The sequence below is a fragment of the Pseudomonas sp. AA-38 genome, from assembly GCF_029457475.1.
Classification (GTDB): Bacteria; Pseudomonadota; Gammaproteobacteria; order Pseudomonadales; family Pseudomonadaceae; genus Aquipseudomonas.
Genome location: NZ_CP120359.1, coordinates 1,487,319 through 1,944,194, shown reverse-complemented (window position 1 = coordinate 1,944,194; position 456,876 = coordinate 1,487,319). Strand labels below are relative to the sequence as shown.

Sequence of the window (456,876 nt, the reverse complement as noted above, 5' to 3'; positions counted from 1 at the left end):
GCGCTCTTCAGGGCGCAAGGCTAGCCAGTTGCGTACTGCAACTGGAATCTTCTCGGGGCTCATGTCTTCAACCGCCCAGGCCAGTACGCAAAGCTCTTTGCCAAGCAGTCGATCCACGGGGTTATCGCCCACCTTCCAAGCGCTGACACGCAGGTTGTGCTCCTTTAGGCGCACATTGAAAGCGCGCTGAACTTCACTGCGAATCGCCGTCCAGCGCGAGCGCTCAATCACAACGCGCTCGATGATGCTGGTTTGCTGATCCTGAGCCTGCAGCCCGAGGCTTTCGATGATGCGAACTGCGCCAGTCGAGCTCTTGGGCACCTCCACCATAAAGTGATGAGGGTCAGTAGTGGCCGGCACACCAAAACCGATGGTCGGGCGCTCAGGAGCCTTGGGTTTTTTGGCCCCACTTATGGTTTTACTCGGGGAACGAGCCATGCCTAAATCCTCTTTACGTACTGCGTTGGCCATGGTCATTCCTCCTGGATCACATCGCCAGGACGCAGCTCAACGCCGCTGAGTTTGGCGAACTCCTTGGCAGCGAAGCCATTCTCGAAGGCTGCACCGCTCCGAATTTGCACGGTAACGGTTTCTTGCTCATTCCCGAGGGCCTTACGCAGACCGTTAATCGCTGCCTCGATCACGGAAGCCGTAACCTCGCGCTCGACAAAGTTGATGCTAACGGTGTTCTCACCTTCACCAATCTGAATACGAACCCCCTTGAAGGTGGCCGGCGAGCTTTTGAAACTATTGAGTACGCCGAACACCTTTTCGGTACTGTCGAGCGACACCTTCTTGTTCTCAGCCAACTTTGCCGGCTTGGCATCGTCGATCTGAACCTGTTTGTCGTTGGCAGCTGGGATCTGGAAGTCAGCGGTACGAGTAGCCTCGCCCGAACAGGCATAGACCATTAGACGGGCAGCCTGCGGGCCAACTTCGAAGGGGTCTCCGTACAGTTCCCCATCTTTAGGGTTGGAGCCATCTAGGGTGTAACGCATATCGGCAGCAGGCATGCAGGAGAGAGTGACCATACGCTTGTCGGCGATGGCCTGGACCTGATGACGCACACGAAGCTCCGCCACCCAGCGCTGCGGCTCACCGGTTTCATGCTTGCCTTCGCTGTCCACTGCCAGGAAGTACAGAGTTGCCGCGTCGGTCGTGAAGTTGTCTAGGTCTTCGACCTTCGGATCGCTTGTGCTGACCTTGGCAGTCGGCGCGTAATGAACCACAGGGCTCTGACCGGCATTGCGGGGGATCAGGGCCAAAGTGGTTTCGCCTGTCGCTTCATTTGCGGCATGCACAGTCACGTTCACTGCAGTTTTTTCTGCCGGGAACGGCCCTTTCTCGATGTAGCCATCAGTCCCTTGTCGCCAGCGACCTTGCTTCAGGGCTTCTGTCTTGAGGGTCTCCATGCCACCGGTGCCGGGCATCCAAGCCCAGATTGGATTGCTTTTGGCGCGCATCAGCACGTCTTTCCATGGCGTTCTGCGGTCATTCGCCGGCCAAAGATCCTCTTCTGCCATCGCCCAGTAGGTACCCGGTTCATCCAGTAGATTGAGAATCAGTTTGTAATTGGCACGAGGGCTGGCCAGGAGCTGCTCAATCTGGTGCTCGGCAGAGTTGGTGCCTTGTCCCATGTTCAGGCCATTATCAATTGTGGCTTGCATGAGCTGGGCATTGCCGGTCATCTCGTCGATGGCTGGGAAGTAGATTCGGTTGTAGGTGCCGGAAAGCGCTTTGTTAAAGCGCTGCTGGGCATCTTCTAGGCGATCACGCGCTTCTTCGAAGAGGCTGTCACCGTCCTTCAAACGCTTGCAGATGGACTCAATTGCATACAGGTCGCGCAGACGATCTTCAACGGTATCGGCGAGGTAGCTGTCCTGACCGGACAGCACCATGAAATTGTTCTTCTCTTGCTGGTACTCGAAGAAATTGACCAGCTCGCTCGGCGGTAGCTTGCCGTCCGGGCGCACAACGATCAGAACACGAGGTCCGCTTAGCTTTAGATCGTCCAGTCGCGGCAGCACCTGTACATCCTGGTAGGCAGCCTTGCTAACCGGCTGCAATACCGCCGTAAGCTTGTTGATCAGCGCCTGATCAATCTTCGGCTGAGGGATGTCGCGAGCATTTCGCTCAATCTGGCGAGAGAGGTTTTCTGTTTCTTTAATGAAGAAGCGCTCTTCTTCGCGATGCAGATACCACGCCTGCTCACGCAGTTTCTCCAGAGCGGTCTTGAACTCATCGGACTTACGGTTAGGTGCGGCCAAGAACTCAATGATCTCTGCCTCGGTCAGGCCGATTCGACCACCTACTGCCCGAGAGAATGAGGACGCTAGCAGCAGGGCACCGACCTGCTGGGCGGCATCGCTGCCCAGGTTGGCATCGATTTCTTCTGCGATGGATTGACCATCGTCGGCAATATCGTGGGCCATGGCCGGGCGAAGCGAGTTGGCGATACGGCCGACCTCCTCGCGTACGGCATCGTCATTCAGGCGCAGGTGCTGTGACCCAACCAGGAAGACATCATCAGTTTCGCGATCATCGACGCTCTTGAGCAAACGCGCAGCGAACTGCATCAAGCCTCGTGTCTGCCGAAAGCCCTCATTCTCCTTGAACAAGGCAACCAGATGCTTGAAGGAGGGGTGGAAGGGGTAGGTTTCCCTGATCTGCTGGGCGACCTGCTCCAGACTGGTCGCGACAATGTATCCACCATCGGCTGCTGCCTTGATGCGCTGGGCATATTCCTCGGCGACATCGTTAATGACGGACTCGTCGGGTAGCTCCAGGATCAGTCGCTTCTTCAGGATCTCGTAGATCTCGTTGCCCGCCAGCTGGACGGGGGTGATGGTGCTGGCTTGGCGACTGGCTTCTTGCTGGAGGTTAGAGATTGCTTCGGCAATTGCCTTGGTCTGAGCCACATAGCTGCCGGATAGATTGGCAATCACAATGCAGCAACGCGGTAACTCCAGAGCGGCGCTCATCAGGCAGCTGAGTGTGTAGGTGCTCACTGTAGCCAGCGTACCGCCACCGATGACAGTAGTGCTCGCGTTTTCAAGGTAGGGCGGCAACTCATCGAGCATGATCAGGGTCGGTTTGTCCCCGATAATTTTCTTCCAGCCAGCCTGGTCGACCGCGCGAGGGCCATTGACCCAGTAGGGCTTGATGGCTTCCTCTTCACCTAGTTGGGTAGCGATCTCGCCCCAGATGTAATTCTCAGGGTTGTTACGGCCATTAAATGCAGCTACTCGCACTTCACCGATTTCGATCCGCTTAGCAAGATCGGGCGACAGCACTTCGCTGCGCAGATGCGGGTGTTTGGCCAGCAGGCCGAGAGCGATCATCATGTGGGTTTTACCGCCACCCATTGCCTGGGTCAGCTCGAAAACTGCCTGATCTGATTTGCCATCCAGCCGCAGCATCCCCTCGCGAAAGAGCTGCTCCATGCCCGAGGTGATGTAGTTTCGTGCAAAGAACTCACGCCCATCACCCTCATCAGAGATGAGCGCAGAAAGGTTCTCGATCCCTTCGCTCATCCGGTAGTCGCGAATGATTGGGTTGAATGTGCATGCCTGCTTGACTGTCTTGAGCATCTGCTCGACTCCCTGAGAATTACTTAATCGTTGCTCGACTGACTGGAGGGGGTGGTGGGCTTGGGAATGGAAAGTTCCTGGCTCACCTGCTGCAGAAACCACTCGCGCATGGTCAACCCACGCGCCTTGAGTGCGGCGTAGATCTGCTGCTTTTGGGCAGGATCAACCTCGATCACAACGCGATTGCTAGTTTTCATGGGCGTGAGTACCTGGCTTGGGCCTGTAACGTGACGTGATGTTACATGAGGCCGAAGGGAAGCAGCGAGGGATTGGGGGCGGAGAACCGCAAATTGGCCATCGAACCGGAGCACTGGCTTTCCCTTCTCGCCTACCCGCCACTTACTTCTCGATGTAGCGGTCACTGAAGTCCACTGCGCCGGGCTTCTCGGTCAGAGCAGGAACATCCATAACCAGCTTATCGAGCTTCAATTGGCTCAGACCAAAGGCAACGGAAAGGCGGTCATATTCAGCACGGGGCAGTCCTGGCGCAACTAATCCTCGCGGCTTCTGTAACGGTTTCGGAGTAACACCAAACCAGCTGAACCCTCGCGCAGAATGTAGGTCGCCCCTCAGCTTGGCGTAAAACCCCAAACGACTGCCGCCACCACAGAGAAACATGGGCATACCAGCCATTTGTTGCCTGTCGAGTAGCCTCTCATTTGCCACGTGAAGGTAGGTATCTTGGACAACTTGGCGGCTCACCTGCGCATAAAAAAGCTGATCGAGACTTCGACCTTTGAACTGGACATCAACCCCGCTGAAGTACCCATCTACCCTATCGGGAAGGGCCTCCTCGGCATCAGTCAAGTGACTGATGGCCTGCACGGCCTGTCGCAGGTCCGGCCTATCCGGAAGCTTTTGCACCAGCGCCGACTGCAGCCAATCCATACGCTTCTTGTGAAAATTCATCACTCCATGGGGCTCAACCGTGGTTCTAAAAATGACCAAGCTGTCTTTGCGCTGCCCACTCTTGCGCTCGACACGAAACACAGAGGCATCCAGTGTTCCCGCACCTACATCAACCATTAGATAGATATTGCTGGCGTGAGGGTCGTAGGCACCTGAACTGACGAAGCCATAAATTTGCGCAGCAATTTCTGGCTCCACCCTTACTTCAATGTCTTCGCTGTCACACTCAGCCTCGGCACCACCGCACAAGGCTTCTGCTCGTTTTAGTGCTAGGCCTATCGTCTCTGGCGTCAACTGCCTCTCGGTCGAGGCGATCCAGGCCGCAGTGCTTACCAGCTGGTAAAGTCTTACAGTTTTTTCGTCACGGCGACTTGCAACTGGTAGCCCAATAGCAAGATCCCAGACGATGGCTCCTGAGTAGGTTTCTCCGTGAGTGCTCAGCAACCAGCCTCTGATCATCCTCAGCGCCAGGGCAAGAAACCCAACGACAGGCATTTGAGCTTGCAACGACTCGGCGTTAGCTAACAAAGCAAGCTTGAGATCCTGATAGGCCTGGCCCTGCCCTTCCAGGCTGTATCCGTTTTCGCCCAGATAAACCCTACACGGCAGCAGGTAGCCCTCAACGCCCTGGATATCTCTGAACGGAACTGCGTATGTAATCTGCCTCTCCCCGTCACTGATGACGGCCTTGAGCGTCGAGCTGCCAAAGTCCAGTCCCAGGCACAAGAACTTTTCGTCAGTGCATTTGTTTAACTGAGTCTCATACCCCCCCAGCGGCCACTCCATGAGAGAGGCTAGCCGACCATGCTGGAGCGTATGCCAAGTAACGCAGGCCCCAGCGGTGGCGGTGATCGAGTAGTCGGGATCACTGCGCAGACTCTCAGCAGAGCCCCCTTTACCCCCCTCAGCCCCATAAGATTGGGCCGCAACCTTGCTGGTAGCTCCCTTGGCGACTGACTCCGGACTTGACCAACGCGTGATGCAGATTCCGTTGGCCGTCACCGTAACTTTTTTGCCGTTTTGTTCTGGAGCCGACTTTGCAGGCTGATTGACTTTCTTCCTGGCAGTCTTGGGCCGGGCCTTTCGTTCCTTATTGGCATCTGGCCGGGTAACTTTCTTCTTTCGCTGATCCAGTACCGGAACGGCCTTTTTCTTCGGGGTCTCCGGTAAAGGCACACCGGCTTTCTCAAAAGCTTCTTTGAATATTCCTGCGAGCTTCATGTGACCTCCTTGTCAACCGATCTTGATGACTCCAGCTGTAACGAAGTGGTTCTCAGCCTCAAGCTTTTGTTTGAGGCGCAACTCGGCCTCACGCTGTTCTCGTCGTTTCAATGCAGCATCACGCTTACCCTTTTCAGCCGGGATCATGCGTTCTTTACCAGACTGCCGGAGAGCGACCATACGCTCATTGATACGCTTGACCTCCAAGTCACAGCGGTCGCGAATCAGCTTGATTAATAGATTGACGCGGTCGTTGTTCTCATCTCGCATTGCCTGCCTGACATCCCTAAACTGGTCAGCAATCTGGCCGCGGCACTCTTCGTAGGCATCTACTACCGAATTCGGCACCAGCAGATTTTTTGCTGCAGGCCAATCCTCCCCTGCTAACGCGGCGAGATTCACTAGCTGCTCGGCGCGCTCTGCTTCCAGTCCATTCTCGCTATCAAGCTCCTTGGCGGCATAGACCAGTCGCTCATTCGTCTGTGCGCCACTAAAGCTCCAACGCGAAACGACGAAGGCGTAAATACCAGGTTCAATACCTTCCGATGCCAAGCGCGACAGCTGGACAGCACTGATGGGATAACGCTGGTTGGCTTGATCCTGGCTACCGAGCTGACTGGTAACGAAGCGCACCAATGGATGATCTTGAGCCACACGTTCAAAACGCGAAGAAGGTGCACGATGGCAGTTCTCGAACAGTACCGGGAGCGCCCTGGCATCAAGCAACTGCGTATGCCCTTGCAGTCCCTTATCCTGAATAAACTGACTGAGTTGCACCCGCAGATCCATCGACAATTCGACGCTGTACAGTTCCAGCTCATCATCTACAGGGATGAAGCGAGTACCCGGGTAGGTGTCCAGAATGAAATCGGTCACATAGGCATGTAAATCATCAGAGCGCACGTAACGCCCCAATTGCTCAGCCGCACGTACCTTGTTCATGATGAAGTCGCCATGAGCCACCAAATTTGGAGCCTCGGCCTCTAAACGCTCCTGCCTAAGCTTGGTTTCGGCAAGGGCCTGCAGATTGTTTTCGATACGTAGCGTTTCTTCCTCAGGACTAAGCTGATGACTGAAAAGCTCCTTGGTCATCTTTTTGATGACGCGCCCGATGATGGACTCCATGCTGCCGAGCGCCTGCCGGAAGATATCCAGGCGCATCAGCAGTCGATCATAGATGCGCTCATCAATGGTGTTTGCATACATTAGGTTCCAGATGAGTATCTTGTCGGATTGCTGGCCAAGCCGATCAATTCGACCAATCCTCTGTTCGATCTTCATCGGATTCCAGGGCAGATCGTAGTTCACCAACAGAGCGGAGAACTGCAGGTCGACACCCTCCGAGCCGACCTCGGACGACAGCAACACCTGGGGCCCTGTATCGGCTTTGAAGGCCCGCAGTATCGCGTCTTTGTCATCGCCCCCTTGAAGAACGACGCAGGAGATACCGTCCTCGCTCAGACGCTCATGCAGGTAGGCAAGGGTCTGCCGGAAGAATGAGAAGAGCACGATCTTTTTCCCAGGGAACTGCGCACAGTATTTACGCAGATGTTCTCGTAGCAGCCGATACTTGCTGTCATGCAGCCTCGGCTGCTCGTAGTCACCAACTGATTGCGAGATCTCAACTAGCTGCTCAATCAGGCTGCCGAGGATCGGGGGCTCTTCGACCTCATCATCACTTTCGTCCTCTGACAGTTCGTACATCGCTTCGTCAAGGCCAGCCATACGCCCACGGTTGAGCTTTTCCTGCCAAGCACGACAAGCAGCGGGCATACAGCTGGCCATCTGGCGCTGCGGTGTCGTAAGGATGAACCCCGTTAAGAGACCGTTCTCTTGACAGTATTCACGTACTCGTTGAGTCACCTGATCGTAGAAAGCTTGCTCAACTTCGTTGAGCGGTGCGCGAAAATCCAGGGGAACACGAATGACCCGATTCTCTTGCACTTCGCGCTTAAGCGTTCGCGTAACAACTTTGCTCAGCGGATGCACCCGATCGAGTCGGTCCGCAATCTCGGAGCGGCTATGAGGCGCTTTGAGCTCTTCGTCTGAAGGCGGCTGATTGAGCATGGACGCAAGCTGCGCGCTTTCATCCAGGAACTGGTTGTCCATGGCTTGACGTATAGCTGCACAGAACTCATCACGATTAACTCGACCGGCCAGTACCGCATCACGCAATTGCACGATAGGACGTGTGACGGCCATGCTCAGGTCAAACAAGTACTCGTGCGGAAAGGCCGACTCATCAAGCAGCTTCAGCAAATTGAACAAATCGGTGTCTGCTAACTGGATAGGTGTTGCGGAAAGCAGAACAAGATTTTCCACGAGAGGCCTGAGCAGATGGCCCAGAAGATTGGTCTTGGTTCCCGTGTTGCGCAGGTAGTGAGCCTCATCTATCACCAGCAAATGCAGCAACGGATCACCGGCTGGGTCGGCATCCTCCAGGAAACGAGCCAGCTTGGCCGCCCCCTGCTTATTGTTTAAGGCGTCATAATCGCTTGGTGGACGCAGCCCTTGCATACTGGCGATCAATGCAAAGTCCTGCATTGGCCTGCCTCTAACGCTTTCGAGACGCTCGCGCAGCTCATCGGCATTGACCAATTCAGCCTTGATGCCAAACCGGTTTAACAATTCCTCACGCCATTTGTTGCGCAGCACCGCAGGACAGATAACTAGTAAGCGCCGCGCATCGAATCGAGCTCTTAGCTCTGTCCAGATCAACCCCGCCTCAATTGTTTTTCCCAGGCCGACCTCGTCGGCTATGAGAATGCCGTTGCTGGGTGAATCCAAGAACTGAAGTACAGGCTTAAACTGATGCGGGTAGAAGTCCGTATTGGTGGTCTTCAAGCTGTAAATGAGGTTCGCCAGCTTGCCACTCAATCGATGGTGCGTAATAGCTGTCCGCAGATTCTTTGATAAGGAGTAACGACCTGCGTTGAAGCAAGCCGTGGGACTGTTGCTCTCTTGTAGGATGGGATCCAGAGCACTAGGCGGGAAATGATCCTCTGTGCCATCCAGAAGGAAAACTTGAAGGCGGAGACGCCGCCCACTTCCTTCAGTTCCAGCACCGACAATGCCCATTCGCGCGGGATTATCCCTCAGCAGCACCTTTGTGCCCGGCTTAAGCTCATTCATATTCCCTTTCTCCGCAGCACCTGCGCTCGCAACCCCAGTTACTTTCTAATGCTTCTTGCCGGTGCCAAATTGGCAGGCATTAGACACATAACATCAACTGGCCACCACTCGCATCCTGCCTAATCAGCCAGAAATTGTCATCTGCCGCGGCTCAAGCTGCTTGGTGCTGCGGTCGACGTCGATGGTGGTGAGCGCCTGGCTTGCTGACGCAGAAGTCGGGGCTTCTGTGCCCAACAGTCACCACTGCGCCATCTACCACAACCACATAGACGTTCTGGGCCTTCTCGGCCAACTGCCGTTCAGCCGAGGAGAGCTTGAGCAACAGCCGCTTCAAGCGCGCTCGGTCGAAGAAGTACACCTGCGCTCCACGATTCCAGGTATGGCATCCAAATTCGAGAAGCCACTGGACCTGCTGCTGCCGAATACCGCGTTGACTGCATCGCTGTATGGCATGTGTGGTGTACTCCATTGCCCGTCTCCTCTGCGCTGTGAAAACCCATCCTGTTTGAGTTAGGCCTCCATGCAGGTGGCTCCATCCAGCCCATCCAGTGGGCATAGCTGCAGGATATGTCGCCCAACTGGACGCACCAATAATGGGCTTTCATACAGGTCAAGTATTCAGGCAGGTTGACAGCCCCTGAGGATGCTTTCGGTCAGAAACGGGGCAGCCTGCCGGGGAACCCGTGCGGATTGATGACGCACACGGTTCAACCCGTTAGAGGTGTTGAGTCTCTAGCCTTCGAATAACGGAATTGTCGTTGCGTAGCGCGCTGGCGCAGCCCACCACCTGTGATCTCATGGGGCAGTAGTGCAGAGTACGGCCCAGTACAGGCTCTACCATTTGCAGGGAATCACTGGTGCACAAAGCCGGAGAAGCTGGCCTGTGAGGGCTCAAGCCTCTTCGTCATGCTTGACGCGGTACTTAACAAAGGCGATGTACTTCGCAAAGCCGAAGTTGATAATGGGCTTGCGCTCCGAGCCGGCAAGCCATCCCATGACAAGAAAATAGGCGCCCTCAAGCTCATCCAAACTTTTGAGGCGGAACGCCTTCAGCATTTCCTCTTCAAGGTTCTCATCTCTGACGAGCAGGCTTGGTTCGGTACGGTAATCCCCACAGTTGAGCCAGACCTCGCCCTCCTTCCGGTTGACGTTGGTGACCAGCCCCCAGAACAAGCGAACCGTACCGAGTTCGATCCCAGCAAGCTGTCGCTGATGGGAGAGCAACTTACGGACTTCCCCTTCCAGAGCGACTCGACCACCGTCAGTTGTGATCCGGATCGAAACATCATCCTCTGGGTAGTCGGGGTTCTTGATCAGGCACGACAGGATCTGCCGGAGTGATTTGTTGATCGGGTAGTCTGCAGCGTTTGCGTATTTCCGCTGTAGCACGCCCCATGGAGAATCGACGGGCTGCCGTTCTCTGGGCTCTGGAACCAGGATTTCCTGGGGTTTGCGCTTATCTAGATCGACATTGATGCGCGTAGTGTCCGTACCTTCATCTGGCTCAGCCCCTTCATCGTCAACAACCAGTACCACCGTCTTGATCTGGCAACCGTCTTGGTGGTGCGCGGCGAAGCAAGCAACACGCTCCCGACCGCCACTGACTGAACTTCTTACGAACCAGGCACTGGCCTCGCACTCTGAGCACTCGATATTGCCCGCGTACTTCTCGACATCCTGCTGGTACTGAAATGGTGTCACGGGACTCTGATCAAGACGGTAGGTAACAGATTGCATTCACACTCCAGATGATTGCTGCCCAAAAGCCGCTGCCGCAGCGGACACCCCGAAAAATATGTAGCCTTTCGAGATACATCTAGCGTGTTTACCTGTACAGGTAAAGTTTTCAAGCAGATGTCTTAGCAACGCAGGCCACCTGAACGGTCGATCGTTCTGCAACCTAGTTGAGACTCGCCAACCATGGGCGAACGATCGCCTTGCGCTCATCCAAGCTCAGCGTGGCCACCCCGCCCTTCACCAACGCTGTCTTGTCACCGGTATGGGGGTTGGTAACGTAGGTGCTGATGCTGGGTAACGTGTTCGGGTTTGCGCTCCACCGAAGGTTAAATGCCGCAAGTCTGGGAAACCAGAACTGGCTGGCATACGGCAGGTTGTCGTGAATCCACCAGGCCAGCGGCGTCCAGTCCTTGCGCTCCTCATACCAAAGCAGCAATGCCGGCACCACGATGCAGGCAGTGGCTCCCAGGTGGCCATCGGAATCCGGGTAATCCCAAATGTGCTCTGCGTAGTTTTTTTCGTTGGCGGCACAGCTGTACTGGTTGTTGTTCTCGGCGCCCTTGGCGTTGACTGCCGGCGCTCGGTAAGCCGAGCGAATATGGATCCGTCCAAAGCGCTCCTGCAGAGGCTCCAACAACTGTCCGCACAGTCCTCGCCCGGCTTCTATGGCGCGGTCCGGATACTCCGGAATATTGGGGATGCCCTCGATCTGGCTGATTTCCGAGTAGAGGAAATCCCGCATAAAAAAGTGTTTGGATAGCCGGACGCGCCCCAGGTCCTCGAGCGCCTGTACCGTTGCTGGTTTTTTCATCCTGTTTTGCTCCTTGGCAGTACTCACGCCTGCTGCTCGGCTGGCATCTGGGAGATCAGGTTGAGCTCCAGATCCGCCCGGTCGACCCAGACCTCGTTTAGCTCGCCTTTAACCGCCACGCCCAACTGACGGAAATCACTGACTTGCTTGACCAGGTTAGCCTTGCCACTGACCAGCTGATCGCAGGCTTTCTTGTAGGCGTCCTGCGCCTTGTCCAGGCTGTGGCCGATGGCGTCCATGCTGCCAAGGAAGGTGCGCAGCTTGTCGTAGACCTTGCCGGCACGCTCGGCTAACTCGGCGGTGTGCTTGTTCTGATCCTCGAAACGCCACAGCTGGCGCACGATGTTCAGGCTGGTCAGCAGTGTGGTTGGCGTCGCCACCAGCACGTTCTGTTCGATGGCCCTCTGGAACAGTGTCTCGTCCGCCTTCAGCGCCTCGACGAAAGCCGACTCGATGGGCACGAACATAAAGACCACCTCAGGCGCATTCAGCCCCGGCAAGTCAAAGTAGCTGCGATCAGAGAGCTCTTTGATACGTTGCCCAACGGCCGTCACGTGCTCGGCAAGCGCCATGCGTCGCTCGGCATCGTCCTCGGCATTGATGTAACGGGTGTACGCGTTGAGCGAGACCTTGGCATCGATGATCAGGTGCTTGCCTTGAGGCAGGTAAACGATCACATCGGGACGCTGGCGATTGATCTCGCCTGTAAAGCTGACCTCCCGTTTGAAGTCCTTGCCGTTGACTAGACCGGAGCGCTCCAGGACATTCTCCAGAATCAGCTCGCCCCAATTGCCCTGCGCCTTCTTCTGCCCTTTCAGCGCTGTAGTGAGATCCTGAGCCTCCTGGGTGATCTGTCGATTCAGCTCCTTCAGATGATGCAACTCCTGGGTCAAGGCAGCCTGCTGCTGGACATCTTTGTGGTGAATATCTTCAACCTTGGTGCGGAAACCCTCGATCTGCTCGCGGAAGGGTTTAAGCAATGCGTCCAGTGACTGTTGGCTGTACTGCGAGAACGCCTGGCCTTTGGCTTCGAAAATCTGGCCAGCGAGCTGCTCGAACTCTAGCTTGAGCTGGTTGCGGCTTTCCTTCAGCAGTTGCTGCTGTTCGGCAAAGTGCTGCTGCTTTTGATCGAGCGTGCTGCTCAGCGTGGCATGCTCCTTGGTCAGTGCCGCAAAGCGATCCTGCAGAACGTCGTGAACTTGCTGCAGCCGGATACTCGCCTGCTTGAGCTCATCATGCTGCTGAAGCAGTTGACCATACTGAGCGCGAGCGGCGCTTGCAGCGCTCTGCACCTCGACCAGTTGAGCGAATTGATCGTGATATTCGGTACGCAAGCGACTAGCTTCTTGCTGAGCGAATTCAACCTGCCGCTGAAGCTGCTCAACATGAGCCTTTTCCGCCCGCAGACCGGCACTAAGCTCACGGAGTTCATCGTCTTTCTGGTGAGATGCAGCCATGTGCTGCTCTAGTTGCGACTGACAGATCTGCAAGGCTGTAACCGCTTCACGACGGCGCAATACCTGCCAGTAGACTGCAACACCCGCCAGCACAACCAGCAACAAACTGCCGCTAATCACCATCCACGACAACGCAATCATGTTCATGCTCGAGACTCCCTCTATCCGCCAGCCCAACGGGCGCCTTGAATGACAATCTCAAGGTATGTAACTTCAGACGACGCATCTAGAGTGTTTACGTGTACAGGTAAAGTTTTCGAACAGATGGAGAGGCCATGAAACGCAAGCAATCAATCGAATCCGTGCGCTGGGATCTGGCGTTGCGCTACCGCCTGATCGAGACGGTGGCCTGGTGGGAAGGCCGTCTGACCACCAATCACCTGATTCAGAGCTTCGGCATCAGCCGCCAACAGGCGTCGAAAGACATCAACTCCTACATCACCGATTACGCGCCGAAGAACCTGGAATACGACAAGCATCTAAAGGGGTACGTACCCAGCAGGCACTTCAAGCCGCTGTTCATCGATGACAGCGCCAGCGCCTATCTACACCTACTCAACCAGAATCACGACCGTGCGCCGCACATCGAGGGCCTGGCATTAGCCTATGCGCACACCGAGGTGCTGCAGGTGCCGGATCGCACGGTGCGCCCGGAACTACTGCGCCCGCTTCTGCGCGCCTGCCGCGAAGGACTACGCCTGGAGTGTGAGTACGTGTCCTTTACTACGCCGGATGCAGAGACACGCTTGATCGCTCCGCATACGCTGATTTACACCGGCATGCGCTGGCACGTACGCGCGTACTGCGAGAAGAATCGCGATTATCGGGACTTCGTATTGAGTCGCTTCCGCGGCGTGCCTGAGCTTATGGATGACCCTTCGGCCAATGGACGCGATCAGGATGCAGGCTGGAGCGCTCAGGTGGCCGTGGTGATCGAACCGGACTCACGACTAAAACCGGAGCAGAGGGTAATCATCGAAACCGACTACGGGATGCGCGAGGGTCAGCTGGTGATCGAAACGCGCGGAGCCCTGGTGCAGTACGTTCTGCAGCGCTACCAAATCGACCCGACCAAGGTGCATGCCAAGGCAACGGCGCAGCAGATCGTGGTCGCCAACCTGGATGAACTGCAACCCTGGCTGTACCACTAGCAGCTGTTGAGTCCCATCAAGGACTGGCTGAGCCGGTTATGGCTGGCAAGATATTTTCATTTGGTCTTGCAGCATCACGATGAACATCAACGACGCGAGGACCGCACCTTGGAAACAGCACAATGGATCGCCTTGTTCAAGCAAGCCTTTTGCTCAATGGACAAGAAACTTGAGCAGGTTTTGCAGCTAAACATCTGCCGTGAGCATTGGATACAGGCTGAAATCAGCCTGCACGCCTGGTTCGAAGAAAACATTGAAATTTGGACCGATCTACCAATCGGCGGAGGCCGAAAAGCTGATCTTTATGCCCAAGATGAAAGAGGCGCGACATCCATGGTCGCCGAGGTCAAGTGCCTGAGCGACGCATCGCAAGCCAAGTGTCTAGAAGGGGATTGGTCCGTACGAGCCGATATCGAAAGGCTTAGCTCCTTTAACACCTCAACCCGTTTATTCGTGCTGGTGATTGCTAAAGGTGAGCAGGAAAGCAATACCGGTAAACGTCTTCGCACTGATACGTGGGTAGAAGGGCGCGAATCCATCAACCTAGATTTGGGGCATGCGTTGATTCGGATATGGGCCTTATAACCTTGCCTACCAATGCGTCGACCATCTCCATCACCTGAATCCGACCGAGCTCAGTCAGATGGCACGGCCGCCGTAAGCGAGCCGTGCCAACCCAATCATCAGCAGCATCGAACCCAACAGCACGAGATATTCACTCAGTGAGCTCAGAATGATCATGGAAGGCCTCCTCGGTAGTGACGAGATGACCATAACCTCGGCCCCCACGAACCGCGACACGTAAACTTTCCGCCCGTAAAGGTTTCGGGCATATCCGAACCTGCACTAGCCTCCGGTCATTAACGGTCCTTGGCAGATTGGTAAGCGGCCCCGCGCTCGCGCTTGCCAACGGCGACCACCACGACCAGATCGACGAGCAGGCCACTGCTGCCGTCAGTGCCTAGGACAAGCCCGGTTGCCAAGGCCTGCGCCAGGTAAACGCCGCTTAAAGTAAGTCCCGCCAAACCTCGTTGCGCTCGATGACTCGGATAAACGCCTGAGCGCTGAATCCGTTCGGATAAAGTGTGGCGATTGCCTCCTCTTCCTCCGCGCCCTGATCGAACGGTCTAAGGTAATGCTGCTCATCACGCAGCGCGACTTCCAAGACTTCTCGGGAGGCCACAAGAGCGTCATCGACAACCTCTCCATCCAGCTCAATCGAGGTATCCACAACCCAGGCGTGCAAGTGTGGCAACTGATCGGAAATCGCCAGTCCCAGCGCGTCACGCAAGTCAGAGTCCGCCAGCAATGCTGTGAGCACCGCAGGGCTTTTACGCTTCAGCTGCCTAGCAGCCTTACGCAACGTATTCGTGCGGTGGAGCCAGACTTCGTGACCGTTGGAACGGATAAATCCTGATTTGACCTCGAGCAATAGCAACACGCCTTCTAGGCACGCCAGCACATCGATCTCTCCTGCATCGCCCTCATCCATGCGAGGCGGCTGGTAGCCCACAACCACACGGAAACCTCGCTGCCGAAGAGACGCAGCCAGTTCGTGCTCGACGCGCTCTGTTTCGGAGCGAAGCTCCGGTCTGCGCGTATCCACGCGACGCAAATTGTTTACTGCGGCGGTGAGGCTGTTCTGTCTTCCTGCTATCCAGGGAAACTGAAAGCTGAAGCGGCCGATTTTGTAGAACGGCCGCTCGTATAGCCTGGGCGTCGGTTGATTAGGCGCTTGCTTGATCTGCTCGGACAGCGCCTGAAGATCACTGGTCCAAAACTGCAGAATGGCTTTGGCGGTCTCTGGATCACCTGCGGGATGCTCATCACTGACCGTCCACGCGCGGATCCGCGCCACTTTCTGAGGCAACTCCGACCAGGTCATGGGAAAGCGATTCTCTCCCTGCAGCAGCCCCTCAAAAGCCAAACGCCCCAGTGCCCCTATGGAATCCCCGGAGTCAGCCAGGTATCGCCGATAAGGTCGCAGATAGGCCTGCTCGAAAAAGGCGTTAGTCAGCTCACTGGCCAGCATGGCGTGATGCAGCGAGACCTCCACCCCATTATTAAGCCTGATGCTTTCGCCTAGCCCAAAAACCACCTGCAGATAGAGCTGGCTACGAATCGCTTTGATGTAGGCAAGCTGGTTGGCTTCATGGTTTTCAGCACTCCCGATGACCTGCCCGGCCAGCTCAGAAGCCGCAAAAACATCAACCGCGCGGCGCATCCAGTAGCACCATAGCAGCTGGCTTTTTCGCTCAGTGCGCTGCCAGCGCAGGGTACCCTCGTCTGTTTTGTTGAAAATGACTGATTGACCAGGCTGGAGCTGGTAATCGCATTCACTATCGAAGCAAAACCAGTCGATAGAGCGCTCATAGTCAATGAGCTCCCGCGTTGCCTCGATCATCGCGCCGACTGCCTCTATGTTTACAGCGCACTGCGCGCCTTCCCCAGGCTGCGGAAACAACATGGGCGACAGATGCTGCCTCAACGAACGGCCGAGCACATCGGCAGAAAGCCGAAAATCAGACTCGCCACAAGACTTCAGCTTACGCAGGATGATCCGCTCGTAAGCAAGCCAATCCATGCCTGCTGGATCGTCACCAGCATCCCCGAGACGGGCATAGGCCAATACGCTGAGATAGGAAAGCAGCTCCAAAAGCGTCAGAGACTGCAGTTGTCGCTCAGCACTCTTGATCACGGCTTCAAAGGGTTCCAGCTGCAGCAGCAGACGCTCGCAAACTCCGAAGAACGTCTGCCACTGCTCGCAAGTGCAGTTTTCTTTAAGGTGAATCCAAACAGGCGAATCCCTACGGGTGAAAAGCTTGGAGTAGCGAATGGCCCAGCGCAGCTGATCAGGGTGGTGAACTGCCAGGTGGTCCAATAGCTCAGTACTGATCACGTCATCAAAATGCAGTACACGCGCGAGCGCCAGACTGGCCAGAGCAGCTCCCTCTACATTTGCGGGCTGCCACCAGAAATCGGCGCCAGCCAGCCCAGAGGCACGATGCCTCTGGGTGTACTTTCCGCTTGGTCGTTGATCGAGAAAGTCATGCAGACACTCATCAAGCGCAACGCCGCATGCCAGGTAGCGCGCATACTCTGCGAACTGCGTCTGGTAGTAGTCCCTGCACCGCAAGTTGGGAGACACCAAGGCTCACCTCTGGCATAGCAGCGAAAGCGGCCGATCAAAAAAGTGGGACCTATAAGCCCACCAATCAGACAACATACGGCTGCCCCTTCGAATGGGCTCGACCTGTTAGCTCAGTGACATCGAATTCTCACTTGACCAACCGTAGCCCTGCTCCACTGCGAACCTCAAAAGCTCTAGCATCTCCAGTACCAGGGACAACCACAGGCGCCATACCAAACAAGATCGGCGTGAGATCTGCAGATGAAACATTCAACTCTGATGCAATAGCGCTGAGCGATTTGCCTTGGTCTCTGGCGAGACCCAAAACTTTCTGCAGCACTTGCGATGTTTCTCGGGGAGAAGGATCAGGTTCGTTAGTTCTAGCCCCCATACTGGCAAGCTCAACACAGAAGCTTCGATAAACCCACTCGGTCAAAATTCCGACTTTTCCCAAGCGGTAGGCTAGAGCCATGGCGGAGACGTTCCAGATCTTCTTCATCTTGATGACATCCGCCACTGACCTACATTTCCACCCCTGAGCCAAAATGGTCTGCTTGGGCATCAAGAACGCCGAAGCAAAGGCGTTTGCTTCGTTCTCAACCTCTTTACCCTTGTTCTCACCATGCCTGTGCAGAACCAAGTGCCCCAGTTCATGGGCGGCGTCGAATCGGCTCGCTTCAGCCGATTTCTGCGTATTCAGAAATACGAAAGGCGTTACGCCTCGACGCCAACAAGAGAACGCGTTGACCTGGCTCGTTTCTTCGGCCAGGGAAAAAACACGTACACCTTTCGACTCAAGAAGATGAACCATGTTCTTTATAGACAGTAGCCCCAGCCCCCACTCCGCGCGCACAGCCTCCGCAGCGGCTTCGGGATCCATACCAGAACAATCTGGAACAGACGCTTCTGGCAGGTGAAATTTGCTGTCGATCCAGTCGCTGAGCATATAGGCAATGCCGCCCGCAGCGAGCGCTGCATCTCTCTGTCCAGCCGTCATACGAGAGAACGAACGGAAGCTGGCGTTCTCATCAGTAGGCGCGTCGACATCAACACCGCTGAAAAAGGACAGCGGAAAGCTAAGAGCCTGGGCAATGCTGCTCAGGCTCTCGTGCGACGGAATCAAATCGCCGCTTTCGTACAAAGATATCGTTTTGCCACTTAAAGATGTGGCATCTGCTAGCGACTTCTTTGTCCATCCACGGCGTTGGCGGGCGAGCACTAATCGGGCCGGATTGAAATCGCTGGTCTCGGTCATGATCTCGGTGTAACTGGAATGTCGATATCGGGAGCTGTATCAGATCCGTGGTTGTCTTCTGGGGCATCCAGAACGAGCGCCGGCATGATAAAGCGCGGATTCCAGTCGTCAACCTTTCCGTTTTCGCCGATGTTGATCGGGCGCGAGAGTTCGTAATGAACCGTGCGATTCTCAAGATCAACATAGAACAGAAGGATCCAGAGCGTCTGCTCGGCTTGTTGATCGTCGATGAAAATCTGTCGACTGCGTCGCTCTACAGGGAACAAATCGGCCTGCCGGGCGTTGTATGACACGCTTTTAGTCGTGCGATTACCACGCTTGTTCCGAGTCTGCGGATTTTTGACATACGGGTTACCTGTATTGTGGTCACCGCAAGCAACCGTTACAGCATGCTTGCCGTCGGGAGAGACCACACGTGGCTGATTGCTTGGGTCAGCAGGTTTCCATCCCTTGGGAAGCATCTGCTGTCTAAAGGCTTCCGTGCCGAAAATCCAAGCCAAGGTGCCATCTGACCCCTTGGGCTGCAGCGGGCCTGCCAAAGATGCGGACCGAAAGAACTGTAGCGCCGTAGCTTTGAGATCCGCGGCAGTTATGCCCAGCAGTTGCTCAATAGCCTGTTCAGGAGGAAGGTCAGCTATGCGATGAAACGGATTGCTCGGCGCCATAGGGAGTCTCTCGTGTCGTGTTCCTATTTTTATACATCATTTGATGTATAAAAAAAAGAACCCTTCATCCTCCTCTTGCCTTGTCCTCCCAAGGTATGGACACATCCCAAGCTGAGAACAATTTCAAGCTGTAATGATCACTCATAGCGCGCTGAGCTACCGCTCACCTCGGCAAATCATCCTTCTGATACGACGCCGGTACTGCAGGATAGGCCCAGCTGTAGTACAGCCGTGGGTCACGACCAGCTTCACCGACCAGATATAACTGAATTTCAGACCTGAATCATTTAAGGGAAGACGGGTGCGTATTGCCGTCTTCAGCCCTTCCCTTTTCAGGAGTCTGAACGATGTCGATTAACTGCCCTTCCTGTAACTCTGCGCGCGTCACAGCGCGCAACCATGCCCGCAAAATCGGTGGTGCAGCCGGTGCTGTAGGTGGAGCCGCGACCGGCGCGGCGAGCGCTGCCGCCGGAGCACAAAGTGGTGCTGCCCTGGGCGCAGTCGCGGGCCCCATCGGAGCGGCCTTGGGTGGCCTGGCTGGTGCCATCCTGGGCGGCTTGGCTGGCGGCGCAGTAGGCAGCCTCGCCGGTGCGCGCATGGGTGAAGAAATCGATGCCCGCGTACTCGATAACTTCGAGTGCCACGCCTGCGGCCACGTCTTTTCCCTCGACCAGTAGCCCTCCTACAAGGCGCGCGACGCGCCTTCATTCGATCCGATTCCCACCCACCCGGCACTCGGACTGCCGGTTGATAGCCAGTCCCTCTGGCAAGGAGATCTTTATGGCTCATCAAATCGAGCAAATGGCCTACGTCGGAGCCACCCCTTGGCACGGCCTAGGTAATCAACTCACGCAAAAGCAGCCCCTGGAAGTCTGGCAGCGCGAAGCCGGTATGGACTGGCAGATCTTGGAAAGCCCCGTGCATTTCAAGTCAGACGCGATTGGCCATCTCGGTACGATCCACTCGTTCCCCGAGCAGAAGGTATTGTTCCGTTCGGACACCAAGGTGCCGCTGTCGGTGGTCTCCCAGCGCTACCACACCGTGCAACCGCGCGAAGTGCTGGAGTTCTACAGGGACCTGACCGAGGTCTCCGGCTACGAGCTGGAAACCGCAGGCGTACTCAAAGGCGGCCGCAAGTTCTGGGCGCTGGCGCGTACCGGGCAAGGCGCTGCACTCAAGGATAACGACCAGGTCAACGGCTACTTACTGCTGGCCACCTCCTGCGATGGCACCCTGGCCACCACGGCAACGCCAACTACCGTGCGGGTGGTCTGCAACAACACGCTGACCATCGCCCTGGACGGCACCAGCCGCGCGATCAAGGTGCCGCACAACACGCGCTTCGATCCCCAGGCGGTGAAGAAGCAACTCGGTATCGCCGTCTCGCAATGGGAGGACTTCATGTACCGCATGCGCGCGCTGGCCGAGCGCAAGGTGCAATGGCACGAGGCGCTGGGCTTCTTCATGAACGTGATGTGCGAGACCAGCCCGACCGGTGCGCTGCCAGAACATCTGCCCAACGAGCGCGCCCTGCGCAAGGTACAGGAGCTGTACGAGGGTCGTGGTCGCGGCAGTCAACTGGACTCGGCACGCGGCACCGCCTGGGGCCTGCTCAATGCCGTCACCGAGTATGTCGACCACGAGCGCCGTGCACGCAGCAACGAGTACCGCATGGACTCGGCCTGGTTCGGCCAAGGCGCGCAGATCAAGCAGCGCGCCCTGGACGCTGCGCTGCAACTCGCTGCTTAAGCCTCCATTACATCAACCCTCGCGCCCGGTCAGCCCTGTGCTGGCCGGGCGTTTTTATGTCTGCAGGTGAGCAACATGAAAGCAACGTCACTGAACAGCAGCACCCGCAAGAAACGCCCTGCCCTGCGCCTGGTCAGCACCAAGGAGCTGCCGCGCGAGGACTGGCTGCAAATCCGCAAGCAAGGTATCGGTAGTTCGGATGCAGCGGCAGCAGTCGGCCTCAATCCCTACAAATCGCAGCTGGAACTGTGGCTGGAGAAAACCGGCCGCGACACCAAACTGCCGAAGACCGATCCGCATGATGAGGAAAGCCCAGCCTACTGGGGCAACGTACTCGAGCCTATCGTGGCCTGGCACTACAGCAAGCGCACAAAGAACCGCGTGCGGCGCATCAACGCCGTGCTCCAGCATCCGGATCCGGAAATGTCCTGGATGTTGGCCAACATCGACCGTGAGGTGATCGGCGCTGACGATGTGCAGATCCTCGAATGCAAGACTGCCGGCATAAACGGGGCACGCCTCTGGAAAGAGGGCGTGCCTGAGTATGTGCAACTACAGGTCATGCACCAGCTCGCTGTCACCGGCAAGCAGGCGGCTGATGTGGCTGTACTGCTCGGCGGTCAGACGCTGGAGATTCACAGAATCGAGCGGGACGAGCAGATGATCGCGCGGCTCGTCGAGCTGGAGCGCAGGTTCTGGCAGTACGTGGAAACGGACACACCGCCACCAGCCGATGGCTCGGCATCCGCTGAAATGGCCCTACGTTGCCTCTACCCGGAAGACAACGGCCAGGTCGTCGACTTCAGCAGCCATGCCGGACTGACCGCAGCCTTCATCGAGCTGAAAGCCGTTCGCCAGTCGATTGCCGACAAGGAGAAGCGAGAAGCCGAGCTCAAGCAGATGTTGCAGCAAGCCATGGGTGACGCCAGCCGGGCTGAGTTCGCCAGCGGTTACCTCAGTTGGCGCAAGGCCAAAGACAGTCTTGGCTTGGACGTCACTCAGCTACTCAAGGACAAACCTTACCTACAGGCCAAGTACCCGCTGCTGAAGCCCGGCGCGCGGCGCTTCTTGGTCGGCTGAATCCGGCTGTTTCCATCCGTTCCCTCCCCCTTGGCCAGTCCATGCAGTTCGCGCTGCACGGCTGGCCTTTTTTCGTTTCCAGGAGAACATCCATGTTGAAAGGTCTGGCTCTGACGCCCCCAGTGATTGGGCGCATCTCGATCGGCAAGGTCGTCGAGAGAAACGGCAAACGTCTGCCGGAGAAAGACGATCAATTCACCATCACCTCCCAGGTGCAAGGTAAGGATGGCTGGTTACTGCATCCACTAAACGACCAGCTGCGCCAAGGCAAAGAGGACAAGCTGCGCAGCATCCCTATCCGTCTGATGTTCAACGAACCCGAGCTCAACTTCCGCGCCGACTACACCCTGTTCGATCGGCAAACCGGACGCCCGGTTTGTGTGGGCAATGGGGAAACCTGCAAGCGCATCGGCCAGGATGGAATCCAGACACTGCCGTGTCCCTCGCCCGATGCCTGCCCACTGGCCAAAGGGGGCGCCTGCAAGCCGTATGGCCGACTAAACGTGGTTATCGGCGATGAGGATCCGCTTGGCAGCTTTGTGTTCCGTACCACCGGCTTCAACAGCATCCGCACCCTCGCAGCACGCCTGAAATACTTCCAGGCGATCTCAGGCAATCGTCTGGCTTGCCTGGCATTGGAGCTGCGCCTGCGCGGTAAATCCACCCGGCAAAGCCATGGCACGCCAATCTTCTACGTGGACATCACGCTGCGTGGCGGCATGAGTGTGGAGGAGAACCTGCTGGCCGCCAAGCAACTGGATGAGGCCCGTCAAGCGGCCGGCTTCGACCAGCACGCGCTCGATAGCGCCGCGCAGCAAGGGCTGGGCAATGGCGCCTTCGAAGACAACGAAGAGGACAGCGGCGCGATTGTCGATGAGTTCTTCCCGCTCACCGAACCAGCGCCCACCACCAGCGAGCCTTCACCCCCACAACGCACAGCCCTGGCCGCCAAGCTGGAATCGCTCAGCAGCGAAGCGAGGCCCTAAGTCTCAGGAGGTTCTTCATGGAAACACGATGCCTGATTTGCGAGTCGATGCTCGTGGTCACCAAGGCACAGGCGCAAGCCTGCTCCCTGCTGCTGGGAACGCTAGGCGGCTTCCTGGACGGCTGTTCAAAGATGCGCGTGCAGAGCAACATGCACCGAAACCGCGATATCGGCGACATGTTTCAAATGGGTCTAGAACGGCTTACATGCGCCGTAGAAAGCGCAACCTCTGGATGCGCCCAGGGCTGGGAATTTGCCCAGGACATTCAGCGTTTTCACTTCGGGGAATTCGAGTGCCTTTGCCTGCGCTGTGGCGCACGTTTCGACCAGCAGCCTAGCGACACCCTTACGCCTCAGCCAGGCGATCCGCCAACTGCTCGACCAGCCCCAGGATCAACTGGCGATCCTCCGGTGAGACCGTAGCCAGCATACGACTGATCCGTTGCGCCTGATCGTCGGTTCGCGGGCTTGCTTCTGTCAGCAGGTCCGCGGCCTCGCACTCGAAGATGGCGGCGAACTCCAGCAACCGAGAAATGTTGGGGATGACGATACCCCGCTCGATGCGGGAAATCGCCTCGCTGCCAATGCCAAGCCGCTCCGCCACATGCTCTTGCGTCATACCGGCGCGGACACGCTGCTTGGCAATCGCTCGCCCTACAGCTTCGGCCAGGTGCTTCTGATCAATCTCGGACATGTCGCCTCCCATCTCGACCTGGATGGTTGGCTAACCACTTATTGACATGAAGGACTTTAAAGGTCGAATCTCAACCTTTAAAGTCCATAGACAACCTAAACACTCAGGAATCCCCCTGCAGGATGCAGCCAGCTTCAAACCTTCCCTTTCATTTTCAAAGCATTCGAGGATCACATGAACCTGCGAACGATCATTCTCGTGCCGCTTCTGCCCCTGGCCTTGACCGGCTGCAACGACGCCATCAATACCGTCAAGAACGGCCGAATGAAAATCAACGAGCAATACACCGTCGACCAAGCGTTCAGCAATCGGAGCATCTGCGACAGCGTCGATTGGGAGGTCATTACTGATGACAGAAACAGAGAGCTTGTCCAGTACAAGTGCCATATCACCGGCATCGAGTCGTACTACGCACAGGAAAAGCAACGCATACGGGAGAACTTGCTCAGCGGCTTCGACTTGGAAAAGCGGGCTGCCCAAGTCCATCTAGAACCGGCACGCATGGAGGTGGAAGCCGCCGAGAACGCGCTGAATAAACCGCGGCCCGCCAACACTGCTACCTTGGACAGCGACCGGCTCACAGACCTGCTGGCCCGGGAGGATCTGCTCTCCGAAAACGCCCCCTCACGCTCGCTTCAGAACTACTCCGGCAGCCCAGAGATTGCAGCAGCTGCACAGCGTTACTTCTTGAGCTACGTACGAGACACAACCTCCCCTCAGTTCGCTGCGCACAAGCAGAACGAACAGGAGCTACTTCGCGCCATGGCGGCTGAGCGCGAAAAGGTTCAAGCCCAGATCGCCGAGGAGCGGGCTCGCTTGAGCGAAGTCCAGAATGCTCGCGGGCAAGAATCGGTGGCTCACGCTCAGCAGCGCCTGAACCGGGCAACGGAGCTCTATGAAAATCTGCAGAACTCCGTTGCTGCCAAGCTTGAGGAACTGGATGCCCAGCACGCCGCCAAGCTGAAGCAGTTCGACGGTGCAGCCACCATAGAGTCAGTAGCTGAGGTCTTTGAGTGGGTCGTCAAGGGTGAGGAAATCGAACTCGTCTGGTCGGGGCTGGAAGGCACTTACAGCGACGGAAAGATCAAGAGGTTTGGCCACATCAATCGGCTCAGTAGCCTTCAGGACGTATACCGCAATAACGTGGAGACCTATTCTGACCTACGCCAAAAAGCGCCGCTGCTGTAGGCGCCCCATGAAGCGACTGACCGCACTTGTTCCGATACTGCTGCTGGTCTCGATCAACGTCCAGGCCAATGCCTACTGTGATTCCAGGCGATCTGCTCAAGAGGTTGAGACCTGCTATCGGCAATCCCTGACGGCGCTCAAACGAGCTGTCGACAAGGGCTTCAATAAAATCATGAACAGTCCTAACTACAGCGAAGCAACCAAGCAGCGTGTTCAGGAGGAGCAACACGTTTGGGAGCAGAGCGTCCAGACCAACTGCCAGAACTACGCTTGCGTTGAATATCAGTTCCAGGGTCGGCTGCTTCAGCTGGGTCGAATGAAAGCAGATCCAGCCCCCTCAGCGATGGATGCTGAGGCGTGCCTGGATGCCTGGATCGCTGCCTATCGCCAAGATGAAGGAGACGAAGTCGCGATCATCCACGACCAAATCACCGAGTGGCAGCAATGGTGTAGCGGAGGCCGCCTGCCCTGATGCCCCACTGACACAGCTGACCGGTATTTCAGGTCAGCTGATCCCCCTCAAACCGCCAGATCACTCGATGGTCCGGCGGTTTTTTTATGCCCCTACAAACACAGCCGTATGGAGGTCCTATGACTGCCAAATTCAAGGCCGGCGAGTCCGCTGGCACCTACATCGCCGATGCACCGGTGACCGAAGCCGATATCGTGGAAATGGCTCAACATCTGGCCAGCAAGCGGCTGCGTAAAGGCCAGGCCTTGCATCAACCCAAGGAGGTCTTTGGCTACCTGCAGCTCCTGCTGCAGGACTATGAACATGAGGTATTTGCACTGCTACTGCTGGACAGCAAACACCGTGTCATTCGATTTGAGGAGCTGTTTCGCGGCACCCTGGACAGTGCCAGTGTCTATCCCCGCGAAGTCGTCAAAGTAGCGCTGGAACACAATGCAGCAGCAATAGTACTGGTGCATAACCACCCTTCCGGTGATCCGGAGCCAAGCCATGCAGACCGTGTCCTGACCAGCAGGCTCAAGCAAGCACTCGAGATGGTGGGCGTACGCACGCTCGACCACATCATCGTGGGAGCTGAAGGCTGCGTATCGCTCGCCGAACAGGGATACGTGTGAAACCGCTCCGGGTTGTCCGAGAAATACACGTCGAGATTGATGAGCACCGAATAGATCCAGCGTGGGCAGCGTAGCAGCTGCCCACGCCAATCCATGCCCGATATTTTTTTGCGTTGAAAGGCCAAAGCTGCGGATTCCACGCCATCCGGCCACCCAGTCCGCTCTCATCTGGCCAGGCATTCCAGGGCCATCTGGCCACCTGTTCCACGGCCATCCGGCCGGGCAGTCGGAGCGCAGCGACGCAGGGGTGGCATTGTTAGTCTGGGTTGGCTGGCGTCGTCAATTTCTGCGTCCGTTTGCGCATTGATTCACCCTTCAGATTGATCCGATAAGCGTTGTGCACCAGGCGGTCGAGGATGGCATCGGCCAGGGTTGGATCGCCGATCAGTTCGTGCCAGTTGTCCACGGGCATTTGGCTGGTCACGAGGGTCGAGCGCTGGCCGTAGCGGTCGTCCAGTAGCTCCAGCATGTCGCGGCGCTGTTCGGCGGTGAACGGCGCCAGGCCCCAGTCGTCGAGGATCAGCAGGTCGGTCTTGGCGTAGCTGCTCATCAGCTTGGCGAAGCGCCCGTCGCCATGGGCCAAGCCCAACTCTTCCAGTAGGCGCGGCAGACGCAGGTAGCGCACGCTGTAGCCGTCCCGGCAGGCCTGGTGGGCCAGGGCGCAGGCCAGCCAGGTTTTGCCCACGCCGGTGGGGCCGCCGATGATCAGGTTGAGGCCGTCGCGTAGCCACTGGCCGCCGCTCAGTTGCAGGATCAGCGCCTTATCCAGCCCGCGCGGGCTGCGGTAGTCGATGTCTTCGAGGCAGGCGTTGTGCTTGAGCCGGGCCTGGCGCAGGCGGCTGCTCAGGCGCTTATCGTCGCGTTCAGTCAGCTCGCGGTCGACCAGCAGGCCGAGGCGTTCCTCGAAGCTCAGGCTGTCGATGTCCGGGGTTTTCAGTTGTTCGTTCAGCGCCTTGAGCATGCCGTGCAGGCGCAGGGTTTGCAGCTTGTCCAGGGTCGGATGGGGCAGCATGGTGAGTTTCCTTGGGTTCAGTGGTAGTAGCCGGGGCCGCGCAGGTTGGCGTGGTCGTCCGGCAGCAGCGGCAGGTTGGCTTGAGCCAGCGGCAGGCTTTCCAGGCCCTGGCACAGGATCGATTCGAGGCTCTTGTAGCTGCACGCGCCGAGGCTGAGGGCGCGTCGGCAGGCCAGCTCCAAGCGCACTTCGCCATGAGTCTTGCCCAGGCGCAGGATGCCCAGGCAGGCCCGGTAGCCCTGCTGCGGATGGATGCGCCGTTCGAGGATGTGCCGGATCACGCCGGCGGTGTTCGGCCCGGTCTGCTCGGCCCAGCGGATCAGCCGCTGCGGCGTCCACTCGGCATGCTCGCGATGGCTCTTGGGCATGTGCTCGGCCTGCGTGCTGTGCCTGCCCTTGTGCATTGAGCGCAGGTGGCTGGCCACTCGCTGGTTGGCGTGGAAACACTCGACGGTGCGCGCCGTCAGGCGCACCTCCAGCTGCTTCTTCACCAGTTGATACGGCACCGAGTAGTAATGCCCATCGACCTCGACGTGGTAGTCGATGTGCACCCGCGCCTTCTTCCACTCGGCGTAGACGTAGGGTTGCACCGGCAGGGGGCGCAGCGCCGGACGATCCAGGCTGTCGAAGGCCGTCTGGCGCGAGCCCGGCAGCTTCTTGAACGGGCGTTGGTTGAGCCGCTCCAGCAACACGGAGATGGCGCTGTTGAGTTCGTCCAAGGAGAAGAACTGACGGTTGCGCAGGGCCGCGAGGATCCAACGCTCGACCACCTGCACGCCGACTTCGGCCTTGGCCTTGTCGCGCGGTTTGCGTGCCCGCGCCGGCACCACCGCCACTCCGTAGTGCTCGGCCAGGTCGCGGTAGCTGGGGTTGATGTCCGGCTCGTAACGATGGGCCTTGCTTACCGCGCTGCGCAGGTTGTCCGGCACCACGATCTCCGGCACGCCGCCGAGGAAGGCAAAGCAGCGGGCATGGGAGCCTAGCCAGTCCGGCAGCTGCTGCGACCAGGTGGCTTCGGCGAAGGTGTAGCTGGACGCGCCGAGCACTGCGATGAACACCTGCGCCTGGCGGATCTCGCCGCTGTGGCGATCGATAACCGGCACCGTCTGGCCGGCATAGTCGACGAACAGCTTCTCGCCGACGCGGTGCTCCTGACGCATCACCACGTCCAACTTGCCCTGCCAGGCTCGGTAATGCTCACAGAACCAGTCTGTACTGAAAGCCCTGCGGCTGGCTCAGGCGGTACTCCTGCCAGAGCAGCGCCAGGGTCACCCCGGGGCGGCGCAGTTCGGCATGCACCCATGCCCAATCGGGTAAAGGCCGCTTCTCGCTGGCAACCGCCGGGGCCGGCGGGAACAGTTGCTGCTCCAACTCGGCATCGGACAACGAACAGGGCCAACTGAGACCACTGGCGGCAAAACGATTGAGGTAGTCGCCGACGGTGACACGACCGACCTGCACGCTGACCGCAATCTGGCGAGCTGATAGTCCGACCTCGAACTTGAGACGTAGTACTTCGCGAATCTTACGCATGGATAAACGCTCCACGACGACCTCTCTGCTTCGAAAAAGAGGTCGATGGTAGTGAAGAAATCCTGCGTAGCTGCCTGCCCGGTTGAGTGGCCGGATGGCCGTGGAATCAGTGGCCGGATGCGCGTGGAATGGGTGGCCGGATCAGCGTGGAATCGGTGGTCAGATGTTCATGGAATGGGTGGCCAGATGACCGTGGAATCCGCAGCCAAAGCTCAGGGGGGTTGTTACGCCTGCAGACGGAGGCAATAGCAGCATTGCCTGCGGTTGTATCGTAGGGTTATAGAGACGGCTGACCATCTCGTTCCCGAAGCCGAGCCAGGATCCATTCCTGCACCTCGGACTCAACCCACGCTACAGCCTTACCCCCAAAGCAACTGAGCCTGGGAAGCTCCCCTCCTTCATGACCTTGTAGACGGTAGAGCGGCCAAGGCCGGTCAGTCGCATCACTTCTTTCAGTCGAATCAGTCTCATGGTCGGCACTCCGGTAGTTAGTCCATGAGATGGCTCAGGGGAGTTCGGTTCTAAGACGACTCAGCTGACTCATGCCAAAGTTTCGCTGGCCGTCCCCATACACCTTGGTCCTCTTTTTGGCGAAGTAGCTCAGGCGGTAGAAGACCGACTGATACTGCTGCTCGAACAGCGGATGCTGGACCTGTAAAGGCGATACAGGGTTAGGGGCGAATAGAACCCCTTTCATGGCGATTGCCCAATCCACCCCCAGTGCCACACCCCAAGCTTTGTAGATGCGACCGGCGAGCATCTGGTCATAACTGCAATCATCAGACTGCAACTTCGAGTAATCGCCCACGGAAAAGTAGGCATCATGGTTGAGCAGTAGCGCCAAGTGATAATGCGGATACTCTGCAGTATCCCACTCGCGCACCCACACATACCGAAGCATCGGATCGTAAGCTCTCTTCCCTGCCGCTGCCTTGATAGACCGTACATGTTCGAGTTGGCTTTTGAGGGACTCGATGAAGTCGGTTATTGCCCGCTGGGGCAGAAAGCATCCGGTGGGTACGTGCAGATCCAACCGGATGACGGTCCACCGCGGGTGCACCATCAAACTATTTGAGAGCAACGAGTAGATATTATTCAGGTAGGCCTCATGACTCTCATGAGGTAGCAATTGGACAGAAAGGTCTCGCCATTGGGGCGAGCCTACTGGTGGCTGATCGTACATGGGTAGCTCCTATGGTTAGTTCCATAGGTACTACCCCGATCGGTAAGCATTCACACACTCACGCCTAACAACACCCACCACACAATGCACATATCAATAACAACACCAGAACTAAACAACCCTAGCATCTAATAATATTAACTAACCAACACAAAAGCAGCACTCATCGATCAGCCTTTAGAGCAGCTGATCAGGCAAATCAAGCAGGCCTTGCTGATATCGAACCTGCAAGCCTGCTCCGAACTTATCTCCCGCATCACTATCATCGGTGACAAAGTCAATACGCATCTTGCATGCTTCTTCCACACCCACAAGGTAGCAAACCATAAGCCTATTCCCTTGCCCAAGCTCCCTATATCTGGGAGCAAAGGAAAGCAGGTTCTTGAAATCGCGAACTAAAATAAATGAGACCTGCTCCGCAAAAACAGATAACACGCGGGACTTAGCATCAAGCCTACCGAAGTCCATATCCTCAATAGCCCTGTGGTATAAGCCATTACCTACCACTTGCATTCGCAACAGCCTTAGCAGCGCCGACTGCACTCTGGGATAAAGAACATTTTCATTCAAAGAACCACTCCCACCACCGGAGAAAGCATGTGATATGGCAGCGCAGCATTGATTGAAAACATAGTCACGACCGGCCGCATCATTCAAAAGCTCAAGCAATTCAGCCCTGACACCGACCTCAATTTCATTCACTTTCAGCGCTGGACTATTAACAAGCTGCATCAGTTCCCTGGCGCTGAACTGATCCTCCCTACCTGCAAACCATCCCAACACCCCCGTCAGATCAACCTGCCATGTATAGGATCTAGGCCAGCACGACAGCACTGCAGGACCCAACAAAAAGTAAGTCTTGGTTTTGTCCTTCGCCCCGCCAGAAGCAAACGCTGCACCAGACACTACGAGCATCTTCTTTTGCTCGAGCCTACGAACAATCTCATAAAAAGTAGACGGATCGACACTGGCCAACCTTGCTAGACGGGAAACACTCCAGCCATCAAGTACGCACAAACCTGGGCGAGGGAGCAAACCCCATAGGATCGCCAAGAGAGCTCTTTCTGATATCGAAAGATCGCTAAACACCGGGTCATCTGACCCCAGCAAACGAACCAGCCACGGCGCGTGAAAATCTCTCCGTGACGGTGAAAGCACAACTTCTTTCAAGGCAGGCGCAAGGCGGTAGATCGTTCTAGGCCTCCCATTGGTTGGCTCACGCCTCTCTATAAGCACCCCCTGACCAACGAGGATGCTCAGGGCTCGACTCAACGCGCTCTTGCTAAAGCCCGTGCTTTCAGCGAGGCGTTGCACGCCACTCACCCCTACCTCATCCACTCCCACCAGACCATACCGCTCAACTAGCCTGAAAAGAAGGACGCGCGCCCTAAGCGGAATCGCCCTCTTGCAAGCAAAGGCTCGGCATGAGATGTACATAAAAAGGCCTTTATCCTCGTTTCCCACCCCATACACCTTATAGCAGAACACATGTAATATCACGCGTGATATCCAATAAAATCACGCGTGAGATTATGAGAAAAAAGCAATCCCGAAGCGACTGGCTTCACAAGGACCCAAACATCCATGATTGGCTGATAGAAACTGCCCCTCAGTGGGCACGTGATGAACACGGATTACTGATATACCTAAATGCTCTATCGGAGGATCAATTCAAGCAGTTAAAGCAGCGCTGGAGCTCGCGCCTTCATAGAGCAAAAAGACGAACCCTCAGCTGCGACATTTCACCAGCAACCTTCAGTACACTTAAAAGAATACAAGGAAAACGGGGACTAACCGAAACCCTTGAAGAGATAATCAACATCAATTACGAAGCAAAAAAACACTACTCACATACTTTTGAAGAAAAGCTTAAAAGCATAAAGCAAAAAAGAGATATCGGCATTTCGCGAGAGTTAAGTAGGTTCAGTAGCACTCTAGAGAAGACCGCAGCCCACCGATCAGAGCTCTCTGAGCTAAAAAGCAAAATAGAAGAGCAAGAAGTCCAGATAGCCGCACTAAGACACATAACTCGCATCTTGATAGAAAAGCTAATAAACGAAGGACTCTCATTGGACTTAAGCACTACAGAGCAACTAAAAGAAATCTTACACCCATCAATCCTAGATAATTACAGCGCCTCCAGCAACAAAAACCAAAGTATCTAAAACCCAATAACAGGACATCGATTCGCCAGAACTATAGATAGATAAACCTCGATAACCTCAAAATTCACGAAACATTTTCCCTTTAAATAGCAGGGGTACTGAGACGTGTTTTTCGGAAGGAAATTTTTTCAGACCATCATTACTGCCTGCTATGAACCGGTATTAGCCAGCTACGACATGTAGCATGTAGCTATTGACCGGTAGCCACTCATAGTTATCGCTGCAATCGGCCAGAAACAGTCATTTAAACACGCGATTTTTGAGCTTATTCCTCCGCTCCTAGCGGTAATCGGAAGGCAGCACGCCTGCTTCATGGGTTCTCACCCTGCACGTCGGAAAGTTACAGGACGTCAACGAAGACATGCGAATCATCGTTGAATGCGTCCGGCCAAGAGCACTCCGTTACGGCGTAAGCACGATTGATGAAAGCGGGCATCTTGGAGTTGCAGCCCGAGGCAACCAGGCGGCTAAGTGTATTAGCGCGACAGACAGCCGGCATCTCCGCAGGTCGGAGTGACGGCTGCGCAGTTTCTGATCGCTTGACGAAATCAGTTGGAGTGGGTCTTCCAGAGATTCACGTACGCAAGGAATTCCGCCTGAACGGTGCGGGCGGATCTCCAGTATTCAAGCTGAGCGAGATTCTGACGATGACTTGCCGTCGTCACCACAAGCCGTCTCTCGGCACGCGATACACCAACGAAGAATGTGCACTGCACTTCGTGGTGATCCTTGCCGAAATAGGCTTGATTCTCCACGCCCAGCAATACTACTGTGTCGAACTCAAGGCCCTTGCTCTTGTGCACAGTGAGGATCCGAATCGATTGATCATCGGAGAGCTGGGCCAGTGCTTTCAGAAGGTCAGGTTCTTTTGCCAAGGCTTCATCGATATATTTCTTGACACTCTCAATCTGCTCTCGCAGGTGCACCCAGGACTCGTAATCATGGGAGAGCCCTGCCAGCAGCGCAGGCCCAACCATCTTGAGGAACTCCTCCAGTAGCGTCCATCGCTGGTCAAAGGTTTTAGTTGCAAGATCAGCCGCAGCAGACTTCCGTGCTTCCTTGATGTAACGGCTCCAATTGGTCTTTAGTTCGCTCTCTGCATCATCCTCTACTTGGATGATTCGACGCGTCAGACGAGTCCAGGCTTTGGGCTCTCTCAGGCCGTAAATGCACAGCAGGTAATCCACGATAACCTGGGCGATAGGCTCGGTAGAAATGTCCTGCGCCTTGTTTTCGTTACGATAGCTGATGCCCCAATTGTCGAGCTCAGCCATAAGTCGAATGCAATACGCCTCCGGTTGATTACGCGGTAGCACAGCGATTTTAGCCGGAGCGATACCTTCTACATTTATCCAGCTAGCGATGCGCTTAGCCAAGTCGGTGGCTTCATCCTGGCAATCGGCGTAGGACAATACATGCACCTCTCCACCCTCACCGGCGAGCAAGTGAGCAGGCATTTCCGAGTCAGGATCTAGTACTTTGATGATGTCGTTCTGGAGCCTGAGCAAATGCGGTTGCGACCGGAAGTTCCGATAGATGTTGAGATGTTGAGCCTCAAAGTCATCAACGAAACTGGCGAAAACGCCTTCCAGGGCCCCTGCCCAACCCATGATCTTCTGCTTAACATCCCCCACCGCCGTCACGCGACGACCTGATCCTTTGAACAGCTTAGTCACCAGCTCGTATTGCTCGTCCGTGCAGTCCTGGAATTCGTCTAGGAAGACATCGCTGTAGGTCTGGCGTATAGCATTTACTGCCGCCGGATAGGCATCCAGGATCTTGATGGCAAGGGGGATGAGCTCTTTAAACTCCGTCTGCACAGGGTGAGCCTTGCCCTTCGCGACAATTTTGAAATCTGGATTTAACGCATCGGCGCCAGCTAGCACTGGCCTGAAGCGCTCGATGATCCTCTTCGCCAATCCATGGAAAGTGTAGCTGTCGAAGCGGCCTGCATAGGCCGCACCGCAACGCCGCCAAACGCGTTCCTTCAGGTTGTTACTGGCGTCGATCTTGAAGGCGATGGCCAAGATGCGTTTGGGATAACGACATACACCCGTAGTGAGTAGGAAGTCAGCGCGCTGAGCCAGCAACTCTGATTTACCCGAGCCTGGCCCAGCAGTCAGCGCTATACTGCGCTGTTGCTCCGTCGCGGCAATCTCTGCATTAGGCTCAAGCTTGATGCCGGCGGAAGGCTTCCAAGCGTCGACCTTGATCATTCGTGAAGCTCCCTGGCCATTTTGATCACATGCTTGACCAGTCGCTTGAGCGAGGGTGGCATACCCTCCCTCAAATCATCGTCAGAGAGATTCGAAAGGGCCTCAATGTGCGACTTAGGCTTGCTGTCGACCTTGAACAACCTGTGGTACGCGGCGAAATGCTTACGCTCAGTCACGGTGTACTGTTTTTCGTCAAAGAAGCTATCACCCAGCACGGATCTGAGCTGGCCGATCTTCGGTGCCACAAGGTCTTTGGCCTCGACACCAAAGGCTTGTGGGAAGGCGCAGAGCATGGAAAAGTCCAAGTCCATTGGACTGGAAAAGAAAACGTCAAACGGTTCAAGCTCAGCGATGTAGTTCCTCCACTCCCGACTTTTCTCAACCTTCAGAATTTTATATTTGGGGTTATCCCAGCTTGGGAGTTTCGCAAGCTGGTCATCAGGCATATACCCTTGGTTTGGGCAATGGAGATTGAGCTGCGTTGCAACGTAGTTGATCCTCCCCCACCCGCCACCGTGCCGAGCCACGTCAAGATCAAGAAGCGTAACGTAAGGGATTTTCAGCCCGCTCAAAAGACGCCAGAAATGATTTACGTGACGACCACCCAATGGCGCGATGCACACCGCGGCCTCATCCACCATGAGTCCTTCTGCAGCAAGCAATCGCGGCAACACAATTTCCTCGCTATCGCCCTCACCCAGCACTACCAGCCTGGAGAAATATATCTCGGGAAAGGCTTGCACTGCTTCCCTGACAAATTTGTAGGCCTCACCAGCCTTCGGAGGCATCGTAATCTTGGTTACGGCCGTGCAGCGCGAGTCATCAAGCCTAAGATACCGAATCTGCTCAGGCTCAACGCGCCGCAACATTGAAGGCGCATGCGTGGCGATCATCGCCTGCGCATCATAGGCATCCTTGCCCAGCACCAATGCCTTGAGCGACGATACGATCCGGCCCAGGTAATGAGGAGACAGACTATTCTCTGGCTCTTCTAGGGCTACTAGGGTGAACACTGCAGGCTTTAGCTTATCCAAGTCGAAAGAATCGTCATCGCCCTTGAGCACAGCCCTGCCAATCGCCTGAGAGGTGAGCACCAAGGTCAGGTAAAGCATCGACTTCTGACCGTCACTGAGCCGCGAAAAATCTACTTGCTGTTCGCCATGACCAGGGGTGAAGGAAACCGAGAGGTGTCGCAGTAATGCTTCGATCTCATGGCTAACAAAGGTCAAGCTCGGGTCTTTGAAAAACTTGCCTTTGTGCAGCTTGCCCCAGGCATTAGCAATACCGTCACCCAGGTTGATGACCGATTGATTGGTACTGAGGCTTGCAGAAATATCTGCAGACAACTGGCTGATTTTTTCACGCTGCTCAGTCCAGTTCACGGCTCGCAACAGGCGGCCCAAGAGCGCATTAGTCCCGTAGGTGATGTGCTCTGCTGGATCGCGACGTGCTGGCAGATAGTGCACCTGGATTTGATTACGCTCATCACGCGGCACTGGAGAGGTGGCTATCGGATTTCCATCCTCATCGACTTCCGAGACGTAGCGCAGGCTCTGCTCAATCTCATCGTCCAGTCCTAGCGTCGCATCCAGGCGATATCGCACACGCGGGACACCTCTGATGCTGTCCAACCGCATGTGACCAAAATTACATGGGATGGTCGGATGTTCTTTGGTCTCATCGGCGATTTCAGGAAAGTAGAAGTCTGCCTCGATCCACAGCGTTCGCTCATCCGGCCTTTCTTCTTCATTATGCGCAACGAAGAAATCAGATTTGCGCAGACGTCGCTGATTGGGGTCGATCGAAAAAAGTCGACAGAGCGCCTGCAACGTTGCGGTTTTCCCGGAGCCATTGGGCCCAATCAAGAAAGTCAGCTTTCGAAAATCGATAGTGACTGGCTTGGCGCCAAACGATTGGAAACCACACACGCGCATTTGCTTGAGTATCAACGCTCGAATCCCTTCTGGCTAACGATGAACGGCGGCCCAGACTTTCAGACACGCTCTATTTGAGTGACGCTGCTGGGGACCAATCCTAGCCCAGGCCATCGTCACGTGGTAGCCAAATAGTGGCGCAAGATTTATAGGCCTCCCAGTCAGCGAGCGTGGGTTTCTAAAATCAACTCAGCAAACTCGATCAGATCTTTCACATCCCCCAAATCCCTCGAAGAGGTTCCCAGCACATTGAATGTGCTCTGCGATCAATACGGCTGCGCCACGATCTCGAAACAGCCTGGTTTCCAGAAGGGCACGATGATGGGCAAAGGTGGCCGGTACGTTTGGCTCAGTGTTCCTAACAAATAAGAGGGACAACATGGGGTTAAGGCAGATCAGGAGTTCGTCCGCGTCGCCTATGAGCGCTTGGTAGAAGGACGGGTTCAGCTGACTGCTAGCTAACCCCGGCTCAATCGCAGCAAAGAACCTCGGTGGCACAAAAAGTGGCACAAAAAATCGATTCAGAAAAATTCACCGCCCATAAAAAAATCCAGTCACCGCTAAGTGACTGGATTTTCTAGGGATTTTTGGTCGGGACGGAGTGATTCGAACACTCGACCCCTTGCACCCCATGCAAGTGCGCTACCGGGCTGCGCTACGCCCCGACGATGCTTCCGGGTCACCGGAAGCGGGAAGAACTATACATTAAGCTTTTGAAATAAGGCAACTTTTTCTTTGCCTTACTTTTTCAGGACGTGCAGAACGTCTTCGAGCTCGGCGATCATCTGCTTGATCAGTTGACGATACTGAGTGGTGTCGTCCTTGGCTTCATCGCCGGACAAGCGCTGACGAGCGCCACCGATGGTGAAGCCCTGATCGTACAGCAATGCGCGAATCTGCCGGATCATCAGCACATCCTGACGCTGGTAATAGCGACGGTTGCCCCGCCGCTTCACCGGATTCAACTGTGGGAATTCCTGCTCCCAGTAACGCAGAACATGGGGCTTGACCGCGCAGAGTTCGCTCACTTCACCGATGGTGAAGTAGCGCTTGCCGGGGATCGCCGGTAGTTCGTCGTTATGACTTGGTTCCAGCATAGGCCTCGACCCTGGCTTTCAGTTTTTGCCCTGGACGAAAAGTGACCACACGACGAGCCGTGATCGGAATCTCTTCCCCTGTTTTCGGGTTACGGCCCGGTCGCTGGCGCTTGTCGCGCAAGTCGAAGTTGCCAAAACCCGAAAGCTTGACCTGTTCATTCAGTTCAAGAGCCTGGCGGATCTCTTCAAAAAACAGCTCCACCAGTTCCTTGGCTTCCCGTTTGTTCAGGCCGAGCTCTTCGTACAGACGTTCGGCCATCTCAGCTTTCGTCAGAGCCCCCATACGCTACTTCCTTAACGTGGCGTTGAACCTTTGTTCGAGGGAGGTGAGGATATCCTGCGTCGTGGCACTCACCTCATCGTCGTTAAGAGTGCGCGATGGATGTTGCCAGGTCAAGCCAACCGCAAGGCTTTTTCTAAGCGGATCAATACCTTTACCCTGATAGACGTCAAAAAGCTTGAGGTCTGTCAGCCACTCGCCCGCCGCCTCACGGATGGCCGCCAGCACGGCTTCTGCCGGCTGCTCGCGATCGACCAGCAGCGCCAGATCGCGACGCACTTCAGGGAAGCGCGACAGCTCATTGAACGCAGGCAGACGCCCAGCCGCCACTTCGGCCAACAGCAACTCGAAGAGGAACATCGGCTGATCCAGCTCCAGGGTCTTGGCCAACTCGGGATGCAAGGCCCCCATGAAGCCGACCAGGTGCCCTTCCCGCTCGATTCGCGCGGTCTGCCCCGGATGCAGGACGGCATGCTCGCCCGGCAAGAAGCTGAATGCATCGGCCGCACCGGCATACCCCAGCAGCGCCTCGACATCGGCTTTCAGGTCGTAGAAGTCGACGCTCTCACGGCTATTGGCCCAGCCTTCCGGCAGGCGACTGCCCGTGATCACGCCCGCCAGCATGGCTTCCTGCTTGAGCTCACCTAGCTGACCGACGAAGCGCAGGCCGCTCTCGAACAAGCGCACGCGCGACTGCTGGCGATTGAGGTTGTGCTGCAGCGCCTTGATCAGCCCCGGCCACAACGAGCAACGCATGGCCGCCATGTCGGCGGAAATCGGGTTGGCCAGTTGCAGGGGTTCGACGCCCGGCGCGAACAGCTCGAACAGCTTGGGATCGATGAAGCTATAGGTGATCGCTTCCTGATAACCACGCGCCACCAGCAGACGGCGCAGCGCCGGCAGCTCGGCACGCGCTTCGGCACGCGCCTGCGGCGCGAGACGCGCTTGCGGATAGCGCACCGGCAGGCGGTTGTAGCCGTACAGCCGGCCCAGCTCCTCGATCAGATCCACTTCCAGGCTGATATCGAAGCGGTGGCTGGGCACACTGACCTGCCACTGACCGGCACCCTGAGCACTGACGCCCAAGCCCAGCGAGGTCAGCAGGCGCTCGACCTCGGCGCCGTTCATATCCATGCCCAGCATCTGGCTGATGCGCTCGGCGCGTAGGGTAATCGGAGCCACCTTAGGCAGATCGACCTCGCTGACAGCCTCGATGATCGGCCCCGCTTCACCGCCGACGATTTCCAGCAGCAGCGCGGTCGCGCGCTCCATGGCCTGGCGCGCCAGTTGCGAGTCCACACCACGCTCGAAGCGGTGCGAAGAGTCGGTGTGCAGGCCATAGGAACGCGCCTTGCCGGCCACGGCAATGGTGTCGAAGAAGGCGCTTTCCAGGAACAGGTCGCGGGTCTTGTCACTGACGCCGCTGTGCTCACCACCCATGACGCCAGCGATGGCCAGGGCACGACTGTGATCGGCGATCACCAAGGTGTCGGCGCGCAGGCTGACTTCCTGGCCATCGAGCAGCACCAGCTTCTCGCCCTCTTCGGCCATGCGCACGCGAATGCCGCCGTTGATTTCGGCGAGATCGAAGGCATGCATCGGCTGACCCAGCTCGAGCATCACGTAGTTGGTGATGTCCACTGCCGCATCGATGCTGCGGATGTCGGAACGACGCAGGCGCTCGACCATCCACAGCGGGGTCGGACGAGACAGGTCGACGTTGCGCACAACGCGGCCGAGGTAACGCGGACAGGCCTTGGGCGCCAGCACTTCGACCGGGCGCACTTCGTCATGGGCAGGCGCGACGGCGTCGATGACCACAGGCGACACTGCGGCGCCATACATGGCACCGACTTCACGGGCCAGACCGGCGAGCGACAGGCAGTCGCCACGGTTGGGAGTCAAGCCGATCTCGATGCTGGCATCGTCCAGATTCAGGTAGGCACGGATGTCCTGACCAACCGGCGCATCGGCCGCCAGCTCCATCAGGCCGCTGTTGTCGTCGCTGATCTGCAACTCGGAAGCCGAACACAGCATGCCCTGGGATTCCACGCCGCGCAGCTTGGCCTTCTTGATCTTGAAGTCGCCCGGCAGCTCGGCACCGATCATGGCGAACGGAATCTTGATGCCGACGCGAGCGTTGGGCGCGCCGCAGACGACCTGGAAGGTCTCGCCGCCATTGCTTACCTGGCATACGCGCAGCTTGTCGGCGTCCGGGTGCTGTTCGGCACTGAGGATCTCGCCGACCACCACGCCACTGAAGGCACCGGCCACCGGCTGCACGGCATCGACCTCGAGGCCGACCATAGAAAGGCGCGCGACCAGATCCTCACGGGATACGTCGGGGTTCACCCAGCCACGCAACCATTGTTCACTGAATTTCATGTTGTCTGTTCTCCTTAAACGAATTCGATCACGAGGGGCGGTTACTAGCGAAATTGCGCCAGGAACCGCAGGTCGTTATCGAAGAACAGGCGCAAGTCATTGACGCCGTAACGCAGCATGGCCAGACGCTCGGCGCCCATACCGAAGGCGAAGCCGGAGTATTTCTCCGGGTCGATGCCGCTCATGCGCAGCACGTTCGGGTGCACCATGCCGCAGCCCATCACTTCCAGCCAGCCGGTTTGCTTGCATACACGGCAGCCCTTGCCGGAGCACATGACGCACTGCATGTCGACTTCGGCCGATGGCTCGGTGAAGGGGAAGAAGGAAGGACGGAAACGCACGCCCAAAGGCTTCTCGAAGAACACGCGAAGGAACTCTTCGATGGTGCCCTTGAGGTCGGCGAAGCTGATGCCCTCGTCGACCAGCAGGCCTTCGACCTGATGGAACATCGGCGAGTGAGTGATATCCGAGTCGCAACGATAGACGCGGCCAGGGCAGACGATGCGGATAGGCGGCTGCTGCGACTCCATGGTGCGCACCTGTACCGGTGAGGTATGGGTGCGCAGCAACATGTTGGCGTTGAAATAGAAGGTGTCGTGCATCGCCCGCGCCGGGTGGTGGCCGGGGATGTTGAGCGCCTCGAAATTATGGTAGTCGTCCTCGACTTCCGGGCCCTCGGCCACGCTGAAGCCGATATGGGTGAAGAACTGCTCGACACGCTCGAGCGTGCGCGTGACCGGGTGCAGGCCGCCGGAGGCCTGGCCGCGACCCGGCAGGGTCACGTCGATACGCTCGGAGGCCAGCTTCTCGGCGAGCAGGGCCTGCTCGAGCACGGATTTGCGGGCGCTAAGCGCATCCTGAACCTGCGTCTTGGCGGCGTTGATCAGGGCGCCGGCCTGCGGACGCTCCTCTGCCGACAGCTTGCCCAGGGTCTGCATCAGGGCAGTCAGTTCACCCTTCTTGCCCAGGTACTGAACCCGGAGCTGCTCCAGGGCGTTGACATCTTCGCTTCGTTGCACGGCCTCGAGCGCTTGGGAGACCAATGCATCCAGATTTTCCATGTACAGACTCCAGATACGAAATAGGGGAAGAGCTGTTAAGGCTCTTCCCCTATCTTTGACGTTGCCACCGGGCGAACCCGGTGATTGTCGGGGGACTTAAGCCAGAACGGCCTTGGCCTTCTCGACAATCGCAGCAAACGCCGCTTTTTCGTTCACTGCCAGATCGGCCAGAACCTTGCGGTCGATCTCGATCGACGCCTTTTTCAGGCCAGCGATCAGACGGCTGTAGGACAGACCGTTGACGCGAGCGCCGGCGTTGATACGAGCGATCCACAGTGCGCGGAACTGACGCTTGCGCTGACGACGGTCACGGTAGGCGTACTGGCCTGCCTTGATCACCGCCTGCTTGGCGACGCGGAACACGCGCGAACGCGCGCCGTAGTAGCCCTTGGCGAGCTTCAGGATTTTCTTGTGACGAGCACGAGCGATAACGCCACGCTTAACACGAGCCATGAGTAATTACCTCTAAGTATCTTGACCGATTAACGAACGCGCAGCATGCGCTCGACTTTTGCCTTGTCCGACGGATGCATCAGCTCGCTACCGCGCAGTTGACGCTTACGCTTGGTGGACATCTTGGTCAGGATATGGCTCTTGAAAGCGTGCTTGTGCTTGTAGCCCGAAGCAGTCTTCAGGAAGCGCTTTGCAGCACCGCTCTTGGTTTTCATCTTTGGCATGTTTAGTACTCCGCATTCATTAACAACTGATAACCATCAGGCCTGCCAGTGCCCGGGAGGTTATTTACGCTTCTTGGGAGCGATGACCATCATCAGCTGGCGTCCTTCCAGCTTGGGATGCTGTTCGACGGTGCCGAGCTCGATCAGGTCTTGTTCGACCCGCTTGAGCAGCTCCATCCCCAGCTCCTGGTGGGCCATCTCACGGCCGCGGAATCGAAGCGATACCTTGGCCTTGTCCCCATCTTCAAGGAAACGTACCAGGTTGCGTAGTTTTACCTGGTAATCCCCTTCTTCCGTCCCTGGACGAAACTTGATCTCTTTGATCTGCTGCTGGTGCTGGTTCTTCTTGGCAATAGCAGCCTGCTTTTTCTTCTCGAACAGGTGCTTGCCGTAGTCCATGATGCGGCAAACCGGAGGCACCGCATCAGCGGAGATTTCCACCAGATCCAGCTTGGCTTCCTCGGCAGCGCTCAGCGCCTCATCGATGGAAACCACACCAATCTGCTGACCGTCCGGCCCAATCAGGCGAACCTCACGCGCGGTGATGTTCTCGTTGATAGGCGCCTTGGGGGCGGCCCGCTTGTCCTGTCTCATATCACGCTTAATAGTTCTTACTCCAAATCTTGGCGACCACGCCGGGAAACCGTTTGCTGCAGTTGCGCCATGAACTGCTCGATGGGCAACGAGCCCATATCGACGCCTTCGCGAGTGCGCACAGCAACGGATCGTGTCTCGACTTCCCGATCTCCAATAACCAAGAGATAGGGAACCTTGAGCAAAGTATGCTCGCGGATTTTAAAGCCGATCTTCTCGTTTCTCAAGTCGGCCTTGGCACGGAATCCGCTTTGATTGAGGGTTTTCTCCACCTCACGGGCGAAATCGGCCTGTTTGTCGGTGATATTCATGATCACCGCCTGAGTCGGCGCCAGCCAGGCCGGGAAGGAACCGGCATAGTGCTCGATCAGCATACCGATGAAGCGCTCGAAGGAGCCGAGTATCGCACGATGCAGCATGACCGGGCGCTTGCGATTGTTGTCCTCGGCGATGTAGCTGGCCTCCAGGCGCTCCGGCAGGTTCGGATCGTACTGCAGCGTACCGCACTGCCAGTTGCGCCCCAGGCAGTCCTTGAGGGTGAACTCGATCTTCGGCCCGTAGAAGGCGCCCTCGCCCGGTTGATATTCCCAGGTCAGGCCCGACTCGTTGAGCGCGTCGGCCAGCGCCCCTTCGGCACGATCCCACAGCTCTTCGGAACCCACGCGCTTGGCCGGACGGGTCGACAGCTTCATGGACACATCGGTGAAGCCGAAGTCCTGGTAAACCTGCAAGGTCAGCTTGATGAAGTCGGCCGCCTCCTTCTTCACCTGTTCTTCGGTGCAGAAGATGTGTGCATCGTCCTGGGTGAAGCCACGCACACGCATGATACCGTGCAGCGCACCGGACGGCTCGTTACGGTGGCAGGCGCCGAACTCGGCGAGGCGCAGCGGCAGGTCACGGTAGGACTTCAGGCCCTGATTGAAGATCTGCACGTGGCACGGGCAGTTCATCGGCTTGACCGCGTAGTCGCGATTCTCCGACGACGTGGTGAACATGTTCTCGGCGTAGTTGGACCAGTGCCCGGAGCGCTCCCAGAGGATGCGATCGACCACCTGCGGCGTGCGCACCTCCACGTAGCCATGCTCACGCTGCACCTGGCGCATGTACTGCTCCAGCACCTGATAGACAGTCCAGCCATTGGGGTGCCAGAACACCATGCCCGGCGCCTCTTCCTGCAGATGGAACAGGTCGAGCTGCTTGCCGATGCGGCGATGATCGCGCTTCTCGGCCTCTTCGATGCGCTGGATATAGGCAGCCAGTTGCTTCTTGTCTGCCCAGGCAGTGCCATAGATGCGCTGCAACTGCTCGTTCTTCGAGTCACCGCGCCAGTAGGCACCGGAAATGCGGGTCAGCTTGAACGCCTTGAGGAAGCGGGTATTGGGCACGTGCGGACCGCGGCACATGTCCACGTATTCTTCGTGGTAGTACAGGCCCATGGCCTGCTCGTCCGGCATGTCGTCGATCAGGCGCAGCTTGTACTCTTCGCCACGCGCCTTGAACAGCTCGATGACCTCGGCCCGCGGCGTCATCTTCTTGATGACGTCGTAGTCCTTGTCGATCAACTCCTTCATACGCTGCTCGATGGCGGCCATGTCCTCGGGAGTGAAAGGCCGACCGATGGCGATGTCGTAATAGAAGCCTTCCTCGATGACCGGGCCAATCACCATCTTGGCATCCGGGTAGAGCTGCTTGACCGCATGCCCAACCAGGTGCGCACAGGAATGACGGATGATCTCCAGCCCCTCTTCGTCCTTCGGCGTGATGATCTGCAGGGTCGCATCGCTGTCGATCACATCACAGGCATCGACCTGCTTGCCGTTCACCTTGCCGGCCAGGGTGGCCTTGGCCAGGCCTGCACCGATGGATTGGGCGACCTCCAGCACGGATACCGGATGATCGAACGAACGCTGACTGCCGTCGGGAAGAGTAATGGTGGGCATGGCGCCTCCTCTCCTAGTGGTGACCCCTACCAAAGGTCACGTGGGTTGGGATGAGCCAGGAAGCGATTCGGCGGTATACCCACCTAACGATGGCAGGAGCCCGAAGGCCAACCAGACCGAACCAGAGTCACTGGGGAAGTAAAGAGAGCGGATGCTTCCAGAAAGCCGCCACGCTGGCAAGCGCAACGACACTCAAGGAGCACGCCCCGGCACCGGAAAATCCGGACAATAAAAAAGGGGTCGCCTGGCGACCCCTTTTTATCGATTTGGTAGGCACAATTGGACTCGAACCAACGACCCCCACCATGTCAAGGTGGTGCTCTAACCAACTGAGCTATGTGCCTTCGATGGGTGCGCATTCTACGCAGATCTTTTTGGCCGTCAACAGGTTTTTTCGCTAACCCACTGAAATAGGCCAATTTTTTTACCAGACACCCTTGTTGGATATTTTGCACGGGCACTAGCCGGCCATTTTCAACTCAGGTAGCATCGGGCCATTCGTAAAAAATAAAGAACAGAGGTTCAATATGGTGCACACGGCTTATCCGCAATCCTATTACGCCGCTTCAGCCAACCCCGTCCCGCAGCGCCCTGCCCTGCAAGGCGAGGTGGAAACCGATGTGTGCATCATCGGCGCTGGCTATACCGGCCTGTCCACTGCGCTGTTCCTCCTGGAGAACGGCTTCAAGGTAAGCATCGTCGAGGCGGCCAAGGTCGGCTTCGGCGCCTCGGGGCGTAACGGCGGGCAGATCGTCAACAGCTACAGCCGCGACATCGACGTGATCGAGCGCAGCGTCGGCCCCAAGCAGGCGCAACTGCTCGGGCAGATGGCCTTCGAGGGCGGCCGCATCATCCGTGAGCGCATCGCCAAGTACGATATCCAGTGCGACCTCAAGGACGGTGGTGTGTTCGCCGCGCTGACTGGCAAGCAGATGGGCCATCTGGAGTCGCAGAAGAAGCTGTGGGAGCGCTACGGCCATACCCAACTGGAGCTGATGGATGCACAGCGCATCCGCGAGGTGGTGGCCACCGACAACTATGTCGGCGGCATGCTGGACATGAGCGGCGGCCATATCCATCCGCTGAACCTGGCGCTCGGCGAAGCCGCTGCCGTGGAATCGCTCGGCGGCGTGATCTATGAACAGTCCCCGGCCACACGCATCGAGCGTGGCGCCAACCCCGTGGTGCATACCCCGGAAGGCCGCATCAAGGCCAAGTTCGTGGTGGTGGCCGGCAACGCCTACCTGGGCAATCTGGTCCCGGAGCTGGCGTCCAAATCAATGCCGTGCGGCACTCAGGTGATCACTACCGAGCCGCTGAGCGATGAAATGGCTGCCAGCCTGCTGCCGCAGGACTACTGCGTCGAGGACTGCAACTACCTGCTCGACTACTACCGCCTCTCCGGCGACAAGCGCCTGATCTACGGTGGCGGTGTGGTCTACGGTGCGCGCGACCCGGCCAACATCGAAGCAATCATCCGCCCGAAGATGCTCAAGACCTTCCCGCAGCTCAAGGATGTGAAGATCGACTTCGCCTGGACCGGCAACTTCCTGCTGACCCTGTCGCGCCTGCCACAGGTCGGCCGCATCGGCGACAACATCTATTACTCGCAGGGCTGCAGTGGCCATGGCGTGACCTACACGCACCTGGCCGGCAAGGTGCTGGCCGAGGCACTGCGCGGCCAAGCCGAGCGCTTCGATGCCTTCGCCGACCTGCCGCACTACCCCTTCCCGGGTGGCCGCCTGTTCCAGGTGCCCTTCAGCGCCATCGGCGCCTGGTACTACACGCTGCGCGACAAGCTGGGCGTCTGACCCTGCCCCAAACGAGAACGGCGCCCGCGGGCGTAATGCCGATCAGCTAAGCGCCGACTGGCTACGATTAGTCCCCTCGCCCCTACGGGGAGAGGGTTAGGGAGAGGGGTAAATGGCCGTTTCGCGGTATTTCGGCCCTCTCCCCGCCCCTCTCCCGTAAACGGGAGAGGGGAGCCAAACGTGTACAGCATCAACTGGCTGGCATTACCCGAACCCGAGGGCGCCGTTTTCTTTTGCATCAGGGGCAAGCCGGCAAGGTTTGGCACTGCCCGCCTGAGCCACTGGCCTTGAGCGGCGCGGCAAAGCGTGAATCCTTCGGTGCCAAACGTTGCGCACAGGCCTGAGCCTGCTGCGCCTCGCGCGCGCAGCCCTGCTCGCCCAGCACCTGCGACAGGTTGAACCAGCCAGCCGCGAAACCTGGCTCTCGCTTGAGGCTCTCGCGCAGGGCCTGCTCGGCGCCCTTGCGGTCACCGTCGGCATAGCGGCTGTTGCTCAGGGCGAACCAAGGCAACGACTCCTTCGGCCAGGCCTCGCTCGCCGTGCGGTAGGCGCGGCGCGCGGCAGCGGCCTGACCGGTCTGCTCCAGATCGCTGGCCGCCTTCATCCAGGTGTGCATATCAGCCTGTGCGGGCAAACGATCGGGCGACAGCGTCACCACCGCCCAGCGCCCGCCTCGGGCCCAGGTTCTGTCGAAGGTATTGAAACTGGTTTCCAGCCGGCGCGTGGTGCCAGAGCGCAGCATCAGCTCGCGCTCGCGGCGGTCATAGCCCACCACCACAGCGAAATGCCACTGTGGGTACCAGTCGAAGCCCAGGTTCTGCAGCACCAGCACCGGATTGCCGGCCGCCACTTCGGCCAGCACGGCATCCAGCCGCGGCTGCAGCGGGTAGACCAGCATTTCATGGCTGCGCGCGGCAGCCACCATCTCCACCTGCAGGCTGCCTTCGCGGCCTGGGATGTAGACCTTGTCCTTGAGCAGGCCGGGCGACGTCATCACACCACGCTGGTTGAGCATGGTGGACAAGGCCGCCGGCCCGCACTGGTAGGCCTGCTGCGGAAAGAAGGGAACGTCGCTCAGCTCGACCCGTTCAGGCAAACGCTCGCCCTCCGGTGACAGCACCGGAGAGCGAGCACAAGCAGCGAGTAAAGCGAGAGAAGCGATGCAGCAGAGACGAATCAGCGATTTATGCATTTGACGAAACTGAAGATGTCGGTGGCGCACAGCATATCAGTGATGATGAAGATCACCAGAAACAACACGATGATACCCACCACACCAGCACCGGCAGGCGCCTGATCCAGTTGCTGGTTGAACTGTGCCAGCTCGGCCGGCGTCAGGCTGGCGATGCGCGCCTCCACCTGCTCGCGATCCACGCCCATGGCCAGCAGTTTGTCCTTGACCTGCTGATCGTCGAGCATGGCCAGCAGTTGCTGCTGGTCGACCTGGTGCTGCTGCTCGGCGATGACCTCGGGCGTGCCGATCATGGCCGCATTGGCCGCGGGAATCTGTACCACCAGCAGCAACTGCAGCAATGCGGTGAAGGCGGCCAGACGACGCATGAAGGGGGTCATGGATATTGTCATTGTAGTGATCTCCTGAGGGACGAACTAGCCAATAGACAGCATCGTATCGACGGAGGTTCAGCCCTCACAGCGCCCCGCTCAAGCCCCCTGGAGCAACTGGCTGAGCACCGCACGCAGCTTGCCGGGCTTGACCGGCTTGTTCAGCAAGGGCACGCCCAGCACCTGCAGCTCACGCCGACAGGCATCGCTACGGTCGGCACTGATGACCAGTGCCGGAATCGGCTGAGCGAAACGCTCGCGCAACTGCTCGATCACCTGCGAACCGAGCACACCATGATCGAGGTGGAAGTCGGCGACGATCACCTCCGGCGCCCTGCCCTGCAGCCGCTGCATGGCCTCGGAAAGATCGACAGCGGTGATCACCTCGCAGCCCCACTGCCCGAGCAAGGCCGCCATGCTGTGCAGGATATCCACTTCATTGTCGATCACCAGCAGGCGCCGGCCTGGCAGGGGGTTGCCGAGCAGAGCCTGTGCCACGGGCTGCACCTGGCGTTGCGGCCGCTCCTGGGCCAGCGGCACGCGGATGCTGAACACCGAACCGCGCCCCGGCTGCGAACGCACCTGCACCGGGTAGCCGAGCATGCGCGCGATACGCTCGACGATGGCCAGGCCCAGACCGACGCCCTTGCGCTCGGCGGCGCGGCCGACCTCGAGCTGGTTGAACTCGAGGAAGATCTTGTCCAGTTGATCGGCCGCGATGCCCCGGCCGCTGTCCCACACCTGTATGTCGAGAAAGGCGCCGCGCCGCCGCGCGCCGAGCAGTACGCCGCCGCGCTCGGTGTAACGGCAGGCATTGCTGAGAAAATTGCGCAGGATGCGCGTCAGCAGGCGGAAGTCGGTACGCACCGCACAGTCGGCGATGTGCACGCGTAGGCGCAGACCGCTGGCCACTGCCACCCCCTCGAACTCCGAGGCCAGCGGTGCCAGCAGTTCTTCCAGGCGATAGACGTCCACGTCCGGTTTGATCGCGGCCTGATCCAGCTTGGAGATGTCCAGCAGATCGGTGAGCAGGTCTTCCGCCCCCTCCAGCGCCAGGTGGCTGCGCTCCACCAGATTGTGCTCGGCGTTCGGCAGCTCGCGCTCGCGCAGGGTGGAGATCAGCAGGCGCGCGGCATTGAGCGGCTGCAGCAGGTCGTGGCTGGCGGCTGCCAGGTACTTGTCCTTACTGCGATTGGCCGCCTCGGCGGCATCGCGCGCCTCGCGCAGGGCCCGCTCGATGCGCTCGCGTTCGGCAATCTGCTGCTGCAGGTTGCGGTTGGATTCGAGCAGCTCGAAGGTGCGCGCCGCCACCCGTCGCTCCAGCTCGTCATTGAGTTGCTGCAGGCGCTGCTGGGCCTGCTTGCGCTCGGTGATATCGGCGACGAAGCCCTCGAACACGCCATCACCATCCGGTTTGAGCAGCAGGTTCATCAGCACGTCGATGGTGCTGCCATCGCGCCGCCGCAGGCGCGTCTCGTAACCCAGCAGTGCTTGCCCCTGGTTCAGCCGCTCACGGATCAGCGCCAGCTCGTCGAAGCCACCGACGAACAGGTGCCGGGCCAGGTCGCCCGGCGACCACAGCACCTGCTGCGGGTCGTCATAGCCGAGCATGCGCGCCATCGCCGGGTTGGCCGCCAGCACACCGTCCTGCAGGCTGGCCTGGATGATGCCGTGCACGGCATGCTCGAACAGCCATTTGTAGCGGTTGCGCTCGGTTTCCAGCTCCTCCAGACGCGCCAGCAGCTCCGGGTAATGACTCTTGCGCGCCGACTGGCTGCCCAGGCCCAGCAGCCCGGCCAGGGCCTCGTCAGAGCGCCTCGCCATAGACCACCTCGACATCGCGCTGGGTCGACTCGCGCGGGTTGGTGAGGATGCATGGGTCGTCCATGGCATGGCTGGAAAGGAAGGGAATATCCGAACTGCCGACGCCATGCAGGCCCAGGGTTTCACGGAAACCCACGGCATGCTTGAAGGCGATCAGGTGTTCGACCAGGCGCTGGCGGATCTGCGCGTGAGCAAGGCCACGGCAGTCGATGCCGAGGGTTTCGGCGATGACCTTGAAACGCTCCGGCGCTGCGCTGTAGTTGAAGGCCACCACATGCTCGATCAACACCGCATTGCACAGGCCGTGCGGCAGGTCGAGGAAACCGCCCAGGCTGTGGCTCATGGCATGCACCGCGCCGAGAATGGCGTTGGAGAAAGCCAGGCCGGCCTGCATGCTGCCGAGCATGATCTTCTCGCGCAGGGCGATATCCTGCGGGTTGGCGATCATCTGCACCAGGTTGCCGTTGATCAGGCGCATGGCCTCCAGCGCGTGGGGGTCGGTGAGCGGGCCGTGGCCGGTGGAGACGAAGGCCTCGATGGCATGCACCATGGCGTCGATGCCGGTGCAGGCGCTGAGGAAGGGATCCATGCTCAGGGTGGTTTCCGGGTCGATCAGCGACACGTCCGGCACCACCGCCTTGCTGACGATGGAGAACTTCATCCGCTCCTGCTGGTTGGAGATGATCACGAACTGCGACACATCCGCCGAGGTGCCGGCAGTGGTGGGAATCAGAATCAACGGCGGGCTGGGCACACGGATGGTGTCCACCCCCTCGAATTCGAGAATGCTGCGGCCATGGGCGACGACGATGCCGATACCCTTGGCGCAGTCCATGGGGCTGCCGCCGCCGACCGCGACTATGACGTTGCAGCCCTCGCTGCGATACAGCTCGGCGCCCTCCATCACCTCTTCCACACGCGGGTTGGGCGACACCTTGGTGTACAGGCAGTAGGCGATGCCCAGGGCCTGCAGGCTGGCCTCGACATCCCCGGCCCAGCCGGCGGCGACCACGCCGGGGTCGGAGACGATCAGCACCTTGCGGGCACCGAAGGTTCGGGCGTAGTTACCGACATTGTGTCGGGAGCCAGCGCCGAAAATGATCTCGGGGGAAACGAACTTACGCAGTTGCCTCAAATCGTGGCTCATACAACGGCCTGAATCTTGTTGTTATGGACTGACCATCAGCCTACTGCATTGCCCGTTTTATGCAATGCGACCTAGGTCAGGCGCTGGTAGAAGTCATGCTCGGCACGCAGGGCTTCGGCCAGATGGGCGGCCTGGCGAAAGCCATGGCGCTCGCCGGGGAAGAGGAGGTATTCGACTGCCAGGCCGCGCTCGCGCAGGGCTTCGACCATCGACTCGGTCTGGCTCGGCACCACCACGGCGTCCAACCCGCCCTGGAAGAAGATCACCGGCGCCTGGATGCACCCGGCCTGCAAAAGAGGCGTGCGACGCCGGTAGCGCTCGGCATCCCGCTCGGGGTCGCCGATCAGCCAGTCCAGATAGTCGGCCTCGAACTTGTGAGTCGCCTCGCGCAGCGCCAGAGGAGCACTGACCCCATAGAGGCTGGCGCCACCGCGCAGAAATGGCAGCTCGACCAGCGCTCGCAGCGCGCTGAAACCACCGGCACTGCCGCCGCGCACGAACACCCGCTGCGCGTCGATACGGCCGCTGGCAGCCAGCGCCTTGATGGCGGCGCCGATGTCCTCCACCTCCAGCTCGCCCCACTGCCCGGCCAGGCGCAGGCGATAGGCGCGGCCATAACCGCTGCTGCCCCGGTAGTTGAGATCAAGCACGGCGTAGCCGCGCAGCGTCCAGAAGGCGATGCGCGGGTCGAACACCGGATAGCAGGCCGAAGTGGGCCCGCCATGCAGGAAGACCACCAGCGGCGGACATCCACCGGAAGAAACCGGGGCGTAGAAAAATCCATGGCAGTGCTCGCCCTGCCCCACTTCACAGCTCAAGGGCTCCGGCCGGGAAAGCTGTGCGCTGGGCAAGGGCTGTTCGCCACCGGCGCGTATATGCAGTGCGCCATCGCTGCGACCAATAGCGAGCACGGCCGGCAGGCGATCCGGCGCAGCAGCGATACAGTAGAAATATTCGCTATCGGCAGCCAGGGAACGGAAGCGGGTGAAGCCTTCAGCCAGCCTCCGTTCGTAGGGTGCGCTGTGCGCACCGATTGTTTTGCCGTCGAGATCGCGGGTGCGCACGGCGCACCCTACCAGCACGCCGACACCCTGCTCGAAGCGGGTCAGCAGCAGCTCGTCGTTCGCCAGCGGCAGATAGGTACAGCCACCCAGTTGCCAGGGCGCCGGGGCATGGTCGCCAGGCGCACCCTGGGGTTCCGCCTCCCTGTCGACACACCAGGGCTGCCACCAGCCGGCCTGGTCGCTCAGCACCCATAACCGGCCCTGGGCGTCGAAGCGTGGCTGCTGCAAGGAGCGGTCCCCCGCCTCACCAGCCAGTATGCGGGTAGGTTCGCCGGACTCACGCAGGCACAGGCGCGTGGCGACCCAGGGCTGGTTCGGCCTGTCCCATTCGATCCAGGCCAGGCGCTGGCCTTGGGCATCGACTACGGGCGCGGCATAGAAATCGGCGCCCTCGACCAGTACCTCGCGCTTGCCGTTCAGACCGATACGCACCAGGCGATGCACCACCACGTCGCCTTCATGGCTTTCCTCCACCGCCAGCAGCGCTTGCCAGGCAGGCACTAAGGACAGGTCGCCATAACGGCAGTGAGCCGCATCGGTGATGGCGTAGGGTGCGCTGTGCGCACCGCCGTCCACCGCGAAATCGATGCGATAGACCTGCTGGTCGCTCTCGTTGACGAACGCCACGCCCAGCTCCGTGGCGCAGCAGGCACCGCCACCGTATTCGTAGACCCGGCTGCGCACGGAAAACCCTGGCGGCGTCAGCTCACGCACGACGCCATCGCAGCAGAAGAACAGCCCGCAACGCGCCAGCCCGGGATCGAACGCCACCCACAGCACACCGCCATGGGCAACGTGCAACTCGGCGAAATCGGCGCTGGCGGCTGCGGCCTGCTCGGCACTCCAGATGCTGTCGTGATCGGTGCGCACGGCGCACCCTACGCCTTGCATATGATCCGCGAGGCCTTCTCGTTGCGGTACTGCAGGGCATCCAGGCCCAGCGGCGCCTCGTCGGCCTGCCGCCGCGCGGCGAGAATCACCTCATGGTGCGCCGACTTGCTGCACACCGGGTCGGCGTTGCTGGCGTCGCCGGTGAGCATGAAGGCCTGGCAGCGACAGCCGCCGAAATCCTTGTGCTTCTCGTCGCAGCTACGGCAGGGCTCGGGCATCCAGTCGTCGCCGCGAAAGCGGTTGAAGCCGAAGGAGTGCCGCCAGATATGTTCGAGGCTGTGCTCGCGCACGTTGGGAAATTGCACCGGCAATTGCCGTGCGCTGTGGCAAGGCAGCGCCGTGCCATCCGGGGTGATGTCGAGAAACAGGCTGCCCCAGCCGTTCATGCAGGCCTTGGGGCGCTCCTCGTAATAATCCGGGGTGACGAAGATCAGCTTGCACGGGTGCTTCTCGGCCGCCAGCTTGTCGCGCCACTGATTGGTGATGCGCTCGGCACGTTCGAGCTGCGCACGGGTCGGCAACAGCCCGGCACGGTTGAGCTCGGCCCAGCCATAGAACTGGCAGGTGGCGAGTTCGACGAAGTCCGCCTCCAGCTCCAGGCACAGCTCGATGATGCGCTCGATATTGTCGATGTTGTGCCGATGGGTGACAAAGTTGAGCACCATCGGGTAGCCATGGGCCTTGACCGCACGGGCCATGGCCAGCTTCTGCGCGAAGGCCTTCTTCGAGCCGGCCAGCAGGTTATTCACCTCCTCGTCGGCGGCCTGAAAGCTGATCTGGATATGATCCAGGCCAGCTTCGGCGAACTCGGCGATGCGCGCTTCGGTCAGGCCGATGCCGGAGGTGATCAGGTTGGTGTAGTAACCCAGGCCGCGCGCCGCTGTGATCAGCTCAGCCAGATCCTGGCGCACCAGCGGCTCGCCGCCGGAAAAGCCCAACTGCGCCGCACCCAGCTCACGGGCCTGGCGAAACACCTCGATCCACTCGGCGGTGGACAGCTCGGCGCCCTGCTGAGCGAAGTCCAGCGGGTTGGAACAGTACGGGCATTGTAGCGGGCAGCGGTAGGTCAGCTCGGCCAGCAACCACAAGGGCTGACCAATCGGCACGCCCGGTTTAGCGAAGCTCGATCCAGAACTGTGCATGGGCCACCTCGATAAAGGCCAGGATGTCTTCGTCGATGCCCGGCACACCGGGGAAACGCTGCTGCAGGTTGGCGATGATCTCCCCCACCGAGCGCGTGCCGTCGACCTGCTGGAGAATCTCGCCGGCACTGTCGTTGAGTTTGATCATGCCCTCCGGGTAAAGCAGCACATGGCAGTCCTGAGCGGGCTCGAATTGCAGGCGGAAACCACGGCGAATGGCGGGCACGCTGGGCAGAAGGTTGGCAGTCATGGAACGGACTCCGTCATGGTGCTGGTGCGCACAGCGCACCCTACAAAAGGCTCAACCGTAGGGTGCGCCACGCGCACCGACACATCGAGGTTCATAGCGCGATCCCCCGATGCCAGACGCGCTGCTCGGTCACCGTGTGATACGGCGGGCGCTGCAGTTCGTAGGCCATGCTCATGGCGTCGAGCATGCTCCACAGCACGTCCAGCTTGAATTGCAGGATCTGCAGCATGCGCTCCTGCGCCTCACGGGTGCGGTAGTGCTCGAGGGTGATGCGCAGGCCATGCTCGACATCCCGGCGCGCCTCCTTCAGGCGCTTGCGGAAATAGTCGTAGCCGGTGGCATCGATCCACGGATAGTGCTGCGGCCAGGCATCCAGGCGCGACTGATGGATCTGCGGGGCGAACAACTCGGTCAGCGAGCTGCTGGCCGCTTCCTGCCAACTGGCGCGGCGGGCGAAGTTGACGTAGGCATCGACGGCGAAGCGCACGCCGGGCAATACCAGCTCCTGCGACAGCACCTGTTCACGGTCAAGACCGACCGCCTCGGCCAGGCGCAGCCAGGCTTCGATACCGCCCTCCTCGCCAGGCGCGCCATCGTGGTCGAGGATGCGCTGAATCCACTCGCGGCGGGTTTCGCGATCCGGGCAGTTGGCGAGAATCGCCGCATCCTTGAGCGGGATATTGACCTGGTAGTAGAAGCGGTTGGCCACCCAGCCCTGGATCTGCTCGCGGGTGGCACGGCCTTCGTACATAGCGCGATGGAAGGGGTGATGGATGTGGTACAGCGCACCCTTGGCACGCAGCGCCTGCTCGAACTCGGCAGGGGTCATGGCAGCTTGGCTCATCGGCTCTCCGTTTTTTCTTATTGGCCCGTCACAGGTGGATGCTCATGCCATCGAATGCGACCTCGATGCCATGCGCGTCCAGTTCGGCGCGCTCGGGCGAGTCCAGGTCGAGAATCGGGTTGGTGTTGTTGATATGAATGAGGATCTTGCGCGCCGACGGCAGGCCGTCGAGCACCTCGATCATGCCGCCTGGGCCGCTCTGGCACAGGTGGCCCATCTCGCTGCCAAGCTTGTCGCCCACCTCGCACAGGCGCATTTCGTCGTCACGCCAGAGGGTGCCGTCCACCAGCAGGCAATCGGCGCGGCGCATCCAGCTCAGCAGGTGCTCGTCCACCTGGCCGAGGCCGGGGGCATAGAACAGGCTGCGGCCGCTGCGGCTGTCCTCGATGAACAGGCCGATGTTGTCGCCCGGATGCGGATTGCCGCGATGCGGCGAATACGGCGGTGCGCTGCTGCGCAGGGCAATGGCGGTGATGCTCAAGGCCGAGCAGGCCGGGATGGCGAAGGGCTTGGCGTCCAGATCGATCAAGCGGTGCTGCAGGCCGCCGTTCCAGTGGGCAAGCATGTTGAACAGCGGAAAGCCCGTGGTCAGATCCTGATGCACCATCTCGGTACACCAGACCTCATGGGGGCAGCCTTCGCGCAGGGTCAGAAGCCCGGTGCAATGGTCGATCTGGCTGTCAAGCAGGACGATGCCGGCAATCGCCGTGTCGCGCAGCTTGCGCGCCGGCTGCAGCGCCGGGAAGGCTTCGATCTGGGCGCGGATGTCCGGCGAGGCATTGCACAGGATCCACTGCTCGCCGTTATCGGAAATGGCGATGGACGATTGCGTGCGCGGCTGCGCGCGCAGGGTGCCAGCACGCACACCGCGGCAGTTGCGGCAGTTGCAGTTCCACTGGGGAAAGCCACCGCCAGCGGCGGAGCCGAGAATCTGGATATGCATGGGAGTCACCAGCGGGATGCCCCGGACGGGCCGGGGCCAGGGGCAATCAGCGGTTGGCGAAATACATGGTCACTTCAAAGCCAATACGCAGATCGGTGTAGGCGGGTTTAGTCCACATGGTGCGGTCCTCTTGTTATGGCGCCGGGGCATTCCGGCACCCTCATTAAGCCCCCGCCAGGCAAGAGGCCAAATGGTACTTTGGGATGAGTCGGCACTGGCATTGGTAGGTGAATCCACTTAGTAGGAATGGATCGTGCCACGAAGGTTCCAGCAATTGCTCGGGCTGAAACATGTGCCAATACAAAAGCGCCTAGAGGAATGTGGGTGGCGCATTCGCGATCATGGCCCGGTACAGGGTCAAAACCCATCACCAATAAAAAACGCGGCCGAAGCCGCGTCGCGATAAGGTTCTGCTGCCGCGCATCAGGTAGGGTGCGCTGCGCGCACCGAACGATCACCTGGGCACCAGCAAGCGGTGCGCACAGCGCACCCTACGCCAGACATCAAAGCCGCACGCCGGAGCGAACGTGCGGCCTCGGGGGTCGGTGAATCAGAAGAAACCCAGCGGGTTGATGTCGTAGCTGACCAGCAGGTTCTTGGTCTGCTGGTAGTGGTCGAGCATCATCTTGTGGGTTTCACGCCCGACCCCGGACTTCTTGTAGCCGCCGAAGGCAGCATGCGCCGGGTACAGGTGGTAGCAGTTGGTCCACACACGACCAGCCTTGATGGCACGGCCCATGCGGTAGGCGACGTTCATGTCGCGGCTCCACACGCCGGCGCCGAGGCCGAACTCGGTGTCGTTGGCAATCGCCAGGGCTTCGGCTTCGTCCTTGAAGGTGGTCACGCCGATCACCGGACCGAAGATTTCTTCCTGGAACACGCGCATCTGGTTGGTGCCCTTGAGCAGGGTGGGCTGAATGTAATAACCGCTGGCCAGGTCGCCTTCGAGTTTTTCCGCCGCACCGCCGGTCAGCACCTGCGCGCCTTCCTGCTGGGCGATCTCCAGGTAGCTGAGGATCTTGTCGAACTGCTGCTGCGAAGCCTGGGCGCCGACCATGGTCTCGGTGTCCAGCGGGTTGCCACGCTTGATCTGCTTGACCTTCTTCATCACCTCGACCATGAAGGCGTCGTAGATCGACTCCTGCACCAGGGCGCGCGACGGGCAGGTGCACACCTCGCCCTGGTTGAAGAAGCCCAGCACCAGACCTTCGGCCGCCTTCTCGATGAAGGCCGGCTCGGCGTTCATGATGTCGGCGAAGAAGATGTTCGGCGATTTGCCGCCCAGCTCGACAGTGGACGGGATGATGTTCTCGGCCGCGCATTTCATGATGTGCGAGCCCACCGGGGTGGAGCCGGTGAAGGCGATCTTGGCGATGCGCTTGCTGGTGGCCAGCGCTTCACCGGCCTCGCGGCCGAAGCCCTGGACGATATTGAGCACGCCCGGCGGCAGCAGGTCGCCGATGATTTCCACCAGCAGGGTGATGGACAGCGGCGTCTGCTCGGCTGGCTTGAGCACGATGGCGTTGCCGGCGGCCAGGGCCGGCGCGAGTTTCCAGGCGGCCATCAGCAGCGGGAAGTTCCACGGGATGATCTGCCCGACCACACCCAACGGCTCGTGGAAGTGGTAGGCCACGGTGCCGTCGTTGATCTCGGCGGTGCTGCCTTCCTGAGCGCGGATGCAGCCGGCGAAGTAGCGGAAGTGATCGGCGGCCAGCGGCACGTCGGCGTTCAGCGTCTCGCGTACGGCCTTGCCGTTGTCCCAGGTTTCGGCTACGGCCAGCAGTTCGAGGTTGGCTTCGATGCGGTCGGCGATCTTCAGCAGGATGTGCGAACGCTCCTGCACGCTGGTACGGCCCCAGGCATCGGCGGCGGCATGGGCGGCGTCCAGTGCCTTGTCGACGTCGGCGGCATTGGAACGGGGGAATTCACCGATCACCGAAGCGTCGACCGGGCTGGTATTGGTGAAGTACTGGCCGCTGAGCGGAGCGACGAACTCACCACCGATGTAGTTGCCGTAGCGCGGTTTGAGGGTGACGACGGCGCCTTGGGTACCGGGTTTGGCGTAAATCATGATGCGGTCCTCTCTTCTTGTCGGAGCCTGCAGCCGACGGGTGGAAGCAGGTCATGGTTCGATCTTAGAAAGCCCTCCGCGCCCTCGGTATGCGCCCATGGCACAGATCGCCTCGTCATTTGGTAGTAGAGCGGCGAGCAGTCTGGCGCGGGCCTTCAGCAGCGAGGTGCGAGGTCATGGAAGCTAAAGGCTAGACCGGCTCGCTCGACATTGCGTTCCCCGCCGAGAAAAAACGTCAGCGGCCGTTCAGGGTCATGAAACGACGATGACCGGACAGAGGCCGGCCATCGTCTGCTGCATCAGCCCGTTACTGCTTGGCCACCAGCTCCTTGGGCAGCTTGAAGGTCCACAGCATGCCGCCCTGGTTCAGGTGCTTGACGCGCTTGGCCACCTCGCCGCCCCACAGCGGTACCGCACCACCCCAGCCGGACAGCACCGAGACGTACTGCTCACCGTCCATTTCCCAGGTCACCGGCGAGCCGATCACCCCAGAACCGGTCTGGAACTGCCAGAGCTTCTCGCCGGTCTTGGCGTTGAAGGCCTGCAGATAGCCCTCGGGATTGCCGGTGAATACCAGGTTGCCCTTGGTGGTCAGCACCCCACCCCACAGCGGCGCGTAGTTGGTCTGGCGCCAGACCTCCTTGCCGGTCTTCGGGTCGATGGCGCGCAGCACGCCGATGTAGTCCTCGTTGAGCGGTTTGATGGTGAAGCCGGCACCGAGGTAGGCCGCGCCCTTCTTGTAGGCGATGTCCTCGTTCCAGATGTCCATGCCCCACTCGTTGGACGGCACGTAAAACAGGCCAGTGTCCTGGCTGTAGGCCATGGGCATCCAGTTCTTCGCGCCGAGGAAGGCCGGTGCGGAAAATACGCTGCTGCCCTTTTCCTTGGCGCTGGGCGAGCCGGGGCGGTTGCTGTCGTCGTAGATCGGCCGGCCATTCTTGTCCAGGCCCTTGGCCCAGGTGATCTTGTCGACGAAGGGGAAGCCGCGGATGAACTTGCCGTTGGTACGGTCAAGCACATAGAAGAAGCCGTTACGGTCGGCGGTTGCAGCCGCCTTCACGGTCTTGCCGCCTTCCTGGTAATCGAAAGAGATCAGCTCGTTGACGCCATCGAAGTCCCAGCCGTCGTGCGGGGTAGTCTGGAAGTGCCACTTGATGCTGCCGTCGTCCGGGTTCAGGGCCAGGCGCGAGGAGGAATAAAGGTTGTCGCCAGGGCGCAGGTGCGAGTTCCACGGTGCCGGGTTGCCGGTGCCGAAGAACAGCAGGTTGGTGTCGGCATCGTAGTAGCCACCAAGCCAGGGCGCGGCGCCGCCGGTCTTCCACAGGTCGCCCGGCCAGGTCTTGCCGGCCTGGCCACCGCTGATGCCGTTCTCCACCGCCTTGCCGTCCTTGTAGACATAGCCCATGTGGCCTTCCACGGTCGGGCGAGTCCACAGCAGGTCGCCATTCTTGGGGTCGTAGGCCTCGATCTTGCCGACCACGCCGAACTCGCCACCGGATACGCCGGTGATCAGCTTGCCGTTGACCACCAGGGGAGCGGCGGTGATGGAGTAACCAGCCTTGTGATCGGCCACGCGCTTGCTCCACACCACCTTGCCAGTGTCCTTGTTCAGGGCCACCAGCTTGGCATCCAGGGTACCGAAGATCACCAGATCGTCGTACAGCGCCACGCCGCGGTTGATCACGTCGCAGCAGGGGCGGATATCATCAGGCAGACGCGCTTCGTACTGCCACAATTCACGGCCGGTGCGCGCATCGACAGCGAATACTCGCGAATAGGAGGCGGTGACGTACATCACGCCATCTTTGATCATCGGCTGGGCCTGCTGGCCGCGCTGTTTCTCGCCACCGAAGGACATGGTCCACACCGGGCGCAGTTCCTTGACGTTGCGATCGTTGAGCGTGCTCAGCGGGCTGTAGCGCTGGCCCTGCAGCCCCAGACCGTTGGTGACGATCTGGTCAGTGGTGGTGGCGTCCTTGAGAATTTCGGCATCGGTCACCGCCAGTGCGGCAGCGGATGGCAACAGCATGGCAGCACAGAGTGCGGTGAGGAGGAAGGGCTGGCGAAGACCGGCGTGTTTCATTGCGGCTACCTCTGTGGGTTCATTGTTATTACCGGGAAATTTTCCCGGTCTGCCGCGAATTCTTGGCTCCCACCGCTTACCCAACAATTGCACCCAGTGCCGATTTTCCTCCTTCCTTGGTAGCAATACCTGGCCCGATCACCCACACTGCCGCCCTGCCCAACCGCCCTGGAGACCGCCATGCCCCTCGACCCGCTAGCCCGCAAAGCCGTGCTGGAACACCCGCAAGCGCTCGACTGCAGCGTCTATCGCCCGGACGAAAAGGATGAGGACGCCGAGGAACTCGACCTGGGCGAAGCACGGCTGCTGATGCTTGGCGCCTTCGAGGCGCCGTTGGACTGGGATGCCCGCCAGCGCGAGGAATATTTCGGTGAGGAAGACCCTGCGCTGTTCTTCAGCGCGCGTATCGAATGCCTCGCTGCACCGCTCAGCAAGGCCTTCTTCACGACCGAGAGCGGCGACTACGTGGCCGTACAGCCGAGCCGGGGCGAAGTGGTGATGTACTACGTCTACGATCAGGAAGAGGACGCCGAGGGGAGCCGCTATATCCTGATCCGCGATGACGAGGAACTCTGACAGCCTGTTGTTAGAGCTCCAGCGTCAGCAGCACCGCACAGATCAACAGAAAGCCGCAGAACAGGCTGCGCAGCAGACGCTCCGGCAGCGAGTGCGCCAAACGCACGCCCCAACTGATGCTGAGCAGCCCACCAGCCGCCAACGGCACGCCCAGCCACCAGTTGACGTGCTGGTGCAGCGCATAGGTGAACAGCGTGACGGCGGTGCTGGGCAACGCCAGCGATAGCGACAACCCCTGCGCCACCACCTGGCTGGTGCCGAACACGCTGGTCAGCACCGGCGTGGCCACCACTGCCCCACCCACGCCGAACAACCCGCCCATGCCACCGGCCACGCTGCCAAGCGCGCCGAACCAGCCCCAGGAATGGCGCAGCTCGCCACTCGGCACCGCCTGCTGCGTCAGCATACGCAGCAGGTTGTAGGCCGCCAGCGCCAGCAGGAAGCAGACGAAAGCCCAGCGCATGGTGCGCGCATCCAGGCCGACGGCATAGAGCGAGGCCAGCCAGGCACAGAGGAAACTGGTCACGCCCAGCAACAGGGCATGGCGTGGATCGATACGGTTGCGCTGGTGATAGCGCCAGATTGCCAGCATCACGTTCGGCACCACCATCACCAGTGCCGTGCCCTGGGCCAGTTGCTGATCCAGCCCGAACAACACCCCGAGCACCGGAATGGCGATCAGCCCACCACCAATGCCGAACAGCCCGCCCAGGGTGCCCAACGCCATGCCCAGCAACAGATTCAGCAGCAGATCGAACGCACTCATGACACCTCCACAGTTGTGCGCATGGTAGAAGCGCGCAGCTAGTATGGAAACGCACAAGCACGCAAAATGGCTGTGCTTATCACGCACAGCGAGCCCTCATGAACCCGGATGCCCTGACCGCTCAACTGGAGCTGTTTCTCGACGTACTGGAAGCCGGCAGCTTCTCCGCCGCCGCTCGCCGCCACCCGCTCACGCCCTCAGCGGTGGCGCGGCGCATCGATGCGCTGGAGCGCGCCATTGGCAGCAGCCTGTTCAGCCGCACCACCCATGCCGTGCGGGTCACGCCGGCAGGCCTGGCCTTCGCCGAACGGGCCCGGCGCATCCTCAACGAGCTGCATCTGGCCCGCTCCGAAGCGGTATCGCTGAGCAGCGCACCGGAAGGCCTGATCCGCATCGACGCACCGACGCCCTTCGGTCGCCGCCACCTGGGCCCGGCCATCGCCGACTTCCTCACCGCCAACCCGGGGCTGGACGTGCAACTGCGGCTGATCGACAGCTTCACCGACCTGCACGGCGAGCACCTGGGCGAAGTAGATATCGTGGTGCGCATAGGCCCCCTGCCGGACAGCCGACTGGTGGCCACGCCACTGGCTTCGATGACCCGCATCGTCTGCGCCAACCCGGACTACCTGCGCCGACGCGGCATCCCGCGTAGTCCGTTGGAGCTCGATCAGCATGACGGCCTCGACTGGGACAGCCTCGCCCCACCCTACGCCTGGCGCTTCGAGGTCGACGGCAAGCTGCAGCTATGCAAGCCCAAGCGCATGCGGCAAACCAGCAACAACGCCGAAACCCTGCTGTTCAGCGCCATCGCCGGCCTGGGCATTGCCCACCTGCCGACCTGGATGATCAGCGAGCACCTGCAGCGCGGCGAGCTGGTGCCGCTGTTCTGCGAGAACGGCCTGCCCCCGAGCGAGCCCAGCACCATCTACGCGCTGCGCCTGGAGCGCGAAGCCAGCGCACGAACGCGCCTGCTGCTCAGCTTCCTCAAACAGCGCTTCGGCTTTCCGCCGCCCTGGGATCAGGCGTTGCAGGCCAGCCTGGGCTGAGCAGCGTCGGTCAGGCGGCCACGACTCGCGTACCGGCCAGGTGGTCGTGCACACAGCGCCGGTCGCTGCGGAAGATGAATAGGTAATTGATGCTGCACAGCAAGGTGCCGGCGACAGGAATCAGCGACACCAGCCATACACTCAGGTAGCGCTTGAGCAACAGGCCGGGCAGCGCCGGCACCTGGCCCTGCATGTCGACGATCCGCACCTTGCAGATGCGTTTGCCCACGGTTTGCCCGTAGCGCTTGAGCCAGGCTCCGTTGATCAGCACGAACACGACCATGCCGATCAGTATGCCCTGCACCTGCAGCCAGATGCTCGGCTCGATGCCCTGCACGAGCATCTCGAAATCACCCTTGAAATAGGAAATCGGCATCGTGATCAACGCGAGCAGCAGGGAGTCGATGATCACCGCGCCGAGACGTGCACCGCGCGACGCCAGCAACGGTTCATCCGCCGCCCGCTCCTGCAAGGCCGCCTGGGGTGTCTGATAAGGATTTTGAGTGTCCATGAAACCTCCCTGTCAAAAACGAGACATAAAAAAGCCCAGTCGGCTGACTGGGCTTTTCATCCTATCACCTGAATCAGGCCGGAGCCTGGGTGCGACCCTTGTAGGAAGCGTCGCGGGTGTCGATCTCGATCCAGTCGTCGATGTCGACGAACTCGGCAACCTTGATCTCGGTGCCATTGCGCAGCTTGGCAGGCTTCATCACCTTGCCGGAGGTGTCGCCACGGGCGGCGTTTTCGGTGTATACAACCTGACGCACGATGGTGGTCGGCAGGTCGACAGAGATCACCTTGCCCTCGAAGAACACGGCTTCGCAGATGTCTGTCATGCCTTCTTCGATGAACGGCAGAACGCTTTCCAGATCTTCGGCGCGCAGCTCGTAGGAGTTGTATTCCGGATCCATGAACACGTAGTCGTCACCGCTGATGTAGGACAGGGTCACTTCCTTGCGCTCGAGAATCACCGGCTCCATCTTGTCGTCGGCCTTGTAGACGGTCTCGGTCTTGGAGCCGTTGAGCAGGTTCTTCAGCTTCATCTTGACGATGGCGCTGTTACGGCCGGACTTGGTGAACTCGGCCTTCTGGATCAGCCACGGCTGGCCGTCGATCAGGGCCACGCTGTTGACTCTCATTTCCTGTGCAGTTTTCATGCGAATATCCGAAATATGCGGGAGGTACAGAATTCTAAGCCCGCTATGATAGCCAATTTCGGTGAAACTGCACCAGTGCCGAGGCAAGATCCGGCCGGGCGGCCTGTTGCGAGCACCAGCGCTCGGCATGTTCGCGCAACTCTTGCCAGTTGCGCTGTACCTCGCCCCAGGCCTCTGCCATGCCCTGCTCGGCGTTCCAGGCCTTCCATAGCTGCTGCAGCGCAGCATCCGCCGACGCACTGAGCCCCTGATGATAGAGCGCGAGAAAGGCATCGAGCTTGTCCCAGTGCGCGCCCTCCTCCTGACGATAGATATGCCAGAGCAAGGGCCTTGCTGCCCACTGCGCGCGAATGAAGGAATCCTCGCCGCGCACGGCATTGAAATCGCAACACCACAGCAAGCGGTCGTAATCGGCCTGCGCCATGAATGGCAGCCCCTGCAGATGCAGGTTGCCGCGCTGGCATCGCTCGCCAGGCGCCAGCGACGTGCCCAGCCAGGCCTGCACATCGGCGAGAATGCGCCCCTGCGGTATCAGCAGTTGCGTGGTTTTGTACCCGCTGGCGAGCGCCTCCAGCCAGCCGGCCAGGCCAGCGTTTTCATAGGCGAACAACGAGATCAGTTGCGCCTGGGGCTGCCGCACCACGCCCAATCGCGCCAGGAAGGCCGCTTGCGCGCCGACATCGGCCTGCAATGCATCCCGCTCGGCAAGCAGACCGGCCTCGCGCAGCAGGCCGCCAGTGCCCTCGACGAAACCGGGAAAGAAGAAGAACTTCTGCAACCCGCCCGGCTGCGGCGACGGCAGGCCATGGCAGCCAGCCACCCAGTCCTCGGCACTGAGGTATTCCAGATTCAGCCACAAGGGCGGCACCGTGCGTGCAGCCATCACCTCGACGTATGCATCCGGCAGCGTGCAGGCGAAGGCTTCGATAACCACATCTGCCACCTCCACCGGCTGCCAGACGCCCGACCAGTGCCGCACCTCGACGCCCGCCTGCTCCTGCACTGCCGCGTGCGGATCGAGGCTCGGGCACAGATGAGCGAAGGCATCCAGGTCATCCACCCACAGACGCACCGCCAGACCATGTTCGGCCACCAGTTGCCGGGCCAGGCGCCAGGTCACGCCAATATCGCCGTAGTTGTCCACCACGGCGCAGAAAATGTCCCACTTCACGCCATACCCCGACCGGGAAAACGTCATTTTAACTGCACGAATAAAAGAAAAGCCCGCCATGTGGCGGGCCAAGGGGAGTGCAGAGCAGGCGCGGGAAAACGATCAGGCCAGAAAGGAGGATGACGCATCACCGCGAACGGCAGTGCTCAACTGCCAGATCGCCTGGCAGGCCAGCGCCGCCTCGCGAGAGGCGAAAGGGCCAGCCTTGGGCTGACCATCGACCAGCAGCAGCCAGCAGGCCATATGACCACCGGACTTGAGTTCATCGGGCACGGCACTGCCCACCAGAGAAACCACATCGATGCGCGGCATAGCCACCTCCAACCTGTTGCACGTTTCGTTGGAGTGAGCTTATGCCGGCGCACCAGCTCGCTGAAATCGACGCTTTCAATGGTCACCATAAGGGCAATCGATGCTCAGTCGGGCAGGAGGCTGCGTAGGCTGGCGCCACATTGCCGAAGGCGTTCACGAGGATCGAAGGAAAAGGAAGCGAATTTACCGAAAGGGAGAACAACTTGAGATTACGCAGCCAGGCAAAGCCTGGACGGGAAGCGGTTACTGGGTTCTACCGCTCATGAATAGCCCTTGATCACGGCAACGCAGTTCGCCTTCGTGTTGGTGAACTCAAGAATATGGCTGAAACGCCGCTTCTGCCCATTTGCAAAAGTCACCAAACCGCTCGCTGCCCCGACCTTCCCATGAGAAATCGCGTGCTCGATAGCAACAGCGGCGGGCTTGGTCTTTGCAGCCAGCGCCTTGGCAATGGCGCTTCTTCCCTTGATGGGAGCGTCCGCAACGCCCTCCCAGACAGCATCATCACTAAAACCCTCCGGCATCGCCTGGCCGGTTTCCAGCGCTATCGCCACATCCTGCACGAACCTGTTCTTGGGAGAATTGCCACAGTCTCCGCAGCCATGAATCTCGGTCATCTCGCCCCTCTTCTCTCACCTGTAACCATTTATCTCAAAGCGGTTCAATGCAAGCCACCAGAGCCCAAATCTCCGGTACCGCATATGCCTGAGCAGCCAAACTGTTTGATGGTAAGTCGAATGCGTTATCGGACTGTTTTTGTAGGAGCCGGCTTGCCGGCGATGCTTTTGCCTCGATCGCCCGCAAGCGGGCTCCTACGCGCTTGGTCATCCACATAGGCTTATGCTCAAGGCTCACCCGCTATGTCGGCGCATTGCAGCTCACGGGCTTTCCACCCCCCCGCCGGCTCGACTCGTCGCTATTCGGCGCCATGATTTCGACACTCAACCTGCACGCAGCTCGTTGATCAGCTCCGGGTGACGCCCCAGTATCTTGAACAACTGCACCAGCGGCTGCGGTGCTTCCGTGCTGCCTCGCTCATAGCGAGAAAACGCATTCGGGCCACCACCAAACAGCTCGGCCGCTTCACGCTGGCTCAAGCGCAACTGCTTGCGCACACTGCGAATCAGCTCCTGATTACCGCTCCGAGCGTTCACCTGCTGACGAAACTCGTTCATGGCACAGATGACGCGCTCGCTCTCAGCCGGCCCGGTCAGGGACTCGCCGCAGGCATCGCACCAGTCAGCCGTTACTGCGGCAATTTGAGTGGTCTGCCCCTTGTAGGTGAAGGGCATATCGCGGGTGTCGTGAACCAGTTCCGCCCCGCCGCATACTGGACATTTCATGGTCACTTCTCCTTGAAGGAAACGATCAGCAGATCGGCCACCAGCGTGAACTTCAGATAGACCTGCCCGAACTCGGTTTCGGGTCGGTAAACGTCTTGCCAGGTAGTATGATCCGCATAGGTTGTCATGCTCTTGAAAAAGTCGCGGCTGCTCAGGGCACTGATGACGGCCAGCATGTCGGCCATCCCCATACCCAGCTCAGCGCCCCCTTCCAGGGCTACGCGGGTGAAGCGATAACGCTGCTCGGCTACGGCCTGCTTCACCAGCTCAAGCTTGAAATGGGGTTTGCGCTTTTCCATGCCGCTCAAAATAACCTTTTAGGTTAATTTCCTCAAGGGAGCATCCATGCCAGACGATAGCCCTAGACGATTGCGCAACGAGCTGCTTGCCGGGGCCGCATCCAGACCTGCCCAGCCCGCAGACCCGCAATACTTCGCTCGCCTGCGCCAACAAGTACAGCAGTCCGGGCAGGCAACTACGCCATCGAAATGAAACGAGTGGCAAATGGGTTGGTGCCTTGTGTCGACAGGACGGGACACCAAAAACAAAAAAGCCCCGAAAGCTTTTCAGCTTTCAGGGCTTCGGGTTTTGCGAAAGTGGCGGTGAAGAAGAGATTCGAACTCTTGATACGGTTTCCCGTATACACACTTTCCAGGCGTGCTCCTTCAACCACTCGGACACTTCACCGGATCTCGACGTTTTGGCCTGTAGCCTGTCGAGGCGCGCTAATGTAGTCGAACGTTTCCGCGAAGGCAAACATTTTTTAAAGGATTCATACGCTTATCTGTGCCCCTGGGTTTCCTCGGGCGGCGTGGCGAGCAGCTCGTCGAAGCGCATGCGGCCGAACAGCAGGAAGCTCAGGGAGACACAGAGGCCCACCACGAAGAGCAGCGTCGCTCCCAGAGGCGTGTGCCACTCGGGTTGCAGGCTCAGCAGAATCGAGGCCGTCAGCAGCACTAATGCCGCCAGGCCAGACAGGACTTTCATCATCAGGCTCTCCTATGGGCACCTCTGCACTCTAGAGAGCCACGCCCTCTGGCGGCCAATAGGCACATTGCATGATGGCGATAGGCAAAAAGCCTGACTGGCCAGTCGGTCACGGCGCTTTACCCGGCTCAGCGGCCTGGGTACCTTCTGCCTCACACTGCCCGCAGGCCCAACAAGGAAACCGCCATGAGCGACCTGATCAGCTACCAACTCGAAGACGGCATTGCCACCCTCACCCTGAGCAACGGCAAGGTGAACGCCATTTCCCCGGATGTGATCGCCGCCTTCAATGCTGCGCTGGATCGCGCCGAGCAGGATCGCGCCATCGTCATCATCACCGGCCAGCCGGGCATTCTCTCTGGTGGCTATGACCTCAAGGTAATGACTTCCGGCCCACAGAACGCCATCGAGCTGGTTGCCGCCGGCTCCACCCTGGCGCGGCGCATGCTCGCGCACCCCTACCCGATCATCGTCGCCTGCCCCGGCCATGCCGTGGCCAAGGGAGCGTTCATCCTGCTGTCGGCGGACTACCGTATCGGCGTGGAAGGCCCGTTCAATATCGGCCTGAACGAGGTGCAGATCGGCATGACCATGCACCATGTGGGCATCGAGCTGGCGCGCGACCGTCTGCGCAAGTCGGCTTTCCACCGCTCGGTGATCAATGGCGAGATGTTCGACCCGCAAGGGGCGCTGGAGGCCGGTTTCCTCGACAAGGTAGTGCCGGTCGAGGCATTGCAGGCCACGGCCCTGGCCGCCGCGCAGCAGCTCAAGAAGATCAACATGACCGCGCACCGCAACACCAAGCTCAAGGTGCGCAAGGCGCTGCTGGAAACCCTGGACGCCGCCATTGCCCTGGACAGGCAGCACCTCAACTGAAGCCCTGCCGCTGGACGAAGCGCAGACAGAAAAAACCCGGAAGCCTGTTCCGGGTTTTCTTTTTTCATCCCACCAGCCGTCAGGCCTTGGCCTCACGCCCCTGGGCGACGAAACGCATCATCCATTGCGCCACCGTGCTGCCCTGCTGCTCCTGATGCAGGCTGTCGATGCCGCTCTGGTAGATCTTGTCGCCCAGGTGCTGCTGACGCAGATCGAGCAGCGCGCGCGAATAGTCGTGAACGAACTCGGGATGGCCCTGGAAGCACAGCACCTGATCGCCGATATGGTAGGCGGCGTTCGGGCAGAAATCGCTGGTGGCGAGCAAGGTGGCGTTTTCCGGCAGGCGGGTGACCTGATCCTGATGGCTGATCAAGAGTTGCAGGCTGTCCAGCGCGGGTTCCATCCACTGCGGCTGGCTGGCGATACGGTAGTTGTGCACGCCCACGCCCCAGCCCTGCTCGGCGCGCTCGGCCTTGCCGCCGAGCAGCAGGGCCAGCAACTGGTGACCGAAGCAGATGCCCAGCAGCTTGTGGCCGCGCTGGTAGCGGTCGAGCAGGTACTCTTTGAGCTTCTGGATCCAGGGGTCGCTGCCGAAAGAGTCGGCCTTGCTGCCGGTCACCAGATAGGCGTCGAAATGTTCGCTGTCCGGCGGGTAATGCCCCTCCACCACGTTGTAGATACTGAACTCCGCGGCCAGCGGCTGTTTGGCGAACAGTTGCTCGAACATGTGGCCGTAGCCGTGGTATTGCTCGACCAGTTCGGGGCGCAGTAAATCAGTTTCCAGAATGCAGATACGCAGTGACATGGGGTTTCCTGGATTGAGCACGACAAGGGTGTTTTCGTGCGTTTTACTTAACACAGCTACCTGTGCATTGAAATAGCCGAACCCGATTTCACGGCTATTGGCTCCAAGAATGCGACGATGCCAGACGGCGAACGGATGTCAATAAAAATTGACAAGCTCAGGTCTTGCGCAACCCTCTGGCCTGCAGGCTCAGCAGGCGCATTTCGGCCTCGGCCAGCAGGTGCAGGCGCTCGATCTTGTCCAGGCGTTTCCAAGCCTTGATTTCCTGGCGGCTACGGCCACAGCCCAGGCAGATGTCCTGTTTGAACTCACAGACCTTGATACAGGGGCTCTTGCTCATGATGCGCGTCCTCGACCTTGGGATGTGCACGCAGCATAAGGAAGGCGTGCACACCAGCGGGATTGAAGGATTGCATGCGGCCTGTTGAGCCTTTCAATGCAAGGTTTCGTCGCCTTCGAGGTCGGCCTGTGCTTGCTCGGCTGGCGGCTCGTCTTCGACCAGGCGCAGGTCGTCGAAGTCCGTCTTGAGGCCTTCTTCCATCGAGTCGAGCTCAGCCAGCAAGCTGCGGAAGCTGGTTTCCTCGCGCGGTTCGGCGGGCTCGGGCTCGCCCTCCTCCAGGGCCAGGTCAGCGCGCGCCTGCAGGCCTGCCGGCACCTCGGCTTCGTCGTCCAGGGCCAGTTGCGGCTCGGGCTCCAGCTCGCGCAAGGCGGCCAGTGGCGGCAGCTCGTCCAGGCTCTTGAGGTTGAAGTGGTCGAGAAAGCCCTTGGTGGTGGCGAACATGGCCGGGCGCCCCGGTACGTCGCGGTAGCCCACCACGCGGATCCACTCGCGTTCGAGCAGGGTCTTGGTGATGTTGCTGTTGACCGCCACGCCGCGCACGTCTTCGATCTCGCCACGGGTGATGGGCTGGCGGTAGGCGATCAGCGCCAGGGTTTCCAGCAAGGCCCGCGAGTAGCGCTGCGGGCGCTCTTCCCACAGGCGCCCGACCCAGGGAGCGAAGCGCTCGCGTACCTGCAGACGGTAGCCGGAGGCCACTTCCCTAAGCTCGAAAGCACGGCCCTCGCAGGACTGCCGCAGCACGTCGAGCGCCGCTTTGAACTGCGCGGGTTCGGGGCGCTCGCCCTCCTCGAACAGCTCGTACAGGCGCTCCAGCGACTGCGGCTTGCCGGAGGCCAGGAGGAAGGCCTCGAGCAGTTGGGCCAGGTCTTTGGGGTCGCTTAGGTTCATTCGGCACGGGCTCTGACATGGATTGCGGCGAAGGGCTCATTCTGCACCAGCTCGACCAGGGATTCCTTGATCAGTTCGAGCACGGCCATGAAGGTCACCACCACGCCAAGGCGCCCTTCCTCGAGGGCGAAGAGTTCGACGAAGGGCACGAAGCCGCCGCCCTTGAGGCGCTCGAGCACCTCGCTCATGCGTTCGCGGGTCGATAGCGCCTCGCGGGTGACCTGGTGGCTCTCGAACATGTCGGCGCGGCGCAGCACTTCGGCCATCGACAGCAGCAGCTCTTCCAGGCTGACCTCCGGCAACAGCTTGCGCGCCCTGGCCTCGGGAGCGTCGAGGCGCGGTATGTGCACGTCGCGGCCAACGCGCGGCAGCTCGTCGAGATCCTCGGCGGCCGACTTGAAGCGCTCGTATTCCTGCAAGCGGCGGATCAGCTCGGCGCGCGGGTCGTCCTCTTCTTCCTCAGCCTCGGCCGAGCGTGGCAGGAGCATGCGCGACTTGATCTCGGCCAGCATGGCGGCCATCACCAGGTACTCGGCGGCCAGCTCCAGGCGCACCGAATGCATCAGCTCGACATAGCCCATGTACTGTTTGGTGATCTCGGCCACGGGAATGTCGAGGATGTCGATATTCTGCTTGCGGATCAGGTACAGGAGCAGGTCGAGCGGGCCCTCGAAGGCTTCGAGAAACACCTCCAGGGCATCCGGCGGGATGTACAGATCCAGCGGCAGTTCGGTGACCGCCTCGCCATACACCAGAGCGAACGGCAGCTCCTGCTGGGCGCCGGCCTGCGGCTCGGGGGTCGTGCCATCGCTCATCGCCACGGGCTCCATCAGCGGTTGTTCAGGCCCATGGCGCGGCGCACGTCGGCCAGGGTCTCGCGCGCTTCATCACGGGCATGCTCGGCGCCCTCGGCGAGGATGCTGCGCACCAACTCCGGGCTGCCTTCATAGTCGATGGCGCGCTGCTGCAGCGGCGCCAACTCGCGCTGAATCGAGCTGCACAGGGCACTCTTGCAATCCAGGCAGCCGATGGAGGCGCTGCGACAGCCCTCCAGCGCCCAGTGCATGCATTCGTCATTGGAATAGAGCTGGTGCAGCGACCACACCGGGCAGCGCTGCGGCTCGCCGGGGTCGTCGCGGTGCACCCGTGCCGGGTCGGTGGGCATGCGGCGCAGCTTCTCTTCCACTTCCGTCTCGCTGTCACGCAGGTAGATGGCATTGTCCCGCGACTTGGACATCTTCTGCCCGTCCAGGCCGGGAATCCGCGCGAAGTCCCCCAGCAGCGGCTGCGGCTCGGCAAGGATCACCTTGCCGTCGCCGTCCAGATAGCCGAACAGCCGCTCCTGGTCGCCCAGGGTCAGGTTGCTCTGCTCCTTGAGCAGGGCCCGCGCGGTTTCCAGCGCCTCGGCGTCGCCCTGCTCCTGATAGGCACGGCGCAGGTTGCGGTAAAGCTTGCCGACCTTCTTGCCCAGCTTGCCGATGGCGGCCTCGGCCTTGAGCTCGAAATCCGGCTCGCTGCCATATAGATGGTTGAAGCGCCGCGCCACTTCGCGGGCGAATTCGATGTGCGGCAACTGGTCGGCGCCCACCGGCACCTGGCCGGCGCGGTACAGCAGGATATCCGCCGCCTGCAGCAGCGGATAACCGAGAAAACCGTAGGTGGACAGGCCCTCGCCGGTGGCCCGCTCCAGTTGCTCCTTGTAGGACGGCACGCGCTCCAGCCAGCCCAGCGGGCAGATCATCGACAGCAGCAGGTGCAGCTCGGCATGTTCGGGCACGTGCGACTGCACGAACAGGGTCGCCGAACTAGGGCTGACGCCTGCCGCCAGCCAGTCGATGGCCATGTCCATGACGTGCTGCTGCAGCTTGTCGACCTGCGCGTAGTCGGTGGTCAGGGCATGCCAGTCGACGATGCAGAAGAAGCAGTCGTACTCATGCTGCAAGCGCACCCAGCTTTTCAGCACGCCGTGATGATGGCCGAGGTGAAGACGGCCGCTCGGGCGCATGCCAGACATGATGCGGCGCCCGGAGTCGATGGCACTCAAGAGGTTCTACCCTGAACGAGAAAAGTCCCGATTATAGCCAGCACTCAGGCCTCTTCGGCAAAGGGTGCCGGATCGCCGCAACCGACACGGATGATTTCCGGGCTGTCGCCGGACAGATTGATCACCGTGGAGGCCTCCAGCCCGCCGAAACCGCCGTCGATGATCAGGTCCACCTGATGCTCGAGCAACTGGCGCATTTCGTAGGGGTCGGACAGAGGCAGCTCGTCGCCAGGCAGGATCAGGCTGACGCTCATCAACGGCTCGCCCAATTGCTCGAGCAGCGCCAGGGCGATGGGATGGCTGGGCACGCGCAGGCCGATGGTGCGGCGCTTGGGATGCAGCAGCATGCGCGGCACTTCGCGAGTGGCGTTGAGAATGAAGGTGTAAGGGCCTGGAGTGTGATTCTTGAGCAGGCGGAAGGCGGCGGTGTCGACCTTGGCGAACAGGCCGAGCTGGGACAGGTCACGGCAGACCAGGGTGAAGTTGTGCTTGTCGTCGAGCTGGCGCAAGCGGCGAATGCGCTCCACCGCGTTCTTGTCGCCGATGGCACAACCCACGGCGTAGGACGAATCGGTGGGATACACCACCACCGCGCCGGCACGGATGATCTCCACAGCCTGTTTGATCAGGCGTGCCTGGGGGTTCTCCGGATGTATCTGGAAGAATTGACTCACACTCGCTCCCTGTTCATGGGCTGACAGTAATGGACTGTGCATGCTCGAAGCGCTTCCAGAGCGCCGTCAGATCGTCCGGCAACGGACGGTAAAGACCCAGCTCGGACCAATCGCCGGGGGCGTGGAAATCGCTGCCGGCGCTGGCCATCAAGCCGAATTCGCGCGCCAGGATCGCCAGGCCACCGACCTGTTCGGCCGGCTGCATGCCGTTGACCACCTCCAGGGCATGCCCGCCTGCCGCCGCGAAGGCCGCCACCAGGCGCCGACGCTTACTACGAGTAAAGTCGTACTGCCAGGGATGCGCCAGGCTGATCCAGGCGTCGGCGGCGCGCAGGGTATCGACCACGCTCTCCAGTTCCGGCCAATGCTGCTTGACGTCCCCCAGTTTGCCGGCACCCAACCATTTGCGAAAGGCCTCGGCACGGTCGCGCACGTGCCCGGCGCGCACCAGAAATTCGGCGAAATGCGGGCGTGCCGGAGCGTTGCCGCTGTCGCCCAGTTCCTGCTGCACCGCCCGCGCACCGTCCAAAGCACCAGGCATACCCTTGGCCGCCAGGCGCCGGTCGATTTCCTCGGCGCGCTGCCAGCGCCCGTGGTGCAAGGCCTCGATGGCCTGGCGCAGAGCCGGCGCTTCGCGCTCGAAGGCATAACCCAGGACATGGATGGTGGCGCCGCCCCAGGTGCAGGACAGCTCGATGCCATTGACTAGGTGCACACCAAGATCGAGCGCCGCGCGCTGCGCCTCATCGAGGCCTTCGAGGGTGTCGTGGTCGGTCAATGCCAGCAGCCGGATACCCCGCTGGTGCGCCCGCTCCACCAGCACGGCTGGGGCGAGAACACCGTCGGAGGCGGTGCTGTGGCAATGCAGATCGACATTCATGACGGCGCTTTCGTTGCAATTGATGTTTGTTATTATGCCCCACATGCGTCATCCGGCTGTCGCCATGTCGGAAATAAAGCCCTTCCTGTCGCCTCGCTTGTTCTAAGGATCGAGATGCTCTACGCCATCATCGCCACCGACGTTGCCAACTCCCTGGAAAATCGCCTTGCCGCCCGCCCGGCCCACCTGGCGCGCCTCGAGCAACTGCAAACGCAAGGGCGCCTGCTACTGGCCGGCCCGCACCCGGCCATCGACAGCAACGACCCAGGCCCGGCCGGTTTCAGCGGCAGCCTGATCGTCGCCGAATTCGAGTCCCTGGAAGCGGCGCAGAGCTGGGCCGATGCCGACCCCTATCGCGCGGCCGGCGTCTATGCCAGTGTCATCGTCAAACCCTTCAAGAAAGTCTTCCCCTGACACGCCGACAAGGAATCGCCATGCGTTCGATTTCGCTGCCCCTGCTGGTCGGCCTGCTGCTGATGAGCGCAACGATTCAGGCCGAAGAAGTCTCACCGCCCGAGGAGCCGGCCGCCGTGTCGGCTACGGCCCCCGGCCAGGAGCAGATCGCCGAGCTGGAACGCCGCCTGGCACAGAGCGAGCAGGCGCGTGGCGAGCTGGAAGGCAAGAACGCCGCATTGCTGCAGCGCCTGCGCCAGGAAAACCAGCGCCTGCGCCTGCAACTCAAGGAAAGCCAGGCCCAGGTTCAACCCAGGCTGCTCAGTGAAGAGCAGACCTGGTTCGCCGCCGGCGGTGCGCTGTGCCTGGTGTCCCTGCTGTTGGGCGCGCTGTTGCGTGGGCAACGCAAACCACAGCGCGGCTGGACCAACTGAACACCATGAGCCGTCTGCTGCTGATAGACGATGACCAGGAGCTGTGCGAGCTGCTGGCCAGTTGGCTGAGCCAGGACGGCTTTCACATCACCGCCTGCCACGATACCGCCAGCGCGCGCCGTGCCCTGGCCGAGCAGAGCCCGGACGCGGTGGTGCTGGACGTGATGCTGCCCGACGGCAATGGCCTGGAACTGCTCAAGCAACTGCGCAGCGAACATGCCGAACTGCCGGTGCTGATGCTCTCGGCCAGGGGCGAACCGCTCGATCGCATTCTCGGCCTGGAGCTGGGCGCCGACGATTACCTGGCCAAACCCTGCGACCCCCGCGAGCTGACCGCCCGCCTGCGCGCCGTGCTGCGCCGCAGCACGCCGGCACCGGCCAGCAGCCAGCTGGAACTGGGCGACCTGCGTTTCAGCCCCAACCGTGGCATCGCCACGCTCGACGGCCACGACATTCCCCTCACCCTGTCCGAAAGCCGCCTGCTGGAAGCCCTGCTGCAACAGCCCGGCGAGCCGCTGGACAAACAGGCGCTGGCGCAACTGGCACTGGGGCGCAAGCTGACCCTCTACGATCGCAGCCTGGACATGCATGTCAGCAACCTGCGCAAGAAGCTCGGCCCGCACCCCGACGGCCGGCCGCGCATCCTGTCGCTGCGCGGTCGCGGTTACTTCTACGCCCCCTGATCCGGCAGAGCAGCGCTGCCCCCTGCACCGCATGTACCTGGCCGCACGACCGGTAGGATTTATCCGCGATAGGCGGTCAACGTCGGGTTGGCGATGATCTCGGATGAATTGGCTACAGCCCCAGACAATCTTTACCCAGGCTTTACCCAACCCTGACCGCCCTTGACCTTGCTCGCCGCATACTGAGCCCATCCGGTAACGACCGGCTTCGAGACAAGGAGATACCACCATGCGCAAGACCCTGACCGCCCTGCTGTTCGCCGCCACCCTGCCCACCCTGGCCCTGGCCATGCCCGAAGGCCCAGGCCCGCATGAGCGCGGCCCGCAGCCCTTCAAGGAGCTGAACCTGAGCAAGGAGCAGCGCCAGCAAGTACGCAAGCTGATGGGCGAAGAAATGAAGGCCCGTCACGAGATCACCCGCCGTTACCTGGACAAGCTGCCAGAGGCGCAGCGCCAGGCCATGAAGAAAGACCTGGACAAGGCTCGTGAAGACAATCACAAGGCCATGCGCGCCCTGCTTGACCCGGAGCAACAGAAAGCCTTCGACAAGCACCTGAAGGAACGCGAGGCGCGCCGCGCCGAAATGGAAGAATTCAAGGCCTGGAAAGCCGAGAAGGACAAGAAGGCCAGCTAATCTCTCTGGCTCCCACCCTCACCGCCGTGCCCAACCGGGCCCGGCGGTTTCTGCATGAGGTTCTGCTGTGCGCTCACTGTTCTGGCGTATCCTCGCCACCTTCTGGCTGGCCCTTGCTCTGGTCGCCGGCTTGGCCATGCTGCTGGGGCGCGCCCTCAACCAGGACGCCTGGATTCTCAACCGCCACCCCGGGCTGGACGGCCTGGACAAGCGTTGGGTGGAGCTCTACGAACGCAAGGGTGAGCGCGCCGCCCAGGCGTTCCTCGAAGCGCGCAAACGCCAATACCGCATCGACACCCAGGTGATCGGCGAGAGCGGCCAGCCACTGGTCAAGGGCACCTTCCCGCCGCGCGCCGCTGCCTTCGAGCAGCGTCACCGTGATCGCCCCCTGCCCTGGCGGCAACTGACCACCGAATACACCAGCCCCGGCGGCGACACCTATCTGTTCATCTACCGTATTCCCCACCCGGAACTGGCTGCCTGGCACCGTGACAGCCTGTTCTGGCCGCTCAGCGCCCTGGCCATCGCCCTGGTCGTGCTGACCCTGTTCAGCCTGCTGCTGACCCTGTCCATCACCCGCCCGCTGGACAGGCTGCGCGGCGCCGTGCATGACCTGGGGCAGACCACCTACCAGCAGAACAGCCTGGCGCGCCTGGCCAGGCGGCGTGACGAACTGGGCCTGCTGGCCAAGGACTTCAACCGCATGGGCGAACGCCTGCAGGGGCTGATCGGCAGCCAGCGGCAATTGCTGCGCGACGTGTCCCATGAATTGCGCTCACCCCTGGCACGGCTGCGTATCGCCCTGGCCCTGGCCGAGCGCGCCGAGCCGGAGGAGCGAGAAAAGCTCTGGCCACGCCTGCATCAGGAGTGCGACCGCCTGGAAGCGCTGATCAGCGAAATACTCGCCCTCGCCCGCCTGGACGCCGCGCCGGGCGCCGCTCAGGCGGTGGATCTGGTCGCCATCTTCGCCAAGTTGCAAGAAGACGTGCGTCTGAGCGCGCCCGAGCAGCGCATCGAGCTACACCTGGCTAGCGACCTGAGGCTGCATGGCTGGCCGGATATGCTCGAACGCGCCCTGGACAACCTGCTGCGCAATGCCCTGCGCTTCAACCCAGCCGAACAGCCCATTGAAATCAGCGCAACGCGCCAGGGCCAGCAACTGCTCTTGAGCGTGCGCGACCATGGCCCCGGCGTGGCGCCCGAGCATCTGTCGGAACTGGGCAAGCCCTTCTTCCGCGCCCCTGGCCAGAGCGACGCCGGCCACGGCCTGGGCCTGGCCATCGCGCGGCGCGCGGCGCAGCGCCATGGCGGCGAGTTGTCATTGCGCAATCACCCGCACGGCGGCTTCGTCGCCACCCTGGAGTTGCCGCTCGAAGCAGCGAAGGGTTGAGCCCGCAGTAGAGTTATTTAGCGCCGCACCTGCACCGAGCGTGCCAGGACGCATGATCGGTCGGCGGATTTATCCGCGATCTGAGTCAGGCACCAAGCCGAACCTTATCGCCAACGTATTCGCCTCTAGCTCAACCGTTCCAGGCGCTGACGAAGTCGCTAACGGCCAGCTCCGGCGCGCGGCGCAGTTCGCGTTCCGGGGTGCCAAGGTAGAGGTAGGCGATCAGCCGCTCGTCCTCATTCAGGCCCAGCCCCTTGGCGACATGGGCGTTGTAGGCCATGTCGCCGGTGCGCCAGACCGCGCCGATGCCCTGGGCATGGGCGGCAAGCAGCAGACCATGGGCGGCACAGCCAGCGGCAAGCAACTGCTCCAGTTCGGGCACCTTGGGGTGGGCCTGCAAGCGAGCGATCACCACCACCAGTAGCGGCGCACGCAGCGGCATGCCGCGGGCCTTGTCCAGGGCCTCTGGCGCAGCCTCGCCATCGGCATGACGTAACGCCTCGGCGAAGAGCTCGCCCATGCGTACACGGGCATCGCCTTCCACGGTCAGAAAGCGCCAGGGCCGCAACTGGCCATGATCGGGCGCCCGCAGCGCCGCACGAAAGAGCAGCTCGCGCTGCGCTGCATCAGGGGCAGGCTCCACCAGACGAGGAACGGAAACACGGTTGAGCAGAGCGTCGAGAGCCTCCATCGGCCACCTCCGAAAGGCTTAAACTGAAGCATTCTCAAGCTGCAAGCTGCAAGCTGCAAGCTGCAAGCTGCAAGCTGCAAGCTGCAAGCTGAGCAATGTGCGGGCGGATGCCAAAGTCAGTCAAACCGTAGCCCGGATGCAATCCGGGGCGGCAATTCCCGGATTGCATCCGGGCTACGAAACGCTCTGGCTCTTAACTTGAAGCTTGTGGCTTGCAGCTTGTAGCTGCTCTCAAGCTACCCGATCCGGCGTCACCACCGGCTGTACCGGCGGGGTCAGCGGCGGCAGGCCATGGGCGCGCCGGGCATCGTCACAGCGTGGGTTGTGTACGCCGTTCTCCCAGGATGCCTCGAACTCCCGGCAACTGCTGGAGCGCTGTTCGTAGAGGGTGCAGCGCACGCTGCAACCGACGTCACCGAGCAGTTGGGTACAGCGCGCCGGCTTCGACTCGGTGCCACGCATGGCGACATAGTGCGGGCTGATCTGCACGACCTGTTCGTCCGGCACGGTACCCCCGGCAGACTGGCATTCGCCCCAGAAGAAGGACACACGAAAGAACGCGCAGCAGGCGCCGCACGTCAGGCAGGGATTGGATTCGGACATGGATGAAGGACTCGGAAACCAGCGGGCGCCGGCAACTGGCGGCTATTCTATGATTCGCCATGGCCTTGTAAAGCCCCCGACGGCAAGTCCAGATCGTGCCGGTTTACAGGCTCAGGGCCACAGGTAGAATGGCGCGTCTTCCGCCACTCGCCAGAGTCCACTGCACATGGCCTTGCCGACGTTACGCATCATCGGTTTCATCATCGGCATCTTTCTCATCACTCTGGCCTTGAGCATGGCCATCCCCATGCTGACGCTGCTGATCCTGGAACACCCGGAAGACCTCGAAGCCTTCCTCTGGTCGAGCCTGATCACCCTGGCCACGGGCCTCGCTCTGGTGATCTCCGGGCGGCCGAACAATGCCCAGCTACGCCCCCGCGACATGTACCTGTTGACCACCGGCAGTTGGGTCGTGGTGTGCAGCTTCGCCGCGCTGCCACTGATGCTGATTGCCCACATCAGTTATACCGATGCCGTGTTCGAGACCATGTCCGGCATCACCACCACCGGCTCCACCGTGCTTACCGGCCTGGACAACATGTCCCCGGGCATCCTGATCTGGCGCTCGCTGCTGCACTGGCTCGGCGGTATCGGCTTCATCGGCATGGCCGTGGCAATCCTGCCGCTGCTGCGCGTCGGTGGCATGCGCCTGTTCCAGACCGAGTCCTCGGACTGGGGCGAGAAAGTCATGCCACGCTCGCATGTAGCGGCCAAGTACCTGCTACTGATCTACCTCGCCCTGACTCTGTTGGGTTTCCTGGCCTTCTGGGCGGCCGGCATGACGCCTTTCGAGGCGATCAACCATTCCATGGCGGCGATTTCCACTGGTGGTTTCTCCACCTCGGACCTGTCGCTGGCCAACTGGCCGCAGCCAGCCGTGCACTGGACCGCCGTGGTGCTCATGCTGCTGGGTGGCATGCCGTTCATGCTCTACGTCGCCTTCATCCGCGGCAACCGCCAGGCCCTGTTCAAGGATCACCAGGTGCGCGGCTTTCTCGGCTTTCTCGTGCTGACCTGGCTGGTGTTCGGTACCTGGCTGTGGCTCAACTCCAACTATGAATGGCTGGACGCCTTTCGCATCGTCGCGGTGAACGTCACCTCGGTGGTCACCACCACCGGCTTCGCCCTCGGCGACTACACCACCTGGGGCAGCTTCGCCGTGCTGCTGTTCTTCTACCTCACCTTCGTCGGCGGCTGCTCCGGCTCCACCGCCGGCGGCCTGAAGATCTTCCGCTTCCAGGTGGCTTACGTGCTGCTCAAGGCCAACCTGATGCAACTGGTGCATCCCCGTGCGGTGATCAAGCAGCAGTACAACGACCACAACCTGGACGAGGAAATCGTCCGCTCGCTGATCACCTTCTCGTTCTTCTTCACCATCACCATCGGCGTGCTGGCCCTGGCCCTGACGCTGACGGGCCTGGACTGGATCACCGCGCTGACCGGCGCCGCCACCGCGGTGTGCAACGTCGGCCCTGGCCTCGGCCCGATCATCGGCCCCGCCGGCAACTTCGCCAGCCTGCCGGACTCGGCCAAGTGGCTGCTGAGCATCGGCATGCTGCTCGGCCGTCTGGAAATTCTCACCGTGCTGGTGCTGGTCACCCGCAGCTTCTGGAAGAGCTGAGCCGATGCCGGTTTCCCGACTGCGCATTCTCGCCTTCATCAATGGCATCTTCCTGCTCACCCTGGCGCTGAGCATGCTGGTGCCGGTGGTCACATTGCTGGTCTTCGAGCGCCCACAAGAGATTGACGCCTTCCTCTGGTCGAGCCTGATCACCGCGCTGACCGGCATGGCCATGATTGCCCAGGGGCGCCCCGAACAGACCCAGCTACGCCCACGCGACATGTACATGCTGACGGTATCGAGCTGGGTGCTGGTGTCGATCTTCGCCGCCCTGCCGTTTGTCTTCGCCGAACGCGCCAGCATCACCGACGCCTACTTCGAGAGCATGTCCGGCATCACCGCCACCGGGGCCACCGTGTTCAACGGCCTCGACCAGATGTCCCCCGGCACCCTGATCTGGCGCTCGCTGCTGCACTGGCTCGGCGGCATCGGCTTCATCGCCATGGCCGTGGCGATCCTGCCGATGCTGCGTATCGGCGGCATGCGCCTGTTCCAGACCGAATCCTCGGATCGCTCGGACAAGGTCATGCCGCGCTCGCACATGGTCGCCAAGTACATGGTGCTGGCCTATCTCGGCCTCAGCGCCCTGGCCGTGCTGGCGTTCTGGCTGGCGGGCATGGGCCTGTTCGATGCGATCAACCATGCCATGTCGGCCATCGCCACCGGCGGGTTCTCCACCTCCGACTCCTCGCTGGGCAAGTGGCAGCAACCGGCGATCCATTGGGTGGCGGTGCTGGTGATGGTGCTCGGCAGCCTGCCCTTCGTGCTCTACGTCACGGCGCTGCGTGGCAACTATCGGCCGCTGCTGCGCGATGCCCAGGTGCGCGGTTTCCTCCTGCTACTGGTTGGCAGTTGGCTGATCCTGGCCTGCTGGAAGTGGTTCACCACCGACCTGCACTGGTTCGACGCGCTACGCCTGGTGGCGGTGAACATCACCTCGATCATGACCACCACCGGCTTCGCCGTGGGCGATTATCACCTGTGGGGCCCCTTCGCCAGCATGATGTTCTTCTACCTGGGCTTCGTCGGTGGCTGCTCCGGCTCCACCGCAGGCGGCCTGAAGATCTTCCGCTTCCAGGTGGCCTACATCCTGCTCAAGGCCAACCTCAAGCAGCTCATCCATCCGCGCGCGGTGATCAAACAGCAGTACAACGGCCACCGCCTGGACGAGGACATCGTGCGCTCGATCCTCGCCTTCGCCTTCTTCTACACCATCACCATCGCCAGCCTCGCCCTGGGCGTGGCCATGTGTGGGGTGGACTGGATCACCGCTCTGACCGGCGCCGCCGCCATGGTCTCCGGGGTCGGCCCGGGCATAGGTGAGATGGTCGGCCCGGCGGGCAACTACGCGGGCATACCGGATCTGGCCAAATGGATCCTGACCCTGGGCATGCTGCTCGGCCGCCTGGAAATCCTCACCGTGCTGGTGCTGTTCTTCCCCGCGTTCTGGCGGCATTGAGCGACAGGCTCCCAGCCCCTAGACTGGGCGCACGACAATAATAGGAGGTGCGCCATGACCACCCAGCCCCACGAACGCTTCCAGAGCTTCGCCGAGTTCTACCCTTATTACCTGCAAGAGCACAGCAACCCCACCTGCCGCCGCCTGCACTACGCTGGCAGCCTGCTGGTGCTGACCATCCTCGCCTATGCCCTGCTCACGCAGCAGTGGCTGTGGTTGTTGGCCATCCCGCTGGCCGGCTACGGCTTTGCCTGGGTCGGCCATTTCGTCTTCGAGAAGAACCGCCCCGCCACCTTCCAGTACCCGCTGTACAGCCTGATGGGCGACTGGGTGATGCTCAAGGATGCCTTCACCGGGCGTATCCGTTTCTGAAACGCATGACCGTCTGGATACTGGCCAAGTGCCGTTTAGCGGTGATGCTTGGCTGGCCGCAACTCGCTTGGTTATGATCCTGCCCTGCAAGGCTCTGGAACGAGTCTTGCCAATCGTCAGCACCCACAAGAGGTGTCACCTTTCCTGCAGGGACTCTTTGCGTACATGAAGCCAGCCATATCCAGCCGGGTCAGCAGTCTGCCGACACCACCGCTGCGCGAATACTATTCCCGCGTGCTGGCCTACATCGCCACCGCCGCCTGCATCGCCGCCGGTACGGCAATCGGGCACTTCGGCTACGACATCCTGTGGATGGTGCCCTACGCCCTGCTCTACCCCCACCTGGCCTATCAGGTCAGCCGACGCTTCAAGCCCGATCACCCGCAACAGACCGATCTCGGCCTGCTGTTCGTCGATGCCCTGCATGCCGGCGCCAGTATCGTGCTGCTGGGCTTTTCCAGCGTGCCCAGCCTGATGTTCCTGCTCACCCTGAGCTTCAGCGCCCTGGTGATCGGCGGCCTGTACTACCTGGGCATGGCCCTGCTGGTGGCCCTCGCCGCCCTGGCGCTGTGTGCGGCCGTGACCCATGTGCCCGACAACACGGCGACCCCGACCCTGGTCAGCCTGGTCAGCATCCTGTTCACCGCCCTGTACATTGGCATCACCGCTTATTTCGTGCACCAGCAGGGCCTGCGCCTGGCGCAAGCGCGTACCGAGATCAAGCGCGAGCAGGAAAAGGCCGCGCGCCTGGCGCGCAACCTGGCCAAGTACCTGTCCCCCCAGGTGTGGGAGTCGATCTTCACCGGCAAGAAGACCGTGCGCCTGGAAACCCAGCGCAAGAAGCTCACGGTGTTCTTCTCCGACATCAAGGGCTTCACCGAACTGACCGAAGAACTGGAAGCCGAGCAGCTCACCGACCTGCTCAACACCTACCTCAACGAGATGTCGAAGATCGCCCTGAAATACGGCGGCACCATCGACAAGTTCATCGGTGACAGCGTCATGGTGTTCTTCGGCGACCCCAGCAGCCTGGGCGCCAAGAAGGATGCCGTGGCCGCCGTATCCATGGCCATCGCCATGCGCAAGCACATGAAGGTGCTGCGCCAGCAATGGCGCGCCCAGGGCATCACCAAGCCGCTGGAAATTCGCATGGGGCTCAATACCGGCTATTGCACGGTGGGCAACTTCGGTGCCGATACGCGCATGGACTACACCATCATCGGCCGCGAAGTGAACCTGGCCAGCCGCCTGGAGAGCGCCGCCGAAGCCGGCGAGATCCTGATTTCCCACGAGGCCTATTCGCTGGTCAAGGACGTGATCATGTGCCGCGACAAGGGGCAGATCACGGTCAAGGGCTTCACCCGCCCGGTGCAGATCTACCAGGTGGTGGACTTCCGCCGTGACCTCGGCGCCACCTCCAGCTATGTCGAGCACGAACTGCCGGGCTTCTCCATGTACCTGGACACCAACGGCATTCAGAACTACGACAAGGAGCGGGTAATCCAGGCGCTCAACCAGGCCGCCGAGAAACTGCGCGACAAGGTCATTCTGTAAGGGATCGCCGCCCGGTACCGCTCCTAGCCTTCCGCCAATGCCTCGCTGAGCACCACCGGCTCGCCGTCGATCAGCGGTTGCAGCGCCAGGAACTCCAGCGCCGAGGCGCGCCAGGATTGCGCCGCGGCCAGTTCGGCGCAGCGCCCGCGATCCAGCTCCAGCGCGGCCAGGCAGGCAGTGCGCAGATCCTCGTCCATGACCCCGCTCTGCCCAGGCTGCAACACGTCCAGCGGCCCGGCCACCGGGTAGGCCGCCACCGGCGTGCCACAGGCCAGCGCCTCGAGCATCACCAGGCCGTAGGTATCGGTGCGCGAAGGGAACACCAGCACCGAGGCCTGCTGATAGGCCTCGGCCAATGCCTGACCATGGCGATAACCGAGAAAGCGCACCTGCGGATATTGACGCTGCAGCTCATCGCGCTGCGGCCCGTCCCCCACCACACGCTTCTCACCGGGCAAATCCAGATCGAGAAAGGCCTGCAGGTTCTTTTCCGGCGCAATGCGCCCGACATAGAGAAACACCGGCTGCTGCGGGCGTGAACGCTCCGCATCTGGCCGGAACAGCGAGGTATCCACGCCCTTGCGCCACAGTTGCAGATGGCGCAGCTCCCAGCCGGCGAACTCCTCGCGCAGGCGTTCGGTGGTCACCAGCACGGCCTGGCTGGGGCGATGGAAGGCACGCAGGAAGGCATAGCCCCAGCGCGGCGCGATCCACGGCCAGCGGGTGCTGACATACTCGGGAAAGCGGGTATGGATGGCAGAGGAAAACGCCAGCCCACGCTTGACCAGCCAGCGCCGCGCCGCCCAGCCAAGTGGGCCTTCGGTGGCGATGTGCACGCAATCCGGGCGGAAGTCACGAATCGCCGGGCCGACCTGCCAGAGGTTCCACACCAGAGGGATTTCCGGGTAGGTCGGGCACGGCACGGCACGGAAGTCGGTCGGCGACAGCAGCTTGACCTGATGGCCCAGGCCGCGCAGTTCACGCACCAGCGCTGCCAGGCTGGTGACCACACCGTTGACCTGCGGTGACCAGGCGTCGCTGACGATCAGTATTCTCACGCGCCCGTCTCGAGCAGTGCGGCAGCCTGCTCATCGGCGGCCTGCCGCGCCTGATCCTCGGCCAGCCGGTAGAGTTCGATCTGCCCATCCCAGTGCTCGATCAGCGCCGTGCAGGATTCCACCCAGTCGCCGCAGTTGAGGTACTCCACCTCGCCGACCTGACGGATCTCGGCATGGTGGATATGCCCACAGACCACGCCGTCGAGGCCGCGCTTGACGCACTCGTGGGCGATGGCCTCCTCGAAGTCGCTGATGAAGTTCACCGCCGTCTTGACCTTGTGCTTGAGGTAGGCCGACAGCGACCAGTAACCGTAACCGTAGCGGCGCCGCCAGTGGTTGAGCCAGCGGTTGAGGGTCAGGGTGAACTCGTAGGCCGAATCGCCGAGGAAGGCCAGCCAGCGGTGGTAACGGGTGATCACGTCGAACTGGTCGCCATGGATCACCAGCAGCCGACGGCCATCGGCGGTGACGTGCACCGCCTCGTCCACCAACTGGATGTTGCCCAGCAGCAGGCTGGAATAGCGGCGCAGGAATTCGTCATGGTTGCCGGTGACGTAGACCACCTCGGTGCCGCGCTTGCTCATGGTCAGCAGGCGGCGGATCACGTTGGTGTGCGCCTGCGGCCAGTAGATGCCACCGCGCAGCTTCCAGCCGTCGATGATGTCGCCGACCAGGTAGATGCGGTCGGCGTGGTAGCGCTTGAGGAAAGCGGCCAGGTGCTCGGCCTGGCAATCCCGGGTGCCGAGGTGCACGTCCGAGATCCACAGGGTACGAACACGTTGCTTGCGACTGGGCTTGGCGAGCTGGGCGCTGGTCATGGGCGGCCTCCGGCTGTTTTGGACAGCTTGAGGCGAAGCGGTGAAGTGATCGTGACGCTTGCAAGACGATTGCATGACAGCACGCTACGCAGCGCTCCAGTGCAACCAAGCTCTGCGCCCCCTACGCCAGCGTCTGGCGGCTAGTGGCCCTGGCCAGCCTGAAGGCCATGAGAGAGCCAATCCCGGCGGCCCCCATCAACATGCACATGGGAGCCGCGCTGCCATCATGCAGCGCACCCGCCAAGGCGCTGAACACCATACCCAAACCGAACTGCAGAGCCACCGCCAAGCCAGCGGCGGCACCGGCCTGCTGTGGATAGCGCTGCAGCAAGCTGGCCAGGCAGTTGGCTCCGATCAGGCCGGTCACGCTGACGTAAAGCACGACACAGATCACCACGGTGTATACGCCTCCCAAGCCCAGCCCTCCGAAAAGAGCCAGGCCGCTGCCGGAGATCGCCGCCACGGCGGTGCCCCAGGCCAGCATGCGTTGCGGCCCGAAACGTGGAACCCAGCGAGCGTTGAGCATGGTGGCCAATATCACCCCGAAGATATTCAGCGCGAACAACCAGCCATAGCCTTGCGGTGAAACGCTGAAGTACTGGATATACACGAAGGGCGAAGCCGTGATGAAGGCGAACATGCCTGCGAAGGACAGCCCCATGCACAAGATGAAGCCCAGTGCATTCGGCGCACAGGCCATCAGCCCATAAGCACGGAAAGCCCGCGCCAGTGAAGTGCCGCGCTGTTGGGGAGGATGAGTCTCGGGCAGACCCAAGGCAACCAGCACCAGGCAGCAGGCCGCGAACGACAGCAGCACCAGGAACAACGCACGCCAACCGGCCAGCAGCATGAGATAGCTCCCCATCAGCGGCGCGACCAGGGTGGCGAGCATGGTCACCAAGTGCATCAGTGACAGCACCCTGGCGGCGGCCACCAACGGGAAGAGATCGCGCACCACAGTGCGAGCCAGCACCGACGCGGCAGCGCCGCCCAGCGCTTGCAGAAAGCGACACAGCACCAGTTGCTCAGCGTTATCGGCCCACGCACAGCCGAGGCTGGCCAGCACATAGAGGCCGATGCCGAAGAGCAACAGCGGACGCCTGCCAAAGCGATCCGAAAGCGGCCCATAGAGCAACATGCCCAGACACAGACCAGCCAGAAACGCGCTGATGGTGAGTTGCACACTGGCTTCCGAGGCCTGCAGATCCGTCGCGATCAGAGGCAGGCTGGGCAGATACAGATCGATGGAGAGCGGGCCGAAGGCCGTCAGTGCAGCGAGCAGGACGATCAGGCGCTGCGGGTTGGCGACTGCGGACATGCATGATCTCACGAGGTTGGGGCCGGCCAGCCTACGAGCTGGCCGGCTGCGGGCGGCGAGAAGAGCCCAGGCAAGCGCCCCAGCAGCACGAGATGCCCGGCGCGAGCCTGGTGCCAGGTAGGGGCTTGCGTCATAGACGCCCTCGCCTCAGAAAGGAACGGCTAGGGTGAGCTGGCTGTAGACATTGGTGCCATTACCGTCACCCTGCACGCCACCATCCTCCAGCCCCTTGTCGGGTTGGTAGAGGCCGACCAGGGGAGTGATGATCAGGTGGTCACTGACGGCCCACTCGGCGTAGAGATCCAGCTCACGCCCGCTGGTATCGACATTGCCGCGGGAATGCAGCGTATCGAAGTCGAAATACAGCACGCCTAGCGTCAGCCCTTCCATCGGAGTGGCCTTGAGGCCGACATGATGAACCTGGGTATTGCTGTTGAACGGGCCGGAATAGTTGGCGGCGACCTCGCCCTGGAACCAGGTGCCATAGCCACGGCTGAAGCCGTTGAACATCGAATCCCAGCCTTCCGAATAGCGGCTGTAGCGATAGGTCAGGTTCGGTGACCAGGCCAGGTCTGCAAAGGTATAGCCCGCTTCGGCATACCAGGCTTTTTCATCGCCGGCCGACTTGTCCTGCCAGGCGTACTCGAAGGCGAAATTGGCATTCTCCACGCCCGCATTGCCAGCCCCGCGCACGCTGTAGATATCCATGCCGTCACGCTGTCGCTGAAAATCGCTGGCATAGCGCTCGTCCACACCAATGCCATGGATATAGGTGAATGCCAACTCACCCGGCTCGGTGGTGTAGGCCAGCGTGCCAGCCGCCAGCTCGGTCTTGGCCTGGGCGCGGTTATCCGATTTCATCCACATCAGATCGCCGTGCAAGCCCTGCTGACCACCGATACGCACCACCGCGGTCTGGTCGAAGGCATGACGGGCGGCCAGGTAATAGGCACCGCCTCGATTCAATTCGCCTTCGGCCGGGCCCTTGCCGAAATTGAGGCCATCATCGTTGATGATGAAACCATCGCCGATCTTCACCACCTGACGACCAAAGGAGATGTCCAGGCCATCCTCGCCCAGCGCCGGCAGCAGATTGCCGGAGCGCCAGCCCAGGTAGGCGTCCTCGATCTTGGTGGTGCGTTCGGAGCCGTCGCTCAGGCCGGCCGCATCGCCATCGCCCCAGGAGCCGGAGCTGACCCAATTGAGTGCGCCGTAGGCCGTACCGTTACCCGCCAGCCCCTGCTCGGCACTGACCCCATATTTGACGAAGCCCTCGCGCCAACTGGCGCCACCGCTGCTGCCGTCATAGCTCTTGCGGCTGTTGAACCAACCATACACGGCGAGGACATCGGCGTTCAGCCTGGTTTCACCCTGGTTGTAGAATTCGTAGGCCTGGGCTGACTGGCTGGCGCCAAGGACGGCGACAGCAAGCCCCACGGCTGCGGAAATGGAGGTATGGCGACGTTGCTGCATGAGCTGCTCCTCTTGTTCTTCTGGCCCGCCCGGCAGGACAGGTCTCTGGTTTGCGCCCTGCAGCGCAGGACGCACCACCGCTCAGCCCCGATATCCTCCCTCGAGATACCGAATGAACCTCGACAACGGTGACGGGCTATTAGGGAACGTGCGCACCGGCAATGCTTGATCACACTTGCCAGCGGACTTGACCCGCCACGCCAGCAGCAGCGCACTCGTTGTGTGCAGCAGTAACAGCGAGTGCACCGGGACTCGGCGGCCGAACCGTCTGACCATCGGCTTCCAGCCCTCAACAATGGGCGCTGGCGGATCAGGAAGCGACTTGCGGGAACCCGGCATGGTTCATGCTTAACATGTTAATGAAACCGCCCATGCATCTTTCGGTAACATGTTAACAAGTATCAAGGGGTCGCCATGCACGCTCAGCAGGCCACACACAGCTCACTCGAAAACTGGCAGCGCTCCATCCAATCCGTTTGCGGCAACTACGAGACCCGCCTGGCCTTCAACAGCACCCTGTTCATCGGTGATGTCCATGCCAAGGAACATGCCGGTCTGACGCTGGCGCACCTGAAGACCAATGCCGGCCTGATCTCCCGCACGGCCAAGACGGATCGCGACGACGACCGTTACTGCTTTCTGGTCAGCCAGCGCAGTGGCTGTTCGCAGATATCCCAGAATGGCCAGACCGTAGAGCTAGCACCGGGCGACCTGGTGTTGATGGACTCGGTGGGCTCGTGCGAGATCACCCCGCATGGGTTGATCGAACATGCCTCCCTGCATCTGCCGCGAGAAGATGTTCTGCGTGCGCTGCGCAACGAGCGCTCGCTGTTCGGCAAGGTTTCACCTCGATGCACCAGCGGCCGTATGCTGCGCCTGCTGGTCGACCAGCTCTATCTCAACGAAGCGGGCATCCAGGCCGATGCCTGCGAAGGCGAAGCCATGCTCGGCGCCTTTACCAGCCTGCTCGGCCCAGCCTTGACGCAGCGCGAGCAGGAAGCCGAGATCGCCGACTCGATTGCCGGCAACAGCCTGCGACGCCAGGCGCAGCAACTGATCGAGGAATCGCTGAGCCACCCCAACCTGACGCCGGCCGCGCTGGCCAACCGCCTGCAGATCTCCGTGCGCCAGCTCTATCGACTCTTCGAGGAACAGGGCGACAGCGTTTGCCGTTATATCCAGCGCACCCGCCTGCAACGCAGCGCCAGCGATCTGAGCAACCCCAATCTGCGCCGTGAATCGATCACCGCGATCGCCTACAAATGGGGCTTTACCGACTCGGCCCACTTCAGTCGCGCGTTCAAGAAGCAGTTCGAGCAATCGCCCAAGGAATACCGCTCCCAGGCCGTCGATCAGTAACCTAAAGCGGAACGCGACAGGGGTCGGCAGCGGCGACCGAAGGCCACCAGCACCACAGACTCAAGCAAGCGCCGCCTGGGTTTCCGGCAAGGTCGCGCCACCATCCACAACGATGGTCTGCCCGGTGATATAGCTGGCCGCCTCCGAGGCGAGGAACAGCATGGCGCCGGCAATATCAGCCGGTTCGCCCAGGCGGCCCAAGGGTACCCCGCGGGCGATATCGGCGCTGTGGGCGCCATCGCCCAGATTGCCCATCGCCGGGGTACGGATCATGCCCGGCTCGACGCCATTGACCCGTACCCCACGCCTGGCCAGCTCCAGCGCCGCACTGCGGATGAAACCGTTGACCCCGGCCTTGGACGCCGCGTAGTGGCTCAACCCCGGATAGGCGACCCGTGGCCCGGTAACCGACGAGGTGACCAGCACGCAGCCCTTGCCCCGCTGCTCGAACAACGGCAACGCGCCCTGGGTGAGCCAGAACAGCGCGCTGAGATTCACCGCCAGGGTGCGTTGCAGAATGGTCGGCGTGATCTCGGCGAAGGGCGTCAGAGGAAAGTAGCCGGCGTTATGCACCAGAATGTCCAGGCGCTCCAGCCCACTCAGCAAAGCGGCGATGGCGGTTTCGTCGGCCAGGTCGATGGCCAATGCCTGCACCTCGTGCCCCTGGCTCTGCAGTTCACGCGCCAGTGCCTGGGCCGGCTGCACCTGCAGATCGGCGATCAGCACGCGCGCCCCGCTGGCAGCAAAGCCTTCGACGATACTGCGACCGATGCCCTGGGCGCCGCCGGTGACCAGCACGGTCTGCCCGGCGAAATCGAATCGTGCGTTCATCAGGCACCTCCCAGACGATCGAACACCAGAGTCGGCACGTCGACGATGCTGGAACCGCCGTCGGCGACGATGCTGGCCCCCGTGATGATCGACGCCTCGTCACTGATCAGGAAACGGCACACGCTGGCGATTTCCTCGGCACTGGCCGGACGCCGCAAGGGCACGTCGGCGGTGACCCGAGCGTAGGCGGCATCGAGGTCTTCGCCGAAGTGCTGCATCAGCGGCTGCATCTCCTCGTCGGCCATCGGCGTGCGCACCCAGCCGGGGCACACGCAGTTGACCCGCACGCCCAGTGGGCCGTAATCACGCGCCAGGGAGCGGTTGAGGCCGAGCAGCGCATGCTTGGCCGTGGTGTAGCCACACACCTGCGGGCCGGCGGCCAACGAGGCGATGGAACCGAGCAGGACGATGCTGCCGCGCCGCTCGATCAGCAGCGGCAGGCAGGCTCGGGCGCTGTGGAACGCGCTGTCGAGATTGCTGCGCATGGCGGCCTGCCAGCCTTCGTCGGACGTTTGCGTGGCCGTGCCGAGACCATGGCCACCGGCGCAAGCCAGCAGCGCATCGAGGCCGCCGAAGCGGCTGCGAACCTGCTCCACGAAGCCACTCCAGGCCTCGGCGCTGGCAGCATCGCCGACCAGCACCAGGCCACCGGTTTGCGCCGCCACACGCTCCAGTGGCGGGCGGCGACGACCGACCAGCACCAGGTTGTGGCCTTCATCCGCCAGACGCCGGGCGCAGGCTTCACCGATGCCGGTGCCGGCCCCTGTAATGAGGATGGTTCTGGGCTCAGTCATCGCACGCATGCTCCGTGCGGTTGATCACGCTGCAGTAGGAGGCCACCGGAAAGTTGGACAGTTCGTCGAAGCCGCCACCGGCGTAGCCGAAGATCTTGCCATCGCTGCGGTGGTTGGCCATGTCGATCATCACCAGGCCCAGGGTCGGCACGATCTTCTCGCGCCAGACGAACAGATACAGCTCGTCGCTGATCTTGTAGTAGTGGCAACGATCGGTGTCGCACAGGCCCGCCTCCACACCTTTCAGGCACTGCCAGGTGTAGAAGTTCTCGTTGAGGTAGATGTGCTCGTAGACCTCGGTCGGGCTGTAGCGATACAGGTTGCGCAAGCCCACCAGCTCGCGGGTCGGCGCGTGCGGGCAGGCGCCCTCCTGCCACGGCTTGTCCAGGCTGCCGTGGAAGAACTCGACCTCCACGCCGGTCAGCAGCTTGCCCGCCAGGGCTCGGTGATAGAGGCCTTCATGGGTGGTCTGGGCGTCCGGCATTCGGCCGATCACTGCGGTGAAGGAAGCGCTGGTCAAGTCCAGTACCAGGCTGATCGACCAGTCCTGGCCGTTCTCCTGCTTGAGGAAGTCCACCAGGTAGATGCCGGGGCGAACCGAGGTGGCACGGTAGGCAGCACTGCCCTGCGAATGACCATCGGCTGCCTGCCAGCTCAGACGCTCGGCCTCGAAGCGGTGAGCGATCTGCCAACCATTGGCGAAATGCAGGGTCAGGCTTCGGCCAGTGAGGTCGGCCAGGTTCGGCAGGATGAAGGATTCCGGGGCGAAGCCATCGGCCAGGGCCCCTACGGTGATCCAGTCGGAATGGGTGCTCATGCTGATATCTCGAAGTGATGGGTGGAGCCTGCATGGTGCGAGCTCCAGCCAGTTACGCCTATCAACCGGATGGTTGAGAAGCGCACGTTGCCCTGCCCCAATTCAGTTCACGGCCCCACCCTGGCGGGCGTTGACCGGAGGCACACGAGACGCCCAGGGTTGGGCCTGCTCCAATTGCGCAGCCAGGGCCAGCAAGGTGGCCTCGTCGCCGAAGCGGCCGGCAAAATGCGCACCGATGGGCAGGCCAGCGGCCGTCCAGTACAACGGCACCGACATCGCCGGCTGACCGGTGGCGTTGAACAGCGCGGTGAACGGCGAATAGCTGTGGAACTGCTCCATCACCTCGGCCAGGCTGAGCCGCTCATCGAAGGCGTCCAGCTCGCCGATCCGTGGCGGTTCGCGGGTAAGGGTCGGGGTGAGGATCAGGTCGAAATCCTGCAGGAACGCGGCGAAGGCTCGCCCCAGCGCATGGATCCAGTCCACCGCCGCCGCGTAACGCGCGCCGCCGATGTCGCCACGTTCGCGCAGGATGATCCGGGTGCGCGGCTCCAGCTCCTCCAGCGCCACCGGCTGGCCACGCATCTGCCCCAGCATGTCGATGTAGCCACGGGTGCTCGCACCGATGATGTCGAAGACGCGATCCAGGAAGACCGGCAGTTCGACCGGCAATCGAGTCACCTCGACCGAGTGCCCAAGGCTCTCGCACAGGCGCGCCGCATGCCGCACGGCAGCCAGGCTTTCGGCAGAGCTTGGCCAGGGGTCGAGATGTTCGACCAGCGCGATACGCAGCGGGCGCGCCGGCCCCTGCGCGGCGGCGAGATAGGAAGTGCTGTGCAACGGGGCCGCGTAGGGTGCTCCCAGATCCATGCCAGCCGTCACGTCGAGCAATGCGGCGCTGTCGCGCACGGACAGGGTGATCGCATGCGGTGTACCCATGCCGGCCCAGCCCTCGCCGACCAGCGGCCCGGATGGCATGAGCCCCCGGCTCGGCTTGAAACCGAACACACCACAGCAGGAGGCGGGAACCCGCAGCGACCCACCGCCATCGTTGCCATGGGCAAAAGGCACCACCCGTGCTGCCACCAAGGCGGCCGCCCCCCCACTGGAACCACCGGCACTGTGTTCAGTGTTCCAGGGATTGCGAGTGGCGCCGAAGCGCGTCGACTCCGTGGTGTAGGAGGTACCGAACTCGGGCGCCGTGCTGCTGCCAGCGAACACGCAACCGGCCTGCCGCAGCCGCGTCACCACCTCGGCCTCGAAATCGGCACGCACCTCGCCGCAGGCCAGGGAGCCATTGGTCATCAGCGCACCACGCAGCGGTGAGAACAGATCCTTGATCAGGGTCGGCACACCCGCGAAGGTGCCCTGGCTCGCACTGGCCGACTGCGCATCGAGACGAGCCTTGTCGTAGAGTTTTTCGCAAACCGCATTGAGCTGAGGCTCGACCTGCTCGATACGTTCGATGACCGCCTCCAGCAATTCGCCGGGCCGTACCTCCCCCTTGCGTACCAGCTCGGCAAGCCCATAGCCATCGTGACTGTCCAGCAGCGAATGAATGCTGTGCATAGTTAAGTTTCCTTGGGAATCAGGAGTGGGTAGAGAGTGGGTCAGCCAAGCGCTTGCGCTGGATCAGCCCGGTGACCAGCCACAATGACGCGGCCATAAGGCTGGCCAGCGCCAGCCAGTGAATCGAGGCGCGCAGGTCGCCAGTGAACGCGCCTACCAGCGCCACCACCAACGGGCTGACGAACTGGCCGATGTACAGACAGGCCGTGAACAGGCCGAGACCGCGCCCCCGGGTATTGACGTTCAGCGCGTTCATCACCGGCGCCATGGCATTGGGCACCAACAGGCCGGCGCCAAGGCCGTGCACGCTTACCGCCAGCAAGACCTCGTTGTAGCTTTGTGCACGGGTCAGCAGCCACAGGCCCAGCGCCAGCAAGGTCAACAACGCCACGTTGCAACCCGCGATGCCCAGACCTCGGCGCAGCAGCGGCCAGATCAGCGAACCACCGAGAGTGGCCAGCAGCCCCAGGCCGGCAGACAGGCCAATCAGGGTGCTGGAGGTGATGCCCAGCTCCACCAGCAGAACAGGTGTCTGTACCGGCACGATCAGGCTGAGGATCATCCCGCCCATGATCAGCAGATAGCCACTGACCAGCGCCGGAATCGAGACCTGCTCATCGTCCGCGTCGGGCGTCGTTTCCATACGCTCGCGAACCGGCTCCCAGAGCACCCGGATCATCGCCGGCACCAACAGCAGCGGCAGCAGATAGAGATAGAACGGCAGTCGCCATGACTGCTCGCCCAGCGCCCCGCCGACGACGAAGAACAGTGCACCCACCAGGCCGATGGTGACCACCTGCAGGTTGACGTAGCGCATGCGCGCCTCACCCCGCCAGTAGTCGGCGATCAGGGTGGCGCAGCAGGTCATGATCGCCGCTTCGGTACAGCCGAACAGCAGGCGGACCCCGACGATGGCCGTGAGGTCGTCGAGCAGCGCCGGAATCATTCCCAGCACTGCATACAGCAAGGTCGCGATGATCAGCAGCGCCTTGCGCCCCACCCGGTCGGCCAACCAGCCAGCCAGCGGCGCACACAGGGCGATGGTCAGGGCCGGCCCGGTCACGGCCAGGGGTACCAGCAGCTCGGCATGCGCCGAAGTCGGGCCGAACTCGGCGGCCAGCTTCGGCAGCATGGGGGCGACCATCACCGCGCCCATGATGGTCAGGCTGCTGCCGAGCATCAGTACCACGCCTTCACGCCGACCACTGGCCTGACGGGAGTTGGGCGCCGCGGCGCCTGCAAGGGAATGTTCCAGAGACATGCTGAAGACCTCGAAGATGTGATGAGGCATCCGCGGCACGTGTCAGAGCATCCCGTTTGGGACAGGGCTCAGGCACTCGCCAAGCGGCTCCGCGACGTCCGGCTCGGTGCCGCACGCCGGCTTTACGCAGGCATCCTAGGGCGCTGTTCCAGGCCACCGTTATCCAAATTCGGCAGAATGACGGCACCTCCTCTGAGGCTCGAAATGACCATCATGGAGCTGCCCGAAAGGGACGAAAGGAAGCGCAGATCTATACGCGGGGAGATTTGGAAAGGCTCACGAGCTGGCCGCATTCGGCACTCTGCAGGCCTTACAGAAAGAGGGTCGCCACCAGCTCGGTGCGATTGCTGACACCCAGTTTGCGGAACAGATTGATCAGATGAGTCTTGACGGTGGGTAGACCGACATCGAGCCGGCGGGCGATGTCCTTGTTGCTGCAACCGGCTCGCAGCAACTCCGCCACCTGCCATTCCCGCGTCGTCAGTTGCATGCGCGGAGCGATAGACGATGGCGGTGCCACGGCGACCTCGAACAGCCCCTGCAGTGCCTGCAACTGCCGCAGTTCGTGCATGGCGAAGGTGCCAAGCTCCGCGCCACGCAGCAGCGAGATGCCCGCCACCGGTCGCCCCTGCTCGAAAGCCAGCACCTCGACGACATCGACGACGCCGAAGCGCTCGAGGAAATCCCCGTAGCGCCGATTGGCGGCGGCGTCCTGCGCACTCATGCCCAGTTGCAAGGGCACCACGCTGCTGCCGGTGCGCTGGCAATTGCGCGGCTGCAGTGGATCGACCTGACGAAAATCGGACAGATAGCGCTCATGCATGTCCAGGCGCATCTGCTGCAGAAGGAAATCCTGCGGTTCGAGCTGGGCAGCGATGCGATAGAAGACCCCGGCGGAGACGGGTAGCAACGCCAGGAAGCTGTTCAGGCAACGTTGCCCCACCTCTGCGTCATGCATGATCGCGTGACTCGGTTAGACCCTGGCGACCGAATCGGCCGCCAGAGTGAACGGCCAGTGGTTACACCACGGCCATGTAGTGTTTGGTGAAGCTGTCGCTGAGCACGTCCCACAGCACGGCAGTACCCTTGGTCACGAACCAGCTATCACCAGCCTTGTAGCGAGTGCTCTGGCCGGTGGCCTCATCGGTCAGGATGACCTCACCGAACACCACGGTGGCCTGTTCGTTGAACGGATAGACCATGCGGAACTTGCTCTTGGTCACGGCGAAATAACCGGCGCTGAGCGCATCGGTCGGCGCACCGAAGGTCATCTTGCCGAAGGCCTTGCCCTCGCCTTCGAGAATCTCCGAGCCCAGGTCGGCAACGGTGCCCCAGGCATCCAGCTCGTTGAGGGTGGTGCCTTGCTTGATAGGCGTCATTGGGTATTTCCTCTGTTAATGATCAATGGATGAATCAGCGGCGCCCGTTCCAGTACCCCGAGAGCTGGTGCCAGGATTTGCCGGCGGTCAGCAGCAACGGACGGATCTGGTCTTTACCGATCACCTGGATGCGGCGTACCGAACTGATCAGGTCATAGCGTGCCGAGCCCTCGCTCATGCCCTCGGCCAACACCTTGCAGATGATGTGGCTGGGGGTGACGCCGAAGCCCGAGTAACCCTGTACGAAGAACACATTGGGGTGCTGCGGCAAGGTGCCGATCTGCGGGAACAGGTTGGGGCTGCAAGCCATGGGGCCGCCCCAGGCCAGATCGATCTTCACGTCCTTGAGGTAAGGGAAGATCTTCAGCATCAGGTTGCGGTTCCAGGCCTTGAGGTCGCGTGGAATGTGCTCGACGAAGGGCGTGGCAGAACCGAACAGCAAGCGGTTTTCACGGGTAACGCGGTAGTAGTCGATGACCGGGCGAATGTCACTGTAAGCCCCGCGAATCGGGCTGATACGTTCGATCAGCTCATCGCTCAGCGGCTCGGTGACCATCTGGAAGGCGTAGGTGTTGATGGTGCTCTTGTGCAGCTCCGGCTCCAGCTTGTTGAGGAAGCTGTCGCAGGCCCACAGCAGCTTGCTGGCCTTGACCGAGCCCTTGGCGGTACGCACGGTGACGCGCTCGCCGTAGGTCACTTCCAACGCCGGGCTGTACTCGAAAATCTTCACGCCGTGGCTGGCCAGCGCCTTGGCCTCGCCCAGCAGCAGGTTGAGCGAATGCACGTGGCCGGCGCCCATGTGCAGCAGGCCGCAGGAATAGGCATCGGAGCCGATCATCTGCTTGAGCTCGCTGCCCCGCAGCAGGCGGATCTCCTGATGCGGGGCAAGCGCCTTGAACTCCTTCTCCCAGGCAGCCAGGGTCTTTTCCTGGCGAGCGTTGAAACCCATGTAGCCGTAGCCGTGGCAGAAGTCGGCATTGATGGCGTACTTCTCGATCCGGCTCTTGATGATCTGCGCGCCCTGGTCGCTGATTTCAAGGATCGCGCGCAGGCCGTCTTCACCCACATCCTTGCGAATCTTCTCCAGGTCATGGCCGATACCCGCCATGATCTGCCCGCCGTTGCGCCCGGTGCCACCGAAGCCAAGGTAGCGCCCCTCCAGCACGACGATGTTGGTGATGCCCTTCTCGGCCAGCTCCAGAGCCGTGTTGATGCCGGAAAAGCCACCACCGATCACGACCACGTCCGCTTCGATATCCGCCTCGAGGGACGGAAAGCTGAGGTCATACTTCTTGGTGGCCGTGTAGTAGGTGGGCGTTTCGATATTGATCATGGGAAGGACCTGAGTATTCGAGAAGGAACGACTGCTAAACGAGCCCGGCTCCGTGCACGTTGCGTTCTGCTGGATCACATTAGGAACTCAGCGGGCCGAGCACGTCTTGATTCACCCTGCCCTGGCACTTGACCATTGCTGCCAAAGCCTGCGCGCTCAGCGTCTGAAACGCCTCCAGGGCAGCCGCCACATAGCGAAACGCTGTCTCGGCACAGGCGCATCCTGCGATCGAGCGACTACCGCTCATCCGCTGACAGCTTGGCAGCAGCGGTCAATCGGGAGGCACGCTTGATCAAGACAGTTATACGTCTTAACTTTGTAACATCGTCACTCGCATCGGGCCATCATCCGCTACCCAGGGGTGAGGGCCATGCCAAGCAGAGCCGCCACCTTTCGACCCTATCCGTTCGAGAGGGGGTCTGCCCCAGTCGCGCCACGAGCCGAACTGAAAGGCTGCTTAATTAAAGAAATCGTCAACAAGAACAACAAAGAACCTTTCCTTAACTGCAGCTCAGGTGTTTCCCCTGGTGGGAATCGTTTGGTGCCTCACTGGTGACTACCCAGACTCCTCTGGACATGGATCGCCGCAGACGGCAAAACGCATGATGCGAATGCCCTCCGCCCTGGAGAATGGCTCATCGGCAAGCACCGCACCGACGGCGTTCGAGCGGACTTAACGAGCATGTACGACGTATTCGCTTCATCCACCGCCTCCCGGCGCAACGGCAACTCTCCCTTTTCCCGGCGCGTCAGCTCGCAAGATATCGACGAGCATGCCGAGCAGGTCAGCGACTGGCAGCTGACCTACGACCAGATGACCGCTGGCCGCTTTCACGGCGAACTGACGGAATTCAGCCTGGACTGGATGCAGGTCATCCGCGACAGAACCAACCAGTCGCTGATCAAGCGAGGCTCGGCCAAGCCCGGCACCATCAACTTCAGCATTCCGCTCAGCTTCAGCGGTGACTTTTACTGTGACGGCCATCTGGTTTCCGAAGGCAACGCCCTGGTCGCCCATGCCGATGACCTGCCACAGCTGCGCACGCCCGATGAAATGGATCTGGTGATGATCACCGTGGATCAGAACATCCTGGAGCAGGAACTGGTTCTGCAGGGTATCGCCTTCGAGAGCACCCACCTGCCCAAGACCTATCAGCTCAAGGGACTGGCCTTGCCACAGAACCTGCGCAACATCCTCGCCGAACTCGAATACGGCTCGGCCCACGCGCAGTTCGACCTGAGCGATGAATGCATACGGCGCCAGTTCCGCGACGCCATCATGCTGCAACTATTCGAGTTGCTGCCCTCCAGCCAGCCCATCGGCATTACCCCGTCGGCCCGCAAGCGTACCGTCGACCGCGCCTGTGAATATGCCCTGGCCCATCTCGACGAACCCCTGAGCATCCTCGACATGTGCCACACCCTGGGCGCAAGCCGCCGCAAGCTGCAGTACTGCTTTCAGGAAACCCTCGGCACCAACCCGGTCGCCTACCTGCGCGCACTGCGCCTGAACGCGGCGCGGCGCGAACTGCGTCAGGGCGCTGCTCAGGTATCGGTGCAGGAAGTCGCCAGCCGCTGGGGCTTCTGGCACCTCAGCCGCTTCTCCAGCGAATACCGAGCGATGTTCGGCGAACGCCCCTCGCAAACCCTGCACCGCTAGCCCCGCACAGGGGCGTCGTGCCCCCGTGCGCCCCCTCTCCCGGATGCACCAGATGCACCCGGCGCCCGCCCATGGGTGGCGACCCGATATTTTCTCTCGGCCGCCTGCATCTTTGCCGTTTTTGGCTAACACGCCCTTCGCCCCCTCCGTAACCTGGCCGTAACGGACGAACTGCCACGTCCTGGCCTCCGCCTATCCGGGCGGGCAAACACACCCTGTTGACAATAAAAATCTCGCAACGGAGGTAACTGGGAGATGGACAAGAAATTCGCCTTGTATCCCCTCGCCATGTCCATCATGGCCTCGATGTCCCCTGGCGTTCAGGCGTTCCAGTTCGATACCGCGGATCCTGATCTGCGCTTGCGCTGGGACAACACCCTCAAGTACAGCACCGCCAGCCGTCTCAAGGGCGCGTCCGATCAGCTCACCGCCCTTCCCAACCATGACGACGGCGACCGCAATTTCAGTCGTGGGCTGATCTCCAACCGCTTCGACCTGCTCTCGGAGTTCGACGCCATCTACAAGAACGTCGGTGCCCGGGTGTCCGGGGCGGCGTGGTACGACAGCGTCTACAACGAGGGCAATGACAACGACTCCCCCGCCACCGCGAACGCCCTGTCGGTCGACCACGACGAATTCACCCGTGCCACCGAAAAGCTGCACGGGCGCAAGGGTGAACTGCTCGATGCGTTCGTCTTCGCCCGCTTCAACCTGGGTGATGCCAAGGGTACGGTGCGCGCCGGCCGGCACGCGCTGGTCTGGGGGGAAAGCCTGTTCTTCGGCGCCAACGGCATCGCCGGCACCATGGCGCCCGTGGACGCGGTCAAGGCGGCCTCGGTGCCCAACACTCAGTTCAAGGAGCTGATCCGCCCCACCGAACAGTTCTCCGGGCAGTTGCAACTGACGCCCGACATATCCGTTGGCGCGTTCTACCAATGGCGCTGGGAAGAAACCCGCCTGCCCGCCTCGGGCAGCTACTTCTCGGTACTCGACACCATCGGCGAGGGCGCCGAGCGCCTGATCGCCGGGCCCAACCCGGTCATCCCCGGTGGCGAACCCCTGGCGTTCTTCCGCCAGCAGGACATGAAGGCCAAGGACTCCGGCCAGGGCGGTGTGCAGGTGCGCTTCCGCGCCGGTGAAACCGACTTCGGCCTGTATGCCGTGCGCTACCACGACAAGACGCCGCAGATCTACATTCGCCCCGGCGCAGGCGCCCCCGACTTCGCCAGCGGGCGCCTGGGCACCTACCAATGGGTCTACCCGGAGAACATCCGCGCCTTCGGCGCCAGCGTCAGCCACACCTTCGGCGACTACAACCTCGCCGCAGAAATCTCCACGCGCCGCAACATGCCGCTGAGCAGCGATGGCGTGACCATCCTCGACGGCAGCGGCGACAACGCTGGCGATGCCCGCTACGCCGTCGGCAACACCCTGCACGCGCAGGTGTCCTGGTTGGCCACGCTGGGCCCTTCGTTCATCGCCAACGAGGCGGATTTCCTCGGTGAAGTGGCCTGGAACCGCGTGCTCGACGTGACCAAGAACCGCCAGGCGCTCAACCCTCTGGCCGACCGCGATGCGGCAAACCTGCGCTTCGTCTACGAACCGCGCTATCGCCAGGTATTGCCCGGCATCGACCTGTCGGTGCCGGTCGGGCTGGGCTTCGGTATCGGCAACTCTGCGGTGGTCGGCGCCTTCAATGGCGACAAGGTGGGTGACCTCAGCATCGGTCTGACCGCCCTGTACCTCAACGAATGGCGAGCCGGCCTCACCTACACCCACTACTTCGGGCCGGCCGGTACCTCGGTGAACGAAGACAACCACATCACTTTCAAGCAATCGCTGAAGGATCGCGACTTCATCGCCCTGTCGATCCAGCGCACCTTCTGAGCAGAGGAACCTTCCATGACTCGTTTCTCCCTTTCCGTACTCAGCCTGCTCCTGCTGTGCGCTCAGCAGAGCATGGCCGCCGTGAGCGCAGAGCAAGCCGCCAAGCTGAATGGCGAACTGACCCCGCTCGGCGCCGAACGTGCCGGCAACGCCGATGGCAGCATTCCCGCCTGGAACGGCGGGCTGACCACGCCGATACCAGGCGACAAGCCCGGCGGGCGTCGCTCGGATCCGTTCAAGGACGAAAAGCCGCTGTTCACCATCGATGCCCGCAATGTGGCGCAATATGCCGACAAGCTGACCGACGGCACGCGCGCCATGCTGGCCAAGTACCCCGACAGCTATCGCCTGGATGTGTATCAGACACACCGCACCGCCGCCGCGCCGCAATGGGTGTACGACAACACCCTGGCCAACGCGAGCCGGGCGAAGATCGATAACGACGTGGTGGTCGGCGCGTTTGGCGGCATCCCCTTCCCGATCCCCACCACTGGTGCCGAAGTGATGTGGAACCACCTGCTGCGCTGGCGCGCACCGACCGCTCGCTTCTACGCCACGGCCTATCAGCTCACCGCCGATGGTCGCGCCGTGCTCGCCAGCGATGCCAGCTCGGTTCAGCAAGTGCCTTACTACTTCCAGGACAGCAGCCTGGAGGAGTACGCCAAGTCCAACCTGTACTTCAATATCCGCGTCAACCTCTCCGCCCCGGCCATCCGCGCCGGTGAAGGCATCGTCGGCCGGCAGAACCTCGATGCGGCCAAGGATCAGGCCTGGGTCTACCTGGTGGGCCAGCGCCGCGTGCGCAAGCTGCCCAATACCTGCTGCGACACACCGAGCCCGACCATGGCCGGCCTGATGAGCTTCGACGAGCTGGAAGTCTTCTCCGGCCGCCTGGATCGCTTCGACTGGAAGATCGTCGGCAAAGAAGAGAAGTACATCCCCTACAACGCCAATAAACTGATGCAGCCGACCTCGGACAAGGAGGTGCTGAGCGCGCACCACCTCAACCCCGACCATGTGCGCTGGGAGCTGCATCGCGTGTGGGTCGTCGAGGCCACCCTGCGCAACGGCCAACGCCACCAGGCCGCACGCAGCCGCTACTACTGCGACGAAGACACCTGGACCTGCGTGCTGGGTGATCGCTGGGATGCCAACGGCCAACTGTGGAAGACCACCTGGGGCCAGATCATGGTGATGCCAGAGCTGCCCGGTAACTTCATGTTCGCCTTCGGCTTCAACGATCTGCTCTCCGGCGCGGCCATGGTCGCCGGCCTGTACAACGAGAAACCGGTGCATTACGAACTGCTCGAGCGTATGCCGGATGTCGAATTCACCCCGGACGCCCTGGCCAATGATGGCATTCGCTGACCATCTACTCGCCATCCGCGACAGCATTACGGAGCGCGCTCATGAACACCCCTAGTCAACCTTCGCGTGGCACGCAGGGACGCTGGCAGTGCTCACTGCTGGCGCTCTGCCTGTGCCTGACCGGCGCGGCGCAGGCCGAACCGGTCGGCGCCGCGCTGGATCGGCCGGCCTTGGCCACGGTCAACCCGGCGCACAGCTACCTGCTGGGCATCGCCCAGGCCGGTCAGCGCCTGGTGGCCGTCGGCGAGCGCGGCCTCATCGTGCTTTCCGACGACCAGGGGGCGACCTGGCGACAGGCGCCCTCTCCGGTCAGCGTCACCCTGACGACCGTGCGCTTCGCCGATGCCGAACACGGCTATGCCGTCGGGCATGGCGGCAGCGTGCTGGTCAGCCAGGATGGCGGTGCGAGCTGGACAGCCGGCCTCGATGGCCGTCGCGTTGCGACGACGCTACTGGCGGCAGCGCAGGCGCAAGGTAACCCGCGCGCGATTGCCGAAGCCCAGCGCCTGGTCGAGGACGGCCCGGACAAACCCTTTCTCGACCTCTGGGTAAAGGATCCACTCAATGCCTATGTGGTCGGTGCCTACGGCCTGGCCCTGCACACCCGCGATGGCGGCAAGAGCTGGCAGCCCTGGCTGCAGCGCAGCGCCAACCCCGGCGGTTTGCACCTCAATGCCATCCGCAGCCGTGGCCAGCGCGTGGTCATCGCCGGGGAACAGGGCCTGGTGCTGCTCTCCGAGGACGGCGGCGCCAGCTTCAACCCAATCGAGACGCCCTACTCCGGCAGCTTCTTCACCCTCGAACTGCCGGCCGATGGTTCGATCGTGCTCGCCGGCCTGCGTGGCAATGCGCTGCGCAGCGCTGACGGCGGCGCGAGCTGGAGCCCGCTCGCCTCACCCGTGGAGGCCTCGATCACCGCCTCGGCACTACAGGCCGATGGCAAGCCGATCTTCGTCAACCAGGCCGGCATGCTCCTGCGCGAGCAAGGCGGCCGCCTGCTGCCGAGCAACCGCCAGCCGCTGCCGCCCCTCAACAACCTGCTGCCCACTGCACAGGCCGATATCGTCCTGGTGAGCGGAGAAGGTGTCAGTGTGCTGAAAGCTGGAGACGTGAAGTGAACAATGCGCCAACAGACCTGGCGGAAGCTTCCGCTGACTTCGATCCGCGCTCGGGCTCACTGCTCGAGCGCCTGCTGTTCAACCACCGTCTGCTGGTGGTGCTCCTGTGCGCCATCACCACCGGGCTGCTGGCCTGGCAAACCACCAAGCTGGAGCTCAATGCCAGCTTCGAGAAGACCATTCCCACCGAGCATCCCTACATCCAGGTGTTTCAGCACTATCAGAGCCAACTGACCGGGCTGGGCAACTCGGTGCGCATCGCCGTGCAGAACCCGGCCGGCGACATCTATGACCCGAACTACCTCGACGCCCTGCGTCGCCTGTCGGACGCCATCTTCCTGCTGCCGGGGGTCGACCGCGTCAACATGAAATCCCTGTGGACGCCCTCGACCCGCTGGACTGGCGTGACCGAAGACGGCCTCGAGGGCGGCTCGGTCATCCCCAATGGCTACGATGGCAGCCCGGCCAGCCTGGAACAGCTACGCGCCAATGTCGCCCGTTCCGGCGAAATCGGCCAGTTGGTGGCCGTCAACGCCCGCTCCACGGTGATCTACGCACCGCTGCTGGCCAAGGACAGCAACGGCCAGCCGCTGAACTACGCAACCTTCGCCAACCAGCTCGAACAGTTGCGCCAGCAGTACGAAAGCGAAGGCCTGAGCATCCATATCACCGGCTTCGCCAAGATCGTCGGCGACCTGATCGACGGGGTACGCGCGGTGCTGGTGTTCTTCGCTATCGCCGTGCTGATCGCCACACTCACCCTGTTCTGGTACACCCGCTGCATACGCTCGACCCTGCTGGTGGTCACCGCCTCCCTGGTGGCAGTGGTGTGGCAACTGGGGCTGCTGCCGACACTGGGCTACTCGCTCGACCCCTATTCGATCCTGGTGCCCTTCCTGGTCTTCGCCATCGGCATGAGCCACGGCGCACAGAAGATGAACGGCATCATGCAGGACATCGGCCGTGGCGTGCCCAAGCTGCTGGCGGCGCGCTTCACCTTCCGCCGCCTGTTCCTGGCCGGCATGACCGCCCTGCTGGCCGACGCAGTGGGCTTCGCGGTGCTGCTGGTGATCGATATCCAGGTCATCCGTGAGCTGGCCATCGCCGCCTCCATCGGTGTCGCGGTGCTGATTTTCACCAACCTCATCCTGCTGCCGATTCTGCTCTCCTACACCGGCGTCAGCGCTCGCGCCGCAGCGCGCAGTCTGCGTAGCGAGCAGGCCGATGCGCGTGGCGAGCGCAAGCACCGGCTGTGGTCGTTCCTCGATCGTTTCACCCGCCGCCCCCTGGCCAGCGTGGCCGTGGCAGGCGCGCTGCTGATCGGCGCTGGCGGTTTCATCGTCAGCACCCACCTGAAGATCGGCGACCTGGATCCGGGCGCGCCGGAACTGCGCGCCGACAGCCGCTACAACCGCGACGTGGCCTTCATGAACGCCAACTATGGCGCCTCCAGCGATGTGCTGGCGGTACTGGTGAGCACCCCGGACGGCCAGTGCGCGCAGTACGACATCCTCAACCGGCTCGATGCCCTGGAATGGCAACTGCGCCAGCTCCCCGGCGTGGAATCGACCCAGTCGCTGGCCCTGCTCAACCGCCGCATGATGGTCGGCCTGAGTGAAGCGAACCCCAAGTGGTACGAGTTCATGCCCAACCAGGGCATGCTCAACTCGGTTGCCGCCAGCGCCCCACGTGGCCTGTACAACGATGGCTGCAGCCTGCTGACGCTGTACATCTACCTGCGCGACCACAAGGCCGACACCCTGACCGGTGTGGTCGAACATGTTGCCGCGTTCGCAAGGGCCAATGACACAGCCGACGCGAAATTCCTGCTGGCCGCCGGCAACGCCGGCATCGAGGCAGCGACCAACATCGTGGTCAAGGAAGCCTGGTGGCAGATGCTGTTGCTGGTGTACGCCGCCGTGGCGCTGCTCAGCCTGATCACTTTCCGCTCCTGGCGCGCGGTACTGGTGGCCGTGCTGCCGCTGATGCTGACCTCGGTGCTGGCCGAGGCGCTGATGGTGCTGCTGGGCATGGGCGTGAAGGTGGCGACCCTGCCGGTGATCGCCCTCGGCGTGGGCATCGGCATCGACTATGCGCTGTACATCCTCTCGGTGACGCTGGCGCAGTTGCGCGCGGGCAAGAGCCTGTCGGAGGCCTACTACCGCGCCCTGCTGTTCACCGGCAAGGTGGTGATGCTGACCGGCGTGACGCTGGCCATCGGCGTAATCACCTGGGTGCTGAGCCCGATCAAGTTCCAGGCCGACATGGGCCTGCTGCTGGCCTTCATGTTCCTCTGGAACATGCTCGGTGCCCTGATTCTCCTCCCTGCCCTGGCGCACTTCCTGCTGAGGCCGGAGCGGCTCGCCACAGCCTCGCGCGAGCAGTCGGCACCTGCCAACCTGGCATCTGCAACCCGCTGAAATCGGCCTGAACGCAGCGCCGACACCCGCCGCAACCACAAAGGCGCCCATCAGGGCGCCTTCGTGCATGGGTCGCTGGCAACACGAACAAACGGGTCGTGCTGTCTTGATGGGGTACGCCTGGCAGGCGGAGACGGTTCGCAAACCCGCGGGATCGATCCCCTGCCGCTACGCAGGGCATAGCGGCAGGCATGACGTCAGTCGGGCTTGCTAGGGTCTGTTGACGTTTCGCTCGCGGCCGCGACGGAGCCAGTTTTTGCGCGGAGCTAGGCGCGAGACGCGAAGTTTGGTCGCCCAAATGAGCCGTTGAGCAACAACGATCCGCGCAAAAACTGGCCCGTCCCTTCGGGTTGCGCGGCAAATTGCGCCATGCGTCGTTGCGGGATTTGGCAAGGGAACGACCATTACCTGCATCCCGCGCCTAGCGGAACGCCGCCCGGCCATGGCGCAATTTGGCGCAGCAACGCGGTTCGCGCCGAAACGTCAACAGCCCCTAGGCGAGGACTGGGTACGCGCCAGCATCGCCTGGATTTCCTGGGTGGCCTGATGCGTGTTCTGCGCCAGCTTCTTCACCTCGTCAGCGACCACCGAGAAGCCGCGCCCCACCTCGCCGGCGCGAGCCGCTTCTATCGCTGCGTTGAGTGCCAGCAGGTTGGTCTGCTCGGCAATGCCCTTGATCACGCTGACCACTTGGGCGATCTGCCCGTAGGTGTCCTGGTTGTGCTGCAGCATGCGTTCATGGGCGGCCTGGGCGTTACGCTCATCGGAGATGTCGCGCACCGCCCCGATCACCCGATAGAGCCGCCCCTGCTCATCGCGCACCGAACGCCCGCGCTCCCGGAACCAGATGTAGCCACGCGTCTTGTGACGCATCAGGTACTCGATCACGTACTCGCCACTGCCGGCCGGATCGACGATCTCTCGCTCGAACAGGCTGGCGATGGCCCCGAGGTGATCGGGATGAATGAGCCCGGCCTGACTTTCCAGGCCATCCGGCAACTCGTCGCGGCTGTATCCCGTCAATGCACGGAACTGGTTGGAAATGCGCATGCTGCTGGCCGGATCATCGATACGCCCATTGACCACGATGAAATCCCAATAACCTTCGGTCAGCGTCGACTGTGCAAGCTCCCACACTCGCGCCTCCTGCTGGCAGTGCTGCAATGCCTGCTGCTGCTCATGGCACTGGCCATGCAGTGCCTCCAGCTCCAGCGTCTGGCGCTGCACCTGCTCCTGCAACTGGCGCTCGCGAACGGTGGCCTGTTGCTGCGCCTCGGCTTGCGCATCGATCTGCACCTGCAAACGCGCTTGCTGCTCCTGAAGCTGGCGCAGGTGAGCAGCGACTCGCGCCAGCGCATCGTTCAAACGGGGCTGCTCGGCCAATATTGGCGAACGAACTGCGGAAAGCTCCGCGCCCTGGCCCAAGGCCTCGAGCTGTTGCCCCAGCGCCTCGGCGATATCACGGCCTCGATCACGAAAGAACATAACGGCTACTCCCGCCAGGTTGTCGATACTCAGCGATAACGCACTACGCAAGGTCAACTGACGCTGACCTTGCGTAGTGCGGGCGCGTCATCCGCCACGCCTTGTCGAAAGCGTGGCGCGGAGCATCTAGCCGAGGTCGGGTTTGAACAACGGGCGCTTCATGTAGAGCTTGACCCAGAGCAGCGCGATGACGCTGACCAGCAGCAGGATGGCGCCGAGGATCTTGTAGACCAGCACGGTCATCTCCGGCGACGGTGAGTTGTTCAGCGCAACGTAGAGCATGGCGCCGATGCCGATGATCTGCGGCAGCGGGTAGAACGGCGTCTTGAAGGGGCGCGGCTGGTGCGGCAGGCGGCGGCGCAGTACCAGCACGTCGATATGCGCCACCACGTAGGCGAGCAGCCAACTGGTCGATGCGGCGATCACCAGCGGAATCAGCGAGTCGATGTCCATCAGCACCAACGGGATGGCAATGATCACGGCCATGAACAGGATGCCCACCCAAGGCGTGCCGAAGCGCTGGCTGGTGATCTTCATCTGCGGAAAGGCCTGCCCGTTCTCGGCCATGCCCTGCAGCATGCGCGGCACGGCCGCCAGTACAGTGTTGACGGTACTGCAGGTGGCGGTCACCGCCATCACCGCGGCGATGATCAGGCCAGCCTTGCCGAATACCGCATTGGCATAGTCCAGGTAAGGCAGCGGCGAGCCGGTGAGCGTTTCCACATTCAGGTAGTAGGTCGCACCCCAGACGAACAGCAGGAAGATCCCCAGCATGGCGCACAGCGACAGCATCATCGCGCGCGGGATATTGCGCTGTGGGTTGTCCACTTCGTTGATCATCGGGCAGATGAACTCCACCCCCACCATCAGCCACATGGCCATGGCGATCAGGCCGATGAAGCTGCCATCGAGGATCGGTTCGAGGCTCAGGCTCACCGGCGTGCCGCTGACTGCGACATGGGGCTCCACCGCGCCGCTGACCGCGCACAGACCGATCAGGATCAGCGCCGTCACCAGGATGAACGACAGCAGGTTCTGCACCTTGGCGAATACGTCTGCGCCGAGGATGTTGGTCACCACCAGCACGCCAAGCACCAGAAATGGCAGCAGCAGCGGCGGGAACATGCCGGGCAGCAACTCACCGATGATCGCATCGACCAGAAACATCTCCACCGGCAGCGCCAGCATGGCCACCACCACGTAGCCGGCGAACACCGCGACGATGGCCGGAAAATGGCCGATGGCCTTCTGCGTGTAGGTCGCCAGCGTGCCCTCCTGCGGGAACATCAGCGATAGTTCGGCGAAGCTCATGGCGTTGAACTGGGCCAGGATGAAGGCGACGAAGAGCGCGGCAATGAAGCCCATGCCGCCGATGCCGATGCCCTGAGTCGCGGTGATCATCGAACCTTGCACGATTACCAGGCCGACACAGATGGCCATCATGGTGATGAAGCCAAGTTTATTCTGCTGCATGAAAGCGCTACTCCCCGCCTGCATCGAGGCAATGTCAGGGGCATTGGTCTTGTTCATTCGATTATTCTCCCGCTCGGGCCAGATGGCCTAGTGGTGCCCATGGATATGACGGCAGTTGGCTACCGCGTCGGCATCACTTTGCGCCTGTAAAAAGGGGAATTCTTGCTTCTGGCTGCCGGGAGCTTGCCCTTGCGTGTCAGGGAGGCAAAGCAGGCCTGGCTCCGCTCTTCACACCCGTAACAAGCGGGCCTAATGCATGCAACCGGGTGGGCTTTATCTGTAGGGTGGGCTTTAGCCCACCAATGGCAGGCAGCGTGGTGGGCTGAAGCGGATCGCCGCCCGGCCCACCCTACGATCGACCGAGGCGTTTCTCATGCATAAAAAACCGGCCCTTGGGATCAGACCAAGAGCCGGTCGAGGTAACGCGCTTCAGCCCTGGGCGATAACCGCCCTGAGCATGCGCTTGAAGGTTTCGATCTGCTCGGCGTTGAAGGCTGCGAATACCTTATCCTGTTGCTCACCGGCGATGCGCCAGAGCGCCTCGGCCTGATCCACGCCCGCAGCGGTCAGCACGTAGCGCTCGTCGGCATCGGCCACCATGCCCTTGCGCTTGAGAATATCCACTGCCTGCTCGATCTCGCGTACCGGCATGGCCACCTCGCGCAGCAGATCGCACATGCTCAGGCCGGCATCGTTCTCCAGCACCATCAGCATGCGTGCCTCGCTGGTGCGCAGGCCGGTGGAAAGCTGGCGCGGCTGGTAGATGCTCTGGTAGCTGCGCACCGCCTGGGTCATCAGGTAGTAGAGGTTGTCGCTCAGCCGACCCTGGAAGGCACTGCTGGGCTGCTGGCCTTCGCTTTTCTGGGTCATGCGCGTGTGCGGCAGCACCATGGAATAGGCGCCCTGGTGATAGAGCAACGGCGAGCGACCCAGATCATCGAAGGCCACCACCTTGCCGATCAGAATCCAGTGATCGCCGCCATCGACCTGCTGGTACATCTCGCACTGAAAGCGCGCCGCGCAATCAGCCAGCAGCGGCGCACCGCCCTCCCCGGCCTCGTGTGCGATGCCTTCAAACTTGTCGTCACGGGAACGGGCGAACTGGTTGGAAATGTCTATCTGGTCGGCGGCCAGCACGTTCACCGCGTAATGCGTGGCGCGCTGGAACACCTCGTAGCTACCGGAACGCTTGTCGATGCTCCACAGCACCAGCGCCGGGTCGAGTGATACCGAGTTGAAACTGTTGGCGGTCACGCCGACCTTCTCGCCATCGGGCGTGGCAGCGGTGATGACGGTGACGCCAGTGGCGAAATTACCCAGCGCACGGCGAAAGGCGCGCGCGTCGATGGAAGTGCTCATGGGGATCTCCCTGGCCGCTGCGATGCGGCTTATTGTTCGAGTAGCGGGGCCGCCAGCGGCCCCACGCAAGGTGCAGGCAGGCTCAGACCATGCTCGGGTCCGGCTCCAGGCCCATCAGCTCACGGCCGAGGATCTGCGCGCAGACGTCGTAGTCGGTGTAGGCATGGGCGCCGGTCATGTGCGAGTCACGGAACAGGCGCTGCATCTCGTTGCTCTCGAACCAGGACGTACCACCCGCGGCCTCGAACAGGCGATCGACCGCCTGAATGCACATCTTCACCGCATAGGCCTGATTGGTACGCCAGAACGCCAGGGTTTCACGGCTTGGGTACTGATGACGCTCGGCATGCTCGGCGTGCTCGGCCCAGGTCTTTTCCAGGAAGGCACGCGCGGCACCGACCTGATGGGTGGACTCGGCCAGGCGCATCAGCGCCGGGGTCGCGGTGCCGACATTGACGCCGGTGTAAGCGCGCACGCGGTTCTTGGTCTTTTCCTTGTAGGCATCGAGCATGCGCTCGGCCACGCCCAGGCCGATGGCAGCAAAGCCGCTGGCGAAATACGGGCGATAAGGCGCGTAGAAAATCTTGCTGTCGGGGTACAGGCCAAATCCGGCGGACTTGCCCTCCATCATGTCCTTGGCTTTCTGGATGCGATGGTTGGGCACGAAGACATCCTTGATCAGCAAGGTCTTGGTGCCGCTGCCCTTCATGCCGGCGGCGAACCAGTCGTCGCGAATCTCGTAGTCGCTGCGCGGCAGCACAGCGAAGCAATAATCCTGGCCGCCCTCGCCGTTCTGCCGACGGCAGCCGACGATGGCCCATTCGGCGTGATCGCTGCCGCTGCTCCAGCCCATCTCACCGTTGAAGATGACGCCGCCTTCCACCTCTTCCACCTTGCCGAACGGCGCGATGCTGCTGCTCGCCGTGGCATCGGGGTTCTCAGCCCAGATCTCGTCCTGCAGTTGCTTGGAGAACAGCGCCAATTGATGGCTGTGCGTGCACAGCAGGCTGAAGGCCCAGGCGGTGCTGGCACAGGCACCGGCCAGCGCGGCGACGCAATCGGCGAACTCCGGCAGGGTGATTTCCAGACCGCCATAGACCTTGGGCTGGAAGGCGCGGTGCATACCAATGCCCTTGAGCAAGGCGATATTCTCCTCCGGCACCTTGCGCTCCTGCTCGGCACGCGACGCATTGGCGGCAATGGCCGGAAGGATGGCCTTGAGGTCTTCGAGGAGGGGGTTTGGCTTTTTCATCTTGTTGAGGCCCTGATTATTGTTAGCTGATGACTGCCACGAGCGACTCACCCTGAAGGGTCGAAGACGCTGCCGCAGCCAGGGAACATGCAAGCCAGGCTGACCTGCCTCCCATGGGGACGGCCTCATTATGCGCACTGCTTAGCGGCCTAAAAATGCACCTTCCGGGCACTCGATTGCACTTTTCATGGAGATGAGCGCCCCACCCATAAAAAAGTTAATCTATTAACAAGTAAAACATTGACCTCCCACCGCCAAGGCTCCGGCAGCATGAACACCTTGCATCATTCCCTGCGCGCACTGCGTCACCGCAACTTTCGTCTGTACTTCGCAGGCCATGCCATCTCCACGCTGGGCACCTGGGTCCAGCAAGTGGCGCTGGCCTGGCTGATCTACCGCCTGAGCGGATCGGCGGCCCTGCTCGGCCTGACCACCTGCGTCGCGCTGTTGCCGCAACTGATCGTCGGCCCCCTGGCCGGCGCCTGGATCGACCGCCACGACAAACGCCGCCTGCTTATCCTGGTCGAGGCTCTGCTCGGCGCGCAGGCGCTGGTGCTGGCCCTGCTCACCTGGCTCGGCTGGATAAACCCGACACTGATCGTCGCCATGGCCGCATTGATGGGCGTGCTCAACGCCTTCGACACGCCCTTGCGCCAATCGCTGCTCAGCCAGTTCGTCGACGACCGCGCCGACCTGCCCAACGCCCTGGCCCTCAACGCCATGCTGTTCACCGCCTCACGCTTCATCGGCCCGCCCCTGGCGGGGCTGCTGCTGGGCGTCTCCAGCGAGGCGCTGTGCTTTTTCCTCAATGGCCTGTCGTACCTGGCGCTGGTGACCGGCCTGCTGCTGATCCACCTGCGCCCCGCCGAACGGGCAGCCGGCTCCTACCGCCACCTGCTCGGCGAAGGCCTGCGCTACGCCCGACACAACCCGCGCATCCGGGCGATGATGCTCAGCGTGCTGGTGATCAACTTCACGGCCTCCAGCTACGCCGTGCTGCTGCCGGTGTTCGCCAAGGACATCTTCGCTGGTGATGCCACCACCCTCGGCTGGCTCTGGGGCGCAGCTGGGCTCGGCTCGCTGCTGTCGACGGTGCTACTGGCCTCGCGCCTGGCCGTGGACTCACTGCCGCGCACTATCCTCGCCGCCAGCGCCGTCACCGCCCTGGCCCTGCTGGTCTTCGCCGGCAGCGACATACTGGCGCTATCGCTGGTCGCCATGGCGGTGATCGGCTTCGGCATCACGGTGAGCAACGTCGGCACCAATATCGTGCTGCAAAGCGAAGCCCCGGAAGCCCTGCGCGGGCGCATCGTCTCCCTCTACACCTCCACCCGCTTCGGCTTCGACGCCCTCGGCGGCCTGCTGGTCGGCCTACTCGCCGCCCACCTCGGCGCGCCATGGGTCATGGCGCTGGCTGGAGGGGTGTTGTTGGTTTATTGCGGGTGGCTTGGGTTGAGGAACAGGCGCGGGTAGTGTCGCTTCACAGATTCATGCGATTGGCGTCTTACAACAAAGAAGCCTATCGCCAGGCAGCATAAGCCGCCCAATCCCCTTTACAGCAGGCCCTTTAATTCCTCTACTAAATGACCTGCTTCGTCCTCCTGAAGAAGCTTAACGATATTCGCTATAGCAGAAAATCGAGAGTTATCCGCAAGAGCTTGAATATGGGACTGAAGCGCAGTTCCAGGCCTAACCAGAACACGATGTCGGCCAAGGAATAAGTATGGCTTATTATCTGACACATCAAAATCTCGCCAATAAATAGCCCCCGCCCACACGCCTCTAATATCAGGAATAATGTTGACAGCATTACCTGTATAATCAACATTCGCCAAATTGACTGCAAGAAAGCAAAACTCATTAGGCAGAGAGGTCACATGAGCATATGAGCGACTATCATTGTCGAATAGAAGTGAAAAATTTCGATCTGGCCGCGCTATATATATAGGAATATCGTCCCTTAGAGCTTCCTGCTGCCTTTGTATGAAAGCGTACACCAACTCAAGCATCCCCGAGTCTTCAAGAGAAAAATATGGCGCTCCTCTTAAACTAAACCTACCGCGCTGCGCTTGTAAACACCAAACTATGCCACTCATGCTGCACAACTCATTTAAACTAACATATCTTGTGCTGCGCCTTGCATGATTGAATTCGCAATCTCGTATAACAGGAATTAGCTCCAGGCAAATCAGATCAGGGTAACTTGATTTGGCGGTAGATAGCTCGCTTCCTGTGAATTGATCATATACGTTACCTCCTCCTGCAGCAGCCTCTCTCTGCAAACGATTGATCGCCGACGGAGAATAAGAATTGGTCTGCCTGAGAAAATCACGATACCCATCATGAATAATATCCCTAGACGATTTTATGAATTCTTGAGCTGCTTCATTATCATTCAACTGAGTTCTATCGATGGAAAATTCAAATCCACGAGGAGAGGTGGCATTTACTTTATAGGTACCGACCCTCTCCAAATCGATGCATAATGGAGAAATTCGTACTGGCACTGAAAATCCGCACACAGCTGACTGACTTCTGTAAAAGCTATCCAACACTCTATGCAATGCAACGCCAGACTCCGCTGTAAATGTCGTAATTTCTCCGTCAGTCCGATACGCGAGGCCAAACGAAACAGATGCGCCAGCTAGTTCAGCGGAATAGTTAAAGCACCTCACACCAAGTTCTTTTGCCTTTAAACGCCTCACTCCAAACAGAGCAACCTCATCAACTTCAGGCAAAGCCCTGCCAATTACTTCTTCTGCCTCGTCCAAAACCAAAGTTAGAGGCACCATTGAACAAACCAACTGCCTTTTCAGATCTGTAAATACGTCATCAATAATAACATCAGACTTTAGCTTTAGCTTTATGGTTGTTCCGCAGGGCCTTTCAACTGCTGTAAAAACTGTAAAATCTTTGAGCTCTGCGAGTTGAACGTCAAACTCGAAGCCTTGAGCATTCATAGCTTCGGCGGGTCTTCCTCTATAGCCCTCAAATGCGGCGGTGGACACGCTGGCCACATCTGCAATGGTAAAAACAGACCAAAAACCAATACCAAAGCGGGCAATCGGTGCGTACTCGCTATCTATATATGCAGGCTCACTAGACCTACTGCTCCCGACAGTAAGCAAGTTATTCAGAACAGTACGCTCCGACATCCCGCATCCATTATCACTGACTATCACTGCATGTCGTACTCTGTCAAAAATTACGCTGATTTCTGGACAATACTTGTCCGAGCGTGCAGAATGATGTTCCCTAAAGCGGCATGCCTCAACCGCGTTCTGCACTAATTCACGCAATGCAATGCCCTGTTTAGTTCGCCAAACTGCATTGGATGCAATCAAGTCGATTACACTTCGCTTATTTAGCCTAACACCCAATCTCTGAAAATTTCCTCGACTGAATGACAGATTGCGCTGAAAAGGCTCCCCTACAATCTTCAGTCTTCTACTTTTGCATCGACGGTCTATATCGCAGTACCCCTGAATCCACTCTTCCATTTGATCAAAAGTCCGATGAGCGAGAGCCAGGACATCGGCATCCTGAAATGCACCACTGACAATAATTCGACCGTCATCAGTCACAGCTAGACTGTCACCAGTGCAGACGTGTTTCATATTCTCGGCATAAGAGATTCGGGCAGCAGAGCTTTCATCTACTCCAATTTTATCAAGTACGCCATCAAGTACTCGTGTATCACTGAACTCTATAGCGTCTGCCACGCATACAATTACCGCCAACTGAGCCAGGTCGCTTTCTTTTTGGCCAGTTGCGAATGGGCGCTGCAACTCTTTTTCCAGTTGAGCTATAGAGTAATTATGCGCCTTCATGAGTAGATCTAGTGCTGAAACCAGATTACGAGGGACGCCAAATTGCTCGGCACATTTCTCGATGTACTCACCTCCACGGATAGAATGATTTTGCCGTAGATAGCTTTGAAGCTTGCCGCTTGTTTTCCAATCCGGCACATCGTCAAGGCGAAGCTTTGCTCTTAAAGCCGCCTCTTCTCCGGGAAAAACAGCCATACCCAGATCATGTGCATATGCAGCGGCAATTAATAAAAAAACTTCTTGTGCCGTTAGCGCTTCTGGCTTTAAGGAGTTGAAGCAGGAGGGAAGTACGCATTGAGCCATTCTCCTAACCACTTGGTATCCGTGGTGTGCGTCATGCCGGGTATAGTAAGGAAAATAGCTTTCAATCGACGCCATCAAAGGTGCTATTTCGCGAACAAACGTTGTGATTCGCTCGGAATACTCTTGGTCGATCGATGCTAAATATCGGTAAAGTTTTGTCTCATGCAGCTCTGTTAATGGCGGCCTAATCTGCATATCTTTATGCCCTCATGAACTGCTGACAGCAATTGATAAAAATTGCCTAGCCAACCTGTAAGTGCCTGCCCTATTCGAGCATTTTCTGATGTTAATCAGACACTAACAGACTGCTAGATGATGGCTTAATAATATCGCAGTTGAACCATTTTAAAACCACCCACGTATAGACCACGATTCCTTAGGCACCCTCTAGCCTCCAACAATGCAAGGAGGAGAGACGATGCCCTCAACAGCCAATATCCGAGAGCTGCCATCACCACAACCCTGACCACCCAAAGCCCCTACTCCACTGCCCCCTTCGCCACCCGATACTCCCCCGGCGTCACCCCCGCATTGCGGGTAAAGAACCGGCTGAAATAGGCCGGATCCTTGAAACCAAGCTGGTAGCAGATTTCATTGACCGAACTGCCGGTGAACAGCAGCAAGCGCTTGGCTTCCTGCATCAGGCGGTCGAATACCAGGCGTTTGGACGGCAGGTCGGCGATGCGGCGGCAGATGTCGTTGAGGCGCGCTTCGGTCACGCCCAATTGCGCGGCGTAGCGGCCTAGCGACCAGTGTTCCTGATAATGCGCTTCGATCAGGGCGTTGAAGCGCTGGAAGATGTGCAGATCCTCGCCGCGCGCCGGCTGTGCCTGGATGCTGCGGGCCGACAGGCGCAGCAGGCTGACGAAGATCAGCCGGGTCAGCGCTGCCAGGCTGAGTTCGCGGCCAGGGCGGGCGTCGGCAAACTCACTGCGCAGCTCGTCGAACAGCAGGTTCAACCGCGCCACCTCGCCGTCGTATTGTTCATCCAGCGCCTCTACCGCTACGCACAAGGGGGCGATCTGCGGCCCCTGGGCCAGGCCCTGGCGGCTCTCCAGCAGCGGCCAGACCAGCTCCTGGCGCACGGTGAGCACATGGCCGTCGCTGTCGGCGTCGGTGACGAAGGCATGGGGAAAGGTCGGCGGGGTGAGAAAGAACATCGGCCCCTGTTGCTGGTAGCGCTGGTCGTCCAGATACACCCGCACCACGCCGCTCTTGACGTAGTGCACCTGAAAGAAGCGGTCGTGCCGATGCACCGGCATGTTGCGGCCAAAGAAGTCGGCCAGCTTGCCAAGGGCCTCGTAATGCACGTCAGCATCGGCGTAGCGCTGGTCGTAGACCTGGCCGATGTTGATGTTGGGGATGGGTTGTGGATCGTGCACGGTTCTTTCCCCTCACCCCATCAGGCTCAGGGCTTGATCTGCTTGAGTTCGTTGAGCAGGCCAAGCAGTTGCTGCAGCTTCTCTTCGCCGAACTGTTGCTGAATGCGCTGGTAGTTGCGCTCCATGCCATCGCTCATGGAGAGGAAGCAGGCGTGGCCCTTCTCGGTGAGGTTGATGTGCACGCGGCGCTGGTCGGTGGTGGACTTGCGCCGCACGACGATGCCGTCGCGCTCCAGGCGGCTGAGCACGCCGGTCATGCTCGGCTTGAGGATGCAGGCCAGCTCGGCCAGGCGAAAACTCTCCATTTCCCCCTGTTGACGCAGGATGCGGATGACCCGCCATTGCTGCTCGGTCAGGCCATGCTCGTTGAGCAACGGACGGAAGAAACTCATCGCCGCTTCACGGGCCTGCAGCAGGGTAAGGGTCAGGGAAGGTCGAGGTGTGGGCATGGCAAGGTTCACAGAACGAAATTAGTAAATAGCTTAACGAAATAAAGCAGATGGCGCCCTACCGTCAATCACCGCCTGTGTGACTGGCATGCTCATACATGGCTTGCGGCAGCCTCGGTCAAGCTAGCCACCCTACCTCGCTCTTATGCTGCTCCCCAACTGACTCGTGCCACCGCGCGATGTCGGCAACTCATTCGCAGCAGGAGCTTCGCGCCCATGACCACTTCAATCGTACCCACTCTTCCCGCCGTCGAGGGGTTTCTGAACCAGCGTCATCGTTCCTTTATCGATGGCAGCCAGAGCAGCCTCGCGGATGGCGAGGGAATGGACATCTTCAACCCGGCAAACGCGCAAGTCCTGGCTCGGGTGGAGCTGGCCGACGTGGCAGTGGTGGACGACATCGTCACCTCGGCCCATCGCGCCTTCACTTCGGGCTGCTGGAGCAAGCTGGCGCCTGCCGCGCGTGAACGCATCCTGCTGCGCTTCGCCGATCTGGTCGAGGCCCACAGCGAAGAGCTGGCCCAACTGGAAACCCTCAACCAGGGCAAGTCGATCCACCTGTCGCGCGCCATCGAAGTCGGCGCCTCGCTCAACTACATGCGCTACATGGCCGGCTGGGCCACCAAGATCGAGGGCCAGACGCTCGACGTGTCCATCCCCATGCCGGAGCACGCGCGCTTCAATGCCTACACCCGGCGCGAGCCGGCGGGCGTGGTGGCGGGTATCGTGCCGTGGAACTTCCCGATGATGATTGCCCTGTGGAAGGTCATCCCGGCGCTGGCCTGCGGCTGCACCGTGATCATCAAGCCGGCAGACGAAACCCCGCTGACCGCCCTGCGCCTGGCCGAACTGGCGGTCGAGGCCGGTATCCCCGCCGGGGTGTTCAACGTGTTGATCGGCCGTGGCGCCGAGGTCGGCCCGGCGCTGGTGGCGCATCCGCTGGTGAACAAGGTGTCCTTCACCGGCTCCACCGCCGTCGGCAAGCAGGTGGGCATCGCCGCGCTGCAGAACATGACGCGCTTCACCCTCGAACTGGGCGGCAAGAACCCCATGCTGCTGCTGGAGGACGCAGACCTCGACAAGGCCGTGGCCGGCGCCATCGGCGGCGGCCTGCTCAACCAGGGCCAGGTCTGTGCGGCGGCCTCGCGCATCTATGTACCGGCGCGCCACTACGGGCGCTTCGTCGAGGCGCTCAGCGCCCAGGTCGGCGCACTGAGCATCGGCGCCGGCATGGACGCCACCGCCCAGGTCGGCCCGCTGGTGTCGAAGAAGCAGCAAAGCAGCGTGCTCAATTACCTGGAGATCGCCCGCCGCGAAGGCGCGCGCTTCGCCACCGGCGGCCAACCGGTGGATCTGCCCGGCTACTTCGTCGCCCCGACCGTACTGGCCGACATGCAGCAGCGCATGACCTGCGTGCAGGAAGAGATCTTCGGCCCGGTGCTGTCCGTGGTGCCCTATGACAACCTCGAACAAGGGCTGCAGATGGTCAACGACAGCCGCTACGGCCTGACCGCCAGCCTCTGGAGCAATGACCTGGGCCGGGTGATGGAGCTGATCCCGCAGATCGAGGCCGGCACCGTCTGGGTCAACAACCATGTTCCGGTCGACCCCAACCTGCCCTTCGGCGGCTACAAGCAGTCGGGCATGGGCCGTGAGTTCGGCCGCAGCGCCATCGAGGGCTTCACCGAAATCAAATCGGTGTGCATCACCTATTGATGACGACGAGCGGCGGCGGCATGCCCAAGGCAGCGCCGTCGTCTTGCACACCGGCAAAAGTGCAATTGATTCACCGAAACAGCCATTAAAGCCCGCATCCGGCGCCATCAATATCAACACGACACGATCAGACTCGAAGCGGGCCAGAATTTCGTTTACATATTAACTTTAAAATTAATATATTAACGAAAACAGATGCCGAACCGGCGATGCCAAACGCCCCGAGCAGGAGAACAAGAAATGAGCCGCCCCACCGAACAGGCCGCCACCGGAACGCTTTTCGGCGTTGCGCTGAACTATCAAGGCCTGCTGCGCAGCCGCCTGGCCGAGTTCAACGAACCGCCTTACCAGCAGCCACCGCTCAAGCCGGTGCTGTTCATCAAGACGCCCAATACCCGCAATGGCGACGGCCAGCCGGTGGTGATGCCAGCCGGCGAGCGCCTGCAGCCTGGCCCGGCCCTGGGCGTGGTGATCGGCAAGAACGCCAGCCGCGTCGCTGAGCGCGATGCCCTCGCCCATGTCGCCGGCTATGTGATCGTCAACGAATTCAGCCTGCCGGAAGAGAGCTACTACCGCCCCGCCGTCAAGGCCAAGTGCCGCGATGGTTTCTGCGCCCTCGGCAGCGAAGTGATCGAGCTGGCCGACCCGCACGCGCTGACCCTCAAGCTGCTGGTCAACGGCGAAGTGCGCCAGGAAAACACCACCGCCAACTTCGTGCGCAGCGTGCCGCGCCTGATCGCCGAACTCAGCGAGTTCATGACCCTGCATGCAGGCGACGTGCTGATCACCGGCACCCCGGAAGGTCGCGTCGACGTACAGCCCGGCGATGACGTGAGCGTGGAAATCAGCGGCCTGGGCCGCCTGACCAACCACATCGTGGCGCAGTAAGGAGAGCAAGATGAAACACGCCCGTATTCGCTACGAGAACCAGGTTCACGCCGTCACCGTCGAGGCGGACAACGCCGTGCGCCTGGCCGATGGTCGCCTGCTCGCCGAAACCGAGGTCGAGTGGCTGCCGCCTGCCGAAGGCAGCATGTTCGCCCTCGGACTGAACTACGCCGACCACGCCGCCGAACTGGCTTTCAAGGCGCCGACCGAGCCACTGGCCTTCATCAAGTCGCCCGGCACCTACACCGGCCACAACCAGGTGACCTGGCGCCCGGACAACGTCAAGTACATGCACTACGAGTGCGAACTGGTGGCGGTGATCGGCAAGCCGGCGAAGAACGTCAAGCGCGAGGACGCCCTGCAGTACCTGGCCGGCTACACCGTTTGCAACGACTACGCCATCCGCGACTACCTGGAAAACTACTACCGCCCCAACCTGCGGGTGAAGAACCGCGACTGCACCACCCCAGTCGGCCCATGGATGGTCGATGCCGCCGACGTGGCGGATCCGTCCAAGCTGAAGCTGCGCACCTGGATCAACGGCGAGTTGAAACAGGAAGGCACGACGGCGGACATGATCTTCGACATTCCGTATCTCATCGAATACTTCTCCAGCTTCATGACCCTGCAGCCGGGCGACATGATCGCCACCGGCACGCCGGAAGGCCTGGCCGACGTGGTGCCGGGCGATGAAGTGGTGGTGGAAGTGGAAGGCGTTGGCCGTCTGGTCAACCGCATCGTCAGCGAATCCGAATTCTTCGCCGCGCGCGGCAAGTGACCAACACGAGGCAGAACACATGATCAAGCACTGGATCAACGGCCAGGAAGTCGAGAGCAACGAGACTTTCACCAACTACAACCCGGCCACCGGCGAGGCCATCGGCGAGGTCGCCAGCGGCGGCGCCGGGGAAATCAACCGCGCCGTGGCAGCCGCCAAGGAAGCCTTCCCGAAATGGGCCAATACCCCGGCCAAGGAGCGCGCCAAGCTGATGCGCAAGCTGGGTGAGCTGATCGACCAGAACGTGCCGAATCTGGCCGAGCTGGAAACCCTCGACACCGGCCTGCCGATCCACCAGACCAAGAACGTGCTGATCCCGCGCGCCTCGCACAACTTCGATTTCTTCGCCGAAGTCTGCACACGCATGGACGGCCACAGCTACCCGGTCGATGACCAGATGCTCAACTACACCCTGTACCAGCCGGTCGGCGTGTGTGGCCTGGTGTCGCCGTGGAACGTGCCGTTCATGACCGCCACCTGGAAGACCGCGCCCTGCCTGGCGCTGGGCAACACGGCGGTGCTGAAGATGAGCGAGCTGTCGCCTTTGACCGCCAACGAGCTGGGCCGCCTGGCCCTGGAAGCCGGTATTCCGCCGGGCGTGCTCAACGTGGTGCAGGGTTACGGCGCCACCGCTGGCGACGCCCTGGTGCGTCACCCGGACGTGCGCGCGATCTCCTTCACCGGCGGCACCGCCACCGGGCGCAAGATCATGCAGACCGCTGGCCTGAAGAAGTACTCCATGGAGCTGGGCGGCAAGAGTCCGGTGCTGATCTTCGACGATGCCGACCTCGATCGCGCCCTCGACGCCGCGCTGTTCACCATCTTCTCGCTCAATGGTGAGCGCTGCACCGCAGGCTCGCGCATCTTCATCCAGGAAACCGTCTACGACCAGTTCGTCGCCGAGTTCGCCGCCCGTGCCAAACGGCTGATCGTTGGCGACCCGACCGACCCGAAGACCCAGGTCGGCTCGATGATCACCCAGGCGCATTACGACAAGGTCACCGGCTACATCAGGATCGGCATGGAAGAAGGTGCCGAGCTGCTCGCCGGCGGCCTGGAGCGCCCGGCCAATCTGCCGGCGCACCTGGCCAAGGGGCAGTTCATCCAGCCCACCGTGTTCGCCAACGTCGACAACCGCATGCGTATCGCTCAGGAAGAAATCTTCGGCCCGGTGGTGTGCCTGATCAAGTTCAAGGACGAAGCCGAAGCGCTGCGTCTGGCCAACGACACCGAATACGGCCTGGCCTCCTACATCTGGACGCAGGACATCGGCAAGGCACACCGTCTGGCCCGTGGCATCGAAGCCGGCATGGTGTTCATCAACAGCCAGAACGTGCGTGACCTGCGCCAGCCATTCGGCGGCGTGAAGGGCTCGGGCACTGGCCGTGAAGGCGGCGAGTACAGCTTCGAGGTGTTTGCCGAGATCAAGAACGTGTGCATCTCGATGGGCAGCCACCACATCCCACGCTGGGGCATATAAAGCAGCTACAAGCTTCAAGCGGCAGGCTGCAAGCCGGAGCATTGCTTTCGCCTTGCAGCCCATCGTCAACAAGAACAATCCGGAGATCACCATGGGTAAGCTCGCTCTCGCCGCCAAGATCACCCACGTACCCTCGATGTACCTGTCGGAACTGCCCGGCCCGCGCCAGGGCTTCCGCCAGGCGGCCATCGATGGCCATATCGAAATCAGCAAGCGCTGCCGCGAGCTGGGCGTCGACACCATCGTCGTGTTCGACACCCACTGGCTGGTCAACGCCAACTACCACGTACTCTGCGGCCCGCACTTCAAGGGGCTGTACACCAGCAACGAGCTGCCGCACTTCATCAGCAACATGGAGTACGAGTTCCCCGGCAACCCGGCGCTGGGCAAGATCCTCGCCGCCGAGTGCAACCGCATGGGCGTCGAGACCATGGCCCACGACGCCACCACCCTCGGCCCGGAGTACGGCACCCTGGTGCCCATGCGCTACATGAACCAGGATCAGCACTTCAAGGTGGTCTCGGTCTCGGCCCTGTGCACCTCGCACTATCTGGCCGACAGTGCCCGCCTCGGCTGGGCCATGCGCAAGGCCGTGGAAGAGCACTACGACGGCACCGTGGCGTTCTTCGCCAGCGGCTCGCTGTCACACCGCTTCGCCCAGAACGGCCAGGCGCCGGATTTCGCCACCAAGGTCTGGAGCCCGTTCCTGGAAACCCTCGACCACCGCGTGGTGCAGATGTGGCAGGACGGCGAGTGGGAGGCCTTCTGCGACATGCTCCCGGAGTACGCCGTCAAGGGCCACGGCGAAGGCTTCATGCATGACACCGCCATGCTCCTCGGCGCGCTGGGCTGGTCGAAATACGACGCCAAGGCCGAGGTGGTCACGCCTTACTTCGGCTCCTCCGGCACCGGCCAGATCAACGCCATCTTCCCGGTCACACCACAGGACGGCTCCGCCATTCCCGCCGCCCAGGCCTCCAACCAGGCTGGTGTGCAGTCCACCAGCCGCCTGTAGGAGTTCGTCATGCCCCACCTGGTACTGCTCTATACCCCCGACGTCGAACGTGACGTGGACGTCGGGGCACTGTGTCGCGCCCTGGCCGACTGCATGCTCGAACAACGCGACGAGGCCGGCAAGGCGGTGTTCCCCACCGGCGGCACCAGGGTGCTGGCCTATCCCGCCGCGCACTCGGCGGTGGCCGATGGCAAGGGGGATTACGGCTTTCTCTACGCCAACCTGCGCATGGGCGCCGGGCGCAGCCAGGCAGTGCACCAGCAGGTCGGCGACAACCTGATGCACGTGCTGCGCGTGCACCTCGACGCCTTGCTGGTCAAACGCCCCACCGGCGTCACCCTGCAGATCGACGAAAGCCCCGGCCAGGTCTTCGACGCCAAGCACAGCAGCCTGCACCCGCTGTTCAACAAGACTTCCTGAGGTTCATTGACCATGCTCGATGCCAGCATCATTCAGCAGGCCGCCGCGCGCCTGGACACCGCCGAGCGTTCGCGCCAGCAGATTCGCCAGTTCTCCCTGGATTACTCCAGCATCACCATCGAAGACGCCTACGCCATCCAGCGCGCCTGGGTCGAGCAGAAGATCAAGGACGGGCGCAAGCTGGTCGGCCACAAGATCGGCCTGACCTCGCGCGCCATGCAGGTGTCGTCCAACATCACCGAGCCGGACTACGGCGCCCTGCTCGACGACATGCTGTTCGAGGAAGGCAGTGACATCCCCTTCGAGCGCTTCATCGTGCCGCGCGTGGAAGTGGAGCTGGCGTTCATCCTCGGCAAGCCGCTGAAAGGCCCGAACGTGACGATCTTCGACGTGCTCGAGGCCACCGAATGGGTGATCCCGGCGCTGGAGATCATCGATGCGCGCATCCAGCAGGTCGACCCGGAAACCAAGGTCACCCGCAAGGTGTTCGACACCATCTCCGACAACGCCGCCAACGCGGGCGTGGTGATGGGTGGCCGCGCCGTGCGCCCGACCGAAATCGACCTGCGCAAGGTGCCGGCGGTGCTCTATCGCAATGGCGTGATCGAGGAATCCGGCGTCTCCGCCGCCGTGCTCAACCACCCCGCCAAGGGCGTGGCCTGGCTGGCCAACAAACTGGCGCCCTACGACGTCACCCTGCAGCCCGGGCAGATCATCCTCGGCGGCTCCTTCACCCGCCCGGTGGCCGCCAGCCCCGGCGATACCTTCCACGTCGACTACGACATGCTCGGCAGCATCGCCTGCCGGTTTATCTAAGCCGCAAGCGGCAAGCTTCAAGCCACAAGAAAAGCAGCGTTTGCTTGCCGCTTGCAGCTTGCGGCTTGCAGCTCTGCGAAGGAGCCCCCATGGACATGCCCATCAACCTCTTCAAGCAGCGCCTGCAGTCCGGCCCAGCGCAGATCGGCCTGTGGCTCGGTCTGGCCGCCCCGTACTGCGCCGAGCTGGCGGCCAATGCCGGTTTCGACTGGCTGCTGATCGACGGCGAGCACGCGCCCAACGATCTGCGCGGCCTGCTCGGCCAGTTGCAGGCTGTCGCACCTTACCCGAGCCAACCGGTGATTCGCCCGGTGATCGGCGACACCGCGCTGATCAAGCAACTATTGGATATCGGCGCGCAGACCCTGCTGGTGCCCATGGTGGAAAGCGCCGAACAGGCCCGTGAACTGGTGCGCGCCATGCACTACCCGCCGCACGGCATACGTGGCGTCGGCAGCGCCCTGGCACGTGCCTCGCGCTGGAACAGCATCCCCGGCTATCTGGACAAGGCCGACGCGCAGATGTGCCTGCTGGTGCAGATCGAGAACCTCGAAGGCCTGGCCAAGCTGGATGAAATCGTCGCGGTCGAAGGCGTCGACGGCGTGTTCATCGGCCCGGCCGACCTCAGCGCCGCCATGGGCCATCGCGGCAACCCTGGCCATCCGGACGTGCAGGCCGCCATCGAAGACGCCATCCTGCGGATCGGCAAGGCCGGCAAGGCCGCCGGCATCCTCAGCGCCGACCAGAGCCTGGCACGACGCTACCTGGAACTGGGTGCCAGGTTCGTCGCCGTCGGCGTCGACACCACCGTGCTGATGCGCGGCCTGCAAACCCTGGCAGCGGCCTTCAAGAACGCGCCGGCCCCCACCAGTGGCGGCGGCGTGTACTGACCTGAGCAAGAGAACGACATGAAACTCTCCGATCTGAATTTGCTGCGCGAACAGGCTTTCATCGACGGTCAGTGGGTCGAGGCCGACGATGAGTCGCGCTTCGCCGTGACCAACCCGGCCAATGGCGAGCTGATCGCCGAAGTCGCCTCCCTCGGCCAGGCGGAAACCGCCCGCGCCATCGCCGCCGCCAAGGCCGCCCTGCCCGCCTGGCGCGAGAAGACCGCCAAGGAACGCAGCGCCATCCTGCGCACCTGGTTCAACCTGATCATGGAAAACCAGGAAGACCTGGCCCGCCTGCTCAGTTGGGAACAAGGCAAACCGCTGGTCGAAAGCCGTGGCGAGATCGCCTACGGCGCCAGCTTCATCGAATGGTTCGCCGAGGAAGCCAAGCGCGTCTACGGCAACGTCATCCCGCATGACAAGCAGGGCCGTCGCCTGGTGGTGATCAAGCAGGCCATCGGTGTGGTCGCCGCCATCACCCCGTGGAACTTCCCCAACGCCATGATCACCCGCAAGGTCGGCCCGGCCCTGGCCGCCGGCTGCACCGTGGTGCTCAAGCCCGCCTCGGAAACGCCGCTGTCGGCCCTGGCCCTGGCGGTGCTCGGCGAGCGCGCCGGCATTCCGGCTGGCGTGCTGAACATCGTGCCGGGCAAGAACTCACGCGCCATCGGCGGCGAGCTGACCGGCAACCCGGACGTGCAGAAGCTGTCCTTCACCGGCTCCACCGGCATCGGCAAGCTGCTGATGGCGCAGTGCGCGGAAACCATCAAGAAGGTGTCCCTGGAGCTGGGCGGTAACGCCCCCTTCATCGTCTTCGATGACGCCGACCTGGATGCCGCCGTGCAGGGCGCGCTGGGTTCCAAGTTCCGCAACAGCGGGCAGACCTGCGTGTGCACCAACCGCCTGCTGGTGCAGAACGGCGTGTACGACGAATTCAGCAAACGCCTGGTCGCGGCCGTCAATGCGCTGAAGGTCGCGCCGGCCGACGAGGACGTCGCCCAGCAAGGCCCGCTGATCAACGCCCAGGCCGTGGCCAAGGTCGAGGAACATATCGCCGACGCCCTGAGCAAGGGTGCCAAGGTGCTGGCCGGTGGCAAACCCCATGCCCTGGGCGGTAGCTTCTTCGAGCCGACCGTGCTCGGCGACGTCACCCCAGAGATGCTGGTGGCGCGTGACGAAACCTTCGGCCCGCTGGCGCCGATCTTCCGCTTCGACAGCGAGGCCGAAGCCATCGCCATGGCCAACGACACCGAGTTCGGCCTCGCCTCCTACCTCTACACCCGCGACCTGGGCCGTGCCTGGCGCGTCAGCGAGGCGCTGGAATACGGCATGGTCGGCGTCAACGAAGGGCTGATTTCCACCGAAGTCGCGCCCTTCGGCGGCATCAAGCAATCCGGCCTCGGCCGCGAAGGCTCGCACTACGGCATCGACGACTACATCGAGCAGAAGTACATGTGCCTGGGCATCGGTTGATGCCAACCCTCACCCTGCTTGCGGCTCTCCAATAGAGCCGCTTTTTCTGAGCGGCCTCATGATGAAAAATCTAATCAGCGCCACGCTGCTGTTTCTCAGCCAGTCCTTCAACGCCTTCGCAGGCGATGACGACGCCCTCTACCGTGAAGCGCTGCTCAAGGAACTGAACAACAGAGTCCTGGCAGGGCGAGTGGTCACGGCCCTGGCCGATGCTCACCAAGGGACGCCCCAGGGCGATTTCTGGCAGGCGTACAGTCAATTGGAAGCCAGGCAGTGGCCGCTTTATGCCCGGCAGGCCGAACAGTACGGGCTGGAACCGGGCGGCTGGATGCTCTCGCTCAAGGCCAGGGCATCGATCATGTTCGCCCGGCTCTTCCCCGCGACCTTCCTCGACAAACTGGCGCAGGCAACGCAGCGCTATCTCACCGAGTTGCAGGCCGTTACGCCACCGGGCCCGGAGGCGCAATTCTGGAACCATGTCATCGCTCAGGAGCGAGCCCAGGCCAACGCGTTGCAGCGAGCGGCACGGCACGACCTCGCGGGCGCCCGCGCGGAAATAGCCGACTTCCTGGCCAAGGCATTTCCTTGAGCCCTCTCGGAATGGGCTTCATGGATATTCGGCCGTCAGACACTCAGCCTGAGCATGCCTGGCAGTTCGTTCCCGTGGAGTACCGTCTGGCGTAGCGCGTTCAGTTGCGCCGAAGAGAGAACGCTACCGGCCAGCTCATCGAACTTGGCCACCAACTCCGCATCCGATAGCGGATCCTCCGGGTCGCCCTTGCGGGTTTTCTGGAAATGCTCGAGCTGACGCCCATCTTTCAGCCTCACGAGCAGCCTGGCCATGCGCTTTTTCGGATAAGCCGCCGCCAGTTCCTGATCCTCGCTGACGCTCACCCTGGCCATCAAGGCGCGAATCGCCGAGTGCGCCAGCGCCTCGGGGGCGAATGCCGCCAGGCGCACAGCGCCGAGCACCATCTGCGCAGCGATGCAGTATTGCAGACTGAAGCGCGCCTCCTGGGCCGATCCGGGATTGGCCCGGTTGCACATCTGGTAGGTCGCGCCGTAACCCGCCACATGGATCGATTCGATGGCCTCGGCGGCGAAGCCCTCTCGTTCCTGCAATAGCCTCAAGCCATCGAGTGCCGGGAAGATATGCCCGCAACAACCATGATTCTTCACCGTCATGTGCATGATGGGCGTCCACGCCCCCAGGCCTTCGAGCGCCGCGGCCCAGTCACCGCTGGAAGCGCTGGTGGCAGCGGCGAAGCCGTTGTCGCCATGCAGGCTGTCGAGGGACGCCGTCACGCCATGGGCCGCGGCCATGCCCGCGAGGATGCCGGCATCGGCGGCATGGCCAGGATGCAAGGCCTTGGCCATGCCGTCGCCCTGCAGGTTCTGCTGGTGGCCCCCGGCGAAACTGCTCGAGAGCGCGATGGCATGGGCGATTCGCTCGGCATCCGCGCCGAGCAGCATCGCGGTCGCCACCGCGGCGCCAATGGTGCCCACCGTGGAAGTGGTATGCCAGTAACGATAATGGCTGGGCTGAATGGCCAGGGAAACCCGGCAGCCGACCTCATAGCCGGCGATGATCGCGCGATGCAGTTGCTCCAGCGAGGCGCCCCGATCCTGGGCGACGGCCAGGGCTGCGGAAACGGTCGGGCTGCCGGGGTGATAGCCGCCATCCTTGAAGATATCGTCGAATTCCACCGTATGGCTGGCGCAGGCATTGAGCAGTGCGGCATGCCGCGCCGAGGCAGGCTGACCGTCCACGTAGCAGATGGCATTGCCCGCGCCACGGCAGGCAGCCAGGGCCTCGGCCAACAGGGTAGACGGGGACAGTGGACAGCCCGGCAGGGTCGTGGCGAACCAGTCGAGGATGACCCGCCGGGTAGCCCAGCGCAGGTCGTCGTCCAGGTCGCGGTGGTGCCAACTGGCCGCAGCCTCGGCCAGCACCAGGGTGGGATTGCTCATCGTGGGTTCCTGAAGATCAATTGACGACACCGGCCGCGCGCAGCGTTTCGATATCTTGCGCCCCGTAGCCCAGCTCGGCGAGGATCTCGGCGCTCTGCGCCCCCATGGGTTGCGGCGCCAGGGTGAGTTCGGGAGGGCTGTCCGACAGGTTGAAGGCCGCCACCGGAACCCTCAACCCATCCACGACGCTGCCCGAACTCGCGTGCTGCTGCAGCACCTGCCGGCATGCCACCTGGTCGTCGGCAATGGCCTCCTCCAGGCGGCGAATGCGCGCAGCGGGGATGCGCCTGGCTTGCAGAAACTGCTCCCAGTACTCCGCCGACATGGTGCCGATGATTTTCGTCAACACCTGTGCCTCTTCGGCATGCGCATCGAGACGCTGGTTGTTGTCGGTCTTGATCATGTCCTCACGACCAAGCGCCGTCCATAAGCGGCGTTGTTGCACCAGGTTGGAGGCGCCGATCATCAGCGGCACATCGCTGGCCTGGTAGCAGCCGATGGTGGCGAAGGGGAAGGTATTGCCCTTCTGCTCCGGGTGCTTGCCGTTCCAGAGCAGCCCGGTGAGGTGCGAGCTGCTGAGGATCAGCGCGACGTCGAGCATCGAGACATCGATGAACTGGCCCTTGCCGCCATTGCGTTCGCGCTGGAACAGCGCGGTGGCGATGGCATAGGCCGCCGAAGTACCAGTGGCGTAGTCCACCACCGGAGCACCTGACTTCAGGGGCCGGCCATCGCCATGGCCGGTCATCGCCATCATCCCGGAAAAGGCCTGGATCACGTTGTCGTAGGCGGTCTGCTCACGGCGCGGGCCGTTCGAGCCGAAGGCCGAGATGGAGCAGTAGATCAGCCTGGGGTTGAGTTTCGACATTTCCTCGTAGCCCAGCCCCAGCTCATCGAAGGCACCGGGGCGGTAGTTCTCCACGAACACATCGGCGGTGGCGATAAGCCGCTTCATCGCCTCGCGGCCCTCGGCGCTCTTGAGGTCCAGTGCCAGGGCCTTCTTGTTCGAGGCCTGGGCCATGAACGCAGTGCCCATGCCCATATCGTTCAAGGCACGATCGGAGCCCTGCATGCGTGCCTGGTCGGGATCATCGGGCGACTCGACCTTGATCACCTCGGCGCCCAGCACCGCCATCTGATAACTGGCGAAGGGGCCAGCCAGTACATGCGTCGTGTCGACGACGCGAATTCCCTCGAATGCTTTGGACATGAATGCCTTACCCTGTAACCACGGACGTCTGTGGGCCAAGCCCTGAGATGGCGGTGGCTCGGCCAACCGTCAACGAACGGAGAACCGACCCACTTGCAGCCGCTGGCCTGGCATGACCTGGTGTTCGCCAGAGCCTTGACCTGCCATCTCGCTGGCCCAGCTACTTCACTGGATGTAACCGGCTTCCTTGAGCTGGACTTCCGCCACTGCCGTTACACGCTTGACGAATTTCGTGTACTCGTCCGGCCCCATCCAGGAATCCACCACGCCAGCGTTGCGCGCGTAGTTCTGGTATTCCTCCGAGCGCATCGCCTTGTGGATGGCATCGGCGATCTGCTGCTGCAGTTCCTTGGGCATGTCCGCCGGCCCGAATACCCCGCGAACCTGCAGCCAACTGGTGTCCACCTCATAACCCTGTTCGGCGAAAGTGGGCACCTCGGGCAGACCGGTGAGCCGATCCTTGCCCAGCACGCCCAGGCCTTCGATGCGCTCGGCGTCGAAGAAGGAGCTGACGGCGCCGAGGTTGGAGACCCCGACATCGACATGCCCGCCGAGCAGGGCCGCGGTGATATCCGGGGTGGAGTTGAAGGCGACCCAGTTGAACTTGACCCCAGCAGCCTTCTCCAGCATCGAGATGCCGAGGCTCTGCATCGAGCCCGCCGGGCCGAAGCCGCCGACATTGACCTGGCCATTGCTGGCTTTGGCCTTGGCGATCAGGTCATCCAGGTTCTTGATATCGGAACCGGATTTGACGAACAGCAGGATGGCGTCCTCCTGGGTCGAGGCGATCCAGGAGAAGTCATCGATGGCGTAAGTACCCTTGAGGTTGGTCAACATGCTGGTGAAGTGCGACAGGGTATTGATCCCCAGCGTCAGGCCATCCGGGCGGGCGGCGCGAATCCGCGTCATCTGCGCGGCGCCACCACCACCCGGGGCGTTGATGACGATCACCTTCTGGCCGATTTCCGGCTCCAGGGTCTTGGCCAGGGTTCTGATGAACACATCCGCGGTTCCGCCCGCTGCCGTGTGCATGACCATGTTCACGGGCCCGGTGGGGCGCCACTCGCCTTCGGCCAGCGCGGCATCGACCGCACCGAGCATTGTCATGGCAGCCAGTACGCTTGCACCCAGGCAGTGACGGGCTTTGTTTCCAGCTTTGCTTAGCATGTTCTGACGATCTCCGACGGATGTTATTTTTTTAATTCGCTATGGGGTCAGCCCCTGAAACAAGGCTCCCAAATATCCATCGGAGGCGGTACTGACGATTTGTCAGCCAAAGCGTGCCTTTATATTGGGCAGCGCGCCAGGCGATTGAGCACAGGCGCATGCCCGCGCAGCGGCGCGCGGGGGATGCGGCGCGACAGGTTATACGCCCCGGCCCGGCGGGCAGCGGCGAAAAGCGGTAACGGCAACGGCGATCAATCGGTTTGCGCCAGCAGCTCACGCATCCAGGAGAGGAATTTCAGCAGCGGTTCCGATGGTTTCATGTTGCGCGGCCAGGTCAGGTAATAGCCTTCGCCGGTCTTGCAGGTGTGCTCGAAAGGCGCGATGAAACTGCCATTCTTCAGTTGACGCTCGACGAAGGCCTTGACCGCGATGGCCACGCCCATGTTCATCGAGGCGGCCTCGTAAGCCAGTGCCGAGTTATCGAAGCGGACACCGCTATCGGCATCGACCCGGGTAGCGGTGGCTGACAGCCAGCTTGCCCAGTCGTTGGGCCGCGCCATGGAATGCAGCAAGCGCACTCGGGAAAGGCCCTGCGGCGCCTCGAATTTCGCCGACTCCATCAGGGTTGGCGAACAGATGGGGATGAGTTCGATATCGACGAGTTTTTCCGCATGCAGATCAGGCCAGTCGCCACGCCCCGAGCGAATCGAGGCATCGATGTTCTGGGTGTCGAAATCCACTGGCGCCAATGACGAGGACAACCTGATTTCAATCGATTCATGGGCATCGTGAAAATTGGCCAGCCGGGGAATCAGCCAACGCTGCGAAAAGGTCGTGTAGGACTGAATGGAAAGGATATCCCGCCGCCCCCTGCGCGACACTTTACGTGCCGCACTGCTGATGTCCTGAAACGCCTGGGTAACGCCCTCGTATAGCTCCTTGCCCTCGCGCGTCAGCTCGATGCCCCTGTGCAAACGCCGGAACAGGGCCACCCCGAAGTATTCCTCGAGTACCCGTACCTGACGACTGACGGCCACCTGCGAGACGTTCATCTCTTCTGCGGCACTGGTCAGGCTGCAGAGCCGGGCCGCGGCCTCGAAGGCTCTCAAGGGGTTCAAGGGAGGCAGGGGATATTTCATGGGGCCACCGTGATCAAGCAAAAAGCACCAGTCGCTGCCAGGCAATGGCCGCGCGACTGGTGCATCGGACTCAGAGAAGACTGAGCGGGTAACTGATGATAACGCGAGCGTCGTTGGCATCACGAGCGAAGTCGGATCTGTAGGTGGCGCTGCGCAAGCGCACACCCATCCCCTTTAAGCTGCCGCTCTGGAACACGTACTGCAGCTCGACATCCAGTTCGCGCTCACCGCCACCGTCAGCCCCTCGCACATCCGCGCCACTGCCGCGCAGGTAACGGGTCATGAAGGTCAGGCCAGGGATGCCCACCTTGGCGAGGTCATAGTCGTAGCGCAGTTGCCAGGAGCGCTCGTCCTTCTCGGCGAAATCGCCGATCTGGACGAAGTTGACCAGGTAGGGGTTTGCGCCTGCGACATAGGGGAAGGCCGAGTCCCCCGACATGACCTGATAGCCAACCCCCAGCGAATGGCCGTTCAGCTTGTAGGTACCCATGGCGCTGAATGCGCGGTTATCGATGTCACCGCCATGGGCATTGCCTTCATCGTCGCTCAGGAACAGGCGGATATCCGTGTTGAAAGCGCCCCACTCGCCCTTGCGTCGATCGCTGAGCCCCACGAACTGCTGGCGATAGATGTTCTCGAAGCGAGCGTACTGGTAACTGAAGTCGGTGTTTTCCAGAACCCTGTAGCTGAGCCCGAGCAGCTCGAAGTCGCCACCGTCCAGAGAGCCGCTGAAGCGACGGTTCTTGTTGTTCAGCGCCAGGCCTTCATCGCTCGTCTGGTCGCGTTGCACGACGCGCTGGATCTGTGCGCCGGTGAGCTCCAGGCCTTTCAGCTCACGAACCTGCAGTTGCATGCCCTCGAAGGTCTGTGGCAGCAGACGGCCATCATTGGCCTGCAAGGTTGGCCACTTGGGCAGCAGCGTGCCCAGCTTGAACTCGCTGCTGGACGCCCGCAGCTTGAGCGTGCCGCCAGCCTTCGAGTAGTCATCCGACACATCCCTGTCGTCTTCCACCGGCAGCAGCCCCGTGCCGGCCCGACCGCGGCCGGAATCGAGCTTGATACCCAGCATGCCGATGGCGTCGAAGCCGACACCGATGGCGCCGGGGGTATAGCCGGATTGGTAGCGCAGGATGAAGCCCTGCGCCCACTCTTCGCGCTGTGACTGCCCGCTTCCCTCCCTGAAGTCGCGGTTCATGTAGAAATTGCGCAGATCCAGTGAGGCTTTGCTGTCTTCCAGAAAACCTTCCGCGAAGGCCGAAGGCAGCATGAGGGCAAGCCCCGTCCCTGCCACGCACAGGGGCATGAGTTTCATCGTGTTCATCGTAAGTACCTGACGAAGGACCGGACGCCGCAACCAGGGCGGAGCCGGTCGAGGGTGGGCGAAGCCGAACTTGGGCATCACCAGGCAAGCCGAAACCCGACGCATCGACTCTGCGCAAGCGGGATAGACAAGGAGAGGTGACCCAAGCAGGTTCGATTCAAATAGCGATGGCGCTATTTGCAGTCATTCATCCGGAGTGGGATTGAATACCGCGTATTCGACCTGAACTGACATGCACTGCATTGCAATGCCGGAGCACGGCTACCGAGACATGCGCCAATGAAGCGGCAAGAGAGGGAATGTTCATAGAGACCTACTTGTTGTTATGAGTCTTGAATGAAACGCCCATCGATTATGCAATCGTGATCCTGATGTTCAACCGAGCAATTCCATTGCATGGAACATCAAGGCCATACTGACACTGGCTTGCGGCTTGTTGCGTTAGCCTAAGGACGATCCGAGGGCATCACTCGCAGAATTTGATGAACTCGGATTCGAGTTCATGTCATGTAACCGAGCACTCAGAGAGCCAAGGCGATGTTCAGCCCTCACCTTCACGCACTGGAACAGGCCGCCGACACAACGACGCCTTCGGGCCTTCCCGGCCAGGGCAAGTCGACCCCGAATCGCTCCCTGGAACGTGGCCTGTGCCTGTTGCGGGCCTTTCGTCCGGGCTGCGAGTACCTGAGCAATGGGGAGCTGAGCGAAAGAACGGGCCTGTCCAAGTCGACCGTCAGCCGCCTGACGCAAACGCTGGTTCGCAGCGGCTTCCTCGATTACGACCCGGTCAGTGGTGCCTATCGGCTCGCCGCCTCCCTGCTCAGCCTGGCCCACACCCTGCATCACTGCAGTACGCTGGTGCGAATAGCGGAACCCTTGATGCGCCAGGTCGCCCGGCAACTCCAGGTGAACGTTGGCCTGGCCGCTGCCGATGGCGACGAGATGGTCTACCTGGAGTCGATCAGGCTGAGCGCGCGCAAATCGCCGCGCAACGTCGGCACGGGGCAGCGTCTACCCATGGAGCTGACCGCACTGGGCCGCGCCTGTCTGGCGGTGCAGGACGAGGTGCACCGCCAAGCGCTGCTGCAACATTTCCAGGCACGGCGCTGCGCCTCGCGCTGGGCAGAGCTGAGCAGAGAGATCGAAGCGGCCATGCGCAGTGTCGGATGCCATGGCTATTGCACCGCTTCCTGGCAACCGCAAGTGGTGTCGATAGCCGCCCCCCTCGACCTCCCCAGCTATCGCGCCCATGCGCTGAATATCAGCCTGTCGACCCGCGAAAGCATCGAGGCAGTGACAGCGCGCTATGCGCAGCCGCTGCTTAAACTAACCGAGAGCATCAGGCGCGAGCTGAACCGCAAAGATACTTCATGACCGCCAATGGCCATGCTCAGGCGTTGACGCTCAAGATGCGCCCCTCGACTCGAAGCGCCGCGCCGCGGCAATGAACCAGTGAACGCCCGGCATGAATATGCAGATCCGCACGATCTGAAAGGACACGATGATGGCCACGCTGTAGCCAAGGAACTGCGCGGTCAGTGCCATTTCCGTGACGCCTCCCGGCGCTGCGCTGAGCACCATGACCTCCCAGGGCAGTTCGGTCAGCCCAGCGAAGGCCACCGCCATCATGCTGCTCATGAACAGAAACAGGAGCATGGACAGGATGATGGTGAGCGTGAGCTTCATCTCCAGGAACAGCTCCCTGGTGAACACCGAACCCAGCCAGGTACCCAGCACCACCTGCGCGATGGCCAGCACCAGCGAAGGATAAGGCGCCACGTGCAAACCACTGCTGGAGGCCGCGGCGGAAATCAGCAAGGCCCCGAAGAAATAGGGATTCGGCAGCCTCAGCCATTTGAACAGCATGGCACCGGCCAAAGCGGAAACGGCCAACAGCCCGATACCGCCGAGATCCAGGGCGCCGGTAGCCCCCAGGGTGCGCCCCGCATTGCCCGGCCAACCGTCGGCCACATAGAGTGCAATGGGGATGATCACCACGACGCTGGCGATACGGATGGTCTGCGACAGCACCACCACCCCCTTGTCGAGGCCGAACCGTTCAGCGATCACGGCCGCCTCTACCGGGCTGGTAGGTATGGTGCAGAGCAACGCGGTGGAATAGTCGAGACGACTGAAGCGCTTGAGCAGCACGGATACGAATAGCGCGCACACGCCGGTCAGAATGGCCAGGGCCACGATCTCGAGGCCCATTTCGAGGATGACCAGCAAGGCGGCCGGGGTGAATGCCAGGCCTACGGTGGAGGCAATGATCATTTGCCCATAGGGCCGGGTTCTGGCCGAAATGGGCGTTTTCATCAACCCACTGATGTACAGGGTGGCCGTCAGCAGCAATGGCCCGATCATGTACGGCAAGGGCATGCCGATTGCCGCGAACAACCGCCCCATGGCGAAGCAGAGCCCATACAGCGCAAGCAACCGGGCAAGGCCGGAAAGATCCATAACCATCACGCTCCTCTTTCAGGGTACCTCTGCACATGGACGCGCCAGGCTCGGCAAGACCCGGCGAAAGCCCATGCCACACATGAAACGGCCCGCAATGACACGCCATCGCTGGCTTGCCGTTGCGGGCCCTGAAGTCAGTGCAATACACCCTCAGGCGAGGCGCTGACGGGTGAACCTGCCGCGCAGGAACTTAAAGGCAGGCATAGCGAAGGAGAGCACGGCTACCCCCAGCAGGATCAGGGTCAGCGGGCTGCTGTAGAACACCGAATAGTCGCCATTGGAAATGACCAGCGCTCGGCGGAAATTGGTTTCGAGCATTTCACCGAGAACCAGGGCCAGAATGATGGGCGCGAGCGGAATATCCAGCTTGCGCAGCACATAACCGAGCACACCGAAGGCCAGAGCGACATAAACGGGGAACATCGAGTTCTCGGAAGCGTATGCACCCATCAGGCAGATGGCGGTTACCGTAGCGGCGACGGCCGGGCGTGGAATGTCCGCCACCTTCGCCCAGTACTTCGCCCCGGCCAGGCCAATGAAGATCATCACCGGCACGCTGACCCACAGCGCCGCGATGACGGTGTAAGGAATCTCCGGGTTGGTGGTGAACAGCAACGGCCCCGGCTGAATGCCATGGATCATCAGCGCGCCGATCATGATGGCGGTGGTCGGCGAACCCGGGATACCCAGCGCGAACAGGGGGGCCAGCGCGCCCGATACGGCGGCGTTGTTGGCCGACTCCGATGCCGCGATCCCCTCGATGCTACCCTTGCCGAACTGCTCGGGCGTTTTCGAGGACTTCTTCGAGACGGCATAGGCGACGAAGGAGGCGATGGAGGCCCCGGCCCCTGGCACCACACCGATGATGTAACCGAGCACGGAGCTTCTCAGCAGATTGCCCTTCAACTTGCCGAAGGTTTTCAACGGTACCGCGAGAATCCCTGTCATCGGATGGCTCTTGACCTTGCCAGAAGGCCCGGCTTCGACCATGAACAGCACTTCGGAAAGCGCGAACAAACCCAGCAGCACCGGCACCAGGGGGAAGCCCTCGAAGAACTCGGGGTTGGGGCTGAAGCGGGGAATGCCGGTCTGCGTATCGAGCCCGACCGTGGCCAGGGCCAGGCCGATGCCCATGGCGATGGCGCCCTTGGCCGCCGAACCGTTGGAGAGTGTCGAGACGAGGCTCAAGCCCAGAACGGCCAGGGCGAAATAGGCGGTAGGCCCGAAGTTCAGCGCGAACTCCGAAAGCGGAACCGCCGTCAGTAGCAACAGCAGTGCGCTGACGAAGATACCGATGCCCGAGGAAACGATGGAGATGTTCAGGGCAACGCCGGCCTTGCCTTGCTGGGTCAGCGGAAAACCATCCCAGGAGGTGGCCACTGCAGCCGCCGTTCCGGGTGAATTGATCAGGATGGCGGAAATGGCGCCGCCATATTCGGCAGCCGCATAGAGAGAGACCAAGGTCACGATCGACACGAGCGGGTCGAGCGTGTAGGTGAAGGGAATCAGCAAGGCGACGCCGAGGCTCGGGCCCAAGCCGGGCAGCGCACCGATCATGTAGCCCAGCAGCGCGCCGACGATCAGACCGACCAGCACCAGGGGGTCGGCAAAGGCCGAAAACCCGATCAGGATATTTTCCAACATGGGATTGTTACCTCAAGAAAAGCTGACGCCGAGAGCCAGGACGAACACCGCATACAACCCCAGGCTCAGGCCCAGGGAAACGGCAATGATCTGCATGGGTCGACGCTCACCCACGGCCAGCATGGTCAGCGCCGAGAGCACTGCGACGCCGATCAGGGGGCCCAGCTTGTCCAGGTAGGTGCCGATGCCCAGCACTACCAGCACGGCCAGCACGACAGGCAGAGGGCGACAGGTCGTGACCATCTGCTGGGCCGAGCGGCGCAAGCACTTGAGCACACCGACACCCAGCATCAGCACCACCGCGACGAGGCTGGTCACGGCGATGATCACGGGAAACTCACCGACACCTATGCCATTGGGGTTCATCGGCCCGGGCAGTTGCAGGGCATGCCAGCCATACAGGCCGAACACGCCCAGCAGCACGACCCCGGCGAGAATGTCCAATACACCTGCTGGAACTTTGACTACGGGCTCCGCATTGCACGGCCCCGTTGTCGACGCCTTCGCACTTGCTGAAGTCGTCGACGCACTCGATGCGTTCATCTTCATGTCCTCTCACCGCGACCTGAGGCCACGGATTTTCCACGCCTGCCCGTGCGCGGTTGTTTTTATTGTCTGGGGTTGTCCACGCACTAAAGCCGCCAGGTGCATACCTGGGCGGTTGCAGCGGTGGATTGAATAACCGGCAGTTCTCAACCCATCTCGTTATCGCAGCCCCACTATGACCGAAGGCTTCGCGGCCCTGAACTGAGAATTTATTTGGCCTAGAGCAGCAAGTTGTTTGTCATGCCTCCAGGCATCGGGCAAGAGCAGCCCGCTGCGCCTGGGATACGCGCCCCGAGCCGCCAGCATGGCGTCCGCGCGCCCTGAGAACGAGGGGCGAAGAAAAAGCACATCCCAACGTTTTGTTAGACCAACCGGCATCTTTAGTCATTTGAACGCCTGCCGCGTTGACTCAAGAATGATCCATAGGTGACTGCAGACCTGAAGTTCAAAGCGCCAAGCAAGTTAGTTGGCACTTATCCGTCGGCCTGCCATTTCTCCAGGCACAACTCGAATCGGTTCATTCAATTTCAATTACAAGAGATTCCATAATGAGTCAGAACACTCTCATCAACTTCAATCAGGAAAACGGGATTGCCGTCCTGACCCTGAACCGGCCAGAAAAACGCAATGCGATGAGCGACGCCATGCGCGCCGAACTGGTCCAGTTGCTGGAGAAGTTGCGTAGCGATCGCAGCGTTCGTGCGCTCATCATCACCGGCACCGGCAAGGGCTTCTGCGCCGGCGGTGATATCGCCGGCATGAAGGCACGCATGGAAGCCGATCCGGCCGTCGTTGGCTTCAACGGCTGGGAACGCCAGCAAGGCGTGCACTATGCCGCCAGCCTGCTGCTCAACCTGCCCATCCCCACCATCGCCGCCGTCAATGGCGCCGCTGCCGGCCTGGGCGCCGATCTGGCGCTGTCCTGCGACTTCGTCGTCGCCGCGCGCCCGGCCACCTTCACCTGGGCCTACATCGCCCGTGGCCTGATCCCCGATGGTGGTGGCCTGTACTTCCTGCCACGCCGAGTCGGCCTGGCGCGGGCCAAGGCACTGATCTTCAGTGGCCGCCGTGTCGCCGCCGAAGAAGCCCTGGAACTGGGTATCGCTGACCGCCTCTGCGAGGCCGACGACCTGCTGAGCAGCGCCATGGCCATGGCCGATGAGATGAGCCGCGGCTCGCGCACCGCCACCGCCCTGACCAAGTCCATCATCAACCGCAGCTACGAGATGGCCGAACACCAGGTGTTCGCCGAAGGCAGCAAGGCCCAGGGCATCTGCTACACCTCGCAGGAACACCGCGCTTCGGTGCAGGCCTTCCTCGACAACGCCAAGGAGGCCGGCAAATGAACCAGCTCGATGCCCTGCTCAACCCGAAAAGCGTTGCCGTCATCGGTGCCTCGGCGGATGCCAGCAAGACCTCGGGCCGCCCGGTTTCCTATCTGCTCAAGCACGGCTTCGCGGGCGCCATCTACCCGGTCAACCCGAAAGCCAGCGAGATCCAGGGGCTGCGCTGCTACGCCAGCATCGAAGAGCTGCCGCAGGCGCCTGACGTCGGCCTGGTGCTGCTCAGCGCCAAGCGCAGTATCGAGGCCGTGCGCTCGCTGGCCAAGCTCGGCTGCAAGGCGGCGGTGGTGCTGGCCAGTGGTTTTGCCGAATCCGGTGAAGGCGGCCTGGACCTGCAGGAGGAGCTAAAAGCCGCCGCTGGTTCGATGCGCATTCTGGGCCCCAATACCATCGGCCTGGTCAACCTGTCCGCGCGCATTCCGCTGTCTGCCAGCGGTGCCCTGGAGATCAGCGACCTGCCCACCGGCCATGTCGCCGTGGTCTCCCAGAGCGGCGGCATTCTCGGTGCCCTGCTCTCCCGTGCAGCCGGTCGAGGCATCGGCCTGTCGTCACTGATCTCCACCAGCAACGAGGTGGATCTGGAAGTCAGCGACTTCATCGACTACCTGGTGGATGACGACAACACCCAGGTCATCGCCCTCTATCTGGAAAGCGTGCGCAACCCGCAACGCTTCCGCGAAGTGGCACTGCGCGCCCGTGCGGCGGGCAAACCGCTGGTGGTGTTCAAGATCGGCCGCTCCGAAGCCGGTGCCACCGCCGCCAGCTCTCATACCGGCGCGCTGGCCGGTGAAGACCGCGTCTACGATGCCTTCTTCCGCGAGCTGGGGGTGATCCGTGCCAACACCTTCGACGAATTCCTCGACATCCCCGCCGTACTGGTCGCCGGGCGCCGCCTGGCCGGCCGCCGTGTGGCCATCCTGACCTCCACCGGCGGCGCTGGCACGCTGATCGCCGACAGCCTGGGCATGAACCATTTCGACACCCCGGCCCCGGATGCCGCTACTGCCGAAAAACTGCACGCCCTGCAGGGCGACACGCCCACCGCGCTCGACCGCAACCCGATCGACGTGACCCTGGCCGGCCTGCAACCCGACCTGCTGCGCCAGGCGATCCGCATCCTGCTGGCCAGCGACAGCTATGACGCGCTGGTGGTGATCATCGGCTCCTCCGGCCTGGCCATGCCGGACCTGGTGGTCAGCGCCATCCAGGACTGCCTGGATACCAACGACAAACCCGTGCTGGCCTACGTCAGCCCCTATGCCCCCGATACCCTCAAGCGCCTGAACAGCGCCGGCATTCCGGGCTTCAGCTCGCCGGAAAGCTGCAGCGCCGTGCTCGGCGCGCTGGATCTCATCGCCCAGCCGCTGCCCAACCTGGCAGCCGCGCCGCGCATCCAGTTGCCGGCGATGGTCGAGCAAGCCGCAGGCTCGCTCGATGAGGCCGCCGCCAAGGCGCTGTTCAGCCAGGTAGGGCTGCGCGTGCCGCAGAGCCGCGTGGTCGCCAGCCGCGAGGAGGCCGTGCAGGCCGCTCGCGAACTGGAACATCCGGTGGTGCTCAAGGTGCTGGACGCCAAGCTGCTGCACAAGAGCGATATCGGTGGAGTGGCCCTGCACCAGACGGCCGACACCATCGGCGCACGCTTCGACAAGATGGTCACGGAAGTGGCCGGCCACGTCGGCTATCGCCCGGATCGCTTCCTCGTCGAAGCCATGGTTGCTGGCGGTCACGAGCTGATTCTCGGCGCCAACCGCGACGCCCTGGGCACCACCATTCTGCTGGGTGCCGGCGGCGTCACCGCCGAGCTGTACAAGGACACCGCGCTGCGCATGCTGCCCGAACAGGGTGGCCTGACCCTGGAGCAGGCTCACTCGATGATGCAGCAACTGATCACCTGGCCATTGCTCGACGGCTATCGCGGTTCCAAGCGCCGCGATACCGAGGCACTGGCCCAGGCCATCGTCAATTTCTCCGCCCTGGTCGCCGCCTTTGGCGAGCGCCTGGTGACGTCTGAAATCAACCCGTTGTTCGTCCTGCCCGAAGGCCAGGGCGTGGTCGCGGCCGACGCCGTACTGGTGCTGCAGCAGGCCGACGAAGAAGTCAGCGGAGAACGCCGTTATGGCTGAAGCCCTGAGCAACGGCCAGGTTCACCTGGCCTACGAGGACGAGATCGCCGTGATCACCCTCGACAATCCGCCGGTCAACAGCAGCACCGATGCAGTCAGACGAGGCATTCTCCACGCGCTGGCGAGCCTGGATATGGCGCGAGCCCGTGCGGTGCTGTTGACCGGTGCCGGACGCAACCTGATGGCCGGCGCCGACCTGCGCGAGCTGGAGAACGAACCGACCGAGCCCACCCTGCCCCAGGTGACGGCGGCCCTGGAAGCCTGCCCCCTGCCGGTGATCGCGCTGATCAAGGGCCATACCCTGGGCGGTGGTCTGGAACTGGCACTGGCCTGCGATGCCCGCCTGGCCACGGCCACTGCCAACCTGGGCCTGCCGGAAGTCACGGTGGGCATCATCCCCGGTGCCGGCGGCACCCAGCGCCTACCCCGCGCAGTCGGCATGGGCACGGCGCTGGACATGATCGTCAGCGGCAAACCGATCAAGGCCGCCAAGGCCCTGGAACTGGGCCTGGCGGATCACCTGCTGAGCGCCAGCGACGAAGCCGAGCAACATGCCGAAGCCCTGGCCTTTGCCCGCCAATACCAGGGCGGCAAACGACCACTGAGCGCGCGCCCGGTGGCCGCCGAGGACAAGGCCGCCCTGCGCACGCGAGCCCAGAAGCTGATCGCCGCCGCGCGCGGTCTGCCGGCGGCAGCGGTTGCCGCCGAAGTGGTTCTGGCTGCCGATGAGATGAGCTTCGCCCAGGCCATCGGCAAAGAGCGCGCGGCCTTTCTCGCCCTGCGCGGCAGCCAGGCGGCCCAGGCCCTGCGCTACCTGTTCTTCGCCGAGCGCGCCGAGCCCTATGTCCCGGCGCAACCGACAGAAGCACGGGTGCTGGAGCGGGTCGCGGTCATCGGTGCCGGCACCATGGGCAGCGGTATCGCCCTGTGCGCACTGCAGGCCGGCTGCACGGTGGATCTGCTCGAACTCAATGCGCAAGCACTCGCAGCAGGCGTCAAGCGCATCGAAGACGAGTTGGCGCGCGATGTGGAGCGCCAACGTCTGAGCACCGACAAGCGTGATGCCATGCTGGCCCGCCTCACGGCTAGTCAGGACATCCAGGCCGTCGCCGGGGCCGACCTGGTGATCGAAGCGATCATCGAAGACATGGCGGCCAAGCAGGCGCTGTTCCAGCAACTCGCCACACAGGTGAGCCGCGATACCCTGCTGGCGACCAACACCTCCTACCTCAACATCGACGCGATCGCCGAGGGCATTCCTCACCCCGAGCGCGTACTCGGCCTGCATTTCTTCAGCCCGGCACACCGCATGGCCCTGCTGGAAGTGGTGCGCGGCCGTTCGACCGGCGAGCAAGCGCTGTGCGCGGCGCTGAAATTCGCCGAGCGCCTGAAGAAGAAAGCCATCGTCGTCGGCAACGCCTGGGGCTTCGTCGGCAACCGTCTGTACGCGGCCTATCGCCGTCAGTGCGAGTTCATGCTCGAAGAAGGCGCCAGCCCCGAGCAGATCGACGCGACTCTGGAGAAATACGGCTTCGCCATGGGCCCGTTCAAGGTGGCCGACATGTCGGGCCTGGATATCGCCTGGCGGATGCGCCAGCAGACCGCCGCCACACGGCACCTGCGTCGCTACGTCGGCATCCCGGATCTGCTCTGCGAAGCCGGTCGCCTCGGCCGCAAGACGGCCAAGGGCTACTACCGCTATGGCGAAGACAACAAGCCACAGACGGACAGCGCAGTCGCCGAGATCATCGCCGGCTATCGCCGTGAACAAGGCATCGCAGCCAAAGCCTTCAGTGATCAGGAAATCCAGCAGCGCGCCGTGCTGGCACTGATCAACGAAGCCCTGCTGCTGCTCGCGCAAGGCGTCTGCCAGCGCCCCGAGGACATCGATATCGCCCTCGTCCACGGCTACGGCTTCCCGCGCTGGCGCGGCGGGCCGGTGTTCATTGCCCGCAGCATGGGCTCGAGCGAACTGAATGCCGCCCTGGATGGTTTCGTCGAAGCCTCCGGCAAAGGCCAGGAGCGTGGCGATGCCACCCTGCTGGACGCTGGCACCCAAGCAGAGAAGGAGTGAGGAAAATGTCAGAAGCCTATATCTGCGATGCGATCCGCACACCGTTCGGTCGTTTCAATGGCGCCCTGGCATCGGTTCGCAGCGATGACCTGGCCGCCCTGCCCATCGCCGAGCTGATGGCGCGCAACCCCGGCCTGGACTGGAGCCTGATCGATGACGTGATCTACGGCTGCGCCAACCAGGCCGGCGAAGACAACCGCAACGTCGCGCGCATGGCGGCGCTGCTGGCGGGCCTGCCGATCTCGGTACCCGGTGCGACCCTCAACCGCCTGTGCGGCTCCGGCCTCGACGCGGTGGGCAGCGCCGCCCGTGCCCTGCGCTGCGGCGAGGCGCAGTTGATGATCGCCGGTGGCGTCGAAAGCATGAGCCGCTCCCCTTATGTGATGGCCAAGGCGGAGCAGGCCTTCGCCCGCGGCCAGCAACTGGAAGACACCACCATCGGCTGGCGCCTGGTCAACCCGAAGATGAAGGCGCTGTACGGCGTCGATGCCCTGACCCTGACCGCCGAGAACGTGGCCGAGGAAGAAGGCGTATCGCGTGCCGATCAGGACGCCTTTGCCCTGCGCAGCCAGCAACGCTGGCAACGCGCTCAGGAAGCGGGCTTCTTCGAGCGGGAAATCATGCCGGTGACCATCGCCCAGCCGCGCAAGCCGGAGCGCATCGTCAGCCAGGACGAGCACCCGCGCCCGGACAGCACGCTCGACGCGCTCGGCGGCCTGAAGGGTGTGGTCAAGGCCGAGGGCACGGTCACCGCCGGCAACGCCTCGGGCATCAACGATGGCGCCTGTGCGCTGCTGATGGCCAGTGGCGCAGCCGTCGACCGATACGGCCTCAAGCCACGCGCCCGGGTCGTGGCCATGGCTACTGCCGGTGTCGCCCCGCGCCTGATGGGCATGGGCCCGGTACCGGCGGTGGAAAAGGTCATGCGCCTGAGCGGCCTGAACATCGGGCAGATGGACGTGATCGAGTTCAACGAGGCCTTCGCCGCGCAGGCCATCGCCGTGTGCCGCCGCCTGGGGCTGCAGGACGACGACCCGCGGGTCAACCCCAACGGCGGCGCCATCGCCATCGGCCACCCGCTGGGCGCCTCCGGGGCGCGGCTGGTCACCACCGCGCTGAACCAGTTGGAGCGCCAGCAGGGCCGTTATGCGCTGTGCAGCATGTGCGTCGGGGTCGGCCAGGGCGTGGCCCTGATCATCGAGCGGCTCTGAAGCCGCCAGCAACGCCCCCTATCATCCGGCTGACAACGCGCTTGCAGCCGGATCCTTCAGGCCAATCCAGGGCAGGGTCATGAGTCCTTTCTTCAACGCCTCGATCAAGCCTCGCTTCAGCGAGACCGACATGCGCGGCCACATCAACAACACGGTGATTCCCATCTGGCTGGCCGACGGCCGCGCGGCGTTGTTTCGTGAAGAGCTGGGCTCCCGGGTGCCGACCATGGTGGTCAACCTCAACGTCGATTTCACTCGCGAGCTGCACTGGGGCTCCCCGGTGACGGTTCGCACGGCCGTCGAACGAATCGGCAACAGCTCCATCCGCTTCGTTCAGGAGCTGTGGCAGAACGACCAGCGCTGCGTGCAGGCCCGCACCACAGTGGTCACCCTGGATAGCGAGACGCGCAAACCGATACGCGTTCCCGAGCACGAAAGAGCCTTGCTGGCCCCGTACCAGTTGAGCGCCGAGCAATAGGCCTGCTGGCACATTCGCCAGGCGCTCGCCCTGGCTCGCTATTCGAGGGTGCGTAACGACGGAAAGTCGGCGAGCAGTTCGATCAGGGTTTCCCGCAGCCATCGGTTGGCCGAATCGTGATGGAAGCGGGTGTGCCAGTGCAGATGGATGTCGTAGCCGGTGATGTCCCAGGGCAGAGGCAGCAGGCGAACCTGGGCGATCTCGGCGAAGCGGCGCCCCACCGCCAAAGGAACGGTGGCAATCATGTCGGATTCGGCCACCAGAAACGGCACGCCCATGAAGCGCGGCAGACTGAAGCGTATGCGACGGGTGACACCACGCAGCGCCAGCTCGCGATCGAGGATGCCCATGCCACGGCCATCGGCCTGCACGGCGACATGATCGGCCGCCTGGTACTGCTCTGCACTCAAACCCTCGGCGATATGCGGATGATCCTCCCGCACGATGCAGACGAAACTGTGGCTGTACAGGGCGCGATTGCGGATCGACGAATTGAGCAGGCGCGGGAAGTAGCCGATGGCCGCATCCACGTCTCCGGCATCCAGTCCCTCCTCCAGTTGCTCGGGAGATAGCGCCAGCGTGCGAATACGCAAGCCTGGCGCACGCTCGTCGAGTACCCGCATCAACCTGGGCAAGAACACCATCTCACCGATGTCGGACATGCACAGCACCAGTTGACGCTCCGAGTGCTCGGCGACGAATCCAGAGGACGGCAGCACCTCATTGCTCACCAGCTCCAGAATGCGCTGCACCGGCTCGGCGATCTGCAAGGCCCTGGCCGTCGGCTGCATCCCCCGCGAGGTGCGCACGAACAAGGGGTCATCGAAGAGTGTGCGCAACTTGGACAGCGCAAAGCTCATGGCCGGCTGGCTGAGCCCCATCAGGTCACCGGCCTGGGTCACGCTCTGCTTGCGGCGCAGCGCATCGAAGACTTTCAGCAGGTTCAGGTCGACGTCTCTGATATCCATATTTTGGATTTCACATATAAGAGAAATTAGGTTTTCGGATTCTATGCATCCTCCTAGACTCGCCACAAGACATCCGTGACCCACGGCCTGGCTGCAAGAATAAGAACAACGGAGCACACAATGCCCAAGAAGCTGCGAAGCAATTTCCCCTATGGCTCTTACCTGTGGGCCGTACGCGCCGCACAGTGGCAAGCCTTGGGGATCGACGAAAGCGAACTGGAAAAACCAAAAATCGCCATCGTCAATTCCTCCTCCAACCTGGCCATCTGCTTCAGTCACCTGGATGGCATCGCTGCCGAGCTCAAGCAGGCAATCCGCGCTGCCGGCGCCCTGCCCTTCGAGATTCGCACCGCCGCGCCGAGCGATTTCATCACCGGCGCCGGTGCCGGCGGCGCCTACATGCTGGCGGCGCGTGACCTGATCACCAACGACATCGAGGTGGCGGTGGAAGGCGCCCAGCTCGACGGCATGATCTGTCTGGCCTCTTGCGACAAGACGGTGCCCGGTCAACTGATGGCCGCCGCCCGCCTGAACATCCCGACGCTGGTGGTGGTCTGTGGCTACCAGCCCAGTGGTGAGTACAACGGCCAGCACGTCGATATCGAGGACGTCTTCATCGGCTCCATGCATACGCTCACCGGCAAGCTGCCGGTGGAAGAACTGGTGGGCATGGCGCGCAACGCGATCAAGGGGCCAGGCGTGTGCTCGGGCATGGGCACGGCCAACTCCATGCATCTGGTCTGCGAGGCTTTGGGCATGGCCTTGCCGGGCAGCTCGCCCATCGCCGCCAACAGCCCGCAGATGTTCGATTTCGTGCGCCAGGCCGGGCAGCGCATCGTGGCCATGGTCGAAGAAGACCTCAAGCCGCGCGACATCCTCAGCCCCGGCGCCTTTGCCAATGCGGTCAGCGTCGTACTGGCCGCCGGAGGCTCGGTGAACTGCATCAAGCACATGCAGGCGGTCGCAGCCGAAGGTGGCATCGATGTCGATGTCTACGACCTGTTCCGCGAGCTGGGCAAGCGCGTGCCGGTACTGGTGGGCGTCAGGCCCGTGGGTGAGCACAGCATCGAACAGATGGAAGCAGCGGGAGGCGGCCGTGCCTTGCTCAAGAGTCTGGAACCGCTGTTGCACTGTGATGCCCTGACCGTTACCGGCAAGACCCTTGCCGACAACCTGCGCGAAGTGACCATCGCCGATGATCAGGTGATTAGGCCGCTGCAACGGCCCTTCGCCACCCAACCGGCGATCGTCATGCTGCAGGGCAACATCGCGCCCCAGGCGGGCATCGTCAAGTACGGCATCGATCCCAGCAAGATGCGTCGTTTCAGCGGGCCGGCGATCTGTTTCGAGCGCTCGGCCGATGCCCTCGCCGCCTTGCAGCAAGGGCGCATCAAACCCGGCCATGTGGTGGTGATGCGCGGCGCCGGCGTCCGTGGCGGCCCGGCCATGGGCGGCGGCGCGTCGCGCGTGGTGTTCGCCATCGACGGCGCGGGCCTCGGCGACAAGGTGGCGATGCTCACCGACGGCCACCTTTCCGGCCTGGTATGCAAGGGCCTGGTGGTGGCGGAAGTGGCGCCGGAAGCCGCCGTCGGTGGCCCGCTGGCCCTGCTGGTCGATGGCGACATCATCGACATCGACCTGGACGAGGCTCGCCTCGATGCACGTATCGCCTCCGCCGAGCTTCAGGCCCGCGCCGAGCGCTGGCAGGCGCAACCGGCGCAGTTCGGTGGCGGTTGGCTGGACATCTACCGGGGCGCGGTGAAAGGCATGGAGCATGGGGCCGTCCTGATCAAGCCGCTGGATATCAGCGACGAGCAGGAGGCTGGCCGATGAGACTGCGCGACGATGAAAAGGCCATGCTCGATGGTGCTCAAGGCCCGGCTGTGAGCAAGGCCATGGATCTGCTGGTGCGTTATGGCGAAGCCCTGGGCGCCGAATGCCTGGTGGACACCCGCAACGTCGCCGGCACCATCGGCGCCACCACGCCTTTTCTGCGCCAGTACGGCGACCGCCATGGCGGGATGGATGCGGTATTCAGCGAGTTCAACCTGGACAGTGCCGAGGTCGTGCCGATCCCCAAGGTCAAGGTGTTCAGCAGCCATCTGCAGCAAGGCATCGATCCCCGGCAGGCGGCGCGGCAGGGTGTCAGCGAGGATGTGGTGCGCATCTATGAAAAAGGCCAGGCCTACAGCAGCGGCCTGGGCGTGCAGCCGCTGAATACCTGCACGCCCTATCAGGTCGGCAACGTGCCGGTCAAAGGCGAGCATTGCGCCTGGATGGAATCCTCGGCGGTGATCTACATCAACTCGGTGCTCGGCGCGCGTACCAATGCCGAGGGCCGCGAAAGCACCGGCGCGGCCATGCTCACCGGCAAGATTCCCTACTGGGGCCTGCACATCGATGCGAATCGTCGTGGCAGCCACCTGATCCAGCTCGACATCGACCTCAGCAGCACAGCGGATTGGGGCCTGTTCGGCTACTGGGTGGGCGAGCAGGTGCAGGATCGGATCCCGGTGATCGAGGGTATCCGCAATCAGCCCAATCTGGCACGGCTCAAGCACTTCGGCGCGGCGGCCGCCTCCAGCGGCGGCGTGGAGATGTATCACCTGGTCGGTGTCACCCCGGAAGCCCGCACCCGCGAGGAGGCCTTCGGCACGCGCCGGATCGAGTCGGTGCTGCGCTTCGGTGAAGCGGAGCGGCGCTGGGCTTATGAGCAGGTCAATATCACCGCACGCAATGCGCAGGTGGACTTCGTCATGCTCGGCTGCCCGCACTACAGCCTGGAGCAGATCTGGGAAGTCTGTCAGTTGCTCGAAGGCCAACGCCTGAGTGTCAACACCGAGCTCTGGATCTTCACCGCTGCCTCGATCAAGAAGCTCGCCGATCAGGCTGGCTACACAGCCACCATCGAAGCCGCCGGCGGCCACCTGATGACCGATACCTGCTCGGCCATCGGTCGGGTGATCCCTCAAGGCACCAGGGTGGCGGCGGTGGACTCGGCCAAGCAGGCGCATTACCTGCCGGCGATCATGGGCATCGAAACCTGGTTCGGCAGCACGGCGGAGTGCGTACAGGCCGCCATCGAAGGGCGCTGGAGAGGAGTACTGCAATGACCGATTCCTTCACGCTCAAGGGCCGCAAGGTGGTCGGCGGCATCTTCGAGGGCGAGGCCCTGGTGACCCATGACCGGATTTCTGGCTGGGGTGGCATCGACCCACGCAGCGGCACGGTGATAGAGACCCGGCATGAACTCAAGGGCATCAGCTTTGCCGGTAAGGTGCTGGTGTTTCCCGGGGCCAAGGGCTCGTCGGGCTGGTCGTCGCAGTTTCATATCGCCCGCCTCGCCGGCATGGCGCCTGGCGCCATGCTGTTCAACGAGATGACCGCGAAGATGGCCCTGGGCGCGGTGGTGGTACACGCCCCTGCCCTGACCGATTTCGATGACGACCCGCTACGCCGCATCCGCACCGGCGATTGGGTCCGGGTAGACGCCGACGCCGGCACCGTCGAGGTCACGCCGCGACACCTCGCCGCCCGACGAACACCCCAGGCGCCTGAAGGCGCCAGTTCGGAGCCCTGAAGGCTCCACTTCAAACAGCCTCTCCTTCTTTTCACCTGCTTGGTGCAGGCGGTGGATTCGGCTGCTCTTTTTTCAGTGCAAGGTAGGTATTCATGACTCATATCATTCGCACGGTTCGCCGTGACCAGGCCCCGCAGGCGCAACGCCTCAAGGCCGACATCTGCATCGCCGGCGCCGGGATTTCCGGGGTTTCCGCCGCGCTCGAAGCGGCCAGCCTGGGCAAGCGCGTCGTCCTGTTCGATGCCCTGCCCATGCTCGGCGGCCAGGCTGTCGGCTCGATCATCGGCACCTTCTGCGGCCTGTTTTCCAATGGCCCGAATCGTCGGCAACTGACTCACGGCATTGCCGATGGCATCCTCCGTGACCTCGGCGCCAGTGGTGACCTGCACCACAAGGTCGGCCCGCTGACCACCGTGGTTTACTACGATGAGGTGGCGCTGGGCCGCTGGATCGGCCAACAGATTCTCGATGCCGGCATCACCGTGGTGCTGGGGGCGGTGCTGCGCGATGTGGTGCGCGAAGGCAATCGCCTGTGCCAGGTACAGCTAGCCACACGCTATGGCGATGTTCAGGTGGATGCCGACGGCTTCGTCGATGCCAGTGGCGATGCCGCCCTGACCTGGAACGCAGGGTTCGCCTGCCGCGAGCCCGACACCCCCATTTACGGCACGCAGATGTTCGTCATGGAGCACATCGACGAAACTCATCTGCCCAGCCGTGAAGCCTTCACCGAGCGGGTCAAGGCACGCGCCAGGGCCTATGGCATCGAACGCGACGATGGCCTGTTCTTCCAGTTCCCCGGGCGCGGCACGGCCGCCTTCAACATGACCCACATCGAAACGCCGCTCGACCCGGTGGCCGCCTCCCATGTGGCCATCGAGGGGCGCCGGCAGGTAGACAAGGTGATCGACTTTCTCAAGGCCGAATACCCCGAGGTTTATGGCCAGGCGCGGGTTCGCGCATACGCGCTGCCGGGCATCCGCCAGACCCGCTGGATCGTCGGCCAGCATCATCTGACCTGCGATGAGGTGCGGGCTGCCACGCGCTTCCCCGATGCGGTTGCGCTGACCTCCTGGCCCGTGGAGCTGCATGGCGATGCCAGCGGCTATCAGTGGGAGCCTTTCGGCGATGATCACGTGCATAGCGTGCCGCTGCGTAGCCTGCTGCCAGAAGGCAGTGAAAACCTGGTGGTGGCCGGGCGCTGTGTCGACGCCGATGCCGCTGCGTTGTCCAGCATACGGGTCATGGGCCCCTGCATCGCCATGGGGGCGGCTGCCGCGCATGCCCTGGATCTGGCGGGCCGCCACGGCAAGGTCAGCGATGTACCAACGGCGGCCTTGCGCGAGCGCCTCAGTTTCAACCTGCAGTAACGGCTGACGCCCGGCGGCCTGGCTGCCGGGCCTTAAAAACAACAAAATCGCAGCGCTGTGGAGAATAACAATGTCACAACCACGCACAATCGATGTCGCCGCCCTGATCGAGGGCCGCAAGCTGACGCGTTACAACTACGTGGTGATCGCCGTATCGGTACTGATCACCTTTCTGGATGGCTTCGACCTGCTGGTACTGTCGCATACCGCCTCCTACATCGCCGATGAAGTCGGTCTGGACAGGCTGCAACTCGGCGAGATCTTCTCCGTGGGCCTGTTCGGCATGATGCTCGGCGGCTTCTTCTTCGGTTATCTGGGCGACCGTATCGGGCGCCGCCCGACCATCATCTTCTCCACGTTCTCCTTCGGCGTGCTGACCCTCCTGTTCGCGCTGGCCAACAGCTACGAGTCCCTGATGGTGCTGCGCTTTTTCAATGGCTTCGCACTGGGCGCCATGCTGCCCTTGTGCTGGGCGTTGAACATCGAGTTCGTGCCCAAACGCTATCGTTCCACGGTGGTCACCATCATCATGGTCGGCTTCAGCCTTGGCAGCGCCATGGCCGGGCCGCTCACGGTCTGGCTGGTGCCCCATATCGACTGGCAGGGGGTGTTCGTCTTCGGCTGCGTCATGACCCTGCTGGCCAGCGTCCTGCTGCTGTTCACCCTGCCCGAGTCGGTGCGTTTTTTGACCATCAAGCGCCGCGACCCGGCAAAGATCGCAGGCATTCTCAAGCGTCTGGATCCAGACGTTGACGTGCGCTCTGACGATCGCTTCGTATTGCTCGACGAAGTCGACGTGGGCAGCAAGAACTTCCGCGTGAGCCAGTTGTTCCTGGGCAAGCTGAAATGGATCACGCCGATGATCTGGATCGGCTACTCGGCCAGCTCCATGGCCATGTACTTCCTCGCTTCCTGGAGCCCGCTGGTCTACACCTACGCGGGTTTCGACCGGGCGACCGCCTCCTGGGTTAGCTCCATCGCCTCGTTCACCGGCGCCCTCGCAGGCCTGGTCATGATGCGCTTCGTGGACACCCGTGGCCCCTACGCGGTGATGATCTACCCACTGCTGGCCCTGCCCTTTCTGCTGGTGCTCGGCATCACGGGCATGCAGGGCAGCGCGTTCCTGGCCCTCAGCATGGTCGGCGCGGTGTTCGTCAAAGGCAGCCATTACGGCATTCTCAGCATCGCCGGAATCTTCTACCCCAGCGCCATCCGTGCCAATGGTGCCGGCTGGGCCACCTCGATCGCCAAGATCGGTTCGATCCTCGGCCCATTGCTCGGTGCCTATGTGCTCAACAGTGGCCTGCCGGTGGTCAAGAGCTTCCTGATCCTGGCGATCTGCCCAGCCATCCTGGCCCTGTGCGCCTTCATCGTCGGACGCATCGTCGACAGGCATCCCCCTGCCCAGCCGCTCTCGGCAGCCTCGCACACCTGAATCCCACGCCGGCCTCTTCCGGCAAACCCAAGTTCGTTCTCCCATCGCGTCGCCACGGCGCGAGCGGGAGCGCTCATGCCCGTGTTTCACCCCGACAACTCCTGGAGACCAACAACAATGATCAGGAACATGATGCTCTCACCCAGCGCTCTGAGCCTTGCTACCAGCGCTCTGCTCAGCATCGCGCTGCCGGCCAACGCCGACTTCATCGAAGACAGCACGGCCAGTCTGACCACACGCAACTTCTATCTGAACCGCGACTTCCGCCAAAGCGGTGCAGCCCAAGCAAAAGCCGAAGAATGGACGCAAGGCTTCATCGCGCAATTCAACTCGGGTTACAGCGAAGGACGCATCGGTTTTGGGGTCGATGCGCTGGCCGAGCTGGGCATCAAGCTCGACTCCGGTCGTGGACGACGAGGCACCGGACTGCTGCCCTTCGGGCCGAACAGCCAGGAACCGGTGGACGATTACAGCGAACTGGGCCTGACCGGCAAGATGCGCTTCTCGGCAACCGAACTGCGCGTCGGCACCCTGATGCCGGTACTGCCATTGGCCTACTACAGCGACACCCGCCTGCTGCCCTCGACGTTCAGCGGCGCGCTGCTGACCTCCCAGGAAATCGACAAGCTGACCTTCACCGCTGGCCGCCTGACCCACGCCAACGGTCGCGATTCCTCGGGTAACGATGACATCAGCTATGCGGGCCAGAGCAGCTCACACCTGGACATGTTCGGCGGTGACTACCAACTGAAGCCGAACCTGACCCTGCGCTACCACCACGGCGAACTCGACGACATCTATCGGCAGCAGTTCGCCGGGCTCGTGCATACCCTGCCACTGAGCGACGGCATCAGTCTGAAAACCGATCTTCGCTACTTCGACAGCCGCGATATCGGCGCCGGCAAGGCAGGCAGGATCGATAACCGCAACATCAATGGCATGTTCACCCTCAGCGTCGGCTTCCACCGTTTTGCTGCCGCCTTCCAACGGCTCTCCGGTGACAGCGCATTCCCGGTCATCGATACCGGCACGCCTTACGTCGCCAATCTGGTGACCTACAACCCCTTCACCAAGATCAACGAAAAATCCTGGCAACTGCGCTACGAGTACGACTTCGTCGGCATGGGAATTCCCGGCCTGTACTTCATGACGCGCTACGTTGCCGGCAGCGACATCCATAGCGGCGCGGTTCGCAACGGCCGGGAATGGGAACGCGACACCGACATCGGCTACGTCATCCAGAGCGGCCCGCTCAAGGGGGTCAACATGCGCTGGCGCAATGTCACCTTCCGCTCCGGCAACGGCCTGACCCAGGACCTGGACGAGAACCGCCTGATCGTCGCCTACACCCTGAAATTCTGGTGATCGATGCGCCTGGCCCCGCCTGCACGGGGCCAGTTACTCAAGGAGAACAACAATGACAACTCCACGCACCATCGATGTCGCCGCCCTGATCGAGGGCCGCACACTCACGCGCTTCAATTACGGGGTGATTGCCGTCTCGATACTGATCACCTTTCTGGATGGCTTCGACCTGCTGATGCTGTCGCACACCGCGTCCTACATGGCCGATGACATCGGGCTGAGCAAGCTGCAACTGGGCAATGTGTTTTCCATTGGCCTGTTCGGCATGATGCTCGGCGGTTTCTTCTTCGGTTATCTGGGCGACCGTATCGGTCGCCGCCCCACCATCATCCTCTCGGCCTTTTCCTTCGGCTTCCTGACGCTGCTGTTCGCGCTGGCCAACAGCTATGAGGCATTGCTGGCTCTGCGCTTTTGCAATGGCTTCGCGCTCGGTGCCATGCTGCCGCTGTGCTGGGCACTGAACATCGAGTTCGTGCCCAGACGCTATCGCGCCACGGTGGTGACCATCATCATGGTCGGTTTCAGCCTGGGCGGCGCCATGGCTGGCCCGCTAAGCGTCTGGCTGGCACCGCGGTTCGGCTGGCAAAGCGTGTTCCTGCTCGGCGGTGGCGCCACCCTGGCCTCTGCCGTACTGCTTCTGTTTACCCTGCCCGAGTCAGTCCGGTTTCTGGTTAGCAAGCAGCGACAGCCGGAGAAGGTCGCGAACATCCTCAAGCGTCTCGATCCCGACCTGGAGCTGCGCGCGGATGACCGTTACACCCTTAGCGACGAAGTCGATCTCGGCCAGCGCTCCTTCCGGGTCGGCCAGTTATTCGCCGGGAAACTGAAATGGGTCACCCCGATGCTCTGGATCGGCTTCGGGGTCAGCTCCATGGCCATGTACTTTCTTGCCTCGTGGAGTCCGCTGGTCTACACCTACGCCGGTTTCGATCGTGGCACAGCCTCCTGGGTGAGTTCCTTCGCATCCTTCAGCGGAGCCATGGCCGGCCTGGTATTGATGCGCTTCGTCGACCGCAAGGGGCCCTATGCGGTGATGGTCTACCCATTGTTGTCACTGCCCTTCCTGCTGGTACTGGGGGTTGCCGGATTGCAGGGTAACGCCTTCATCGCACTCAGCCTGATCGGGGCGATCTTCGTCAAAGGCAGCCACTACGGGATCACCAGTATCGCCGGGATCTTCTACCCCAGCGCGATTCGCGCCAATGGCGCGGGTTGGGCCGCCTCGGTGGGCAAGATCGGTTCGATCCTCGGCCCCTTGCTGGGCGCCTATGTACTCAACAGCGGTCTGCCGGTGGTCAGAAGCTTCGCCATACTGGCCCTGTGCCCGGCTGTACTGGCGCTATGTGCCTTCTGCGTGGCACGCATCTACCCACAGGGCGGCAGCAGCACCGAGCCAGCCGAAAACCGCAAGAGTTCTACCTCCATCAGCACAGGGTGAAGGGAGTCCATGACCATCGCCGCGGCAAGGCCGAAACGGTCATGGGAGTACATCTGGTCGGTAGCATAGAGGCCCCGGCCCTCTGCTGCCGATCGCATGCCAGGCTTTCCTGATAGACTTGCACGCCATCGCACCTCATGCGGGTCTACGCCCTCTGCGCTCGCGCTTCCTGACCATCGCCACCTGGCCTGACGCAGGCAGGAAAAGCAAAACGGGCGCAGACTGCCTTACATCAGACGTACCAGAATGTTCCCAGAATCAGCCACCCTCCCCGTTACCACGCGCCCTGCCCTGTCCCGCCGCTTTTCCGTAGCGCCGATGATGGATTGGACAGCATTTTATTTTTTACGCTTAAAAATCAATAGCTTATATAAATAGATCTTAGCATTTAGCAAATTTTTAGCATCTCATAGCTCGCCCTCGGCGGCATTGAAATAGCTGGGCTACAGAAGACCATAGAACAAACACGTGCCACTTTTTTACCACTGACTGCACCGCTAACCTCCCTAGCCCTTCTATTGCCCGCAGCATGCTGAGGCAGCGCCTCGCTAGTGATGGGTTTCGCGCTGTACTACCCATCCACGATCGCTGTTCTGCGCACACCTGCATCTCATCACGCCCCTGGATTGCACCCGGGATACGGAAAGTCGGCGCACACAACGCGTCGTATCGATATTGAGCTCAGCGAGGAGTGTGAGTGAGCCACTCGCCTCTATGCTAGGCGATAACATGCGGATTCCACGCCATCCGGCCACCCAGTCCGCTCTCATCTGGCCAGGCATTCCAGGGCCATCTGGCCACCTGTTCCACGGCCATCCGGCCGGGCAGTCGGAGCGCAGCGACGCAGGGGTGGCATTGTTAGTCTGGGTTGGCTGGCGTCGTCAATTTCTGCGTCCGTTTGCGCATTGATTCACCCTTCAGATTGATCCGATAAGCGTTGTGCACCAGGCGGTCGAGGATGGCATCGGCCAGGGTTGGATCGCCGATCAGTTCGTGCCAGTTGTCCACGGGCATTTGGCTGGTCACGAGGGTCGAGCGCTGGCCGTAGCGGTCGTCCAGTAGCTCCAGCATGTCGCGGCGCTGTTCGGCGGTGAACGGCGCCAGGCCCCAGTCGTCGAGGATCAGCAGGTCGGTCTTGGCGTAGCTGCTCATCAGCTTGGCGAAGCGCCCGTCGCCATGGGCCAAGCCCAACTCTTCCAGTAGGCGCGGCAGACGCAGGTAGCGCACGCTGTAGCCGTCCCGGCAGGCCTGGTGGGCCAGGGCGCAGGCCAGCCAGGTTTTGCCCACGCCGGTGGGGCCGCCGATGATCAGGTTGAGGCCGTCGCGTAGCCACTGGCCGCCGCTCAGTTGCAGGATCAGCGCCTTATCCAGCCCGCGCGGGCTGCGGTAGTCGATGTCTTCGAGGCAGGCGTTGTGCTTGAGCCGGGCCTGGCGCAGGCGGCTGCTCAGGCGCTTATCGTCGCGTTCAGTCAGCTCGCGGTCGACCAGCAGGCCGAGGCGTTCCTCGAAGCTCAGGCTGTCGATGTCCGGGGTTTTCAGTTGTTCGTTCAGCGCCTTGAGCATGCCGTGCAGGCGCAGGGTTTGCAGCTTGTCCAGGGTCGGATGGGGCAGCATGGTGAGTTTCCTTGGGTTCAGTGGTAGTAGCCGGGGCCGCGCAGGTTGGCGTGGTCGTCCGGCAGCAGCGGCAGGTTGGCTTGAGCCAGCGGCAGGCTTTCCAGGCCCTGGCACAGGATCGATTCGAGGCTCTTGTAGCTGCACGCGCCGAGGCTGAGGGCGCGTCGGCAGGCCAGCTCCAAGCGCACTTCGCCATGAGTCTTGCCCAGGCGCAGGATGCCCAGGCAGGCCCGGTAGCCCTGCTGCGGATGGATGCGCCGTTCGAGGATGTGCCGGATCACGCCGGCGGTGTTCGGCCCGGTCTGCTCGGCCCAGCGGATCAGCCGCTGCGGCGTCCACTCGGCATGCTCGCGATGGCTCTTGGGCATGTGCTCGGCCTGCGTGCTGTGCCTGCCCTTGTGCATTGAGCGCAGGTGGCTGGCCACTCGCTGGTTGGCGTGGAAACACTCGACGGTGCGCGCCGTCAGGCGCACCTCCAGCTGCTTCTTCACCAGTTGATACGGCACCGAGTAGTAATGCCCATCGACCTCGACGTGGTAGTCGATGTGCACCCGCGCCTTCTTCCACTCGGCGTAGACGTAGGGTTGCACCGGCAGGGGGCGCAGCGCCGGACGATCCAGGCTGTCGAAGGCCGTCTGGCGCGAGCCCGGCAGCTTCTTGAACGGGCGTTGGTTGAGCCGCTCCAGCAACACGGAGATGGCGCTGTTGAGTTCGTCCAAGGAGAAGAACTGACGGTTGCGCAGGGCCGCGAGGATCCAACGCTCGACCACCTGCACGCCGACTTCGGCCTTGGCCTTGTCGCGCGGTTTGCGTGCCCGCGCCGGCACCACCGCCACTCCGTAGTGCTCGGCCAGGTCGCGGTAGCTGGGGTTGATGTCCGGCTCGTAACGATGGGCCTTGCTTACCGCGCTGCGCAGGTTGTCCGGCACCACGATCTCCGGCACGCCGCCGAGGAAGGCAAAGCAGCGGGCATGGGAGCCTAGCCAGTCCGGCAGCTGCTGCGACCAGGTGGCTTCGGCGAAGGTGTAGCTGGACGCGCCGAGCACTGCGATGAACACCTGCGCCTGGCGGATCTCGCCGCTGTGGCGATCGATAACCGGCACCGTCTGGCCGGCATAGTCGACGAACAGCTTCTCGCCGACGCGGTGCTCCTGACGCATCACCACGTCCAACTTGCCCTGCCAGGCTCGGTAATGCTCACAGAACCAGCTGTACTGAAAGCCCTGCGGCTGGCTCAGGCGGTACTCCTGCCAGAGCAGCGCCAGGGTCACCCCGGGGCGGCGCAGTTCGGCATGCACCCATGCCCAATCGGGTAAAGGCCGCTTCTCGCTGGCAACCGCCGGGGCCGGCGGGAACAGTTGCTGCTCCAACTCGGCATCGGACAACGAACAGGGCCAACTGAGACCACTGGCGGCAAAACGATTGAGGTAGTCGCCGACGGTGACACGACCGACCTGCACGCTGACCGCAATCTGGCGAGCTGATAGTCCGACCTCGAACTTGAGACGTAGTACTTCGCGAATCTTACGCATGGATAAACGCTCCACGACGACCTCTCTGCTTCGAAAAAGAGGTCGATGGTAGTGAAGAAATCCTGCGTAGCTGCCTGCCCGGTTGAGTGGCCGGATGGCCGTGGAATCAGTGGCCGGATGCGCGTGGAATGGGTGGCCGGATCAGCGTGGAATCGGTGGTCAGATGTTCATGGAATGGGTGGCCAGATGACCGTGGAATCCGCATCATCACGCCAGGCCACAGTGTTTCTGCCGCCATGACGTCATCAGCACTCACTTCTTTCTTGAACAAAGCCAGAGGGTTTTGCGCAGCATGCCGACTGGCCTTGGCCCGAATTTTGGCGAAGGTTTCGAGCTTGGTGCCAAACCGCTTCATATGCTCGTAACCGGCGCCACCAAAGCAGCGCAGCGCAAAAGGTAGCTTGCTGCTGCCCAACAGTTCATCGGTAAGCTGTTCAAAGCGAGAGAGCGACCGGGGACGGTCATTGAACATGTAGTCCAGCGCACCAGGTGTCATTTGCTCGAAGCCCAAAGCGAGTACGCAATCTGCGGCCCCACTCTCAATGGCTTGGCGAGCAAGGAACAATGCAGTAGCCCCAGTCGCGCAATTGTTATTGACGTTGAAAATGGGGATGCCGGTCATGCCGATGGGATACAGCGATTTCTGCCCATAGGCTGAATCACCGTAGACATAGCCCACATAAGCTTGCTCGATACGCGCGTAGTCGATACCTGCATCATGCAGCGCAGCACGAACAGCCGCACCCGCCATGACATCATAGGTCTCACTGGCGCCAGGTTTGCTGAAGGGGATCATGCCAACCCCGGATACACAGACACGCACGCTCATTGCGGCTCTCACAGTTGGATTGAGGTGTCTGCGATGCTATGAATCAGCATGGCTGACAGCGATAGCAACTCACTTCAACCCAATGTCAGAAGACCTCAATCTGGATATGTCGACGACACTCCCACCGCACACGACCATCTCGGTCGCATTCGTTCAGGGCCTACTCGCAGGGCTTAAGCGGATGGAGCGATCCTCGGCTCCGTTTCTGATAAGGGCAGGCATGTCAGCCGACTCGCTGGAACAACCTGATGCCCGAGTGACCATCGCTCAGTACATGAGCTTGTTCAGAAGCATCATGGAAGCGCTGGATGATGAAGGCGTCGGGTTGTTCTCCAGAAGGCTGAGGCGAGGTTCGCTCGCGTTGATGGTGCAATCAGTCGTAGGTAGCAGCACCTTCGAGGGCTCTATTCGCCAGGCCTGTAAGGCGATGAACCTGCTTCACGATGACGTGACCGTGCTGCTAATACGTGATGGGGCGATGGCTGGGCTGCGCATCGACATTCCACCGAGCTATCTACCGGAGAGAGCATTTGCTCATGAGATTCTGGTGATCGTGCTGCTACGACTCATGAACTGGCTTTATGGGCAGCCACTTCCGAATCCAGCATTTGACCTGGCAACGCCTCAGCCCAAGCATGTGGCCGAGTGTGAACAACTGCTACCGGGAAAAATTCGCTTTGACCGTCCCAGCACGATCATCTGGTTCGGTGCCGAAGCCCTGTCGCAACGCTGGCAGATGAGCTTGAGCGAGATAAAAAGCTTCATCGCGAGAACGCCAGATATCCTGGTTGCACCACAGCGCCTCGATCAGCCAACCTCGGCCAAAGTGCGCGCCTTCCTTCTGCAGAACAGGCTGGACTGGCCCGAGCTAGGCTTCATTGCCAAGGCGCTCCACGTTTCAACCAGCACCTTGCAGCGCGACCTGAATAACGAAGGTATTTCCTTCCGCATGATCAAAAATCAGCTTCGACGCGACATTGCGATCGAGCGCCTGACCTGCTCGGACGTGCCACTTAGCAAGCTCGCCGAAGAGCTCGGCTTCTCGGATAGCGCGGCCTTCCAGCGTGCCTTCAAAGCCTGGACAGGCGAAGCACCTGGTTCTTACAGGAAAGCCTGAAGTCGACATACGTCCTGGCCTGGCCAGTTCAAGCCACGTCACACTGGAATGGCTGGACAAGCAGCTAGGCTACCGACACGACCATGACTAAGAGCGCATGGGCCGGCATATGTCTGAGCAGAGCGGTGTGGTACTGGATTTCGCCCCCCAAACGACTCTGCATTTTTTACACGAAAAAACCCTTAACCCATTGAATTACGAGGTCTTGCATGACGGGAAGATAGGGATTTGAGCCAGCCCTTACAAATGCCCGTTGCTGCTCTTCCCTGCCCAACGCTAGCAAAATCAAGGCTTTCGTCTCATCTCTTCTGCCCATTGCGGCACTCTATCGCCCGTTGATTTCGACACGCACCCTCGCTGTCCTTGCACCGTCGCAGTGCTTTTGTGTATATCTGTCCAGTAGTAATGAAAGCGCAAAATGTGGAAGTCAAGCGAATACGCTTTGATTTGTGCTGCGCCTTCTAAGCCTTTGAAAGAAAGCTCTTTTTTCTGATTTTGGCGCTGCCTTTTCCGGAGTTATACCGCCTTCCTAGCTAATGCATTAGTAAGGAAGGCTATCTAATCACTGTTAGGAACTTTTCATGGCATCGTTTCCGCAAATCCTCTTAAATCGGCTCTGGCACTCTACAACGCCCGCACACTATGAGCTGATTCTTGAAACTGGTGCCATTCTTCCTGAGCCAAGCATTCCGGATGTTTCCAGATATTGCGCCGCGCAGGGGCCAAAACACTATCCGTATGTACGCACCTTAGGAGGAGTTAGTCTCTTTGATTTCACCGATTTCAACCCGGACTCCTACAGCGAGAAATATGTAGCCAGCTGGTTTACCTTTGTGCCTCTCAACAATAGCGGCGGCAGAAAGATTTGGATCGAAGCCAATCGAGATTTAGTTGAAGACTCATTAATTGAAGGCATTGATCTAATAGATCAATGGAAACAAAATAATGCATATGGACATAATGTGATGCCAATAATAGAGGTCGCACACATTGGGCCAATTGATATCTCAAAATTTACTCAAGTACTCCAGCACGTTGATGGTTCGTGGCAAAAAATCAGGTAGCGGTACGAATAGAGGCCCAATGCCTAACAAGTGGCTCAAATCGCCCGCTACGCTCACTGGGGCGGTCTAATGCCCGCCCCTTAACCAAACTTTAGCACTACAGCCAAAGGGAAAGAAAATGGACACTTTTAAAGCATCAGTACAATACAACGACATGAAAGGTAGCGCAGCTGCCGACCGCGCGGATAAAGAGAATGCAGCTAAGTGGCTCAAAGACAATGAATTGATCAACGACGAAGAATTCGTTTTAGGCGTCAAAATGTGGGCTGGAGAAAATCATGGGATCCATAGTGATCCAGTTTACGTTACGTTCTTTGTGACCGACCTGAAGGGGCACCGTGACCTTCCTTCTTTGCTTGCTGCTAGCGGTGATGTAATAGAAGCAAGGCGCGTACGCGTAAATATGAATCTCGTTGACTTCTTCGGCCTGTTCAAACGACTGGAAATTACCCTATCAAATGGCGGCATGCTAGAAGGGAAGTCCTACCCTTATGAATAATCAGTATGCTAACAAACAGCATTTAAGTTCGTTCCCCGCCTAGCAGCCGTCCACCGGACACCCTAGCCGAGTGCCCCATTAACTCTGTTTTTAGAAAGGTATACGTAGCATGGATGAGCATGATCGCAGAAACAGGCGCGCTGAATCCTTTCAAAAATTCATCAACTCACTTAAAGAAGAAAGTGATAGAGGGTGCGTTATTGTATCCGCAGCTATTCTAGATGATATTTTGTCACAGCTATTAAAGCGAAGACTAGCTCCGTCATTAGAGAAAAAGGATGAGCTCTTAGACGACGGCAGTGCTGCATTCTCAACTTTTTCTGCACGTATTAATTTAGCTTACCGAGTAGGACTAGTACGATCCAACGTCAGAGCAACCCTTCACCTATTAAGAAAAATTAGGAATGATTTTGCACACATTTCTGACCCGAAAACTTTTGATAGCCACAGTGTAAAAAGTAGAGTCCATGAAATATTCACATTGAATAAAGAAATAATGGATTCATTCTCAGAATCCATGATAGATCACGGCCTTTCAAAATCTGGAAACAGTAACCTTATAGAAGTGTTCGGCACTAGAAGCGCTTATGAGTTTTTGATTGCATCTGCAGCAGCATTTCTGTTGGATGCCGTCAACGATGTAGAGCACATTGAGCCGCTTGAGTAAAAATCGCTAACAGTTGTTCAAATCATTCGCTTCGCTCATTGGGACGGGCTAAAGCCCGCCCCTTAACCAAACGTCAATCTCTATAATTAAGTCCAACGTGTGATTTGCAATTACGCCGCTCAATACTGCCTTCTTTATGCGGCCAGCACGCTCTATCTTTCATGCTTAGTGTTTGCTCAATTATCGTCACCCGCACCTTATCAGCCGTTTTTTCCGGCTCTACTGGCTTGTAGCTCTCGCAAAGGCTGAGCACGTTGTCAGCCCCTCTCGGGGTGTAGTTCTGAGCGTTGAATACGGTCTGTTTTTCTGCGGGGCTATCTGAGCCGGTGGGCTGCTTAGGTTGCTGCGGAGGCATTGCCCTGGATCTGGAACAACAGATACACCGGCACTTCAAGCAACATGGCACAGTTCAGCAACTGCCTTAACAGCTTCGACAAAGCTTTGGCTGAGTCTCGCTTACCAGTGCCCGATGGCCAGTCGTCTCATGTACTGCGACACACCTTCGCTAGCCGCTTCGTCATGAATGGCGGAAACATCCTGACCCTGCAGAAGATCCTGGGCCACACCACTTTGGCCATGACCATGCGCTATACGCACCTTGCGCCCGATCACCTGCAGGACGCAGTTAAGCTCGGCCCTGTTTCTGACTATCAGAGCTTCTTTGGCAAGTGGCCGACTTAGGCAATGGGTGCCAACCACCCTTGCTCACGCGCTTTACGACGTGCTGCAGGTACTTTTCAGCAGGCATCGGCTTCTTCCGCTTGTGCCTTAGCTGATTGCACCGAATGCAGGCTGCCGCGATATTTCCGGGAACATCCCGCCCCCCATCTTGGCGAGCTTGAAGATGCTCAGCAGTGCACTGGAAGTGTCTGGCCTGCTTAACGGTGATTCCGTGCTGTATCGCGAATGATTCGGCTGAGTCCAGCCACATGAGAAAGCCGCAGTAACAGCATTTGCCGTTCTGCTGCATGAAAGCGGATTTGCGGAGTTTTTGAAGATGGGTCATGGCCAGCGGCCCTCCAATGAAAAGAAGGAATCCGCTGTCCAATCACTGGAACTAGACGGTACCAGCAGGCTCACCCTGACTGGCCAAACACTGCGCCTAACAGCAACAGCGAGTCGAGATTATCCCCGTAGCCTTATTAGCTCAACCCTACTTTCGACACTTCTTCGACACCTTGCATGCCGTAGAAAGCAAAAGCCCCCGAAACTCTAGGAATTTCAGGGGCTTAGGCTTGAGATATGGCGGGAAGATAGGGATTTGAACCCTAGGTGCCATTGCTGACACAACGGATTTCGAATCCGTCCCGTTCGACCACTCCGGCATCTTCCCAAGCGGCGCGCATGATAACAGTTCGATGACGTTTGGCGAAGCTTATTTTGAAAAAATTTCGTGTGCTATCAGGCGCTTGTGAAAGCCCAGGCCGAGGCGGGCTCGGCCTGGCTGGCTGATCAGGCGGTGAGGCGGGTCAGGGCTTCGCGGTACTTGTCGGCGGTCTTCTGCGCCACGTCTGCCGGTACGGCCGGGGCCGGCGGCTGTTTGTTCCAGCCGGTGGATTCCAGCCAGTCGCGCACGAACTGTTTGTCGAAGCTCGGCGGGTTGCTGCCTTCGGCGTAGCTGTCAGCCGGCCAGAAGCGGCTGGAGTCCGGGGTCAACACTTCGTCCATCAGGGTCAGGGTCCCGTCTTCATCGAGGCCGAACTCGAACTTGGTGTCGGCGATGATGATGCCGCGCGTGGCAGCGTATTCGACGGCGGTGCTGTAGAGCTTGATGGCGGTGTCGCGCACCTGGGCGGCCAGTTCGGCGCCGATGATGGCTTCACACTGCTCGAAGCTGATGTTCTCGTCATGGTCGCCAACGGCGGCCTTGGTGGAGGGGGTGAAGATAGGTTGCGGCAGCTTGGCCGCTTCATTGAGGCCCGCCGGCAGGGCGATGCCGCAGACGGTGCCGCTCTTCTGGTATTCCTTCCAGCCGGAGCCGACGATATAGCCACGCACGATGGCTTCCACGGCCACCGGCTTGAGGCGCTTGGCGACCACGGCGCGACCTTCGACCAAGGGCAGTTCGGCAGCCGGCACCACGTCTTCGACCTGGTCGCCGGTGAAGTGGTTGGGCACCACGCCGGCCAGCTTGTCGAACCAGAAGTTGGAGATGGCGGTAAGGATCTTGCCCTTCTCCGGGATGGGTTGTTCGAGGATGACGTCGAATGCCGAGAGACGATCGGTCGCCACCATCAGCATGCGCTTGTCGTCGATTTCGTAGAGGTCGCGAACCTTGCCCGAGTAGATTTTCTTCAGGCTCAGGGTGGTGGGTGTGCTCATATCGGCATTTCCGTCTCTGGCAAACGAAACAGGCGAAACCCTGCGCGGGTTTCGCCTATCGATGATCGGCTGGGCTTGCGGGCCGTTTAGCCGAGATTGTCCTGGATCAGCCCCAGTACACGACGCGCCACATCGTCCGGCGCGATGGTGTTGAGGTCTTTTTCCACGGTGACCTGAACGCCCTCACCGACGGTGGTCAGGCGTACCTGGTAACGCTCGGCGCGGGCTTCGATCTCTTCCTTGCTTGGCTCGCTGCCGAACAGGCGGCGGAAGAAGCCCGGCTTCTCGTCACGCCTCTGCGCGCCTTCGGCCAGGTTGATGTAGTACACACCGAGACTGCGGTTGAGGTCGTCGACGCGAATGTCGGCCAGCTCCAGGGAGCGGCCTACGCCCGACCAGGCACGGTCGAAGTCGGCGCTCAGGTTGAGTACCGGATTGCCGTTGCCGTCTTCGCTGAGGCTGGCGCGGCTCGGCGCGTCGAAGTCGCGGGCGGCCAGCAGGGAAACCGAACCACCCTGCTCGACGCTGCGCGCCATGCTGACCATCATCTCGTCGAGCAAGGCGCCTTCGAGGCTGGCGTTGCCGCTGGCGGCGAAGGCCACATCGGCGGTGCTGCCGGCCGGGCGCTGGACGCTGGTGACGAAGACTTCGCTGGTGTTGCGCTGCACGCCTGGCTCGATGCGCACGCGCACGCGGGTTTCGGCATCGGCGGCGACGCCGGATACGCGACTGCTCAGACGGCGCGCCATATTGGCGGAGAGTTCGTCGAAACGCTGCCAGGCGGTGGTGAACTCACCCACCTGCGGGCGCTCGTCGGCGATGCGAAAGCCGTTGTCCTCGAAGAACTGGCGAGCCAGCGGCCAGACTTCGGCCGGCACGCGCTGGGCCACGATCCAGCGCGAATCACCGCTGCGCTGCAGGCTGAAGTCGCGCTCGTCGCTACGCACCTGCATGGCCTGCGGGCGCGGCACCTCGAATTCACCGGAGGTCTGGGTGTCGTTGGGTACCTGAGCGGGCACCGGCAGCAGCGGGTCGAGACGCTTGGCATCGACGTCGGCAGGCAGCTTCATGGGCGCGGTCTGGCGCGCTTCCAGGTAGTCGCTGCCACGATCACGGAAATAACCGTTTTCACCCCAGAGCCAGCCACAACCACTGGTGCTGGAGATGATCAGAGCAAGGGCGGAGAGTCCGGCCAGTCGCTTCATGCGTAGAATCCTTAGGGTTAAGCCAATACACCGCACTGGCGCATGGCCTGGCGCAGCGGTTCATGACAACGCGGGCTGAGCCAGGTCAGCGGCAGGCGGATGCCGTCACCCATCATGCCCATTTCATGCAGGGCCCACTTCACCGGAATCGGGTTGGATTCGATGAACAGCGCCTTGTGCAGGGGCATCAGGCGGTCGTTGATGGCGCGGGCGATGGCAGCTTCGCCACGCATGGCGGCGGCGCACAGGTCGCTCATGGCGCGCGGCGCGACGTTGGCGGTCACGGAAATGTTGCCCTTGCCGCCGAGCAGCATCAGTTCCACGGCGGTGGCGTCGTCACCGGAGTAGACGAGGAAGTCCTTGCTCACGCGATCGATGATGTCCTGAGCGCGCTGCAGGTCGCCGGTGGCTTCCTTGATGCCGATGATGTTATCGATCTTGGCCAGACGCTCTACGGTTTCTGGCAGCATGTCGCACACGGTGCGGCCTGGTACGTTGTAGAGGATCTGCGGGATGGCCACAGCTTCGGCGATATGACGGAAGTGCAGGTACAGGCCTTCCTGAGTCGGCTTGTTGTAGTAGGGGGTCACCAGCAGGCAGGCATCGGCGCCGACTTCCTGAGCCGCGCGGGTCAGTTCGACGGACTCACGGGTGGAGTTGCCGCCAGTGCCAGCAATTACCGGAATGCGCCCGGCCACCTGCTTGACCACACGCTTGATCACTTCGATGTGCTCGGGCACTTCCAGCGTGGCAGATTCACCTGTGGTGCCGACCGCGACGATGGCATTGGTACCCTCCTGCAGGTGGAAGTCCACCAGTTTGCTCAGGGCATCCCAGTCCAGATCCCCTTGCGCATCCATGGGCGTGACCAGTGCCACCATACTGCCCGCAATCATGCAACCACTCCTGCCGGAAAAATTGAGCCGTAATGGTACTGGCGCCTAGTGTCCGGCACAAGCAAGGATCAAGGGCTCGCGCTGCCTGCGGCATTCTCTCGCGACCCGCGCCGCCATTCCCCTCGGCGGTGCTTTTGGTTACCCTGCTGCCTTTGGCCTGTGGCCCGAGCGTCCAGGCCGTTCATCGCTTTAGGAAGGCTGCATGTCCACCCCCGTCGTTCGCGAACAATTCCTGCTCATCAGTGCCCTTGGCCGCGATGCCATGAGCCTGACCAATCTGCTCAGCCGCGCCTGCCACGAGAACCGTTGCGCCGTGATCAGCACCCGCCTGAGCCGCCATGGCGAATACAGCGCGTTGGTGCTGCAGGTGTCCGGTAGCTGGGATGCCCTGGCCCGCCTGGAGTCCGGCATGCCGGCACTGGCCAAGAAGCACGATTTCTCGGTCAACCTGATTCGCAGTGGCGCGGCCGAAGCACGCCCGCAGGCGCTGCCCTACGTGGCTTACGTCAGCGCCGTGTACCGCCCGGACATTCTCAACGAGCTGTGCCAGTTCTTCCTCGACCATCGCGTCGAGTTGGAGAGCCTGACCTGCGACACCTACCAAGCCCCGCAGACCGGCGGCACCATGCTCAACGCCACGCTGACCGTGACGCTGCCGGCCGGCACCCAGATCAGCTGGCTGCGCGATCAGTTCCTCGATTTCGCCGATGCCTTGAATCTGGATGCGCTGATCGAACCCTGGCGCCCACAGAATCCCTGAGTGTGTATCTCGCGAGATCGCCGATAACCGCTAGGTTCTGTACGGAAAGTGCCTGCGCTCGGTGATGCTTCGTTAAAAACAGGTTCGGAATGCTCATTTACAGCTCGTAAACTCCGCGTCCTCACCTGTTTTTGCCTCGCCTGACCTTCGCTCGACGACTTTTCGTACAGAACCTAAATGAAGGAGTTTCCATGACCGTCGAACTCGACAAACCCGTTGCCGATTTCCAGGCTGTCGCCACCAGCGGCCAGCAGGTCAAGCTTTCCGAGCTGAAAGGCCAGCAGGTGGTGCTGTACTTCTACCCCAAGGACGCCACGCCCGGCTGCACCACCGAAGGCATGGACTTCAGCGCCCGCTTCGAGCAGTTCAAGGCGGCCAATACGCTGATCTTCGGTGTGTCCATGGACAGTCTGAAGAAGCACGAGAGCTTCAAGTGCAAGCAGGCCTTCCCCTTCGAGCTGATCAGCGACGAAGAGCACCAGCTCTGCGACCTGTTCGGCGTGTACCAGATGAAGAAGAACTACGGCAAGGAATACATGGGTATCGTGCGCAGCACCTTCCTCATCGACAAGGACGGCGTGCTGCGCGAGGAGTGGCGCAACATCAAGGTTGCCGGCCATGTCGACAAGGTGCTCGCCGCCGCCGAGGCGCTGAACAAGGGTTGAGCCCGCTTCAGGCATGAAAAACGCCGCGCCTCCCAGGGAGGACGCGGCGTTTTAGTTTGTGTAGGCCCCGGCTAGGTGCTAGACGGGCTCCGGCTCGATTCTCGGCCAGGCGTTGATCACCGCCTTGAACAGGGTGGCCAGGGGAATGGCGAAGAACACACCCCAGAAGCCCCACAGGCCGCCGAACAGCAGCACCGCGCAAATGATCGCCACGGGATGCAGGTTGACCGCCTCGGAGAACAGCAGCGGCACCAGCACGTTGCCGTCGAGCGCCTGGATGATGCCGTAGACGATCATCAGGTAGATGAACTGGTCGCTCCAGCCCCACTGGAACAGGCCGATCAGCGCCACCGGCACCGTCACCACCACCGCGCCGATGTAGGGCACCACCACCGAAAGCCCCACCAGCAACGCCAGCAGCGCGGCGTAGTTGAGCCCCAGATAGGCGAAGGCGATATAGGTGACCACACCACAGATGATGATCTCGATGAACTTGCCACGAATGTAATTGGCAATCTGCTGGTTCATTTCCTGCGACACCTGGGTGATCAGCGCCCGCTCGCGCGGCAGGTAGCCGCGGAACCAGCTACCGATCAGCTCGCGATCCTTGAGGAAGAAGAACACCAGGATCGGCACCAGCACCAGATAGATCATCAGGCTGACCAGCATCGGCAGGCTGGAAAGGGAGAAGGACAAGGCCCACTGGCCGAACTTGCCCACCTCACCGCGCATGCTTTCGATCAGTTGCAGCACCTGGGCATCGCTGATCAGGTGGGGATAACGCTCCGGTAGCAGCAGGAGCAGCGCCTGCCATTCGACGACCATGCGCGGCAGTTCGTTGAACAGGGTACTGAGCTGCTGCCAGAGCAATGGCATCAGCACCAGCATGAACACCACCAGTGCCCCCATGAACAGGGTGAACACCAGCCAGACGGCCAAAGTCTGCGGCACCTTGAGGCGCTCCAGGCCATTGACCAGCCCCTGCATCAGGAAGGCCAGCACCAGCCCGGTCAGCACTGGCGCCAGCATGCCGCCGAGCGTCAGCACCACGGCAAAGCCGAGCACCAGCAATACCGCCAACACCACCGCCTGCTCATCGGAGAAGTAACGGTGCACCCAATCCTGCAAAACCTTGAACATCAGCAATCCTTCAAAGAAACCTTGGCCCGATACGGATCAGGCCTTGCGCAACCAGTAGCGGTAGACGCCCTCGCCCACCTCTTCATGCAGCAGCGCGTGGCCGGCCAGGCTGGCAAAGGCGCGAAAGTCGCGCTGCGATCCCGCATCGGTGGCGGTGACCTTGAGCACCGCGCCACTGCTCAGGCGATTGAGTTCGAGCTTGGCCTTGAGCAGTGGCAGGGGGCAATTGAGCCCGGAGGCGTCGAGTTCGACATCGAACTCAGGTACATCAGTCATCGTCTACTCCAACAAAGACGGCTAGCAGGCCGTTGGAAAACGTAGACGAGGCAGGCAAGACAAGGCAAAAACGGCCGAGAAAGCGCAGTTTACGTGTAGTAAATGAGCATTTTGACTGGGCTCGCACACGAGGCTGTTTTTAACGCAGTATTGCCAACGCAGGTAGTTTTCCACGGCCTGCTAGGATACCGAACGCCTTCGATCCCTGGCCAGCACGACACCCAGCCAGCTACAGTAAGCCCATTTCGCCAGCCAAGAGCTTCAGTTGCATGACTTTTCTGCGCCCTACCCTGTTGACGCTCGCCTGCCTCTTCGCCGCCCACACCGGGGCCAGCGATCTGCCTTCGCTCGGCGACTCCAGTTCGTCCATCGTCTCGCCGCAGCAGGAGCATCTGCTGGGCCGCGCCTGGCTGGCTCTGCTGCGTGGCCAGGTCGCCCAGCTCGACGACCCGCTGCTCAAGGACTTCGTCGAAAGCAGCGTCTATCGCCTGGCGGAAACCAGCCAGGTGCAGGATCGACGCCTGGAGTTCATCCTGCTCAATAGCCCGCAGCTCAATGCCTTCGCCGCACCTGGCGGGATCATCGGCGTCAATGGCGGCCTGTTTCTCTATGCCCAGACCGAGGCCGAGTACGCCTCGGTGATGGCTCACGAACTGGCGCACTTGTCGCAACGCCACTTCGCCCGCGGCCTGGAAGCACAGCAACGCATGCAGTTGCCGTTGATGGCAGCGATGCTCGCCGGCATCGTCGCGGCTGCTGCCGGTGCCGGTGATGCCGGCATGGCCACCATCTTTTCTGCCCAGGCGGCGGCGATTCAGGAACAACGGCGCTTCTCCCGGCAGAACGAGCAGGAGGCCGACCGTATCGGCCTGCTCAACCTGGAGCGCGCCGGCTACGACCCAAGGGCCATGCCAAGCATGTTCGAGCGCCTGATGCGCCAGTACCGCTACGACGCCAAGCCACCAGAATTCCTGCTCACGCACCCGGTTTCGGAGTCGCGCATTGCCGACACCCGCAACCGCGCCGAGCAGTATCCGGCCAAGGGCGTGGAAGACAGCCTGCGCTACCAACTGATGCGTGCCCGCGTGCAATTGACCTACGAGGAAACCCCGGGAGTCGCCGCCAAGCGCTTCCGCGCGATGCTCGACGAGAACCCCAAGCTCGACGCCGCGCGTTATGGCCTGGTTCTGGCGCAGATGAAGAGCGGCCAGCTAGACGAGGCACGGCAGACCCTGCAACCGCTGCTCAAGAGCGACCCGGACGAGCTCATCTACAACCTGGCACAGATCGAGCTGGACATGGCGCAGAATCGCCTGGACGAGGCCCAGCGCCGACAAACCCGTATGTTCACCCTCTACCCCAGCAGTTACCCGCTGCAGCAGGCGCGCGTCGATCTGCTGCTCAAGCAGCGCCGCACCCAGGATGCCGAACGTGCCCTGGACGAGTTGGTGAAGGTGCGCGACAAGGATCCCGACGTCTGGTACCAGGTGGCCGAAGTGCGTGGCCTGAGCGGCAACACCATCGGCCTGCACCAGGCCCGCGCCGAATATTTCGCCTTGGTGGGCGATTACAAGCAGGCCCTGGAGCAACTGGATTTCGCCAAGCGCCGCGCCAGCAACAACTTCCAACTGGCTTCGCGCCTCGATGCCCGCCAGCGCGAACTGGAAGACGAGCAGCGCATGGTCGACCAGATGCTGCGCTGATTCGCCACACCGCCCTCTCCAAACGAAAACGCCGTGCTCTTGAGCACGGCGTTTTTCATGCACCCAGTGTTGCGACCAAGATCGCAACGCCGGGGAGGCTCAATGCGCCAGCAGCGAACCGCTCTTCTTGCCCGCCAGTTTCTCGGGCTTGATCAAGAAGCGCGCCAGTGCTGGCAGCAGGAGCATGGCGCCGAACATGTTGACGATGAACATGAAGGTCAGCATCAGGCCCATATCGGCCTGGAACTTGATCGCCGAGAACATCCAGGTCGCCACGCCGATAGCCAGGCACAGACCGGTGAACAGCACTGCCTTGCCGGTCGACTTGAGCGTCTGGTAGTAGGCCTCCTGCAACGGTAGCCCGGCGCGCAGGAAGCTCTCCAGGCGACTGTAGATGTAGATGCCGTAGTCCACGCCGATGCCCACGCCGAGCGCGATCACCGGCAGGGTGGCAACCTTCATGCCGATACCCAGCCAGGCCATCAGGGCGTTGCCCAGAATCGAGGTGAGGATCAGCGGCAGCACGATGCAGATCATCGCCGGAATCGAACGGAAGGTGATCAGGCACATCACCGCCACCCACAGGTACACCAGTGACAGCATCAGCAACTCGGAGGTGGAGATCACTTCATTGGTCGCCGCCTCGATACCGGCGTTGCCCGAGGCCAGCAGGAACTGCAGACCGTCACGATTGTGCTCGTCGGCGAACGCCTGCACGGCAGCAACGGCACGCTTGAGGGTTGCCGCCTTGTGGTCTTCGAGGAACAGCAGCACCGGCGCCAACGAGCAGTCGGCGTTGTACAGGCCGTCGGCACGGGCGATGGAGTTGTTCAGCACGTCCTGGTTACGCGACAGGGTTTCCCACTTCAGGTTGCCCTCGTTCATGCCCTTGATCAGCTGCTTGGACACCGTGACCATGGAAATGGCCGATTGCACGCCAGGCGTGTTCTCCATCCTCCACATCAGCTCATCCATCGCCGACAGCGCATCGTAGCGCGAGCAGCCTTCGCGATCGGTCTTGACCATCACCACCAGCACGTCGGAGCTGGTCGAGTAGTTCTGGATGATGAAGTCGTTGTCCAGGTTGTAGCGCGAATCCGGGCGCAACTCCGGCGCACCCTGGTCGAGGTCGCCGACCTGCAGGTTGGCCTTCTGATAGAGGAAGCAGCCGACGCCTGCCACCAGCGCGATGACCACCATGAACGGCGCCACGGTTGGGTGCGCAGCATTCGACAGCAAACGCCACATGGGCTTCTCGAGGGTTTCCTCACGCTTGCTGCGAGCGATGGCCTTCTTGCTGATACCGAGGTAGGAAATCGCCACCGGCAGCAGGATGAGGTTGGTGAAGACGATGACCAGAACGCCGATGGAGGCGCCGATGGCCAGTTCGTGGATCACGCCGATATCGATGACCAGCAGCGCGATGAAGCCCACCGCGTCCGCCAGAATCGCGATCATGCCCGGCAGGAACAGTTGTCGGAAGGTCAACCGCGCCGCCATCAGGGAGTTCTCGGCACCGCTCGATTGCAGGGCGATACCGTTGATCTTCTGTACGCCATGGGACACGCCGATGGCAAAGATCAGGAAAGGCACGAGCATCGAATAGGGGTCGATACCGAAACCGATCAGATGGATCAGGCCCAGTTGCCAGACCACGGCAATCAGGGTGGTCAACAGCACGCCGATGGTGCTGCGGATACACCAGCTAAACCAGTACAGCAGGGCGAAGGTGATCAGCAGGACGATGGCGAAGAAGCCCACCACCATGATCAGGCCATCGATCAGGTCGCCGACCTTCTTGGCGAAACCGACGATGTGCACCTGCACGTTCGGGTTGAGTGCCTGGTACTTGTCGCGAATCTTCTCTTCCAGCTCATGAGAGAACTGCTGGTAGTCGAGCTTGATCAACTTGCCCTGGTCGTTCGGATCCGGATAGGACTCCAGCAACGGCACGTCGATGATGCTGGACTTGAAGTTGTTGGCGACCAGACGACCGATCTGGCCGGACTTGAGCACGTTGCTGCGCAACTCGTCCAGGCTCTCGGCGCTGCCGTCGTAGGTCTGCGGGATCACCTCGCCACCGGCGAAGCCTTCCTCGGTCACTTCGGTCCAGCGCACGCTGGGGCTCCACAGCGACTTCAGGTTGGAGCGATCCACACCATTGATGTAGAAGACCTCGTCATGGATCTGGCGCAGCGTCTCCATGTACTCCTTGGTGAAGATGTCGCCATTCTTGGCTTCCACCGAAATACGCACGGTGTTGCCCAGGTTCGCCAGGTCGTTGCGGTGCTCCATCATGTTCTGGATGAAGGGGTGCGACAACGGGATCATCTTCTCGAAACTGGTCGAGGGACGAATCTGCGTGGCCTGATAGAGCAGGAAGATGGTGGTCAACAAGCAGAGCAGGATAACCGCCGGCCGATTGTTGAAGATCAGGCGCTCCAGGAAGGTCGCCTTGTTCATTTGATGGTCGGACATCGAACGCTACCCCTTGTTATTGTGCGGCCAGGTCGGCACCGGTAGCGGTAGCCAGGCGCACACCGCCCTGCCCCACCAGCACCAACTGACCCTTGTCCCCGGCAGCCACGGCGGCCAGGGACTGACGATCCGGACGATTGAACAGGCTGAAGCTGCGTCCGCCATCGTCGCTGCGCAGCACGCTGCCGCCATTGCCGACGATCACCAGCGAGCCATCGGCCAGGCGTGCGCCACCAGAAAGGCCGAACTCCAGCGGGCCGTTACCGGCTTTCTGCAGCGGAATCTGCTGCCAACTGTCGCCAAAATCAGTGGAGCGGAACAGGTGGCCGCGCAGGCCGTAAGCCAGCAAGGTGGCTGGCTGATCAGTGCCCATGACACCGAACAGCGATCCCTCGTAGGGTGGTTTCTCGATACGCTCCCAGGTCTCGCCCCAATCCACGGAACGGAACATCACACCCATCTCACCGACCACGAACAGTCCACTGTCCTTGACCGCCGCGATGGCATTGAGGTGATAGGCGTCCTCGTTGTCCAGGCGATCGCTGATGTCCTCCCAGCTCTTGCCGCCATCGAGGGTTTCCAGCAACGCGCCATAGGCACCGACCGCGAAGCCGGTCTGCAGATCCTTGAACCAGACGTCGAGCAGCGGCGCTTCGCGCTCCAGATCCTCGAACTGCTTGATCCAGGTCAGGCCTCCGTCGGTGGTCGCGAGAATCTGCGCATCGTGACCCACGGCCCAGCCGTGCTGATCATCGACGAAATACAGGGCGGTGAGCATCTGCCGGGTCGGCACCTTGGCCTGGTTCCAGTGCTGTCCCAGATCGTCGGAATAGAGGATATGGCCACGGTCGCCCACGGCAACGAGTCGCTTGTCGGTGTTGACCACATCGAGCAGCAGGCTGTGCAACGCCTTGGGCGACTCGATGGCGAATACGGAGGATGCAGCGGAGGTTTCTGCGTGCAGTGGCATGGCTCCAAGTGTCAGCAAAGACATCACACCGCACAGCGAGAGCGCTTTGGTCAACGGCGAATGAAAACGGAGCGTCAGCTTGCGTTCCTGAGTCGACGCAAGGCTGCATGGGGTGCGCCGCATGACGGGCTCACTCATAGATTTCCCCCTTATTGTTATAGGCGGTGCTGTCAGTTGACAGACGGCCCATCCTAGCGGCCTTTGAAAAGCCCTGACAATCGGTGCGACGTTATGTTTTGTTAAGGCAAACCCGCGTGATTGAGCGCTATTCGTCAGGCTGATACGAAAAGGCCGCTACTACTGTAGCGGCCTTTTCCTTCAACTACATCGCTATCAACGCGTACCGCGGCGACGCAGGGCGGCCGGTTTGAAGTAACCGTCGTCCGGAATCGGCTGGCTGAAGTCGATGGTATTGCTTTCCTCGTTGTCGAGGTTCTGCACATGGTAACGACGCGCCTGCAGATCATGGAACACGTCGAGCGCGGTCCAGGTGGTCGGCAGGTCGTAATAGTTTTTCAGGTAGGCGATGGAAACGCGCCACAGATCACCGCGACCGTCGTACTGATCGACCACGGCAGCTTGCCAGCTATCCTCGTCGAGGAACAGGGTGCGCTTGGAGTAGATATGGCGGGCGCCGGATTTCAGCGTCCCCTCGACGACCCAGACGCGATGCAGTTCGTTGCGGGTATACGCCGGGTTGATATGGCCGACCTTCAGCAGATCCGCGTACTTAACGTCCGGGCTGGTGACCTTGTAGTTGTTGTACGGGATGTAGATTTCCTTCTTGCCCACCAGCTTCCAGTCATAGCGATCCGGGGCACCGTTGAACATGTCCGTGTCGTCGGCGGTGCGCAGACCGTCGGCGGCAGCGATCGGGGTGTCGTAGGCCAGGTTCGGCGCGCGACGCACGCGACGCTGACCGGCATTGTAGCCCCAGGCCTGGCGTGGCTCCTTGACCTGATCCAGGGTCTCGTGCACCAGCACCGCACCACCGGCCAGGCGCGCCGGGCTGGTGGTGAACGACAGGTAATAGAACATGATGTTGTTCAGGTCGGCGAACGAGCCATTTTTCAGGTAGTACTTGAACAGCGCTTCCTGCTGCGAGGTCACCAGCGAGTAGGCGCCATTGCGCTGTACGGCCACTTCCGAGGCGCGGCGCACGATGTAGGTACCGCGGTAACGGGCGATGTGGTTCCACAGCGCCTCGACACCGCTCTGCGGAATCGGGAACGGAATGCCGCCATAGGCATCGACGAAACCGTTGCCGCCGCCTACCAGCTTGGCGGTGGTGGCGTTCTTGACGGTGTTGTCATAGACCCACTGCGGCGCCGAACCGGAGCGACGGGTCTGATACACCGGCATCTGGTAGGTGTCCGGGTAGGCCTTGAACAGGGCAATCTGACCCGGGGTCAGGTTGGCTTCGTACTGGCTCAGGTTGGCGGCGGTGATGGTGAACAGCGGCTTGTCTTCCGGGAATGGATCGACATGGTGCTGGCCGGAACGGGTGTAACCGGCCGGCGCCTGGGTGATGCCACCGGTCCAGGCCGGGATGGTGCCGGCCGCGTTACCGGCCTTCTCGGCGCCGAATGGGGTCAGGGTGGTGCCGAGTTTCGCGGCTTCCTGCGAGGAAACGGCTGCCACTGCGCTACCGGCGGAAAACGCCAGGGCAACGGCGAGCGCCATGAGCCTGTGCTTGATCAGCATGGTATTTCTCCGTGAAGAATCTGGCCGGACGCCCGCTGGCGTCCGGCAGGTTTCGAGTTATGAGGCTTAGAAGGAGTACTTGACGTTGACGCCGATATTGTCGCGGTCACGCATCACGTTGTTCTGCCCAGCGCCATAGAACTCGGTGTACTGGATTTCCGCTTCCAGGCTGTTCAGGTAGCTGGCGCGCAGACCGAGGGTGTAAGCCTTGCGGCCCTCGACGAAGTTGCCGGTCTGGTGCGAGTTACCCTCGAAGTCGTGCTTGAACACGGCGAAGGGCGACAGGTTGACCCCGGCATACACGTCGTTCCAGGTACCCGACATCATCAGGGTATAGCCGTAGGCGTTCTTGTTGACCTGATCATCACGGTCGTAGCCAGAGATGTAAGAGCCGTTGCCACGACCAGCGTAGTAACGAGTGCCATTGCGCGACTGATACTGCAGGCTGTCGCCACGCAGGTGCTCGGAAGCCAGCTCGGCGATACCGAACAGCGAGTCGAAGCTCATGGTCGGGCCGAAGTTGTAGATGGTGCCCAGCGAGGTGTTGAAGGCTTCGACGCGGGTGTAGTTGTGGATCTGGTCACCCAGTTGCACCTGCTTACCGCCAATGTTGACCACCTGACCGCCCGCTAGCTGGGGAGCCTGGGTCAACAGGTCACCCAGCAGGTCGTTGGTGGCGGCGATGCCAACAGGCAGGTTGGGACGGTAGGACAGTTCACCGAATACCGAAGCACTGCCAACTGTGGTGTTGAAACTCATGCCGTACATACGGATATCTTCGGCGTATTCGCGGCGGGCGTTGACGCTGTTGGCCACATCAACAGTGGCTACACCACCGACAGCGCCAGTCAACGCATCTCTGTAAGCACCTGCCAGTTGCGGGTTCAGCGCAGGGTTATTGATGACTGCCTGCAAAGTGGCAACACTGACTCCAGCGGCACTGGCCACGCTTTGCTGAATACCCGGTGTAGCTGCAGCCTGGATCGCCGCCAAATTTAGCTGGGAGTAATCGCCTAGATCAGCATAGATGGTCGGTTCCTTGGCGTGATAATTCACGAAGTAGAAACCGAATTCGGTGGAGTTCAGCTCTTCGGCGATATAGCGGAAAGCCACACCGAACTGGCCATCGTTCTTGGCATTGATATCCGGGCCAATGCTGGCAACCTTGATGTTGCCGTTGGCATCGACGGTACGCCCACCTTGCAGCCCACCTACGCCGGCGTTGCTGAGGCCGGAGTACAAGCCCGCCAGGGGGATCAGCCGGGATTGAGTGGAATAGGCCGTATTGCCCCCATCCGCAAACAGATCGGTCTCGGAGAAGTAGGTGCCCACCGGGTCGATGGCCGACTCTTTCCAGTTGAACTGGTAGAAGGTTTCCATCGACAGGTTGTCGGTCAGGCCGATGTTGAAGCTCAGCGCCTCTACCGGCACCAGCACTTCCTTCACTTCCGAACCGGGCAGGCGGAACTTGGCGGCGTCCACCGGGTTGGTGGTGTTCACGCCACCGCGATAGAACAGGCCTTCGCCCCAGTTGAATACCTGACGACCGAAGCGGCCGCTGACCGGCATGTTGGCCACGTCCCAGTCGCCATAGACGTAAGCATCGAGGATCTGCGCGTCACGCCCGGCCTTGTGGCGGGTCTCGTAGGTGAAGCTGTTGTCGCGCGGGAAGCTCTGGCTCGGCTGGGCCGGCGAGTTGGCGTCGTAGTAGTCGTTGCGCTTGTCCATGATCTGGGTGTCATAGAACGCCGTGCCGCGTACGAACAGACCGTAGTTCTGGTAGGACATGCCCAGATCGGAGGTGACCTTGAACACTTCGGATACCAGGCCGGTGTCGAAGTTACGGTTACCGTCGTTGGTGTTGATGTCGTCGTTGGTCTTGTCGCGGCCCTGTACGCGCCACAATTGGCCGTAGGACACGGTGGTATCGATGGAACCGGTGACCTCGTTGTCGGCGAAGCTGAACTCCACCGCCTGGGCCTGAGCCGCTACCAATAGCGGCAACACACCAGCGAAAGCAAAACCAGCCGTGGCCGGTGCGAAACGTAGAAGGGGTTTACGGGACGTGATTTCCATCGAGACATTACTCCTCGGGTAGTTCTTCTTGTTGGCCCTAGATCAGCGGGCACCTGTTCACCGCACTACGGCGGTTTGAACGATCAAACTCATTGTTTTTGTCTGGCAGACCTATGAGGCACTCCAGCCCATGCGCGCCTGGCGCTGCAACCATGATGCCAAATCAAACGCTTGTCCAAAACCTCATGAACCGCTCAAGCATGGTACTTGCAAACCCAAAACCTGACTGATCATTCACTGATCAATCTACTGGTTTGTAGCGCGTGAACACGTCATCCTGTCCTACGATCCGACACCTTTCGTGACGCAACTCACTCTTTGGCGTGATTCACGAGCATGAGAAATGCTCAGGGTCAAGCAAAGCACCCCAACCTTAATTCGGGTAGGTACTTTAAAGGCAGCGACTTATTCGATTCAGTAACAAAAAAGTGTTACCAGAGCGAGTCAGGTAACACTTTCTGATCTTGCGGCGCAGAGCGAACCCGACTCAGGCCAGGCTCTTGCTTACCACTTCGTAAACATCGCTGGACAGCTCGCCAGAGGCCAGAATGCGTTCCAGCTCGGCCTTCATCAGCGCCTGGCGGGCCGCACCGTACTTGCGCCAGCGGGTCAACGGCGCCAGCAGCCGCGAGGCGATCTGCGGGTTGAGGGCGTTGAGGGTGATCACCTGGTCGGCGAGGAAGCGGTAGCCCGAACCATCGGCCTGATGAAAGTTGATCAGGTTCTGGTTGGCGAAGGCACCGATCAGCGCGCGCACCTTGTTCGGGTTCTTCAGGGTGAAGGCTTCGTGCTGCATCAGCGCCTGCACACGCTGCAGGCCACCCGGCAGCGGGCAGCCGGCCTGTACGCTGAACCACTGATCCATGACCAGGGCATCATCCTTGAAGAAATCGGCGAACATGGCCAGGGCCTTGCCCTGCTCTTCCTGGAACGGCGAGTTGACCAGCACAGCGAGGGCCGACAGGCGCTCGGTCATGTTATCGGCCTTCTCGAATTGCTCGACGCAGGCCGCCAGCACCTCGGGCTTCTCGCTGAGCATCAGGTAGGACAGCGCGATGTTCTGCAGGCTGCGACGGGCGAAGTGCGCCGCCTCGGCCACGTAAGGGGTGGCCCTGGAAACCTCGCGATTGGCCTGGTAGCGCGCCCACAGCGGGGCGAACAACGCGCTGGCCAGTTGCTGGCGGGCGAACTCGCGTGCGGCATGGATGGCCTCGACATCGGCCACTTCACTGACCTCGGTGAGATAGGCCTCACCCGGCAGCGAAAGCATTTCCGCGACCATGGCCTGATCCAGCGACTCGTCCTCCAGCAGGGTACGCAGTGCGGCAACCAGGCGCTGATCCAGCACCAAAGCCTCACCACGCTGATGTTGACCGATCAGTTCCTGTAGCACCTGCACCGACAGTTGCTGGCCGGCTTCCCAGCGATTGAAGCCATCCGAGTCGTGCTGCATGAGGAACATCAACTGGTCGCGGTCATAGGGAAAGCTCAGCTTGACCGGCGCGCTGAAGCCGCGCAGCAGCGAAGGCAGGGGCTTCTCAGCGATACCCACGAAGGTGAAGGTCTGCTCGGCCTCGATTACCGACAGTACACGGTTGGTGCCTTGCGCGGCGCTTTCGCCTTGCAGGCGCAGCGGCAGCTCATGGCCCTGGGCATCGAGCAGGCCGAGTGCCACGGGAATCACGAAGGGCAGCTTCTCGTGCTGCCCTGGCGTGGCCGGGCAGTTCTGGCGGAAGGTCAGGCTGTAGGTCTGAGCAGCGGCATCATAAGTCTCGCTCACCGCCAGGCGCGGCGTACCGGCCTGGGTGTACCAGCGCTTGAACTGGGTCAGGTCGATACCACTGGCATCTTCCATGGCCTTGACGAAGTCATCGCAGGTCACGGCCTGGCCGTCGTGGCGCTCGAAATACAGATCCGAGCCCTTGCGGAACAGCTCCGGGCCGAGCAGGGTGTGGATCATGCGCAGAACTTCGGCACCCTTCTCGTAGATGGTCAGGGTGTAGAAGTTGGAGATTTCCATGTACGCATCGGGGCGCACCGGGTGAGCCATGGGGCCGGCATCCTCGGCGAACTGATGGGTGCGCAGGTAGGCCACGTCCTCGATGCGCTTGACCACGCGCGAGTGGGTGTCGGCGGAGAACTCGCTGTCGCGGAACACGGTGAAGCCTTCCTTGAGCGACAACTGGAACCAGTCGCGGCAGGTCACGCGGTTGCCCGACCAGTTATGGAAGTACTCGTGCGCCACCACCGCCTCGACGCGCTGGTGGGCGGCGTCGGTGGCGGTCTCGGCCTTGGCCAGCACGCAACTGGAGTTGAAGATGTTGAGGCCCTTGTTCTCCATGGCGCCCATGTTGAAGTCATTGACCGCGACGATCATGAAGATGTCCAGGTCGTACTCGCGGCCATAGACCTCCTCGTCCCACTTCATCGAGCGCTTGAGGCTGTCCATGGCGTGCTGCACCTTGTCGATGTTCTCCGGCTCGACGTAGATGCGCAGTGCCACCTCGCGCTTGCTCATGGTGGTGAAACTGTCTTCCACGCACCAGAGGTCGCCGGCGACCAGGGCGAAAAGGTAGGCCGGCTTCTTGAACGGGTCTTCCCAGGTAGCCCAGTGCCGACCGCCCTCTTCCGAGCCGCTGGCAATCGGGTTGCCGTTGGACAAGAGCACCGGGTAGGCATGCTGCTCGGCGCTGACCGTGGTGGTGAACTTGCTCATCACGTCCGGGCGGTCGAGGTAGAAGGTGATCTTGCGGAAGCCCTCGGCCTCGCACTGGGTACAGAACATCTTGCCGGACTTGTACAGGCCTTCCAGCGCGGTGTTGCTCTCCGGGTGGATGCGCACACTGCTGTCGACCACGAAGCGCTCCTGGGTCGGCTGCAGGGTCAGGTGGCTGTCGGTCAGCGTGTAGTCGCCCTCGCCCAGTTCGCGGTCATCGAGCTTGAGCTCCAGCAGTTCAAGCTGCTGACCATCGAGCACCAACTTCGGCAGGCCAGCTCCGGCATCGGGGTTGCGACGCATGACCAACTGCGCGTGCACCAGGCTGTGATCCTCGAACAGCTCGAAGGTCAGGTGGGTCTCGTCGATCAGGTAGTCGGGAACCTGATAATCCTTCAGATAAATAGTCTTGGATTGCTCGGTGCGCATGGCGAAGCCTCTTCGAGGCAGCTGCAAGCTTCAAGCCGCAAGCTGCAAGTGGTGGTCAGGCGGCGATCTCGTGGATGGCCAACTGGTACGCAGTGTATTTGCGGATATTGATCACGCCGGTATCGAACATCAGGTACTGGCCCTTGATACCGAGCAGGGTACCCTCGGCCAGGGGCTGCTTGTCCAGATTGAAACTGCTGATCTTGGCCGGATAGGCCTCGATGGGGTAGCGGATTTCCAGCACCTCGGCCGCACTCAGCGGCTGGATGGCCTGCAGGCCGAAGCGCTGCTGCAGATCACTGATACCCGCGCCACAGGCATCGAACAGTTGCTCGCGGATCGCCAGCAGATCGACCGGCGCGGCGTCGCCCTTGAGCAATGCACGCCAGTTGGTCTTGTCCGCCACCTGGCTGCGCAGCAGATCCTCGGCGAAGCCGGACTGCTGCCGGGTGGCGACGCGCAGAATGGGCAGCGCCTGAGTCGCGCCCTGGTCGATCCAGCGCGTCGGCACCTGGCTGGCGCGGGTGATGCCCACCTTCACGCCACTGGAGTTGGCCAGGTAGACGATATGATCAGTCATGCAGAACTGCTCGCCCCAGCTCGGCTCGCGGCAGGTGCCCTGGTCGTAATGGCACTTTTCCGGGCTCATGATGCACACGTCGCACTGCGCCAGCTTCTGCATGCAGGGGTAGCAATAACCCTGGCTGAAGCTGGTCTTGGTCTTGCGTCCGCAGTGGCTGCAATGGATGGCACCGAGGTATTCCAGGCGCAGCTGCTTGCCCACCAGCGGGTTGACCGGCACCTCCTCGTCACCCAGACGAAACGCATACTGCACCGGCGCCTCCAGGTGCGCCTTCATCTTGCTCAGCGAGCCACGTCCCAGTTCCATCAGTGCAGGGTATCCGAAGAGGTGAACAGCAGGTTCGGCACCGGCTCGGATTTGGACTTGCACGCTTGCTCACCCATATAGCCGGTGCGTTCCTCCTCCGGCAGATTCTGCATTTCCCAGGCGATCATCGCCTGCAGGCTCAGCTCCTTCTGCTCCTGGGTAAGCTTGCGGCCATCGGGCCACTTGCCGATTTCCACGGCCAGCTTGAGGCTCTCGTAGATTTCCGGGGTGATGTTGTCGATGGCTTCGAGAAAGGACGACATGGAGGGTCTCCAGATGAATCACAGGGCGGGTCAGACCCGCCAGATTAGTCGGTTCAAGCGTTACGTCGGGCCAGCATACCGCCAAGCAGCCCGGTCAGGCAGCCGGTGAGCAGGCCGCCGACATGCGCGGCGTTGGCGATGGCGCCGAACTGCAGCAGCTCGAACACGCCAGTCATGCAGATCGCCAGCCAGGCCAGCATCATCACCAGCACACCGGGCGGCAGGCGATAGGCCGGGTTGGGCGCCAGGCGCTGGTAGATCCAGCAATGCCCGAGCAGGCCGTAGAGCACGCCGGACAGACCGCCGAACAGCGAGGGCCCCGCCCACCAGTACTGGGCGAAGTTCGAGGCCAGACCGAACAGCAAGGTCAGCCCGAGCAGGCCGATGGCGCCCTGACGAAACTCGATGCGCCGGCCCAGCTCCCAGTACCACAGGCTGTTCATCGCCAGATGCAGCCAGCCGAAGTGGATCAGCATGGGCGTGATCAAACGCCACCATTGGCCGCTGGCCAGCGTTGCATCCAGGTAGTTGAGGTAGATGTTGCCACCGTCAATGTGAAAATCGACGAAGCTCAGCCAGCGAATCGCGGCGTAGTTCTCACCTGTCAGAGTCACGGCGAAGACGATGAAGGTGATCAGCAGCATCAGAGCCGTCAGCGGGCTACGTCGTAGTTGCACCAGCACAGGGGTGCGCGCAGGCGCCACGGCCTGGGGGAAGTCGCCATTCACATCACCTAGAGGATGCTGTGCGTAGAGCTCACGCACTTGCTCGGCCAGTTCCTCACCGTGCACCCAGAGCACCTGTTCACCGCCCTCCTCGGCCACCCGATGCGGCACGCGCAGGCGTTGCAGCAGGGCGATGAAGCCGCTGAGGTCGGTCTCCAGCGGCAGACGTAGTGCAACGCTAGCGGTCATCGTGGCGCCTCCTGCGGGTCGACATCGACCCAGACGAATTTGCTCGCATCCAGACGCTGCTCATGATCGAGCCGGTAAGCCACCAGCCGGCCGCCGATCACCGCGCTGTAATCCAGGCAGGCCAGGTTCGGGCGGATCGGTGCCGGCTTGCCGCGGCGCCAGTAGTGGCCGACGAACAGCGGCGGTTCGTGCGCGCCATATTTGAGCAGTTCGTCCTTCTGCAGTTCGCTCAAGGGCGTCTGCGCCGCTAGCTCCGGCAAGGCATCGGGCTGGAAGACGATATCGCCGTAGGTCTGCGGATCCTCTTCCCAGAACTTGGTGCGGAAATAGGAACGGGTGAAGCCGTCGCCGCCGGTCAGGGTCAGGCCGTGCGGCAGGCGCATGTCGGTGCCACGCAGCAGGCGGTCGAGCACCATGTTGGCGAAGCTGCCGGGCACCGCCGAGGCCTGGAGGAAATGTTCATCGATGCAGCCATCGGGAAATTGCTGCCTGAGCGGCGCGATCAGTTCGGCGTCCCAGCAGGCATGCACGACGCGAAAATGCCCGGCGTCGATGAACAGGGGCATCTCGTAGAACCAGCGCAGGAATTCGCGCCACTCCTGTGGGTGCCCCTCGAACTGCGCCAGGGTTTCACGGATCAGGCGCAGGTGCCGTGGGCTGTGCTCACGCACGTGCTGGCGGCCGCTGCCGGGCGGTGCCGGCGTGCTCCAGCCCAGCGCGTTGTACTCATGGTTGCCCATGATGCACAGGGCCTGACCGGCGCTGACCATGTCGCGCACCAGATGCAAGGTCTCGCGAATACCCGGGCCACGGTCGATCAGATCACCGAGAAACAGCACCATGCGCCGCGGGTGGCGCCACACGCCTTCCTGGCGACTATAGCCCAGGCGTTCGAGCAGACGTTCCAGGGTGCGCGCACAACCGTGGATATCACCGATCAGGTCATAGCCACGATGGGGGTCGATGGACATTCAGTCCTGCCCTCCCAGGCGGCTACCCCAACCCAGCTTGGTACGGCAGACCTCGTAGTAGTTGTGATCCAGCGGGTGGATCAGACGCAGCTTCTGCGCCTTCTTGGCCACGTGCAGGGTATCGCCCGGGGCACAGGTGAAGTGGTTCTGACCGTCGCAGGACACCTGCGGGTAGATGGTCATGTCCGCCGACACCACCACCTTCAGCTCGCTGTGGCCGTCGACCACGATGGGCCGGCTGGACAAGGTGTGCGGGTACATCGGCACCACGACGATGGCGTCCAGCTTGGGGTGCATGATCGGCCCACCGGCGGACAGCGCATAGGCAGTGGAGCCGGTGGGCGTGGCGACGATCAGGCCGTCGGCCTTCTGGCTGCAGACGAACTGGCCATCAATGTACAGCTCGAACTCGATCATCCGCGTCGACTTGCCGGGGTGCAGCACCACGTCGTTGAGCGCGTCGCCCTGGCCGATGGCCTCGCCCTGGCGGCGCACTTCGGCTTCGAGCAGGAAGCGGTTCTCGGTCAGGTACTGGCCTTCCAGTACCTGCGCCACCTTGAGCTCCAGCTCGTCGGGGCGGATGTCGGTGAGAAAGCCCAGGCTGCCACGGTTGATACCCAGCACCGGCACCTTGTGCCGCGCCAGGGCGCGGGCAGCGCCAAGCATGCTGCCGTCGCCGCCGACGACGATCACCAGGTCGCACACCTCACCGAGCATCTTGCGCGAGGAGGTCTGCAGGCCATGGCCGGGCAGCAGGTCGGCGATGGTGTCTTCGAGAATCACATGCAGATGGCGGTCGATGAGAAAACGCTTGAGCCGGCGCACGGTTTCCAGCACCCGTGTGCTACCCAGGCGCCCGATGATGCCGACATTGCGAAATTGATCCATGGGGTTCCCGCCAGACAGATAAGAAACGAAGGGGGATTATCGGCCAAAGGCCAAGGCAGCGGCAAACCGAGCTATGCTCGCCTGATGATCGCTCCCGACACGCTGCACGACCTGCTGCAGACCTTGCGCACCCCAGCCGTGCGTGACCTGGCCTGGGCGTTGCTGTCAGCGCCCTTGCTGGGTGAGACCACGAACCCCCAGCGTCATCCCCTGCAGGCCAGCGACTGGGCGCAGCGCCCGCACTTGTTGGCGGACTGGCTGATCCGCCAGGACGAAGCACCCGAAGCGCTGCATGCCTGGTTGGCCGAGAAGCCGGTGCGGCGTCTTGGCCTGTACTACGAGCGCCTCTGGCAATACGCCCTGCAGGCCGCACCAGATATCGAAGTCATCGCGGCCAACCTGGCGATTCGTCAGCATGGCCATACCCTGGGCGAGCTGGATCTGCTGCTGCGCGACGCAGAGGGCGAGCATCACCTGGAGCTGGCGGTAAAGTTCTATCTCGGCCCCGAGGCGGCCGACGGCAGCGATGCCAGCCAATGGCTCGGCCCTGGCAGTCATGATCGGCTCGACCTCAAACTGAGCCATCTCGCCCAGCATCAACTGCCGCTGTCATCGCGCCGCGAAGCACGGGGAGCGCTGAACGAGCTGCAGGTGCGTGAAGTCCGCTCCGCTTTCTGGCTCGGCGGCTATCTGTTCTATCCCTGGCCTGGGGGCTGCGCACCGCCGCGCGGCGCCTGCCCCCGTCACCTGCGCGGGCACTGGCTGCGCCGAGCCGACTGGGTGGTATTTGCCGGCCAAAACCCCGAGGCCTGCTGGCAGCCCCTGCCCAGGTTGGCCTGGCTGGCCCCGGCCTTGATGGACGCAGAACAACGCTGGTCGCAGGAAAGATTCGAGCATTGGTTGAGCGCCCTGCCGCCAGAGGCCCAGGCGCAGCTACTGGTGCGCCTGGAGGTCGATGAGACGGGGGACTGGCGCGAGGTCGAGCGGGTATTTTTGGTCAGCGATCAGTGGCCAGAAACCTAGCAAGCTGTTGAAAAACTACCTGCGTTGGCAATACTGCGTTAAAAACAGCCTCAAAATGCTCATTTACAGCACGTAAACTCCGCTTTTTCGGCTGTTTTTGCCTTGTCTTGCCTGCCTCGCCTACGTTTTTCAACGGCCCGCTAGCCCGGATGTAATCCGGGAAGTATCGGCGGCGTCGCTCCCGGATTTCATCCGGGCTACAGGCCTCAATGACTGCGCTCGGTACGCCCACCGGAGCGCGCCAGATAGCCTGCCCCGCTCTCGCACAGCAGGGCATCGCGCTGCACCGCCGGCAAGGCATCCAGACCATCGCGCAGGGCATAGGCGCTGAAGCCGAGCTGGCTGAGCAGGAACACTGCACTGGCGCTGCGCTTGCCGCTGTCGCAGTAGCACAGATAGGTGCGCGCAGGGTCGAGCAGACGGGCCTTGAGGCGCAGCAACTGCAAGGGCATGTGCAGTGACTCCAGGGCATGGGCCTGCTCGTATTCCTCCTGCAGGCGCACGTCCAGCCACTGCCCACCCTGACTGAGCAGGCGCGAGGCCTCGCCGAGGGAAACTTCCGCCACCACGGGTGCCTTGAGCAGGGCGAAGAAGTCCTGGCGATCCAGGCGCAGCACGCTGCCGTCTTCGAGCATGGTCACCGTGGCATTGCGTGGGCGATCCGCTAACAATGCCTCTTCACCGAAGCAGGCACCCACCTCCAACTCAGCCAGCACCTGACTCTCGCTGCCGGCACCACGCATCACCTCGGCGCGGCCGCTGCGCAGGAAGAAGCAGCAATCCCCGACCTCGCCCTCTGCCAGCACCTGGCTGCCGGCCTTAAGCTCCAGAGGCTGCAGGCGCGTCAGCATGGTCTGCACATTGGCCGCTGGCACCTTGGCCAACAGCGGATTTTCCAGCAGACGTTCGAGCCACTCGATCTCCTCGCCACTCTGCCCCATGGCCAGCAGCAGATCCTCGAAACTCAGGCGCCAGGTCAGCAGACGGTTGAGCGCGCTGCTGTCGATCACCAGCACGCTGCAATCGGTCATCGCCATGGCTTCGTGCAGCCGTGGCAGGCTCGGCGACAAGGGATGGCAGCTCGCCGGGCTACCTGCCACCACGGACTGCGGCAAGCCATCGCCTTGCAAGGACAGCTCGCCGGCCAGCAGGTAATAGGTCAGGCGCGCCTGGTCGCCGCGGCGAAACAGCGACTGCCCCGCCAGCAAGGGTTGAGGCACGAGCTGATTACGCAGCTCGCGCCATTGCTGCTCGGACAATGCATTGAGCGGCGTCAGGCTGCGCAGTTGTGCCGGTGTCAGGGGTTCAGTCATCAGAAGGCGTCCAGGCTCTGCAATACAGTGTAGTCATGGTGCGAGCCGAGCGTTGCCCGCCGCCCTTGCAAGCCGCCTGTGTGCACGAAGACCAGGCGACTGCCACGCCTAAAGTAACCGTCGCTCACCTGCTGTCGCAATGCCAGCAGTGCCTTGCCGGTATACACCGGCTCCAGCAGCAGGCCGGCGTCGCGCTCCACGGCAGCCATGAAGGCCAGCAACTCGTCATCGCTGCGGGCAAAGCCACGTCGCGCGGCCTCGATCAGACGATAGCCCTGGTCATCGCACCCTGCCTCTCGCAGCAACTCGCTCACCTGCTCGGGCACGCCATAACCGGCCGGCACGGCCAGGGCGCCATGCACCGGGCGCTCGCCCTGCTCGGCCAGCACCAGCCCGGCCAGGGTGGTGCCGGTGCCTGCGGCCAGCCACCAGCCGTGGAAGTCCGCCCAGCCCAGGGCCGCCATCTGCCGCTCGACCAGGCCCACCAGCACGGCGCAGCCCTGGGCGCCGAGCAGCGCTCGCCCACCTTCGTTGATGGGGTAACAGTGCGGATGACGCGCCAGCCAGGGCGCCCAGAAGCCAGGCTCATGGCGTTTGCGGTAAGCGCCATGGCTGAGCCAGTGCAGTTGCATGCCGAGAACCTGCAGATCCCTGACCGTCGGCGTGAGCTGCGGCTCGCCGCGCAGCAGGCCGACCGTGGCGAAACCGAAACGCCTACCGGCCGCCGCCAGGGCATGCAGATGATTGGAGTGAGCACCACCTAGGCTGATCACCCCGTGCGCACCGGCCAGATGAGCTTCACGCAGGTGCGGCGCGAGCTTGAACCATTTGTTGCCGCTGATCAGTGCATCGATCAGATCCAGGCGCAGGCAGGCCACCTCGACACCTGCCGCCTGCAGCCAATCCAGACGCAGCGGTTGCAGGGGCGCCTGCGGCTGCCAGTCGATGCGTGGCAGGAGCAAGGTCAGTTGACACCCTGCAAACGAGCGCTCGCCTTGTGCCGCGAACAGCAATTGGATTCACCCAGCACGAAGCGGCTTGGCGTATCCACCCGCTCGATGGGCATGGCGCAGCGCTCACCGCCGGCCAGCAGCGCCTCGCAGGTGGGTTGCTGGTAATGCGCCAACCATTGACGATACTGCGCCTCCGTCACGAAGCACTTGGCCGCGACGTATGCCATGGGGTTGTCCTGGTAGCGGGCAATATCCTGCAGGGCGATGGTCAGGTGCCCGGCGCCGGGATGATAGGCCACGAACACCACGCCGAGCCTGGCCAGGCGCTCGAGCACCTGATCGCCACTCTGGCTGGCGATGGCATCGCGCTCGCGCTTGAGCCGTTCGATCTCCGCCTGCTGCTGGATGTCCTGCTCATTGCGGTAGGCCAGTTCGACATCGCGTATCGCCACCTGCTCCTTGTACTGGGCCACGGCTGCAGTGATCTTGGCTTGCAGCTCGGCCTCGAGCTGCGCCCGCAGAATGTCGCCCTCGGTGCGCCCATGGCGCTCCAGGGCACGCAGTTGCTGGGTCAATTGCTCGCGGCTGTGCTGATAGTTCTGCGCCTGCTCGGTCAGTTGCGCCTTGAGCCGGGCATTGAGTTCCTGCTGCTGGCGCAAGGCCTGCTGCAACTCCTGAAGCTGCGCCTGCTGACGCTTACCCTGCTCCTCGCCGGCCAGCTTGAGCCTGACCAGCTCTTCTTCATGCTGCTGGGTGAGGCTGGCGATGCGCAGACGCTGCTGCTTGATGAGCTGAGCGGTCTTGGCGCGATGCTCCTGATCCATCTTCTGCGCCAACTGTTCGGCCACCTCCTTGGCCGGATCGGGCGCATACCATTTGTCCTCGGGCGCCATCTGCAGGCGTTCGGCCTGCACCACCTGGGTGCTGTCGTCCTCGATCAGCAGGCCGAGCTGATTGCCCTTGACCGCATCGCGCAGGCGTACCAGATCGTTCTGCCCGGGCGTGAGATTGGGATCCCACAGATGCATCTGATGCCAGGACACCGCACACTGGCTGCGACAGGCCAGGCGGATAGGCCCGGCACCGAGATCCGGCCCGCGTCCGGCGCGATCGGCCAGATGCTGCAACGGGATGTTCCAGCCGGAATCGGGGCGGCCGTCCTCATCGAAATCCAGATAAAAGAACACCGCCGCCTTGACCAGCAGTCGCGGGTTGATCACCACGTAGACCATGCGCATCTGCTGATCGGCGAACTCGGGCATGTTCACCACGCCATCGAGCAAGGCCTCAAATTCGGGGTAGAGCATCTGCTTGCAGACGCCATGTTCCTTGAAGAACATCACGGCCTCTACCATCTGCGGCTTGTTCTGCATGCCTGTCGGCCCCCTCTGATGCGACTGAAACGACGCGCACGACGCCAGCGCCGGGGCAGTTCTGGCCCTGGCGCGAACGTCGTCCATGCGTGATCGGGCTAGTCTAGGGGAAAAAGTTGCAACGGCAATGTGACGCGATTGGCAGCCGGCCCGCTGGCAAGCGCTCTGCCAGCCAATGGTTAGGCCAAACTGTGACCGACTGGGCGAGACTCAGCCGCTGACTGCGCCCAGGCGTTGTGCCATCTCTGCGCCAAGGGCCTGCAGGCCACTCATGGGGCGCACCATCACCTCGAACTCGACGATCAGCCCGGTTTCGTCGAAACGGATCAGGTCGATCCCCTTCAGCTCGCGCTCGCCGACCCGCGCGGAAAACTCCAGCACCACGCTCAGGCCATCAGCCGTGGCCAGTTCACGGTGGTAGGTGAAGTCCTCGAACACCTGCAGCACGGTGTTGAGGATCAGATTGACCTTCTGCGCTCCCGGGTAAGGGGTGTGCGCCATGGGCGAGCGGAACACGGCCTGCGGGTGCAACAGCTCGGGCAAGGCGCGCAGATCTTTGGCGGCGACGAACTGGTGCCAGCGCGCCAGGCTGGCGGCGGCGGCAGGTTGCAAGAGAGTATCGAGAGGCATCGGCTTCTCCTTGTTGTTGTCCGCCCCGCACTGAGCGGGGCTCGGCTCTATCAGAGTTCGGCCGCCAGGCGCGAGCCCTGGTCGATCGCCCGCTTGGCATCGAGCTCGGCGGCGACATCCGCGCCGCCGACCAGATGCACGCGCTGGCCGGCATCCTCCAGCCCTTGCTGCAGCTCACGCAGCGGATCCTGGCCGGCGCAGACGATCACGGTGTCGACCGGCAGCACCTGCGGTTCCCCCCCGGCGATGCGGATATGCAGGCCGGCGTCATCGACCTTGAGATACTCCACCGAATTGAGCATCTGCACCTTCTTGTTCTTCAGGCCGGTGCGGTGAATCCAGCCGGTGGTCTTGCCCAGGCCGTCGCCCACCTTGGTCTTCTTGCGTTGCAACAGGAATACCTGACGCGCTGCCGGGTGCGGATGGGCCTCGATGCCCGCCACGCCACCACGCGCCTCCAGCGCGGTGTCGATGCCCCACTCCTTCCAGAATGCCTCGCGGTCGAGGCTGGTGGCCTGGCCCTGATGGGTGATGAACTCGGAGACGTCGAAGCCGATACCGCCCGCGCCGATCACCGCGACCTTCTGCCCGACCGGCTTGCGCTCGAGGATGGCGTCCAGGTAGCCGATCACCTTGGCGTGGTCGATGCCCGGAATCTCCGGGGTACGCGGGGCGATGCCGGTGGCCAGGATGATCTCGTCGAAGCCGCCGGCGACCAGATCATCCACCGACACGCGTGTGTTGAGGCGCACATCGACGCCGGTGGTTTCCAGCTTACGCTTGAAGTAGCGCAGGGTCTCGTAGAACTCCTCCTTGCCCGGCACGCGCTTGGCCACGTTGAACTGGCCACCGATTTCGCTGGCCGAGTCGAACAGGGTCACGCTGTGACCACGTTCGGCCGCGACAGTGGAGGCTGCCAGGCCGGCCGGGCCGGCGCCGACCACGGCGATCTTCTTCACCGTGGTGGTGGGGATGTAATTCAGCTCGGTCTCATGACAGGCACGCGGGTTGACCAGACAACTGGTGAGCTTGCCGCCGAAGGTGTGATCCAGGCAGGCCTGGTTGCAGCCGATGCAGGTGTTGATCTCGTCGGCGCGGCCCTCGGCGGCCTTGTTGACGAACTCCGGGTCGGCGAGGAACGGGCGCGCCATCGACACCATATCGGCATCGCCTTCGGCCAGCACCTGTTCGGCCACTTCCGGAGTGTTGATGCGGTTGGTGGTGATCAGCGGGATCGCCACCTCGCCCTTGAGCTTGGCGGTAACCTTGGTGAAGGCTGCACGCGGCACCTTGGTGGCGATGGTCGGGATGCGCGCCTCGTGCCAGCCGATGCCGGTGTTGATGATGGTGGCGCCGGCCTGCTCGATGGCCTTGGCCAGTAGCACGATCTCGTCCCAGGTGCTGCCGCTCTCGACCAGGTCAAGCATCGACAGGCGATAGATGATGATGAAGTTCGGCCCCACCGCCTCGCGCACGCGACGGACGATCTCCACCGGCAGGCGCATGCGGTTCTCGAAGCTGCCGCCCCAGCGGTCGGTGCGGTGATTGGTGTGGGTTACTAGGAACTGGTTGATGAAATAGCCTTCCGAGCCCATCACCTCGACGCCGTCGTAGCCGGCCTGCTGGGCCAGCGCCGCGCAATTGACGAAGTCGGCGATCTGCTTCTCGATGCCCTCCTCGTCCAGCTCACGGGGCTTGAACGGGTTGATCGGCGCCTGGATGGCGCTCGGCGCCACGGACTTCGGGCTATAGGCGTAACGGCCGGCATGCAGGATCTGCATGCAGATCTTGCCACCGGCCTCGTGCACCGCCTGGGTGACGACCTTGTGCTTCTCGGCCTCTTCCAGGGTGCTCAGCTTGGCCGCGCCGGCATACACGCCGCCCTCCTCGTTCGGGCCAATGCCGCCGGTGACCATCAGGCCAACACCACCCCGGGCACGCTCGGCGAAGTATGCCGCCATGCGCTCGAAACCGCCTGGCCTCTCTTCCAGACCAGTGTGCATGGAGCCCATCAGCGTGCGGTTCTTCAGCGTGGTGAAGCCGAGGTCGAGCGGGGCCAGCAGGTGCGGGTAACGAGCAGTCATGGAATTCTCCACATCGCGGTGCAGTTCACGGATCGCCGCGGTCTCATGGGCACGCGGTCGGTTATTGAGGCAGACGATAAAGAGGCCAAACGGCAGGCTCAATGATCGAAAATGACAAGATAATGATCAAAAACAACAGCCATGCTTGGCTTCAGCCACCATCCGACCTAACCTGAACGCACACACCCGCGAAAGATACCCATGCGTCGACTGATCTCCCTTTGCCTGATCCTCCTCCTGCTCGGCAGCCTCGGCGCCTATGCCTACTGGTGCGAGCAACGGCCCCAGGTTCGCTACCTGTCGGATCTGCGCAGTCATCTGGCCCTCAACCAGGGCAACCCCGGCACCGCCGGCAACCTGCTGGGCATCCAGCCCGAGCTGGTCAGCAGCGACTTGCAAAGCCTGGCGCGCCTGCGCCTGAAGCTGGCGGCCTACCTCGACCAAGCGCGCGACCTGGGCCTGCTCAACCCACGCACCGTGGTGGTCTTGCCCGAACATATCGGCACCTGGCTGTTCGCCATCGGCGAGAAGGACGAGCTGTATCAGGCACCTGACCACCAGCGAGCGCTGCAGTGGTCGGCGGCGCGCAATCCGCTGGACTTCATCCAGGCACTGCTCTGGGCAGACGGCGATGCGCGCCTGCCCGACGCCCTGCTACGCACCAAGGCCAAGCGCATGGCCCATGACTACCAGCAACTGTTCGGCGGCCTGGCGCGCGATTACGCCGTCACCCTGGTGGCTGGCTCCATCGTCCTGCCGCAACCTCAGCTCGAGCACGGCCAACTGCAGGTCGCCCAAGGGCCGCTGTACAACGTCAGCCTGGTCTTCGACAGCGCCGGCCAGCCATTGGGCCAGCCGCACCGCCAGGCCTTCGCCGCCGCCACGGCCAGCAGCCAGGCGCCAGAGGCGTTGCAGGTACTCGACACGCCGGCAGGCCGGCTCGGCATCCTGCTCGGCGGCGATGCCCGGCACATCGCCAGCCATGCGCGACAAGACGTCGAACTGCTGGTCATGCCCAGTGACATGGACGCCAACACGAACATGAGCGAATTCGGCGAACACCTGCAAGCACAGGGCATCCACGCCGGCTTGCAGGTGCACATGCGGGGGCGCCTGTGGGAACGTAGCGGCCAGGCAACAGCCCTGGCATTCGTCGACGGCCGACTCAGCCAGGGCGATGCGAGCGCTGGCGCACAACTGATCAACCTGTGGCTATGAAGGCCTCACGCGTTCGCCTGGGCGATCTTTCCGTTGGTTTCACCCTGCCGCTGGCCGCTGCGCTGAACGCCCATGGCCATGACCCGCAGCCCCTGCTGCAGCAGTTCGGCCTCGACGCCACACGCCTGAGCGAACCTCGCGCGCGGCTTTCGATCCCCCGCTTCATGCGCCTCGGCCACAGCGCCATCGCCCTGTGCGGCGAGCCGGCGCTGGGCCTGGACATGGGCCGCCACAGCCACCTGGGCCAGATCGGCCTGGCCGGCATCTGCGCCGCGCAGGCGCCCGACCTGCGCGCAGCGGCGCGCACCCTGACCCGCTTCGAGCCCCTGTACGCCGCCAACTACCGCGGCCGCTCGAGCTTTGACGAAGACGCGCGCGGTGCCTGGCTGAACTTCTACTCCATCAGCCCATACAACGCCTACAACCGCTTCGTGGTGGATTCGGTGCTGGCCGGCTGGCTGAGCAACCTGGCGCAGGTGGCTGGCCAGCCCATCGCGCCGGAGAGGGTCGAAATCGAATTCCCTGCGCCGGACTATGCCGAACGCTACGAAACCTTGTTCGGCTGCCCGGTGGAATTCGCCGCGGGAGCCAATCGCCTGCGCCTGAGCGATGAAACCCTGAACCTGCGCAACCGCCAGCATTGCCCGGGCACCTGGAACCATCTGCTGGAATTGTGCGAACGCGAACTGGATCAGTTGACCCGCACCCGCAGCCTGCGCGAACGGGTGATCCAGCTACTGGGGCCATTGTTACACGGCCACGAACCGGATCTGCAGGAAGTGGCGCGGCGCCTGCAACTACCGAGCTGGACGCTACGGCGCAAGCTGGCCGAGGAAGGCACGCAGTTTCGCACCATCCTCAACGACACCCGCCGCGACCTGGCCACGGCCTATATCCGCGACACCGAACTGGCCTTCGGCGAGATCGCCTATCTGCTCGGCTTCGCCTCGGCCGAAGCCTTCCAGCGAGCCTTCAAGCGCTGGCTCGGGCAAACACCCGGCGACTACCGGCGCGCACAACGCAGGGCCGCTGGCGGGCACCTCTAAAAACTACCTGCGTTGCCATCGCGGCGTTAAAAACAGGCTCGTGCGCGAGTCCGATCAAAATGCTCATTTACAGCGCGTAAACCCGAGTGCGGGCCCAGTGCTTTTTTCGCCTGTTTTTTGCGGGGCCGCCATCGGTATTGCGCTGCCTGCCTCGCCTAAGTTTTTAGAGGTGCCCTGGCGAGGCTCAGAGTTCAGTGGCGTCGTCCGTATCGAGCACATCCTGATCGAAGGCATCACGCTCGAGCAGTTCTTCCTGATACTCGTCCATCTGCTGTTCTCCTCGGTCATAGGGTTTGACCGATAGCAAGCTACTTTGCCTGCATGAAGACAAGATGACGGAAAGCCGCAGGCTGATCGCTGGATGAATGGCAATTAACTCCTGCCGGCTGCTCAGGATGTGCGACATCGAGAGCAGTGCATCTCACTGCGTGACCGCTATTAGTCCTCGCTGATCTCGATATTCGGCATGGTCGGTTTGCCCGCCAGGGCGATACGCGCGCCCACCTTGCGCGCCAGATCCTGATAGATCATCGCCAACTGGCTTTGCGGGTCGGCGATCACGGTCGGCTTGCCGTCGTCGGCCTGCATGCGAATGGCCATCGACAGCGGCAGGGAGGCCAGCAGCTCGACGCCATACTGCGCAGCCAGCTTCTCGCCGCCGCCCTCGCCGAACAGATGCTCGGTGTGGCCGCAGTTGGAGCAGATGTGCACGGCCATGTTCTCCACCACACCCAGCACCGGAATGTGCACCTTGCGGAACATCTCCACGCCTTTCTTGGCATCGAGCAGGGCCAGATCCTGAGGCGTGGTGACGATCACGCTGCCGGCCACCGGCACCTTCTGCGCCAGGGTCAGCTGGATGTCGCCAGTGCCCGGCGGCATGTCGATCACCAGGTAGTCGAGGTCATTCCAGGCGGTCTGGGTGATCAGTTGCAGCAAGGCGCCGCTGACCATCGGCCCGCGCCAGACCATGGGCGTGTTGTCGTCGGTGAGAAAGGCCATGGACATCACCTGCACGCCATGGGCTTCGAGCGGCACGAACCATTTCTGATCCTTCACCAGCGGACGCGTGCCCTCGGCGATGCCGAACATGATGCCCTGGCTGGGGCCGTAGATATCGGCATCGAGCATGCCCACCCGCGCACCTTCGCGGGCCAGCGCCAGCGCCAGGTTGGCGGCGGTGGTGGACTTACCCACGCCGCCCTTGCCCGAGGCCACGGCGATCACGTTCTTCACCCCGGCCAGCGCCGGCACCTGGGCCTGGCCCTGGTGCGACTCGATCAGGCAGTCGACCTGCACCCGGGCACTGTCCACGCCCTCGAGGTTCTCCAGAGCCATTTGCAGCATCTGCGCCCAGCCGTTCTTGAACAGCCCGGCGGCATAACCCAGCTCCAGGCGCACGGCCACGCGGGCGCCCTGGATGTCGACTTCACGCAGGCAACCGGCGCTGACCGGATCCTGCTCGAGATGGGGGTCGGTGAACTGACGCAGACAGGCTTCGACCGCTTCGCGGGTGACGGCACTCATGCAAGAACTCCAGAAGGCAGCAGAAAAACAGGCCGCCATCTTAACAGCAGAGCCTAGCTGCACACCTCTCACCGCGACCAAGACATAGCCGCTTTTACTTGCGGCTTGTAGCTTGCAGCTTGCAGCTTCCTTTATAGTTGCCGACTTCCCTCGTTTCCCCCGTGCAGCCGATCACCATGACCGAAGCCCGCAAGATTCTCGTCACCAGCGCCCTCCCCTATGCCAACGGTTCGATCCACCTCGGCCACATGCTCGAGTACATCCAGACCGACATGTGGGTGCGCTACCAGAAACTGCGCGGCAATCAGGCCGTCTACGTCTGCGCCGACGACGCCCACGGCTCGGCCATCATGCTGCGCGCCGAGAAGGAAGGCATCACCCCGGAGCAACTGATCGACGGCGTGCGTGCCGAGCACATGGCCGACTTCGCCGACTTCCTGGTGGACTTCGACAACTACCACTCCACCCACTCGGAGGAGAACCGCGAGCTGTCGGCGTCCATCTACCTGGCGCTGCGTGACAAGGGCCATATCGCCACCCGCGCGGTGACCCAGTATTTCGACCCCGAGAAAGGCATGTTCCTTGCCGACCGCTTCATCAAGGGCACCTGCCCCAAGTGTGCGGCCGAGGATCAATACGGCGACAACTGCGAAAAATGCGGCGCCACCTACACCCCCACCGAGCTGAAGAACCCACGCTCGGCCATCTCCGGCGCCGTGCCGGTGCTCAAGGAGTCGCAGCATTTCTTCTTCAAGCTGCCGGACTTCGAGGCCATGCTCAAGCAGTGGACGCGCTCCGGCACGCTGCAGGAGGCGGTGGCCAACAAGCTGGCCGAATGGCTCGATAGCGGCCTGCAGGAGTGGGACATCAGCCGCGATGCGCCCTACTTCGGCTTCGAGATCCCCGGTGAGCCGGGCAAGTACTTCTACGTCTGGCTGGATGCGCCCATCGGCTACATGGCCAGCTTCAAGAACCTCTGCACGCGCCGCCCAGATCTGGATTTCGACGCTTTCTGGGGCAAGGACTCGACCGCCGAGCTGTACCACTTCATCGGCAAGGACATCGTCAACTTCCACGCCCTGTTCTGGCCGGCCATGCTCGAAGGCGCCGGCTACCGCAAGCCGACTGCGGTGAACGTGCACGGCTACCTGACGGTGAACGGGCAGAAGATGTCCAAGTCGCGCGGCACCTTCATCAAGGCGCGCACCTACCTGGATCACCTGAACCCGGAATGCCTACGTTACTACTATGCCTCCAAGCTGGGCCGTGGCGTCGATGACCTCGACCTGAACCTCGAGGACTTCGTGCAAAAGGTCAACTCGGATCTGGTCGGCAAGGTGGTCAACATCGCCAGCCGCTGCGCCGGCTTCATCCACAAGGGCAATGCCGGCGTGCTGGTCACCGCCAACCCCGAACCAGCCCTGTGGGAAGCTTTCCAGGCTGCAGCGCCGAGCATCGCCGAAGCCTACGAGGCGCGTGACTTCTCCCGCGCCATGCGCGAGATCATGGCGCTGGCCGACCGCGCCAACGCCTGGATCGCCGACAAGGCGCCCTGGGCGCTGAACAAGGTGGAAGGCAAGCAGGCCGAGGTACAGGAAATCTGCGCCCTGGGCATCAACCTGTTCCGCCAGTTGGTGATCATGCTCAAGCCGGTACTGCCGAAACTGGCCAGTGACGCCGAAGCCTTCCTCAACGTACCGGCCCTGACCTGGGCAGACCTGGCCACACCGCTGGCCGATCACCAGCTCAACCCCTTCACCCCGCTGCTGACCCGTATCGAGCCGGCGAAGATAGAAGCCATGATCGAAGCCTCCAAGGAAGACCTGGCCGCCGAAGCCAGCAAACCAGCGGGTAACGGCGAACTGGCCAAGGAACCGCTGGCCGCCGAGATCAACTTCGACGCCTTCGCCGCCGTCGACCTGCGCATTGCGCTGATCGAGAAATGCGAGTTCGTCGAGGGCGCCGACAAGCTGCTGCGCCTGTCGCTGGATATCGGCGACGAGAAGCGCAACGTGTTCTCCGGCATCAAGTCCGCTTACCCGGATCCGAGCAAGCTGGAGGGTCGCCTGACCCTGTACGTGGCCAACCTGGCACCGCGCAAGATGAAATTCGGCATCAGCGAAGGCATGGTGCTGGCCGCCGGCCCCGGTGGCGAGGAAATCTACCTGCTCAGCCCGGACAGCGGCGCCAAGCCGGGCCAGCGCGTGAAATAAGCTGCAAGCTGCAAGCAAATCGGGATGCGGGCTGGCGCTGAGCGCCAGCCTGGCTTTTGCGCTTTTACTTGACGCTTGTGGCTTGTAGCTTGCCGCTGCTTCTCCCGATAATAGGCGCCCATTTCCTAAGGCCTTTGTGCATTCGACGGCAAACCGATGACCGAACTCGTCCTGATCATGGTCAGCGCCATCCTGGTCAACAATTTCGTGCTGGTGCAGTTCCTCGGCCTGTGCCCGTTCATGGGCGTGTCGAAGAAGATCGAAACCGCAATCGGCCTGTCCCTGGCGACCACCTTCGTGCTGACCCTGGCGGCCATGTGCAGCTACCTGGTGCAGCAGTACGTGCTCAAGCCGCTGGATCTGGAATTTCTGCGCACCATCAGCTTCATCCTGGTGATCGCCGTGGTGGTGCAGTTCACCGAGATGGTGGTGAACAAGACCAGCCCCCTGCTGTACCGCGTGCTGGGCATCTTCCTGCCGCTGATCACCACCAACTGCATCGTCCTCGGCGTGGCCCTGCTCAACGCCAACAAGGCCGAGTTCACCTTCGTCACCGCCACCGTCAACGGCTTTGCCGCCGGCCTGGGCTTTTCCCTGGTACTGGTGCTGTTCGCCGCCATGCGTGAGCGCATCGCCATCGCCGACGTGCCGAAATCCTTCCAGGGCGCGGCCATCGGCATGATCACCGCCGGGCTGATGTCGCTGGCGTTCATGGGCTTTTCCGGGCTGATCAAGCTATGAACCTGGTTCTGGTCGCCGTCCTTGCCCTGCTCGCGCTGTGCCTGATCGCCGGCGCCATCCTCGGTTTCGCCGCGGTGCGCTTCAAGGTCGAGGGCGACCCCATCGCCGAGCAGATCAACGCCCTGCTGCCGCAGACCCAGTGCGGCCAGTGCGGTTACCCCGGCTGCAAACCCTACGCCGAGGCCATTGCCGGCGGCGACAAGATCAACAAGTGCCCGCCTGGCGGCGAGGCGACCATCCAGGCGCTGGCCGACCTGCTGGACGTCGAGCCCGAGCCGCTGGATGCGGTGGAAGGCGAGAAGCCGCAGATGGTCGCCTACATCCGCGAAGCCGAATGCATCGGCTGCACCAAGTGCATCCAGGCCTGCCCGGTGGATGCCATAGTCGGTGCGGCGCGGCAGATGCATACGGTGATCGCCAGCGAATGCACCGGCTGCGACCTGTGCGTCGAACCCTGCCCGGTGGACTGTATCGACATGATCGAAGTTGGCAGCAGCGTGCAAAGCTGGAAATGGGACAAGCCGCTGCCACCCGGCCAGTTGATCGCCAGTGACCGGGAGCAGGCGGCATGAGCGCGTTGGCCAAAGAAAGCATGAAGATCTGGGACATCCCTGGTGGCATCCATCCGGCCGAGCGCAAGGAACTGTCCAACCGCACGCCGATCCAGCCTGCGCCGCTGCCCAAGCGTCTGGTATTGCCACTCGGCCAGCATATCGGCGCTGCTGCCGAGCCCTGCGTGGCCGTCGGCCAGCGCGTGCGCAAGGGCGAGAAGATCGCCAATGCCAACGGCTTCGTCAGCGTGCCGCTGCATGCGCCCACCTCCGGCACCATCGCCTTTATCGGCGAACAGCCTTATCCGCACGCCTCCGGCATGCTGGCGCCGGCCATCGTCATGGACAGCGATGGCCTGGACGAGTGGATCGAGCTGGCACCGCATCCCGACTACCGCAGCCTTGAGCCCGCCGAACTGCTGGCGCTGATCGGCGAGGCCGGCATCAACGGCCTGGGCGGCGCCGGCTTCCCCACGGCGGTCAAGCTCAAGGCGCGACCAACGCAGAAGATTCACACGCTGATCATCAACGGCACCGAGTGCGAGCCCTATATCACCGCCGATGACCTGCTGATGCGCGAACGCGCCGCCGAACTGGTGGCTGGTATCGAGGTGCTCGCCCATCTGATCCAGCCCGAGCAGGTGCTGATCGGCATCGAGGACAACAAGCCCGAAGCCATCGCCGCCGTGCGCGCCGCCTGCGCCGGGCACGACTATCAGGTACGGGTGTTCCCCACCAAGTACCCGTCCGGTGGCGAGAAACAGTTGATCCAGATTCTCACTGGCGTGGAAGTGCCCAGCGGCGGCCTGCCTGCCGATATCGGCATCCTTTGCCAGAACGTCGGCACCTGCGTGGCCATCCACGATGCCGTGCTGCTGGGCAAGCCGCTGATCTCGCGCATCACCACCCTTACCGGCGAAGCGCTGGCGCGTCCCGGCAACGTCGAGGCACTGATCGGCACGCCAGTGGGCGAACTGCTCACCTTCGCCGGCCTGGATCAGGGCAAGCTCAACCGCCTGATCATGGGTGGGCCGATGATGGGCTTTACCCTGCCCAGCCTCGAGGTGCCGCTGATCAAGACCAGCAACTGCCTGCTGGCCAGCAGCGCAGCCGAACTGCCGCCGCCAGCGCCAGCCATGCCCTGCATCCGCTGCGGCGAGTGTGCCCAGGCCTGCCCGGCCAGCCTGCTGCCGCAGCAACTGCATTTCTTCGCCCTGGGTCAGGAGCACGAACAGCTCAAGGAACACAACCTGTTCGACTGCATCGAGTGTGGAGCCTGTGCCTACGTCTGCCCGTCGAGCATCCCTCTGGTGCAGTACTACCGCGTGGCCAAGGCGGAAATCCGCGAGCTGGAGCAGAAGCAGCTCAAGGCCGAGCACTCCAAGCAGCGCTTCGAGCAACGCCAGGAACGCCTGCGCCGCGCCGAGGAGCAGAAGGAAGCCGAACGCAAGGCCCGCGCCGAGAAAGCCGCACGCGCCAAGGCCGCGCAAGCCGAAGCCCCTCCTGTAGCGGCGGCTTCACCGGCGGACGAAGCGCTGAAGAAGCTCAAGATCGAAGCCAGCATGGCCCAGGTCGCGTTGAAGAAGGCTGAAAAACAGCTTGCCGCCCACGACACGCCCGAGCTGCAGGCACAGGTCGCCGAGCTGCGCGCCGCCGCCGAAGCCGCACAAAAGGCGCTGGCCGATGCCCAGGCGACAGCCCCTGCCCCAGCGCCCAAGCCTGCCGGTGACGAAGCCTTGAAAAAAGCCAAGATCGACGCGGCCATGCTCAAGGCGCAATTGCGCAAGCTGGAAAAGCTCGAAGCCCCCGACGACGAACAGCAGGCCGAGATCGCCCGTGTGCGCCAGCAGTTGGAAGCCGCCGAGAAATCCCTCGCCGAACTGGACAGCCAGAAGCCCGCTGTCGCCACCAAGCCAGCCGGCGACGAGGCGCTGAAAAAGGCCAAGATCGAAGCCGCCATGCTCAAGGCGCAACTCCGCAAGCTGGAGAAGATCGAAGCCCCGGACGACGAACAGCAGGCCGAGATCGCTCGTGTGCGCCAGCAACTCGAAGCAGCTGAGAAGTCCCTGGCAGAACTGCAGAACCAGGCGCCTGCGCCGGCTGCCAAACCCGCGGGCGAAGAGGCGCTGAAGAAAGCCAAGGTCGAACTGGCGATGAAGCGCGCCGAACTGAAGAAGGCCGAGAAGGCAGGCAGCGACGAAGCCGCATTGCAGCCGCTGCGTGATGCCCTGGCCGCTGCCGAGCAGGCCCTGCATGCCGCCGAGGCGGCCTCCGGCAAGCCAGCGCCGGAGCTGGTGCGCACTGAACGCCCCGGCGTGAATGCCGAACTGAAAGCCCTGAAAACCGAAGTGGCCTTTGCTCGTGCCGATCTGCGCAAGCTGGAGCGGGACGACAACGCCGCCGCCGATGCGCTGGAGCAGGCACGCACGCGCCTGGCCGAAGCCGAACGCAAGCTGGCGGAATACCAAACCTGACAATTTTCCCGGATTGCATCCGGGCTACATAAAGATACCCGCCGCGCCGGAGTAGCCGGGCGGCACAGACAACCGTAGCCCGGATGCAATCCGGGGAATGCACAACGCAGTATCAGCACCACCGGAGCGCCGATGGCCCTGCCCCGCATCACATCGCCCCACGCCACGGGCAGCAATCGTACCCAGCAGGTCATGCTGCAGGTGCTGCTGGCCTGCGTGCCGGGCATCCTCGCCCTGACCTGGCTGTTCGGCGTCGGCACCCTGTTCAACCTGGTCTGGGCCAGCCTCTGCGCCCTGGGCTTCGAGGCGGCGCTGCTGGCCGCGCGCCAGCGCCCGATCGCCTTCTTTCTCAAGGACTACAGCGCCCTGGTCACCGCCGTGCTGCTGGCCCTGGCCCTGCCACCCTATTCGCCCTGGTGGCTGACGCTGATCGCCTGCGGTTTCGCCATCAGCCTCGGCAAGCAGCTCTACGGTGGCCTTGGGCAGAATCCGTTCAACCCGGCGATGGTCGGCTACGTGGTGGTGCTGATCTCCTTCCCCGTCGACATGACCAGTTGGCCCGCGCCACACGCCGTCGCCGCGCTGGATGGCATCAAGCACATCCTCGGCATCGCCAACCTGCCGGATGGCTGGGCCCAGGCCACCGCGCTGGATGCGCTGAAGGTCAACAAGAGCCTGACCATCGACGAGCTGCATGCCAGCAATCCGGCCTTCGGCCGTTTCGGCGGCGCCGGCAGCGAAGCGGTCAATCTGGCCTTTCTCGCCGGCGGCCTGTACCTGCTGCACAAGCGCCTGATCACCTGGCATGCGCCGCTGGGCATGCTCGCCGCGCTGTTCGCCATGAGCCTGCTGTTCTGGAACGGCAGCGGCTCGGATTCCAACGGCTCGCCGCTGTTCCACCTGCTGACCGGCGCCACCATGCTCGGCGCCTTCTTCATCGTCACCGACCCGGTCTCCGGCGCCACCAGCAATCGCGGGCGCCTGGTATTCGGTATCGGCGTCGGCGTGCTGGTCTACGTGATCCGCACCTGGGGCGGTTACCCGGATGCAGTGGCCTTCGCCGTGCTGCTGATGAACCTGGCGGCACCGACCATCGACTACTACACCCGGCCGCGCAGCTACGGCCACCGCAAGCCCAACAGCGGCTTCAAGCTGGGAGAATGAGCATGCTGCCGGAAATCAGCCGCTCGATGTTGAAGAACGCCCTGGTGCTTGGCCTCTTCGCCATCGGCACCGTCGGCACCGTCGCTCTGCTGCAACAGGGCACCGCCGAACGCATCGCCAAGGCCGAGCGCGAAGCCCAGGTGCGCGCCCTGGCCGAGATTCTGCCGGCCGGCAGCTATGACAATCACCTGCTGGACAACCGCATCGAGCTCAACGCTCCCGAGCTGGGTCACCGCAGCCCGCAGTCGGCCTACCTGGCACTCAAGGGCGGCCAGCCCAGCGCGCTGATCCTGCCGGTGACCGCGCCGGACGGCTACAGCGGCGCCATCCACCTGCTGGTGGGTATCTTCGCCGACGGTCGCCTGGCTGGCGTGCGCGTGCTCAGCCACAAGGAAACCCCAGGCCTGGGCGACAAGATCGAGCTGGCCAAGAGCGATTGGGTACTCGGCTTTACCGGAAAATCCCTGCACAACCCCGGCGAAGATGGCTGGGCGGTGAAGAAGGATCGCGGCGACTTCGACCAGTTCGCCGGCGCCACCATCACCCCGCGTGCCGTGGTCAAGGCCGTGCACGGCGCCCTGCGCTACTTCGACACGCACCGCGCCCAACTACTGGGCCTGGCGGAGGACGAACGATGACCAGCTACCGCGACATCACCCTCAACGGCTTGTGGAAGAACAACCCGGCGCTGGTGCAACTGCTCGGCCTCTGCCCGCTGCTGGGGGTAAGCAACTCCACGGTCAACGCCCTCGGTCTGGCGCTAGCCACCACGCTGGTGCTGATCTGTTCCAACACCGCCGTATCGCTGGTGCGTGGCGTGGTCAATACCGCCGTGCGCCTGCCGGCCTTCGTCATGATCATCGCCGCGCTGACCACCTGCATCGAGCTGCTGATGCAGGCCTACACCTACGAGCTGTACCAGATCCTCGGCATCTTCATCCCGCTGATCACCACCAACTGCGTGATCCTCGGCCGCGCCGACGGCTTCGCCGCCAAGCACGACCCGGCCCGCGCCGCCTATGACGGTCTGATGATGGGCCTGGGCTTCGGCGCGGTGCTGGTGCTGATCGGCGCCATCCGCGAGTTGCTCGGTACCGGCGCACTGTTCGCCAACATGCACCTGCTGTTCGGCCCCATCGCCGCCGACTGGAAACTCACCCTGGTGCAGGATTACAAGGGCTTTCTGCTGGCCATCCTGCCGCCGGGTGCCTTTATCGTCCTGGGCCTGCTGATCGCCGGCAAGAACCGCCTCGACCAGATCGCCGCCGAGCGGGCCAAGGCCGCCGCACCTGAAGTGCCTGCACAGAGCCGCCGCGTGCGCGTTACCGGGGTGATCGAATGATGGCTGCAAGCTCCAAGCGCCCCCTGAGCTGAGACGCCCTTCTGCTTTTACTTGTAGCTTGTAACTTGAGGCTTGTAGCTCCCCTATGAACGCCGCCAAACGCCTGGAAATCTTCCGTCGCCTGCACGAGGACAACCCCGAGCCGAAGACCGAGTTGGCCTACAGCACGCCCTTCGAGCTGCTGGTGGCGGTAACGCTCTCGGCCCAGGCCACCGACGTCAGCGTCAACAAGGCCACGGCCAAGCTGTTTCCGGTGGCCAACACACCGGAGGCCATCTACGCCCTGGGCGTCGAGGGTTTGAGCGAGTACATCAAGACCATCGGCCTGTACAACAGCAAGGCGAAGAACGTCATCGAGGCCTGTCGCATCCTCATCGAGAAACATGGCAGCCAGGTGCCGGACAACCGCGAAGACCTCGAAGCCCTGCCCGGCGTCGGCCGCAAGACCGCCAACGTGGTGCTCAACACCGCCTTCCGTCAGCTAGCCATGGCGGTGGACACGCACATCTTCCGCGTCAGCAACCGCACCGGCATCGCGCCCGGCAAGAACGTGGTGGAGGTGGAGAAGAAGCTGCTCAAGTTCGTGCCCAAGGATTATCTGCTCGACGCCCACCACTGGCTGATCCTGCATGGGCGCTACGTTTGCACCGCGCGCAAACCGCGCTGTGGCGCCTGCCGTATCGAAGATCTGTGCGAGTACAAGGCCAAGACCTCCGACGATTGATCGGATATAGAATCCAGCGATCATCTGATTGAAAAAATCTTTTTTACCCGCTCATTTTTTGTCGCTATAAGGTGCGCAAATGGCCCTGGTAGCTGGCCTGGAGTGAAAAATGAGCACAGACAAAGAAGACCTCGAGCTGGACGAAGACTTTGTCGCGGACGATGCAGACGATGCCGAGCCTGCGGTGGAAGTCGCCAAGACCAACCTAACCAAGCGCCGCATCATCGACAACTTCCTCGAAGAACGCCGCCTGCACAAACAGCTAGCCGAATATGACTTCGATATCTGAGTATCGAATCGTACGGAAAGAGCCCCGCGACTTGCGGGGCTTTTCGTATCTGTCGATCAGTCGCGGCGCGACGGCGAAAGCAACTCGATCTTGTAACCGTCCGGATCCTCGACGAAAGCCAGGATGCTGGTGCCGTGCTTCATCGGTCCCGGCTCACGGGTGATCTTGCCGCCGCGACTGCGAATGTCCTCGCAGGCCTTGTAGACGTCCTCGACCTCCAGGGCGATATGGCCGTAGCCGGTGCCGAGCTCGTAGCTGTCCACCCCCCAGTTGTAGGTCAGCTCGATCACGCTGTTGTGCGCCTCGTCGCCATAACCGACGAAGGCCAGGGTGAACTGGCCGTCCGGATAATCCTTGCGCCGCAGCAGAGTCATACCCAGCACTTCGGTATAGAAGGCGATGGACTTGTCCAAGTCGCCCACGCGCAGCATGGTATGCAGCAGTCTCATCAGGTTTTCCTCTTCTGGAAAGCAGAACCCCGGCACTTGGCCGGGGTCCTTGTGAGGCAAGAATTTCAGCTTAGCAGGCCGTTGAAAAACGTAGGCGAGGCAGGCAAGACAAGGCAAAAACGGCCGAAAAAGCGCAGTTTACGAGTTGTAAATGAGCATTTTGAGGCCGTTTTTAACGCAGTATTGCCAACGCAGGTAGTTTTTCAACAGCCTGTTAGACCAGCTTGCGGCCCTTGCCGGCAGCGATGCGCATACGCAGGGCGTTGAGCTTGATGAAGCCCGCCGCGTCCTGCTGGTTGTAGGCGCCGCCATCTTCCTCGAAGGTCGCGATGTTGGCGTCGAACAGCGAATCGTCGGACTTGCGGCCGGTGACGATGACGTTGCCCTTGTACAGCTTCAGGCGCACCACACCGTTCACGTTGGCCTGGGAAGCGTCGATCATCTGTTGCAGCATCAGACGCTCCGGGCTCCACCAGAAACCGTTGTAGATCAGGCTGGCGTATTTCGGCATCAGTTCGTCTTTCAGGTGCGCCACTTCGCGGTCGAGGGTGATCGACTCGATGGCGCGGTGAGCCTTGAGCATGATGGTGCCGCCGGGGGTCTCGTAGCAGCCACGGGACTTCATGCCGACGAAACGGTTCTCGACGATATCCAGACGGCCGATGCCGTTCTCGCCACCGATGCGATTCAGCTCGGCCAGCACCTGCGCCGGGGTCATCGCCTTGCCGTCGATGGCAACGATGTCACCGCCCTGGTAGCTCAGCTCGATGTAGGTGGGGGTGTCCGGCGCCGCTTCCGGCGACTTGGTCCAACGCCACATGTCTTCTTCATGCTCGGTCCAGGTGTCCTCCAGCACGCCACCTTCATAGGAGATGTGCAGCAGGTTGGCATCCATGGAGTACGGCGACTTCTTCTTGCCGTGGCGCTCGATCGGGATGGCGTGCTTCTCGGCGTAATCCATCAGCTTCTCGCGCGACAGCAGATCCCACTCACGCCACGGCGCGATGACCTTGACGCCCGGCTTCAGTGCATAGGCGCCCAGCTCGAAACGCACCTGGTCGTTGCCCTTGCCGGTGGCGCCGTGGGAGATGGCATCGGCGCCGGTCTCGTTGGCGATCTCGATCAGGCGCTTGGCGATCAGCGGACGGGCGATGGACGTACCCAGCAGGTACTCGCCTTCGTAGATGGTGTTGGCACGGAACATCGGGTAGACGAAATCACGCACGAACTCTTCGCGCAGGTCGTCGATGTAGATTTCCTTGACGCCCAGGGCCTGGGCCTTGGCGCGAGCCGGCTCGACCTCCTCGCCCTGGCCGAGATCGGCGGTGAAGGTCACCACTTCACAGTTATAGGTATCTTGCAGCCACTTGAGGATCACCGAGGTGTCCAGGCCACCGGAATAGGCCAGAACTACCTTTTTGACGTCCGCCATGCCATCACTCCACGGGTTGTACGGTAAAACCCGTGATTCTACTGGCCAAGCGACCCAATTTACAGGGGCGCGACACAGACTGTGTGAAAACTACTGCGCTCGGCCATGCTGCGTTAAAAAACGGCTCAAAATGCTCATTTACAACTCGTAAACTGCGCTTTCTCGCCGTTTTTTGCCTTGCCTGACCTTCGCTCGCTACGTTTTCACACGGTCTGTACCGGCAGAGTTGACGAAGCGACGCCAAAGCGCTTCAGGACGGCTGGCTGCCGGGGGGATCGGCCGGTGTCGGGGCCGGTGCACTCTGCTGCGGCGCCTCGGCCGGCGGCACACGGTCCAGACGCAAGGTCGCCCGGCGATTCTTCGCGCGATTGGCCTCGCTGGTGTTCGGCACCAATGGATAACGCTCGCCATGGAAGCGCACGGTGATCTGCTCGACGGGAATGCCATGGGCCTTGAGGTATTCCTGCACCGCCAGCGCGCGCCGCCGCGACAGGTCACGATTGGTCAGGCGGTTGCCACTGTTGTCGGCGTGGCCGTCGATCTGGAAGCTGTTGATGGTCGGGTCGGCCTTGACGAAGTCGAGGATGATATCGAGCTTGGCCTTGGCCATCGGGTCGAGGTCGATACCACCGCCGGGAAAGCCGATCTGCGCCAGGCGGATCTGGTCGAAATTCACCGGCAGCAGCTTGGCGGTGCAGGCCTCGTAGTCCTCGTAGGCCTTGTGGAACTTCACCGGCAGCAGACGCACTTCCAGCCTGTCACCACCATTGAGGGTGCGATGGCGCACCACCGGGCTGCGCCCCTCCAGCAAACCGGTAAGCAGGCGTGCGCCCTGCTCCTGCGAACTGTTGAACGGCACCTCGCCGCTGGCGACGCTGACCATGCCGAGGTTGATGTCGCCACGCCCCGGCTGCCAGGGCGCCGCCGCCGCCAACAGGGTCGCCGAGCCGTTACCGAGCCAGCGTTCGCGCACCTTGAGGCGGAAGGTGACCTGCTCGCCAGCCCGGCGCACGAACTCGCCACTGCCGAAATTGCTGATCGGCTGGCTCAACCGGCACTCGAACTTGTCGCCCTCGACCGTCCACTCCACCTTCTCCAGCCGCGTCTGGAAGCTGATGGCATGCGCCGGCAGGCACAGGGGCATGCCGGCCAGCAGGCTGATCAGAAGGTAATTGGGCGCACGCACGGTCGACTCCACGGCGGTTCACGGCATTCTCACGGGGTATCGGTCAGGCGCGCGGAAACTTGACCCCCTGCGTGCGATTGTCGCGCTGGCGCGAGCGCGAAGCGGCGCTTTTCAGGTACCATGCGGCCACGTTTTACCCGCCTGGAAGCCCCCATGTCCGACCGTCTGACTCTTCTGCGTCCCGATGACTGGCACATTCACCTGCGCGATGGCGCGGTGCTGCCACACACAGTCGGCGATGCCGCGCGCACTTTCGGCCGCGCCATCATCATGCCCAACCTGGTACCGCCGGTGCGCAATGCCGCCGAAGCCGATGCCTATCGCCAGCGCATTCTCGCAGCACGCCCGGCCGGCAGCCGCTTCGATCCGCTGATGGTGCTCTACCTCACCGACAACACCAGCCCCGAGGATGTGCGTGCGGCCAAGGCCAGCGGTTTCGTGCATGCCGCCAAGCTCTACCCGGCCGGCGCCACCACCAACTCCGACTCGGGCGTCACCAGCATCGACAAGATCTTCCCGGTGCTCGAAGCCATGGCCGAAGTCGGCATGCTGCTGCTGGTGCACGGCGAAGTGACCCGCGCCGAGATCGACGTGTTCGACCGCGAGAAGGCCTTCATCGACGAGCACCTGACCCGCGTGGTCGAGCGTTTCCCGACGCTCAAGGTGGTGTTCGAGCACATCACCACCCGCGATGCGGTGCAGTTCGTCGAGGCCGCCTCGGCCAACGTCGGCGCCACCATCACCGCTCATCACCTGCTGTACAACCGCAACCACATGCTGGTCGGCGGCATTCGCCCGCACTTCTATTGCCTGCCGATCCTCAAACGCAACATCCACCAGGAAGCCCTGCTCGACGCCGCCACCAGCGGCCACACCAGGTTCTTCCTCGGCACCGACTCGGCGCCGCACGCCAAGCACGCCAAGGAAGCCGCCTGCGGCTGCGCCGGCTGCTACACCGCGTTCGCGGCCATTGAGCTGTATGCCGAGGCCTTCGAGCAGCGCAATGCCCTGGACAAGCTGGAAGCCTTCGCTAGCTGCCACGGCCCGGATTTCTATGGCCTGCCGCGCAACAGCGACAGCATCACCCTGGTGCGTGAAGACTGGAGCGTGCCGGCCAGCCTGCCGCTGGGCGACAACAGCGTGGTGCCGCTGCGCGCTGGCGAAACCCTGCGCTGGAAATTGCTGGAGGCTCAGGCGTGAGCGAAGACAACTACGACGACGAACTCGAACCCAGCCTGCCGGCCGGCCCGCGCACGCCCATGGCGGCGCGCTTTCGTGGCTACCTGCCGGTGGTGGTGGATGTGGAAACCGGTGGATTCAACTGTGCCACCGACGCCTTGCTGGAAATTGCCGCGACCACCATCGCCATGGACGAGAGCGGCTTCCTTTACCCGGATCACACCCATTTCTTCCGCATCGAGCCCTTCGAGGGTGCCAATATCGAAGCGGCGGCGCTGGAGTTCACCGGCATCAAGCTCGACCATCCGCTGCGCATGGCGGTGAGTGAAGAGCATGCCCTCGGCGAGATCTTCAAGGGCCTACGCAAGTCGATCAAATCCGCCGGCTGCAAGCGCGCGATTCTGGTCGGGCACAACAGCAGCTTCGACCTGGGTTTCCTCAATGCCGCGGTGGCGCGTTGTGGCATCAAACGCAACCCTTTCCACCCCTTCTCCAGCTTCGACACCGCCACCCTGGCCGGTCTCGCCTATGGCCAGACCGTGCTGGCCAAGGCCTGCCAGACCGCCGGCATCGAATTCGACGGCAAGGAAGCGCACTCGGCCCGTTACGACACCGAGAAGACCGCCGAGCTGTTCTGCGGCATCGTCAACCGCTGGAAGGAAATGGGCGGCTGGGACGAATTCGATCAGTAATCCCCTCCTCTCTCGCGCACATGAAAAAACCGGCTGAGGCCGGTTTTTTCATGTGCGCGGAATCTCGGGAAAATCAGTATTGACGCCGGACTGGCAAGTTTGTGTGAGTGCTCGGGGGTTAAGTATTCAAGCTGCTTATCGGCGTCTGCTGATATCTCTCGTTTCGCCCTCCCGGGCGAGTCACTTTTGGGGCAAAAGTAACCAAAACCTCCGCCCGGTCATCCGGCCCTGGCTGCGCCAGGGTTCGTTCACTCCATCGCCGTTCCAGAGGCCCGCCGCGGTGGGCCATCCTTGGCCCATCGCGGCTCTCGCGACATCCATGTCGCTCAACCTCTTCCACGACGATTCCGCTCACCCTCCTGGGCGGGCTCTGCACGCGCCTGAACCAGCGGTAACCCAGAAGTAGCACTGAGTGGTTGCACATGGGTCAGCCTTAGGGCTGACCGGGATGCCGGCTGAAAGCCGGCATGCTACCCAGGCGAATGAAACTGCGCGAATGAAAGTTTTGGTTTAATTCGGCAGCCAAATCGCGGCTCCACAGCTACCAGAGCACGCCGGGCATGCCCGAAACCGATGTACGTTCAGGCGCGCTAACTCCCCCTTCAGGAGGCCGAACGTAGGCGCTGCGCAGGGGGCGAGTGGCATGGATGCCGCGAGAGGCTTAAAGGGCCAGGGACGGCCCTTGTAAGCCGACCCCGGAGCGGTGCCGGAGTGAGGGAAGTCGAGCACAGCGAGACCCGGATGGCGGGGGTGCGTTTCTTTTGCTTACTTTTCTTTGCGCATTTCAAAGAAAAGTGAGTCGCCCGAGGGGGCGAAACAGGGAGTTTCTGCACACACCGCAGCGGCGTCCAAAACACCACACAAACTTGCCAATCCAGTGTCAACCATGCATTCCCCTGAAAATGCGATAAACCTGTTTTCATGCCTGAACAGCGGAGCAATACCGTTCGTCAGGAGATGCGAGCATTCGCAACCGATCTTTGACAAGCATTCTCATTAACATTAGTATCCGAGCCATCGAACAGAACAACCTAGACGAGCCTTGCCCATGTACGTCTGCCTCTGTGAAGGTGTCACCGATACCCAGATCCGCGAAGCGGTCTATGAAGGCTGCTGCAGCTACCGCGAAGTACGCGGCGCCCTCGGCATCGCCAGCCAGTGCGGCAAGTGCGCCTGCCTGGCCAAGCAGGTGGTGCGCGAAAGCATCGCCGAAGTGCAGAGCAGCCAGGCGGGCCTCGCCTACCCGGCGAACTTCGTCGCCGCCTGATCGTCCCTGAATATGAAAAAACCGGATCATGGATCCGGTTTTTTTATGCCTGCCGTTCGCCTCAGAGCCTGCTCAGACGGGGCCGCCCAGGTGAGGCTGGCCCTCTAGGATCTTTTCAATGTCGTTTGGCCGACGCGCAGCAGCGCTTTGATCAGGCTATCCGCGATAGGCCTCGAACAGCCCTGTGGCGCCCATGCCGCCGCCCACGCACATGGTGACGATGCCGTAACGCAGCTCGCGGCGCTGCAACTCGCGCACCAGGTGGCCGACCTGGCGCGAGCCGGTCATGCCGAAGGGGTGGCCGATGGAGATGGAGCCGCCATTGACGTTGTACTTGTCGTTGTCGATCTCGAGCTTGTCGCGGCAGTACAGGCACTGCGAAGCAAAGGCCTCGTTGAGTTCCCACAGGTCGATGTCGGCCACGCTCAGGCCCTTGGCCGCAAGCAGCTTGGGTACCGAGAATACCGGGCCGATGCCCATTTCGTCCGGCTCGCAGCCGGCCACGGTAAAGCCGCGGAAGTAGGCCTTGGGTTTGAGGCCCAGCTCCAGCGCTTTCTCCAGGCTCATCACCAGAGTCATGGAAGCGCCGTCGGACAGTTGCGAGGCATTACCGGCGGTGACACTGCCGGCCGGGTCGAATGCCGGTTGCAGCTTGGCCAGGGATTCCAGGGTGGTGTCCGGGCGGTTGCAGTCATCAGCCTCGACCACCCCCTCGACGATCTTCTTCTCGCCGCTGGCCTTGTCTTCGAGCAGGTACTTCACCGCCATCGGCACGATCTCGTCGGCATACAGGCCTTCAGCCTGCGCCCGCGCCGTGCGCTGCTGGCTCTGCAGGGCGTAGGCGTCCTGGGTTTCGCGGCTGATACCGTAGCGGTTGGCGACGATCTCCGCGGTCTTGCCCATGGGGTAGTAGATGCCGGGGTTTTCCTCTTGCAGCAGCGGGTTGAACAGGTTGTCCATATTCATGCTTTTCAAGGTCATGGTGATGGACTCGACGCCACCGGCGACGATGATCTCGCTGCAACCGGAGGCTACCTGATTGGCGGCGATGGCAATGGCCTGAAGGCCCGAGGAGCAGAAGCGGTTCAGCGTCATACCCGCCACCGGGTTGCCCAGGCGTGACAGCACCGCGACGTTGCGACCGATGTTCATGCCCTGCGCGCCCTCATTGGAGCCAGCACCGACGATGCAGTCGTCGACCAGCTTCGGATCGATGCCGTTGCGCGTCAGCAACGCATCGACGCAATGGGCGGCCATGTCGTCCGGCCGAGTCATGTTGAACTTGCCACGGAAGGACTTGGCCAGGCCAGTCCGCACGCTGTCGACGATCACCACTTCACGCATGACGCACCTCGTTGTTATTGGATGGCGAATGGCGAGAAGATAAATCCAGCCGAGCACATGCTGCGACCATCATTGATCTGGCGTATACGGGCCGATGCAGGGGCGTAGCCCGGATGCAATCCGGGTCGATCAGCGCGACAGAGCATCAATCCTTGGCGAACGCCGCTTCGATGGCCTCGTTGATGGTGCGCAGTACCTTGACCCGAGCGAAGCGCTTGTCGTTGGCCTCGATCAGTGTCCAGGGCGCGATCTCGGTGCTGGTGCGGTCGACCATATCGCCCACGGCATCGGCGTAATCGTCCCACTTGTCACGGTTGCGCCAGTCCTCTTCGGTGATCTTGAAGCGCTTGAAGGGGATCTTCTCGCGCTCCTTGAAGCGCTCCAGTTGCGTCTGCTGATCGATGGCCAGCCAGAACTTCAGCAGAATCACCCCGGCGTTGGTCAGCTCCTCCTCGAAGTCGTTGATCTCACCGTATGCACGCAACCAGTCAGCCTGGCTGCAGAAGCCCTCGACCCGTTCCACCAGCACCCGGCCATACCAGCTACGGTCGAAGATGGTGAAATGCCCGCGCGCTGGGATATGCCGCCAGAAGCGCCACAGATAGGGCTGAGCGCGTTCCTCTTCGGTCGGCGCCGCCACCGGCACGATACGGTACTGACGCGGATCCAGCGCGCCCGTGACGCGGCGGATGGCGCCGCCCTTGCCAGCGGCATCGTTGCCCTCGAAGACGGCGAGCAAGGCGTGCTTGCGCATGCGTTTGTCACGCATCAGGCCGGACAGGCGCGCCTGTTCGGTGGCCAGTTGTTCCTTGTAGTCGTCCTTGTCCAGTGCCTGGGTCATGTCCAGGCTGGCCAGCAAACCGCGATTGTCCAGGCTGGAGACCAGCGGCGCCGAATGTGGCTGCAACTTCGCGCCCTGCGGATTGGCCAGCGCCGCCTGCAGACCTTCGAGCAGAATGCGCCCGACGGTGAGACTGCGGTAATAGTGATCGACACCCTCGACCACGTACCAGGGCGCGTAGTCGCGACTGGTGCGGCGCAAGATACGCTCGCCGTAGCGCACGAACTTGTCGTAGGTCTTCGACTGCTGCCAGTCCAGCGGGCTGATGCGCCAGCTATGCAGCGGGTCGTCCTTGAGCGCTTCGAGGCGCGCCTTCATGTGCTGCTTGGACAGGTGAAACCAGAACTTGAAGATCAACGCACCCTCGTCGCAGAGCATGCGCTCCAGGCGCTCGGCACCGTCGATGGCCTGATCCAGCACGGCATCCTTGAAGTGGCCATGCACCCTGCCCTGCAGCATCTGGCTGTACCAGTTGCCAAAGAACACACCCATACGCCCTTTCGGCGGCAACTGTCGCCAATAGCGCCAGGCCGGTGGCCGCGCCAATTCTTCATCGGTCTGTATATCGAAGGTGCTGACCTGAATCAGCCGCGGATCCATCCACTCGTTGAGCAGTTTCACCGTCTCGCCCTTGCCGGCGCCCTCGACGCCGTTGATCAGCACGATCACCGGAAAACGCGCCTGCTGCTTGAGCTCGTACTGTGCCTCCAGCAAGGCCTCGCGCAGCGCCGGCTCTTCGGCCTCGAACGTCTCTTTATCGATACTGCGGCCGATTTCGGCGGACTCGAACATGCAATGGCCTCCCTGGAATGGTCATGACAGCCTAACGGATAGGCGGCGACTTTGCCTGACGGCGGCTCGACACGAATTGACCTGCGCCGGGTAAACGACCGGCGCAGCGGTTAGCAGGCTGTTGAAAAACTACCTGCGTTGCCATTGCTACGTTAAAAACAGCCTCAAAATGCTCATTTACAACACGTAAACTGCGCTTTTTCGGCTGTTTTTGCCTTGCACTGGCTGCCTCGCCTACGTTTTTCAACAGCCTGCTAGAATCGCCGCCTGTTTTACCGGAAGCTCATCATGTCCGATGCTCACAACGCCCAGCTCGACTGGGACGAACACGGCCAGCCGCTGTCGCGCAGCTATGGCGACGTGTATTTCTCCCGCGCCAATGGCCTGGAGGAGACCCGCCACGTTTTCCTCGCCCATAACCAGATCATAGAACGCTGCCAGGCCCTGCCGGCCGGTGGAAGACTGGTGATCGGCGAAACCGGCTTCGGCACCGGGCTCAACTTCCTCTGCGCCTGGCAGGCCTTCGCCGAGCACGCTCCAGGCGATGCGCGGCTGCACTTCGTCAGCGTGGAGAAATTCCCCCTGACCCAGGCGGATCTGCAACGCGCCCTGAACCTGTGGCCGGAACTGGCGCCCTACGCCGAGCAGTTGCTGGCGCAGTACCGCGCCATCCATCCTGGCTTCCAGCGCCTGCTGCTGGGCGGCGGTCGTGTGGTGCTGACGCTGATGATCGGCGACGTGCTCGAATGCCTGCCGCAGCTCGATGCGCAGGTCGACGCCTGGTTCCTCGATGGTTTCGCCCCATCGAAGAACCCGGAAATGTGGACTCAGGCGCTGTTCACCGAGCTGGCGCGGCTGTCGGCACCGGGCGCGACACTGGCCACCTTTACCAGTGCCGGCTTCGTTCGGCGCGGGCTGATCGAGGCAGGTTTTGCTGTGGTGCGGGTCAAGGGCTTCGGCCACAAGCGTGAGATGCTCGCCGGCCCCTTCCAGGGCGAACCGGCCCAGCGCCCTGCCCCCTGGTTCGCCCGCCCGGCACTACCGGCCGGCGAGCGCCGGGCCGTGGTGATTGGCGCCGGCCTGGCCGGCTGTGCCACTGCGACGAGCCTGGTCGCACGGGGTTGGAGCGTAACCCTGCTGGAGCGTCACGACGATGTCGCCCGCGAGGCGTCGGGCAATCCGCAAGGGGTGCTCTATCTGAAGCTGTCGGCCCATGGCACCGCGCTGTCGCGGCTGATAGTCGCCGGTTTCGGCCATACCCGCCGCCTGCTCGAACGCCTGCAACATGGCACTGACTGGGATGCCTGCGGCGTGCTGCAACTGGCCTTCGATGCCAAGGAAGCCGAGCGCCAGGGCAAACTGGCCGCCGCCTTCCCCAGCGACCTGCTGCTGCCGCTGCCCCAGGCCGAAGCCGAAGAGCGCGCCGGCATCGGCCTGCCGGCCGGTGGCCTGTTCTACCCGGATGCCGGCTGGGTGCACCCGCCGGCACTGTGCCGATACCTGGTGCAGCATCCATTGATCGAACTGCGCCCCTATCAGGAGGCGTTGAGCCTGAGCCGACAGGATGACCACTGGCGCGTCGAAGGTCAGAACGGCGTGCTAGCCGAGGCGCCCGCTCTGGTGCTGGCCTGCGCCGCCGAGATCGGCCGCCTGTTGCCACAAGCGAACCTGCCGCTCAAACGCATTCGCGGGCAGATCAGCCGCCTGCCGGCCAGCGAGGCCAGCAGCGCGCTGCGTACCGTGGTCTGCGCCGAAGGTTACGTCGCGCCCGTGCGTGCTGGGGAGCACACCCTGGGCGCCAGCTTCGACTTCCACAGCGATGACCTTGCCCCCAGCGTGGCCGAGCATGCCGGCAACCTCGACCTGCTGCGGGAGATATCCCCTGATCTGACCGAACGCCTGGATGCCCAGGCGCTCGACCCCGCCACCCTGCAAGGCCGCGCCGCCTTTCGTTGCACCAGCCCTGACTACCTGCCGTTGGTAGGCCCGCTGGCCGAGCAGTCGGCATTCGCCGAGGCCTACGCCGTGCTGGCCAAAGATGCCCGCCAGATGCCGGATGTGCCCTGCCCCTGGTTGCCGGGGCTGTATATCAACAGCGGCCACGGCTCGCGCGGTTTGATCACCGCGCCACTGTCGGGCGAGCTGATCGCCGCCTGGCTGGAGGACGAACCGCTGCCAGTGCCGCGCGACGTGGCCGAGGCCAGCCACCCCAATCGCTTTATGCTGCGCACGTTGATTCGCGGGAGTTGATCGACGGTGCGCAAGTTGGCGCGTAGGGTGCGCCGTGCGCACCGAATCGATCCAGCCATTAAACCCTAGCCTCGACAAGCACCGGCCTGGGCTTGCGGAACACCAGCACGTTACCCAGCATCACCAACCCCAGGCCAAGCAGCGCCGGGGCTGTCCATTGGTAGCCTTCCAGGAATACCGAGATGTTTAGCGCCACCACCGGGAACAGCACGGTGCAGTAGGCCGCGCGCTCCGGCCCCATGCGTCCGACCAGGGTCAGGTAGGCGGTAAAACCGATCACCGAGCCGGGAATCGCCAGGTACAGCAGCGAGCCGACATAACGCAGATTCCACTCGAAAGCGAACGGCGTGCTGCTGACCAGGCAGATCACGACCAACATCGAGGCGCCATATAGCATGCCCCAGGCATTGGTGGTCAGCGGCTTGAGCCCAGCCTTCTGCTGCAGGCTGGAGAGCATGTTGCCGGCAGAGAAGAACAACGTGCCGCACAGCGCCAGGCCGATGCCCAGCAGGCTTTCGCGGCTGGCCTCGTGCCCGGCCAGCTCCGGCCAGAACAGCAGCCCAAGACCGACCAGCCCCAACGCACCACCGAGCAATACATTGGCGGCGATGCGCTGCTTGAAGAACAGCCGCGCATTGATCGCATTCCACAGGGTTGCAGTGGAGAAGATCACCGCGATCAGCCCGCTCGGAATCCACTGGCTGGCAGTGTAGAAGCACAGGAAATTGAGGCAGAACAAGCACAGCCCCTGTACCAGGCAAATGCCTTGGCCACGACGATCCAGTGGCTGCAGGCGACCACTGAAGCAGAGCATGGCGAACAGCACGGCCGCGGCCAGGGCGAAGCGATAGGCGATGGAGGCAGCCACGGCCACCTCGCCCATCTGTAATTTGATGGCGATCCAGGTGGTGCCCCAGATCAGGACGGTCAGCAGGTACAGAGACAGGTTCATCAAGTGTTCTCCAGGACTGGGCACAGTCTGGAGCCGGCGCGCACCCTGCGCTTGCATGAAGTTGCGCATTTTTCAAAGCGCCATCACTGCCTGCCATCGCGCGCGAAGCTTTATCATGCGGATTTCGTCAGCCAGGTCATCTTCACCGCATGCTTTCTGCCGTCGCGCGCTACAAACAATTGTTGTCCACCACCCTCGCCCGCTATTTCCCCCGCACCACCGCCTACCTGCGCGCCGAGCGCGAGGCCGCGCAGCCACGCAAGCCCGTGCGCAAGCAGAGCAAGAAGAAATCTACCGCCAACAAGAAAAGCGGCAGCAAGGCCACCGGCGGCAAACCCGGCCCCGCCGGCATCTACCCCAGCACCCGGCTGAAGATCGAAGAGGCGCAGGTGCAGGCCATGCGCGAGCGCGTGGCCCAGGCGGTGAGCGCCGGGCTGATCGGTGCACCATCGGACGAGCAGTGGGCGATGATTCTTTGCCGCGCCCCGCTGGCGCGCATCTTCGCCGGCGCCGGCTCGGGCAAGTCGAGCACTCTGGTACTGCGTGTGGTGTTCCTGCTCTGCCACCTGGAGGTCGAGCCACAGCGCCTGACAGTGATCTCCTTCACCAACGCCTCCTGCAACGAACTGCGCGAACGCCTGCAACGCCTGCTCGACTTCTGGCACTACCCGCACGACGCGCGCCAGTGCGTGCGCACTTTCCACGCGGCCATGGCGACGCTGGCCAAGGAGCGCCTGGACAACCCGCGCTGGTTCGAGCAACTGGACGACCCCAGCGACGAACCGGACAACCCGTTAGCTGGTGGGCGCCTGCGCCCTGCGCAGCAGCGCCTGCTCAAGCAGGCTTACCAGCATGCCTACGCCGATGATGCGCGCTTTCGTGGCCTGACTCATCGCCTGCTCGAGCTGCCCGCTCCCGAGGAGCCTCCCAAGGGCAAAGCCAAAGCGCCGCTGGATACCTGCAAACTGCCCGGCGAATTCGCCGCCCTGCCGCTGTTCGAGCTGCTGCACGGGCAGATCGATTTCGCCGAGAGCCTCGGCATCCGCCTCGATCGCCTGGACGTGAAAAGCCTGGATTGCGCCACGCGCGAACGCGACGTCATCGAAGCCATGCAACGCTTCCACCAGCACTTCACTAACCTGCTGCACAGCCAGGGGTTGATGTGCTTCAACGGTGCCTTCGCGCAACTGAGCGAAGGATTGAGCACCGACAACGGCAAGCCTGGCCCGGCCCTGCTCGCCCTGAGCCACCTGCTGATCGACGAGTTCCAGGACATCTCGCCACAGATCGTGCTGTGGCTGCAGGCCGTGCACCGCCGCCTGCACCGCGCGGGCGAGCGCATCAGCCTGATGGCCATTGGCGATGACTGGCAGTCGATCTACGGCTGGCGTGGCAGCTCGCCGGAGCTGTTCATCGACTTCGACCGGCACTTCCCCAGCCGTGGACGCGGCAAGAGCACCACCCTGCTGCTGAGCACCAACTACCGCAGCATCGAGCCAGTAATCCGCGACGGCGAAAAGGTACTGGCAGGTGTTCAGACCAAACAGGGCAAGACCTGCATCGCGGCCAGGGCCATGCAACCGGGCGATCATGGTGTGAAGCTGATCCTGCGCTTCGACCTGGCCAGCGGACTGCCGGCACTATTGAAGGAAATCACCGCGCAGTGCCAGCACGTCAGCCAGCGTCGCAACGCGGATCGCACCGCCGTGCTACTGCTCAGCCGGCGCAACGAACCCTTGCAGCAGGTGCGCGCGCAACTGGACAAGACACTGCCGGTCAGAACCCTGACCATCCACCGCGCCAAGGGCCTGCAGGCCGAGGTGGCGATCATCCTCGATGACTGCCTACCGGTGGATAAACACCCGCTGCGCAACGCGCTCTATGCCCAGTGCGGCTTTTTCCGCCAGAGCTACGACCAGGCCATGCAGGACGAAGCCAGGCGCCTGGCCTACGTGGCCATCACCCGTGGCGTGAGTCGGGTGCTGTGGTACACGCGCAAGGCTCAGGGCGCTACGCAATGCTTGGCAGCCAGCCGGGCAATCGCGCAAGCTGCGGACTGATCGGCACTTCGGGATTTTCCATGGACAAACTGCTGGCTCTGCGCACCTTCGTCGCCACCGTCCGCTGCGGTGGCTTTTCCGCTGCGGCGCGGCAACTGGGGCTGGCCACTTCCTCGGTGACCCGCACGGTCAACGCCCTGGAGCAGGAGCTGGGCTGCGTGCTGCTCAACCGCAACACGCGCCAGGTCAGCGTCAGCGAGGCCGGACGGGACTATTTCGAGCGCGCCCTGGCCATCCTCGATGCGCTGGACGAAGCCGATGCCGCCGTGGCCGACAAGGGTGAAGAAGTGCGTGGCCACCTCGCGGTGAGCATGCCGGTGGAGTTCGCCCGACGCATCGTCGCTCCGCACCTGGGCGAGTTGCTCACCCGCCACCCACAACTGGAACTGACCCTGCGGGTCACCGATGAAGTGGTCGACCTGCTCGGCGAACGTATCGACCTGGCCCTGCGCCTGGGTTCTTCCATCGTCAGCGACGACGTGGTCAGCCAGCGCGTCGGCAGTTTCCGGCGCTGGCTGGTGGCAAGCCCACAATATCTCGCTCGCACCTCACCCATCGCCCATCCGGATGCACTCCAGGCACACACCTGTCTGCAGTTCGACTATGGCAGAGCGACCCGTTACTGGCGCTTCGAGCAGAACGGCACGACGCTACAGGTGCCCATCACAGGGCGCCTACACAGCAACAACGCCGATATCCTGCGCCAGGCGGCCCTGGCCGGCCAGGGGGTCGCACTGCTGGCGGACTGGCTAGTGCGTGAGGATGTGGAAAGCGGCAAGCTGCAGCGCCTACTACCCGAACATGAAGTGGCCCCTGGGCCCCACGACGGTGCCATTCATCTACTGTATCTGCCCAATCATCGGGGCTCGAAACGCATCGCCGCCTTCAGTGAATTCCTCCAGGCGTTGCTGCAAGGCTGAAAGTCTTTGCGCACTGCGCAACGCACTGTTGCTGGACGAGTGGATTCTCCGCCTGGCGCCACATCCCTAACCTTGCGCCTGCCTTCCCTTTCGCCGAGATACCAGCATGACCAGCCAGAGTTCCTCGCTCACCCACGAATCTCCATCCCTGCCACAAGCCCTGGTGCTGCTGTTCGCCCTGTGCTGTGGTGCCATAGTCGCCAACCTCTACTATGCCCAGCCGATCATCGAGCTGATCGCTCCGGATGTCGGCCTGAGCGCCGAGCGCGCCAGCCTGATCGTCTCACTGACGCAGATCGGCTATGCCCTGGGTCTACTGTTTCTGGTGCCGCTGGCGGATCTGCTGGAAAGCCGCCGGCTGATGCTGATCACCACTGCCGCCGCCCTGCTCTGCCTGCTTGCAGCGGCCTTTGCGAAGCAGCCGGATCTGTTCCTCGGTCTGGCACTGCTGATCGGTTTGAGTTCGGTTTCGGTGCAGATGCTGATTCCCCTGGCCGCCAACCTGGCACCGGAGGCCAGCCGTGGCCGCGTGGTGGGCAATATCATGAGCGGCCTGTTGCTGGGCATCCTGCTGGCTCGCCCCTTGGCCAGCCTGGTGGCCGGTGAGTTCGGCTGGCGTGCGGTATACCTGATGGCGGCTGCCCTGATGCTGCTGATCACCCTGGTGATCGCCACTACCATTCCACGCCATGTCCCCAGCCATCGCGCCAGCTACGGGCAATTGCTGGCTTCGCTGGCGCACCTGCTGCACCGCTATCCCACATTGCGCCGCCGCGCGCTCTACCAGGCCATGATGTTCGCCAGTTTCAGCCTGTTCTGGACGGCGGCGCCGCTGGAGTTGGCGCGTCATCTGGGCCTGAGCCAACAGGACATCGCCCTGTTCGCCCTCGCCGGTGCCATCGGCGCAGTTGCGGCGCCCATTGCCGGGCGCCTGGCCGATGCCGGCCATACCTGGCGCGCCAGCCTGGTGGCACTGATCCTGGCCCCGCTGGCCTTCGCCCCCAATCTACTCAACCATGGGCTGGGCTGGATCGGCCTGGTCGCTACCGCCATCGTGTTGGATTTCGCCGTGCAGATGAGCATGGTGCTGGGCCAGCGCACCATCTACGCCTTGGAGCCGCAGAGCCGCGCCCGCCTCAATGCGCTGTACATGACCAGCATCTTCATTGGCGGCGCCATCGGCTCGGCGCTGGCCAGCCCGATCTACGAGCGCTTCGGCTGGCAAGGCACGGCCTTGCTGGCCGCCGCACTGCCGCTGCTGGCCCTGGGTAGCTTTCTGCGCAGCGGCAGGTGATCACACCCGCCGAGCGACTGTGCTTCACTCGCGGTACGAAGCCCGGCCAGGATTAAGGAGGCATTGCCATGGCAACCATGAAGATTCACGAAGGCGGCTGCCTGTGCGGAAACATCCGCTTCGCCACCAAAGGCCAGGCGCTGCGGCCGCACACCTGCTCATGCCGGATGTGCCAGCGCCACTCCGGGGCGTTGACCCAGAGCTGGGTCGAGTTCGCCGCCGACCAGGTCGAGTGGATCGGCCCAGGTGGAGCACCGGCCACCTGGCGCTCGTCGGAGTGGTCGAGCCGGGCGTTCTGCCCGGTGTGCGGCAGCACCATCGGCGCCATCGACGACGAACCGACGCTGGCCATTGCCGTGGGCGTCTTCGACTCCCACAAACGCAAAGCACTGGCGCCGCAATACCATTCCTACGTTTCCAGCCGCCCCCGCTGGTGGTGCTTGCAACAACCGGATCAGGACTGAAGGCTGACACGCAGCGTGCCATGGGGCGGCCCGCACATTTGCCGCCATACATGGTGGCAAAAACGGCAGGCAACAAAAAACCCGCCGAAGCGGGTTTCTTCCCAACCATCCAACATCCTGTCGGTAGCCATCTTGGCCTGGTCATCTTCCGTGATCCTCAGCGATCCATCGCTGCAGGGGATGTGTGTAGATTAGAGATCTCACCGGGATGGCAGAAGTGGCGCTTACCGTCATGACGTGTAAGACATTCGCCATAGACGAGCAGGATCATTTCCCGATCATGCGTGCCAGCACGTCTTCGCCGCCCTGGTGACGATGGATGAACGCCATCGCCACATGGCCGATGATAAGTGCCAGCAGCAGCAAGCCGAGGTTGCCGTGAAGCAGGCTGGCCGGCGCGATCATCCATTCGATCTTGCCGTCGCTGAAGCCCGGCATGAGGGTCATGCCGAAGGCCACGAACTCGCGGCCAGAGCCGTACTGACGAAGCAACGCGATAAAGGGAATCACGAACAGCAGGCCATAGAGCGTCAGGTGGCCGAGCCGCGCCAGGCTACTGACCGCTGTCGGCCGCCGGTTGCGACTGTAGAACGCCCACCCCAGGCGAATCACCACCAGGATCATCAGCAGCAGCCCGGTTGCCTTATGCGTGCTCCAGGCGAAGGAGTCCAGCGCACTGTCCGGCAAGAGCACATGTGCCAGCACGGTCACGAACTGCCAGCCAAGCAGGACAGCCATGCTCCAGTGCAGCAGACGGGTGACGGTGCCATAGCGCTGCGCGCAATCATGCAGATTCGACATCGTGGTTCCTCTTCAATGTCATCGACGAAATCGCTGCCAGGCTGGAACGACCTGACCGCGGCAAATACCTTTGCCACAGGCAAGGGTGCCCAAGCCTGAGTCACAGAGGCGAATTCAGATGTTAGCGAGTATGTCGTAAAAGCCTCGCAGCGAGCCCTTGCCGGCAATGGCAAGGGCTCGCCGGGCCATCAGCTTTCGCGCAACGCTTCGCGGGCCTCGCGCCAGGCATGGTGCTGCGGCTCCTGCCAGATACGGGCGTGCAGGCGGGCCATGCCGTCGGGGTCGTTGAGCAGACGCCAGCGCGTCGCTTCGACACGGCCTTCGGGGCCGGCGGCAAGGATTTCCTCGATGCGCTCGTCGCGTAGCGCTTCGGCGGCCGGAACCACCTTGGCATGGCGGGCACGGGCCATGGCGCAGACCAGGGCGTTGTACAGCGGGTCGACCACTGCCCGGACGAAGCCCTTGCGCAGCGCCCGCGCGCTGTTCAGGCGCTCGTATTCAGCGGTGTTGCTCAGCTCACGCGGCACCTCGTGCTCCTCCGGGATGAGGAACAGCTTGCCGCGCCGCGCTGCCAGACCGGGCGCGGTACGGCTGGTGAGCACCGACACCACCGGCGAGAGGATCAGCGACACGACGATGGGCGCCAGCCACCAGAGGAAGTCGGGGTTCAGCCAGGCGACCAGCGCCGTCCAGCCGAGGCCGATGAGCACCTGCGAGCCATGCCGGCGAAACGCTTCGCTCCAGGGCGTGGAGTCATCCACCCGTTGCGGCGAGTTCCACTGCACGGACCAGCCGAGGAAGGCGGCGGTGACGAACAGACTGTGGAACAGCATGCGCACCGGCGCCAGGAGCACCGAGCAGGAGGCCTCCAGCAACATCGACAGCAGCACGCGCATGCGCCCGCCATAGGCTTCGGCGCCCTGAATCCAGATCAGCAGCACGCTGAGCAGCTTGGGCAGGAACAGCAGGGTCATGGTGGCCGAGAACAACGCCACGGCCTCCTGCGGTTGCCAGCGTGGCCACAGTGGATAGAGCTGGTTGGGCTGCAGGAAGTACTCCGGCACCATCAGCGTATGGATCGCCAGCAGGCAGGTGGACAGCACCAGGAACAGCAACCACAGCGGTGCCGAGAGGTAGGACATGACGCCGGTGAGGAATACCACGCGGTGCACCGCGTGCATGCCGCGCACCAGGAACAGGCGGAAGTTCATCAGGTTGCCATGGCACCAGCGCCGGTCGCGCTTGAGCTCGTCGAGCAGGTTCGGCGGCAGTTCTTCGTAGCTGCCAGGCAGGTCGTAGGCGATCCACACGCCCCAGCCGGCACGGCGCATCAGCGCAGCCTCGACGAAGTCGTGGGAGAGGATGGCCCCGGCAAACGCCCCCTTGCCCGGCAACGGCGCCAGAGCACAGTGCTCGATGAAGGGTTTGACCCGGATGATCGCGTTGTGGCCCCAGTAGTGCGACTCACCGAGCTGCCAGAAGTTGAGGCCGGCGGTGAACAGCGGGCCGTAGACGCGCGTGGCGAACTGCTGCAACCGGGCATAGAGGGTGTCCATGCCCGAAGCCTTCGGCGCGGTCTGGATGATCCCGGCACCGGGGTTGGCCTCCATCAGGCGCACCAGGCGGGTCAGGCATTCGCCACTCATCACGCTGTCGGCGTCGAGCACCACCATGTAGCGGTAGTTGCTGCCCCAGCGCCGGCAGAAGTCATCGATGTTGCCGCTCTTGCGCTTCACCCGGCGCCGGCGACGGCGGTAGAAGATATGGCCGAAGCCTTCCACCTCACGACACAGCTCCATCCAGGCCTGTTGCTCGGCCACGCAGATGTCCGGATCGTTGCTGTCGCTGAGGACGAAGAAGTCGAAATGCTCGAGCTGGCCGGTGGCCTTGAGCGACTCGAAGGTGGCACGCAGGCCGGCGAACACGCGTGGCACGTGCTCGTTGGCAATGGGCATGACCAACGCGGTACGGGCCTTGGGCGAAATTGGCTCATCGCCGCAGGAGGTGGCGGAAATGCTGTAGCGATCACGCCCCTTGAGCAACTGGAAGAACCCCATCAAGGCTGTCCAGAAGCCCATCGACACCCAGCAGAACAGCAACGCGAACAGCGCCAGGATGCTGGTCTGCACCACGTAAGGCAGGATCTGCCGCGCCGACTCCAGCCAGGGCTGCTCGAACACCAGGCGCAGATCCACCAGCGACCAGCCCTGATAAGGCAGCACCGATTTCATGTACCAGGTGGCAACCACCGTCTGCACGATCATCAGCACCATCAGGGCGGCACGGCGCACCGCGGCCACATGACGCCAGTGCTCCTCACTGAAGTCCTCCGACTCGCGGGTACGCGGGCGTGGCGTATGCTGGCCGCTCTTCAGGCGCCACCAGCCGCGCTCGAGGATGTTGGTCTGCCAGGGCTCGGGCACCATGCGGGTGCGCTTGATCGGCGGGGTCGACTCGATGGTCGGCCGCCCCTGGTGATCCTGCACCAGGCGGCAGCCACGCTCCATGGCGTCCGGCCAAGCCATGGACAGGCGCACGGGAACCGACTCGAGCAGTTCCCGGGTTTCCTCCTCCACCACCGGCGAGGCGGCTTCAGGGGCCTGCAGGGCATGGTGCAGCTCGGCCAGATCGCCGCCCTCCTCAAGGCGGCGCTCCAGTTCCTGTTGCTGAGCCTGGTCCAGGGGCAGTTCTTCCAGGTACTCCTGGATCAACGTGGCATCGGGGGACTTATTCATGGGCAGGTAGCTGATAGCTCCAGGTTTCCGACAGGGGCTTGCCGTCCTCGATCAGGGCAGCACGCATTTCCACCGGCTGCGCCGGATCCTTGACCTTGACCCGCAGCGTCAGGCGCCAACCCTTGCTCACCGGGTTGTAACGCAGATTCTTCTCCACGATATCGGCGTTGCCGTCGACGCTGATCTGCGGCTCGATGGGCGCATCGGGCTTGCGTTCAGCCAGTACCGGGCCGGCGAAGTCCACCACCAGGGCGGTGCTGCCATCGGGCTGACGGATCAGGTTGGCCTGTTTCACGTCGCCCTCGGACAGACGGGTCTGGGTGACCATGGCCAGCTTGGGATCATGCAGCTTGGCATCGTCGCGACTGAAATGCAGGCGGTAGTGCACGTCCAGCGCCTCACCGGGGGCCGGCTGCTGATCCGGGCGCCACAGCGCGACGATGTTGTCGTTGGTTTCATCGGGCGTGGGAATTTCCACCAGCTCGACCTGGCCCGGGCCCCAGTCCCCCACGGTTTCCACCCAGCCGCTGGGACGCAGCTCGTAGCGGTCGTCGAGGTCCTGGTACTGGGCGAAGCTGCGGCCGCGCTGCATCAGACCAAAGCCACGGGGGTTGTCGATACGGTAGCTGCTGACATTGAGGCGCTTGGGGTTGTTCAGCGGGCGCCACAGCCACTCACCGTTGCCGGCATGGATGGCCAGGCCATCGGAGTCGTGCAGCTCGGGGCGGTAGTTGGGACGCGGCCAGGGCTGGTTGGCACCGAACAGGTACATGCTGGTCAGCGGCGCGATACCGAGTTTTTCCACCGGCTCGCGCAGATAGACCTTGGCCTGCACGTCGAGCACGCTATCGCGGCCCGGGTCGATCTCCATGCGGTAAGCGCCGGTGGCACGCGGCGAATCCAGCAGAGCGTAAAACAGCAGGGTGCCACGGTCAGGCTGCGGCTTCTCGATCCAGAACTCGGTGAAGCGCGGGAACTCCTCGCCGGACGGCAGTGCGGTGTCGATGGCCAGGCCGCGGGCGGACAGGCCATAGACCTGGCCCTTGCCGACGATGCGGAAATAGCTGGCGCCAAGCACGCTCATCACCTCGTCCTGCTTGCCCGCCTCGTTCAGGGGGTGAACGACCTTGAAGCCGGCAAAGCCCAGATTCTTGAGGTCGTCCGGGTTGAGCTTGAGGTCGGAGAAATCGAACATCTCCGGCGAGTACTTGATTTCATGGGTGCCCGTGGCGGTCACCTCGTTGATTTTCACCGGCACGTCGAAGTGCATGCCCTGATGGAAGAAATACAGCTGGAAGGGCGTCTTGCCATCTCTCCAGTGTGCATGATCCTCACGGAAGCGGACTTTCTGGTAATCGGCGAAAGGCAATTCGCGCAAAGCAGCAGGCAGCCGACTTTGCGGGGCACTGTAGCGTTCTGCGGCGAGCGCCTTGGCCTTGACGGCCACATCATCCAGGTCGAAAGCCCATGCGTGTGCGGCAAACAACAAGGGCAAAGTACTCAGAATCAACCGGCCGGTCTTGCCCAGACGGGTTGCAGAACGACGACTCATTGACACACAGCCTCCAAGGCATACGGATTGACGCGCAGCGAGCACCCCACGGGTTGCCGCTGCACGGGGATCAAAGTTGGGCGAAAATGGTGCAAGGGAAAACGCAGAAACGGCATGCTGACACAGACGAATGCTGGCCAATAGCATGCACGTTTTTTCTGCGCATTATTACCAGATCGCGATGCCCAGCACAGGGGCTCACACAGGTATATTTTTCGCCTCCTTGAGCCGCCCCCTCAACGGCGCGGCAATAGCTCGAAACGGGCCTCCTGCACGGTCTCCGAATCCAGGCCAAGCTGAACACGGAAAGCACCTGGCTCGCTGACATGGCGCAGGCTGGCATCGTAGAAACGCAGCATGGGTTCGTCGATGTCGAAACTCAGCTCACGCGCCTCGCCTGCCTCAAGCTTGACCCTGCGAAAATCCTTGAGTTCCTTAACCGGACGGATCACCGAAGCGGCCTCGTCACGCAGATAGAGCTGCACGACCGTAGCACCGGCGCGGCTTCCAGCGTTTTTCAGGGTCACGCTGACACGAATCTTTTCGTCAGGCCCCATGCGCTCGGCGGACAGCTTCGGTGCCGAAAGCTGGAAGTCGCTGTAACTCAAACCGTAGCCGAACGGATACAGCGGGCCGTTGGGCTCCTCGAAATACTGCGAGGTGTAGTTGCCCGGCGTGCCGGGAGTGTAAGGGCGGCCCAGACGCAGATGGTTGTAATAGGTGGGAATCTGCCCCACCGAACGCGGGAAGGTGATCGGCAGCTTGCCCGACGGGTTGTGGTCGCCGAACAGCACATCGGCGATGGCGTTGCCGCCTTCGATGCCGCTGTACCAGGTTTCCAGCATGGCGTCGGCGTTTTCCTTCTCCCAGCCGAGCGCCAGTGGCCGGCCGTTCATCAGCACCAGCACCAGGGGTTTGCCGGTGGCCTTGAGGGCACGCAGCAGGGCCTGCTGACTGTCGGGCAGATCCAGGCGAGTACGGCTGGAGGACTCGTGCGACATCCCACGCGCCTCGCCCACGGCAGCGACGATGACGTCGGCCTGAGTCGCGACGCGCACGGCCTCTTCGAGCATTTCCTGCGGCGTGCGCTTGTCCAGCACCACTTCCGGGCGATCCCAGTTGAGCTGGTTGAGGTAGTTGATCACATGGGCGTCATCGGTGACGTTGGCACCGACGGCATAGAGCAGCTTGCCGTGGCCTTTGAGGGCCGTCTCCATACCCTTGCGCAGGGTCACCGCCTGCTCGGCCACGCCGACCGCCGACCAGCTACCAAGCATGTCCACCGGCGAGTCGGCCAGCGGGCCGATCAGGGCAACGGTGGCGTTCCTGTTCAGCGGCAGGGTGTCACCATGGTTTTCCAGCAATACCAGGGAATCGCGCGCCATGGCACGAGCATCGGCACGGTGCAGGCGGCTTTCGGCATTGACGTCGGCCGGATCGTCCTCGGCGCGGCCGATGCGGCGGAAAGGATCATGGAACAGGCCGAGTTCGTACTTGGTGCTCAGCACGTGGCTGACGGCCTCGTCGAGCACCGCCTGCGGCACCACGCCGTCGCGCACCAGACCCGGCAGCTCCTGATCGTACAGGGTGTCGGCCATGCTCATGCCAACGCCTGCGGTGATGGCCAGGCGCGCAGCTTCGCGGCCATCTGAAGCAACACCGTGGCGAATCAGCTCAGTGATGGCACCGTGATCGCTCAGCGCCACGCCCTTGAAGCCCCAATCGCGGCGCAGCAGGTCACGCAGCAGCCAGGTATTGGCCGAAGCCGGCACGCCATTGATGGCATTGAGCGCCACCATCACCCCGCCGGCACCGGCCTCGATAGCCGCGTGGTAGGGCGGCAGGTAGTCCTGGTACATGCGCATCGGGCTCATGTCCACCACGTTGTAGTCACGCCCCCCCTCCACCGCGCCGTACAGAGCGAAGTGCTTGACGCTGGCCATGATGTGCTGGGGCGAACTCAGATCGTCGCCCTGGTAGCCCTTGACCATGGCGGCGGCGATCTTCGACACCAGATACGGATCCTCGCCGAAGCCCTCGGAAGTGCGCCCCCAGCGCGGATCACGGGAAATATCCACGGTGGGCGCGAAGGTCATGTCCAGGCTGTCGGCGCTGGCCTCGAAGGCGGCGATGCGCGCGCTGTTCTCGATGGCCGGAATGTCCCAGCTCGAAGCCAGACCGAGGCCGATGGGGAAGGTGGTGCGATGACCATGGATGATGTCGTAGGCGAAGAAGATCGGAATACCCAGGCGGCTGCGCATGGCGGCTTCCTGCATGGGCCGGTTCTCCGGGCGGATCACCGAGTTGAAGGTGGCGCCGATGCGCCCGGCGGCGATTTCCTCACGGATACGCTCGCGCGGCATGTCGCCGCCAATGCTGATCAGGCGCAGCTGACCGACCTTTTCTTCCAGCGTCATGCGCCCGATCAGGTCGTTGATGAAGGCATCCTTGTCATCCAGCGAGGGGGCAGCCAGGGCGAGAATGGGGGGGCAGAGCAGAGAGGCAAGAGCGAACGAGCGCAGTGGTTTCATCGAGGGCAGCATCCAACCGGGAGTCATTGTTCGAGTGGCCGCCAAGATACCCCGACTCAAGGCATCGCGCGTTGCGGCGAAGGAAAAATTATTCACTTGCACAGACTTGCGCTTTTTATCGCGAAGGACTGGCGTGCCGGCCTAGTGAGCGTAGCATCCCCTGCAAAGGAGACTTCGATGGCGCAACTCGAACACCTGCAGGTATTCCAGACCATGAGTCGCTCGCCCAATGCGCGACTGCACGGCCTGGCCCATCTGGGCGACGGTCTGGCCCTGGCGCACTGGAGCAACGCCCATGACGTACGCGACTACCTCGCCCCCAGCCATCATACCCTGTCATGCTACCTGAGCGGAGGCACCGGTACTTTTCGCCGCGAGCATCCGGGCAACAAGGGTGCCCCGGATCGCCTGTGCATCATGCCGGCCGAACACGAGTCGGCCTGGATCATCAATGGCCAGATCCAGCTCGTCCACCTCTATGTGGAGCAGGAGCGCTTCGCCCTCGGCGCGGTTACCTTGCTCGACCGTGAACCGCGCAGCCTGCAACTGCAGGAAGCCACCTTCCTCGAGGATGCCGAGCAGGCGGCGCGCTTTCGCCAGCTATGCCGGCTCGACTGGCAGGAGCCCGGCGAACGCCTGCTGACCAGCAGCCTGGCGCATGAGTTGCTCGACCACGCCCTGCTGAACCAGGTTGGGCTGCGCCCGGGCCTGCGCCTGAAAGGCGGCCTGGCCCCGGTGCAACGCCGCCGTCTGCGCGAACATATCGAGCAGCACCTGGCCGAACCGCTGTCGCTGGGCGAGCTGGCAAGCCTCTGCGCGCTGTCCGAATACCATTTCGCGCGGATGTTCCAGACCAGCTTCGGCCTACCGCCACACCGCTACGTGCTGGCCCGTCGCCTGGCCCGCGCCTGCCACCTGCTGCGTCACTCGCGCCTGCCACTGGGCGAAGTCGCTATGGCCTGCGGCTTCGCCAGCCCCAGCCACTTCAGCAACCGCTTCCGCCTGGCGCTACGCGCAACGCCAGGCCAGTACCGCGCCGCCTTCCAGGGCTGAGCCTCTCTCGCCCGCAAGCGGGCTTCTGAGCGAGTGGTCACGGCTGCGCGTCGACAATCTCGCCAAGGCGCCTGCTAATCACCGCGCGGCTATGCGAAAATCTGCGGCTTTGCATTGCCACATGGCCCAGTCATGCGCCCATTACCTTTCGCCACGGGGCTCAGTTGATGCCCCTGGACATCCACCAGTTGCGTCAGGAGGACTGGCGCTCCGAGTTCGGCGCCGGCGACCTGCGACGCGGCATCGCCTATGCCGAGGAACAGCGCAGCAAGCTGCTCAGCCTGCGCGACAACAGCCTGCTGGCCAATTGTCGTGGCTCGGGCAGCCAGAGCTATCAGCAACGCATCACCCTGCACCCTTATGGGCGCAAATGGAGCGTGACCGGCCACTGCACCTGCCCGGTGGGCTTCAACTGCAAGCATGTGGTCGCCGCCCTGCTCATCCTCGAAGCCCGGCAACGTGATGGCCATGACCTCAGCGACCTGATCGTACCGAGCAAGGAAGTGGCCGAGCAGCGCCTGGAGGGCATCGCGCCGACCGCCGTACTGACCCTGGGCAGCCATGTGCGCGTGCATTTCGACGCTCGCAAGGGACGCATGCTGGAACAGACCCAGCACCGTGCTGCGCTGGCCTTCGACTATGCCGGGCATCGCGTCTTCGGCAAGCCGGCCAAGGATCTGCTCAAGCGTCTGGATGCCGCCACCAATCTGCGTCTGATCCGTGATGCCGCCGCCGAGAACAGCCTGCGTAAACGCCTGGAAAACCTCGGCCTGCAAGTGGCACTGCGGCAGAGCGAGGCACTGCCGGCCGATGCCGGCGAGCCTTTCGAGCTGGAGCATGAACGCGACTGGCTGGCCTTCGTCCACGAGCACCTGCCACGACTGCGTGCCGAAGGCTGGCAGATCCACATGCGCCCGGACTTCCAGTACAACCTGGCGCAGATCGATGACTGGTACGCCGAAGTCGAGCAGGATCCGCAGCAGACCTGGTTCGACCTGGAACTGGGCATCGAAGTGGAGGGGCAGCGCATCAGCCTGCTGCCGATCCTGCTCCAGGCCATTCGTCGTACCCCCTGGCTACTGGCGCCGGAAGCCCTGGCCCAGCGCACCGACGAGGATCGCCTGCTGATCAGCCTGCCGCAGAGCGGCAAGCGTGTCGCCCTGCCTTTCGCTCGCCTCAAGCCGTTGCTGGCGACCCTGGGCGAGCTGTATTTCCGCGACCCGCAAGAAGATCACCTGCCGCTGCGCCTGGGGCGCGCCGATGCCGCGCGTCTGAGCGCACTCAGCGACAACGATCTGCTGAGCTGGCAAGGTGGCGACAACCTGCGTGGTTTCGCCCAGCGCCTGCAGCAGCTCGGCAGCCGCACCACCCAGGCCCCAGCCGAACTGCACGCTGCCCTGCGCCCCTACCAGTTGCAGGGCCTGGACTGGATGCAGACCCTGGCCGAACTGCAGGTCGGCGGCGTACTGGCCGACGACATGGGCCTGGGCAAGACCCTGCAGACCCTCGCCCATATCCTCAGCGAGAAACAGGCCGGGCGCCTGGACAAGCCGGCGCTGATCGTCATGCCCACCAGCCTGATTCCCAACTGGCAGGACGAGGCCGCACGCTTCGCCCCGAGCCTGCGCGTGCTGGCCCTGCATGGCGCCAAGCGCAAGGCGCTGTTCGAGCAGATCGCCGAGCATGATCTGATCCTCACCACCTACGCCCTGCTACCGCGCGACCTCAAGGCCCTCAACCAGCAACACTACCGTCTGCTGATCCTCGACGAGGCGCAGAACATCAAGAACCCGCGCAGCAAGGCGGCCAGTGCCGCCGGCCAGGTCAATGCCGAGCTGCGCCTGTGCCTGACCGGCACGCCGCTGGAAAACCATCTGGGCGAGCTGTGGTCGCTGTTTCACTTCCTCATGCCCGGCTGGCTCGGCGATGCCAAGGCCTTCAATCGCAACTACCGCAGCCCCATCGAGAAACGCGGTGACGCTCAGCGCCTGGCCCACCTGACTGGCCGTATCCGCCCCTTCCTGCTGCGCCGCACCAAGGAGCAGGTGGCCAGCGAACTGCCGCCGAAGACCGAAATCGTGCAATGGGTCGAGATGACCCAGCTACAGCGTGACCGCTACGAAACCCTGCGCCTGGCCATGGACAAGAAGGTGCGCGATGAAATCGCCCGCCAGGGTCTGGCGCGCAGTCATATCGTCATCCTCGAAGCACTGCTGCGCCTGCGCCAGAGCTGCTGCGACCTGCGCCTGCTGGGTGATGCAGGCGAGACCCTGCAGGCCAGCGACTCGGGCAAGCTCAGCGCCCTGCTGGAGATGCTCGAGGAACTGGTGGCCGGAGGTCGGCGCGTGCTGCTGTTCTCCCAGTTCACCTCAATGCTGGCGTTGATCGAAGCCGAACTGCGCAGCCGTGACATCGCCTACGCCAAACTCACCGGCAGTACCCAGGATCGACGCACCCCGGTGCAGCGCTTCCAGGCCGGCGAGTTCCCGGTGTTCCTGATCAGCCTCAAGGCTGGCGGCAGTGGCCTCAACCTGACTGCCGCCGATACCGTGATCCATTTCGACCCCTGGTGGAACCCGGCGGCCGAGGCCCAGGCCAGCGACCGCGCCTACCGCATCGGCCAGGACAAACCGGTGTTCGTCTACAAGCTGATCGCCCGCGGCAGCGTCGAGGAAAAGATCCAGCAGCTCCAGCAGAGCAAGGCCAGCCTGGCGCGCGGCGTGCTCGAAGGCGGCGGCCAGGGTCAGTGGCAGTTGGACGAGCAGGATCTGGCCGCCCTCTTCGCCCCTCTGCAGTAAGGGGCAGTGGCGAGGTGGCCCACTCACTCCGCGGCGTCGTCCCGCTCGGCCTCGGCATCTTCACGGTTACGCGGTTTGCTACGCGGGTTGGGCGCAGCCACGGCGGGAAAACGTGATGACGCATAGCGCACCACCAGAATCGCCAGCGCCAGCAGCAGAATCGCGCCCGACACCATCACCACCCCCCAGCTCGGCTTGTGGGTATGGGAAATATCGGAAATCAGCAAACGGGTCAGCGCGGTGATCGCCACGTAGATCATGAAGCGGATCGGCATGTGGTTGGTCTTGAAGTAGATCCCCACCATGGCCGCCAACTCCAGGTAGATGAACAGCAACAGGATGTCATCGATGGTGATATGGCCTTTTTCCAGCATGCCCAGAAAGGCCATCACACCCGCCCAGGCCGTTATCGCACCGATGGCGAACAACGCCAGATAGTGGAAGGCCTCCATCAACAGGTTGCCCAGCGACTCGGCCAGGCCATGCAGCCCTTCACGCAGACGTTCCGCCCAATTCATCGACAACTTCTCCCAAGATCCAAATGAAGGCCCGCCCCGCGCCATGCGAAGCACGCTTGCAGCTCGCCCCGCCGCGCGCAGGCAGCCAAGGCTGCCCACGCAGGAATGACACCAGTTCCAGGATGAGGCAGGGATGTGACGAAACGCCACAGCAGCATGCGCCTCACACCACCGCGAGCACCGAAGGACGCTCCTCGGGCCAGGCATAACAGTGCTTGCCGGCCTTCTTGGCGCGGTACATGGCCATATCGGCCGAGGCCACCAGGCGGCGGCGATCCTCGCCATGCTCGGCACAGCGGGCAAGCCCGACACTGACGCCGACACGAACGTCGGGCTGTTGCACCAACAAGGGCCCATCGAGTGCATCGATCAGACGCTGGGCCAGGTGCTCGACAGCATCGGTATCGCCTGCGGCGATCACGGCGAATTCATCGCCCCCCAGGCGTGCCAGCACTTCACCTTCACGCACCACGGTCTTCCAGCGCGCCGCCACGGATTTGAGAACGGCATCGCCCAGCGCATGGCCGAGCTTGTCGTTGATGGTCTTGAAGCCATCGAGATCCAGATAGAGCAGCGCCACGGAACGTTCACCACGGCGCGCCAGGGCCAGGGCCTGATCCAGGGTGTCATTGAAGGCACGCCGATTGAGCAGGTGAGTCAGGCTGTCATGTTGCGACTCGAACGCCATGCGTTCGAGCAACTCGCCACGCTCTCGCAGATCGCGACGCAGATCGACGAACAACAGCGTGAGCAGCCCGAGCATGAGCAGTGCCCCACCCCCACCACCCCAGAGCGCCAGCATCGAACGCCATTCGATATCGGCCTTGTGCGCCTTCAGGGCAATCGCCACAGCACGCTCGATGCTGGCGATACGTGTACGCATCTCGCCCATGTAACGCTCGCCACGCTCGTCCGAAAACTGCTCCATGGCCGCTGCCCGGCCCTGCTCACGGTACAGATCGAGGGTCAGCGCCATTTCATCGCGCTTGAAGCGGCCGAGCTCGGCAATGGCCTGCAACTCAGCCTCGTGCGCCTGCATGGTGGGGGTATCCAGCAAGCCACGTAGCTGCTCATCGAATCTTTCCACGGACAAGGCATAAGGCTCGAGATACCGCGCCTTGCCCGTAAGCAAATAGCCGCGCTGATCGAGCTCGGCCTCTTGCAAGCTGGGCAGCAGCAGGCTCAGACGATAAAGAGATCGATACAACTCTTGTACATCACGTCCACTGGAGAAACTGGTCTGGCTGCCCCAGATGGCTCCGATCAGTAGCATCAGACTGAGGTAGAACAGCGCGACCAGCGCCAGCAGTTTGCGTTCTACGCGACCGATCGAATCAAGCATAAACATCTCTTGCCTTGTGCATTGCGGAGTCCTTTCATGGCGCACTGACTATAGTTGCGCCTATGGGGAATGCAAGGATTACGCCGACTCCGAGCGCGGCTCCCACGGCGCGACGAGGATTATACAAAACCTGTACACCAGCCCAGCTCGCCCCTCTCGTCAAAACCCCCGGTCTTGGTTTTTCAGGCGTCTGTTCCGAATTGCCGCGTTTTTGCTGATGTTCTTGGTTTCGCCCTCCCGGGCGAGTCACTTTGCGGGCAAAGTAACCAAACCCTCCGCCCGATCATCCGGCCCTGGCTTCTCCAGGGTTCGCTCACTCCATCGCCGCTCCAGAGGCCCGCCACGGTGGGCCATCCCTGGCCCATCGTGGCTTTCGCGACATCCATGTCGCTCAACCTCTTCCACGACGATTCCGTTCGCCCTCCTGGGCGGGCTCTGCACGCGCCTGAACCTGCGGTAACCCAGAATTAGTGCGGAGCGCTTGGACATGGGTCAGCCCTAGGGCTGACCGGGATGCCGGCTGCAAGCCGGCAAGTTGAAACTTCGCGAATGAAAGTTTTGGTTTAACTCGATGGCCACATCGCGACTTCACAGCCGCCAGAGCACGCAGGACTAACCTGGCACACCTGTCCGCTCAGGCGCGCGAATGGCCCCTTCAGGAGGGTGAGTGGAATCGTTACGTAGAGGGTTGAGCGGCATGGATGCCGCGAGAGCTGCGATGGGCCAGGGATGGCCCTTCGCAGCGTGCCCTCGGAGCAACGATGGAATGAACGAACCCCGGCGCAGCAGGGCGGGGGCGCCTAGCTCGGATGGCGGGGCCAAGCCTTTTTGCCTTCTTTTGTGGCGTTTGACAAAAGAAGGTCGCCGGGGGGCGAAACGGGAGACATCAGCTAAACGCTTGAATACCGAAAACAACACAAACTTGCCAGTCCGGTGTCAATCAGGCACTCCCCCTGAAAATGTGATGAACCAAGAAAAATCCCAGGGTGCGCCAGAGTTCAGCCCCCATAATTGCGAATCGCTGAACACCGATACACTCGCTGCTGGCAAAATGGCCGCGAGTTCTTTATGCTCTCGAACACTGTATAAATAAACAGTCAACATTGACACGCATGAAGGCAGACGAGGTGATGAATGGCCGTCGAAGTGGTGTACCGCAGCAGTCGCGATCCGGAGCGCTTGTTCATGGATAAAGCCGAAGCCGACCGTTATGACAAGATGCTCGAACTGGCCGAACGGCTGACCGAGGTACTGCACAAGGCGGTTCCTTCGCTGAACGAGCAACAGGGTGAGGAACTGGGTATCTTCATGGCCAAGAACCGCGACGTGTTCGCCAAGGCCTTCAAGAATCAGCCCGACGCACTCGACGAACTGAACGACAACACCGAATGACCCTCAGGCCCCGCACTTGCGGGGCCTTTGTGTAGATGGGCTATGCTCGGGCCGTCCGTCCTACCAAGGGAGACGAGCATGGTCCAGTGCAAACGCATCTACCTCGCCGCAGCCGCCGATGACGGCCAGCGCGTGCTGGTCGACCGCCTCTGGCCGCGCGGCATCAGCAAAGAGGCCGCGCAACTGGATGCCTGGGTGGCGGAAGTGGCGCCTAGCGACGAACTGCGCCGCGCCTTTCACCGGGACGGCGATTTCCAGGCCTTCCGCCTGGCCTATCGGCAACAACTCGATGCGCAACCGCAACACTGGCAGGCCCTGCTGCACAGCGCGACGACCGGCACCCTCACGCTGCTCTACGCGGCCCGCGACGAGACCCACAACAATGCCCGCGTGCTGGCCGAGTACCTCGAAGACGAACTGCAACGTACCGGTGAACCCAGCTCCCCGGTGTGCTACCAGGGTGAGTTCGGCATCGATTGAGCAGCCATGCCTGCTCTGTTGTAGGCGCCAATTCATGCGCGATCAATCGAGCCTCAAGGCCGCTCCCCTTCGCGGATAGATCGACTCCCAACAGCCAATCCCCAGTCCCGTGACACGCGAAAACTGGACGCCCGAACGACAAAACGCTACAAACCAGGGAGGAAGCGGAGATCGTGCGATGAGCCCACGTCAAGCCTGTCTGCTGTGTCTGGAGCGAGATCCACCGGCCCTGTTCGAGGCGGCTCTGTGGATTGCTGCCGAACATGATCCGCACGCACAGCCACCCCAGGTGCTGGCTGACCTGCATGGTCTGCAGGTGCAGGTGGCCGCCGGCCTGCCCAGTCTGCCACTGCGCGAACTCGCGCAACCCTTGCTGCGCCGCCTCAGCGAGCTGGATTATCACCAGGACGATGAAGGCCCGACGCGACCGCGCCATGCCTTGCTGCACGAAGTCCTGCGCTGGCGCCGTGGCCAACCCCTGAGCCTGGCACTGATTGCACTGGAACTGGCCAGACGCCTGGACATTCCCCTGCAAGGCGTGAACTTCCCTGGTCATTTCCTGCTACGGGTTCCAGGCGCCGATCACCTGCTCGATCCCTGCGGCGGCCGTCGCCTGTATACCCGCGACTGCCGCGAGCTGCTCGTGCATCATCTGGGGCCGCAGGAAGAACTGGGGGCCGCCCACCTGCAAGCGGCGGATGCGCGCACCATGCTGCTGCGCCTGTCACGCAACCTGCGCCAGCTACACGTGCAGCAGGACGACTATTTGGCGGCGCTCAAGGATGCCGAGCGGGTGTTGCAGCTCGGCCCACCGAACCTGCTCGATCATCTGGCCCGAGCCACCATCTACCAGCAACTGGAATGCCCGCAGGGAGAACGTTACGACCTGCAGCACGCCCTGTTGCTATGCGAAGAGGAAGGCATGCGCCTGCAACTGAGCCAGCGCCTGCGCAGTCTCGACAGGGCGCCAGCCCTGCACTGAGGCGTCAGGCCGAGGCCGACAGCGAATGGAAACTGAAGTAATAGCGCAGCGCCTCGATCATCTCGAGGTAGTCTTGAGGCGGGGGGAACAAGGAGAAGCCCGAGTCATAGGAGCCTGGCGTGACATCCTCACGGCACCACTGGCATTTGCCGGACAGGTTGATCAGGCGCAGGCCGTGCGCAGAGGGAATCTTCAGTTGCATGTCGAACTGCACGCCCACCAGCAGGGGTATCTGACTGATCAGCATCAACCCATCGAGGGAGACATTGCCGATCGACCCCATCGGCTTGTCCGTGATGCGGTTGAAGACCTTCAGGTAGTAAGGCAGCTGATGCCGCTCGATTCGACGCTGGCTAGGCATGATGGCATATCGCTACAAAGGTTTCCGAGTATGCGCCTTCGAGCCATCACACTACCAGTCTCAGGAGCACCGCTCGGCGATGCGCTCGCGTATCTGGCGACGAGCGGTGTCGAGCTCATCATCACTATAGTAAATACGCTCGCCGTTGGCCTCCTCCCGATAGTAGGAATAGCCCTCCGGTAACTGCGCCATGCGCTGACGCAACTCGCGGCATTCACTGGCACGCTGTTCGCGCTGCTGCGCGGCCTGCTCGGCGGCCCGTTGCCGCTCCTGTTCACGGGCCTGATAGAAACGCTGGCTGCGCACCTCCCGCTCACGGGTATCAGCATCGCGCTCGATCACCTGCGGCCTGACCTCGATCACCTCGGCACCGGCAGCCGGGCGCTGGCCAAAGTGCACGCGGCCTTGCTCGTCCGTCCAGCGATAAATCTCCGCTGCGGCCAGACCCGGTAACAGCGATACGATCAGAAGCAGGTGGCGCATGCTCATCCTCCATGAAGGCCACCAGCTTATACCGCAGCAGACAGCGCGCAAAGCCTGGCTCAGAGTGCAGCGGGACTGGTCTTGGCGGCGGCTGCCGGCGTGTAGTGACCGAGCTGCTGCAACGTCTGCAGGCGTGCACGCGCCCGATAGGCATACTCGCTGGCCGGGTAGCGACTGATGATGAACTGATAGGTCTGCGCGGCATCGACGAACAGGTTCTCGCGCTCCAGGCACTGGCCACGCAGCAGAGAAATTTCCGGTTGCAGGTAGTTGCGCGAACGGCTCTTGCGCTCGGCCTGCGACAGTTCCAGCACGACACGCGCGCAGTCTCCTTCGTCGTAGGCACGATAGGCGTTGTTCAGGTGATGATCGAGCGAGACACGGGTGCAACCCGTGGCGGCCAGCGCCACGGCCAGTATGATCAGGGTTTTCATAGGCAGATCCTCCGATGAGCAGTGTATCGACAGGCCAGGCAGAAACTGAACTGCCACAAACCTCCGATGGGTTCTGCCCTTGCTGCCTTGGCGCCACCCCTGGCACTCACTAGACTGCGTGAACAGGTCGATTCCGGCCAAGGAGCCCACATGCTGCTCATCCGCCCGCTGTTCCTGGTCATGGCCACAACCTTGCTGAGCGCTTGCGCCCCGACGACCCCGCTGTTCATCGCCCAGGTCACCACCAACGAGGTGGTCGAATACAAGGCGCTCAAGGCCAAGCGCATGAGCGCCGCCATCGAAGAAGAAGGCGATCTGCTCACCTACAGCGCCATGGCCATTCGCGATGCCCATAGCGACAAGGCCGAAGCGCTCTATCTCGATGGTTATCGCGACCAGCAACTGAGCGATGAGGTGCGCGCGATAGCCCTCTACCAGATCGGCCTGATCTACATGAACAGCTTCAACGATCAGCGCGACGACGCCAAGGCCCTCAATTATTTCTACAAGGTCGTCAACGAATTCCCCAACAGCCGTGCTGCCAGCCGCGCCGAGAAACGCATCGCGATGATTCGCAAGCGCGCCGAGGAGCCGGTGCATAAGAGTTCGCGCGAACTGCTGGAACACTGGCAACCGAGCCAGAACCTCGATCTGTACAAACCCAGCCTCGACCAGGACATGACCCTGCTGTCGCGCCGCGCCGTGCTCAAGGATCGCGTAGCCGAAGCCGAAGAGCTCTACTTGCTGGGCCTGGCCGACCCACACATAGCGGCAGACATCAAGGAAAAGGCGCTCTACCAGCTAGCGCTGATGTACATGGCGCCAGACAACCCCAGCGCCGATCGCGAAAAGGCCATCGCCTACCTGCGCCGCCTGCTCGCCGAGTACCCCAACGGCGAGCTGCATGCCAAGGCCTCCCTGTTGCTCGACAAGGCGATCAACCTGAACACGCCCTGATTCGTGGTACTGGTCGCCCCCAGCACCATGCCGGGGCAGACGACATCACATTGCTCAAGGCGAACGGCAAAGGGTAGTGCACGGGAACAATGACTACAGCGAAAGCCCGTAGTAGCCTCCCTGCTATCGTTGACTAGGGAGTTCGTGCATGACCTTTCGCCGCACCAAAATCGTCGCCACCCTCGGCCCGGCCAGCAGCTCGCCGGAAGTGCTGGAGCAACTGATCCTCGCCGGCCTGGACGTGGCCCGTCTGAACTTCTCCCACGGCACCCCGGACGACCACAAGGCACGTGCTGCCTTGGTTCGTGAATTGGCCGCCAAGCATGGTCGCCATGTCGCCCTGCTCGGTGACCTGCAAGGCCCGAAGATCCGTATCGCCAAGTTCGAGAACAAGCGCATCGAACTCAAAGATGGTGACCTGTTCCGCCTCTCTTCCAGCCACTCGCGCACTGCCGGCAACCAGGAAGTGGTCGGCATCGACTACCCGGCGCTGATCCAGGACTGTGACGTCGGTGACGAACTGCTGCTCGACGACGGCCGCGTGGTCATGCGTGTCGAACTCAAGGGTGCCGACGAACTGCACTGCCGCGTGCTGATCGGTGGCCCGCTGTCGGACAACAAGGGCATCAACCGTCGTGGTGGTGGTCTGACCGCACCGGCCCTGACCGAGAAGGACAAGGCCGACATCAAGGTCGCAGCCGAGATGGAGCTGGACTACCTCGCCGTATCCTTCCCGCGTGACGCCGCCGACATGGACTACGCCCGCCGTCTGCTCACCGAGGCTGGGGGCACAGCCTGGCTGGTGGCCAAGATCGAACGCGCCGAAGCCGTGGCCGACGACGAAGCCCTCGACGGTTTGATCCGTGCCAGCGATGCGGTGATGGTGGCCCGTGGCGACCTGGCTGTGGAAATCGGCGATGCCGAGCTGGTAGGCATCCAGAAGAAGATCATCGCCCACGCCCGCCGCCTGAACAAAGCCGTGATCACCGCCACGCAGATGATGGAGTCGATGATCCACAGCCCGATGCCGACCCGCGCCGAAGTCTCCGACGTGGCCAACGCCGCGCTGGATTACACCGACGCGGTGATGCTGTCGGCCGAGAGCGCCGCCGGCGAATACCCGGTCGAAGCCGTACAGGCCATGGCCCGCGTGTGCCTGGGCGCGGAGAAGCACCCGACCAGCAAGCAGTCCAGCCACCGCCTGGGCCGCACCTTCGAGCGCTGCGACGAGAGCATCGCCCTGGCCACCATGTACACGGCCAACCACTTCCCCGGCGTCAAGGCCATCATCAGCCTCACCGAGAGCGGCTACAGCCCACTGATCATGTCGCGCATCCGCTCGTCGATCCCGATCTTCGCCTTCACCCCGCATCGTGAGGCCCAGGCCCGCGTGGCACTGTTCCGTGGCGTCTACACCGTGCCGTTCGATCCAGCCTCGCTGCCGGCCAACAAGGTCAGCCAGGCGGCGGTGGACGAGCTGCTCAAGCGTGGTGTGGTAGAGCCTGGCGACTGGGTGATCCTGACCAAGGGTGACAGCTACCACGGCACTGGTGGCACCAACACCATGAAGATCCTGCATGTCGGTGATCCGATGGTGTAAGCCGTACCGGCCTGATCCTTGAACAGGACAGCGAACGCAAGAGGCCGCTCATCGAGCGGCCTCTTTTCAGCTCATTCGCGCAATATCGGCAAGCAATCAGCCCGAACAGGGCCCTGACAAATCGCAGGCAAAAAAAGGGGCGGGAAAACCCGCCCACTTTTTGTCCCTAGTCCCTCTATTTCCCAACTCATCGTCCTGATGAATCGCTTCTTGCGATGTTCCTGATCATCTTCCTGACAACCTGTGCCGTTCCCTGAGCACGGGTTCGATATTACTCGCCCTCGTTTCGCGCTCAACCCCGTGCAACACGGCGAGCAGTCACCTCGCCAAACTGATTGGCATAAAAATACTATTAAATATCAATGACTTGAAATTTTCACACAGGAAAAAAGGCAAAGATCAGAGCCCGCTTGCCCTGAAGACTGACGCTGCATGTAAGCGATGACTGACATGCGGGATCGCAGATCCGCTGCTTGGCTGCCGGGGGCCAGCCGTGAAAAGGCGCTTCGAGGCAGCCCCCCTGATCGCGAATGAACTCGCTCCCACAAAGCAGGCAATAAAAAACCCGGCCAGCTAGCCGGGTTTCATGGGAACAGGCGAGGTGTTACTGGAAGAGCGCGTCGCTGGAAAGGCCATTCTTCTCGAAGATCTCGCGCAGCCGTTTGAGCGCTTCGACCTGAATCTGCCGAACCCGCTCGCGCGTCAGGCCAATTTCCTGCCCAACCTCTTCGAGCGTGCTGCTCTCGTGCCCGCGCAGGCCGAAGCGGCGAATCACCACCTCACGCTGCTTTTCCGTCAGATCCGACAGCCATAAGTCGATGCTCTGGGAAAGGTCGTCGTCCTGCAGCAAGTCGCAGGGGTCGGTGGGCCGGTCATCGGTGAGGGTGTCGAGCAGCGTCTTGTCCGAGTCCGGACCCAGCGATACGTCCACCGAGGAAACCCGCTCGTTCAGACCCAGCATGCGCTTGACCTCGCCGACCGGCTTTTCCAGCAGGTTGGCGATCTCTTCGGCCGAAGGCTCGTGATCGAGTTTCTGCGTCAGTTCGCGGGCCGCTCGCAGGTAGACGTTCAGTTCCTTGACCACATGAATGGGCAAGCGAATGGTGCGCGTCTGGTTCATGATCGCGCGCTCGATGGTCTGGCGGATCCACCAGGTGGCGTAGGTAGAGAAACGGAAACCCCGTTCCGGATCGAATTTCTCCACGGCACGGATCAAGCCCAGGTTGCCTTCCTCGATCAGGTCGAGCAGCGACAACCCACGGTTGATGTAGCGTCGTGCAATTTTCACCACCAGACGCAGGTTGCTCTCGATCATGCGCTTGCGCCCAGCAGGATCGCCCTTCTGCGCCAGACGCGCGAAGTGCACTTCCTCTTCAGGGCTGAGCAAGGGAGAGAAACCGATTTCGTTGAGATAAAGTTGCGTGGCGTCGAGCGCCCGGGTGTAGTCAATGTGTTTGTGCTGCTTGGATGGCGTGGAGTGCTTGGCTTTGCGCGACGAAGAGGCAGGCGCCTCGTCGGTCTGAAGTTCGTCCAGGACGATTCCGGGCTCCATCAGGAGCAGTTCATCGTCGACGTCAAACTCCGGCGCTTCTTTTTTAATGAGTGCCATTATTGTTGCCCCAGTGTGAGTTCGACAACAGACTCTGGCGGAACCGTCCCGGCTACACCTGAGCCCGTCCCTCCTACGTTCCGGGACGAAACTGGCAACGCATCAACGACTTGGCAGATATTGCAGCGGGTCTACAGGTTTTCCTTGGCGGCGAATCTCAAAATGCAGTTTCACCCGGTCGGCTCCCGTGGAACCCATCTCGGCAATACGTTGCCCGGCCTTGACCTGCTGCCCCTCCCGTACCAATAGCCTGCGGTTATGACCGTAGGCACTCACGTAGGTGTCGCTGTGCTTGATGATGATCAACTCGCCGTAGCCCCGCAAACCACTCCCGGCATATACCACTGACCCATCAGACGCAGCTAAAACAGGCTGGCCTAATTCCCCGGCGATATCAATGCCTTTATTCAAACTGCCGTTTGAGGAGAAACGGCTGATCACGGCGCCTTGCGTTGGCCAGGCCCAGCCCTTGGCAGAGCGGGTGACGGGGGTGACCGGCGTGGTGGCCGGCGCCGCCGGTGCCGGACGTGTAGCCGCCGTGGCCGGAGTGCTGGACGTGGGTTGGCTCGGTACGGGGGCAGGCGCCCTGGGCGCCGGATTGCTCGGAGCGCTGGCGACCACGGCCGGACTGCTTGGGACGGAAGTCCTATTACCGAAGTGAATGATCTGCCCAACCCGAATCAGATAAGGGTCACGCAAGCCATTGTGCGCAGCCAGCGCCTTCCAGTCCCAGCCGAAGCGAAAGGCAATGGAATAGAGGGTATCGCCGCGCTTGACCACATACTGCCCGGTACGCACCGGCTGACGTTGGATCAGCGGCGCCCTGCCCTGGTTCTGGCCGCGCTCGACCACCTGCACACCGCCTGGTGGAGAGCTGACACAAGCGGAGAGCTGCACAGCGCCCAACAGCACGAGGAGCAGACGAAGATCGACGGCTCTTGCAATCAGCGCTTGAAAGGTTGTGCGACTCACCCAGTACTCCCTGAAACGATCCTGAATATCAATATGACCCGACCCGCACGGCCGGATCAACCAGCCTCTTGCGGTTTGCGCCGGGCCAGCCACTCCAATCCCAGCACCAGAGCGACACCGGCAATCGCCAGGACGATGGCCAGCAGCAGTTGCGCGTCCTGCCCACTGACTGCGCTGAACTGCGTGGGCAACAGGTTGTGCTGCAGCAGAGGCACTTGCTCACCCTTGCTATCGATTCGCCAGCTCAGGGTCTCCTTCCAGGGCCAGACCTTGTTCAAGGAACCGAGCATGAGCCCGGTCAAGAATGCCAGGGTCAGATCGCGCCAGCGTGACAACAGCCAGCTCAACAGCCGGGCGAAGCTGAGGATACCCACCAGGCACCCAGCGGCGAAGACCGCCAGCACGGCCAGATCCAGACTCTTCACGGCGCCCAGCACGGTGGCGTAGAGGCCGAGCAGGAGCAGGATGAAGCTGCCGGAGATGCCCGGCAGGATCATCGCGCAGATGGCGATGGCACCGGCGCAGAACAGGGTCAGCGGATCATCGCTCCACTGCACCGGCGCGGCCACCGTGATCCAGTAGGCGAAACCCAGGCCGAGCAGGAAGCTCAGCACGCGGCTCCAGTTCCAGCGACCGATGTCACGCCCCACCATATAGGCCGACACCAGAATCAGGCCGAAGAAGAACGACCAGACCGGCACCGGATGATGCTCCAGCAGGTAGGTGATCAACCGCGCGAGGCTGAGGATGCTGGTCAGCACCCCTGCCAGCAGCACCACCAGGAAGGTGGCATTGGCCTTGTTCCAGGCTTCGTGGATTCGCCCCCGCAGTAGCAGGAGAAGGGCCTCCGGCACGCTGGCGATGGAGCGCAGCAGCTCGTCGTAGATACCACTGATGAAGGCGATGGTGCCGCCGGAAACGCCCGGCACGACATCGGCCGCCCCCATGGCGATGCCTTTGGTATAGAGCAGGAAATATTTCTTCATGGATCCTTCCAGGAAACCACGGCCCTCAGGCCAGTGGCCCATTCAACAAGGGGACAAAGCGCACTGCATCGAGCACATGCCGGGAGAAGCCGTCATCCTCGCGGACGATCACCAGTAGCTGCTGCACATCGCCGCTGCCCACCGGAATCACCAGGCGCCCGCCAGGGGCCAACTGATTAAGCAAGGCTGGCGGCACGTCGGCCGCCGCTGCCGTGACGATGATGCCGTTGTAGGGGCCGAGCGCATTCCAGCCTTCCCAACCATCTCCCCAGCGAAAGACCACATTGCGCAACCTCAGTTCGGCCAGACGCTCCTTGGCCCGCTCCTGCAGCACCTGGATGCGCTCGACCGAGAACACCCGCTCTACCAGTTGCGCCAGCACGGCGGTCTGATAGCCGGAGCCGGTGCCGATCTCCAGCACCTTGTCCAGGGGCCCGGCCGCCAGCAGCAGCTCGGTCATGCGCCCCACCATGTAGGGCTGGGAAATGGTCTGGTTATGCCCGATGGGCAGCGCGGTGTCCTCGTAGGCGCGGTGCGCCAGCGCCTCGTCGACGAAGAGGTGGCGTGGCGTGCGGCGAATCACTTCGAGCACCTGGGCATTGGACAACCCCTCTTCGTAGAGGCGTTGAATCAGGCGCTCGCGCGTTCTCTGAGAGGTCATGCCGATCCCGCGGCGTTGCATGTCATCCTGTTCGCGCATCAGAAGATGCCCTCCAACCAGCCGTCCATGGTTTCCAACGCCTCGTTGAAAGTGCGATCGAGGCGCAACGGCGTGATCGACACGTAACCCTGCATCACAGCATGGAAATCCGTACCTGGGCTGCCATCCTCGACGTCCCCGGCGGCGGCGATCCAGTAGCCTTCCTTGCCGCGGGGGTTGACCACCTTGACCGGCGCCGCAGCGCGGGCGCGATGGCCCAGACGAGTCAGTTGCACGCCACGGATGTGTTCCAGCGGCAGATTCGGCACGTTGACGTTGAGCACACTGCGCGGCGGCAACTCCAGGGTCGCGTGGGCCTCGACCAGCTTGCGCGCGAAATAGGCGGCAGTCGGCAGGTTGTCGGGCAGGCGCGAGAGCAGGGAAAAGGCGAATGCCGGCCTGCTCAGGAAGCGCCCTTCCAGGGCCGCAGCCACGGTGCCCGAATAGAGCACGTCATCACCCAGGTTGGCGCCCAGGTTGATGCCGGAGACGACCATCTCCGGTTTCTGCTCGAGCAAACCGTTGATGCCCAGATGCACGCAGTCGGTCGGCGTGCCATTGAGGCTGATGTAGCCATTGGGCAATGCCATCGGGTGCAACGGACGGTCAAGCGTCAGCGCACTGCTGGCACCGCTGCGGTCTTCGGCAGGGGCGATCACCACGCACTCGGCATAGTCGGCCAGGGCCTGGTGCAACGCGGCGATGCCGGGCGCGTTCACCCCGTCGTCGTTGGAAATCAGAATTCGCATGGAGTATCCGTCTGCCCTGCTGGCAACAGGTCGAGCAATTCGCGCACCACCACGGTGGCGAAACACCCGGCCGGCAGGACGAATGCAAGTTGCAGAATATCGGGTTCGGGATAATGCCACGACAGACCGCCGATGGGGAGGCGAAGAATGCGCCGTTCGTGAGCCATGTCCGCCTTGGCCAGCCATTGCACCAGCGCTGCGGCCTCATCGGCTAGTTCCTGCTCCAGCTGTCGGGTCTCACCAGCGGTCGGCAAAGGCCCGTCGCCCCAGAGCGGCCCGGTGGGATGCAGATCGAGCGCGGCCAGACGCGGGTCGCTGCATTCGGCCTCGCCCGCCATGAAGAAACTGCGACTGTTGGTGAACGCCAGCAGATCACCGACCTGCGCCTGATTCCAGGTGCCGGCCGCGACACGCCTGGCCAATACCTGGTTGAACAGGTAGCTGCGCGCCGACGAGAGCAGGCGCGAACGCAGGTTGCGCTGCACCGGCAGCTCCAGGCGAGAGGCGAAATCACGGGCCTGCTCGACATTCCCGCCGTCGAAGCCGAAACGCTGCAGGCCGAAATAGTTGGGCACGCCCTGCGCGGCGATGAGTTGCAGGCGCTGCTCCAGGGCATCGCGATCGGCCTCGAGCGCCGTCAGACGCAGAGTGAAACCATTGGCGGCATGGGCGCCGCGCTGCAGTTTGCGGTTATGCCGCTGGCCGCGCAGGACACTCAGGTCATCGCCCTGGGCAGCAGCCAGGTCGGGGTCGGCCTTGCCCGGCAGGTGCAGGCTGAACCACTGCCGGGTCAACGCCTGGCGATCCTTGAGCCCGGCGTAGCTGACCGCCTTGAGCGGCAAGCCAGCGGCACGGGCGATGCGCCGGGCCGCATCCTCGGTATTCAGGCCGCGTTTTTCCACCCACAGCCAGAGATGCTCGCCCTGGCCGGTGAGCGGGATATCCAGCACCTCGTCGACCTGGAAGTCCTCGGCCGTGGCCTTGAGCACGGCTCGGCCACAGGCCTGGCCATGGGCACGTGGCCCCAGCAGTTGCAGTTCGTTCATACTCTGACCAGCAGGGCCACGGCGTGCACCGCAATGCCTTCCTCACGCCCGGTGAAGCCGAGCTTCTCGGTGGTGGTGGCCTTGACGTTGACCTGATCCAGCTCCACGACGAGATCCTCGGCGATGCACTGGCGCATGCTCTGGATATGCGGCGCCATCTTCGGCGCCTGGGCGATGATGGTGGCGTCGACGTTGCCCACCACATAGCCCTTGGCCCGCACCAGGCCCATCACATGGCGCAGCAGTACACGGCTATCGGCGCCTTTGAAGGTCGGATCGGTATCGGGAAAGTGCTTGCCGATATCGCCCATCGCCACCGCGCCGAGCAAGGCATCGCTCAGAGCGTGCAGCAGCACGTCACCATCGGAATGGGCGACGAGGCCAAACTTATGGGGAATCCGCACGCCGCCGAGGGTGATGAAATCGCCTTCGCCGAAGCGGTGTACGTCATAGCCATGACCGATACGCATAAAGAACAACGCCCTGAAAAAGTCAGGGCGTGATTCTAACCGAAAGCTGCAAGGCGGATGGCCGCCCCCTGCAAGCTGCAAGCTGCAAGCTGCAAGCTGCAAGCTGCAAGCTGCAAGAGCCTATGCACAGCCAAGCCTGCGGCCAAGTTTTTACTTGTCGCTTGTGGCTTGCCGCTTAAAGCTGCCGCAACGCGGCCGCATGATGACGCAGGTGATCGTCGATGAAGCTGGCGATGAAGTAGTAGCTGTGGTCATAACCGGGCTGCATGCGCAGCGTCAGCGGGTGCCCGGCGGCCTTGGCCGCCGCCTGCAGCGCCTGGGGCTTGAGCTGGCCTTCGAGGAAGTCGTCGCGATCGCCCTGATCCACCAGGATCGGCAGCTTTTCGCTGGCCTCGGCGATCAACACGCTGGCATCCCACTCGCGCCAACGCGAACGCTCCTCGCCCAGGTACAGTGAGAAAGCCTTCTCGCCCCAGGGGCAGTTCATCGGATTGCTGATCGGCGAGAACGCCGACACCGACTGGTAGCGTCCGGGATTCTTCAGTGCACAGATCAGCGCGCCATGGCCACCCATGGAGTGACCGGCGATGCCCCGCTTGTCCGATACCGGGAAGTTGGCCTCGATCAAGGCCGGCAGTTCCTGCACCACGTAATCGTACATGCGGTAGTGACGGGCGAAGGGCTCCTGGGTAGCGTTGACATAGAAGCCAGCCCCCAGACCGAAGTCGTAGGCGCCATTGGCGTCGTCGGCCACACCCTCGCCACGCGGGCTGGTGTCCGGCGCGACGATGATCAGCCCCAGTTCGGCCGCCATGCGCTGGGCGCCGGCCTTCTGCATGAAGTTTTCGTCGGTGCAGGTCAGGCCGCTGAGCCAGTACAGCACCGGCAGCTTGCCGCCCTGCTCGGCCTGTGGTGGCAGGTAGACGGCGAAGACCATGTCGCAGTTGAGGCTGCTGGAACGATGACGGTAGCGCTTGTGCCAACCGCCGAAGCTCTTCTGACAGGAAATGTTTTCCAGAGTCATGTCCATACTCCGTAGGGTGCGCCATGCGCACCAGGGGTTAGCGGTGCGCGCAGCGCACCCTACCATCGAGCGGCCGCAGGGCCACTCGCCGCTTGCCGCTGGTTAGTAATGGATGACGGTACGGATGCTCTTGCCTTCGTGCATCAGGTCGAAGGCGGCGTTGATCTCGTCCAGCCCCATGGTGTGGGTGATGAAGGTGTCCAGCGGGATTTCGCCGCTCTGCGCCTTCGCCACGTAGCTCGGCAGTTCGCTACGGCCCTTGACGCCGCCGAAGGCGCTGCCGCGCCAGACGCGCCCGGTGACTAGCTGGAACGGACGGGTGCTGATCTCGGCACCGGCCGGCGCCACACCGATGATCACCGACTCGCCCCAGCCCTTGTGGCAGCACTCCAGCGCGGCGCGCATCAGTTGCACGTTGCCGATGCACTCGAAGCTGTAGTCGACGCCGCCGTCGGTCATCTCGACGATGACCTCCTGAATCGGCTTGTCGTGCTCCTTCGGGTTGACGAAGTCGGTCAGCCCCAGCTCGCGGGCAACCGCTTCCTTGGCCGGGTTGATGTCGATACCGATGATGCGCGAGGCCTTGGCCATCTTGGCGCCGATGATCGCTGCCAGGCCGATGCCACCCAGGCCGAAGATGGCCACGGTGGCGCCCTCTTCCACCTTGGCGGTGTTGAGCACCGCGCCGATGCCAGTGGTCACGCCGCAGCCCAGCAGGCAGACCTTCTCCAGCGGCGCCTCCTTGGGGATCACCGCCAGGGACACTTCCGGCAGCACGGTGTATTCGGAGAAGGTCGAGCAGCCCATGTAGTGGTAGATCGGCTCGCCGTTGTAGCTGAAGCGGGTGGTGCCGTCTGGCATCAGGCCCTTGCCCTGAGTGGCACGCACCGAGCTGCACAGGTTGGTCTTGCCCGACTTGCAAAACTTGCACACACCGCATTCGGCGGTATACAGCGGAATCACGTGGTCACCCACCTTCACCGAGGTGACGCCCTCGCCCACTGCTTCGACGATGCCGCCACCCTCGTGGCCGAGAATCGCCGGGAACACCCCTTCGGAATCGGCACCGGACAGGGTGTAGGCATCGGTATGGCACACGCCGGTGGCGACGATGCGTACCAGCACTTCACCGGCCTTGGGCGGCTCGACATCCACCTCGACGATCTTCAGTGGCTCGTTCGGGGCGAAGGCGACGGCAGCGCGGGATTTGATCATGACAGCTCTCCAGTGGAGTCGTGGACAATGGCAGGCAGTCTAGTTCAAGCTTCCTGAGAGACAATCGGCATCCCAGCAAAACATTATTGCCGTACAGGGATAATATTTCGCCTCGCCAGAGCCGAACGGGCATGCTTGATCAACCATTTCCGGACTGCGAGAAGGAAGCGCACATGAATCGCTGGGAAGGGCTCGACGAATTCGTCGCAGTGGCCGAATGCGGCCAATTCAGCGCGGCTGCCGAGCGTCTGGGGCTGTCCACCTCGCAGGTCAGCCGCCAGGTGGCACGCCTGGAGGAACGCCTGCAAAGCCGCCTGTTCTACCGCAGCACCCGGCGCGTGGCGCTGACCGAAGCGGGCCAGACCTTCCTGCAGCACTGCCAGCGCCTGCAGGATGCTCGGGAAGAAGCCCTGCGCGCCGTCAGCGACCTTGGCGCCGAACCCAAGGGGCTGCTGCGCATGACCTGCGCGGTGGCCTATGGCGAACGCTTCATCGTGCCCCTGGTCAACCAGTTCATGGCTCAGCACCCGCAACTGCGCCTGGAAATCGAGCTGAGCAACCGCCCACTCGACCTGCTGCACGAAGGCCTGGATCTCGCCATCCGCCTGGGGCGCCTGCAGGATTCGCGGCTGGTGGCCACGCGCCTGGCCCCTCGGGTCATGTACCTGTGCGCGGCACCGGACTACCTGCAGCGCTACGGCCGCCCCCATTCGCTTTCTGAACTGAGCCGGCATAATTGCCTGATCGGCAGCAGTGACCATTGGAACTTCGCCGAAGGCGGACGCGAAGCGCAGGTGCGGGTACAGGGTAACTGGCGCTGCAACAGCGGCGAAGCGGTGCTCGATGCCGCCCTGCGCGGCTTCGGCCTGTGCCAGCTACCGGACTACTATGTGCTCGAACACTTGCGCAGCGGTGCGCTGATCTCCCTGCTGGAACAACACAGACCACCCAACACCGCCGTCTGGGCAGTCTACCCGCAGCAGCGCCTGCTCTCACCCAAGGTGCGGCAACTGGTCGAGTACCTCAAGCAGGGTTTGGCGCAGCGCCCGGAATACAGCTAGCGCAGGCAACAGATTGTCACAGCGAAGCGGGAACAACTTCCGGCGTTTGCGGCCAGAATTAAGGTGATGCCCCAGCCCAGGCATCGCTCACCGCGAAACCGGAGGTAATGTATGCAAGTCATGGTCAACAGCGACAACCACATCCACGGCTCCGCCGCGCTGGCGGACAAGGTACGTGGCCGTGTACTGCTCAGGCTGCGACGCTTCGAGGATCACCTGACCCGAATCGAGCTGCATTTCAACGACGAGAACGGCCACAAGGGTGGCGGCCAGGATAAACGCTGCCAGGCCGAGGCCCGGCTCAAAGGCCGCGATCCGGTTTCGGTGAGCCACAACGGCGACAATCTGGAACAGGCGCTGGAAGGCGCCATGGAGAAACTGGGTACGGTGCTGGAGCGCAACATCAGCCGCCAGCGACACGCCTGACGATCACTCCAGGCTGCGCCCGGCCCAGGCCAGGTGCAGCCACTGCAGATCCTCCGGGCGGGTGATCTTGAGGTTATCCGCCCGGCCCTCCACCAGGCGCGGCGCCTGGCCGGCCCACTCCAGCGCCGAGGCTTCATCGGTGATGGGCACCCCCGCCGCCAGGGCGGCACTCAGGGCCTGACGCAAATTCCCCAGGCGAAACATCTGCGGCGTGTAGGCCTGCCAGATCACCGCACGATCCACCGTTTGCGCCACCCGCCCCTGGTCATCGGCGCGCTTGAGCGTATCGCGTGCCGGCACCGCCAGCAGGCCGCCGACCGCATCCGTGGCCAGCGTTTCCAACAACCGGTCGAGATCACTGCGTGCCAGGTTCGGCCGCGCGGCATCGTGCACCAGCACCCAGTCCTGGGCATCCGCGCCGCCCTGCTCGAGCGCCTGCAAACCAGCCAGAACCGAATCGGCACGCTCGCGTCCACCCGGCGCGCGGCGCACACGCGGGTCGCTGGCCACGGGCAGCGGCGGCCAGAAGGGATCGTCCAGGCTCAGGCAGACCACGGCGCCGAGCAAGCCCGGATGGTCGAGAAAACAATCGAGGGTATGTTCCAGAATGCTGCGTCCGGCCACCTGCAGGTACTGCTTGGGCCGGTCGGCGCCCATGCGCGCGCCCACTCCAGCGGCCGGGATGACCAGCCAGAACGGCACGCTCATTTGGTCAGCAGGTAGAGGGTTTCGCCCTCTTTGACCATACCCAGCTCCTGCCGCGCCCGCTCCTCGACGGTTTCCATACCGCGCTTGAGTTCCATCACCTCGGCCTCGAGGATACGGTTACGCTCCAGCAGGCGCTGGTTCTCGCCTTTCTGCTCGGCGATCTGCTGCTGCAGGCGACTGACATGCGCCAGGCTGCCCTCGCCCACCCACAGACGATACTGCAGGCCAGCCAGCAACAGGATGAGCACGATGAACAGCCAGTAGGGACTACGCATGGAGCGGCTCGCGGATTGAGTCATCGGCATGGTAGGGGCTGCGATCATGCTTGAAAAGGAGCCGGCTGATGGGTGACATGGGTTTTAAGGTTGTGCATCCGTGCAAGGGTTCCCGGAAATCGACGAAACGACCACGAAAAAGGGCGACTCGCGTCGCCCTTTTCTCGTCCGCTGTGCTTAGCCGCGGAACTCGGCGCGCCCCTTGTACGGAGCCTTCCCACCCAACTGCTCTTCGATGCGCAGTAGCTGGTTGTACTTGGATACGCGGTCGGAGCGGCACAGCGAACCGGTCTTGATCTGACCAGCGGCAGTACCTACGGCCAGGTCGGCGATGGTGCTGTCTTCGGTTTCGCCGCTGCGGTGCGAGATCACCGCAGTGAAGCCGGCGGCCTTGGCCATCTGGATGGCTTCCAGGGTTTCGGTCAGCGAGCCGATCTGGTTGAACTTGATCAGGATCGAGTTGCCGATCTTCTCGTCGATGCCGCGCTTGAGGATCTTGGTGTTGGTGACGAACAGGTCGTCGCCGACCAGTTGCACCTTGGCGCCGATCTTGTCGGTCAGCACCTTCCAGCCGGCCCAGTCGGATTCGTCCATGCCGTCTTCGATGGAGATGATCGGGTAGCGCTGGGTCAGCCCGGCCAGGTAATCGGCGAAACCGGCGGCGTCGAATACCTTGCCCTCGCCTTCCAGGTCGTACTTGCCGTCCTTGAAGAATTCGCTGGAGGCGCAGTCCAGAGCCAGGGTCACGTCATCACCCAGCTTGTAGCCAGCGTTGGCCACAGCCTCGGCGATGGCGGCCAGGGCGTCTTCGTTGGAGGCCAGGTTCGGCGCGAAGCCGCCTTCGTCACCCACGGCAGTGTTCAGGCCACGGGCCTTCAGTACGGCCTTGAGGTGATGGAAGATCTCGGCGCCCATGCGCAGGGCGTCGGCGAAATTCTTGGCGCCGACCGGCTGCACCATGAATTCCTGGATGTCGACGTTATTGTCGGCGTGCTCGCCGCCGTTGATGATGTTCATCATCGGCACCGGCATGGAGTAGACGCCCGGGGTGCCATTGAGGTCGGCGATATGCGCGTACAGCGGCACGCCCTTGGCCTGGGCAGCGGCCTTGGCGGCCGCCAGGGACACGGCGAGGATGGCGTTGGCGCCCAGCTTGGCCTTGTTCTCGGTACCGTCGAGCTCGATCATCGCGTGATCCAGCGCTTTCTGATCGGCAGCGTCCTTGCCCAGCAGCAGGTCGCGGATCGGGCCATTGATGTTGGCCACGGCTTTCAGCACGCCCTTGCCCAGGTAACGGCTCTTGTCGCCATCACGCAGCTCCAGCGCTTCACGGGAGCCAGTGGAGGCACCGGACGGCGCGCAGGCGCTACCGATGATGCCGCCTTCGAGGATCACGTCGGCTTCCACGGTGGGATTGCCACGGGAGTCGAGAACTTCACGACCCTTGATGTCGACGATCTTTGCCATGCTTATTAACACTCCGAAGGTTGACGATGAGGCAGCAGCCAGCGGCTGCGCGAAGCCGCTGGCTGCCCAGACGGGCGGGCAAACGGCACTGACTCAGAGGCCAGGGGTATCTTGCTGGGGCGGCACTTTACCGGATTGCGCAGGATTCAGGCAGTCTCGATCGGCGCAAAGCTCTTCACCAGGTCATCCAGTTGCTTGAGCTGGGTGAGGAAAGGCTCCAGTTTGTTCAGGCGCAGGGCACAGGGGCCATCGCACTTGGCGTTTTCCGGATCCGGGTGGGCCTCGAGGAACAGGCCGGCCAGCCCCTGGCTCATGCCCGCCTTGGCCAGGTCGGTAACCTGAGCGCGGCGGCCGCCAGCGGAATCGGCGCGACCACCCGGCATCTGCAGGGCATGGGTCACGTCGAAGAACACCGGGTACTCGAACTGCTTCATGATGCCGAAGCCGAGCATGTCCACCACCAGGTTGTTGTAACCGAAGGAGGAGCCGCGCTCGCAGAGAATAAGCTGATCATTACCGGCTTCCTCGCACTTGCGCAGGATGTGCTTCATCTCCTGCGGGGCGAGGAACTGAGCCTTCTTGATATTGATCACCGCGCCGGTCCTGGCCATGGCCACCACCAGGTCGGTCTGCCGCGAGAGGAAGGCCGGCAACTGAATGATGTCGCACACCTCGGCCACCGGGGCGGCCTGATGCGGCTCGTGCACGTCGGTGATCACCGGCACGCCGAAGGTCTTCTTCACTTCCTCGAAGATCTTCATGCCCTCTTCCAGGCCCGGGCCACGGAAGGAGGTGACGGAGGAGCGGTTGGCCTTGTCGAAGCTGGCCTTGAACACGTAGGGGATGCCGAGCTTTTCGGTCACCCGCACGTACTCCTCGCAGGCCTGCATGGCCAGGTCGCGCGACTCGAGCACGTTGATGCCGCCGAACAGCACGAAGGGCTTGTCGTTGGCGATCTCGATATTGCCGACCTTGATGATTTTCTGCGCCATGTCTCAGACCTTCTTCGCTTTCTTGGCCAGCGCAGCGTTGACGAAACCGCTGAACAGGGGATGGCCATCACGCGGCGTGGAAGTGAACTCGGGATGGAACTGGCAGGCGACGAACCAGGGATGATCCGGGGCCTCGACCACTTCGACCAGCGCACCGTCGCCGGAACGACCGGTGACCTTGAGGCCCGCTTCGGTCAGTTTGGGCAGCAGGTTGTTGTTCACTTCGTAGCGGTGACGATGGCGCTCGACGATCACGTCCTTGCCATAGCAAGCGTGTACCAGGGAGCCGGCCTGCAGTTGGCAGTCCTGCGCGCCGAGGCGCATGGTGCCGCCCAGGTCGGAGCTTTCGCTGCGCTGCTCGACGCTGCCTGCCGCGTCCTGCCACTCGGTGATCAGACCGACCACCGGGTGCTGGCTGGCCATGTCGAACTCGGTGGAGTTGGCATCGCTCCAGCCCACCACGTTACGTGCGTATTCGATGACCGCCACCTGCATGCCGAGGCAGATGCCCAGGTAAGGGATCTTGTTCTCGCGGGCGTATTGCACGGTCTTGATCTTGCCTTCCACGCCGCGCAGACCGAAGCCGCCCGGCACCAGGATGGCATCGACGCCTTCGAGCAGCGCGGTGCCCTGATTCTCGATGTCTTCGGAGTCGATGTAACGCAGATTGACCTTGGTGCGGTTCTGGATGCCGGCATGGCTCATGGCTTCGATCAGCGACTTGTACGCGTCGAGCAGTTCCATGTACTTGCCGACCATGGCGATGGTGACTTCTTTTTCCGGGTTGAGCTTGGCATCAACCACGCGATCCCACTCGGACAGGTCGGCACCACCGCACTCCAGGCCGAAGCGCTCGACGACGAAGTCATCCAGGCCCTGGGCATGCAGCACGCCGGGGATCTTGTAGATGGTGTCGACGTCTTCCAGGCTGATCACCGCACGCTCTTCGACATTGGTGAACAGGGCGATCTTGCGCCGTGAGGAGACGTCGATCGGATGGTCGGAGCGGCACACCAGCACGTCCGGCTGCAGGCCGATGGAGCGCAGTTCCTTGACCGAATGCTGGGTCGGCTTGGTCTTGGTCTCGCCAGCGGTGGCGATGTACGGCACCAGGGTCAGGTGCATCAGCATGGCGCGCTTGGCGCCCACTTCCACGCGCAATTGGCGAATGGCTTCGAGGAACGGCTGCGACTCGATGTCACCGACGGTGCCGCCGATTTCCACCAGGGCCACGTCGGCATCGCCGGCGCCCTTGATGATGCGCCGCTTGATCTCGTCGGTGATGTGCGGGATGACCTGGATGGTCGCGCCCAGGTAATCACCACGGCGTTCCTTGCGCAGCACGTCTTCGTAAACGCGGCCGGTGGTGAAGTTGTTGCTCTTGGTCATCGTGGTGCGGATGAACCGCTCGTAGTGACCCAGGTCGAGGTCGGTCTCGGCGCCGTCGTGGGTGACGAACACCTCACCGTGCTGGAACGGGCTCATGGTGCCCGGATCGACGTTGATGTAAGGGTCCAGCTTGAGCATGGTGACCTTCAGGCCCCGCGCCTCCAGGATGGCCGCCAGTGAAGCCGAGGCGATGCCTTTCCCCAATGAAGAAACAACACCACCCGTGACGAAGATGTAGCGCGTCATGAAAAACCCTAGAAGTCTGCGTTTAAGCGGCCTGTGCCGCCGGGGAAAGCAAAGAAGGAGCGCCACCGTTCAGACAATGGCTAACTCACCGACTCCCCAAGGGGGCCGGCAAAGCTGTAATAAGACGGGAGCGTAGTCTACCGGAAAGGGGATGCCAGCTCAAACCTCGATCATCGCCGTTTCGCCCTCGCCAGGCTGGCCCGGTGCCAGCCACTGCATGCGCGGGGTGCCCGGCAGTTCGAGATTGGCCACGGCCAGCAACAGATCCCCTGCGTACAACAATGGCAGGCGTCCACGCACGAAGCTGGGCACGCCCTGCTCGTTGAGCAGGCGCTTGAGATCACGCCGCCCACGCCCCTCTATATGCAGCCGTTCACCGCCCTGGCGATAGCGCACGCGCAGGTCGTCATGCGCCGGAACGCCTCGCAGGCGCAGCAGGCCATTAGCGGGCAAGGGCATCTCCTGCGCCCCGGCGGGCCAGGGCATATCGAGCACTGGCGGGGTCTGCAACCAGGCGCCGGCCAGCCACCAGATGCGTCCCTCGCTGCGTTGTAACTCACCATCGGTCAGACGCCAGATCGGCGTGGCATCGACGCCGGCATCGCGCAGATCACGCCAGCCCGCCCAGTGCTCGCTGTCCGGCAGGCGCGTCAACGGTGCCAGCCAGTGGCGCAGCAGATTGCGCTGACGCGCCTCACTCAGCGCCGCAATAGGTGCCAGGGGCAAGGACGGCACGGGCAGCCAAGCAATGCCAGGCGCTTGCCGCACGGCAGCCAGATCCTCCTCGGCCAGCTCATCGAGCAGCATCTGCGCCTCGCCCAGGTGCGCCGCCGTACGCGCCAGGGCAGCGCTCGTCTGCGGCCAACGCTCGGCCAGGCGCGGCAGGATCTGCCGGCGCAGGAAGTTGCGGCTGAACAGCTCGCTGCGGTTACTCGGGTCTTCCACCCAGCTCAGGCCATGGGCAGCAGCATATTCCTCCAGTTCGCCGCGCGGGCAATCGAGCAGCGGCCGCAACAGGCTGCCAGCCCCCAGCGGACGCTGCCGGGGCATGGCCGCCAGGCCACGCACGCCAGCGCCACGCAGCAGGCGCAGGAGCAGGGTTTCGGCCTGGTCGTCACGGTGCTGGCCGGTCAGCAGCAGTGCGCCCGGCTCCAGGCATTGCGCAAAGGCGGCATAACGCGCCTGGCGCGCAGCCTGCTCCAGGCTGGCACCCGCCTCGACCCGTACCCGCAGCACTTCCAGCTCGATGCCCAGGCGCTGACAGACTTCGGCACAGTGCGCAGGCCAGGCCTGCGCCGCCGGTTGCAGACCATGGTCGACATGCAGGGCGCGCAGCGGCGGCAACGTCTCGTGCCGCGCCCAGTCGGCGAGCAGATGCAGCAGCACGCTGGAGTCCAGGCCACCGGAGAAGGCTATGTACCAGGCAGGCGCCGTGCGCCAGGGCTGCAAGGCTTGGCGCAAGCGAAGATCGAGAGCAGTCATCGTTCAAGCTTAAACAACAACGGGCCCGAAGGCCCGTGGTGATGCACGATGAAATTAAGTAGGGTGCGCCATGCGCACCGAAATACCGGTGCTACGGTCATTGGTGCGCACAGCCTGGGCGGCCCCGCGACACCCTACAAAAGCCATCTGTGCCGGACATTAGCCCGAAGACTCGTCTGATACGCAGAGAAAGAACTCAGGCGATGCCGTAGCTCATCAGGCGCTCGTAACGGCGCTCGAGCAACGCTGCGGTATCGTGCTTCTGCAGGCTGGCCAGTTGCTTGGTCAGCTCCTGACGGATCGACTCGGAGGCAGCGGCCGGATCACGGTGCGCGCCGCCCAGCGGCTCGGCGATGACCTGATCGACGATACCCAGATTCTTCAGGCGCTCCGCGGTGATGCCCATGGCCTCGGCGGCATCCGGCGCTTTCTCGGCAGTACGCCAGAGAATCGAGGCACAACCTTCCGGCGAGATCACCGAGTAGGTGGAGTACTGCAGCATGTTCAGTTGGTCGCAGACACCGATGGCCAGCGCACCGCCGGAACCACCCTCACCGATCACGGTGGCGATGATCGGCGTCTTCAGCCGCGCCATCACCCGTAGGTTCCAGGCGATGGCCTCGCTCTGGCCGCGTTCCTCGGCATCGATGCCCGGGTAGGCACCGGGGGTGTCGATGAAGGTAAGAATCGGCATCTTGAAGCGTTCAGCCATTTCCATCAGACGGCAGGCCTTGCGGTAGCCCTCGGGGCGCGGCATGCCGAAGTTGCGGCGTACCTTCTCGCGCACTTCACGGCCCTTCTGGTGGCCGATGACCATGACCGGCTGCTCGCCGAGACGCGCCACACCACCCACGATTGCAGCGTCGTCGGAGAAGTGACGGTCGCCATGCAGCTCATCGAACTCGGTGAAGATGTGCTGGATGTAGTCCAGGGTGTAGGGGCGGCGTGGGTGACGCGCGAGCTGGGCGATCTGCCAGCTGGTCAGGTTGCCGAAAATGCTTTCGGTCAGCGCACTGCTCTTGTCCTGCAGGCGGGCAATCTCGTCGCTGATGTTCAGCGAGTTGTCGTTACCAACCAGGCGTAGCTCTTCGATCTTGGCTTGCAGGTCGGCGATCGGCTGTTCGAAATCGAGGAAATTCGGGTTCATAGTCATCCGTCTTGCGTCGACGGCCAAGCGGCCGGGGAGCTGTATCCATTAGGCGCCCTACCATACGGGATGGGGCGCAGCGGGTCGACACCACAGGTGCCTTTGCTGGCGCGCAGGGGCGTTGCCCCCTCGCGCATCAGCGGTAGTGCAAAAAGACGTTGTCGCGCCCGAACTGGTCACGTAATGCCTGAATCAAAGTGTCGGCCGGGTCGATTCGCCAGGCGTCACCGAATTGAAGCAAGGCCCGTGCCTCTTCGCCACTGTAGTCCAGGGTCACCGGGCAGGCGCCCTTGTGCTTGCTGCACAATTCGGCCAGCCAGCGCAGGCGATCACCCTTGAGCGCTTCGCTGGCGACCTTCACGCGCAGGCTGTCGGCCAGGCCGGTACGCGCCTCTTCCAGGCTCATCACGCGCTTGGCACGCAGACGCAAACCGCCGGAGAAGTCGTCGTTGCTGACTTCACCCTCGACCACCACCAGCGCATCGTTCTGCAGCAGCGCCTGGTTGCTGGCGAAGGCGTCGGCGAACAACGAAGCCTCGATCCTCCCTGATCTGTCATCCAGGGTGATAAAGCCCATCTTGTCGCCCTTCTTGTTCTTCATCACCCGCAGGTTGACGATCATCCCGGCGATGGTCTGGGTATCGCGCGCCGGCTTGAGCTCGACGATGCGCTGGCGGGCGAAACGGCGAATCTCGCCTTCGTACTCGTCGATGGGGTGGCCGGACAGGTAGATGCCCAGGGTGTCCTTCTCGCCCTTCAGGCGCTCCTTGATCGGCAGCTCGCGCGCCTTGCGATGGTTGGCGTAGACATCCGCCTCGGGCTCGGCGAACAGGCCACCGAACAGATCCATGTGGCCGCTCTCGGCGCTGCGCGCGGTCTGCTCGGCGGACTGCACGGCCTCTTCCATGGACGCCAGCAGCACAGCGCGGTTCTTGTCCACGCTGGCCTGGTAGGCCTTGAGCTCGTCCTGGTAGTAGGGGCCAAGGCGATCCAGCGCACCGCTGCGGATCAGCGCTTCGAGGGTGCGCTTGTTGATGCGCTTGAGGTCGACGCGGTTGCAGAAGTCGAACAGGTCCTTGAACGGCCCGCCTTCGGCGCGGCATTCGACGATGGCCTCCACCGGGCCCTCACCCACGCCCTTGACCGCGCCGAGGCCGTAGACGATACGACCGTCGTCGTTGACGGTGAACTTGAACTCGGAGACGTTCACATCCGGCGGATCGATGCGCAACTTCATGTTGCGGCACTCTTCGACCAGAATCACCACCTTGTCGGTGTTGTGCATATCCGCCGAGAGTACCGCGGCCATGAACGGCGCCGGGTAATGCGCCTTGAGCCAGGCGGTCTGGTAGGACACCAGGCCGTAGGCAGCGGAGTGCGACTTGTTGAAGCCGTAGCCGGCGAACTTTTCCACCAGGTCGAAGATGTTGCCCGCCAGGTCGGCATCGATGCCGTTGTTGGCGCAACCTTCGATGAAGCCGCCGCGCTGCTTGGCCATTTCCTCGGGCTTCTTCTTGCCCATGGCGCGGCGCAGCATGTCCGCCTGGCCCAGGGTGTAGCCGCCCATCACCTGGGCAATCTGCATCACCTGTTCCTGGTAGAGGATGATGCCGTAGGTAGGCTTGAGCACGGGCTCCAAGCCGGCGTACTGGTAATCCGGGTGCGGGTAGGACAGCTCAGCGCGGCCGTGCTTGCGGTTGATGAAGTCGTCCACCATGCCGGACTGCAGCGGCCCAGGGCGGAACAACGCCACCAGTGCGATCATGTCTTCCAGGCAGTCGGGCTTGAGCTTCTTGATCAGTTCCTTCATGCCGCGCGATTCGAGCTGGAAGACCGCGGTGGTCTCCGCCTTCTGCAGCATGTCGTAGGTCTTCTTGTCATCCAGCGGGATGAAGTCGATGTTGACCAGTTCCTCGTCCGCGGCGCCATCGCGCTTCTGGATGCGATGAATGGTTTCCATCGCCCACTTGATGATGGTCAGGGTGCGTAGGCCGAGGAAGTCGAACTTGACCAAGCCGGCCTGCTCGACGTCGTCCTTGTCGAACTGGGTCACCAGGCCGCCGCCCTCCTCGTCACAGGCAATGGGCGAGAAGTCGGTGAGTTTGGTCGGCGCGATCACCACGCCCCCGGCGTGCTTGCCGGTACCGCGCACCACGCCTTCGAGCTTGAGCGACATGTCCCAGATTTCCTGGGCCTCCTCGTCGTTCTTGAGGAACTCGCGCAGCGGCTCCTCCATCTCGTAGGCCTTCTCCAGGGTCATGCCCACCTCGAAGGGGATCATCTTCGACAGTCGATCGGCCAGGCCGTAGGACTTGCCCTGGGCCCGCGCCACGTCGCGAACCACCGCCTTGGCCGCCATGGAGCCGAAGGTGATGATCTGGCTTACCGCGTTACGCCCGTATTTCTCGGCCACGTAGTCGATCACCCGGTCGCGACCGTCCATGCAGAAGTCGACGTCGAAGTCGGGCATGGAAATCCGCTCGGGGTTGAGAAAGCGCTCGAACAGCAGGTCATAGGCCAAGGGATCCAAGTCGGTGATCTTCAGCACGTAGGCCACCAGCGAGCCGGCACCCGAACCACGGCCCGGGCCGACCGGCACGCCGTTGTTCTTGGCCCATTGGATGAAGTCCATCACGATCAGGAAGTAACCGGGGAAACCCATCTGGATGATGATGTCCAGCTCGAAGTTGAGGCGGTCGATATAGACCTGCTTCTTCGCCTCGTAGTCCGGCGTGTCCTTGGGCAGCAGCACTTCCAGACGCTCTTCCAGCCCCTCGAAGGAGGCATGCCGCAGGTAGTCGTCGATCCCCATGCCGTTGGGTGTGGGGAAGTCCGGCAGGAAATACTTGCCGAGCTGCACCTCGATATTGCAGCGTTTGGCGATCTCGACGGTGTTTTCCAGCGCCTCGGGCAGGTCGGCGAACAGCTCCCACATTTCCGCCGGAGTCTTGAGGTACTGCTGGTCGGAGTAATGCCGTGGCCGACGTGGGTCGTCCAGAGTACGACCCTCGCCGATGCACACGCGGGTTTCGTGGGCCTCGAAGTCGTCCTGCTTGATGAAGCGCACGTCGTTGGTCGCCACCAGCGGCGCCTCGAGGCGATCGGCCAGGGCCACGGCGGCGTGCAGGTATTCCTCGTCGCCCACACGACTGGTGCGCTGCACCTCCAGGTAGAAGCGCTCCGGGAACACCGCCATCCATTCGCGCAGGCGCGTTTCGGCCAGCGCCTGGTCACCGGCCAGCAGCGCCTGGCCCACTTCGCCTTCGCGGGCGCCGGACAGCGCGATCAAGCCTTCGGCCGCATCCTTGACCCAGTCGCGCTGGATGATCACCAGATCGTTGCTCTGCCCTTCGGCCCAGCCACGGGAGATCAGCTCGGTGAGGTTGCGATAGCCCTTGGCATTCATCGCCAGCAGGGTCATGCGCGTCAGCGGGCCATCTTCCTCGGCGCTGGCCAGCCAGATATCGGCACCGCAGATCGGCTTGACCCCAGCGCCCATGGCGGTCTTGTAGAACTTCACCAACGAGCACATGTTGCTCATGTCGGTGACCGCCACTGCCGGCATACCGGCCCCGGCCACGGCCTTGATCAGCGGCTTGACCCGCACCAGGCCATCGACCAGGGAGTATTCGGTGTGCAGACGCAGGTGGACGAACGCTTGGGTCATGAGGCGGCCTTGCAGGTGAAAACGACAAAGCGGCGATTGTAGCAGTAAGAGCAAGCTGCAAGCTGCAAGCCTCAAGCTGCAAGTTCATGGCCCATGCCCCGGATTGCATCCGGGCTACGTCGCTACGCTGCTTTTGCCCTTAACTTGGAGCTTGGAGCTTGAGGCTTGAAGCTGCTTCTCTGACTGGCGCGAAGGAGTACCGATGGATCGGCGTCGGCCCCAGGCGCTTGAGCGCTTCGAGGTGCACGGGCGTGGGATAGCCCTTGTGCCCGGCGATGCCATAGCCGGGATAGAGCCGATCCATTTCGAGCATCTCCCGGTCGCGGCTGACCTTGGCCAGGATCGAGGCGGCGGCGATGGCCGGCACCCGGCTGTCGCCCTTGACCACAGGCGCGCTGGGCACCGACAGCCTGGGGCAACGGTTGCCGTCGATCAGCGCCAGCCTGGGTGTAACACTCAAACCTTCGACCGCGCGCTGCATCGCCAGCATGGTGGCATGCAGGATATTCAGGCGGTCGATCTCCTCCACCTCGGCACGGGCGATGCACCAGGCCAGGGCTTTTTCCCGAATCTCGTCGAACAGCGCCTCACGCCGCGCCTCGCTGAGTTTCTTCGAGTCGTTCAGGCCGATGATCGGCCGTGCCGGATCGAGTACCACCGCCGCCGTCACCACCGCCCCACAGAGCGGGCCACGACCGACTTCGTCGACCCCGGCGACCAGTTCTTCGACCAGGGTGAAATCGAGCCCCAGTTGCATCAGTCACGCCCCGCCAGCTTGAGCACCGCATCGGCCGCCGACACCGAGGCATCGCAGCGCAGCGCACGGTGGATCACATCGAAACCTTCGGTCTGCACCTGGCCGCCATCGATCAAAGGTGCCACGGCCTGAGCCAGCGCCTCCGCCGTCGCCGCATCCTGAATCAGCTCGGGTACCAGCAGGCGCTCGGCCAAGAGGTTGGGCAGGGAGATGTATGGGCTCTTCACCAGGCGCTTGAGAATCCGGTAGGTCAGCGGCGCCACGCGGTAAGCCACCACCATCGGCCGCTTGTACAGCAGCGCTTCCAGGGTCGCGGTACCCGAGGCGATCAGCACTGCATCGCAGGCGGCCAGTGCTTCGTGCGAGCGACCGTCGAGCAGAGTCAGCGGCAGATCACGATTGACCAGCATCTGCTCCAGTTGCTGGCGGCGCTCCGGGGTGGCGCAAGGCAGCAGAAAGCGAATACCGGGGCGCAGCGCGCGCAGGCGGATCGCCGCGTCGAGGAATAGCTCGCCAAGCCGTGCCACTTCACCGCCACGGCTGCCTGGCATCAGGGCCACCACGGGCTCGTCCGGCGGCAGGTCCAGTGCTTCTCGCGCAGCGGCACGGTCAGCCTGCTGCGGGATGGCATCGGCCAGCGGATGGCCGACGAAACGCACCGGCACCTGATGAGCGTCGTAGAACTGCGCCTCGAAGGGAAACAGGGTCAGCATCAGGTCACAGGCTTCGCGGATCTTCAGCACCCGCTTCTGCCGCCAGGCCCAGACCGAGGGGCTGACGTAGTGCACGGTCTTGATCCCGGCACGGCGCAGCTTGAGCTCCAGGCCCAGGTTGAAGTCGGGGGCATCGATGCCGATGAACACGTCCGGCTGCGCGGCGATCAGATCACGGGCGAGCTGGCGACGACGGCCGAGCAGCTCGAACAGCCGGCCGAGCACCTCGACCAGCCCCATGACGGCCAGGCGCTCCATGGGGAAATAGGATTTCAGCCCCTCGGCTTCCATGCGCGCGCCGCCGACACCGATGAACTCGGCATCCGGGTGGCGTTGCTTGATGGCCTGCATCAGGCCGGAGCCGAGGATGTCTCCGGACGCCTCACCGGCGACCAGGGCGACGCGAAGAGGTCTGCTCATGGACGTTTGGAACCTGTGGTAAATCTCGCGGGCCAGAGGCAAAGAGGCGGAGTCTACAGGCACTCATGCCCGTTTGGCTCGAACTTGCGCGCGCATCCAGCGGATCGGGCCGCGTCTCAGCGCGTGATGCCGCGCGTGGACGCCTGGATGGAGTCGCGGAAGATCGCCACTTCCGGGAACTGGGCGGCGGACTCGGCCAGCTCGTTCAGCGCTTGCTCCACCGTCAGCCCCTGGCGATAGACCAGCTTGTAGGCCTTGCGCAGGGCGGCGATGGCCTCGGCGGAGAAGCCCCGACGACGCATGCCCTCGAAGTTCATGCTGCGTGCCTCGGCCGGGTTGCCGAACACGGTGACGAAGGCCGGAACGTCCTTGCCGATGGCGGTGCCCATGCCGGAGAAGCTGTGCGCGCCGATGCGGCAGAACTGGTGCACCAGGGTATAGCCGGACAGGATCGCCCAGTCATCGACCCAGACGTGCCCGGCCAGCGCGGTGTTGTTGACCAGGATGCAGTGGTTGCCGATCACGCTGTCGTGGCCGATATGGGCATAGGCCATGATCAGGTTGTGGTCACCCAGGGTGGTTTCGCTGCGATCCTGCACGGTGCCGCGGTGAATGGTGACACCCTCACGGATCACGTTGTGATCGCCGATCACCAGCCGCGTCGGCTCACCCTTGTACTTGAGGTCGGGCGTATCCTCACCCACCGAGGAAAACTGGTAGATGCGGTTGTGCTTGCCAATCACCGTCGGGCCCTTGAGCACCACGTGCGGGCCGATCACCGTACCCTCGCCGATTTCCACATCGGGCCCGACAATGCTCCACGGGCCGACGACGACGTCGTCGGCCAGTCTGGCACTGGGGTCAATGATGGCGCGAGGGTCGATCGAACTCATAGCTTGCGATCCGCGCAGATGATTTCAGCGGAGCAGACTTCCTTGCCGTCGACAGTGGCGCGGCACTCGAACTTCCAGATGCTGCGACGATCGCTCAGGTACTTGGCCTCCAGCACGAGCTGGTCGCCCGGCAGTACCGGAGAGCGGAAACGCAGCTTGTCGGAGCCGACGAAGTAGTAGAGGGTACCGTCAGCCGGCTTGATGCCCATCATCTTGAAACCAAGGATACCGGCGGCCTGGGCCATGGCTTCGATGATCAGCACACCCGGCATGATCGGGTGCTCGGGGAAGTGCCCGTTGAAGAAAGGTTCGTTGATGCTGACATTCTTATAGGCGCGAATCTGCTTGCCTTCGACGTCCAGGTCCACCACACGATCCACCAGCAGGAAAGGATAGCGGTGCGGCAAATATTCACGAATTTCGTTGATGTCCATCATGTCCGGTTAAGCCTGTAAGAAAAGAAAAGAGCACGGTCACACCGTGCTCAGGCATCAGATGAGGCGTTCGCCGTCTGGGTCACGGCGGCGAGCTGTTTTTCCAGCTCGCGCAGACGCTTGGCCATCTCGTCCAACTGACGAATGCGCGCCGCACTCTTCTTCCACTCGCCTGCTGGCTGCATGGCGGTACCGGAAGAATAGGCCCCCGGTTCGGTGATCGAACGGGTCACCATGGTCATGCCGGTGACGAACACGTTGTCGCACACCTCGATATGCCCGACCATGCCGACGCCACCGGCGATCATGCAGTTCCTGCCGATCTTGGTGCTGCCGGAAATGCCGCAGCAGCCGGCCATGGCGGTGTTGTCGCCGATCTGCACGTTGTGCGCGATCATGATCTGGTTATCCAGCTTCACGCCGTTACCGATCAGGGTGTCGGACAACGCGCCACGATCCACCGTGGTGTTGGCGCCGATCTCCACGTCGTCGCCGATGGTCACGCCACCGATCTGCGCGATCTTCTGCCAGACGCCCTTCTCGTTGGCGAAGCCGAAGCCTTCGCCGCCGATCACCGCACCGGACTGGATCACCACGCGCTTGCCGATGCGCACGTCGTGATACAGCGTCACGCGCGGCGCCAGCCAGCCGCCTTCGCCGATCATGCTACGCGCACCGATCACGCAATGCGCGCCGATGCTCACGCCAGCGGCGATCTGCGCCCCGCTCTCGATCACCGCATAGGCGCCGATGCTGGCGCTCGGGTCTACCTGGGCATCGGCCGCGACCTGCGCGGTCGGGTGAATACCGGCAACGGCCTGAGGCTTGCGATCGAACAGGTGCGAGAGCTGGGCGTAGGCCAGGTAAGGGTTGGCCACGATAAGGGCATCGCCGGCATGGCCTTCGGCATCGCTCGCGGTGAGCAGCACGGCGCCGGCCTGGGTCTGCGCCAGGAACTTGCGGTACTGCGTATTGGCCAGGAAGCTCAACTGTTCGGGCCTGGCCTCCTGTAAGGTGGCCAGGCCCGTGATGACCCTGCCTTCGGCGCCACGCAGGGTGGCGCCCAGGCGCTCGGCCAACTGGCCGAGGGTGTAAGTCGCGGTCATGCTCAACGCATCTTGTTCATGCGCTCGATGACCTGGCGGGTGATGTCGTACTGAGGTTTGACATCGATCACCGCACCACGCTCGAGCACCAGGTCGAAGTTGCCGTTCTTGATCACTTCCTCGACGGCCTTGTCCAGGTTCGGCTTGAGCTTGGCCAGCATCTCACGATCAGCGATGGCCTTGGACTCGTTCAGCTCCTTGGACTGGAACTGGAAGTCACGGGCCTTCTGCTTGAATTCCAGCTCCAGGCGCTCACGCTCGGCCTGTTGCATCTTCTCGCCTTCTTTGACCATGCGATCCTGGATGCGCTTGGCATCACTTTCCAGGGTCTTGAGCTTGTTGAGCTGCGGACCGAATTTCTTCTCGGCGTCCACCGCATAACGCTTGGCCGCATCCGACTCGAGCAGGGCCATTTGATAGTTCAGCACGGCCACTTTCATCTCGGCGAACGCCGGGGTGGCGATCAGGGCGACGGTGAACATAACCAGTTGAGTCAACTTACGCACAATGCACTCCTGCAACAAAACTGTTGGCTTTCGGTATTAGAAGGTTTGGCCCAGGGAGAACTGGAAGACCTGAGTTTCGGCATCATTCGGTTTCTTGATCGGCATGGCCAGGCTGAAACTCAGCGGCCCCAACGCGGTAATCCAGGTCAGGCCGACCCCCACGGAGCTGGCCATGCTGCTGAAGTCGATGTTGCAGCTATCACTGATCTTCTTCTGGCTCGACGAGCAATTGGTGTCGAACACGTTACCCACGTCCCAGAACAGCGAGGTACGCAGCGAGCGCTGATCCTTGACGAACGGCAGCGGGAAGAGCATTTCCACCCCACCCTGCACCAGCACGTTACCACCGAACGGCAGCGGATCCTGATCCGGGTCACGCAGGGTGCCGGGCTTGTTGCCGGAGCTCGGCGTGCTGCGCGGACCAAGCGTGCTGTCCTTGAAGCCACGCACGGAGTTGAAACCGCCGGCGTAGTAGTTCTCGTAGAACGGCAACTCGGAGGTGGAGCCGTAGCTGTCACCGTAACCCAGCTCGGTGTGGAAGCGCAGGGTGTAGTTGTCGCTGAGCGGGGTGAACACCTGGCCACGGTAGTCGAGCTTGTAGAACGACAGGTCGCTGCCCGGCAGAGTGGTTTCCAGCACCAGGCTTTGCGAATGGCCGCGGTTGGCCAGCACGCCACGGTTGAGGGTGGACTCGGACCAGCCGATGGAGCCCTTGAAGTTCAGGTAGTTATCGCCTTCCTGCTCGATGAAGTCGAAGATTTCATCGACGGTGTAACGCCCAGTATCGATGGTGTCCTGTTGCGCGGTGAGGCCGTAGGTCAGGCGCGACGTTTCGCTGATCGGGTAACCGATGCTGATACCGGCACCGAGGCTGTCCACCGAGTAGCTGGACACGTCGACATCGAGTTCGTCGTAGTCGGTGGTGCGGTAGAAGGCGTTGTAACCCAGGCTGACGCCATCGACCGTCCAGTAGGGGTCAACGAAGCCGAAGCTGTAACGGGTCTGGTATTCGCTACGGGTCAGGCCGAGGCTGACCTTGTTGCCGGTACCCAGGAAGTTGTTCTGGCTGATGGAGCCACCGAGGATCAAACCGGCGTTCTGGGCGAAACCGACGCTGGCGGTGATGGAACCGGACGGCTGCTCCTCGACGCTGTAGTTGACGTCGATCTGATCGTCGGTACCCGGCACCTGCGGGGTTTCCACGTTGACTTCCTTGAAGAAGCCCAGACGCTCCAGACGCACCTTGGACTGGTCGATCAGGTAGGTGGAAGCCCAGCCACCTTCCATCTGGCGCATCTCGCGGCGCAGCACTTCGTCCTCGGACTTGGTGTTGCCACGGAAGTTGATGCGGTTGACGTAGGCACGCTTGCCCGGATCGACGACGAAGGTGATGGAAACGGTGTTGTCCTCGTCGTGCGCCTGCGGCACGCCGTTGACGTTGGCGAAGGTATAACCCTCGTTACCCAGGCGACGGGTGATCAGCTCGCTGGTGGTGGTCATCACCTTGCGCGAGAAGACCTGCCCTTCCTTGACCAGCAGCAGTGCGCGGATCTCTTCTTCCGGCACCTTGAGGTCACCGGAGAGTTTCACGTCACGCACGCTGTACTTCTCACCCTCATCGATGTTGACGGTAATGTAGACGTGCTTCTTGTCCGGGGTGATGGAGACCTGGGTGGAGCTGATGTCCATGTTGATGTAGCCGCGATCCAGGTAATAGGAGCGCAAACGCTCGAGGTCACCGGAGAGCTTTTCGCGGGCGTACTTGTCGTCGTTCTTGAAGAAGGACAGCCAGTTGGTGGTCTTGAGCTCGAACAGATCGCTCAGATCCTCATCGGAGAACACCGTGTTGCCCACCACGTTGATGTGGGAAATGGCGGCGACGGTGCCTTCGTTGATGGTGATCTTCAGCGCCACACGGTTGCGCGGCTGCGGAATCACCTCGGTCTCGATCTCGGCCGAGTAGCGACCCTGGGCCACGTACTGGCGCTGCAGTTCGTTGCGCACGCCTTCGAGGGTGGCGCGCTGGAAGATCTCGCCCTCGGCCAGACCGGACTGGTTCAGGCCCTTGAGCAGGTCTTCGGTGGTGATGGCCTTGTTGCCTTCGATCTCGATGCTGGAAATGGAAGGACGCTCGACCACGGTGACGACCAGCACGTTGCCATCACGGCCGAGCTGGATGTCTTGGAAGAAACCGGTCTTGAACAGCGAGCGGGTAGCGTCGACGAGTTGACTGTCATCGACCTGCTCACCCACGTTGAGCGGCAGAGCACCGAATACGCTTCCGGCGGAGACCCGCTGCAGTCCGTTGACACGTATATCGGAGATGGTGAAGGACTCGGCGTGAACTTCGGCGATCATCAATGCGGACAACACCGCAGGTAGCAGCAGACGTTTCATGAAGTCCTTTCTTATTCCAACTGACGATAAAAAATCTGCCGCACTAGGCGACAGATTTGTAATTCAGCATGGGTTACAGACGACCAAGATCGTTGATCAGAGCCAGCAGCATGACTCCGACGACCAGGCTGATGCCGATCTGCATCCCCCAACCTTGAACCCGCTCAGACAAGGGGCGACCACGCACCCACTCGACCAGATAAAAAAGCAGATGCCCACCATCCAGTACGGGAATGGGCAGCAGATTGAGAACCCCCAGGCTAATGCTCAGGTAGGCGAGGAAATTCAGAAAATCCCCAAGCCCCGACTGAGCTGAAGCGCCCGCCACTTTAGCAATGGTTATCGGCCCGCTCAAGTTTTTTACCGAGAGCTCACCGAACAGCATCTTCTTCAGCGAATCGAGGGTCAGCACGCTCATCGCCCAGGTACGCCGTGCGCCTTCGGCGACGGCTTCGAGCGGCCCGTAGCGCACTTCGCGAAGCATCTCGGGCGGCCACTCGCCACCTTTCACCCCGGCGCCAAGGTAGCCGCTACGGGCCTCCCCATCACCACGGCTAGCCAGGGTCAGCATCACCTCCTGGGCTTGACCGTCACGCTCGAAGCGCAACGTCACCCGCTGATCCGGCATGGCCCGCACCTTGTCCACCACCTGCTGCCAATCCTCCAGCGGCTGGCCGTCAAGCGCCAGCAGGCGATCTCCCGTGCGCAGGCCGGCGGCCTGCGCCGGGCCTTGTGCATCAAGTTCGGCGAGCACCGGCGGCAGTGCCGGGCGCCACGGACGTATGCCCAGCGAGCCGATGGGATCGGGCTCATCCGCCCCCCGCAGCCAATTGTTCAATTGCACCTGCTTGACCGACTCGACCGTCGAGCCAGGCTCGCGCACGCCGATATTCAGGGTGCCACTCTCGCCCAGACGGCGCACCAGTTGCAGATTGATCGGTGCCCAGCCGGTCACGGCCTCACCATTGACCGAAACGATTTCCTGTCCGGCATGCAGGCCAGCCGCTGCGGCCAGGCTGCCCTGCTCCACCGCACCGATGACCGGGCGCACCTGCTGGCTGCCGAGCATGGCCACGGCCCAGAAAAACACCAGGGCGAGGAGGAAGTTGGCGATGGGACCGGCCGCGACGATGGCGATGCGCTGACCCACCGTCTTGCGATTGAAGGCCTGATCGAGCAAGGCGGCTGGCACCTCGCCTTCGCGCTCGTCGAGCATCTTCACGTAGCCACCCAGCGGGATGGCGGCGATGACGAATTCGGTTCCCTGACGGTCGTGCCAGCGCACCAGCGGGCTGCCGAAACCGACGGAGAAACGCAGCACCTTGACGCCACAGCGCCGCGCCACCCAGAAATGGCCGAATTCGTGAAAGGTCACCAGCACACCTAGCGCGATCAGGGTGCCTACCAACATGTACAGCGCACTCATTTCTTCTCTCCATCCCGCCTCAACGGCGGGCAAGCCACTGCAGGGCCAGCTCACGCGCCTGGCGATCAGCCGCCAGCACGACATCGAGCGCTTCGACCACCTGCGCTGCCTGAGCGTTCAGGACGCTCTCGATCATACGCGCTATCTCGGTGAAGCGAATGCGCCGCTGCAGAAAGGCCTCGACCGCCACCTCGTTGGCCGCATTGAGCATCGCCGGCGCGGTGCCCCCTACCTGCGCGGCCTCGCGGGCCAGGCGCAGGCAGGGAAAGCGTGTCTCGTCCGGGCGCTGGAAATCCAGGCGACCGACGGCGAACAGGTCCAGCGGCGCGACGCCGGAGTCGATGCGCTGCGGCCAGGCCAGGGCATGGGCGATGGGCGTGCGCATATCGGGGTTGCCCAACTGCGCCAGCACCGAGCCATCGATGTAGTCGACCAGCGAATGGATCACGCTCTGGCGGTGGATCACCACCTCAATCTGCTCGGGCCTAGCATCGAACAACCAGCAAGCCTCGATCAGCTCCAGGCCCTTGTTCATCATGCTCGCCGAATCGACGGAAATCTTGCGCCCCATGGACCAGTTGGGGTGTGCACAGGCCTGCTCGGGGGTAACCTGCTCCAGCTCAGCCAATGGCGTTTCGCGGAACGGCCCACCGGAAGCGGTAAGCAGCACGCGGCGCACGCCCACCGGCGCCAAGCCACGTGCATAGTCGTGCGGCAGGCACTGGAAGATGGCATTGTGCTCGCTGTCGATGGGCAGCAAGGTGGCGCCGCTATCACGTACCGCCTGCATGAACAGGCCACCGGACATCACCAGCGCTTCCTTGTTGGCCAGCAGCACCTTCTTGCCAGCCTGAACGGCCGCCAAGGTCGGTTTGAGACCAGCCGCACCGACGATGGCCGCCATGACCACATCCACCTCGGCATGATCGGCGACGGTGCACAGCCCCTGCTCGCCCACAAGCACCTCGGTGCTCAGGCCGGCATCGCGCAGCGCGAAGCGCAACGGCTGCGCCGCCTGCTCATCCGGCACCACGACGAAAGCCGGGCGGTGCTGCAGGCACAGCGCCTGCAGTTCGCTCAGACGAGTGAAGCCAGTCAGAGCGAAGACCTGATAACGTTCGGGATGACGCGCGATGACGTCCAGGGTGCTCAGACCGATGGAGCCGGTCGCCCCCAGCACGGTGATGCGCTGCACGCCACTCACAGCGAACCCCAGCCGGCCAGCCAGAGCAGTGCCGCGAACAGCGGAATGGCCGCCGTCAGGCTATCGATACGATCCAGCACGCCGCCATGCCCCGGCAGCAGGTTGCTGCTGTCCTTGATCCCGGACTGGCGCTTGAACATGCTCTCGGTGAGATCACCAACCACCGACACCATCACCACCAGCGCCGCACCCAGCAGCGCCAGCACCAGCGAGCCAACGCTCCAGCCCTGCTGCAGGCCGACCAGCAAGGTGATCAGCAGGCTGGCAGCGAGACCACCGTAGAAACCTTCCCAGCTCTTGCCAGGGCTGACCCGCGGCGCCAGCTTGCGCTTGCCGAAGGCCTTGCCGGAGAAATACGCGCCGATATCGGCCCCCCAGACCAGCAGCATGACGGCGATGATCAGACCGTTGGCCTGCGGCCATTGTTTGAGCAACACCAACCCCTGCCAGGCCGGCAGGAGGATCAGCAGACCGATCAACAGACGGCCAGGCAAGCCACCCCAGTAACGACTGCGATCGGGATAGCCGAGCACCAGCCAGGTCGCGGCCACCCACCAGAGCACCGCCAGCGCCAGGATCAATGGCGCCAGGCCAGGCAATAGATAGAGCACTGCCAGCAGCAAGGCGACAACCGCTGCATAGGCGACGCGCAGCCCCTGCGACTCGAAGCCCGCCAGGCGTGCCCACTCCCAGGCCCCCAGACTGACCACCGCACCGATGAACAGGGCGAACGCCAGGCCATCGAGGAGGAAAAAGCCGCCCAGGGCGATGGGTAGCAGCACCAGTGCCGTGATGATTCGTTGCTTCAACATCAGGAGCGCGCCTCGGCTGCCACCTGCTCGCTGGTCTTGCCGAAGCGACGCTGGCGGGTAGCGAAATCGGCCAGCGCCTTGCGCATGGCCTCATGCTTGAAATCCGGCCAGTACAGGTCGGAGAAGTACAGCTCGCTGTAAGCCAACTGCCAGAGCAGGAAGTTGCTGATGCGATGCTCGCCACCGGTACGAATGCACAGATCCGGCAACGGCATGTCGCCGGTGGCCAGACAGCCCTGCAGCACCTCCGCACTGATTTCCTCGGGCAGCAGATGCCCGGCCTGCACCTCACGCGCCAGGCGCTGAGTGGCCTGAACGATGTCCCACTGGCCGCCATAGTTGGCGGCGATCTGCAGGGTGAAGCGGCGCTTGCCGGCGGTCAGCGCCTCGGCCTCGCGCATGGCGGCCTGCAGCTCGGGATGAAAGCGTGAGCGATCACCGATGATGCGCAAGGCGATGTCGTTGTCCAGCAGCTTCTTCGCCTCACGCCGCAGCGCACCGAGGAACAGCTCCATCAGCGCCCCGACTTCATCGGCGGGACGCTGCCAGTTCTCGCTGGAAAAGGCGAACAGCGTCAGCACCTCGACGCCCGACTCGGCACATACCTCGATCACCGCGCGCACCGCGTCGACCCCGGCCTTGTGCCCGGCCACACCTGGCAACAGGCGCTTTCTGGCCCAGCGGTTGTTGCCATCCATGATGATGGCGACGTGCCTCGGCACTGCCCCCTGCTTGTTCTTATCCATGTCGGAAGCCTGTGCGATCAAACGGCCATCAGGTCTTTTTCCTTGACCTCCAGAGCCTTGTCGACATCGGCAATGAACTTGTCGGTGATCTTCTGCAGCTCGTCAGCGGCACGACGCTCTTCGTCCTCGCTGATTTCCTTGGCCTTGGCCAGCTTCTTCAGCTCGGCCAGAGCGTCACGGCGCACGTTGCGCACGGCGACCTTGGCGTCTTCGGCCACACCACGCGCCTGCTTGGTGTAGCCCTTGCGGGTCTCCTCGGTCAGGGCAGGCATCGGCACGCGGATGGTGGTACCGGCGCTGGATGGGTTCAGGCCCAGGTCGGAAGTCAGGATGGCCTTTTCGATGGCGGCGCTGAGGTTCTTGTCGTGAGCGACGATCTTCAGGGTACGAGCATCTTCGACGGTGATCGCAGCCACCTGGTTGAGCGGCATCTCGCTACCCCAGGCCGGCACCTTGACGCTGTCGAGAATGCTCGGGTGAGCACGACCCGTGCGGATGGACGCCAGGTTACGATCCAGCGATTCCAGGGATTTGCCCATACGCTCCTGAGCGTCTTTCTTGATGTCGTTGATCATTGTGCTTCCTCCTCGATCAGGGTTCCTTCGGCGCCGCCTACCACCACGTTAAGCAGGGCGCCCGGCTTGTTCATGTTGAAGACCCGCAGCGGCATCTTGTGATCGCGGCACAGGCAGATGGCGGTCAGATCCATCACCCCCAGCTTGCGATCTAGCACCTCGTCATAGGTCAGGCGCTCGAACTTCTCGGCATGCGGATCCTTGAACGGGTCGGCAGTGTACACGCCATCGACCTTGGTCGCCTTCAGTACCACGTCGGCATCGATCTCGATGGCGCGCAGGCAGGCGGCCGAATCGGTGGTGAAGAAGGGGTTGCCGGTGCCGGCGGCGAAGATCACCACCTCGCCGGTCTTGAGGTGGCGCATGGCCTTGCGGCGGTCATAGTGATCGGTCACGCCGACCATGGAGATCGCCGACATGACGATGGCCGGGATGTTCGAGCGCTCCAGGGCGTCACGCATGGCCAGGGCGTTCATCACCGTGGCCAGCATGCCCATATGGTCTCCGGTGACGCGATCCATACCGGCAGCGGACAGCGCCGCGCCACGGAACAGGTTGCCGCCACCGATCACCAGGCCGACCTGCACGCCGATGCCGACCAGTTGGCCGACTTCCAGCGCCATGCGATCGAGCACCTTGGGATCGATGCCGAAATCTTCCGAGCCCATCAGGGCCTCGCCGCTGAGTTTGAGCAGAATGCGTTTGTAGCGAGGTTGGCGACCAGTCGTCTGCTGAGCCATTGCAAGTCTCTCCTGCGGCGATGTGTGTTCTGGGCGCAGCGTGCCTTAGGCACGGCTGCTATCTGGCACTTTGACAGTGCCGGCGGCCGTTCGTTGGAGCGGCCGCCATAATCATTCTTACCCCTTATTCGGCAAAGAGGCCGCCCGCGCAAACGGGCAGCCTCTTTGGGGGTACATACCGGAAAAACCGCTTACTGCTTGCTGGCAGCAACCTGAGCGGCCACTTCGGCAGCGAAGTCGGTCTCGGCCTTCTCGATGCCCTCGCCCACTTCGTAACGCACGAAGGAAACGACTTCGGCACCGGCTTTCTTCACCAGATCACCGACCTTGACTTCCGGGTCCATGATGAAGGCTTGCTCGACCAGGCTGGCTTCGGCCAGGAACTTGGCGATACGGCCCTTGACCATGTTCTCGACGATGTTTTCCGGCTTGCCGGCGATCTTCTCGGCATTGAGCTGCAGGAAGATTTCCTTCTCCTTGGCAACCAGCTCCTCGGACACCTGATCCGGGGAAACCACAGCCGGGTTGGAGGCAGCAACGTGCATGGCAACGTGCTTGGCCAGTTCGTCGTTACCGCCCTTCAGAACGACCAGAACACCGATACGGTGGCCGTGCAGGTAGGCACCCACGGTGTCACCGGTCACAGCGGTCAGACGACGGATGTTGACGTTCTCGCCGCACTTGGCGACCAGAGCTTCACGAGCCGGCTCGCGGGAAGCGATCAGCGGAGCAGCTTCGGTCAGGTTCTTCTCGAAGGCTTCGTCCAGGCTTTCCTTGACGAAGGCCTTGAAGTCGTCCTGCAGAGCCAGGAAGTCGGTCTGCGAGTTGACTTCGATGATCAGGCCACGGCCACCTTCGACGCGCACGGCGATGGAGCCTTCGGCAGCGATGTTGCCAGCCTTCTTGGCGGCCTTGATGGCGCCGGAAGCACGCATGTCATCAATGGCTTTTTCGATGTCGCCACCAGCAGCAACCAGGGCCTTCTTGCATTCCATCATGCCTTGGCCGGTACGCTCGCGCAGTTCTTTGACCAGGGCTGCAGTAATCTCTGCCATCTTGAAAATCCTCTCGGTAGGTCTTCAACCATTCACCCGTCAGGCGGGTGAGCAAATCTGTGAGTGGCAAAAAGGGGGCCTAGCCCCCTTCTTGCTCAGCACGCACGCTATATGAGCGACGTTACTGCTTAGCCTTCGGCAGCTTCGGCAGCCGGGGCTTCTTCGATGAACTCTTCGGTGGCACCGCCAGCGTTGCTGCGACCACGGATCACGGCGTCAGCCATGGCACCCATGTACAGCTGGATGGCGCGGATGGCGTCGTCGTTACCCGGGATGATGTAGTCAACGCCTTCCGGGCTGCTGTTGGTATCGACGATGCCGATGACCGGGATGCCCAGCTTGTTGGCTTCGGTGATGGCAATGCGCTCGTGGTCGACGTCGATCACGAACAGCGCGTCCGGCAGGCCGCCCATGTCCTTGATACCACCCAGGCTGCGATCCAGTTTTTCCAGATCACGGGTACGCATCAGAGCTTCTTTCTTGGTCAGCTTGGCGAAGGTGCCGTCCTGGGACTGGGTTTCCAGCTCGCGCAGGCGCTTGATCGAAGCACGGATGGTCTTGTAGTTGGTCAGCATGCCGCCCAACCAGCGGTGATCGACGAACGGCGAGCCGCAACGAGCCGCTTCTTCGCGAACGATCTTGCCAGCGGAACGCTTGGTGCCAACGAACAGGATCTTGTTCTTGCCAGCAGCCAGTTTTTCAACGAACGACAGGGCGTCGTTGAACATCGGCAGAGTTTTTTCGAGGTTGATGATGTGAATCTTGTTACGCGCACCGAAAATGTACTTGCCCATTTTCGGGTTCCAGTAACGGGTCTGGTGGCCGAAGTGCACACCGGCCTTCAGCATATCGCGCATGTTGACTTGGGACATGATAGTTCCTTGATAAGTCGGGTTAGGCCTCCACGTATCCCAGCTTCCAACCCCGAACTTGTCGAAGGGCACCCAGGAAACCGTGTCGATACGTGTGTGGGTTTGAGCTTTCGGGCATGCTGCCCGTAAAGCGGCGCGTTTTATACCATAAAGAGCAGCCATAAGCTACAAGCCTCAAGCAGCAAGCCTGCCTGTAGCCTGTAGCCCGTAGCTGTTAATATGAGCGCCTTTTTCCGTGAGTACCCGAGAGCTGGCTATGACCGTCACCATCAAATCCGCCGAAGAAATCGAGAAAATGCGCGTCGCCGGCCGCCTGGCCGCCGAGGTGCTGGAGATGATCGGCGAACACGTCAAGCCGGGCGTGACCACCGAAGAGCTCGACCGCATCTGCCATGACTATATCGTCAACGTACAGCAGGCCATCCCCGCACCGCTCAACTACAGGGGCTTTCCCAAGTCGATCTGCACCTCGATCAACCATGTGGTGTGCCACGGCATCCCCAATGACAAGCCGCTCAAGGACGGCGACGTGCTGAACATCGACATCACCGTGATCAAGGACGGCTACCACGGCGACACCAGCAAGATGTTCATGGTCGGCAAGGTGGCCGAATGGGCCGAGCGCCTGGCCAAGGTCACCCAGGAGTGCATGTATAAAGGCATCGAGCTGGTCAAACCGGGCGCGCGCCTGGGCGATATTGGCGAAGTGATCCAGAAGCACGCCGAGAAGAACGGTTTCTCCGTGGTGCGTGAGTACTGCGGCCATGGTATCGGCGCGGTGTTCCACGAGGAGCCGCAGGTGCTGCACTACGGCAAGGCCGGCACTGGCATGGAGCTCAAGGAAGGCATGACCTTCACCATCGAGCCGATGATCAACCAGGGCCGCCCGGAAACCCGCCTGCTCGGCGACGGCTGGACCGCCATCACCAAGGATCGCAAGCTGTCGGCGCAGTGGGAGCACACCGTGCTGGTCACCGCCGATGGCTATGAGATCCTCACCCTGCGCAGCGACGACAGCATCGCGCGCACCTCGTCCGGGCAGTGATCGCAACACCATGAAATCAAGTGGTGCGCACAGCGTACCCTGGCTTATATAGGAAGGCGCCGGCATGCCGCAGATGGATACCGAACTGTTCGACCGTGGCCAGTTCCAGGCCGAACTGGCACTCAAATCCAGCCCCATCGCCGCCTTCAAGAAAGCCATCCGCCAGGCGCATGAAGTACTCGACTCGCGCTATCGGGCCGGCCGCGAGATCCGCCGCCTGGTGGAGGATCGCGCCTGGTTCGTCGACCAGATCCTGCAGGAAGCCTGGAAGCGCTTTAGCTGGTGCGAGGATGCCGACATCGCCCTGCTCGCCGTCGGCGGCTATGGTCGCGGCGAGCTGCACCCCTACTCCGACATCGACCTGCTGATTCTGCTCGACAGCAGTGACCATGAGATTTTCCGTGAGCCCATCGAAGGCTTCCTCACCCTGCTCTGGGACATCGGCCTGGAAGTCGGCCAGAGCGTGCGCAGTGTCGACGAATGCGCCGAAGAGGCCCGCGCCGACCTGACGGTAATCACCAACCTGATGGAAAGCCGCACCATCGCCGGCCCCGAACACCTGCGCCAACGCATGCAGCAGGTCACCAGCCCCGAGCAGATGTGGCCGAGCAAGCACTTCTATCTGGCCAAGCGCGAGGAGCGCAAGGCACGCCACGGCAAGTACAACGACACCGAATACAACCTCGAACCCAACGTCAAGGGTTCGCCCGGCGGCCTGCGCGACATCCAGACCATTCTCTGGGTCGCCCGCCGCCAGTTCGGCACGCTCAACCTGCAGGCCCTGGTCAGCCATGGCTTCCTGCTGGAGAGCGAATACGCCCTGCTCGCCTCCAGCCAGGAGTTCCTGTGGAAGGTGCGCTACGCCCTGCACATGCTCGCCGGACGCGCAGAGGATCGCCTGCTGTTCGATTATCAAGTGAAGATCGCCGCCCTGTTCGGCTACAAGGATGGCGACGGCAAGCGCAGCATCGAACACTTCATGCAGAAGTACTACCGCGTAGTCATGGGCATTTCCGAATTGTCGGATCTGCTCAACCAGCACTTCGAGGAAGTCATCCTGCGCGCTGCCGAAAGCAGCCAGTGCACACCGCTGAACAGCCGCTTCCAGGTGCGTGACGGCTACATCGAGGCCATCCACCCCAACATCTTCAAGCGCACCCCCTTCGCCATCCTCGAGATCTTTGTGCTGATGGCCCAACATCCGGAAATCAAGGGCGTGCGCGCCGGCACCATTCGCCTGCTGCGCGACAGCCGCCACCTGATCGACGACGATTTCCGCAAGGATATCCGCAACACCAGCCTGTTCATCGAGCTGTTCAAGTGCAAGGAGGGCATTCACCGCAACCTGCGGCGGATGAACCGCTACGGCATTCTCGGTCGCTACCTGCCGGAGTTCGGCGATATCGTCGGGCAGATGCAGCACGACCTGTTCCACATCTATACGGTCGACGCGCACACCCTCAACCTGATCAAGCACCTGCGCAAGTTCCGCTGGCCGGAGCTGGCGGAGAAATTCCCGCTGGCCAGCAAGATCATCGAGCGCCTGCCAAAGCCCGAGCTGATCTACCTGGCCGGGCTCTACCATGACATCGGCAAGGGCCGTGGCGGCGACCACTCCGAACTGGGCGCGCTGGATGCCGAGGCCTTCGCCCGTCGCCACCACCTGCCGGCCTGGGACAGCGCGCTGATCGTCTGGCTGGTGCAGCACCACCTGGTGATGTCCACCACCGCACAGCGCAAGGATCTCTCCGACCCACAGGTGATCCACGACTTCGCCCAGTTCGTCGGCGACCAGACCCACCTGGAATACCTCTACGTGCTGACTGTGGCCGACATCAACGCCACCAACCCCAGCCTGTGGAACTCCTGGCGCGCCAGCCTGCTGCGCCAGCTCTACACCGAAACCAAGCGCGCCCTGCGTCGAGGCCTGGAAAACCCGGTGGATCGTGAAGAACAGATTCGCCAGACGCAGAACGCCGCTCTGGACACCCTGGTGCGCAGCGGCACCGACCCGGACGATGCCGAGCAGCTCTGGAGCCAGCTCGGCGACGACTACTTCCTGCGCCATACCGCCAGCGACGTGGCCTGGCACACCGATGCCATCCTCCAGCATCCCGACGATGGCGGGCCACTGGTGCTGATCAAGGAAACCACCCAGCGCGAGTTCGAGGGTGGCACGCAGATCTTCATCTATGCCCCCGACCAGCACGACTTCTTCGCCGTGACGGTGGCGGCGATGAGCCAGCTCAACCTGAGCATTCACGATGCGCGAATCATCACCTCCACCAGCCAGTTCACCCTCGATACCTACATCGTGCTGGATGCCGACGGCAGTTCGATCGGCAACAACCCGGCGCGTATCGAACAGATTCGCGAGGGCCTGATCACCGCCCTACGCAACCCCGACGACTACCCCACCATCATCCAGCGCCGGGTGCCGCGCCAGCTCAAACACTTCGCCTTCGCCCCGCAGGTGACCATCCACAACGATGCACAGCGCCCGGTGACCATACTCGAACTCACCGCACCGGATCGCCCCGGCCTGCTGGCGCGTATCGGGCGCATCTTCGTCGAATACGACCTGTCGCTGCAGAACGCCAAGATCGCCACGCTCGGCGAGCGAGTCGAGGACGTGTTCTTCATCACCGACGACAAGGGTCAGCCACTGTCGGATCCAGAGTTCTGCGCGCGCCTGCAGGAGGCGATCATCGCCAAGCTTTCGGAGCCCAGCACGCCCAGCCCGGCGCAGAGCATCACCTTCTGAGGGGATGCTGTCGCGTCGCGGACTTCTCCATGAAACGGCTGACCCATGGCCGCCAGCATCGCGAATGAACTCGCCTGCAAAAGGGTTCTTCGCGGAATCTCGGGAAAGGCGGTCTTGATACTGGACTGGCAAATTTGTGTGTTGTTTGGTGTTCTGGACGCCGCTGCGGTGTATTAAGAGATTCCGGGTTTCGCCCCCTCGGGCGACTCACTTTTCTTTGAACTGCGCAAAGAAAAGTAAGCAAAAGAAACGCCCCCCGCCATCCGGAACTAGGCGTCCCCGTCATGCTTCGCTCGACTCCCCTCACTCCGGCACCGCTCCGGGGTCAGCTTGCAAGGGCCATCCATGGCCCTTCAAGCCTCTCGTGGCATCCATGCCACTCGCCCCCTGCGCAATGCCTGCGTTCGGCCTCCTGAAGGGGGCATTTGCGCGCCTGAACGGACATCGGTTCCGGGCATGCCCGGCGTGCTCTGGTAACAGTGGAACCATGACGTGGCCGCCGGGTTAAACCAAAACTTTCATTCGCGTAGTTTCATTCGCTTGAATAGCTTGCCGGCTTCCAGCCGGCATCCCGGTCAGCCCTAAGGCTGACCCATGTTCAAGCACTCCACGCTAATTCTGGGTTACCTAGGGTTCAGGCGCGTGCAGAGCCCGCCCAGGAGGGCGAACGGAGTCGTCGTGGAAGAGGTTGAGCGGCATGGATGCCGCGAGAGCCGCGATGGGCCATGGATGGCCCACCGCGGCGGGCCTCTGGAGCGGCGATGGAGTGAGCGAACCCTGGCGAAGCCAGGGCCGGATGACCGGGCGGAGGGTTTTGGTTACTTTTGCCCTACAAAAGTGACTCGCCCGGGAGGGCGAAACCAAAAACATCAACAAAAACGCGGCAATTCGGAACAGGCATCAGAAAAACCAACACACAAACTTGCCAGTCCGGTATCAACCAAACGTCCCCCCCCTCTCCCCCAGCCTCTCTCCTGAGAGGGGAGCCAAACGCTTACAGCCTTAACTGACTGGCATTAGGCACCAAGGCCACAGGCATCGCGAACAAATTCGCCCCAAAAGGACAGGCAGCCTCAGATCCTGAAGCTGTCCACCAGATGTTTGAGCCGCCCGACCTGCTGATCCAACTCGGTACAGGCACTGAGGCTGGCCTGCAGGTTGCGTACGCCATCCTGGTTCAGGGTGTTGATCTCGGTGATGTCCATGTTCAGGCTCTCGATCACCGAGGTCTGCTCCTCGGTAGCGGTGGCCACGGACTGGTTCATGCCATCGATCTCGCCGATGCGCTGGGTCACGCCACGCAGGTTCTCCCCGGCCTGGCCGCCGATGCGCACGCTGTCCTCGCTGAAACGCCGGCTCTCGGTCATGGTCGCCACGGCATCGCGGGCACCGGCCTGGAGCTGTTCGATCATCTGCTGGATCTCCTGCGCCGAGCTCTGTGTGCGCTGGGCCAGGTTACGCACCTCGTCGGCCACCACGGCGAAACCGCGCCCGGCCTCGCCGGCGCGAGCGGCCTCGATGGCGGCATTGAGCGCGAGCAGGTTGGTCTGCTCGGAAATACCCTTGATCACGTCGAGAATCTGGCCGATGTCGTTGCTCTTCTCGCTGAGCAGCTCGATATGGTTGCCGGACGCCTGGATCTTCTCCGACAGGTCGCCCATCGCCGCCAGGGTGCGCTCGACCATGCCCTGCCCTTCCTCGGCATTGCGCCGTGCTTCGCTGGCCTGCTGCGAGGCATCGGCGGCGTTGCGGGCGATTTCCTGAGCGGCCGCGCCCAGCTCGTTGATCGCCGCCGCCACGCTGTCGGTGCGCGCCGCCTGTTCGCTGGAATTGCCCATGGAGGCGTTGGAGGCCTGTACCACGGTCGTGACCCGCTCGTGCACCTCACGAGTGGTCGAGGCCACTTCGCGGATCGACTCGTGAATACGCTCGACGAAACGGTTGAAGGCCCCGGCCAGTTCGCCGAACTCGTCGCCGGAGGCGATCTTCAGGCGCTGGGTCAGATCCCCCTCGCCTTCGGCGATGCCGCTCATGGCATGGCTCATCACATGCAGCGGGCGCAGCAGAATGCGGATCAGCATGCCGAGCAACAGGAGGATCGCCACCACGCCGATGACGGTCGCCATCAACGCGGACAGGCGCGACTCACGCAGGGCCGCGAACGCCTTGCTCTCGTCCACCGACAGGCCGACGTACCAGCGCACCCCGGCCAAGCCCTGCACCGGCTGGAAGGTGACGATACGGGCGCTGCCATCGACGCCTGTGGTGTTCTGCAGGCTGGATTCCAGACGCGGCGTTGCCTCGGGGTAAAGCTCCGGCAGCTTCTTCAGCACCAGGCTCTTGTCCGGATGCACCAGCACCGTGCCCTGCTCGTCCACCAGGAAGGCGTAGCCCATGCCGCCCAGGTCGAAGGAGTTGAGGATGTCGTCGATGGTCTGCAGCTTGAGATCGCCGCCCACCACGCCCCGCAAGCTGCCGCCCGCGCTGACCGGGCGAGTAATGGTGATCAGCAGCCCGTCACGCGGGTCGGCCGCCAGGTAGGGCGCGGTCAGGCCCGGGCCACTGCTGCCCACGGCACTCTTGTACCAGGGGCGCTGACGCGGGTCGTAGCCGGCCGGCAGCTCGCTCGGCGGAAACTGGGTGTAAGTGCCATCGGCCTGGCCGTAATAGGCATAGAGAAAGGCCGAGGCGATGCTGCGGTGTTGCAGATTGCGCGCCAGCATCTCGGGCGAACTGTCGTCCTGCACCGACTCGGCGAGGTTGTCCAGCAACTGCATGCGCCCATCCAGCCAGTGCTGAATGTTGCCAGTGGAAACCAGGCCGACATCGTGCAGGTAGTTGGCCAGGTTGTGGCGAATCGAGGTGCGCTGCAGGTAGTCGTTGTACAGGGCGAAGGACGCGAAGGCCGCGATGACCACCAGGGAAGCAGCCAGCATGATCTTGTGGCTGAACTTGAGGGTGCGCATAAGGAGAGTCTCGTGGGAAAATTTTACGCTCAGGCTATCGGCACTATGTGAATACTCTTGAATCGCTCGAGCGTCAGCATTGTTGACCTAAACCAGCGTAAAACGGACAGCCAGCGGAATTTTCCTCGGCGCGCGCGCCATGCTAGTGTCGGCAGCTTTGTCGCCGCCTTCCACAGGACACGTCGGATCACCATGAACCACGCCCTCGCCCAGTTGCAGCCCTACCCGTTCGAGAAACTCCGCGCCCTGCTCGCCGATGCGCAGCCCGCCGCCGACCGCGCGCCCATCGCCCTGTCCATTGGCGAGCCCAAGCATCGCTCGCCGGACTTCGTCGCCCAGGCGCTGACCGCCAACCTCGACAAACTGGCGGTGTACCCGACCACCCTGGGTCTGCCGGAACTGCGCCAGAGCATCGCCGCCTGGTGCGAGCGCCGCTTCGGCGTGCCCGCAGGCTGGCTGGATGCGGCGCGCCACGTGCTGCCGGTCAACGGCACCCGCGAAGCGCTGTTCGCCTTCACCCAGGCGGTGGTCGACCGCGATGCCCGGGGCCTGGTGGTCAGCCCCAACCCCTTCTACCAGATCTATGAAGGCGCGGCCTTTCTCGCTGGCGCTGAACCGCACTACCTGCCGTGCCTGAAAGACCATGGCTTCAACCCGGACTTCGATGCCGTGCCGACGGAGGTCTGGCAGCGCTGCCAGATCCTGTTCCTGTGCTCGCCAGGCAACCCCACCGGCGCGCTGATCCCGCTGGAAACCCTGAAGAAGCTGATCGCCCTGGCCGACGAGCACGATTTCGTCATCGCCGCCGACGAGTGCTACAGCGAGCTGTATTTCGACGAGGACGCACCACCGCCCGGCCTGCTCAGCGCCTGCGCCGAGCTGGGCCGCCGCGATTTCGCACGCTGCGTGGTGTTCCACAGCCTGTCCAAACGCTCCAATCTGCCGGGCTTGCGCTCGGGCTTCGTCGCCGGCGACGCCGAGATTCTCAAGCACTTTCTGCTCTATCGCACCTACCACGGCTGCGCCATGCCGGTGCAGATCCAGCTCGCCAGCGTCGCCGCCTGGAACGACGAAGCGCACGTGCGCGCCAACCGCGACCTGTACCGCGAGAAGTTCGATGCCGTACTGAAAATCCTGGCCCCGGTGATGGACGTGCAACGCCCGGATGGCGGCTTCTACCTCTGGGCCCGCACGCCGGGCGACGATACACAGTTCACCCGCGAGCTGTTCGTGGCCGAACACGTCACCGTGGTGCCGGGCTCCTACCTGTCGCGTGAGGTGGATGGCGTCAACCCGGGGGCTGGGCGCGTGCGCATGGCCCTGGTCGCGCCGCTGGCCGAGTGCATCGAAGCGGCCGAGCGCATCGCGCGATTCATTCGTAGCGCCTGAGTCGGGTCGATAGCGTGCCATCTTGCGGGCGATCCCTCTCGCCCGCATAGCGAATTCATTCACGATTGTCCTGGGGCGCCAGCCCCTTCGCGAATGAATTCGCTCCTACAGAAGCCCCGGATTGCATCCGGGCTACAGGCGATGCCTCTGGCGACTCAGCTCTTGTTCAGGCGCGCCTCGGCGATATCCAGATCGCGCAGGATCTCGGCCAGCAAGTCGTCGTCCAGCTCGTTGTCGTGGCGCATGCGGTACAACTCCAGACGCTGGGTGCGCAGCGCCTGCAGACGCAGGCGATATTCCAGGCGGTCGGTCTCGCGCTGCTGCTCGCGTGCTTCATCGCCGCCACGGGCACGCTCCAGCAGGTCGCGATACTCGCTCATCAGGCGCGCCTTCACTTCGACCGCAGCGATAGCCCCTTCGGCGTCGGCGGCACGCTCGTCCTCGGACTCCAGATAACGAATCGCCGCCTCCAGCACCGCGGCGCGGTGACGATTGAGCTCACGCTCGTGCAGCGCCACGTTGTCCTGCGGCAGACGTGGCAGGATGCGCGGCAAAGCGACACTGGCCACCAGCAGCGACAGCAGGATCACCCCGGCGGCAATCAGGATCAGCAGGTCGCGCTCGGGAAAGGCCTGGCCATTGTTGAGCAGCAAGGGCAGCGACATCACGCCCGCCAGGGTCACTGCGCCACGCACGCCGCCCAGGGTCAGCACCGCGCTCAAGGCGATGCGCGACTGCCCGGCGAAGCGCGTCGGCTCGCCGCGCAGCCGACGCAAGGAGCCCGACACGCGCCAGTAGCCGTAGACCCAGACGAAGCGCAGCAGCATCAGCACGGCGTAGATCGCCGCCACCAGGCCCATGGCCTGCAGAGCGAACATCCAGGGCTCGGCATGATCGCCCAGAGCCGCCGTGAGGATGTCCGGCAACTGCAGGCCCAGCAGCAGGAAGATCAGGCCGTTGAAAGTGAACTCCAGCAGCGCCCACACGCTGCGGTTGAGCAGGCGCGTGGAGGTCTGCCGCGGGAGCAGGTCGAGGCGGCTCTGCATCATCCCTGCCGCCACTGCCGAGAGGATGCCGGACAGCCCGAAGTGCTCGGCGGCCACGTAGGCGGCGAATGGCAGCAGCAAAAGCAGCAACACGTGCGGCGCCGGGTCTTCCCAGCCCTGGGCGATCATCCAGGCGCGCAGGCGCCCCAGCAGGTAACTCAGGGCCACGCCGACGGCCAGCCCGCCGACCGCCACCAGCACGAACTGCAGACTCGCATCGCTGATCGAGAACACTCCCGTGAGGGTCGCCGCCACGGCGAACTTGAATGCCACCAGGCCTGAGGCATCGTTCATCAGCGCCTCGCCCTGCAACAGGTTGTTCAGGGTGCTAGGCAGGCGGCCGTGGGTGATCGCCGAGACCGCCACCGCATCGGTCGGCGACAGCACCGCCGCCAGGGCGAAACAGGCGGCCAGGGGCACCTGCGGCAACAACCAGTGAATGAAATGCCCCGCACCGAGAATGCTGAAGAACACCAGGGCGAAGGCCAGCAACAGAATCGGCGTGCGCAACTGGCGGAACTGCCCCTTGGGCATGCGCCAGCCATCGACGAACAGCAGCGGCGGAATGAACAGCAGCAGAAACAGTTCCGGATCGAGGCGTACATGCAACCCCAGCGCCGGCACGGCCAACAGGGCGCCGATGAGAATTTGCAGCAGAGGCAGAGGCAAGGGGATGAACTGCGCGCTGATACGCGTACCACTGACCACCAGCAGCATGATCAGAATGGTGTAGAGCAGTTGCATGAGGGAGAAAACCGGCGGGAGTGAGTGCGTGACGCTGATTCTAGCGCTGTAACACATCCCTGCGACAGTGCCCGCCACGCCCACACCAGCCATGGCATAATGGCCGGCCATTTTTTCCGGACATCCCGGCACGCCACTCATCAGAGGAAGACCATGAGTTACGTCCTGTATGGCATCAAGGCTTGCGACACCATGAAGAAGGCCAGAACCTGGCTCGACGAGCATGGCGTCGACTATGCCTTTCACGACTACAAGAGCGCCGGCATCGACCGTGCGAGCCTGGAGAAATGGTGCGACGAGCATGGCTGGCAGATCGTCCTCAACCGTGCCGGCACCACCTTCCGCAAACTGGATGACGCGCAGAAAGCCGATCTCGACCAGGCCAAGGCCATCGACCTGATGCTGGCCCAGCCTTCGATGATCAAACGCCCGGTGCTCGACCTGGGCGACAAGACCCTGGTCGGCTTCAAGCCGGACACCTACCAAGCTGCGTTGGCCTGATCACTCTCACCCGAATTTGTTGCAAGGAACCTCATCGATGACCACCACCCTCTTCAGCATCGCCTTCGGCGTCGGCACCCAGAACCGTCAGGGCAACTGGCTGGAAGTCTTCTACGCGCAACCGCTGCTCAACCCGGCAGCCGATCTGGTGGCCAAGGCCGCCGAGATCCTGGATTACCAGGGTGGCAACCAGGCCATCACCTTCAGCCACGCCCAGGCCCGTGACCTGGCCGAAGCGCTCAAGGGCATCGATACTGCCCAGGCCGCCCTGCTGACCCGTCTGGCCGAGAGCAGCAACCCGCTGGTGGCCACCCTGCTGGCCGAAGACAGCGCGCCGAGCAGCACCCCCGAGGCCTACCTCAAGCTGCATCTGCTGTCGCACCGCCTGGTCAAGCCCCATGGCCTGAACCTGGCCGGCATCTTCCCTCTGCTGCCCAACGTCGCCTGGACCAGCCAGGGCGCCGTCGACCTCGCCGAACTGGCCGAACGCCAACTGGAAGCACGCCTGAAGGGCGAGCTGCTGGAGGTATTCTCGGTGGACAAGTTCCCGAAAATGACCGACTACGTGGTACCGACCGGCGTGCGTATCGCCGACAGCGCCCGCGTGCGCCTAGGCGCCTATGTTGGTGAAGGCACCACGGTGATGCACGAGGGCTTCGTCAACTTCAACGCCGGCACCGAAGGCCCGGGCATGATCGAAGGCCGCGTATCCGCAGGCGTATTCGTCGGCAAAGGCTCGGATCTGGGTGGCGGCTGCTCCACCATGGGCACCCTGTCCGGTGGCGGCAATATCGTCATCAGCGTCGGCGAAGGCTGCCTGATCGGCGCCAACGCCGGTATCGGCATCCCCCTGGGCGACCGCAACACCGTCGAAGCCGGCCTGTACATCACCGCCGGCACCAAGGTGAACCTGCTCGACGAGAACAACGAGCTGGTTAAAGTGCTCAAGGCCCGCGACCTGGCCGGCCAGCCCGACCTGCTGTTCCGTCGCAACTCGCAGACCGGCGCCGTGGAGTGCAAGACCCACAAGTCGGCCATCGAGCTGAACGAAGCCCTGCACGCTCACAACTAAGAGGCAGCGCCAAGCTGCAAGCTACAAGCCGCAAGCTCTGCGGCTCCAACTTGCAGCTTGCGGCTTGAAGCTCATGGCTCTGAATTCCCCCTGGCGTGCCGAATTCCCCGGCCTGCTCGCCCTCGAAGCCGAAGGCCAGACCTATCTGGACAGCGCCGCCACCGCGCAGAAGCCGCAGGTGGTGCTGGATGCGCTGCTCGCCTACCTGGCCGGCGGCGTGGCCAACGTGCATCGCGCCCAGCACCTGCCGGGCGAGCGCGCCACCCGCGCCTTCGAGGCCACGCGCAGCAAGGCCGCGCAGTGGCTGAACGCGCTGGGCAGTGACGAGATCGTCTTCACCCGTGGCAGCACCGAATCGCTCAACCTGCTGGCCTACGGCCTGGAGCACCTGCTGCAGCCTGGCGGGCAAATCGTCATCAGCGCCGCCGAGCACCACGCCAACCTGCTGCCCTGGCAGCAGCTTGCCAAGCGCCGGGGCCTGGAGCTGGTGGTGTTGCCGTTGGATGCGGCAGGCGGTATCGACCTGGGCGAAGCCGCTCGCCTGATCGGCCCGCGCACGCGCCTGCTGGCGGTCTCGCAGCTTTCCAACGTGCTCGGCCGCTGGCAGCCGCTCACTGAGTTGCTGGCTCTGGCCAAGGCCCACAGCGCCCTGACTGTCATCGACGGCGCTCAGGGCGCCGTGCATGCCAGGCCGGACATGCAGGCGCTGGGTTGCGACTTCTACGTCTGCTCGGCGCACAAGCTCTACGGCCCGGATGGCGTCGGCCTGCTCTATGCCCGTGGCGAAGCGCTGGCGAAACTGCAGCATTGGCAGTTCGGTGGCGAAATGCTGCAGGACGCCGACTACCACGACGCCCGTTTTCGCCCCGCCCCGCTGGGTTTCGAGGCCGGCACGCCGGCGGTTTCCGCGGTGATTGCCCTGGGCGCCGCGCTGGACTGGCTGAACGGGCTGGATCAGGCCGCCGTGGCCGCCCATGAAGCGGCCTTGCACGGCGAACTGCTGGCCGGCCTGCAAGCCCGCGCCGGTGTGCGCCTGCTGGGCGAACCGCAACTGGCACTGGCCTGCTTCCAGGTCGAAGGCGTGCACAACGCCGACCTGGCCCATCTGCTCAGCGAACAGGGCATCGCCGTGCGCACCGGACACCACTGCGCCATGCCGCTGATGAAGCGTCTTGGCCTGGCCGGTGCGACCCGCGTGTCGCTCGGCCTGTACAACGACGGTGCCGACCTGCAGCGTTTCTTCGTTGCGCTGGACAAGGCCCTGGAGCTGCTGCGATGAAGCTGCCACCTGGCGCCCAACGAGCCCTGGACGCCTTTGCCGCCTGTACTGGCTGGGAACAGCGCGCGCGCCTGCTGATGCAATGGGGCGAGCACCTGGAGCCGCTGAGCGAGGCCGAGCGCCAGGAGCACAACCGGGTGCATGGCTGCGAAAGCCTGGTCTGGCTGGTGGCCGAGCAGCGCGATGGCGCCTGGCACTTCCGCGCCGCCAGCGATGCCCGCCTGCTGCGCGGCCTGCTTGCCGTGCTGCTGGTGCGGGTCGAAGGGTTGAACGCTGACGAGTTGGCCAGGCTCGACCTGGCCGACTGGTTCGCCCAGTTGGGCCTGCAACGCCAGCTATCGCCCTCGCGCAGCAACGGCCTCAATGCCGTGTTGTTGCGCATGCGTGAGCTGTTGGGCTAACAAAAAACCTCCACGGCTTTGGCCTCCTGCGTGGCCTAGTTTTCTAAGGGGCATCGCATTTCAGGGGGAATGCTTGGGTGGCACCGGACTGGCAAGTTTGTGTTGGTTGTTCTGATGCCTGTTCCGAATTACCGCGTTTTTGCTGATGTTTTTGGTTTCGCCCTCCCGGGCGAGTCACTTTGCGGGCAAAGTAACCAAACCCCTCCGCCCGATCATCCGGCCCTGGCTACGCCAGGGTTCGCTCACTCCATCGCCGCTCCAGAGGCCCGCCGCGGTGGGCCATCCCTGGCCCATCGCGGCTCTCGCGACATCCATGTCGCTCAACCTCTTCCACGACGATTCCGTTCGCCCTCCTGGGCGGGCTCTGCACGCGCCTGAACCCTAGGTAACCCAGAAGTAGTGTGGAGTGCTTGAACATGAGGTCAGCCGTAGGGCTGACCGGGATGCCGGCTGAAGGCCGGCAAACTGAAACTATGCGAATGAAAGTTTTGGTTTAATTCGACGACCCAGTCGCGACTTCACATCCTCCAGAGCACGCAGGACTAACGTGGCATACCTGTTCGTTCAGGCGCGCAAATGCCCCCTTCAGGAGGCCGAACGCAGGCATTGCGCAGGGGGCGAGTGGCATGGATGCCACGAGAGGCGTAATGGGCCAGGGATGGCCCATGTACGCCGACCCCGGAGCGATGCCGGAGTGAGGGGAGTCTCGCGAAGCGAGACCCGGATGGCGGGGGTGCGTTTCTTTTGCTTACTTTTCTTTGCGCATTTCAAAGAAAAGTGAGTCGCCCGAGGGGGCGAAACCCGGAATACCTGCAAACACCCAAAGCGGCGTCCAGAACACCAACACGGGCCAACAAGACAGCACACAAATTTGCCAGTCCGGTATCAAGACTGCCCCTCCCAAGCTTCCGCAAAGAACCTTTTCAACGGCCTGCTAAATCCGGATTACATCCGCGCTACGCAGCGCCACGCTCACGTAACGTCAGCCCACGCAGGAAGTTGCGCAATATCTGATCACCACACTCGCGGTAGTGCTTGTGCCCCGGTGCACGGAACAAGGCGCCCAGCTCGGCCTTGGTCATCGGCAGATCCGCCGACTGCAGGATCGCCTGGATGTCGTCGTCACGCAGCTCAAAGGCCACGCGCAGCTTCTTCAGGATGAGGTTGTTGCTCAGGCGCTTTTCCACCGGCAAGCGCGGCCGGCTGTCGTCCTTGCCACGCTTGTGGAACACCAGCCCTTCGAGCACATGGGCCAACAGCACGTCCGGGCAGGCTCGGTAGCCCGCGTCTTCTTCGCGCAACAGGCAGGCGGAGATCAGCCCCGGCTCCACCGGGTAGTCCGCCAGATGGCAGAACGCCTCGAGCCTGGCGTCGCTGACATCCAGCAGATAGCGCAGACTGCGCAGTACATCGTTGTTGAGCATCCAGAGTCTCCATGATTCGATGAGCTGCCTCAGTCCCGCGCGGCCTGGATCGGCCCGCTGGGCTGCCAGTCGTCGGCATTGCCATTATCGAGCGCCTGCTGCAGGCGCAGCAGGTCTCCGCGCTCGGCGAAGCGACGCAGGCCGTCGTTGAACTGACGCAGCAACTGCGCACTCTGCGGATCATCCTTGCGAAACAGCAGATGCAAGGGCTCCAGGTTCAAAGGGCGCAGATGATGGGTGATCGCCGCAGCCCCCAGTTCAGGTGGCTGGCGGCGCAGCATGGCATAACCGACGGCGCGATTCTGCGGGAACAAGTCGATGCGCTTGAGCTCCAGCAAGCGAAAGCCAGTGTACTCCTTACCACTTCGCTCGGTCTGCAAACGTCCTTGCACAACCGCCCTGTCGAACGCCAGGCCATAGGAGTAGCCCAGCGTCGTGCCAATCCGATAGCCCTTCAGATCATCGATGCCGTGCCAGTCGAACGCTAGGTCGCGACGATGGAAGAACACCACCTCGCCACGCACCAATGGGTCGCTGCAGACGGCGGATTCGAGCCGATCCACGCTGCAGTTGTAAGGCATGACGGCATGCAGCTCCCCTTTTCGCAGCATCAGCAGGTTGCGATCCCAGGGATGGAAAACGAACCCGACCACGTAGCCCGACTCGGCGAACACCGCGCGGATCAGCCGCGCCAGCACTCCGCCGTCGCTGCGCGCCTGCTCGACATAAGGCACCCAGTCCCCCGTGCCGATGCGCAGCGCTTTCAACTCGCCCTGGGCAGGCGTCAACAGCCCCAGGGCCAGGGATGAGGTCAGGAAAACAGCGGATAGGCATTTCCACTGACGCGCTCTGCAAACATGCAATAACCCGTACGGCACGGCTCACCTCGATGCGAGCAACAGTCGAACCCCTCCAGCCCGTTGCATCATCAGCGCATACCGTTGCACCGAAATGGCTGGCGTGGCCGCCAGCCCAGATCATCGAGTGCGCAGTCGCTCGGCAGGTCGTCGCGCACCCGCCACCAGTTTATCCACCAGTTTGGCCGTTGCCGCCATGGCGAAAGTTGTGGTGACCATCATCACCGCACCGAAACCGCCGGCACAGTCCAGGCGCACACCCTCGCCGACGAAGCCCTTGGCCTGGCATACGCTGCCGTCGGGCTTGGGGTAGCGCAGTTGCTCGGTGGAGAATACGCAGGGCACGCTGTAGTTGCGCCCCGGCGTGCGCGAGAAGCCATAATCGCGGCGCAGCAACGAACGCACCTTGGCCGCCAGCGGGTCGTTGAAGGTTTTGTTCAGATCGGCGACCTGCACCTGGGTCGGGTCGATCTGCCCACCCGCGCCGCCAGTGGTGACAATCTGGATCTTGCGCCGCTTGCACCAGGCGATCAGCGCGGCCTTGGCCGGCACGCTGTCGATGCAGTCGATCACCCCGTCGAGCTGTTCGGTGATGTACTCGGCCATGGTCTCACGGGTGACGAAATCGGCCACCGCATGCACCACGCAGGCTGGATTGATGGCACGGATGCGCTCGGCCATCACCTCGACCTTGGCCTTGCCCACGGCGCCGTCGAGCGCCTGGATCTGCCGGTTGGTGTTGGTGATGCAGACGTCATCGAGGTCGAACAGGGAAATCTCGCCCACACCCGAGCGCGCCAGGGCTTCGGCCACCCAGGAGCCGACACCGCCGATGCCGACCACCGCCACGTGCGCCGCTGCCAGGCGCTGATAGCCCTCCTGGCCGTAGAGCCGGGCTATGCCGCCGAATCGCTGATCCACTGTGTTCATTTCACCCCCTGCAGGAAGGCGCGCATTATAGGGCATCTCTAAAAACGTAGGCGAGGCAGCCAGCGCAAGGCAAAAACAGGCGAAAAAGCGCAGTTTACGCGCTGTAAATGAGCATTTTGATCGGACTCGCGCACGAGCCTGTTTTTAACGCAGCGATGGCAACGCAGGTAGTTTTTAGAGGTGCCCTATAGGGATAGCACCCCGCCCACCCAAGCCCTGCAGACAGCCGGTGGCTGGGTAGTTTCTGCGCTGGCCTGCTAAGATGGCCGGCTTTCACGCCAGCCGCTGTACCGGAGCCGCCATGACCGCCCCCTCACCCCGACCCTGGAACTTGCCTTCGACCTGATCCGCCGCCCGTCCGTGACCCCGGTGGATGAAGGTTGCCAGGAACTGATGATGCGCCGCCTGGCCGCCTGCGGCTTCGAGGTGGAATCCATGCGCATCGAAGAGGTGGAGAATTTCTGGGCCAAACGTGGTGGTGAAGGCCCGGTGCTGTGCTTTGCCGGCCACACCGACGTGGTGCCCACCGGCCCGCTGGACGCCTGGCAGTATCAGCCGTTCGACGTGCGCATCGACGAACAGGGCATGCTCTGCGGCCGTGGCGCGGCAGATATGAAGGGCAGCCTGGCGAGCATGATCATCGCCGTGGAGCGTTTCGTTGCCGACCACCCGAACCACAAGGGCGCCATCGCCTTCCTCATCACCAGCGACGAGGAAGGCCCGGCCCAGCACGGCACCAAGGCGGTGGTCGAGCGCCTGCGCGAGCGCGGCGAGCGCCTGGACTGGTGCATCGTCGGCGAGCCCTCGAGCACTACTCTGCTCGGTGACGTGGTCAAGAACGGTCGCCGTGGCTCGCTTGGCTGCACCCTCACCGTGTATGGCAAACAGGGCCACGTGGCCTACCCGCACTTGGCCAAGAACCCCATCCACCTGGCCGCCCCGGCGCTGGCCGAACTGGCCGCCGAGCACTGGGATCACGGCAACGACTACTTCCCGCCGACCAGCTTCCAGGTGTCCAACCTCAACTCCGGCACCGGCGCCACCAACGTCATCCCCGGTGAGCTGAAGGCGGTGTTCAACTTCCGTTTCTCCACCGAATCCACCGTCGAAGGCCTGCAGCAGCGCGTCGCCGCCATCCTCGACAAGCATGGCCTGGACTACCACCTGGAGTGGGCGCTGTCCGGCCTGCCCTTCCTCACCCAACCGGGCGAGCTGCTGGATGCCGTGGCTGCCAGCATCAAGAACGTCACTGGCCGCGACACCACACCTTCGACCAGCGGTGGCACCTCCGATGGGCGCTTTATCGCCACCCTCGGCACTCAGGTGGTCGAGCTTGGCCCGGTCAACGCCACCATCCACCAAATCAACGAACGCGTGCTGGCCAGCGACCTCGACCTGCTCACCGAGGTTTACTATCAAACTCTGGTGAAACTGCTCGCATGAGCCTGATCTGCCCCATCTGCCAGACGCCGCTAGCGCCCAGCACCAGCGGCCTGGCCTGCGACAACCGGCACAGCTTCGACCGCGCCCGGCAGGGCTACTACAACCTGCTGCCGGTGCAGCACAAGAACAGCCGCGATCCCGGTGACAACGCCGCCATGGTCGAGGCGCGCCGACGTTTCCTCGAAGGCGGTCACTACGCCCCACTGGCCGCTCGCCTGGCGGCACTCGCCGCCGAACGCAAGCCCGCACGCTGGCTGGATATTGGTTGCGGCGAGGGTTATTACACCGAGCAGATCGCCCACGCCCTGCCCGCTGCCGACGGCCATGCCCTGGATATCTCCCGCGAGGCAGTCAAGCGCGCCTGCAAGCGCACGCCGCAACTGAGCTGGCTGGTGGCGAGCATGGCTCGTGTGCCCCTGGCCGACGCCAGTTGCCAGCTGCTGGCCAGCGTCTTCAGCCCGCTCGACTGGAGCGAGGCCAAGCGCCTGCTGGCCTCGGGTGGCGGCCTGCTGCGCATGGGCCCGACCCGCGTGCACCTGATGGAGCTGCGGCAGAAGCTGTACGACGAAGTGCGCGACTACGACGACCAGAAGCACCTGGCGCTGATTCCGCCGGGTATGCAGTTGGCGCACAGCGAAACCCTGGAGTTCGCCCTGCACCTGGCCGACGCCCAGGCGCGCGCCGACCTGCTGGCCATGACCCCGCACGGCTGGCGCGCCAGCGCCGAACGTCGTGAGGCGGTGATCGCCACACCCTTCGATGTCACCGTTTCCATCCGCTACGATTGGATCGTTAAAGACCAGGACTGACCGTCATGCGCCAACCCGATATCGAGATCTACCTGAAAGACGCCGAACGCGACGCCGTGGCGCAGTGGCTGGGCGAGGCCCTCGGCCCCTGCAGCGACTGGCAGCAGAAGGGTCAGACCTTCAAGTGCCAGGCCGGCGGGGTGCCGGTGACCTGGCTGCCCAAGGCCGTGGGCAAATGGCACAGCCTGTATCTGGAAAGCGACGCCACGCCCTGGGCCGACGACCTGGCCTGCGCCCGCGCCGCCCATGCCGCGCTCGGCGTGCAGATCCGCTGCGCACCGGGCACCTGGGTCGAGGATGAAAGCGACGAGCAAGCCGACCGCTGGATCAAGGTGGATGCCGACGGCGAAAGCGAAATCATCTGGCGCACGGACTGAAAGGTCGCGTGGTCAAACAGGCGGCCACCCCATCCAGAGCGACGCCCATGAACGAAGCCGAGAAAGCCGCAGCCGGCCTGCTCTACGATGCCAACAACGACCCTGAGTTGCTTGCGCAACGGCTGCGCACCAAGATCAAGCTGTTCAAGCTGAACGCCACCTGCCCGAGCGAAAGGCACAGCCGCGAGGCGCAACTGCGGGGGATCATCGCCAGCATCGGCGAGGGCTTCACCATCGAAGGCCCCTTCCACTGCGACTACGGCCACAACATCCGCATCGGCCGGCACTTCTACGCCAACGTCAACCTCGTCATCCTCGACTGCGCCAGCGTGAACATCGGCAACAACGTGTTCATCGCCCCCAATGTCGGCATCTACACTGCCGGGCATCCGCTGGATGTACAGCGGCGCAACGCCGGGCTCGAATATGCGTGGCCAGTGACCATTGGCAACGACGTCTGGGTCGGGGCCGGCGCCTCTATCCTGCCGGGGGTGACGATTGGCGACGGCAGCGTGATCGGTGCCGGCAGTGTGGTGAATCGTTCGATCCCTCCAGGCGTGCTCGCCGCTGGTAATCCGTGCCGGGTGATCCGCCCGATAACCGAGGCGGATGGACGCTCGCCGGCTTGAGCTGACGAACAATACCGGCACAAACGAAAAGGCCCGTCATCGACGGGCCTCGTGGCATTGCCTTCAGAGCGTGGAAACGTCTTCGGCCTGCAGGCCCTTCTGGCCCTGGGTCACGCCGAACTCCACCTTCTGCCCTTCGACCAGGGTACGGTGGCCCTCGCCGCGAATGGCGCGATAGTGGACGAACACATCCTGGCCACTCTCGCGCTGGATGAATCCATAACCCTTGGAATCATTGAACCATTTGACGGTTCCTGTCTCACGCTCTGCCATTCGCAACTTCTCCAAACTCGCAATATTTTTATTGGTCTCACGGACGCTTTGGCGGTTCGGTAAAACATTCTCGGCCTGCAAACGCTAAGAAAACACGCCTGAGAGACATTCTCGCAGCAACCGCTGCGGCCGAGTATAAAGCAAGCATTTTCACTGCAAAGCACTTTTTGCCAGCACCTACGGCCCGCTGAAACGGGCCGCAAGTCATCCTGCTCAGCCCTTGGCCGACAGATCGCGCACGGTCTTGGTCAAGCGCTGCACCTGTTCGGGCTCCAGCCGATAGGCCCAGTCCGGCCGGGCACTGACCTCGCCCTCCTTGAAGCCTTCGTGCTTGTCGAGCACCAGCCAGTAGGCGTCGCCCTGCTTGTACAAGGCTCCCTGCAGCTTCTGCCCGTCGAAGCCGCCGAGGCTCAATTGCAGCACCGGTGCCTGCTTGAAGCCAACCTGCGCCAAGGGCGCGGCGTCGGCGAACTGCAAATTGGAGAACAGGGTGGCCACGCCATTGGCGGCGCCCTCGAAGCTGAGCTTCTGATCCTTGCGCAGTTCCTCGACGGCAAAGTTGTACTGCTTGGCATCGGCGCGCGTCAGGGTCAGCGTCTGGCCATCGGCATGGCGCAACTCGAGGCGCGCGATGCTGGTGAAGGGAATGTCGGTGACCCGGCGATCCAGCCAGTCCAGCTCGCTGTCTGGCAGTTGCAGGCTCTGGTCGATCAGCCAGACCTGATTTTCCCCGGAACGTCGCACCAGTTGCCCGCTCCCCTGCTGAGAGGGCTTGCCCAGGAGCAGATCGAGTTCCGGGTGGCCCTCGAAGTGCAGCTTGATCCGCTGTGCCTGCTCCCCGGCTTCACCCTGCTCAGCCAGGCCCAGGCGAGCATGCCATTGCGGGTTGGCGGTCTTGGCCTCGACGATGCGCGCCTCACGCAAGCCACGCAGCAGGTCGGCCAGGGGTTGTGGCGCTGCCGGGTAGTCGGCCTTGGCCGGCACCACCCAGGCCTCGCCATGACGCTCGATACGCACCGGCGGCTGGCCGGGCGACTCGATTTCCAGGGCCTGCAGACTGCCCAGATAATCCTGCTCGGCAGCCAGCCAGGGCCCTTGCTCGACCTGTGCCGTGCTCTGCTGCTGGCTGCGCTGCAGGGCCAGGTAGCCCAGCACACAGAGCAGCACGATGACGATCAATGCGATCAGACCTTTACGTCCCATACCCATCTCACTGTTGATGATTCGGAAGCGGCGTAGGGTGGATGTCGTTTTTCACATCCACCACAGCGGCGGATCGATAAAGCGTGATTCACCCTACGTACGGGGTTATTCATGGGAGGCGCTTCAGCGGCGACGGTCGCGGCTAAAGCCCCTCCCACAGGTGCTGGCCTCACGTGCGACGGCGGCGGCGCCACAGCCACAGTGCCAGCACGCCAAGGGTCAGCAACGCCGGCACCAGGGCGATATTGATGATCTTCAAGGTACGCCCCAGCGACTCGATATTGGCGTTGAGCTGGTATTGCACGTCACGCAGCTCCTTGCGGATCTCCAGCTTCTGCTGAATGAAACGCTGCAGCGTCTTCTGCTGCTCCGGCGTCAGCTCCAGGGCCTTGTTCGGGTCATCGCTGTGCTGCAACGCGGCCAGTTGCTGCTCGGTCTCGCTCAGGCGCGCCTGCAAGGCTTGCTCCTTGTCACGGAAACGCTGCTCGGCGGCGCGCTGCAGCTCATCCACCACGGTGAACGGGCGGCTGAAGCGGCCACGGGAACGCACGCTGATCAGTGCGTCGGAGCCGCTCAGGTTGTCCAGCGCGTTGATGGTGAAGCTGCCGTTGTCAGCCCAGGGCTGGGGAATGCGCTGGCCGAAGAAGTCCTGCACCTGCACCCACATGCGGTCGCTGAGGATGTCGGTGTCGGCCACGGCGATCACGTTGATGTTGTCGGCCTGCTTGAGGCCATCCTTGCGTCCTTCGATGCCGTCGGGGAAGGCGCTCTGCGCCGGCCCGTCGATGCGCGCGGCGATGGTGTAGCGCTCGCCGGTGGGCTCCAGCTCGCGGATCAGTTCCTCCGGGTTGCTGAGCATGGCGAAACGCTTGGCATCGAAGGGCATGGCGTACTCCGAACTCTGCATCAGCGGGGTGAAATGCGTCTTCGCCCCCTCCACGGGTTCGAGGATGCCAGCGGTGGCGACGGTGAGGTTCTCCAGCCCGGCAGTGGCGATGTCGTTCTGATCCAGCGCCTTGCGCGGCAGGTTCAACCAGGCGGCATGGCGCACCGGACGCTGGCCCTGGCCGCGGTTGACCGACATGGCGTAAGAGCCGTCGCCAAGCACCTTGTCCGGCACCATGCGCAGGCCCCAGGCCTTGAACAGCGGCTCGAGATCGGACGACTTGTCCACCGCCATCTCCCCCGGCATTCCCCCCGTGTCGGCTTCGGCATAGGGGTCGACGAAGACCATCAGCTTGCCGCCACGCAGCACGAACTGGTCGATGGCATAGAGCGTCTGCTGCGGCAGGTTTTTCGGGTGCACCAGCCAGAGCACCGATACCTTGTCGGGAATCTGGTCGACGTCAGGCTTGAGGGTCTCGATCTGGAACAACTGGCGCACCTGCTCCAGCACCATCCACGGCGACGTCGGCTGTTGCGTCATCATGTCGAAGCCGCCAGTCATCGGCAGCTCGGAGAGCACACCGACCACCGGCAGCTCCGGCTTGGCCAGGGTCTGCACCAGGCGGCTCAGCTCGTATTCGAGATGCTCCTCCTGATCCAGGGCAAAGAACGGGATCACCTGGGTGTCGTCCAGCGCGTTGGTGCCGGCCAGGCCGAAGTAGATGGAATCGCCGCCCTGCTGCAGCGGGATGGCCTGCAGGCCGAACTGCGCGGCCTTGTCCTCATCCTCGGAGAAGGGTTCGGGGTCGATGATGTGCAGGCGGATCTTGCCGTTCGCCTGGGCCTGGTAGGCCTTGAGCATCTCCTCCACGCGCTGGGCGTAGGTGCGCAGCGCCGGCAGATCCTTGGCGACTTTGTCCGAATAGAAGAAGTACAGGTTGATCGGCTCGTCCAGCTCGCCAAGGATCTGCTTGGTGCCGTCGGAGATGGTGTAGAGCTTCTGCTCGGTCAGATCCAGGCGCGCACCGCCCAGGCCGATACCGGCCAGCAGGTTGAAGGCGATAAAGGCCACCGCGATCAGCAGCAACCCAGCGCCGGAATAGATCAGCTTTTTCATGGGCGCATTCCTTCAGTCGGCTTTCTTCAGGTCGATGACCACGGCGGTGGCGGTGAGCCAGGCGGCGATCAACGAGAGGAAATACAGCAGGTCGCGCGCATCGATCACGCCCTTGCTGATGGCATCGAAGCGCACCAGAAAGCTCAGCGAGGCGATGGCGTCCACCAGCCACTGCGGCGCCCAGGCAAAGGCATCGAGCACCATGGGAAAACCGCTGACGATGAACAGGAAGCAGGCGCTGACCGCGAGGATAAAGGCGATCACCTGGTTCTTGCTCAGCGCTGACATGCACGAGCCGATGGCCAAGTACGCCCCCGCCAGCAGCCAGCTACCGATGTAGCCGGTGACGATGGCGCCATTGTCCGGCTCGCCCAGGTAGTTGACGGTGATGACCATGGGGAAGGTCAGCAGCAGCGCGATGCCGGCGAACACCCAGGCCGCCAGAAACTTGCCGGTAACCGCCTCGAAGCGGGTGATCGGCAGGGTCATCAGCAGCTCGATGGAGCCGGACTTGCGCTCCTCTGCCCACAGGCGCATGGCGATGGCCGGCACCAGGAACAGATACAGCCAGGGATGGAAGTTGAAGAAGGCCGACAGGTTCGCCTGCCCCCCCTCGAAGAAGCCCCCCAGGTAGAAGGTGAACACCCCGGACAGCACCAGGAAGATGACGATGAACACATAGGCCAGCGGCGTGGCGAAATAGCTGGCCAGCTCACGTTTGAAGATCACGGGCAACTGGGTCATCACTGCTCTCCCCGGGTCAGCGTGCGGAACACCTCATCGAGCCGCCCGCGTTCAACATTGAGTTCCCTGACCTTCCAGCCGCGCTCGGCGATCAGCGCATTGACCTGCGGGAAGATCACCTCGCCCGGCTGCGCCAGCACGCTCAGGCTGTGCTCACGGGCATTTTCCTCGACACCGGCGACGCCCGGCAGCGCCGTCAGGGCAGCCTGATCCAGCGCCTCGTCGGCCAGCAGGGTCACTGCCTGGTGGTAGCGCGAGCGGCTCTCCAGCTCCAGCGGCGTGCCATCGGCGAGCAGGCGGCCATGGGCGATGATCACCGCACGGGTGCACAGCGCCGTGACCTCTTCGAGGATATGGGTGGAAATGATCACGATCTTGTCGCGGGCCAGCCCCTGGATGAGCTGGCGCACCTGATGCTTCTGATTGGGGTCGAGGCCATCGGTGGGCTCGTCGAGGATCAGCACACGCGGATCATGCAGAATCGCCTGGGCCAGGCCCACACGGCGCTTGAAGCCCTTGGACAGCGTCTCGATGCTCTGCTCCAGCACCTTGTCCAGTTCCACCTGCTCCACCGCATTCTGGACACGCAGCGTCTTCTCGGCGCCGCGAAAGCCACGCACCTCGGCGATGAACTCGAGAAAGCCGCGCACCGTCATGTCGCCATAACAGGGCGCGCCTTCCGGTAGGTAACCGATCTGCCGCTGGGCCTTGAGGGTCTGGGTCTGGATATCGCTACCGAGAATGCTCGCCGTGCCGGAGGTCGGCGCGAGAAAGCCGGTGAGCATCTTCATGGTGGTGGATTTGCCGGCCCCGTTGGGGCCGAGAAAGCCCAGCACTTCCCCTGGCTGGACTTGGAACGACAGATCATCGACTGCCGTGTGCTGCGCAAAACGCTTAGTCAGGTTTCTTAACTCGATCATGGCCTCTCACCGTCACGAAAGGCACTGCACTCAGCGTAAGCACCAGACGAGCGCAGGCCGCAAGAACGCCGGACGCGAGGCAAAGCGCACGCCCGGACGAGGGCATGACCCTAGCAAAAGCGAAAAGTTCAGTCAGCACGTCGAAACAAGTGGTAAATGGAATATGGCTTCAGCGATCCGGAGGGTTCGAGGCCACCTCGCTCGAGCCTGTGGGTGTGGAACATGGAGTGGCCAAGCAACGCCTGCACAGTGCGATCATCCTGGCGCGCTCATAGCGTTCGCTTCGCTCACTGGAACAGGCTAAAACCTGCTCTTCAGCTTAATGGTTAGCCATCATGGGAGCATCCGTGCAGAAGATTGATCTCAAGAAGGAGCTGAAGCAGCTCTATCGGCCCTCCGCGAAAGAGGTGGTTCAGGTTGACGTGCCAACCTTTCGATTTCTGATGGTTGATGGCGAAGGTGACCCCAACACATCGCCGCAATACGCCCAAGCGGTCGAAGCATTGTTCACAGTGTCCTACACAGCGAAGTTCATGCTGAAGAAGGGGCCCACCGCGACAGACTATGCCGTAATGCCCCTCGAAGGCCTTTGGTGGGCGGACGACATGTCTAGCTTTGCCTTCAACGACAAGTCCAAGTGGAAATGGACCATGATGATCATGCAGCCTGATTTCGTGGAGCTAGAGGTGCTGCATGCAGCCATCGCAGAGGTGAAGAAAAAGAAGGCCCTGCCAGCGCTCAATAGACTGAGAATCGAGAATTTCACGGAGGGTCTGTGTGCGCAGGTGCTGCATATTGGCCCCTTCAGCGAAGAAGGCCCGACGATTCAAAGAGTCCACAATTTCATTAGCGCAAGATACAACCTCGCTGGAAAGCATCACGAAATCTATCTCAGTGACATACGCCGTGCCGATCCACGCAAGTGGAAAACAATCATTCGCCAACCAATGAGCTGATGGCTGACAAGCCATTCCAGCGGACAGTCAAAAAGCTGGTCTTGAGCATTATTGGCAGAATGACATGAGCGCCCCCATCAGTGAGCCATGCAAACGCCACACCGTGTACTCATGACGCAATGCACCATCAGCAGCGCTCAGGATGGACTCGGGCTATGCTGAAAAACCACTGGGTTATCGCGAGTGATGGGGCACTTCCCTGAGCGCTCAGCCCAGTTGTCCCATGAAAGAGAACGGCAGGATGCTCCATGATAGAGCACATTGGCTTAACCGTTAGCGACCTTGAAAGGAGCAAGGCGTTTACACACATGCACTTGCCCCCATTGGCTTTCAGCTTCTGGTAGAGATACCCATATCCCTTTCGGGCACCAAGGACTTCGTCGGCTTTGGTGAACCGCCCAAACCAGAGTTCTGGATAAGCACGGGCACGCCCAATACCCCCCGTGCACAGTGCGCTTCAAGTGAACGCTCGCGCGCAAGTGGATGCCGTCCATGCAGCAGCGCTATCTGACGATCCCACCGAACTAAGGCACCCGAACAAGGCCTAACCCCCAATCCTTTGCCCCGGAGCCCAGCATGAATCGCACCTTGCACTACCCTGCCCTCGTTCTCTTCGCCCTGGCCGTGCTGGCCGGCTGCAGCAGCCGTGAGGCGCAGCAGGAGCCGGTTAGCCCGGCTCCGGCACCGCAAACCCAGCCCTCCACCCAGGAGCAGGTGCAGGCGCAGTTGCGGCAGAAGGCCGAGCGTGGGGACCTGGAGAGCCAGTTCCAGTTGGGCAGCAGTTATTTCGTCGGCCAGCCGGAGAAGGATCTCAAGCAGGCGGAGTACTGGTGGAAGCTCGCCGCCGACAAGGGGCACAGCATGGCGGCGGTCAGCCTGGCCTATCTGTATACCGGGCGTGATGCGCCGGAGTTCGCCAACCAGCGCGAGATGCTGCGTTATCTGAACCAGTCCGCCGCCGCCGGCAACCCGATGGCGCAGCACGTGCTGGGCAATCTCTATCGTCGTGGCGAGGGCGGCCTGCCGCGTGACCCAGATCAGGCCAAGCGCCTGTACGAGAGCGCCTGCAAGCAGAACTACGAGGTTTCCTGCGCCGCACTGCAGCGCCAGTAGGGCACACAGTAGGCGCATAAAGCGCCGCGATGGCCCAGGCCGTCGCGGCGCTCTTTCTTCCAGAGCAAGCGTTAGCGGATATTTCCGCCCTCTTGCACCTGACTCTTCGCGCATTAGTCTCGATAGCCATGCCCTGACGAGACAGCAGCCATGCGTAAACCCCTGCTTCTGCTCCTGGTTCTGACTCTGCTGCTGGCAGCCTGCAGCCGTGTCGACCTGGCCTATCGCAATCTCGATTGGCTGATCCCCTGGAAGCTGAATGACTACGTGCCCCTGAACAGCGAGCAGAGCGCCTGGCTCGAGCCGCGCCTGCAGGCGCACCTGACCTGGCACTGCAGCGTGGAACTGCCGCGCTATCTCGACTGGTTGCAACGCAGCCAGCAGGCCCTGAACGCGGGCGACGCCCAGCTCATGGCCAGCCAGGTGGCCGACTTCGAGCAGGCCATGCAGCGCATCGCCGTGGAGATCACCCCCAGTGCCGTCGAGCTGCTGCGCGGCCTGAGCCCCTATCAGGTGGAGCAACTGTTCACGGCGCTGGACGAGCAGAATGCCGAACTGCGCGAGGAATTTCTCCAGCCACCACTGGCGCAACAGATCAACCAACGTGCCGAACGCATGGAGAAGCGCCTGCAACCCTGGTTCGGCCGCCTCGATGCCGAGCAACGCCAGCGGGTGCAAGACTGGGCGCAGGGCCTGGGCGGGCAGAATCAGGTCTGGTTCGATAACCGCCTGGCCTGGCAGCAAGCCCTGCGCGAGGCGCTCTACGTGCGCCGAGGTGACGACTTCGCCACGCGCATCAGCGCCCTGTTGCAACAGCGCGAACGTTTCTACACCCAGGCTTACCGAGCCAGCTACGCGGCCAATCGGCAGGCCATGGCCGAGTTGATAGTCGACCTCGTCAACCAGGCGGATACGCGCCAGTTGCAACGCGCCAGCCAGCGCCTGGACAACCTGCATGCCGACCTGGCCGCGCAACAGTGCACGGCTGACGAAGCGCTGGTGCAGCGCTGAACGGCGTTCAAAGCGGCGGCAGGCGCCAGTCGATGGGCGTTAGGCCGTTCTGGCTGAGGAACTGGTTGCAGCGACTGAAGTGACCGTTTCCGATGAAGCCGCGATGTGCCGACAGCGGCGACGGATGCGGCGAGCGCAGCACCAGATGCTTGGTGGGATCGATCAGCCGCTGCTTGCTCTGGGCATGGCTGCCCCAGAGCAGGAACACCAGCTTGTCCTGATGTTCGCTGACCACCTCAATCACCCGGTCGGTGAACGTCTGCCAACCCTTGCCGGCATGCGAACCGGCGTTGCCGCGCTCCACCGTCAGCGAAGTGTTGAGCAGCAGCACGCCCTGCTCGGCCCAGCTCTGCAGGTAGCCGTGGGCCGGGATGTCGATGTTCAGGTCGCGCTTGAGTTCCTTGTAGATATTCAGCAGCGAAGGCGGCGTGGCCACCCCCGGCTGCACCGAGAAACACAGGCCGTGAGCCTGGCCGGGCCCGTGGTAAGGGTCCTGACCGATGATCACCACCTTGACCCGATCCAGCGGCGTGGAATTGAGCGCGTTGAAGATCAGTGGGCCAGGCGGGTAGATCTCCTTACCGGCGGCCTTCTCCGCACGCAGGAACTGCCCCAGCTCCTTCATGTAGGGCTTGTCGAATTCCTCGCGCAGCGCGTGCTTCCAACTGTCTTCGAGCTTGATGTGGTCGTCGGTCATCCGGGTTTCCTGTATGCCTCGCAACGAATACAGGCACGCTAGTGATGGGGTTGCGGCAAGTCAAGGACAGGGATTGCGACAGGCGGCAACATGCTTTGCTAGCCTATTGTCTATCGCACCTAAAATGACCTCGGACACCATGTCGAATACCACCGATACCTTGCGCCTGGCGCTACTCAATCGCTTCCTCAAGGGCGAAGCGAAGATTCCGCAGATGCCCGAAGCGGCCGTGCGCATCCGCAAGCTGCTGGACAACCCGATGACCTCGACGGAACAACTGGTGCGGGTGATCAACGGCAACCCGCCTCTGGCGGCCTATCTGATGCAGTTCTCCAGTTCCCCCCTGATGCGCGGCAGTCGCCCCTGCGGCTCCTTGCGTGACCTGCTGGATCGCCTGGGCACCCGACAACTGGCCGATCTGGTGCTGGGTTTCAGCCTGCAACACCTGTTCGAGAGTACCGACCCGCTGCTGCTGCAGGCCTTTCGTCTGCGCTGGCGCCACGCCCGTGAACGCGCGGCGCACTGTGCGGTGCTCGCCCAGCGTGCAGGCGTTTCCATGGACGACGCCATGCTCGCCGGCTTGTTGCAGGACATCGGCAGCCTGCCGCTGTTGTCGGAGCTGGAGAACTGGCCGGAAGTGCCACGCGATAGCGCCACCCTGGAGGAACTGTGCGAGTCGCTGTCCGGCAATCTGGGCGCGCTGATTCTCACCCGCTGGCAACTGCCGCCGAGCATCATCGAGTGCGCACGCCTCTATGGGCAGTGGCAACGCGAGCACGACGGCGTCGCCGACATGGCCGATCTGGTCTTGCTCGCCAGTGCCATGCAAGCCGGCCATGAGCCGGAAGAACCCTTGCCGGTACAGAAGAAGCTGGGCCTGGAGCAGCCACTGGCGACCCTGCGCGAAGAGCTGGCCGACGAGCTGAGCATGTGGAAGCGCCTGCTGGCTTGAGCCATCGTCGACACGGAGCGAACAGCTCCCGGATGGCATCCGGGCTACATGACCTGCTAGCCCTGATGCAGCGCCCGGTAATGACTGGGCGCCATGCCCACCACCTTGCGAAACAGCCGCGAAAAGTAATACGGGTCGTCGTAGCCCAGTTGCTCGGCGACCTGGCGCACCTCGATATCGCCGCGATCGAGCAGTCGGCAGGCCAGGGCCATCTTCAACTGGATGAAATCCTGGATCGGTGCATGGCCAGTGAGCGCGCGGTAGGTCTTGGCGAAGTGAAAGCGCGACAGCTTGAACTGCGCCGCCAGTTCGTCGAGGTTGAGGCTGCCACGCAGATGCTCACGCATCACTGCCTGCACCGCCTCGATATCCAGCACCCGTCCGGATTTCAGATTGACCCGCGCCGGCAGCGCCGCCAGCGAACTGAGCATCGCCTGCAGGCGATGTGCGGCATGAATGAAGGGCAAGGCATTTAAGCCCTGGCGCTGCACCGCCAGCAAGGCCTCGAAGTCGCCGAGCAGGCGCGGCTGCACGCCGATGCGGCGCAACGGCTGGCCCCCGAGCAGGCGCAGGAAGTCCTCGCTGAGGCTGCCGTCGAAATGCACCCAATAGATGGTCCAGGGGCTATTCGCGTCGGCACCATAGGCATGGGCGATGCCCTTGGGCAACAGCAGCAGATCGCCAGGCATCACCTCGAATCGTCCATCCGCCGTCTCCAGCCAGCCCTTGCCGGAACGGCAATGGATCAGCAGGTGGTCATCCGGCTGGGCGCGCTGCATCTGGTGGCTGACCGCTTCCGGGTAAAACCCCATGGCCAATGGATAGCACCCTGCGCTCAGGGGATGGCGTGCCAGCAGGCGGCGCAGGCGCGGCGGCGTGATGAACCGCTGCCCGCCCAGGGGCAACGGCCAATTGGAGGTTTCCACCCGTGCGCCCATCCTGATTGCTCCCTGCCACTCGATACGAATGACAAGATCGTCCATCCGATGGCCAAGATCGTCAATCCACAAGAGCGCCACCAGGGGCTATAAGGAACTCGGACAAGAACAACCGGAGGCCAAGATGCCCCATACCCTGCCGCAACTGATCGACGGCCAGTGGCTGCAAAGCCAGGCCTCGGATCTGATCGAAGTCACCGACCCAGCCACCCAGGACGTGATCGCCCTGGCGCCCAAGGCCACCGCCGAAGAGATCGAGATGGCGGTAGCCGGTGCGCAGCAGGCCTTTCTCGCCTGGCGCGAGGTGCCAGTGTCGGAACGCGCCCGCCTGATGCTGCGCTACCAGCATCTGCTCAAGGAACACCACGATGAGCTGGCGGAGCTGCTCGCCCGGGAAACCGGCAAGACCTTCGCCGACGCCAAGGGCGATGTATGGCGGGGCATCGAGGTGGCCGAGCATGCCGCCAATATTGCCAGCCTGATGATGGGCGAGACGGTGGAGAACGTCGCCCGCGAGATCGACACCGCCAGCTGGATCCAGCCGCTGGGCGTGTGCGTCGGCATCACCCCGTTCAACTTCCCGGCAATGATTCCGCTGTGGATGTTCCCGCTGGCCATCGCCTGCGGCAACAGCTTCATCCTCAAACCTTCCGAACAGGATCCGCTGACACCCAACCGCCTGGCCGAGCTGTTCCTCGAAGCCGGTGCACCGGCCGGCGTGCTGCAGGTGCTGCATGGTGGGCGCGAGCAGGTCGATGCGCTGCTGGTGCACCCGGCGGTGCGCGCGGTGTCCTTCGTCGGCTCGGTGACGGTGGGCCAGCATGTCTACCGCACCGGCACCCAGCATCTGAAACGGGTGCAGGCCTTCGCCGGAGCCAAGAACCATATGGTGATCATGCCGGACGCACCCAAGGATCAGGTCATCAGCAACCTGCTCGGCGCCAGTTGTGGCGCCGCCGGCCAGCGCTGCATGGCCATCAGCGTGGCGGTGTTCGTCGGCGAATCGAAGCAGTGGATCGACGAGCTGGCCGCGCAGATGGCCGCGCTGCGCCCCGGTCACTGGCAGGACAGCGACGCCGCCTACGGCCCGCTGATCAGCCCGCAGGCGCGCCAACGCGTGTTGCGCCTGATCGACGAAGGCAAGGCCGAAGGCGCCGAGTGCCTGCTCGATGGCTCGCAGTGCACGGTCGAGGGTTACCCGGACGGCAACTGGGTCGGGCCGACCCTGTTCCGTGGCGTGACATCGAAGATGGGCCTGTACCGCGAGGAAATCTTCGGCCCGGTGCTGGTGTGCATGGAGGTGGACAGCCTCGACGAGGCCATCGCACTGGTCAACGCCAGCCCCTACGGCAACGGCACCAGCCTGTTCACCCGCTCCGGTGGCGCCGCGCGGCACTTCCAGCATGCCGTGGAAGTCGGCCAGGTGGGCATCAACGTGCCGATCCCGGTGCCGCTGCCGTTCTTCTCCTTCACCGGCTGGAAGGGCTCGTTCTACGGCGACCTGCACGCCTACGGCAAACAGGCGGTGCGCTTCTACACCGAGACCAAGACGGTGACCAGCCGCTGGTTCGACGACACGCCACTGGGCGACGGGCCGAACATGACCATTCAACTGAAATGAGAACGACGTAGCTGTTATACGAAAAGACAATCACCGGAGCCGGACAAGCGGCGTAAAAAGGGACTTTGCAGAACAAGAACAAGGAGCACTGCAATGCGTCGACTGTCTGGCGTCCTGGCCCTGTGGGCCGCAATCACCGCCTGTGCGCAGGCTGCCGAGCCCATCACCCTCGGCCTCAACTACCCGCGCACCGGGCCATACAAGGAGGAGGGGTTGGCGCAGATGCGTGGAGCCCTGTTGGCCATCGATGAAATCAACGCTGCCGGCGGCGTGCTGGGGCGGCCCTTGCGCCTGTCCAGCAAGGACACCGCCTCGCGCCCGGCCAAGGCGGTGAAGAACGTCGACAAGCTGGTTGCCGGTGGCGCGGCGATGCTCTTCGGCGGTTCCTCCAGCGCCGTGGCCATCGCCGCCGGCAAGCGCGCCAAGGAGCATGGCCTGCTGTATTTCGGCACCCTCACCTACTCCAACGACACCACCGGCAAGGATGGCCATCGCTACATGTTCCGCGAGTGCAACAACGCCTGGATGAGTGCCCAGGTGCTCGGTCAATACCTGAACAAGACCCTGCCGAACAAGCGCTACTTCTACGTCACCGCCGATTACACCTGGGGCCACACCACCGAAGCCTCGTTGCGCCATACCACCGCCAGCGAGGATGCCGCCCAGCATGCCGGGGTGCGCATCCCCTTCCCCGGCGCGCGCCTGGCCGACTACCAGAACGCCCTGACCCAGGCTGCCGCCAGCAAGGCGGACATCCTCGCCCTGGTGCTGTTCGGTGAGGATCTGGTACGCGCCATGCGCATCGCCAAGGATCTCGGCCTGACCGAACGCATGCAGGTGATCGCCCCCAACCTCACCCAGAGCATCATCGAGCAGGGCGGCCCCAGCCTGATGCAAGGGGTGATTGGCACCGAACCCTGGACCTGGCGCGTGCCGGCGCTGGAGAAATCCGCTCGTGGCGAAGCCTTCGTCGAAGCCTTCAAGACCCGTTATCAGATGTACCCCTCCAGCTCCGCCGCATCGGCCTACAGCATCGTCCAGCAATGGGCCGATGCCGCCAAACGGGCCAATAGCCTCGACAGCGAAGCGCTGATCAAGGCGCTGGAAGGCCACCGCTACCGCCTGCTGAAAGACGAGCAGCAATGGCGTGCCTTCGACCACCAGAACCTGCAAACCGTCTACGTGGTGAAGGTGAAACCGCGCGACGAGGTGCTCAAGGATCCGCTGAAACAGGACTACTTCGAGATCGTCGATCGCCTCGACGCCAGCACCGCGCTGCCCAGCCTCGCCGACTGGCAGGCCGAGCGCCGTGCCGGCGGCCAACCCCTGACCTTGCAATGAGATGCCATGGACTTAGAACTCAGTGACGAACAACGCCTGCTCACCGACAGCGCCCGCGCCTTCGCCGCGCGGGAACTGGCGCCCCACGCCGCCGACTGGGATCGCGACCACCACTTCCCCATCGAGGTAATCCGCCGCGCCGCCGAACAGGGCTACCTGGCCCTGTACATCGCCGAAGAGGATGGCGGCCTGGGCCTGTCGCGGCTGTCCAGCGCGCTGATCTTCGAGCAACTGGCGGCCGGCTGCGTGGCCACCACCGCCTACCTGACCATCCACAACATGGCCACCTGGATGCTCGCCAGCTTCGCCGACCAGGCGCTCAAGGACGCCTGGTTGCCGGGGCTGATCAGCGGCCAGGCGCTGGCCTCCTACTGCCTGACCGAACCGGACGCCGGCTCCGACGCGGCCAACCTGCGCACCCGCGCCCGCCGCGACGGCGACGACTACGTGCTCGACGGCAGCAAGTGCTTCATCTCCGGTGCCGGCAGTACCGATGTGCTGATCGTCATGGCGCGCAGCGGCGAGGACGGCGCCAAGGGCATCTCCTGCTTCCTGGTGCCGGCCGATGCCCCCGGCGTGCGCTACGGGCGCAACGAGGACAAGATGGGCTGGAAGGCGCAGCCGACCCGCACCATCACCTTCGAGGGCGTGCGCATTCCGGCCAGCCACCGTATCGGCCCGGAAGGCGAAGGCTTCGTCTACGCCATGAAGGGCCTCGACGGCGGCCGCCTCAATATCGCCAGTTGTTCGCTCGGCGCGGCCCAGGCGGCGCTGGAGCAGAGCCTGCGCTACGTGGAAGAGCGCAAGCAGTTCGGCAAGGCCCTCAGCGAATTCCAGGTACTGCAGTTCAAGCTGGCCGACATGCTCACCGACCTCACTGCCAGCCGGCAGATGGTGCGCCTGGCCGCGCACAAGCTCGACCATGGCCACGGCGAAGCCAGCCTGTATTGCGCCATGGCCAAGCGCTTCGCCACCGACCACTGCTTCGACATCTGCAACGAGGCCCTGCAACTGCACGGCGGCTATGGCTATCTGAATGACTATCCACTGGAGCGCTGGGTACGCGACGCCCGCGTGCATCAGATTCTGGAGGGCACCAACGAAATCATGCGGGTGATCGTCGCCCGCCGCCTGCTCCTGCAGGGCGGCATGCTCGATCGCCTGCTGTAACCGCTGAGTCCCCGTCCGTCGATGGCAGGGGAAGAAAATTGACGAGGAATCGGTATGAGCACTGCACTGGAAACCTACAAATCCGGCATCTTCGACCTGACCCACAAGCTCACCGTGGAGAAGCACGGCCACACCGCACTGATCACCATCAACCACCCACCGGCCAACACCTGGGATCGCGACTCACTGATCGGCCTCAAGCAGGTCATCGAGCACCTCAATCGTGACGACGAGGTCTACGCCCTGGTGGTGACTGGCCAGGGGCCGAAATTCTTCAGCGCTGGCGCCGACCTGAACATGTTTGCCGATGGCGACAAAGCCCGCGCCCGTGAGATGGCCCGGCGCTTCGGCGAAGCCTTCGAGACCTTGCGTGACTTCCGCGGCGTGTCCATCGCCGCGATCAACGGCTACGCCATGGGTGGCGGCCTGGAGTGCGCCCTGGCCTGCGACCTGCGCATCGCCGAACGCCAGGCGCTGATGGCCCTACCGGAAGCGGCCGTGGGCCTGTTGCCCTGTGCTGGCGGCACCCAGGCGCTGCCTTGGTTGGTGGGCGAAGGCTGGGCCAAGCGCATGATCCTCTGTGGCGAACGCATCGACGCCGACACCGCCCTGCGCATCGGCCTGGTGGAGCAGGTGGTGGACACCGGCGAAGCCCGTGGCACCGCCCTGCTGCTGGCGTCCAAAGTGGCGCGGCAGAGCCCGGTGGCAGTGCGCACCATCAAGCCGCTGATCCAGGGCGCCCGCCAGCGCGGCCCGAACACCTGGTTACCGGAAGAGCGCGAGCGCTTCGTCGACCTGTTCGACGCCGACGACACCCGCGAAGGCGTCAACGCCTTCCTGGAAAAACGCGACCCGCAGTGGCGCAATAAATGAGAGGAGCAGCGACAAGCGGCAAGCCACAAGCTAAAAGCTGCTCTGGCGCTCTTACTTGAAGCTTGTGGCTTGCGGCTTGAAGCTCAACCAAAGGTTATCCTATGAATCTGCAATTTGAAGAACGCCCCAGCCTGCATGGCTACCGCATCGGCATCGCCAGCCTGGATGCCGAGAAGAGCCTCAATGCACTCTCCCTGCCCATGATCGAAGCGCTCGATGCGCGCCTCAAGGCCTGGGCCAACGACCCCGAAATCGCCTGCGTGATGCTGCGCGGCAACGGCGCCAAGGCCTTCTGCGCCGGCGGCGACGTGGTGCAGCTCGTCCACCAGTGCCGCGAGCGTCCTGGCGATGTACCGGCCCTGGCGCGGCGCTTCTTCGCCGACGAATATCGCCTCGACTATCGCATCCACACCTACCCCAAACCCTTCATCTGCTGGGCCCATGGCCATGTGCTCGGTGGCGGCATGGGCCTGATGCAGGGCGCCGGCATCCGCATCGTCACCCCCAGCAGCCGCCTGGGCATGCCGGAAATCAATATCGGCTTATACCCGGATGTCGGCGGTAGCTGGTTCCTCGCCCGCCTGCCTGGGCGCCTGGGTCTGTTCCTCGGCCTCACCGCCGCCAGCATCAACGCCCGTGATGCGCTGGATCTGAACCTGGCCGACCGCTTCCTGCGCGACGACCAGCAAGGCGCCCTGCTCGATGGCCTGGTGCAACTGAACTGGCGCGAACAGCCCGAGGCCCAGCTACACAGCCTGCTGCGCGCGCTGGAAAGCGAGGCCCGAGAAGAACTGCCAGCCGCACAGTGGCTGCCGCGCCGCGAGCGTATCGATGACTTGCTCGATGTCGCCGACCTGCCGGCAGCGGTGCAAACCCTCAGCGCTCTGCAGCAGGACGACGACGCCCTGCTGGCGCGCGCCGCCAAGACCCTGGCCCATGGCTGCCCACTGACCGCCCATCTGGTCTGGGAGCAGATCCGCCGGGCCCGCCACCTGTCCCTGGCCGAGGTGTTCCGCATGGAATACGCCATGAGCCTGAATTGCTGCCGCCACCCGGAATTCCTCGAAGGGGTGCGCGCCCGCCTGATCGACAAGGATCAGGCGCCGCACTGGCATTGGCCGGATGTGGCGACGATCCCGCAGGACGTGATCGAGGCGCACTTCGCCCCGGCCTGGGACGGCGAGCACCCACTGGCGGATTTGTAGAAGGCCGCGCCGCCTGCCCGGTGCGCACGGCGCACCCTACACCTGTGGGGCTATAGCCGCGACCTGAGGATCTGCAGGCACGACAATTAACAAGGAGCAACAGCATGGCCGATACGCAACTGCAAAAAGCCCAGGCCTTCCAGGCCCTGCATCAACGCGACGAGTTACTGGTGCTACCCAACCCCTGGGATGCCGGCTCGGCGAAGATACTCGCGGCCCTGGGCTTCGAGGCCCTGGCCAGCACCAGTGCCGGCCTGGCCTTCAGCCTCGGGCGCGCCGATGGCGAGGGCCTGATCAGCCGTGAGGAAACCCTGGCCAACGCCCGCGCCATAGTCGACGCCACGCCATTGCCGGTGGCAGCCGATCTGGAAAACGGCTTCGCCAATGAGCCCCAGGGCTGCGCCGACACCCTGCTGCAGGCCGCTGCCTGCGGGCTGGTGGGTGGCTCCATCGAGGATGCCAGCGGTAATCCGCAGGCGCCCATCTACCCGCTGGAGCTGGCGGTGGAGCGCATCCGCGCCTCGGTGGCGGCCGTGCGCAGCCTACCCTTCCCCTTCACCCTCTGCGCCCGCGTGGAAAACTTCCTGCATGGGCGTGAAGACCTGCCCGACACCCTGCGCCGCCTGGAAGCCTATGCCGAGGCCGGCGCCGACGTGCTCTACGCCCCCGGCCTGACCACGCGCGCGCAGATCGACGCCGTGGTGCGGGCCGTGGCGCCCAGGCCGGTCAACGTGCTGCTGGGGCTATCCAGCAGCGCCCTGACCCTGGACGACCTGAGCGAGCTGGGCGTGCGCCGCGTCAGCGTCGGCTCCAGCCTGGCGCGCGCAGCCTTTGGCGGCTTCCTCCAGGCCGCACGCGCGCTGCATCAGGGCGACGCAGGCTTCGCCAGGAACGCCGCTTCCTTCGCCGAACTCAACGAGCTGTTCAAAACCGGGCAGTAACACTAGCCGTAGCCCGGATGCAATCCGGGAAATGGGGCCTGTGGGAGGGGCTTTAGCCGCGACCGGCAGAGCACCAGGAACCTACACGATTGATGCGTGATTGATTGGCATTGAGCAGTCACCCAAGAGCAACAAGAAAAGGAGAACCGACATGACCCAGATCGCCTTTATCGGCCTAGGCCACATGGGCCTGCCCATGGCTCGCAACCTGCTCAAGGCGGGTTACCCGCTGAAAGTCTTCGACCTGGTGCGCAGCGCCGTCGACACCCTGGCCGGCGAAGGCGCGGTGGCGGCCGCCAGCGCCGCTGACGCCATCGATCAGGCGCAGGTGGTGATCAGCATGCTGCCCGCCAGCCGCCATGTGGAGGCGTTGTATCTGGGAGACGACGGCCTGCTCGATCGGCTCGCAGCCGGCACCCTGGTGATTGAGTGCTCCACCATCGCCCCGGAGTCCGCACGCAAGGTGCATGCCGCCGCCCGTGAACGCGGCATCGCCCTGCTCGATGCGCCCGTTTCCGGGGGCACCGGCGGCGCGGCGGCCGGTACCCTGACCTTCATGGTCGGAGGTGAAGCCCAGGCGCTGGAGAAGGCCCAGCCGATTCTCGCCGCCATGGGCCGCAACATCTTCCACGCCGGTCCGGATGGCGCCGGTCAGGTGGCCAAGGTGTGCAATAACCAGGTGCTCGCCGTGCAAATGATCGCCACCGCCGAAGCCATGGCCATGGGCGTGGCCAACGGTCTGGAGCCGGCGGTGCTGGCCGAGATCATGCGGCAGAGTTCCGGCGGCAACTGGACGCTGGAAAAGTACAACCCCTGGCCCGGGGTGATGGAGAACGCACCGGCATCCAAGGGCTACAGCGGTGGTTTCATGGCCGAGCTGATGGCCAAGGATCTCGGCCTGGCTCAGGAAACCGCCAGCCACCACGGCAACAGCGCGCCAATGGGCGCCTTGGCGCTGCAGCTCTATCGGCTGCTGCTCAAGCAGGGCAAGGGCAAGCAGGATTTTTCCGTGGTGCAGCAGTTGTTCGTCGAGCAGTAGATATCGCCTTGCATGCCCCAAGGCCGATCGCCAGCAAGCCAGCGCTTAGCAGGCTTTGAAAAACTATCTGCGTTGGCAATACCGCGTTAAAAATGGCCTCAAAATACTCATTTACAGCACGTAAACTGCGCTTTTTCGACCATTTTTGCCTTGTCTTGCCTGCCTCGTCGACGTTTTTCAACGGCCTGCTACGGGCATGCATGAGGGCTGAGCTCGCCCGGTCAGCGCAGCGTTTGCAGGTGCAACATGCCGAACGCCAGCACCTGCAGACGCTGCCACCACAGCCCCGGCATGCCCTCCAGACGCGAGCGGAACAGCAGCAGCTCACCGACATGCGCCAGCAGCAGGAACAACGCGGCCCAGTTCACCCAGGCGCCCAGTGGCGTGGCGAAGGGATAGAGCAGATTGAGCAGCGCCACCAGCCAGAACATGGCCAGCGCGCCCTTGAGGAAGGACAACAGATGCATCGAGAATCTCCTGAAAAGTGACCTGCAGAGTGTGCCGAGGCCCACACAACTCCACCGCCTCTCTTTAGACGGGCGTCACACTGCGAAGATCCTCGGCCAGATGCCCCATCAGACAGCACCGCATCAACGCAACGCACCAGCACGGCGCACCGAGCTGCATTCCTGCCACGCAAAGTGCGATGGTTGGCGCCTGGCACGATGTTCGCTTTAGCCAGAGCGTGCAGGAAATGCCCCGGTACACCGGGCACGCGGCACCACAATTTGCCAATAGCCGGCTAGGGTTCCGGCTCGCCCCAGGCGAGCGACTGGTCCGAGAGCTGGCGACCTCCAGCGAGGTTACACGGCGGGACAAAAGCCCGGGAGAACGCGCCCCATCCGTGGGGAACCGCCGCGAACTCCTGCCCGCCCCGTCTCGAATTGGAGGATCACCATGGGTATGCCCCACTCGCATCAACGGCTGTCAGCCGTCCTCTCCACAGGCCTGACGTTCGTATCCCCTTGCGTCCGCTAGCTGCGCACGCCTTTCGTTCCTGGGCCGAAGAGGATTCTCCATGCGCCTGATCAACCGCCATCCGGATCGCAGCGGTCGCCTGCTGCTGATCCTGCTGCCCTTCGCCCTGCTGCTGTTCGTCTACTTCAATGCCTCGACCAGCCGTCTGGCCGAGAACCCCAACGACAAACTGCTGCCCAGTGCCGGGCAGATGGCCGAAGCCATGAACCGCCTGGCCTTCAACGAAGACAAGCGCAGCGGCCAGTACCTGTTCTGGCAGGACACCGCCTCCAGCCTGCAACGTATCGGCCTTGGCCTGGGCATCGCCGCGCTGCTGGGCCTGACGCTGGGCATCGCCGCCGGCACCCTGCCGCTGCTGGGCACGCCGCTGTCACCGCTGCTTACCGTGCTGTCGATGATTCCACCCTTGGCCATCCTGCCGATCCTGTTCATCGTCTTCGGTCTCGGCGAGCTGTCCAAGGTCATGCTCATCGTCATCGGCGTCACACCGATGCTGGCCCGTGACCTCGAACAACGCGCCCGGGAAATCCCCAGCGAACTGCTGATCAAGGCGCAGACCCTCGGCGCCAACACCTGGACGCTGATCCTGCGCCTGGTATTGCCGCAACTCTTGCCACGCCTGCTCATCTCCCTGCGCCTGGTGCTCGGTTCGGCCTGGCTGTTCCTGATCGCCGCCGAAGCCATCGCCTCCACCGACGGCCTGGGCTACCGCATCTTCCTCGTGCGTCGCTACATGGCCATGGACATCATCCTGCCCTACGTGGCCTGGATCACCCTGCTGGCCTGGGCCCTGGATCTGGGCCTGCGCCAGCTCACCCGGCTGTGCTTCCCCTGGTATGAAGGAGCCAAGGCATGAGCGACAAGAAAAGCAGCGCAGCAGGCGCCTTCATCGAAGTGAAGAATGTCTGGCAGCAATACGGCGACCAGACCGTGCTGGAGCGCCTCGACCTGAGCATCGCCGAAGGCGAGTTCTGCGCCCTGGTGGGCGCCTCGGGCTGCGGCAAGTCCACCTTCCTGCGCCTGCTGCTCGGCCAGGAGCGCCCCAGTCGTGGGCAGATTCTGCTCGGCGGTGAGCCGCTGATGGCCGAGCCCGATCCCAGCCGTGGCGTGGTGTTTCAGCGCTATTCGGTGTTCCCGCACCTGAGCGTGCTGGACAACGTCGCCCTCGGCCTGGAGCTGCGCCAGTCGCGACTGCTCGGGCGCCTGCTCGGCGCGGCCAAACGCGAAGCCCGCGAGCGTGCCGCCAGCATCCTCACCCGGGTCGGCCTCGGTCATGCTCTGGACAAGTACCCCAGCGCCCTTTCCGGTGGCATGCAGCAGCGTCTGGCCATCGCCCAGGCATTGATCATGCAGCCACGGGTGCTGCTGCTCGACGAACCCTTCGGCGCCCTCGACCCCGGTATCCGCAAGGACATGCACACGCTGCTGCTGGAGCTGTGGCAGGAAACCCGGTTGACGGTGTTCATGGTTACCCACGACCTGTCCGAAGGCTTCAGCCTCGGCACCCGCCTGCTGGTATTCGACAAGGTACGCCACGACCCGCAGGCACCTGGCGCCTATGGCGCGCGCATCACCTACGACCTGCCGCTGAACGAGGCACGCCGGGCGCACGTGCAACTGCCCAGCGAACTGGCCGAGCGGATTGCTGCCCGTTGATAGCAGCGGCTGTTTCGGTGCGCGCAGCGCACCCTACGCAGGCAGACCGCGCGATAACCGTAGGGTGCGCCATGCGCACCACCTCTGCTGCTGCATCGTCGCGGCTACGACTGCATGGATGCAGGAGGTAGAGCGAAGCAGGATGCCCGAGCCGAAAGCCCCTCTCACGAATCGCATGGAGCCGGGCTACTGTGGGAGGCGCTTCAGCGGCGAGTGTATTTCCCGGATTGCATCCGGCTACAGGGCCGCAGTTTCGGTGCGCACGGCGCACCCTACAAATCGACGCGCGCCCCTACAAAGAATGTCGCGCTTCAGCGGCGAGCTTTGCAGCTATGAATCCAGCCCCGCTGCCTAGCTCAACACCTGCAGATACCGCGACAAGGTTTCCCTCTCGGCGGCGAACCAGCGCTGCGCCTCCTCGGTGCAGGGCGTGGCCAGCTCTGCCCGCCAATCCGGCTCCAACGTGTCGATGAGGAAGGTGCGCACCACATCGCGGCCGTCCGGCCGCTGCAGGCGCTGGCACAGACTGCCTGCCTCCGGCACCTCGAAGCCCTCCAGCGAAACGGCCTGCCCCACTCGTGCCGGCAAGGTGGACAGCACCACGCGATAACGCCCCAACTCATCGGCATGGGCCAGTGAGGTCTCGAAGTCGAACAGCGCAGCCAGGGCCTGGCCATCACCACGCGCCTGTTCGACTCGCTCGCGCAGTTGCAGCGACGATTCGCCCGGCTCCACGGCTCGCCCCTGAACCCAGCCGAGTCTGTCGCCACAGAGAATCAGACCACCACCCCGCAGCAGCACCTCGCCGCTGTGCGCATCACACTCCTGCAGCAGGCGCAGGCCGATCAAGGGCCCGCTGCTGGCCTGCAAACGCCAGTCTTCGACGTAAGCGCCGCTGGTGCCGAACTCGATCATGCAGTTGCCGATGCGCCGCAGTTGCGCCGGTTCCGGCCAGCGGTTGTGCAGTTGCAGGCTCACACCGCCGTGCCAGCTCAGATAGCCGTTCTGCCAGATGCTGTCGGCTACCCAGCCCTCGTGGTTGGCCAGTTGGCGCAGCTCGGCGGCGTCGTAGTCCTGCCAGGCGCGCACGGGCAGCGCGGGCGCGTCCGGCAGGCGCAGGTCGATGGTGAAGGTGCGGCTCTGCAACCAGTGCACCTGGGTGCGCTCATCGCTGCGGCCATCGGCGAAGCTGATGGTGCGCCGACGGAAGTGCCCGAGCATCCAGTCCGGCACGCCGCCCTCGGCGCGGTGCGGGTAACGGCTCGCCAGTTGCAGCAGGTTCATGCCGTCACCTCCCGGCGCCCCTGACCGAAGCTGGACAGACCCAACGTACCGTCGGGCAGTTGCAGCGAGCCGTCCTCCAGGCGCTGGCGCAGATAGCGAAAGGTCTGCGCGGTCTGCGCGAACAGGTGATCACCGCAGATCACAGGCGGGTACTCACGTTCACCACGCGCCGGCAGGCCGGCAATCGGCGCGATGCGCGTCGGGTAGTCACAGGCGCAGAACAGCGGGAAGGCGAAACGCTCCTCGCTGACCTTGCGCACGCGGTGCGAGGTGGCGACGAAATGCCCGTTGCTGAGCACCTCGAGCATGTCGCCTATGTTGATCACGAAAGCGTCCTCCAGCAGCGGCACATCGATCCACTGGCCATCGCCATTGAGCACCTGCAAGCCTTCGGCGGTGGGCAAGAGGATGGTGAAGCACTCGTAGTCGGTGTGCGCACCGATGCCAGGGCGGTCGGCCACCGGGTCGGGGTCGAGCGGGTAATGAATCATGCGCAACTGACTGGTGGGACGCCGGGTAATGGCGGCGAAGGTGTCCTCGGCCAGCCCTAGCGCCAGGGCAAAGCCACGGAACAGGGTGTCACCCAGTGCCAGCGCCGCCCGGTAATAGGCACTGACCGCGCGCTTGAAGTCCGCCGAGTCCGGCCACTGCGTCGGCCCCAGCAGCGGATAGACCTGGGTCGCCTCGGTGTAGTCGTAATTGACGTCGTAGGCTTCCTTCAAATCCTTGCTGCCACCGGCGAACTGCTCCTCGCCCTCCGGCACGTAGCCGCTGTGGTTGCTCGACTGGCCGATATAGAAGCGCATCTTCTCCTCCAGCGGCCGCGCGAAGAAGCGCCGCGCCTGCTCGATCAGGCCATCGCGTAGCTCGCGGGAAATGCCGTGCCCGGTGATCTGCAGAAAACCGACCTCACGCGCGGCGCGGCCCAGCGCGTCGGCAACGCGCTGGCGCTCGGCGAGGCTATCGGCATAAAGCCCGGAGACGTTGATCAGGGGAATGGAAGTGAAATGGGTATGCGCCATGGCAATCTCCCTCGAACAAGCGAGTTACCTGGTCGTCCAGACGAGCAGCGGGCCGGGTCGTCCCGAAGGCGACAACGAGGCCGCCCCTGCACGGGGCCAATAGCGATTTCCATGCCACCGCCACAGCGCCATCCATGGCCCCTGCCACCGACGAATCGCCCCCGAACGGTGCAATACGCGCCTCAAAGGCCCCATCAGGCGGCACGAATCCCCCCGACACCCTTGCCAAGCCTCCCATTCATGGGCTGTGACGAGCTGGCACGCAATTCGCTAAGACCTGAGCGTGCAGGTTTTAGCCGGGTCTTCCCGGAATCGCGGCACCACAATTTGCGAAATGGATGACTAGGGTTCCGATCCGCGCGAGCGGGTGCTGGTCCGAGAGTCATCGACCTCCAGTGAGGTTACACGGCGGGATAAAAGCCCGGGAGAACGCGCCTTCCGCACCATTCGGAACGTGCCGCGACTCCTGCCCGCACTCATCACGACTGGAGGTTCCAATGCGCAAGTACCGTCTGCTCTCCTTCGCCGCCGCCGGCCTGGCCGCGGTGCTCAGCTTCAGCGCTCACGCCGAGAAGAAAGACAGCTTCAGCGTCTGCTGGACGCTCTACGCCGGCTGGATGCCCTGGGGCCATGCCAGCACCTCCGGCATCATCGACAAATGGGCGAAGAAGTACGGCATCGACATCGATGTGGTGCAGCTCAACGACTACGTCGAATCCATCAACCAGTACAGCGTCGGCCAGTTCGACGGCTGCACCATGACCAACATGGATGCCCTGACCATCCCCGCCGCCGGTGGCGTGGACAGCACCGCGCTGATCGTCGGCGATTACTCCAACGGCAACGACGGCCTGCTGATCAAGGGCGAAGGCAAGACCCTGGCCGATATCAAGGGTATGCGCGTCAACCTGGTGGAGCTGTCGGTGTCCCACTACTTCCTCGCCCGCGCCCTGGAAACCGCCGGCCTGAGCGAGCGTGACGTGACCGTGGTGAACACCTCCGACGCCGACATCATCGCCGCCTACTCCACCCCCAGCGTGCAGGCTGCCGCCACCTGGAACCCCATGCTCGCGGAGATCAAGGCCCAGCCGGGCAGCACCGAGGTGTTCGACTCCTCGAAGATCCCCGGCGAGATCCTCGACATGATGGTGGTCAACACCCAGACCCTCAAGGACAACCCGGACTTCGGCAAAGCCCTGGTCGGCGCCTGGTTCGAGATTCTCGACCTGATGCAATCCGGCACGCCCGAAGCCAGCGAAGCCCTGACTGAAATGGCCAAGGCCTCCGGCACCGACCTGGCCGGCTTCCAGGCGCAACTGGCAACCACCAAGCTGTTCTACACGCCCAAGGAAACCCTGGACTTCGTCACCAGCCCGGCCCTGCCCGAGACCATGAGCAAGGTGGCCAACTTCAGCTTCGAGCACGGCATCCTCGGTGAAGGCGCGCGCAGTGCCGACGCCATCGGCATGACCTTCGCAGGCGGTGTGAGCACTGGTGACAGCGCCAATATCAAGCTGCGTTTCGACCCGACTTACATCCAGATGGCCGTCGACGGCAAGCTTTGAAGCAAAAGCCCCGCTCTGCTGCTCAGGCGCCCATCGGCGCCTGACGCCACAAGATCCGATCCCGAGGTATCCATGAACACTGCCCCCACCTTGCGCCCAACCCTGTATGAAGAAACCGTCCCCGGCGGCGGCCACACCTCCTTCGTGCTCAAGCGTGGCCAGTTGCTGCGCATCACCGATATCGAAGGCGGCGCCAACGTCAGCCTGCTGTTGTTCAACGCGGCTGAGAAAAGCGAGCGCCTGAACCTGCCGGACACCCTCAAGGGCCAGCACACCGCCAAGCTCACCGTCGGCCACTGCCTGTACTCGGACATGGGCAAGGTACTGGCCGCCATCACCGCCGACACCTGCGGCTGGCACGACAGCTTCGGCGGCGTGCTCAATGCCGAAGAGGTGCTGGAGAAGTACGGCCAGGGCCGCTATCAGGAATTGCGCAACGGCTTCTTCCGCAACGGCATGGACAACCTGCTGGTGGAAATGGGCAAGTGGAACCTGAACCTGCAGGACCTGCTGATGAACCTCAACCTGTTCAGCCGTGTGGATGTGGACGCCGACGGCACCTTCCACTTCCAGCCGGATAACAGCAAGGCCGGCGACTACATCGAACTGTACGCGCCGATGGACTGCCTGGTGGTGCTCACCGCCCTGCAGCACCCGATGGATCCCAACCCGCAGTACGCGCCCAAGCCGGTGCACCTGCGCTGGAGCAGGGTCGACAGCGACGGCATCAGCGTGCTGTGCCGCACTTCGCGCCCGGAAAACGGCCGCGCCTTCCACAACACCGAACGCCAGTACCTGTGAGGATGCCGACATGAGCCTGACCGCAAGCAACCTGCATCCCGAAACCGCCGCATTCCGCCACACCATCCCGGCGGGCGAGCCCTACCTGTTCGAGGTCAAGGCCGGGCAGACCCTGCGCCTGCATGACCTGGAAGGCAACCAGGCGATCGACACCCTGTTCTTCGCCGCCAGGAACCCACGCGAGCGCTTCGACCCGCAACGCACCCTGCGCAAGCAGAACAAGGTCTACCTGACCACCGGCACGGTGCTCTACTCCAACCTCGGCAACCCGCTGCTGACCATAGTCGCCGACACCTGCGGCCGCCACGACACCCTGGGCGGCGCCTGCGCGCAGGAGAGCAACACCGTGCGCTATGCCCTGGATAAGCGCTATATGCACAGCTGCCGCGACAACTTCCTGCGCGCCAGCCTGCACGACGGCCGCCTGAGCAAGCGCGACATCGGCGCCAACATCAACTTCTTCATGAACGTTCCCGTAACTCCGGAGGGCGGCCTGACCTTCGAGGACGGCATCTCCGCGCCAGGCAAGTATGTGGAGCTCAAAGCCGAGGTCGACGTGATCGTGCTGATCTCCAACTGCCCGCAACTGAACAACCCCTGCAACGGCTGGAACCCGACTCCGGCCGAAGTGCTGGTGTGGGAATAGAGCAGCCGCAAGCTGCAAGCGGTACGGCGCCTAGCAACCGTAGGGTGGATGTCGCTTTCTACATCCACCAGCTTCGCCAGTTCGCGGCAAAAGCGGAACGCCGCCCGGCCGCTTCTACACATGCAACCCTCTTGCCGCTTGTAGCTCGAGGCTTGCCGCTCGCTGCGGACGACCGTGGCGCACGACGAATGACGGCGGGACGGCCCGCCACGCCCTTCGAGGGTCAATGACGATGTTCGACAAACTGCTGATCGCCAACCGTGGCGCCATCGCCTGCCGCATCCTGCGCACCCTGCGCGAGCTGAACGTCGGCGGCGTGGCCGTGTATTCCGAAGCGGACGTGGCCAGCCTGCATATCCAGCAAGCTGATGAAGCCTTCTCCCTCGGCGACGGCCCGGCTGCACAGACCTATCTGGTGGTCGACAAGATCCTCGCCGCCGCCAAACAGGCCGGCGCAAAAGCCATCCACCCCGGCTACGGCTTTCTCTCCGAAAACGCCACCTTCGCCGAAGCCTGCGAAGCGGCCGGCATCGCCTTCGTCGGCCCGACGCCCGAGCAGTTGCGCGTGTTCGGCCTCAAGCACACCGCCCGCGCCCTGGCCAAGCAGCATGGCGTGCCCATGCTCGAAGGCACCGAGCTGCTGGAAAACCTCGACGCCGCGCTGGTCGCAGGCGAGCAGGTCGGCTACCCGGTGATGCTGAAAAGCACCGCGGGTGGTGGCGGCATCGGCATGCGTGTGTGTCGCTCGGCTGCCGAGCTCTCCGAAGCCTTCGAGGCGGTCAAGCGCCTGGGACAGAACAACTTCAGCGACAGCGGCGTATTTATCGAGAAGTACATCCAGCGTGCCCGCCATCTGGAAGTGCAGGTGTTCGGCGACGGCCAGGGCGAAGTGCTCGCCCTCGGCGTGCGCGACTGCTCGGTGCAGCGGCGCAACCAGAAGGTGCTGGAAGAAACCCCGGCGCCGAACCTGCCGGCCGGTATGGCGGATGAGCTGTGCGCAGCGGCGATCAAGCTGGCCAAGGCGGTGAATTACCGCAGCGCCGGCACTGTCGAATTCGTCTACGACAGCGAGGCCGAGCGCTTCTACTTCCTCGAAGTGAACACTCGCCTGCAGGTCGAGCACGGCGTTACCGAACAGGTCTGGGGCGTCGACCTGGTGCGCTGGATGATCGAATTGGCCGCCGGCGACCTGGCGCCGCTGAGCGAACTGGCTGTCACCCTGCAGCCCAGCGGTCATGCCATCCAGGCACGGCTATACGCCGAAGATCCGGGCCGTGATTTCCAACCCAGCCCCGGACTGCTCACCGCCGTGCAGTTTCCCGAAGCCGACGGCAAGGCCCTGCGTATCGACACCTGGGTCGAAGCAGGCTGCGAGATTCCGCCCTACTTCGACCCGATGATCGCCAAGCTGATCACCTGGGCACCAACCCGCGAGCAGGCCAGCGCCGCACTGGACAAGGCCCTGGCCGACTCGCTGCTGTACGGCGTGGAATGCAACCGCGACTACCTGCGCCAGATCCTGGCCGACGCCCCCTTCGCCAGCGGCCATCCCTGGACGCGTTGCCTGGAAAACCTCGTCTACCAAGCGACCACCTTCGAGGTACTGAGTGCCGGCACCCAGACCACCGTGCAGGACTGCCCCGGCCGCCTCGGCTACTGGGCGGTCGGCGTACCGCCGTCCGGCCCGATGGACGACCGCGCCCTGCGCCTGGGCAACCGCCTGCTCGGCAATGAAAAGGGCGCCGCCGGCCTGGAAATCACCATGAGCGGCCCCAGCCTGCGCTTCAACACCGACGCCGTGGTCGCCGTTACCGGCGCCGAGATCCCCGTCAGCCTCGATGGCGTCGCCCAGCCGCTGAATACCGCGCTGCTGATCGCAGCCGGCAGCACCCTAGCACTCGGCACCATCAATGGTGCCGGCGCACGCAGCTACCTGAGCGTTCGCGGCGGCATCCAGGTGCCGGACTACCTGGGCAGCAAGAGCACCTTCACCCTCGGCCAGTTCGGCGGTCACGCTGGCCGCGCCCTGCGCGCCGGCGATGTGCTGCACCTGCTGCCGCTCGATAGCAACGAGGCCGGCGCGCAACTGCCCGCCGAACTTTGCCCGCCCCTGCCGGCAGTGCGCGAACTGCGGGTGATCTACGGCCCGCACGGCGCACCGGAATACTTCACGCCCGGTTATGTCGAGCGCTTCCTCGCCACCGACTGGGAAGTGCACTTCAACTCCAGCCGCACCGGCGTGCGCCTGATCGGGCCGAAACCCGAGTGGGTACGCGACAGCGGCGGCGAAGCCGGCCTGCACCCCTCCAATATCCACGACAACCCCTACGCCATCGGCGCGGTGGATTTTACCGGCGACATGCCGGTGATCCTCGGCCCGGATGGCCCCAGCCTCGGCGGCTTCGTCTGCCTGGTGACCATCATCGAGGCCGACCTGTGGCAGCTCGGCCAACTCAAGGCCGGCGACAAGGTGCGCTTCGTGCCGGTGGATATCGCCAAGGCGCGGGAATTGGCGCAAAGCGATGCACGCGAATACACCGAACTCGCGCTTGTCTCCCCTCTCCCGCTTGCGGGAGACGACTGCATGGATGCAGGAGGTAGGGCGACGCAGGACGCTCAAGCCGAGGGGCCGGGGGAGAGGGTTCTTGAAAACGCCCAAAGCCCCTCTCCCCAACCCTCTCCCATAAATGGGAGAGGGAGCCGTTCGGTGTTGGCTTCCCCCATCGTGCTGGATATCGGCCAAGCCGACACCCGCCTGGTCGCGCGCCTGTCCGGCGACACCCACCTGCTGCTGGAAATCGGCCAGCCGGAACTCGACCTGGTGCTGCGCTTCCGTGGCCATGCGCTGATGCAGGCGCTGGAGGCCAAGCAACTGGACGGCGTGATCGACCTCACCCCCGGCATCCGCTCGCTGCAGGTGCACTACCAACCGGAAACCCTGGCCCTGCAGACGCTGCTCGATATCGTCGCCGGCGAGTGGGATGCCGTCTGCGCCGCGCGCGACCTCAAGGTGCCGTCGCGTATCGTCCACCTGCCGTTGTCCTGGGACGACCCGGCCTGCCAGCTAGCCATCGACAAGTACATGACCACAGTGCGCAAGGACGCGCCCTGGTGCCCGAGCAACCTGGAGTTCATCCGCCGCATCAACGACCTGCCGAATCTGGACGAGGTGTACCGCACGGTGTTCGACGCCAGCTACCTGGTCATGGGCCTGGGCGACGTCTACCTCGGCGCGCCGGTAGCCACGCCGCTCGACCCGCGCCACCGCCTGGTCACCACCAAGTACAACCCGGCGCGCACCTGGACGGCGGAGAACTCCGTCGGCATCGGCGGCGCCTACATGTGCGTGTACGGCATGGAAGGCCCGGGTGGCTACCAGTTCGTTGGCCGCACCCTGCAGATGTGGAACCGCTACCGCGAAGTGGAGGCCTTCGATGGCAAACCCTGGTTGCTGCGCTTCTTCGACCAGATTCGTTTCTACCCGGTATCGGCAGAGGAACTGCTGCGCATCCGCCGCGACTTCCCGCTGGGCCGCTACCCATTGCGCATCGAACACAGCGAGCTGGCCCTGACCGACTACCAGCAGTTCCTCGATGACGAAGCCGATGGCATCGCTGCCTTCCGCCAGCAGCAGCGCGCGGCCTTCGATGCCGAACGCCAACGCTGGATCGACAGTGGCCAGGCACATTTCGAGGTGGAGGAAGCCGCCCCCGAACAAGGCGAAGACGCCCCGCTCGCGGCCGGCCAGCACGCCATCGAAAGCCATGTGGCCGGCAACCTCTGGCAAGTGCAGGTGGAAGCCGGCGCCCAGGTGCAGGCTGGCGACGTGCTGGTGATCCTCGAGTCGATGAAGATGGAGATTCCACTCACCGCGCCCATGGCCGGCACCGTGCGCGAAGTGCGCGTGCAACCGGGCTCGCCCGTACGCGCCGGGCAGCGCGTGGTGATACTGGAAGAAGCCTGAAGCACGGCTACAGGGAAGCCGGGATGCAATCCGGGAAGCACCTCCCGGATTGCATCCGGGCTACATGACGGCCATAAATTGTGATCACAACTGGCGCTTGGCCTGCCTGACAAGCTAGCATCACGCCATTCCCCGTTGACGGACTCAACGATGCTGCTGCGCTCCAAACGGCACACGCAAACCTCGCTGGTGCTGCTGCTCCTGTTTCTGCTCGGCAGTGGCTTTCTCACCACGTCCTTGCTCAGCTACTACGCCTCGCGTGACTCGATCCGCGACAGCATCATCAACACCGAGCTGCCGCTGACCTCCGACACCGTCTACTCGGAAATCCAGAAGGATCTGGTACGCCCCATTCTCATCTCCTCGATGATGGCCCGCGACACCTTCCTGCGCGACTGGGTGCTGGCCGGCGAGCAGGACAGCGAGCAGATGACCCGCTACCTGCGCGAAGTGCAGGAACACTACGGCGCCTTCACCAGCTTCTTCGTTTCCGACAGAACCAGCACCTACTACCAATCCAAGGGCGTGCTGAAACAGGTCAAGCCGAGCGAGCCGCGCGACGTCTGGTACTACCGCCTGCGCATGCAGCCGGAACCCTACGAGATCAACGTCGATGTCGACATGGCCAACGCCGACCGCCTGACCATCTTCATCAACTACAAGGTGCTCGACTACGACGGCAACTTCATCGGCGCCACTGGCGTCGGCCTGGCCGTCGACGCCGTGGTCAAGCTGATCGACGAATACCAGCAGCGCTACGAGCGCAGCGTCTACTTCGTCGACACCACAGGGCGCATCACCCTCACCGGCGCCCAGGGTGGGCCGCTGGGCGCCAAGGTCGGCGAATCGCTGGCGGATATCCCTGGCCTGGCTGGCCTGATGGAAAAGCTGCCGACACCGCAGAGCGGCCGCTTCGAGTATCAGGAGCATGGCCGCGAGCATTTTCTCAACGTGCGCTACATTCCCGAACTGGAGTGGTACCTGTTCGTCGACAAGCACGACAAGGCCCTGGTCGGCATCCGCCAGGGGCTCTACCTCAACCTGCTGCTGTGCCTGCTGGTCACCGTCATCGTGCTCACCCTGGTGAGCCTGGTGATCCGCCGCTACCAGCAACGCATCGCCGCCCTGGCCACCACCGACGCCCTCACCGAGCTGCCCAACCGTCGTGGCTTCGACATCCTCGCCGAAAAGGCCCTGCAGGAGGCGCAACGCGACAACAGCCCGCTGTGCGCGGTGCTGCTGGATCTGGACAACTTCAAGCAGATCAACGACCAGCATGGCCACCTGGCCGGTGACGAGGTGCTGCGCCGCTTCGCCGAACAGTTGCGCGGCGCGCTGCGCCAGTCCGATATCCTCTGCCGCTGGGGTGGTGAGGAATTCATCCTGCTGCTGAAGAACACCGAGCATCAGACCGCCCATGAGCTGGCCGAGAAATTGCGCCAGCACTGCGCCGAACAGCGCTACCCGGTGGACGGCGAAAGGCTGCAGGTCACCGTCAGCCTCGGCCTCAGCCATTGGCAAGCGGGCGAAAGCCTGCACACCCTGCTCGGCCGCACCGACCGTGCCCTGTATCGCGCCAAACAGGCCGGGCGCGACCGCGTCTGTGAAGAGCCTTGATGGATAGCGAACGCTGCCCCCTGTGCGGCAAGCCCAACCAGTGCAGCGTCGCGGCAGGCCGCAGCGACGAACCCTGCTGGTGCTTCGACGCTCAGATCGACCCGGCCGCGCTGCAGCGCCTGACGCCCGAGCAACGAGACCAGGCCTGCCTGTGCCCGGCCTGCGCCGGCGCGCTGGATGCCATCGAACGCCGCGAGCACGACTGAGCCATGCGCCTGGATCGTTTCCTGAGCAACTTCCCCCGCTTCAGCCGCCAGGACAGCCGCCTGCTGATCAGCGCCGGCCGCCTACGCGTGGACGGCCAGACCGTCCGCGACCCGCGCCATGAGATCCGCGACTTCCAGCGCGTCGAGCTGGATGACGAACTGCTGCAGGCCGGGCGCAGCGCCCGCTACTGGATGCTGCACAAACCAGTGGGCGTGGTCAGCGCCACCGAACATGACGAACACCGCACCGTACTCGACCTGCTGAACGAGCCGGACAAGCACGACCTGCACCTGGCCGGCCGCCTCGATCTGAACACCAGCGGCCTGCTGCTGATCACCAACGACGGGCGCTGGTCGCGGCGCATCACCCAGCCACAGCAACGCAAGCCCAAGGTCTACCACGTCACCACCGAGCAGCCGATCACCGACGAATACGCCGAAGTCTTCGCCCGTGGCCTGTACTTCGCCTTCGAGAATCTCACCACCCTGCCCGCCCAGCTCGAGGTGCTGGACAGCCACCACGCCCGCCTGACCCTGTTCGAGGGGCGCTATCACCAGGTCAAGCGCATGTTCGGCCACTTCCGCAACCGTGTCGTCGCCCTGCACCGCGAAAGCATGGGCGAGATCGCTCTCGACCCACAGCTGGCTCCCGGCCAGTACCGTGCCCTGACGGATGCGGAAATCGCCAGCGTCTGACGGTTTTCCTGACGACCCGACCAACGGTTAGCACAATCGTCCATAAAGATGTGACTCGCCCTTGCGTGGCTGCAAGGTAACTGCTTGAATCGAACCATAAGTCTTTGCGTGACCAATCAGTCACAGCGGGACGAACGAAAAGATTCTTCGGTTGCTGGTGCTCTGCACCGACTGGATTCCTGCCTGGTAACACCGCTCTCTCCCGGCCCTGAAAATGCCTGGAGCGCCCGCCTGTTTCGATCCTAACTGCTTGAAATTCCTAAACTTATAAAAATCTCCAGCCTGACATGAAGCTGTCACGCTCAGGCGCTTTTCTTACTGCTCAAACCAACGCGAACGGCCAGCCGCTCGCCTTGACCTACTTGCGCCAGGAGGAAACGACATGAGGCCAGAAACCGCAGTCGTCGAGATCAACAGGAAGCACAAGGTACACACGGAGTTCTACGGCAACCCGGCAGCAAGCAAGACCATCATCCTGGTCAATGGCTCTCTGGCGACCACCGCCTCGTTCGCGCAAACGGTCAAGTATCTGCAACCGCAGTACAACGTCGTGGCCTTCGACCTGCCCTATGCCGGCCAGTCCAAGCCGTACAACAGCGATTTCACCCCCATCAGCAAGGAAGACGAAGCGGTCATCCTGCTCAAGCTGATCGACCACTACGGCGCCCACTACCTGATGTCCTTCTCCTGGGGCGGCGTCGCCTCCCTGCTCGCCCTGGCCCAACGCCCGGCGACGCTGGAGAAAGCCGCCATCTGCTCCTTCTCACCGATCCTCAACGTGCCGATGCTCGACTACCTGCACAAGGGCCTGCGCTTTCTCAATGCCATCGATCGCGACAACGTCGCCCTGCTGGTCAACAGCACCATCGGCAAACACCTGCCGTCGCTGTTCAAGCGCTTCAACCACAAGCACATCAGCACCCTGGACGAGCACGAGTACCTGCAGATGTACGCCCACATCAAGCAGATCCTCAATATGGAAGCGCACTGCCGCAAGGAATGCCTGCAGGCCATCGACATCCCCCTGCTGTTCGTCAACGGCGACCGTGACGAATACACCTCGGTGGAAGACGCCTGCCTGTTCGCCCAGCACATCGACCACGCTCAGTTCGCCGTGATCGACGACGCCGGCCACTTTCTCGACATGGAGCATAAGGCCGCCTGGCTGCAGACACAGCGCGTGCTGCTGGACTTCTTCAACGCCCCCAGCAAACGCCTGCAACTGCCCGCCAAAGGCGACCTGCGCGAGCTGCAGGCGATGGCAGTGTGACGGGCGCCAGGTGCGGCGAATGCGTCTATCGCCATGCTCCGCGCTTCATTTCTGTGTCGAGTTCCGGTATAAAGGCACCCGCTGCGGGTGTCGTATAATGGTAATACCCTAGCTTCCCAAGCTAGAGCCGTGGGTTCGATTCCCATCACCCGCTCCACTTCAACTTTCCATGGTGTTCCAGGGACGTCCATGGAGTGTTGCAAGTCATTGTCACGGTTCGATTTTTTAAGAATCTTCGATCCAGTGACGTCCAGCGAAATCCACTGACAGCCGGTCAAAACCGGTACATTAGGTGGTACATCGCAATGCGGAGCTTCCCAGTTCCGCATTGTTGCTGGGGGAGCCGGGGCCCGATGGGAAACATGGCACTCAACTCGCTTTCAAGGAGTTGGGATCATGCTTTCGGACCTCACGGTTCGCCAGGCCAAGGCGACCGGCAAACCGTACACCCTGGCCGACACAGACGGCCTTTCCCTCTTTGTTTCAGCCACCGGTGCAAAGGCGTGGCACTTCCGCTTCTCGTGGGGCGGCAAGCGCGACCGCATGTCCTTCGGCACGTATCCAGCGCTCTCGCTGAAGGACGCCCGTGCGCTTCGCGATGAAGCCCGCTCGCTGCTCGCCAAGGGCGTCAATCCGCACAGCGAACGCAAGCGCAGGCGGCACGCGATCGTCCTGGCCGGCGAGCACACCTTCATGGCCGTCTACGAGCAATGGCTGGCCCATCGCCGGCTCTCGCTGGAGGAAGGACGGCAGACCAGCCTTGAACAGATCGGGCGCGTCTTCAAGAAAGACGTGTTCCCCTCGCTGCGGCACCTGACCATCTACGAGATCACCCGCGCACACCTGCTGGACATCATCGGCAAGGTGGAAAAGCGCGGCTCGCTGTCGGTGGCCGAGAAGCTGAGGACCTGGTTCACCCAGTTGTTCACCTACGCCACGGTGGCGATTCCCAACATGGGCGATAACCCGTCCAGGGACCTGGAAGTGGTCGCGCTGCCATTGCCGCCGGTCGAACACAACCCGTTCCTGCGCATGCACGAGCTGCCGGTCATGCTGCAGACACTGCGCAAGTACCGCGGGCGCCTGAACACGCAGTTGGGCTTGCGGCTGTTGATGCTCACCGGTGTGCGCACTGGCGAGTTGCGCTTCGCCACGCCCGATCAGTTCGACCTCGACCGGGGCCTGTGGATCATCCCGGTGGCCAGGCTCAAGCAGCGCAAGCTGCTCACCAGGAAGAAGCGCAAGCGTCTCATCGACATCCCGCCCTACATCGTGCCGCTGTCGGTGCAGGCGCAGGAGATCGTTCGCCACCTGCTCGACAACTTCAAGCCGGCCCAGGTCTACCTGATCCCGGGCGACTGGTGCCTCAAGCATCCCGTCAGCGAGAACACGTTTAACGGGGCGCTCAAGCGCATGGGCTACGAGGACCAGCTGACCGGCCACGGCATCCGTGCCACGATCTCGACGGCGCTGAACGAACTCGGGTACCCGAAGAAATGGGTGGACGCCCAGCTCTCGCATGCCGACCCGGACAGGATCAGCGCGACCTACAACCATGCCGAATACGTCGAGCAGCGCCGCGTCATGATGCAGGACTGGGCCGATCGCCTGGACCTGTTCGAGCAGAACCAGGTCGAGGTTGCCAGCCGGCATCTGACCATCACGCTCCAAGGCCTGCCGACCATCGCCGGCCAGGCGGCCGCGCAGCCGCCGGTGGTCGACCTCTCCGCGCCGCAACTGATCGTGACCGCGCCGGCGCCCGGCCAACCCGAAGCGCCGGCATCGGTGCAGCGGCTGTCGGCCGTGCGCATGCCCGAGTACGCACGGCCGCGCCTGTCGGAGGTGCAGCGCGAACGCCAGCAAGTGCTGGAGACCTTCGAGGCGCCGCACAACCTCTCAGTGGCGGACTACGCCAGGCTCGCGGGCAAGTCGCGCCGCTGGATCACCTACGAGATCCAGGCCGGCAACCTGCTGTCGATCCACATGGGGCATCGCGGGCAGCGAGTGCCAGACTGGCAGCTCGATCCGCTCAAGCGCAGGCTGGTCCAGTCCGTGCTGAAGCAACTGCCACGGGGCATCGACACCTGGGACATCTACCACGCACTCCTGCGCTCGTACGAGGCGCTCGGGACACGGCCGGCCATCGAAGCCGTCAACCCAACGAACCTGCACCTTGCCGCGCGGCTGGTGGCCGCACAGTGCATGCAGGCGAGCGAGCCAGTCGTGACGACCGAGTTTCCTGAGCAGGTCCGGCAAAGCGTGCAGCGGCTGGTGCGCGAAGCCGTAGCTGCCGATGCCGCCGAAGTGACGCCCAGAGACTGATCGAGCCAGGGTCGCGCCGAAGTTCGGTCAGGCGCTTGCCTGGAGCGCTTGGAAGAACGGCTCCAGGCGGGTGCTGTCCGTATTTCGACGGCTCAGGAAGTACGTGGTGAGCATCAGTGCTCCCTCTTGCAAGGGACGCTGGACAACGCCAAGGGCACGATGGCCGTCGATGCGGGCGGCGGGTGCCAGGCAGACACCGTAGCCGGCGGCCACCAAGGTCATCATCAACCCGAACGATGTGGCCGTCGTGACGGCCGAGGGGACGACGCCGGCCACCGTCAGCAGTGAGTCGATTTGCCCACAGTAGCCGACACAGTCGCGCCCATCCAGGGCGATCCAAGGGTGGTCGGCCGCTTGCTCCAGGGACACTGACGCGAAGGCCAGCAAGGGGTGATGGGCCGACACGGCCAATGCCAGCGCGTCGCGCCAGACGGGTCGGACTTCGATGCCTTCAGGTGCTGCGGGCGATTGGCAGAGGCCTGCCTCGAAAGCCCCCGCGAGCAGTCCTCGATGCTGATCCTCCAGGCGCTGTTCGTGAAGACGAATCGGGTTGTCCGGATGACGCCTACGATGTTCTGCCATCGGTACCGACAACCGGGGATAGGCCAAGCAGTCCGACAAGGCAATGTTCAAAGAATCGGAAGCGATCATCGTGTCACCTGCACAACGCCGACACTGGAAAAAACCGCGTGCTATCGGCCAATGAGATAAGTTTAACGTGGTTTAAATTCGCGTGAAACGTGACGCTTCTGTTGATGCAGAAGCGATCAGTGCAACGCGGGAGACCTGCGGGAACAAGAACCTATGAAAGCGAGCCAGCGCGCGCTTTCGGCGTTGCCGTGCGCGAGGCACGGTCCGCGAAGGCGCTGGCGCAGGAGGTGCTGGCGGAACAGGCGGGTATCGCGCGATCGCACATGGGCAAGATCGAGCGCGGCGAGCACATGCCCACGCTGGTGTTGATCCTGCGGATCGCGAAGGGGCTGGGTTGCTCGGCCGCGGCACTGATGGCTGCGACCGAGGCGCAACTGTCCGAAAAACAGGAAGACGCTGTCTAGGTCGGCGTTGCGTCTCTCACCTACAACGAGGTAGTACGCAGGCGCCGCATTGCCGTCAGTGATTACCTATCGATAGACGGGATGGCGACGGCACAGATCCGCCACCTGCTGTCTTACTCGATCCCGCACGGCAATTAATCCAGCACCACCGGTTTCCAATGCATCCAGCACGTCGCACAACCAGCCGGCCAGTTGCTCGCACTCGGCCACGCCGAAGCCGCGCGTGGTCACGGCGGGCGTGCCGATGCGCACGCCAGAGGTCACAAACGGCGAACGCGGGTCGCCAGGCACGCTGTTCTTGTTGGTGGTGATCCAGGCATCGGCCAGCGCCGCGTCCGCATCCTTACCGGTGTAGGGCCTGGCGGACAGGTCGATCAGCATCAGGTGATTGTCGGTACCGCCCGAAACGATTTTGTGGCCGCGCTGCTGGATCACGGCGGCCATGGCGCGAGCGTTCGCCACCACCTGGCGCTGGTAGGCCTTGAATGCAGGTTGCAGCGCCTCCTTGAACGCCACCGCCTTGGCGGCGATAACATGCATCAGCGGCCCGCCCTGGACGCCGGGGAATACGGCGGAGTCGAGCTTTCTGTAAAGGCCCTCGTCCTGCCCCTTCGAGAGAATGATACCGCCACGCGGGCCGCGCAGGGTCTTATGGGTGGTGCTGGTGACCACGTGAGCGTGGGGCAACGGGTCAGGATACTCGCCTGCCGCCACCAGGCCGGCGACATGGGCCATGTCCACCCAGAAGATGGCACCCGCCCTGTCGGCGATGGCGCGCATGCGTGCCCAGTCCTTGTGCCGCGAATAGGCGGAGAAGCCGCCGATCAGCAGTTTCGGCCGTGCCTGCATCGCGATGCGCTCCATCTCGTCGTAGTCAATCAGCCCGGTTAGGGGGTCGAGTCCATAAGGCACGATCTTGTAATGGCGGCCGGAGAAGTTGGATGGGTTACCGTGGGTCAGGTGGCCACCCTGAGCCAAGTTCATGCCCATCACGGTATCGCCGGGGTTGGCCAGCGCCAGAAACACGGCTGCGTTGGCCTGGGCGCCGGCATGGGGCTGGACGTTGGCCCAATCACAGTCGAATAGCACCTTGAGCCGCTCGATGGCTAAGCGTTCGGCCACGTCCACATGCTCGCAGCCGCTGTAGTAGCGCTTGCCTGGGTAACCCTCGGCGTACTTGTTGGTGAACACCGAATTCTGGATGGCCATCACCAAAGGGCTCGCGTAGTTCTCGGAGGCGATCAGTTCGACATGATCCTCCTGACGGCGCGCTTCGTGGTGGACTGCCAGGGCAAGTTCCGGGTCGAAATCGGCGAGGGCAACAGAAGTGTCATACATGGTGTGCGTCCTGGTCGGGCGGATAGCGGTTGGGGTTGGACGTCATACGGTGATGTCCATCGGCTGAGCCGGAACAGACCAAACCTCGCAATCAACCAGGTCAGATGAAAGCAGGCGCGCTACACGCACCACAATGTCGTCAATCTGACGCTCGTCGCAAACGAATGGTGGCAATAGCCTGATCACGGTGTCTCGGGTCACGGTGATGAGCAGGCGCTGCTCAGCCAGCGCGCGCCCAACTAGTTCCTTGCAGGGCCGGTCCAGTTCGATACCCACCATCAGTCCCAGGCCGCGAATGGCGAGGACGTGCGGGTGACCTGCCAGCGCCTTGCGCAGGCCCACCAGCAAGCGAGCGCCCAGCACCATGGCGCGCTCGGGCATCCTGTCACGGGCCATGATGTCGAGGACGGTGCAGGCCACCCGGCAAGCCAGCGGATTGCCGCCGAAGGTCGAGCCGTGCTGGCCCGGCGAGAACAGGTCTGCCGCAATACCGCGCGCCAGGCACGCGCCGATGGGAAAGCCATTGCCCAGCGCTTTCGCCAGGGTCACCACATCCGGTGAGATGCCCGCGTGCGCGTACCCGAACCACGCGCCGGTGCGCCCCATGCCGGCCTGGATCTCGTCGAGCATCAGCAACCAGTCCCTCTGGTCGCATAAAGCGCGCAGTTCGCGCAAGTATTCGGCACTGGCCACCCGAATGCCGCCCTCGCCCTGTACAGATTCGATCAACACCGCCACGATGTCCGGGGATTGTTCTGCCGCCTGGCGTACCGCGCTGATATCACCGTAGGGAGCACGCAGAAAGCCAGGCAGCAACGGCCCGAAACCCTGCTGGTTGGCCGCGTTGTCTGTGGCGGCGAGCGTGGCCAGCGTGCGGCCATGGAAGGCGTTGCCCATGACTAGGATCTGCGGTCGTGCCACCTGCCTGCGATGGGCATGCAGCCTGGCCAACTTGAGGGCGGTTTCGTTGGCTTCCGCACCCGAGTTGCAGAAGAAGGCGCTTTCCATCCCGGTCAGCGCACACAGGCGTTCCCCCAACTGCTCCTGCCAGTCGATGCGGAACACGTTGGAAGTGTGCAGCAGCGCCCCGGCCTGTTCGGCGATGACGGCCGCGATTTCCGGGTGGGCATGACCCAGGCTGGTAACCGCGACACCGGCAATGGCATCTAGGTACTCCACGCCCTGCTCGTCCCAGAGCCGCGCGCCGTTACCGCGCACGAATGAGACAGGTTGGCGGGCGTAGGCGCGCATCAGGTGAGGGGCGGTCGTCTGCATGGGAGATTCCTCGAATTCGGCACGGTTGGCGTAACCGTCAGTCCGTGTGTTGAAAGCCTCGGTCATCACTTCACCCTCTCGTTTGCAGGCGTAGGCGTAATGACCGATGTACGTACCCGCAGCAGCACCCGCCCGTTGAGCACAGCATGCGCCGCCAGCCCTAGCACCAACCCCCAGAACGCCCCGCCAATGCCCAGCAAGGTGATGTTGGCGGCGGCCGCCAGAAACGTGATCAGTGAGGCTTCCCGGGTCTTGGCATCGGACATGGCGGTGGCTAGGCTGCCGCCGATCGTCCCCAGCAGGGCCAGGCCCGCCAGCGTGGTGATGAAGGTCGCCGGGAAGGCCATGAAGACCGCGGCCAGCGTCACCCCGAACACGCCGATCAGAACGTAGAACACCCCAGCGGCCATCCCCGCGATCCAACGCTTGGACGGGTCTTCGTGTGCCTCCCGGCCCGTGCAGATGGCGGCGGTGATCGCCGCGATGTTGAAGGCGTGCGAACCGAACGGCGCCATCAGCAGCGAACCCAGGCCCGTGATGGTCACGATGGGGTTGGCGCTGGTCTTGAAGCCGTCATTGCGCAATACCAGCATGCCCGGCATGTACTGCCCGGTCAGGGTAATGAGGAACAGCGGCAACGCCACGCTCAACAAGGCGTTGAGCGAGAACGCGGGCACGGTGAACACCGGCGCGGCCAGTTTCAGGCTCAGTCCCGACAGATCGACGCGGCCCTGCGCCAGCAGGAATACCAATCCCAGCACCAGGATGCCCACCACCGCATAGCGCGCGGAAAAGCGCTTGAACACCAGATAGGCGGCGATCAGCAGTCCCGCCAGCAGCGGATCGACGCTCAAGCCGCCGAAGGCGCCAGTGCCGAATTGCAGCAGGATGCCGGCCAGCAGCCCGGCAGCCACGCCTGGCGGTATCAAACGGATAACGCGCTCGAACCAACCCGACAGGCCCAGCAGCACAAAGGCGGCAGCCGAGATCAGGTATGCCCCGACGGCCTCGGCATAAGGTGTGGTTGCCAGTGCTGTGACCAGAAACGCCGCTGCCGGCGTGGACCAGGCGGTGATGATCGGTTCGCGGGATACCCAGCTCAAAATGATGCCTGTCACGCCCACGCCAATGGAAATCGACCACACCCACGAGGCCGTCAGCTCCGGGCTCAGGCCCGCGACCTTGGCTGCCTGGAACACCAGGATGAAAGTGCCGCCATAGTTGACGATGACCGAAATCAGTCCGGCCATGACGGGATGGGTGAGATCGTTCCAACGAACGGGCGAAGCTGAAGGGTCCGACGGCATCATCTGAAGTGGGTTCCTGGCATGGGGACGAAAAGACCATGAGACGATAGACTTTTAATGGCATGATGTTCCCCACCAATTTTCAGATGAAGTACCTGCCAATTGTTCAGACATGCCCAACTTGAATCCGTCAAAGCCTGGCTCGGCGACCCCGCGCACGGCGCCTTGCCCCTGCATGCACGGGTACAGCGGGCCATTCGCCAGTTGATCCTGGATGGCGCGCTCGATGCAGGCCGCCCCCTGCCCGCGTCGCGCGCGTTGGCGAAGTCGCTGGGGGTGTCCCGCGACACGGTGGAGTCGGCCTATGGCCAGTTGCACGCCGAAGGTTTCATTGAGCGGCGGGTCGGCAGTGGCAGCTTCGTGTCCGAGCAGGCCCGGTGGCTGCCCGGGCGCGGCAGACCACGGCGCACGAGCGTGGATCGCAAGGCACCCCTGCGCCTGAGCCGGCGCGGCGATGCCATGCTCCAGGGCGGCGGCGTGCGCGACTTCCTGATGTCGCGCCCCTTCGCGCCCGGCGTGCCGGAGACGCGCAGCTTTCCGCTGCCAACCTGGGAGCGCTTGCAGCGGCAGGTGTTGAAGGAGTACGGCACCCTGGCGCTGCTGCACAGCCCACCGCAGGGCATGGAGCCGTTGCGACGCGCCATTGCCGCCTACGTCAACCTCGAACGAGGCGCGCAGGCCACACCCGAGCGCGTGCTGGTGCTGACCAGTTCCCAACAGGCCATGACCCTGTGCGCCACCGTGCTGCTCGATGCTGGCGAGCGCATCTTCATCGAAGACCCCGTGTACCACGGGGCGCGCAAGGCATTTGACGCCGCCGGGTTGGATTGCGTGCCCGTGCCGATGGATGACCAAGGCATGCAGATAGCGCACCTGCTGGCAAAGGCGCAGACCCCTTGCAATGCCGCCCGGGCGGTGTTCCTGACGCCCTCGCACCAGTTCCCAACCGGGGCTACGCTGGCGTTGGACCGGCGCCTGGCCGTCATCGAATGGGCCCGCCAGCACCAGGCTTGGATCATCGAGGACGACTACGACAGCGAATTCCACTACGAAGGCAAGCCCACCGCATGCGTACAGGGGCTCGACCCCCACGGCCGCACGATCTACATCGGCACCTTCACCAAGTCGCTGTTCCCCGGCCTGCGCATCGGCTACATGGTGCTGCCGGAGGCTCTGGTGTCGCCCATGACGGTGGCCCGCACCCTGCTGGATGGGCACAGCGCACCGATCCCGCAGCTCACCCTGGCTCGCTTCATCGAGGGTGGGCATTTCGGAGCCCATGTGCGAACCATGCGGGCCGTCTATGCGGAACGCCGCGCTGGCGCAGCTGGTGCGCCAGCACCTGGCCGACTTCGTGGAGCCCAGGGTGCCCGCTGGCGGGATGCAGATGCCTTGCGTGTTCATCCGCGACATTCCCGAGCGCGAGGCGGTGGAATCGGCACGGCGGGTCGGCATCGACCTGCTGGGGCTGACCGCGCTGCATGCATCGCGCAGCCATGCATCGGGCAGGGATGGGGCTGGTTTCCTCATGGGATTTGCTGCCCATGCACCCCATGAACTGGAGATCGCTGTCAAGAAGCTGGCAAGCGTGCTGCGTGCGCTGTGTCGCCGATCATCATGAGGCGGCGCTGGCGCCTTTCGTGCTGCTAGCTCCGCGTCAGGGACAGGTAGGGGTTGTCCGGCGGGACTTCCGCGAACAATGCCGAAGGCGCCGCCAACAGATAGCCGTGCAACCGCCGCGACTTGCGCGGCCCGGTGACTTCGCAGGTCCAGATGTTCAGGCCGCTGTCCTGTTTGCGGTGCAGCCCCAGCTTCTCGAAGCGCTTCTGCACCCATTGCCAGTCGTGCAGATCGTCCTGTCGGGCCAGCGCCTGGATCTCCGGATGTTCCTGCACGTAGCGCTGGAAGACGCCGGGGCTGACCAGGTACGCCGTGCCATCGACGGTATGCACCAGTGCCTTCGCATCGTTGATGATGAGCTTGCGCGACTCGATGCCTTGCCTGAGCCAGGCGATGAAGGCATCCCCGGACGGCGTGGCCTTCGCGGGAGCCGGCATCGTGGCAGGACCGGTCAGCGCCGAATGGGTCACTGTCACAGTTGCTCCGGCGGATGGTGACGGCGGTTCCGCGCCGGCGGACGATGCACCGGCGGTGGCTGCGCCGGATGCATCGAGCATCGACAGCAGATCGGAGACCGGGTCCGCGAGCCCGGCCGGGGAATCCGCCACCCCAGGGGGCGGTGAGGTGGCCGGGATGCCGTCGGAGCCCGGCGCTGCCTCATCGCCAGGGAGGGGCTCTTCCGTCGTGACCGTGCCGGCGAACGGTGCGGGACGCTCGCCCGACTCCCAGATCAAGGCCGGCGACAGGCGCAGGAAGGTAAAGCTGTGCGACCAGCCGGTGCCGCTCGTGACGGTCGCCCGCCAGATCGCCTTCCCATCCGGGGCGGGCTGCACGATGCCATGGTCCTGGAGCACCGAGAAGACGGCGGTGTTGTTCGATGGGATGCCTTCGATGCCCTGCGACAGGAGATGCGCGCGCAGTTTGTCGCTGACCGTCTTGCTGACGAGCCAGAGTGCGTCCTGGGTCAGCCATCCATCCGACGGGCCGCCGGGCTGGTTCAGCTTGAACTCCTCGCGCAGCAGGTAGCGCAGGCCATCCAGCAGCTTGCGCTGCAGCGCATGCTTCGGCGCCGCCATGGCCCTGGCCGGATCACCGCCGAGCGCCAGGGCCACCGATGCCTGGTCGGCCTTGACGACCAGCTCGCCCAGCGTGCCGGCATGCTCGTACTGGCCCGCCAGCACGTACAGCAGCGCCGACCACAGGTCCTGGTAGTCGCTCAGCCAGTCGAGGATGCCGGCATCGAGCACACGGGTGTAGAGCAGTCCCGTGGCGGCGCCATGCAGCCGGTACTCGCGATCCGTCCGGTAACGAAAGCGGTACGGCTGCCGCAGCGGCCCGTGCCAGGGGTGCCAGACCAGGCCATCGGCCTGCTCGACGTGCAGGTCGACCGCGATCTTGCCAATGTCGTGCAGCAGCGCGGCCCCGGCGGTCCAGGCCTCGGCTTGCGCGGCCTGGGCCTCCGGCGAGGCGCCGGCCGGAAGCAAGTGGGACTGCCTCAGTTTGAGCGCGTAGGCCACGATCTCCAGGCCATGGTCCAGCATGCCGCCCGGCCAGGCATGGTGATGCGCCTCCGAGGCCGGGAACTGCTGGACCAGTTCGGCGTAGCGCTCCAGCGGCGCCAGGTACAGCGAGCGGAACTGCCGACGCGACAGCGAGGTGCGCTGCCAGATATGTTCCAGCAGCCGCCGCCGGTGCGGCTCCGCCAGCAGCGATGTGGCCGACTGCGGTGGCGTCAGCCCTTTGGCAGGCTCGACAGGTGGTGGCGCGGCGGCAGCGGCCAGCGGCACCCGTTTGCGCTGGAACAGCGAAAGCATGGCGACATCCTGGTGATGGGCTGGCCGGAGGAGCCTTTTGGCCTTTTCGGGTAGGGCCTTTCCCCTTGAGGCCATTCCCTTGCTCCATCCCCAGCCCTTTGGCCTTCGACAAGCCCTTTGATATAGGGGCAGTCGGCTTCGTGTGCCGCAATCAATGCGGAGCCGGTGCGCTCCAGGATCGGGCGGAACAGGCACTGTGTTTTCACCGGATCAGGCCGTTTCAACCGGCGCTGAAAGCGCAGCAGGCCCTGAAACCCCTGCGCCCGAAGGCATGCTTGTCGAGAATGAAGTAAGGAAGTAAGATTTCCTTTGAAACTTACGGAGGCCTCCCATGCTTGCCAAGCTCACTTCGAAAAATCAGATCACGCTGCCCAAGGCGGCCGTATCCGGCGTGGATGCGGCGGAGTACTTCGACGTGACTGTCGAGGGCGGCCGGATCATCCTGACGCCCGTGCGGGTCCAGAAGGCCCAGGCCGTGCGCGAGAAGCTGGAGCAACTCGGGATCACCGAGCAGGACATCGAGGATGCCGTGGCCTGGGCACGGCAGTGATGCGCAGGGTCGTCCTCGACACCAACATCGTGCTGTCGGCGCTGATCTTCAGTGCCGGACGACTGGCCTGGATACGCCAAGCCTGGCAGCAACAGCAGTTGCAGCCGCTGGTCTGCCGGGAGACGGCCAGTGAACTCCTGCGCGTCCTGGCCTATCCCAAGTTCAAGCTGTCGACCTTGGAACAGCAGGAGTTGCTGGCGGACTTTCTGCCCTACGCCGATGTGGTGGAACTGCCGGCGCCATGGCCAGACCTGCCGGTCTGCCGCGACGAGAAGGACCAGGTGTTCCTGGTGCTCGCGCATGTCGGCAAGGCGGATGCGTTGATCACGGGGGATGCGGACATTCTCGCCATGCGAGAGGACTTTCCCGGCTTGATCATGACCGCCGAAGCATTCGCGGCGCGGCAGGCATGAAGGAAACCGGCACGGCCTTGCCCAACGACCGTGGAACGACCATGAGGTAGCCAACCATGAAGCACACCGCACGCATGACCACCGCAGCGCGACTCGGCCGCTGGCTGGGCGGTGTATGGGGCGGTTGCCTGCGCGCGGAGCGTCGGGTGCATCAATGGCTGATGGCGCAAGGAGTGCCGGCGGGCGGTGCAGCGGTGCTGATCTGGGGGGTCAAGCTGGCGACCCTTGGGGTGTTGCTGTACATCGCGGTCTGGACGGCGCTGTTGCTGGTCGCTCTCGTTGTGGCAGCCAGGATGGCGGAGCAAGCGCCGCAAGGCGACGATGATTTCCTCGGACGCAAGGCCGAGGAGTTGGATCATCGCGAAAGCCTTGCCTACGACCCCATCAACTACAGCGATGACCCAGATCCACGATTCGAAGACGATTGAACCGGCGGTTGGAGCTATTTCTGCTTGGCCGCACCGATCATCAAGCCGCCGCCCCTGCCACCGGCTTGTCCGGCATCCCGCGTGCCAGTACTCAATCCTTGAAGTACGTTGCCTGCACGGATACCAGCCCAGGCCAATGCCGCCACCCAGAACGTGGGCAAGATCAAAAACATCGTGGCCATCACGAAGTTCAGCAGCATGTCTCCGAAGGTGTTGTTGAGGCCCACCAGCGGATCGAAGTTCGTGTGCGGCCGGTTCCAGCCCCATCCCCAGCCGTAGAGCGCATCGAGGATCGTCGAGTCGATCCAGCGGGCGAGTTGGAACCAGAAGTCGGTGAAGAACAGCGCGAACTGCACCACGCTCACCGTGACCACGGTCTTGAGGTCATAGGTGCCGATCAGCAGCACCAGCGGGATGCAGATGACCAGCGCCATCTTGAGCAGGGACAGCACCATCGGCAGCGCCTGCCGCACCACGTCCATCGCCGGGAAATAGCTTAGTGATCCGACGGTCAGCCCCACGTCGCTGGCGGCGCGGGTGACGATGTTGGGCAGCGTCATGTCGATCTGGCCACCGTAGTCCGTGTAGACCGCCCCCCGGTTGAGCTTCTGTTGCCGAGGGCTGGCGACGGCGCGGATCACCGAGTCGTTGACCTCGGCCTGGCTCAGGAAGCCCGCCCAGCCGGCCAGTCGCGTCAGCAGGTTGGGATCGACCTGGGCCAGCAGTCGTGCCCGCAGGCCCTGGCCGCCGTCGGACCACCACTGCCGGCAGGTCGGGTAGCCGCCCCGCCGGGCACCTGGGCCAGGCCGGCGTCGCGCGTGGCGTCGAACGGCCAGGCATCGCGCGGTGTTCTGGAGCGGTAGCTGTCGTAGAAGCCGGCGGTGCCGACGAAGTAGCTGGAACCGATCCAGGTGACGTCGTGCATCTGCACCTCGCTCAGGCTGGGCCGGGTCATGAACAGCTTGGCGCGGGCGGGGCCGTAGCAGTCGCGGGTGAAGTCGCTGACCTCCTGGGCCAGCACCGGGTCGTCGATGCGGGTCGCGTCGATGTCCATGCGGATCTGCCGCAGGTCGGTGCCGCAGGGAATGGCCGCGACCGAGGCGCCGGTGATCGCGCGCGAGATCGCGTGCATGGCGAACCACCACACGGGCACCTTGGCCGATTGGTTGTTGATCGTGCTGAACGATTGCGACCAGCCGGTATCGGTCGGCTCCGGGAAATTCACCTGGCACTGGGTCGAACGCGAGCGGTCGTACTTGATGGTGTTGAAATCGACATCAATGAAGGGAATGCCCGCGAACATGATCACCACGATGGCAACGAAGACGCGGTTCTCGATGCGAGCCGAGGACAGCACGCCCTTGTTGCCTTCGTCCGCGCCTTCCGCGCGGGCCTTCAACCATTCCTGGATGACGATCGCCAGGAACGGGATGGCGAACACACCGCTGGCGACCAGCACCGACCAGATGCCGTTATGGACCACCCAGGACACCAGCGTCAGGTAGTACTCCAGGTAGTCGGTGGTGTACAGCGTCATGGCGAACCTCGCGCTACCGTGCCTGCATCAGCAGGCTGGCTTCCAGTACGATCACGGCGACGATGGCCGCAACCTCCGCGCGCAGCAGCCGCTGCCCGGCAGCGCGCTCCGGTTCCCGCGCCCGCAGGCGACGGCGCATCCAGAGCCAGCCCCAGGCGGTGGCGGCGTAGAGCAACAACCGCCAGGCCAGGAAGGCCCCGGATTGCGCCGCCATCCATGCTTGCCATCTGTCGATGCCGCCCGCGATGCGGATGCCGATCACATTGACGGCGGTCGCGGCGATCAGCAGCGACACCGCCCACACCAGCACCAGGATGGCACGCTGGTTGGACAGCCAGCGCAGGCGCCACCTGCCGGCGCTCATGGATGGCTTCCGCCGGACGGCGGCCGCTGCAGTTCATCGACGCGGTTGCGCACCGGGTCACCCTCGTAGATGCCACGCGCACCGGCGGCGCGGGTGCTGTGGCGCTGGATGATCGCCATCGGCGAATTGCTGGCCAGTTCGCGGCGCAGTTCCAGCTCTGCCTTCAGGTTGTGAATCTCGCGATCGAGGACTTCGCTTTCGTGGGTGATGGCCTTCTGGGCCAGTTCGTTGGCGGCCACGTTGGGCTCCTTGCGCCCGGTCAGCAGCGTGCGTTGCAGCAGCAGCGCCTTCTCCAGCACGCTGGACAGCGCAACCTCCGAGGCCAGGCGCCGAGCCAGGATGTCCTGGTCCGTCTCGTCGCGCAGTGCCTCGATCACGCCACGGGTGATGGGCAGCGACGCGCTGCTCGCAGCCAGCAGGTTCTGCGCCGTGGTTGGACGGCTGCCGGCGACCAGCTCCTGCAGGGCCTGCAGCTTGTCCTCGTATTCCTCCTGAATCAGCGGGGTCAGGCCAACGCCCGGCGTGGTGACGGTCTTGGTGCATGCATCGCAGGTGCGCTGTTCCTGCTCGCCCAGCACGCGAATGGCCCAGGCTGCGGCGGCATCGGGCGAACTCCAGGTCTGGCATGCCAGGTTGCCGCTGCAACTGGCTTGCGGAATCGAACTGGCATCGCCGACGCCACGGCCATTGAGCAGGTTGTAGCCGGCGCGGGTCACGTCGCCGACCACACGCACCGGACGTTGGCCCGCGCCGCCAGCGTTGTCTCCGCCGACCCACGGCACGCCATTGTTGCCACGGTTCGCCTCGGCGTCGTCGATCGCTGAGACCGCATCGGTGCTCGCGACGGCCTGCTTCAGCGCCATGCCTTCGGCGAGCTGGTCCCAGCCGAGCTGCCCACCCGCCATGTCGGCCATGCGGTTGGCGATGGCACGGCAGGTCAGCTTGCTGCGATCGAAATCCAGCCTGGCTTGCAGCACCCCATTGGTCAACAGGTTGTACAGCCCTGGATCGGCGCGCTGGATGATCAAGGCGGGCAGCGACGCCACGGCAGCGGTGGCGTTCTGGATCACCGAGGACATGATGGCCTGGAAGCCATTGGTGATGCCGTTCAACTGGTTCTGCAGCGTGGTGGTGATGCTCATGTCGCCACAGATCAGGTTGCTGTTCCAGCCGACGCCAACGCCGATGGAGTGCATGTTGGCCGCACCGCTCATGGACACCGCGCGGCCGCCCCCAATGCTGTAGAGCACGTCGTCGCCTATCACGCTGCCTTGATGCTGGACGCCGTACTCGTTGACGCTGGTCTGCGCCCCGGCGCTGGAGTAGCACAACGCTGCGACAACGGCCAATGCGACGTACAGAAATCGACGGGCGCTCGGAAATGAAGTCGTCATGGCATCGGGTCTCACAGGAAATCGACGCTGCCGAGGAACACCTGGCCGCGGCGCTGGCAGCAGCTATAAGGACGCCACAATGCCCAAGCGTAGTCGCCTTGCCGGGCCTGCACCTTGGCATTGCCGTGGGGGAATACCGCGCAACTGCTGGACAGCGTGGGGGTCAGCTCCTGCCACTTGCCCGTGGCGGCATCGGTTTCCATCAGGGCGCCGGCCGGCCAGTAGCCATCGCGCGAACTGGCGAGCAGCGGTTGGTAGACGTGGATCTGGTTGCGGCGCGTCACGATGTCACCCGCGCGCTGGGCGACCACGGCTGCGGCCTTGTGGTCATCCACCTGGTGCAGGAAGCCGCCACGCGGATAGACGTTGCCCCAGAGATTCATGGCCGTGCGCGTGCCGATCTCGCGCCGGCCGGGAATCAGTGCTTCCGGATACAGCGCCTCGGGGATGTTGTAGCGCCATGCCAGCGTGTCGAGCGTGCTCAGCAGATAGGGCATGAAGGCGGTGCCGGCGCCCTCGCAGGTGTAGCCGGACGCGCTGGCGAACTGGCTGAACACATGGCCACCGGGATGGCCGATGACGTCGGCGTTCTTGAACTTCGCCAGGTTGTTCTCGTGATCCTCGTTGGTGGTGCCGTCGCCACCGGCCTTCGCGGTCGGGTTCGGCAGGCTCATCGCCCGCACCTCGACCCAAGGGTTCTCGCCGGTGTTCGAGTAGCTCGATACCACGGCATCCGGAATGTAGTGGCGCACCTTGACCGAGGTGCGCACGGTGCAACCCGTCCAGGTGCAATAGAGCCAGTAGCAGATGCCGGTGACGCGGTATTCCATGCAATCCGGCGACAGGGTGGAGGCCACGATGGTGGCGGTGTTCAGTGCGAAGGACGATGCGGAACACCCCAGCAGCAGCGCTGCGACGGCCAACCGCTGGCGCCGGGATGGCGCGAACGGACGCCTCGTCATGGCTGCGTCCTCCGGTATTGGTCGATGCGGGCAACCGCACGGGCCACGTCCGTCTCGCCATAGACCACGTATCGGCGATCCACCAAGATGGCCGGAACCTTGGTGACGCCAAGGCTCCAGGCGTCGGCAATGCCCTGGTAGGCGGTGCCGATCCTGCGCTGCAGGTCCGTACCGCCCTGCTTCAGGCGCTGCTGGACGATGGCGCTGGCGCGCTCTGAATCGGAGGGTAGGTTGGCGGCCAGGTCAGCTTCAAGCACCGCGGCAGCGTCCAGGATGACGTGTCGGTCAGCCTGGCCATGGACCGGATGATGCGAGTCGGTAACGACCCATACTTCCGCCGCGGCGGCGCGGGTGGCCAATGCCAGGATGGCAATGCCCGAAGCAAACCATGCTGAGCGAGCGCGAGCGGCATGAGGAACAGCGCGAGGGTCCATGAGACAACACCGGAGGGAAGCCAATCCGGTGACAGTCGAACCGAAACCAGGCCTCGACGCGACAAACAAAGCGGAGACCACCTTGCCCCGTTTTCACCATCCCTGTCCGCCCCGACTCGCTGATCGGACCTGCGCGCTTGCCAAAAGCTGACTGTGTGCAGTGGATGGGTATGGGCCAATCCGGTCTCGTGGCCAAGCTGTTCACACCGGACGCCGACGTGGCTTGACTGCTGACCGAGATTGATCTCGGCGATGACAATGACCACGCATTTGGTCTTTGCGATCTGGGCCTGGGACGCCGGAAATCGGCTGGGTCAGTCTGGGCGAACTGGCGACGGTGCTCGGCCGGCTGGGCCTGCCGATCGAACGCGACCCGTGGTTCCGTGCCGAGGAGCGATTGAGCGCCTGTGCGCGCGATGAGCGGCTGGCCGGGCGGATCGTTGTTTGACGCGGCCATTGGATCGTCGCAAGGCGTTCCTGTCCACTACGTTGAATCAGTGCAACGCCTTTTCGCCCGGGCGCAGCGTCAAGACGCGCACACCGCTCGCAGTGACGGCCACGGTATGCTCGAACTGAGCCGACAATTGCCCGTCACGCGTGACGACCGTCCACCCATCGACCTCTGTTCGGACGGCGGACCGCCCCTTGTTTACCATCGGCTCGATGGTAAACACCATCCCTTCCCGAAGCGCCAGACCCGTTCGCGGTTTACCCCAGTGCAGCACTTGCGGCTCCTCGTGCATTTCACGGCCGATGCCGTGGCCACAGTATTCCCTAACGATCGAATAGCCATTCCTGCGGGCATGCCGCTCGATAGCGTGGCCCACGTCGCCGAGCGTGGCGCCTGGGCGGACGGCCTGGATGCCTTTCCACATCGCTTCATAAGCCACTTGCACGAGCCGCTTCGCCTGGTGTGACACCTCGCCGACCAGATAGGTCTTGCTGGAATCGGCGATGTAGCCGTTCTTCTCCAGCGTGATGTCGAAATTGACGATGTCCCCGTCCTGCAGAATGTCCTTGGCGGAAGGAACGCCGTGGCAGACCACATGGTTGCGGGAGGCGTTGAGCGCGTAGGCGTACCCGTATTGCCCTTTGCTGGCCGGGCGCGCTTTGAGTTCATAGACGATGAAGTCATCGACTAGATCGTTGACCTGCATCGTGGACATGCCGATCAGGTTCAGCCGATCAAGATGGCTGAACACCTGCGCCAAAAGCTGGCCTGACTCGGCCATCAGCGCGATTTCTTCTGGGCGCTTGGTCATGCCGACCCCATCTTGATGGGTTGCGCCACAACGCCTGCGGCCCGCAGCTCACGGGTGACGATGTCGTTGAAGCTCAGTGTCGGGTTCATTTCGCACAGCATGCCGATCCTGATCCAGAAGGCCGCCTGCGCATTGATTGACCGGCACGATACCGCGCTGGCCTTGCGCAGTTGGTCATGCAGATCCTCGTCGATGTTCACGATACCCATGTGCTTTGATCTATATGAAACATATATGAATCATATAGTCTGGCTAGCCAATGGTGCAAGTGAGCTGATGACGTGACTAAAGACGGGGGCATTGATGTCTGGGCCTCCCCGGCCAAGGAAGATGACCGGTCGCGCTGTCGTGCTTTGCATCGAACCCCCTTCGGGGCTTCGCCCCTGTCGGGCTTCCATCGTTCCCTCGCTTCGCTCGGCTAGCACCTTCGGCCCCGCTTCCTGTTTCTGCCCTACGCTCCGCTTGCGTGCGGTTTGGCAGACAGGGCGGCCGTTGCCATGTCCAGCAGTTTTCTCCGACCTATCACCTGTCGACGACAGTAGCCCGCGCCCGTGTCGTCGCGTGCTCATCGACAACGGTGCACGTGAGTACGCATGCTGCAGGGCCGCGTTCGGATCAGCATCCAGGGCAACCGCCGCAAGTTGGTCTCGCCTTCAGCAGCGATGAATCGCTTCGAGAACGAAGTCGGCCCGCTCGGCCACACTGGCGCGCGGAAGCAACCTGACTTCGTAGCCGAGTGCCCGGTAGGTTGCATCCAGGTGGGCGTATTCCGCCTCAGCCTCGGGAAAACCGTGCCGCCGCGCCTCGTCTGCGCAATAGATGTCCGGCCAGGGCGGTGCGAGGAACACGAGCCGCCCATAAGGGCGGGATTCGCCCAGACTTTGCGCCAACGGTACCCCGTAGAGTCGTTGAAGCGCTGCAGCGGCGTCGATCAACCCTCGGTCGAAGAAGACCGGACCAGCGTCCCGTGCCGCGCCTTCGAGATCCATGGCGGCGACGCGCAGCGCCTCCCGCAGAAAGGCCGCCATGTCGGTCCATGGCAAGGCGTTGCCGCCCTGTCGAATCTGCTCGGCGATGATCCTCCGCCCGGGTTCGGCGACGGTCGCATGACCACGCCGCCGCAGCTCCCCGAGCAAGGTCGACTTGCCGCCGCCGGAGCACCCCGAAATGACCACCTGAGATGGCATCGGCGTCATGTCAGGGTTTGCTTCGACCAGCAGACGGTTTGTCAATTCACTTGTCATCATTGGTTAGCCGAAGAGACAGGCCCACGCAATGGTGGTGCTGAGCATGCCAAAGGCGCAGACCCCGGCCCATCCATGGGCAGTGAAGGCCCACCCGCATGCAGCAGCGCCGAAGGCCCCGCCAAGCAGCATCGTGCCCATGAACACGGTGTTCAGCCGGCTGCGCGCACCCGCATCCAATGCATAGACCATGGTCTGGTTCGCCACCTGGGCCGACTGCACGGCCACGTCGAGCAAGAAGATGCCGAGGACGAGTGCGGGGATCGATGAGCCTCCCAGGTACAGCACGGCAAATGCCGTTGCGGTTCCCACCGCGCCTGCACGAACGACTGCGTCATGTCCGCGTCGGTCGGCAAACCGGCCAGCCGCCGGTGCAGCCAACGCGCCGCACACGCCGACCAGCGCGAACAGGCCGGCGGATACCGCGCCGAGCTGCAGTGGCGGCCGCTCCAGCCAGAGCGCGAACGTTGCCCAGAAGCCGATCATGCTGGCAAACAGCAGGAACTGGACGGCCACAGCCTGGCGCAAGGAAGCGTGCTTGCGCACCAAATGCCACATCGACAGCAGCAATCGTCCATAGCTGAGATCGGAGGACGGTGGTACCACCGGCAGCGTCCATGCCAGCCGAAAGCCCAGTACCAGCATCAGTGCCGCAGAAAAGCCGAAGACGGACCGCCAGCCCCAAAGCTCGGTCATCCAGCCGCTCACCACACGGGCCGCCAGGATGCCGATCAGGATGCCGCCCGTCACCACGCCGAGCACCTGCCCCTTGCGGTGGGAGGGTGCCAGGTGGATGGCCAAGGGAACCAGTTGTTGCGCCACGGTGGCGCACAAACCCACGGCGAGGCTCGCCAGTGCCAATTGAACGAAGCCGGAGGACGCGGCTGCCAGCACCAGGGAGAGCACCAGCGCCGCCAGCGTTCGCAGGATGAGCGACTTGCGCTCCAGGCGGTCACCCAGTGGTGCCAGGAACAGCACGCCCAGGGCATTGCCCGCCTGGGTGAGCACGGGCAGCCAGGTCACGGTCCCCGCAGAGAGCGCGAACTCCCGGCTCAATTCGCCGAGAAGCGGCTGGTTGTAGTAGCTGTTGGCCACGGATGCGCCCGCCGCCAGGGCAATGGTCCACAGCAGATGGGAGGGCAAGGCTGACGTGGCAGGCATCGGTGCGGCACGCGATGCATCGCCGGGGTGACCTGGGATATTGCTCATTCAAGGGGTCCGGCCGTATCAACTCTCGGCTTGCGGACAAGCTCTCACCAGTTCGGGCGATCCGTTCCCGGCGGCACTGACGGTCGCGCATAGCCGGCCGGTGTTCGCGCCATTTGCGCGCTGGGGCGCACGGCGCGCAGCAGGCCGAAGCCGGAGACTTCGTCGGCGAGCCAGGGGCTGAGGTCCGGCCTGCCGGCCCGCAGACCCTCTTCGATGCGCCCCAGCCCGCGCAGCCAGTGCCCGGTCTGCGCCAGCGACACCTGCACGTGCCAGCTTCCCCCTTCGCGCGACTGTCGCCACAGCGCGGCGGCGGCGCCGAAAGCCATCAGGAAGCCGCTGGCCTGGTCGAGGATCTGCATCGGCAGCGCGCGCGGCTTGCCGTCGCCCGCCGCCTCGCCCTCGGCGTGGTTGAAACCCATTGCCGTCTGCACCAGCGAATCGAAACCGCGCCGGTCGGCCCAGGGCCCTTGCGTGCCGTAGGCGGTCAGCGACACGGCGACGATGCCGGGCCGGCGCGCGGCCAGGGCCTCGGGCGAGAAGCCGAGCGCGGCCAGGCCGCCGGGCCGGTACCCCTGCGAGAACACGTGGGCGTCTTCCAGGAGCTGCCACAGCGCTTCGCGCCCGGCCTCGCTGCGCAGGTCGATGTGCGCCGAGCGCTTGCCGCGGCTGGTTTCGGCAATAGCGGCGATGTTGGGCAGGTTCGGTGAGTTGACCAGCATCACGTCCGCGCCGAACGACGCCATCGCCCGCCCACCGACGGGGCCGGCCAGGATGCGCGTGAGGTCGAGCACGCGCAGGCCGGCGAGCGGCCGCTCATCGGCCGCCAGGGGCGGCAGTGCACGCGGTGGCGCATCGGCGATTCGGGTGATGGTCATCAGGGGTTGCGAGGCCACCGCCTGACCCTGGGGCGTGGCATCCCACTCGGCGAAGCTGCGCAACGCCGTGGCCACCAGCGCGTGGTCGGCCGCGGCCTGCTCGAAGTCCAGCGCCTTCCAACCCCGCAGGGCCTGCTCTGCGTCGGCGCGTGTGGCAGTTGCGGGGTCCAGGCCCAGCAGGCGCAGCGCGCCATCGCGGTGGTGCGGGAAGTTGGTGTGGACACGCACGTGGCCATCGGCGCAGCGGTACAGGCCGGCGAACGGGTCCCACAGCTCGGGCTCCTGGCCGTCGAGCGTGAACCAGCCGGTGCATTCGGCGGCGGCGTGGGCCATGTCCACGGTGACACGCTGGCGCGGAGCACCCCGCTCATGGCCCAGTTCGCAGGCGGCGAGCGCAGCCGCGGCAATGCTGGTCTGCGCGGCGGTGCCGACGGCGAAGGACGAGGGAAACACCGGGTCGCTGCCCGTCAGCGCGATCCCGGCCAGCGCCTGCGGCGGCAGCCCGCCCAGCGACCAGAGCGCGGTCAGTGCATCAAGTGGATTCATCGAATGGACTCCTCACAGAAAGTTCGCCAACTGAATCGACACAGCGCCTCGTTGGTCGAGCCGGATTGGCAGATCCAGGCGGGTGGCAGGGTCGGTGCCACGTTGTCCGCAAACGCAGCAGAGCGCGGAAAGCAGCATCGCCCGCCATTGGCGATGCCGGGGAGCGCCGTGCTGGCACAGGCATGGGCGTCGCACGCCCGCTGCAAGCGATCCATCATGCACCCGCCTTCAGCCCGAAGTACGCAGAGAGCGCCAGGCCGGTCGCCACGATCGTCCAACGCAGCGCCAGCGGCGGAATCCAGCGCGCCAACCGCGCGCCGGCATAGCCTCCCAAGATCGCGCCCAGCAGGACCGCACTGCCTTGCGCCCAGGCGATGGACCCGGTGGCGACGAAGAGCATCACCGCGGCACTGGTCACGACGGTAGCCATCGCATTCTTGACGGCGTTGGCCTCCTGGACATCGCGCACACCCAGCAAGGTCAGGATCGCCATCAGCATGATGCCCAGGCCGGCGCCGAAGTAGCCGCCATAGAGTGCGGTCAGAAACTCCGCCCCCGCAGCCGCCAGGTGCGGCACCTGACCGCGAGCATGCCGCTCGATGGCCTGGCGCAGCCAGGGTCCCAGGGCGAACAGAACGGTCGCGACGAGGATCAGCCACGGCACCAGACGGCTGAACTGTGCATCTCCGGTGAACACCAACAGTGTGGCGCCCACCAGCGAACCGGCACCGACCACGGGCAGGCTGCGCCGCAACGCGGCGCGGTGGCGCCCGAGTTCGCTGCGATAGCCGAGCAGGCTGCTCGCATGCCCCGGCCAGATCGACACCGCGCTGGTGGCGTTGGCCACCACGGGTGGTACGCCGGCAGCCAGCAGCGCGGGAAAGGTGAAGAATGTGCCGCCGCCGGCCACCGCATTGCAGATGCCGCCGATCATGCCGGCACCGGCCAGCAGCAGGAAGGTTCCGATGTCCATGCCGCTCGCACCTCAGCTCGTCGGCCTGGACAGGGCCAGACGCAGGCCAAACCCCATCAGCGCCAGGCCGGTGAGCGCATCGAGCGAGCGCATCACCGTGGGCCGGCGCAGCCAGCGTGCCAGGGGCCGCGTGGCCAGCACCAGTGCGGCGAACCAGAGCAGTCCCATCGCGGCGTGGATGCCGGCCAACAGCACGCTGAACCCGACCACCGGCACGTCGGCGGGAACGAACTGTGGCAGGAGGCTCACGTAGAACACCCCGACCTTGGGATTGAGCAGATTCGTCAGCAGACCGCGCAGGAACCAGCGCTCGCCACTCACGAGTGGCGGATCGTCTGCGGGCAGCGTCGGCCGGCTCTTGAGCGCGCCAGAGAACAGCTTCCAGCCGAGCCAGAGCAGATAGGCCGCGCCCGCGATCTGCAGCAGGGTGTAGGCGAGTCGGGAGACCGCGAGCACCGCGCCGAGCCCGAGGGCCGCGATCAGCCCCCAGATCAGCACGCCGGTCACGATGCCGCCGCCCGCCCTCATCGCCTTGCGCCCCCCTTCCACAGCCGCCGTGCGAAGTACCAGCGCCGTGTCCAGGCCGGGGGTCAAGGTGAGCAGCAGCGCCGTCAGCGTGAAGCCCAGGATCGCAGTCGATGCATCCATTGGGGGATCTCCGTCAGAGCACAGACAAGTCCAGTGACTCGCTGTACGTCGTCGATTCGATGGTCTTGACGATGGCCTGGCCGCAGATCACTGCGCCACGCGCCGGGTCGTAGGTCAGGCTCGGCTCGCCATACAGCGCCCAGCCGCTGTTCAGGGCCGCGGTGACGCGGTGGCAGAACGCAGCGTCGTCGATGCCGGTCAGGTAGCGGTACGCGAGCATGCTCATGCTCCCGGTCGATTCGATGCCGGCATCTGGACGCGCAGCCCCGCGCCGAATGCCTGCAGCAGATGCCAGCCGGTGTCCCAGTCGCCCACGCCGCTGGCGGCATTGATGTGCCCGAGGGCGCCGACTTCCACGCATCCCGCTGCCCAACCCATGGCCATGTGCCGGGCGTGCTCCGGCGAGCCATAGGGGTCGTCGCTGCTGGCGACCACCAGTGCGGGAAACGGCAGGGGGTCGGTCGGTGGCGGGCCGAACTCGCTCGCCTCGCCCGGAAACGCCGGTGCGCCGGGGTCAGGGACGGCAACGAGGAAGGCGCCCCGGACCTGGGCGATCCGATGCTGGATGTCTTCCCCGATTCCCGGCCGCGATGCCCAGTGCGCGACGAGCAGGCACGACAGGCTGTGTGCGACCAGGACGACGGGCGCGCCGCACTCGTCGATGGCCGCATCGAGTGCCTGCAGCCAGTCGGCCAGGTCCGGCCTGTCCCAGTCGGCAGGCTGGAATCGCCGGCCATGCTCCTGGCGCGACGCCCAGCGCGTCTGCCAATGCTCCGGCCCGGAATTGCCGATACCGGGAAGCATCAAGAGGCGAACGGTCTGAAGGTGGCTCATGGTGGCGTGCGCGGATATCCGGAGTGACGTTGTCTGGCTGGAAACCTTAAGACCGATGCGTCGAATTGCCGAGTGAGAAGGTCTCAGCAAACGTCGAGAAAAGCTCAATGGTCAGCTCGAATGGCCTTGGCTATCGTCGAAGTGCACTTCCTTCACAACCGACGAAGAAGCCCCCCCCGAGTTCGCCATGTCCGATATCCCGCTCCTGATTTCCTACGTCCTGGCGGCCTGGCTGTCCATCCTTACGCCCGGCCCGGCCATCCTGCTGGCGATGCGCAATGGCGCTCGCCAGGGCGTGGTCGCGAGCCTGTGGTCGACGCTGGGCAACATGTTGGGGTTGCTCGTGGTTTCCGCGGCGGCCGCGTGGGGCGTCGGCCTGTTCCTGCTTGCCTCCGCTCACGCGATGACCGCACTGCGGCTGGCCGGCGCCGCCTATCTGGCGTACCTCGGTCTTCGCCTGCTTGTGCAGGGCAGACACACGCGGTCGCCGGACGCCGATGCTCATGACGCAGGGCCGGTGCAGGCCTTCGCGCTGGCGAAGGAAGGATTCCTGGTGGCGACATCCAATCCGAAGTCGATGCTCTTCTTCACCGCCTTCTTCCCCCAGTTCATCCGGGCCGACCAGGCTCTCATCCCTCAGTTCATGGGCCTGACCGCGATCTTCGTGATCCTCAGCGGCGCCACCTTGACCGGCTATGCCGCCATTGCAAGCCGGGTGCGAGGAGCATTGGGCACTTCCGTCTGGCGCCAGCGCTGCACGCGCCTGGCGGGGATCGGCTTCCTCGGATTCGCCGCATGGATTCTTTTGTGGAGACCGTCGAGCGGCGCCAAGGCCCTGGCCGCGTGATTCGTCCCCGGCCACGCGCACGCAACCGAGCACAGGCGGTGCGACCGAACCTGGAGAAGCGATGAACAAATCCTTCCTGCAAGTCGATGTGTTCACGAGCCAGCCGCTCAGCGGCAACCCGGCTGCCGTCGTGTTCGATGCCGACGACCTCGATGCGCGGACCATGCAGCGGATCGCGCGCGAGATGAACCTGTCCGAGACGGTCTTCGTGCTGGCCCCGGAATCGCCCGACACCGACTATCGGGTGCGCATCTTCACGCCCTCCAGCGAGCTACCGTTCGCGGGGCACCCCACCATCGCCACTGCGAGCGCGGTGCGTGCGCACCGTGGCGATCTGGTCGATGCAAGTCTGCTGCGGCAGGCCTGCGGCATCGGCATCGTGCCTGTCGAAGTCGTTCCGACCGAGGGCTCGCCGATCTACTGGATGACCCAGGCCAGCCCGCAGTTCCGCAACACGGCCATCGGTCCTGGGGAAATGTCGGCCCTGCTGGGCTGCGATGCGAACATGCTGGCCGCGATGCCGGTAGAAGTCGTCTCCACCGGCATCCCGTGGCTGATCGCCGAGCTGCGCAGCGTCGCCGCCGTGGCGTCGCTGCGTCCCAACCTGCCTCGCATCGCCGAACGCTGCCGCGCATCGGGTGCCGTCGGCGTGACCGTCTTTGCCGAGCACGAGGCCGACGCGCCGGTACGCTTGCGCCTGCGCACGTTTGCGCCAGGCGAAGGCGTGGCCGAGGACCCCGTCTGCGGGTCTGGAAACGGGTGTGTCGCGGCATTCCTGGCAAGGCACCGGCACGCATCGGCTCTCCAGGGTGGCTACCTTGCGGAGCAAGGCATCGAGATGGGACGCGATGGCCTGATCCACGTCGAATGGACCCGAAACGGCGACGAATTGACGGTGCGCGTCGGTGGCCAGGCCGTGACCGTCGCCAGCGGCACCCTGCATCTGTAGACGCGGCGGCACGTTCAGCCGCTCGGTCGCCCATGGCTTGCCATGGCACCTGCGCGGCGTCCCCGACGAAGGTCTGCGCTGCGAGGAACGCGGTTGCCCAGGGCTAGATCGGATCGACGGCGGGACTGTCGTCGCGCGAGAGCATGGCGCGTTCGATGAAGTGCTGCAGCGGTTCCGAGGGCTCACTGTCCGGCCGCAACAAGTAGGTGGTCATGCATGCCGACGGGTCCGACAGGGGCCGCGCAATGACCTCGGGATGACGGCAGACCGAAATCTGCGCCGCCGTGGCGAAACCCAGTCCGTAGCCCGCGGCCACCAGCGTCAGCATCAATTCCAGTGTCGCGACCCGCTCTGCGATCCGGGGCTGGATGGCGGCCGTCCGGAGCAGCCGTTTGATCTGCCGGTACGCACCCTCGCAGGTTTCCGGGTGGCACTTGATCAGGGGATAGCGCAGCAGTTCATCCAGAGGGACCTGCCTGAAGGCCAGCAAAGGATGGCGCGTCGGAATGGCCACCAGGATGGGATCGGACCAGACCGCCTCGCACAGGATGCCCTCTCCAGCCTCGTCAGACTGCGCAAACCCGGCATCGAAAGTGTCGTCGCGCAACCCGCGCACTTGCGATGCGAGCGGCGTCTCGAACAGGCGGATTTCCACATCGGGCTCCTCCTCCCGGCACAGGGCCAGGAGTGCCGCGAGGCGTGTCTGCGCGATACCGTCCGACAGCGCGAGGCGCAGCATGCCGCGATAGCCCGTGGCGGCGGCCCGGACGTTGGTTCGTGCCTGTTCCAGCACCGCGAACACGCGGCGGGCATCTTCCAGCAGGACCTGGCCCGCCCAGGTGAGCTGGGTGCCGCGCCGATTGCGCTCGAACAGCGTGGCGCCGAGGTCAGACTCCAGCTCCCGGATGGTGCGCGACAGCGGAGACTGCTCGATATGGAGCCGCACCGCCGCACGCGTGAAGTGCAGTTCCTCGGCCACTGCCACGAAACAGCGCAGGTGTCGCAGCTCCATCGCGCCACCTACGCGTACATGAGGCCGGGAGCTTGATTCACGCGAGCGGCTCCTCGGGCGCCGTGCCAGACAGCAGCGCCGTGATCGGCAAGGGTTGGAACAAGAGCTCGCGGCCGAGGACCTTCAGGCCGCCAGGACCGCTTTCGAGCAATCGGCGCTCTTCGCGCGCGACGAACAGTTCGGTGCGATAGCCATCGCATTCGGGAAGTCGCTGTAGCAGGTCGCGGATCGCGTCGCCCGCCCAGGGCGTTTCGCTGTCGAACTGACCCAGCAGCCGGCTATGCCGGGAAATCACGAGGCGGTAGGCATTCATGGCCGGACGCTCCCGGCCATAGCGTGGATAGCCATTTCCTCCCAGCCCAGGCGCCGGGTGCGGGTCAGTTGCTCGGCGGTTTCGCCGCAGGCGCGCTCGACGGCCTGAGGCATCTCTATGCCAAGCAGGCAATGGCCGGTCAGGCGCGCGGCGAAGTAGTCGCCGGCCCCTTTCACCACGCAGGGCACGTGGGGATGCTCGAAGAGGCGCGATACCCCCTCTCGCGTCTCCAGCAGCGTCTGGACGACGGCGCTTTCAGGATCATCCTGGACACTGGTCACCACCACCCATTGGGTGGGGCCGCGCAACAGCGCACGGGCAGCCTCGCGGCAATCCGCCAGACCCTGCAGCGTTCTGCCGGTGATCTGTTCCAGCTCGAACCGATTGGGGACGAGGCCGTGGGCTTCTGGAATCAGCAGCGTGCGCCAGGCCTCGGCCATGCCAGCCGCCGCATACACGCCTTGGTCGTAGTCGCCAATGACCGGATCCAGGTGCAGGCGCAGTTGCGGGTGGCGCTCGCGCATCGTCGACCACCAGGATGCGAGGATCCGTGCCTGCGACGGCGCGCCGAGGAAGCCGACCTGCACAACGCGAGCGCACGCGGGGATGCCGCGCGCCTCCAGGTCATCCAACCAGCCAGCGAACCACGCGTCGGGCACCGCACCGCCATGGACCGAGGGATAGTGCGGGGTGTTGCTGAGCAGCGCGGTCGGCACCGCGGTCGTAAGCAGCCCGCAGGCTTCCAACGCGGGAATCGCCGCGTTGTTGCCGACCCGCCCGTAGACCACCTGGGACTGGATGCTGATGACATCGATGGGCACAGGTTGGGTCACCGTCATTCAGGACGCCCCCCCGTGTCCTGCTGCCGGTCCAGCCACGCGCCGATCGTGCGGTGGGCCGCAGCCTTCAGCGTTGCCCCATGCCGCTCGGCATCCGCGCGCAGCGTGCGCGGATCGACGCCGGCCTGGCCCAGCTCGCAGCAATGGCCGACCAGCCAGCGTTCGATTCGGCTGGCATCGGCTTCCAGGTGGAACTGCAGACCCAGCACCCGGTTGCCGACCGCGTAGGCCTGCTGCACGCAGCTTTCGGTGCTCGCCAGCAGTTCACTGCCCTCAGGCAGCTCGAAGCGGTCGCCGTGCCAATGCAGCACCGGCACGCCGGCCAGCGGTGCCAGCACCGAGCGGCGGCCCGCATCCGTCAGCGTCAGCGCGCCGAAGCCGATCTCCTTGAAGCCCATGGGGGCGACGGCGGCGCCGAGCAGGCGCGCGATCAATTGCGCGCCCAAACAAATGCCGAGCAGCGGCCGGCCGCTGGCCAAGCGCCGTTCGAGCAGACGCAGTTCGTCGGCAAGAAAGGGATAGGCCCGCTCGTCGAAGGCGCCGATCGGCCCACCCAGTGCAATGAGAAGATCGCTTGCCGCGGCCTCCTCACCGGCCAGGTCGTCCGTCGCGGGGTCGAGGTAGCGCACGTCGAATCCACGCTCGCGCAGCAGCGGTTCGAGCGTGCCGAGGTCTTCGAAATGGATGTGGCGCAGGGCCAGGGCGGTCTTCATGCGGTCTGCTCCGATGCGGTCGATGTCGCAGCCCGGTCGTCGTCGGGCCAGTAATGGCTGTCCGGCGTCGCGCGAGCGCCAAAGATGGCCTGGCCGACGCGCACGACGGTGGCGCCTTCCTCAATGGCCAGCTCGAAGTCGCCGGACATCCCCATCGACAGTTCGTCCATGCCGATGCCCGCCGGCGCCTCCTGGCGCAGCCGATCACGCAGTTCGCGCAACAGCACGAAGCAGGGACGGACCCGCGCCGGATCGGCCGACAGCAGCGCCAGTGTCATCAGGCCTCGCACGCGCAGGGCGGAGAAGCCCGGCAGCGCCCGGACGAAGCCGGCCACCTCGGAAGGCGGCAAGCCGAACTTGCTGGCCTCGCCCGAGGTGTTGACCTGCACGAACACATCCAGTGCGCGCCCTTCGGCTTGCAGGCGACGGTCCAGCGCCTCCGCCACACGCAGGCTGTCCAGGGCCTGGAACTCGCTGGCGAAGCGTGCCACGACCTTGGCCTTGTTGGTCTGCAGGTGGCCGATGACCGACCAGCGCAGGTCGGCGAGATCCACCATCGCTTCGGCCTTGCGCTGCGCCTCCTGCACCTTGTTCTCACCCAGGTCGCGGCAGCCGGCGGCGTAAGCCAGACGGATGCGCTCCTCCGGCACGGTCTTGCTGACCGGCAGCAGGCGCACATCGGACGGATCGCGTCCCGCGCGGGAGCAGGCATCGGCGATGCGCCGATGCACCGCCGCCAGATTGCGCCGAAAGTCCTCGACGCTGTGTGCGGTGGGCCAGGGATGCGTCTGCGCGTTCATGGACAAGGGGTTCTCCGTGCTGCTAACATTGTCATAGGACAAAATATACATTGTCACGGGACAAACGGGAATGGCAGAAAAGACCGCATCGGACATCTTTGAGCGCATTCGCCGCGAGGCACATGCGGGCCAGCTTGCCGCGGGCCAGACACTGCCGTCCGTGCGCGAGATGGCCGATCAACTGGGCGTCAACCGCAACACGGTCGCCGCCGCGTACCGGAAGCTGGTGGCCGCAGGCATTGCCGAGACGCTGGGGCGCAACGGAACGGTGATCCGGCCAGCGGCGCGTCTCGGTGAGCAGGAGGGCCTGCAGCCCGGCTCGGCGCTGGCGGATCTGGCCAGCGGCAATCCGGACCCGGCCTGGCTGCCCGATCCATTGCAGGCGCTGGCAGCCAGCGGCTACCGGCCCGCGCTGTATGGCCAGCCTGTACTCGACCCAGCACTCGAACGGCTGGCGCGGCAGTGGTTCGGAGCGGATCTCCGGGAGGGTGACGGTCTGGTGCTGGCGCATGGTGCGGTCGATGCGATCGAGCGTCTGTTGGCTGCCTACCTCGTCGCCGGCGACAAGGTGGCGGTGGAGGACCCGTGCTTCCTCGGCAGCCTCAACATCCTGCACAGCACGGGCCTGGCAGCGGTGCCCGTGGCCATGGATGCGCACGGCATGCGCCCGCAGGCGCTGGAAGCGGCGCTGGCCAATGGCGCCCAGGCGGTGCTGTGCACACCAAGGGCGCAAAACCCCACCGGCTGCGGCCTGAGCGAGCAGCGCGCCCGCGAACTGCGCCGCGTGCTCGCCCGCCATCCGCACGTGCTGGTGATCGAGGACGACCACTTCGCCTTGCTGGCCGAGACGCCGTACTTCTCTATCGCGCCCGCGGCCACCACGCGGCGGGCGCTGGTGCGCTCCGTGTCCAAGGGCTTCGGCCCGGACCTGCGGCTGGCCTTCATCGCTACCGATGCGGGGACCGCCGCAAGGCTCGGCATGCGACTGGCTCCCGGCACGACCTGGGTCAGCCACCTGCTGCAGGCGGCCGTGCGCGGCCTGCTCGGATCCGACGCGGCCACGGCGCGCCTGCATGCGGCCAAGACCGCCTACGCCATGCGTCGCAAGGCCCTGATCGATGCACTCGGCGCCGTGGGCATCGCCGCCAGGCAGCCCTGCGACGGGTTCAATGTGTGGATTCCGTTGCCGGAAGACCGTGACGTTCACCGCACCGCGCAAAGCCTCGCACGCTGCGGCTGGGCCGTGCGAACCGGCGATGCCTTCGCGATCGCGCCCGCGGCCCCCGCGCTGCGAGTCACGGTCTCGACGCTCGAACCCGGGGACGCGGCGCGCTTTGCCGCGCAACTGCGCGACTGTCTGGGGCGTGTATGAAGCCAGTCTGCATGGCATCGTGCCTGTCCTCTCGCGGGTCCGTCTGCGTACCGGTCCATGGCGCGCTACGGCGCCTGCAAGGCGGAGGCGACGCGAGCGGGCCACGGGCGCCGTTCCAACAAGCCGGTCTCCCGTTCCCGCAGCGTCCGGCCGACCTGGCTCGCCTCGGTCACGGACGCGCGAAAGTCCCGGATCAGTTGTCGCGTCACCGGCCCCACGGGCCATTCGGTGGTCGCCGCATCCTCGACCAGCGCCACCACCGGCTGCAGTTCGACCGAGGTGCCGGCGGTGAATACCTCGGAGGCGGCGCGCAGTTCGTCCAGCGTCACGGTCCGCTCCTCGACCCGCAGCCCGCGCTGGCGCGCCAGTCCCATCACGTGCCGCTTGGTGATGCCGTCGAGGAAGCAGGTCGGCAATGGGGTCACCAGCACCCCGTCATGGACCATCAACAGGTTGGTTGCCGTGGTCTCGGCGACCCGGCCTTCGCTGTCGAGCAGCAGTGCGTCGTCGCAGCCCGCCGCTGCGGCGGCATGGCGCGCAAGGGTACCGATCATGTACAGCCCCGAGCACTTGGCCGCGGTGGGTGCGGTGTCAGGACGGGGACGCCGCCAACTCGCCAGCTGCAGCCGGATGCCTTCCTCGGCGCGGCCCTGGGACGCCGCCGTGGGCCAGTCCCAGGCCGCGATCGCCACGTGGATGCGGGCGCGCGGCGAAGCGATGGAAACACTCTCCGCGCCGCGCCAGGCCACCGGGCGGATGTAGGCGTCGTCGAGCTGGTTGGCCCACAGCACCGCCTCGATGGCCTGTGTCAGTTCGCCTTGCGACCACGGCAGGTGGTAGTCCAGCAGCGCGGCGGACTGCTGGAAGCGTTCCAGGTGAGGCGCATTGAGGAAGACATGACCGCCATAGGCGCGCATGCCCTCGAAGACGGCCCCGCCCATATGCAGCGCATGCGTGAGCACGTGCAGGCGCGCCTCGCGCCAGGGCAGCAGCTCGCCATCGAGCCAGATCAGGCCATCGCGATCGTCAAGGGAATTGAGCATGGTGCGCACCGCTGTACAGGTTGTCGATGGCGTCAGTGTGCGGCCGGTTCGCCGTCGGCACGAGTGAGCAAATCTCAGACGATGCTGAGTTTTGGTCCTCGTGTCGGCGAGCGTGGAGACGACGATTTCCGGTTTAATGAGTCCATGAACGACCAATGATTTCCAGGAGGGTGAATCCCCCATGCGCATCCCTGTCCCGTTGAATGCCTTGCGCGCCTTCGAGGCTGCGGCGCGCCATCTCTCGATCAAGGACGCGGCCCTGGAACTGGCGGTCACCCCCTCGGCGGTCAGCCACCAGTTGCGCACGCTGGAGGACATGCTCGGCGTCGAACTGCTGCGCCGCATCGGTACGCGGCTGGAATTGACCAGCGCCGGCCGCCGGCTGGCACCTAGCCTCAACGAGGGTTTCGCCCTGATCGCCGAGGGCGTGAGCAGCTTGCGCGAGGAGCGGCGCGACGGGCCCCTGCGCGTGAACATGCTGCCGACCTTCGCGACCAACTGGCTGTCGCCCCGCCTGAGCCTGTATCCGTTCGAGCGGCGCGGCTTCTCGCTGGACATCTCCACCACGCAGGACGACGTGGATCTGGCCGCCGGCGTGGCCGATGCCGGCATCTGGTATGGCGACGGCCAGTGGGCCGGCCTGCAGGCCGACCTGTTGTTCGAGGCCACCATCGATCTGTACGCGCGCCCGGGCTTTGCCACCGGCTCGCGCCGGGAACGCCTCAAGCAGGTCGCGCGCGCCAACCTGTTCGTTTCGCGGCATTGCCTCACTTGGCAGCGCTGGATGGACAGCCTGCCCGGCGGGCCGTTCGAGCCGGCTGTCGTGACCCGCGTGGATTCGGGCGGCCTGACGATGCAGGCGGCCGCCGATGGGGCTGGCGTGTCGATCGCCGTCTGCGAACTGGCCGAGAGTGCCGTCCGGCTCGGACGCCTGGCCTCGGTCTTCGACCACCCCGTGAGCGCGGGTGTCGGCTTTTGGCTCGTCTATCCCGAGGCGCTATCCGAGGATCGACGGCTGGATAACCTGCGCGGCTGGCTGCGCGAGCAATGTCAGTCGGAAAGCGGAACTCGGAACCCAGAAGCGCGGACAGCATAGACACGTATGAATACCGCATATCCGAAAGACCAGAAAGCACCGCCGGATGACGATGTGACGCTTCGACGGCTCGTTGCCCATGAAGCCGTTGCGCTTGCCTCCCTGCTGGCCGCCTATGGCGACGAGATGCGCCACGGGCAAGGCGCCGGGGCGAATGCACTGGCTCATGCCAATGCCTTGATCGCCGATCCGATCGCGGAAGTGCTGGGTGGCTTTCTCGGCGACGAACTCGTCGCCTTCGCAGTGTTCTTCGATCTGCCCGAGGCGATCTCCGGAGGGCGGTCGGGCCAGCTCGACGACCTGTACGTCCTGCCCGCCGCGCGCGGAAAACGACTCGCTCAGCGGCTCATCGCGGCCATCGCCGATACCGGTCGATCACGCGCCTGGATCCATCTGCGCTGGCTGGTCCCCGAGGACAACCCCGATGCCATCCGGGCCTACGCGCGCTTCGCCGAACCCGCCGGCTGGAAGAGCTACGTGCTTTGGCTGGCCGGTAGCGAGCGGTGGTGAAGCCATGAATAACCTGCAGCAGGTCGATTGGTCGCGTCTTCCGCAGCCGGAGGATGATGGCGGCGCCCGCCACCTCGCGGGCATGCGCCTGCCCACGCTTGAACTGGCATCGACGGATGGTGGCCGTGTCGACCCTTCGCGCCTGCGCGGACGCACGGTGCTTTATCTCTTCCCGATGACGGGCCGGCCGGATATCGCACTGCCTACAGGCTGGGACGAGATTCCAGGAGCACGGGGCTGCACCCCGCAATCCTGTGCCTTCAGGGATCATTTCGCCGAACTGAAGTCCTTGGGCGTCGCCCAATTGTTCGGCGTGTCGACGCAGGACACCGCGTACCAATGCGAGGCGGTGGCGCGCCTCCACCTGCCTTTCCCGTTGCTGTCCGACAACCGCCTTTCATTCGCAACCGCGCTCGGTCTGCCGGTCTTCGAGGTGCAAGGCCTGGCACTGCTCAAGCGACTGACCCTGATTGCGCGCGATGGCGTGATCGAGCATGTGTTCTATCCTGTGTTCCCGCCGGACCGGAATGCCGACGATGTCGTCGCATGGTTGAGGCAACGGCCAGCCACTTGACCTTGGCCAGTCAGCGACACGATCAGCGCTCATGGTCGTGCGAAGTTCTCGTCAGGTCCCGCTCACCCGCAGAAGGACCACTGCTCCAACCACACCCACAGCAGTTCCATCGACAGCCAGGCGCGGAACACCAGCACGCCCGCAGCCAGCAGCACAGCCAGCGGTGCCCAGCGCCTGAACCATTCGCGGTCTTGCCTCATGAAGTCGCCAACCGTGGATCGGCGCGAACGATGGTCCTGTCGTCGATCGGCCAGTGCAGAACCGTCGCCAGCAGGCCCAGCGCAATCGCCAGCAGCCAGATGCTCAGGTACGACCCAGTTGCCTCGAACATGCGGCCACCAAGCCAGACACCGAAGAATGATCCCAACTGGTGGCCGAAGAAGACGAAACCGAACAATGTGGTGATGTAGCGCACGCCGAAGATCTGAGACACCAGGCCATTGGTCAGCGGAACCGTCCCGAGCCAGAGGAACCCCATCACTGCAGCGAACAGGTAAACGCCCCATGTGCTGAGCGGCAGCAGGACGAACAGGGCCATCGCCACCGTGCGCGCTAGGTACAGGCCTGCAAGCAGGTACTTCCTGCGCAGCGTGCCACCCCAAAGCCCCAGCAGGTAGGTGCCGGCCACATTGGTCAGCGCAATGATCGCCAGCGCGGCGACGGCATCGGTAGCGGCCAGGCCCCGGTCCAGCAGGTAGGCTGGGAGGTGCGTGGCGATGAAGGCGAGTTGGAAGCCACAGGCCAGGAAGCCCAGGTTCAGCAGCCAGAAGCCGCGGTGGCGGAAGGCTTCACCGATCGCCGCCTTCATCGACAGCTCCGTGCCGACCACCGCGTTCGAGATGCTTGCGTCGCGCATCGGGAACGCCAGCGGCAGCAGCAACGCCATGACCACTGACAGAATCAGCAGCGCACCCGTCCAGGCCCAACCGCCGATCAAGGCCTGCGCAACCGGGACCATGGCGAACTGCCCGAGGCCACCGATGGCGCCGGCCAGCCCCAGTGCCCAACTGCGGCGCTCAGCCTGCACGAGGCGGCTGAGCGCGCCGTAGATCGCACCGAATGCCGTGCCCGACAGCGCGATGCCGACGCACACGCCAGCGCCCAGAACAAAGGCCACGTGGCTGTGCGCCTGAACCATGAAGAAAAGCCCCAGCGCATAGAACACGAGCCCGCCCGCGATGACCTTGGCCGAACCGTAGCGGTCGGCAATCATCCCGGTGAAGGGTTGGGCGAGACCCCAGGTCAGGTTCTGCACCGCCATCGCGAAACCGAACATTTCGCGCGACCAACCGCGATCCATCGTCACCGGCAGCAGAAACAAGCCTTGCACGTGCCGCACACCGAGGGCCAAACCCATGATCAGTCCGCCGGCCAGGATCGGAATCCAGAGCGATCGGCGCTCGTTTGCCGATGCTGTCGAGGGGGCGAGGTTCGTGTTCATGTCGTGGCTCCCGCTGCTTGCGGATCGTCCGCAGGTCGATGCTTCAGTGCGCCGAGTGGGTGGGTTGGTGGCTCGCCGGTACGCAACCAGTCCAGCGCCAGGGGCCACAGCGCCTCGCGGAAGCGCTCGTGGAAGAAGGCGAAATGGCCGATTTCGGCCTGCTCGATGGCCGCGGGAGCCAAGCGCAGGTGATGGCGCTCGCTGCCGGTGTAGTAATCCAGCAGGCGGTCCAGCGCCGGTACCGTGCCGAATGGATCGTCCTCGATGCCCAGCGCCAGGATCGGTGCGCGCACCTGGCCGAAGCGCCGTGCCAGCATTTCGGCTTCGGGCTCACCTTCCAGTGTCTCCCGGCCTCGGCGCACCGTGCCCTCGAAGCGGGGACCCATGCGTGCCCAGTCCAGTGCCACGCCCTTGGGCGTGTCCTCCATCCATCCCAGGCGCTTGGCTGGCACGTAGCCAAGCACCCGCGCCAGCAGCGGCATGGCCACGTGCCAGCGCAGGAACATGGCGCGGCGTGCGGCGGGCGCATAGTCGCGCCAGTAGGCGTACTGCGCCCCCATGGTGAAGATGCGCCGCACGCGGTGTGCGGACGCGGCCAGCCCGATCACGAAGCCCCCAGCGGAGTGGCCGACCACGTCGATCGGCTGGCCGGGGAATCGCCAGGCGAGGTACTGCAGCACACCCTCGAAATCGTGCTGCCCCCAGTCGATCCAGTCGGCCTGCAGCCGACGCAGCCCACGGTGTCGCGATTCGCCGATGCCGCGGTAGTCGTAGGTCACCACGTCCCATCCGTGGCTGTGGAGCCAGTCGGCAAAGCGCCCGTAGTACCGGCAGCGCACCGAGGTGGCAGCGTTGATGACCGCGACCGGATGCGGGCGTCGTGGATCGCAGGGGCGGCGCCAGGCGAATCCACCCAGTGCATAGCCGTCGGCGGCGCGAATGTCGATGGGCTCAGTCATTCACAGCGAGACCCTGGACCAGCAGCACCACGGCCTGCGCGCCGGCCATGCGATCCTGGGCAATGCGTTGGTACTCGTCCGATTCCGCCCAGTCATGGAAGGCGGCTTCGTCGGGAAAGGACATGAGCACGAGCTTCTGGTGCGGCCAGGTGCCTTCGATGGTGCGAGGCTGCTCGTCCGCGGCCAGCAGACGTCCCCGGTGGTGGCGGAACACCTCCATGAAGCGCGCCTGGTAGCGGTCGTAGGCGGTCCGGTCGTGGATGGTGAGTTGGGCAATGGCGAAAACGGTCATGACGCAGGCTCCGAGTCGCGATGGCGATCCGGTTCGGCGGCCGAGGTCGATTCGATGCGGTCGCCCTGCGTGCTGGGGCTGGAGAACACCAGAAAATTCACGTCCTCGTCGCCACCATTGGCGGCGATGTGGCGAGTGCCGGCCGGGACATGCACGCCTTGACGGGCTGCCAGCAGCACGTCTTGGTCGGACGTGCTCAGGCGCAGGTGGCCACTGAGCACGTAGAAGAACTGGTGCGCCCTGGCGTGCCAGTGGGGTGCTTCGGCGCCGCCTGCGGGCATCCATTCCTGCCGCACCTGCATGTGTTGCAGTTCCAGCAGTCGCCAGCCCAGGCAGACCCCACCCCAGTCATAGCGGTTGCCGTCGTCGGTCCGGACGGCGCGCAGCAGTGCCGTCATGGCGTGTCCTCCTCGGCGGGGACGCCGTGCAGAGCCTCGCCATGGACCTGCCGCCCGTTCTCGAAGCGCATGATCTCGCACATGCGCGTGCGCTTGCCGCAGGCCTGCGCCACGTAATGGACGACGACGGTCTGCGCCTCGACATCGCAGATGGCCGAGATGAGTTCGAACCGCAGGTCCGGCCTGTCGGCGAGCGCGGCCAGCCAGTAGCGGCGCAGCGCGTCCTTGCCTTGTACCCGCGTGCCACCGGTATAGGGCTGGGCCAGCGCGCTCACGAACAGTGCATCGTCGGCGTAGGCGGCCAGCACCGCCGGCACGTCGCGCCGGTTCCAGTCGTCGATCCAGGCCAGCGCATGGGCCCGGAGTTGATCATGAGAGAGTGTCGTCATGGCATCACATCCAGAAGAGAAGAACGGTCAGGGCGGCCAGGGTCGCCATCGCACGATTGACCACGCGAGCGACGGCGCGGTCGCGCAGCCAGGGCCGCAGGCCGGCGCCGAAGGCGGCCCAGACCAGCATGCAGGGCAGTCCGATGGCGGCGAACACCAGGCTGACCACCAGCAGGCGCAGTGCGTAGCCTTCGCCCGGCGGCAGGAAGGTGGACACCACCGTCACCGAGATCAGCCAGGCCTTCGGATTGACGAACTGGAAGGCCAACGCCTGCATGAAGCCGATGGGCCGGCCGGCTTCGGTCTCCTCCAGTTCGGCCGCGCGCCACAGGCGCGCGGCCAGCCAGAGCAGGTAGAGGCTGCCCACGACCTTCAATGCGACCTGCAGGCGAGGTTCGAGGGCAAACACCGCACCGAGGCCGGCGCCGGTGATCCCGAGCTGCACCATCACGCCCGCGGGGATGCCCAGCAGGTGCGGCCAGGTTCGGCCCAGGCCGAAGAGCAGGCCCGAGGACATCAGCATCACGTTGTTGGGACCGGGCGTGATCGACATGACGAAGGCGTAGACGATCAGCGCCACGAGGGCGGTATGTTCCATGGGAGTTCGCTGGGACGGGGAGTACCGGGGCGTTGAGGGAAAGACGAGGCCCGTCCGCGAATTGATTCTGGGCCGGGCATGGCGTCGGCTCCAGCGAGAAATTTTCAGTCCCACCTGAGATATTCGCGCTTGGCCGCAAGCGTCATCGCGCAGCAGACTTCGCAGGTACTGCCCGGCGCTGCCGAATCGATGACGGCCCGGCACTTCGGGCGGTTCCTCGCAGGAGAACCCATGTCTTCCGATTTCATTCGATGCGCGTCGCACCCAGACGGCTATGCCGAGTTGGTCATCGACCGGCCGGCAGCCCGCAACGCCCTGTGCCGCTCATTGACCGACGCGATGGCCGCGCACCTCGACAGGCTGGCGGCCGACGCCGCCGTGCGGGTGGTCCTGCTGCGCGCCGAAGGCGAACACTTCGCGGCCGGTGCCGATCTCAAGGAGATGCTCGGCATCAGCGCGGAGCAGGCGCGCGCCACTGACTTCGCCGGTTGCTGCGCGCCGCTGGGCACGTTCCCCAAGCCCGTGGTGGCGCTGGTGCAGGGCTTCGCGCTCGGCGGCGGCTGCGAACTGGTCGAGATGTGCGACATCGTGCTGGCGGCCGAGAACGCCGTGTTCGGCCACCCGGAGGTTCGCGTCGGCACCATGCCCGGCGCAGGCGGCACCCAGCGCCTGCCGCGCCTGCTCGGCATGGCCAAGGCGCTGGACCTGCTGCTGACCGGGCGCCGCATGGACGCCCGGGAGGCCGAACGCAGCGGGCTGGTCTCGCGCATCGTGCCCCCGACCATCTGCTCGAAGAGGGCCGCCGGCTCGCCGCCGACATGGCGTCGCTGTCGGGCGAGGTGCTGGTCCTGATCAAGCAGGCCGCGCGTGCCAGCGCCAGCCTGCCCATGGATGAAGGACTACGCCGCGAGCGGGCCGCCTTCCACCACACCCTTTCGCTGCCCGACCACGAGGAAGGCATGCGTGCATTCCTGGAGAAGCGGCCACCTCGATTCAACCCCCCTCTCCACTGCAAAGGAACCTTAGAACGATGACCCAAGCCGCCCCATCCTTGCCGCTCGATCCCCAGGTCGAGCGAATCGTCCGCGACAGCTTCGCCCGCCAGGGCCTGATGCACCACCTGGGCGCCGAACTGCACGAGGTTGCGCGCGGACGGGTCAGCATCCGGTTGCCGTTCCGCGAAACCCTCACCCAGCAGCATGGCTACTTCCATGCCGGGGGCACCAGCGCCATCGCCGACTCGGCCGGCGGCTACGCGGGCTTCACGTTGTTTCCACCGGACAGCTCCGTGCTGACCGTCGAGTTCAAGATCAACCTGCTCGCCCCCGCGCAGGGCGACTACCTCGAAGCGGTCGGCACGGTGGTGCGCTCCGGACACACCCTGACCATCTGCCAACTCGAAGTTTTCGGCGTCACCGAACAGGGACGGGCCCAGGTGGCGCTCGGCCAGCAGACGCTGATCTGCCTGCAGGGCAAGCAGGATCGATGACGTTTCCGGTGTCCGCGCAAGGATGCGCCCGGCGGCCAGTACCGCCATTCATGAAGGAGAACCCATGACCTCAACCTCGACCCAAACCCTCGGGACCCTCGACACAACCCGCTGGCTGCGCGAACAGTCCACCGCTACCAAGGTGCTGGCGGTGCTGTTCGGCACCCTGGTGCTCACCGCGTCGTCCCACGTCAGCGTGCCCATGGTGCCGGTGCCGATGACCATGCAGACGCTGGCCGTCACGCTGGTCGGCGCACTGTACGGCTGGCGCCTGGGTGGCCTGACGATCCTCGTCTGGCTGGCCCAGGGCGCGCTCGGCTTGCCGGTGTTCGCCGGCGGCACGGGAGGCCTGGCGCGCTTCCTGGGACCGACGGGCGGCTACCTGCTGGCCTTTCCCGTGGCCGGCGCGCTGACCGGCTGGCTGGTCGAACGCGGCTGGCATGGCGGGCGCGTCGTGCTGGCCTTCGCGGCGATGCTGATCGGCAACGCCCTGTGCCTGCTGCTCGGCGGCGCCTGGCTGGCCGCGATGGTTGGCGTGCAGAAAGCCATCGCCGTGGGCGTGGCCCCCTTCGTCCTCGGCGGCGTGCTCAAGTCGGTGCTTGGTGCAGCGCTACTCAAGGCCATCGACAGCGGTACCCGCAAGGCGGCGCACCGATGACGCGCGTCCCGGGCCGGCCCGGCACATCATGATGAACGCCCTCGATGTGGAGCAAGCGCGGCGCTTTGCGCAGGCGTGGCTGCCTGCCTGGACCGGCAACGATCCCCAGCGGCTGGCTGCCTTCTATTCCGAGGATGCCTTCTATCTCGACCCTGCCGTACCCCAAGGGCTACGGGGAAAGCCCGCGTTGCTGGGCTATTTCGAGCGCCTTTTGGCGCGCAATCCGGCGTGGGTCTGGACGCAGGTCGAGGGCATCCCCATGGAGGATGGCTTCCTCAACAAATGGCGCGCGGACATCCCGGTCGGCGGCGAGGTGTTGACCGTGGTCGGCGTGTGCCTGGTGCAACTGGACGGTCAAGGAAAGATTCGCCGCAACGAGGTCTATTTCGACCGCTCCGAGCTACTGGCAAGAATTGCCGCAGCTATCGAGCCGCAGAACAGCGAATGAACCGGCAGGGCGGGAAGTGTTGCCGCCTTGATGATCATGCTATCTCGCGCGACGCTCGGTCAGAGTGGCATCGCTTTTCGGTGATTCGGATGCCTTGGGTCCAACAGTTTCTTCCGACGCGACCAAGTCCAGAGCCGACAGCAGCGCATCGCCCTCGACCGGACCGTGCAGCAGCAGCGATTTCCCGGTCAGGTCGTCGTCAAGCCGCACGGTGGGCGTGGCGTTGATGCCGCTGCGCAGGGCCTCGTCGGCCTGCGCGCGAACGATGGCTGCAGGGCGATCGCTTTCCAGGCAGGCCCGGATGGCGGTCGTCAGACCTGGCCAGGCCTGATCGGTGGGCAGCCCCTGGCCATCGCCCCGGGTGTTCTGGTAGAGCCATGCGATGGCACCGAAGAAGGCCTCGTGGCCTTGCGCTTCGCCTGCGCACTCGGCCACGCGGGCCAGCCGACTCGCCTCGGGATCGTGCATCGCCAGCGGCAGGTGATGCCACCGCAGGCTGGCTTCGGGATGGGCATCGATCCAGGCCATCAGGGTCGGGTAGTAGGCCTTGCAGAACGGACACTCCAAGTCGGCGTACAGCGTCAGCGTGAAGCGCGCATCGGCTGGGCCGTGACGCCAGGGTGGGCCGGCCGGATGCGCCTGCGCGACCTCGGGCCACGTGTGCGGTGCCGGCGCACCGGGCGTGCGGTACAGGAGCCAGCCTAGCAGGCCGGCTACAAGGATGCCGGCGACCACCCAGGGCAGCCGTGGCATGCGCCCGGCGCGCTTGCGAATGGCCTGGGACCGGCTCGGCAAGGTGGTTCGCTTCGAGGACATGACACGCTCCGGTCATTTCGGCAGGAACAGCGGTGGCGATGCGATGCCACGCGCCTGGTCGATCTTCTCGGCCACCTTGAAGGCGGCATCCAGTTCGCCGATGCCGTACTGGCGCATGAGCTGGTAGCGCTCGGCCTTCTCTTCCGGTTCGGTTTGCGCAAGGGCCAGATAGAGGCTGGGCGGCACGGCGCGGAACAGCACTTCCATCGACTTGGACAGGATGACGCCCTCGCTGAACTTGCCCGCCTCCTTGCGCGCGGACAGCATCAGCGCCTTCTGCGCGGGCGAAAGTTCGCGGAACCGGGCGATCTTCTCCACCTCGTCGGGCGGCATCGACAGGCAGATCCACCACTCGATCATGTTGAGCATGGGCTCGGCGGCCTTGGGCAGGTCGTCGATGTTCTGCGTCGCCAGCCAGTACCAGGCCCCCAGCTTGCGCCACATCTTGGTGATCTTGACCACGTAGGGCGCGAGCAGCGGGTTCTTGGTGATGATGTGGCCTTCGTCGGTGACGTTGATGATCGGCCGGCCCAGGAACTGGTCGCGCTCGGCGATGTTGTTCACCGTGTTGATCAGCGAGATGTAGGCGATGGAGAGCTGCGCGTTGTAGCCCTCGCGCGCGAAGGTGGCCAGATCCACGATGGTGATGTCCGCCTCGGGCCAGGGCGTGCCCGGACGGTCGAACATCTCGCCGTCCGCGCCCTGGCAGAGCATGTCCATCGCGTCGGCCATCTCCAGCAGCCGCGCACGCCGGGCATCCGGCAGGTTGGCGTCGCGGGCGCGTTCGCGCAGCGCGTCGCGCACGTCGCGGGTCAGCACCGTGCGCGCCTGTGCCACGCAGCGCTGGGCGGCGTCCAGGATGCACTGGCGAATCAGGCTGCGGTCGGCGCGCGTCATACGCGCTTCCTCCTTGTCCTCGCCGCCGGTGATCATCAGCCGGGCGGTGATTTCGAGTTCGCCGAGTACGTCCCGCTGGTCATCCCCGTCGTCGGCCGGATGGGTGTCGCCGTCCTCGTCCAGGGCGTCGGCATCCAGCGTCTGCACCTGGCCCGGTGTATCGACGAGGCGCCAGGCATCGGCGAATGGCGCCAGGCTCACGCCCGCGCCGGGTGCCAGCTTCACGCGATGCACGCTCAGGCCCAGCCGAGCGGCGAAGTCACCGAACAGGCCAAAGCTGTTGCCGGCCTCGACGATGAACAACCTGGGCCGGTAGATCGCCGTGACCTGGTTGAGGATGTTGTTCAGCGTGGCGCTCTTGCCGGAGCCGGTGGGGCCGAAGAGGAACAGGTGGGCGTTCATCTGCCGGTCGAGCCGGTTCAGTGGATCGAAGGTGATCGTGCCGCCGCCCCGGTTGAAGAAGGTGATGCCCGGATGGCCGGTGCCCTGGCTGCGCCCCCACACCGGCGCCAGATTGGCCGCGTGCTGCGCGAACATCAGTTGCGTGTACCACTGCCGCTTGTCCGCCGCCGGGTCGAATAGACAGGGCAGCCAGCGCAGGTAGGTGTTGAGCGGGGCCACCTCGTCCTCTTCGCGCACCGGTTGCAAGCCCGCATTGAGCATGACATTGACCAGTTGCAGGCCGCGGGCGTCGAGCTGCGCCATGTCGCGGCCGCGCAGGTAGAACGCCAGCGTGCCCCGGTACATCTTGTGCGCACTGCCGATGAGCCTGCGGGCCTGCTGCACGTCCTGGCGCGCCTGTTCGCTGGCGAGCGTCTCGCCAACCGCCTTGCGGGCCAGGTGGTTGAGGTGCGCCTCCAGCACATCCTGCGGCGTGGCGACCAGAGTCAGGCACATCACCGTGTCCTCAGGCATCTGGTCGAACAGCGCGTTCATCGCATCGCCGCCCTTGCCCGTCTCGCCGGTCACGTGTCCGGTCGAGGGCGGCGAGCGCAGGCGGTCCATGACGATGGCCCGGTGCGGCATGCCGTCGAAGAACCACAGGCCGCGGGCGACATCCGAGCGCGGCTGACCGAAGAACAGGCGGTGCGCGAAGTCGCCGCTGGCCAGTTCGATCTCGCCCTCTTCCCGTTCCTCCGGGTAGCGGGCGAGCGCGTAGAAGCGTTCCCGGTCTTCGGCCGTGCTGCCCAGCGCGCCGGGATTCGGGTTGAACCAGCGCAGCAGCCAGTCGTGAATGTCTGCTGCGCCAAGGCGCCGGGCCTTGACGCCGGCATTCGACAGGCCGCCGACCAGGCGGTCGCAAATCGTCGCCAGGGCCTGCTCGGGCGATTGCCCGCGCCGGGCCGATGCGGCGTCCGGGGTGCGCCGATAGACCACCATGCGCACGCGCCGGGTCTGGCCGCGCCACGGCAGGCGTGTGACCGTGGTGTCCTCGAACAGGCCGCCCGGCTTGGCGATCGCGCGCAGGTGGTGACCGAAGAAGCGCAGATAGAACTCGCTGAACGCGCTGCCCTGCGCGCGTGGATGCAGGTACGCCCCCAGCGTGCGCAGGTAGTGCTCCCAATCGGCTTCGTCCTGCGCGTAGAGCTGCACCACCCACGGGTTCTCGTCCAGTTCGTCGAAGGAGTCCTGCAGCGCATTCTCCAGGGCATCGCGGGCCTGCCACAGCCAGGCGGTCTCGCGCCCTTCGGTACCGATCGGCTGCAACTCGAAGAACGCCGCCACCGATTGGCCATCTTCGAGCAGCATGCTCTTCGTGGCCGGCAGATACTCGACCCAGGGCAGCAGGTCGGCGAAGGACGGCGCCACGTCGTAGAGCGCCGCGTGGTCGGCCTGCGTCGCGGGTCGCCGATGATTCGACCCAAGGGCGGCGCCAGGTGCGTCGATGCCGTGCGCAGCGAGGCGGTCGACATGCCGCGTCCAGGCGTCCGGCTCGATGTCGGCCTGGACTGGCCTGGGGGCCGGACGACGCGGCCACGGCAGTCGCCAGCCCATCAGTAGTCCTCCAGCCGCTCGCCGGGCATCGCGTACTGCACGCGCTGGTAGAGCGGGAAGACGGTGCTGTAGCCGGGCACCGGTACTGGGTCGGTGCCGGCCAGGTGCGGAAAGACGTACATCACCAGATCGGGGTTCGGCAGTCGATGGAACTGTCGCTGGATCTCGTTCGCTGCCGTGCGGGTATAGGCCGCGTTCCGGGCGGGCGCCGCGAGGGTGTCAGCGTCGGCCAGCGGGCGGCGCAGGTCCTGGCGTGCGTCGAGCAGCAGGCGGCCGGCCTGGCCGCCGCTGTAGCCGCCAGTCTCGTGCTGCCAGATGTCCAGCATGGTGTGCTCGCCCCGGGGCAGCAGCTTTTCCGAGCTGGTGGCACAACCCGCGAGAACTGCGGCGGCGAGGAAGACAAGGGGGCGGTCAATCCAGGTCCGACGCATGCGCTTCTCCCATGAGGTGATTCACCCGGCGCCCCTTGGCGTCGTGGTCGATGGCGATCGGCTGCTCCAGGTGCACGGCCACCCTGGCGCCGGGCTGCACGTAGACCGCAGCGAAGGCCTGACCGTAGAGCTTGTTGACCCAGTCGGCCATGTCGCGCACGCCACCGGCCAAGATGCGGCCCATGGCCTCGTTGCCCGAAATGCCGACCGTGCCCAGCGAACCGTTGTTGTTGGCGGCCACGGCCACGCTGCCGTTGTCGGAATTGATGAGCGAGGCGGCGCCTGCGCCTGCCGCGGTGATCAACGCCTGCGATCCCAGGTACTGCTGGGCATTGCTGCGGCGCTCGCCCGAGACGCACGGGATGCCGTAGGGATCGCTGATCCAGCCCAGGCCATCCAGCAGACTGGTGCTGTTCTGGCTTCGACTGCGCTTGCCGTCGTCCTCCGGCACCGTGCGGATGGTGCCGTCGCTAAACACGAAGGTGATGGAACGGATCTGCCCACGCACGCACGAGAGCGTCCAGTCGCCCGAGGCCGTGCCGCTCACCACCGCACCGGCCACGTCGGGAATCTCGATGCCGTTGGCCGCCAGGTTGTCGGCCCCGATCAGCACCTTGAAGGGAAACGGGTCGTTGACGGTGCCGTCGATGGGGATGCGACCGATCAACGCGGTCATGGCGACCGAGCCCATCAGCGTGGCGTTGGTGGGCAACGTATAGACCGCCTGGGTGGTGCCGCCAACGGCCTGCGCCGTCCTGTCGCTGACGGCCTCCGCCGCGGCCGAAAGCTCCGGCGAGGCCGGGCCGAAGCTGGAGGGAAAGGCGGGCAAGCGCAGGCTGCTCGAACCGCCCTTGGGATCGGGCCGGGCGTCATCCGGTTCGATCCAGCGCATGCCGCCATCCTTGAGCGGCAAGCCGTCATGCCCGTCCAGTCCAAGGCCGATCGGCAGGTCGGCGGCACCGCCCTTGCCGGACAGCCCGTCCAGGCGGCGCTGCAAGTCCTGCATCAGCCCTTGCGTCTGCTGCCGGTCGCTGGCGGCCTGGGTTCGCTCCTGCTCCAGGCGGCGGCGTTCGCTGTCGAGGGCGTTCTGGATGCGCTGGTCGATCGCACCCTCGCGGGTACGCAGGCGCTCGTTCTCCGCCTTGTGCTGGCGGTTGTCGCTCAGCGCGGTCTGCAGCTCGGTGCGGAGCTGCTTGACCTGCGCGACCAGGGTGGCGACGGTATCGCGCGGGGTGTCGCCCGCGATGCCGAGCGCCTTCATTTCTTCGGGAGTGAGCTGCCCCGGGACATCCTGCTTGCCAGGTGCAGCGTCACTGCCTGAGAACAACCTGGCACCGACGAACACCAGCAACAATGCCATCGGAATCAGCAGCCACTTCAACAGGGGATTACTCCTCATCGGACGTCCTCCCCGCAGCGGCGGCCGGCGGCAAGTTCGTGCCGGCATCGATGGGGCTGAGCACCGGCATCAGGGACTCGGCCAGGCCACGGCCGCGCGTGACCAGATAGACCACCGTGGTGTCGGTCGAAGCGCCCGCCGGCCCCAGGTCGGGATGCTGGAAGGTCGCGGCCACGAAGTCGCCTTGCAGCACCCTTGGATCGAGATCGATACGGTGAGGCGAGGTGTTGGTCAGGCGCACCGCGGTGACCCACTGGTCTTCGAGTCGCCAGGCCGCCAGCGCCCGCGCCTTGAGCGGCAGCGTTGGCAGCAGTGTGTCCAGCGCGAGCGGGCGCCGCAGCGGCACGCGCCCGATGCCGGCCACGGGCTCGACGGTGCGCAGCGGTGCGTAAAGGTTCTGCGCCGCGTAGCGCGTCAGGACAACGGTTATCGGCGTTTGCCGACGCCTGGCGGGTCGCGCTGCTTGGGTTGGACCGGCGGCAGTGTCACCGCTGGCCTCCGCGGCGGCGTCCTGCAGGACGATGCGTACAGGCTCCAGCGGCTGCTCGCCTTCCCCGGCGTCCGTGGCTGCGATGTCGACCAGCACGATGGCGCCGGATTCCACGTCCTGCAGTTGCAGCCGCGTCGGCGCGATGGCCTCGCTGGCGCGCAGGTAGATGGCTCCACCCGCACTCTGCACGCGCAGCCGCTCGCCCAGGCTCGGGGGCAGGCCGACACGCACGTTGCGGTCGATGAAGACCACGCGCTCTTGGCCGACGACCAGCGGGACGGCCAGCGGCAGCCGCTGCCAGCGCAGGATCTCGATGGCATGGCTGTCCGGCACCAGGCCGAAGCCGAGGGCCAGGCTCGCCACGATGGTGAAGACGTGGTGTTTCATGGGTTGCCTCCCTGCGAAAGGCCGCCGCCGGGCGTGCCGGACGGAGGCACTGCCGGCGACGGTGCCTCGATGCGCTGCGGCGCGCCGTCATAGCAGTCCAGCGCAAGGCCGAAGGGGTTGTGCTGGGGATCGACGTCCAGCCGCACCACTTTCAGCGGATAGCGCACCAGGGCCCGCTTGACCTGCTCGGCGCCGTAGTACTCGTCCGCGCTGACATCGAGCGTGACGATCCAGTCGCGGCTGGAAACCGTCTTTACCCGCATCGTGGGGTTGTCGCCAAAGCCGCGCCCCGGAATCTCGTAGATGCCGCGCACCCGCTGGCGCAATTCGCCACTGCTGCGCCGGTGCTCGTAGTCCTGGCGCAGGAAGGCCTGGCAGGCCGGTGTGAAATAGGCCGACAGCGCGTGGAGGTTGCGCGGGTAGTCCTGTTCGCCATCCGTCGGCCAACGTTGTACCTGCTGCCAGACGTAGAAGGCGAACGCATAGACATTCTCGGGCGGCACATCCCACCAGGCGCGGGTGCTGCCCGAGCGCAGATCGGGGGGCACGTGGATCGTCAGTTGCCTCGGCGCACTCCACCAGCCGAAACCGAGCAGCAGCGCCACCACGAACAACGCACCGGCGCCCAGGCGCAGCGTGCGCACATGGGCCTGCAGGTGATGGACTTCGTTCCTGAAACGGCTCATGAGGCGGCTGCTCCGCGTGAGCGCCGGGTGGTCCAGTACCCCGAACGCGTGATGAGACGGTGTCCACCGAGCCAGGGCGCTGCCAGCGGATGGTGCAGCGCCAGGCGCCACTGCAGTTGCCGGTACAGCCAGGTGTCCGGGCGGCCGCGCTTCTGCCGGCGCAGGAAGCCGCCACCACCGAACACGCCAGCCGCCACGCCGGCCACGATCAGGGTCGGCACCATGGCGACGCTGTGCGTGGCCCAGGCCAGCGGCACGCCGGCGATGAACCCCGCCACCGCGGACAGACCGGCGCAGATCCAAAGTTCGTCGGCGGTCAGGCCCCTCACCACCACGGGCTGGCGGTTCAGCCTGTGCGGCAGGAAGGTCACCAACCCGTCACGCGCGATATCGTTCAAGGCAGCCATCGCCGCTCAGAGCACGCCGGTGGCCTTGGTCAGCAGCCAGATGCCGACCACCAGCAGGATCGCACCCACGGCCACGGTGAGACCGAACTGGCCCCAGGTGGCGCGGCCGGTATGGATTTCCGAGTAGCGTGTATAGGCGTGGTAGCACACGCCGACGAACATCGAGGCGACCACCAGCAGCGCGATCAGCAGCACGATGTCGTAGCCGTAGTTCTGCAGCGTCTGCATGATGCCGCTGCCCTGGCCGCGCGAGGGGTCCTCGATGGTCGGCAGGCCCTGCGCCCGGGCCGCCAATGGCAAACCCATCAGCATCAATGGCGCGAGGATGGTGGTGGCAACGCGATGGGGAATCGGATGGGTCTTCATGGCGGTAGGGCCTTTCGTGGTGGTCAGGACAGGAGGAAATAGGTCAGCACCAGGTACATCGCGACGAAGCGCACGACGACACCCAGGAACTGACGCTGGGACAGGCGCTGCTCGGCCCAGCCGGTGTAGGCGGTACACATGGCCCACACGCCCCACAGGAGCGGGACGGCGAACACCAGACCGAGCACCACCGTGGCCACGGCGGCGGGGGCGAAGCCGCCGTTGGCCTGGAAGGCGCTGACCTGGGCGGCGTTCATTGGGGTGCCTCCTGGTCGGAGGGCGGGCTGGACTGGCGGTAGTCACCGGACAGCTCGACCGAATCGCGCGGCTGGGCGCGCGGCGGCGTCAGGTAGTCCTGGATGCCCGCCCGGACGCGCTGAAGATCCTCGCGCAGGCGGGCATGGTCGAAGTGGTAGCGGGCGCGTTCCTGCGGAGCGGTATTGGCGGCGTGCTCGGCGAGGCGGTCGATCAGGTCGAGTTGGCGGGCGAGCGCGGCGAGCTGCTCACGCTCCAAGGCGAGGCTGTCGGCGGCGACGGCAGGCTGCAGCGCCGAGAACGACACAGCCAACACCACGGCAAGCGCAGGCCATGCGGATTTGCGGCGGTTGGTCTGTCCCATCGTGTCATTCCCCGTTGATGCGGATGGCACGATGCTGTGGCGCGCTCTCGCTTTGCGCCGCAGGGAATGGGAACTACGGCATGACCGGATTTCCGGGGCGAGCTGGCGATCAACCGTGCAATGCTCCCGGGATTGCGGAGTTGGCCAGCGCCTACCGCAGCTTGGTAGAATTGGCTAAACTTGGCAATCGTAATCTACGAAAGGCCAGATCGGATGGTTTCCGGATGACTGAAGTCGAGAGCGAGATCCTCACGCTTGAGGAGGTCGCGGCCTACCTCAAAGCCGGGAAACGGACGGTCTATCGCCTTGCCCAGAAAGGTGAGATTCCGGCGTTCAAGCTTGGGGGAACCTGGCGCTTTCGCCGCTCGGAGCTGGATCGGTGGATCGCCGAAAGCATCAGCAAGAAGAAGCCGGAGGCAGAGTGAGCGTGCACCAAATCGGCAACCGAATCACGTTCGGGAAAGAACCAAGGGGAGGATTGCTGGCGTGCCAGTTCCCATAATTGATCTTTTTGCTGGCCCAGGAGGGCTCGGGGAAGGATTTGCTTCCCTGCAGGGCCACAAGCGGCAGCCATTCTTCGAGATCGCCCTTTCCATTGAAAAGGATGCTGTCGCACATCGCACGCTGACGCTCAGGGCAGTGTTCAGGCGTTTGCGTGGCACCAAGGACGTCAAGCACTACTACAGCTACATACGGGGCGAGATCGATGAGGCCGCTTTCCGCAGGATCCCTGCCGTGGCCAGCGCCTTCGAGCATGCTGCCGCCGAGGCGAGGTGCCTAGAGCTTGGCAAGTCCGACGAAGCCAGTATCGACAGGGAAATTCGTGCTGCACTGAAGGGGCAGGAAACCTGGGTACTGATCGGCGGCCCGCCCTGCCAGGCGTATTCGCTGGCGGGGCGCTCCAGACGCGCCAACGACAAGGACTTTCACAAGGATGAAAAGCACTTCCTCTACAGGGAGTACCTGAGAATCATCCAGGTGCACAAGCCCACCATCTTCGTGATGGAGAATGTCAAGGGTCTGCTTTCCTCGAAGCACTCCGGCGCCCCAATGTTCGAGAAGATCATTGCGGATCTTTCGATGCCGACCGAGGGGCTCGAATATGAGATCCGATCCTTCACCAAGAAGGGCGACGGCAGTTCGCTGGAACCCACCGACTACCTTATCCATTCTGAGCGCCATGGGATCCCGCAAAGCAGGCATCGCGTGATTCTGCTCGGAGTGAGAAAGGGGCTGGACATGCCTCAACACCAGTTGCTGGCACCAGTAGCAAGGCCTGTCACCGTCAAACAGGCCATTGACGATCTTCCCCGAATCCGCAGCAAGCTGTCGCGTGGCGATTCAGTGGAGGCATGGCGCAAGGCTGTTCAGGCTGCCCCCTCTTACGTCAAGGGATGGAGGACAGAAAACGAGTCCGTCATGATCGGGACAATGCGTGCCTTTGCCGCTGCGGCAACCAGCACCACGACCGGTGGCGCCTTCATTTCACGAGGCTATAGAAGGCCGAAGAAGCCAACCGAGCTTCAGCAATGGCTTCACGACCGAAGCCTGGGTGGTGTCTGTCAGCATGAAGCGCGCGCGCACATGGCATCCGATCTTGCTCGCTATCTTTTCTCGGCCAGCTTCGCTCATTTATGGGGATATTGCCCGCGGCTGGATGTGTTCCCCCCCAAGCTACTTCCCGATCACATCAATGTGCATGTCGATCGGGAATCCGAAGCGATCCCGTTCAAGGATCGGTTCCGCGTGCAGTGCAGGAACGAACCGTCCACCACGGTGGTGGCTCACATTGCCAAGGACGGGCACTACTACATCCACTACGACCCCTCCCAATGCAGAAGTCTCACGGTCAGGGAAGCAGCACGGCTCCAGACGTTTCCCGACAACTACGTCTTCGCGGGCAACCGCACGGAGCAGTACACCCAGGTCGGCAATGCGGTGCCTCCGTTGCTTGCCCACAAACTAGCCAAGATCGTTCGTAGTCTTCTGAACGAGATGAGCAGGAGGAGGCGGAGGCAGGCTGGTGATGCCGTACAGAAGAGGCCGGCGGGAAGCATGCCGCGAAACCTGTCAGAACAGCTTCCGGTGCTTACCGAAGCGGGCTAGTCAATGCTCTGACCAATCACCAGGACATCCTCATCGCCATGCAGCCACTCCTCAACCGCTTGCACAGTCTCCTCGACCGAGTGCTTCAAGGCGCACTCCCAGACGACCGCCACGCGCCAGCCGAGAGCATGGAGCATCTCCGCATGGCGCCTGTCGCGAGCGACATTTCCCTGGAACTTCTGCCGCCAGAAATCTTCATTGGTCCTGGGAGTGGTTGTGTAGCGGCAGCCTTCATGTCGGTGCCAGAAGCAGCCATGGACGAACACCACTGCTCTGCGCTTCGGGAACACAAGGTCGGGGGAGCCGGGCAGCCCCCGCACATGAAGTCGATATCGAAAACCCCTGGCGAAAAGGAGGGAGCGAAGTATCCGTTCCGGCCGGGTGTTCTTTCCGCGAATGCTCGACATTATGCGGCTGCGCTGCGGAGTGGTAGGAACGCGCATGGTCTTGAGCATCTTCCGCCTGAATGTCTGCAGAGATGGCAGCTCCGCGCTTCCACTTGGTAATGCGAACGGATGAAGACGACACCCGAAGCAGCAATTCGGAGCTTACCATGCACGTGACTCACGAGAAGACGCAAGAGGAAGCCGATGGCTCGTGATCGCAGTCATCCGCCGAGCGCGGCCTGCCTTTCCGAATCGATGCGGGACCTTGGGTACTCGCTCGAAACTGCGATTGCCGATCTGATCGACAACAGCATTTCCGCTGGCGCGGACACCATCGACATCATTTGCGATGTGTCCGGTGAGCATCCTGTGATGGTCATCCTCGACAACGGCAGGGGGATGACGGAAGACGAGCTGCTCGATGCGATGCGTCATGGGACCGGCAACCCCAGGCAGCATCGGTCACCGAAGGATCTTGGGCGCTTCGGCCTTGGCCTGAAGACAGCCTCGTTTTCCCAATGTCGCTCGCTGACCGTTGTGAGCACACGCGATGGAACTGTCTGCGGAGCCGAATGGAATCTGGATCGCATCGATGCTGCCGACGACTGGATTCTTTCCATCTTGGACGATGCGGACATCCATGGGTTGCCTTATGTCGAACGGCTCGGCGCCCGGGGCACGGCCGTCATCTGGCGAGAGCTCGACCGATTGATGGAGGACGAGGCAGGGGATCGTCGAGACGAGATCGTCAATGAGAAGCTTGAGGTGGTGGGCAGACATCTGTCACTTGTCTTCCACCGGTTTCTCTCGGGTGAGATCAAGGGACATGCCAGGATTTCTCTCACCGTCAATGGTCGTCCGATTACGGCATTCGACCCCTTCTGCAGGAAGAATCCTGCCACCCAGGTGCTTCCGGAGGAGATCGTCCGCATCGGCGAGGCCGAGGTGCGCCTGCAGCCTTACGTGCTTCCACACCACAGTCGTCTGTCCGCGTCCGAGTACGACTACTACCAGGATCGCAGTGACTTCATCTCCAATCAGGGGGGCTACGTCTATCGAAACGGCCGCCTGATGGCCTGGGGCGACTGGTTCAGACTCGTGCCGAAGGGTGAGGCCACCAAGTTGGCGCGGATACAGATCGACTTTCCCAACAGTCTGGACGAAGCCTGGACCATCGACATCAAGAAATCCCGTGCCCGCCCGCCGCATGCGGTGCGGGAGCGCCTGCGTCAGATCATCAACAGGATCACTGCCCGCAGCGTGACGGTGCATCGGGGACGCGGGCAGAGGCTTTTTCAGGAAAGCCAGGCCCCGTTCTGGGAGCGCTACGCCGATCACGGCGGCATCCGTTTCGCAATCAACGAGCAGCACCCACTCATCGCATCCCTGGGCACAAGACTCTCGCCCGAGAATGCGGATCTGCTTCGTGTCCTGCTGGATTCGATTGCCGCCTCCCTGCCGGTGGAGATGATCTATTCCGATTACTCGACCCATCCGCGCGAGATCAACCAGAGGGCGGTGGATGAAAGTCAGACTTTGGAGCGCCTGAAGAGTCTCAGGAAGGTGCTCTACGGCGACGGGCCGGGCGATCCGAATGCCTTTCTCCAGATCGTGCGCTCGACGCATCTTTTCGATGGCCAGATCGAACTGGCCGAAAAATTCATCAGCGAGACCTTTGCATGAGCCTCACAGTCATCACGGAAGAACGGAACATCGCCAACGCGCTCATCTCGGGCCTTGCCAACATGGCCGAGACGCCGACGCGCGAGCAGGTGGAGGAGAAGGCGAGACAGATCGCCGCGATCTTCGGCTATACGGGTGATCTCCGCAATATCGTCACCGAGGCGATGATCTCGGTCGACACGCGCATGGGCGCCGGTGTTTCGCTGGTGGATGTCACTGCGAAGCATGATGATCAGTGGGTCCACAAGCGTGAGGATGTCGCCTGGACCTATGCGGAATCCTATGGAAACTTTCTTCTCAAGGAAGGTTGGCCACCGCAGATGGTCCAGTCGCTGAGCGATGTGACGACCCGCATTCTCGGCCACCTGCAGGACCCGTTGAGCGAGGGCACAACCTGGAACCGTCGCGGACTTGTCATCGGTCATGTGCAGTCGGGCAAGACGGCCAACTACACCGGCCTGATAGCACGCGCCGCCGACGCTGGCTACAAGTTCATCATCGTCGTCGCCGGCATTCACAACAATCTGCGCAAGCAGACGCAGCAGCGCATCGATGAGGCTTTCATCGGCCGATCCAGCGATCCCGAGGATCGTCGCAACATCGGTGTCGGCCTCGCGTCGGGCTATCCGCATCCGGCCACCCTCACCAACATCAACGAGGACTTCAACAAGAACACGGCGGAAAAGAGCGGCTGGAAGATCAACGACTTCAGCAAGCCGATCATTCTGGTCATCAAGAAGAACGTCACGACGCTCACGGCCCTTCACAAGTGGCTGAAGGAGCTGAACGCCGAGGGCGATGGCCGGATTTCCGACGTGCCGATGCTGCTGATTGACGACGAGGCCGACAACGCGTCGATCAACACGAACAAGGAGGATCTGGATCCGACCCGAACGAATGCGATGATCCGGCGCATCCTCGGGCTGTTCGCGAAATCGTGCTATGTCGGCTACACGGCGACACCGTTCGCCAACATCTTCATCAACCCCGACGCCTATGGCGATGATGTGCGTGAGGAGCTGTTCCCGCGCGACTTCATCTATTGCCTGGACGCGCCAACGACGTACTTCGGTGCCGAGAAGGTGTTCCTCGACGAGGCGACCAGTCAATCGATCGTGAGGCCGATCGACGATTGCGAGGATCTCATCCCGTACGCGCACAAGCGTGACGATCCCGTCCACGAGTTGCCCCCCAGCCTCTATCGCGCACTCGACGAATTCATCGTCGCCCGCGCCATCCGGAACCTGCGTGGGCAGACCGGCAAGCATTGCTCAATGATGGTCAATGTGTCGCGCTTCGTGCCCGTTCAGAAGGCCGTGCGTGACTTCCTGAGTCTCAGGGAGAAGAAGATCAGGGAAGCGGTTCTCGCCAACTACGCGATGCCGGAAGAGGTTTCCTCAAGAAACGCGTACATGCAGGGCCTGAAGCATGCCTTCGATGCCGAGTATGCCGATGCTGGGTTTACCTGGGCGGAAGTGAAGACTGCCCTCAGCGGCGTCTTCGAGCACCTCCACCTCTATGTCATCAACAGCAAGAGTGACGAGGTGCTCGACTACGCCCGCTACGCGAAGGAAGGAGTCGGGTTGACCGCGGTCGCGGTCGGTGGTCTGAGCCTCTCCCGAGGCCTGACCATCGAGGGGTTGACCGTCAGCTACATGTACCGCAATACGAAGATGTACGACACCCTCATGCAGATGGGCCGCTGGTTCGGCTACCGGCCGGGCTTCGAGGACCTCTGCCGCGTCCATCTCTCGCGCGACTCGATCAACTGGTACTCCCACATCGCCGATGCCGCCGAAGAGCTTGTACAGCAGGTCAAGCGCATGCGGCGCGATCGCCTCAGCCCGAAGGATTTTGGCCTGTACGTCCGCTCGCATCCGGACAGCCTGCTGATCACGGCGGCGAACAAGATGCGATCGGGCCAGGAGGTCACGGTCGAGCAGAGTTTCAGTGGGCGACTGCGGGAGAGCTACATTGTCTCCACCGACCCCGACGTGAATGCCAGGAACCTTGCGCTGATCGCCGATCACTGGCGGAGTGGATTCGGCGGACGACCGGAGGAGCCCACCGAAAAGGGCGTCATCTTCAGGGACGTGCCCGTCGAGGTGATCGACGACTTCCTCACCCGGTTCGAATGCCATTCGACCTTTGCCGGACAGAAGTCGGACGTGGTGAGCTATCTCGAACGGATTGCGACAAAGCGCCCGCTGGCCGATGTTCTGCTGATTTCCCCTTCGGGTGGCTCAGGCGGTGAAAACCCGTTCACCCTGAGGAATCAGGTGCGCGTCGTCGGGAAGGATCAGCCGAACGGCACTTCGTGGCGCCTGAACAAGGACAGGGTTGCCTCGCGTGGCGACGAGAAGCTTGGGCTCAGCGACGCACAACGCAATGAGGCAAGGACGCTGGCTGGCGGCGAAGATGGCTCAGGAGCGGTATCCGACACACATTACCGTATGGTCCGGAACAAGCCGCTCCTCATGATTCACAGCTTGGAGCCCAAGGGCGAGGCCGTGACGGGACCGATCGCCGCCTTCGGCGTCAGTTTTCCCTATGGGGACTATTCGACGACCATCAATGTCGTCGTGAACAAGGTCTGGCTCCAGCAGATGCAGGGTTACGCCGACGATCCTGACGAGGAGGATGACTACGATGCCTGAGTCCTCTCCGTGGGATGACATCGCCGTTCCGGGAGCGGACTTCAATGTCCGCCAGGTTGCGGCGGGAACGGCCGTGCCCTGTTTCTGGGGACGCGATGCCAGTGGCGCCTGCCTGTTCATCGTGGAGCTTCAGGGCGACCACGCAGCCCAGTACCGGAAGAACGCGGTCACGGTGAACGGCATCGATGTCGATCTTCGTGCCGGAGATCAGGGGCAGCAGCACTTGGTCCTCGCTCTTGAAAGGCAGGTCGACCGCGATCTCTTCGAAGGACTGTGCCGCACCCTTGCATCCTCGCTGGAGCACGCCACCGACTCGGCGAGTTCTCTCGCGGTCTCTCTGGCACACATCCGCCGTTGGAAGACCTTCCTGTCAGGCCGGAGTCAGCACCTGTCCATCGAGGAAGTCCGCGGTCTCTTCGCCGAAATCGTCTTTCTGACGGAACTGATCGATCGGCAGATGTCGAGCAGTGACGCCGTCGAGGCCTGGCTCGGTCCGGAACGATCACATCAGGATTTCATCTTTGGCAACACAGCCGTCGAGGTCAAATCGCTCTCTGGCGCAGAGCGGAGCAGCGTCCGCATTTCATCGGAAGACCAGCTCGAATCCCTGAACGATGCGCTGTTCCTGCGCGTGTACCGGCTGAGCAGTCTGGCCGACGCGGCAGGAGCTCGATCGCTCAACGAGATCGTCACTGCAGTCCAGGCACGGCTCGGCGAGGCGGACGCCGTCGAGGCCTTTGACCGGAAGCTGGTTGCGCACGGCTATGCGCCGCTCCCTGACTACGATGAGCCTCGCTTTGTCGTCAGCGACGTGCGCAGCTATCGTGTTGGTGACGGATTTCCGCGTCTGATGCGGTCGCAACTGCCGCCAGGGATTGCCAACGTGGCCTACGACATCAGGCTGGAAACGATTGCTCCGTACAAGTGTGACGAAGCATCCATCTTCGGGGAGGATTGATGGAGCAGACCGACGAAGAGTTCTTCCACGACTTCCGACAGGAACTGTTGGCGGGCGCCGAAGCCAATGGCAGCTTCCAGCTCTCCGAATTCATGGAGGCCATCGCGAACGACCTTGTCGAGACAGGCTTCACGGAAGGGTTCGAGCTCTGCCATTTCCGGGCGCAGCGTGGCATGCGCGTGGACGGCTACTGGTTCAATGACGAAGGAGTTCTGGACCTCTTCATCGCGGACTTCGACTCCCGAAACGAGCTGGCATCGCTCACCAGAACGGAAGTGGCCGCGGCATTCAAGCGTGTTGCCAACTTCTTCGAGGCCAGCGCCAACAAGGGCCTGGCCGGCGAACTGGAGGTCACATCGCCGGAGTACGGCCTTGCCAGGCAGATTGCGGATCGCAAGGACGCCATTCGGCAGGTCAACCTGGTTCTCTTTTCCGAGCGCACGCTCAGCGAGAAAATCCAGGCCCTTCCCGATACGGAAGTGGCAGGTGTTCCGGTTGCTCACCACATCTGGGACATCTCACGACTTCATCGTCAGCGAAGCTCCCGCAGCCACAAGGAGCCACTCGACCTCGACTTCGAGCAGATGTTCGGCAAGGGCATCGCCTGCCTTCCCGCACACCTGGGGACCGATGCCTATCAATCCTATCTCATGGTCATGCCTGCCGAGGTGCTGGCGACCCTGTACGAAAGATTCGGAGCGCGTTTGCTTGAGCAGAACGTCCGTACGTTCCTGCAGGCGCGCGGCAATGTGAACCAGGGAATAAGGGCGACGATCCTGAACGAACCTGGGATGTTCTTTGCCTATAACAACGGGATTACGGCTACTGCACAGAGTGTCGAGACAGGGATGACGGATTCCGGTCTGGCGATCACGAGGGTTGTCGATCTCCAGATCGTCAATGGTGGCCAGACCACGGCATCGCTGTTCCACACACGGAAGCGGGACAAGGCCGATCTTTCCCAGATATTCGTCCAGTTGAAGCTGTCCGTCATCGACAGCCTGCAGAGCGAAACGGTCGTTCCAAGGATATCGGAGTATGCGAACACCCAGAATCGGGTGAATGCCGCCGACTTCTTCTCGAACCACCCGTTCCATGTGCGGATGGAAGGGTTTTCCCGACGGATCTGGGCACCCGCGCAGAAGGGCGCCCCGCGCGAGACGAGATGGTTCTATGAGCGCGCGCGCGGCCAGTATGCCGATGCACAGTCCAAGCTCACACCCGCGGAGCAGCGTCGCTTCAAGGCGGAGCATCCCAAGCCACAGATGTTCACGAAGACGGACCTCGCGAAGTTCGAGAATGTCTGGGATGACCATCCCAGGTGGGTGAATCTTGGCTCCCAGAAGAACTTTGCGCGCTACGCCGCCCGAATCGGCAGCGAGTGGGAGAAATCATCCGACGCGTTCAACGAGTTCTATTTCAAGAGGGCTGTCGCACGTGGTCTGATCTTCCGCGCCACGGAGCGCATCGTTTCTGCGCAGCCCTGGTACAACGGCGGGTACCGAGCAAACATCGTGGCCTACACGCTGGCGGTACTCGGTGACATCACGAAGCGCAGGAAGGAGAGCATCGACTTTCTGGGCATCTGGAATGCACAGAAGGTCGATCCGGTGCTCGAAAGTGCCATCGCTGTCGTGTCGGGGGTCGTGAACGACGACATCATCAGACCACCGCAAGGCATTTCCAACATTTCCGAGTGGTGCAAGAAGGAGGCGTGCTGGACGAGGATACAGGCTCGTACCGACGCCATTGCCAATCTCCTCCCGCCCGAGTTCTACGATCGACTTGTTCCGCAAGATGATCAGGCAGCGATCGTGAAGACTGCGAAGCAGACGCAGAGGATCGACAACGGCATCGAGGCGCAGCGAAAAGTGCTGGCTGTTCCCGCTGCGGAATGGGCTCGCATCCATCAGTCGCTGCTTGAGAAAGATCTGCTCACCCTGAAGGAAGACGGCGTGCTCAGGGTGGCCATGCAGATTCCCTCCAAGCTCCCGACAGAAAAGCAGAGTGTGGTGTTGCTGGATATTCTGGAGAAAGGGCGTCTCGAAGGCGTGGTTGTGAGCGAGCCCTGAGCGCCGAAGGTTGTCCCGGCGCGCTATTCCGTTCACCGGCCCGACGAAGGCGGCACGCTGCGACGACACTGGTTTGTGTGCCGCTATTCCACAGGGGAGAATACTGATCCTTGGCCTGAGCCTGGCACCAACTCAATATACAGGGCATTTCGGCCAACAATGACAGCGAGCGTTGGTCGCTTATCCCGACGCTTGGCCGACAGACGGTTCCACTCCGATCTATCGAGGCCCGACGGGTTGGGGTTGTCTTCCGGATGGGTGTGCCATTCGCCCAAATAGCGGATGGTTCCCTGGCTCGCCGTCCATCGAGCCAGTGCAATGGCTTCGTGGCCGAATGGCATTCTCTCGAACAGGTAGCGAAACCGTTTGTCCCATGCCGTGGGAACCGTTGCATGCTCAATGAGCATGTGAGTTCCATGGACCGAACCAAGTAGCAGCCCGCCAGCTTCGCAGTCAGAATCACTGGCTTGGACATGCTGGCGGAAGGTCTCCAGCGTGGACTTCGAAAAATGTAGCAGCGTTCTGTTGTCGTCGGCCGCCCAAGAACTCATGAATTGCATAAGGGGCACTCCCGATCCCGCGGAGGATTGCAATCGGGTGTGGCAAGCTGCTGGGCGCGGTCGATCAACCTGGTTCGTAACGCGGGGGTATAAACGCCGTTGACCCAATCGAGGGTCATCTCAGCGCCCAGGCTGGCAGCGTGCACCGACACCGAAGCGGGGAATGGCACGTACAAGCCTTCGCATCCATGCCCCGCCAGAATGGCAGGAAGAGGATCAGTGATAGAACGGAACTCGCCTCTTCTGTTGCTATGCCAAAGACATCGATAGCACGCATCAGATGCTTTCGTCCTCAGGAGCGCACGGACAGCCGTTCCCGGCCCCTCGATCCAGACCGAAAGCATGGGCGTCGGAGGCGGATAGTGGCCGCACAGCCAATGCCCGAGAGATTCTTCCCTGGTGGCATCTATGAGCAGGTCCAGCTCTCCCAGTTGGGCATGCCTGACATCCACGGGCAGCGCGCGAATCTCGGCGCCTGGCGCCAAGCGCTTGAGTTCCTTCGCCATAGCCTCCGCCTTGTTCGACAGCAGGTCCGGGAATCCGAGGCGATGGCGCCCGATGTTTTGCGGGAGAAGGCAATCGAAATCCACCAACGTGAGTTTTCCGCCACATGTCCCCGCCCCAGCCTTGACAAGCATGTCCGACAGATAGCCACCAATCGTGCCGCATCCAACGACGGCGATGTTCTTCCCTGCAAGCGTCTTTGAGTTCGGCATGTTCCGCTGGGCAAGGTACCGATCGTCAATTCTGACCACCGAAATGGGCATCACCTTCAACCCATAGCTCGAATCCCTGCGATCTATGAGCTTGCTCTTTTGGACAAGACTTTGGCGGTCGTAGAGAACCGCAAAGCCATAGGTCATCAGCGGAGACTCGATGACGATCAGAACTCCGTTGGCCTTCTTCCTCTCCCCCTCCTTGATACGCTCGTGAATCTTGCGCCGGCACCGGGGATCAAGAGTGCTCTGCCACGCCAGGATATCTCCGACTGTTTCAGGAGGCCAATTGCTAGTCAGAGGGCGCGGTTGAGCACCGGTCTTTACTCGGTAAGTCAGCACCGTTCTATCGGTGACCTGGTAGCCGAGCGACTTCAGCTTCTCAGTTGTTCGATCTTCGTTGTCGGTGATGAACCACAAGGGGTACCCATTGGCATGCGCGACGATGCAGTTCTGTCGCCCTAGATCCTCGCCTTGCATGTCCACGAAACAATGCCAGCCGTGCCAATAGGCGAAGAACTCTTCCGCGAGGTCTTCGATCATCTCCCCCTGCATGATCTGCCCGAACACGACGGCCGCGCGTTGCAGGCACGCCAGCGACTGTCCGACAGGATCGTAGATGTCCAGAACGACGGTCCCCTTGGCGAGATAGCAAAGCCCGCCATCTGCGCCAAGATGAGGAACCGCTGCGGGCAGCTCAGGAGGGATTTCCAGCAGCCGGATGCGAGGCAAGTCGAAGAACGTGGGGTCGAGCTGGACTTCGCACGGACAACCCTTGTCCGCTTGGGGCGAGGTCAACCGTCCGTGCAGCCTGAACCAGCCGTCATCCGTCTTGCCAACAAACGCGAAGCCTCGCTGCTTGAAGGCCTCGATCACGTCTGCGACCGCTGCGGCGCTGCTCATCCAGCTTTCGTTCGTCCGATGAGTTCGCTAGGACCAGCAGTAGCGGGAGTCGCGGCAATAGTGGCGGCAACGGACACCACCTTGACCCGATCCGGCTCGTTCGGAAAACGTGGGCCAAATTCGCCTCGCATCCAGATGCAGGCCTGTGAAGGACTGCTGGCGCCGGTTGCTCCGCGAAGCGCCTTCTCAAACTCTTCGAATGCTTTGGCCGCATCTTCGACACCCGCTTGGCCAAGTCGTTCCGTGAGCGATTCGGACTCTTCCACGGGGTTGTTCACTCCCCCACGCAACCGGGCTGGCAGTGCCGCGACGACATCCAGCAGAGCGAGGTCGTCGCGCCTATCGCGTTTCTCAAAGAGCGGGGCCGCGGCGGCCATCAACAGGATCGAGGCAGGTCCTCCGCTGGACCACTTCCAATCGCGGAACGCCTTCAAGTAACGAACCACGCGGCGGAACTGCTCCCCCTTGGCTTCCACTTCGCCCAGGAACCATTCCTTCACGGGCCTCGGGTCAGAGGACATCCAGTTGCATTCACGATGGGCCAGGAGAACCTTGTCAGCCGGCAGCGCGGTCCACGCATCGCGCTCTGCCATGTTCACCGCTTCCGTCAGCGAGTCGTAGCCATATCGCTCCATCGAAGCCTTTGCGAGCGTGACAAATTCCTCGTCGGGAATGGCGTACAGAGGAATATCAATGTGAGCATACGCAGCAATGACGATGCGTATGCAGGTCGGCTTGTCGGTGACAAGCTTCCACCGCCTTTCCTCGACCAGCGGCTTCAATGCTTCTTCCGCAGCGGCAAAGAACACCGTCGCCGCAGTGCTGGGACGCTTCGTCTGCGAGACGAAACTCATTGGCAGATAGCAGCCATCGTCGACATCCGCCTGCTGAGGGTGTTGTGCCGGGGCGTTCAGCGTCTTGTATGCCCACGACCCTTGCGTGAAGAAGCGCGGCTGCGGCACGTCTTCCGTGTATCCGTTTGCCCTAAGCACGCGGGGGATGCCTGTGCGCAGGCAGTCCCTGACGTCAGTGCGTGCGCTGGCGATCCAGGCGCGCTGCCCAGGCGTCAGATCCAGCTCGTCGTGCATGCAGGATTCGTCATCAAGGGTGGTGAAGAAGAGTGGGCTCAAGTTCAGCATGCGGCCTCCGGAACATTCTTGTTGGGGCCGTGATAGAAGATGGGAGCGTCGGCCTGGTGCGCTCGAAATGGTTGGAAAAGAGGATCGCCGAGCGCACGCTGCGCCGCGTGGTTGCCGCGATCCTTGAGCGTATTCGTGGCGCCAATGGAAACCCGATCCAGCGCCTTCACGTCCTTGCTTTGATCCGGCGTCGCCTTGTCGTCGATCTGGAAGTAGTTGTTGCCCAACGCCTGCCGCAGCATGTAGTCCACCGACGACTCCTGGGCGGAGATCACGAGATCGAAGAGTCCCCCGCGCCACTTGCCGAATCCGCGGTCGAGGCTGGCGCCGCCACGAACGGTCGCACCGATGGTCATCGTGCCGATGGCGAGGACCCGAACCAGCGCATCCTGCTTCGGCGCCAGGAACGTCTTGACTTCGTGCAACCCGAACAGGCCCGGGGCGTTGCCCACCAGCCCCCCATCCGCGAAGACACCGCGGTCGTTGCGCGCCAGAGGAAAGTAGACGGGCGCGGCGGCTGTCGCCAACGCCACATCAACGACCTTCATGCGGTGATCCAGCTCAAAGGACGGATGGTGCGGTGTCTTGAAGAACTGCCCGCGTCCCGTCGAGTAGTTGACTGCCGGCACAAGAACACGATGCTTCAGGTCGCCTATCGTGGTCCCTTGGAAGTGCTCGGTCAGTACCTCTTTCAATCCCGCTGAGTCATGCTTTGCGGTCAGCCAGAATCCCAGAAGCCGCCGCGGCAGGCTGCGGCAGCCAAAGATGCGGCTGCCCTGTTCTTCAAACAGTGCCTTGAGTTCATAGGCCGGAATTTCCGCAGCCAGCCCCAAAGCCAGCATCCCTCCTGCCGATGTGCCGCAAATCAGATCAAAGTGCGAAGCGATCGGACGGCCCAGCACGGTTTCGAGTTCGGCGAGAACCGTGGCGGTGTACAGGCCGCGATAACCGCCCCCTGACAGGGCGAGCACATGGTAGGTAGGGATGCCCGTCATGGCACTTCAGCCCTTCGGCGGGAAGGAGTCGTTGCCGTGGCTGTCCTTGTCACGGATACGGCCATCCGGACGATGGATGACGAGTTCGGATTGCTGGTTGCGTGCGATATCCCTCGCTGCGTCAATGGCCTGTTGCTGCGTGTCGTGCACGGAGGTCGCCCGCTGATTGCCGGCTCCCTTCACGGCCCAACCATCTTGATGAGGAACAACATGCTGATTCTTGCCTGCCATAATGACTTTCCTACAGTGGAACTATCGAAGACCCAGCCGCTCGGCTAGGTTGTCAACGGCCGCCCGCTGTAGCACAATTCGTTGCTCACGCAGACAACAGAAAGGCCGAGCCAATCCAACCTGGAGCAGGCGTAAAACCTACATCTGTTGCCTGGCTGGACAACAATGTATCAGAGCGCGTGCGCCGGTGCAACTGGGCGTGCGGTGTGCGCCTTTGAACATCAACCGGATGTGGAGGGGCAACAGAGGGCTTGGCCCTTCTTCCCGCAACCGCAAGGATAAGAACTCATGCCGCAAACAGGCCTAGGCGTCGCCCTCAAGACGCTACGCGAACGCAGAACCCTTTCCCTGCGTGAGATCGGCCAGCTATCGTCAGTTGATCATGCTTATGTCCACCGTCTCGAAACAGGCGAGAAGACAAACCCATCCCAAGACTTGGTGGAGAAGCTATTGAAGGTTCTCAAGCCGGGGGAAAGAGATGCCGCACTCGTGATGTGGCTGGTTGACCACGCAGATGCTGATCCAAGCCTTGTTGAATTCGTGCTACAAGATCCCTCGATCAGCATCGATGTTTTTTCAGCCGCGGCTGGAGTCAGGCATCGGGGAAATGCAAGGCCTGATCCCGCGACGCTCATCGCCCGAATCAAGAAGGCCTTTGACGACGACGAGGACGACTGAACATGGACGAGGCGGATGTCAGGCAGAGAGCGCGCGCGTTTGTCGCGAGAGTCGATGTTTCGAACATCCGAGAAGACCTGTCCCCGTATGTGAACGCGGCTAACGCCAAGGTCAAGAAGGATGAGCTTGGCGATGGGGAGTCCGGCTATACCGTTACCAAGCCGAACGGGAAGCACATCATCACGGTGAATTCGCTGGAAACCGAAGAGCGCCAGCGCTTCACTGTCTGCCACGAAATAGCTCATATCGTGCTCGACTTGGAATCAAGTCACGACGAGGTGCCGTCATGGTCCTATGCAAAGCGACATCCGAACGAGATCGCCTGCGACACGTTTGCCGCTGAACTGCTGATGCCCTATCAGCAATGGCTCTCCGCTGTTCCCAAGGAAGAGCCCTCCCTGGATCTCATCCAACACATGGCCGACTTGTTCGGCACATCATTCCCTGCAGCGGCGTCAAGGTTTGCCAGTCTTAGTGACATGCCGTGCGCATTCGTCACCATGGAGCGCGGTGCGGTGCGATATGCCGCACGCTCAACGGCCTTGCGGCAAGCTGGGGCCTGGATACCTCCCAGGTCGGTCATTCCAGCAGGCTCCGTAGCTCACCGAATCCGCTCTTCAGGGAATAGCGCTACTGAGACGGGGGAAGTTTCACAGGATGTCTGGTTCGACAACTGGGAGAAGGGCCTTGATCTATGGGAACTTTCAAGACATTACCAGCGCACCGATACCACCATCTCCTTGCTATGGTTCGACGGCGACGATTTGCCGGAGGTTGAGGTAAACCGCTTCGGCACACGTGTCGAAGACGATGGAGGCTTGGCTGAATTGACGGGAGAGCTGCCATGGCCGGGGCGAAGCAGGCGCCGCTGAAAAGCCATCACGGCCACGACCGCAAGGAGGTTACTCTTATGCGCCATTCGCGCGTTCTTACAGGTACTTCTTGAATGTCGCCGCCGCAATGCACACCGCCACGCCGAGCAGTGCGGCGCTGGGCAGCAGGATCAGCAGCGGGTTCATGCTGACCGGTAGCGCCAGGTAGGTCACCCACGGGAGTACCGCCAGCGGGATCAGGCTGGCCCTGGCGCGGTGATAAACGAACCCGGACTCGCGCCCCGCGCCGAAGCGGCGGATGTCCCGGCGCACCAGACCATCCACCAGCCCGACGAACGCGGTCATCAGGAACAGCGGCAGGGTCAGGCACAGCACCAGCAGCCGCACGAGGAAGATCAGCGTCGTATAAGCCGCCGCGATCAGGTAGCTCTCCACGTTCACGTAGACCAGGCCAATGTAATAGCGGAAAGCCTTGGTCGGGCGATGGCTGCCGGCGCTAGCCTGCGCCGAGGCGTCGCGCATCCAGTCCAACAAGCCCGTCTTCACGAAAACCCACTCGTAGGTGCCCTCCACCAGCCAGCGCGCGGTGCGTCCCGGCTCCTGCACAACGGCGCTCCGGGTGAAATGGGTGGAGAGCTGGTTCAGTTCGTAGTCGAGCATGCCCTGCGCGTGGCGCCAGCCCTGATCGGGCCAGAACAGGTGCATACCAACGCATTCGATGACGATGGACAGCAGCAGCGAGGCGACCAGCACGCCGAACAGGCGCCATGGCAGCGTGACCACGCTGGCGACCAGTCCGCGTTGGCGTGCCTGCTGTCGCTCGGCGGTCGCGGCGGGCTCTTTCACGATAGCGCCTCTTTATCCGGCGTGCCTTCTTGCACGTCCTCGGCCAGATCCGCTGGCAACGCGTCGTCGTCGTGCAACCGGGGCAGTCCGTTGCTCTCCCACCATTCGCCCGCCTCGGCGTAGTGCTGGCGCATGTAGCCGGCCAGTTGTTGCAGGTCCCGGGGCATAGCTTCGTCCGGATCGGGCGCCGGCAACGGCATGCGGACCTTCCACAGGTTACCGCCTTCGATGAGGGCGAAACACTGCCCCTTGGGCAGGCCGACCACGTGCGCAGGCTCGATGAGTGGCACGCTCGACGTGCTGATGCGGTCCTGCGCGTTGCTGGTGAAGTCGGTCGAACCGTGGATGTCGGAACTGTCGGTGGCGCCGCTGACCAGCGTGGTGGTGTAGACCTCCACCTTCGGCAGTTGTCGTGTCAGCAGTTCGGCGGTGGCGGTCTCGCGCACCCGCAGCATGAACAGGTTGTTGAAGTTGCCGATGACCTGGCCGGCCTTGGCGCGATTGCCGATGCGCGCCTCGATGTCCGAGAGCGTCTGCGTATAGGCCGTGACCTGCATGCCTGCACCGCCACCCTTGTTGATGAGCGGGATGAACTCATCGCCCATCAGTTCGTTGAACTCGTCCGCATGGACATTGATGGCGACCTTGGCATTGGCCGATGCTCCAGGCAAGCCGTCGTCGATGCCGTGCTTGTAGATGTGCCCCGCTACCGACACGAGGTCGCTGAACATGCTGTTGCCGACGGCCGCCGCCACTTCGGCGTCGGACAGCGCATCCAGCCCCACATAGACCACGGCCCGCTTCCTGATGATTTGCATCCAGTCGAAGATCGGGCGCGGGTCGCACAGGTCGGAATAGTTCGGCGCGAGCAGTTGCGCGATCTTGCCGGTGGTGAGCTTCTCCAGCAGCGGCAACAGCGAAGCGACGATCTTGTCGAAGTAGGTGCGGTCGTAGCGCACCGCGGAGCGCAGGCCGTCGAGCACGGCGTCATAGGTTCGTGTCTGCGACAGGTACTGCTCCAGTGCCACCACCCGCTTCTCTCGCCCGACCATGTGGCGCGGGATGGTCTTGTCGTTGAGGCGTCCTTCGAGCTGGACGATCACCTCCCAGGCCTTGGGCTCGGTTCGGGCAAAGAAGTGCTGGGCGTACTCGATGAACAGCGCGTCGATGTTGACGACGTGGCGCTGGATCAGCAGGTAGTCTGGCCGCTGCCCCAGTTCCACCAGGGCACGCGCGATGATGTTGACGAAGCGCCAGGCGAACTCTCGGAACGCGGCGCTGTTGCCCTCGCCGGAAAGCTGCCCCGCGATGCGGGTGGCGACTTCCGAGATGCGCCCGAACCGGCCCACGGCGTTGTAGCGTGCCGAGATGTCGGGCCAGCCCAGGTGGAACACGTACATCTCGCCTTCGCGTCCGGCGCGCCGGGCCTCGACATACATGCGCTTGAGCAGGTCGGCATCGCCCTTGGGATCGAAGACGATCACCACCTCGTGCTCGCCATGGACCTTGCGGCGGATGTCCTGCGTGATGAACAGTTCGGCCAGGCGCGTCTTGCCCACGCGCGTGGTACCGAGCACCAGGGTGTGGCCCACACGCTCGCCCAGCGGCAGGGTGACGTCGGTCTCGTGCGGCTCGATGCCATGCAGGCGCGGCATGCCACCCACTGGCGGCAAAGGCCGGACCGGGTTGAGCGGGTTGTCCCAGGCCAATGCCCGCGCCAGCCTAGGCAGCGGCGGCGGCGCGAACTCCAGCCGCTCCTCCAAGCGGCGCGCCAGGCGGTAGAACGTCGTCGGTTCGGCGTAGCGCCGGAACTCGGGCTTGTAGGTCTGCGTTAGCCGATGGGTGTGTCGTTGTTCCCAGCGGAAGCCACGCCCAACGAACAGGCGGTACTGGCTCACTGGCACGTCGCGGCTCGTCATCACGTAGCGTGGCAGACGACGGATGTGGCGGCGGTAGCGCAGGATGGCCCAGGCGTCGCGCAGGCGGACCGCGCCGAAGGCCAGGAAGGCCAGCGCGCTGCCGAGGCCGAGTACCGGATTCAACGCGAGCGACCACGGTGCCACCACGCACATCACCGCGGCGCCTGCGCATACGGCAACGGTGTATAGCTCCACTGCTGGCCGCAGCAGGACTTCGACGGCGTGCGGCTGGGCCATCGGGCAGTTCTCACTGTTCGATGCCGGTGGCGGTCACCAGCACCGGGTAGTGGCGCAGCCCCAGGCGCTCGGCCAGTTCGTCCCCGGACGCCGGTGCCAGCATCAGCCCGGGCGCCAGGGAACGCAGCGCTGCCAGTGCCTGCGGTGACTCGACCTGGACCACCAACCCCACGGCCCCGAGCTCGCGCAGCGCCGGGGCACGCTGGCGCAGCCAGGCATGGGAGCGCTGGTCATCACCAACCAGGAACATCGGCGTGAGCCCCGGCGCCTGGATCGCCCGGGGAGCCACATCGCCAGGGGCCAAATGGGCCGAACGCACCGGCAGCATGGCCGCCTCGCCAGAAGGCCCTTCGGGCAGGCGTGGCATCTCGATCCTGGGAGATGACCTGCTTCCGGTGCGCGGTTGCAGGTCCAGGGCTTGGTAGTAAGGCAACGCGGAGGCACCGCCGTGATCCTCGACGACGATCAAGGGCGGCGATTGTCCGAAAGCGGCTGGCACGGACACGAGCGGCAGCAAGCCGATCAGCCACCGCGTAGCGGGACGGAAGATTCGAGGCTTCATGGCAGGGTTCTCCGGGTATCCGAGCCCCGCGCTGGCTCGCCCAGTACGCGGGCCAAGTGGCGGCCAACACTCTGGCGGTAGCGCGCAGCGGGTGCGCCACCAGCGGGACGGTGGTAGCGGCCGATCGTGATCAGCCAGTCCTGGCCAGGCGCGTGCTGCTCGCGCAGGATCTGCGCGGCCAGCGCCAGGTTCCGATAGGGATCGAGCAGTTCGCAGGGGTGGTCGTAGCGGTGACGCTGGTAGCCCAAATTGATCTGGCCCAGGCCAGCGTCGATGCGGGTGCGCGGCACGTCACGCAATGCCTGGTGCAGGCCGGCGCAGGCCTCGGTACGGGTGGCGAATCGACGCGATGCCCCGGCCACGTTGAGCGTCCAGGGCCAGGGCACGAGGCGGCCGTGGTACTGGGCGCCACTCTCCTGCAAGGCCACGGCGTAAAGCACCTCCGCCGGGATGCCCGCGCGCTGTGCCGCGAACTGGTAGGCCGGCGGCGGGACCTCCCCCGCCTTCGCCTGGCCGAGTGCCCAGCAAGCCAGCAGCAGGAGCGGGAGACGCGCGAGGCCTACTGTCGCTGCCATTGGCCGCCGACCTGGCGCACGACGGCGGGCAGTTCGCCCTGCAGGCCGAGGGACAGCCAGCGGCCACCGTCATGGTTGAGAGTGATGTACCGGGCGCGCACTTTCGCCGGGTCGATACGGGCCCGGCGTGCCCATTCACGGATGCGCGCGTCGTCGGCGCGACTGCCGACGACATAGACATCGAACTCGACGCCCGACGCCTGCAGCCGCTGCACGGCCTGGTCGCAGGCGGTACAGCCGTCCTTCACGAAGACCGCGGTTCGGTCGGTGCCTGATGCGATGGTGGTGCCCGCGCCGGTCGGCTTGGCACCGGGTAGGTTGACCCTCGCCATGCCCGGCGCGATCCGTTGCCAAGCGGCGTCGTAGGCACGCTGGTAGGCCAGCGTCTTCTCGACCCGCCGGGCTTCGGCCCGAACCTGCAATTCCGCATAGCGGCGGCGCTCCTCGTCGGAACGTGCTTCGATGCCGAGGGCGGTGAGCGGGTCGAGGCTGGGCGAGTAGACGCCCAGCGGCCCCTGCATCAACTCGCGATAGCGCGTCCATTCGTCCGTGTGCAGCCCCCAGTCCTGCGCCCGCTGTTCGTCGCTGCGAGCGATGGCCGCAGGCGCTTCACGGCTCGGCGCCGTCCTGGCTGCGGTGGTTGCGCCGGTGGGCAGCGCGAGCGCCGCCTGCATGGCGGAGGCAGCCAGCAATGCAACCAGCAACGGCGGGGTCAAGTGGCGCGGGACCATCGGTGTGGGCCTCCTTATCGGGGCGGGATGGGCAGCCGGCGGATCTCGTCCCCCTGCCGGAAGACGGCGCCATCGCGCTCGATCCCGTCCAGTCGCCAGCCACCCTCCGACTCTCCGGCGCGCAGCAGGCGGACATCGGCCAGCCCGGTGCCATCGGCAGGCATCACCGACACGAAGTGTTCTCCCGCACGCAGTTCCACTCCGATCAGGCGGAATGAAGGCTCAACAGGCTGGGGTTGGGCCGCCACGGGTTGGGATGGCCGTGGTGCGGGCAGCTTGGGCTGGCGCGAGACCGGGCGGGCTTCCAGTCGCGTGACGCGGGTTTCCAATGCGTGCAGCGCATCGGTGGCAATGTGATGGGCCTGCGCCTGCTCGAGCGCCGCCAGCCGCTGGTCCAACGCCGCGGTGTCCTGCTCGTAGCGCGCCTGCGGCAAGGCGGCGGGCTGAGTGTGGCGTTGTTCGATCCGATGCGATAGGCCATCCACTCGGGATTCGAGCAGGGACACCTGCGCGGTGGGCGCGAAGGCCTGGGTCTGTTCCACCAGCCCGGACAAGGCCATGTGATCCACCAGCACCACCGCGCTGACGAGCAACAACCAGGTTGCGGCCGCGACCCGCAGCAGCGTCGTGCGCTGGCCCGTCGCTGAGTCCCGGATGGTCATGGCGAAACCTCCCGGATCGGCGGAGGGCTCTCCGCCGAACGGTTGATTTCCGGTGGCTTGGGCTCGTGCGGCGTATGAGCCTCCCTGAGGCTGCGGATGAAGCACACCTTCCGCTCACCGTCGTCGACCTGCAGATCCCAGACGGGGCCGGCCAGTGTCAAGAGCGCATCGCGCAGCAGGACCGGGCCGAGCCGGTAGTGAGCCGCCGGCAGCGGCAAGGCCAGCAGATCGGCGGACTGCTCATCGCACAGCCGGTAGCCGGAACGCAGAACGAGGTGCCTGAGGGCATCCCCGACGGTGGCGCCCAGCGTGCCGGGGATCTCCACATCCACCACCTGCAGCAACAGGTCGTGCTGGGCCGCCGTGGGCGCGAGTTCGACCAGGGTGTAGCGGCCATACCGCGTCACTGGCACGAACTCCGCCACGGCCTCGGGCGCGATGTCGGTGGCTTCGGATGCCGGTGCTGGCGGCACGGTGTGCGTCATCGCGCAGCCGCTGGCCATGGCGGCCAGGAGCAAGCCGGGCAGACGGATCAGGTGGCTGCGTCCGGCGATACGGAAGGGCTGGCGGGATGGGCGCATGGATCGGTGTCCTGAAACAACGAGCCATTACCATCGCCGTGCAGGCCCTTTGTCACAGCAAACAAAGCGAATCCGTCGGCTCCCGATTTGCCGAAAGCAATGCCGGCAACCACGCGGTTGCTGGGATGCATGTCGGGATCATGCCGCGGCGAATGGTCGTGCCGGGGCGATCTCGCCGCCTAACGCCGCGTCCGATCGTTGATCACGATATAGAAGACAGCCGGCTCGCCGCCTTCATTGCGGAACTCATGCACGCAATCCGAAGGAAAGAACAACGTATCTCCGGCAGCGACGTCGAAGCGCCTTCCGTCGATGACCACGGTAAGCGCCCCCTCATGCACGACGAGAAACTCCTCCACGCCCGCATGGTGCGGGGGGAACTCGACGGACTTGCCCGGAGGCAACACGTTGAAGGCCAGATCGACCGCGCCATCCTCGAACAGCGGCGAAAGAGAACGGCGTTCAAAGCCGGAAGCGGGGTCGTGATAGACCGCCTGGCGCTCCCTGCCATGCAGCCTGGGCTGGCGCGCATGGAATCCCCCCAGGAGTTGAGACAGGCTGACCTGCAGTGCGGCGGCAAGCTTGCCCAGCACCGTGGCAGTGGGAACCGAGGCGCCACGTTCGATCTTGGAGATCATCGCGCGGCTCACGCCCGACAACGCCCCGAGCCGATCAAGGGTGAGCTGCGCCTCCAGACGCAGACGTCGAAGATTGGCTGGGAGCGCTTCGGCGCGCTCACCTTGCGGCCTGGTCGGGGGAGCGGAGGAGTTCGGCATGGGCCGCGATCAAGTCAGGATGAATGCGTGGGGTCCCGATGGCGCTGAAATCGATCGCGCCACGAATTTCTACTATAGTAGAAATTCTCAAATTCAAACAGGAGCATGGCCATGCGTCTTCTGGTGCTGGGTGCAGGTGGGATCGGGGGCTATTTCGGCGGGCGTCTGGCCGCGGCCGGCGTGGACGTGCGTTTCCTGGTCCGGCCGAGACGCGCCGCACAACTCGCCGAGACCGGGCTCGTCATCAAGAGCCCTTTGGGTGACCTGACCCTTACCGTGAAAACAGTCGTCGAGGCACCGCCGTCCGTGGATGTCGTGCTGCTGGCCTGCAAGGCCTACGATCTTGAGGGCGCGATGGCCGCCATCGCGCCGGCCATCGGCCCCTCGACATGCATCGTTCCGCTGCTCAATGGGGTGCGGCATCTGGATCACCTGGATGCGCGCTTCGGCGCCAAGCGCGTTCTGGGCGGCCTGTGCCACATCGGTGTTGCGCTCGGCCCGGCCGGTGAAATCCAGCATCTCAACACGCTGCAGCGCCTCGCCCTCGGTGCACGCACCCACAGCCAGCAGGACGCGGCGCAGGCGCTGCATGAATTGGTGGAGCGCGGCGGTTTCGCACCGGTGTTGAGCCAAGACATCCTGCAGGAGATGTGGGAGAAGTTCGTATTCCTCACGACCTATGCCGGCATGACCACGCTGATGCGCGCGCCCGTTGGCGCAATCGTGCAGGCACAAGATGGCGAAGCGCTGGTGCGCCAGATGCTTGGCGAATGCGTGGCGACCGCCGCCGCCTCAGGGTACATCCCATCGCAGGACGCCTATGCCCGCATGTTCACAACGTTGTCCGAGCGCGGGTCCACCGGCACCGCATCAATGCTGCGCGATCTGCAACGTGGTGGCCCCACCGAGCATGAGCACATCATTGGGGACATGCTGCGTCGTGCGCATGAAGCTCGACTGGATGCGCCGCTGCTGAGGGTGAGCCTTGCACACATGCAGGCCTACGAGGCGACCCGCATGGCCCATGGCGGTGGATGAGGCCCTGTCTTCCGCTTCCCGGATCGATGTCACCGTCTGGATGACCAAAAAAGAACGGCTCCCGGAGGAGCCGTTGAAGTGAAGCAGTGAGGTTCAGCACACCAACTGTCGTGCCAGCGCGACTTCCACCGAGTCTCCGTCCTGATTCAGGACATCAAGCCCGGACTCCGGCACGTCGCCCGACGTGCTTTGCGACACCATGATCTTCCGGGCCATCAACCCCAGGCAGGTCATCTGCGAGGAGTTGGCGTAGCCCAGGTAGATCACGCGCACCGGCTGCTTCTGGCCGATGCGCCATGAGCGCCGGGCGGCCTGCTGCAGCGAATACACGTTGTAGCCGGACTGGAGGAATACGATGGTCGGGAACTCCAGCAGGTCCAGGCCGGTTTTCACCAGCTCGGGATTGGTGATGAGCACGTCGATGCCACGGTCCAACTGCTCGGCGATCCAGTCCTCGCGGCGGGAAGCATCCACGCTCGCGCGCAGTACCGCCACCTTGAAGCCTTCCTGCTCCAGCAGCACCCTCAAGCGCGACGTGGTGTCGCGCGTGCCGGTGTAGACCGAATAGACCAGGGTCTTGCGACCCTCTGCCTTCTCCCGCTTGCAGATCTCGATCAGCTCGCGTTCCTTAGGCATCACCTCCAGCTCGTTGAACTGAGCCGGCACGAACGCCAAGGTGCTGCGCGTGCGCGGATGCACCACCGTCTCCGACCGGAAGCAGCAGTCCGGCCAGGCCAGCAGCACGTTGAGGACCACACCGAGCAGCGTCGTGTCGCGCTTCGCCAGGGCCTGCTTCAGCTCCTGGGTCAGGCGACCCGCCAGATCGCGGTAGGCCGCGGCTTGCGCCGTGTCCATCGCGACTTCGCGGAACTCCTCGTCGTAGGGCGGCAGCACGTTGCCACCGATGTCCTTCAACTTGAGGAAGACCGTGAACGGCAGGACGCAACGCAGCACGCCCTTGGGACCGAAACCCGGCGCCTTGACCGTGCGCACCGATACCTTGGTGCCTTTGGCCGTCTTGTGCGCCGTGCCGGTGCTCTCGGAGTAGATGTCCTTCAAGACACCGTGATCGCGCATGAACGCCATCGCGGCCGACGTCATGCTGCCGCTCTTCGTCGGCCGGTAGCCGTCTTCGATCATCCGCCCCGGCAGGGCTCGGAACAGCAGGTGGAACAGGTCGTCGCCGTAGCCGCCCATCAGTGTGCCGGTGAGCAGCAGCGTCTTGCGCGCCTTGGCCGCCAACACCCCCATGGCCTGGCCCTGTGCGGAGCCGCCGTTCTTGTACTCGTGTGCCTCGTCGGCGATGAGCAGGTCGAACGTGCCTTGGGGAAGCTGCCTCTTGATGAACTCGGACGGCTGGTAGCCGCCCTCGCCGAAGCCGAACTCCATGTTGGCCATCGCGCGTTCCATGCGATGGGCTTGCCGGTCCGAGAAGACCAGCTCGCCGTTGCCATCCATCAGGTTGATGAACTCGTGGATGTTGTCCCCGAGCATCGACGCGAGGAAGGCGTCACCGAACTTCTGCATCAGCTTCTGCGCGGTGACTTCGCCTATGGTAGGAATGCGCTTCAGTGCCTTGAGCACGGTCGAGGACTGGTCGCTGGCGGACAGGCCTCTCGGACGGATCAACGACCACAGGGGCGCACGGCAGTGGCAGCACTTGCGGCGGGACTCCTCGGCTTCGAGTTCGACCGGGTTGATCGGCTCGCCGTCGAGGTCGGTGATGACATGCCCGCAATCCGGGCAGGCCCCCACGTCGCCGTGAGGCGTGCGCCGCCGAACGAAGACAGGTTTCCAGTGGAACCCCATCCGCATCCGCACGCGGCCCAGGACGAAGAACTCCTGGCCCTGGGCCGGCACGCCCAACTGCTCGCGCAGTTTCAGCAGCTTGACCAGCGTGTCCGGGCCGTTGAGCACCCAGACCTTGGCACCGGCCACCGTCTCCTGAATCTCGCGCCGCCACTTGTAGACCAGGTGGGGTGGCGAGAGCACCAGGGTACGGCGGTAGCCTTCGGCGTTGAGCACGGCTGCGGTGGCAATACCCACCGTCGTCTTGCCGCAGCCCATCTCGCCATTGACGATCGCGGCACGTTCGCCGCGGTCGACCAGTAGCTCGGTGACGGCATGGACCACATCGGCTTGCGCCGGGAACAGCTTGCGCTTGAGCGCGGCGAGGATCAGTTGCCGATGCACCCGCACCTGGCCGGTGTAGACCGGAGGATTGGCGTGGTTGAGCGAATCAAGCAGCTCGTCGCCGAACTCCGATACGAAGTCCTGAAGGCTGAGTGTGAGAGGAGAAGATGCCGCTTCGAGCAGGTCTCCCTGCACGGCGGTTTCGGGAACGGTTTCGAGATCGAGGGACATGGTGATGCTCCAAGGCAATGGGGCATGCACCTCCCCCACGGGGCGGTGACATGCCCCTGGGTGGGAAGAAAGACGCGGCAAAGAAAACTGTAGGTGCCGCTGGATGCGGATCAGTATTCGCTGGGCAACAGCAGCGTGGTGACGCTGCGATCCCATTCCGTGATGATCCAGAGCTTCAGGTCGCGCGTGACCTGGTAGGACGAGAACAGACGATCCTCGCCAGACTTCAGCGCGGCGTCGTTCTGCCGCCGATCGCTGTCGTCCAGGTCGCCCCAGTCGCCATGAAGATGGCGGCGCAGGTACGGCGCGGGGTCGAGCCGGCCCTGCCGGACCAGTTCGTCGACGCCGGCGGTCATGACCACCTGCCCGGGGGAAAAGCGTGCTTGTGACGCGAGGTTGAGGATTGCGAGTGCCATGGTGGTTTCTCCTTCTGGAAGAAGGGGCCACGGCACCCCCATCGGGGCAACGTGACCCCGGTGGGTGGATGAAAGCGACGGCGAACCGTCAGGGAACAGCGATCAGCGGATGGTCAGCACTTCGCCCCACGTGGGCGAGCCCAGCGTCAAGTCCCATGCACGAATGACCGGCACGAACTTGTCGGTGAGGATGCGCGTCTCGGCCACGGAGCCGTCGTCGCGTTCGGTGTATTCCGTCTGGAGGGTCTTCTCCTTGTGGGTATCACCTTTGACGACGAGCACGCGCCCGCTCTTGGACTTCACTACGCCGGAGATCGCGCCTGCGGCCAAGGCCAAGGCGAGATGCCAGTGCGACAAGGCCCGCGCGGGCGGACGCAGCGATTGCTGCGCGGCGCCCAGGTGCGTATCGAGCGCCGGCCAGAGACCTTGCAGCCGGCCGACTTCATCGGCGAACTGCTCGGGCTCCATCGTCACGCGATAGAAGTGCTCCGGCTCGGCCGGGCTGGCAGGGACGGTGTACGGCAGGAACGGCCATTCGGGCGGCAGCTCCTCGGCTTCGGCGTCACCCTGTCCGATCTGCAGCAGCAGACCGCGCAAGGACTTGGCCGACTCCGATGCCTGGTCGCGTTGACGAATCCTGCGACCGAAGATCACCACCTGCTTGAACTGCGTTTCCACCGCACGGTAGATGCGCAGGTCGGCGAAGTGGCGCGTCAGCCATCCGACCAGCTCGGCATCGAGCACGTAGGACGGCACGATGAAGATCAGCACGCCGCCGTACTGCAGCAGCGGCAGCGCGCGCTGATAGAAGAGCTTCTCCAGCCGCGCACGGCCCTGACCCTGATAGCCGATGTTGCCGTTCACGTCCTTGCTCAGGTCGCCATACGGCGGGTTCAGCCACAGCAGCCCGAAGGACTGGCGCGAGATCAGCGTGTCCATCAGGTCACCTTGGATGCAGCGATCGACCAGTTGCCGTGCGTGGCGGGCGCGCTCGGCGTCGTACTCGACGGCGAAGGCCTGGACCTGCTCGCGCCCGAGGGCGTGAGCGGCTTCGGCGATCGCCACGCCTTCGCCGGCGCAGGGATCGAGGATGGACATGGCGCCGGGAGACGGCGCCAGTGCGGACAAGGCCCGCTCCAGCGTCGGTTCGTCGGTGGGGAAGTAGCCGTTACGGATGAAATTGCGCGCCAGGCGCGGAAACATGAGTGTCATGGATTTCTCCTGGTGATGGATGAGGGAAGGCGGGCACGCGCGGCGGGCACGCGCGGCGCGCATGCCCGTGGGGATGGCTCACGCCACACGCCGAAGCGGTGCGTTCGCGGCCAGTTCGTATTGCGTGGCGCCGAGGGTGCCGTTGCGGATCAGCTCGCCCAACGCCTTCGTCAGCGCCGGGACATCGAGGGCCAGCCGATGGCCTTCCAGCGGCCCGAGGGCCAAGGGAAGACCGGTCAGCATCCGCCGTGTCTGCAACAGCTCCAGCACGGTGTCGCGCCAGTGGTCGAGCAGTGGCAGCGGACAGGTGTCCTGCACCAGGGTCCACAGCCGGTCGAGCCGGTGAGCGGAATCCCTGGGCAGCAGCGCCAGCGCGCTGGCGTTGGCCTTGTCTGGCTTCACGCAGCGACGATCGAACAGCCACACATTCGTCAGCGAACCGAACAGCGTTCGCCGATAGGCGCGGGTGATGCGCTTTTCCAGGTTCTCGACGTTGCCGACGAAGACCTGGATGGATGCGCCCTGCTCGGTGATGACGTGGAACTGATCCAGTCCCTGTTCATCCCGGCCGAGGGTCAGGCGGGCGAGGAACTCCTGAACGGCGGTGTCGCGCGCCCAGATCGAGAGAAAGACGAGATTGCCCTGCTCGTCACCGACGTAACCGTCGGCCATGAGGTCGGGGCATTCGTCGATGCGGTACAGCGTCTTGGAAGGATGGGTGACAGGCATGCTGTGGTCCTCGAAGGAATCGGAGACAGCACCGCCCGCCGGGGCAATTGCTGCCCCAAGGGGTGGAAGAAAGCGCCGGGAACGGCTTGGCGAAGAGAACGACCTGTGCATCGCAACGCACCGTAGCCTCAAAGGTCTTGGCTACCTGGGCATGTTGTCGGCAACGCCGACGGACATGAGGGCAGATTGCTTCAGGTGATCAATGGGCCGTAGCGAAAAACCGCTTTGCAGTGTGCCCTTGTTCACCTGCTTGGCCCCGATACCCTGAGGAGGGCGCTGGCCAGCAATGCCCTCTCCTCAGTTCGCGGTAGCGCGGTTCGGCAACCCGGGCGAGACGAAGGCAGATCGCCAGAAGCGGACAGTCGCCGACGTTGCAGTCTAAACTGCCGGTAACTGCCGCTAGGAGGCACTTTGGCGTGAGCCGCGAGTGTTATGCCCCACCGAAGCCGGCTGCTCCTAAGTAATTTTTCGCAAGCGATTCGGCCTCCTCGGCTGCGCGAACGATGCTGATCTGGTCGTTCTGGACCTTTTGCTTCACCCGCATGTAGGTATTGAAGCTGTCCCAGGTTTCGCCGGCTGCGTCAAGCTCATTTTCAACAATCGCCTTCACGACCTGCGGATCGCGATAGCGCTCTTGCAGACGATTAAAGGCTCGCACTTCCAGCGCTTCACCGGCAGTGCCGGAAACTGTTTTGACAACGTTCGTGAGCATATGTTTACTCCTTATGTAGGTAGGGTCGGCGCGGTATCGTCGCCGGCCCTGCATTTGCTTCATCTGGTTGGATGACGCGTCGACGTCGGGGCGTCGACAATGCGATATTTGCCGCTCACGCCGTTCTGCTCCACCGGAAATCACGGAAACCGATGCTCATCCCCACGCCATCAGGCTACGCACGCTTGCCGACCTTCTCCGCCGTCATTGACGGCTTGGCCTCTGGCCTTGGGATTGCACGAAACAAAGAGGATGCGCTCGCCAGCCTCGGCTCGTTTGGTGGCCGGATCGACACCTATAGTGGCTCGACCCACCGTTCTGGCCTCCAAGACCGGCTCTTGGATCTGCTCGCGGGCTCGAACGAAGCGCTCCGAAGCCTTGTACAAGCCCGGCTGCTCGACGCCGAAACGGCACTGACCGATGCCAGGTCTATCCCACTGGTCACTGAGGCGACGGAGGCAGAAGGGCTGCGGCGCTTCATTGAGGTCTGGGCGGCCCCATGGATTGCTCAGATGCTTGATGCTGCCCGCCAGCACCCTGAGTCGGTGTTAGACAGCGCTCGGCAGCTGCTTGAAGCGCATGCCGCTTCACTCACGAGTGACGCCATGAGTTATTTAGCTACCTGGAAGGCTTCGGTCAAGCGAGCGATTCCTGAGGGCGTGAACGCCCCCGAGTTCCGATCGACGCTCGCCAGACTGGATCAGCGCTCTCAGCGCAAGCACTCGTCCATCGAGCAGGACCTCGCCAACCTGCGCGTTGAAATGCAGAGCAGCTACTCCTCTTCGCAGGAACTTGACGCCGCGGTTGACGCGGTTCGCCGGCTGTACCTCGCAGGCATGGCGACGATGCGGCTGTGCGCTATGGCCGCCGAGATTATTCCAGAGCGCGATCTTGTTGCGCTAGCTGCCGGTAAGTTGCTTGCAGGCCGGGACAGGGACGGGGTCTCCCCAGAGGAAGCACAGCAAAACCGCATTCGCATGTACTGGGGCTACCTCGACCCTGATTTGAATCTATTAAAGGAGTACCACCAGCTTGGCGCTCAGGTGAACGATCTGGACGAAGCGAATTTCGACAAGTTGCGTGCGGATTCGCACGCGGTCGCCTCGTCGGGCTTGTTGATGTTTGTCATCGACTACGCAGAGGGGCGCTGTCACCTTCACCATGGCCGCAATGAATTAGCACAGCAGTGCTTACATCGGGTTGTTGCGAGAGCTGACGGCCGACAACTTGGCAAAATCGCTGCGGACGCTGCGAGCATCCTAATCGCGCTGCGACTCGCTGGGCCTGGCCCGTTCATGTTCGAGGCACTAAATCCCCTGCTGCGCGTGCGAATTGACAACATGCCGCAGTCGATGGAGATGTGCATCGACTCTATTCCGACACCCTTCTCGGACTGGTCCCCCCGCCCCGAACCAAGCTTCTATGACTCGCACGTGATGGGGTGCGTGGCCTTCTTCAACGAAATTACTCACGCACCAAGTGTGTCTGCGATCTGTAATCCTCTGCAGCGCTTTGATGCAAGCTTGCAGAACCTGATCACCCAATCCCGCCAGGCTGGCGCTAGGCTGTCGGAGGTGGGACGGAAGCGACCGGCCATTGTTGGCACATCCGTCAAGCCGTATCAGCTGCTCAGGGACCACCTTTATTACCGCGATGCGCTCTTCGGGTGGAGTCCATCAGACCTGCCTGGTATGGATGCCTATGCGATGCTGCGGGCGCCCGATCAGCTTCGTCTCCTCCGCTTCGTGGATCCGGAGCAGTTCCAACTTGACCTGCAAGCGCATGGTTTAGGCCCATGGCGGCATTCTGATGATCCGCCGTAACGTCGCGAGGTCTTCGAAACGATGTCTACGCCGCTACATGTAAGCAATACTGCCTTTCGGGGCGCAAGTTCGATTCAGGCCTCACGTGCCGGTCAAATCGCGTGGCTAGACGAAGTGACCGGCGTTGAAGCGACGGGCTGGAAGCCACATGCCGATGCCGTCACACGCCGTCAGCGGTCATAAACGTGCTCGGGATCACGACGAGCCTATTGGCCTCGCCAACTGCTGCAGCGCCCCTCGAGATCGTCAGTTGGCTAGAGAGAGCAAGTGACCGATAACGCCCTGCAAAGCAGACGCTGGCCGGTGACGCTCGAATGGAAGCAACGGGTCATTTTGAGATCGTAAGCCCACCTCGCAGATCAGCGAAGGAAAAGGCGGACCATGCCGCGATGGGCACGATCCGCTGGGGGTCAGGCTTTCAGCTTGCGCAGGCCTTCCGCGAGCAGCCAGAGCGCCCGGTTGAGCCGGACGTTCTGATCGATGCCCTGGACGGGGCGCGTGCGCTGCTGGCGCCCGTTGGCGCTGCGACCAGTCAGGCCGCCTTTGACGAGATTCTCCTGGACCCGGTTGAACGTGGACCACAGGTCCGCGTGGTTGTCGTCGAAACGACGGGGACGCAGGATCTGGCTTTCCGTGATCGGCAGGGTCTTGCCGGGTTCGTCGTACTTGAGGACCAGGGCCGATCTGGCGAAGACCTCGGCCTCGCCGTCGTCGAGTGTGATGGCACGCATGGCGTCGCGCGAGTCCTGCACCTGCTCGAACCCATGCAGCACCTCGTAGGCGCCCTCGATCACGTGATCGGTGACGTTGCCCTTGTGAGGTACGCGCACGTCGGCGAACGTGTCGCCGCACACCAGGCCGTTCTGGCAGACGAAGCGGAACATGCCCGCCAGCATCTGGTAGCTGCTGGTGCCATCGTGCGAGTTGAGCAGAATGATCTCATTGGCCTCGGTGCCGTTGATCTGGCTGGCGTGGCGAAGCCGCAGCATGTGCTTGGTGTAATCGCGGCGGTCCTCCTGGCGCACACGGGTCTGGCACACCATGAACGGCTGGAAGCCTTCCTTGCGCAGTTCGGTCAGCACTGCCGCCGTGGGGATATAGCTGTACCGCCCGGAGCGGCTTTCGTGCGGGGTGTCCGCGAAGATGGAGGGTGCGACGGTGCGAATCTGGTCATCGGACAGCGGGTGATTCGACCGCAGCACTGGGGAGCGATAAGCGAAGCGGGATGAGAGTTGCATGACGATCTCCTTGGATGAGAGACCGGAGCCCCGCCCCACCGGGGAGGAACCCCGGTGGGTGGTGGAACGCCGCTGGCGCGGCGGTTGGAGTCAGGCCGTGGCGAGATGCCAGTCTTGGGACAGTGGAGCGAACTCGTAGCCCAAGGCACCGAGACGGTCGCGCTGCTGACGCAGGAAGCGGCGATCGACGGTGGCGTCGAGCTTGACGATCTCGCCCAGCGGCCAGAGCGCACCGAAGAGCGCGACGTCGTCCGCCTCGGCCGAGGCCTCGGGGGATGCGGCGGCCGGCTCGCTGCCGAACGGCGTGGTATCGACCAGGGGATCGCGCGGACTGCGCGACTTCGCCTTCGGCTTGACCGGGGGCGATGCCGGCGCGGGCGCCTGCGCTTCCTCGTCGATGGGATCGACTTCCTGCGGACTCAGCCGGCGGGCTTCGTCGCGGCTCAGGGCGTCGATGTTGGACAGCGTCATCCCGCCCAGATGGGCGCGGATCTCGATGACCATGCGGCCGTTGGCGTTGTACGTGGAGGGGCGAATCTCGACGATGGCGAAATCACCGTCGTACTTGCCCTCGCGGTACTGATCGAGTTCGGCGTTCTTCACGACGAACTCGCCGATCGAGGTCGCCAGGCGGCCGACGTTGAAGTCGCCGTTCCTGCCGTGGATGGTCTTGATGGCCAGTTGGCCGGGAATGGTGATCATGAAGGTCTCCTGCGGACGAAGAGAAGACAAGGCCCCGGGGATGGGGCCTTGCGGATCAGAACGACTCGGCAACGGCCAATGCGGGGGCATCGGCAGCATCGGCGACGGGCCTGGAAGGCTCCGGTGCCGAGGCTTGCTGCGCGGCGGGCGCGTCGGACGTCACAGGGACTTCCGGGTCCCGCTCGTCGGTCTCGGTCGGCTTGGGCTCGGCCTTGTAGACGAGCTTGCCGTCGACCTTGATCCAACTGACGAACAGCAGGCGGGCCTTGAGGCTCACCCCCTGCTCGCCGGCACGCTTGCCCTTGGAGTAGGTGAAGGTGTCGGTCCACAGGTCGCCCATGCGGAAGCCAATCATCACCTTCTTCTCGGCGTCGACCGCCTGAATGCAGCGGCGCACCAGGTGCTGCGCTTCCGAACCCGATACGCGCGTGTCGAAACGCACATACGAGACGTCGTCGCTGGGACCGTTCAGGGCTGCGATGTCGCAGGCCAGGAACGCATCGCCTTTCTTGGGCTTCACTTCGCGGATGCGATTGAGGTACCCGAGGCCGGTGATGTGCAGATCGAAGTAGGATTTTTCGTTGGAAGTGGTCATGGTGAATCTCCTGGGAACAATGAGGCGGAGACACACCCGACCCAAGGCGGGGAAGGTGTGGAACCCCCGCGTGGGTTGATGGAACAGCTTGGTGGCATCGCCATCGAGAACCGATGGCCGTTCGCGCATGGATGCCGGTGCGAACTGGGGTGATCAACGCGGTCGGAACCGCGTCGCAGCCTTGAAGATCGTGGCTGCCTGGGCATGTCGCTGACGGACGTCAGCGGAACATGGCCGGAAGCGTGGCGCCGGGATGGCGCGCAGGCGAGCGGCAATCGGCACTCGCGGCTGTCCACATTGCCGGGAAGAAAGAGGCTCCCGGAGCGGGGGCCAGGGATGGGCGGTCAGCTACCGCTGGGCGTGGGAGGAACCGCCTGCAGCGACAGGTGTGTCGTGGTAGCGGACACGTCGAGGTCGTCCTCGCTGCGCAGGATGCGCGCAAACACGCCCTCCTGCGGATCGAAGAACTCGCCAAAGTCATCGCCGCCGAACTCGGCACGCGCCAGTTCCCACCAGTCGTCGAAGCCATCGACATCCGGGTTGCAGCCGGCGGCATAGGCGATGGTCTTCTGGCGACCATCGGGTCGGCGCTCGCCGCGCTCGGCCAGGAAGTACACGCCCTGATCCTTGACCAGGATGACGCGGCATTGATTCGCCACCGCTTCGGCGAGCACGGGCCGCAGCTCCGTGCCTTTGAATCGAACAGTCATGGGTGTGATCTCCAGGGGGCAGGAAAAGAAGCTTCCCGCCGCGAGGGCGGGAAGCTGCTGAGAGGTCAGTGCCGGACAGCCTTGCGACTCGACAGGCACTGCACGCGGATGCGCCTCCAGCTCCCGTCGTCAATCAGCCGTTCCAGCGTCTCGCCGAGGGTGTCGAAGAACACCTCATCGACCCGTTCGACCAGCTCGCCGTCGCGGCGCAGCTCCACCGCGTAGAGGTCGAGGCCACGCTCATACAGCACGGTGACGCGACCCTGGAACTTCATCGTGTCGACGGTGAAGCCGATGGCCGGTGGCGTGCGGATGATGTCGGCAGGCAGCGGATCGACCCAGGTGATGTCCCGCGCACCGGCATCCACCAACAGGTGGGTGATGCGCCGGAAACCATCGGGAGCGGGCAACTGCTCCAGTTGGACGATCAGTTCCTGCAGCTCGGGGCAGCGCGGCTCGGGGATCGGCAGCTTCGCCGGTGCGGAACCGAGCACGAACCGCTTCACCGTGTAGGGCTGGCCGTCGGCGGTGAACTCGGTCTGCTCCTCGGGCGTGTCCGCCCGCTGACCGTCGAAGCGGCGTCTGACATAGGGTTCGACCTGCACCTTGGCGCCCTCGTCGGGCACTTCGGTCACGAGCGTACGATCGAGCACCGCGAACTCGGCTCGTCCCGTCTTGACGACGATGGCCTCGTCGGTGGTGGCGATGACCTTGCCCTCGAAAGGCTTCGGGTCGATGTGAAAGCCCAGCGTCGAAACCTTGGGCTGGCCGTCGAAGATGTTGAATTTGAACGAACGGACGTTGGAAGGCACATGACCGACAACGAGCGTCGGCATCTGTGCGCGGATGGCTTGGGTATCCATGGGGAGACTCCTTGTGGCAACCAAGGGACTCCCGCCCGCAAGGGAGGTCTGTCCCTTGAGGGTGAGGTGGATGGACGCGGGTGCGCCCGGAGAACGAAGCAACCAGCACGGCGAACCGCGCCGCAGTCTTGAAGGTCTCGACTGCCTGGGCATGCTGCCGGCAACGCCAGCGAACATGCGGCCAGCGTGCGGCACATGGCGGCGACCGTCCGTTGGGAATCGGCAATGCGCCGGCACCGCGTTCCGCGAAAAAGAAGAGCCCCGACGTGGGGGCTCGAATGGGTTGCGGGTTACTCGTCGTCGTAGAGCGTCAGCCCGTCCAGCACGGGCGCGTCGGCATCGAACACCAACATGCGAACGTCGGCGAGCGCAGCCAGGTGCAACACTTCCACGAGGGACTCCGGCACGCCCTTGGCCCGGTGCTCCTGCCGCAGCTCTTCGGCGGTGATGCCCTCGACATGCTGCAGGTTCGCATCCGTCCAGGGCGTGGCGATCAGCTTCACGCCGACCGCCGGGCTGTAGGGAATGCGGAAGGCCACGAACAGAAAACCGCTCGGCGTGGCGATGTCCGCCAGTTCGGCGAGGAAGCGACCGGCCTCCTCGGTGATGTGCGCCGAACTGATTTCCCAGGCACGGCTGTAGAACCCGGTCTCGAAGCGCAGGCGGCGTACCACCTCGCGCGCGGCTTCCTCGGAGTAGGTATCGCCGACGTGCAGCGGCTGGCCGGCTTCTTCGGCCATGACGGCGTAGACGAGGTTTCGGGCGATACCGTGGCTGGGGCACTGCGCGTCCAGCTCGGGCGGCACGTTCTGGCCCTCGGTGATCAGCGCGAAGTCGTCGCAGAAGACGCAGGCATGGCGCTCGACCTGGCTGTCCGGCAGGTGCGACTGCGAGACGTGCAGCGGCAGATAGCTCAGCGGGCAGTCGTCGTAGGAAATCGCCAGCAGCCGCTGCACGGACAGGCCATCGTAGCCGCGGGCGAAGGGATTGTTGGAATGGGACATGGGATTCCTCCAGCAGAGGATGGCCGAGGCAATCCCCTGCCGGGGATTGAACCCCAGCGAGTGGATGAAGTGGCAACCGGTTAGCCGGCCGCGGCGTCGGGCCGCCCTGGTGGCGGGCGGTGCAGGTCAGTGGAAGATGGTGATTCGGGACATGGCCGCTCCTGCGAAAAGAAGGAGGGACATGGCCCCGAACGAGGACGCATGTCCCTCGTGGGGTGGGATGAAAAGACGGTGGGTTGCCAGGCGCGGCTCACCAGCCGTTGTAGTGCAGCGTGAGGTCAGCGATGACCTGGCGCCGTTCCAGATCGAGGCCGCCGAAGTCGGACAGCCCCTCGAAGCCGCAACGCTTGAGCATCGCGCCGCCCTCGCGGGAGTTGTAGAAGCTCACCATCGCGGACAGGAACATGCGTTGACCGCTGCTCAGCACGCCCAGGGCGTCGTTGAGCATCAGCATGTTGGGCCGCAGGTCCCACTTGGTGGTGGCACGCTGCAGACCTTCGCGTGTGCCGTCGCCGAACCACTCGTGGCCGGCGATCTGCGCGCCGCGCTTCCAGGCCTCGAAGAAGGCCTGCGGTGCAGCGTCGAAGTGCGCCTGTTCCAGCGCCATCTGATCGAGCACGTCTTCGGGTAAAGACAGATTCATGAGAGAACTCCTTGAAGGGTGGGAATCAGGGGTGAGCGCGCTGTGTCCAGGCATGGGTATCCAGGGCGCGCTGTGCTGCGAGGTGGGTCGGGAAATACTCGACGGACTCCCGCGATACCGGTCCTTCGTCGTCTTGTGTGCCGATGTAGTGGCCGGCCGCGCTGCGCAGCACCTGTAGCGGCAAACGCTTGCCGGTCCAGGTCAGCGCCAGCGCACCACTGCGCACTGCGGTTGCAGAGGAAGATGCGGAAGGTTCAGACATGCCGTGCTCCTTGGTGGGTCGGGGAGCACGCATCCCGCAGGGGATGGGGTTCCCCTCGGGTGGTTGAGAAAAGTGCATCGTCGCCAGGCCGGCGAGCGTCCGCGGTGGGCGGTGCGGAGCGGACTGGATCGGTCAACGCGGCGAACCGCGTTGCAGCCTTGAGGACCGAGGCTGCCAGGGCATGGTGCTGACGACCGTCAGCGACACACGCGGGAAGGATGGAAGCGCGGCACCGCGCCGTCGCCGATCAAACGGAACCGCGCGCCGTCCGGTTTGGCCCGAGCACTGCCGGCAGCAGCAGTGCACGATCCTTCCGCCCACGACAAAGGCGCCGAAGCCCCGCAAGGCTTCGGCTGGAGAGGAATCAATCCACCTGTGGGCTGCAAGCAGGCCAGGCCGTCGTCAAAGCCATTCGCTGCGTCAGCAATCTCACCCGGCCCGTTTCGTGGCTGGGGCCGGCATCCTCTGGCGTGTATCCACACACAAAGGGAACCCGTTGTTCCGCCGGCGGGCTCCGGCACCGAATACCGTCGACCGCAAGCGGTCTCCTGGCACCTCGCAGCCTTGCGGGCCAAGGCGTCAGGAGACCGTTCGTGGATGGACGGAAACACCTCGATCAACGGAACCGCGGCGAGCGCGATTCGACGGAGCAATGACCTTCTCGCCCTGCAAGCCGTGATTGGCCTGTGCAGGACGCGCACACCGTTGCAGAAGGGAACGCGCGCTGGGGAGTCCCGCGGGGCGCGGGAGGTTTGCCCGCCGTCGGCAGCAGCCAGCGTGGCAGAGGGAGACGTGGGCGTCAGTTCGCCTTGGGGCGCCGACGCGGTGGGCCGGATGTGCGGCCGGAAGTACGGTTGGACGGGCCGTGCTTGCCTGCCGCGGCGTTTTCGACCGGCTGCGTGCCCTTGCAGTCCGGGTAGCGGCTGCACGACCAGAACGTGCCGCTCTTGCCGCTACGCGGGCGCATCGGGGCGCCGCATTGCGGGCAGTTCGGCGCGGGCGGCAGCTTGATGACGAGCGTTGCGCCGCGGTACTGCTGCACGAGTTGGGCGACCCAGCTCGATTGCTTGGCAATGAAGGTGTCCAGCGTCATCTGGCCGGCCTCGATCATGTCCAGTGCCTGCTCCCACACCGCCGTGGTCCGGGGTCGGCAATGGCCGCCGGCACGGCGTCGATCAACGTGAAGGCCGCATCCGATGCGCGGATGGCGCGGCCTTTCTTCAAGAGGTAGCCGCGGGCCAGCAGCCCGCTGATGATGTTGGCGCGCGTCGCCTCGGTGCCGATGCCCGTGGTGTCCTTCAGCTTCTGCTTCAGGCGCGGGTCCGTCACGAGCTTGGCGACGCCCTTCATGGCCTTGACCAGTTCGCCCTGCGTGTAGGGCTTGGGCGGCAGCGTCTTCAATGCCTTCAGTTCGACCTGGCCGACCTGGCAGGCTGCACCAGCACGTAGCGCCGGCAGCGCCTGGCCGCGCTGTGCGTCCTCGCCGTCACCGTCCTCGGGCTCCGGCGCCGCCAGCACCTGGCGCCATCCGGCCGTCGCGATCTGCTTGCCGACCGCCACCAGCGACTGCCCGCCGCACGTGAGCTGCGCCACCGTCCGGTCAAACTCGTGATGCGGCAGGAACTGCGCGAGGTAGTGGGCGCGGATCAGCCGGTAGACGGCCAACTCCTTGTCGGTCATCGCCGAGAGATTGGCCGGCTCCAGCGTGGGGATGATGCCGTGATGCGCCGTGACCTTGCCGTCGTTCCACGCTCGCGAACGCTGCTGCCGGTCCAGGCGGTAGATCAACGGCCGCAGGCCGGGATCGGTCTTGACCAGGCTGTCGAGCACGGCCGGCACCTCGGCCAGCATGCTCTCGGGCAGGTAGCCCGAATCCGAGCGCGGATACGTCGTCGCCTTGTGCGTCTCGTACAGCGCCTGGGCAATGTCCAGCGTCTCCTGCACGTCGAGGCCCAACTGCTTGGAACATACTTCCTGCAAGGTGCCGAGGTCGAACGGCAGCGGCGGGCCTTCGCGCACGCGCTCGGTCTCCACCGACAGCACCTGGGCGGTGCCGACCGCGCGCAGGCGTTCCGCCGCCTGCTGCGCCAGAGGCTGCTGCAGGCAACGGCCGGCTTCGTCGGTGCTACCCTGCGGCGGTGTCCAGCTTGCGACAAAGGTCTGGCCTGCATGCGAGAGTGCGACCTCGATGGCCCAGAACGGCACCGAGACGAAGCGCACAATTTCGCGATCCCGGTCCACCACCAACTTGAGCGTCGGCGTCTGTACGCGGCCCACCGATAGCACGCCGTTGTAGCCGGCCTGGCGACCCAGCAGTGTGAACAGCCGACTCAGGTTTATCCCGATCAGCCAGTCGGCACGCGATCGGGCGAGTGCGGAGAAATACAGCGGCAGCGTCTCGGCGGACGGCTTGAGCGCACCCAGCGCTTTGCGGATCGACGCATCGTTGAGCGCCGATAGCCACAGGCGCTGAACCGGCCCGCGGTAGCCACACAGATCGATGATTTCGCGGGCAATCATCTCGCCTTCGCGGTCGGCGTCAGTCGCGATCACCAGCTCGCCTGCCTTGGCGACGAGCTGCTGCACGACCTTGAACTGCGCCGCGGTCGCCGCCTTGGGCTCGACACGCCAGCGCTCGGGAAGAATGGGCAGTTGTTCGATGGCCCAGCGCTTGTACTGCTCGCCGTAGCCTTCGGGCGGAACCGCCTCCACCAGATGACCGATGCACCAGGTCACGACGACACCGGCACCGCTGTAGCAGCCGTTGCCGCGTTGGCCGGCGCCCAGCACACGGGCGATGTCCTTTCCCTGGGACGGCTTCTCGCACAGGAACACGCGCATGAAGCCTCCTCGAAAAGTGTACGGTTCATCGGATGGCCCCAGCTTGGCCGGGCCAGCGGATGCCGGCAGCAAGGAAGCTGATTGGTGCAGACACCGCTTTGTGATCGGCAGGCGATGCGTTGCCGCAGCGGCATGCGCGCTACCGCAACGGCTGGCGCAACGGGGGCGTCGTTTCGGAAGGACGGCTGGAAACCGGTGGACCACCCTGGCGCTATCCCCTGGGGATAGCTGGTGCATGGCGGGCGTCTGACGGTTGCTACAGCCGCCCCCTGCGGGGAGTCAGCCCTTGGCCTTGGTTTCCTTCGGCGCCTTCGTCCCCTTGGTTTCCTTCGTCGGCGGTACTGCGGCCTCGGGTTCCAGCGTCCTGGCGCTGAGGGTCACGGCCTGGATGCGGTACGGCAAGATGCCAATGCGGCGGGCCTCGATCTTGAAGGTCGTGCGCTCATTGTCGTCAGCGTCCTCCCATTCGTCCTTCACCGTACGGCCTTCCACCAGCACGCGCATACCTTTCTGGTACAGGTCTTTCCAGTGGTCGGCGTCGCGGTGCCACAGCTCCACGGGCGCCCAGAAGCCGCCGCGGTCCTCGAACTCGCCGTCCTTCTTCGGGATCGGGTTGTCGAAGTAGACGTTCAGGCGCAGCAGCCGGTGCGGCTCGTCGTTGCCGTTCGGAAATTCGCGGTAGTCCGGTGCAGAACCGATGTTGCCCTCGCCGACGAAGTGCGTGCTCATGGTGACTCCTTGGGGGTGGTGGATGGAACGGACGCGGCATGCCCGTGGGCGCGCCGCAGGTAAGCCGCTTCGGCCTGCGCGGCCTTGCTGGCGCACTCCTGGGCTTGGCGGCCCAGCGTGTGAAGGAGGCTGATCTGCATGTTCAGCGCGATGCGTTGCAGTTCCATCGCGTACAGGTCGTCGATCAGCGAGGCCGGCGTCGCCGGGCGGTCGAGCAGCGACTCCCACAGCGCCACGCCCATCAAGGAACGATCATGGTTGCGCCAACGCAGGAAAGTCGTGCCTGCGCCAGTGGTCTGCTGGGCCAGTTGGACATCGAGCAGCGAGAAGGGATAGGCCCGAGCCTGTTGCAGCACGCGCCGCTGCGCCAGGGCGATCAAGTCGTCGCGCAGTGCCATGCACTGGTTGGCCCAAGTCTCCAGACTTCCCTTACCTTTAAAGGGCTGTAAAAGGCCTTTTAGGTAGCCGGCGTGTTCCAGACGTTGGAAGTCCGCCTGTTCCAGCGACGTGAAGCGTACTGGTCGGCTGGTCGGGGTCGATGCCGTCATGTGCTGGCATCCTCATCATCCAACGCGGCATCGGCTGCGCGATCCTTGGTGGCCGGAGCAGCAGCATCAGCGGCCGGTTCAGCAGCCGGTGTGCCAGGCGCGCCTGTGCGGCGCGCGATGGGTGGTGCAAAGCGCGAACGGCGCGTGCCTTCCAGCACGTCCTGCGGCAGCTCGCCGAACTTCTCCAGCGCCGCTCGCGCCGCGGCGTTCTTCGCCGCGAAGTCGTCGCGCGTCGTGCCCGAGTAGCGGTACTGCTGGGCCAGTGAGAACAGGCTGCGCAGCGCGTGCGCGCCATCGTTGAGCCAGCGCTCCATGGTGCTGCGGTCGATCAGCGCGGTGTGGTGGGCGAGGATCAGCTTTCGCGCCAGGTCGTCGTAATCGGCCAGCAGGTACACCGCCATGAAACCGAGCTGCGCATTGACGAACAGCGGCAGCTTGACCGGTTGCACGTTCATGTTCTCGCCCAGCGACAACGCCGCAGGTACATCGGCGAGGGCCTGGACCACCTGTTCGCGCAGGGTCTGCAGGCGGGTCTTGGTGTCGGCGAGCTTGTCTTCGACCCGAAGCATCCACCAGTCCGAGTACGGGTCGTCTTGCTCGGCGCCGCGCTTCATCTTGTTCATCACGCTGATGAAGCCGTTGAGGCCGATGATGCCGGCGCGTCCTTCTGACGGTGCGCGGCCATGCCAGATGCGGGAGGCGTGGTGCGTGTGCAGCGTCAGCGACATCGCGCTACGCAGCGCCCCGAGATTCAATTGCAGGGGTTCATTGGCCATGAGTGACGACTCGCGGTAAGGGAACGAGTCGCCAGCATCGGCACCAGCCGGAAGACCGTCAGTCAACAAACCGCAGCCCATGCGCGCCCGGTTTGTTCCGCGCGGAAGGCTGTGGGTGCTGCCTATCCCCTGGGGATAGCGCGGCGGACTTGTTCGCGACTCGCGCGAACTTGGGGCCGCGTTGTGGGCCTATGCCTCGCGAGGTCTGTACCAGGCGGCCCGTTGCCCCTCCACCTCACGGTAGCGAAGCTCGAACAGGCGGCACTCGTGCACCACCTGCCGCCAACTGCTGCAGCCGTACTTGGCTGGAAGCTGCTCGGGATGCTGGTCCGCGATCCACCGGCCAGCGGCGGCAATCGGTGTCCAGCCCTCGACGGCCAACTGCGCGGCGGCCTCGCGCAGCGCGCGAACGATGCCGGCGGCCGGCCAGTCCACCGTGCCGTCCGGCGCGATGCCATTGACCACCAGGTCGTGGAACACATCCGACTGGACGAACTCCGCTGCCAGGCGCCGCGCCTGATCCATGTGCTCGGCCCAGCCGCGCAGCTGCTCAAAGTGTTGATCGATGCGCGTGTAGGCGGAACCGAGTTCGTCCTGTGCAGCGCGACACCCGTCCACGGTCCATAGATCGTGCTGGTCGATGAAGTGGTGCACCAGGGTGTTGCGCAGCGATACCAGGTCTTTGAGGTCGGCCTGGGTTTTCGCGTAGTCCTGCGCAGACAGGCTCAGTTGCACGCGCGTGCGAAAGGAAATCACGTCGCCGGGAAGATCGTCGTCGCGCTCCTCGCCGCTATTTCTATCGGTGACGACATACGAACCAAACAGTTGTCCGACCAACGTGCCCAGGGTCTTGGTCGCGGCATCTTCAATCCGCGCTGCGCGAATGGCCTCCAGCGAATGCGCCGGGCCTGAAATCTCGTGGTGGGCCACGATGGCTTTCATGAGGCGCTCGTATTGTTGAAGGCGCAACAGGCATCTGCCCAGCAAGCGCTGAACGTCTCGCTGTAGTGGTTGCAGTGCGTTTGTGGCGGGGGAAGTCGTCATGTCCATCGTCGGCCGGGCTCGTGCGTGGCAGTCCTCGTCTGATTCAAAGGCGACAGTTTCGCCTGTCATTCGGCGGGCGACAATCGCGCGCTGCGGAAAGATGTCTGTTCCAGCTATCCCCTGGGGATAGTCAACATCAGCGATCACGCAAGGCTTCTCGGAGCTGCGCCAGGTAGGCACGTGCCACCTCGGGGTCGGCCGCACGGGATGCCGGCGGTGACGATGGCGCAGGTGGCGGGGGCGCTGGCGGTGCCGATGCACTTTCTCCGGCCCAGGCCTTGAACTCCCCGCGCAGTGCTTTCTGGATGATGCCGAACAGATAGCCGGCCGGATTGCGCACAGCGCTGTTGCGGCAGCGTGCCTCCCACTCGTCGAGCACGGCCTGCCGCTGCGCTTCGTCCACCTGCTGCAGCGCCACCAGCGCGCCGGCCTGCTGTTCGTCCTTCAAGCGCAGGAAACGCTCGGGCAGCCGCAGGTTCTGCAAGGCCCTCGCGCGCGGTACTGTACGTACTTCATTTATACGATCATTACGTACTGTACGGTCCTCCTTCGGAATCCGAAGAGAGCCGTCCGGCGCGGGTTTCGGCCCTGCTTCGGAATCCGAAGACGGGCGTGCGCCATTCCGAAGCAGGGCTTCCTGGCCTTCTTCGGATTCGTGGTCCGCACCCTCCTGTGGATAACCTGGCATCGTCCAGCCATGCCGCGCCATGCGCTGCGCGAGCACCTGCAAGCGGGTCGGCAGTGTGCGCCCGCTGAGCAGCGGGTCTTCGGCAATCTCCTTGAGCGTGTTCATGCCCACGATCTGCACCGCCTTGGCGGCATGGGTCAGCGCCTGGCTGACCAGGCCGAGGTAGTCGGCATCGAGCTGCATCGCCTCGAAAGGTGACAGCGGTTCGTCGTGCAGCACGTAGAGATTGCCTTGAATGCGGCCGGTCTTCGGATCGCGCCGCCGCCGCACCAGGCTGAGCCAGCGCGTCAGCCGCAGCAGCGTCAAGGCGCGCGCCACGGTCTCGTGCGAGGCCTGCGCTGCACAGGGCATCGAGGCCAGGTAAGGGCGCAATTGGTCGTAGGTGGGAAAGGCGGTCACGCCGTCTTCGTTGAGCTGCAGGCGGAACACCTGCCAGGCGTTGCGCTCCAGCGGCGTCAGGCGCCGGTCGAGGAACAGCCTGCGCGGCACGCTCTCATGGCGGTTGCCGCTGTAGAGGAAACCGTCGGCGGCCGGCACCGTTCCCTGCGCTGGCTGCAGGTGCTGCAGGGCCTCGTCGAAGAGCGCGGACAGCGCAACGGGGCCTTCGCGCCGTGGTGCGCCGCCCGTGGTCATGGCCTACACCAGCCCCTGGTCGATCCAGTTCCGTATCGCCGCCCACACCACCGACATCGGCAGGCTCAACGCCTCGGCCAGGTCCATGGTCAGCGCCAGCATCGCCATGTCGTCGGACAGGGCGATATGGCGCTCGGTGACGCCGGCCTTCCAGCGCTCCCACAAGGTCACGTCCTGTGCCTCGTCGAGCACCGGATGCCGGCCCTTGCGCTTGGGCAGCCCAAGGATGTCGCGGCGCAGCGCCACTTCCTGATGCGTGAGGCCGTAGAACTTGCTGACCATCTCCGTGCTCGCTCCCAGGCGCAGCATGCGGTCCACCGTGGCGATCTCCCGCTCCACGTCGTGCATCTGGCTCAGCAGCCGCTTCAACACATCCCGGTTCACCGACACCGAACACCACGATACCGTGGCATTCACCAGCATGCTCACGAGTTCGGGGTGCTTCAGCGCATCCAGCTCTTCCTCGCCGAAGCCCATGGCCTTGCAGCGGCGCAACTGGCCGTTGCGCAAGTCATGCAGGGCCTGAGCGATCACGGCTTGGTTGAGTGGGTGCGGTGCCGACATGCGGAAGCCTCCTGCGCTCAGGAATCCTGGCTCGCTACGCCGGCTTCCAGATCCAGCAGCCGGCGCGCCAGGCGCAGCAGACGGAACAGCTTCACCAGCGCAGCATCGCTCAGGCGTGTAGCCGAGCCGCCATGGCCATGCAGCAGCGCAGCCAGCTCGTCGGCCAGCCGCGCGCGGTCCACTCCGTTCGCGGAGGGCGGCGCCGCACTCAGCACATGCAGCAGGGTCAGCACCGCCCGCGCGAACGCCGGCAGCGCCTTCGCCTGGCCCACAACCGGCGCCGCGCAGACGAAGCCGATGCCGCCGACGCTGGCCTCGATGTGGTCGGCGACCGCCGCTTCCTCGCCGATTTCGCGCGCGAACTGCGCGATGTGCACACGCAGGCGATCCGGCACGTCCAGGCCCGGCTCGATGTACCAGACATCCGAGATGGGAAAGAGCCCGCCAACCTGCACCGGGATCGCACGCAGCGCATCTGCCTCAAAGTCGGGTAGCTTGTCGCCGAGCTGATCCGCGACCATCCGCTGGATGGACTGCAGGCGCTCGGTGGTCGGGGCCGGCGTCACGATGTGCCCCTGCAGGCGCTCGTCGCGCTGCCCGTCCCGGGCGTTTGGTGCAGCGGCAGGTGGTGCCGAGGGTGTCTCTGCCGGTGGCGCGACGGGCGAGGTGTCCCGTGGCGTTGGCGCCGCGGGCGGCAGTTGCGGCGTGATGGCTGGCGCCGCAGGTGCGACAGGCGTTGCCGGGTTCGGCGCGACCGGCTCGCTGGTCAATGCTCGCTGACGGCTTTCGCTGTCATCGACCTCCAATGCCAGCGTGTCGTAGTCCGCTTCCAGCAGCTCGGCCATCTGACCCACCAGTTCGTCCTGCACGCGCTGGGGCGAGAAGCCCTCCGGCCGCGTGTCGAACTGCGACAGCACATCCTGAAACAGCGAAGCGAAGTCCACGGTCAGCGGCCGGCCCAGCGCACGCCGCTCCCAGGTGCGCTCGCACGCCTTGCGCAGCACCGCGAGCCGGTCCACCTGATGCCGGCCCAGTCCGCCGTACAACAGCGTCGGGATCGCCGGCAGCAGGTAGCGCACCGCATCGTTCATGCGGCTGATGTGCGACTGCGGCACCGGATAACCGTCGGCAGTCAGCCGCCGCGCGAGTTCGCTCTGCGACAGTGCCTGGCCGCTTTCCTGCTCGTAGAACTCGCGCGCCTTCTCGATGCCCAACGCCCGCTCGATGAAGGTCAGCCCGCCACGCAGCTCGTTCTCGGCCAGATGCCCGGTCAGCGCCACGATTTCGCCGCGCGCCGGCCACGGGCGGAACAGGCACGCGATGCGGAAAAAGCGTTCTTCCTTGGTTTCGCTCCACAATTCGCGCAGGATCGCCAGCCGCGTATTGCCACCGTTCCTGATGATGTAGTGCGCCTCGCCCGGCCGGCGCGTGATCGCAGGCGGTGCGTCCAGCCCGCGCTCGCGGATCGAGGTCTTGATTTCCTCGTAGGCCGGGTTGCGCGTCACGCGTGGGTCATGTTCATAGGGGCGCAGCTCGTCCAGCGTCACCACCATCGGTGTGTCGGCGATGGGGTCGGTCAACGCCGCGGCCGAAGGACCGTTGCGTTCGAAGCCCTTGGCCAGCAGCTTGGTGGCCATGTCCTGCGGCGTCGGATCAGCCATCGCTGCTCTCCCGAGATGCCGTCAGTGCCTGTCGATCGGCGCGGCGAAGCTGCGCGCGTGCGTTGCGGCTGGCGCGGTGATCGCTCGCAGTCGAGCTGGTATAGATCGCGGCGCAGCCGGGCTTGGTGAACATCAGGTGCCCGCCGCGCGTGCGTTTCACGTGCCAACCTTCGCCCAGCGCGAACTCGATCAGCGCGCGTAGCCGCGCATGGCCGCGGGCCAGTTCATGCCCGATCGCCATGACTGGCTCCTCCTGCGCGGCCTCTGCCGGTAACGCATGCAAAGCGCTCCCGCCATGCCGGGAACAGCTCGCCAGCCAGCGCACGCATCGTCTCCAACGCCGCAGGCGCAGTACGGCCCACTGGTTGCCGGTATTCGACGCGATGCACTGGCAGCCCCCGTGTTGCGGCACGTGGGTAGGCTTCAATGGCCGGGACGTCGGTGCTCAGGACCTGTATGCCAGCGTGCGCCTGGAACACTTGTCGCAGGGCCTGCTGGATCAGTCGGGCGTTCGACGAAACCGGATGCACACGGTTGATGAGCAAGCGCAGCGGTGGCGGCTCGATGCCGAGGTGCCGATACGGAGCGATGTCCTCGATCAGTTGCAGCGTGCCGCGCCTCAGCTCACGCGCCGCCAGGATTTCCGGCGTCACCGGTGACAGCGCCAGACTGGAGGCCAGTACCGCCATTTCCAGCAGCACACTGCGCGCTCCCTGGGTATCGATCAGCAGCAGGTCGTAGTGCGACGCCAGCGCGGGGAGCAGGTGACGCAGGCGTAGCCGACCGTCGGGTGCGTGCAGCAGCAGTGTGTTCAGTTCGCCGCGATGGTCGTTCGACACCACCAGGTCGAGACCCGCCACAGCGGTCTGCGAAGCCAATTGCTCGATACGCTGCTCATTGAAGGCCAGCATCTCATAGATGCCGGCAGGCGCATGCGTGCCGAGCGTGAAGTAGCTCGACAAGGTGGGCTGTACGTCCAGGTCCAGCAGCAGCACGCGCAGTCCCGCATCGGCGATGAAGCCGCCCAGGTTCGCTGCGGTGGTCGTCTTGCCGACGCCACCCTTGGTCGAAATGATGGATACCACCTGCATGGTGCGACTCCTCGTGGAAGGGATTCCGGGGGGGCGCGGGCTCACGCCCGCTCCCTGAGTCGATCGGTGATCCACTGATCGATCTCCACCGAATCCCATCCGATGGCGCGTACCCCGAGGCGCAGGGGCTTAGGAAACTTGCCCTCCTTGATCAGGTTGTAGATGTGGGCGCGTTTGAAGCCGGTCTTGGCCTCGACTTCCGCGCGGCGCAGGATGCGGTGATCGTTCGGCGTCGCGGTGGCGATGGTCTGGGCAGTCACGAGGGACACTCCTTGGCGCTGTGTAGCGGCGGTGATGGAAGTGCCCCGTATTCAATAGCGCGGTTCCCGCGCGGTCACCGCAAGTGCAGACACGCCGTCTGCACTTGCAGTCAGCGGTCCTGGGTAGCGAGATGACGCTTGGCTGCCGAAAACTTCGCCCACAGCGTTCGCTCGCTGATTCCGGATTTGTCGCCGTAATGGGCAACCAGCGCATTGATGACCGATTCCAGCGTCTCGAAAGACGAATAGGGAACGCCATTGGGTGACTTGCCCAACAGCAGGGTCAGAAGACCGCCAACGATGTTCAGGTAGGTGGATTCACTGCGGGCGCCCGGCGTCCCGGACCGCTTCTCGCGCTCCGTGCGCGCCTGGTGCTCCTGGCTGAGCGTCTGGAACTGCTCATAGAGCGCGTCCCAGGCTTGCACCTTGTCGGCAAGCTGGAGCTTCAACGCCTCGCGATCCATGACCAGTGCCTGCACGGCATCGACACTGACGGCCGGATGCAGGTGACGCTCGAAGGCATCGAACAGGAAGGCCGGTCGCTGGTCGGGATAGAAACGGATCATCCATGCCTTCAGATCGACGTGGCGGATCGTGAGGCCAGGATCATCGAGCAAGGCGGGATCGTTGCTCGTGAGGCCATCCTTGCCGTAGGGAAGGTCGAGATGCACCAGTGCGTCGTAGATCCGTTCCGCGTTCAGGCGAAGCTGTGGCCAGCGCGCCAGCGCAGCGTGCTCCGGCAGCCTGTTCATCCCTTCGGCAATATCAAGGATACGGCGCTCGAAGCGTGACAGTCCCGCCCACTGGATGGCCGCCTCGATCGGACGATAGAAGACCTTGGCTTGGGCGCCGGAAGAAGATGACTTTCTCATGGGCTACTCCCTGGTGAACGGGTTCAGGACATCGGCTTTTCTCGTGGTCTGGTCGACGCCATCCACACCTTCGCGGCGCGGAGCGGTGGCGACTTGGCTTGTGGAAAGGTTGTAGTGACGGCGAATGGCTGCAATGCTCACCCCAGCAACCAGTCGATGTGGCACCTTGTCCACCAACACCGAGCCTCTGCGTGGCGGTATGCTTCAAGATGTTTCTCGCCCGAGGCGGGGAGGCTTGGTGGTGAGGTTTTGCTACAGATGCCATCGCGGCGAAAGACGCATTCGGTCTACGTGCTTTCAAGTCTGGGCATCACCCGCATGTCAGACGCCGAGGGTCTTTCAGCAGACGCGGTTCGGGTGGCACCAGGCGCGGCGACGCCGTCTCGACGGGCAACGATGAGGCTTCGAGCCAGACGGCACGGGTCTTCGTTCAGATCAAGAAAGAATGACAGGCGAATGCCATCGATTTACCGACAAGTTTCAGAACATCAACAGTTCTATTGCGGGCAACCGAAATGACAGAAAAGCCGATCACGGTCTTCCAGCATCTTCACCTCAGGGGCAAGACAGCAACCGCAATGCGCAGTGGCATCCTCGCGCAGGTGGGTGGCTCTTGGCGTCACGACGCTGAGCGGGAAGAAGACCTCAAGCAACACATGGGCGACGACGATGTGATCGTGCTTGTACGATCTGCATTCGACGACGTCGATGAATCGGCTCTGGTGCTGTGGCAAGAGCCTGATGGCTACAAGGTTTCCAATATTGTGCCGCGAAACGTCGGTGAGCTTGGTATTGACAAGTACAACGCGATTCTTCGCGACTTCGTCGCCCAAGTCGCGGAACCGGCGTCCCGGGCCGGCGGTTTCGGCGTCGAACTGACCTCTCCCAACCAGACTCTTGATGATTGGCTGGATGCCGAACCGGCAGCAGCCCTGCGGCGCTTTTCGCGGCTCGCCAATAAGTCCACAGGTGCGGCCCATCCCATGGACAAGGAGCGCTGGTACGCGTTCCTGATTGCCGCGCACCGTGCATCGAAACGACTGGATAGTGACCAATTGGCACGGTGGCTTGTCGAGGTGGAGGCCTGGTCCGCAGGGCGGGCGCAGGACTTGGCCATCGACTATGAATTCGCACTCGGACTGCTTGAACAGTATGACCAGTCGCATACATGAGCCTGAATACTTCAGTCATTGACGACTTGGTTGCTTTAAACGCGCCAGTGTTGTGCGTGGATACATGCACCGTCCTTGACGTCATCCGTGACATCACGCGCGAAACAGCGGTAGCACACGATGCCAGCGCCGGGCTTGCCTTGCTTGCGGCAGCCGAGGCCGGCTCCGATCTGATTGTTCTGATGGCAGAACAGGTGACCATCGAGCTTGCTGCTCATGTCGCTGGCGTCGAGGTAGAGGCTCGAAACGCTTTGGCAAGGTTCCGGGCACAAGCTCAACGTATCCATGAAGTGGCCTTGGCCTACGGTGCCCAGGGAATGTTGCCGCTGGACCACCTTGAGGGACACGTCGCGCGGGCCAGGACAGTGCTGAACAGGTGGCGGGACGTTGCCAGCGTGGTGCCGCACAACGATGGGGTCGCCAGCCGTGCGTTCAAGCGAGTCAACGAACCTCGTGCTCCCGCCCGACTGGGTAAAGAATCAATGAAGGATTGCGTGATCGTCGAAGCCTATATCGAGGCGGCTGGCCAGCTTCGCTCCGCAGGGCTGGTGGCGCCGATCGTGTTCGCCTCGTCGAATACGAAGGAGTATTTCGCGCCGAACACCCGACGTCTTCAAGATGAAATCGCTGCCGATCTAGAGGACGTTGGTGTGGAGTACGCCCCAAACTTCGGCGCAGCGAAGCACAGTCTCGGCCTATAGGCGCATCTGGACATGAGCCTGGTGGCTGTGCATGGACGTTGCTGGGCGATGGCAGACGATCCCGGGTTGCCGGGCAGGTGGGGCTGGTACATAATCTGGTCTAATTCCGTGGCGCTCACGGAAGAAACCCGTTATCAATCAACGGGTTGAGTGCGGCGTGATGTTCCCTTCACCCGCTCCAGACAGCCAAGCAAAAGCCCCGTCATCACTGACGGGGCTTTTTCGTTTCTGGCGGCTGAAGGGCATGACCGCAAGGGTTGGGGCCGAGAAAGATGGCGCTTTGCGATCAGATGGGAAAGGCGCTAGGCAGGAAAATAAATCTCTCCCCCTTTTAAAGCGAAAAGGGGACAGATTCTGAGGAATCCCCACAAAAATCCCATTTTTATCAATGGGATAGCTTGAAGAAGCCTGCATGAGTCGGGCAGTTTGGTAGTCGCCAAACAAACCAACCCCCGAGACTCATGCAGGCAGTACGATTCTTACACAAGGCATTTTCCCAAGCACTCCCCACGATCCACAGCAAGCGGCTGAACGCCTTGATGAGCAGCGTCAGTGCCTTGCTGCATGGGCATCGCCTGACCCTGACCGACCTTGGCAGGGCCATGCCCAGCGAGGCTTACACCAAGCATTCGATCAAGCGCGTGGATCGCCTGCTTGGCAACGCTCACCTGCAATACGAACGCACGCTGTTCTACTGGAAAATGCTGACTGCGCTGATTGGCTCCCTGCGTCATCCATTGATCCTGGTGGATTGGTCGCCGATCAATGCGGCCTCTGACCTTTACTTGCTGCGAGCTTCAATCCCGCTGGCTGGTCGAGCGTTTCCTGTGTACGAGAGCGTGCATGACCGTGAAGGCTGCCCTCAGCGTCAGAGACAACTGCTCGATGCACTGGAAGCCATGCTTCCCAACCAATGCGTGCCGATCTTGGTAACGGATGCCGGATTTCGCCGCCCCTGGTTCCAGGCTGTCGAAGCCAAGGGGTGGTATTACGTGGGACGCGTCCGCAATCGTGATCTTTATCGCGACGAGCAAGGTCAATGGCAGCCGATCAAGCAGCTCTACCAGCAGACGACATCTCGTGCGCGGTCACTCGGCCAAGTCGAGATGACGCGCAGTGCACCGCACAAAGTTGCGTTGTACGGCATTCACCAACCGCCCAAGGGCAGAAAACATCGACGCGTGACGGGCAGCATCGCACGCAGCAAGCTCAGCCGGCAGAATGCGCGTCGTGAACAGGAGCCCTGGCTGCTCGCCAGCAACCTGCCACAAGCCAACTGGACGGCACGTCAAGTCGTGGGTATCTACCGAAAACGGATGCAGATTGAGGAAGGTTTTCGGGATGTGAAAAGCCTACGTTTCGGCTTTGCTTTCGACCTACACCGGACGCGCTGCCCACGGCGTATCGAGATCCTACTGCTGATCGCAGCACTGGCGTGTTACGTGCTGTACTTGGCTGGCCTCCAGGCTCACATGACAGGCAAGTCGCGCCGCTTTCAGAGCAACAGCGTCAGGCATAAAACCGTACTGTCGCTCTGGCGTATCGGTCTTGAATACCTCAGGCGCTCGGCCAGCGATTTATCCTACTCGGCACTCACAAAGATGGAGCTATTGCTGCGTGACGAGGTGCACCGGCAAGCTCGGGCGCTGGAGTAGATTTGTGGGGATTCCTCAGGGACAGATTAATTTATGGAAACGTACAAATCTGGATGTTTTGTATTAGCTAGCCAAAGGCGGTGATTTTTCACCTTTGCCTACAAGAATTTTAATATGCTTTGGCACAAGGCTCAGCATACAGAGAAGAGACAAATGTACAAGTATTGATGGAAGAACACCAACTAGAAGCGCTAAGTAACTGAGCTCTCTAAAATTCGCAATATCTGCCAGCACACCAATCAGATTCCAAGGAATAGTTCTAAAGAAAAACAAAACAAAGACAAAAATGAAAACAACTACGACGCAGAACAAATAGACCACTGAAAAAAATTTATTACGACCAGCGAGAATTAATGCTGAGAGTGCAAAAGGCAGTGAAATAAGAAAGGTCCAAAAAAGACTTTCACCTAGTTCCGTCTCACAATTCCTTGCTCCCCCGCATGAGCCAATAACACCGAACACAACAAAACCAGCGGATAGAGCTGCAAGACCGAGAATCATGCGAATCAGTATCAGCATGTAGCACCTAGCATTGACTGGAAATTGGAAGCTAGCCATAGCTTGCAGGCCTGTCTAGCAGCTGTGTCGAAAAAGTGTCGAAGACATTGCAAGAGATAGCGGAAAAATGCCGTACTGGCAGGGCTGCAAGGCCAGAAAAGCCGGGCATTGCGGATCACTGCATTGGGTTGGAAAGGGTTCGATTCCTACCTGCACTCCACTAACCAAAACCACTCACCCATTCCCCGGAACTTCTGCCCCCCAACGCCACCAGAACACTATCCGCCCTTTTCTGGAGGCCCCTGGCGATGGAACAGTGGAATATCTGGCTTAACCGCGATATCTGGCTCAACGTGGCGATCGTGCTGGTCGCCACGGCGCTGATCTACAGCGTGCTGCGGGCCGTGGTTGGCGCACTGCACAAGCGGTTGACGGCCTGGTCGAAGGATCAGGATGGCAGTTGGCAGCACTTCGTCGCCGTGGTGATTGGCCGTACCAGCCGGTTGCTGCTGCTGGCCTTTTCCCTGTTGCTGGCGTTGCGTTTGCCGGATCTGCCCGACAGTTGGCAGAGCGCGCTGAGCCACACCTGGTTCGTCGCCCTGGCCCTGCAGGTGGCGCTGTGGGTCGACAGTGGCGTGCGCCTGTGGTCGCGCAGCCTGGTGATGGGCAAGAGCGGCGGTAGTTACAACCCGGTGATGACCACCATCATGAGCATCATGATCCTGATTGTGGTGTGGTCGGTGATGCTGCTGTCGATCCTGGCCAACCTCGGCGTGGATATCACCGCGCTGGTGGCCAGCCTGGGTGTGGGCGGTATCGCCGTGGCACTGGCGGTGCAGACGGTGCTCAGCGATGTGTTCGCTTCGCTGTCCATCGGGGTCGACAAGCCTTTCGAGATCGGCGATTTCGTGGTGTTCGGCGAGGTGGCCGGCACCATCGAGCATATCGGTCTGAAGACCACGCGCATCCGCAGCCTCAGCGGCGAGCAGGTGGTCTGCGCCAACGCCGATCTGCTGCGGCAGATCGTGCACAACTACAAGCGCATGAATACCCGACGCATCGTCTTCAAGTTCGGCATCAGTTATGACACGCCGACCGACAAGGTGCGCCAGGTGGCGGAGAAGGTCGGCGAGATCATCCGAGCCACGCCCAAGACCCGCTTCGACCGTGCGCATTTTCTCGGTTTCGACGAAAGCCAACTGACCTTCGAGGTGGTGTATATCGTGCAGAGTTCGGACTACAACCAGTACATGGACATTCAGCAGGAGATCAACCTGCAACTGCTTGATGCCCTGCGCGAGCTGGACGTGCGCTTCGCCCTGCCGCGCCGCGACCTGCGCCTGGTGGGTGAGAGAACGCCGGTGCTCAAGGTCGCCGGCCTGCCGCAACAGGTGGAGGCCGAGCAGGGCGAAGAAGATCAGCGCTTGCCGAGGTTCAGTTAGCGTCTGAGTTGATGCAATTCAGGCAGCGCTAGTCAAAATCGCTTTATTCAAAGCTCTGCCGTCAGTGCGATCAGGTCTTGAGGCAGCACACCTTGCGCCTCGATCTGGTCGGCCAAACCGGCGTTGATCCGAGGCGCAATCGCGACATATTCAACCTGCCAAGAGCGGAATCGCGGCTGCGCGTTCAAGAAACGCTCAGCGGCTTGCTTGAGTGACTCGATGGAGCCCAGCAGCTTGGTTTCGTTACGTTTGCAGGTGCCAAAACGAATACGCTGTTCATCGCCGCAGATAGCCACCAGATCGATTTCCACATCGCTGCGATCCCAGAAGCCCTGAATTCGCTCTGTAAGCGGGAAGTCGCCAAGTCCTCGACGGCTACGCTCCTCATAGAGCCTGCCGACCATGTCCTCCAGCGCATGGCCCTCAACCTGCATCAGACGCTCATCTGCTTGGTTGAGTAGCTTCTCCAAAGGACGGAAAGCCACTGCCGATACTGGCTGCTGCAAAGCTGAAAGCCATGCCCGAAGGAAATTGTCACGGATGTAGTAACGACCTGATCGCGCACGAGCTGGCGCGAAAATCGGCAACCGCCGCTCAATCATCTGATAGCGCTCAGACAATATTTTCAGATAACCACCCACCTGTTTCACTTCGCCCGGCCCGGATACCTCAGCCATGGCCGCTTCGATGCTGGCATTGCTGCAGCCCGGATGCTGGGCCAGGTATTGCAGCAGCATGTCGTAGCGGCCACGCAGCTCACGCAAGAACCAGTTGTCTGCCTCATTGCGCAAGGGAGAGGAGCTCGAGAAAAACAGGCGCCGCAGAACCTCTTGCCGCTCCGCGGCCAGCACACCTTGCTCATAAGCGTCCCGATAGAACTTCGGAACCCCCTCGAACAAGCTCCAGAGAAATAGCAAGCGCTCCGGCTCCACATCAGCATGCGCTCGGAGTATTTCAAGAATAGAGCTGATATCCAGATGCCCAAGCTCTAACGCATCGGTTGTCCGGTTGAATAACGGCGCAGCACGGTCCTCGAGCAACGCCGTCATTTCAGCATGCAAGGATCCCAGTACGATCAAGCCACCTGACACATTGGCCGCGTTGGCGGCTAACCGATCAACCACCGCTTGAAGCAAAGAGCAAAAATCAAACAAGCGCTTGCGGTTGAAGTACTGAAACTCATCGAGAGCGATGACGTATCCCTGCTCGGCAAGCCTACCGATCAGGTCGGCCAAGTCCCCCAACGAGCGTACTCGCTCCGGAATACCGAAGGTATTGAGGTATTCATTACAGGCCGCTACGACCCCCGTAGGGTCAGAGTCAGGAATCTGGATGTAAAGCGTCTTATCGATGCCCGCAGCCTGCAGTGCTTGCTGGATCAGCGTGGTTTTACCAATGCGGCGGCGCCCGGAAATCTGCAGGAAGAACCATCTCTTACGCTCAAGCACATGCTGCATCTGCTGCAGTTCAGAACGTCGGCCGTAAAAAGACCAGGGGCTGGCTTGTGCCATTGGCTCACTTCCTTCTACAAAAGCTAATCATGAGGCGTCTCGGCCTTGGAAAGGACGCAGGTTACAGCACGCACACAATTAAGGTAAAAATTTTTACCTTATGAAAAACAGGCTAGCTCCCCATTGACTAAAGGGCGGTTCAATCTGCAACCGCTCGATGCCCTGCTCGAGCAGGTAAGCGTCTGCCAAGGTTCAACTGAACATCACACGAGTGACGGGCGGCTCGGTCGGGCTGCCCGTCACTGCTTGCACGAGGCCTTTGTGCCATCATGTAAACCTTTGAAAAATCTTAACTTTCCTGCTTCACAAGCGTGATGGTGACGGCTACTCTGCCGCCCCATGATTCGATCTCTACTCCCTCTGCTCTGCTGTTTCACCGTCCTGTCCCTGCATGCCGCACCCGCCACCTTCGCCGAGGCCAAGCGCCTGGCCTGGCCGCTGTATGCCCAACAAGCCACCGAGTTCTATTGCGGCTGCAAGTACAGCGGCAATCGGGTCGACCTGCGCTCCTGTGGCTACACGCCGCGCAAGAATGCGAACCGCGCCCAGCGCATCGAGTGGGAGCATATCGTCCCGGCCTGGGTGATCGGCCATCAGCGCCAGTGCTGGCAGAAAGGCGGGCGCAAGCACTGTGCGGCCAACGATGCGCAGTTCCGCAAGGCCGAGGCCGACCTGCACAACCTGGTGCCGAGCATCGGCGAGGTGAACGGCGACCGCAGCAACTACAGCTTCGCCTGGCTGCCGCAGAAGCCGCATCAATACGGCAAGTGCCAGACGGTGGTGGACTTCAAGGCGCGCAAGGTGATGCCGCGCCCGGCGATTCGCGGGATGATCGCGCGCACCTACTTCTATATGTCCGACCGCTACAGGCTGCGCCTGTCGAAGCAGGATCGCCGGCTCTACGAGGCCTGGAGCAAGGCCTACCCGGTCGAGCCCTGGGAGCGCCAGCGCAACCAGCAGGTGGCCTGCGTGATGGGCTGGGGCAACCCCTATGTGGGCAAGGTGCAAATGAGCCGCTGCACGCGGGAGCGTGGATAAGTAGGGTGCGCCGTGCGCACCGCGCCAAAACGGTAATTGCAGGAATTGGCCAGCGATCATGGGTCGCGGCTAAAGCCCCTCCCACAACCTAGATGCAGGTAGCGGGAATGCTGTTCGCCGGCAACCGTGGGGCGGTGCGCACGGCGCACCCTACGAAGGGTTGCTCAACCGCTGCAACTCGCGGCGCACCATGTTGACGAACTCCGGCGGGCCGAGCTGGTACAGCTCCTGCGCCACCCAGGGCAGCCAGCGCCCTTGCAGCTCGGCCTTGCGCGCCAGCAAGCGCTGGGCCTCGGCTTCGGCACGGGCCTGGTGCTCGCGGTGGTAGTCGGCACGGCTCGGTTTTTCTGTGCTCACGCTGTCGCCCTTTTCCTCATCTCGGGCAGAGCAGGCATAATCGCCGCCTGTTCGCCCATTTCGACCGTCTTCAATGCGCATCCACGTCAGTTTCATCGACCGCGTCGGCATCACCCAGGAAGTCCTGGCGCTGCTCGGCGGGCGCAATCTGAACCTCGATGCGGTGGAGATGGTACCGCCAAACGTCTATATCGACGCACCGACTCTGAGCGCTGCGGTGCTCGAGGAACTGCGCGGCGCGCTGCTGCAGGTGCATGGCGTGCAGAGCGTGGAGGTGGTGGACATTCTCCCCGGCCAGCGCCGCCGCCTGCAGCTCGATGCGCTGCTCGCCGCCATGCCCGACCCGGTGCTGGCGGTGGACGATCGCGCCACCGTTCTGCTGGCCAACCCGGCGCTGATCGACATGTGCGAGCGCCCGCCCGAGGGCCTGAGCATCGCCGCGCTGTTCGCCGACGATGCGCTGCAGCAGTCGCTGCTCGCCGCAGGTTTCCATCAGCCATTGCGCGAGGTGCATTTCGCCGGTCAGCCGCTGCTGCTCGATGCCCAGCCGATCACCGAGGACGGTCGCCTCACCGGCGGCCTGCTCACGCTCTATGCGCCGAGCCGCATGGGCCAGCGCCTGGCCGCGCTGCATCACGACCATGCCGAGGGCTTCGATTCGCTGCTCGGCGAGTCGGCGCCGATCCGCGCGCTCAAGGCTCGTGGTCTGCGCGTGGCGTCGCTCGATGCACCGCTGCTGATCCATGGCGAAACCGGCACCGGCAAGGAGCTGGTGGCGCGAGCCTGTCATGCCGTCAGCGTGCGTCGCACCGCCCCCTTCCTGGCGCTGAACTGCGCCGCCCTGCCGGAGAACCTGGCCGAGAGCGAGCTGTTCGGTTATGCCCCTGGCGCCTTCACCGGCGCCCAGCGCGGCGGCAAGCCGGGGCTGCTAGAGCTGGCCAACCAGGGCACGGTGTTCCTCGACGAGATCGGCGAGATGTCGCCCTACCTGCAAGCCAAGCTGCTGCGTTTCCTCAGCGATGGCAGCTTCCGTCGCGTCGGTGGCGACCGCGAAGTGAAGGTGGACGTGCGCATCCTCAGCGCCACCCACCGCGATCTGGAGAAGATGGTCGCCGAAGGCAGCTTCCGTGAAGACCTGTTCTACCGCCTCAACGTGCTCAACCTGGAAGTGCCGCCATTGCGCGAGCGCGGCCAGGACATCCTGCTGCTGGCCCAGCACTTCATGGCCCAGGCCTGCGCGCAGATCCAGCGCCTGCCCTGTCGCCTGGCACCGGCCACCTTCCCGGCGCTGCTGGCCGGGCGCTGGCCGGGCAACGTGCGCCAGTTGCAGAACGTGATATTCCGCGCCGCCGCCATCTGCGACAGCAACTGGGTAGAGATGGACGATCTGGATATCGCCGTGACCGAGGTGGCGCCACGGGTCGAGGGCGAAATCGGCAGCCTGGAGCAGGCCATGGACGAGTACGAGAAGGCGCTGCTGGAAAAGCTCTATGCCAGCCACCCCTCCAGCCGCCTGCTCGCCGCCCGCCTCGGCACCTCGCACACCGCCATCGCCAAGCGCCTGCGCAAGTACGGCATCGGCAAGGTGTAGCAACGCTCGTTTGCGTGGGCTTAGCCCCCCGGTACAGCCATAGGGCGGCGGTGCAACATGCAGAATCGCCCGGTGGGTTACACGGCGCATCACCACCGAGTCGTCAGCACGCTCGCCGCCAGCGCCGCTAACCCACCCTACATGCCGTGACGAACCCGTAGTCCGGATGAAATCCGGGGTGCCTGCACGATCCTCCCGGATTGCATCCGGGCTACAAGCCAGGCGGGACAAGGCCTGCCACCCTTCCGTAGCCAAATCGTTCCACTGTAATGATTACGTAACGACGCGGGCAAAGCCCGATTCCCGCAGGTGCGACCTCGACTTTGCTAAAAACGACGCATCGTTTTGGAATGATATCGTTCCAGCATGATTTTGGCAGTCACACTTAAAAAATTTAACTCATTGATTTTATTGAATTTCATGTCGATGGCACCAAGCTTGCTCTAGACCCGGCAATTCGACCCGCCTGTTGCGGGTTACCCGTTGCCTGCCGCAGAAGCAGGCCACCTTTGCCCCTTGAGGAGTTCACATGAGCGAGTTGCGTTTCACCGCCGATCACGAATGGCTGCGTCTGGACAACGATGGTCTAGTGACCGTCGGCATCACCCATTACGCCCAGGACGCACTCGGCGACGTGGTGTACGTACAACTGCCGGAAGTGAAGGCCTACGCCCAGGGCGAGGAAGTGGCCGTGCTGGAGTCGGTGAAGGCCGCCAGCAACATCGTCATGCCGCTGGATGGCGAGATCGTCGAGGTCAACGCCGACCTGGAAGGCAGCCCGGAGCTGGTCAACGAGTCGCCGCTGGACAAGGCCTGGTTCTTCCGCATGCGCCTGGCCGACAACGCCGTGCTCGCCGACCTGCTGGACAAGGCTGGCTATGATCGTCTGTTGAATGCCAACGCCTGAGTGACCGCCATGACCCAGCTCGATACCCAGAACGAATTCATCGCCCGCCACATAGGCCCGCGCGAGGCCGACACCGCCGCCATGCTCGAACTGCTCGGCTATGACTCGGTGGACGCCCTGACCAATGCGGTGATCCCCGAGAGCATCAAGGGCACCAGCATCCTCGACGCGCAACCGGGCCTGTCGGAAGCCGACGCCCTGGCCAAGATCAAGGCCATCGCCGCGAAGAACCAGCAGTTCAAGAACTACATCGGCCAGGGTTACTACGGCACCCACACGCCGAGCCCGATCCTGCGCAACCTGCTGGAAAACCCGGCCTGGTACACCGCCTACACCCCGTACCAACCGGAGATTTCCCAGGGCCGCCTGGAAGCGCTGCTGAACTTCCAGACCCTGATCAGCGACCTCACCGGCATGCAGATCGCCAACGCATCGCTGCTGGATGAAGCTACCGCTGCCGCCGAGGCCATGACCTTCTGCAAGCGTCTGTCGAAGAACAAGGCCAGCAACACCTTCTTCGCCTCCCAGCATTGCCACCCGCAGACCCTCGACGTGCTACGCACCCGTGCCGAGCCGCTGGGCATCGAAGTGGAAGTCGGCGACGAAGCCGCCATCACCGATGCCAGCGCCTATTTCGGCGCCCTGCTGCAGTACCCGGCGAGCAACGGCGATATCTTCGACTATCGCGCCCTGGTGGAGCGCTTCCACGCTGCCAATGCCCTGGTGGCCGTGGCCGCCGACCTGCTGGCCCTGACCCTGCTCACCCCGCCGGGCGAGTTCGGTGCCGACGTCGCCCTGGGCAGCGCCCAGCGCTTTGGTGTGCCGCTGGGCTTCGGTGGCCCGCACGCCGCCTACTTCGCCACCCGCGACGCGTTCAAGCGCGACATGCCGGGCCGCCTGGTGGGCATGTCGGTCGACCGTTTCGGCAAGCCGGCCCTGCGCCTGGCCATGCAGACCCGCGAGCAGCACATCCGCCGCGAGAAGGCCACCAGCAACATCTGTACCGCCCAGGTGCTGCTGGCCAACATCGCCAGCATGTACGCCGTGTACCACGGCCCGAAAGGCCTGACCGCCATCGCGCAGCGCGTGCACAGCTTCACCGCCATCCTCGCCCTGGGCCTGACCAAGCTGGGCCACAGCGTCGAGCAGCAGCACTTCTTCGATACCCTGAGCATCAAGACCGGCGCCAAGACCGCCGAGCTGCATGCCAAGGCCCGTGCTGCCGGTATCAACCTGCACGAGATCGACGCCGAGCGTCTGGGTCTGTCGCTGGACGAAACCACCGACCAGGCCGCCGTCGAGGCGCTGCTGAACCTGTTTGCCGCTGACCAGGCCGCACCTGCCGTCGCCGACCTGGCCGCACAGATCGCCAGCCGCCTGCCGCAAGGTCTGCTGCGCCAATCGGCGATCCTGCAGCACGAAGTGTTCAACCGCTACCACAGCGAAACCGAGCTGATGCGCTACCTGCGCAAGCTGGCTGACAAGGACCTGGCTCTGGATCGCAGCATGATCCCGCTGGGCTCCTGCACCATGAAGCTCAACGCCGCCAGCGAAATGATCCCGGTGACCTGGCCGGAATTCGGCAACCTGCACCCCTTCGCTCCGGTCGAGCAGGCCGTCGGCTACACCCAACTGACCTGCGAGCTGGAAGCCATGCTCTGCGCCGCCACCGGCTACGACGCCGTATCGCTGCAGCCCAACGCCGGCTCCCAGGGCGAGTACGCCGGCCTGCTGGCCATCCGCGCCTACCACCAGAGCCGTGGCGACGATCAGCGCGACATCTGCCTGATCCCGCAATCGGCCCACGGCACCAACCCGGCGACCGCCTCCATGGCCGGTATGCGCGTGGTGGTCACCGCCTGTGACGCCCGCGGCAACGTCGACATCGCCGATCTCAAGGCCAAGGCCGAAGAGCACAAGGATCGCCTGGCTGCAATCATGATCACCTACCCGTCCACCCACGGTGTGTTCGAGGAAGGCATCCGCGAGATCTGCGAGATCATCCACGCCAACGGCGGCCAGGTTTACATCGACGGCGCCAACATGAACGCCATGGTCGGCCTCTGCGCGCCGGGCCAGTTCGGCGGCGACGTCTCCCACCTGAACCTGCACAAGACCTTCTGCATCCCGCACGGCGGCGGCGGCCCGGGCGTCGGCCCGATCGGCGTCAAGTCGCACCTGGCGCCCTTCCTGCCAGGCCATGCTCACATGGCACGCAAGGAAGGTGCAGTCAGCGCCGCGCCGTTCGGTAGCGCCAGCATCCTGCCGATCACCTGGATGTACATCAGCATGATGGGCGGCAACGGCCTCAAGCGCGCGTCGCAGATGGCCATTCTCAATGCCAACTACATTGCCCGTCGCCTGGAAGAGCACTACCCGGTGCTGTACTCCGGCGAAGGCGGCCTGGTGGCGCACGAGTGCATCCTCGACATCCGTCCGCTCAAGGACAGCAGCGGCATCAGCGTCGACGACGTGGCCAAGCGCCTGATCGACTTCGGCTTCCACGCCCCGACCATGTCCTTCCCGGTGGCCGGCACCCTGATGATCGAGCCGACCGAGAGCGAGTCCAAGGAAGAGCTGGATCGCTTCTGCGACGCCATGATCGCCATCCGCGAAGAAATCCGCGCGGTCGAGCAGGGCCGTCTGGACAAGGACGACAACCCGCTGAAGAACGCCCCGCACACTGCCCTGGAGCTGGTGGGCGAGTGGAACCACGCCTACAGCCGTGAACAGGCGGTGTACCCGCTGGCGAGCCTGATCGAGGCCAAGTACTGGCCGCCGGTTGGCCGCGTGGACAACGTCTACGGTGACCGCAACCTGGTCTGCGCCTGCCCGTCCATCGAGGCGTATCAGGACGCGTAAGGCGCTTGTCTCCCTAACCCTCTCCCCGAGGGGAGAGGGGACTGTTCAGCGTCCAGCCCGTAGCCCGGCTGCAATCCGGGCTACGACTCGCGAAACGCCCCGCGCCATCGCGCCGGGCCTTCTGAAGGAATTTCTCATGACCACCGAAACCCTCGCCAAGACGCCGCTGCACACCCTGCACCTCGAACTCGGCGCACGCATGGTGCCGTTCGCCGGCTATGACATGCCCGTGCAGTACCCGCTGGGCGTGATGAAGGAACACCTGCACACCCGCGACGCTGCCGGCCTGTTCGACGTGTCGCACATGGGCCAGATTCTGCTGCGTGGCGAACACGCCGCGCGCGCCCTGGAAAGCCTGGTGCCGGTGGACATCATCGACCTGCCGGTGGGCCTGCAGCGTTATGCCATGTTCACCGACGCCCAGGGCGGCATCCTCGACGACCTGATGGTGGCCAACCTGGGTGACGACACCCTGTATCTGGTGGTCAACGCCGCCTGCAAACATCAGGATCTGGCCCACCTGAACAAGCACATCGGCGAGCAATGCCAGATCGAGTGCCTGTTCGAGGCGCGCGCCCTGCTCGCCCTGCAAGGGCCGAAAGCAGTCGACGTACTGGCCCGCCTGGCCCCGGAAGTGAGCAAGATGACCTTCATGCAGGTGGCTCGTGTACGTCTGCTGGGTAGCGAATGCATCGTCAGCCGCAGCGGCTACACCGGCGAAGACGGCTTCGAGATTTCCGTCGCCGTCGACCAGGCCGAAACCCTGGCGCGCAGCCTGCTGGCCGAAGCGGAAGTCGAGGCCATCGGCCTGGGTGCGCGTGACTCGCTGCGCCTGGAAGCCGGCCTGTGCCTGTATGGCCATGACATGAGCAGCGCCACCTCGCCGATCGAAGCCAGCTTGCTGTGGGCCATCTCCAAGGTGCGCCGCGCAGATGGCGAACGCGCCGGCAACTTCCCCGGCGCTGAGCGCGTGTTCGAGCAACAGCAAAAAGGCGTAGCACGCAAGCGCGTCGGCCTACTGCCGCAGGAGCGCGTACCGGTACGTGAGGGCGCGGAAATCGTCGACGCCGACGGCACCGTGATCGGCCAGGTATGCAGCGGCGGCTTCGGCCCGAGCCTCGGCGCACCGGTGGCGATGGGTTACGTCAATGCCAGCCACACTGCCATCGACAGCGACGTCTGGGCCGTGGTGCGTGGCAAGCGCGTGCCGATGAAGGTGGCCAAGACGCCGTTCGTACCGCAGCGCTACTATCGCGGTTGATCCCCTTAGGGGCACCTCTAAAAACTACCTCCGTTGCCATCGCGGCGTTAAAAACAGGCTCAGAATGCTCATTTACAACACGTAAACTGCGCCTCTTCGCCTGTTTTTGCCTTGCGCTGACTGCCTCGCCTACGTTTTTAGAGGTGCCCGTAGCCCGGATGTAATCCAGGAGCTTTTCACGGTCTCCCCGGATTGCATCCGGGCTACGTCTGTCTTCGACGGCCAGGAGTGCATCCTGGGCTATTTGCGCACGCCCATGGGGCAGCGGCGCTACGCATAAAATTCACACAACCGTTCGTCAGTAAAAAATTTCTTTTAATAACAAGTAGTTAAGCAAAGCAATCGCTGCACCCTGGCCTGCTTCGTGCTTGCCATCACTGGCATAGTTCCCTAGGGTAGTTCGCATGCGGTCTCTCATTGCCCCCATCAGCTCATTGCTGAGCGGCGTGGCTTTGCTCCTGCTCGGCAATGGTCTGCTCAATACCTTACTAACCCTGCGTGGCGTCGCCGAAGGCTACTCCACCACGATGCTCGGGCTGATCATGTCCGGGTACTTCGTCGGGTTCCTTCTCGGCACCTGGCTGGCGACTCCGCTGGTCAGACGCATCGGGCACATCCGTGCATTCGCCTGTTGCGCCGCCCTAGCGGCCATCGCCGCCCTGCTCCATCTGCTGCTGATCAATCCGTGGGTCTGGCTGCTGCTGCGTGTGCTCTACGGCCTGGCCCTGGTGACGCTGTACATGGTCATCGAGAGCTGGCTCAACGCCCAGGCGCCGAACGAGAAGCGCGGCCAGGTGTTCGCCCTGTATATGGCGGTCAACCTCGGCGCCCTGGCCCTGGCCCAGCAACTGCTGCACCTGGCCGACCCGGTGCAGTTCACCCTGTTCGTCATCGCCGCCATCCTCATCAGCGCGGCGCTGATGCCCATTACCCTGACCCGCCAGGCACAGCCGAGCCTGCCGGAAACACCTCCGTCCAACCTGCGCCAACTGTGGCACATCGCACCGCTGGCGATCATTGCAGCGGGCCTTGCCGGCCTGGCGATGGGCGGTTTCTGGGGCATGGCACCGGTGTACGCCAGCCTGGCCGGTTTCGATACGCCCGGCGTGGGCCTGCTGATGACTGCCACCATTCTCGGCGGCGCGCTGCTGCAATGGCCCATCGGCATCTATTCCGACAGCCACGACCGCCGCCAGGTGTTGTTCTGGGTAGTGGTACTGGCGGTGGCCCTGGCGCTGGTCATGAGCCTGCTGCCGGCCGGCCCGCTGCTGCTCGGCGCCATCTTCCTCTGGGGCGGCCTGGCCTTCGCCATCTACCCCATCGCGGTGGCGCAACTGATCGACCAGTTGCACAGCGACGAGATCCTCTCCGGCTCCGCCAGCCTGCTGATGGTCAATGGCATAGGCTCGGTGTGCGGCCCGCTGCTGGCCGGCGTGCTGATGGAACAACTGGGCGCTCGCGCGCTACCGCTGTACTTCGCCTGCACCCTCGGCCTGCTGGCTGCCTATACCCTTTACCGGCTGCGCCATGTCAGCGACCTGGTCAGCGGCGACGCCGCGCACTTCGTGCCCATGCTGCGTACCAGCCCCACGGTGCTGGAGCTGATGCCCGATGCGCCGACGCAAGAGCACGAACCGATGGAGGACAACCCGAACCCTGCGTCCTGAAGACGTGAACCGGCTGTTTCGGCAAGGCCCCGAGCCTACCCCAAGCAGCCAGAAACCCGGCCCATCGGCCGCTCACGCCTGAGCGAAGCCGTCCGGCCACTTCTGGAGAAACAACGATGCTATTAGCCACCGACCTGGATGGAACCTTTCTCGCCGGCGATCCCGAAGATCGCCTGAGCCTCTACCAGACCATCGCCGCCCACCCGGAGATCAAGCTCGCCTACGTCACCGGGCGCAGCCTGGAAGCGGTGCTGCCGCTGCTGGCCGACCCGACCCTGCCGCAGCCGGACTACATCATCGCCGACGTCGGCGCGACCCTGGTACATGGCGACAGCCTGCACCCGATCCAGCCGCTGCAAAGCGCGGTGGATGCCCGCTGGCCCGGCGAAACCCAGGTGGCCAGCGCCATCGAAGCGTTCGGCCTGGAACGCCAGGACGTGCCGCAGGCGCGCCGCTGCTCCTACTTCTGCACGCCGGAACAGGCAGCCAACCCGGAATTGCGCAAGGTCGCCGACGAGCTGGGCTGTGACCTGCTCTACTCCGCCGAGCTGTACCTGGACTTTCTGCCCAAGGGGGTGAACAAGGGCAGCAGCCTGCAGGCCCTGGCCGACTGGCTGGAGCTGGATCACGACCAGGTGCTGGCGGCCGGCGATACGCTCAATGACCTGTCCATGCTCAGCGCCAGCTTCCACGGCGTGTGCGTCGGCCAGTCGGAAAGCGCGCTGCTGGAAGCCACGCGCAGCCACTCGCGCACCCTGCACGCCAACCGCCCGGGCTGTGGTGGCATTCTCGAAGCCTTCGCCCATTTCGGCTTCCTCGGCGAACACGGCATCGCCGCCGAACGGCGCCAGGCCGCGCAGCCGGGCAAGGCCGAGCTGGTGATGGTCTACCACCGCCTGCCCTATGAGGAATACCGCAATGCCGCCGGCAAGCTGCAACGCCGCCGCCCCACCTCGCCCAACGGCATCATCCCCACCCTGCTGAGCTTCTTCGGTGACGGCCGCCCCGGCTCCTGGGTGGCCTGGGCCGTACACGAGGATGACGACGAGCCGTTCGACAGCCACACCACGGTGGACGCCGAGCGCTATCCCAAACTCACCGCCGCGCGGGTCAAGCTGAGCAAGGAAGAAGTGGACATCTTCTACAAGCGCTTCTCCAAGGAAGCCTTCTGGCCGACCCTGCATACCTTCTGGGAGCGCGCCACCTTCAACGAGGACGACTGGCAGGTGTTCCTCAAGGTCAACCGCGCCTTCGCCGAACGCACGGCGCTGGAGGCCGCCGAAGGCGCCATCGTCTGGCTGCACGACTACAACCTGTGGATGGTGCCGGCCTACCTGCGCGAGCTGCGCCCGGATCTGCGCATCGCCTTCTTCCACCACACTTACTTCCCTTCGGCCGACGTGTTCAACGTGCTGCCCTGGCGCCGACAGATCGTCGGCAGCCTGCTGCAGTGCGATTACATCGGCTTCCACATCCCACGCCAGGTGGAGAACTTCGTCGATGTCGCCCGTGGCGTGTTCCCGCTCAAGACTCTGGAGCGGCAGAGCTGCGCGCCGCGCTTCATCACCTACGGCTGCGCCGTGGGCCTGGAGCGCATGACCACCGCGCTGGACACCGGCACCCGCCAGGTCAGGCTAGGCGCCCACCCGGTGGGGCTGGACATCGACCGTGTACGCAGCGCCCTGGAGGCGCCGAAGATCAAGGAGCTGATGGGGCAACTGCGCGAGGAAATGAAGGGCGTGAAGCTGATCCTTTCGGTGGAGCGGCTCGACTACACCAAGGGCATCCTGGAGAAGCTCAACGCCTACGAGCGCCTGCTGGCCGAAAACCCCGAGCTGCTCGGCAAGGTCACCCTGGTCACCGTCTGCGTGCCGGCGGCCCGCGAGATGACCGTCTACGACGAGTTGCAGTCGCAGATCGAGCAGGCCGTGGGGCGCATCAACGGGCGCTTCGCCCGCATCGGCTGGACGCCGCTGCAGTTCTTCTTCCGCAGCCTGCCGTTCGAGGAGGTCAGCGCCTGGTACGCCATGGCCGACGTCATGTGGATAACCCCGTTGCGCGATGGCCTCAACCTGGTAGCCAAGGAGTTCGTCGCCGCCCAAGGCCTGCTCGGCGGGCGCGGCGTGCTGGTGCTGTCGGAATTCGCCGGCGCCGCGGCCGAGCTCAAGGGCGCCCTGCTGACCAACCCGCACGACCCGGCCGACCTGGCCCATACCTGCTACCTGGCGCTGAACCTGCCCAAGAGCGAGGCCCAGGCGCGTTTGCGCGAGTTGTTCGACATCGTCTGCTACAACGACATCCGCCGCTGGGGCGAGGACTTCCTCGCCGGCGTCGAACGCCCCGAAGAACAGCCCACTCTGACCCTGGTCAGCTAGGTTCGGGCAGGCGGTGCGCGTAGCGCACCCTACGAGCGGGACTCCGACGTAGGGTGCGCTGCGCGCACCGGCACTACTCGCCGGAGCCTCCACTCTCCCGCCCCTCACCACCCCAATCGGCCGGATACCCCCGCCTTCACCAAGCGGTGGAAACACGTAGGGTGCGCTGCGCGCACCGGCACTACTCACCGAAGCCACCACTCTCCCGCACACCCTCGCCGCCCCAATCGGCCGGATACATCCCCGCTCTCACCAAGCGGTGGAAACTCGACCAGGGCCAGTCCAGCACACGCCTCACGAGCCCATGTCGCACCGGATTGAAATGCAGATAATCCATATGGCGCTGGTAGTCCTCATCGTCACGAATGCAATGCTCCCAGAAGCGCCGCTGCCACAAGCCGGACTCCCGACGCAGCCGCCGGCTGAGAGTGACTGCAGCAGGCGTCACGAGCTGCTGCGAAGTCAGGCGCTTGATCAGCGACCAACGCACACTGAAGTTGGCATCGCCTGGCGGTAGACGCCAGATGCAGTGCAAGTGGTCGGGCAGCAACACCCAGCCTTCAATGCAAAAGGGATAACGCAGACGAACCTGTTCGATGGCCTGGCGCAGCGCGGCACGCGATGTGGCCTCGGTCAGGATGGGACGGCGCTGATGGGTGACAAGCGTGAAGAAGTAGCTCGCACCAGCTTCCCGAGCACGGCGATATTGGGACATTCCCTGTCTCCTGAATCGTTACGCATGCATGCAGCATAGACGCTGGTGCGCGCAGCGCACCCTACGTGGAGCCCGAAATGCCGGCGTAGGGTGCGCCGTGCGCACCGCGCACTACTGGATCTAGACGCGGAAGCGGCTGACCAGGGACTGCAAATGACCGCCCAGGCGGGCCAGTTCGGCGCTGGAGGCGGCGGTCTCTTCACTGGCGCTGGCGGTCTGCTCGGAGATGTCGCGCACGCTGATCACACTGCGGCTGATTTCTTCGGCCACGGCGCTCTGCTCTTCCGCTGCAGCAGCGATCTGCTGGTTCATCGACTGGATGTTGGAAACTGCCTGGGTGATGCTGGCCAGGGAGGTGCCGGCCTTGCGGCTCAGTTCGACGCTGCTGTCGGTGATGTCACGGCTGGCGCGCATCGCCGCCGCCACCTGCTGGGTGCCGCTCTGCAAACCGGCGATCAGCGCTTCGATTTCCTCGGTGGACTTCTGCGTGCGCTGGGCCAGGCCACGCACTTCGTCGGCGACCACCGCGAAACCACGGCCGGCTTCACCGGCCCGCGCCGCTTCGATGGCGGCGTTGAGGGCCAGCAGGTTGGTCTGTTCGGCCACGGACTTGATCACGTCCATCACGCTGCCGATCTTGTCGCTTTCCTGTTGCAACCCGGTCATGGCCTCGGAGGAACGCCCCACTTCGGCGGCCAGACGCTCGATCTGCGCGATCACCTGCGCTACCACCCGATCCCCCTGACGTGCTTCGCCATCGGCGGCCGTGGCGGCGTGGGAGGCCTGCTCGGCGTTTTGCGCCACTTCCTGCACCGTGGCCGACATTTCGTGCATGGCGGTAGCCACCTGATCGGTTTCCTGACGCTGATGGTTGGCACCGGCGCTGGTCTGCTCGGTCACGGCCGATAGTTGCTCGGCGGCGCTGGCAATCTGCGCCACGCCATCACGGATGCCGCTGATCAGTTCACGCAGGGTGCCGGCCATCTGCGCGATGCCTTGCTGCAGCCGGCCCAGCTCGTCGCGGCGGGTGACGCGCGGCGCATCGGTCAGATCGCCGTCGGCAATGCGCTGCACGGCGCCCAGGGTGTCTTGCAGCGGACGGGTGATCTGGCGAGTGATCAGCCAGGCCGCCAGCACGCCGATAAGCAACGCCAGAAGCACGGCAACGATCTGCCAGGTGCGCGCCTGCTGGCTCTCGATGCCCAGGCGCTCGATCTGGAACTGGTACAGGGTATCGCTGATACGCACGATCTCGGCCTGTTGCGCGGTCATTTCCTGACGGGTACGGGCGATGTCCTGGGTCGCTTGCTTGAGTGCCAGCATGGCCTGCTCGTAGCTGCCCAGCAACGCGTCGATACGGCTGGCGACATCACCCTGGGCAGCGAAGGCCTCACGCAGGCTAGCCAGGCTGTTGCGCGCGGCGGCCAGGCGGCCAGCCAGGGCCTGTTCGGTTTGAGTGTCGGCCATGTTGTCGTAGCGCTCGAGCAGGTAACGCACGCTGAGCAGCTCGTTCTGCGTCAGGTTCAGCGCCTGCAATTGGTTGAAACGCTGGTCATCGTATGACGGCAGTTGCACAACGCCACGCAGCAGCCCCGCCATCAGCTCGTTCAGTTGCTGGGCCTCGTTGGCCACGCGCAGACGAGCCTCACCGGCTGCGGCGTAGGCGGCGCGCATGCCGGCCAGGGACTTCTGATAGGCCTGGTTGTAGCCGTCCTGTTCCTTGAGCAACTTGACGTTGACCGGATTGACGAAGGTGGCCATCAGCTTCCTCTGCTGCTGCAGGTAGATGTCCAGACTGCCGAGCAGGCGCTCGGTGCTGGCGGCATCGCCCTTGGCCAGCATCAGTTGCAGACGCGCTATGCGCAGGGTGGTGAGGGTGTTGTTGAGATGAGCGATCTCGCTCATCCAGGTGCTGCGCTGAATGACGCTGCCGAGGCTGGTCCAGGCGACCCAGGCCAGAGCCAGGGTGAGTGCCAGTACCAGGCCGAAGCCAAGCGCGAGCTTGCGGGTGACGTTGAGGTTCGCGAACCAGGCGTGCATGAAGAATCTCCAACCTTGAGCAAGGCAATATAGGTATTAAGGTTTAGCTGGAGACTTGTTCTTCTTGGAACCAGCAATAGGGTCTGGCGACGGTGAGCAAAGCGCCGAGATACTAAGGTGCTGCTGACGCAAAGCCGATGACACGAGACACAAGCAAGTGTGACGTAGCCGACAGAATGCGCAGCCAAGTTGTAAGGGCTGGTGTCAGCCGCTCAGCAGAGAGGCAGGCCTGGCGACGCGAGGTCGTCAGGCCCGTGAAGCAGGGTCAGAGCTGGAAGCGACTGACCAGGGTTTGCAGATGGTTGCCCAGACGCGCGAGTTCCACCGAGCTGGCTGCGGTTTCCTCGCTGGCCGCCGCAGTCTGCTCAGACACGTCACGCACGTTGAGCACGCTGCGACCGATTTCCTCGGCTACCGCCCCCTGCTGCTCGGCAGCAGCGGCGATCTGCTGATTCATCGACTGGATATTGGCCACCTTCTGATTGATCACCTCCAGCGCATCGCCGGCCTGGCGCGCCAGGGCAACGCTATCGTCGGTCAGGCTGCGGCTTTCCTGCAGGACGCCGGCGACCTGATCGGTGCCACGCTGCAGAGCCGCGATCAGGCTTTCGATTTCCTCGGTGGACTGCTGGGTACGCCGGGCCAGGTTACGCACCTCATCGGCGACGACGGCGAAACCCCGTCCGGCCTCACCGGCACGCGCCGCTTCGATGGCGGCGTTGAGCGCCAGCAGGTTGGTCTGGTCGGCAACCGCCTTGATCACGTCCATTACGCTGCCGATCTTGTCGCTCTCCTGCTGCAAACTGCTCATGGCATCGGTGGAGCGAGTCATTTCCCCAGCCAAGGCTTCGATGCGGGCAACCACGTCACTGACGATGCGGTCACCCTGGCGCGCCTCGCCATCGGCATCCACGGCAGCCTGCGAAGCCTCGGCGGCATTGCGCGCCACCTCCTGCACGGTGGCGGACATTTCCTGCATGGCCGTGGCCACCTGATCCGTCTCCAGCTTCTGATTGTTGACCCCGGCACTGGTCTGCTCGGTCACTGCCGAAAGCTGCTCGGCCGCACTGGCGATCTGGCTGACGCCGTCGCGAATCCCCCCGATCAACTCACGCAAGGTATTGCCCATGCGCTGTACACCCTGCTGCAACGCACCGATCTCGTCACGTCGGGAGGTCGAAGGTATTGCGCTGAGGTCACCTGCGGCAATGCGCTCGACCACTTTCAGGGTATGGCCCAGCGGCTGGGTGATCTGACGGGTGATGATCCAGGCCGAACAGGCCCCCAGCAGCAGCGCCAGGACGGTGGTGAGCAGTTCGGCCAGCTCGGCCGAGGCGATATCGGCGTCACGCAGTGCGATCTGCCCGTCGATCATCTTCTGGCTCAAGGAGGTGATCTCCTGGCCCTGTTGCCCGATCTCTTCGCGCGCCTGGATGATCGCCGAGTTGAGCTGCTGGAAAGTCTTCACAGCTTCCTGGTAAGCGCTGGAGCCAACCACCAGGGCGCGGGTCTGCGCAGCCATGTCACTGCCCATCGCCTGTTGCAGGTTGGCCAAGCTTTGCTGCGTACGCTCGTACTGGCGCAGCACCGCTGCTTCGGTGTCGGCATTGGGGTTAGCGGTGTAGCCACGCACCTCGTAGCGCATCAGTTGCCAGCCCTCACGGGCGTCACGCAGGGCACGATAACGTGACGGATATTGCGGGTCGCTCTCCGGCATACGCGCCACGGCCGTTTCTACCTCATCGAGCTGGGCAAAAGCTTCCTTGGCCAGGCGCCCCATCTCTCCACGTGCGGCAGCCGATTGCCGGTAAGCTTCACGCATCTTGGTCAGGCTGGCCTGGTAAAGATCTAGCTGGGTTCGCTGCGCCTCAAACAGCCGTACGTTTTCCGGCCGAGTAAAGTTGACGCGCACAGCCTGATGGGCTTGCAGGTATTCATCCAGGGCTTTTTGAAAGGCCTCGCCCAGCGCCTCGTTGCCGTTACTGATCTCGTAGCT

415 protein-coding genes, 5 tRNA genes, 8 pseudogenes and 2 riboswitches (2 of these 430 running past the window's edge) are annotated in these 456,876 nt (G+C 63.2%); of the genes and pseudogenes, 162 read left to right on the top strand and 266 right to left on the bottom strand.

Going from position 1 to position 456,876, the window contains the following annotated elements:
* The 9 genes from PVE35_RS08925 to rmuC all read right to left on the bottom strand — a co-directional run.
* Positions 1-471: the 5' portion of an anti-phage-associated DUF3780 domain-containing protein gene (locus PVE35_RS08925; protein WP_123186566.1), read on the bottom strand. Its footprint begins 180 nt before the window's first position; 471 of the gene's 651 nt are visible here — the first part of the coding sequence; its start codon is at positions 469-471; the stop codon falls past the left edge of the window.
* Positions 472-473: 2 nt separating this feature from the next.
* Positions 474-3,590 carry an anti-phage-associated DUF499 domain-containing protein gene (locus tag PVE35_RS08920; RefSeq protein WP_123186567.1) on the bottom strand — a complete coding sequence of 1,039 codons (3,117 nt, stop codon included), beginning with the start codon at positions 3,588-3,590 and terminating at the stop codon, positions 474-476.
* 23 nt (positions 3,591-3,613) lie between these two features.
* The gene (locus tag PVE35_RS08915) at positions 3,614-3,787 is read right to left on the bottom strand and encodes a hypothetical protein (RefSeq protein WP_162954805.1); all 174 of its coding nucleotides are present in this window, start codon (positions 3,785-3,787) and stop codon (positions 3,614-3,616) included.
* Between the two features lie 142 nt (positions 3,788-3,929).
* Positions 3,930-5,720 carry a hypothetical protein gene (locus PVE35_RS08910; protein ID WP_061242431.1) on the bottom strand — a complete coding sequence of 597 codons (1,791 nt, stop codon included), beginning with the start codon at positions 5,718-5,720 and terminating at the stop codon, positions 3,930-3,932.
* Positions 5,721-5,732: 12 nt separating this feature from the next.
* Complete coding sequence (locus PVE35_RS08905; RefSeq protein ID WP_277374414.1) at positions 5,733-8,852, bottom strand: SNF2-related protein; 3,120 nt, start codon at positions 8,850-8,852, stop codon at positions 5,733-5,735.
* 151 nt (positions 8,853-9,003) lie between these two features.
* Entirely contained in the window at positions 9,004-9,321 is a 318-nt protein-coding gene (locus PVE35_RS08900; RefSeq protein WP_033939323.1) for a DUF4258 domain-containing protein, read from the bottom strand.
* Between the two features lie 422 nt (positions 9,322-9,743).
* The gene (locus PVE35_RS08895; RefSeq protein WP_031634897.1) at positions 9,744-10,589 is read right to left on the bottom strand and encodes a hypothetical protein; all 846 of its coding nucleotides are present in this window, start codon (positions 10,587-10,589) and stop codon (positions 9,744-9,746) included.
* A gap of 163 nt (positions 10,590-10,752) precedes the next feature.
* Positions 10,753-11,400, bottom strand: coding sequence for a hypothetical protein (locus PVE35_RS08890; RefSeq protein ID WP_058202021.1), 648 nt, complete (start codon positions 11,398-11,400; stop codon positions 10,753-10,755).
* A 23-nt stretch (positions 11,401-11,423) separates the two neighbouring features.
* Positions 11,424-13,004, bottom strand: a complete 1,581-nt coding sequence (gene rmuC / locus PVE35_RS08885; protein WP_232527384.1) for a DNA recombination protein RmuC — start codon at positions 13,002-13,004, stop codon at positions 11,424-11,426.
* Between the two features lie 128 nt (positions 13,005-13,132).
* Between rmuC and PVE35_RS08880 the strand changes: the two genes are divergently transcribed.
* Together PVE35_RS08880 and PVE35_RS08875 are read left to right on the top strand one after the other, a co-directional pair.
* Entirely contained in the window at positions 13,133-14,008 is an 876-nt protein-coding gene (locus PVE35_RS08880; RefSeq protein ID WP_123186569.1) for a WYL domain-containing protein, read from the top strand.
* A 6-nt stretch (positions 14,009-14,014) separates the two neighbouring features.
* Positions 14,015-14,593: a hypothetical protein gene (locus PVE35_RS08875; protein ID WP_277374412.1), complete on the top strand. Its 579-nt coding sequence runs from the start codon at positions 14,015-14,017 to the stop codon at positions 14,591-14,593.
* A 421-nt stretch (positions 14,594-15,014) separates the two neighbouring features.
* Here the strand turns inward: PVE35_RS08875 and PVE35_RS08870 are convergent, their stop codons facing one another.
* The 3 genes from PVE35_RS08870 to PVE35_RS08860 form a co-directional block, all read right to left on the bottom strand.
* On the bottom strand, positions 15,015-17,156 hold the full coding sequence (locus PVE35_RS08870; RefSeq protein WP_123186581.1) for an NERD domain-containing protein: 2,142 nt from the start codon (positions 17,154-17,156) through the stop codon (positions 15,015-15,017).
* 130 nt (positions 17,157-17,286) lie between these two features.
* Entirely contained in the window at positions 17,287-18,393 is a 1,107-nt protein-coding gene (locus tag PVE35_RS08865; protein ID WP_123186570.1) for an XRE family transcriptional regulator, read from the bottom strand.
* Entirely contained in the window at positions 18,390-19,058 is a 669-nt protein-coding gene (locus tag PVE35_RS08860) for a hypothetical protein (protein ID WP_123186571.1), read from the bottom strand. The genes PVE35_RS08865 and PVE35_RS08860 overlap by 4 nt, the downstream gene beginning before the upstream one ends.
* 524 nt (positions 19,059-19,582) lie before the next feature.
* On the opposite strand from PVE35_RS08860, the gene PVE35_RS25460 reads away from it, so the two are divergent.
* The 4 genes from PVE35_RS25460 to PVE35_RS08840 all read left to right on the top strand — a co-directional run bounded on the left by PVE35_RS25460 (position 19,583) and on the right by PVE35_RS08840 (position 22,873).
* Complete coding sequence (locus PVE35_RS25460) at positions 19,583-19,735, top strand: hypothetical protein (RefSeq protein WP_305955324.1); 153 nt, start codon at positions 19,583-19,585, stop codon at positions 19,733-19,735.
* 103 nt (positions 19,736-19,838) lie between these two features.
* Positions 19,839-20,807, top strand: a complete 969-nt coding sequence (locus PVE35_RS08850) for a DUF932 domain-containing protein (RefSeq protein ID WP_123186572.1) — start codon at positions 19,839-19,841, stop codon at positions 20,805-20,807.
* 75 nt (positions 20,808-20,882) lie between these two features.
* Entirely contained in the window at positions 20,883-21,887 is a 1,005-nt protein-coding gene (locus tag PVE35_RS08845) for a lambda-exonuclease family protein (protein ID WP_058202023.1), read from the top strand.
* A gap of 92 nt (positions 21,888-21,979) precedes the next feature.
* The gene (locus tag PVE35_RS08840; protein ID WP_123186573.1) at positions 21,980-22,873 is read left to right on the top strand and encodes a hydrolase or metal-binding protein; all 894 of its coding nucleotides are present in this window, start codon (positions 21,980-21,982) and stop codon (positions 22,871-22,873) included.
* A gap of 345 nt (positions 22,874-23,218) precedes the next feature.
* Here PVE35_RS08840 and PVE35_RS08835 read toward each other — a convergent pair whose 3' ends face one another.
* Positions 23,219-23,566 carry a helix-turn-helix transcriptional regulator gene (locus tag PVE35_RS08835; RefSeq protein WP_033948980.1) on the bottom strand — a complete coding sequence of 116 codons (348 nt, stop codon included), beginning with the start codon at positions 23,564-23,566 and terminating at the stop codon, positions 23,219-23,221.
* Between the two features lie 174 nt (positions 23,567-23,740).
* Here PVE35_RS08835 and PVE35_RS08830 point away from each other — a divergent pair, with 174 nt between their 5' ends.
* From PVE35_RS08830 to radC, 3 genes are all read left to right on the top strand, one after another.
* Entirely contained in the window at positions 23,741-24,754 is a 1,014-nt protein-coding gene (locus tag PVE35_RS08830; protein WP_277374411.1) for a hypothetical protein, read from the top strand.
* Between the two features lie 7 nt (positions 24,755-24,761).
* Complete coding sequence (locus PVE35_RS08825; protein ID WP_123186575.1) at positions 24,762-25,226, top strand: hypothetical protein; 465 nt, start codon at positions 24,762-24,764, stop codon at positions 25,224-25,226.
* Positions 25,227-25,345: 119 nt separating this feature from the next.
* Positions 25,346-25,840, top strand: coding sequence for a DNA repair protein RadC (radC, locus tag PVE35_RS08820; protein ID WP_025297464.1), 495 nt, complete (start codon positions 25,346-25,348; stop codon positions 25,838-25,840).
* Between the two features lie 256 nt (positions 25,841-26,096).
* Here the strand turns inward: radC and istB (PVE35_RS08815) are convergent, their stop codons facing one another.
* The 5 genes and pseudogenes from istB (PVE35_RS08815) to PVE35_RS08795 form a co-directional block, all read right to left on the bottom strand.
* Positions 26,097-26,852, bottom strand: coding sequence for an IS21-like element ISPpu7 family helper ATPase IstB (gene istB, locus PVE35_RS08815; RefSeq protein WP_230927319.1), 756 nt, complete (start codon positions 26,850-26,852; stop codon positions 26,097-26,099).
* Positions 26,853-26,869: 17 nt separating this feature from the next.
* A pseudogene (gene istA / locus PVE35_RS08810) lies at positions 26,870-28,385 on the bottom strand (IS21-like element IS1491 family transposase).
* A 277-nt stretch (positions 28,386-28,662) separates the two neighbouring features.
* Positions 28,663-28,856 (bottom strand): annotated as a pseudogene (locus tag PVE35_RS08805) (AlpA family transcriptional regulator).
* A gap of 34 nt (positions 28,857-28,890) precedes the next feature.
* Positions 28,891-29,568 (bottom strand): inovirus Gp2 family protein, encoded by a 678-nt coding sequence (locus PVE35_RS08800; protein ID WP_277374409.1) that lies wholly within the window; start codon positions 29,566-29,568, stop codon positions 28,891-28,893.
* Positions 29,569-29,745: 177 nt separating this feature from the next.
* Positions 29,746-30,882 (bottom strand): hypothetical protein, encoded by a 1,137-nt coding sequence (locus tag PVE35_RS08795; protein WP_124078793.1) that lies wholly within the window; start codon positions 30,880-30,882, stop codon positions 29,746-29,748.
* 218 nt (positions 30,883-31,100) lie between these two features.
* Here PVE35_RS08795 and PVE35_RS08790 point away from each other — a divergent pair, with 218 nt between their 5' ends.
* Positions 31,101-31,733: a hypothetical protein gene (locus PVE35_RS08790; protein WP_277374408.1), complete on the top strand. Its 633-nt coding sequence runs from the start codon at positions 31,101-31,103 to the stop codon at positions 31,731-31,733.
* Positions 31,734-32,281: 548 nt separating this feature from the next.
* Here the strand turns inward: PVE35_RS08790 and PVE35_RS08785 are convergent.
* The 12 genes from PVE35_RS08785 to PVE35_RS08730 all read right to left on the bottom strand — a co-directional run bounded on the left by PVE35_RS08785 (position 32,282) and on the right by PVE35_RS08730 (position 44,261).
* Complete coding sequence (locus tag PVE35_RS08785) at positions 32,282-33,949, bottom strand: ATP-dependent helicase (RefSeq protein ID WP_033948985.1); 1,668 nt, start codon at positions 33,947-33,949, stop codon at positions 32,282-32,284.
* Positions 33,946-35,898 (bottom strand): AAA family ATPase, encoded by a 1,953-nt coding sequence (locus PVE35_RS08780; RefSeq protein ID WP_277374407.1) that lies wholly within the window; start codon positions 35,896-35,898, stop codon positions 33,946-33,948. The genes PVE35_RS08785 and PVE35_RS08780 overlap by 4 nt, the downstream gene beginning before the upstream one ends.
* A 573-nt stretch (positions 35,899-36,471) precedes the next feature.
* A tRNA-Pro gene (locus PVE35_RS08775) sits at positions 36,472-36,548 on the bottom strand.
* A gap of 75 nt (positions 36,549-36,623) precedes the next feature.
* A complete protein-coding gene (locus PVE35_RS08770; RefSeq protein ID WP_013716019.1) occupies positions 36,624-36,980 on the bottom strand; it encodes a MerR family transcriptional regulator in 357 nt (118 codons plus the stop codon).
* Positions 36,961-37,263 carry an integration host factor subunit alpha gene (gene ihfA / locus PVE35_RS08765; RefSeq protein ID WP_003243414.1) on the bottom strand — a complete coding sequence of 101 codons (303 nt, stop codon included), beginning with the start codon at positions 37,261-37,263 and terminating at the stop codon, positions 36,961-36,963. Before ihfA ends, PVE35_RS08770 begins: the two co-directional genes overlap by 20 nt.
* Positions 37,264-37,266: 3 nt before the next feature.
* A complete protein-coding gene (gene pheT / locus PVE35_RS08760) occupies positions 37,267-39,645 on the bottom strand; it encodes a phenylalanine--tRNA ligase subunit beta (protein ID WP_277374406.1) in 2,379 nt (792 codons plus the stop codon).
* A gap of 44 nt (positions 39,646-39,689) precedes the next feature.
* On the bottom strand, positions 39,690-40,706 hold the full coding sequence (pheS, locus tag PVE35_RS08755) for a phenylalanine--tRNA ligase subunit alpha (RefSeq protein ID WP_268178006.1): 1,017 nt from the start codon (positions 40,704-40,706) through the stop codon (positions 39,690-39,692).
* 96 nt (positions 40,707-40,802) lie between these two features.
* A complete protein-coding gene (gene rplT, locus PVE35_RS08750) occupies positions 40,803-41,159 on the bottom strand; it encodes a 50S ribosomal protein L20 (protein ID WP_003243409.1) in 357 nt (118 codons plus the stop codon).
* 29 nt (positions 41,160-41,188) lie between these two features.
* Positions 41,189-41,383 carry a 50S ribosomal protein L35 gene (gene rpmI, locus PVE35_RS08745; protein WP_044401775.1) on the bottom strand — a complete coding sequence of 65 codons (195 nt, stop codon included), beginning with the start codon at positions 41,381-41,383 and terminating at the stop codon, positions 41,189-41,191.
* Between the two features lie 60 nt (positions 41,384-41,443).
* Positions 41,444-41,977 (bottom strand): translation initiation factor IF-3, encoded by a 534-nt coding sequence (gene infC / locus PVE35_RS08740; protein ID WP_268178007.1) that lies wholly within the window; start codon positions 41,975-41,977, stop codon positions 41,444-41,446.
* A 17-nt stretch (positions 41,978-41,994) separates the two neighbouring features.
* Positions 41,995-43,917 (bottom strand): threonine--tRNA ligase, encoded by a 1,923-nt coding sequence (gene thrS, locus PVE35_RS08735; RefSeq protein ID WP_268178008.1) that lies wholly within the window; start codon positions 43,915-43,917, stop codon positions 41,995-41,997.
* Positions 43,918-44,184: 267 nt separating this feature from the next.
* A tRNA-Val gene (locus PVE35_RS08730) sits at positions 44,185-44,261 on the bottom strand.
* Positions 44,262-44,444: 183 nt separating this feature from the next.
* On the opposite strand from PVE35_RS08730, the gene PVE35_RS08725 reads away from it, so the two are divergent.
* Positions 44,445-45,728, top strand: coding sequence for an FAD-binding oxidoreductase (locus PVE35_RS08725; RefSeq protein ID WP_277374405.1), 1,284 nt, complete (start codon positions 44,445-44,447; stop codon positions 45,726-45,728).
* Between the two features lie 238 nt (positions 45,729-45,966).
* On the opposite strand, the gene PVE35_RS08720 is transcribed toward PVE35_RS08725, so the two are convergent.
* The 12 genes from PVE35_RS08720 to PVE35_RS08665 form a co-directional block, all read right to left on the bottom strand.
* Positions 45,967-46,920 carry a PA2778 family cysteine peptidase gene (locus tag PVE35_RS08720; protein WP_277374404.1) on the bottom strand — a complete coding sequence of 318 codons (954 nt, stop codon included), beginning with the start codon at positions 46,918-46,920 and terminating at the stop codon, positions 45,967-45,969.
* Positions 46,905-47,312, bottom strand: a complete 408-nt coding sequence (locus PVE35_RS08715) for a PA2779 family protein (RefSeq protein ID WP_268178011.1) — start codon at positions 47,310-47,312, stop codon at positions 46,905-46,907. The genes PVE35_RS08720 and PVE35_RS08715 overlap by 16 nt, the downstream gene beginning before the upstream one ends.
* 78 nt (positions 47,313-47,390) lie before the next feature.
* Complete coding sequence (locus PVE35_RS08710) at positions 47,391-49,115, bottom strand: NahK/ErcS family hybrid sensor histidine kinase/response regulator (protein ID WP_277374403.1); 1,725 nt, start codon at positions 49,113-49,115, stop codon at positions 47,391-47,393.
* Entirely contained in the window at positions 49,099-50,262 is a 1,164-nt protein-coding gene (gene ercA / locus PVE35_RS08705) for an alcohol dehydrogenase-like regulatory protein ErcA (RefSeq protein ID WP_268178013.1), read from the bottom strand. The genes PVE35_RS08710 and ercA overlap by 17 nt, the downstream gene beginning before the upstream one ends.
* A 71-nt stretch (positions 50,263-50,333) precedes the next feature.
* Positions 50,334-52,217, bottom strand: a complete 1,884-nt coding sequence (locus tag PVE35_RS08700; protein ID WP_277374402.1) for a S9 family peptidase — start codon at positions 52,215-52,217, stop codon at positions 50,334-50,336.
* Positions 52,205-53,359, bottom strand: coding sequence for a pyrroloquinoline quinone biosynthesis protein PqqE (pqqE, locus tag PVE35_RS08695; RefSeq protein ID WP_277374401.1), 1,155 nt, complete (start codon positions 53,357-53,359; stop codon positions 52,205-52,207). Before pqqE ends, PVE35_RS08700 begins: the two co-directional genes overlap by 13 nt.
* Positions 53,331-53,609 carry a pyrroloquinoline quinone biosynthesis peptide chaperone PqqD gene (gene pqqD, locus PVE35_RS08690; protein WP_277374400.1) on the bottom strand — a complete coding sequence of 93 codons (279 nt, stop codon included), beginning with the start codon at positions 53,607-53,609 and terminating at the stop codon, positions 53,331-53,333. Before pqqD ends, pqqE begins: the two co-directional genes overlap by 29 nt.
* Positions 53,610-53,700: 91 nt before the next feature.
* Positions 53,701-54,453: a pyrroloquinoline-quinone synthase PqqC gene (gene pqqC, locus PVE35_RS08685; RefSeq protein WP_277374399.1), complete on the bottom strand. Its 753-nt coding sequence runs from the start codon at positions 54,451-54,453 to the stop codon at positions 53,701-53,703.
* A 28-nt stretch (positions 54,454-54,481) separates the two neighbouring features.
* Positions 54,482-55,396 (bottom strand): pyrroloquinoline quinone biosynthesis protein PqqB, encoded by a 915-nt coding sequence (gene pqqB / locus PVE35_RS08680; protein ID WP_277374397.1) that lies wholly within the window; start codon positions 55,394-55,396, stop codon positions 54,482-54,484.
* 46 nt (positions 55,397-55,442) lie between these two features.
* Positions 55,443-55,514, bottom strand: coding sequence for a pyrroloquinoline quinone precursor peptide PqqA (gene pqqA / locus PVE35_RS08675; RefSeq protein WP_003243383.1), 72 nt, complete (start codon positions 55,512-55,514; stop codon positions 55,443-55,445).
* Between the two features lie 432 nt (positions 55,515-55,946).
* Positions 55,947-57,467, bottom strand: coding sequence for an aldehyde dehydrogenase family protein (locus tag PVE35_RS08670; protein ID WP_268178020.1), 1,521 nt, complete (start codon positions 57,465-57,467; stop codon positions 55,947-55,949).
* Positions 57,468-57,774: 307 nt separating this feature from the next.
* The gene (locus PVE35_RS08665) at positions 57,775-59,550 is read right to left on the bottom strand and encodes a methanol/ethanol family PQQ-dependent dehydrogenase (RefSeq protein ID WP_268178021.1); all 1,776 of its coding nucleotides are present in this window, start codon (positions 59,548-59,550) and stop codon (positions 57,775-57,777) included.
* 180 nt (positions 59,551-59,730) lie between these two features.
* Between PVE35_RS08665 and PVE35_RS08660 the strand changes: the two genes are divergently transcribed.
* A complete protein-coding gene (locus PVE35_RS08660; protein ID WP_277374396.1) occupies positions 59,731-60,126 on the top strand; it encodes a hypothetical protein in 396 nt (131 codons plus the stop codon).
* Positions 60,127-60,136: 10 nt separating this feature from the next.
* Here the strand turns inward: PVE35_RS08660 and PVE35_RS08655 are convergent, their stop codons facing one another.
* Positions 60,137-60,892: a sulfite exporter TauE/SafE family protein gene (locus PVE35_RS08655; protein ID WP_268178023.1), complete on the bottom strand. Its 756-nt coding sequence runs from the start codon at positions 60,890-60,892 to the stop codon at positions 60,137-60,139.
* A 98-nt stretch (positions 60,893-60,990) separates the two neighbouring features.
* Between PVE35_RS08655 and PVE35_RS08650 the strand changes: the two genes are divergently transcribed.
* A complete protein-coding gene (locus PVE35_RS08650; protein WP_277374395.1) occupies positions 60,991-61,941 on the top strand; it encodes a LysR family transcriptional regulator in 951 nt (316 codons plus the stop codon).
* Between the two features lie 10 nt (positions 61,942-61,951).
* On the opposite strand, the gene PVE35_RS08645 is transcribed toward PVE35_RS08650, so the two are convergent.
* The 9 genes from PVE35_RS08645 to PVE35_RS08605 form a co-directional block, all read right to left on the bottom strand.
* On the bottom strand, positions 61,952-62,452 hold the full coding sequence (locus PVE35_RS08645; protein ID WP_277374394.1) for an RDD family protein: 501 nt from the start codon (positions 62,450-62,452) through the stop codon (positions 61,952-61,954).
* A 73-nt stretch (positions 62,453-62,525) separates the two neighbouring features.
* Positions 62,526-63,098 carry an elongation factor P gene (gene efp, locus PVE35_RS08640; protein WP_268178026.1) on the bottom strand — a complete coding sequence of 191 codons (573 nt, stop codon included), beginning with the start codon at positions 63,096-63,098 and terminating at the stop codon, positions 62,526-62,528.
* A 43-nt stretch (positions 63,099-63,141) separates the two neighbouring features.
* Positions 63,142-64,269: an elongation factor P maturation arginine rhamnosyltransferase EarP gene (gene earP / locus PVE35_RS08635; RefSeq protein WP_277374393.1), complete on the bottom strand. Its 1,128-nt coding sequence runs from the start codon at positions 64,267-64,269 to the stop codon at positions 63,142-63,144.
* A 102-nt stretch (positions 64,270-64,371) separates the two neighbouring features.
* Positions 64,372-64,581 (bottom strand): hypothetical protein, encoded by a 210-nt coding sequence (locus PVE35_RS08630; RefSeq protein ID WP_277374392.1) that lies wholly within the window; start codon positions 64,579-64,581, stop codon positions 64,372-64,374.
* A gap of 260 nt (positions 64,582-64,841) precedes the next feature.
* Positions 64,842-65,198, bottom strand: a complete 357-nt coding sequence (locus tag PVE35_RS08625) for a hypothetical protein (protein ID WP_277374391.1) — start codon at positions 65,196-65,198, stop codon at positions 64,842-64,844.
* 324 nt (positions 65,199-65,522) lie between these two features.
* Positions 65,523-65,924 (bottom strand): type II TA system antitoxin MqsA family protein, encoded by a 402-nt coding sequence (locus PVE35_RS08620; RefSeq protein WP_277374390.1) that lies wholly within the window; start codon positions 65,922-65,924, stop codon positions 65,523-65,525.
* A gap of 2 nt (positions 65,925-65,926) precedes the next feature.
* A complete protein-coding gene (locus tag PVE35_RS08615; protein WP_277374389.1) occupies positions 65,927-66,223 on the bottom strand; it encodes a type II toxin-antitoxin system MqsR family toxin in 297 nt (98 codons plus the stop codon).
* A 298-nt stretch (positions 66,224-66,521) separates the two neighbouring features.
* Positions 66,522-66,611 (bottom strand) — tRNA-Ser (locus PVE35_RS08610).
* A gap of 93 nt (positions 66,612-66,704) precedes the next feature.
* The gene (locus tag PVE35_RS08605) at positions 66,705-66,914 is read right to left on the bottom strand and encodes a hypothetical protein (RefSeq protein ID WP_268178049.1); all 210 of its coding nucleotides are present in this window, start codon (positions 66,912-66,914) and stop codon (positions 66,705-66,707) included.
* A gap of 183 nt (positions 66,915-67,097) precedes the next feature.
* On the opposite strand from PVE35_RS08605, the gene PVE35_RS08600 reads away from it, so the two are divergent.
* Complete coding sequence (locus PVE35_RS08600) at positions 67,098-67,787, top strand: crotonase/enoyl-CoA hydratase family protein (RefSeq protein WP_277374388.1); 690 nt, start codon at positions 67,098-67,100, stop codon at positions 67,785-67,787.
* Positions 67,788-67,866: 79 nt separating this feature from the next.
* On the opposite strand, the gene PVE35_RS08595 is transcribed toward PVE35_RS08600, so the two are convergent.
* The 7 genes from PVE35_RS08595 to PVE35_RS08565 form a co-directional block, all read right to left on the bottom strand.
* Positions 67,867-68,592 carry an amidotransferase gene (locus tag PVE35_RS08595; protein WP_268178051.1) on the bottom strand — a complete coding sequence of 242 codons (726 nt, stop codon included), beginning with the start codon at positions 68,590-68,592 and terminating at the stop codon, positions 67,867-67,869.
* Between the two features lie 157 nt (positions 68,593-68,749).
* Complete coding sequence (locus PVE35_RS08590; RefSeq protein WP_268178052.1) at positions 68,750-68,932, bottom strand: DUF1289 domain-containing protein; 183 nt, start codon at positions 68,930-68,932, stop codon at positions 68,750-68,752.
* Between the two features lie 93 nt (positions 68,933-69,025).
* Positions 69,026-69,820 carry an SMC-Scp complex subunit ScpB gene (gene scpB / locus PVE35_RS08585; protein ID WP_268178053.1) on the bottom strand — a complete coding sequence of 265 codons (795 nt, stop codon included), beginning with the start codon at positions 69,818-69,820 and terminating at the stop codon, positions 69,026-69,028.
* A complete protein-coding gene (locus tag PVE35_RS08580) occupies positions 69,817-70,515 on the bottom strand; it encodes a ScpA family protein (protein ID WP_268184335.1) in 699 nt (232 codons plus the stop codon). Before PVE35_RS08580 ends, scpB begins: the two co-directional genes overlap by 4 nt.
* Before the next feature lie 134 nt (positions 70,516-70,649).
* Positions 70,650-71,825 (bottom strand): tryptophan--tRNA ligase, encoded by a 1,176-nt coding sequence (locus tag PVE35_RS08575; RefSeq protein ID WP_277374867.1) that lies wholly within the window; start codon positions 71,823-71,825, stop codon positions 70,650-70,652.
* An 83-nt stretch (positions 71,826-71,908) separates the two neighbouring features.
* Complete coding sequence (locus PVE35_RS08570; protein ID WP_277374387.1) at positions 71,909-72,538, bottom strand: L-threonylcarbamoyladenylate synthase; 630 nt, start codon at positions 72,536-72,538, stop codon at positions 71,909-71,911.
* 13 nt (positions 72,539-72,551) lie between these two features.
* The gene (locus PVE35_RS08565; RefSeq protein ID WP_277374386.1) at positions 72,552-73,418 is read right to left on the bottom strand and encodes a PHP domain-containing protein; all 867 of its coding nucleotides are present in this window, start codon (positions 73,416-73,418) and stop codon (positions 72,552-72,554) included.
* Between the two features lie 114 nt (positions 73,419-73,532).
* Here PVE35_RS08565 and PVE35_RS08560 point away from each other — a divergent pair, with 114 nt between their 5' ends.
* The 5 genes from PVE35_RS08560 (at position 73,533) to PVE35_RS08540 (ending at position 76,952) form a co-directional block, all read left to right on the top strand.
* Positions 73,533-73,832, top strand: a complete 300-nt coding sequence (locus PVE35_RS08560; protein ID WP_277374385.1) for a YciI family protein — start codon at positions 73,533-73,535, stop codon at positions 73,830-73,832.
* Positions 73,833-73,852: 20 nt separating this feature from the next.
* Positions 73,853-74,245 carry a translation initiation factor 2 (IF-2, GTPase) gene (locus tag PVE35_RS08555; protein ID WP_268178058.1) on the top strand — a complete coding sequence of 131 codons (393 nt, stop codon included), beginning with the start codon at positions 73,853-73,855 and terminating at the stop codon, positions 74,243-74,245.
* A gap of 5 nt (positions 74,246-74,250) precedes the next feature.
* Positions 74,251-74,928: a response regulator transcription factor gene (locus PVE35_RS08550; RefSeq protein ID WP_268178059.1), complete on the top strand. Its 678-nt coding sequence runs from the start codon at positions 74,251-74,253 to the stop codon at positions 74,926-74,928.
* 229 nt (positions 74,929-75,157) lie between these two features.
* Positions 75,158-75,562, top strand: coding sequence for a Spy/CpxP family protein refolding chaperone (locus tag PVE35_RS08545; protein ID WP_268178060.1), 405 nt, complete (start codon positions 75,158-75,160; stop codon positions 75,560-75,562).
* 67 nt (positions 75,563-75,629) lie between these two features.
* On the top strand, positions 75,630-76,952 hold the full coding sequence (locus tag PVE35_RS08540) for a HAMP domain-containing sensor histidine kinase (protein ID WP_277374384.1): 1,323 nt from the start codon (positions 75,630-75,632) through the stop codon (positions 76,950-76,952).
* Positions 76,953-77,082: 130 nt separating this feature from the next.
* On the opposite strand, the gene PVE35_RS08535 is transcribed toward PVE35_RS08540, so the two are convergent.
* Entirely contained in the window at positions 77,083-77,643 is a 561-nt protein-coding gene (locus tag PVE35_RS08535; RefSeq protein ID WP_268178062.1) for a nitroreductase, read from the bottom strand.
* A gap of 231 nt (positions 77,644-77,874) precedes the next feature.
* On the bottom strand, positions 77,875-78,246 hold the full coding sequence (locus tag PVE35_RS08530) for a YkgJ family cysteine cluster protein (protein WP_268178063.1): 372 nt from the start codon (positions 78,244-78,246) through the stop codon (positions 77,875-77,877).
* Positions 78,247-78,412: 166 nt separating this feature from the next.
* Here PVE35_RS08530 and PVE35_RS08525 point away from each other — a divergent pair, with 166 nt between their 5' ends.
* The 4 genes from PVE35_RS08525 to PVE35_RS08510 all read left to right on the top strand — a co-directional run bounded on the left by PVE35_RS08525 (position 78,413) and on the right by PVE35_RS08510 (position 83,252).
* On the top strand, positions 78,413-79,867 hold the full coding sequence (locus PVE35_RS08525; RefSeq protein ID WP_268178065.1) for a TrkH family potassium uptake protein: 1,455 nt from the start codon (positions 78,413-78,415) through the stop codon (positions 79,865-79,867).
* A gap of 4 nt (positions 79,868-79,871) precedes the next feature.
* A complete protein-coding gene (locus PVE35_RS08520) occupies positions 79,872-81,326 on the top strand; it encodes a TrkH family potassium uptake protein (protein ID WP_277374383.1) in 1,455 nt (484 codons plus the stop codon).
* Positions 81,327-81,380: 54 nt separating this feature from the next.
* Positions 81,381-81,698 (top strand): Mpo1-like protein, encoded by a 318-nt coding sequence (locus PVE35_RS08515; protein ID WP_268178069.1) that lies wholly within the window; start codon positions 81,381-81,383, stop codon positions 81,696-81,698.
* Between the two features lie 165 nt (positions 81,699-81,863).
* Positions 81,864-83,252, top strand: a complete 1,389-nt coding sequence (locus tag PVE35_RS08510; RefSeq protein ID WP_268178070.1) for an adenylate/guanylate cyclase domain-containing protein — start codon at positions 81,864-81,866, stop codon at positions 83,250-83,252.
* Between the two features lie 23 nt (positions 83,253-83,275).
* Here PVE35_RS08510 and PVE35_RS08505 read toward each other — a convergent pair whose 3' ends face one another.
* From PVE35_RS08505 to PVE35_RS08490, 4 genes are all read right to left on the bottom strand, one after another.
* Positions 83,276-84,310, bottom strand: a complete 1,035-nt coding sequence (locus tag PVE35_RS08505) for a glycosyltransferase family 1 protein (RefSeq protein ID WP_277374382.1) — start codon at positions 84,308-84,310, stop codon at positions 83,276-83,278.
* A complete protein-coding gene (locus tag PVE35_RS08500; protein WP_268178072.1) occupies positions 84,307-85,128 on the bottom strand; it encodes a UDP-2,3-diacylglucosamine diphosphatase in 822 nt (273 codons plus the stop codon). The genes PVE35_RS08505 and PVE35_RS08500 overlap by 4 nt, the downstream gene beginning before the upstream one ends.
* A 121-nt stretch (positions 85,129-85,249) precedes the next feature.
* Complete coding sequence (locus PVE35_RS08495; protein WP_277374381.1) at positions 85,250-86,446, bottom strand: Bcr/CflA family multidrug efflux MFS transporter; 1,197 nt, start codon at positions 86,444-86,446, stop codon at positions 85,250-85,252.
* A gap of 147 nt (positions 86,447-86,593) precedes the next feature.
* On the bottom strand, positions 86,594-87,919 hold the full coding sequence (locus PVE35_RS08490) for a hypothetical protein (RefSeq protein ID WP_268178074.1): 1,326 nt from the start codon (positions 87,917-87,919) through the stop codon (positions 86,594-86,596).
* Positions 87,920-88,333: 414 nt separating this feature from the next.
* Here PVE35_RS08490 and feaR point away from each other — a divergent pair, with 414 nt between their 5' ends.
* Positions 88,334-89,278 (top strand): transcriptional regulator FeaR, encoded by a 945-nt coding sequence (feaR, locus tag PVE35_RS08485; protein ID WP_268178076.1) that lies wholly within the window; start codon positions 88,334-88,336, stop codon positions 89,276-89,278.
* Positions 89,279-89,338: 60 nt separating this feature from the next.
* On the opposite strand, the gene PVE35_RS08480 is transcribed toward feaR, so the two are convergent.
* From PVE35_RS08480 to PVE35_RS08445, 8 genes are all read right to left on the bottom strand, one after another.
* Positions 89,339-90,109: an SDR family oxidoreductase gene (locus PVE35_RS08480; protein WP_277374380.1), complete on the bottom strand. Its 771-nt coding sequence runs from the start codon at positions 90,107-90,109 to the stop codon at positions 89,339-89,341.
* The gene (locus PVE35_RS08475; RefSeq protein WP_277374379.1) at positions 90,109-90,903 is read right to left on the bottom strand and encodes an SDR family oxidoreductase; all 795 of its coding nucleotides are present in this window, start codon (positions 90,901-90,903) and stop codon (positions 90,109-90,111) included. Before PVE35_RS08475 ends, PVE35_RS08480 begins: the two co-directional genes overlap by 1 nt.
* Complete coding sequence (locus tag PVE35_RS08470) at positions 90,896-91,720, bottom strand: molybdenum cofactor biosynthesis F family protein (RefSeq protein ID WP_277374378.1); 825 nt, start codon at positions 91,718-91,720, stop codon at positions 90,896-90,898. Before PVE35_RS08470 ends, PVE35_RS08475 begins: the two co-directional genes overlap by 8 nt.
* A 102-nt stretch (positions 91,721-91,822) precedes the next feature.
* On the bottom strand, positions 91,823-93,286 hold the full coding sequence (locus tag PVE35_RS08465) for an amidase (RefSeq protein ID WP_277374377.1): 1,464 nt from the start codon (positions 93,284-93,286) through the stop codon (positions 91,823-91,825).
* A 19-nt stretch (positions 93,287-93,305) separates the two neighbouring features.
* Positions 93,306-94,547 carry an MFS transporter gene (locus PVE35_RS08460; RefSeq protein ID WP_277374376.1) on the bottom strand — a complete coding sequence of 414 codons (1,242 nt, stop codon included), beginning with the start codon at positions 94,545-94,547 and terminating at the stop codon, positions 93,306-93,308.
* A 310-nt stretch (positions 94,548-94,857) separates the two neighbouring features.
* Positions 94,858-95,505 carry a LuxR C-terminal-related transcriptional regulator gene (locus PVE35_RS08455; RefSeq protein WP_277374375.1) on the bottom strand — a complete coding sequence of 216 codons (648 nt, stop codon included), beginning with the start codon at positions 95,503-95,505 and terminating at the stop codon, positions 94,858-94,860.
* Between the two features lie 61 nt (positions 95,506-95,566).
* Positions 95,567-95,926, bottom strand: coding sequence for a cupin domain-containing protein (locus PVE35_RS08450; RefSeq protein WP_268178086.1), 360 nt, complete (start codon positions 95,924-95,926; stop codon positions 95,567-95,569).
* A 34-nt stretch (positions 95,927-95,960) separates the two neighbouring features.
* Entirely contained in the window at positions 95,961-97,259 is a 1,299-nt protein-coding gene (locus tag PVE35_RS08445; protein WP_277374374.1) for an FAD-binding oxidoreductase, read from the bottom strand.
* 682 nt (positions 97,260-97,941) lie between these two features.
* Between PVE35_RS08445 and PVE35_RS08440 the strand changes: the two genes are divergently transcribed.
* The 5 genes from PVE35_RS08440 (at position 97,942) to PVE35_RS08420 (ending at position 105,712) form a co-directional block, all read left to right on the top strand.
* A complete protein-coding gene (locus tag PVE35_RS08440; protein WP_277374373.1) occupies positions 97,942-98,919 on the top strand; it encodes a helix-turn-helix domain-containing protein in 978 nt (325 codons plus the stop codon).
* 255 nt (positions 98,920-99,174) lie between these two features.
* A complete protein-coding gene (locus PVE35_RS08435) occupies positions 99,175-100,806 on the top strand; it encodes a DUF1302 domain-containing protein (protein WP_277374372.1) in 1,632 nt (543 codons plus the stop codon).
* Positions 100,807-100,821: 15 nt separating this feature from the next.
* The gene (locus PVE35_RS08430; RefSeq protein ID WP_277374371.1) at positions 100,822-102,174 is read left to right on the top strand and encodes a DUF1329 domain-containing protein; all 1,353 of its coding nucleotides are present in this window, start codon (positions 100,822-100,824) and stop codon (positions 102,172-102,174) included.
* Between the two features lie 41 nt (positions 102,175-102,215).
* Complete coding sequence (locus tag PVE35_RS08425) at positions 102,216-103,292, top strand: YCF48-related protein (protein ID WP_277374370.1); 1,077 nt, start codon at positions 102,216-102,218, stop codon at positions 103,290-103,292.
* Complete coding sequence (locus PVE35_RS08420; protein WP_277374369.1) at positions 103,289-105,712, top strand: MMPL family transporter; 2,424 nt, start codon at positions 103,289-103,291, stop codon at positions 105,710-105,712. Before PVE35_RS08425 ends, PVE35_RS08420 begins: the two co-directional genes overlap by 4 nt.
* Positions 105,713-106,195: 483 nt before the next feature.
* Here PVE35_RS08420 and PVE35_RS08415 read toward each other — a convergent pair whose 3' ends face one another.
* The 4 genes from PVE35_RS08415 to PVE35_RS08400 all read right to left on the bottom strand — a co-directional run bounded on the left by PVE35_RS08415 (position 106,196) and on the right by PVE35_RS08400 (position 111,281).
* Complete coding sequence (locus tag PVE35_RS08415; RefSeq protein WP_277374368.1) at positions 106,196-107,197, bottom strand: methyl-accepting chemotaxis protein; 1,002 nt, start codon at positions 107,195-107,197, stop codon at positions 106,196-106,198.
* A gap of 126 nt (positions 107,198-107,323) precedes the next feature.
* Positions 107,324-108,670 (bottom strand): APC family permease, encoded by a 1,347-nt coding sequence (locus PVE35_RS08410; protein WP_277374367.1) that lies wholly within the window; start codon positions 108,668-108,670, stop codon positions 107,324-107,326.
* Positions 108,671-109,099: 429 nt separating this feature from the next.
* Entirely contained in the window at positions 109,100-110,029 is a 930-nt protein-coding gene (locus PVE35_RS08405) for a p-hydroxyphenylacetate 3-hydroxylase reductase component (RefSeq protein ID WP_277374366.1), read from the bottom strand.
* Between the two features lie 82 nt (positions 110,030-110,111).
* The gene (locus tag PVE35_RS08400) at positions 110,112-111,281 is read right to left on the bottom strand and encodes a p-hydroxyphenylacetate 3-hydroxylase oxygenase component (protein WP_277374365.1); all 1,170 of its coding nucleotides are present in this window, start codon (positions 111,279-111,281) and stop codon (positions 110,112-110,114) included.
* 270 nt (positions 111,282-111,551) lie between these two features.
* Between PVE35_RS08400 and PVE35_RS08395 the strand changes: the two genes are divergently transcribed.
* Positions 111,552-112,754, top strand: a complete 1,203-nt coding sequence (locus tag PVE35_RS08395; RefSeq protein WP_277374364.1) for an MFS transporter — start codon at positions 111,552-111,554, stop codon at positions 112,752-112,754.
* An 80-nt stretch (positions 112,755-112,834) separates the two neighbouring features.
* On the opposite strand, the gene PVE35_RS08390 is transcribed toward PVE35_RS08395, so the two are convergent.
* The 3 genes from PVE35_RS08390 to hpaR all read right to left on the bottom strand — a co-directional run bounded on the left by PVE35_RS08390 (position 112,835) and on the right by hpaR (position 117,245).
* A complete protein-coding gene (locus tag PVE35_RS08390) occupies positions 112,835-115,609 on the bottom strand; it encodes an ATP-binding protein (protein WP_277374363.1) in 2,775 nt (924 codons plus the stop codon).
* A 284-nt stretch (positions 115,610-115,893) separates the two neighbouring features.
* Positions 115,894-116,796: a 4-hydroxyphenylacetate catabolism regulatory protein HpaA gene (gene hpaA / locus PVE35_RS08385; protein ID WP_277374362.1), complete on the bottom strand. Its 903-nt coding sequence runs from the start codon at positions 116,794-116,796 to the stop codon at positions 115,894-115,896.
* Positions 116,797-116,822: 26 nt separating this feature from the next.
* Positions 116,823-117,245, bottom strand: coding sequence for a homoprotocatechuate degradation operon regulator HpaR (hpaR, locus tag PVE35_RS08380; protein WP_268178105.1), 423 nt, complete (start codon positions 117,243-117,245; stop codon positions 116,823-116,825).
* Between the two features lie 216 nt (positions 117,246-117,461).
* Here hpaR and PVE35_RS08375 point away from each other — a divergent pair, with 216 nt between their 5' ends.
* The 10 genes from PVE35_RS08375 (at position 117,462) to PVE35_RS08330 (ending at position 127,310) form a co-directional block, all read left to right on the top strand.
* The gene (locus PVE35_RS08375) at positions 117,462-118,961 is read left to right on the top strand and encodes an aldehyde dehydrogenase family protein (protein ID WP_277374361.1); all 1,500 of its coding nucleotides are present in this window, start codon (positions 117,462-117,464) and stop codon (positions 118,959-118,961) included.
* A gap of 240 nt (positions 118,962-119,201) precedes the next feature.
* Positions 119,202-119,849 carry a fumarylacetoacetate hydrolase family protein gene (locus PVE35_RS08370; protein WP_277374360.1) on the top strand — a complete coding sequence of 216 codons (648 nt, stop codon included), beginning with the start codon at positions 119,202-119,204 and terminating at the stop codon, positions 119,847-119,849.
* A 10-nt stretch (positions 119,850-119,859) separates the two neighbouring features.
* On the top strand, positions 119,860-120,627 hold the full coding sequence (locus PVE35_RS08365) for a fumarylacetoacetate hydrolase family protein (protein WP_277374359.1): 768 nt from the start codon (positions 119,860-119,862) through the stop codon (positions 120,625-120,627).
* Between the two features lie 19 nt (positions 120,628-120,646).
* Positions 120,647-122,107 carry a 5-carboxymethyl-2-hydroxymuconate semialdehyde dehydrogenase gene (gene hpaE / locus PVE35_RS08360; protein ID WP_277374358.1) on the top strand — a complete coding sequence of 487 codons (1,461 nt, stop codon included), beginning with the start codon at positions 120,647-120,649 and terminating at the stop codon, positions 122,105-122,107.
* Positions 122,108-122,198: 91 nt separating this feature from the next.
* The gene (hpaD, locus tag PVE35_RS08355; RefSeq protein WP_277374357.1) at positions 122,199-123,122 is read left to right on the top strand and encodes a 3,4-dihydroxyphenylacetate 2,3-dioxygenase; all 924 of its coding nucleotides are present in this window, start codon (positions 122,199-122,201) and stop codon (positions 123,120-123,122) included.
* Positions 123,123-123,131: 9 nt separating this feature from the next.
* Positions 123,132-123,542, top strand: a complete 411-nt coding sequence (locus PVE35_RS08350; protein ID WP_277374356.1) for a 5-carboxymethyl-2-hydroxymuconate isomerase — start codon at positions 123,132-123,134, stop codon at positions 123,540-123,542.
* A 12-nt stretch (positions 123,543-123,554) separates the two neighbouring features.
* Positions 123,555-124,358: a 2-oxo-hept-4-ene-1,7-dioate hydratase gene (hpaH, locus tag PVE35_RS08345; RefSeq protein ID WP_277374355.1), complete on the top strand. Its 804-nt coding sequence runs from the start codon at positions 123,555-123,557 to the stop codon at positions 124,356-124,358.
* Positions 124,359-124,447: 89 nt separating this feature from the next.
* A complete protein-coding gene (hpaI, locus tag PVE35_RS08340; protein WP_277374354.1) occupies positions 124,448-125,248 on the top strand; it encodes a 4-hydroxy-2-oxoheptanedioate aldolase in 801 nt (266 codons plus the stop codon).
* An 18-nt stretch (positions 125,249-125,266) separates the two neighbouring features.
* Positions 125,267-126,721 carry an NAD-dependent succinate-semialdehyde dehydrogenase gene (locus PVE35_RS08335; RefSeq protein ID WP_277374353.1) on the top strand — a complete coding sequence of 485 codons (1,455 nt, stop codon included), beginning with the start codon at positions 125,267-125,269 and terminating at the stop codon, positions 126,719-126,721.
* Positions 126,722-126,779: 58 nt separating this feature from the next.
* Positions 126,780-127,310: a hypothetical protein gene (locus PVE35_RS08330; protein ID WP_268178119.1), complete on the top strand. Its 531-nt coding sequence runs from the start codon at positions 126,780-126,782 to the stop codon at positions 127,308-127,310.
* A gap of 35 nt (positions 127,311-127,345) precedes the next feature.
* Here PVE35_RS08330 and PVE35_RS08325 read toward each other — a convergent pair whose 3' ends face one another.
* From PVE35_RS08325 to PVE35_RS08305, 5 genes are all read right to left on the bottom strand, one after another.
* Positions 127,346-128,692, bottom strand: a complete 1,347-nt coding sequence (locus tag PVE35_RS08325) for an MmgE/PrpD family protein (protein WP_277374352.1) — start codon at positions 128,690-128,692, stop codon at positions 127,346-127,348.
* Between the two features lie 16 nt (positions 128,693-128,708).
* Entirely contained in the window at positions 128,709-129,902 is a 1,194-nt protein-coding gene (locus tag PVE35_RS08320) for a CaiB/BaiF CoA-transferase family protein (protein ID WP_277374351.1), read from the bottom strand.
* Between the two features lie 165 nt (positions 129,903-130,067).
* Positions 130,068-131,009 carry a tripartite tricarboxylate transporter substrate binding protein gene (locus PVE35_RS08315; protein ID WP_277374350.1) on the bottom strand — a complete coding sequence of 314 codons (942 nt, stop codon included), beginning with the start codon at positions 131,007-131,009 and terminating at the stop codon, positions 130,068-130,070.
* 311 nt (positions 131,010-131,320) lie between these two features.
* Positions 131,321-132,253 (bottom strand): LysR substrate-binding domain-containing protein, encoded by a 933-nt coding sequence (locus PVE35_RS08310; RefSeq protein WP_277374349.1) that lies wholly within the window; start codon positions 132,251-132,253, stop codon positions 131,321-131,323.
* 25 nt (positions 132,254-132,278) lie between these two features.
* On the bottom strand, positions 132,279-133,529 hold the full coding sequence (locus tag PVE35_RS08305; protein WP_277374348.1) for an OprD family porin: 1,251 nt from the start codon (positions 133,527-133,529) through the stop codon (positions 132,279-132,281).
* A gap of 537 nt (positions 133,530-134,066) precedes the next feature.
* Here PVE35_RS08305 and PVE35_RS08300 point away from each other — a divergent pair.
* Positions 134,067-134,903 (top strand): IclR family transcriptional regulator, encoded by an 837-nt coding sequence (locus tag PVE35_RS08300; protein ID WP_277374346.1) that lies wholly within the window; start codon positions 134,067-134,069, stop codon positions 134,901-134,903.
* 30 nt (positions 134,904-134,933) lie between these two features.
* Here the strand turns inward: PVE35_RS08300 and PVE35_RS08295 are convergent, their stop codons facing one another.
* The 3 genes from PVE35_RS08295 to PVE35_RS08285 all read right to left on the bottom strand — a co-directional run bounded on the left by PVE35_RS08295 (position 134,934) and on the right by PVE35_RS08285 (position 138,080).
* The gene (locus PVE35_RS08295) at positions 134,934-135,989 is read right to left on the bottom strand and encodes an AbrB family transcriptional regulator (protein ID WP_277374345.1); all 1,056 of its coding nucleotides are present in this window, start codon (positions 135,987-135,989) and stop codon (positions 134,934-134,936) included.
* A gap of 153 nt (positions 135,990-136,142) precedes the next feature.
* The gene (locus PVE35_RS08290) at positions 136,143-137,636 is read right to left on the bottom strand and encodes a tripartite tricarboxylate transporter permease (protein WP_277374344.1); all 1,494 of its coding nucleotides are present in this window, start codon (positions 137,634-137,636) and stop codon (positions 136,143-136,145) included.
* A 12-nt stretch (positions 137,637-137,648) separates the two neighbouring features.
* Positions 137,649-138,080 (bottom strand): tripartite tricarboxylate transporter TctB family protein, encoded by a 432-nt coding sequence (locus PVE35_RS08285; protein ID WP_277374343.1) that lies wholly within the window; start codon positions 138,078-138,080, stop codon positions 137,649-137,651.
* A gap of 650 nt (positions 138,081-138,730) precedes the next feature.
* Here PVE35_RS08285 and PVE35_RS08280 point away from each other — a divergent pair.
* The 5 genes from PVE35_RS08280 to PVE35_RS08260 all read left to right on the top strand — a co-directional run bounded on the left by PVE35_RS08280 (position 138,731) and on the right by PVE35_RS08260 (position 145,411).
* Positions 138,731-139,528 (top strand): enoyl-CoA hydratase/isomerase family protein, encoded by a 798-nt coding sequence (locus PVE35_RS08280; RefSeq protein WP_277374342.1) that lies wholly within the window; start codon positions 138,731-138,733, stop codon positions 139,526-139,528.
* Entirely contained in the window at positions 139,525-141,648 is a 2,124-nt protein-coding gene (locus tag PVE35_RS08275) for an acetate--CoA ligase family protein (RefSeq protein ID WP_277374341.1), read from the top strand. Before PVE35_RS08280 ends, PVE35_RS08275 begins: the two co-directional genes overlap by 4 nt.
* A complete protein-coding gene (locus tag PVE35_RS08270) occupies positions 141,641-143,722 on the top strand; it encodes a 3-hydroxyacyl-CoA dehydrogenase NAD-binding domain-containing protein (RefSeq protein ID WP_277374340.1) in 2,082 nt (693 codons plus the stop codon). Before PVE35_RS08275 ends, PVE35_RS08270 begins: the two co-directional genes overlap by 8 nt.
* Positions 143,723-143,727: 5 nt before the next feature.
* Positions 143,728-144,933, top strand: coding sequence for a 3-oxoadipyl-CoA thiolase (pcaF, locus tag PVE35_RS08265; RefSeq protein ID WP_277374339.1), 1,206 nt, complete (start codon positions 143,728-143,730; stop codon positions 144,931-144,933).
* A gap of 79 nt (positions 144,934-145,012) precedes the next feature.
* Complete coding sequence (locus PVE35_RS08260) at positions 145,013-145,411, top strand: thioesterase family protein (RefSeq protein WP_277374338.1); 399 nt, start codon at positions 145,013-145,015, stop codon at positions 145,409-145,411.
* 38 nt (positions 145,412-145,449) lie between these two features.
* Here PVE35_RS08260 and PVE35_RS08255 read toward each other — a convergent pair whose 3' ends face one another.
* Positions 145,450-146,379, bottom strand: coding sequence for a LysR family transcriptional regulator (locus PVE35_RS08255; RefSeq protein ID WP_277374337.1), 930 nt, complete (start codon positions 146,377-146,379; stop codon positions 145,450-145,452).
* Between the two features lie 120 nt (positions 146,380-146,499).
* Here PVE35_RS08255 and ilvD point away from each other — a divergent pair, with 120 nt between their 5' ends.
* The 8 genes and pseudogenes from ilvD to PVE35_RS08215 all read left to right on the top strand — a co-directional run.
* Positions 146,500-148,212, top strand: a complete 1,713-nt coding sequence (ilvD, locus tag PVE35_RS08250) for a dihydroxy-acid dehydratase (protein ID WP_277374336.1) — start codon at positions 146,500-146,502, stop codon at positions 148,210-148,212.
* Entirely contained in the window at positions 148,209-149,492 is a 1,284-nt protein-coding gene (locus PVE35_RS08245; protein ID WP_277374335.1) for an aconitase X catalytic domain-containing protein, read from the top strand. Before ilvD ends, PVE35_RS08245 begins: the two co-directional genes overlap by 4 nt.
* Entirely contained in the window at positions 149,489-149,959 is a 471-nt protein-coding gene (locus tag PVE35_RS08240; RefSeq protein WP_277374334.1) for a DUF126 domain-containing protein, read from the top strand. The genes PVE35_RS08245 and PVE35_RS08240 overlap by 4 nt, the downstream gene beginning before the upstream one ends.
* A 92-nt stretch (positions 149,960-150,051) precedes the next feature.
* Positions 150,052-151,329 carry an FAD-dependent oxidoreductase gene (locus tag PVE35_RS08235; protein ID WP_268178140.1) on the top strand — a complete coding sequence of 426 codons (1,278 nt, stop codon included), beginning with the start codon at positions 150,052-150,054 and terminating at the stop codon, positions 151,327-151,329.
* 70 nt (positions 151,330-151,399) lie between these two features.
* Complete coding sequence (locus PVE35_RS08230; RefSeq protein WP_277374333.1) at positions 151,400-152,764, top strand: MFS transporter; 1,365 nt, start codon at positions 151,400-151,402, stop codon at positions 152,762-152,764.
* A 132-nt stretch (positions 152,765-152,896) separates the two neighbouring features.
* Positions 152,897-154,129, top strand: coding sequence for an OprD family porin (locus PVE35_RS08225; protein WP_277374866.1), 1,233 nt, complete (start codon positions 152,897-152,899; stop codon positions 154,127-154,129).
* Between the two features lie 52 nt (positions 154,130-154,181).
* Positions 154,182-155,567 carry an MFS transporter gene (locus PVE35_RS08220; protein WP_277374332.1) on the top strand — a complete coding sequence of 462 codons (1,386 nt, stop codon included), beginning with the start codon at positions 154,182-154,184 and terminating at the stop codon, positions 155,565-155,567.
* Positions 155,568-155,813: 246 nt separating this feature from the next.
* A pseudogene (locus tag PVE35_RS08215) lies at positions 155,814-155,921 on the top strand (tRNA dihydrouridine(20/20a) synthase DusA); the annotation flags it as partial.
* Between the two features lie 504 nt (positions 155,922-156,425).
* Here PVE35_RS08215 and istB (PVE35_RS08210) read toward each other — a convergent pair.
* The 3 genes from istB (PVE35_RS08210) to PVE35_RS08200 form a co-directional block, all read right to left on the bottom strand.
* Positions 156,426-157,181: an IS21-like element ISPpu7 family helper ATPase IstB gene (gene istB, locus PVE35_RS08210; RefSeq protein ID WP_230927319.1), complete on the bottom strand. Its 756-nt coding sequence runs from the start codon at positions 157,179-157,181 to the stop codon at positions 156,426-156,428.
* A 17-nt stretch (positions 157,182-157,198) separates the two neighbouring features.
* Entirely contained in the window at positions 157,199-158,713 is a 1,515-nt protein-coding gene (gene istA, locus PVE35_RS08205) for an IS21-like element IS1491 family transposase (RefSeq protein WP_128651466.1), read from the bottom strand.
* A 106-nt stretch (positions 158,714-158,819) separates the two neighbouring features.
* Positions 158,820-159,542, bottom strand: coding sequence for a hypothetical protein (locus tag PVE35_RS08200; protein ID WP_346772062.1), 723 nt, complete (start codon positions 159,540-159,542; stop codon positions 158,820-158,822).
* A gap of 220 nt (positions 159,543-159,762) precedes the next feature.
* Here PVE35_RS08200 and PVE35_RS08195 point away from each other — a divergent pair, with 220 nt between their 5' ends.
* From PVE35_RS08195 to PVE35_RS08175, 5 genes and pseudogenes are all read left to right on the top strand, one after another.
* Positions 159,763-160,659 carry an AraC family transcriptional regulator gene (locus tag PVE35_RS08195; RefSeq protein WP_277374331.1) on the top strand — a complete coding sequence of 299 codons (897 nt, stop codon included), beginning with the start codon at positions 159,763-159,765 and terminating at the stop codon, positions 160,657-160,659.
* A 581-nt stretch (positions 160,660-161,240) separates the two neighbouring features.
* Positions 161,241-161,723 (top strand): hypothetical protein, encoded by a 483-nt coding sequence (locus PVE35_RS08190; RefSeq protein WP_277374330.1) that lies wholly within the window; start codon positions 161,241-161,243, stop codon positions 161,721-161,723.
* Between the two features lie 118 nt (positions 161,724-161,841).
* On the top strand, positions 161,842-162,222 hold the full coding sequence (locus PVE35_RS08185; RefSeq protein WP_277374329.1) for a hypothetical protein: 381 nt from the start codon (positions 161,842-161,844) through the stop codon (positions 162,220-162,222).
* Positions 162,223-162,331: 109 nt separating this feature from the next.
* The gene (locus PVE35_RS08180; protein ID WP_277374328.1) at positions 162,332-162,889 is read left to right on the top strand and encodes a hypothetical protein; all 558 of its coding nucleotides are present in this window, start codon (positions 162,332-162,334) and stop codon (positions 162,887-162,889) included.
* Between the two features lie 353 nt (positions 162,890-163,242).
* Positions 163,243-163,570 (top strand): annotated as a pseudogene (locus PVE35_RS08175) (tyrosine-type recombinase/integrase); the annotation flags it as partial.
* On the opposite strand, the gene PVE35_RS08170 reads toward PVE35_RS08175, so the two are convergent.
* The 5 genes from PVE35_RS08170 to dapA form a co-directional block, all read right to left on the bottom strand.
* Positions 163,515-163,820 carry an HNH endonuclease gene (locus PVE35_RS08170; RefSeq protein WP_277374865.1) on the bottom strand — a complete coding sequence of 102 codons (306 nt, stop codon included), beginning with the start codon at positions 163,818-163,820 and terminating at the stop codon, positions 163,515-163,517. The pseudogene PVE35_RS08175 and the gene PVE35_RS08170 overlap by 56 nt on opposite strands.
* Positions 163,821-164,132: 312 nt before the next feature.
* Positions 164,133-164,222, bottom strand: a tRNA-Ser gene (locus PVE35_RS08165).
* A 119-nt stretch (positions 164,223-164,341) separates the two neighbouring features.
* The gene (locus tag PVE35_RS08160; RefSeq protein ID WP_277374327.1) at positions 164,342-165,211 is read right to left on the bottom strand and encodes a phosphoribosylaminoimidazolesuccinocarboxamide synthase; all 870 of its coding nucleotides are present in this window, start codon (positions 165,209-165,211) and stop codon (positions 164,342-164,344) included.
* Positions 165,212-165,297: 86 nt separating this feature from the next.
* Positions 165,298-166,416 (bottom strand): outer membrane protein assembly factor BamC, encoded by a 1,119-nt coding sequence (bamC, locus tag PVE35_RS08155; protein WP_277374326.1) that lies wholly within the window; start codon positions 166,414-166,416, stop codon positions 165,298-165,300.
* A 17-nt stretch (positions 166,417-166,433) separates the two neighbouring features.
* Positions 166,434-167,312, bottom strand: a complete 879-nt coding sequence (gene dapA / locus PVE35_RS08150) for a 4-hydroxy-tetrahydrodipicolinate synthase (protein ID WP_277374325.1) — start codon at positions 167,310-167,312, stop codon at positions 166,434-166,436.
* 202 nt (positions 167,313-167,514) lie between these two features.
* Here dapA and PVE35_RS08145 point away from each other — a divergent pair, with 202 nt between their 5' ends.
* Both PVE35_RS08145 and PVE35_RS08140 read left to right on the top strand, forming a co-directional pair.
* A complete protein-coding gene (locus tag PVE35_RS08145) occupies positions 167,515-168,072 on the top strand; it encodes a glycine cleavage system protein R (protein WP_268182616.1) in 558 nt (185 codons plus the stop codon).
* A 191-nt stretch (positions 168,073-168,263) separates the two neighbouring features.
* Positions 168,264-168,737, top strand: coding sequence for a peroxiredoxin (locus tag PVE35_RS08140; RefSeq protein ID WP_268182615.1), 474 nt, complete (start codon positions 168,264-168,266; stop codon positions 168,735-168,737).
* A gap of 78 nt (positions 168,738-168,815) precedes the next feature.
* Here PVE35_RS08140 and PVE35_RS08135 read toward each other — a convergent pair whose 3' ends face one another.
* Both PVE35_RS08135 and PVE35_RS08130 read right to left on the bottom strand, forming a co-directional pair.
* Positions 168,816-169,877 carry an AI-2E family transporter gene (locus tag PVE35_RS08135; RefSeq protein ID WP_268182614.1) on the bottom strand — a complete coding sequence of 354 codons (1,062 nt, stop codon included), beginning with the start codon at positions 169,875-169,877 and terminating at the stop codon, positions 168,816-168,818.
* A gap of 36 nt (positions 169,878-169,913) precedes the next feature.
* The gene (locus PVE35_RS08130) at positions 169,914-170,153 is read right to left on the bottom strand and encodes a sulfurtransferase TusA family protein (protein WP_268182612.1); all 240 of its coding nucleotides are present in this window, start codon (positions 170,151-170,153) and stop codon (positions 169,914-169,916) included.
* A gap of 269 nt (positions 170,154-170,422) precedes the next feature.
* On the opposite strand from PVE35_RS08130, the gene PVE35_RS08125 reads away from it, so the two are divergent.
* Entirely contained in the window at positions 170,423-171,856 is a 1,434-nt protein-coding gene (locus tag PVE35_RS08125) for a M48 family metalloprotease (protein WP_277374324.1), read from the top strand.
* A gap of 99 nt (positions 171,857-171,955) precedes the next feature.
* Here PVE35_RS08125 and PVE35_RS08120 read toward each other — a convergent pair whose 3' ends face one another.
* The 10 genes from PVE35_RS08120 to PVE35_RS08075 form a co-directional block, all read right to left on the bottom strand.
* Complete coding sequence (locus PVE35_RS08120) at positions 171,956-174,334, bottom strand: RND family transporter (protein WP_268182608.1); 2,379 nt, start codon at positions 174,332-174,334, stop codon at positions 171,956-171,958.
* A gap of 16 nt (positions 174,335-174,350) precedes the next feature.
* Complete coding sequence (locus PVE35_RS08115; protein ID WP_277374864.1) at positions 174,351-175,427, bottom strand: YCF48-related protein; 1,077 nt, start codon at positions 175,425-175,427, stop codon at positions 174,351-174,353.
* Between the two features lie 210 nt (positions 175,428-175,637).
* Entirely contained in the window at positions 175,638-177,008 is a 1,371-nt protein-coding gene (locus PVE35_RS08110; protein ID WP_268182607.1) for a DUF1329 domain-containing protein, read from the bottom strand.
* Between the two features lie 66 nt (positions 177,009-177,074).
* Positions 177,075-179,084, bottom strand: a complete 2,010-nt coding sequence (locus tag PVE35_RS08105; protein ID WP_277374323.1) for a DUF1302 domain-containing protein — start codon at positions 179,082-179,084, stop codon at positions 177,075-177,077.
* 487 nt (positions 179,085-179,571) lie between these two features.
* Positions 179,572-182,229, bottom strand: coding sequence for an aminopeptidase N (pepN, locus tag PVE35_RS08100; RefSeq protein ID WP_277374322.1), 2,658 nt, complete (start codon positions 182,227-182,229; stop codon positions 179,572-179,574).
* A gap of 55 nt (positions 182,230-182,284) precedes the next feature.
* Complete coding sequence (locus PVE35_RS08095) at positions 182,285-183,121, bottom strand: DUF2797 domain-containing protein (RefSeq protein WP_277374863.1); 837 nt, start codon at positions 183,119-183,121, stop codon at positions 182,285-182,287.
* The gene (locus PVE35_RS08090) at positions 183,118-183,381 is read right to left on the bottom strand and encodes a DUF1315 family protein (protein ID WP_268182601.1); all 264 of its coding nucleotides are present in this window, start codon (positions 183,379-183,381) and stop codon (positions 183,118-183,120) included. The genes PVE35_RS08095 and PVE35_RS08090 overlap by 4 nt, the downstream gene beginning before the upstream one ends.
* A gap of 53 nt (positions 183,382-183,434) precedes the next feature.
* The gene (locus PVE35_RS08085) at positions 183,435-184,295 is read right to left on the bottom strand and encodes a rhomboid family intramembrane serine protease (RefSeq protein WP_277374321.1); all 861 of its coding nucleotides are present in this window, start codon (positions 184,293-184,295) and stop codon (positions 183,435-183,437) included.
* A complete protein-coding gene (locus PVE35_RS08080; protein WP_277374320.1) occupies positions 184,292-185,266 on the bottom strand; it encodes a metallophosphoesterase in 975 nt (324 codons plus the stop codon). The genes PVE35_RS08085 and PVE35_RS08080 overlap by 4 nt, the downstream gene beginning before the upstream one ends.
* Complete coding sequence (locus PVE35_RS08075) at positions 185,267-186,154, bottom strand: NAD(+) kinase (protein ID WP_268182595.1); 888 nt, start codon at positions 186,152-186,154, stop codon at positions 185,267-185,269.
* Positions 186,155-186,238: 84 nt separating this feature from the next.
* Here PVE35_RS08075 and PVE35_RS08070 point away from each other — a divergent pair, with 84 nt between their 5' ends.
* Positions 186,239-187,177, top strand: a complete 939-nt coding sequence (locus tag PVE35_RS08070) for a DUF1853 family protein (RefSeq protein WP_268182592.1) — start codon at positions 186,239-186,241, stop codon at positions 187,175-187,177.
* A gap of 206 nt (positions 187,178-187,383) precedes the next feature.
* Here the strand turns inward: PVE35_RS08070 and PVE35_RS08065 are convergent, their stop codons facing one another.
* From PVE35_RS08065 to PVE35_RS08045, 5 genes are all read right to left on the bottom strand, one after another.
* A complete protein-coding gene (locus PVE35_RS08065; protein WP_268182591.1) occupies positions 187,384-188,490 on the bottom strand; it encodes a cyclic nucleotide-binding domain-containing protein in 1,107 nt (368 codons plus the stop codon).
* A complete protein-coding gene (locus PVE35_RS08060) occupies positions 188,490-189,452 on the bottom strand; it encodes a pyridoxal-phosphate dependent enzyme (protein ID WP_268182590.1) in 963 nt (320 codons plus the stop codon). Before PVE35_RS08060 ends, PVE35_RS08065 begins: the two co-directional genes overlap by 1 nt.
* 2 nt (positions 189,453-189,454) lie before the next feature.
* On the bottom strand, positions 189,455-190,816 hold the full coding sequence (locus tag PVE35_RS08055) for a chromosome partitioning protein ParA (protein WP_277374319.1): 1,362 nt from the start codon (positions 190,814-190,816) through the stop codon (positions 189,455-189,457).
* A 210-nt stretch (positions 190,817-191,026) separates the two neighbouring features.
* Positions 191,027-191,446: a nuclear transport factor 2 family protein gene (locus tag PVE35_RS08050; RefSeq protein ID WP_277374318.1), complete on the bottom strand. Its 420-nt coding sequence runs from the start codon at positions 191,444-191,446 to the stop codon at positions 191,027-191,029.
* Between the two features lie 50 nt (positions 191,447-191,496).
* On the bottom strand, positions 191,497-193,530 hold the full coding sequence (locus PVE35_RS08045; RefSeq protein WP_277374317.1) for an NADPH-dependent 2,4-dienoyl-CoA reductase: 2,034 nt from the start codon (positions 193,528-193,530) through the stop codon (positions 191,497-191,499).
* Positions 193,531-193,731: 201 nt separating this feature from the next.
* On the opposite strand from PVE35_RS08045, the gene PVE35_RS08040 reads away from it, so the two are divergent.
* Together PVE35_RS08040 and PVE35_RS08035 are read left to right on the top strand one after the other, a co-directional pair.
* Positions 193,732-194,748: a carbon-nitrogen hydrolase family protein gene (locus tag PVE35_RS08040; protein ID WP_268182582.1), complete on the top strand. Its 1,017-nt coding sequence runs from the start codon at positions 193,732-193,734 to the stop codon at positions 194,746-194,748.
* Positions 194,745-195,794 carry an AraC family transcriptional regulator gene (locus PVE35_RS08035; protein ID WP_277374316.1) on the top strand — a complete coding sequence of 350 codons (1,050 nt, stop codon included), beginning with the start codon at positions 194,745-194,747 and terminating at the stop codon, positions 195,792-195,794. The genes PVE35_RS08040 and PVE35_RS08035 overlap by 4 nt, the downstream gene beginning before the upstream one ends.
* A 184-nt stretch (positions 195,795-195,978) precedes the next feature.
* Here PVE35_RS08035 and PVE35_RS08030 read toward each other — a convergent pair whose 3' ends face one another.
* Positions 195,979-196,200, bottom strand: coding sequence for a hypothetical protein (locus tag PVE35_RS08030; RefSeq protein ID WP_277374315.1), 222 nt, complete (start codon positions 196,198-196,200; stop codon positions 195,979-195,981).
* Positions 196,201-196,232: 32 nt separating this feature from the next.
* Entirely contained in the window at positions 196,233-197,321 is a 1,089-nt protein-coding gene (apbC, locus tag PVE35_RS08025; RefSeq protein WP_277374314.1) for an iron-sulfur cluster carrier protein ApbC, read from the bottom strand.
* A gap of 176 nt (positions 197,322-197,497) precedes the next feature.
* Here apbC and metG point away from each other — a divergent pair, with 176 nt between their 5' ends.
* The 9 genes from metG (at position 197,498) to PVE35_RS07980 (ending at position 206,819) form a co-directional block, all read left to right on the top strand.
* Positions 197,498-199,534: a methionine--tRNA ligase gene (gene metG, locus PVE35_RS08020; protein ID WP_268182573.1), complete on the top strand. Its 2,037-nt coding sequence runs from the start codon at positions 197,498-197,500 to the stop codon at positions 199,532-199,534.
* 156 nt (positions 199,535-199,690) lie between these two features.
* Entirely contained in the window at positions 199,691-200,275 is a 585-nt protein-coding gene (rsxA, locus tag PVE35_RS08015; RefSeq protein ID WP_277374313.1) for an electron transport complex subunit RsxA, read from the top strand.
* Positions 200,272-200,847: an electron transport complex subunit RsxB gene (gene rsxB / locus PVE35_RS08010; RefSeq protein ID WP_277374312.1), complete on the top strand. Its 576-nt coding sequence runs from the start codon at positions 200,272-200,274 to the stop codon at positions 200,845-200,847. Before rsxA ends, rsxB begins: the two co-directional genes overlap by 4 nt.
* Positions 200,844-203,300 carry an electron transport complex subunit RsxC gene (gene rsxC, locus PVE35_RS08005; RefSeq protein ID WP_277374311.1) on the top strand — a complete coding sequence of 819 codons (2,457 nt, stop codon included), beginning with the start codon at positions 200,844-200,846 and terminating at the stop codon, positions 203,298-203,300. The genes rsxB and rsxC overlap by 4 nt, the downstream gene beginning before the upstream one ends.
* Before the next feature lie 132 nt (positions 203,301-203,432).
* Positions 203,433-204,464, top strand: a complete 1,032-nt coding sequence (locus PVE35_RS08000) for an RnfABCDGE type electron transport complex subunit D (protein WP_277374310.1) — start codon at positions 203,433-203,435, stop codon at positions 204,462-204,464.
* A 2-nt stretch (positions 204,465-204,466) separates the two neighbouring features.
* Entirely contained in the window at positions 204,467-205,102 is a 636-nt protein-coding gene (gene rsxG / locus PVE35_RS07995) for an electron transport complex subunit RsxG (protein WP_268182563.1), read from the top strand.
* Positions 205,099-205,806 carry an electron transport complex subunit E gene (locus tag PVE35_RS07990; RefSeq protein ID WP_277374309.1) on the top strand — a complete coding sequence of 236 codons (708 nt, stop codon included), beginning with the start codon at positions 205,099-205,101 and terminating at the stop codon, positions 205,804-205,806. Before rsxG ends, PVE35_RS07990 begins: the two co-directional genes overlap by 4 nt.
* An 85-nt stretch (positions 205,807-205,891) precedes the next feature.
* Positions 205,892-206,530, top strand: a complete 639-nt coding sequence (gene nth / locus PVE35_RS07985; RefSeq protein ID WP_003245598.1) for an endonuclease III — start codon at positions 205,892-205,894, stop codon at positions 206,528-206,530.
* Positions 206,531-206,639: 109 nt separating this feature from the next.
* Entirely contained in the window at positions 206,640-206,819 is a 180-nt protein-coding gene (locus PVE35_RS07980; protein ID WP_004423730.1) for a hypothetical protein, read from the top strand.
* A gap of 56 nt (positions 206,820-206,875) precedes the next feature.
* Here PVE35_RS07980 and gloA read toward each other — a convergent pair whose 3' ends face one another.
* From gloA to PVE35_RS07965, 3 genes are all read right to left on the bottom strand, one after another.
* Complete coding sequence (gene gloA, locus PVE35_RS07975; protein ID WP_277374308.1) at positions 206,876-207,268, bottom strand: lactoylglutathione lyase; 393 nt, start codon at positions 207,266-207,268, stop codon at positions 206,876-206,878.
* 214 nt (positions 207,269-207,482) lie between these two features.
* On the bottom strand, positions 207,483-208,700 hold the full coding sequence (locus PVE35_RS07970) for an argininosuccinate synthase (RefSeq protein ID WP_268182555.1): 1,218 nt from the start codon (positions 208,698-208,700) through the stop codon (positions 207,483-207,485).
* Positions 208,701-208,950: 250 nt separating this feature from the next.
* A complete protein-coding gene (locus PVE35_RS07965) occupies positions 208,951-209,844 on the bottom strand; it encodes an OmpA family protein (protein WP_277374862.1) in 894 nt (297 codons plus the stop codon).
* Between the two features lie 195 nt (positions 209,845-210,039).
* Between PVE35_RS07965 and pyrC the strand changes: the two genes are divergently transcribed.
* The 3 genes from pyrC (at position 210,040) to PVE35_RS07950 (ending at position 213,024) form a co-directional block, all read left to right on the top strand.
* Positions 210,040-211,086, top strand: coding sequence for a dihydroorotase (gene pyrC / locus PVE35_RS07960; RefSeq protein WP_277374307.1), 1,047 nt, complete (start codon positions 210,040-210,042; stop codon positions 211,084-211,086).
* Positions 211,083-211,757 carry a ribonuclease T gene (gene rnt, locus PVE35_RS07955; protein ID WP_277374306.1) on the top strand — a complete coding sequence of 225 codons (675 nt, stop codon included), beginning with the start codon at positions 211,083-211,085 and terminating at the stop codon, positions 211,755-211,757. Before pyrC ends, rnt begins: the two co-directional genes overlap by 4 nt.
* A 1,048-nt stretch (positions 211,758-212,805) precedes the next feature.
* Complete coding sequence (locus PVE35_RS07950) at positions 212,806-213,024, top strand: bacterioferritin-associated ferredoxin (RefSeq protein ID WP_277374305.1); 219 nt, start codon at positions 212,806-212,808, stop codon at positions 213,022-213,024.
* Positions 213,025-213,180: 156 nt separating this feature from the next.
* Here PVE35_RS07950 and PVE35_RS07945 read toward each other — a convergent pair whose 3' ends face one another.
* On the bottom strand, positions 213,181-214,368 hold the full coding sequence (locus PVE35_RS07945; RefSeq protein WP_277374304.1) for a thiolase family protein: 1,188 nt from the start codon (positions 214,366-214,368) through the stop codon (positions 213,181-213,183).
* 145 nt (positions 214,369-214,513) lie between these two features.
* Positions 214,514-216,001 (bottom strand): polyphosphate:AMP phosphotransferase, encoded by a 1,488-nt coding sequence (gene pap, locus PVE35_RS07940; RefSeq protein WP_277374303.1) that lies wholly within the window; start codon positions 215,999-216,001, stop codon positions 214,514-214,516.
* Between the two features lie 288 nt (positions 216,002-216,289).
* Here pap and mnmC point away from each other — a divergent pair, with 288 nt between their 5' ends.
* Positions 216,290-218,251 (top strand): bifunctional tRNA (5-methylaminomethyl-2-thiouridine)(34)-methyltransferase MnmD/FAD-dependent 5-carboxymethylaminomethyl-2-thiouridine(34) oxidoreductase MnmC, encoded by a 1,962-nt coding sequence (gene mnmC / locus PVE35_RS07935; protein ID WP_277374302.1) that lies wholly within the window; start codon positions 216,290-216,292, stop codon positions 218,249-218,251.
* 58 nt (positions 218,252-218,309) lie between these two features.
* Here the strand turns inward: mnmC and PVE35_RS07930 are convergent, their stop codons facing one another.
* Positions 218,310-219,203 (bottom strand): DMT family transporter, encoded by an 894-nt coding sequence (locus PVE35_RS07930; protein ID WP_268182540.1) that lies wholly within the window; start codon positions 219,201-219,203, stop codon positions 218,310-218,312.
* Between the two features lie 149 nt (positions 219,204-219,352).
* Between PVE35_RS07930 and PVE35_RS07925 the strand changes: the two genes are divergently transcribed.
* From PVE35_RS07925 to PVE35_RS07910, 4 genes are all read left to right on the top strand, one after another.
* The gene (locus PVE35_RS07925; protein ID WP_277374301.1) at positions 219,353-221,263 is read left to right on the top strand and encodes a DEAD/DEAH box helicase; all 1,911 of its coding nucleotides are present in this window, start codon (positions 219,353-219,355) and stop codon (positions 221,261-221,263) included.
* 20 nt (positions 221,264-221,283) lie between these two features.
* On the top strand, positions 221,284-222,183 hold the full coding sequence (locus PVE35_RS07920) for a LysR family transcriptional regulator (protein ID WP_268182535.1): 900 nt from the start codon (positions 221,284-221,286) through the stop codon (positions 222,181-222,183).
* Positions 222,184-222,289: 106 nt separating this feature from the next.
* A complete protein-coding gene (locus PVE35_RS07915) occupies positions 222,290-223,477 on the top strand; it encodes an MFS transporter (protein WP_268182534.1) in 1,188 nt (395 codons plus the stop codon).
* A 68-nt stretch (positions 223,478-223,545) separates the two neighbouring features.
* The gene (locus PVE35_RS07910; RefSeq protein WP_277374300.1) at positions 223,546-223,941 is read left to right on the top strand and encodes a GFA family protein; all 396 of its coding nucleotides are present in this window, start codon (positions 223,546-223,548) and stop codon (positions 223,939-223,941) included.
* Between the two features lie 267 nt (positions 223,942-224,208).
* Here PVE35_RS07910 and PVE35_RS07905 read toward each other — a convergent pair whose 3' ends face one another.
* The 4 genes from PVE35_RS07905 to bglX all read right to left on the bottom strand — a co-directional run bounded on the left by PVE35_RS07905 (position 224,209) and on the right by bglX (position 231,560).
* The gene (locus tag PVE35_RS07905) at positions 224,209-224,742 is read right to left on the bottom strand and encodes a cytochrome b (RefSeq protein WP_277374299.1); all 534 of its coding nucleotides are present in this window, start codon (positions 224,740-224,742) and stop codon (positions 224,209-224,211) included.
* 188 nt (positions 224,743-224,930) lie between these two features.
* The gene (gene mdoH, locus PVE35_RS07900) at positions 224,931-227,477 is read right to left on the bottom strand and encodes a glucans biosynthesis glucosyltransferase MdoH (protein ID WP_268182526.1); all 2,547 of its coding nucleotides are present in this window, start codon (positions 227,475-227,477) and stop codon (positions 224,931-224,933) included.
* Entirely contained in the window at positions 227,470-229,029 is a 1,560-nt protein-coding gene (locus PVE35_RS07895; protein WP_277374298.1) for a glucan biosynthesis protein G, read from the bottom strand. Before PVE35_RS07895 ends, mdoH begins: the two co-directional genes overlap by 8 nt.
* A gap of 236 nt (positions 229,030-229,265) precedes the next feature.
* Positions 229,266-231,560 (bottom strand): beta-glucosidase BglX, encoded by a 2,295-nt coding sequence (gene bglX, locus PVE35_RS07890; RefSeq protein ID WP_268182522.1) that lies wholly within the window; start codon positions 231,558-231,560, stop codon positions 229,266-229,268.
* Between the two features lie 177 nt (positions 231,561-231,737).
* Between bglX and PVE35_RS07885 the strand changes: the two genes are divergently transcribed.
* Complete coding sequence (locus PVE35_RS07885) at positions 231,738-232,613, top strand: AraC family transcriptional regulator (RefSeq protein ID WP_277374297.1); 876 nt, start codon at positions 231,738-231,740, stop codon at positions 232,611-232,613.
* 167 nt (positions 232,614-232,780) lie between these two features.
* Positions 232,781-235,411 carry a DEAD/DEAH box helicase gene (locus PVE35_RS07880; protein ID WP_277374296.1) on the top strand — a complete coding sequence of 877 codons (2,631 nt, stop codon included), beginning with the start codon at positions 232,781-232,783 and terminating at the stop codon, positions 235,409-235,411.
* A 23-nt stretch (positions 235,412-235,434) separates the two neighbouring features.
* Here PVE35_RS07880 and PVE35_RS07875 read toward each other — a convergent pair whose 3' ends face one another.
* Together PVE35_RS07875 and PVE35_RS07870 are read right to left on the bottom strand one after the other, a co-directional pair.
* Complete coding sequence (locus tag PVE35_RS07875; RefSeq protein WP_268182515.1) at positions 235,435-235,935, bottom strand: phosphate-starvation-inducible PsiE family protein; 501 nt, start codon at positions 235,933-235,935, stop codon at positions 235,435-235,437.
* Between the two features lie 157 nt (positions 235,936-236,092).
* The gene (locus PVE35_RS07870) at positions 236,093-237,271 is read right to left on the bottom strand and encodes a diguanylate cyclase (RefSeq protein ID WP_277374295.1); all 1,179 of its coding nucleotides are present in this window, start codon (positions 237,269-237,271) and stop codon (positions 236,093-236,095) included.
* 1,134 nt (positions 237,272-238,405) lie between these two features.
* On the opposite strand from PVE35_RS07870, the gene PVE35_RS07865 reads away from it, so the two are divergent.
* The 3 genes from PVE35_RS07865 (at position 238,406) to PVE35_RS07855 (ending at position 240,125) form a co-directional block, all read left to right on the top strand.
* Positions 238,406-238,663, top strand: coding sequence for a YebG family protein (locus PVE35_RS07865; protein ID WP_277374294.1), 258 nt, complete (start codon positions 238,406-238,408; stop codon positions 238,661-238,663).
* Positions 238,664-238,741: 78 nt separating this feature from the next.
* On the top strand, positions 238,742-239,143 hold the full coding sequence (locus tag PVE35_RS07860; RefSeq protein ID WP_277374293.1) for a DUF488 family protein: 402 nt from the start codon (positions 238,742-238,744) through the stop codon (positions 239,141-239,143).
* A gap of 178 nt (positions 239,144-239,321) precedes the next feature.
* Positions 239,322-240,125, top strand: a complete 804-nt coding sequence (locus PVE35_RS07855; RefSeq protein WP_277374292.1) for a tetratricopeptide repeat protein — start codon at positions 239,322-239,324, stop codon at positions 240,123-240,125.
* 4 nt (positions 240,126-240,129) lie between these two features.
* Here the strand turns inward: PVE35_RS07855 and PVE35_RS07850 are convergent, their stop codons facing one another.
* Genes PVE35_RS07850 through PVE35_RS07840 form a run of 3 tightly spaced genes read right to left on the bottom strand, consistent with a single transcriptional unit; the run spans position 240,130 to position 241,403 of the window.
* Positions 240,130-240,486 (bottom strand): PilZ domain-containing protein, encoded by a 357-nt coding sequence (locus PVE35_RS07850; protein WP_268182508.1) that lies wholly within the window; start codon positions 240,484-240,486, stop codon positions 240,130-240,132.
* A gap of 60 nt (positions 240,487-240,546) precedes the next feature.
* Complete coding sequence (locus PVE35_RS07845; protein WP_268182506.1) at positions 240,547-240,969, bottom strand: DUF4124 domain-containing protein; 423 nt, start codon at positions 240,967-240,969, stop codon at positions 240,547-240,549.
* Positions 240,970-241,028: 59 nt separating this feature from the next.
* Positions 241,029-241,403 (bottom strand): tetratricopeptide repeat protein, encoded by a 375-nt coding sequence (locus PVE35_RS07840; RefSeq protein ID WP_277374291.1) that lies wholly within the window; start codon positions 241,401-241,403, stop codon positions 241,029-241,031.
* A 150-nt stretch (positions 241,404-241,553) separates the two neighbouring features.
* Between PVE35_RS07840 and PVE35_RS07835 the strand changes: the two genes are divergently transcribed.
* Positions 241,554-242,360 carry a tetratricopeptide repeat protein gene (locus PVE35_RS07835; protein ID WP_268182503.1) on the top strand — a complete coding sequence of 269 codons (807 nt, stop codon included), beginning with the start codon at positions 241,554-241,556 and terminating at the stop codon, positions 242,358-242,360.
* A 148-nt stretch (positions 242,361-242,508) separates the two neighbouring features.
* Entirely contained in the window at positions 242,509-243,960 is a 1,452-nt protein-coding gene (gene pyk / locus PVE35_RS07830) for a pyruvate kinase (protein ID WP_268182502.1), read from the top strand.
* A gap of 604 nt (positions 243,961-244,564) precedes the next feature.
* Here the strand turns inward: pyk and rpoS are convergent.
* The 9 genes from rpoS to PVE35_RS07785 form a co-directional block, all read right to left on the bottom strand.
* Positions 244,565-245,569: an RNA polymerase sigma factor RpoS gene (rpoS, locus tag PVE35_RS07825; protein WP_268182501.1), complete on the bottom strand. Its 1,005-nt coding sequence runs from the start codon at positions 245,567-245,569 to the stop codon at positions 244,565-244,567.
* A 102-nt stretch (positions 245,570-245,671) separates the two neighbouring features.
* Entirely contained in the window at positions 245,672-246,541 is an 870-nt protein-coding gene (locus PVE35_RS07820) for a peptidoglycan DD-metalloendopeptidase family protein (RefSeq protein WP_277374290.1), read from the bottom strand.
* Between the two features lie 56 nt (positions 246,542-246,597).
* Positions 246,598-247,527 carry a DUF368 domain-containing protein gene (locus PVE35_RS07815; RefSeq protein WP_277374289.1) on the bottom strand — a complete coding sequence of 310 codons (930 nt, stop codon included), beginning with the start codon at positions 247,525-247,527 and terminating at the stop codon, positions 246,598-246,600.
* Positions 247,528-247,552: 25 nt separating this feature from the next.
* Entirely contained in the window at positions 247,553-248,188 is a 636-nt protein-coding gene (locus PVE35_RS07810; protein ID WP_268184228.1) for a protein-L-isoaspartate(D-aspartate) O-methyltransferase, read from the bottom strand.
* 38 nt (positions 248,189-248,226) lie between these two features.
* Positions 248,227-248,976: a 5'/3'-nucleotidase SurE gene (gene surE / locus PVE35_RS07805; protein WP_277374288.1), complete on the bottom strand. Its 750-nt coding sequence runs from the start codon at positions 248,974-248,976 to the stop codon at positions 248,227-248,229.
* A complete protein-coding gene (gene truD, locus PVE35_RS07800; RefSeq protein ID WP_277374287.1) occupies positions 248,964-250,022 on the bottom strand; it encodes a tRNA pseudouridine(13) synthase TruD in 1,059 nt (352 codons plus the stop codon). The genes surE and truD overlap by 13 nt, the downstream gene beginning before the upstream one ends.
* The gene (ispF, locus tag PVE35_RS07795; protein WP_277374286.1) at positions 250,019-250,492 is read right to left on the bottom strand and encodes a 2-C-methyl-D-erythritol 2,4-cyclodiphosphate synthase; all 474 of its coding nucleotides are present in this window, start codon (positions 250,490-250,492) and stop codon (positions 250,019-250,021) included. The genes truD and ispF overlap by 4 nt, the downstream gene beginning before the upstream one ends.
* Before the next feature lie 175 nt (positions 250,493-250,667).
* Positions 250,668-251,522, bottom strand: a complete 855-nt coding sequence (fghA, locus tag PVE35_RS07790) for an S-formylglutathione hydrolase (RefSeq protein WP_268182495.1) — start codon at positions 251,520-251,522, stop codon at positions 250,668-250,670.
* A 96-nt stretch (positions 251,523-251,618) separates the two neighbouring features.
* Entirely contained in the window at positions 251,619-252,731 is a 1,113-nt protein-coding gene (locus PVE35_RS07785; protein WP_277374285.1) for an S-(hydroxymethyl)glutathione dehydrogenase/class III alcohol dehydrogenase, read from the bottom strand.
* Positions 252,732-252,904: 173 nt separating this feature from the next.
* On the opposite strand from PVE35_RS07785, the gene PVE35_RS07780 reads away from it, so the two are divergent.
* The gene (locus PVE35_RS07780; RefSeq protein ID WP_277374284.1) at positions 252,905-253,792 is read left to right on the top strand and encodes a LysR substrate-binding domain-containing protein; all 888 of its coding nucleotides are present in this window, start codon (positions 252,905-252,907) and stop codon (positions 253,790-253,792) included.
* Positions 253,793-253,903: 111 nt separating this feature from the next.
* Positions 253,904-254,218, top strand: coding sequence for an HPF/RaiA family ribosome-associated protein (locus tag PVE35_RS07775; RefSeq protein WP_268182492.1), 315 nt, complete (start codon positions 253,904-253,906; stop codon positions 254,216-254,218).
* A gap of 3 nt (positions 254,219-254,221) precedes the next feature.
* Here PVE35_RS07775 and ispD read toward each other — a convergent pair whose 3' ends face one another.
* The 23 genes from ispD to rpsB all read right to left on the bottom strand — a co-directional run bounded on the left by ispD (position 254,222) and on the right by rpsB (position 280,247).
* A complete protein-coding gene (gene ispD, locus PVE35_RS07770; protein ID WP_268182491.1) occupies positions 254,222-254,926 on the bottom strand; it encodes a 2-C-methyl-D-erythritol 4-phosphate cytidylyltransferase in 705 nt (234 codons plus the stop codon).
* A complete protein-coding gene (gene ftsB / locus PVE35_RS07765; RefSeq protein WP_268182490.1) occupies positions 254,923-255,201 on the bottom strand; it encodes a cell division protein FtsB in 279 nt (92 codons plus the stop codon). The genes ispD and ftsB overlap by 4 nt, the downstream gene beginning before the upstream one ends.
* A gap of 177 nt (positions 255,202-255,378) precedes the next feature.
* On the bottom strand, positions 255,379-256,668 hold the full coding sequence (eno, locus tag PVE35_RS07760; protein WP_277374283.1) for a phosphopyruvate hydratase: 1,290 nt from the start codon (positions 256,666-256,668) through the stop codon (positions 255,379-255,381).
* Between the two features lie 146 nt (positions 256,669-256,814).
* Complete coding sequence (gene kdsA, locus PVE35_RS07755; protein WP_268182487.1) at positions 256,815-257,660, bottom strand: 3-deoxy-8-phosphooctulonate synthase; 846 nt, start codon at positions 257,658-257,660, stop codon at positions 256,815-256,817.
* A gap of 3 nt (positions 257,661-257,663) precedes the next feature.
* Positions 257,664-259,295 (bottom strand): CTP synthase, encoded by a 1,632-nt coding sequence (locus PVE35_RS07750; RefSeq protein ID WP_268182486.1) that lies wholly within the window; start codon positions 259,293-259,295, stop codon positions 257,664-257,666.
* 159 nt (positions 259,296-259,454) lie between these two features.
* A complete protein-coding gene (gene tilS, locus PVE35_RS07745; RefSeq protein ID WP_277374282.1) occupies positions 259,455-260,777 on the bottom strand; it encodes a tRNA lysidine(34) synthetase TilS in 1,323 nt (440 codons plus the stop codon).
* 196 nt (positions 260,778-260,973) lie between these two features.
* On the bottom strand, positions 260,974-261,924 hold the full coding sequence (locus PVE35_RS07740) for an acetyl-CoA carboxylase carboxyltransferase subunit alpha (RefSeq protein ID WP_268182482.1): 951 nt from the start codon (positions 261,922-261,924) through the stop codon (positions 260,974-260,976).
* A gap of 136 nt (positions 261,925-262,060) precedes the next feature.
* Complete coding sequence (gene dnaE, locus PVE35_RS07735; protein WP_268182480.1) at positions 262,061-265,591, bottom strand: DNA polymerase III subunit alpha; 3,531 nt, start codon at positions 265,589-265,591, stop codon at positions 262,061-262,063.
* Between the two features lie 139 nt (positions 265,592-265,730).
* Positions 265,731-266,348, bottom strand: a complete 618-nt coding sequence (gene rnhB, locus PVE35_RS07730) for a ribonuclease HII (RefSeq protein WP_277374281.1) — start codon at positions 266,346-266,348, stop codon at positions 265,731-265,733.
* Positions 266,348-267,481 (bottom strand): lipid-A-disaccharide synthase, encoded by a 1,134-nt coding sequence (gene lpxB / locus PVE35_RS07725; RefSeq protein WP_277374280.1) that lies wholly within the window; start codon positions 267,479-267,481, stop codon positions 266,348-266,350. The genes rnhB and lpxB overlap by 1 nt, the downstream gene beginning before the upstream one ends.
* A gap of 116 nt (positions 267,482-267,597) precedes the next feature.
* Positions 267,598-268,374 carry an acyl-ACP--UDP-N-acetylglucosamine O-acyltransferase gene (lpxA, locus tag PVE35_RS07720; RefSeq protein ID WP_277374279.1) on the bottom strand — a complete coding sequence of 259 codons (777 nt, stop codon included), beginning with the start codon at positions 268,372-268,374 and terminating at the stop codon, positions 267,598-267,600.
* Positions 268,371-268,811, bottom strand: coding sequence for a 3-hydroxyacyl-ACP dehydratase FabZ (gene fabZ / locus PVE35_RS07715; RefSeq protein ID WP_268182473.1), 441 nt, complete (start codon positions 268,809-268,811; stop codon positions 268,371-268,373). Before fabZ ends, lpxA begins: the two co-directional genes overlap by 4 nt.
* Positions 268,812-268,858: 47 nt before the next feature.
* Positions 268,859-269,920 (bottom strand): UDP-3-O-(3-hydroxymyristoyl)glucosamine N-acyltransferase, encoded by a 1,062-nt coding sequence (lpxD, locus tag PVE35_RS07710; RefSeq protein ID WP_277374278.1) that lies wholly within the window; start codon positions 269,918-269,920, stop codon positions 268,859-268,861.
* Complete coding sequence (locus tag PVE35_RS07705) at positions 269,917-270,420, bottom strand: OmpH family outer membrane protein (protein WP_268182468.1); 504 nt, start codon at positions 270,418-270,420, stop codon at positions 269,917-269,919. The genes lpxD and PVE35_RS07705 overlap by 4 nt, the downstream gene beginning before the upstream one ends.
* 36 nt (positions 270,421-270,456) lie before the next feature.
* Complete coding sequence (gene bamA / locus PVE35_RS07700) at positions 270,457-272,817, bottom strand: outer membrane protein assembly factor BamA (RefSeq protein ID WP_268182465.1); 2,361 nt, start codon at positions 272,815-272,817, stop codon at positions 270,457-270,459.
* Between the two features lie 73 nt (positions 272,818-272,890).
* Complete coding sequence (gene rseP / locus PVE35_RS07695; RefSeq protein WP_268182464.1) at positions 272,891-274,243, bottom strand: sigma E protease regulator RseP; 1,353 nt, start codon at positions 274,241-274,243, stop codon at positions 272,891-272,893.
* Positions 274,244-274,262: 19 nt separating this feature from the next.
* The gene (gene ispC / locus PVE35_RS07690) at positions 274,263-275,447 is read right to left on the bottom strand and encodes a 1-deoxy-D-xylulose-5-phosphate reductoisomerase (RefSeq protein WP_277374277.1); all 1,185 of its coding nucleotides are present in this window, start codon (positions 275,445-275,447) and stop codon (positions 274,263-274,265) included.
* Positions 275,444-276,259: a phosphatidate cytidylyltransferase gene (locus tag PVE35_RS07685; protein WP_277374276.1), complete on the bottom strand. Its 816-nt coding sequence runs from the start codon at positions 276,257-276,259 to the stop codon at positions 275,444-275,446. The genes ispC and PVE35_RS07685 overlap by 4 nt, the downstream gene beginning before the upstream one ends.
* Positions 276,259-277,005: a polyprenyl diphosphate synthase gene (uppS, locus tag PVE35_RS07680; RefSeq protein ID WP_268182460.1), complete on the bottom strand. Its 747-nt coding sequence runs from the start codon at positions 277,003-277,005 to the stop codon at positions 276,259-276,261. The genes PVE35_RS07685 and uppS overlap by 1 nt, the downstream gene beginning before the upstream one ends.
* 17 nt (positions 277,006-277,022) lie before the next feature.
* Complete coding sequence (gene frr, locus PVE35_RS07675; protein WP_268182459.1) at positions 277,023-277,580, bottom strand: ribosome recycling factor; 558 nt, start codon at positions 277,578-277,580, stop codon at positions 277,023-277,025.
* On the bottom strand, positions 277,577-278,320 hold the full coding sequence (gene pyrH / locus PVE35_RS07670; protein ID WP_268182457.1) for a UMP kinase: 744 nt from the start codon (positions 278,318-278,320) through the stop codon (positions 277,577-277,579). The genes frr and pyrH overlap by 4 nt, the downstream gene beginning before the upstream one ends.
* A 191-nt stretch (positions 278,321-278,511) precedes the next feature.
* Complete coding sequence (gene tsf / locus PVE35_RS07665) at positions 278,512-279,375, bottom strand: translation elongation factor Ts (protein ID WP_268182455.1); 864 nt, start codon at positions 279,373-279,375, stop codon at positions 278,512-278,514.
* A 128-nt stretch (positions 279,376-279,503) separates the two neighbouring features.
* Positions 279,504-280,247 (bottom strand): 30S ribosomal protein S2, encoded by a 744-nt coding sequence (rpsB, locus tag PVE35_RS07660; protein ID WP_268182453.1) that lies wholly within the window; start codon positions 280,245-280,247, stop codon positions 279,504-279,506.
* Between the two features lie 256 nt (positions 280,248-280,503).
* Here rpsB and map (PVE35_RS07655) point away from each other — a divergent pair, with 256 nt between their 5' ends.
* Entirely contained in the window at positions 280,504-281,292 is a 789-nt protein-coding gene (map, locus tag PVE35_RS07655) for a type I methionyl aminopeptidase (RefSeq protein ID WP_268182451.1), read from the top strand.
* A 64-nt stretch (positions 281,293-281,356) separates the two neighbouring features.
* Positions 281,357-284,056 (top strand): [protein-PII] uridylyltransferase, encoded by a 2,700-nt coding sequence (locus PVE35_RS07650; RefSeq protein WP_268182448.1) that lies wholly within the window; start codon positions 281,357-281,359, stop codon positions 284,054-284,056.
* Between the two features lie 1,073 nt (positions 284,057-285,129).
* Here PVE35_RS07650 and PVE35_RS07645 read toward each other — a convergent pair.
* Entirely contained in the window at positions 285,130-287,022 is a 1,893-nt protein-coding gene (locus tag PVE35_RS07645; protein ID WP_277374275.1) for a methyl-accepting chemotaxis protein, read from the bottom strand.
* Positions 287,023-287,214: 192 nt separating this feature from the next.
* Between PVE35_RS07645 and dapC the strand changes: the two genes are divergently transcribed.
* Complete coding sequence (dapC, locus tag PVE35_RS07640; RefSeq protein ID WP_277374274.1) at positions 287,215-288,411, top strand: succinyldiaminopimelate transaminase; 1,197 nt, start codon at positions 287,215-287,217, stop codon at positions 288,409-288,411.
* 155 nt (positions 288,412-288,566) lie between these two features.
* On the opposite strand, the gene PVE35_RS07635 is transcribed toward dapC, so the two are convergent.
* Positions 288,567-290,201, bottom strand: a complete 1,635-nt coding sequence (locus PVE35_RS07635; protein WP_277374273.1) for a Na+/H+ antiporter — start codon at positions 290,199-290,201, stop codon at positions 288,567-288,569.
* A gap of 153 nt (positions 290,202-290,354) precedes the next feature.
* On the opposite strand from PVE35_RS07635, the gene PVE35_RS07630 reads away from it, so the two are divergent.
* From PVE35_RS07630 to PVE35_RS07615, 4 genes are all read left to right on the top strand, one after another.
* On the top strand, positions 290,355-290,702 hold the full coding sequence (locus PVE35_RS07630; protein WP_268182440.1) for an ArsC family reductase: 348 nt from the start codon (positions 290,355-290,357) through the stop codon (positions 290,700-290,702).
* Between the two features lie 37 nt (positions 290,703-290,739).
* A complete protein-coding gene (gene dapD / locus PVE35_RS07625) occupies positions 290,740-291,774 on the top strand; it encodes a 2,3,4,5-tetrahydropyridine-2,6-dicarboxylate N-succinyltransferase (RefSeq protein WP_277374272.1) in 1,035 nt (344 codons plus the stop codon).
* 73 nt (positions 291,775-291,847) lie between these two features.
* Entirely contained in the window at positions 291,848-293,053 is a 1,206-nt protein-coding gene (locus PVE35_RS07620) for a cysteine desulfurase (protein WP_277374271.1), read from the top strand.
* Positions 293,050-293,454, top strand: coding sequence for a SufE family protein (locus PVE35_RS07615; protein WP_277374270.1), 405 nt, complete (start codon positions 293,050-293,052; stop codon positions 293,452-293,454). Before PVE35_RS07620 ends, PVE35_RS07615 begins: the two co-directional genes overlap by 4 nt.
* A 956-nt stretch (positions 293,455-294,410) precedes the next feature.
* On the opposite strand, the gene PVE35_RS07610 is transcribed toward PVE35_RS07615, so the two are convergent.
* From PVE35_RS07610 to tcdA, 3 genes are all read right to left on the bottom strand, one after another.
* Positions 294,411-294,878 carry a DUF1456 family protein gene (locus tag PVE35_RS07610; RefSeq protein WP_277374269.1) on the bottom strand — a complete coding sequence of 156 codons (468 nt, stop codon included), beginning with the start codon at positions 294,876-294,878 and terminating at the stop codon, positions 294,411-294,413.
* A 29-nt stretch (positions 294,879-294,907) separates the two neighbouring features.
* The gene (locus PVE35_RS07605) at positions 294,908-295,666 is read right to left on the bottom strand and encodes an ABC transporter substrate-binding protein (RefSeq protein ID WP_277374268.1); all 759 of its coding nucleotides are present in this window, start codon (positions 295,664-295,666) and stop codon (positions 294,908-294,910) included.
* 189 nt (positions 295,667-295,855) lie between these two features.
* Entirely contained in the window at positions 295,856-296,665 is an 810-nt protein-coding gene (gene tcdA, locus PVE35_RS07600) for a tRNA cyclic N6-threonylcarbamoyladenosine(37) synthase TcdA (protein WP_277374267.1), read from the bottom strand.
* 285 nt (positions 296,666-296,950) lie between these two features.
* Between tcdA and dapE the strand changes: the two genes are divergently transcribed.
* The 4 genes from dapE to PVE35_RS07580 are packed head-to-tail and all read left to right on the top strand — an operon-like array spanning position 296,951 to position 299,923.
* The gene (gene dapE, locus PVE35_RS07595; protein ID WP_277374861.1) at positions 296,951-298,108 is read left to right on the top strand and encodes a succinyl-diaminopimelate desuccinylase; all 1,158 of its coding nucleotides are present in this window, start codon (positions 296,951-296,953) and stop codon (positions 298,106-298,108) included.
* Positions 298,105-298,917, top strand: a complete 813-nt coding sequence (locus tag PVE35_RS07590; RefSeq protein ID WP_268182426.1) for a putative RNA methyltransferase — start codon at positions 298,105-298,107, stop codon at positions 298,915-298,917. Before dapE ends, PVE35_RS07590 begins: the two co-directional genes overlap by 4 nt.
* A 5-nt stretch (positions 298,918-298,922) precedes the next feature.
* A complete protein-coding gene (locus PVE35_RS07585; protein WP_277374266.1) occupies positions 298,923-299,294 on the top strand; it encodes a hypothetical protein in 372 nt (123 codons plus the stop codon).
* Between the two features lie 47 nt (positions 299,295-299,341).
* Positions 299,342-299,923: a sugar O-acetyltransferase gene (locus tag PVE35_RS07580; RefSeq protein WP_277374264.1), complete on the top strand. Its 582-nt coding sequence runs from the start codon at positions 299,342-299,344 to the stop codon at positions 299,921-299,923.
* A gap of 63 nt (positions 299,924-299,986) precedes the next feature.
* Here the strand turns inward: PVE35_RS07580 and PVE35_RS07575 are convergent, their stop codons facing one another.
* The 5 genes from PVE35_RS07575 to PVE35_RS07555 form a co-directional block, all read right to left on the bottom strand.
* Positions 299,987-300,196 (bottom strand): cold-shock protein, encoded by a 210-nt coding sequence (locus tag PVE35_RS07575; RefSeq protein ID WP_268182422.1) that lies wholly within the window; start codon positions 300,194-300,196, stop codon positions 299,987-299,989.
* Positions 300,197-300,409: 213 nt separating this feature from the next.
* The gene (locus PVE35_RS07570; protein ID WP_268182420.1) at positions 300,410-301,399 is read right to left on the bottom strand and encodes a DUF4340 domain-containing protein; all 990 of its coding nucleotides are present in this window, start codon (positions 301,397-301,399) and stop codon (positions 300,410-300,412) included.
* A 169-nt stretch (positions 301,400-301,568) separates the two neighbouring features.
* The gene (locus PVE35_RS07565) at positions 301,569-303,401 is read right to left on the bottom strand and encodes a Gldg family protein (RefSeq protein WP_277374262.1); all 1,833 of its coding nucleotides are present in this window, start codon (positions 303,399-303,401) and stop codon (positions 301,569-301,571) included.
* A 12-nt stretch (positions 303,402-303,413) separates the two neighbouring features.
* A complete protein-coding gene (locus PVE35_RS07560) occupies positions 303,414-304,145 on the bottom strand; it encodes an ABC transporter permease subunit (protein WP_268182415.1) in 732 nt (243 codons plus the stop codon).
* Positions 304,145-305,065 carry an ABC transporter ATP-binding protein gene (locus PVE35_RS07555; RefSeq protein ID WP_277374261.1) on the bottom strand — a complete coding sequence of 307 codons (921 nt, stop codon included), beginning with the start codon at positions 305,063-305,065 and terminating at the stop codon, positions 304,145-304,147. Before PVE35_RS07555 ends, PVE35_RS07560 begins: the two co-directional genes overlap by 1 nt.
* A 347-nt stretch (positions 305,066-305,412) precedes the next feature.
* On the opposite strand from PVE35_RS07555, the gene PVE35_RS07550 reads away from it, so the two are divergent.
* The 3 genes from PVE35_RS07550 to PVE35_RS07540 all read left to right on the top strand — a co-directional run bounded on the left by PVE35_RS07550 (position 305,413) and on the right by PVE35_RS07540 (position 308,145).
* On the top strand, positions 305,413-306,021 hold the full coding sequence (locus tag PVE35_RS07550) for a GyrI-like domain-containing protein (protein WP_277374260.1): 609 nt from the start codon (positions 305,413-305,415) through the stop codon (positions 306,019-306,021).
* 576 nt (positions 306,022-306,597) lie between these two features.
* Positions 306,598-307,134, top strand: a complete 537-nt coding sequence (locus PVE35_RS07545) for a tetratricopeptide repeat protein (protein ID WP_268182405.1) — start codon at positions 306,598-306,600, stop codon at positions 307,132-307,134.
* Between the two features lie 150 nt (positions 307,135-307,284).
* Positions 307,285-308,145, top strand: coding sequence for a DUF6279 family lipoprotein (locus PVE35_RS07540; protein WP_277374259.1), 861 nt, complete (start codon positions 307,285-307,287; stop codon positions 308,143-308,145).
* 7 nt (positions 308,146-308,152) lie between these two features.
* Here PVE35_RS07540 and ung read toward each other — a convergent pair whose 3' ends face one another.
* Positions 308,153-308,842 carry a uracil-DNA glycosylase gene (gene ung, locus PVE35_RS07535; protein ID WP_268182402.1) on the bottom strand — a complete coding sequence of 230 codons (690 nt, stop codon included), beginning with the start codon at positions 308,840-308,842 and terminating at the stop codon, positions 308,153-308,155.
* A gap of 139 nt (positions 308,843-308,981) precedes the next feature.
* Here ung and PVE35_RS07530 point away from each other — a divergent pair, with 139 nt between their 5' ends.
* Positions 308,982-309,794, top strand: a complete 813-nt coding sequence (locus PVE35_RS07530; RefSeq protein WP_277374258.1) for an HDOD domain-containing protein — start codon at positions 308,982-308,984, stop codon at positions 309,792-309,794.
* Positions 309,795-309,850: 56 nt separating this feature from the next.
* On the opposite strand, the gene PVE35_RS07525 is transcribed toward PVE35_RS07530, so the two are convergent.
* Positions 309,851-310,732, bottom strand: a complete 882-nt coding sequence (locus PVE35_RS07525; protein WP_268184226.1) for an AraC family transcriptional regulator — start codon at positions 310,730-310,732, stop codon at positions 309,851-309,853.
* 124 nt (positions 310,733-310,856) lie between these two features.
* On the opposite strand from PVE35_RS07525, the gene PVE35_RS07520 reads away from it, so the two are divergent.
* The 7 genes from PVE35_RS07520 to mmsB all read left to right on the top strand — a co-directional run bounded on the left by PVE35_RS07520 (position 310,857) and on the right by mmsB (position 318,922).
* Entirely contained in the window at positions 310,857-312,353 is a 1,497-nt protein-coding gene (locus tag PVE35_RS07520; RefSeq protein WP_277374257.1) for a CoA-acylating methylmalonate-semialdehyde dehydrogenase, read from the top strand.
* A 93-nt stretch (positions 312,354-312,446) separates the two neighbouring features.
* The gene (locus PVE35_RS07515; protein WP_277374256.1) at positions 312,447-313,694 is read left to right on the top strand and encodes a substrate-binding protein; all 1,248 of its coding nucleotides are present in this window, start codon (positions 312,447-312,449) and stop codon (positions 313,692-313,694) included.
* 6 nt (positions 313,695-313,700) lie between these two features.
* Positions 313,701-314,864, top strand: a complete 1,164-nt coding sequence (locus tag PVE35_RS07510; RefSeq protein WP_277374255.1) for an isobutyryl-CoA dehydrogenase — start codon at positions 313,701-313,703, stop codon at positions 314,862-314,864.
* A 54-nt stretch (positions 314,865-314,918) separates the two neighbouring features.
* Positions 314,919-315,737: an enoyl-CoA hydratase gene (locus PVE35_RS07505; RefSeq protein WP_268182392.1), complete on the top strand. Its 819-nt coding sequence runs from the start codon at positions 314,919-314,921 to the stop codon at positions 315,735-315,737.
* Positions 315,738-315,838: 101 nt separating this feature from the next.
* Positions 315,839-316,942: an enoyl-CoA hydratase/isomerase family protein gene (locus PVE35_RS07500; protein ID WP_268182390.1), complete on the top strand. Its 1,104-nt coding sequence runs from the start codon at positions 315,839-315,841 to the stop codon at positions 316,940-316,942.
* Between the two features lie 104 nt (positions 316,943-317,046).
* The gene (locus PVE35_RS07495; protein WP_277374254.1) at positions 317,047-317,883 is read left to right on the top strand and encodes an isocitrate lyase/phosphoenolpyruvate mutase family protein; all 837 of its coding nucleotides are present in this window, start codon (positions 317,047-317,049) and stop codon (positions 317,881-317,883) included.
* Between the two features lie 151 nt (positions 317,884-318,034).
* Positions 318,035-318,922: a 3-hydroxyisobutyrate dehydrogenase gene (gene mmsB / locus PVE35_RS07490; RefSeq protein WP_277374253.1), complete on the top strand. Its 888-nt coding sequence runs from the start codon at positions 318,035-318,037 to the stop codon at positions 318,920-318,922.
* 221 nt (positions 318,923-319,143) lie between these two features.
* Here mmsB and PVE35_RS07485 read toward each other — a convergent pair whose 3' ends face one another.
* Positions 319,144-319,389, bottom strand: coding sequence for a DUF1145 domain-containing protein (locus tag PVE35_RS07485; RefSeq protein WP_277374252.1), 246 nt, complete (start codon positions 319,387-319,389; stop codon positions 319,144-319,146).
* A gap of 264 nt (positions 319,390-319,653) precedes the next feature.
* Positions 319,654-319,754: riboswitch (guanidine-I (ykkC/yxkD leader) on the top strand.
* Between the two features lie 186 nt (positions 319,755-319,940).
* On the opposite strand from PVE35_RS07485, the gene PVE35_RS07480 reads away from it, so the two are divergent.
* Together PVE35_RS07480 and PVE35_RS07475 are read left to right on the top strand one after the other, a co-directional pair.
* Positions 319,941-320,756, top strand: a complete 816-nt coding sequence (locus PVE35_RS07480; protein WP_277374251.1) for an ABC transporter permease — start codon at positions 319,941-319,943, stop codon at positions 320,754-320,756.
* A complete protein-coding gene (locus PVE35_RS07475) occupies positions 320,753-321,556 on the top strand; it encodes an ABC transporter ATP-binding protein (RefSeq protein ID WP_268182380.1) in 804 nt (267 codons plus the stop codon). Before PVE35_RS07480 ends, PVE35_RS07475 begins: the two co-directional genes overlap by 4 nt.
* Positions 321,557-321,907: 351 nt before the next feature.
* Here the strand turns inward: PVE35_RS07475 and PVE35_RS07470 are convergent, their stop codons facing one another.
* Positions 321,908-322,840: a hypothetical protein gene (locus tag PVE35_RS07470; RefSeq protein ID WP_277374250.1), complete on the bottom strand. Its 933-nt coding sequence runs from the start codon at positions 322,838-322,840 to the stop codon at positions 321,908-321,910.
* On the bottom strand, positions 322,837-323,862 hold the full coding sequence (locus PVE35_RS07465) for a 2-oxoglutarate and iron-dependent oxygenase domain-containing protein (protein WP_277374249.1): 1,026 nt from the start codon (positions 323,860-323,862) through the stop codon (positions 322,837-322,839). The genes PVE35_RS07470 and PVE35_RS07465 overlap by 4 nt, the downstream gene beginning before the upstream one ends.
* A gap of 331 nt (positions 323,863-324,193) precedes the next feature.
* A riboswitch (guanidine-I (ykkC/yxkD leader) is annotated at positions 324,194-324,292 on the top strand.
* Between the two features lie 67 nt (positions 324,293-324,359).
* On the opposite strand from PVE35_RS07465, the gene PVE35_RS07460 reads away from it, so the two are divergent.
* From PVE35_RS07460 to PVE35_RS07415, 10 genes are all read left to right on the top strand, one after another.
* Positions 324,360-325,427, top strand: a complete 1,068-nt coding sequence (locus PVE35_RS07460) for a putative urea ABC transporter substrate-binding protein (protein WP_277374248.1) — start codon at positions 324,360-324,362, stop codon at positions 325,425-325,427.
* Between the two features lie 72 nt (positions 325,428-325,499).
* Complete coding sequence (locus PVE35_RS07455) at positions 325,500-326,228, top strand: urea amidolyase associated protein UAAP1 (protein WP_277374247.1); 729 nt, start codon at positions 325,500-325,502, stop codon at positions 326,226-326,228.
* Between the two features lie 10 nt (positions 326,229-326,238).
* Positions 326,239-326,874: an urea amidolyase associated protein UAAP2 gene (locus PVE35_RS07450; RefSeq protein ID WP_277374246.1), complete on the top strand. Its 636-nt coding sequence runs from the start codon at positions 326,239-326,241 to the stop codon at positions 326,872-326,874.
* Positions 326,875-327,106: 232 nt separating this feature from the next.
* Positions 327,107-330,838, top strand: a complete 3,732-nt coding sequence (gene uca, locus PVE35_RS07445) for an urea carboxylase (protein WP_277374245.1) — start codon at positions 327,107-327,109, stop codon at positions 330,836-330,838.
* Positions 330,839-330,988: 150 nt separating this feature from the next.
* A complete protein-coding gene (locus PVE35_RS07440) occupies positions 330,989-332,455 on the top strand; it encodes a sensor domain-containing diguanylate cyclase (protein ID WP_277374244.1) in 1,467 nt (488 codons plus the stop codon).
* Positions 332,455-332,661 carry a cysteine-rich CWC family protein gene (locus tag PVE35_RS07435; RefSeq protein ID WP_277374243.1) on the top strand — a complete coding sequence of 69 codons (207 nt, stop codon included), beginning with the start codon at positions 332,455-332,457 and terminating at the stop codon, positions 332,659-332,661. Before PVE35_RS07440 ends, PVE35_RS07435 begins: the two co-directional genes overlap by 1 nt.
* Before the next feature lie 3 nt (positions 332,662-332,664).
* On the top strand, positions 332,665-333,357 hold the full coding sequence (locus PVE35_RS07430; RefSeq protein ID WP_268182364.1) for a 16S rRNA pseudouridine(516) synthase: 693 nt from the start codon (positions 332,665-332,667) through the stop codon (positions 333,355-333,357).
* Between the two features lie 382 nt (positions 333,358-333,739).
* Positions 333,740-334,627 (top strand): alpha/beta hydrolase, encoded by an 888-nt coding sequence (locus tag PVE35_RS07425; protein ID WP_277374242.1) that lies wholly within the window; start codon positions 333,740-333,742, stop codon positions 334,625-334,627.
* Positions 334,628-334,710: 83 nt separating this feature from the next.
* A tRNA-Gly gene (locus PVE35_RS07420) sits at positions 334,711-334,784 on the top strand.
* A gap of 239 nt (positions 334,785-335,023) precedes the next feature.
* Entirely contained in the window at positions 335,024-336,949 is a 1,926-nt protein-coding gene (locus tag PVE35_RS07415) for an integrase arm-type DNA-binding domain-containing protein (RefSeq protein WP_144735143.1), read from the top strand.
* 27 nt (positions 336,950-336,976) lie between these two features.
* On the opposite strand, the gene PVE35_RS07410 is transcribed toward PVE35_RS07415, so the two are convergent.
* Positions 336,977-337,600 carry a LysR family substrate-binding domain-containing protein gene (locus tag PVE35_RS07410; RefSeq protein ID WP_277374241.1) on the bottom strand — a complete coding sequence of 208 codons (624 nt, stop codon included), beginning with the start codon at positions 337,598-337,600 and terminating at the stop codon, positions 336,977-336,979.
* Positions 337,601-337,704: 104 nt separating this feature from the next.
* Here PVE35_RS07410 and PVE35_RS07405 point away from each other — a divergent pair, with 104 nt between their 5' ends.
* A complete protein-coding gene (locus tag PVE35_RS07405; RefSeq protein WP_024889555.1) occupies positions 337,705-338,004 on the top strand; it encodes a helix-turn-helix transcriptional regulator in 300 nt (99 codons plus the stop codon).
* 66 nt (positions 338,005-338,070) lie between these two features.
* On the opposite strand, the gene glyA is transcribed toward PVE35_RS07405, so the two are convergent.
* From glyA to PVE35_RS07390, 3 genes are all read right to left on the bottom strand, one after another.
* The gene (glyA, locus tag PVE35_RS07400; RefSeq protein WP_277374240.1) at positions 338,071-339,342 is read right to left on the bottom strand and encodes a serine hydroxymethyltransferase; all 1,272 of its coding nucleotides are present in this window, start codon (positions 339,340-339,342) and stop codon (positions 338,071-338,073) included.
* Between the two features lie 42 nt (positions 339,343-339,384).
* On the bottom strand, positions 339,385-340,617 hold the full coding sequence (locus tag PVE35_RS07395; RefSeq protein WP_039748486.1) for an aspartate aminotransferase family protein: 1,233 nt from the start codon (positions 340,615-340,617) through the stop codon (positions 339,385-339,387).
* Between the two features lie 65 nt (positions 340,618-340,682).
* Positions 340,683-341,924: a benzoate/H(+) symporter BenE family transporter gene (locus tag PVE35_RS07390; protein WP_277374860.1), complete on the bottom strand. Its 1,242-nt coding sequence runs from the start codon at positions 341,922-341,924 to the stop codon at positions 340,683-340,685.
* Positions 341,925-342,026: 102 nt separating this feature from the next.
* Here PVE35_RS07390 and PVE35_RS07385 point away from each other — a divergent pair.
* Positions 342,027-343,545 (top strand): annotated as a pseudogene (locus tag PVE35_RS07385) (PLP-dependent aminotransferase family protein).
* A gap of 25 nt (positions 343,546-343,570) precedes the next feature.
* Here the strand turns inward: PVE35_RS07385 and mobH are convergent.
* The gene (mobH, locus tag PVE35_RS07380) at positions 343,571-345,358 is read right to left on the bottom strand and encodes a MobH family relaxase (RefSeq protein WP_277374239.1); all 1,788 of its coding nucleotides are present in this window, start codon (positions 345,356-345,358) and stop codon (positions 343,571-343,573) included.
* Positions 345,359-345,689: 331 nt separating this feature from the next.
* Here mobH and PVE35_RS07375 point away from each other — a divergent pair, with 331 nt between their 5' ends.
* Genes PVE35_RS07375 through PVE35_RS07365 form a run of 3 tightly spaced genes read left to right on the top strand, consistent with a single transcriptional unit; the run spans position 345,690 to position 346,749 of the window.
* Positions 345,690-345,908: an AbrB/MazE/SpoVT family DNA-binding domain-containing protein gene (locus PVE35_RS07375; protein ID WP_150084252.1), complete on the top strand. Its 219-nt coding sequence runs from the start codon at positions 345,690-345,692 to the stop codon at positions 345,906-345,908.
* A complete protein-coding gene (locus PVE35_RS07370) occupies positions 345,908-346,321 on the top strand; it encodes a putative toxin-antitoxin system toxin component, PIN family (protein WP_029578099.1) in 414 nt (137 codons plus the stop codon). Before PVE35_RS07375 ends, PVE35_RS07370 begins: the two co-directional genes overlap by 1 nt.
* A gap of 56 nt (positions 346,322-346,377) precedes the next feature.
* Positions 346,378-346,749: a DUF3742 family protein gene (locus PVE35_RS07365; RefSeq protein WP_029578100.1), complete on the top strand. Its 372-nt coding sequence runs from the start codon at positions 346,378-346,380 to the stop codon at positions 346,747-346,749.
* A gap of 14 nt (positions 346,750-346,763) precedes the next feature.
* Here PVE35_RS07365 and PVE35_RS25455 read toward each other — a convergent pair whose 3' ends face one another.
* The 6 genes and pseudogenes from PVE35_RS25455 to PVE35_RS07340 all read right to left on the bottom strand — a co-directional run bounded on the left by PVE35_RS25455 (position 346,764) and on the right by PVE35_RS07340 (position 351,440).
* On the bottom strand, positions 346,764-347,585 hold the full coding sequence (locus PVE35_RS25455) for a conjugal transfer protein TraG N-terminal domain-containing protein (RefSeq protein ID WP_346772064.1): 822 nt from the start codon (positions 347,583-347,585) through the stop codon (positions 346,764-346,766).
* Between the two features lie 83 nt (positions 347,586-347,668).
* Positions 347,669-348,286, bottom strand: a pseudogene (locus PVE35_RS25450) (conjugal transfer protein TraG N-terminal domain-containing protein); the annotation flags it as partial.
* Positions 348,287-348,299: 13 nt separating this feature from the next.
* Positions 348,300-348,650 carry a hypothetical protein gene (locus PVE35_RS07355; RefSeq protein WP_277374238.1) on the bottom strand — a complete coding sequence of 117 codons (351 nt, stop codon included), beginning with the start codon at positions 348,648-348,650 and terminating at the stop codon, positions 348,300-348,302.
* Positions 348,647-350,044: an integrating conjugative element protein gene (locus PVE35_RS07350; RefSeq protein WP_277374237.1), complete on the bottom strand. Its 1,398-nt coding sequence runs from the start codon at positions 350,042-350,044 to the stop codon at positions 348,647-348,649. The genes PVE35_RS07355 and PVE35_RS07350 overlap by 4 nt, the downstream gene beginning before the upstream one ends.
* 11 nt (positions 350,045-350,055) lie before the next feature.
* Entirely contained in the window at positions 350,056-351,006 is a 951-nt protein-coding gene (locus tag PVE35_RS07345; protein WP_277374236.1) for a TIGR03756 family integrating conjugative element protein, read from the bottom strand.
* On the bottom strand, positions 351,003-351,440 hold the full coding sequence (locus tag PVE35_RS07340; RefSeq protein WP_144735133.1) for a TIGR03757 family integrating conjugative element protein: 438 nt from the start codon (positions 351,438-351,440) through the stop codon (positions 351,003-351,005). Before PVE35_RS07340 ends, PVE35_RS07345 begins: the two co-directional genes overlap by 4 nt.
* A gap of 188 nt (positions 351,441-351,628) precedes the next feature.
* Between PVE35_RS07340 and PVE35_RS07335 the strand changes: the two are divergent.
* Positions 351,629-351,888, top strand: a pseudogene (locus tag PVE35_RS07335) (DUF2958 domain-containing protein); the annotation flags it as partial.
* A gap of 46 nt (positions 351,889-351,934) precedes the next feature.
* Here PVE35_RS07335 and map (PVE35_RS07330) read toward each other — a convergent pair.
* The 9 genes from map (PVE35_RS07330) to PVE35_RS07290 all read right to left on the bottom strand — a co-directional run bounded on the left by map (PVE35_RS07330) (position 351,935) and on the right by PVE35_RS07290 (position 359,031).
* Complete coding sequence (gene map, locus PVE35_RS07330; RefSeq protein ID WP_020649374.1) at positions 351,935-352,702, bottom strand: type I methionyl aminopeptidase; 768 nt, start codon at positions 352,700-352,702, stop codon at positions 351,935-351,937.
* A complete protein-coding gene (locus PVE35_RS07325; RefSeq protein ID WP_144735131.1) occupies positions 352,699-352,911 on the bottom strand; it encodes a ParD-like family protein in 213 nt (70 codons plus the stop codon). The genes map (PVE35_RS07330) and PVE35_RS07325 overlap by 4 nt, the downstream gene beginning before the upstream one ends.
* Positions 352,912-353,355: 444 nt before the next feature.
* Entirely contained in the window at positions 353,356-353,949 is a 594-nt protein-coding gene (locus PVE35_RS07320) for an AAA family ATPase (RefSeq protein WP_223819785.1), read from the bottom strand.
* Positions 353,950-353,952: 3 nt separating this feature from the next.
* Positions 353,953-355,155, bottom strand: coding sequence for an MFS transporter (locus PVE35_RS07315; protein ID WP_277374234.1), 1,203 nt, complete (start codon positions 355,153-355,155; stop codon positions 353,953-353,955).
* Between the two features lie 44 nt (positions 355,156-355,199).
* On the bottom strand, positions 355,200-356,576 hold the full coding sequence (locus tag PVE35_RS07310; RefSeq protein ID WP_029578106.1) for a CoA transferase: 1,377 nt from the start codon (positions 356,574-356,576) through the stop codon (positions 355,200-355,202).
* A 214-nt stretch (positions 356,577-356,790) separates the two neighbouring features.
* On the bottom strand, positions 356,791-357,549 hold the full coding sequence (locus tag PVE35_RS07305) for a sulfite exporter TauE/SafE family protein (protein ID WP_029578107.1): 759 nt from the start codon (positions 357,547-357,549) through the stop codon (positions 356,791-356,793).
* Positions 357,550-357,561: 12 nt separating this feature from the next.
* A complete protein-coding gene (locus PVE35_RS07300; RefSeq protein WP_238955027.1) occupies positions 357,562-358,197 on the bottom strand; it encodes a LysE family translocator in 636 nt (211 codons plus the stop codon).
* A gap of 13 nt (positions 358,198-358,210) precedes the next feature.
* Positions 358,211-358,417, bottom strand: coding sequence for a DUF1737 domain-containing protein (locus tag PVE35_RS07295; RefSeq protein WP_029578109.1), 207 nt, complete (start codon positions 358,415-358,417; stop codon positions 358,211-358,213).
* Positions 358,418-358,419: 2 nt separating this feature from the next.
* Positions 358,420-359,031 carry an alpha/beta hydrolase gene (locus PVE35_RS07290; RefSeq protein ID WP_029578110.1) on the bottom strand — a complete coding sequence of 204 codons (612 nt, stop codon included), beginning with the start codon at positions 359,029-359,031 and terminating at the stop codon, positions 358,420-358,422.
* Between the two features lie 187 nt (positions 359,032-359,218).
* On the opposite strand from PVE35_RS07290, the gene PVE35_RS07285 reads away from it, so the two are divergent.
* Both PVE35_RS07285 and PVE35_RS07280 read left to right on the top strand, forming a co-directional pair.
* Entirely contained in the window at positions 359,219-359,878 is a 660-nt protein-coding gene (locus PVE35_RS07285) for a LysE family translocator (RefSeq protein WP_029578111.1), read from the top strand.
* Between the two features lie 61 nt (positions 359,879-359,939).
* Positions 359,940-360,827, top strand: a complete 888-nt coding sequence (locus PVE35_RS07280) for a PhzF family phenazine biosynthesis protein (protein WP_277374233.1) — start codon at positions 359,940-359,942, stop codon at positions 360,825-360,827.
* A gap of 103 nt (positions 360,828-360,930) precedes the next feature.
* Here the strand turns inward: PVE35_RS07280 and PVE35_RS07275 are convergent, their stop codons facing one another.
* From PVE35_RS07275 to PVE35_RS07255, 5 genes are read right to left on the bottom strand one after another with little or no spacing between them, the layout of a single operon-like run.
* The gene (locus tag PVE35_RS07275; RefSeq protein ID WP_029578113.1) at positions 360,931-361,839 is read right to left on the bottom strand and encodes a LysR substrate-binding domain-containing protein; all 909 of its coding nucleotides are present in this window, start codon (positions 361,837-361,839) and stop codon (positions 360,931-360,933) included.
* A gap of 37 nt (positions 361,840-361,876) precedes the next feature.
* Positions 361,877-362,152 (bottom strand): hypothetical protein, encoded by a 276-nt coding sequence (locus PVE35_RS07270; protein ID WP_024889575.1) that lies wholly within the window; start codon positions 362,150-362,152, stop codon positions 361,877-361,879.
* Positions 362,149-362,991, bottom strand: coding sequence for a PfkB family carbohydrate kinase (locus tag PVE35_RS07265; protein WP_277374232.1), 843 nt, complete (start codon positions 362,989-362,991; stop codon positions 362,149-362,151). Before PVE35_RS07265 ends, PVE35_RS07270 begins: the two co-directional genes overlap by 4 nt.
* Positions 362,988-363,704 carry a glutamine amidotransferase gene (locus PVE35_RS07260; protein WP_024889577.1) on the bottom strand — a complete coding sequence of 239 codons (717 nt, stop codon included), beginning with the start codon at positions 363,702-363,704 and terminating at the stop codon, positions 362,988-362,990. Before PVE35_RS07260 ends, PVE35_RS07265 begins: the two co-directional genes overlap by 4 nt.
* The gene (locus PVE35_RS07255) at positions 363,701-364,504 is read right to left on the bottom strand and encodes a YggS family pyridoxal phosphate-dependent enzyme (protein ID WP_052151667.1); all 804 of its coding nucleotides are present in this window, start codon (positions 364,502-364,504) and stop codon (positions 363,701-363,703) included. Before PVE35_RS07255 ends, PVE35_RS07260 begins: the two co-directional genes overlap by 4 nt.
* A 70-nt stretch (positions 364,505-364,574) precedes the next feature.
* On the opposite strand from PVE35_RS07255, the gene ptsJ reads away from it, so the two are divergent.
* On the top strand, positions 364,575-365,876 hold the full coding sequence (gene ptsJ, locus PVE35_RS07250) for a transcriptional regulator PtsJ (RefSeq protein ID WP_029578116.1): 1,302 nt from the start codon (positions 364,575-364,577) through the stop codon (positions 365,874-365,876).
* A 65-nt stretch (positions 365,877-365,941) separates the two neighbouring features.
* On the opposite strand, the gene ilvE is transcribed toward ptsJ, so the two are convergent.
* Positions 365,942-366,919 carry a branched-chain-amino-acid transaminase gene (gene ilvE / locus PVE35_RS07245; RefSeq protein ID WP_009463302.1) on the bottom strand — a complete coding sequence of 326 codons (978 nt, stop codon included), beginning with the start codon at positions 366,917-366,919 and terminating at the stop codon, positions 365,942-365,944.
* 181 nt (positions 366,920-367,100) lie between these two features.
* Between ilvE and PVE35_RS07240 the strand changes: the two genes are divergently transcribed.
* From PVE35_RS07240 to PVE35_RS07230, 3 genes are read left to right on the top strand one after another with little or no spacing between them, the layout of a single operon-like run.
* Positions 367,101-368,015, top strand: coding sequence for a LysR substrate-binding domain-containing protein (locus PVE35_RS07240; protein ID WP_029578117.1), 915 nt, complete (start codon positions 367,101-367,103; stop codon positions 368,013-368,015).
* 6 nt (positions 368,016-368,021) lie between these two features.
* The gene (locus PVE35_RS07235; RefSeq protein WP_052151668.1) at positions 368,022-368,525 is read left to right on the top strand and encodes a GNAT family N-acetyltransferase; all 504 of its coding nucleotides are present in this window, start codon (positions 368,022-368,024) and stop codon (positions 368,523-368,525) included.
* Positions 368,526-368,529: 4 nt separating this feature from the next.
* On the top strand, positions 368,530-369,099 hold the full coding sequence (locus PVE35_RS07230; protein ID WP_277374231.1) for a peroxiredoxin: 570 nt from the start codon (positions 368,530-368,532) through the stop codon (positions 369,097-369,099).
* Between the two features lie 62 nt (positions 369,100-369,161).
* Here PVE35_RS07230 and PVE35_RS07225 read toward each other — a convergent pair whose 3' ends face one another.
* From PVE35_RS07225 to PVE35_RS07195, 7 genes are read right to left on the bottom strand one after another with little or no spacing between them, the layout of a single operon-like run.
* Positions 369,162-369,299 carry a hypothetical protein gene (locus PVE35_RS07225; RefSeq protein ID WP_176392680.1) on the bottom strand — a complete coding sequence of 46 codons (138 nt, stop codon included), beginning with the start codon at positions 369,297-369,299 and terminating at the stop codon, positions 369,162-369,164.
* Positions 369,296-370,540 (bottom strand): MFS transporter, encoded by a 1,245-nt coding sequence (locus PVE35_RS07220; RefSeq protein WP_169518324.1) that lies wholly within the window; start codon positions 370,538-370,540, stop codon positions 369,296-369,298. The genes PVE35_RS07225 and PVE35_RS07220 overlap by 4 nt, the downstream gene beginning before the upstream one ends.
* The gene (locus PVE35_RS07215; RefSeq protein ID WP_088928741.1) at positions 370,537-371,499 is read right to left on the bottom strand and encodes an alpha/beta fold hydrolase; all 963 of its coding nucleotides are present in this window, start codon (positions 371,497-371,499) and stop codon (positions 370,537-370,539) included. The genes PVE35_RS07220 and PVE35_RS07215 overlap by 4 nt, the downstream gene beginning before the upstream one ends.
* The gene (locus PVE35_RS07210) at positions 371,492-371,791 is read right to left on the bottom strand and encodes a DUF1330 domain-containing protein (protein ID WP_024889585.1); all 300 of its coding nucleotides are present in this window, start codon (positions 371,789-371,791) and stop codon (positions 371,492-371,494) included. Before PVE35_RS07210 ends, PVE35_RS07215 begins: the two co-directional genes overlap by 8 nt.
* Positions 371,788-372,189, bottom strand: a complete 402-nt coding sequence (locus tag PVE35_RS07205) for a cupin domain-containing protein (RefSeq protein ID WP_088928742.1) — start codon at positions 372,187-372,189, stop codon at positions 371,788-371,790. Before PVE35_RS07205 ends, PVE35_RS07210 begins: the two co-directional genes overlap by 4 nt.
* The gene (locus PVE35_RS07200; protein WP_026353018.1) at positions 372,186-372,578 is read right to left on the bottom strand and encodes a nuclear transport factor 2 family protein; all 393 of its coding nucleotides are present in this window, start codon (positions 372,576-372,578) and stop codon (positions 372,186-372,188) included. Before PVE35_RS07200 ends, PVE35_RS07205 begins: the two co-directional genes overlap by 4 nt.
* Positions 372,579-372,582: 4 nt before the next feature.
* Entirely contained in the window at positions 372,583-373,176 is a 594-nt protein-coding gene (locus PVE35_RS07195; RefSeq protein ID WP_020649404.1) for a LysE family translocator, read from the bottom strand.
* Positions 373,177-373,407: 231 nt separating this feature from the next.
* Here PVE35_RS07195 and PVE35_RS07190 point away from each other — a divergent pair, with 231 nt between their 5' ends.
* The 4 genes from PVE35_RS07190 (at position 373,408) to PVE35_RS07175 (ending at position 375,771) form a co-directional block, all read left to right on the top strand.
* Positions 373,408-374,028, top strand: coding sequence for an enoyl-CoA hydratase/isomerase family protein (locus PVE35_RS07190; protein WP_277374230.1), 621 nt, complete (start codon positions 373,408-373,410; stop codon positions 374,026-374,028).
* Between the two features lie 178 nt (positions 374,029-374,206).
* A complete protein-coding gene (locus PVE35_RS07185; RefSeq protein WP_277374229.1) occupies positions 374,207-374,665 on the top strand; it encodes a PaaI family thioesterase in 459 nt (152 codons plus the stop codon).
* A gap of 64 nt (positions 374,666-374,729) precedes the next feature.
* Positions 374,730-375,323, top strand: coding sequence for a biotin transporter BioY (locus PVE35_RS07180; protein WP_034365222.1), 594 nt, complete (start codon positions 374,730-374,732; stop codon positions 375,321-375,323).
* 28 nt (positions 375,324-375,351) lie between these two features.
* Positions 375,352-375,771 carry a nuclear transport factor 2 family protein gene (locus PVE35_RS07175; protein WP_236080260.1) on the top strand — a complete coding sequence of 140 codons (420 nt, stop codon included), beginning with the start codon at positions 375,352-375,354 and terminating at the stop codon, positions 375,769-375,771.
* A 39-nt stretch (positions 375,772-375,810) separates the two neighbouring features.
* Here the strand turns inward: PVE35_RS07175 and PVE35_RS07170 are convergent, their stop codons facing one another.
* The 10 genes from PVE35_RS07170 to PVE35_RS07125 are packed head-to-tail and all read right to left on the bottom strand — an operon-like array spanning position 375,811 to position 384,264.
* Positions 375,811-376,587, bottom strand: coding sequence for a thioredoxin domain-containing protein (locus PVE35_RS07170; protein ID WP_124128666.1), 777 nt, complete (start codon positions 376,585-376,587; stop codon positions 375,811-375,813).
* 12 nt (positions 376,588-376,599) lie between these two features.
* Positions 376,600-379,479, bottom strand: coding sequence for a conjugative transfer ATPase (locus PVE35_RS07165; protein WP_277374228.1), 2,880 nt, complete (start codon positions 379,477-379,479; stop codon positions 376,600-376,602).
* Positions 379,479-379,910 carry a TIGR03751 family conjugal transfer lipoprotein gene (locus tag PVE35_RS07160; RefSeq protein WP_032972565.1) on the bottom strand — a complete coding sequence of 144 codons (432 nt, stop codon included), beginning with the start codon at positions 379,908-379,910 and terminating at the stop codon, positions 379,479-379,481. The genes PVE35_RS07165 and PVE35_RS07160 overlap by 1 nt, the downstream gene beginning before the upstream one ends.
* Positions 379,891-381,309 (bottom strand): TIGR03752 family integrating conjugative element protein, encoded by a 1,419-nt coding sequence (locus PVE35_RS07155; RefSeq protein ID WP_277374227.1) that lies wholly within the window; start codon positions 381,307-381,309, stop codon positions 379,891-379,893. The genes PVE35_RS07160 and PVE35_RS07155 overlap by 20 nt, the downstream gene beginning before the upstream one ends.
* On the bottom strand, positions 381,299-382,186 hold the full coding sequence (locus PVE35_RS07150) for a TIGR03749 family integrating conjugative element protein (protein ID WP_124128669.1): 888 nt from the start codon (positions 382,184-382,186) through the stop codon (positions 381,299-381,301). Before PVE35_RS07150 ends, PVE35_RS07155 begins: the two co-directional genes overlap by 11 nt.
* Entirely contained in the window at positions 382,183-382,872 is a 690-nt protein-coding gene (locus PVE35_RS07145) for a PFL_4703 family integrating conjugative element protein (RefSeq protein ID WP_032958271.1), read from the bottom strand. The genes PVE35_RS07150 and PVE35_RS07145 overlap by 4 nt, the downstream gene beginning before the upstream one ends.
* Positions 382,869-383,279 (bottom strand): TIGR03750 family conjugal transfer protein, encoded by a 411-nt coding sequence (locus PVE35_RS07140; protein WP_124128670.1) that lies wholly within the window; start codon positions 383,277-383,279, stop codon positions 382,869-382,871. Before PVE35_RS07140 ends, PVE35_RS07145 begins: the two co-directional genes overlap by 4 nt.
* 6 nt (positions 383,280-383,285) lie before the next feature.
* Positions 383,286-383,645, bottom strand: a complete 360-nt coding sequence (locus PVE35_RS07135) for a TIGR03745 family integrating conjugative element membrane protein (RefSeq protein WP_034036942.1) — start codon at positions 383,643-383,645, stop codon at positions 383,286-383,288.
* A gap of 23 nt (positions 383,646-383,668) precedes the next feature.
* Positions 383,669-383,902: a TIGR03758 family integrating conjugative element protein gene (locus PVE35_RS07130; RefSeq protein WP_277374226.1), complete on the bottom strand. Its 234-nt coding sequence runs from the start codon at positions 383,900-383,902 to the stop codon at positions 383,669-383,671.
* Positions 383,899-384,264 (bottom strand): RAQPRD family integrative conjugative element protein, encoded by a 366-nt coding sequence (locus PVE35_RS07125; RefSeq protein ID WP_124086387.1) that lies wholly within the window; start codon positions 384,262-384,264, stop codon positions 383,899-383,901. Before PVE35_RS07125 ends, PVE35_RS07130 begins: the two co-directional genes overlap by 4 nt.
* 224 nt (positions 384,265-384,488) lie before the next feature.
* On the opposite strand from PVE35_RS07125, the gene PVE35_RS07120 reads away from it, so the two are divergent.
* Together PVE35_RS07120 and PVE35_RS07115 are read left to right on the top strand one after the other, a co-directional pair.
* Positions 384,489-384,689, top strand: coding sequence for a helix-turn-helix domain-containing protein (locus PVE35_RS07120; protein WP_009397209.1), 201 nt, complete (start codon positions 384,489-384,491; stop codon positions 384,687-384,689).
* Positions 384,690-384,750: 61 nt separating this feature from the next.
* Complete coding sequence (locus PVE35_RS07115; protein WP_124086385.1) at positions 384,751-386,370, top strand: DNA cytosine methyltransferase; 1,620 nt, start codon at positions 384,751-384,753, stop codon at positions 386,368-386,370.
* Here the strand turns inward: PVE35_RS07115 and PVE35_RS07110 are convergent.
* Positions 386,367-386,825: a very short patch repair endonuclease gene (locus PVE35_RS07110; RefSeq protein WP_277374225.1), complete on the bottom strand. Its 459-nt coding sequence runs from the start codon at positions 386,823-386,825 to the stop codon at positions 386,367-386,369. The two genes, PVE35_RS07115 and PVE35_RS07110, sit on opposite strands and share 4 nt — an antisense overlap.
* A 135-nt stretch (positions 386,826-386,960) precedes the next feature.
* On the opposite strand from PVE35_RS07110, the gene PVE35_RS07105 reads away from it, so the two are divergent.
* The 4 genes from PVE35_RS07105 to PVE35_RS07090 are packed head-to-tail and all read left to right on the top strand — an operon-like array spanning position 386,961 to position 394,126.
* Positions 386,961-388,439 (top strand): ATP-binding protein, encoded by a 1,479-nt coding sequence (locus PVE35_RS07105; RefSeq protein ID WP_124086383.1) that lies wholly within the window; start codon positions 386,961-386,963, stop codon positions 388,437-388,439.
* Positions 388,436-391,096, top strand: coding sequence for a Z1 domain-containing protein (locus PVE35_RS07100; protein WP_224396968.1), 2,661 nt, complete (start codon positions 388,436-388,438; stop codon positions 391,094-391,096). Before PVE35_RS07105 ends, PVE35_RS07100 begins: the two co-directional genes overlap by 4 nt.
* Positions 391,089-392,054 carry a PD-(D/E)XK motif protein gene (locus PVE35_RS07095; protein WP_124086379.1) on the top strand — a complete coding sequence of 322 codons (966 nt, stop codon included), beginning with the start codon at positions 391,089-391,091 and terminating at the stop codon, positions 392,052-392,054. Before PVE35_RS07100 ends, PVE35_RS07095 begins: the two co-directional genes overlap by 8 nt.
* Entirely contained in the window at positions 392,054-394,126 is a 2,073-nt protein-coding gene (locus PVE35_RS07090; RefSeq protein ID WP_144735378.1) for an AIPR family protein, read from the top strand. The genes PVE35_RS07095 and PVE35_RS07090 overlap by 1 nt, the downstream gene beginning before the upstream one ends.
* 83 nt (positions 394,127-394,209) lie before the next feature.
* Here the strand turns inward: PVE35_RS07090 and PVE35_RS07085 are convergent, their stop codons facing one another.
* From PVE35_RS07085 to PVE35_RS07065, 5 genes are read right to left on the bottom strand one after another with little or no spacing between them, the layout of a single operon-like run.
* Positions 394,210-394,686 (bottom strand): Mov34/MPN/PAD-1 family protein, encoded by a 477-nt coding sequence (locus PVE35_RS07085; RefSeq protein WP_050411167.1) that lies wholly within the window; start codon positions 394,684-394,686, stop codon positions 394,210-394,212.
* On the bottom strand, positions 394,674-396,305 hold the full coding sequence (locus tag PVE35_RS07080) for a ThiF family adenylyltransferase (protein ID WP_277374224.1): 1,632 nt from the start codon (positions 396,303-396,305) through the stop codon (positions 394,674-394,676). Before PVE35_RS07080 ends, PVE35_RS07085 begins: the two co-directional genes overlap by 13 nt.
* Positions 396,302-397,444, bottom strand: a complete 1,143-nt coding sequence (locus PVE35_RS07075; RefSeq protein ID WP_277374223.1) for a CBASS cGAMP synthase — start codon at positions 397,442-397,444, stop codon at positions 396,302-396,304. The genes PVE35_RS07080 and PVE35_RS07075 overlap by 4 nt, the downstream gene beginning before the upstream one ends.
* A complete protein-coding gene (locus PVE35_RS07070) occupies positions 397,438-398,439 on the bottom strand; it encodes a CBASS cGAMP-activated phospholipase (protein ID WP_210568551.1) in 1,002 nt (333 codons plus the stop codon). The genes PVE35_RS07075 and PVE35_RS07070 overlap by 7 nt, the downstream gene beginning before the upstream one ends.
* Positions 398,440-398,445: 6 nt before the next feature.
* On the bottom strand, positions 398,446-398,670 hold the full coding sequence (locus PVE35_RS07065; RefSeq protein WP_023093135.1) for a DUF2188 domain-containing protein: 225 nt from the start codon (positions 398,668-398,670) through the stop codon (positions 398,446-398,448).
* Between the two features lie 288 nt (positions 398,671-398,958).
* Between PVE35_RS07065 and PVE35_RS07060 the strand changes: the two genes are divergently transcribed.
* Both PVE35_RS07060 and PVE35_RS07055 read left to right on the top strand, forming a co-directional pair.
* Complete coding sequence (locus tag PVE35_RS07060) at positions 398,959-399,348, top strand: helix-turn-helix transcriptional regulator (RefSeq protein WP_017462926.1); 390 nt, start codon at positions 398,959-398,961, stop codon at positions 399,346-399,348.
* A gap of 2 nt (positions 399,349-399,350) precedes the next feature.
* Positions 399,351-400,220, top strand: a complete 870-nt coding sequence (locus PVE35_RS07055; RefSeq protein WP_144735372.1) for an ImmA/IrrE family metallo-endopeptidase — start codon at positions 399,351-399,353, stop codon at positions 400,218-400,220.
* Positions 400,221-400,277: 57 nt separating this feature from the next.
* Here the strand turns inward: PVE35_RS07055 and PVE35_RS07050 are convergent, their stop codons facing one another.
* The 8 genes from PVE35_RS07050 to PVE35_RS07015 all read right to left on the bottom strand — a co-directional run bounded on the left by PVE35_RS07050 (position 400,278) and on the right by PVE35_RS07015 (position 407,070).
* A complete protein-coding gene (locus PVE35_RS07050) occupies positions 400,278-401,027 on the bottom strand; it encodes a TIGR03747 family integrating conjugative element membrane protein (RefSeq protein ID WP_238955007.1) in 750 nt (249 codons plus the stop codon).
* Entirely contained in the window at positions 401,024-403,183 is a 2,160-nt protein-coding gene (gene traD, locus PVE35_RS07045; protein ID WP_151181682.1) for a type IV conjugative transfer system coupling protein TraD, read from the bottom strand. Before traD ends, PVE35_RS07050 begins: the two co-directional genes overlap by 4 nt.
* 10 nt (positions 403,184-403,193) lie before the next feature.
* A complete protein-coding gene (locus tag PVE35_RS07040; RefSeq protein WP_151181683.1) occupies positions 403,194-403,745 on the bottom strand; it encodes an integrating conjugative element protein in 552 nt (183 codons plus the stop codon).
* Complete coding sequence (locus PVE35_RS07035; protein WP_151181684.1) at positions 403,742-404,320, bottom strand: transglycosylase SLT domain-containing protein; 579 nt, start codon at positions 404,318-404,320, stop codon at positions 403,742-403,744. Before PVE35_RS07035 ends, PVE35_RS07040 begins: the two co-directional genes overlap by 4 nt.
* Positions 404,305-405,036 (bottom strand): TIGR03759 family integrating conjugative element protein, encoded by a 732-nt coding sequence (locus PVE35_RS07030; RefSeq protein ID WP_151181685.1) that lies wholly within the window; start codon positions 405,034-405,036, stop codon positions 404,305-404,307. The genes PVE35_RS07035 and PVE35_RS07030 overlap by 16 nt, the downstream gene beginning before the upstream one ends.
* A 29-nt stretch (positions 405,037-405,065) precedes the next feature.
* Positions 405,066-405,713 carry a hypothetical protein gene (locus PVE35_RS07025; protein WP_277374221.1) on the bottom strand — a complete coding sequence of 216 codons (648 nt, stop codon included), beginning with the start codon at positions 405,711-405,713 and terminating at the stop codon, positions 405,066-405,068.
* The gene (locus PVE35_RS07020) at positions 405,710-406,294 is read right to left on the bottom strand and encodes a PilL N-terminal domain-containing protein (protein WP_277374220.1); all 585 of its coding nucleotides are present in this window, start codon (positions 406,292-406,294) and stop codon (positions 405,710-405,712) included. The genes PVE35_RS07025 and PVE35_RS07020 overlap by 4 nt, the downstream gene beginning before the upstream one ends.
* A gap of 179 nt (positions 406,295-406,473) precedes the next feature.
* Positions 406,474-407,070 (bottom strand): XRE family transcriptional regulator, encoded by a 597-nt coding sequence (locus PVE35_RS07015; protein ID WP_150084296.1) that lies wholly within the window; start codon positions 407,068-407,070, stop codon positions 406,474-406,476.
* Positions 407,071-407,181: 111 nt separating this feature from the next.
* Between PVE35_RS07015 and panE the strand changes: the two genes are divergently transcribed.
* On the top strand, positions 407,182-408,108 hold the full coding sequence (panE, locus tag PVE35_RS07010; RefSeq protein ID WP_150084298.1) for a 2-dehydropantoate 2-reductase: 927 nt from the start codon (positions 407,182-407,184) through the stop codon (positions 408,106-408,108).
* Between the two features lie 93 nt (positions 408,109-408,201).
* Here the strand turns inward: panE and PVE35_RS07005 are convergent, their stop codons facing one another.
* The 5 genes from PVE35_RS07005 to PVE35_RS06985 all read right to left on the bottom strand — a co-directional run bounded on the left by PVE35_RS07005 (position 408,202) and on the right by PVE35_RS06985 (position 413,541).
* Complete coding sequence (locus PVE35_RS07005; protein ID WP_277374219.1) at positions 408,202-410,472, bottom strand: helicase-related protein; 2,271 nt, start codon at positions 410,470-410,472, stop codon at positions 408,202-408,204.
* Positions 410,473-410,582: 110 nt separating this feature from the next.
* Positions 410,583-410,888: a hypothetical protein gene (locus PVE35_RS07000; RefSeq protein ID WP_032963631.1), complete on the bottom strand. Its 306-nt coding sequence runs from the start codon at positions 410,886-410,888 to the stop codon at positions 410,583-410,585.
* A gap of 102 nt (positions 410,889-410,990) precedes the next feature.
* Positions 410,991-412,100 (bottom strand): DUF6094 domain-containing protein, encoded by a 1,110-nt coding sequence (locus PVE35_RS06995; protein WP_150084517.1) that lies wholly within the window; start codon positions 412,098-412,100, stop codon positions 410,991-410,993.
* 78 nt (positions 412,101-412,178) lie between these two features.
* Positions 412,179-412,829 carry a hypothetical protein gene (locus PVE35_RS06990; protein ID WP_150084300.1) on the bottom strand — a complete coding sequence of 217 codons (651 nt, stop codon included), beginning with the start codon at positions 412,827-412,829 and terminating at the stop codon, positions 412,179-412,181.
* Between the two features lie 430 nt (positions 412,830-413,259).
* A complete protein-coding gene (locus PVE35_RS06985; protein ID WP_150084302.1) occupies positions 413,260-413,541 on the bottom strand; it encodes a hypothetical protein in 282 nt (93 codons plus the stop codon).
* 152 nt (positions 413,542-413,693) lie between these two features.
* On the opposite strand from PVE35_RS06985, the gene PVE35_RS06980 reads away from it, so the two are divergent.
* On the top strand, positions 413,694-415,364 hold the full coding sequence (locus tag PVE35_RS06980; RefSeq protein WP_277374218.1) for a hypothetical protein: 1,671 nt from the start codon (positions 413,694-413,696) through the stop codon (positions 415,362-415,364).
* A 410-nt stretch (positions 415,365-415,774) separates the two neighbouring features.
* On the opposite strand, the gene PVE35_RS06975 is transcribed toward PVE35_RS06980, so the two are convergent.
* The 20 genes and pseudogenes from PVE35_RS06975 to PVE35_RS06880 all read right to left on the bottom strand — a co-directional run bounded on the left by PVE35_RS06975 (position 415,775) and on the right by PVE35_RS06880 (position 433,088).
* Entirely contained in the window at positions 415,775-416,602 is an 828-nt protein-coding gene (locus PVE35_RS06975; RefSeq protein WP_095377276.1) for a DUF932 domain-containing protein, read from the bottom strand.
* A 90-nt stretch (positions 416,603-416,692) separates the two neighbouring features.
* Positions 416,693-417,304, bottom strand: a complete 612-nt coding sequence (locus PVE35_RS06970; RefSeq protein WP_095377275.1) for a DUF3275 family protein — start codon at positions 417,302-417,304, stop codon at positions 416,693-416,695.
* A 55-nt stretch (positions 417,305-417,359) separates the two neighbouring features.
* Positions 417,360-417,899, bottom strand: a complete 540-nt coding sequence (locus PVE35_RS06965; RefSeq protein WP_277374217.1) for an STY4534 family ICE replication protein — start codon at positions 417,897-417,899, stop codon at positions 417,360-417,362.
* 344 nt (positions 417,900-418,243) lie between these two features.
* Positions 418,244-418,609, bottom strand: a complete 366-nt coding sequence (locus tag PVE35_RS06960) for a DUF3085 domain-containing protein (protein ID WP_150084307.1) — start codon at positions 418,607-418,609, stop codon at positions 418,244-418,246.
* A 65-nt stretch (positions 418,610-418,674) separates the two neighbouring features.
* On the bottom strand, positions 418,675-419,472 hold the full coding sequence (locus PVE35_RS06955; RefSeq protein WP_150084309.1) for a GTPase: 798 nt from the start codon (positions 419,470-419,472) through the stop codon (positions 418,675-418,677).
* 290 nt (positions 419,473-419,762) lie between these two features.
* On the bottom strand, positions 419,763-420,476 hold the full coding sequence (locus PVE35_RS06950; protein ID WP_116824695.1) for an ABC transporter substrate-binding protein: 714 nt from the start codon (positions 420,474-420,476) through the stop codon (positions 419,763-419,765).
* A 250-nt stretch (positions 420,477-420,726) separates the two neighbouring features.
* The gene (locus PVE35_RS06945) at positions 420,727-421,119 is read right to left on the bottom strand and encodes a hypothetical protein (RefSeq protein WP_003141051.1); all 393 of its coding nucleotides are present in this window, start codon (positions 421,117-421,119) and stop codon (positions 420,727-420,729) included.
* A gap of 25 nt (positions 421,120-421,144) precedes the next feature.
* Entirely contained in the window at positions 421,145-421,381 is a 237-nt protein-coding gene (locus PVE35_RS06940) for a hypothetical protein (RefSeq protein ID WP_016446173.1), read from the bottom strand.
* 799 nt (positions 421,382-422,180) lie between these two features.
* A pseudogene (locus PVE35_RS06935) lies at positions 422,181-424,222 on the bottom strand (DNA topoisomerase III).
* A 279-nt stretch (positions 424,223-424,501) separates the two neighbouring features.
* The gene (locus PVE35_RS06930) at positions 424,502-424,951 is read right to left on the bottom strand and encodes a single-stranded DNA-binding protein (RefSeq protein WP_144735340.1); all 450 of its coding nucleotides are present in this window, start codon (positions 424,949-424,951) and stop codon (positions 424,502-424,504) included.
* A complete protein-coding gene (locus PVE35_RS06925; RefSeq protein WP_124175341.1) occupies positions 424,948-425,499 on the bottom strand; it encodes a DUF3158 family protein in 552 nt (183 codons plus the stop codon). Before PVE35_RS06925 ends, PVE35_RS06930 begins: the two co-directional genes overlap by 4 nt.
* Positions 425,496-426,275, bottom strand: coding sequence for a PFL_4669 family integrating conjugative element protein (locus tag PVE35_RS06920; RefSeq protein ID WP_144735338.1), 780 nt, complete (start codon positions 426,273-426,275; stop codon positions 425,496-425,498). The genes PVE35_RS06925 and PVE35_RS06920 overlap by 4 nt, the downstream gene beginning before the upstream one ends.
* 189 nt (positions 426,276-426,464) lie before the next feature.
* The gene (locus PVE35_RS06915; RefSeq protein ID WP_161971366.1) at positions 426,465-427,217 is read right to left on the bottom strand and encodes an OST-HTH/LOTUS domain-containing protein; all 753 of its coding nucleotides are present in this window, start codon (positions 427,215-427,217) and stop codon (positions 426,465-426,467) included.
* A 238-nt stretch (positions 427,218-427,455) separates the two neighbouring features.
* Entirely contained in the window at positions 427,456-428,640 is a 1,185-nt protein-coding gene (locus tag PVE35_RS06910) for an STY4528 family pathogenicity island replication protein (protein WP_277374216.1), read from the bottom strand.
* A gap of 3 nt (positions 428,641-428,643) precedes the next feature.
* The gene (locus PVE35_RS06905; RefSeq protein WP_029578160.1) at positions 428,644-429,204 is read right to left on the bottom strand and encodes a DUF2857 domain-containing protein; all 561 of its coding nucleotides are present in this window, start codon (positions 429,202-429,204) and stop codon (positions 428,644-428,646) included.
* A 17-nt stretch (positions 429,205-429,221) separates the two neighbouring features.
* The gene (locus PVE35_RS06900; RefSeq protein ID WP_144735330.1) at positions 429,222-430,865 is read right to left on the bottom strand and encodes a ParB family protein; all 1,644 of its coding nucleotides are present in this window, start codon (positions 430,863-430,865) and stop codon (positions 429,222-429,224) included.
* On the bottom strand, positions 430,858-431,106 hold the full coding sequence (locus PVE35_RS06895; protein WP_029578162.1) for a hypothetical protein: 249 nt from the start codon (positions 431,104-431,106) through the stop codon (positions 430,858-430,860). The genes PVE35_RS06900 and PVE35_RS06895 overlap by 8 nt, the downstream gene beginning before the upstream one ends.
* A complete protein-coding gene (locus tag PVE35_RS06890) occupies positions 431,090-431,956 on the bottom strand; it encodes a ParA family protein (RefSeq protein WP_024889635.1) in 867 nt (288 codons plus the stop codon). Before PVE35_RS06890 ends, PVE35_RS06895 begins: the two co-directional genes overlap by 17 nt.
* A 41-nt stretch (positions 431,957-431,997) precedes the next feature.
* Entirely contained in the window at positions 431,998-432,216 is a 219-nt protein-coding gene (locus PVE35_RS06885; RefSeq protein WP_032963682.1) for an AlpA family transcriptional regulator, read from the bottom strand.
* Positions 432,217-432,326: 110 nt separating this feature from the next.
* Positions 432,327-433,088, bottom strand: coding sequence for a hypothetical protein (locus PVE35_RS06880; RefSeq protein WP_144735328.1), 762 nt, complete (start codon positions 433,086-433,088; stop codon positions 432,327-432,329).
* Between the two features lie 515 nt (positions 433,089-433,603).
* Here PVE35_RS06880 and PVE35_RS06875 point away from each other — a divergent pair.
* The 3 genes from PVE35_RS06875 to PVE35_RS06865 all read left to right on the top strand — a co-directional run bounded on the left by PVE35_RS06875 (position 433,604) and on the right by PVE35_RS06865 (position 436,616).
* Positions 433,604-434,260 (top strand): hypothetical protein, encoded by a 657-nt coding sequence (locus PVE35_RS06875; RefSeq protein ID WP_029578164.1) that lies wholly within the window; start codon positions 433,604-433,606, stop codon positions 434,258-434,260.
* Positions 434,257-434,961, top strand: a complete 705-nt coding sequence (locus PVE35_RS06870; RefSeq protein WP_029578165.1) for a hypothetical protein — start codon at positions 434,257-434,259, stop codon at positions 434,959-434,961. Before PVE35_RS06875 ends, PVE35_RS06870 begins: the two co-directional genes overlap by 4 nt.
* A gap of 461 nt (positions 434,962-435,422) precedes the next feature.
* Positions 435,423-436,616 (top strand): IS4 family transposase, encoded by a 1,194-nt coding sequence (locus PVE35_RS06865; RefSeq protein ID WP_277372347.1) that lies wholly within the window; start codon positions 435,423-435,425, stop codon positions 436,614-436,616.
* A 63-nt stretch (positions 436,617-436,679) separates the two neighbouring features.
* Here PVE35_RS06865 and PVE35_RS06860 read toward each other — a convergent pair whose 3' ends face one another.
* The gene (locus PVE35_RS06860; protein WP_277374215.1) at positions 436,680-437,135 is read right to left on the bottom strand and encodes a hypothetical protein; all 456 of its coding nucleotides are present in this window, start codon (positions 437,133-437,135) and stop codon (positions 436,680-436,682) included.
* A 287-nt stretch (positions 437,136-437,422) separates the two neighbouring features.
* Here PVE35_RS06860 and PVE35_RS06855 point away from each other — a divergent pair, with 287 nt between their 5' ends.
* Positions 437,423-438,556 carry a mechanosensitive ion channel family protein gene (locus PVE35_RS06855; RefSeq protein WP_277374214.1) on the top strand — a complete coding sequence of 378 codons (1,134 nt, stop codon included), beginning with the start codon at positions 437,423-437,425 and terminating at the stop codon, positions 438,554-438,556.
* 47 nt (positions 438,557-438,603) lie between these two features.
* Here PVE35_RS06855 and PVE35_RS06850 read toward each other — a convergent pair whose 3' ends face one another.
* Entirely contained in the window at positions 438,604-440,067 is a 1,464-nt protein-coding gene (locus PVE35_RS06850) for an ATP-binding protein (RefSeq protein WP_277374213.1), read from the bottom strand.
* 339 nt (positions 440,068-440,406) lie between these two features.
* On the opposite strand from PVE35_RS06850, the gene PVE35_RS06845 reads away from it, so the two are divergent.
* Positions 440,407-441,105, top strand: a complete 699-nt coding sequence (locus tag PVE35_RS06845; protein ID WP_277374212.1) for an endonuclease — start codon at positions 440,407-440,409, stop codon at positions 441,103-441,105.
* A gap of 150 nt (positions 441,106-441,255) precedes the next feature.
* On the opposite strand, the gene PVE35_RS06840 is transcribed toward PVE35_RS06845, so the two are convergent.
* Positions 441,256-441,462, bottom strand: a complete 207-nt coding sequence (locus PVE35_RS06840) for a hypothetical protein (protein ID WP_277374211.1) — start codon at positions 441,460-441,462, stop codon at positions 441,256-441,258.
* A 73-nt stretch (positions 441,463-441,535) separates the two neighbouring features.
* Here PVE35_RS06840 and PVE35_RS06835 point away from each other — a divergent pair, with 73 nt between their 5' ends.
* The 6 genes from PVE35_RS06835 (at position 441,536) to ggpS (ending at position 452,125) form a co-directional block, all read left to right on the top strand.
* Complete coding sequence (locus PVE35_RS06835) at positions 441,536-443,053, top strand: sigma-54-dependent transcriptional regulator (RefSeq protein ID WP_277374210.1); 1,518 nt, start codon at positions 441,536-441,538, stop codon at positions 443,051-443,053.
* 529 nt (positions 443,054-443,582) lie between these two features.
* A complete protein-coding gene (gene gcvH / locus PVE35_RS06830; protein WP_268182344.1) occupies positions 443,583-443,960 on the top strand; it encodes a glycine cleavage system protein GcvH in 378 nt (125 codons plus the stop codon).
* A 9-nt stretch (positions 443,961-443,969) separates the two neighbouring features.
* Positions 443,970-446,822 carry an aminomethyl-transferring glycine dehydrogenase gene (gene gcvP, locus PVE35_RS06825; RefSeq protein WP_277374209.1) on the top strand — a complete coding sequence of 951 codons (2,853 nt, stop codon included), beginning with the start codon at positions 443,970-443,972 and terminating at the stop codon, positions 446,820-446,822.
* A gap of 136 nt (positions 446,823-446,958) precedes the next feature.
* Entirely contained in the window at positions 446,959-448,083 is a 1,125-nt protein-coding gene (gcvT, locus tag PVE35_RS06820) for a glycine cleavage system aminomethyltransferase GcvT (protein ID WP_277374208.1), read from the top strand.
* A 404-nt stretch (positions 448,084-448,487) separates the two neighbouring features.
* A complete protein-coding gene (locus tag PVE35_RS06815; RefSeq protein ID WP_277374207.1) occupies positions 448,488-449,750 on the top strand; it encodes an MFS transporter in 1,263 nt (420 codons plus the stop codon).
* 116 nt (positions 449,751-449,866) lie between these two features.
* Positions 449,867-452,125: a glucosylglycerol-phosphate synthase gene (gene ggpS, locus PVE35_RS06810; RefSeq protein WP_277374206.1), complete on the top strand. Its 2,259-nt coding sequence runs from the start codon at positions 449,867-449,869 to the stop codon at positions 452,123-452,125.
* Between the two features lie 181 nt (positions 452,126-452,306).
* Here ggpS and PVE35_RS06805 read toward each other — a convergent pair whose 3' ends face one another.
* From PVE35_RS06805 to PVE35_RS06795, 3 genes are all read right to left on the bottom strand, one after another.
* Positions 452,307-452,840, bottom strand: coding sequence for a transposase (locus PVE35_RS06805; RefSeq protein WP_268182334.1), 534 nt, complete (start codon positions 452,838-452,840; stop codon positions 452,307-452,309).
* A 120-nt stretch (positions 452,841-452,960) separates the two neighbouring features.
* Complete coding sequence (locus PVE35_RS06800) at positions 452,961-454,880, bottom strand: methyl-accepting chemotaxis protein (protein WP_268182332.1); 1,920 nt, start codon at positions 454,878-454,880, stop codon at positions 452,961-452,963.
* 265 nt (positions 454,881-455,145) lie between these two features.
* On the bottom strand, positions 455,146-456,876 hold the 3' portion of the coding sequence (locus tag PVE35_RS06795) for a methyl-accepting chemotaxis protein (protein WP_268182328.1). It continues 192 nt past the right edge of the window; only the last 1,731 of its 1,923 coding nucleotides appear in the window; its start codon lies beyond the right edge, outside the window; its stop codon occupies positions 455,146-455,148.

Bases quoted from the DNA above. Each gene is read 5' to 3' on its own strand.
- PVE35_RS08920 (WP_123186567.1), bottom strand. From the start codon at position 3,590: ATGCTCAAGACAGTCAAGCAGGCATGCACATTCAACCCAATCATTCGC.
- PVE35_RS08915 (WP_162954805.1), bottom strand. From the start codon at position 3,787: ATGAAAACTAGCAATCGCGTTGTGATCGAGGTTGATCCTGCCCAAAAG.
- PVE35_RS08910 (WP_061242431.1), bottom strand. From the start codon at position 5,720: ATGAAGCTCGCAGGAATATTCAAAGAAGCTTTTGAGAAAGCCGGTGTG.
- PVE35_RS08905 (WP_277374414.1), bottom strand. From the start codon at position 8,852: ATGAATGAGCTTAAGCCGGGCACAAAGGTGCTGCTGAGGGATAATCCC.
- PVE35_RS08900 (WP_033939323.1), bottom strand. From the start codon at position 9,321: ATGGAGTACACCACACATGCCATACAGCGATGCAGTCAACGCGGTATT.
- PVE35_RS08895 (WP_031634897.1), bottom strand. From the start codon at position 10,589: ATGCAATCTGTTACCTACCGTCTTGATCAGAGTCCCGTGACACCATTT.
- PVE35_RS08890 (WP_058202021.1), bottom strand. From the start codon at position 11,400: ATGAAAAAACCAGCAACGGTACAGGCGCTCGAGGACCTGGGGCGCGTC.
- rmuC (WP_232527384.1), bottom strand. From the start codon at position 13,004: ATGAACATGATTGCGTTGTCGTGGATGGTGATTAGCGGCAGTTTGTTG.
- PVE35_RS08880 (WP_123186569.1), top strand. From the start codon at position 13,133: ATGAAACGCAAGCAATCAATCGAATCCGTGCGCTGGGATCTGGCGTTG.
- PVE35_RS08865 (WP_123186570.1), bottom strand. From the start codon at position 18,393: ATGACCGAGACCAGCGATTTCAATCCGGCCCGATTAGTGCTCGCCCGC.
- PVE35_RS08860 (WP_123186571.1), bottom strand. From the start codon at position 19,058: ATGGCGCCGAGCAATCCGTTTCATCGCATAGCTGACCTTCCTCCTGAA.
- PVE35_RS08850 (WP_123186572.1), top strand. From the start codon at position 19,839: ATGGCTCATCAAATCGAGCAAATGGCCTACGTCGGAGCCACCCCTTGG.
- PVE35_RS08845 (WP_058202023.1), top strand. From the start codon at position 20,883: ATGAAAGCAACGTCACTGAACAGCAGCACCCGCAAGAAACGCCCTGCC.
- PVE35_RS08840 (WP_123186573.1), top strand. From the start codon at position 21,980: ATGTTGAAAGGTCTGGCTCTGACGCCCCCAGTGATTGGGCGCATCTCG.
- PVE35_RS08835 (WP_033948980.1), bottom strand. From the start codon at position 23,566: ATGTCCGAGATTGATCAGAAGCACCTGGCCGAAGCTGTAGGGCGAGCG.
- PVE35_RS08830 (WP_277374411.1), top strand. From the start codon at position 23,741: ATGAACCTGCGAACGATCATTCTCGTGCCGCTTCTGCCCCTGGCCTTG.
- PVE35_RS08825 (WP_123186575.1), top strand. From the start codon at position 24,762: ATGAAGCGACTGACCGCACTTGTTCCGATACTGCTGCTGGTCTCGATC.
- radC (WP_025297464.1), top strand. From the start codon at position 25,346: ATGACTGCCAAATTCAAGGCCGGCGAGTCCGCTGGCACCTACATCGCC.
- istB (WP_230927319.1), bottom strand. From the start codon at position 26,852: ATGCTGCCCCATCCGACCCTGGACAAGCTGCAAACCCTGCGCCTGCAC.
- PVE35_RS08800 (WP_277374409.1), bottom strand. From the start codon at position 29,568: ATGTACGATCAGCCACCAGTAGGCTCGCCCCAATGGCGAGACCTTTCT.
- PVE35_RS08790 (WP_277374408.1), top strand. From the start codon at position 31,101: ATGAGAAAAAAGCAATCCCGAAGCGACTGGCTTCACAAGGACCCAAAC.
- PVE35_RS08785 (WP_033948985.1), bottom strand. From the start codon at position 33,949: ATGATCAAGGTCGACGCTTGGAAGCCTTCCGCCGGCATCAAGCTTGAG.
- PVE35_RS08770 (WP_013716019.1), bottom strand. From the start codon at position 36,980: ATGCTGGAACCAAGTCATAACGACGAACTACCGGCGATCCCCGGCAAG.
- ihfA (WP_003243414.1), bottom strand. From the start codon at position 37,263: ATGGGGGCTCTGACGAAAGCTGAGATGGCCGAACGTCTGTACGAAGAG.
- pheT (WP_277374406.1), bottom strand. From the start codon at position 39,645: ATGAAATTCAGTGAACAATGGTTGCGTGGCTGGGTGAACCCCGACGTA.
- pheS (WP_268178006.1), bottom strand. From the start codon at position 40,706: ATGGAAAATCTGGATGCATTGGTCTCCCAAGCGCTCGAGGCCGTGCAA.
- rplT (WP_003243409.1), bottom strand. From the start codon at position 41,159: ATGGCTCGTGTTAAGCGTGGCGTTATCGCTCGTGCTCGTCACAAGAAA.
- rpmI (WP_044401775.1), bottom strand. From the start codon at position 41,383: ATGCCAAAGATGAAAACCAAGAGCGGTGCTGCAAAGCGCTTCCTGAAG.
- infC (WP_268178007.1), bottom strand. From the start codon at position 41,977: ATGAGACAGGACAAGCGGGCCGCCCCCAAGGCGCCTATCAACGAGAAC.
- thrS (WP_268178008.1), bottom strand. From the start codon at position 43,917: ATGCCCACCATTACTCTTCCCGACGGCAGTCAGCGTTCGTTCGATCAT.
- PVE35_RS08725 (WP_277374405.1), top strand. From the start codon at position 44,445: ATGGTGCACACGGCTTATCCGCAATCCTATTACGCCGCTTCAGCCAAC.
- PVE35_RS08720 (WP_277374404.1), bottom strand. From the start codon at position 46,920: ATGCATAAATCGCTGATTCGTCTCTGCTGCATCGCTTCTCTCGCTTTA.
- PVE35_RS08715 (WP_268178011.1), bottom strand. From the start codon at position 47,312: ATGACAATATCCATGACCCCCTTCATGCGTCGTCTGGCCGCCTTCACC.
- PVE35_RS08710 (WP_277374403.1), bottom strand. From the start codon at position 49,115: ATGGCGAGGCGCTCTGACGAGGCCCTGGCCGGGCTGCTGGGCCTGGGC.
- ercA (WP_268178013.1), bottom strand. From the start codon at position 50,262: ATGAGCCACGATTTGAGGCAACTGCGTAAGTTCGTTTCCCCCGAGATC.
- PVE35_RS08700 (WP_277374402.1), bottom strand. From the start codon at position 52,217: ATGCAAGGCGTAGGGTGCGCCGTGCGCACCGATCACGACAGCATCTGG.
- pqqE (WP_277374401.1), bottom strand. From the start codon at position 53,359: ATGCACAGTTCTGGATCGAGCTTCGCTAAACCGGGCGTGCCGATTGGT.
- pqqD (WP_277374400.1), bottom strand. From the start codon at position 53,609: ATGACTGCCAACCTTCTGCCCAGCGTGCCCGCCATTCGCCGTGGTTTC.
- pqqC (WP_277374399.1), bottom strand. From the start codon at position 54,453: ATGAGCCAAGCTGCCATGACCCCTGCCGAGTTCGAGCAGGCGCTGCGT.
- pqqB (WP_277374397.1), bottom strand. From the start codon at position 55,396: ATGCATATCCAGATTCTCGGCTCCGCCGCTGGCGGTGGCTTTCCCCAG.
- PVE35_RS08670 (WP_268178020.1), bottom strand. From the start codon at position 57,467: ATGATTTACGCCAAACCCGGTACCCAAGGCGCCGTCGTCACCCTCAAA.
- PVE35_RS08665 (WP_268178021.1), bottom strand. From the start codon at position 59,550: ATGAAACACGCCGGTCTTCGCCAGCCCTTCCTCCTCACCGCACTCTGT.
- PVE35_RS08660 (WP_277374396.1), top strand. From the start codon at position 59,731: ATGCCCCTCGACCCGCTAGCCCGCAAAGCCGTGCTGGAACACCCGCAA.
- PVE35_RS08655 (WP_268178023.1), bottom strand. From the start codon at position 60,892: ATGAGTGCGTTCGATCTGCTGCTGAATCTGTTGCTGGGCATGGCGTTG.
- PVE35_RS08650 (WP_277374395.1), top strand. From the start codon at position 60,991: ATGAACCCGGATGCCCTGACCGCTCAACTGGAGCTGTTTCTCGACGTA.
- PVE35_RS08645 (WP_277374394.1), bottom strand. From the start codon at position 62,452: ATGGACACTCAAAATCCTTATCAGACACCCCAGGCGGCCTTGCAGGAG.
- efp (WP_268178026.1), bottom strand. From the start codon at position 63,098: ATGAAAACTGCACAGGAAATGAGAGTCAACAGCGTGGCCCTGATCGAC.
- PVE35_RS08630 (WP_277374392.1), bottom strand. From the start codon at position 64,581: ATGCCGCGCATCGATGTGGTTTCTCTGGTGGGCAGTGCCGTGCCCGAT.
- PVE35_RS08625 (WP_277374391.1), bottom strand. From the start codon at position 65,198: ATGACCGAGATTCATGGCTGCGGAGACTGTGGCAATTCTCCCAAGAAC.
- PVE35_RS08620 (WP_277374390.1), bottom strand. From the start codon at position 65,924: ATGAAATGTCCAGTATGCGGCGGGGCGGAACTGGTTCACGACACCCGC.
- PVE35_RS08615 (WP_277374389.1), bottom strand. From the start codon at position 66,223: ATGGAAAAGCGCAAACCCCATTTCAAGCTTGAGCTGGTGAAGCAGGCC.
- PVE35_RS08605 (WP_268178049.1), bottom strand. From the start codon at position 66,914: ATGATGAAAGTCCTGTCTGGCCTGGCGGCATTAGTGCTGCTGACGGCC.
- PVE35_RS08600 (WP_277374388.1), top strand. From the start codon at position 67,098: ATGAGCGACCTGATCAGCTACCAACTCGAAGACGGCATTGCCACCCTC.
- PVE35_RS08595 (WP_268178051.1), bottom strand. From the start codon at position 68,592: ATGTCACTGCGTATCTGCATTCTGGAAACTGATTTACTGCGCCCCGAA.
- PVE35_RS08590 (WP_268178052.1), bottom strand. From the start codon at position 68,932: ATGAGCAAGAGCCCCTGTATCAAGGTCTGTGAGTTCAAACAGGACATC.
- scpB (WP_268178053.1), bottom strand. From the start codon at position 69,820: ATGAACCTAAGCGACCCCAAAGACCTGGCCCAACTGCTCGAGGCCTTC.
- PVE35_RS08575 (WP_277374867.1), bottom strand. From the start codon at position 71,825: ATGCGCCCGAGCGGCCGTCTTCACCTCGGCCATCATCACGGCGTGCTG.
- PVE35_RS08565 (WP_277374386.1), bottom strand. From the start codon at position 73,418: ATGAATGTCGATCTGCATTGCCACAGCACCGCCTCCGACGGTGTTCTC.
- PVE35_RS08560 (WP_277374385.1), top strand. From the start codon at position 73,533: ATGCTCTACGCCATCATCGCCACCGACGTTGCCAACTCCCTGGAAAAT.
- PVE35_RS08555 (WP_268178058.1), top strand. From the start codon at position 73,853: ATGCGTTCGATTTCGCTGCCCCTGCTGGTCGGCCTGCTGCTGATGAGC.
- PVE35_RS08550 (WP_268178059.1), top strand. From the start codon at position 74,251: ATGAGCCGTCTGCTGCTGATAGACGATGACCAGGAGCTGTGCGAGCTG.
- PVE35_RS08545 (WP_268178060.1), top strand. From the start codon at position 75,158: ATGCGCAAGACCCTGACCGCCCTGCTGTTCGCCGCCACCCTGCCCACC.
- PVE35_RS08535 (WP_268178062.1), bottom strand. From the start codon at position 77,643: ATGGAGGCTCTCGACGCTCTGCTCAACCGTGTTTCCGTTCCTCGTCTG.
- PVE35_RS08530 (WP_268178063.1), bottom strand. From the start codon at position 78,246: ATGTCCGAATCCAATCCCTGCCTGACGTGCGGCGCCTGCTGCGCGTTC.
- PVE35_RS08525 (WP_268178065.1), top strand. From the start codon at position 78,413: ATGGCCTTGCCGACGTTACGCATCATCGGTTTCATCATCGGCATCTTT.
- PVE35_RS08520 (WP_277374383.1), top strand. From the start codon at position 79,872: ATGCCGGTTTCCCGACTGCGCATTCTCGCCTTCATCAATGGCATCTTC.
- PVE35_RS08515 (WP_268178069.1), top strand. From the start codon at position 81,381: ATGACCACCCAGCCCCACGAACGCTTCCAGAGCTTCGCCGAGTTCTAC.
- PVE35_RS08510 (WP_268178070.1), top strand. From the start codon at position 81,864: ATGAAGCCAGCCATATCCAGCCGGGTCAGCAGTCTGCCGACACCACCG.
- PVE35_RS08500 (WP_268178072.1), bottom strand. From the start codon at position 85,128: ATGACCAGCGCCCAGCTCGCCAAGCCCAGTCGCAAGCAACGTGTTCGT.
- PVE35_RS08495 (WP_277374381.1), bottom strand. From the start codon at position 86,446: ATGTCCGCAGTCGCCAACCCGCAGCGCCTGATCGTCCTGCTCGCTGCA.
- PVE35_RS08490 (WP_268178074.1), bottom strand. From the start codon at position 87,919: ATGCAGCAACGTCGCCATACCTCCATTTCCGCAGCCGTGGGGCTTGCT.
- feaR (WP_268178076.1), top strand. From the start codon at position 88,334: ATGCACGCTCAGCAGGCCACACACAGCTCACTCGAAAACTGGCAGCGC.
- PVE35_RS08480 (WP_277374380.1), bottom strand. From the start codon at position 90,109: ATGAACGCACGATTCGATTTCGCCGGGCAGACCGTGCTGGTCACCGGC.
- PVE35_RS08475 (WP_277374379.1), bottom strand. From the start codon at position 90,903: ATGACTGAGCCCAGAACCATCCTCATTACAGGGGCCGGCACCGGCATC.
- PVE35_RS08470 (WP_277374378.1), bottom strand. From the start codon at position 91,720: ATGAGCACCCATTCCGACTGGATCACCGTAGGGGCCCTGGCCGATGGC.
- PVE35_RS08465 (WP_277374377.1), bottom strand. From the start codon at position 93,286: ATGCACAGCATTCATTCGCTGCTGGACAGTCACGATGGCTATGGGCTT.
- PVE35_RS08460 (WP_277374376.1), bottom strand. From the start codon at position 94,547: ATGTCTCTGGAACATTCCCTTGCAGGCGCCGCGGCGCCCAACTCCCGT.
- PVE35_RS08455 (WP_277374375.1), bottom strand. From the start codon at position 95,505: ATGCATGACGCAGAGGTGGGGCAACGTTGCCTGAACAGCTTCCTGGCG.
- PVE35_RS08450 (WP_268178086.1), bottom strand. From the start codon at position 95,926: ATGACGCCTATCAAGCAAGGCACCACCCTCAACGAGCTGGATGCCTGG.
- PVE35_RS08445 (WP_277374374.1), bottom strand. From the start codon at position 97,259: ATGATCAATATCGAAACGCCCACCTACTACACGGCCACCAAGAAGTAT.
- PVE35_RS08440 (WP_277374373.1), top strand. From the start codon at position 97,942: ATGTACGACGTATTCGCTTCATCCACCGCCTCCCGGCGCAACGGCAAC.
- PVE35_RS08435 (WP_277374372.1), top strand. From the start codon at position 99,175: ATGGACAAGAAATTCGCCTTGTATCCCCTCGCCATGTCCATCATGGCC.
- PVE35_RS08430 (WP_277374371.1), top strand. From the start codon at position 100,822: ATGACTCGTTTCTCCCTTTCCGTACTCAGCCTGCTCCTGCTGTGCGCT.
- PVE35_RS08425 (WP_277374370.1), top strand. From the start codon at position 102,216: ATGAACACCCCTAGTCAACCTTCGCGTGGCACGCAGGGACGCTGGCAG.
- PVE35_RS08415 (WP_277374368.1), bottom strand. From the start codon at position 107,197: ATGTTCTTTCGTGATCGAGGCCGTGATATCGCCGAGGCGCTGGGGCAA.
- PVE35_RS08410 (WP_277374367.1), bottom strand. From the start codon at position 108,670: ATGCAGCAGAATAAACTTGGCTTCATCACCATGATGGCCATCTGTGTC.
- PVE35_RS08405 (WP_277374366.1), bottom strand. From the start codon at position 110,029: ATGAGCACTTCCATCGACGCGCGCGCCTTTCGCCGTGCGCTGGGTAAT.
- PVE35_RS08400 (WP_277374365.1), bottom strand. From the start codon at position 111,281: ATGAAAAAGCCAAACCCCCTCCTCGAAGACCTCAAGGCCATCCTTCCG.
- PVE35_RS08395 (WP_277374364.1), top strand. From the start codon at position 111,552: ATGAACACCTTGCATCATTCCCTGCGCGCACTGCGTCACCGCAACTTT.
- PVE35_RS08390 (WP_277374363.1), bottom strand. From the start codon at position 115,609: ATGCAGATTAGGCCGCCATTAACAGAGCTGCATGAGACAAAACTTTAC.
- hpaR (WP_268178105.1), bottom strand. From the start codon at position 117,245: ATGCCCACACCTCGACCTTCCCTGACCCTTACCCTGCTGCAGGCCCGT.
- PVE35_RS08375 (WP_277374361.1), top strand. From the start codon at position 117,462: ATGACCACTTCAATCGTACCCACTCTTCCCGCCGTCGAGGGGTTTCTG.
- PVE35_RS08370 (WP_277374360.1), top strand. From the start codon at position 119,202: ATGAGCCGCCCCACCGAACAGGCCGCCACCGGAACGCTTTTCGGCGTT.
- PVE35_RS08365 (WP_277374359.1), top strand. From the start codon at position 119,860: ATGAAACACGCCCGTATTCGCTACGAGAACCAGGTTCACGCCGTCACC.
- hpaE (WP_277374358.1), top strand. From the start codon at position 120,647: ATGATCAAGCACTGGATCAACGGCCAGGAAGTCGAGAGCAACGAGACT.
- hpaD (WP_277374357.1), top strand. From the start codon at position 122,199: ATGGGTAAGCTCGCTCTCGCCGCCAAGATCACCCACGTACCCTCGATG.
- PVE35_RS08350 (WP_277374356.1), top strand. From the start codon at position 123,132: ATGCCCCACCTGGTACTGCTCTATACCCCCGACGTCGAACGTGACGTG.
- hpaH (WP_277374355.1), top strand. From the start codon at position 123,555: ATGCTCGATGCCAGCATCATTCAGCAGGCCGCCGCGCGCCTGGACACC.
- hpaI (WP_277374354.1), top strand. From the start codon at position 124,448: ATGGACATGCCCATCAACCTCTTCAAGCAGCGCCTGCAGTCCGGCCCA.
- PVE35_RS08335 (WP_277374353.1), top strand. From the start codon at position 125,267: ATGAAACTCTCCGATCTGAATTTGCTGCGCGAACAGGCTTTCATCGAC.
- PVE35_RS08330 (WP_268178119.1), top strand. From the start codon at position 126,780: ATGATGAAAAATCTAATCAGCGCCACGCTGCTGTTTCTCAGCCAGTCC.
- PVE35_RS08325 (WP_277374352.1), bottom strand. From the start codon at position 128,692: ATGAGCAATCCCACCCTGGTGCTGGCCGAGGCTGCGGCCAGTTGGCAC.
- PVE35_RS08320 (WP_277374351.1), bottom strand. From the start codon at position 129,902: ATGTCCAAAGCATTCGAGGGAATTCGCGTCGTCGACACGACGCATGTA.
- PVE35_RS08315 (WP_277374350.1), bottom strand. From the start codon at position 131,009: ATGACAATGCTCGGTGCGGTCGATGCCGCGCTGGCCGAAGGCGAGTGG.
- PVE35_RS08305 (WP_277374348.1), bottom strand. From the start codon at position 133,529: ATGAACACGATGAAACTCATGCCCCTGTGCGTGGCAGGGACGGGGCTT.
- PVE35_RS08300 (WP_277374346.1), top strand. From the start codon at position 134,067: ATGTTCAGCCCTCACCTTCACGCACTGGAACAGGCCGCCGACACAACG.
- PVE35_RS08295 (WP_277374345.1), bottom strand. From the start codon at position 135,989: ATGGATCTTTCCGGCCTTGCCCGGTTGCTTGCGCTGTATGGGCTCTGC.
- PVE35_RS08290 (WP_277374344.1), bottom strand. From the start codon at position 137,636: ATGTTGGAAAATATCCTGATCGGGTTTTCGGCCTTTGCCGACCCCCTG.
- PVE35_RS08280 (WP_277374342.1), top strand. From the start codon at position 138,731: ATGAGTCAGAACACTCTCATCAACTTCAATCAGGAAAACGGGATTGCC.
- PVE35_RS08275 (WP_277374341.1), top strand. From the start codon at position 139,525: ATGAACCAGCTCGATGCCCTGCTCAACCCGAAAAGCGTTGCCGTCATC.
- PVE35_RS08270 (WP_277374340.1), top strand. From the start codon at position 141,641: ATGGCTGAAGCCCTGAGCAACGGCCAGGTTCACCTGGCCTACGAGGAC.
- pcaF (WP_277374339.1), top strand. From the start codon at position 143,728: ATGTCAGAAGCCTATATCTGCGATGCGATCCGCACACCGTTCGGTCGT.
- PVE35_RS08260 (WP_277374338.1), top strand. From the start codon at position 145,013: ATGAGTCCTTTCTTCAACGCCTCGATCAAGCCTCGCTTCAGCGAGACC.
- PVE35_RS08255 (WP_277374337.1), bottom strand. From the start codon at position 146,379: ATGGATATCAGAGACGTCGACCTGAACCTGCTGAAAGTCTTCGATGCG.
- ilvD (WP_277374336.1), top strand. From the start codon at position 146,500: ATGCCCAAGAAGCTGCGAAGCAATTTCCCCTATGGCTCTTACCTGTGG.
- PVE35_RS08245 (WP_277374335.1), top strand. From the start codon at position 148,209: ATGAGACTGCGCGACGATGAAAAGGCCATGCTCGATGGTGCTCAAGGC.
- PVE35_RS08240 (WP_277374334.1), top strand. From the start codon at position 149,489: ATGACCGATTCCTTCACGCTCAAGGGCCGCAAGGTGGTCGGCGGCATC.
- PVE35_RS08235 (WP_268178140.1), top strand. From the start codon at position 150,052: ATGACTCATATCATTCGCACGGTTCGCCGTGACCAGGCCCCGCAGGCG.
- PVE35_RS08230 (WP_277374333.1), top strand. From the start codon at position 151,400: ATGTCACAACCACGCACAATCGATGTCGCCGCCCTGATCGAGGGCCGC.
- PVE35_RS08225 (WP_277374866.1), top strand. From the start codon at position 152,897: ATGCTCTCACCCAGCGCTCTGAGCCTTGCTACCAGCGCTCTGCTCAGC.
- PVE35_RS08220 (WP_277374332.1), top strand. From the start codon at position 154,182: ATGACAACTCCACGCACCATCGATGTCGCCGCCCTGATCGAGGGCCGC.
- istB (WP_230927319.1), bottom strand. From the start codon at position 157,181: ATGCTGCCCCATCCGACCCTGGACAAGCTGCAAACCCTGCGCCTGCAC.
- istA (WP_128651466.1), bottom strand. From the start codon at position 158,713: ATGCGTAAGATTCGCGAAGTACTACGTCTCAAGTTCGAGGTCGGACTA.
- PVE35_RS08200 (WP_346772062.1), bottom strand. From the start codon at position 159,542: ATGAGCGTGCGTGTCTGTGTATCCGGGGTTGGCATGATCCCCTTCAGC.
- PVE35_RS08195 (WP_277374331.1), top strand. From the start codon at position 159,763: ATGTCAGCCGACTCGCTGGAACAACCTGATGCCCGAGTGACCATCGCT.
- PVE35_RS08190 (WP_277374330.1), top strand. From the start codon at position 161,241: ATGGCATCGTTTCCGCAAATCCTCTTAAATCGGCTCTGGCACTCTACA.
- PVE35_RS08185 (WP_277374329.1), top strand. From the start codon at position 161,842: ATGGACACTTTTAAAGCATCAGTACAATACAACGACATGAAAGGTAGC.
- PVE35_RS08180 (WP_277374328.1), top strand. From the start codon at position 162,332: ATGGATGAGCATGATCGCAGAAACAGGCGCGCTGAATCCTTTCAAAAA.
- PVE35_RS08170 (WP_277374865.1), bottom strand. From the start codon at position 163,820: ATGTGGCTGGACTCAGCCGAATCATTCGCGATACAGCACGGAATCACC.
- PVE35_RS08160 (WP_277374327.1), bottom strand. From the start codon at position 165,211: ATGAGCACACCCACCACCCTGAGCCTGAAGAAAATCTACTCGGGCAAG.
- bamC (WP_277374326.1), bottom strand. From the start codon at position 166,416: ATGAAGCGACTGGCCGGACTCTCCGCCCTTGCTCTGATCATCTCCAGC.
- dapA (WP_277374325.1), bottom strand. From the start codon at position 167,312: ATGATTGCGGGCAGTATGGTGGCACTGGTCACGCCCATGGATGCGCAA.
- PVE35_RS08145 (WP_268182616.1), top strand. From the start codon at position 167,515: ATGTCCACCCCCGTCGTTCGCGAACAATTCCTGCTCATCAGTGCCCTT.
- PVE35_RS08140 (WP_268182615.1), top strand. From the start codon at position 168,264: ATGACCGTCGAACTCGACAAACCCGTTGCCGATTTCCAGGCTGTCGCC.
- PVE35_RS08135 (WP_268182614.1), bottom strand. From the start codon at position 169,877: ATGTTCAAGGTTTTGCAGGATTGGGTGCACCGTTACTTCTCCGATGAG.
- PVE35_RS08130 (WP_268182612.1), bottom strand. From the start codon at position 170,153: ATGACTGATGTACCTGAGTTCGATGTCGAACTCGACGCCTCCGGGCTC.
- PVE35_RS08125 (WP_277374324.1), top strand. From the start codon at position 170,423: ATGACTTTTCTGCGCCCTACCCTGTTGACGCTCGCCTGCCTCTTCGCC.
- PVE35_RS08120 (WP_268182608.1), bottom strand. From the start codon at position 174,334: ATGTCCGACCATCAAATGAACAAGGCGACCTTCCTGGAGCGCCTGATC.
- PVE35_RS08115 (WP_277374864.1), bottom strand. From the start codon at position 175,427: ATGCGGCGCACCCCATGCAGCCTTGCGTCGACTCAGGAACGCAAGCTG.
- PVE35_RS08110 (WP_268182607.1), bottom strand. From the start codon at position 177,008: ATGCTGATCAAGCACAGGCTCATGGCGCTCGCCGTTGCCCTGGCGTTT.
- PVE35_RS08105 (WP_277374323.1), bottom strand. From the start codon at position 179,084: ATGGAAATCACGTCCCGTAAACCCCTTCTACGTTTCGCACCGGCCACG.
- pepN (WP_277374322.1), bottom strand. From the start codon at position 182,229: ATGCGCACCGAGCAATCCAAGACTATTTATCTGAAGGATTATCAGGTT.
- PVE35_RS08090 (WP_268182601.1), bottom strand. From the start codon at position 183,381: ATGTCGTCCTTTCTCGAAGCCATCGACAACATCACCCCGGAAATCTAC.
- PVE35_RS08085 (WP_277374321.1), bottom strand. From the start codon at position 184,295: ATGACCGCTAGCGTTGCACTACGTCTGCCGCTGGAGACCGACCTCAGC.
- PVE35_RS08080 (WP_277374320.1), bottom strand. From the start codon at position 185,266: ATGTCCATCGACCCCCATCGTGGCTATGACCTGATCGGTGATATCCAC.
- PVE35_RS08075 (WP_268182595.1), bottom strand. From the start codon at position 186,154: ATGGATCAATTTCGCAATGTCGGCATCATCGGGCGCCTGGGTAGCACA.
- PVE35_RS08070 (WP_268182592.1), top strand. From the start codon at position 186,239: ATGATCGCTCCCGACACGCTGCACGACCTGCTGCAGACCTTGCGCACC.
- PVE35_RS08065 (WP_268182591.1), bottom strand. From the start codon at position 188,490: ATGACTGAACCCCTGACACCGGCACAACTGCGCAGCCTGACGCCGCTC.
- PVE35_RS08055 (WP_277374319.1), bottom strand. From the start codon at position 190,816: ATGCAGAACAAGCCGCAGATGGTAGAGGCCGTGATGTTCTTCAAGGAA.
- PVE35_RS08050 (WP_277374318.1), bottom strand. From the start codon at position 191,446: ATGCCTCTCGATACTCTCTTGCAACCTGCCGCCGCCGCCAGCCTGGCG.
- PVE35_RS08045 (WP_277374317.1), bottom strand. From the start codon at position 193,530: ATGACTGCTCGTTACCCGCACCTGCTGGCCCCGCTCGACCTCGGCTTC.
- PVE35_RS08040 (WP_268182582.1), top strand. From the start codon at position 193,732: ATGCGTCGACTGATCTCCCTTTGCCTGATCCTCCTCCTGCTCGGCAGC.
- PVE35_RS08035 (WP_277374316.1), top strand. From the start codon at position 194,745: ATGAAGGCCTCACGCGTTCGCCTGGGCGATCTTTCCGTTGGTTTCACC.
- PVE35_RS08030 (WP_277374315.1), bottom strand. From the start codon at position 196,200: ATGTCGCACATCCTGAGCAGCCGGCAGGAGTTAATTGCCATTCATCCA.
- apbC (WP_277374314.1), bottom strand. From the start codon at position 197,321: ATGAGTGCCGTCACCCGCGAAGCGGTCGAAGCCTGTCTGCGTCAGTTC.
- metG (WP_268182573.1), top strand. From the start codon at position 197,498: ATGACCGAAGCCCGCAAGATTCTCGTCACCAGCGCCCTCCCCTATGCC.
- rsxA (WP_277374313.1), top strand. From the start codon at position 199,691: ATGACCGAACTCGTCCTGATCATGGTCAGCGCCATCCTGGTCAACAAT.
- rsxB (WP_277374312.1), top strand. From the start codon at position 200,272: ATGAACCTGGTTCTGGTCGCCGTCCTTGCCCTGCTCGCGCTGTGCCTG.
- rsxC (WP_277374311.1), top strand. From the start codon at position 200,844: ATGAGCGCGTTGGCCAAAGAAAGCATGAAGATCTGGGACATCCCTGGT.
- PVE35_RS08000 (WP_277374310.1), top strand. From the start codon at position 203,433: ATGGCCCTGCCCCGCATCACATCGCCCCACGCCACGGGCAGCAATCGT.
- rsxG (WP_268182563.1), top strand. From the start codon at position 204,467: ATGCTGCCGGAAATCAGCCGCTCGATGTTGAAGAACGCCCTGGTGCTT.
- PVE35_RS07990 (WP_277374309.1), top strand. From the start codon at position 205,099: ATGACCAGCTACCGCGACATCACCCTCAACGGCTTGTGGAAGAACAAC.
- nth (WP_003245598.1), top strand. From the start codon at position 205,892: ATGAACGCCGCCAAACGCCTGGAAATCTTCCGTCGCCTGCACGAGGAC.
- PVE35_RS07980 (WP_004423730.1), top strand. From the start codon at position 206,640: ATGAGCACAGACAAAGAAGACCTCGAGCTGGACGAAGACTTTGTCGCG.
- gloA (WP_277374308.1), bottom strand. From the start codon at position 207,268: ATGAGACTGCTGCATACCATGCTGCGCGTGGGCGACTTGGACAAGTCC.
- PVE35_RS07970 (WP_268182555.1), bottom strand. From the start codon at position 208,700: ATGGCGGACGTCAAAAAGGTAGTTCTGGCCTATTCCGGTGGCCTGGAC.
- PVE35_RS07965 (WP_277374862.1), bottom strand. From the start codon at position 209,844: ATGCCCCTGTGCCTGCCGGCGCATGCCATCAGCTTCCAGACGCGGCTG.
- pyrC (WP_277374307.1), top strand. From the start codon at position 210,040: ATGTCCGACCGTCTGACTCTTCTGCGTCCCGATGACTGGCACATTCAC.
- PVE35_RS07950 (WP_277374305.1), top strand. From the start codon at position 212,806: ATGTACGTCTGCCTCTGTGAAGGTGTCACCGATACCCAGATCCGCGAA.
- PVE35_RS07945 (WP_277374304.1), bottom strand. From the start codon at position 214,368: ATGCGTGAAGTGGTGATCGTCGACAGCGTGCGGACTGGCCTGGCCAAG.
- pap (WP_277374303.1), bottom strand. From the start codon at position 216,001: ATGTTCGAGTCCGCCGAAATCGGCCGCAGTATCGATAAAGAGACGTTC.
- mnmC (WP_277374302.1), top strand. From the start codon at position 216,290: ATGTCCGATGCTCACAACGCCCAGCTCGACTGGGACGAACACGGCCAG.
- PVE35_RS07930 (WP_268182540.1), bottom strand. From the start codon at position 219,203: ATGAACCTGTCTCTGTACCTGCTGACCGTCCTGATCTGGGGCACCACC.
- PVE35_RS07925 (WP_277374301.1), top strand. From the start codon at position 219,353: ATGCTTTCTGCCGTCGCGCGCTACAAACAATTGTTGTCCACCACCCTC.
- PVE35_RS07920 (WP_268182535.1), top strand. From the start codon at position 221,284: ATGGACAAACTGCTGGCTCTGCGCACCTTCGTCGCCACCGTCCGCTGC.
- PVE35_RS07915 (WP_268182534.1), top strand. From the start codon at position 222,290: ATGACCAGCCAGAGTTCCTCGCTCACCCACGAATCTCCATCCCTGCCA.
- PVE35_RS07910 (WP_277374300.1), top strand. From the start codon at position 223,546: ATGGCAACCATGAAGATTCACGAAGGCGGCTGCCTGTGCGGAAACATC.
- PVE35_RS07905 (WP_277374299.1), bottom strand. From the start codon at position 224,742: ATGTCGAATCTGCATGATTGCGCGCAGCGCTATGGCACCGTCACCCGT.
- mdoH (WP_268182526.1), bottom strand. From the start codon at position 227,477: ATGAATAAGTCCCCCGATGCCACGTTGATCCAGGAGTACCTGGAAGAA.
- PVE35_RS07895 (WP_277374298.1), bottom strand. From the start codon at position 229,029: ATGAGTCGTCGTTCTGCAACCCGTCTGGGCAAGACCGGCCGGTTGATT.
- bglX (WP_268182522.1), bottom strand. From the start codon at position 231,560: ATGAAACCACTGCGCTCGTTCGCTCTTGCCTCTCTGCTCTGCCCCCCC.
- PVE35_RS07885 (WP_277374297.1), top strand. From the start codon at position 231,738: ATGGCGCAACTCGAACACCTGCAGGTATTCCAGACCATGAGTCGCTCG.
- PVE35_RS07880 (WP_277374296.1), top strand. From the start codon at position 232,781: ATGCCCCTGGACATCCACCAGTTGCGTCAGGAGGACTGGCGCTCCGAG.
- PVE35_RS07870 (WP_277374295.1), bottom strand. From the start codon at position 237,271: ATGCTTGATTCGATCGGTCGCGTAGAACGCAAACTGCTGGCGCTGGTC.
- PVE35_RS07865 (WP_277374294.1), top strand. From the start codon at position 238,406: ATGGCCGTCGAAGTGGTGTACCGCAGCAGTCGCGATCCGGAGCGCTTG.
- PVE35_RS07860 (WP_277374293.1), top strand. From the start codon at position 238,742: ATGGTCCAGTGCAAACGCATCTACCTCGCCGCAGCCGCCGATGACGGC.
- PVE35_RS07855 (WP_277374292.1), top strand. From the start codon at position 239,322: ATGAGCCCACGTCAAGCCTGTCTGCTGTGTCTGGAGCGAGATCCACCG.
- PVE35_RS07850 (WP_268182508.1), bottom strand. From the start codon at position 240,486: ATGCCTAGCCAGCGTCGAATCGAGCGGCATCAGCTGCCTTACTACCTG.
- PVE35_RS07845 (WP_268182506.1), bottom strand. From the start codon at position 240,969: ATGCGCCACCTGCTTCTGATCGTATCGCTGTTACCGGGTCTGGCCGCA.
- PVE35_RS07840 (WP_277374291.1), bottom strand. From the start codon at position 241,403: ATGAAAACCCTGATCATACTGGCCGTGGCGCTGGCCGCCACGGGTTGC.
- PVE35_RS07835 (WP_268182503.1), top strand. From the start codon at position 241,554: ATGCTGCTCATCCGCCCGCTGTTCCTGGTCATGGCCACAACCTTGCTG.
- pyk (WP_268182502.1), top strand. From the start codon at position 242,509: ATGACCTTTCGCCGCACCAAAATCGTCGCCACCCTCGGCCCGGCCAGC.
- rpoS (WP_268182501.1), bottom strand. From the start codon at position 245,569: ATGGCACTCATTAAAAAAGAAGCGCCGGAGTTTGACGTCGACGATGAA.
- PVE35_RS07815 (WP_277374289.1), bottom strand. From the start codon at position 247,527: ATGAAGAAATATTTCCTGCTCTATACCAAAGGCATCGCCATGGGGGCG.
- PVE35_RS07810 (WP_268184228.1), bottom strand. From the start codon at position 248,188: ATGACCTCTCAGAGAACGCGCGAGCGCCTGATTCAACGCCTCTACGAA.
- surE (WP_277374288.1), bottom strand. From the start codon at position 248,976: ATGCGAATTCTGATTTCCAACGACGACGGGGTGAACGCGCCCGGCATC.
- truD (WP_277374287.1), bottom strand. From the start codon at position 250,022: ATGAACGAACTGCAACTGCTGGGGCCACGTGCCCATGGCCAGGCCTGT.
- ispF (WP_277374286.1), bottom strand. From the start codon at position 250,492: ATGCGTATCGGTCATGGCTATGACGTACACCGCTTCGGCGAAGGCGAT.
- fghA (WP_268182495.1), bottom strand. From the start codon at position 251,522: ATGGACATGACTCTGGAAAACATTTCCTGTCAGAAGAGCTTCGGCGGT.
- PVE35_RS07785 (WP_277374285.1), bottom strand. From the start codon at position 252,731: ATGATCAAATCCCGCGCTGCCGTCGCCTTCGCCCCGAACGAGCCACTG.
- PVE35_RS07780 (WP_277374284.1), top strand. From the start codon at position 252,905: ATGAATCGCTGGGAAGGGCTCGACGAATTCGTCGCAGTGGCCGAATGC.
- PVE35_RS07775 (WP_268182492.1), top strand. From the start codon at position 253,904: ATGCAAGTCATGGTCAACAGCGACAACCACATCCACGGCTCCGCCGCG.
- ispD (WP_268182491.1), bottom strand. From the start codon at position 254,926: ATGAGCGTGCCGTTCTGGCTGGTCATCCCGGCCGCTGGAGTGGGCGCG.
- ftsB (WP_268182490.1), bottom strand. From the start codon at position 255,201: ATGCGTAGTCCCTACTGGCTGTTCATCGTGCTCATCCTGTTGCTGGCT.
- eno (WP_277374283.1), bottom strand. From the start codon at position 256,668: ATGGCAAAGATCGTCGACATCAAGGGTCGTGAAGTTCTCGACTCCCGT.
- kdsA (WP_268182487.1), bottom strand. From the start codon at position 257,660: ATGGCGCAGAAAATCATCAAGGTCGGCAATATCGAGATCGCCAACGAC.
- PVE35_RS07750 (WP_268182486.1), bottom strand. From the start codon at position 259,295: ATGACGCGCTACATCTTCGTCACGGGTGGTGTTGTTTCTTCATTGGGG.
- tilS (WP_277374282.1), bottom strand. From the start codon at position 260,777: ATGACTGCTCTCGATCTTCGCTTGCGCCAAGCCTTGCAGCCCTGGCGC.
- PVE35_RS07740 (WP_268182482.1), bottom strand. From the start codon at position 261,924: ATGAACCCGAATTTCCTCGATTTCGAACAGCCGATCGCCGACCTGCAA.
- dnaE (WP_268182480.1), bottom strand. From the start codon at position 265,591: ATGACCCAAGCGTTCGTCCACCTGCGTCTGCACACCGAATACTCCCTG.
- rnhB (WP_277374281.1), bottom strand. From the start codon at position 266,348: ATGCAACTGGGGCTCGATTTCACCCTGGTCGAAGAACTGGTCGCCGGG.
- lpxB (WP_277374280.1), bottom strand. From the start codon at position 267,481: ATGAGCAGACCTCTTCGCGTCGCCCTGGTCGCCGGTGAGGCGTCCGGA.
- lpxA (WP_277374279.1), bottom strand. From the start codon at position 268,374: ATGAGTTCGATCGACCCTCGCGCCATCATTGACCCCAGTGCCAGACTG.
- fabZ (WP_268182473.1), bottom strand. From the start codon at position 268,811: ATGATGGACATCAACGAAATTCGTGAATATTTGCCGCACCGCTATCCT.
- bamA (WP_268182465.1), bottom strand. From the start codon at position 272,817: ATGAAACGTCTGCTGCTACCTGCGGTGTTGTCCGCATTGATGATCGCC.
- rseP (WP_268182464.1), bottom strand. From the start codon at position 274,243: ATGAGTGCGCTGTACATGTTGGTAGGCACCCTGATCGCGCTAGGTGTG.
- PVE35_RS07685 (WP_277374276.1), bottom strand. From the start codon at position 276,259: ATGTTGAAGCAACGAATCATCACGGCACTGGTGCTGCTACCCATCGCC.
- uppS (WP_268182460.1), bottom strand. From the start codon at position 277,005: ATGGATAAGAACAAGCAGGGGGCAGTGCCGAGGCACGTCGCCATCATC.
- frr (WP_268182459.1), bottom strand. From the start codon at position 277,580: ATGATCAACGACATCAAGAAAGACGCTCAGGAGCGTATGGGCAAATCC.
- pyrH (WP_268182457.1), bottom strand. From the start codon at position 278,320: ATGGCTCAGCAGACGACTGGTCGCCAACCTCGCTACAAACGCATTCTG.
- tsf (WP_268182455.1), bottom strand. From the start codon at position 279,375: ATGGCAGAGATTACTGCAGCCCTGGTCAAAGAACTGCGCGAGCGTACC.
- rpsB (WP_268182453.1), bottom strand. From the start codon at position 280,247: ATGTCCCAAGTCAACATGCGCGATATGCTGAAGGCCGGTGTGCACTTC.
- map (WP_268182451.1), top strand. From the start codon at position 280,504: ATGACCGTCACCATCAAATCCGCCGAAGAAATCGAGAAAATGCGCGTC.
- PVE35_RS07650 (WP_268182448.1), top strand. From the start codon at position 281,357: ATGCCGCAGATGGATACCGAACTGTTCGACCGTGGCCAGTTCCAGGCC.
- PVE35_RS07645 (WP_277374275.1), bottom strand. From the start codon at position 287,022: ATGCGCACCCTCAAGTTCAGCCACAAGATCATGCTGGCTGCTTCCCTG.
- dapC (WP_277374274.1), top strand. From the start codon at position 287,215: ATGAACCACGCCCTCGCCCAGTTGCAGCCCTACCCGTTCGAGAAACTC.
- PVE35_RS07635 (WP_277374273.1), bottom strand. From the start codon at position 290,201: ATGCAACTGCTCTACACCATTCTGATCATGCTGCTGGTGGTCAGTGGT.
- PVE35_RS07630 (WP_268182440.1), top strand. From the start codon at position 290,355: ATGAGTTACGTCCTGTATGGCATCAAGGCTTGCGACACCATGAAGAAG.
- dapD (WP_277374272.1), top strand. From the start codon at position 290,740: ATGACCACCACCCTCTTCAGCATCGCCTTCGGCGTCGGCACCCAGAAC.
- PVE35_RS07620 (WP_277374271.1), top strand. From the start codon at position 291,848: ATGGCTCTGAATTCCCCCTGGCGTGCCGAATTCCCCGGCCTGCTCGCC.
- PVE35_RS07615 (WP_277374270.1), top strand. From the start codon at position 293,050: ATGAAGCTGCCACCTGGCGCCCAACGAGCCCTGGACGCCTTTGCCGCC.
- PVE35_RS07610 (WP_277374269.1), bottom strand. From the start codon at position 294,878: ATGCTCAACAACGATGTACTGCGCAGTCTGCGCTATCTGCTGGATGTC.
- tcdA (WP_277374267.1), bottom strand. From the start codon at position 296,665: ATGAACACAGTGGATCAGCGATTCGGCGGCATAGCCCGGCTCTACGGC.
- PVE35_RS07590 (WP_268182426.1), top strand. From the start codon at position 298,105: ATGAGCCTGATCTGCCCCATCTGCCAGACGCCGCTAGCGCCCAGCACC.
- PVE35_RS07585 (WP_277374266.1), top strand. From the start codon at position 298,923: ATGCGCCAACCCGATATCGAGATCTACCTGAAAGACGCCGAACGCGAC.
- PVE35_RS07580 (WP_277374264.1), top strand. From the start codon at position 299,342: ATGAACGAAGCCGAGAAAGCCGCAGCCGGCCTGCTCTACGATGCCAAC.
- PVE35_RS07575 (WP_268182422.1), bottom strand. From the start codon at position 300,196: ATGGCAGAGCGTGAGACAGGAACCGTCAAATGGTTCAATGATTCCAAG.
- PVE35_RS07570 (WP_268182420.1), bottom strand. From the start codon at position 301,399: ATGGGACGTAAAGGTCTGATCGCATTGATCGTCATCGTGCTGCTCTGT.
- PVE35_RS07565 (WP_277374262.1), bottom strand. From the start codon at position 303,401: ATGAAAAAGCTGATCTATTCCGGCGCTGGGTTGCTGCTGATCGCGGTG.
- PVE35_RS07560 (WP_268182415.1), bottom strand. From the start codon at position 304,145: ATGACCCAGTTGCCCGTGATCTTCAAACGTGAGCTGGCCAGCTATTTC.
- PVE35_RS07555 (WP_277374261.1), bottom strand. From the start codon at position 305,065: ATGATCGAGTTAAGAAACCTGACTAAGCGTTTTGCGCAGCACACGGCA.
- PVE35_RS07545 (WP_268182405.1), top strand. From the start codon at position 306,598: ATGAATCGCACCTTGCACTACCCTGCCCTCGTTCTCTTCGCCCTGGCC.
- PVE35_RS07540 (WP_277374259.1), top strand. From the start codon at position 307,285: ATGCGTAAACCCCTGCTTCTGCTCCTGGTTCTGACTCTGCTGCTGGCA.
- ung (WP_268182402.1), bottom strand. From the start codon at position 308,842: ATGACCGACGACCACATCAAGCTCGAAGACAGTTGGAAGCACGCGCTG.
- PVE35_RS07530 (WP_277374258.1), top strand. From the start codon at position 308,982: ATGTCGAATACCACCGATACCTTGCGCCTGGCGCTACTCAATCGCTTC.
- PVE35_RS07525 (WP_268184226.1), bottom strand. From the start codon at position 310,732: ATGGGCGCACGGGTGGAAACCTCCAATTGGCCGTTGCCCCTGGGCGGG.
- PVE35_RS07520 (WP_277374257.1), top strand. From the start codon at position 310,857: ATGCCCCATACCCTGCCGCAACTGATCGACGGCCAGTGGCTGCAAAGC.
- PVE35_RS07515 (WP_277374256.1), top strand. From the start codon at position 312,447: ATGCGTCGACTGTCTGGCGTCCTGGCCCTGTGGGCCGCAATCACCGCC.
- PVE35_RS07510 (WP_277374255.1), top strand. From the start codon at position 313,701: ATGGACTTAGAACTCAGTGACGAACAACGCCTGCTCACCGACAGCGCC.
- PVE35_RS07505 (WP_268182392.1), top strand. From the start codon at position 314,919: ATGAGCACTGCACTGGAAACCTACAAATCCGGCATCTTCGACCTGACC.
- PVE35_RS07500 (WP_268182390.1), top strand. From the start codon at position 315,839: ATGAATCTGCAATTTGAAGAACGCCCCAGCCTGCATGGCTACCGCATC.
- PVE35_RS07495 (WP_277374254.1), top strand. From the start codon at position 317,047: ATGGCCGATACGCAACTGCAAAAAGCCCAGGCCTTCCAGGCCCTGCAT.
- mmsB (WP_277374253.1), top strand. From the start codon at position 318,035: ATGACCCAGATCGCCTTTATCGGCCTAGGCCACATGGGCCTGCCCATG.
- PVE35_RS07485 (WP_277374252.1), bottom strand. From the start codon at position 319,389: ATGCATCTGTTGTCCTTCCTCAAGGGCGCGCTGGCCATGTTCTGGCTG.
- PVE35_RS07480 (WP_277374251.1), top strand. From the start codon at position 319,941: ATGCGCCTGATCAACCGCCATCCGGATCGCAGCGGTCGCCTGCTGCTG.
- PVE35_RS07475 (WP_268182380.1), top strand. From the start codon at position 320,753: ATGAGCGACAAGAAAAGCAGCGCAGCAGGCGCCTTCATCGAAGTGAAG.
- PVE35_RS07470 (WP_277374250.1), bottom strand. From the start codon at position 322,840: ATGAACCTGCTGCAACTGGCGAGCCGTTACCCGCACCGCGCCGAGGGC.
- PVE35_RS07465 (WP_277374249.1), bottom strand. From the start codon at position 323,862: ATGGCGCATACCCATTTCACTTCCATTCCCCTGATCAACGTCTCCGGG.
- PVE35_RS07460 (WP_277374248.1), top strand. From the start codon at position 324,360: ATGCGCAAGTACCGTCTGCTCTCCTTCGCCGCCGCCGGCCTGGCCGCG.
- PVE35_RS07455 (WP_277374247.1), top strand. From the start codon at position 325,500: ATGAACACTGCCCCCACCTTGCGCCCAACCCTGTATGAAGAAACCGTC.
- PVE35_RS07450 (WP_277374246.1), top strand. From the start codon at position 326,239: ATGAGCCTGACCGCAAGCAACCTGCATCCCGAAACCGCCGCATTCCGC.
- uca (WP_277374245.1), top strand. From the start codon at position 327,107: ATGTTCGACAAACTGCTGATCGCCAACCGTGGCGCCATCGCCTGCCGC.
- PVE35_RS07440 (WP_277374244.1), top strand. From the start codon at position 330,989: ATGCTGCTGCGCTCCAAACGGCACACGCAAACCTCGCTGGTGCTGCTG.
- PVE35_RS07435 (WP_277374243.1), top strand. From the start codon at position 332,455: ATGGATAGCGAACGCTGCCCCCTGTGCGGCAAGCCCAACCAGTGCAGC.
- PVE35_RS07430 (WP_268182364.1), top strand. From the start codon at position 332,665: ATGCGCCTGGATCGTTTCCTGAGCAACTTCCCCCGCTTCAGCCGCCAG.
- PVE35_RS07425 (WP_277374242.1), top strand. From the start codon at position 333,740: ATGAGGCCAGAAACCGCAGTCGTCGAGATCAACAGGAAGCACAAGGTA.
- PVE35_RS07415 (WP_144735143.1), top strand. From the start codon at position 335,024: ATGCTTTCGGACCTCACGGTTCGCCAGGCCAAGGCGACCGGCAAACCG.
- PVE35_RS07410 (WP_277374241.1), bottom strand. From the start codon at position 337,600: ATGATCGCTTCCGATTCTTTGAACATTGCCTTGTCGGACTGCTTGGCC.
- PVE35_RS07405 (WP_024889555.1), top strand. From the start codon at position 337,705: ATGCAGAAGCGATCAGTGCAACGCGGGAGACCTGCGGGAACAAGAACC.
- glyA (WP_277374240.1), bottom strand. From the start codon at position 339,342: ATGTATGACACTTCTGTTGCCCTCGCCGATTTCGACCCGGAACTTGCC.
- PVE35_RS07395 (WP_039748486.1), bottom strand. From the start codon at position 340,617: ATGCAGACGACCGCCCCTCACCTGATGCGCGCCTACGCCCGCCAACCT.
- PVE35_RS07390 (WP_277374860.1), bottom strand. From the start codon at position 341,924: ATGCCGTCGGACCCTTCAGCTTCGCCCGTTCGTTGGAACGATCTCACC.
- mobH (WP_277374239.1), bottom strand. From the start codon at position 345,358: ATGCTTTCGCTGTTCCAGCGCAAACGGGTGCCGCTGGCCGCTGCCGCC.
- PVE35_RS07375 (WP_150084252.1), top strand. From the start codon at position 345,690: ATGCTTGCCAAGCTCACTTCGAAAAATCAGATCACGCTGCCCAAGGCG.
- PVE35_RS07370 (WP_029578099.1), top strand. From the start codon at position 345,908: ATGCGCAGGGTCGTCCTCGACACCAACATCGTGCTGTCGGCGCTGATC.
- PVE35_RS07365 (WP_029578100.1), top strand. From the start codon at position 346,378: ATGAAGCACACCGCACGCATGACCACCGCAGCGCGACTCGGCCGCTGG.
- PVE35_RS07355 (WP_277374238.1), bottom strand. From the start codon at position 348,650: ATGAGCGCCGGCAGGTGGCGCCTGCGCTGGCTGTCCAACCAGCGTGCC.
- PVE35_RS07350 (WP_277374237.1), bottom strand. From the start codon at position 350,044: ATGACGACTTCATTTCCGAGCGCCCGTCGATTTCTGTACGTCGCATTG.
- PVE35_RS07345 (WP_277374236.1), bottom strand. From the start codon at position 351,006: ATGACGAGGCGTCCGTTCGCGCCATCCCGGCGCCAGCGGTTGGCCGTC.
- PVE35_RS07340 (WP_144735133.1), bottom strand. From the start codon at position 351,440: ATGGACCCTCGCGCTGTTCCTCATGCCGCTCGCGCTCGCTCAGCATGG.
- map (WP_020649374.1), bottom strand. From the start codon at position 352,702: ATGACCAAGCGCCCAGAAGAAATCGCGCTGATGGCCGAGTCAGGCCAG.
- PVE35_RS07325 (WP_144735131.1), bottom strand. From the start codon at position 352,911: ATGGGTATCGTGAACATCGACGAGGATCTGCATGACCAACTGCGCAAG.
- PVE35_RS07320 (WP_223819785.1), bottom strand. From the start codon at position 353,949: ATGATGACAAGTGAATTGACAAACCGTCTGCTGGTCGAAGCAAACCCT.
- PVE35_RS07315 (WP_277374234.1), bottom strand. From the start codon at position 355,155: ATGAGCAATATCCCAGGTCACCCCGGCGATGCATCGCGTGCCGCACCG.
- PVE35_RS07310 (WP_029578106.1), bottom strand. From the start codon at position 356,576: ATGAATCCACTTGATGCACTGACCGCGCTCTGGTCGCTGGGCGGGCTG.
- PVE35_RS07305 (WP_029578107.1), bottom strand. From the start codon at position 357,549: ATGGACATCGGAACCTTCCTGCTGCTGGCCGGTGCCGGCATGATCGGC.
- PVE35_RS07300 (WP_238955027.1), bottom strand. From the start codon at position 358,197: ATGGATGCATCGACTGCGATCCTGGGCTTCACGCTGACGGCGCTGCTG.
- PVE35_RS07295 (WP_029578109.1), bottom strand. From the start codon at position 358,417: ATGCTCGCGTACCGCTACCTGACCGGCATCGACGACGCTGCGTTCTGC.
- PVE35_RS07290 (WP_029578110.1), bottom strand. From the start codon at position 359,031: ATGAGCCACCTTCAGACCGTTCGCCTCTTGATGCTTCCCGGTATCGGC.
- PVE35_RS07285 (WP_029578111.1), top strand. From the start codon at position 359,219: ATGTCCGATATCCCGCTCCTGATTTCCTACGTCCTGGCGGCCTGGCTG.
- PVE35_RS07280 (WP_277374233.1), top strand. From the start codon at position 359,940: ATGAACAAATCCTTCCTGCAAGTCGATGTGTTCACGAGCCAGCCGCTC.
- PVE35_RS07275 (WP_029578113.1), bottom strand. From the start codon at position 361,839: ATGGAGCTGCGACACCTGCGCTGTTTCGTGGCAGTGGCCGAGGAACTG.
- PVE35_RS07270 (WP_024889575.1), bottom strand. From the start codon at position 362,152: ATGAATGCCTACCGCCTCGTGATTTCCCGGCATAGCCGGCTGCTGGGT.
- PVE35_RS07265 (WP_277374232.1), bottom strand. From the start codon at position 362,991: ATGACGGTGACCCAACCTGTGCCCATCGATGTCATCAGCATCCAGTCC.
- PVE35_RS07260 (WP_024889577.1), bottom strand. From the start codon at position 363,704: ATGAAGACCGCCCTGGCCCTGCGCCACATCCATTTCGAAGACCTCGGC.
- PVE35_RS07255 (WP_052151667.1), bottom strand. From the start codon at position 364,504: ATGAACGCGCAGACGCATCCCTGGCCCACCGCACACAGCGTCGAGGAC.
- ptsJ (WP_029578116.1), top strand. From the start codon at position 364,575: ATGGCAGAAAAGACCGCATCGGACATCTTTGAGCGCATTCGCCGCGAG.
- ilvE (WP_009463302.1), bottom strand. From the start codon at position 366,919: ATGCTCAATTCCCTTGACGATCGCGATGGCCTGATCTGGCTCGATGGC.
- PVE35_RS07240 (WP_029578117.1), top strand. From the start codon at position 367,101: ATGCGCATCCCTGTCCCGTTGAATGCCTTGCGCGCCTTCGAGGCTGCG.
- PVE35_RS07235 (WP_052151668.1), top strand. From the start codon at position 368,022: ATGAATACCGCATATCCGAAAGACCAGAAAGCACCGCCGGATGACGAT.
- PVE35_RS07230 (WP_277374231.1), top strand. From the start codon at position 368,530: ATGAATAACCTGCAGCAGGTCGATTGGTCGCGTCTTCCGCAGCCGGAG.
- PVE35_RS07225 (WP_176392680.1), bottom strand. From the start codon at position 369,299: ATGAGGCAAGACCGCGAATGGTTCAGGCGCTGGGCACCGCTGGCTGTG.
- PVE35_RS07220 (WP_169518324.1), bottom strand. From the start codon at position 370,540: ATGAACACGAACCTCGCCCCCTCGACAGCATCGGCAAACGAGCGCCGA.
- PVE35_RS07215 (WP_088928741.1), bottom strand. From the start codon at position 371,499: ATGACTGAGCCCATCGACATTCGCGCCGCCGACGGCTATGCACTGGGT.
- PVE35_RS07210 (WP_024889585.1), bottom strand. From the start codon at position 371,791: ATGACCGTTTTCGCCATTGCCCAACTCACCATCCACGACCGGACCGCC.
- PVE35_RS07205 (WP_088928742.1), bottom strand. From the start codon at position 372,189: ATGACGGCACTGCTGCGCGCCGTCCGGACCGACGACGGCAACCGCTAT.
- PVE35_RS07200 (WP_026353018.1), bottom strand. From the start codon at position 372,578: ATGACGACACTCTCTCATGATCAACTCCGGGCCCATGCGCTGGCCTGG.
- PVE35_RS07195 (WP_020649404.1), bottom strand. From the start codon at position 373,176: ATGGAACATACCGCCCTCGTGGCGCTGATCGTCTACGCCTTCGTCATG.
- PVE35_RS07190 (WP_277374230.1), top strand. From the start codon at position 373,408: ATGTCTTCCGATTTCATTCGATGCGCGTCGCACCCAGACGGCTATGCC.
- PVE35_RS07185 (WP_277374229.1), top strand. From the start codon at position 374,207: ATGACCCAAGCCGCCCCATCCTTGCCGCTCGATCCCCAGGTCGAGCGA.
- PVE35_RS07180 (WP_034365222.1), top strand. From the start codon at position 374,730: ATGACCTCAACCTCGACCCAAACCCTCGGGACCCTCGACACAACCCGC.
- PVE35_RS07175 (WP_236080260.1), top strand. From the start codon at position 375,352: ATGATGAACGCCCTCGATGTGGAGCAAGCGCGGCGCTTTGCGCAGGCG.
- PVE35_RS07170 (WP_124128666.1), bottom strand. From the start codon at position 376,587: ATGTCCTCGAAGCGAACCACCTTGCCGAGCCGGTCCCAGGCCATTCGC.
- PVE35_RS07165 (WP_277374228.1), bottom strand. From the start codon at position 379,479: ATGGGCTGGCGACTGCCGTGGCCGCGTCGTCCGGCCCCCAGGCCAGTC.
- PVE35_RS07160 (WP_032972565.1), bottom strand. From the start codon at position 379,910: ATGCGTCGGACCTGGATTGACCGCCCCCTTGTCTTCCTCGCCGCCGCA.
- PVE35_RS07155 (WP_277374227.1), bottom strand. From the start codon at position 381,309: ATGAGGAGTAATCCCCTGTTGAAGTGGCTGCTGATTCCGATGGCATTG.
- PVE35_RS07150 (WP_124128669.1), bottom strand. From the start codon at position 382,186: ATGAAACACCACGTCTTCACCATCGTGGCGAGCCTGGCCCTCGGCTTC.
- PVE35_RS07145 (WP_032958271.1), bottom strand. From the start codon at position 382,872: ATGAGCCGTTTCAGGAACGAAGTCCATCACCTGCAGGCCCATGTGCGC.
- PVE35_RS07140 (WP_124128670.1), bottom strand. From the start codon at position 383,279: ATGGCTGCCTTGAACGATATCGCGCGTGACGGGTTGGTGACCTTCCTG.
- PVE35_RS07135 (WP_034036942.1), bottom strand. From the start codon at position 383,645: ATGAAGACCCATCCGATTCCCCATCGCGTTGCCACCACCATCCTCGCG.
- PVE35_RS07130 (WP_277374226.1), bottom strand. From the start codon at position 383,902: ATGAACGCCGCCCAGGTCAGCGCCTTCCAGGCCAACGGCGGCTTCGCC.
- PVE35_RS07125 (WP_124086387.1), bottom strand. From the start codon at position 384,264: ATGGGACAGACCAACCGCCGCAAATCCGCATGGCCTGCGCTTGCCGTG.
- PVE35_RS07120 (WP_009397209.1), top strand. From the start codon at position 384,489: ATGACTGAAGTCGAGAGCGAGATCCTCACGCTTGAGGAGGTCGCGGCC.
- PVE35_RS07110 (WP_277374225.1), bottom strand. From the start codon at position 386,825: ATGCTCAAGACCATGCGCGTTCCTACCACTCCGCAGCGCAGCCGCATA.
- PVE35_RS07105 (WP_124086383.1), top strand. From the start codon at position 386,961: ATGGCTCGTGATCGCAGTCATCCGCCGAGCGCGGCCTGCCTTTCCGAA.
- PVE35_RS07100 (WP_224396968.1), top strand. From the start codon at position 388,436: ATGAGCCTCACAGTCATCACGGAAGAACGGAACATCGCCAACGCGCTC.
- PVE35_RS07095 (WP_124086379.1), top strand. From the start codon at position 391,089: ATGCCTGAGTCCTCTCCGTGGGATGACATCGCCGTTCCGGGAGCGGAC.
- PVE35_RS07090 (WP_144735378.1), top strand. From the start codon at position 392,054: ATGGAGCAGACCGACGAAGAGTTCTTCCACGACTTCCGACAGGAACTG.
- PVE35_RS07085 (WP_050411167.1), bottom strand. From the start codon at position 394,686: ATGCAATTCATGAGTTCTTGGGCGGCCGACGACAACAGAACGCTGCTA.
- PVE35_RS07080 (WP_277374224.1), bottom strand. From the start codon at position 396,305: ATGAGCAGCGCCGCAGCGGTCGCAGACGTGATCGAGGCCTTCAAGCAG.
- PVE35_RS07075 (WP_277374223.1), bottom strand. From the start codon at position 397,444: ATGCTGAACTTGAGCCCACTCTTCTTCACCACCCTTGATGACGAATCC.
- PVE35_RS07070 (WP_210568551.1), bottom strand. From the start codon at position 398,439: ATGACGGGCATCCCTACCTACCATGTGCTCGCCCTGTCAGGGGGCGGT.
- PVE35_RS07065 (WP_023093135.1), bottom strand. From the start codon at position 398,670: ATGGCAGGCAAGAATCAGCATGTTGTTCCTCATCAAGATGGTTGGGCC.
- PVE35_RS07060 (WP_017462926.1), top strand. From the start codon at position 398,959: ATGCCGCAAACAGGCCTAGGCGTCGCCCTCAAGACGCTACGCGAACGC.
- PVE35_RS07055 (WP_144735372.1), top strand. From the start codon at position 399,351: ATGGACGAGGCGGATGTCAGGCAGAGAGCGCGCGCGTTTGTCGCGAGA.
- traD (WP_151181682.1), bottom strand. From the start codon at position 403,183: ATGGCCCAGCCGCACGCCGTCGAAGTCCTGCTGCGGCCAGCAGTGGAG.
- PVE35_RS07040 (WP_151181683.1), bottom strand. From the start codon at position 403,745: ATGAAGCCTCGAATCTTCCGTCCCGCTACGCGGTGGCTGATCGGCTTG.
- PVE35_RS07035 (WP_151181684.1), bottom strand. From the start codon at position 404,320: ATGGCAGCGACAGTAGGCCTCGCGCGTCTCCCGCTCCTGCTGCTGGCT.
- PVE35_RS07025 (WP_277374221.1), bottom strand. From the start codon at position 405,713: ATGACCATCCGGGACTCAGCGACGGGCCAGCGCACGACGCTGCTGCGG.
- PVE35_RS07020 (WP_277374220.1), bottom strand. From the start codon at position 406,294: ATGCGCCCATCCCGCCAGCCCTTCCGTATCGCCGGACGCAGCCACCTG.
- PVE35_RS07015 (WP_150084296.1), bottom strand. From the start codon at position 407,070: ATGCCGAACTCCTCCGCTCCCCCGACCAGGCCGCAAGGTGAGCGCGCC.
- panE (WP_150084298.1), top strand. From the start codon at position 407,182: ATGCGTCTTCTGGTGCTGGGTGCAGGTGGGATCGGGGGCTATTTCGGC.
- PVE35_RS07005 (WP_277374219.1), bottom strand. From the start codon at position 410,472: ATGTCCCTCGATCTCGAAACCGTTCCCGAAACCGCCGTGCAGGGAGAC.
- PVE35_RS07000 (WP_032963631.1), bottom strand. From the start codon at position 410,888: ATGGCACTCGCAATCCTCAACCTCGCGTCACAAGCACGCTTTTCCCCC.
- PVE35_RS06995 (WP_150084517.1), bottom strand. From the start codon at position 412,100: ATGACACTCATGTTTCCGCGCCTGGCGCGCAATTTCATCCGTAACGGC.
- PVE35_RS06990 (WP_150084300.1), bottom strand. From the start codon at position 412,829: ATGCCTGTCACCCATCCTTCCAAGACGCTGTACCGCATCGACGAATGC.
- PVE35_RS06985 (WP_150084302.1), bottom strand. From the start codon at position 413,541: ATGCTCACGAACGTTGTCAAAACAGTTTCCGGCACTGCCGGTGAAGCG.
- PVE35_RS06980 (WP_277374218.1), top strand. From the start codon at position 413,694: ATGCTCATCCCCACGCCATCAGGCTACGCACGCTTGCCGACCTTCTCC.
- PVE35_RS06975 (WP_095377276.1), bottom strand. From the start codon at position 416,602: ATGCAACTCTCATCCCGCTTCGCTTATCGCTCCCCAGTGCTGCGGTCG.
- PVE35_RS06970 (WP_095377275.1), bottom strand. From the start codon at position 417,304: ATGATCACCATTCCCGGCCAACTGGCCATCAAGACCATCCACGGCAGG.
- PVE35_RS06965 (WP_277374217.1), bottom strand. From the start codon at position 417,899: ATGACCACTTCCAACGAAAAATCCTACTTCGATCTGCACATCACCGGC.
- PVE35_RS06960 (WP_150084307.1), bottom strand. From the start codon at position 418,609: ATGACTGTTCGATTCAAAGGCACGGAGCTGCGGCCCGTGCTCGCCGAA.
- PVE35_RS06955 (WP_150084309.1), bottom strand. From the start codon at position 419,472: ATGGATACCCAAGCCATCCGCGCACAGATGCCGACGCTCGTTGTCGGT.
- PVE35_RS06950 (WP_116824695.1), bottom strand. From the start codon at position 420,476: ATGTCCCATTCCAACAATCCCTTCGCCCGCGGCTACGATGGCCTGTCC.
- PVE35_RS06945 (WP_003141051.1), bottom strand. From the start codon at position 421,119: ATGAATCTGTCTTTACCCGAAGACGTGCTCGATCAGATGGCGCTGGAA.
- PVE35_RS06940 (WP_016446173.1), bottom strand. From the start codon at position 421,381: ATGTCTGAACCTTCCGCATCTTCCTCTGCAACCGCAGTGCGCAGTGGT.
- PVE35_RS06930 (WP_144735340.1), bottom strand. From the start codon at position 424,951: ATGAGCACGCACTTCGTCGGCGAGGGCAACATCGGTTCTGCACCGGAC.
- PVE35_RS06925 (WP_124175341.1), bottom strand. From the start codon at position 425,499: ATGACGGCATCGACCCCGACCAGCCGACCAGTACGCTTCACGTCGCTG.
- PVE35_RS06920 (WP_144735338.1), bottom strand. From the start codon at position 426,275: ATGGCCAATGAACCCCTGCAATTGAATCTCGGGGCGCTGCGTAGCGCG.
- PVE35_RS06915 (WP_161971366.1), bottom strand. From the start codon at position 427,217: ATGAAAGCCATCGTGGCCCACCACGAGATTTCAGGCCCGGCGCATTCG.
- PVE35_RS06910 (WP_277374216.1), bottom strand. From the start codon at position 428,640: ATGACCACGGGCGGCGCACCACGGCGCGAAGGCCCCGTTGCGCTGTCC.
- PVE35_RS06905 (WP_029578160.1), bottom strand. From the start codon at position 429,204: ATGTCGGCACCGCACCCACTCAACCAAGCCGTGATCGCTCAGGCCCTG.
- PVE35_RS06900 (WP_144735330.1), bottom strand. From the start codon at position 430,865: ATGGCTGATCCGACGCCGCAGGACATGGCCACCAAGCTGCTGGCCAAG.
- PVE35_RS06895 (WP_029578162.1), bottom strand. From the start codon at position 431,106: ATGGCGATCGGGCATGAACTGGCCCGCGGCCATGCGCGGCTACGCGCG.
- PVE35_RS06890 (WP_024889635.1), bottom strand. From the start codon at position 431,956: ATGCAGGTGGTATCCATCATTTCGACCAAGGGTGGCGTCGGCAAGACG.
- PVE35_RS06880 (WP_144735328.1), bottom strand. From the start codon at position 433,088: ATGAGAAAGTCATCTTCTTCCGGCGCCCAAGCCAAGGTCTTCTATCGT.
- PVE35_RS06875 (WP_029578164.1), top strand. From the start codon at position 433,604: ATGACAGAAAAGCCGATCACGGTCTTCCAGCATCTTCACCTCAGGGGC.
- PVE35_RS06870 (WP_029578165.1), top strand. From the start codon at position 434,257: ATGAGCCTGAATACTTCAGTCATTGACGACTTGGTTGCTTTAAACGCG.
- PVE35_RS06865 (WP_277372347.1), top strand. From the start codon at position 435,423: ATGCAGGCAGTACGATTCTTACACAAGGCATTTTCCCAAGCACTCCCC.
- PVE35_RS06860 (WP_277374215.1), bottom strand. From the start codon at position 437,135: ATGCTGATACTGATTCGCATGATTCTCGGTCTTGCAGCTCTATCCGCT.
- PVE35_RS06855 (WP_277374214.1), top strand. From the start codon at position 437,423: ATGGAACAGTGGAATATCTGGCTTAACCGCGATATCTGGCTCAACGTG.
- PVE35_RS06850 (WP_277374213.1), bottom strand. From the start codon at position 440,067: ATGGCACAAGCCAGCCCCTGGTCTTTTTACGGCCGACGTTCTGAACTG.
- PVE35_RS06845 (WP_277374212.1), top strand. From the start codon at position 440,407: ATGATTCGATCTCTACTCCCTCTGCTCTGCTGTTTCACCGTCCTGTCC.
- PVE35_RS06835 (WP_277374210.1), top strand. From the start codon at position 441,536: ATGCGCATCCACGTCAGTTTCATCGACCGCGTCGGCATCACCCAGGAA.
- gcvH (WP_268182344.1), top strand. From the start codon at position 443,583: ATGAGCGAGTTGCGTTTCACCGCCGATCACGAATGGCTGCGTCTGGAC.
- gcvP (WP_277374209.1), top strand. From the start codon at position 443,970: ATGACCCAGCTCGATACCCAGAACGAATTCATCGCCCGCCACATAGGC.
- gcvT (WP_277374208.1), top strand. From the start codon at position 446,959: ATGACCACCGAAACCCTCGCCAAGACGCCGCTGCACACCCTGCACCTC.
- PVE35_RS06815 (WP_277374207.1), top strand. From the start codon at position 448,488: ATGCGGTCTCTCATTGCCCCCATCAGCTCATTGCTGAGCGGCGTGGCT.
- ggpS (WP_277374206.1), top strand. From the start codon at position 449,867: ATGCTATTAGCCACCGACCTGGATGGAACCTTTCTCGCCGGCGATCCC.
- PVE35_RS06805 (WP_268182334.1), bottom strand. From the start codon at position 452,840: ATGTCCCAATATCGCCGTGCTCGGGAAGCTGGTGCGAGCTACTTCTTC.
- PVE35_RS06800 (WP_268182332.1), bottom strand. From the start codon at position 454,880: ATGCACGCCTGGTTCGCGAACCTCAACGTCACCCGCAAGCTCGCGCTT.